Raw genomic sequence first — 461,373 nt, 5'->3', positions numbered from 1 at the left:
GATAAGGTTGTAGAGGCAGTAAAATCAGGAGCAATTAAGAGATTTTATGTAATGGCAGGTTGTGATGGAAGAGCAAAAACAAGAAATTACTATACTGACTTTGCTAAAGCACTTCCAAAGGATGCAGTTATACTTACAGCGGGCTGCGCTAAATACAAATACAATAAGCTTGACCTTGGAGATATAGGAGGTATTCCTAGAGTACTTGATGCTGGACAATGCAATGATTCATACTCCTTAGTAGTAATAGCTCTTAAGCTTAAAGAAGTATTTGGACTTAATGATATAAACGAGCTTCCAATAGCATACAACATAGCATGGTATGAGCAAAAAGCTGTAATAGTACTTCTTGCATTATTACACCTTGGTGTTAAAAATATTCACCTTGGACCAACACTTCCAGCATTTTTATCCCCAAATGTTGCCAAAGTTCTTGTTGATAACTTTGGAATTGGTGGAATAACTAATGTAGAAGATGATATAAAAATGTTTGAAAACCTATAATTAATAAATCCCCCTTGTAAATATAGATTTCCTAACTCAAAACGTTTATTGATATTAGCAAAATATATGAGATTTTAGATATTTAAATATTAGTAATTAATGAAAAATCAAATATTTAAAATAGTTGATTAAATAAGAGCAGTTTTAAAGATTCACAAATAAAAGAGTTATTTGTGAATCTTTTTTATTTATTGAATTTTATTTATATATTCAGCTTCATAAAAGTGTTTCCAGCTAAATCTTTGATTTCAAATAAATCATTTTCAAATACGGCGTAGGAATTTGGACTGTTTTCCTTTGGAATAGATATAGAACCAGGATTTATTATGTATATGTCATCCTTCTTTTTAGCTACTGGAACATGAGTATGACCATAAAGAAAAACGTCACCGCGTCTAAGCCTTGGCAAATTTTCTTCTCCATACACGTGACCATGCGTTAAAAACAGTCTTTTATCCTTATATAAAATAGTAGAGTAAGTTGACATTATGGGATAAGTTAAAACCATCTCATCCACTTCGCTGTCACAATTTCCACGTATAGCAATTATTTGTTCACTATAGCTGTTTAAAAGCTCACTAACAGCTTTTGGATTGTAGCCAAGAGGGAGAGGATTTCTGGCTCCATGATATAGTTCATCGCCTAGTATAACTATAAAATCAGCATTTTCTTCTTTGAATCTTGCTAAGGCTTTTTCAAGATAATGAAGTGAACCATGAATATCAGACATGAAGAATATTTTCATTTTGTGCCACCGTCCTTTCAATTAATTATATTTTAGTAATTTTAATTAAAAGTGTCAATGAACATAAACTAATGAGGAATTTGGCCTGTTTATATTAAATTTGTTGTTTGAGTGGTATACTATATAAGGTTTTATTACATATAATATAAGAAAATAAGAGGTACTAAAATGAGTGAATTAAGTTTTAGAGATTTAGGATTAAGTGAAGAAATTTTAAAGTCAATAGAAAAGCTTGGGTATAAAAAACCATCAAGTATTCAAGAAAAGGTTATTCCTGTAATTCTTAATGGTAAGGATATAATTGCAAAGGCCAAAACAGGAAGTGGAAAGACAGCGGCTTTTGCAATTCCTGTTTGTGAAAAAATAGAACTCGAAGAAAGAGAGCCTCAGGTTCTGGTTTTAGCTCCAACAAGAGAACTAGCCTATCAAATAAAAGAGGACTTTTTAAATATAGGAAGATTTAAAAGATTAAGGTGCATAAGTATTTTCGGAAAAGAGCCAATTTCAAATCAAATTAGAGAGCTTAAGCAAAGAGTACATATTGTAGTTGGTACACCTGGAAGAGTTCTAGATCATATTGAAAGAGGAACCTTGAATCTAGAAAAAGTGAAATACTTTATTATAGATGAAGCAGATGAAATGCTCAATATGGGCTTTATAGAGCAGGTTGAAAGCATACTTATAAAAATGCCTAAAAATAAAAATACTTTTCTTTTCTCAGCAACACTGCCGGAGGAAATAGTAATGCTTTCTAAAAAGTATATGAAGAACTTTGAGAACATAGAGGTTCAAAATGAAGGAAAGACCAAAGGAGGAATTCATCAGGTTTACTACGAGGTTGAAAGTCGTGAAAAGTTTGATTTGCTAAAGAAAGTAATATATAAAGAGGTACCTGGAAGCTCTATAATATTTTGCAGGACTAAAAACAACGTAGAGGATGTTTTGGTTAAGATGAAAAATATGAAGTTTTCCTGTATGGCAATACATGGAGGAATGCTTCAAGAGAATAGAATAGCAGTTATGAATGCTTTTAAAAGAGGAGAATTTACATTTTTAATAGCAACAGATGTGGCGGCTAGAGGCATCGATGTTGAAAATGTGACACATGTTATAAATTATGATATACCTATGGAGAAGGAAAGCTACATTCATAGAATTGGAAGAACGGGACGTATGGGAAATAAGGGTATCGCAATAACCTTTGTGACATCAAAGGAAGAAAGATTTCTTAAGGAAATTGAAGAACAGTTCTCTTTAGAAATAATAAAAGAAGAGCCTCCAACAAGGGAAGAGGTTAAAAAAGGGCAAGAAGTATTTAAAACCGCTTCTAAACAGTTAAATAAAACAAAGGCAAATAAATCTGAAAAACTAAATAAGGATATTACAAAAATTTATTTAAGTGCAGGAAAGAAAAAGAAGATAAGACCAGGAGATATAGCAGGAACTATATCAAGTATAGATGGGGTAAGCCCAGAAGATATAGGAATTATTGATATACATGATAACTTTTCATATGTTGAAATATTATCAGGAAAAGGTGATATAGTACTTAATGCAATTGAGGATAAGACAATAAAGGGAAAAAAAGTAAGAGCGGAGAAAGCACAGAAATAACAGCTTTGAATATAATAACTAATGGTAGTATTTTAAAGAGGTAAATTAGTTGAGAATATATGTTGTTAAACCAGGCGACAGTGTTTATACAATAGCAAGAAGATTTAGAGTTACACCTCAAAGTATTCTAGATGCAAATAATCTTCAAAATAATAGACTAGTAGTTGGGCAGGCGATTGTGGTTCCAAGTACTGAAATAACCTATAGAGTAAGGCAGGGAGATACACTGTGGTCCATAGCAAGAAGGTTTAGAGTTACACCTAAGAGCATTACAGATTTAAATAATATTGAAAATCCATCTCAGATTCAACCTGGATTGGTAATTAGGATACCTGAAAACGCCAAGAGTTATGGCGATATAGAAGTTAACGCATTTATTCAGCCATCAACACCAGAAAAAGAAAATACCGTTTTAAGTGGTGCATTACCATATCTTACGTATGTAACTCCTTTTAGTCATCATGTAACGGAAACCGCAGGACTTACTCCTCTTGATGATGAAAATATAATAAATCAAGCTCAAAGAGCCGGCGTTAAGCCTATGCTTTCGGTTACAAATATAACAGGTACAGCTGGATCAAATTTCAATAGTGAGCTTATAAGTAACATACTTAATAGTGAGTCCCTTTCAAATACTCTTATAACTAATATATTAAATTTAATAAGAGCTAAGGGTTATTATGGAGTAGTAGTTGATTTTGAGAGAATACCTCCAAAAGATAGAGAAAAGTATAATGATTTTCTGAGAAAGCTTGTGGCAGCACTGCATCCTAATTATACTGTGGCAACAGCTTTAGCACCAAAAACCTACGATATAACAGAAGGTTCTTGGCATGGAGCACACGATTATAGAGCTCATGGTCAAATAGTAGATTTTGTTATAATTATGACCTACGAGTGGGGTTGGTCAGGAGGGCCTCCTCTTGCTGTTGCACCAATAGATGAAGTTGAAAAGGTAATAAGATATGCTGTAAGTGTTATACCTCCATCAAAAATAATGATGGGAATACCACTTTACGGTTATGACTGGACACTTCCATATGTACCTAAAGGAGAATTTGCAGAAAGCATAGGAAACGATGAAGCCGTCCAGAGGGCAGGAAGATATGGAGCTATAATAAAATACGATACAAAATCTCAAGCTCCTTACTATAATTATGTCGATGCAAATGGAAGGCAGCATGTGGTTTGGTTTGAAGATGCGAGAAGTGTTGAGGAAAAGTATAAACTAGTTTCAAGATATGGACTAAGAGGTGTAAGCTATTGGGTTTTAGCACAGCCTTTTGTGCAAAACTTTAGAGTATTAAATAATATGTTTAATATAACAAAGCTGAAATAAATTTGAGTAAGGAACGTACATGGATTTGTTTGAATAATCTATGTACGTTTTTTTTATTGTATTAACGTTTATATATTTAGAAATTGAAGATAAATATCGATAATGTTTATATATTTAACATTATTAGCTGAAAGGGTGATTATATTGAAATTAATGGGGAAAATGAAAGTTGGAACTAAACTTGTAAGTTCATTCTTAATTATTATGGTTTTTCTTATAATAGTTGGAATAACTGCTCTTGGAACATTAGAAAAAGTAAGCGGTAGTGCTACTAAAATGTATAAAGTTAATTTAAAGAAAGTCTACTATTTAGGAGAAATGGAACAAAGATTAACTGAAATAAGAGCAGATGTATTAAAAATAGTATACCAAAGAGATGTTTCAAATATAAAAGAAGCTAAAACTGAAATTGTAAACGATGAAAAAGAAGTTGCTACATTTATTAAAAAGTATGAAGCAATATCTAGTGAAGCCGCTAATGAACAGAGTTGGCAAACTATTAAGGAAACTAGTGAAAATTATTTAGGTACAGTTGATAAGGTTATTGAGGCTGCGCAGAAAAATGATTTTGATACAGCGGCAAATTTAAATAAATCAAATTCTCAAAACAGACAAAAAATATTTGAAGAAACAAAAAAAATTGTAGATAATAACTTTACTCAATCTAGAAGTGAGAATGCTTCAAATACAGCAACAGCTGCTAACTTTGTAAAATTACTAATATTTATTATGGTGTTAATTATTGTTATAGTTATTGCACTTTCTCTAATTTTAACAAAAGATATTAAGAATTGCTTGTTAGAGATAAATAATGTTGTTAAAAGGATGTCTGATTATGATTTTTCGTCAGAGCTTAAAGTTGATAGGGAAGATGAATTTGGAGATACAAGTAAATTCCTTATGAAAGCGCAGGATAATGTTAAAAATATTATTAAAACTATTTTAGAAAATTCTCAAGATTTAAGTGCTTCAAGTGAAGAGCTTTCGGCTACAGTTGAGGAAATTAACTCTAAATTTGAAGAGATAACAGAATCAACTAAATATATAGCAGAACAAACTGAAAGAACAAGTGCATCTTCAGAAGAGTTAACAGCATCAGTTGAAGAAGTTAATGCTAATATAGGTGAATTATCAAATAATACAGTAGAGCAAAGCAATAGTTCAATTAAATCTAGAGAAAAGGCCATAGAAGTTAAAAATAGTGGAGTAGAATCTGTAAATAAAGTAGAGAGTATTTATAAGGATAAAGAAAACGAAATATTAAAATCAATAGAAGATGGAAAAGTCGTTGGTGAGATAAAACAAATGGCAGAGTCTATAGCAAGTATAGCAGAGCAGACTAATTTACTTGCTTTAAATGCAGCAATTGAAGCTGCAAGAGCAGGGGAAAGTGGAAAAGGTTTTGCAGTTGTAGCAGAAGAGGTTAGAAAACTTTCAGAGGAAGTAGGAGAATCAGTAGATGGCATAAAAGATACAATTGAAAGGGTACAAGTTGCATTTGAAAATCTTTCAAATAGTGCTAATGATGTTATGGTATTTATGAAAGATGATATGAAAGCTGAGCTTAAGAAATTTGAGGAAATTGGCAACAAGTACTATGAGGATGCTGAATTTATAAGTACAACTTCAGAAAACATATCTGCAATGGCTAAAGCTGTTGATGAAACCATGAGTGATGTAAGTAGTGCTATTCAAGAAGTGGCATCTAGTGCTCAAAGTGTATCGGAAAATACTTATAATATAAAGAGTGGAATCGAAGAAGCAAATCACGGAATAGGACAAGTAGCAACTGCATCTCAAAGCCAAGCACAATTAGCGTTAAAGCTTAACGAATTGGTACATAAGTTCAAGATTTAGGTAATGTATACCATAAAAAGGAATTGAACCAACTAAGCAGCACTATGTACCATTTGAAAATATAGAGAGTTTTGAAGTTGAATAATAAGGAAAAGGGAAAGCAATAAGCTTTCCCTTAATTTTATTCTTATTTTATAACCTTCATAAGCCTTTCAACAATTAATTTCAATTCATACATTGCATTAAGGATTTGCTTTATATTTTCATTTTGTTCTTCAATATTGCTAAGAATTTCTTCACTGGCAGCTGCATGTTCTTCAGAAATACTTGATATAAAATCCATTTCATTTTCAATTTCTTTAAAAGTTGAAGTTATATTTTTTATCATTTGGGTTTCATCAAGTATATTAAATTTATTGACATTAAAGGAATTAGCTATAAAATTAAATTTATTTAAAACTTCATATACGATAGTTAAGCTCTCCTTCGCAGCGGTATTTCCTTCCTTTATTTTATAAAATGTTTCCCTAGTAATTATATCTATATCTTCAATAATTTCATTTATATTTTCAACCATCTCGGAACTGTTATTGGCAAGCTTAGCTATTTCATTTGCAACCACTGAAAATTCACGGCCTGATTTACCAGCTCTTGCAGTAGCTATATTAGCATTTATAGATAGAAGATTTGTTTGATCTGCTATATTTTTAATGGTCATAAGAAACTTTGTTATTCTTCTAGAATTTTCCTTGAGTTTTGTTACAGCATTAAAAGATGAATCTACTGAATCTTTAACTATTTGTACTTTAGTACACATTTCATTTATTTCATTGCTTCCTTTTTCAATATTTTCACTCATTCCATGTTTGGTCTCGTTTACAGCTTCAGTCATTTCATTACTAGATTTTTTTAGAAAAGTAAGATTCATATTGAAATTTTTTAAATTTTTATTTACTACTGTAGAACTTTCTGGAATTACGTCCATAGAGGAATTTAGGTCTTTCAGCAGTTTCTCATTTTCTAGTTCTTTTTCTTCTAAGGATTTAGTAAAATTGTTTGTCCATCTAATCTTGATATACATTAAATAAATAGTAATATTGATGAGTACTAAAATAGCTGTAAATAGTGAAATGTTTGAAGGATAACCAAGTTCCTCAGGTGAAATTACATACAGCATTATCCAAGCTAAATTAAGAAGAAGTCCGTGAATTAGTATGAGTTTTTGTTTGAAGTACATAGAAATGGTTGTAATACTTATAAAAAAGTAGATAAAAAAAGCTAGCGATAATTTTGAATTAAAAAAGGTTAGTAGATATGCAGATGAAAATATCAGTATGCTATAGCATATAGCCTTTAAGTCTGTGGTAGTATTAAATTTATATATTAAAATTGTTATAACCTCCATTGGCAAAGCTGTACATATTATTATAGCAAGCTGATTAGTCTCTAAGCCATTTATAAATGCTAAAACAATGGAGAGGAATAAAATTGCAGATATTATCACAACGTTAATTAAATGAACAGTTTGAAAGTTGTAATTTATTTCTTCTCTCATTCTTATTAATTCACAAATTTTAAAACAGTGAATTTTGCACCTCACTTTGTTAAAATAATAAATCACATATGTTTTTTTATGTGATTTATTATTTTATCGCAATACAAAGTTAAAAGCATTTTTGTATTACGAGCTTGATTGTTCTACGTTAATTGAAATTTTTAAAAGTGCATCATGAAGTTTTTCAAAAAGTAGTCCTGCAATTAGCCAATATGGGAAGTAGTCTAGTCGTGTTATTCCTTGGATGGTAAAAGGGCCTGAACTGTAATGCCAAGGACAGGTGCCCAACATAAAACATAAAAAAGAACCAGTAATATATTCTGAAATGATTATTAATGTTGAATAAATCCCCCCTCTAACTAGAATAGGCAAATGTCTTATATTGTTGTGAATTGGTTCCAAAAAGATTGCTAAGCCGTATATTAAGAACATCCAAATATTTGTCCATGCGCGAAGAGTTACATCGCCGTTTAGCATTGAACCCAATCCTGTCCATACTATTTCTACGCACCATCCTGCAATGCCATATATTATAAATCTTAAAATTTTCATGAAGTTAGTTTGCCTATATTAGGCCAAAATATTCATTTATATGAGATATGTCTACTATCTATAGTATGCAGTTAAATCCATTTTGGGTATTTTTACATAAACTTAATATTTCCATAATGTAATAAGTATATAATTGAACAAAAGTTATAGTAAAAACAGTTTATACCTAAGCTATACGTGTGAAAGATTTGTACATGTATAGCTTAAGTTTACTGTATTAAGAGAGGTGTCTTTATGAATAAATACAACAAGGCAGAAAAAAGCTGGATATTATACGATTGCACTATTTCTACTTACAGCATGATAATTATAACAACTATACTTCCTATTTATTTTAGAATGGTGTTTAAAAATGCAGGGGGATCAGAGGCTAGTTCAACAGCTTATTGGGGATATTCAAATTCAATAGGAAGGCTTTTGATAGCACTTTTAGCACCCTTATTAGGCACTATAGCAGATTATATTGGATATAAAATGAAGTTCTTCAAAGTGTTTTGTATTATAGGTATAATTTTTACGGCTCTTATTGCTGCTGTGCCAAATTCAGCTTGGTTGCCTCTTGTTATAGTATTTATAATAAGTACTATTGGAAATGCCGGTAGCAATGTTTTTTATGATGCATTTTTAGTGGATATAACACCAAAGAGTAAAATGGATATGCTTTCTTCCATTGCATATGCGTGTGGATATTTAGGAAATATTTTAGCTTTTGCAGTATGCATGAGTATAGTAATATTAGCGCAGCTTCATATAATTCCAATTTCCATTATGACAGCTTGTAAGATAACCTTTGTAATAACTGCAATATGGTGCACCATGTTTTCTATTCCTATAATGAAAAATGTGAAACAGATTTATGGGATAAAAAAAGAGCATAGGGTTATTGTAAACAGTATAAAAAGGTTGGGGAGTACCTTTAAAAATATTGGAAAGCATAAAAATTTAGTTATATTTCTGATATCATATTTCTTCTTTATAGATGGAGTGAACACAATTATAACAATGGCAACTTCCTTTGGAGCTGATATTGGTATAAACTCTACAGTAATGTTAGTTGTATTATTGTTTACTCAGTTTATAGCCTTTCCGTGTGCCATTATATTTGGCAAACTTTCAGAAAAATTTAAGGGAAAGACAATGCTTTATGCTGGAATAATAATTTATTCAATAATTTGTGTGTATGCAAACTTCATTCATAACATTCTTGGCTTTATAATATTAGCTGTTCTTGTTGGTACATCTCAGGGAGGTATACAAGCACTTAGTAGATCATATTTTGGCAAGTTAGTTCCGAAAGAAAAAAATAATGAGTTTTTTGGATTTTTTAATATATTTGGGAGATTTGCTTCAATTTTAGGACCTCTTTTAGTTGCTGTAATTACTCAAATAACTGGTAAGTCTACAAATGGTATATTTAGTATTTTAATTTTGTTTGTAATTGGTGGAATAGTACTTACTAAGGTTAAGGATGCGAGAGAGGATGAAGATGATAAAGTAGATGATAATATTATAGTTATTGAATAATAAGCATATATATTTATGACTTATGTCATGTATTAAATATTACTTAGCTCACTTAAAGATACTATATAATAATTATATAATTACATCATAAATTACGTTTAGGAGTGGTTAATATGAAAACAAGATTATTTATAGCAGTTATTATTATACTATCTGGAGCAGCAATGCTTTCTTCACAATTAGGAATTATAGATGTTAGAAATGTGAGTTCGGTTTTTTGGCCTTTGATTTTAATTGCTGTAGGTGCACAGCGTTTATATAAAATTGGCAGGTTTAATATAGGTGGAGCAGTAATGGTTTTGTTCGGAATGATATTTGAAATAGAAGCACTTCACCTTGTACCATATAGTGCAGAGGTATTTATTGCACCTTGCATGATTATAATTGTTGGGATTTCACTATTATTTCCAAGAAGAAAAGCATTTAATAGATAAAAAGTAATGCCTTAGAACAAAATAGTTTTGTTTTAAGGCATTACTTTTTTAAACTTTTTTAGGGAATTTATCATCCTCTATTTTTCCATCCATACCTAAGTAATAGCGTGTTATTGGTTCCAAATTTTCATCAAGCTCATAGACTAAAGGGGTTCCAGTAGGAATATTTAAATTTGCTATTCCATCGCTTGGTATGTTGTCAAGGTATTTTACAAGAGCTCTTAGAGTATTTCCATGAGCAGAAATTATAATATTCTTACCTCCCTTTATATTAGGAGCTATTAATTCACGCCAGTCCTGTAAAACCCTTTTTTCTGTATCTTCTAGATTTTCAGTAACAGGCAATTCTTCTTCCTTTAACGAAGCATATTTTTTTTCATTACCGGGGTATCTTTTATCAGATTTTTCTAAAGCAGGCGGTCTTACCTCAACAGAACGCCTCCAAAGATGAACTTGATCTTCTCCATATTTATCTCTAGTTTCATCTTTGTTTAGTCCTTGAAGTGCACCATAATGTCTTTCGTTTAATTTCCAGGATTTATAGACGGGTATCCATAGAAGGTCCATTTCATATAGAACTATTTGAAGTGTTCTTATGGCTCTTTTAAGCACTGAAGTATAAGCAGCATCAAAGGTATAGTTATTTTTTTTCAGTATTCTTCCTGCTTGAGCGGCTTCGCTAACTCCATCTACAGATAAATCAACATCAGTCCAGCCAGTAAATCTGTTTTCTTTGTTCCATTCGCTTTGACCGTGTCTTAATAACACAAGTTTTCTCACAATATCGCCACCTTTTAATTAATTTACAGCGTTTATAAATTATTATTAGGCAAATGAATGAAAATTATTTATAATATATAATGTATTGTATTTAATAAAACATAAAAATGTTATATTATTATAAAAAAGGATTAGATTATTATAAGAAAACAGCGGGCTATAAGTTATTGCAGTAGTTCTCTATATTTATACTGTAGAAAGGAAGATTAATTATAATGAATAATAAAATTAAACCGTCGATTTTGCCGGGATTTATGGAACTTTTACCAAAAGAACAGCTTGTATTCAATGATATTGTTTCAAAAATAACTGGTGTTTATGAGCAAAATGGATTTTTACCTATGGATACCCCAATAATTGAAAAGGAAGAGGTACTTCTTGCAAAATCGGCAGGAGAAACTGAAAAACAGGTATATCGTATTGATAATGAGGATAGAAAACAAGTTTTAAGATTTGATTTAACAGTGCCGTTTTCAAGATTTGCAGCTCAATATATGAGCGATTTAACTTTTCCGTTTAAGAGATATCAGCTGGGAAAGGTTTATAGAGGAGAAAGAAATCAAAAGGGGCGTTATAGAGAGTTTTATCAATGTGACGTTGATGTTGTTGGAAATGGAAATCTAAGTATAAAAAATGATGCATTTATAATAAACATGGCATCTAAAGCATTAAGAAAAATAGGACTTGATAGCTATAAGTTCCAAATAAGTAATAGAAAAATACTTACAGGGGTTTTAGAAGGACTTAACATTACTAATATGCAGGAAGTAATGATTCTCATAGACAAATATGATAAGATTACAGAAGAACAGTTTTTATCTGAACTAAATAAGCTTATAGGTGAAGAGAAGGCTAAGGTTATTAGTAAGGTAATAAAAATAAGCGGTTCAAGTGATGAGGTTGTAGAAAATCTTAAAAAAGTAGAAATAAAAAATGAAATGCTTGAAAAAGGAATAGAAGAAGTTGAAGAGGTTATAAAGTATTTAAAGCTATTTGGAGTAGAAGACAGTGAGTATGCTATAAACCTTAAAATAATAAGAGGTCTTGATTACTATACTGGTACTGTATTTGAAACACTTCTAACAGGAAATGAATCCTATGGTTCTATATGTTCAGGTGGAAGGTATGATAATTTAGCACAAAACTATACTGAAAATGTTCTTCCAGGGGTTGGTATGTCTATTGGAATAACAAGACTTTTCTTTGTACTTAGAGAAATAGGATTTATAGAAAATTATAACAGCAGTTTAAATGAGAAATACTTAATAGTACCTATAGGAGATACCTTTGAGTACTGCACTAAAATTTTAAACAAGTTACTTGTAAACGGAAAAAGTGCTGAAATATATTTTGAAGAAGGAAAACTCAAAAAGAAGCTTACATATGCAAATAAACTTGATATAAAATATGTAATTTTAATTGGAGAAGATGAAGTAACGAATAAGGAGCTAGTTATAAAGGATATGATAACTGGTGAGCAGAAAAAACTTAATATAGAAGAGATATAGTAAAGAGGCTGCAATTTAAGCAGCCTCTTAATTTTACTTAATTGGGTAGATAAGTTATAATTGGTATAATATAGTTGTTTGAATAGAGGGATAAAAAATGGAGGAGATAATTTTAGTATTTCCTAAAGAGGAATTAGAAGTTAGGGCGATGGAATTTAAGAAGGAGTTCCTTGACTGTGGTGAGAGGATTATAAATGGAAGCTTTAAACTTGATTATGTGGATGACTACGCTGAGTGGCTAAAGATAATTAGAAATAATTTAAAAAAGGAAACTGTAAATCCAAAGTGGGTAGTTTCAACTACTTTTTTTGCAGTTAGAAAAAGCGATAATAAAATTATAGGAATAGTTAACCTAAGGCATTATTTAAATGATTTTTATAAAAATTCAGGTCATATTGGATATAGTGTACGACCTTCGGAAAGAAGAAAAGGATATGCGTCTGAGATTTTAAGACAAATATTAGAATATGCAAGGGAAAAAGGACTTACTGAAGTATGTGTAGTATGCAAGAAAGAAAATGAGGCTTCAAGAAAAACAATTTTAAAAAATGGAGGTATTTTAAGCAGAACTTTCAAGGATGAGGGTGAGGAACATGAGGCTTTCTATATAAATACGAAAAAACATTAAAGAGGAAAATAAAACCTTGTAGAATGGTATTTTATACTATATAATTTTGATATGAATATTTTATAAGGGGGAATTTAAATGGCGGCAGATTATGAAATGCTTTATGGAGATACAAATAGGTTACTTAAAGTAAAAGCTCAGGCAGGAGATAAGGTTATTATAGAAGCAGGAGCTATGGCAGCTATGAATCCTAATTTTGAAATTAAATCAAAGGCAGGAAGTGTTGGAAAAGCTATTGGAAGATTATTTAGTGGCACTTCTGCTTTTCTTCAAGAATACGTTGCTAAAAGTTATGGAGAAATATTAGTAGCACCTAAATATTTAGGAGACATTAAAGCAGTTAATATGGATGGCTCTGTAAAATATAGGCTTGGGAAAGCAAGCTTTTTGGCTTCAACAGATAAAATAAATCTTAATATAAAGTCTGGCGGAGGAAAGGGATTTTTATCGGGAGAGGGCTTTATTCAAATAGAAGCAGAGGGTTCCGGAATCTTGTTTCTAAGTGCATATGGAGCTATACATGAAATAACTCTATCTCAAGGTGAAAAATACATAGTTGATACAAATCATCTTGTATTATGGGAAAGCAGTATGAACTATAAAGTTGAGCTTTTAAATGGTTTATTTGGTTCAATTACTGGAGGAGAAGGGCTGGTTTGCGTGTTTGAGGGACCTGGTAAAATGCTCATTCAAAGTAGAGATCCTTCTAAAATGTTAGCAGGAAAAAGTTCATAATATTTTAGCAGATAACTAATGGGTTATCTGCTTTTTCGTATACTTTATTTAATTTTAATAAACTTGTGTAAGTGGTAAAGGGAAAACTTTCGTGCTTACACAAGTTTTTGTTTTAAAAAGGATAAATGGAATAGTTTTCAAAGGCGCCATTTATGTAAAGTAGTTACTGAATAATATTAATGTATGTTAAAATATATTATATGAAATGTTAATGAAAAGGTTACAAGTAAGGGGTGGATAGGTTAATGAGGATTTTACATACTTCTGATTGGCATTTAGGTAAAAACTTAGAAGGCTATAGTAGAATGGATGAACAAGAGGAATTTTTAGAAGACTTTATTAAGATAGTTGAAGAAAATAATATAGATATGGTTGTTATTGCAGGAGATATATATGATACCTACAATCCACCAGCTAGAGCTGAGAAAATGTTTTACAGCACACTTAAAAAAATATCACAAAATGGAGAGAGGGTAACCCTTGTTATAGCAGGAAATCATGATAACCCGGAAAGGCTCGTGGCTGCAGGACCGCTTGCACGTGATCATGGCATAATAATGGTTGGTACTCCTAAATCAGTTGTTCCTACTGGAGAATATGGAAAACATAAAGTACTTTCATCTAAGGAGGGCTTTATTGAAATTGAAGTTAATGGTGAAAGGGCATCTATTATTACGCTGCCTTATCCAAGTGAAAAAAGATTAAATGAAGTTCTTTATGAAGAAATGGACAGTGAAGAGGAAAAGGTAAAATCATATGGTGATAGAATAAAACAGCTTTTTGATAGGTTAAGTGAAAACTTTAGAGATGATACTATAAATATGGTGGTTTCTCATCTTTTTGCGATGGGAAGTGAAGAAGGCGGTTCTGAGAGAAATGTTCAGCTTGGAGGAAGTTTTATTGTAAATGGAGACTGCTTTCCTAAAAATGCTCAATATGTTGCTCTAGGGCATGTACATAAACCGCAGTTAGTACCAGGTACACATAAAATAGCAAGATATTCAGGTTCGCCAATCCAGTACAATAAAAAGGAGATAAACTTCAAGAAAAAATGTTTTTTAGTGAATATAGAGGCAGGAAAAGAGCCTATTGTAGATGAAATTGAATTTAAGGTATATAAACCTATAGAAGTTTGGAAATGTACTGGAGTAGAAGAAGCGATTAAGAAATGTGAAGAAAATAAGGACAGGGACTGTTGGGTTTATCTTGAGATAGTAACTGATAAATATATAGGCGAAGAAGAAATGAAGGCAATGAAAAGTCTAAAAAAAGATATATTAGAAATTTTGCCTAAGGTTAGTGTGGATAATGAGATTATAGACATGGCAAGCTTTAAAGAAAGACCTTTCGAAGAGATTTTTAAAGAATTTTATAAAAAAGAAAGAAAGGTTGAGCCAGATAACGAGGTTGTGGATTTATTGTTATCTATTATAAATGGAGGTGAGGCAGAAGATGAAACCCATAAGAGTTAGAATTAAAGGATTAAACAGCTTTGAGAATGAACAGGAGATTAATTTTGAAAAACTAACAAAGAGAGGACTATTTGGAATCTTTGGACCTACTGGAAGTGGAAAGACGACAATACTTGATTCAATAACCTTATCACTTTACGGGGAAGTGGCAAGAAAAAGTTCAAACTTTATGAATACGAATTGTAATAGCCTTAACGTAAGCTTTGAATTTCAGATATCAGGAAAAGAAATAAAAAGATATTTAGTGGAAAGAGAATTTAGAAGAGATAATAAAACAGGAAGTGTTAGAAGTAAGTCAGCTAAAATTGTTGATATTACAGGGGATGAGGTTGAAGTTTTAGAAGAAGGAGCTAAAAGTGTAAATGAAAAGTGTCAGGAAATAATTGGACTGAGCTTAGATGATTTTACGAGAACTGTTGTACTTCCTCAAGGAAAGTTTAGCGAATTTCTAAAACTTGAAGGAAAAGAAAGAAGAAATATGCTTGAAAGACTATTTAATCTTCAGGAATACGGGGATGAGCTTTCTTTTAAATTAGCTAGAAAAATAAGAAAAGAAAGAGAAAAGGAAAATGTTTTAGTAGGAGAATTAAAGGGATATGAAAATATAAATGAAGATGTTCTAAAGGAAAGAAGAGAGCTTTTGAAAGAAAATAATGATTTCTTTAATGAAGCTTCAAAGGAGTATCTAAAGGCAGAAGAGGAATACAATGAAGGAAAAGAGGTTTGGGGTCTTCAAATTGAAATAGAGGAAAAAAATAGAGTTCGTAAAGATCTTATGGAGAAAAAAGATGAAATAGACTTAAAGGAAAAAAGAGCCCGTTTAGGTGAAAGTTCGTCGAAGGTTAAGCCTTACATTGATAATTATGAAAATACTTTAAAACAAATTGATATATTAAAAGAACAAATCCTTTCTCGTGAGAACACAATGAAAGCTATAAGCTTGGAAAAAGAGGACATGGAGAAAAAATTAAGTATTGCAAAGGATAATAAGGAAAAAGCACTTCCTAAGTTTATGATTAAACATCACATTATATTAGATGCAATAAAAGAAAAAGATCTTTTGGATAATATAAAGCTTGAAAAGAAAAGGCTCCAAGGAAAAATAGAAAAGCTTAGTTTAGAGGCGAGTAACAAAGAAGAATTAATAAAACAGAACATAAAAGATATAGACTCATTAACTTTGAAAATACAGAATTTGGAGAGTAAGATTGATAATCTTAAGGTTCCAGAAGAATATAAAAATAAAATTAATGAAGGAATATTTTTATTGAGGAATTATGATGAAAAATTAAAACATAAAAATAAGCTTGGACTTGATTGTGATAAATTTCAAGTTGATTTTGAAAAAGCTAAAAGTAAAAAAGAAATGCTTTTTAATAAGTTAGAGGAAGAGAGAAGTAAATTAGATACATACACAAAAAAGCTTCAGGATTTAAATAAGGACTTTCCTAAAGATGATGTACTTCTTACATTTCAAGAAAAATTAAATGATTCTAGGCAAAAATGGGCTAAGTATAGTGAGTATAATGAAAGCTTAAAGGCAAGCTTAAGGGTTGTAGAAAATTCAGAGCAAGTTCTAAGAACCAAAAAAGAGGAAATGACAAAATTAGAGGATAAAATATCAAAAGTTAATATTAAAATAGAGTCTTTAGAGACGGAAAACATGGCTCATGTACTTAGAGAAAAGCTTAAGAGTGGAGAGGCATGTCCTGTATGTGGTTCTGTGCATCATATAAAAGAAGGATTTAAGGAAGTTGACCTAAAGGCTTTGGAAACACTTAAGAGTGAGCTCGAAGGCTTTGAAAAAAAACGTAAGTTTGAAAATGAAGAAATAGTTATGTGTGAAGCTAGCATTAAAGTAGAAGAAAAAAATATTAAAAAGCTTAATGAGAGCATAAATAACCTTGGAGAAGAGTTTAAAGAAGTTTCTCTTGAAAGTATGGAAAAGAAATTTAATTATTTAAAGGAGAAAGTAAACAAATTTAATTTAGAAAAAATACAACTTGATGATAATATAAAGGACTTAAGTGAACGCTCAAATAAAATTGAAGTTGAATATCAGAAGGAAAAGACAGTTGAAAAGCAGTGTGAAAAACGTATTGTAGATTTAAAAAGCGAATTGGAAGAGGCTATTAAAGAATTTAATGAAGTAGCATATACAATAGAAAATTTAAAAGCTGAACTAAAGATTCAAGATTTTAAATTTGAAATGAAAGAAATATTGGAAAAGGAAAGAGTAAGGGTAGAGGCAGAAGGTGAAATAAAGGATCTAAGAAACCTTTTAAACATAAGACACACAGAAAAAGAGCAGCTAATGGATAAGTGTAGTAGACTAAAGGAGGAGCTTAGCAAAAATAAAGCTGAGCTTAAGGAAAAAGATAAAATAATAAACGAGAAAATAGAACTAATAAAAAATAAAGTAGGAGTATTAGATAATTTATACGAACTTAAAGAAAAGATAGAGGGTACAATTAAAAAAATTGAAGAACAGTATAATTTATGTGATAAGAAAATGAATGAAATTGAGGACAAATACAGAAAGTGTAGTGATGAAATAATAAAGTATCACAGTAATTTGTCCAGTCTCAAGGATAGGAAAGTTAATGATATAGACAAATTAAATAAAATACTTATGGAAGAAAAATTTGAAAATATAGAGAAAGCTAAGGAAAATTATCTAAACGATAAAGAAATAAATTTGCTTAAAAGCGATGTTGAAAAGTATAAAAATGAACTTTCAAAGGTAAATGGAGCTGTGGAGGTTTTAAGCAAGAAGCTTAAGAATAGAAAATTAACGGAAGAAAAGTGGATAGAAATTCAAAATAATAGAGTTGAGAAAGCTTCCAAGGCAAAAGCGCTTCAAGAAAGAAGTATAAAACTTGAGGAAGAGGTTAAAAACATAGAAATAAAACTTAAGGAACTTGGGAAACTTCTTAAAACTAAGCAAGAGTTAGAACATAAATTAAGTCTTTTAGATGATCTTGAAAAATTATTTAAGGGTAAAAAATTTGTTGAATTTGTTGCATTAAATCAGCTTAAATATATATCAATAGAAGCTTCAAAAAGATTAAAGGAAATCACTGGTGGAAATTACGGACTTGAAGTAGATGATAATGGAAAGTTCATTATAAGGGATTATAAAAATGGAGGAGCTAAAAGAGATGCTTCAACTTTGTCAGGGGGAGAGACTTTTGTAACCTCCTTAGCGCTGGCGCTTTCTCTTTCAAATCAAATACAACTAAGGGGAAGTGCACCACTTGAATTATTTTTCCTGGATGAAGGTTTTGGAACTTTAGACAGCAACCTTCTTGAGGTAGTAATGGATTCGCTTGAAAAAATACACAGTGAAAGACTTTCTGTTGGAATAATAAGTCACCTTGAAGTAATAAAAGAAAGGATGCCAGTAAGGCTCATAGTAAGCCCTGCGGAAGCTGGAGTTGGAGGAAGTAAAGTTAAACTTGAAATAAGCTAAATTTAAAAAGTAACTTATAAGTAATCAAGAACCTACTTATAAGTTACTTTTTTATAAAGGATATTAATTTTAGGTATTTTAAGCTATGAGTGTAAGCCAACCATAAATTTGTACTATCTGAATTTAATATATTATAATAACTTTATTGAACTAAGGAAAAAAATTAAGAAATATGTAATTATTAAGAACGTTCGTAAAGGGGAAGAGTAGGATGGATAAGATATTAATCGTAGAAGATGATGCTAAAATTAACGAAATGATACAAACACTATTAATAAAAAATAAATATATGGCGAAAGCTGTATTTTCTGGTACAGAGGCTCTATTAGTACTAGAAAAAGAGTCTTTTGATTTGATTTTATTGGACTTGATGTTACCAGGTTTAAGTGGTGAACAAGTTTTAACAAAGATTAATGAACAATTTCAAATTCCTATTATATGTGTATCTGCAAAAGATGATTTGGATACTAAACTCGGAATGATTCGAGACGGGGCAGATGACTATATAACAAAGCCATTTAATAATGAAGAATTAATTGTAAGGATAGGTGCAGTATTAAGAAGAATGAATAAGGGGACAAGCATAGATAAAACCAATAGATTCACATTTAAAGATTTAGTTTTAGATAGTGAAAATCATATTGTAACCATTAATAATGAACCTATTGAACTTACAGTAAAAGAATATAAAATATTAGAATTACTAATTAGCAATCCTAAGAAAGTATTTACAAAACAGAATATATTTGAAAGTGTTTGGTCTGAAGAATATATTCTAGATGAAAGAGTTGTTACAGTGCATGTTAGTAATTTGCGCAATAAATTGAAACATGGTGATACATATATAAAAACAGTTTGGGGAATAGGATATAAAATGCAAGATAATTGATTTATAAAACTTGATACTTTCTTGATAAATTCTAAAATGTATTTTAATACTTTTTAGTTACTATTTAAATATAGAATTAAAAAATATTTTAATTACAGAAAGTAAGAGGTATAAGTATATGGGATTAGTATTGCAAACTAATTGTTTGACTAAGAAATATGGAAAACAATTAGCTGTAAATAAGATTAATATGAAGGTTGAAAAAGGTGATATTTACGGTTTAATAGGTAAGAATGGTGCAGGTAAAACAACAATTATGAAAATTGCTTGTGGATTAATTCATCAAAGTCAGGGGGATATTCAATTATTTGAAAGCAGCGATGTAGAAAAAGGAAGAAAAAGAATTGGATGTATTATTGAATATCCAGCATTATACCCTTATATGACAGCAAGAGAAAACTTGATTTATTACGATAAGTTGCTTGGCATTGTAGACTATAGTAATGTGGATGAGGTTTTAAATCTAGTTGGCTTGGGTGATACAGGAAAAAAGAAAACTAAAGCTTTTTCGCTTGGAATGAAACAGCGCTTATCCATTGCAATTTCATTATTAGGTAATCCTGATTTTCTTATCTTAGATGAACCCATCAATGGATTAGATCCTTACGGTATTAAAGAAGTTAGGGAACTGCTATTAAGACTAAATACTGAAAATGAAATTACCATTTTAATTTCTTCTCATATTTTAGGCGAACTTGCTAAGATTGCAACAAAATATGGAATCATAAATAAAGGAGTGCTTATCGATGAATTTAAAGCATCTGAATTGAATGAGCGCTGCAAAAAATGTCTTAATGTAGTAGTGAATGATTCTGAAAAGGCAGCTTACATTTTAAAAAATGACATAAAAAGTTCAGATTTTGAAGTGTTTAATGAAGGAAAAATTTGCATTTATGATTGCCTGGATATACCAGCCCAGATTAATAAAGAATTGATTGAAAATGGCGTTTTAGTATCAAGTATTGGTTTAGAAGGAAATGATATAGAAGCGTATTTCGTGAAAATGATGGGAGGTAATCAATAATGCTAAATGTAATTTCTAGTGAATTTTATAAGATATTTAAAAGTAAAATTTTTTATGCCATATCAATTATACTCCTAGCAATGAATTGTATTTCTATATTTTTAAAGAAATCAACTCTTGTCACTTCTAAGATAAAAGGACAAACGTTAGTAACGGGATTTTCTAGCTATCGAGAATCCTACAATGCAGATTTTGTTTTCTATATTATCCTTATATTTGTGGTTTGTTTAATTACTGCTGAGTATGCAAATGGCAGCATACGGCAAATGGCCTGCCATGGAATTGCAAGATGGAAATTAGTTCTTGGACAGTATATAGCTATGTCTTCTATCATTACAATAATCTTATTAAGTTTTGGAATTTTAAATTTATTAACAGATACAATTTTCTTTCGATTAGGAGAAGTTCCTATAGCAGCATTTATTCGAATGAATATAGGAATGATTTGCATGTTTTGGGGTGTGTCCGGAGTTGGCACTTTTTTATCTTATTTTATAAAAAGTGTAAGCGTTACAATTATAGTTTCTATGTTATTAGTGGTAAGCTGCAATCTTATAACAAATTTACTTACTTTATTAACAAAGAATGATGTTTTTACAAAATACTCTCTTACAAATATGCGTAATACCCTAATTAATTTTAATTCAAAACCAGAAGATGTTGTGAAATGTTCAATTATATTTGTATTAATTGGGATAATTACACTTTTGGCATCTAGTTTAATATTCTCAAAAAGAGATATTGATTGATGATAATAAATAAAAGTTTGTCAATTAAAAATGTAATTAGATAATTAAATGAGAGGAGATAATATTTTGTATATATTAAGAACAGAAAATCTTTCAAAAATCTATGGAAATGGGGATACAAAGGTTACTGCATTAGATAATTTAAATTTAAAAATAGATAAAGGGCAATTTGTCTCAATAATTGGACCAAGTGGATCGGGAAAATCTACACTTCTTCATATGCTGGGGTGTGTAGATCATCCTACAAAAGGAAAAATATATATAGATAAAACAGATATTTCAGATATGAATGAAACAGAGGCTGCTTTATTTCGTAGGCGAAAAATAGGATTAATATATCAATCTTATAATTTAATTCCTACTCTTACTGTGGAAAAAAATATGCTTTTACCCATGTTATTAGATAATGTAAAACCAAAGAAAGAAGAATTTAATAATATTGTAGAAATGCTTGGTTTGACGCAAAGGCTTAATCATTTTCCAAATCAGCTTTCTGGTGGACAGCAGCAAAGAGTAGCTATAGGACGAGCACTGATTTATAAGCCGTCTATTATTTTGGCAGATGAGCCAACTGGTAATCTTGATAGAAAAAACACCAAAACAACTATTGACCTTTTAAAACGTTCAAACAAGGAGTACAAGCAGACAATTGTTATGATTACACATGACGAAGAAATTGCCGCCTTAGCTGATAGAAGTATTAAAATTTTGATGGAAAAATAGTTTCGGATGAGGTGATGGGGCAATGAAAATAATGAATGAATACACCTATAACCAAATAAAAAAGAATAAAAGGCATACAATCTCTATATTAGTGGCTATAACAATTGCATCGGCCTTGCTATGTTCGCTTTGTATATTTATTTACTCTATGTGGAGTGCGAAGGTAACATCAACAATTCAAAAATCAGGTTATTGGCAAGGAAAATTGAAGGAGGATATATCTGGTGACAAGGTGAAAAAAATCCAAAAAGATTCATCTGTTAAAACTGTAATGATTAAAGGAGATTGGGTTACTGCTGAACTTTCTAATACAAAAAGTCCATATTTTTTAATGAGAGATGCAGATGAAAATTTTTGGAACGATATGAATTTGAAAAATGAGCTTATACATGGCAGGCTTCCTAAAAAAAGTGGGGAAATCGTGGTATCAAAATTATTTTTTACAGATAATCCTGCATACAAAATTGGTGATAAGCTGACACTTCCAATAGGAAATAGAATGTTAAACAATAAAGTACTTCAAACTCAAGCTTATAAAAGGTTAGGTGAAACATTTAAGGTAAAGGGAACTAAAACTTATACAATAGTTGGTGAGTTAGATATTTCGGGAATTTCAGCTTATCCAGGGTATATTGCAATGGGATATTTAAACATTTCACATATCAAACCGAATGACAAACTAACAGTTTACATGCGCTTTAATAATCCATATGAAATATATAAAACATTACCGCAAATTGCCGAGTATGTTGGATTAAACAAAGATAAACATGGTCAGTATAATGTTATGTATAATACTCAATTGTTAAATCTATATGGAATTAGTAATAACAGTGACGCAAATACCCAATTTATTATAATTATGACTATAGTGATAATTTTATTTTTACTAGTCATGGGCACGTTTATTCTTATTATTTATAATGCATTTTCACTATCTGCTAATAGCAGAATTAAGGAATTGAGTATTCTAAAAAGCTTAGGAGCAACACCAAAACAAATTAAATATTCTGTAATTTATGAAGGATTTTTATTATGGATTATTCAATTACCGATTGGTTTAATTGTAGGATATATTTTTAGTTATGGTGTATTTTCTAAAGTTAATGGAATTCTTAGTATTGAAGAAGATTATAATAGTATCCATGTTTCTTTCTCCTTCATAGTAATTGTTTTTTCGGCAGTTATTTCGTTAATTACTGTTCTAATTTCTGCTTATATTCCAGCAAGAAAAGTGGCAAAAGTGTCAGCTGTTTCTGGAATACGTCAGAATATGAAAATGGCAAAAATAAAAAATCATTCAATGATTAAAAAAATATTTGGTATAAAAGGTGAACTGGCAAGTTCTCAAGCTTCAGCTAATAAGAAAAGTTTACGTACAGCTACCTTATCTATTTCAATATGTTTTATTTTAATAGCAGCCTATATTAATATTATTTCAATATATAATTTGGCAAATTCTAAGAACGGCAAAATATTTAGTCATGATATTACTCTTAATTTAAACACTATTGATGAACCAAATGAAAAAATGATTAATAAAATTATATCTCTACCTGAAGTTAAAGATAGTGTAATTAGAAGGCAAGTACGTACTTCAACTTATTTAGAATCAAATCAGGAGTCAAAAATTTTTGCTAAAGCTGGTGGATTTGCCGGAGTTGACAACAAAAAGTACAACGTATTAAAACAAAATGGCAGATATAGAATTATAGTGAATTTGGTAGGATTGAATGATGAAGCCTTTAAGAAGTATTGCAAAAAAATTGGTACTAATTCTGAAAAATATTATAAAAAAGATGCAACAACAGGTATACTATTAAATAGCACACAGTATAAACCAGATAATTCTAGTGAGGTGAAACTATTACCTTTGTTAAATACAAAAGCTGGAAGTAAAATGCTTTTATATGAAAAAGTAGAAGATAATATGCAAACAAATAATAAATTCAAGATTAAAGTAGGTGATGTTACAGGGGTTTGTCCAAGTGACATAAAAACTAATAGATACAATTTAGCTTTAATTATTCCTGTGAAAAATTATAAACAGATAGTTGGTAATTTTTCATCAAGTCGTGAGCTTGAAGCTAATATAATGTCAATTGATTTATTAGTTGGGGATAAGGCAAGTCCAAATGTAAAGAAAAAGCTAACACAAATTTGTAATTCCTACTTAGGATCGCAGGATTTTACAATATGGAGCTTAGTAGACGAAAAGCATCATGAAGAGCTTATCCAGAAAGCTATTTCAACTAGCGTTTTTGCTGTTGCTTTAATGATTGGAATAATTGGTATTTTCAATACATTTTCAACTGTTTCAAATAATATTAGGCTTCATAAGAAAGAATTTTCTATGCTGCGATCAGTTGGAGTAACACCTAAAGGATCAAATAAAATGCTTGGCTTAGAAGGTTTGTTTTTTGCATTGAAACCAATTATTATTGGTATTCCAGTTGTATTTATCATTTGTTTTTATATGCTTAAGCTAACATCAATAACATGGAAAGAATTTATGGCTGTTTTTCAAGGTACAGAAATTTCAATTTATGTTATCATAATATTTGCCTCTATATTCTTGTCATATTGGATTTCTTCTAAATCAATTAAGCAAAATAATATTATAGAAGCAATGAAAGATGAAGTAGTATAATTTTAGTTTTTGTATAAATACAAGGTGATTCATATAAAGGAGTTAGTATGAAAAACATTTGGATGGTTACAACTTTTTTGTTCCTTTTTATACTTGTCATGCTTATTTTTTATCATTTATATTATCGCATGAATATTAAACATATTACCAAACAATTAAAAGAAATTATGAATATAAAAGATACCAATGAGCTTTTGACAGTAGTAGTAAAACAAAGAGATATTGCTCAGCTGGTTAATCAACTCAATAATTTAATAGGAGATATAAGAAGGTCTCGTATAAAAATTAAAAGATTAAACAGAAATTTCAGACAGAGTATAACTAATATTTCCCATGATTTACGTACACCATTAACAACTGCTAGTGGGTATGTTCAAATGCTTAAGGCAAGTGATTTAGATAAAGAACAACAGGAATATTTAGCAATAGTTCTGGAACGGCAAAACATGGTTAAGATATTACTGGAACAATTATTTGAATATGTACGTATAGAATCAGGAGAGATTATTTATAAACATATACCTATAGATGCGAAAAAAATTTTTATGGATATACTTGTTATGTATTATGATGATTTTTATAAAAAGGGACAAGAACCATCTGTTCATTTACCGGAAAAACCGTGCATGATACATGGAGATGAACAAGGAGTGAAAAGAATATTTTCAAATGTTTTATTTAATGCAATTGTACATGGTAAAGGAGAATATTGTTTTGAAATCCAGGAAGTAGGCAGTAGTTATGTGTTTACTTTTTATAATCTTAGTGAACCCATGACCGAAGATGATTTAGATTATATTTTTGAACGTTCTTATACAAAGGATAAATCTAGAAATAAAAAGACTACAGGATTAGGACTTACAATAGCTAAAGAAATTACAAAACGGTTGAATGGAACAATACAAGCTTTTTATAATAATGGCAAGTTTTCAATATCTATTTCATTTCCTAAAATTTAATTTAACCCAAATGCATATTTATATATGGTTTTTTTATGGCAATTATAAGAGTATTATATTAAAAAATTAAATATAAAAATGGAGCAGTCAGTGTTGACTGCTCCATTTAGACCATTACCCAATTCCCTAATATACCATTTTAATTAATAATTAATTGTTAACGTAAGTTAGATATGTTGAAGAAGCATATCCTTCTATACCATTAATTTTTATTTTATACCATGTTCCATCAGATGAATATCCAGTAACCTCAGCTATTTGATTTTGACTTATTGTTCCGATTATTGGATATGAAGTAGAAGGGCCTGTTCTTATATTTAAAGAGGAAGCATTAATTACTTGAACATAGGCTACTTCTTTTATATTAACGTATCTCCCAGGAATATATTGGGAAACAGTATTCATGCTCATGAAATATTGTTTTGTACCTTGAATTCCACCGTAAGTTGTATCTGGAGTAGCTTCATATGTGTAAGCACCATTTACTCCATTTCTAGTTCCCCATTTATCAAATATAACAACATGGTTGCCTGGAAGGTTTAGGATATCCATGTGTTTTATATCCTTTATATCAATCTTTGTGAAATATTGATTGAATATAGTTGAGGTAGATAGTTTATAATCCTTGATGTTAAAAGTAGCTTGTACAAAGCCTGAACAATCAAGTCCAGCAGTTCCAGTTATGTGACCATAGGAAGATGATTTTACATTGCCAACAAAAGCACCTTTATTTACTGCATCTGTAAAGTTTGTCCAACTTTCACCATAGGATGAAGAGTTAAGACCATCAAAGCCCCCCCAACAATAAGGAATTCCTGTAGCTACAACGTTTTCAATACCCCTAAATTGAGAAGGTGCAGTTATACTTCCTGAGTATGCAGAAGGCAAAACTCCATTTTTTGATTTAGAGTATGTCCAATTTAGATTAATCATTGTTAAGGCTCTTTGTTCTGCATCAGCTCTTGTTATTGGAGTTTGAGATGCTGCATGTGCCTTGTAGGGCATGGATAAAAATAATAAAATTAAAAAAGTAGCAATAAAGGTTAATTTCGATTTTCTCATATCCTCATTATCCCCCCTATATTTTATATTTTAATTATAAGAGGAACTGTATGTAATGGCAATCTGAAATTGAAGGTTCAATTGCCACATTTTACGGAATGGCAATTGAACTATTTAATAGGTTACAATATGCATAAATTAGGTAAAAGGATACTTTATGGATGAATTATCTACATACAAAACTTCTTATTTGTCTTAAATCTAATCCGAAGTAAATCCAGCGCCTTCCGTTCCATCTATAGCCAGCTATAGAACGAGGTCCAACAAAGGTAAGATAAGCCCAGAAGGATCTTCTATTATTTAACCAAATATAAGTGTATTTATATCTACACATGCGTATGGCACCAGAATCTACAGCCTTTATTACAGGACCATTAGAAGCTGATTGAATTTGGGGTACATAAGTAGGAGGTGGACCAGGAGGCATCATTTGACCATGACCAGGGCCCATTTGACCGTAACCAGGGCCCATTTGACCGTAACCGGGACCCATTTGACCGTAGCCAGGACCCATTTGTCCAGGACCAGGAGGTGTCATTTGGCTTCGTGTAGCTGGACAATCTGATACAAAAGGACATTCTGCTTCTGCATCTAGAACATCATCTTCATATCTCATAGGATCAAACTCTTCTTCGCGGTGATGGTCGTGGTCATAATCATGGTCGTGGTCATAATCATGGTCGTGATCATGATCATAGTCGTAGTCATCATAGTCATGGTCGTGATAATCATGATCATAGTAGCCATGATATCCATGATCATAGTCGTAATCGTCAAAATCATTATAATTGTAATACATAAAGTTCTCCTTAAAATTATGATTAATACATTATAGGATATGTAGATGAGTAATAAAATGTTCCTGAAATATAGCAAAATTTTCTTTGTGGTTTGTAAAGTTAAAAGTAATTCTGTATAATAAAACTAAGGTTTTAGTTTGATATTAGCCTTCTGGGTTAAATATTAATTAATTATTATTTTATTGTGCGAGGTGATATTTTATGGTTTTTGATACACATCTTCATACCTTGTTTTCAACAGATTCAAAGATGAATATAGAAGAAGCGATTGATGCTGGAGAAAAGAAAAACTTAGGTATAATAATTACTGAACATATTGATTTAAATTATCCTGTTAAAGGTGAATTTGTATTTGATATAGATAAATATTTTAAAGAGTACAATAAATATAGGAGTAACAAAGTTTTACTTGGTGTTGAAATAGGCATGGGAGAAGAGATTAAAGAGCAAAATAAGAGTATAAATGATAAATATGAATTTGATTATGTTTTAGGGTCAATACATCTTTTAAATGGTTTAGATCTTTATGAAAAAACCATATATAAGTCTTCACCTAAAAAAGAAGTTTTTGAAATGTATTTTAAGACTATGTTAGCCTGTTTAAGGTGTCATGAGTATATAGATTCTCTTGCACATATAGATTATATATCGAGATATGCAGCATATCACGATGGGGAAATATATTATAATGAATACAGTGATTATATAGATGAGGTTTTGAAGTTTATAGTAGACAGAGAAATAGTCATTGAAATAAATACAAGAAGGCTTAATAAAAAAGAAGTATGCGAAAATTTGATGCCAATATATAAAAGGTATAGTGAGCTTGGAGGAAGGTTTGTTACAATAGGTTCCGATTCTCATTATAAGGACAGTATAGGTCTTAATTTTAAAAATGCGCTTAAAATGGCGGAAAACTGTAATTTAAAACCTGTATTTTTTGAAAAAAGACTTATGAAATATGCTTAGGTTAAGATAATTTAATTGAAAAGATTTTTGTATTTGTGAATTTTCCCATAGAAATATATATGATTTAAATTCATTTGAAGATGAAAAAGATAAAGAAAATTTTACTAAAAATATTAAGGGACATTAAGGAGAAAATATATCATGGAAATGAAGAAACTTATAGAGAGAATAAACTTTTTATATAAAAAGAGCAAAGAAGATGGATTAACAGAAGAAGAAAAAAAGGAGCAGGATACCTTAAGAAGAGAATATATTGAGATTATCAAAGGAAATGTGAAGGTACAATTAAGCAAAGTAAAAAAGATTTAATTATGTGAAAAGTAATTGCCTTAATGGTGGCGAGGGTGAATGAGAAAATCTAGCAAAATAAAAAGAATAGTGCTAGCAGTAGTTTTGGTAATATTTATTTTTGCAAACTGTGTTGGCTTGTATGTAGGAAATCTAATATATGATAAAGTATGTAAAATGCAGTTTGATAGAAGCCAAAGTAGTTATAACAATTTTAAATCCACGTTTAATTATGAGAGATATAATCTCCTCAATAAAAGCGATGTGGTTATAGAGTCTAACTTTGGATATAAGCTTTCAGGAACTTATATTAAAAATTTTGTTGACAGTAGAAAAACTATAATAATAGTTCATGGAATAACTGGAAGCAGGTGGGAGTCCATGAAGTATGCAGATATATACCTGGACTTAGGTTACAATGTTTTGATTTACGATTCAAGATACCATGGAGTAAGTGGGGGAAACGATATAACTCTTGGGTATTTCGAAAAATACGATTTAAACAATTGTGTAAAGTGGGTTAAAAATAAAACACCAGGAGGAATAATAGGAATTCATGGTGAATCTATGGGAGCTGCAACTGCATTATTACAATCAAACATGAATGAAAAAACAAAGGATGTCTCTTTTTATGTGGTGGATTGTCCGTTTTCAGATCTTCCACAGCTATTTGGAGAAAAACTAAATTATGAAATGAAAAATCATGGTGCAGTAGTTGCAAAAATGGTTGTTTTTTATTCAAGTTTAATTGCATTTTTTAAAGCAGGGTTTTCAGTTTATGCAATTTCTCCAATAAAAGCAATTCAAGATGTTAAGACACCTATAATGTTTGCTCATGGAGCAGATGATGACTTGATTCCACCAGAAATGTCAGTAGACCTGTACTCGATAAAAAAGGGTGCTAAGTATTTGTATATTGCACCTAATGCTGGGCATGCTGAGGCGTATCTAAAAAATAAAACTGATTATACCAATAAGGTAAGACAATTTTTAATAGATATTCATGTAGAGGATAATAAAACAGATATAAATAAGCCTGTTAGGATGTATTGAGGTGGTATATTGATAGAAGCAGAAAAAAAGTTTTTGAAAGGTTTATGTAAACTTTGTTTTACAAAATATCAGATAGTAAACAATGCTCCAATGATAGGAGCACTTATAAGTCAGGTATGTAAGCTTAAGGATTTGGATGTTCCTTTGGTTGAAGGGATTTTATATGTTGAAGCTAGAAAAAGAAAATTACAATATGCACATTGTTTTAATACCTATCATGGGAACATCATAGATGCTTCTATTTACCAATATGCAATTATGAATAAAAATATAAAGGATGTATTTCCTGAAATTGTAGTTGGCGATAATGACGAAGGAATAGAGTATTCTGTATTTAGAGAAATAAAGTATGAAAATCAATTTAAGTATAAAAGAGAATTTCTAGAAGAAATAATGATTAAAGCAGATAAGTATGAGGATTTTCAGCTTGATAAAATAGATGAGTATGAAGATAGTAAAAAACAAAATTTGTTTTATATATAATTTTTATTAATGGAGGTTTTTTAATGGATAAGATAAACGAGAAGATAGACTTATTAAAGGATGATATGGTTTCTTCAATTCAAGAAATCCTTAGAATTAAAAGTATCAGCGGGGAAGCTGAAGGAAATGCACCATTTGGAAAGGATACAGCAAAGGCACTTGACTATGCTTTAAAGTTAGCTGAAAGACTTGGTTTCAAAACTGTTAATTTAGATAACTATGTTGGATATGCTGAATATGGTGAAGGAGAAGATTATGTAGCAGTACTTGGTCACCTTGATGTAGTGCCAGAAGGAGATGGATGGAATTATCCTCCATATGCTGCAGAAATACATGATGGAAAGCTATATGCAAGAGGATCAATGGATGACAAGGGACCTACAGTAGCATGTTTATATTCATTAAAGGCTATTGTGGATGCAGGACTTACTATGTCTAAAAAAGTTAGAATTATATTCGGTTTGGATGAGGAAACTGGTTCAGGAAAAGATACAGAGCATTATTTAAAGAATGAAAAACCACCAGTTCTTGGCTTTACTCCAGATGCTGAATATCCAATAATCAATGGAGAAAAAGGAATAACAATTTTTAACTTAGTAAAAGATTTTAAAAATGATTACGAAGGAGATACAAAGATTATTTATGTAAAAGGAGGAGAAAGATCAAATGTAGTTCCTCCATACGCTGAAGCTGGAATAAGAGCAGATTTAAAGGGCGAAATCATTGATAAATGTGAAAGTTTCGCTGAAAGAACTGGATATGATATAAAAGCTGAAGAAAAAGACGATATGGTTATAGTAAAATCAAAAGGAATTGCTGCACATGGAAGTATGCCGGAGCTTGGAAAAAATGCTATAATGCAGCTTTTAGCTTTTCTAGAAGAATTAAATCTTGGAAAATCTGATTTTAATGATTATATAGCTTTCTTAAATAGATATGTTGGAATGGAAACTAACGGAGAATCTTTTGGAATTGGTATGGAAGATAAGGTTTCGGGTAAGCTTTCCTTCAATCTTGGAATAATAGACTTTAATAAAGACCAAGGAAAAGTTGTTCTTAATGTTAGATATCCTGTAACTTGCAAATACGAGGATATGATGGATGGAATAAATGCTAGGATAGCTGATACTGGAATAAGAGTTGAAAACATGACACACCAGAAGTCATTATACTTTCCAGAAGATCATGAATTAGTAAAACTTCTTCAAAAAGTATATAAAGAGCAAACTAGTGAGGAGCCAAAACTTCTTTCAATAGGCGGAGGAACTTATGCAAAGGAAATGCCTAACATAGTAGCCTTTGGACCAATATTCCCAGGAGAACCAGATGTTGATCACCAAGCAAATGAATTTATAAAAATTGAACATTTAATACTAAATGCAAAAATATATGCTCATGCAATATATGAGCTTGCTCGTTAAAATTTTAGATTATTAATAAAACGCCTTTTCACATATTAAATATTGTGGAAAGGCGTTTTATACTTAATTCCTAAAATTACGTTAAAACATTATTTTGAATTATGTTACACATAACATTCTAAATACTATTATAAGCAAAAATACCAATATTTGTGGTATAATTATTAATGATAATAATTTAAATGGATGGAGAGAGTTATAATGAATTTTAAAAAAATATTTATTATAAGTACTGTATTAGGAATTTCAATATCTTTAGCTAATGCGAATAATAATTTTAGAGTGCATGCACAAACCATAACAACAGGATTAAGTTCTTTTGTCATAAAGGCAGATGGAAGTCTTTGGGCAACAGGTACCAATGAATATGGATGTCTAGGAGATGGGACGTACATAGATAAATCAACATGGGAAAAGGTAGGAGATAATTTTTCTGATGTTGAATGTAGCTGTGGTTATTCTTTAGGAATAAAAAAAGATGGAACGCTATGGGCATGTGGTATTAACTGGAGTGGAGAATTAGGAAATAATGAAGATAGGGAAACCAAAGTAGCAAACTGGAAAATGGTTGGTTCGGATTTTTCTCAAATAGCGTGTGGAGCCGAACATTCTTTAGGGATAAAGAAGGATGGAACATTGTGGGCTTGTGGTAGCAATCAACTCGGAGAATTGGGAGATGGGACAACGACAGATAAGTATATTTGGGAAAAAGTTGGTTCCGGGTTTTCTCAAGTTGCATCACAAGGAGATCACTCGTTAGCATTAAAAAAAGATGGATCACTTTGGAGCACCGGATATAATCAATTTGGAGAATTAGGAGATGGAACAACAACAGATAGATCAACATGGGAAAAGGTAGGGGATAATTTTGTGCAGATTTCTTGTGGTAAAGCCTTTTCTATGGCATTAAAAGCAGATGGAACCATATGGGCAGCAGGGTTTAATATATATGGGCAATTAGGAGATGGAACAACAACAAGTAGGTCAACTTGGGAGAAAGTTGGTACTGGTTTTTCTCAAATTTCATGTGGAGCAGTTCATTCTTTAGCACTTAAAAAAAATGGAAGTCTTTGGGCAACAGGAAATAATGAAAACGGACAATTGGGAGATGGAACAACAACAGATAGATCAACATGGGAAAAGGTAGGGGACGGTTTTTGCAAAATTAATGCACGTAATGCTAATACGATAGCCATTAAAATTGATGGTAGTGTATGGGATTGTGGATGGGGTTATTATGGACAACTTGGTAATGGCAATGAATATCAAAGAGAATCATTGAAGGAAGTACTCACGGGAGCAGATATACATTAGGTAAGTATTAACAAATATCAATAAAATTTGTAAAACACCTATTATAATTAATAAATTATTAATTATAATAGGTGTTTTTTGATAAAAGTATTGAAATTCAAAATTATTTATGATTAAATCATAATATATCATAGGGGGTGATTTTAAAGTGGATAATAGAGTTGTAGTAGCTGAAGATGAACCTATTACAAGAATGGATATATGTGAAATGCTTACGGGAGCAGGCTATTCTGTTGTTGGGCAGGTGCCAAATGGACTAGAGGCTATAGAAGTATGTAGAAGATTAAGACCTAATCTTGTTATTATGGATATAAAAATGCCTATGCTTGATGGAATAGAAGCTTCTCAAATTTTAGTTAAGGAAAATGTAGCAGATTCAATAATAATATTAACAGCATACAGTGGTAGAGAATTTATTAATAAAGTAAAAGAAATTGGTGTTATGGGGTATATTGTAAAACCTATAGATGAAGTAAGACTTATACCACAGGTTGAGATTGCAATAGCAAAAGGAAAAGAAATAAGAAGTATTAAAAAAAATCTAAATACTATTAAAATCACCTGTACTGCTAAGGAAATATTGATGGAAAGATATAGAATCACTGAAAATGAAGCTTATAGAAAGTTGAGAAAAATGAGTATGGATAGACAGTTAACAATATTAGATATGTCTATAAATATAATTGATAATACAAAAAAGTAGGGATGAAATGTGCTTAGAGAATTATGTAAGCTGAATACGGATTTAAGTGAGGAGGATATAGAAGAGCTTAAGAATATTGAAAAATCTATTTCTATGTTTGCAACAGTTTCTGGAGGAGATATATTTATAGATTGTCTTACAAAGGATTCTGATACTGCTATTGTAGTTTCAGAGGCAAGACCTTTAGAAAATAAATCTTTGTATAAAAGTTCTGTGGTTGGAGAATTTGCTTTGAGAAAAAATGAGCCTGCGGTATTAAGAACTTTGGAAGTAGGGGTGTCAACCACTGATTTTAAGGCGGTTACACAAGAAAATATAGTTGTTAAGCAAAATACAGTTCCAATAAGAAATAAAAATGAAAAAGTTATAGGCGTTTTAATTATGGAGAGGGATGTAACAGAACATGTAAGGCAAAGTCAGAACATGGAAATATTATCTGAAACCACAAAACAGTTATCAGAAACACTTATGAGCATAAAAGAGGTAGAGAATAATACCGCCTATAATTTGATAAATGATGGGATTTTGGCCATAAATGATAATGGTATATGTGTTTATGCCAATTATGTAGCAAAAGAGATTTATAAAAAAATAGGATATAAGGATGACATAGTGGGCATGTCTTTTAATAATTTAGTTTTGAATGAACTTAAATTACAGGATATTTTAAATAAGCAAAAGTCATTAATATTAGAAACAAAAGTAGGAAAATTTGATTTACAGATTAAATATGGATTGATAAAAAAAGATATGAAAATCTGTGGAATTATTATGCTTATAAAGGATTTAACAGACCTTAAAAAGAAAGAAAAAGAGCTTGTTTTAAAGGCGGTAGCAATTAGGGAAATACATCATAGGGTTAAAAATAATCTTCAAACTATAGCCAGTATATTAAGGCTTCAAGCTAGAAGAATAGAGGACCAGTTTGCTAAAAAAGCTTTTTATGAAAGTATAAATAGAATTTTAAGTATAGCAACAACCCATGAAGTGATATCACAAAATGGTATAGATGATGCAGATATAAAATTAATACTCTTAAAGCTCAAAGATAATGCAATAAGAAATGCACTAGAATGTAATAAAAATATAAGTATAAAGATAGATGGAGACAATATTTATGTGAATTCTGATAAAGCTACAGCAATTGCAATAGTGGTAAATGAGCTTATAGAGAACTCCATAAAGCACGCTTTTTGTGATAAGAAGAAAGGCATTATAAAAATCTTAATAAATAGAGGATATAGTTATTCAAGTATAGCTGTTAATGATAATGGAAGTGGTTTTAAGGACAAAAAGTTAAGAGAAGATAGTTTGGGACTCAATATTGTTAAAAGCATAGTAACTGATAAACTAAATGGTGATATAAAGATTGAAACAAATGAAAGTGGCACTAAAACGGTGTTTGATTTCAAAATATATCAATAAAAAATAACAAAAAATAATAAATTAATAATTTTTGAGGTTTACATTAATAAAATCATATGATACACTGTATTCATAAGTTGATGCAACGGAGCATTGATTTGGCATTTTATAGAATCCTTTAATTTTTTAATATTACATTTAGTGAGCAAAGGAGCTCAAACGATTAAAGTACGTTTGGGTTCCTTTGCTATTTTACAAGGTTAAAAATAGTTTATTGGGGGAATATTTATGGCAAAGGAATTGAAAAAAACACTATCAACCTTTCAACTTTGGGCTATCATAGTTGGAATGGTTATATCGGGAATGTACTGTGGATGGAATAATGCACTTACTTTTACTAGTCCAATGGGATTTGTAGTTGCCACATTAATAGTAACAGTTTTTTATGGAACTTTTATGTTTAGCTATGCAGAACTTGCTACAGCAATGCCAAAGGCAGATGGTTCTTCTGAATTTGCATCAAGAACCATGGGAAGGCTTGGAGGTTTTTTTGCAGGATTTTCTTGTATTTTAGAATTTTTATTTGCAACGCCGGCTATAGCAATATCTATAGGTGCGTATGTTAATTTTATTATACCATCAGTTCCAGTTACAGTAGCAGCTCTTGTTTTTTATGCATTATTCGTTATTGTAAACTGTTTTGGAGTTAAAACAGCTGCAATAATTGAAACAGTTGTAACAATAGTAGCAATAATTGGACTTATAATTTTTGCTGGCGCATCTGCTACTCATATCGATCCAATTAAGATATTTGGAGGAAATATATATAAAGGTGGAGCTACAGGAATATTCAATGCTATACCGTTTGCAATATGGTTTTATCTAGCAGCAGAGGGGGGGGCTATGTCAGCAGAAGAATGTAAAAATCCTAAAAAAGATATTTCAAAAGGTTTTATAATTGCAATAATAACCCTTATGGTTTTAGCTCTAGGGACTTTTCTTTGCACAGCAGGTGTACTTGATAATAAGACTTTAGGAATCACCAATTCACCTATTCCAGATACTTTAAATGTTATATTTGGAAAAGGAAATTTTTTATCTAAGTTTATGAGTTTTATAGGTTTATTTGGTTTAATAGCTAGCCTTCATGGAATAATAATTGGTTATTCAAGACAGGTATTTGCAATGTCAAGATCAAAATATCTTCCGGAGTTTTTATCAAAGGTTAACTCAAAAGGTTCACCGGTGCCTGCAATTGTAGTACCAAGTCTTATAGGAATGATTTTTGTGCTCACAAACAATACTGCAACAATTATTGTGATTTCAAGCTTTGGCGCTATTGCTCTTCATGCAATAAGTATGATTGCCTTCTTTTTATTGAGAAAAAAGGAGCCTAAATTAGAAAGGCCCTATAAGGTTTCTATAATATTACCTATAATAGCTTTAGTATTAAATGCAGTATTTTTAATAACAACTATATACTCAAGTATGTCAACAATATCTTGGGTGATATTATCTTTCGTACTAGCTTTTGTGTATTACTTTGTATATTCAAAATTAAATAGTAAAAAGGATATAGAAGAAGAGCAAAAGGAAGCAGTTTAATATGATAAAGAAATAGGTGAGTTATATGAATTTAAAAACAACATTGTTTAATACAACTTATAAATTTAAAGATATAAAGGATGTACTTGCAAAAGCGAATGAAAAAAAATCTGGAGATGAAATGGCAGGTATTGCGGCAAGTGGAGCAAGAGAAAGAGTTGCAGCAAAAACTGTTTTAGCAGATATAACACTAGAAGAATTAAGAAACAATCCTGTGGTATCTTATGAAAAAGATGAAATTACAAGAGTAATACAGGATTCTGTTGATGAAGAGCAGTATAAAAAAATTAAGGCATTAACAGTTGGTGAATTTAGAGAGTTTTTACTTGAAAATGATGAAGATAAGATAAAGGAAATAAGGGATGGATTAACCTCAGAGATGATTGCAGCAGTAACAAAGCTTATGAGTAATATGGATCTTGTATACGCAGCTCAAAAAATTTGTAATACAGCTAAATGCAACACAACTATAGGTAGAAGAGGAACTTTTTCTTCAAGACTTCAACCTAATCATCCAACTGATAATCCTCAAGGTATTATGGCATCATTGATTGATGGAATAAGCTATGGAGTGGGAGATGCAGTTATAGGATTAAATCCAGTAGCAGATACTATAGAAAGTGTATCTGATGTGCTTAAGGTATTTAATGACTTTACTAGAAAATGGAGAATACCAACTCAAAATTGTGTGCTTGCTCATATAACAACCCAAATGGAGGCCTTAAAAAATGGAGTTCCGATTGATTTAATGTTTCAAAGTATAGCAGGTTCTGAAATTGCAAATAAAGATTTTGGAATAAGTGTAGCCTTATTAGATGAAGCTTATGAACTTATGAAAACTAAAAAAAGCTCCAAAGGACCTAATTTTATGTATTTTGAAACAGGACAAGGCACGGAACTATCGTCGGAAGGTAATAACAGAGCAGATCAACTTGTGATGGAAGCAAGATGCTATGGGTTAGCTAAAAGATATAAACCGTTTCTTGTAAATACAGTTGTAGGTTTTATTGGACCTGAATATTTATATGATGGAAAGCAAGTTATAAGAGCAGGTTTGGAGGATCATTTTATGGGAAAGCTTACAGGTTTATCAATGGGAGTTGATACATGCTACACAAATCATATGAAAGCGGATCAAAATGATCTTGAAAATTTAGCTATGCTTCTTTTAGCAGCTAATTGTAACTACCTTATGGGGATACCTTGTGGAGATGATGTAATGCTTATGTATCAATCTTCAAGCTATCATGATATAGCAACTTTGAGGGAAATATCAGATAAAAGACCAATAAAAGAATTTGAAAAAAGAATGGAAGAATTAGGGATAATGAAGAACGGTAAATTAACAAGAAATGCCGGTGATCCTTCAATATTTATGTAGGAGATGAATTTATGGAAAATTTATTAAAGATATATGATATAAAGGAAGAGGAATTATCAGAGCTTAAAGCTTTAACACCAGCTAGAATATGTGTGGGTAGAGCTGGTACAAGATTAAAAACAAATACTTTTCTTAAATTTAGAGCAGATCATGCTGTAGCAATGGATGCAGTATGGTCAAGCGTAGATGAAAAGTTAATAGATACACTTAATTTTCTAAAAGTACAAACGCTGGCAAAGGATAAGGAAGAGTATATAACTAGGCCGGATCTTGGAAGAAAATTTTCTGAAGAAACTCTAGATTATATAAAAAATAACTGTATAAATGAGCCTGATGTTCAAATTATAGCAGGGGATGGACTTAGTGCAACTGCAATTAATGCAAATCTTCGAAAAATATATTTTGTAATAGTAGAAAAATTAAAATCAAGGGGATATAAGGTTGGAACACCTATATTTGTTAAATATGCAAGAGTTGCTACCATGGATAAAATAAGTGAGGAATTAAATGCAAAGGTTACAATAATATTAATAGGTGAAAGACCAGGACTTGCAACGGGTGAGAGTATGAGCAGTTACATGGCGTATGAATCAAGCACAAAAAAACCAGAATCACAAAGAACTGTGGTTTCTAATATTCATAATAAAGGTATACCTTCAGTAGATGCTGGAAAAGAAATAGTTCGTATAATTGATATTATGATGAAAGAGAAAAAAAGTGGAGTCGAATTAAGAATTTAAGAAGAAATCATCTGAGTTTTTTTAGAAACTTAGATGATTTCTTTTTCTATTTATAATTTATTTTTGATTTATTTATTACATTAGTGGTAAAATTTACATGTAAGCATTTAAAACAAAGAGGTGTTAAATATGTCAAAAGTACTTTTTATGAATTTCCCTGGATACGGTCATGTTAATCCTACGCTAGGATTAGTAGATGAATTAGTGAAAAGAGGTGAAGAGGTATATTATTTTTGCACAGATGAATTTAAGGAGAGTATTGAAGCAGCCGGTGCTAAATTTATAAGCTATGGTGAAAGAATGAGCAATTTTAAAAATGCTAATAAAACAGCAGGAAATAGATCTTATGCAGACATTATAACCAAAATTATTGGTATGACAGAATGTGAAATTGAGGATATTCTAAAAAAAATTAAAGGAATGAAATTTGATTATGTCGTTCATTGTTCTATGTTCTGTGCAGGTAACATTATAGCCCAAATATTGAAGGTGCCTTCAATTTCATCTTTTGCAGTGTTTGCCACAAGAAAAGAAGTAATGAAAATGCAATATTCACCCATAACTGAAAAAGAATTAGAAAGCAATCCTATTGTAAGTAGAGCCTATAGTGAAGCTAAAAGTAGAATTGAAAAAAGATATTTTGTAAAAATGCCTGCTATAAGTGAACTAATGGCATGTAGAGGAGATCTAAATATAGCTTACACAGCTAAAGAATTTGTTTCTAATATTGAGTATTATGATGATAGTTTTAAATTTATTGGTCCTCCTATTTATAAAAGAAAGGAAAATTTAGATTTCCCTTTTGAAAAACTAAAAAATAAGAAGGTAATATATATATCATTAGGTACAGTTTTTAACAATACTAATAGCAATTTATATAATATATTCTTTGAAGCTTTTGGTGGTTCTGATGTTGTAGTTGTTATGTCAGCATATAATATAGATACTTCTAACTTTAATATACCTAAAAATTTTATAGTAAGAAACTATGTTCCACAAACAGAAATTTTGAAATATGCAGATGCAGCTATAACTCATGCAGGAATGAATAGTACAAGTGATCTAATATATAATAAGGTGCCTTTTGTAGCTATTCCAATTGGTGCGGATCAGTTATATATGGCATCAAGAGCAAAGGAACTAGGGGCTGCTATTGTATTAAACAAGGACAAGCTTACAGCAAAGGAGTTAAGAGAGTCAGTGAATAAGGTAATGGTAGATGCATCTTATTTAGAGAACATAGAAAAAATAAGAGATGTCTTTAGAGAAGCTGGTGGTTACAGAAAAGGGGCAGAAGAAATTTTTAAATTTAAAGCAGAAAAGGGAATAAAGGATTATGTGTGTGAATATTAGAAAGCAAAAATATTTACCTGTAAAGTAAATTAGAGAGATTATAAAATAGGAATTACCATGGTGTCTTGTCATAGTAATTCCTATTTTAAGTCTTAATCTTCCATAATACTGCTTAATTCATCCCATTTTTCATATAATGAATCTAGTGTATTTTGGGTTTCTGTAATTTTATTGTTAACTTCTACACTTTTTTCAGGATTTGAATAAACTTCTTCAAGACAGAGTTTGTTTTGAAGATCTTCAAGTTCTTTTTCTAAATCAGCAATTTCTTTTTCTGTATTTTTCAGTTCGACTTTTCTAACTCTTTTTTGTTTTTCATTCTCTCTCTTCTTCTTCTTTTCAGTGTTAATTTGTGTTTTTGTTTTTAAGCTTTTATTTTCTTCTTCCTCTTGAAATCTTGTTGGGTTATTCTTTTTTTCTATGTAATAAGAATAGTTTCCAAGGTATTCGCTTATACCATTCTCTTTTAATTCTAATATTTTAGAGACCACTTTGTTTAAAAAGTATCTATCATGGGATATTACAAGTACAGTTCCGTCATAGGATAAAAGAGCATCTTCAAGAGCCTCACGAGAAACTATATCTAAGTGATTTGTAGGTTCGTCAAGAAGTAGAAAGTTATTTTTTGAAAGCATTAACTTAAGAAGATTAATTCTACATTTTTCTCCACCACTTAGAGTTGAGATAATTTTAAACACATCATCTCCTGTAAATAAGAAGGCAGCCAAAGCATTTCTTATTTCTGTTGTAGTAAGCTCTGGAAAATCATCCCAGACTTCATCTATAATTGTTTTTTCATCATGTAAATCAGATTGTTCCTGATCATAGTAGCCTACGAATACATTTTTTCCTAGAACCTTGATGCCTGAATCGCTTTTTATTTTATCTAGAAGAATTTTGAAAAATGTAGTTTTACCACGTCCATTTTCGCCTATTAAAGCAATTTTTTCTCCCTTTTTTATGTCCATGTCCAAATTTTCAAACAGTGTTTTATCTTCAAAATGCTTTGAAAGATTTTCAACATGAAGAACGTCATTTCCACTCTTTATTAGAGTTTCAAATTCTATACGGGTTACTCCTGTTTCTTTATCAGGACGTTTTACTCTCTCAATTTTGTCTAAAGCCTTTTGTCTACTTTCAGCAGCTTTAATACTTTTTTCACGATTAAAGGATCTAAAACGTTCTATAATTTTTTCTTGTCGTTTAATATCTTCTTGTTGAAGAGTATACGCTTTAAGTTCAATTTCATATTGCTTCTTTTTTAAATCTAAAGCTTTTGTGTAATTTCCGTTAAAACAATTTACATGACCGTTTATAAGCTCAAAGGTTTTATTAGTAATAGCATCTAGGAAATATCTATCATGAGAAATTAAAATAACTGTTCCCTTGTAGTTTTTAAGATATTCTTCAAGCCATTCAATGGCATCTAAATCAAGATGGTTTGTTGGCTCGTCTAGAAGAAGTATTTCGGGGTTTTTAAGAAGAAGCTTACAAAGTGCTACACGGGTTTTTTGCCCTCCACTTAATATGCTTATTTTTTTATCAAAGTAATCATTTGAGAATCCTAGACCAGTTAAAACCCTACCTATTAAACCTTTATAAGTGTAGCCACCTTTAGCAGAATAAAGTTCTGTGTAAGTGGTGTAGTCCTTTATAACCTTGTTATGATATTCATCCTTTGAGGGGTCATAAGGCTCTCCCATTTTTATTTCTAAAACCTTAAGTTTATTCTCAATTTCTAAAAGATCATTGAAGACAGTACAAAGTTCTTCGTATATAGTATTGTTACTATCAAGATCTAAGTGCTGAGATAAGTATCCTAGTTTTTTGGTTTTATCTATAAATAAATCACCAGTGTCATGTTCTAGTTGGAAAGTTAAAATTTTAAACAATGTTGATTTTCCAGCACCATTTGGACCTATAAGGCCTACTTTTTCACCATCATTTATACTAAATGTTATATTTTCCAAAATTTTATCAATGCCGTAGCTTTTGCCTATATTTTTGCAGCTAACAACTATCATGAGTATCACCAACCTAAAATATTTTGTAAGGAAACTAAGTAAGGTTTATTTAAAGTTTCCATTAGTAAAGATTATAAGATATCTTTAATTATACCATAGGAAAACTAAGGTTAAAGCTAATTTTTAAGGTATAGTATAGAAAATATAGTTGAGTTTAAGGGCTGTATAGTGTATTAAAGAAAAGATATAATATTAAAAGAAGAAAGTTTATAAACTAATTTGATATAAAACTATAAACAATAAAATAATATGATTAAAAGCATTTAATGTGTATAAGTTAAGTTTTTCACAGAATAAACTCTATTTATGGTAGCTTTTTAAAGTTTTATTGAAAAAAAAGAACTATATTGAAAATATTCTATACTAACAAAAGTATTTAAGAATAATATAAAGTAAAAAGGATAGTGTAATTGAATAATAATGTGGTAAAATATATGATGTATTGTTGTATATGAAGAAACAAGTTAATTATGGATTATAAATGTATTTTAATTATTTAATATACCAACTTAATTTGAACTTGGCTTCTACAAAAGTGATATTAAGTAAGAGGTGGTCAAAGTGGATAAGAAAAAAAACATATCAATGGCAGTTATCAGACGTCTTCCCAAATACCACAGATATTTAGAAGAATTGTTAAAGAGTGATGTTGATAGAATATCTTCAAAGGAATTAAGCGAAAAAATAGGATTTACTGCATCGCAGATACGCCAAGACCTAAATTGTTTTGGTGATTTTGGACAGCAGGGATATGGATACAATGTTAAGGATTTAAGCAGGGAAGTTGATAATATATTAGGACTTACTAAAATGTACAACACCATAATAATTGGTGCTGGAAATATAGGTCAGGCAATTGCTAATTATATAAACTTCCAAAAAATGGGATTTGATTTAAAGGCTATATTTGATATTAATCCTAAGCTAATAGGTCTTAAAATACAGGATGTTGAGGTTCGGGACGTAGATAATATAGATGGATTCTTACAAAAAAATAAGATCGATATTGGAATAATATGTGTTCCAAGTAAGAATGCACAAAAAGTTTGTGATATTATTGTTAAAAATAATGTTAATGGAATATGGAATTTTGCTCCTGTTGATCTTATGACTCCAGAAAATGTAATTGTTGAAAATGTACATTTAAGTGAAAGCCTTCTAACACTTAGCTGTTTATTGCAAGAAGTGAATAAAAGCCGAGATTAGTACGGTAATGTTATTTAAATATATATAAAAATTATTAAAATTTAATATAAAATGGTTTTAATATTGAAATATAAAATAAATCATTATATAATAATTATAGAAGCATATGCTTCTAATTTTTTGCCCGTCTTTGTTATAATATTAACAATAAAAAAATATTTTAGGAGGATTAGTCATGGAACTAAACAATGTCATCCTTGAAAAGGAAGGTAAAGTTGCTGTAGTTACCATTAACAGACCTAAAGCATTAAATGCGTTAAATAGTGATACACTAAAAGAAATGGATTATGTTATAGGTGAAATTGAAAATGATAGCGAAGTACTTGCAGTAATTTTAACTGGAGCAGGAGAAAAATCATTTGTAGCAGGAGCAGATATTTCTGAGATGAAGGAAATGAATACCATTGAAGGTAGAAAATTCGGGATACTTGGAAATAAAGTGTTTAGAAGATTAGAACTTCTTGAAAAGCCTGTAATAGCAGCTGTTAATGGTTTTGCTTTAGGAGGCGGATGCGAAATAGCTATGTCTTGTGATATAAGAATAGCTTCAAGCAACGCAAGATTTGGTCAACCAGAAGTAGGTCTCGGAATAACACCTGGTTTTGGTGGTACACAAAGACTTTCAAGATTAGTTGGAATGGGCATGGCAAAGCAGCTTATATTTACTGCACAAAATATAAAGGCAGATGAAGCATTAAGAATCGGACTTGTAAATAAGGTAGTAGAACCTAGTGAATTAATGAATACAGCAAAAGAAATTGCAAACAAAATTGTGAGCAATGCTCCAGTAGCTGTTAAGTTAAGCAAACAGGCTATTAATAGAGGAATGCAGTGTGATATTGATACTGCTTTAGCATTTGAATCAGAAGCATTTGGAGAATGCTTTTCAACAGAGGATCAAAAGGATGCAATGACAGCTTTCATAGAGAAAAGAAAAATTGAAGGCTTCAAAAATAGATAGGAGGTAAGTTTATATGGATTTTAATTTAACAAGAGAACAAGAATTAGTAAGACAGATGGTTAGAGAATTTGCTGAAAATGAAGTTAAACCTATAGCAGCAGAAATTGATGAAACAGAAAGATTTCCAATGGAAAATGTAAAGAAAATGGGTCAGTATGGTATGATGGGAATTCCATTTTCAAAAGAGTATGGTGGCGCAGGTGGAGATGTATTATCTTATATAATCGCCGTTGAGGAATTATCAAAGGTTTGCGGTACTACAGGAGTTATTCTTTCAGCACATACATCACTTTGTGCTTCATTAATAAATGAACATGGTACAGAAGAACAAAAACAAAAATATTTAGTACCTTTAGCTAAAGGTGAAAAAATAGGTGCTTATGGATTGACTGAGCCAAATGCAGGAACAGATTCTGGAGCACAACAAACAGTAGCTGTACTTGAAGGAGATCATTATGTAATTAATGGTTCAAAAATATTCATAACTAATGGAGGAGTTGCAGATACTTTTGTTATATTTGCAATGACTGACAGAACTAAAGGAACAAAAGGTATATCAGCATTTATAATAGAAAAAGGCTTCAAAGGTTTCTCTATTGGTAAAGTTGAACAAAAGCTTGGAATAAGAGCTTCATCAACAACTGAACTTGTATTTGAAGATATGATAGTACCAGTAGAAAACATGATTGGTAAAGAAGGAAAAGGCTTCCCTATAGCAATGAAAACTCTTGATGGAGGAAGAATTGGTATAGCAGCTCAAGCTTTAGGTATAGCTGAAGGTGCTTTCAACGAAGCAAGAGCTTACATGAAGGAGAGAAAACAATTTGGAAGAAGCCTTGACAAATTCCAAGGTCTTGCATGGATGATGGCAGATATGGATGTAGCTATAGAATCAGCTAGATATTTAGTATATAAAGCAGCATATCTTAAACAAGCAGGACTTCCATACACAGTTGATGCTGCAAGAGCTAAGCTTCATGCTGCAAATGTAGCAATGGATGTAACAACTAAGGCAGTACAATTATTTGGTGGATACGGATATACAAAAGATTATCCAGTTGAAAGAATGATGAGAGATGCTAAGATAACTGAAATATATGAAGGAACTTCAGAAGTTCAGAAATTAGTTATTTCAGGAAAAATTTTTAGATAATTTAAGGAGGTTAAGAGGATGAATATAGTTGTTTGTTTAAAACAAGTTCCAGATACAGCGGAAGTTAGAATAGATCCAGTTAAGGGAACACTTATAAGAGAAGGAGTTCCATCAATAATAAATCCAGATGATAAAAACGCACTTGAGGAAGCTTTAGTATTAAAAGATAATTATGGTGCACATGTAACAGTTATAAGTATGGGACCTCCACAAGCTAAAAATGCTTTAGTAGAAGCTTTGGCTATGGGTGCTGATGAAGCTGTACTTTTAACAGATAGAGCATTTGGAGGAGCAGATACACTTGCGACTTCACATACAATTGCAGCAGGAATTAAGAAGCTAAAATATGATATAGTTTTTGCTGGAAGGCAGGCTATAGATGGAGATACAGCTCAGGTTGGACCAGAAATAGCTGAGCATCTTGGAATACCTCAAGTAACTTATGTTGAGAAAGTTGAAGTTGATGGAGATACTTTAAAGATTAGAAAAGCTTGGGAAGATGGATATGAAGTTGTTGAAGTTAAGACACCAGTTCTTTTAACAGCAATTAAAGAATTAAATGTTCCAAGATATATGAGTGTAGAAAAAATATTCGGAGCATTTGATAAAGAAGTAAAAATGTGGACTGCCGATGATATAGATGTAGATAAGGCTAATTTAGGTCTTAAAGGTTCACCAACTAAAGTTAAGAAGTCATCAACTAAAGAAGTTAAAGGACAGGGAGAAGTTATTGATAAGCCTGTTAAGGAAGCAGCTGCATATGTTGTCTCAAAATTAAAAGAAGAACACTATATTTAAGTTAGGAGGGATTTTTCAATGAATAAAGCAGATTACAAGGGCGTATGGGTGTTTGCTGAACAAAGAGACGGAGAATTACAAAAGGTATCATTGGAATTATTAGGTAAAGGTAAGGAAATGGCTGAGAAATTAGGCGTTGAATTAACAGCTGTTTTACTTGGACATAATACTGAAAAAATGTCAAAGGATTTATTATCTCATGGAGCAGATAAGGTTTTAGCAGCAGATAATGAACTTTTAGCACATTTTTCAACAGATGGATATGCTAAAGTTATATGTGATTTAGTTAATGAAAGAAAGCCAGAAATATTATTCATAGGAGCTACTTTCATAGGAAGAGATTTAGGACCAAGAATAGCAGCAAGACTTTCTACTGGTTTAACTGCTGATTGTACATCACTTGACATAGATGTAGAAAATAGAGATTTATTGGCTACAAGACCAGCGTTTGGTGGAAATTTGATAGCTACAATAGTTTGTTCAGACCACAGACCACAAATGGCTACAGTAAGACCTGGTGTGTTTGAAAAATTACCTGTTAATGATGCAAATGTTTCTGATGATAAAATAGAAAAAGTTGCAATTAAATTAACAGCATCAGACATAAGAACAAAAGTTTCAAAAGTTGTTAAGCTTGCTAAAGATATTGCAGATATCGGAGAAGCTAAGGTATTAGTTGCTGGTGGTAGAGGAGTTGGAAGCAAAGAAAACTTTGAAAAACTTGAAGAGTTAGCAAGTTTACTTGGTGGAACAATAGCCGCTTCAAGAGCAGCAATAGAAAAAGAATGGGTTGATAAGGACCTTCAAGTAGGTCAAACTGGTAAAACTGTAAGACCAACTCTTTATATTGCATGTGGTATATCAGGAGCTATCCAGCATTTAGCAGGTATGCAAGATTCAGATTACATAATTGCTATAAATAAAGATGTAGAAGCCCCAATAATGAAGGTAGCAGATTTGGCTATAGTTGGTGATGTAAATAAAGTTGTACCAGAATTAATAGCTCAAGTTAAAGCTGCTAATAATTAAGATAAATAAAAAGAATTATTTAAAGCTTATTATGCCAAAATACTTATATAGTATTTTGGTGTAAATGCATTGATAGTTTCTTTAAATTTAGGGAGGTCTGTTTAATGAAAAAGGTATGTGTTATAGGTGCAGGTACTATGGGTTCAGGAATTGCTCAGGCATTTGCAGCTAAAGGATTTGAAGTAGTATTAAGAGATATTAAAGATGAATTTGTTGATAGAGGATTAGATTTTATCAATAAAAATCTTTCTAAATTAGTTAAAAAAGGAAAGATAGAAGAAGCTACTAAAGTTGAAATCTTAACTAGAATTTCCGGAACAGTTGACCTTAATATGGCAGCTGATTGCGATTTAGTTATAGAAGCAGCTGTTGAAAGAATGGATATTAAAAAGCAGATTTTTGCTGACTTAGACAATATATGCAAGCCAGAAACAATTCTTGCATCAAATACATCATCACTTTCAATAACAGAAGTGGCATCAGCAACTAAAAGACCTGATAAGGTTATAGGTATGCATTTCTTTAATCCAGCTCCTGTTATGAAGCTTGTAGAGGTAATAAGAGGAATAGCTACATCACAAGAAACTTTTGATGCAGTTAAAGAGACATCTATAGCAATAGGAAAAGATCCTGTAGAAGTAGCAGAAGCACCAGGATTTGTTGTAAATAGAATATTAATACCAATGATTAATGAAGCAGTTGGTATATTAGCAGAAGGAATAGCTTCAGTAGAAGACATAGATAAAGCTATGAAACTTGGAGCTAATCACCCAATGGGACCATTAGAATTAGGTGATTTTATAGGTCTTGATATATGTCTTGCTATAATGGATGTTTTATACTCAGAAACTGGAGATTCTAAGTATAGACCACATACATTACTTAAGAAGTATGTAAGAGCAGGATGGCTTGGAAGAAAATCAGGAAAAGGTTTCTACGATTATTCAAAATAAGTTTACAAGAATCCCCATTATCAAATGGGGATTTTTTATATATAATATAATTTTAGAGGAGGGATTATAATATGGATTTTGATATGATAGAAGAAAAGAAGGATAGTGTTATAGTAAGAAATGTAGAAAATTTTGAGCTTAAGGATATATTTGACTGTGGTCAATGCTTTAGATGGCATAGACAAGAGAATGGTAACTATATTGGTATTGCCTTTGAAAAAGTAGTTGAAGTGCAAAAAATAGGAGAAGATGTTGTAATATATAATATCAATGAAGAAGAATTTAAGAATGTATGGAGTGAATATTTTGATTTATATAGGGACTATGGTGAAATAAAGAAAGAGCTCAGTAGAGATCCTCTTTTAAAAAAATCAGTTGACTTTGGCGAAGGAATAAGAATTTTAAGGCAGGATCCTTTTGAGATTTTATTATCTTTTATAATTTCAGCAAACAATAGAATACCTATGATAAAAAAATGTATAAATAATATAAGTGAAAAAGCAGGCAAGAAACTAGAATACAAGGGTAAGATTTACTATGCATTTCCTACAGTAGATAAGCTTCATGAATTTACAGAGAAGGATTTTGAGGAGTGTACAGCTGGATTTAGGGCTAAATATCTAAAGGACACTGTAGATAGGATATATAATGGTGAGTTAAATCTTGAGTACATAAAAAGCTTAAATGACAATGAATGCCACGAAGAGCTTAAAAAGTTTATGGGAGTAGGTCCTAAGGTAGCTGATTGTATAATGCTTTTTTCTATGCAGAAATATTCAGCATTTCCTGTAGATACTTGGGTTAAAAAGGCAATGATGAGTCTTTACGTAGCACCAGACGTTTCATTAAAGAAGATAAGAGATTTTGGAAGAGAGAAGTTTGGAAGCTTATCTGGCTTTGCTCAGCAATATTTGTTTTATTATGCAAGAGAGAATAATATACAGCTATAAGCTTAAGATTTTAGATGTGGAGGTTTTTGACTTGATAAGAAATCTATATAATAAAATTAAGAATTGTAAACTTAAAATAGCTGCTATAATATTACTAATATTTTTGATAGTTACTGGATATATATATTATTCAAGGTACTTTTATGTGTTAAGAAGCCCTCAAAGAGTAAAAGAGTTCATATTATCCTATGGCAAGTTTGGTTTCTTTGCATTTTTTGTTATGCAGATGCTTCAAGTGGTTGCTTTTTTTATACCTGGAGAAATAATTCAAATTGCAGGGGGGTATATATTTGGAACATTTTGGGGAACAGTTATCTCTCTTCTAGGAATAACAGCAGGAAGTGCAGTGGCATTCTATCTTTCAAATAAATTAGGAAGACCTTTTGTAAAAAAAATATCAGGAAAACAAAATATAAGTTTCTTTGAAAAATTAATCAAGAATGGCGAGATTAAATATGTAATAACGCTCATATATTTAGTGCCAGGTCTTCCTAAGGATATTCTTGCATATGTATGCGGCATAACTGATTTAAGCCTAAAGGATTTTATAATTTATTCCACAATAGGAAGGTTTCCTGGCATATTTATTTCAGCTTATTTTGGCAATACAATAACACATGGTAATATAAAGATGATGGTGATAATTGCGGTTATTTCAGTTGTTTTATTTGGTTTAGGAGTGTTTAAGGGTAAATATTTACTAACAAAAATATCAAGTATAAGGTCTAAAAAGCAGAAATAAATTTGTTAATTTAATTTCTTTGACCTATATAATTTCATTAGTATACCTCCACATATAAAGCAGAGTAAAAGTATTAATATAAAGCAGTGAAAGAAAAATTCTTCTGGAAGAAGTAGTATTATAGGATCATATGCTGGATCAAAAAGCCAGTAATTATTGTTAAAAAATAATTTATGAAACTTTATAAAAATATCAGAAAAACCATTTAAAGATAATACGCCTATAATAACTGGAGTGACAAACAGTAAAATAGAAGTAATCTTTAAATACAGTTTTTTTCTCTTAATAAAGCAGAGTATAATTCCAATTAACATAGGTAAAGATATAGAAAAAGCTACCATGTTAATTTTTTTTATAATTTTTTCTACGTCCATAAAGTGAATTTTACCATGTTCTGAAGATGGTAAGTTTGGTAGGTCAAAGGTCTTTTTTTTGGTGTTTCCATTTATGTAAGATATCATATAACTATAATCTTCTTTAACTTGTTTATCGTTTAAAACGATTTTTTTGCCTGAATAGCTTTCTATAGTATTATTGAAATTTGATGTTATACTTAGAGCTTTTATATCATAGTAATAGAGGTATTTAAAGGCTACAGTGAATTTTACTATAATAAAAAATATAAATATAAAAACTAAAATGGATAGCAACACTTGTAAAAAGTTCGATAATTTTAACATTTCATCAATCCTCACAATAAGAAATTAATACTGTAAATTTATTTAATGAGTATTTCCTATACAATAAATATTATACACAAATAGCTATATATGAAAAAGCGAGAAAAACCATAAAAAATTAAAGTATTTATTTATAATTAGAATATATCTAGAAAATTCAGGACTTTTAGGTAAAATTGATGTTTGCTAATATATTCAGGATTATTTATTATAATAATTGTGTTAGCACTCAAGATTAACGAGTGCTAACAAGCCAAAATTAAGTTTATACTAAAAGTAAATTAATATAATAAAAAAATTAACATATTTTTTAAGGAGGGGTTTAAAAATGAAAATTAGACCACTTGGTGACAGAGTTGTTATTAAAAGATTAGAGGCAGAGGAGACTACTAAGAGCGGTATAGTATTACCTAGCTCAGCTAAAGAGAAACCTCAAATGGCAGAAGTTGTTGCAGTAGGTCCTGGTGGAGTTGTAGATGGCAAAGAAATTCAAATGCAAGTAAAGACAGGAGATAAAGTATTTTTCTCCAAATACAGTGGAACAGAAATAAAAGTTGACAATGAAGAATTGTTAATTTTAAGACAGGACGATATTTTAGGAATTGTAGAAGAATAAGCTATCAATTTTGTTAATAATTCAGGGAGGGATTCTAAATGGCAAAGCAAATATTATACGGAGAAGAAGCAAGAAGATCTATGCAAAAGGGCGTAGACAAACTTGCTGATACTGTTAAGGTTACTCTTGGACCAAAAGGAAGAAATGTTGTTTTAGATAAAAAATTTGGAGCACCACTTATAACAAATGATGGTGTAAGTATAGCAAAAGAAATAGAACTTGAAGATCCATATGAAAATATGGGTGCACAACTTGTTAAGGAAGTTGCAACTAAGACTAATGATGTAGCAGGAGACGGAACTACTACAGCAACACTTCTTGCACAAGCAATAATAAGAGAAGGACTTAAAAATGTTACAGCTGGAGCTAATCCAATGCTTATAAGAAATGGAATAAGATTAGCTGTAGATAAGACTGTTGAAGGACTTAAGAAAGTATCAAAGAATGTTAACGGAAAAGAAGATATAGCAAGAGTTGCATCAATTTCAGCAGCAGATCCTGAAATAGGAAAATTAATAGCTGATGCTATGGAGAAAGTAGGCAACGAAGGAGTTATAACTGTTGAAGAATCAAAATCAATGGGAACAGAACTTGATGTTGTTGAAGGTATGCAATTTGATAGAGGATATTTAAGCCCATACATGGTAACAGATCAAGAGAAAATGGAAGCTGTACTTGATGATCCATATATATTAATAACAGACAAGAAAATTGCAAATATACAAGAAATTCTTCCACTTCTTGAGCAGATAGTTCAACAGGGTAAAAAATTACTTATAATTGCTGATGATGTTGAAGGCGAAGCTTTAGCTACATTGGTTGTTAACAAATTAAGAGGAACATTTAACTGTGTTGCTGTTAAAGCTCCTGGATTTGGCGATAGAAGAAAAGATATGTTAAGAGACATAGCAATCCTTACAGGTGGAGAAGTTATATCAGAAGAGCTTGGAAAAGATCTTAAAGATGTAAAGGTTGAGGATCTTGGAAGTGCTGAAAGCGTTAAAATATCAAAAGAAAATACTACAATAGTAAATGGAAGAGGCGACAAGAGCGCAATCCATGACAGAGTTGCGCAAATAAGAGGTCAAATAGAAGAAACTACATCTGACTTTGATAGAGAAAAATTACAAGAAAGATTAGCAAAACTTGCTGGTGGAGTTGCAGTTGTTAAAGTTGGAGCTGCTTCAGAAACTGAATTAAAAGAGAGAAAAATGAGAATTGAAGATGCTCTTGCAGCTACAAAAGCAGCAGTTGAAGAAGGTATAATTGCTGGTGGTGGTACTGCTTACATCAATGTATTACCAGAAGTAAGAGAATTGACTTCAGACGAACCAGATGTTCAAGTTGGTATAAATATAATAGTTAAGGCTCTTGAAGAACCAGTAAGACAAATAGCTGCAAATGCAGGTCTTGAGGGATCAGTAATAATAGAAAAAATTATAAACAGTGAAAAAGGAATTGGATTTGATGCATTACATGAGAAATATGTTGATATGCTAAGTGTTGGAATTGTTGATCCAACTAAGGTTACAAGATCAGCACTTCAAAATGCGGCATCAGTTGCTTCAACATTCCTTACAACTGAGTGCGCTGTAGCAGATATTCCTGAAAAAGATAAACCTGAAATGCCAGGTGGAGCACCAGGAATGGGAATGGGCGGAATGTACTAATAAGAGATTAAAGCTAAGATAAATAAAGGACTAAATCCTGGAACAAACAGAATTTAGTCCTTTATTTTTATATTTAAAAAAGTACAAAGATTAATGTAATAAGAGTGCATTTTAAAACATAGTATTAGTTTTTTATCTCTTCAATAATATAGCTACTATGTCTTTGCAGCTTACTTTTCTTCTTTAGCTTACTTACATATAGTGCAAGATTAACACTGGTATTAAATTCTGCTATGTTGCCATAAACACCGGCAATGGAAATGGAAGTTAGATTAAATTTGTCCTCAACTCCTTTTCTGTCTAAGCCCACTATGTATTTATTTTTACTGTCTATTTCATTAAAAAATTTAAGAATACCACTGTCAAATCTATCAATTATAAGTTGACTTACTTTGTAACATTCTTCTAGAGAGGCTTTTATAATACAAATAAAATCATCACCACCTATATGACCTACAAAATTTTTAAAAGTAAACAGTTCTAAAAGGCAGTCCTTTATTGTATTTGCAGTGAATTTTAATATTTTATCTCCATTTTCAAAGCCATAAACATCATTGTAAATTTTAAAGTTATCAAGATCTAGATAGAGTACACAGAAAGACTCGTTTGAATTTAAAATATCTGATAAGGTCTTTTCTATAAGGATGTTTCCAGGAAGCCCTGTAAGTGGATTTAATTCTTTAGCATAGTTTTTTTCTATAGTTACTGTAAATTCAAGAAGATTTTTAATTGTAACTATACCGTAATACGTGTTGTTTTTAGTAACTATAACATAATCATATATTTTATCAGTATCTCTTTGCATTGCCATTTTAGCAGCACTGTTTATACTTGTATTATAATCTACAACGAGGGCATTCTTGTCCATTACAAGCTCTACAGGGCGTTTGGAAAATATAGCTACGCCGTATTGTGTTGCAAGGACTGAATCAAGAGTATGCTTCATAACAAGGCCTACGGGTGAAGAGTTTTCAACAATACAGGCACCAGTAAAGGAGGTTTTGTTAAAATAATTTTTCAAATCAGAACATGAAACTTTTCTGTCAAAAGATGAATAATTTTCTGCAATAGTCCCAATTTTATATTTGCGAAAATTAAAATAATCTTTTTTTAGTTTATTATAGGTTATGATGATTTTTTTAACAGATTCAGGTATTTCACAAAAGTCATGGTTAGGTTTTGAAATGAAGAAGCCCTGTCCAGCATAAACGCCCAAATCTATTAATACTTTTAATTCACCCTCTGTTTCAATTCCTTCTGCTATTAACTTTAGCTTAGCAGCTTTTGAAAAGTCTACAAAAGATTTTACAAGAAGTTTCTTAAAGTTATTTCTATCTATGTTGTGTATAAGTTCTATATCAAGCTTTATATAATGAGGTTTGGTTTCAGATATAGTTTGCAAGCCTGAATATCCAGAACCTGTGTCATCTAGTGCTATTTTGTATCCTTGGCTAGTATAGTTCTTTAATATCTTTGAAAAGGCCTTATAGTCTGAGATTGCAGTTCTTTCAGTTATTTCAAATATTATGTTTTTAGGTGATATATTATATTTAGCTAGATATTCTTTGCTAAAGCTTGTTTGAAAGTTTTGGCTTTTGATTATTTCAGGATCAACATTTATAAAAAGAAATTTATCTGGACTTAGTGTTTTAGAATTTTTTATTGCAGTTACTCTACATGCAAGCTCAAGTTCCCAAGTTTTATTATACTTTTTTGCAGCACTGAAAAGATCGCTAGGTAAATAAAGAGGAGAGTCTATAGGGCCTCTACTTAGAGCTTCGTACCCTAATATTCTACAATCTGATAAAGAAATTATAGGCTGAAATAAGGTAGTTATATTCATGTTTTTAAGAATTTTTTCTATTTCACATAATATATCCATTTTTACATCTCCAATATTAATATATTATTGCTATATAATAAGAATATAGATATAAATTGAGTGCATACATAGTGCAATAATTTGATTTTATTATATTATTATTCTCCTAAAGTTAGTAAATGGTTAAAAATAGGTTAAAGAGTATTACATATTTCTATCATTTAAGAAAGTTTTTAATCAAACAACCCACAAAAATGATTGACAAAATGCATTTTTTTAAATAAAATAGAAGTTAAAATAATCGTTAATATAGTTTAACTCATATATTTCCTGAATATGGCAGGATGTTTCTACAAGGAACCTTAAATTTCTTACTATGAGTGATTTGTTTGTATGCAAAAGCATGCTGATTTTCACTCTGAAAATTGGTGTGCTTATGTTCTAAATAAAAGGTTTCATAAAATTCTGTATATTTACCCTAAAGTGACTATATTAGTTATAAATATTTTTGAAAGGAAGTTTTACAAATGGCAAAAATTCTAAAACAAGCTTACACATTTGATGATGTTTTACTTGTCCCAAATAAATCAGAGGTATTACCAAAAGAGGTTGATCTTTCCACAAATTTAACAAAAAAAATAAAGCTTAATATACCCCTAATGAGCGCAGGAATGGATACAGTTACTGAATCCAAAATGGCAATTGCTATGGCAAGAGAAGGCGGAATTGGAATAATTCACAAAAATATGACAATAGCAGAACAAGCAAGCGAAGTTGATAGAGTAAAAAGGCAAGAAAATGGAGTTATAACAAATCCTATATCCCTTTCAAAAGACAATTCAGTTCAAGAAGCACTTGATTTAATGAAAAGATATAGAATATCAGGTGTACCAATAACAGATAATGCAGGAAAACTAATAGGTATAATTACAAACAGAGATATTGTTTTCGAAACTGATTATTCAAAAAAAATAGAAGAGCTAATGACTACAGAAAATCTTGTAACAGCACCACAAGGAACTACTATAGATGAAGCAAAAAATCTTTTGAAAAAGCACAAGATAGAAAAGCTTCCTTTAGTAGATGAAAATTTTGTACTTAAAGGATTAATTACAATTAAAGATATAGAAAAAATAAGAAAGTTTCCTAATGCAGCAAAGGATTCACAAGGAAGATTACTTTGTGGAGCAGGTGTTGGAGTAACAAAAGATATGATGGATAGAGTTAAGGCTCTTGTAGATGCATCGGTAGATGTAATAGTTTTAGATACAGCACATGGACATTCACAAGGAGTTTTAGAGGCTGTAAAAACTATAAAAAAAGCTTATCCAGAACTTCAAGTTATAGCTGGAAATGTTGCTACAGCAGCTGCGGTTCATGACTTAATAGAAGCTGGAGCAGATTGTGTAAAGGTTGGTATAGGACCTGGTTCAATTTGTACTACAAGAGTTGTTGCTGGAATTGGAGTTCCACAGCTTACTGCTGTTATGGATTGTGTAGAAGAAGCTAATAAATACGGAGTTCCTATAATAGCAGACGGTGGAATAAAATACTCAGGAGATATAGTTAAGGCTCTAGCTGCAGGAGCAAAAGCAGTTATGATGGGTTCTATGTTTGCAGGTTGTGAAGAAGCTCCAGGTGAAACTGAAATATATCAAGGTAGAAGCTATAAAGTATATAGAGGAATGGGTTCTTTAGCAGCTATGCAGTGTGGAAGTAAGGATAGATACTTCCAAGAAGGAAACAAGAAGCTTGTTCCAGAAGGTGTTGAAGGAAGAGTTCCATTTAAGGGTTCTGTAATTGAAACAGTATTCCAAATACTTGGAGGAATTCGTTCAGGAATGGGATACTTAGGGTCAAGAAATATGACAGAGTTATTTGAAAAAGCAACTTTCGTAGTTCAAACATCAGCGGGCTTAAGAGAAAGTCATCCACATGATATTTCAATAACTAAAGAGGCACCTAACTACAGTGTAAATCAATAAAAAATTCTGCTAAAAACTAATAGGGTTTTCATTCTAAACTTTGTTAGTTTTTAGTGTATATTAACTTAGTAAGGTTACAATAATAATATAATAATGCTTGTAGGGAATTAGTAGAGATGAGTTCCCCATAAATAGGAGGAAAAGATGGATAAACAGTTAGTTTTAGTTATTGATTTTGGTGGACAATATAACCAGCTTATAGCAAGAAGAGTAAGAGAACACAATGTATATTGTGAAATAGTTCCATACACATATTCTATAGATAAAATAAAGGAAAAGAAGCCTAGTGCAGTAATATTTACTGGTGGACAAAACAGTGTGTATGGAGAAGATTCACCTAGGATGGATAAAGAAATTTTTGATCTTGGAGTTCCTGTTCTTGGAATATGCTATGGTCATCAGCTTATAACTTATACTTTAGGTGGAGAAGTTATGGGTTCAGAAATAAGAGAATATGGAAAGACTGATGTAACGCTAGATAGTGTTTGTGAATTATTTGAAGGAATAGATATAGAGAATTCTTGTTGGATGAGTCATACAGATAGAGTTGCAAAAGTTCCAGAGGGCTTTAAGGTGGTTGGTCATACTAATGTTTGTCCAGTGGCTGCAATGGCAAACACAGAGAAGAAGATATATGGAGTTCAGTTCCATCCAGAAGTTTTACATACTCCTTTTGGAGAGCAGCTTTTTTCAAATTTCTTATTTAAGATATGTGGTTTAAAAGAGGATTGGTCAATGTCTTCTTTTGCTAAAGAGAAAATTCAGGAGATTAAAGATATTGTAGGAGATAAAAAAGTTTTATGTGCTTTATCGGGTGGAGTAGATTCATCTGTTGCAGCAGTTTTAGTTCATAAAGCGATTGGTAAACAGCTTACTTGTGTATTTGTTGACCACGGTCTTCTTAGAAAAGATGAAGGTGACCAGGTTGAAAGTATTTTTAGAAAACAATTTGATATGAATCTTATAAGAGTTAATGCTAAGGATAGATTTCTTGGAAAACTAAAAGGAATTTCTGATCCAGAAAGAAAGAGAAAAATAATAGGAGAAGAGTTCATAAGAGTTTTTGAAGAAGAAGCAAATAAACTTGGACAAATAGATTTCCTAGTTCAAGGAACAATTTATCCAGATGTTGTTGAAAGTGGAACAGATACTTCTGCAACTATAAAGAGCCATCATAATGTTGGTGGACTTCCAGAGGATATGCAGTTTGAACTTATAGAGCCATTAAGAGAGCTTTTTAAAGATGAAGTAAGAGCGGTAGGAGAGGAACTAGGAATTCCTCATAAGCTTGTATGGCGTCAACCATTCCCAGGACCAGGTCTTGGAATAAGAGTTCTTGGAGAAGTAACTGAAGAAAAGCTTGAAATTGTAAGAGAAGCAGATGCTATTTTTAGAGAAGAAATTGCAAATGCAGGACTTGAAGAAAAGATATGGCAGTACTTTGCATGTCTTCCAAACATTCATTCTGTTGGAGTTATGGGTGATGGAAGAACTTACTGCGAAACTATAGCTTTAAGAGCTGTAACTTCTTCAGATGCTATGACTTCTGATTGGGCGAGAATACCATATGAGGTTTTAGATAAAGTTTCAAGAAGAATAGTAAATGAGGTTAAAGGTGTTAACAGAATAGTTTATGATGTAACTAGTAAGCCACCAGCTACAATTGAGTGGGAATAATTAATAAAAATGCCTACAAGTATTGCCATTAATTAATTATACATGATAGAAAAATTAAAAACGTACTAAAAACGTACTAATATAAATTATCAAGTTTATTTGCGACAGTGTTGCCTTTGTTAGGATAGAGATGTGAATAAGTATCGAGCGTAGTTTGTACTTTTTCATGTCCTAACCTTTCAGATATGAGAAGTGGTGTGAAACTAAGTTCGATTAATAAAGATGCGTGAGAGTGTCTTAGATCATGTATTCGAATTTGTTTTACACTGCTTTTTTTTGCATACCCTTCTCATTTCATGAGATAAGAAATGTTTTGTAAAATGTATAATAAAAGCAGGACAATCCATATTGCCTAATCCTATTTTTGCAAAATTAGATATTATAGATACTCTTGCAGAAAAATCAGTAAAAGCAGTAGAATAACTTTGTATATATTCTCAACTTACAGCGGATCAACGTAAGATAAAAGCTAAAGAAATAATACAAGCAGGTTTAAAGCTTGTTGGAATAAAGGAAACTACTGAAATAGATACTCTTATAGATGCATAAATAGAACAAATTATAGTTAGTTCTAAATCTGAAATAGAGAAGAAGGGCAAGGAGCAAAACACTTTACAAACTCAAATAAATCAACTTACAGAAGAAAAGGCACAGTTACAGGACAGCAATACAGAGTTAGCAAATAAGAATTCGGAGTTAACTTGAATACAGTGTTAAGCACTGTAAAATAATAAATGTAGTAGCTTATTAGTGAAATATCATTCTAGGAACTATTTTATTTTTTTTGTAAATACTTATTATTTTTGCAAAAAGTTTTACAATAATAGAAAGAAGCCACTATGACAGTCAATCAGAAGTGGCTTCTCGAATCAAACGTATTTCATTAAATATAACTCTATTATAGCACATATTTAATGAAATACTAATATCATAATGGAGGAAATAGAATGGCAAATAAACAAATACGTTGTTACACTTATAATGTGCGTAAAGGAAAAAATATTTGTAAAAAGGATTTCTTATTTGAAATAGTAGATTTGATTTTAAATAAGGATGATAAAGATGTAAATGTATTAGAAAACAGCAATAAAGTTCGTGTATTTGAAGATAGTGATGATACATATTCTATCGAATTATTAAAGAATATAAACAGAAAAGTAATTCCTAATAATTATATGTTTTTTAGATTAGGCAGAAAAAAAGAAATTGAAGGTGCCTTAAAACGTGATAAGGGTACTTTAGTAAGCGAAGAAGTATTAGATAAAGATCAGCAACAAAAGTATAATTTAGAAATATGTACATACATTTTAATAGATACTACTGAAAGTATTATAATGGAATTGTTTGGTCAGTTCGCTCCGGCAGTGAATTCTTTTGTAAAAATAGTAAATCGTTTGTTGCCTATAGAACTTAAAAATAAGAATGTGGTAATTGAATATAATAAAATTCTAACAGAGAAAATGATTGAGGCATTAAAAAAAGGTGGCGTAAAATTAAGCAATATAGGTTATAATTATAATATACCAAATGCTAATGTATTACGTTATTTAGGATTAGACACAAAGCAAATTTCTGCTTTAGAGGAATTGAATGTATTCGAAATTCAAGTTAATATAAAAAACAAACCAAGAATACCATTAACAAAAAATGTTCAAAAAATTGGATATGAAATAGATGCATTTAAAGAATGTAACAAAGATATAAAAGATACATTGTTTTTTAGAGGTAAAACAGCAGAAACAGATAATAAAAATTACAAGTTTACTAATGAGGAAGTTACTTATGCTATTTCAGTTAATACATCCAGAGTAGATGAAGGAGAAACTATAAAATTTTCATTAAATGAAATGGCTGAACAGATTTATGATAAAATGAAAATAGTATATGATAAGAACATAGAAGATATAAAAAAATATATAGAGTAGTTAAAAGAAAGTGAAGTTGTGAAAAAAATAGGAAAATTTATATTGATTTTAACTGCTAACGAAATTATGTCAATACTACTTAAAATTGATTTCGTTAAAAGTAATCATTTTAATCTTATAACTGTAAATTCTGTATTTATAGGATTTTTGTTCACTTCTTTATCAATATTAATGGGATTTCTAAATGAAAGTATAGTACAGTTATTTGAAGAAGCTAACGCATTGAAAAAAGTATATGACAACATACAAAAGGGAATATTGTTTAGTTTGGGATCAATATGCATATCTATAGTCAATCTAACCATTATTGAAAAGTATGTAAGTAATACAACTGTTATAAAATCATTTTATTCATTGGAATTATCATTATTGTTAATAACATTATATTTTTTATTTATTACAATTCAGGATTTAAAAGTTATTGTTGATAGTATAAGAATAGAAAAATTAAAGATAAAGAAAAACAATGAAGCAAATAAGGAATTAGAAAGTTTATTAGCAGACCAATTGAAGAAAAGTGATTCCAATAATAAAAAATGATGAATTAGAAGAATTGTTAATGTTGTTATAAGATAAATAAAAAAGCTGAGAATTAGTTTTCGTGGCTTTTAGTCATTAAAAGCTTTAACATCCATTCCTACAGTAATAAATAAAACATTTTCACATAATTAAATGCGCTTTATACTCTAAAAACAGTATTTTATATTGTAAAAACCTCTTAAATCCCCAAATGCAGTACTATACTTTAGCGAGTAAAAGTTATAAAATAAAAGAACTTTGAATCAATTTATAATATAATTTTAATTTTTTATAAAGCTTAAGAACAGTATAATAGCTATATTGCTATAAAATAGAATCGAAAATTAAATTTAAAGATATACAAAAATATAAGTCCAATATATCTAAAACGTTACTATTCCTATGCGTTTTAAAAATACAAAAATAAAATAAAAGGATTCTAGTATATGTTTATATATTAATAAGTAAAACAATATCTGTATAATAAACTGTACTTAGGTTTATAATATAAAGTTATAATCGATAAATAATAAGAAAATAAAAGTTAATTTGAAAGATAAAGTTATAAATAAAAAAAGAACAGTTGGGCTGCTCATTTAATAATAAATACTATAGATTTGTATAAACTAGCAACAAGATAATTATTACTAGTGTTTCAATTATTTTTATTAGTCTTAAAGTAGTTTTATTTTGATTCATTTAATTCACTTCCTATTTAATATTATTATCTGAATTTATGTAAATTAAATATATGTACAAGCTTAATGCTATATAAATAATCATATAAATGTAACATACCAGCTTATTTTGGTGTCTATTTAAAGATACTTCCAAAGAAGAATTAAAAAATGAAATAACTAAAAAATAACAATATGTAAAAATATATCCCTAGAGTAGATTCTACTACTATAAGGATATATTTTATTTGAGGAATAATATATGGTTTTAAACGATAATTTGCTTATAGATATATTATAAATCCCATACTCTTAGAGAAGCCCAAGTTACAGCACCAACTGCGCCAGCAATACCATCACTTAAGCCAGTTCTTACTTGATATTCTACAATAAGAGCATATGTTGAATATCCAAAAATTCCGTTTATAAAGTTTGGGTCCCCCATATTGTAAGAATGAAAAACATTACTGTCATTTTTAAGGAAATAGTAATATAGAGCAGTTTGAATTTCCTTAACAGCTAATCCACTATCCCATTCCTTAACTGTTACTCCTTCACTTAAAAGGGTAGGCATGTTCTGTGATCCAAAATCCCATCCACCATATTGATTTGGTGTAGCTATATCACCTATTTCGCCATATGTTTTTGAAGGTTTAACAGATGCTTGTACAGTTGAATTAATAGTAGGTTTTGTTACGTTAGTTTTGGTATTAGTGGCAGCAAAAGCACTAGAAGAAATTAAGACAGTAGAAACAATTCCTAAAGATAAAGCTTTTAATTTTAAGTTTTTCATTTTAAATCCCCCTTAAATTTGATTAAGTGTATTTTTAATACAAATAAAGTGTACAACTTATCGGAATAAATGTAAAATGATGTATATAAGTGTTTTTTATTATAAAGCGATAATTAGTACAACCTTTGGAAAATAAATATAAAATGCTTACATTGCAATTAATATGCTATAATTCTCAATATTCTGTCAATTGCAGCTTGGTTAAATGTATTTATTTGCAATTTGAAATGTAGAACTTGCCTTAAGAATTATAAGAGTAGTTCTAAACAGTCAATTAGTACAGTATCATCTGACAATTAATATTACGGTGAAGGTCGGGATTTGTTTTTTGTTGAAAATTACTGACAAAGATAAAACTAACACTATGGTTTTAATTAATAATTAGTAGTTATAGAGCGTACTAAAAACGTACTGAAATTTTTCTAAAGCATTTAAAATACAATATTTTTTAAATAATAGATATAATGAAAACACGTAATATCAATGTTTGATACTACGTGCTTGTTTGTGTTGACAGAGTGGGAATAAATATTTTAATAAAAAATGACTTGAAATAAGGATTTGTAAGTGATCAATAGTGATGTTATCTACTATTGACCATATTTTTTATTTATAATATTTATTTTAGGTATATTTAGTTAACCGTAATTCTTATTATTAAGTATATTTAATTCAATTTTATAACTATGTGATTGAGTTGAAATAAAGAAAATAAAAAATTCAAGAGGTAATTATAATGGAGAGAGAAGAACTTATACAATTAATTAAGGATAATACTATGGATGCTAATGAGGTTGCTGAATATTTAGAAGTAAGTAAACAGCGTATATCAGATATGAATAGACAAGGAAAGTTAGTTTCTATTAAAAAAGGTATATATTTTAAAACAAGATGTTGAAAATAGAAAAAAAGATCAGAATGAGCTTAGAAAAAAGTATTACAAGAGGTAGTGTTTTAATTATTAATTGATGTAATGCATTTGACAACATATCTATTGAAGTAGGTATGTTGTTATTTTTTTGAGCTTTTTATCATCGGTAGTAACAACAACGTAATCATTCAAATTGACATCTGTTTTTTGCTTACCTAAATCTATCAATGGATTATTTCAATAATGGGGCAAATTAAATTAAAATATTACATTTTAAAACACTATTTACACTATATAGCAATAACGTTATTATTAATACAAATACTTATGAAAGAAGGAATTATAATGAAAAAAAAATTATTAATTAGTACATTACTTGTTACAGGAATTTTAGCATCTGCAACTTTTATATCGCCAATAACATCCAATGCTAAAACTATTGGGACTAAAGCTAAAATCATACAACCCAAAATTGATTATGAATTCACTGAATGTGGTTATGTAACTGGTAATGAAGTGAGTGTAAGAGCTGATTCAAATACTGATAGTGAAGTATATGGATATTTGTATGCGGATAATAATGATGTTGTTACTATTATAGATAATACAGTTGAAAATGGATTTTACTTAATAAAAAATCCATTCGGATCTGGGTATGCTTATATTTCAACAGACTACGTATCTGAAGGCTCAGTAGATTAAATACAAAATTTTATATACAGTATAAAAAGGTTTGGATTATGTCCAAGCCTTTTTGTATATCTATTATTTGATTCTTTAATAGGAAATATAAAATTTTAGCTAAATATATGTTATTAATTAATATTATTGCAAGTATAGATATACTAAAATGATTAAATATTATATAAATGTAAACTATGGAGAAGCGATAAAAATCTAATTAAACACTTTAAAGTATGATTATATGAAAATTATAAATAATTTTGATCGTGCAATAATAGTAGTAAATGTAGAAGAATTGTTTTGATTTTTTTCAAGAATGTGCTGAAAGAAAAATTCTATAAAAAAGAGGTTTGATCCTTAAGTAAATCAATAATGTTTACAAGATGTGATAAAATAACTTATATTATGAATACTTATAAAATGAAAGGTAGGTGTAACTATGAATCAAAAAGAAAGAATGCTGGCAGGTCTTCCGTATAAGGCTTGGCTAGATGGATTATTAGAGGAACGAATGGATAATAAAAAGAAGATATATGAGTATAATCATTGCAAACCAGATGAAAGTGAAAAAATAGATGAGTTAATAAAGGATATTTTCGGTAAAGTAGGTGTAGGTGCACATATTGAAGCACCGTTTCATTGTGATTATGGAAAAAATATTGAAATCGGAGATAATTTTTTTGCAAACTACAACTGTATTATTTTAGATGTTGGAAAAGTGACTATAGGCGACAATGTACAATTTGCTCCAAATGTATCTCTATATACAGCAGGACATCCAATACATCCTGCTTCACGTAATTCTGGATATGAGTATGGTATTAGTATAACTATAGGAAATAATGTTTGGCTTGGTGGAAATGTTGTTGTAAATCCTGGGGTCCATATAGGGGATAATGTTGTTGTTGGTTCAGGAAGTGTTGTTACAAAGGATATTCCTGATAATGTAATAGCAGTTGGAAATCCGTGTAAAGTTATTCGTGAAATTACAGAAGAAGACCGAAAATATTATTATAAAAACTATGAGTTTGATGTTGATGATTATACTGTTTAATAAATTTACAAAATAAGTTTTGTGAATTTATAGAAAGTGCCTTAAGATTTTTTTATAGGCACTTTTCTATATTAATTAGTCACTTAATACCAAAAGTTATATGCTAGTCTTAGAGTTACCAGTTTTTATAAAATCGTGAATTGCCTCAATTGAGCATTTTACCATACTTTCTACTGCAATATCGGTATAAAAAGCCATGTGCTGTGTAAGTATTACATTTGGGAATTGACGAAGATATGCAATTTTTTGATTACTAATAATATCAGTTCTTTTATCTTGGTGATATAGGTCTTTTTCTCCTTCTATAACATCTAGACCTAAAGCTCCAATCTTTTTTGCCTCTACGCCTCTTATTAAAGCATCAATATCCATAAGTTCGCCTCTAGCGCAGTTTATTAAAACAACGTTATCTTTCATACGATTAATTTTTTCATCATTAATAAGATGATATGTACCTTCTAATAAAGGTGTATGTAATGAAATAATATCTGAGGAAGTTATAATTGTATCTAAATCAGTATATTTAGCGTATTTTGTAACATCAGTATTTTCATGCATATCATAAGCAAGTATTTTACAACCAAAGTTAGATAGATACTTTATAACACATTGTCCAATTTTGCCTGTGCCAACGATTCCAACAGTTAATGTATTAAGTTCACGTCCCTGTAAACCGCCAAGAGAATAATCATTTACATGACCTCGCCACATTGCTTGTTTATAATGCCTTAAAGACATTAACATAAGCATTACAGTATGTTCAGCTACGCCTGTTGGTGGATAATTAGTGTTTGCTATTTTAAAACCAATTTCATGAGCATGAGTTATATCAATGTGATCAAAACCAACTGTTCGTGTAGAGCAGAAGTTAACATTTAAAGATTTAAGGCTGTCCTCCAAGTCGCAAGTTATGTGGCTTTTACCCAAGATTGATATACCATCATAACCTTCTACAATTTTTAAATTATTAAATGTCAAAGGATCTTCTATGCAGGTAATCTCACAGTTATATTGTGCAGCATATTTTTCAAAATATAATTTTTCATCTTCACGTACTTCAAAAGCTAAAATCTTCATAATGTCCCCCTAGAATATCTATTAATTTATTAAAAGCATAGCAAATAATAGAATAGGTTGCTAATATCATTTTTTTTAGCTATAATAACTTAAAGTTATAACAAAAAATAATGGAGAGATATTTATGAATCTTAGACAGTTAGAATACTTTGTTACATTGTCTGAAACCTTGAGTTTTACTAAAACAGCTCAAAAGTTCTTTATATCACAAACAGCTGTAACAAAACAGATAAAATTATTAGAAAACACCTTAGACACGAAGTTATTTAATAGAAATAAACATTATGTAGAGTTAACACCAGCAGGGAATGTGTTCTTGATGGAAGCTAAAGCTATTCTACTTAGAGTTGAAGAAGCAACAGAAAGAGTACATTTAACAACTATTGGCTTTGTGGGACTATTACGCATTGGATTTATAAAGGGCTATGAAAAAACCGCCTTTTCAGATTTGATTTTTCAGCTATACAATAAATATCCTAATATATCAATTACATTTTTTAGAGGAACAGAAAGTGAACTATATGAGAAGGTATTGAACTCCGAATTGGATATTGTATTTAATAGTGTAAAACCCAAAAACATTGATAAAACTTTAGAGATGAAATTAATAGATAAATATCCTTTAAAAGTTGTGGTTCATCCAACACATCCTTTAGCAGCAAGAAAATCAGTACGGTTTGAAGAATTAAGAGGGGAGACTATTTTTAAATATAATGATGGTCAGGATATAGAAGTTACTCTTTTAATGGTATCAGCTAATATGGGGATTGCCGTAATGCCTTCTTACTGCGTACGATATTTAAGTCAATCTCAAAATCTTATGATAATAGCAGTAGAGAATAATAATTTCTATGTTGATATTGCTGCTGTATGGAATAAAGAAAATAATAATCCAGCGTTATTAAGAGTACTTCAGATTATTAAAGAGGCAGAGCAATAGATGCAGTAAATTTGATGATAGAAAGAGAAGGTTTAAAATTGTATGCTTCTGTTTGCATATTATTAAATATTAGTATAAAAATAGTGCGCATAGAGTAACCTCATATGTTTTTTATGTGCACTACTTTATTTGTTAAAGAAATTTAAATACGAATTTTCACGTAATGATACTTGAAGGCAGGCCAGGATTTTATATATGGTATATTTACTGCTTGAGGAGAATGTTGGGTAATAAGAGGTTCACCATTAGAAAAATTTGTTACAATGGTTGAATGAAATATTAACCCTTTTTTGTCTTGGAAAAATATTAGATCACCTACTTCAAGTTCTTTTTTATTTGTGATTTCAATACCTTTTGTGTAGGAAGAATTTTTTTCAGCATTTTCTCTTAGATAATAGTATAAAGAGTGAGCTACCGACCAACTTATTGACCAAGTATCAAGGGCTCTATTTAACCCTTTTTTATACCACCAAGGGCGAACTTTATTGAAATCCATTGGTGCATTTCCTGTAAATAAACACTGAGATATAAAATTTGCGCAGTCTCCACTTTTATCATTTATCAAAGGAAAATATCTATAATTTGGGTTAGGGGTTAATCCGTAGGTAAGTGCATATTTTACAGCAGATGTTCTTGAATATTTATTTTCTCTTTGAAAGGGAAATATATAATACATAGCATAGTCCTTAAAAGTGTTGTCAATTATATATTATGATTTATAAGAAAAAGTGGTAATATTCTTCTGAAAAAATACAAATAAGTGCATTTATTAAAATTATAATAATTATGTTTAATTTTTAACAAAATATTATATACGTTTTCATAGAATGTTTCAATAACTTACTGAAATATTTACTTTTTATTTTAAAAATGTTAACTGCTTATTCATAAGTTAAAACGATTTCCATTTTGATTTATAAACTAAAATCGTATATTATAAACATGTAAGGGAAATTAATCAATAAAGACTAAAAGTTAGCAGGAGGTAATTATATGAAAAAATTATTTAGTTTAGATATTTTAAAGAATAGTGTGATGATGTTAGGATTTTTTCTTGATCCAGAGCTTGTAAGTTATGCTAATAGAAATGGAATAGGACAAATTAAGAATAAAGATTTAAGCAAAAAGAAGGCAGCATAGATTTGCAAAAGATGAGTTTATGCTTTTACCCAAAGAAAAAATATAATATGTGTGAGTTTGCGGGGATAGCTTAGAAAATGGAGAAAAATTATTTTCATAAAGTAATAATAGATTTAAAAATAGTGTATGATTTTTAACTTAAAAGTTGATTATCCTGCACTATTTTTTTAAACATATAAATTCACACATTTAAATAACAAGGATAAACTAATTAATGAAGAAATTTTAATATAGAGGTAAGTTAAATGGGATATTATATTAAAGTAGAATCTGATGTTAAACTTTATATTGAGGATGTTAACCCGCGAGCAAATAAAACAATTTTGTTTTTGCACGGTTGGCCAGGAAGCCATAAGTTATTTGAATATCAATTTGATCAGCTTCCTAAAAGAGGATATAGGTGCATAGGTATAGATCAAAGAGGATTTGGTGAATCGGATAAGCCATATTCAGGTTACAATTATGACAGACTATCAGATGATGTTAGATGTGTGGTAGAAACTCTTTCTTTAAGAAATTTTACTTTAGCTGGACATTCTACAGGTGGAGCTATTGCAATTAGGTATATGGCAAGGCATAAGCAATATGGAGTTAATAAGTTAGCCCTTTTTGCGGCAGCAGCTCCTAGCCTTATTAAGCGCTCTTATTTTCCATTTGGGCTATCAAAAGATGCTGTGGAGGATATTATTAAAGGCACATATGAGGATAGACCTAAAATGTTAAGGCAATTTGGTGATACATTTTTTTATAAATATATAACTGAGCCTTTTTCGGATTGGTTTTTTAATTTAGGACTTCAGGCAGCAGGATGGGCTACTGCTGAAGTAGCAAAAACTTGGCTTGGAGAGGAAGAGTTGTTTTCTGACCTCAAAAAGATAACAGTTCCAACACTAATTCTTCATGGAATTCATGATAAAGTATGTTTATTTCCTTTAGCTGAAGCACAGAAAAGAGGCATAAAGAATTCCAAGCTTGTAAGATTTGAAGAAAGTGGTCATGGATTATTTTATGATGAAAAGGATAGGCTTAACAGTGAGCTTATGAAATTTATAGAAAGATAAAAATGAAGTCTAGGAAACATTACTTCCTAGACTTTATTTTTATCTTTCTATATTGCTTTATTTTTAGAAGTATATTTACAAATAGCAGCTTTTATTGCCATGTAATCAACATCATCTGGCAGTGCATCCTTTATAGGTCTTAATTTAGAGGTACCAAGAATTCTTATTTTTTCATATATTAAATCTTTGTATTCAGCTGGTATGTAGGCATCTAAATTTACATTAAGACCTTCATTTGCGCACTTTAAAATATGTTCTTGTATTGTTGGAATTGATAAATTCCTTATTTTAGCCATATCGGCTATTGTAATTCCCTTTTTGTATAAGTTAAAAGTTTCAATATGTGTAGGTATCTTTTTAGAAAGGAGTTCGGGCACTTTAAGAGTTCCTTTATTATTATCCTCTGGAGTTAAATTTGTTTCTTTAATGTATTCTCTTATCTTCTCTTCAAATATTTCGCCGTATTTGTTGTATTTTATTTCTCCAACACCTTTGATTTGAAGCATAGAATTCTTATCCTTAGGGTAATATTTACACATTTCGCTTAATACAGAATCAGAAAAAATTATGTAAGGAGGAACATTTTCTCTTCGCGCTATTTCTAATCTTAAAGCCTTTAAAATTTCAAATAAAGTATTGTCAGTACTTAATGAAAGTTCTTCTACAATATGGATTTTTTGCACTACTTTTTTGTATCCCTTAAGCACTTCTATGCTTTTTTGAGACATTTTCACTGTAGCATATTCACTATCTGAAAGGTACAAATAGCCATCAGCTATGAGTGTATTTATTAAATTAGTAATTTGTTTTAGCGTACAATCTTTCATTATTCCATAAGTAGATAATTTATCAAAGTTAAATCTCAAAACCTTACTATTTTTAGAGCCTTTTAGAACCTCGGCGATCATAGTTACGCCAAAGTTTTGTCCCATTCTGTAAATGCAGGAAATAATCTTTTGAGCTTCCAATGTTATATCTACTATTTCTACATTGCCAGTACAATTTATACAATTATCACAGTTTTCTACTTCGTAGTTTTCTCCAAAATAGTTTAAAATATATTTTCTAAGACAGGAGGTAGTCATGCAGTAGTTAATCATATCATTTAGCTTTTTTAATTCTATTCTTTGTCTATCAAAGGAAGGTATACTTTGTTTTATTAAGAATTTTTGTATTTGTATATCTTGACCACTAAATAGGATTATACATTCACTTTTTTCACCGTCTCTACCTGCACGACCGGCTTCTTGATAATAAGATTCTAAGTTTTTTGGCATATTATAATGTATTACAAAACGAACATTTGATTTATCTATACCCATTCCAAATGCATTTGTGGCTATCATTAATTTTGTTTCATCATAAAGAAAAAGGTCTTGGCTTTCGCTTCTTTCCTTATCACCCATGCCAGCATGATATTTCCCTACAGAATATCCTTGACTTATAAGCTTTTGATGAAGGGAATCAACCTCTTTTCTAGTCGCAGCATATATTATTCCTGAAAGTTCCTTGTGTTTTGAAAGATATTTTGTTATAAAATCAAATTTATTCTCATTTTTTACTATTGAGAAGAATAAGTTATCTCTATCAAAACCAGTAATAAAACAATTTGGCTCTTTAAGCTCAAGTAAATTTATTATATCTTTCTTTACCTCATCTGTTGCAGTAGCAGTGAAAGCTGCAACAATAGGCCTTTTATCAAATATATTTATAAATGGTACAATTCTTTTATAACTAACTCTAAAATCATGACCCCATTGAGATACACAATGAGCCTCGTCTATAGCAACCATTGATATAGTTAAATCTTTAATTGCATTTCTAAAATAGTCCTGCTCTAATCTTTCAGGGGCCACATACAAAATTTTTAAATGTCCTGAAAGTGCTGACATTAAGATGTCATTTGTTTCTTTAGATGATAAGGTACTATTTATATAGCTTGCATTAACTCCATTTTCTCTTAAGGTGTCAACCTGGTCCTTCATAAGGGAAATTAGAGGAGTTATAACAATTGTTAGTCCTTTCATATAAAGTGCAGGTACCTGATAACAGATGGACTTACCTCCACCAGTTGGCATAATAGCAAAGGTGTCATTCCCATCTAATATACTTTGTATTATGTTTTCTTGTCCTCTTCTAAAAGATGAATATCCGAAGTACTTCTTTAATATATTAAATATGTTCTTGTCCATATTATGCTCCTTAAAACTAAAATACATATAGGATACTTTAAGAACCCTATATGTTAAACTTAACTCATGTATATTTCAAAATATTGAAATTTTAATTATTTTCATACATAAATAAGTTATTAGGTAAACTAAGATCTCTATATTTAATTATAAACAAAAATTAAAATAAATAAACTAGTTTAGAAACTTACTTTAAATATTCTTGCTTGGTTTTCCTGTAAGGTTATACTTATAGTTCCATTAGGTTCTAGCTTTAAGCTTTTTTTCTCTATAAGATCAAATAAAGAAGTAGCATTCATATCATTTGAGAACTCTATTTGAGAACATTCTTTAGAACAATTTAAAGCTACTATTATTTTTTCACTATCGGTATATCTTAAAAAAGCAAATAGTTTATTTGAAATGAAAAGTTGTTTGTATAAACCTTCTGTTAATGCTTCAGAATTTATTCGAATATGGCAAAGCTTTTTTATAAAATTATTCAAAGGTTTGTTTTCTTTAGAGTTTTTTAATTCATTAATTTTTAGTCTAGGTCTTAAATACTTATCAGAGTTATTTTGTTTTACACCAGTTATACCAAAATCACTTCCGTAATAAATTGATGGGATACCAGGTATTGTAAACAAAATAGTATATATAGGATAAATATTAGCTGCATCAATTAAAGTGCTGGCAATACGGTTAACATCATGATTATCAACAAAATTGTATAATGGAATATTTTTATATATACCGCCATCGCCAAATTGTCTATTTAAAGAGTAAGCTATCTCAAAGTAATTTAATGAATTATGACTTGAATAGAGTCCCTTGTAACACTCGTAGTTGGTAACAGAGTCCAATATATTTTTACTTGCAAAGCGTGTATAATCACCAAATATAATTTCCCCTAAAAGGAAGAAATCATCTGATATGCTTTTTGAGAAGTTGGATATTTCTCTTAGAAAGTTTATATCTATGCAGTCAGCAGCATCAAGGCGGATACCATCTATCTTGAATTCACTTATCCAAAAGTTTATTGCATTTAAAATAAAACTTTTCACCTCATTATTGTTAAAGTTTAGTTTGACTAAATCATAACAACCATTCCAGGTATCGTAGGAAAAATCATCATTATAAGGACTTTTACTGTTAAAATCAACACCAGAAAACCAAGTAGCAAAGCTGGAAGTTTGCTTATTTATAATCAAATCCATAAATTGGGGGAAGTTCCTTCCAACATGATTGAATACACCATCTAAAACTACCTTGATGCCATTTTTATGAAGCTTATTTATAAGTTTTTTTAAAGTGTCATTTGTCCCGAGTCTTCTATCTACTGTATAGTAATCTGCTGTATCATAACCATGAGATGTGGATTCAAAAACAGGTCCAAGATATAAAGCAGTTATTCCTAATGATTTTAAATAAGGTATCCAGTTTTCTATCTCCTTAAGTCTTGGTATTGGTTTAGAAGTGAAGTCATTACTTAAAGGTGCTCCGCATAAACCAAGAGGATAGATGTGATAAAAAATTGCTTTTTTAAACCAAGGCATAATTAACCTCCTTAAATATAGGTGAAGTTTAATGTACAGTCTTTATAGCAAGACCCTATAGTATTAATATATATATATGCAGAGCTTATGTTAAAAAGAAAATTTATAATAATAGTAATTCTTTTATAAAAATAACTGTATTAATATAATGAAAGTGATCGGAGATTTAAGTTGGTGAATTTATTTGAAAAAGTATTTTAAGGTGGACGCGTGGAATATTGTTGAGGATAATTTTATGGAGGAAAAAAACAAGATAAGTGAGAGTATATTTAGTATTGGCAATGGGTATATGGGGCAAAGAGGAAATTTTGAAGAGGATTATAGTGGATTAACTCTTAAAGGTACTTATATGGCCGGAATATACTATCCTGATAGAACGAGAGTTGGGTGGTGGAAAAATGGGTATCCAAAGTATTTTGCAAAGGTGCTTAATTCTACTAATTGGATTGGTATTAAGGTAAACGTTAATGGAAAATGTTTTGATATTTCAAGATGTAAAATTGAGAGTTTTAAAAGAGTTCTTAATATGAGGGAAGGCTATCTTTATAGGCAGGTAATTGCAACGTTTAAAGATGGTGAAAGGATAAAACTTGAGACTAAAAGATTTGTAAGTATAGTAAGTAAAGAAATTGGAGCTATAAAGTATTCCATAACACCTCTCAATTTTAGTGGTGAAATAAGTTTCTTTCCGTATCTTGATGGAGATGTAAGAAATGCAGATGCTAATTATGGGGAGAAGTTTTGGAGTGAAGTTTCAAAAGGGATAAGAAAGAATGAAGCACATCTTTTAATAAAAACTAAAAAGCTAGATTTTTATCTTTGTTCTTGTATGAAATATTATATTGTAAGTGAAAGTAAAAAACACAAACTAAGATATAAGGAGGCTTCGAAAGAGAAATTTGTTGGAAGCAAGATTAAGTTATGGCTTAAAGAAGAAGAGGAGGTATCACTTTTCAAATATGTTTCAAATGTCACTTCAAGAGATTTTAAAATAGAAGAACTTATAAATAAGGGAAAAGAGATATTAGACAGTGCAGTAAAAAAAGGTTTTGATAGCCTTCTTTATGAACAGGCCAAAGCTTGGATAAATAAGTGGGAAAAAAGCGATATAGTAATAGAGGATGACTTAGAGGCTCAGCAGGCTATAAGGTATAATATATTTCAATTGAATCAAACCTATACTGGAGAAGATTCAAGGCTTAATATTGGACCAAAAGGCTTTACTGGAGAAAAGTATGGAGGGGGTACTTATTGGGATACTGAAGCTTATTGTCTACCTTTTTATTTAGCAACACAAGGAAAAGAGGTTGCACGTAATCTTTTGTTGTATAGATATAATCAACTTGAAAAAGCAAAGGAAAATGCTAAAAAGATAGGTTTAAAAAAAGGAGCACTTTATCCCATGGTTACCATGAATGGAGAGGAGTGCCATAATGAATGGGAGATTACCTTTGAGGAAATTCATAGGAATGGAGCAATAGCTTATGCAATATATAATTATGTAAATTATACAGGAGATAAAGAATATTTAAAGAGATATGGTATAGAGGTGTTGGTTGAGCTATCAAGATTTTGGGAGGAGAGAGTTAATTTTTCTTGTGATAAGAATAAATATGTTATTTTGGGAGTAACGGGGCCAAATGAATATGAAAATAACGTAAATAATAATTGGTACACAAATAGAATTGCGGCGTGGACTTTGGAATATACAATTGAAATATTAGAGGAGTTTAAAAGTTATAGTGCTTTAAAGGTTAAAGAAAAAGAAGTGAATAAGTGGAAGCATATTGTAGAAAACATGTATTATCCAATTGATAAAAACTTGGGTATATTTTTGCAGCAAGATGGTTACTTAGATAAGGAGCAGCTAACGGTAAAAGATATACCTAAAGAAGAATTGCCTATTAATCAAAAATGGTCTTGGGATAGAATTTTAAGATCCTGTTTTATAAAGCAGGCAGATGTACTTCAAGGTCTATACTTTTTTCAACATTTATATGATATAGATACAATAAGAAGAAATTTTGAATTTTATGAACCTAAGACTGTGCATGAATCATCTCTTTCTCCTTGTATACATTCTATTTTAGCCTGCAAATTGAAAAAAATAGACAAAGCATATGAGCTTTATCTTAGGACAGCTAGATTGGATTTAGATAACTATAACAATGATACTAATGATGGGTGCCATATTACAAGCATGGCTGGCACTTGGATGGCAGTGGTTCAAGGTTTTGGGGGTTTTTATATTAGGAAAGATTTAATTTTCTTAGATCCTATAGTGCCAGATAATTGGAGAGGTTTTTCTTTTAATGTAATGTTTAGAGAGAAGTTAATAAAGGTGAAAGTAGATAAAAATTTTATTGAAGTTAAAAATGAAGGCGAAAACGCTATAAATATAATAATTAAAGGTAAGACATATAACCTTGAAGGAGGAAAAACTGTTATTCATAAATAAGGAAAAAGGCAGCTTTTATGAAAAATAATTGCTGCCATAAATTTATATAAGGTGATTATCTACTTACTTTCCCTGAACCGTCACCATTCATAAGTTTTATAATTTCATCTACTGTTGAAAGGTTAACATCGCCATTCATACTGTATTTTAAACATGAACCTGCTGTTGCAAATTCTATAATTTCTTGATTTGAAAAATTTGAGGTTATAGCATATATAAGTGATGCTGCAAAAGCGTCTCCTCCACCTATGTTATCTACAACATGGATGTCATATTTCTTTGCATTATAAAATTTACTTCCATCATATAGTACAGCAGTCCAATCCACATCTTCGGCTGTAAATCGGTTTCGTAATATAATAGTAGCGTATTTAAGCTGGAATTTTTCTACAAGCTTCTTTAATACGGTGTTACAATCATCACCGTCACCTTCTCCAATAGCCAGTTCAGCTTCCTCTATGCTTCCAAGAGCTACATCACAATATTGTAAAAGTTCTCTTATTGCTTTGCTGAAGGCAGCTGCATCCCATAAGTTTTCTCTATAATTTAAATCTATACTTACTGTTAGGCCTTTTGCTTTAGCAGCTTTTACCGCATCCAATGTGATTTTTGCACATTCATCTGAAAGTGCTGGGGTTATTCCTGAGAAGTGGAACCAGTCTGCGCCATCAAATATTTTGTCCCAATTGAAGTCTTCTCTTTTAGCTTTAGCTATTGCAGAATCTTTTCTATCGTAAACTAATTTTGCAGGTCTTTGAGATTCTCCATTTTCGCAAAAGTAAAGTCCAATTCTGTCGCCACCACGAACTATATCCTTTGTGTTTACTCCGTACTTTCTTAATTCATTTATTGCACACTGTGCTATAGCGTTGTCGGGAAGCTTAGTTGTGTAGCTAACATCTTTACCGAAAACAGCAAGTGAAACTGCAACATTTGCTTCGCTTCCTCCATAAAATGCATTGAACTGCTTAGCTTGAACAAATCTATTATAACCTTGTGGTGAAAGTCTAAGCATAATTTCTCCTAATGTTACTATTCTACCCATATTGTTCACTCCTTGTGATATTTTAATAATAAGTTTACTATATTTGTGTAAAATATCTTTACTCTATGTAACAAGCTGTAAAATACTCCACATTGTAGTTTGATTATATATTAAATAAGTACAAAATTCAATGTTTTTGTTAACCGATTTACATATATTATACTTGATAATTCTGTATCTCCTCGGTTTCTAATAGGTAGACATAAAATGTTTAGATAAAGTGCAATAAAAAATTGCTGTAGTAAGTTATTGCTACAGCAATTTATAAATAAAATTATTTTATATTCTTTGATAGATTATAAACATCATCTTTTACTTTTTGAACTTCATTGTCTTGAGCATCCTTAGTAGGGTACCAACCTTTTTGTTTCATAGTATCAAAAGCCCTGTACTGTGTTTCTTCGCTGCATTTAAGATTATTGACTAATACATTTCTTAAATTTTTACAAGAAGATTCTGTAATTCCTGAACTGTAAGATGATATTAATTGTTTTTCAGAAGATAAAATATCTTCAATTAAATCCTTTTCAGTCATCATAGTTAATGTACCATTCATAATAACTTACCTCCATATATAATTATTGATGTGAATCTAAATAAGCTTTTAGTGAATTAAAATTTTGTTTGTGCATTTGACAGCCTTCATCAAATACAGCTTTTAATTGTGGATCACTGCATATGCTGGAATATTGGCTGCATTTTTTATTAAGAAGAGCTTCAAGAACTATAGTATCTTGTATTACCTTGAGATTATTGCTTTCTATTTGTTTACTTTGAGTGCCTGTCATTTTAAAACCTCCTACTTTTTAAATTACAATACAAAAATATTATTTGTATTTGATAGTGAAATATGTATTTAAAAAAACAAAAAATAAAAAAGGCCGTCTTAAATTAAGACAGCAGGGAGAAGGCTAAGAGGTTAAGAGGAAACAGTAGTACCTTTTACTACTCGATTATAATCTTTCATATTTGCTAAATTTTTAACTTTAATATGATCTAATATATAATTTCTGTTGTTGCTATATAACAGTTCTGAAAATAAGTTATAAAAAAATGTTGTTGGAACATCGCCTAAACCTGAGAAATCTAAAGTTATATCGTCACCTTTACTCTTTAAAATGTGGTATTTTAGTACTACAGCATCCTGACAAGAGAATTTATCACCTAACATGCTTTTTACATTTATTACTTTTTCCATAAATAAAGACCTCCTTTATAGAAATTATCTAACATCTATCTTATGAATCTATTATATAACAGTTTGTTCTATTTGTCAAACTTTTAACAAGGAAAAAATCAATTATTTTTTTGTCTCTAGATAAGTATAAATCCAGCATTGGTAATTTGAGAAGAATTTTAAATTACTTTAACTATGGAGTAATAGCTTGATTTATTTCATTATATAGTCTAAAATTGCTATAGGAAATAAATATAGGATGTCTATAAAATAAAAGCCAATTTGTACATGTTTATAATTTAACACACGTATAAATTAATGAAGAAGTAGAGAACCTATATCAATAAAAATATATGGAGGATTGTAGCTTATGTCAGAGTGTTTTAAGTTAGAATTGAAAAATACAAAACCATACCTTCAAGATGAAGAATTAAAGAATCTAAAGCCAGCGGTAGCAGCTGCTCATGAGGCGATACATAATGGAACAGGTGCAGGTAATGACTTTTTAGGATGGGTTGATCTACCTGTGAATTATGATAAAGATGAATTTGAAAGAATAAAAAAATCAGCAGAAAAGATAAGAAACAGTGTGGATGCATTTATTGTAATAGGAATAGGTGGTTCATATTTAGGAGCAAGAGCTGCTATAGAGATGTTTTCACATTCCTTTAGCTCAAGTATTTCTAAAGAAGAAAGAAAGAACCCTGAAATCTTTTTCTGTGGTAACAATATAAGTTCAACTTACCTAGCTGATCTACTTGAAGCAATAGAAGGAAAAGATATTGCAGTTAATGTAATATCAAAGTCAGGAACAACAACTGAACCTGCTATTGCATTTAGAATATTTAAAGAATTACTTGAAAAGAAATATGGAAAAGAAGAAGCTAAAAATAGAATATTTGCCACAACAGACGCTAAGAAGGGTGCTTTAAAAACACTATCAGATAATGAAGGCTATGAAACTTTTGTAGTACCTGATGATGTTGGGGGAAGATATTCAGTATTAACAGCTGTTGGACTTTTACCTATAGCAGTTGCTGGAATAGATATAGATGAAATGATGAAAGGTGCAGCTAAAGCTAGAGAAGTATATTCAGAACCTGATCTTGAAAAGAATGAGGCTTATCAATATGCCGCAGCTAGAAATGCACTTTATAGTAAAGGTAAATCTATAGAAATGGTTGTTAATTTTGAACCATCACTTCATTATTTCGGAGAATGGTGGAAGCAATTATTTGGAGAAAGTGAAGGAAAAGATGGTAAAGGATTATTCCCAGCAGCAGGAGATTTTTCAACAGATTTGCATTCAATGGGACAATATATACAAGAAGGAAGAAGACAATTAATTGAAACCTTCATTAATGTAGTTAATCCTAAGAAAGAAGTTACAATACAAAAGGATGCTGAAAACCTTGATGGATTAAACTTCGTAGCAGGAAAAACTATGGATTTTGTTAATAAGCAGGCATTTATGGGAACTGTTTTAGCACATCATGATGGAGGAGTTCCAGTAATGGTTGTAAATGTTCCAGAACTTACAGCATATTATTTTGGATACATGGTTTATTTCTTCGAAAAGGCATGTGGAATAAGTGGATATTTATTAGGAGTTAATCCATTTAATCAACCAGGAGTTGAAGCTTATAAGAAAAACATGTTTGCACTATTAGGAAAACCAGGTTATGAAGATTTAGCTAAAGAGCTTAACAATAAATTAAAATAGTAACGTAAAAAATAGGGAGCTATACGCTCCCTATTTTTATAATAATAAGTGAAGAAAACTGTTTTCACTATTCTTAAAAAGAACATTTATACTTAATGCTTCAGCGATATAGAATTTACTTGCAGTTCTAATTTTTTCGCTTCCAGCATTATATTTATCAATACATACATTCCAAGTACTGTCTAGCGGTATTTGAATATCATGTGTGTTTGCGTTGTATATTACCATTATATCTTTAAATGCATCGTTGTTTGCATGATTCTTAAGAATATATCCTATAGAGTTTTTAGGCATATTTTGTGTTATTTCAAGGTGATTTTTTAAATCATTAGGATATACAAATCTAAAAGCAGAATGATTTTTTCTGAAGGCTATAAGGCTTATTACGTAATTTACCAAGTCTTTATTTTTATCTCTAAGATCCCAATCTATCCAATTTATTTCTTTAGCTGAGTTATAACTATTTGTTATTCCAAATTTAGTTCTTGCAAACTCTACGCCACAGTGGAGAAAGGGAATTCCTTGAGAAGTTAAAAGAATGCCTATAGCTAATTTTATTTTTTCTTTACGTATATCATCATTGTCATGGGGATTGGAAGTACACAGTTTATCGTATAAAGTGTTATTATCATGGCAAGAAACATAATTTATAGACTGAGAAGGAGAAGAAAAAATTTTTTTATAATCTTTAACATCTAAGCAACAGCCTAATGTAGTGTATAGTATGGTTTTTTCTAGATTAAATTTCCCGCTGATAAATCCAGTATCTTTTGGTATAAAAACACTTCCCTTTAAGGCATCGCGTATTACATCATTAAAATAACCTATTTCAGGAGTTTTTGAGGAATTTAATATAATTGCTTTTCTTGTCTTTTCAATATTAGTAGTTAAATCCCAGCCTTCTCCATACAACATTATATTACTGTTTATTTTGTTTAATTCGTCTCGAAGTTTATTCATGGTTTCAATATCATGAATTCCCATGAGATCAAATCTAAAACCATCTATATGATATTCTTTTACCCAGTATTTAATTGAATCTAATATAAATTTTTGAAACATATAGTGCTCTGATGCAGTATCATTGCCGCATCCAGTTCCATTTGAAAAGGAATTGTCATCATTGCGCCTTAAATAATATTCTGGAAAAATTTTTTCGAAGTTATTTTCTTTTTCATTCCAAAGATGATTGAAAACCACATCCATGTTTACGCATATCCCATTTTCATGTAATGTTTTTATAAGAGTTTTAAGCTCGTATATTCTTGACCTTGGGTTATAGGGATCTGTAGAGTAAGCTCCTTCTGGTACATTGTAGTTTTGTGGGTCATAACCCCAATTGTAGTTAATAGGATTAGTTTCGTCTATACTTTTATAGGAAAAATCGAATATTGGCATTATCTGAACATGGGTTATACCGAGAGATTTTAAGTACTTAATTCCGGTTGGAATATTATTTATGGTTTTTGAGTTTTCTTCGCAAAGACCCAAGTATTTTCCTTTGTGAAGAATTCCGCTATTAGGATTTAGTGAAATATCGTTAATACTTATTTCGTATATTATAGCGTCAGTGAAATGTTCTATACTTTGGGGCACGAAATCTTTTTTCCAATTTGGGGGATTCGTGCTATAAGAATCTAGTATTGCCCCCCTTAGCCCATTTATTCCTACAGCTTTTGCATAGGGATCAACTACTTCTTTTGTATAATTATAAATTGTAACCTTATAATTATAATAAAAGTTTTTGAAATCTCCTTTTAATATTAAAAACCATAAACCATTGTCCTCTTTCATTTTTATAGAAGTTGCAGGTTCGTTTGAAGTAATGTCATGATTATAAAGTAATAGTTCTATACTAGATGCACCAGGAGACCATATTCTGAAGGTTGTTTTTTCTCTTGTATAGGTGATTCCAAGCTTGCCGTTATAAGCATATTTATTATTAAATTCTGTAGTAGAAAATAATTTATAATAGCTGCACTTTAAGGTTACTTTATCATAACTTACATAATAATTTTTTTTTATATCAATATTATCAATCAAAAGACATACGTTATTTTTATAAAGTCTATATTCGTTTATTTTAATTTCACCATCAGTATTTCGAACAGTAATTTTTGATAAAAGAAAATTAGTAAAATCGTCGATTTGGAATTCTATTTTATTAAATTGAGTAACAAATGCATTGCTAATTACCATAAGTTCCTCCATAAAAATTTTTAGAAATGTATAAGTTCATACATTATATAATATAAAATTATGGGTAAAAAGTAAATAATTATATAACATTTTTTGGAAAAGTAGTATAATATATATAAAACAATTTGTGATTTATGGCATGTGTTTCTAATTCAAATACTCTAATTTGGATTTTTAAACATGCATAATTAATATACTTAGTATTCAGGGGATGATCTTATGAGCGATTTTTATATTGAATTTGATAAAGAAAGCCCACAAAACAAAGAGCAGGAGATAAGAATATGTGTACATGGAAATACCGAGGGAGAATTTTTATATAAGTTTATTGAGGGATTTCGTGGAAAGTGGTCAATAGTTCAAGATTTTTCAAAAGAAAATGAAATTTCATGGATACCTAAAAAGGAGGGTATTTATACCATAATGGTTCAGATATCAAAAGATATTAATGGACCTTTTGAGTTTGTTTTAAGAGAAGACTATGTTATAGGAGATAAGTATAAAAATATTATAAAAGCACTTATTATAGATAAAAAAAGCCTAGTTGTAGGGGAAAAGATAAATGCTAGAGTGGATGCGGTAACATCAGAAAATATACTATATAGATATTGTATAAAAAATGATTTTGAAACAAAAATTTTAAGGGATTACAGTTGCAAAAATGATATATCGTGGACAGCTACAGCACCGGGAAAATATACTTTGATGGCAGAGTGTAAAAATAGTAACTCAATTAATGAATTCGATTCTAAAAAAGAAGTTAGTTATGAGGTTAAGGTTATAAATAAGGTTCAAATAAGGGATTTTAAATGTTTGAATGATGAGCTTTTTTGTGATTCTGAAATTACTCTTGAGGTTGATGCTGTTCATGAAGATAACAGGATGATCTTATATAAATTCATGAAAATGGACAAGGATGGAAATATAAAATGTCTTCAAGACTATTCTACTAAAAAGATATTAAGCTACATAGAAAAAGGTTATGGTGAGTTTAGAATATTATGTTTTGTTAAAGATATGTATTCTCAAAATAAATTTGATGATAGGGCAGTAATAAGCTATACAGTTAAAAAGTACAGAGATGTTAAAATAAAAAGTTTTACTACAGACCTAAGTTCGCCACAGCTTTTAGATACTGATGTGCAGCTTAAGGCATTAGCAAGTGGGGGAAAAAGACTTGTATATAGGTATATTATAGAAGGAAAAGATATTGAAGATAGTGGATATGTGTATGAAAGTGTATATAATTGGAAAGAAAAAATAGCTGGAGATTATATAATAACGCTTATGGTAAAAGATGAATCTTCTAAAGAAAAATATGAAGATATTAAAAAAATAAACTTTGTGATAGATGAAATAAGAAGGCCAGCTGTAAAGATAAAAGATATAATAGTTGATGGAGATAGAGAAATTATTAAGGGGGAAGCTTTAAAACTTAAAGTAAAAGCAGATGGTGGCTTTGAGTTAAGATATGGGTTCGATGTTGAGAAAAGTGGAATAAAGGTTCAAGAAATATCGTACGGAAATCTTTGTTCAGCAAAATTTAAATTTAATGTGCCAGGTACATATAAAATAAATGCGTATGTTAAGGACAAGTATTCGGAAAAGAAATATGATGCTCATGAAGAAGTTTTTATAGAAGTATTTGATTATATGCCAGCATGTATAGATTACGTACTTATAAATAACAACAATTATTACATGGTTGGAAATGATATAGAAGTAGATACTATATTAAAAAACACTCAAAATATGGTCATTAGATATATACTTAAGGTTGATAAGAGAGTTATTCAGGATACTGGATATATAGAATCTAAAAAATACAAGTTTATCCCAAAGTGTACTGGAAAATATGAGATTGATGTGCTTGCAAAAAATAAAAAGAGCATTGAAGTTTATGATGATAAAAAAATAGTAAGTGTATTTGTGCATGATGTTATGCCAATAACAGATACAAAAATACTTTGTGATAAGGGAAAACCTGAGCTTAATGAAACTGTTACATTTAAGGTTAAATGCGATGGAGGGAAAGATGTTTTGTATGAGTTTTACTTAATGGAAAATGGAGAATGGAAACTTATGCAAAAATACAGTAGAAAAAGTTTTTACTCATTTATGCTTTTTAACGAAGGAAAATATAAAGTTTTAGCACTTTGTAAAAGCCAATTTAATATGGCTTCTTATGAAGATTATGATATAATGGAACTAGAGGTTTAAAGTCTTTTAATAATTAGGACGATAATTATTAAAGCTTAAAATTTATTTGAGAGGTGATATTGTGTCTATAAGTAATGATTCTAATGTACAAAATGCTCAGAGATTACTTGAACTTCAGTTATTGACACAAATGTTTAAGAGTTCTTCGTCAGGTATGACGGGAAGTGATAGTAGTAAAACAAATTCCAGTAGCTTTGAGTTTATGATGGAGGGTCTTATTAATTCTATGCAAAAAGCTGATGGAAAATATGACTTAAGTGGATTAGATAATATATTTGGTGGTAGTAGTGATTTAAGCAAACTTGGGTATAATAAAGGGTATAACATGAACACTATTAAAGCTAAGGATGTACAAAATGTAGCAAGTTATGTAAAAAATGCTACTAGTTCGGGAAATGTTTCTATAGATCAGGCTGTTGATGAAGCATCAAAAAAATATGGTGTGGATAAAAAACTTATAATGTCTGTAATACAGCAGGAGTCTGGGTTTGATCCTAATGCTACATCAGGGGTTGGAGCTGAGGGATTAATGCAGCTTATGCCGTCAACAGCGCGAGAGCTTGGAGTAACTAACCCTTATGATGTTCAGCAAAACATAGATGGAGGAACTAAATATTTAAAGCAGCTTTTAAATAATTTCTCTGATATGAAGCTTGCTGTTGCTGCTTATAATGCTGGTCCAGGAGCGGTTCAAAGAAGCAATGGAAATATAGGTAGTCTTCCAAGTGAGACAAGAAATTATGTTTCAAAGGTTTTAGGCTACTATAATTCATAGAGCATATTCCCATAGGAAAAGATTTTTATTTTTCTATGGGATTTTTATATTACATATTGGAAAGGGAGAAATAATGGAAAGATTAGATAAAATCATATCAAACATGGGATATGGGTCTAGAAAAGATGTGAAAAAAATAATAAAAGATGGAAGAGTTAAGGTAGATGGCGAAGTTGTAAAAGATAATAACAAGCAATTAGATCCACAAAAATCAAAGATAATTGTAAATGGCGAAGAGATATCCTATAAAAAATACATATATTTAATGATGAATAAGCCAGATGGAGTAATTTCGGCTACTTCTGATGATTATGACAAGACGGTAATAGATCTTTTAGAGGTGGAGGATCAAGTATTTGAGCCATTTCCTATAGGAAGACTTGATAAAGATACTGTTGGACTTCTGTTTTTAACTAATGATGGTGATTTCAATCATAGGTTAATATCTCCTAAATGGCATGTTGATAAAGTGTATTATGCCAAAATAGACAAAGATGTAACCTCTGAGGATGTAGTGGCATTTAAAGAAGGCATAGTACTTGACGATGGGTATAAATGTATGAGTGCTAAACTAGAGGTTTTAAATAATTCTAAAGAGGGTTCGGAGGTTAAGGTTACTGTAAGAGAGGGAAAATACCATCAGGTAAAAAGGATGTTTGAAGCTCAAGGTAAAAAAGTAGTATATCTTAAAAGAATAAGTTTTGCAGGAATTAAGCTAGATGAAAACCTTGAGGAAGGGGAGTATAGAGAGCTTACAGAAGATGAAATGAAGGCTATAAAACAAAAAATAAAAATGCAATAGGAGAAGTCGAATATTAGGGAATTTAATAGCTGAAATTGTTTACCTATAATACATAATACATTGAATAGCTATTTATAATAAAGTTTGGAAAGGCTATTGATTTTTTTAAAACTGTTTACTATAATAGGTATGTAAGATAAATAAAAAGAATGAATAGCCCCCTTTTTATTTATTATGGCAGCCCAGCCCCAAGGGCTGTCTTTTATTTTGCCTTTTATTACATTGGACATAAATGTTAATAAAACTTTTGTGGCATTTTGAAATGAATAATGATAAAATTATGCTATAGTTTTGAAAGAGGTGTGTAGCATGTCTGAGTTTAAATCGAAATTGGAAAGTGAGACTCTGGATTTCTTGTGTGATGCCATATTAACATTAGAGAATCGAGAAGAATGCTATAGGTTTTTTGATGATATTTTTACTATCAATGAAATTAAAACTATAGAACAAAGGCTTCAAGTGGCTAAGATGCTTAAGGAGAAACATACATATTCAGATATTTCCGCGGAAACTGGAGCTAGTACTGCAACCATAAGTAGAGTTAATAGATGTATTAATTATGGAAGCGATGGATATAATATAGTTTTAAGAAGACTAGAAAAATAAATTAGTTGTTAAGAAAAAATCAGTATGAGGAATTATAGGATTTCTATTAAATTACGATTTGTAAGTACATGAAAATGATTTATAAGTCTAATAACATTATGGTAAATCCTATATAGGGAAACCAACTCACCCATTAAATTATACCTTGGTTTCCCTATAGCTTATACTGATTTTTAATTATGATTTATGATTATTGTGTACTTTTTTAGATGTTATAATATAAAATATTACGTATTGAGGAGTGGAGTAATTTATGGATTTAAAGAAACTGCTTAATGAAGAACAATATAAAGCTGCTACAAAGATTGATGGACCTATTCTTATACTAGCAGGAGCAGGAAGTGGAAAAACTAGGGTACTTACATACAGAATAGCACATATGGTTAAAGATCTCGAAATTTATCCGTCTCAAATTTTAGCTATAACATTTACAAATAAAGCAGCTAAGGAAATGAAGGACAGGGTTAAAGCACTTATTGGTGGAAATGAAATTGATAATATGTGGATATCTACTTTTCACTCCTGCTGTGTAAGAATACTTAGAAGAGAAATTGATAAAATAGGTTATAATAAAAACTTTACTATATATGATAGTGATGACCAAAAGGTTCTCATGAGAGAATGTATAAAACAGGTTGGGATAAATGAAAAAGATATAACAGAAAAAGAAATAATATCAAAAATAGGCTCGGCAAAAGACGGTCTTGTATCTGCAAATCAATATAAAAACCAAAACTCAGGTAATTTTAAATTAAATAAGATAGCAGATGTGTATCTCCTTTACCAGAAAAAGCTTAAAGAGAACAATGCATTAGACTTTGACGATTTGATATTCAAAACAGTAGAGTTATTTAAGAAGGCTCCAGATGTATTAGCATTTTATCAGAGGAAATTCAGATACATAATGATAGACGAGTATCAAGATACTAATAAGTCTCAATATGAATTTGCAAGGCTGCTTGCTTCAGCTAACAAAAATTTATGTGTTGTTGGAGACGATGACCAATGTATATATGGCTGGAGAGGTGCAGACATAAGAAATATACTTAATTTTGAAAAAGACTACAGAAATGCTGTAATAATTAAACTAGAAGAAAACTATAGATCTAAGGGTAACATACTTAAAGCAGCTAACGGTGTTATAAAGAATAATCCACATGAGCATTTAAAGAGCCTTAGGACAAGAAGTGAGGACGGAGCAAAGATTAAAGTATATAGGGGAGAAACTGACCTTGATGAAGCAAGCTTCGCAGCCTTTAAAATAAATAAGGAAGTAAAGGAAGAAAAGCGCAGTTTCAAAGATTTTGCAATACTATATAGAACAAATGCACAGTCACGTGTTTTTGAAGATATTTTTATAAAGAGAAACATACCATATAGAATTATTGGTGGACTTAAGTTTTATGATAGAAAAGAAATAAAAGACATAATGTCTTATCTTAAGCTTATAGGAAATCCACTTGATAACATCAGTCTTAAGAGAATAATTAATGTTCCCAAAAGAAGTATAGGGCAAACTACTTTAGGAAGGCTTCAGCAATTTGCAGATGAGGTTGAAGAATGCTTATATGATGCACTTTTAGACATAGAAAATATACCAGGCATACCTAAGAGAGCTATCTCTTCAATTAAAGAATTTACAGGAATGATAAATAGTTTTATAAGAAGGAAAGATGAGATAAATGTATCTGTTTTAATAAAAGAAATTTTGGAACAAACAGGTTATTTAAATGAACTTAAAGCATCTGATGATATTCAAGATAAAGCTAGAATAGAAAATATAGAGGAATTGGTAAATGCAGCAGTAGATTTTGAGGAAAATTCAGATGATAAAACTTTGGCAGCATTTTTGGAAAAAACAGCACTTGTTGCAGATGTGGATAATTATAATGAAGATGCTGATACAGTTGTGATGATGACTGTCCATAGCGCAAAAGGATTAGAGTTTCCAGTTGTATTTATGGCTGGAATGGAAAATGGAATATTCCCAGGCATGGCTTCGTTTAATAGTGAATATGAAATGGAGGAATCTAGAAGACTTGCTTATGTAGGTATAACGCGTGCAAAAGAGAAGTTATATATGACATCTGCAAAATTAAGAAGAGTATTTGGAAAAACTCAAGCTTTTGAAGAATCTGATTTTATAAATGAAATAGATGAAAATTTAAAAGAGTATGTAACTCTAGATGGTGAAGGCAGAAGAAAAAAAGATACTACAGGTTTGTTCTCCACAATAAGTAGCGATATACCACCTAAAAATGCTATGTTTTCAAATTTTATGTCCAAAAGCGGGTTTAATGCTAATGAAATGATTAAAAAGTCAGTGAAGGAAGAAAAGAAGAGTATTAAAACCTTAAATGAAGAAGATGCTGTAAAAGGAGCTAAGGTAGTTCACATGAAATTTGGTAAAGGTACAATAATAACTACAAGTAGAGCTGATGGACACATAAACTTGACAATAGCTTTTGAAAATATGGGAATTAAAAATTTAAGGCTTGATATGGCGCCGCTTCAACTTTTGTAGTAGGTTCACAAAATTTTAGTGAGGTAGTAAATATGAACGAAAAAGAATCAAATATTTTAAGAATGCAGGAACTTATAGAGGAACTAAATAAATATTCATATAGCTATTATGTATTGGATAATCCAATTGTAGCAGATAAAGAATATGATAAGAGATATGATGAACTTGTAGAACTTGAGGAAAAAACGGGTATAACATATCCTTATTCACCAACAAATAGAGTTGGTGATGTCATTTTAAAACAATTTCAAAAGTATACACATAAAAGTAGGCTTTGGAGTCTTGATAAGGCACAAAGCTTTGAAGAAATCATAGATTGGCACAACAGGAATAAAAAGGCAGTGGCTGAATATAATAGTAACCATGAAGATAAGCTTCCAGAGCTTAAATATGTTTTAACTAAAAAATTTGACGGACTTACTATAAACTGCACATATGATGAGAGCGGTGTTATGATAAAAGCTGCTACACGTGGAACTGGAGTTATAGGTGAGGACATAACTAGTCAAGCAAAGACTATAAAATCTATACCACTTAAGATAAAAAATGGCTCTGTGGTTGAGGTACATGGAGAAGCAATAATGACTAAAACTGCTTTTAATGAGTATAATAAAAAAGCAGAAGTACCTCTTAAGAATTTGAGAAATGGTGCAGCAGGAGCACTTAGAAATCTAAATGTAAGAGAAACTGCAAGAAGAAATCTATCGGCTTTTTTTTACGATGTTGGATATAATGAAGGTAAAGCCTTTAAATCCTACATGGAAATGATGAATTTCATAAAAGAGATGGGATTTCCAGTTGATGAATATTTAAAAGAGTGTAATACTATTGAAGAGATAAATAAAGAAATTCAATATGTAGGAGATATAAGAAGTAGTCTTGATTATGATATAGATGGAGTTGTAATAGTAATTGATGACTATAGAACAAGAGAATATCTTGGATATACCGTAAAATTCCCAAAGTGGGCAATAGCCTATAAGTTTGAGGCAGAAGAAGCTACAACAAAGCTTTTGGATGTTGAATGGAACGTTGGAAGAAGTGGAAGAGTTAGTCCAACGGCAATTTTAGAGCCTGTAGAGCTAGCAGGAGTAATTGTAAAAAGAGCTACATTAAATAATATGGATGACATAGGAAGAAAAAAAGTTAAGATAGGTTCAAGAGTTTTTGTAAGAAGATCAAATGATGTAATACCGGAAATTATGGGAGTTACAGAAGAGACAGAGGGAGAAACGAATGAAATAGAAGCACCAACAATATGCCCATATTGCGGCAGTGAAATAGTAAAAGAAGGTGTACATTTATTTTGTGAAAATACTTTGTCCTGTAAACCTCAAATGGTAAAAAGTATAGTTCATTTTGCTAGCAGAGAAGCTATGAATATAGAAGGCTTTAGTGAGAAAACAGCAGAACAATTATTTGAGAAATTAAACATAAAAAGTATATCTGACTTATATAGAATAACTAAAGAAGAATTAATGTCATTGGATAAGTTTAAAGATAAAAAGGCTAGTAATCTTATAAATGCTATAGAGAAAAGTAAAAAATGTGATCTTGCGTCTTTTGTTTACTCTCTCGGTATACCAAATGTAGGTAAGAAGACAGCTACAGATTTATGCAAGCAATTTAAAAGCTTTGAGAACATAAAAAAAGCTTCCTATGATGAACTTATTTTAGTTCAAGATATAGGCTCAATTGTTGCAGAAAGTATTGTTGAATTCTTTAAACAGGAAAAAATAGAGAAAAGTCTTAATGAATTATTTGAACTTGGAGTAACTCCATTTTATGAAGAAAGTGAAGTTGTTGAAAATGCATTTACAGGCAAAACCGTAGTTGCAACAGGAACGCTTCAAAACTACAGTAGAACAGCAATAAAGGAAAAGTTAGAGAGTCTTGGAGCTAATGTAGCAGGAAGTGTTAGTAAAAAAACTGATTATGTGATAGCTGGTGAAAATGCTGGTTCTAAATATGATAAGGCAGTTCAACTTGGAGTTAAGATATTAACAGAAGAGGAATTTGAACAATTAATAAATAATATGTAAAAAACAGAATAAACTGTTTACAAATAATAAAAAATGTTATAATATATGAACAGGTTGTGTTAGGGGGAAATAATATGGTTAAGAAAACAGTAGAGTGTTTAGGATGGGTATTTGTTTCTTTGACTACACTAGCTCTAATTTTTACTGTATTAACTACATATCAACTTGTAACTATACAATATTTCAATAACTATAAAATGTTTCAAAGTTTTATGATATGCACTATGCTTATTTGGGCCATTAAGATTTACGATAAAACTGACAAGATAAAAAGTTTGGTCTATTCTTTGTGTTGTGCTGCTATAGCAGTTGGAACTGCATTTTTTATGTATATTGGAGTGTTTTAAACAGGAATTTACATACTATGTTTTTATTTAGAAACCTTAGCGATTGACATAGGTAAATAGTAGATTGGGGATATTTATAATATACTTGATTTGTTATTTGCTATTTAAGGATGTCATTTGTTAGGGTTTTCTATTTAATTAAGCAAATAAAATTGTTAAAAAAATTTGAGATTATATGATAATAATTGTATAATTTAATTTAGTACATTTATATTGGGAATAAAGAAAGTGAGGTATATTATGTCTGTTTCTAAAAAAGATGTTGAATACGTGGCTGAACTTGCAAGACTTAGCTTTAGTGAAGAACAAAAAGAGGGATTTATGGAGGATCTTAATAGCATACTTGGCTATGTAGATAAATTAAGTGAATTAGATACCGATAATGTTGATATAATTGTAAACCCATATTATATTGAAAATAAATTCAGAGAAGATGAAGTGGAAGAATCTATGGATTTAAAGGATGTTATTAAAAATGCACCTAAGAATCTTGAAGAATACATAGTAGTACCTAAGATAATAGATTAATTTTTTTCGGGAGGTATAAATATGGAGCTGTATAAGCTAAAAGCGCATGAGCTTAAAGATATGATTTCAAAAAAGGAAGTTAAGGTTGAAGAAGTTACCAATTCCTTTCTTAATAGAATTGAAGAAGTTGATGAAAAGGTAAATGCTCTTCTATATGTTGCAAAAGAAGAAGCTGTTAATACTGCAAAAGAATTAGATAAGAAAATTGAAAGCGGAGAAAGCTTAAGTGGACTTTCAGGAGTACCTGTAGCAATAAAGGACAATATAAGTGTAAAGAATATGCAAAACACATGTGCATCTAAAATACTTGAAGGATATGTGTCACCTTATGATGCTACAGTTATAGAAAATTTAAAGAAAAATAATGGTGTTATAATCGGTAAAGCTAATATGGATGAATTCGCTATGGGATCATCTACTGAAAATAGCGCATTCAAAGTATCTAAAAATCCATGGAGTTTAGAAAGAGTTCCAGGAGGTTCTTCAGGAGGTTCCGCTGTTGCAGTAGCCTCTCTTGAAGCACCAATATCACTTGGTACTGAAACTGGAGGTTCTGTAAGACAGCCAGCATCCTTTTGTGGTCTAGTTGGTCTTAAACCAACATATGGAAGAATATCAAGATATGGAGTTGTTGCTTTTGGATCAACTTTAGATCAGGTTGGAATGTTTGCTAGAGATGTAGAGGACTGTGCACTTTTAACACAAAATATAGCAGGACTTGATAAGATGGATTTTACAACAGTAGACACTCCTGTTCAAGATTATTCAAAAAGTTTAAATAAGGACTTAAAAGGTAGAAAGATAGGTATTCCTAAGGAGTTCTTTGAAGAAGGTTTAGATGAAGGTGTTAGAGAGGCAGTTAAAGAAGCTATAAAGGTTTTTGAGGAAAACGGTGCAGAGGTTAAGGAGTGTTCACTTCCGTTATCAGACTATGCACTTGCTGCATACTATATTATTTCCTCGGCAGAAGCTTCATCAAATCTTGCAAGATTCGATGGCGTAAGATATGGATATAGAGATGCAGAAGCGGAAAATGCTTTGGATTTATATGTAAAGTCTAGAAGCAAAGGCTTTGGAGAAGAAGCTAAAAGAAGAATTATGCTTGGTACATATGTGCTTTCAAAGGGCTATTATGATGCATATTATAAAAAAGCTTTAAAGGTTAGAAGTTTAATAAAAAATGATTTTCAAAGAGCATTTAAAGAATTTGATGCAATAATAACACCTACAACGCCTACACCAGCATTTAGAATAGGTGAGAAGACAAAGGATGTACTTTCAATGTATATGTCAGATATATATACAGTACCAGTTAATATAGCTGGAATTCCATCTATATCTGTACCTTGTGGATTTGTTTCAGGTCTTCCAGTTGGACTTCAGATAATGGGAAATTATTTTAAAGAAGATACATTATTTAATTTAGCTTATAGTTACGAACAATCTACTAAATGGCATGATAAGATTGCTAATTTATAGGTAGGAGGGTGAAAAGATAATGGAATACGAAATTGTTATAGGTCTTGAAGTGCATGCAGAGTTGGCTACAAAGACAAAAATGTATTGTGGATGTACTGCAGAATTCGGAGGACAGCCTAATACGCATGTTTGTCCCGTATGTATGGGCCTTCCAGGCGCACTTCCTCATATAAATAAAAGAGCAGTTGATTACGGTATTAAGGCTGGTTTGGCATTAAACTGCTCAATAACTCATATTGGAAGAATGGATAGAAAGCATATATTTTATCCAGATAACTCCAGAAACTATCAGATAACGCAAGACGAACTTCCATTGTGTACAAATGGATATATAGAGATAGAGCTTGAGGATGGATCAAAGAAGAAAATTGGAGTAGAGAGAATACACATAGAAGAAGATGCAGGTAAATTACTTCATACGAATGCAGGAACTTTAGTTGATTTTAATAGATGCGGAGTTCCTCTTGCAGAGATAGTATCAAAGCCTGATATGAGAAGTCCTAGAGAAGCTGTAACCTATCTTGAAGAATTAAAGAGTATACTTTCATGTGTAGGAGTATCTGATTGCAAAATGGAAGAAGGATCACTTAGATGTGATGCCAATATTTCAGTAATGAAAAAAGGTGCTAAGGAATTTGGTGTTAGAACGGAAATAAAGAATATGAATTCCTTTAAAGCTGTTGAAAAAGCTCTTAATTATGAATATGAGAGACATATAAAAGCGATAGAAAGTGGAGAAAAGTTAACTCAAGAAACAAGAAGATGGGATGACGCTAAAAATGAGACAGCACCAATGAGAAGCAAGGAAGAGGCAAATGATTACAGATACTTCCCTGAAGGTGACCTTGTTACTTTAAACATAGATGATGAGTGGATTGAAAGTATAAGGAAAACTATACCGGAATTACCATATCAGAAAAGGGAAAGATTCATAAAAGAATTTGGAATACCTAAATATGATGCATCAGTTCTTACACTTACTATGTCTATGGCTGATTTCTTCGAGAAAACTGCAAAAATAAGTGGAGATGCTAAGTCAGCTTCAAACTGGCTTATGGGTGACATCTCAAAGATAATGAAAGAAAATTATGTATGGATTGAAGATTTGAAATTCACACCAGAACAGCTTTCAGAGCTTATAAAGCTTATAAATGAAGGAACGGTTTCTAATGCTATAGGCAAAAAGGTTATTATAAAAATGTTTGAAACAGGTAAGTCTCCTAAAAATATAATTGAAGAAGAAGGACTTATACAAAATAGTAATGAAGATGAAATTTTGAACATTGTTAAAGAAGTTTTGAGTGAAAATGAAAAATCTATTGAAGATTATAAGAATGGCAAGAATAGGGTTGTTGGATTTTTAATAGGCCTTGTTATGAAAAAGACAAAGGGGAAGGCAAACCCTAAAATAGTTAACAAATTAATGATTGATGAATTAAATAAGCAATAAAAAAAGGTTAAGCATTTTAGGTGCTTAACCTTTTTCATTATATAGGTTTATAAATTATTTTCTTCATTTTGGTCTTCAGAAATACCATCTATGTTGTTACTTTCTATATCTTTGCTTTTAGAAACAATAACTAAACTTCGGATTAATTTTTCCATTAAATAATTTTGGTATTTTAATTGTGATAATACCTTATGGAATAATATAAAGCTCCATATTCCAATAAAAGTAAAAATTAGTATTGCTGAAAGACCTGCTATTTCTAAAGCAATTTGCATTTTAGTACCTCCAAAGTAATAATATTATGTAATTATACAAACATTATTATAGCATAAAATTCACTATAAATGTTTATTTACTATGTAGATGGAAATAATCATATATAAACAATAAATTTTATATAAAGGTAGATATATATGAAGAATTTTATAAGAGTATGTATTGCATTTATGCTTGTGTGTTTGATATTAACAGGATGTGTTGAAAAAAAGGACGAAAGTATAAAGACCTCCAGTGAAAAAAAATACTTAGTTTACGATATTGGAGAAATTTCAGAAAATTTATATTCAATGAAGAATAAGAGTGTTAAAAATAATGAACTTCTTAACATGTTGTTTAGTGGACTTGTAAGAGAGGACTACAATACTATGGAAATAAAGCCGGGATTAGCAGATAAATGGTCTCTATCTCCTAATAAGCTGCAATACACGTTTCACATTAGAGAGGGGCTTAAATGGAGCGATGGGGATGATTTAACAGCACAAGATGTATATGATTTTTTTAAACAAATATTATCTTCTAAAAATAATAAATTATATGCATATGATCTGAATTGTATATATGGAGTTAATGGCTATGTTAATGGAAAAACTTCTTTTGATGGAGTTGCTATAAGTGCGGAAGACAACAATACTTTTCAGATAAGGCTTAATTCACCCTGTGATTACTTTCTGAAAAAATTAGCTCAACCTATTTATAATATAAGAAAAACTAATGGAGATTTAAAAAATTGGACTAGAGATTACGCTAAATTAAAGTATTCTGGGCCATATATAATTGATAAGATATCTAATAATACAGCTTTACTTAAAAAGAATAATAACTTTTTTTCAAAAGATGAAGTTAAAAAAGAAGAGTTTAAGGTTAAGTATCACTATAATGAAAAAGATGTAAGTGCATATTCAACTACTGATTTTGAAAACTCTAAAAATATAGATGCTTTTTCAAATCCTCCGCTCAGTGAAGTTAATAAGCTTAAAGATAAGGGAGAAATAGATGTATTTAAAACATGGAGAACAGAGGCGCTTTATTTTAATATGAATAATTTAAGTATAGGAAGTGATATTAATTTTAGAAAAGCTATCACATACCTTGTTGATAGAAATAAAATTTTAAAGTCCTTGTCTACTGATATTTTAACAAGTGAAAATACATTTGTTCCGTATGAACTTTTTAAATCAGGAAAATGTGAGGATGTATTTAAACAGCCTAATATAAATTTAGCAATGCAGTGTATTGATAAAACAAACTATGCATCAGGTAAAAAAATAGTATTAATTTATAAAGACAATCAAATTGAAAGAGAAATGTGCAAAAATTTTGTAAATGAAGTAAATGATATCCTGGAAGAGCAAAACAGAAATAAGTTGAATTTTGATATTAGAGGATATGACGAAAAAGCACTAAATGATGCTATAAAAAAAGGTAGATATGATATTTACCTTGGTGATTACAATATATGGTATAATAGCGCAGTAAGTTTTTTTGATATGTGGGATTCAAAATCACCATTGAATATAAATTATAAAAATGTTAATTATGATGATTATATATATTCACTTCATAATATAGATGGAGATAGTGATAATATTCTGAAAAAAATGGAGGAACAACTAGTAAATGATTTACCAGTAATACCTTTAGCGTTAAAAAATGATGTGGTATGTAGAAAGATGCAGTTAAAAGGTTTGAAAGAAAATAAATATGGAGAGCTTATAGTAAATTCATTAAGGTAATATTGTTAAATATAAAAACAGCATTACATCATTTATAGTGTAATGCTGTTTGAATCGCCTTAGATTAACAATTATAATGATTTTTGAATAAATACATAATTAGAAAAAATAAGAACATGTTATTATCACTGTAAAAGGATTTTTTTGATACTGCAAAGGTTCTCTTTTTCTTATTGTAAGTTATTTTTTTGAAAAATATTGAAGCTATTTCAGCACTTTTTGGTGTTGCGATAGTAGGCATTTTAAAATTACTCTCTTCTAGTAAATCGTCGGATTTTAAGGAGAAGTTTTTATACCTCTCAGCATCCTGTATTGATGGAACTTCTGGCCAGGATGGTATAATTCCGGATTCTATAATTTGATGTTTAAAGACATTTACGAGCATGCTTTCATAAGGACTTTTATTTTCACAGAGTTCGGATATTAATATACAATTCACAACATAAAGAACAACTTCATTGCAAGAAAATTTAATTTCCTTTTTATCAGAGTCTTTTATGAAAATACCTAATGATGGATTGTATAAATCACTTAAGGATGAATATATATTTAAAGCATATTCCTTAAACTTAAATATATTGGAGTTATTGTATAATAAAATAGAATTTAAACATAGTAAAGAGTGATTTTCTATATTGTCGTTTAAATTTATGTCACTGTAGTTTTCGCTTAAATATTCAAACACATCCATCAATAGTTCATAGCATTTCTGATTTTTACTATAATCATAAAATATGTTTAGAGCTAAGGTTAGTTTGTTTAATTCTGTAAATGATAAACTGTATAAGTCATTTCTGAAATTAATAAACATATCCAGAATATCTAAAGAAAAGTTTTTATATTCCTTAGAAAGCTTTTCATCTGACATTATGGAATATTTGTAATATGCACACATTAAAAATGCTTGATTGGAAAATTTGAAATTTTCATCTTTATTTTCGAGCTTGATTTCTGATATTAAATCACTTGAAATATCGGCTTTATCCACAAAAACTCCCTCGAAATTCCTCAGGTAAGAATTATAAAAATCTAATTGCTTTTTTATGATTATTAAATATAAATTACTCATATTGAATTTTTTGGGGTTTGTGTCTTTAAAATTGTTATAGTAGTCACATAATTCTAAAAGACTTAAACTCATATAAGCATTAGATGAAATTAAAATATCTTTTTTTATGTTTGAATTTTTCCACTTTAATTTATTGTTTAAAGAATAAAGTTTACAACTTGATTTTCTATACAAACTTATAAGTGGAGAAACGGATTTAAATGTGTTAATATCATTTAAAGAGGACTGCTTTAATTTTAAGTCCTTTGTAGGTATTTTAATTCCACAATTAGAATTAAAAATTATATCCTTTATGGATTCTTTTGATAGGTGAACCAACTGATTTTTTATGGAATTCTTATTAAGTGAATTAAGCCTGAAAAATGGTCCTATATATTTCAAAGGCTGCACCATCCTAGTATAATTAATCTATTATATAATATGAGTTTAATTTAAAAATTGTGCTAAGTTGCTTAAAAAAATTAAAATCTAAAAGGAGAGGGAAAAGTGAAAAAAATAATAATTGCAAGTAACAACCAAAATAAAATACGTGAGATAAAACAAATATTAAAAGAATTTGATTTTAATATAGTATCACTTAAGGAAGAAAACATAGATATTGACGTAGAGGAAGATGGAAAAACTTTTATAGAAAATGCATATAAAAAAGCATATGAAATATATAAAATGAGAAAAGACTGCATGGTAATAGCAGATGATTCAGGTCTTACAGTTGATGAGCTTGAGGGCGCACCTGGAATATATTCGGCTAGATTTGCAGGAATACATGGAGATGATAAAAAAAATAATGAAAAGCTCCTCTCACTTTTAGAAGGTGTTCCGTTTGAGAAAAGAAATGCTCAGTTTGTATGCTCTATAGTACTGATTATAGATGAGGCAAATTCAATAAAAGTAGAAGGTGAAATAAGTGGGTTTATAACAGATAAAGAAATCGGAACTAAGGGTTTTGGTTATGATCCTTTGTTCTATGTTCCGGAATTTAAAAAGACATTTGCTGAGCTTACAGAGGATGAGAAAAATTCTATAAGTCATAGAGCAATTGCTTTGGAAAAACTATGCAGTGAAATGAAAAAGTTGAATTGGGGTGAATAAAATGATTATATCAGTTATGAGTGATACACATCTTTCAAAACACTATATAAAGAAAGCATGTAGTAATTTAACAAATGTTGATGTTCTCATACATTTAGGGGATAATGTTCAAGATATAGATGAGATTAAAAAATACTATAATGGGGAATTAATATATATTAGAGGAAATTGTGATGATGAGAAAATACCTTCTGAAAAAACTTTTTTATTGGGAGGAAAGAAGTTTTTTATAACACATGGAGATAGATATGGAGTTAAGTATAGTATGATGAAATTAGAGTATAGAGCAAAAGAATTAGAGGCAGACATAGTCTTATTTGGTCATACACACATTTCTCAAATCGATTTTAATGATGGAATATGGTATATAAATCCGGGAAGTGTATCATACCCAAGAAATGCTAGTAATAGCACGGCTTACATAGAAATAGTTGATGGTGAAATACACCCTAAAATAAATAATTTATAAAAAAAATAAAAAAAAGGGTTGACGAAAGTCGGGATATAGTGTAGAATAATTTTTGTCGTCAAGCGATAAACAAAACGAAGACGACATCGGGGTGTGGCGCAGATGGGAGCGCGCGTGGTTTGGGACCATGAGGTCGCAGGTTCAATCCCTGTCACCCCGACCAATACAAGCGGGTGTAACTCAATGGTAGAGTGCTAGCCTTCCAAGCTAGTTACGAGGGTTCGATTCCCTCTACCCGCTCCAAAATATGCGTTTTTAGCTCAGTTGGATAGAGCAACGGCCTTCTAAGCCGTGGGCCAGGGGTTCGAATCCCTTAAAACGCACCATTTTAAAACTTTGGTGGGTATAGCTCAGTTGGTAGAGCGCCAGATTGTGGTTCTGGATGTCTAGGGTTCGAGACCCTATATTCACCCTGTTGTTGGGATGTAGCCAAGTGGTAAGGCACAGGACTTTGACTCCTGCATTCCGTAGGTTCGAATCCTGCCATCCCAGCCAATTTAAAAAATATAAAATATATGGTTTATTAGCTCAGTTGGTAGAGCACATGACTTTTAATCATGGTGTCCGGGGTTCGACTCCCCGATAAGCCACCAAATGCAGGTGTGGCGGAATTGGCAGACGCACTAGACTTAGGATCTAGCGCCTACGGCGTGGGGGTTCGACTCCCTTCACCTGCACCAATTAAAATAAAATAAGCGGGAGTGGCTCAGTGGTAGAGCGTCACCTTGCCAAGGTGAACGTCGCGAGTTCGAATCTCGTCTTCCGCTCCAAATATGCGGGTGTAACTCAATGGTAGAGTGCTAGCCTTCCAAGCTAGTTACGAGGGTTCGATTCCCTCTACCCGCTCCAAGCGTGCGTTTTTAGCTCAGTTGGATAGAGCAACGGCCTTCTAAGCCGTGGGCCAGGGGTTCGAATCCCTTAAAACGCACCATAAACCTGCGGGTGTAACTCAATGGTAGAGTGCTAGCCTTCCAAGCTAGTTACGAGGGTTCGATTCCCTCTACCCGCTCCAAAATATGCGTTATTAGCTCAGTTGGTAGAGCACCTGACTCTTAATCAGGGTGCCCAGGGTTCGAATCCCTGATGACGCACCATTTTTAAAACCTTGGTGGGTATAGCTCAGTTGGTAGAGCGCCAGATTGTGGTTCTGGATGTCTAGGGTTCGAGACCCTATATTCACCCTGTTGTTGGGATGTAGCCAAGTGGTAAGGCACAGGACTTTGACTCCTGCATTCCGTAGGTTCGAATCCTGCCATCCCAGCCAATTTAAAAAATATAAAATATATGGTTTATTAGCTCAGTTGGTAGAGCACATGACTTTTAATCATGGTGTCCGGGGTTCGACTCCCCGATAAGCCACCAAATGCAGGTGTGGCGGAATTGGCAGACGCACTAGACTTAGGATCTAGCGCCTACGGCGTGGGGGTTCGACTCCCTTCACCTGCACCAATTAAAATAAAATAAGCGGGAGTGGCTCAGTGGTAGAGCGTCACCTTGCCAAGGTGAACGTCGCGAGTTCGAATCTCGTCTTCCGCTCCAAATATGCGGGTGTAACTCAATGGTAGAGTGCTAGCCTTCCAAGCTAGTTACGAGGGTTCGATTCCCTCTACCCGCTCCAAGCGTGCGTTTTTAGCTCAGTTGGATAGAGCAACGGCCTTCTAAGCCGTGGGCCAGGGGTTCGAATCCCTTAAAACGCACCATATATTTTTAAAAGTCTTAATGTGCGTTATTAGCTCAGTTGGTAGAGCACCTGACTCTTAATCAGGGTGCCCAGGGTTCGAATCCCTGATGACGCACCATTTTTTAATTGAATGCAACGGGGTGTGGCGCAGATGGGAGCGCGCGTGGTTTGGGACCATGAGGTCGCAGGTTCAATCCCTGTCACCCCGACCAATATATATAAGCGGGTGTAACTCAATGGTAGAGTGCTAGCCTTTCCAAGCTAGTTTACGAGGGTTCGATTCCCTCTACCCGCTCCAATTTTTTGAACGTATTTTAGTGCCCATAGCTCAGTTGGATAGAGTCGCAGACTTCGAATCTGAAGGTCGGGGGTTCGATTCCCTCTGGGTGCACCAGAATATAACTGAATTAAGGCATTACGTAAGGTTGATATTTATATCAGCCTTTTTTTATTTGGATTTAATATGCTGATATTTGTATGTAGCTTTTTTAGTTTGCAAAGGAGACTCAAATATAAGTAACAAATATCTTTAAAAATAATATAAAAATTTTAATAGAATAATAGCATGTCAAAGGATGCTTTAAAAACATTATGACATGCTATTTATTACAATGTTACATAATTTAAATTAAAATATTCTCTTTGCTATAGAATATGACCTAACAGGTGTTTCATGAACATTTTCACCAGTTTTTGGAGCTTCTATCATATAACCATTACCAGAATAAATAGCTACATGGTAAGGATCAGATGTAGAACCAAAGAATAATAAATCTCCCGGTTGCAAATCTGTAACAACAGTTCCATATTTAACTTGATCTCCTGTATAATGTGGGAGATTTACTCCAAAGTGTGCATAACAATACATAACTAAGCCTGAGCAATCAAAGCCATTAGGAGTATCACCACCCCATACATAAGGTACACCTATAAATTTTCTTGCATAGTTTACTAGCTGTGTTCCTTTTGAGTTAGAGGTGTCAACAGTAATATTAGCTTCAGAGTAAACTTTAGAATTATCATTTCCTATAGCCCAAACTCTTAAGGTATGATTACCGTCAGGTAGGTACATATAATAATCATATCCAGAATAATCGGCATCAGGATACTCAGGAAATGCTTGTTTAACATCAGGTCTTGATAATCCAAAGCCGTCACCTTTAACTAAAGTTTTTTTCCAGGTACCATCAACATATATATCGATTGCCTTTATACCAGAAGCATTTAATCCCCAGCCTCTTAATCTTATTTGGGATTCGTTGAATACTTGTCCATTAGAAATTTCTAAGTTTGTTCTAGGAATCAAATTATCAGCCTTAGAACTTATAGACGGTGTGATAATTACAAAAGCTACTAAAAAAAATAATAAACTAATAATTTTTTTTGTGTTTTTCATTTTTTACCTTCCTTTCAATATATGATATATTTACATTATATACCAATATATGTAAGTGTCAAGCGACGAAAAATGGTAAGATATATAGTAATAGTATGAAAGATACTAAAATCTATTTAATAATGTAGTATAATGCTTTTTTAATTAATGGTTTGTTTTACATATGAATACATAATTGGTACAATTAAAATACATTTACTAATACAAGGAGGTAAAAATGAGGAGGCAAATGAAAAAGATATAGTTGAATTTAAAAGCTATGGCAAGTTTACATCACAATATTATTGGGGAGGAGGAGCATATAATGTTGAAAATTTTGCTTACAAAATAAAAAGTTTACTTTAGGTTAAATATAAGCTTCAACTCAAAATAGAACGTTTGGGCTTATATTATTTTTTGCACTTAAAGAAATATGCTTTTTATATATTTAAGAACTTTTTTATAGTAAAGCCACTTATTAGAGCTCCTATAATTGTTCCAGTAAGCAAAAAAAACCATGACATGGTTGTAAGTATAAAAGATGGGGGTATTAAAGTTAAGAATACTTCTATTGAATAAGAAGCGATATTTTTATATATAAAACTGTACAATAAAAAAATTATTATTAATGATATCATAGTGCCTGAAAAACAAATTATCATTCCTTGAAAAATGAAGGGCCATCTAATAAACCAATCTGTTGCACCAAGGTACTTCATTACACTAATTTCTTCACGTCTTGAATATATAGTAAGTAATATTGTGTTTTTAATCAAAAAAATTGATATTACTGAGAATATAATAAAAAGAGGAATTCCAATCAATTGAGCTACTCTAATAATAGCCGTAAGTTCTTTTTCGATAGAAGCATTTTTATCAACCTCTGATATTCCTTTTAAACAACTAATCTTAGCAATTATAATCGGAATGTTTTCTTCACTATTAACTCTAACCGTATATGATTCGGGTAGAGAATTTAATAATATATTTTTGTATCTGTTACCTAAGTGCTTTTTTAAATAGTATGAGATTTTCTGTTTGCTCTCAAAATCAATATTAACGATACCATCTAATGCCATTATTTTATTATGTATTCTTTGCCTATCTGCGACTTTTATATTGTTATTTAGAAACACCTGTATTTCTCGGTTAGGGGCAGCTCCGGAAATTCCTAGTTTAATATTACATAGCAAAAGAAAAAATATTTCTAAAATAAATATGCTGCATAAAACCGTAGTTATAGAAGCAATAGTAATAGAGATATTTCTAATACTATTTTTTAATGCATCTTTAAAAAATAATTTCAAGGTGTTAATTATCATAGGTATTGCTGCCTCCTTTTTCTAGAGAATAGTACATTTTTAACTTATCAAATATATTTGATTTTATTTATAAATTATACAACAAAAAGCATTTATTAAAAATTTTATAACATCGGGAGACTATATTCATATTAAAGTTCTCTCTTTTAAGTTTTATTATTAAAAATAATAGGTTATTAAATTTAAAATTTATTTGAAATAATTTTAACGCTTATATATAATTAATCATATACAAATTTATTTTTATCAAGGGGGCAAAAAAGTGGTTAAAAAGTTTAAAAGAGTATTAGTGGCAAATAGAGGAGAAATAGCAATAAGAATTTTTAGAGCTTGTCACGAACTAGGTATAAGAACTGTGGCTATATACTCAGAAGAAGACAAACTTGCTCTGTTTAGAACTAAGGCAGATGAATCTTATCTTATAGGACAAAACAAAGGTCCAGTAGATGCATACTTAAATATTGATGAAATAATTAATTTAGCGTTAAAAAAAGGGGTAGACGCTATACATCCTGGATATGGATTTTTATCAGAAAACTCAGAGTTCTCTAGAAGATGTACTGAGGCTGGAATAGAATTTATAGGTCCAACTGGGGATATGATGGATAAGCTTGGTGATAAAATTAACTCAAAGCTAGCAGCTAAAGCAGCAGGTGTAAAGACGATACCTGGAGTTGAAAAACCAATAGAGACAGAACAGCAGGCTATTGAATTCGCAAGAACATGCGGATATCCTGTTATGGTTAAAGCAGCAGCAGGCGGCGGCGGAAGAGGTATGAGAATAGTTGAAAAAGAAGAAGATTTAATTGCTGCTTGTAGAAGTGCAAAAAGTGAAGCCAAAAAGGCTTTTGGAATAGAAGACATATTTATAGAAAAGTATCTTGAAGGACCAAAACATATTGAAGTTCAGGTGCTTGGAGATAAGTATGGTAATATTGTTCATTTATATGAAAGAGATTGCTCTGTTCAAAGGAGACATCAGAAGGTAATAGAACTAACTCCAGCGGTTTCAATGTCTGAAGAAAAGAGACTTGAAATTTGTGAAGATGCACTTAAAATCGCACGATCAATAGGTTATAGAAGTGCGGGAACATTAGAGTTCTTACTAGATAAACATGGAAATCATTACTTTATAGAAATGAATCCTAGAGTACAGGTAGAACACACAATAACTGAAATGGTTACTGGAATAGATATAGTACAAAGTCAAATTTTAATAGCAGAAGGTTATAAACTTAACTCACCTGAAGTCGGAATAAATAGTCAAGAAGATATACACGTAAATGGCTATGCTATACAGTGTAGAATAACAACAGAAGATCCGTCTAATAGTTTTGCTCCAGACACTGGAAAAATAGATGTCTATAGAACTGGTTCCGGTTTTGGTATAAGACTTGATGGTGGAAATGGATTTACTGGTGCGGTAATAAGCCCTTATTATGATAGTTTACTTGTTAAATCTACTTCTTGGTCTAGGACTTTTGAGGATGCAATAAGAAAAGCTATACGTGCTATAAAAGAAACCTACATATCAGGGGTTAAAACAAACATAGATTTTCTTATAAATGTATTGAATCATGAAACATTTAGAAAAGGTTTATGTGATACAAACTTTATAGCTAATAATCCAGAACTTTTTGAAATTACGCCTAGAATAGATACTGAATTAAGAGTTCTTAAGTTTATAGGAGAAAAAGTTGTAAATGAAACTCATGGACATAAAATTGAAGTTGATGTTCCATCTGTTCCTAAATACGAGATAAAGGAACCATTAAGAGGAACAAAGCAGATACTTGATGAAAAAGGTCCCAAAGGTCTTGTTGAATGGATAAAGGATCAAGATAAACTTCTACTTACTGATACAACTATGAGAGATGCCCATCAATCATTAATGGCAACTAGGCTTAGAACCGTTGATATGGTAAAAATAGCAAAGGCAGAATCTGTCCTTGCAAAGGATTTATTTTCAATGGAAATGTGGGGAGGAGCAACATTTGATACCGCTTATAGATTTTTAAAGGAATCTCCATGGGAAAGATTAGAGAGACTTAGAAAAAGAGTTCCTAACGTATTGTTCCAGATGCTTTTAAGAGGAGCTAATGCAGTAGGATATAAAAACTATCCTGATAATGTTATAAGAGAGTTTATAAAACAATCTAGCAAATCAGGAATAGATGTATTTAGAATATTTGATTCATTGAATTGGGTAAAGGGAATGGAAGTTGCCATAGATGAAGTATTAAATCAAGGTAAAGTAGCAGAAGCTTGTATGTGTTATACAGGTGATATACTTGATACAAATAGAGATAAATACACTTTAAATTATTATGTTAATTTAGCTAAGGAAATAGAGAAATCAGGAGCACACATCTTAGGAATAAAGGATATGTCAGCGCTTCTTAAGCCATATGCTGCCCTTAAACTTATAAGAGCACTTAAAAACGAAATATCTATTCCTATACATCTTCATACGCATGATACAACAGGAAATGGTGTTGCTACGGTGTTAATGGCGGCTCATGCAGGTGTTGATATAGCAGATACTGCTTTCAATAGTATGTCAGGACTTACAAGTCAACCAGCTCTTAATTCAGTAGTAGCAGCTCTTAAAAACACTGACAGAGACACTAAGATGGATATAGGAGATTTACAGAAGATATCTGACTATTGGAGTACAGTAAGACCTGTATATAGTAAATTTGAGTCTGGATTAAAAGCGGTTTCGGCTGAAATATATAAGTACGAGATACCAGGAGGACAATATTCAAATTTAAAACCTCAAGTTGAAAGCTTTGGTTTAGGCCATAGATTTGAGCAAGTAAAAGAGATGTATAGAGAAGTAAATATAATGTTAGGCGATATAGTAAAGGTTACTCCATCTTCAAAAATGGTGGGAGATTTAGCTATATTTATGGTTCAAAATGAGTTGACGTCAGAGAATATTCTTGAAAAAGCTAAAGATATGCCTTTCCCAGACTCTGTAGTATCATATTTTAAGGGTATGATGGGGCAGCCTAAGGGTGGATTTCCAAAAGAACTTCAAAAAATTGTTCTTAAGGATGAAGAAGCTATTACCTGCAGACCTGGAGAGCTTTTACCAGATGAAGATTTTGATAAGATAAGAGTTCGTCTTAAAAAAGAAAATAAAATTGAACCGACAGATAAAGATGTAATAAGTTATGCATTGTACCCTGATGTTTTTGAAGAATACTTAAAATATAAAAATGAGTATGGTGATTTAAGTAGAATGGGTAGTGATGTATTTTTCCATGGATTAGCTGAAGGTGAAATATCTGAACTTGAGATAGCAGAGGGAAAAACTTTAGTAGTGCAGCTTTTGCACATAGGTAAATTAGATAAACAAGGAAATAGAACTCTTGTATTTGAGGTTAATGGTAATAGACGAGAGATTAAAATCAAAGATAAGGTTAGCAGTACTAAGTCTGAAATAGTTGAAGAGATAGTTATAGCAGATAGCTCCAATAAAAAGGAGATAGGAGCAAGTATACCAGGAAATGTAGTTAAGGTATTTGTTAAACCTGGAGATAAAGTAAAAAAAGGTGACAGCCTTATGGTAATAGAGGCAATGAAAATGGAGACAAATGTATCAGTAAGTGAAGATGGAACTGTAGGAGGTATATTTGTTAAAGAGGGGGACCAAGTACAATCAGGACAATTATTAGTTAAATTAGATTAGAAGTGATTTCTAGAAAACTTTATGATTAAATTGTGCTACAAAATAAAAGGCTTTATGATAGCACTTGGCGGAGGTATTAAATTATGGACAGAAAACTCTACTTGTCTAGTAGAAATAAGAAAATTTGTGGTGTATGCGGAGGTATAGGAGAGTATTTAAATATAGACCCTACTATAATTAGACTTCTATGGATAGTACTTTTATTTGTATTTGGCACGGGTATATTAGCATATATAGTATGTGCAATTGTTATGCCAAATGATCCTAATTATTAATAACAATAAAAACTCTTTATAGTAAGAAAGATGATTTCTGTGTTAATCAGAAGTCATCTTTTTTTATAATTATTTTGAATAAATATGATGGCACCTAAAAAGGATTGTATACATATAATGCCAATAAGCCTTTGTTAAAGTGATTGAGACATATATAGATAAAATTCGAAATTTTCAAAAAAATATTTTGAAAATTCGACATTGAAATTATCAAAAAAACATTAGATTGATTTTTAATTTAAAAAAATAAGGCTGCTAAAATTAATAGTTTAATATGAAAAAATTTACAAACAGTAAAAAAATATTTAGGGTAAAAAAATAGTAAACGTTTTCTTAAAATAAATAATAAAAGATATACAATAAAAATTAAAAAAGTTCTATTTTATGTTGCATATTTTTGATAATTGCATTATTATAATATTATTGTTAGGTAAATACGAATTACATATTACATAAGATTTGAAAGGGGATTAAAAATGGAAAGAATAGACAAGATGTTTGGTGAAAATGTATTTAATGATGCTGTTATGAAAGAACGTCTTACTAAGCCAACTTATAAAGCTTTAAAAAAGACTATAGATAAAGGTGAGTCACTTGATGTTACTGTTGCTGATGAGATAGCAAAAGTAATGAAGGAGTGGGCAATAGAAAAAGGAGCTACACACTTTACTCATTGGTTTCAACCGTTAACTGGTTTAACTGCAGAAAAACACGATGCATTTATAGATCCAGAAGGTTCAGGAAAAGTAATCCTTAAGTTTTCTGGTAAAGAGTTAATCAAAGGAGAGCCTGATGCATCTTCATTCCCTTCAGGAGGACTTAGAGCTACTTGTGCAGCTAGAGGATATACTATATGGGACTGTACTTCACCAGCCTTCATAAAGGATGGAACTCTTTGTATTCCAACAGTATTTTGTTCATATACAGGAGAAATACTAGATACAAAAGGACCTCTTCTTCGTTCTGTTGATGCTTTATCAAGACAAGCAATACGTGTTTTAAGATGTCTTGGTAATACTACTTCCCAAAAAGTTTTCCCTAATGTAGGACCTGAACAAGAATATTTTATAGTTGATAAAAAATCTTATGACGAAAGAGAAGACCTTATATTTACTGGAAGAACATTATTTGGAGCACCATCTCCAAAGGGTCAAGAACTAGATGATCATTATTTTGGTGTTCTTAAAGAAAGAGTTTCAGCGTTTATGAAAGATGTTGATAAAGAATTATGGGCTCTTGGAATAACGGCTAAAACAAAGCATAATGAGGTTGCACCAGCACAACACGAGATTGCCACTATATATACAAGTGGAAATTTAGCAACAGATAATAATCAGCTTGTAATGGAAATCTTGAAGAAAATTGCTTTAAAACATGGACTTGTATGTTTACTTCATGAAAAGCCATTTGCAGGAATAAATGGTTCAGGAAAGCATAACAACTGGTCAATGGGTACAGATGACGGACTTAATCTTCTTGAGCCAACTGATATGCCTCATGATAATAAACAATTCTTATTGTTCTTTACAGCAACTATAAAGGCTGTTGATAAATATGCTGATTTACTTAGATTTTCTGCTTCTAATGCAGGAAACGATCATCGTTTAGGTGCAAACGAAGCACCACCAGCTATAATATCAGTATTTGTTGGAGATCAGCTTGAGGATATCCTTGAACAGTTAGAGAAAGGAAAAGCTACAAGTACTAAAGGAAATTCAAAATTAGATTTAGCTATTTCTACAGTACCTGCTGTAGAGAAGGATGCAACTGATAGAAACAGAACATCACCATTTGCATTTACAGGAAATAAATTTGAATTTAGAATGCCTCCTTCTTCAAAATCTGTAGCAGAACCTAATACTGTATTAAACGTAATAGTAGCAGAGGTTTTATCTGAAATAGCAGATAGACTGGAAAAAGCTAGTAATGTAGATGCAGAGATTGAAGCAATTTTAACAGAAACAGTTAAAGATCATAAAAAGGTTGTATTCAATGGAAATGGATATTCAGATGAGTGGGTTAAAGAGGCTGAAAAAAGAGGACTTCCAAATATAAAAACAACTGTAGAAGCAACAAAAGCATTAATAGCAGACAAAAACGTTGCTATATTTGAGAAATTTGGAGTTTTAACTAAGAAGGAATTAGAATCACGTTATGAAGTTGCTCTTGAAAATTATTCAAAAGCAATAAATATAGAAGCTTTAACAATGATAGATATGGCTTCAAAAAAGATTATTCCAGCAGTTATAAAATATACAGCTGAATTAGCAAATTCTCTAAATGCTATAAAAGCAGCGGTTCCAACTGCAGATGTTTCTACTGAAAGTGATCTTATTAATAAAATTTCATCGCTTACAGGAAAGCTTAATTTTGATCTTAAAGAACTAAAAGCATCAACAGAAAAAGCTTCAGCTATTACTGATGCTTATGATCAAGCATATGCTTATAAATTTGATGTTTTTGAAAAAATGTCAGCTTTAAGAGAAGCCGCAGATGCTCTTGAAGTATTAGTTGATAAGAAGGCATGGCCTTTCCCAACTTACTCAGATTTATTATTTAATGTATAGATAATCCTATAACTTGTAAATTCATAGAGCTGCCTTAAGATGATTAAAATCATTTTAAGGCAGTTTTTTATTAATATATATTGAAGTTTAAATATATATCTTTGTTGAAAGAAATATAATATTAGTATATAGTGAAGCAAGATAGTTTATTAAAAAATACATGCATAAAATTTAAATTTAACAGTATTTATTTTGGAGGTTATTATGAAAGGTGCAGCGATTTATTTTTCTGGTACTGGAAATACAAAATATGTAGTAGAGTTATTAGTTAAAGAATTTCAAGAAAAAAATATACAGTGCGAAATGATTGATATATTAAAGGAAAAGGGAGTATCTAAAGAATATGATTTTTATGTTTTAGCTTCAGCTATTCATGTGGAGGTTTTTCCTGATATATTTGTAAGATGGATTAAGGAAAATCTACCGTCGGTAGATAATAAAAGATGCATTATTGTATCTACTCAGGCTTCATATATTGGATATGGTGGGAGGCAGATTAATAAACTTCTCTCTAATAAAGGGTATGATGTAATGATCACAAGATCAATACCAATGCCAAACAATTATTATCTTTCAAAGTTTTTTAAAGAAACTCCGAAAGATAGAAAAAAGGAAATGAAAGAAGAAGCTGTTCTTGAGGTTAAAAATATAGTGGATAAATTTTTAAAGGATGAAGGATATATTGAAAAACAATCAGCATTATTAACAGCTGTGTCTAAAGCTGCATATAAGGTTTCGCTTAAGCATTTTCATAAATGGCCTAAAAAGAGCCTAAAAGTTGATTATAATAGGTGTACAAAATGTAAAAGGTGTGTAAATGAATGTCCTACTAATAATATAACATTTGGCGATGAAATAGAATTTAGTAATAAGTGCATATCATGTTTTAGATGTGTTCAAAAATGTCCAGCAAATGCATTCTTATATAAAAATAAACATTTCAATCAAATGTAGATTAAAGGAGTTGATATTATTAAGGATATATTAATTATACATGACGAAATTACTAAGGATTTTGCATTTAAAGCGGCTTTGATAACAGGAAACTCAAGATACTGTACTGTAGATACATTTGAAAAAAAATATAGCGAATTTTATTATGTAGCCTTTATTATAAGTAAGATAGAAAAAAATTTGCAGGATTTTATAAGTTCAAATCTACAGTGGCTTAGTAAAAAGAAAGTTATATTATACTATCCTAATAAAGAAAATTTGATTTTGAAAGTTAGAAATATATTTATAAAATTTGATGTTGTGCTTGAGAAAAACTTTAGCAAAAGTGAAAGAGATGAAAATGCAGCTTTGGATTTTTTTATGGATATAAAAGATATTATAGACAATGAAGGTAAGGAATGTCCTAATGAGCTGCTTAAGGATAAAATTGAGGAATTTTTTCTAAAGCACAATACATGTACTTTGTGCAGTTGCAGTGAAGGCAGGCCTATTGGAACACCAATAGAGTATATCTATGAAAATGGATTTATGTACTTTATAACTGAAGGAGGTAGAAAATACTTCAACATTTTGAAAAATGATAAAGTATTAATTTCAGTTTATGAAGAATATAGTGGATTCAACAAACTGAATGGATACCAGTGTTTTGGAAAGGCAGAAGTTATTGAGGATTACTCTAAAGAATATGAATATGCTATAGCTATGAAAAAATTAAATTTAAATAATATAAAGAGATTAAATATAATGCTTCATGTGATTAAGGTGAAACTTGAGAGGGTTGATGTCATATCATCAGAAATGAAGAAAAGTGGGTATGATGTAAAGCAAATATATTTTTTTGATAAATAAAAGTTGCCTTAAACAATTAGAGGCAACTTCATATGAATTATTTTTTTGTTTTCTTTTTTATGTACACTATAATTCTGTATACTATAAATAAAATTATAGCTCCAGCAACTAAGTAATCTGCTATGTGGAAATAAGAACGAATTGATTCCCAATTTTTGCCCATTACAAATCCAGCGTATACTAGAAGTGTGCTCCAAATTGCTGATCCTACAAGAGTGTAAATGGTAAATTTAGTAAAGTCCATTTTTGCAATTCCAGCAGGTAATGAAATGAAAGTTCTTATTATAGGTAAAAGCCTTGATAAGAAAATTATTTTATCTCCATATTTGTCAAAAACAGCTTCACTTTTTTCAATCTTTTCCTTTGAAAGATGAAGTTTTGAGGCGTATTTGTAAACAAGAATTCGTCCACCTTTAGCACCAATGGTATAAGCAAGAATGGATCCAACAGTTCCGCCTAAGGTTGCAGAAATTATTACTAAAACTAGATTTAAAGTATGTCCTTGTGGTGCAGAACTAGAACTTAGATATCCTCCAAAGGGAAGAACTATTTCACTAGGAATTGGTATACAAGCACTTTCAAATAACATTCCGAAAAAAGTTCCTGCATAGCCCAATTTAGCAAGTAGAACTATTATGATGTCAATAATGTGTTCAATCAATATTATCACTACTTTCAACAGTATTATTTAAAATATACTAAGATTATATCATATATTAGATATATACTGAAATTAATTTATTGTAAACTGCTTATTGACAAATAAATTTTAAAGTGTTAATATGAGCTGAGAATAGAATAAACCTTTAATTAAGGTCCTGTGAGGCCTGGAAGGTGCTGATAAGCTAGTAATAGGTGTATTATACCTTCCTTTAATTGAGGAAGGTTTTTATTTTGTAAAAAATACCTTTAAATTTAGTTCAGAGAAACTAAGAAGGGGGTTTGACTATGTTAAAAGGTAGAAGTTTAATTGATCCTATGGATTTCACTGTAGATGAGCTGGAAGAAATATTTAAACTTGCAGACGATATAATAGCGTGTCCTAAGGAATATATGCATGCAGCAGAAGGTAAAATACTTGCCACTTTATTTTATGAACCTAGTACAAGGACTAGATTTAGTTTTGAAACAGCAATGTTAAGACTTGGAGGTCAGGTTGTTGGTTTTTCTGAGCCGAACTCAAGTTCCGTGTCAAAAGGAGAAACTATTGCAGATACTATAAGAGTAGTTTCTTGTTATGCAGATATTGCAGCGATGAGGCATCCTAAAGAAGGTGCTCCAAAGGTCGCTTCCATGTATTCATCAATTCCAGTAATAAATGCGGGAGATGGCGGACATCAACATCCGACTCAAACCCTAACAGATCTATTAACAATGAGAAGAACAAAAAAGAGACTTTCAAATTTGACCATAGGTATGTGTGGAGATTTAAAATTTGGAAGAACGGTCCATTCTTTAATAAAAGCAATGTCCAGATATGATAATAATAAAATAGTATTGATTTCTCCTGATGAGCTTAAAGTTCCAGAATACATAAAAAAAGAGATACTCGATAAGAACAATATAGAATATAAAGAGGCTAAAAGAATCGAGGATGTTATTGAAGAATTAGATGTGCTCTATATGACAAGAGTACAAAAGGAAAGATTTTTTAATGAGGAAGATTATATAAGGCTTAAAGATAGCTATATACTTAACGAAAATAAATTAAAAACTGCAAAAAAAGATATGATAATACTTCATCCGCTTCCTAGAGTCAATGAAATTTCATATGAAGTAGATAATGATGAAAGGGCATACTATTTTAAACAGGCAAAGAACGGAATGTATGTCAGAATGGCTCTTATGGCAAAATTAATGGGGGTGTTATAATATGCTTACAATTAACAGCATAAAAAATGGCATAGTAATTGATCACATAAAAGCAGGACATGGAATAAAAATATATAATTATCTTAAGCTTGGAGAGGCGGAATTTCCAACAGCCCTTATAATGAACGCAATAAGTAAAAAGAATAAAGCTAAAGATATAATAAAAATTGAAAATGTAATGGATTTAGACCTTGCAGTACTTGGGTTTTTAGATCCAAATATAACTGTAAATATAATAGAAGATGAAAAAATAAGGCAAAAAATACAGCTAAAGCTTCCAAGTGAAGTTAATAATATTATAAAGTGCAGCAATCCTAGATGTGTAACTTCTGTAGAAAGTTATATTCCTCATAAATTTAAGCTTGTAGACGAAGAAAAAGGTGAGTATAAGTGTGAATATTGTGATGAAATATATAAGGGAGCAAAGGCGCTAGAAATTTAACTTAATGTGGGGGAAAAGATATGATTATAGATAGATTATTTGATAGTGTTGAGAAAAAGGGACATGTGTGTTTAGGACTTGATACTGATATTACATATGTACCAGAAGAGTTTTGTAAGAAATTTAATAGTATAGAAGATGCTATATTTAATTTTAATAAGAAAATAATTGATGCGACTTTAGATGTTGTTTCATGTTATAAGGTGCAAATTGCATATTATGAAGCTTATGGTTTAAAAGGACTTTTGGCCTATAAAAGGACACTTGAATATTTGAGAGAAAAAAAGGCTATTGCAATTGCTGATATAAAAAGAGGAGATATAGCTAAAACAGCTGAAATGTATGCTAAAGCTCACTTTGAAGGTGATTTTGAAGCGGATTTTGTTACGTTAAATCCTTACATGGGGTTAGATGGTATAGAGCCTTATATGCCTTATATTGAAAAAATGGAAAAAGGATTATTTATTTTGCTTAGAACATCGAATAAAGGAGCCTATGATATACAATATATAAAGACTCAGGGCGGAAAAAACGTATATGATGAGGTTGGAGAAAAAATATATGATTTAGGTCAAAAGGCTACGGGAAGGAGCAAGTATTCTTCAATAGGAGCAGTAGTTGGATGTACTCACGTTGAAGAAGGCGTTGAAATTAGAAATAAATTTAAAAATATGTTTTTTCTAATTCCAGGCTATGGAGCACAAGGTGGAACTGCAAAGGAAGTAAGTTTGTATTTAAGAGAAGGTAATGGTGGAGTGGTAAATTCCTCAAGGGGAATACTTCTTGCTTATAAAAAAGAAGAAAACGGTGAAAAAATATTTGATGAGTGTGCAAGGCTTGCAGCGATTAATATGAGAGACGAGATCAGAAAAACTTTATGAATTTTGGGGGAATTTTGATGAAGGAAAAGTATACAGTAGAAAAAGTATATGAAAATATAAAAGTTGAAGATGGTATATACAAACTTAGTATAAAGGGTGAATTTGAGGTGAGGCCAGGACAATTTTATCTTTTAAGAGCTTGGGATATAGAACCAACACTTTCTAGACCTATTAGTATATATGATGCAGATGACGAAAAAATATCGTTCTTATACTCTGTTGTTGGAAAAGGAACTGAAATTTTATCTAAATTAAAGAGCGGCGATGAAATAAAGATAACAGGACCTTTAGGAAATGGATTTAACGTAAAAAGGATAAGTGGAAAAGTGGCTATAGTTTGTGGTGGTATAGGTGTAGCACCAATGGTATATCTGGCTAAAAACTTAAAAAATTGTAATGTTGATTTTTATGCTGGCTTCAAAACTGTGAGTAAAACTGTGGATAATGTGGAAAAATATGTTAAAGAGTTAAAGTTGTCCACAGAAGATGGAAGTATTGGACATAAGGGGTATGTAACAGATAACTTTAAGCCAGAAGAATACGATTATGTTTTATGCTGCGGACCTGAGATAATGATGTATAAAGTTGTTAAAATGTGTGAACAAAAGAATGTTCCTGTATATATTTCAATGGAGAAAAAAATGGCATGTGGAATAGGTGCATGCCTTGTATGCACTTGTAAAACTAAGGGTGGAAGAAGAAGAGCTTGTAAAGAGGGCCCAGTATTTTTAGGAAGTGAGTTGATATTAAATGACTAAAGTAAATATTTGTGGAATAGATTTTAAGAACCCCGTTATTGCTGCTTCTGGCACCTTTGGATTTGGAGAAGAGTTTAGTAAGTATTTTGATGTTTCAAGGCTTGGTGGCATATCTTCAAAGGGACTTACATTGAATCCTAAGGAAGGTAATGATGGTGCAAGAGTTTTTGAGGTCACAGGCGGAATGATGAATAGTGTAGGACTTCAAAATCCTGGAGTTAAAGAGTTTATAAAAAAAGAACTTCCTAAGATGAAAAAAATAGATACAGTATGTATTGTTAACCTTGGTGGAAGCTGTGAGGATGATTATTTAAGGGGCATGGAGCTTCTTGAGAATACAGATGCTGATATGATAGAACTTAATATATCCTGTCCTAATGTAAAGCACGGCGGCATGGCTTTTGGAATAAAATCAGAAGTTGCTTATAATGTTGTATCACAAGTTAGAAAGGTCTGTACAAAACCACTTATGGTGAAATTGTCTCCTAATGCAGAGGATATAGTGGATATGGCTGTAAAATGTGAGGAAGCGGGAGCAGATGCAATATCTCTTGTTAATACATTTAAAGGGATGGCAATAGATATAAAGAAAAAAAAGCCTATCTTCGATAATATAAGCGCAGGTCTTTCTGGAAGAGCGATAAAACCAATAGCACTAAGAATGGTATATGAGGTATGCAAAAATGTTAGTGTGCCTGTAGTTGGTATGGGCGGAATATATACAGCTGAAGATGCCATAGAATTTATAATGGCAGGGGCTTTTGCAGTTCAAGTTGGAACAGCTAATTTTATAAAACCAGATATTTGCATTGATATAATAAACGGAATTGAGAAGTTTTTGGACGAAGAAGGAATAAAACATATTGAAAATATACGCGGAATATTATAATATATAATAGGAATTTAAAATGTATTAAAAAATTTATAAAAACTTCCTGTAGGTACGGAATAAAATCAGTTACAGAAGGATTTTTATGGAACAAAAGAAAAAAAGTATGACAATAGGAAAGATTAAAGAATTGTCAAGACAGCAACTTAAAGCAAATTCTAAAGTAGCTAGTTAAATATTTGTTGTGACATATATGCAAACAGCTATAGCTAATTTTTATATATGGCTGAAAGATGGACAAAGCAAATAAAAATCAAATACGCAGAAAAGTGATAATTAGTCATATAATACTGTGATGGTATAATTAATCTCACAGTATTTTTGATTGTTATGATATTTAGTTTATTAATTGAAATTATATTTAGGAGGATTTTTATGGAACAAAATCAATCAGTTAAAAGTAGCAGTGAACTTAGACGTATGTCAAGAGAGCAGCTCAAAGGAAAATGGGGAGCTGCAGTTTTACTTATATTTGTGTTTGGAATTGTATCTATTGCATTCGCAATACCATATATAGGGCCAACAGTAATACGTCTTTTAATAGGAGGAGCGTTAACTCTTGGATTCAAGTCATGTTTTGTTAGAATCGCAAGGAGAGAAAATTTTGAGATTGAAAATCTATTTAGCGGCTTTAAAAACTTTGGGTCTGCATTAGTGCTTCAATTATTAATGGCAATATTTCAGTTTTTATGGGCGCTTATAGCTATAATACCATTTATAATAATTCTTATATCAATAGGTATAAGCATAAGTGATGCTGCCTATGATCCAAGTGTTGGAGTGAAATTAGTTTTAGCATACTTTTTACTTATTGTACTTTTAATACCAGCAATTATAGCAGGATTTAGATATTCTATGGCATATTATATTTTAAATGATAATCCTGATATGGGAGCTTATGAGGCTATTGTTGAAAGTAAGAAAATGATGAAGGGCAACAAGTGGAGATTATTCTGGCTACGTTTAACATTTATAGGATGGAATCTTTTAAGTGGAGTACCTTTAATATGTAGTTTTATATATTTGATAGTTGTTGCAGGGGATTCAGAGCGTATTCCTATAGCTATTGTATTAATAATATTATCTTATATAGTAATTTTAGTAGCCAGCTTATTTCTTCTTCCATATATAGAAACGTCTAAAGCTAATTTTTATGAAAATTTAAGACAACTTAAAGAAAATAAGTTAGGTGTAGAAGAATAAATATTTTATTTTTAATTAGGTACTGTGATGCTTTATTGCAGTACCTAATTTGTTAATAGGAGGAAGCCTATGGAACAAAATATTAAAATAGACAAGAGCAGTAAAGAGCTTAGAAAAATGGCTAGACAGCAGCTTAAGGGAAAATGGGGAGCTTCGGCTTTAATTCTATTATTGCTCTTTCTTATATCCCTGTCTTTTGCAATACCATATGTGGGATATGTAATACAAATTGCATTAACTGGAGCATTATCATTTGGAGCAAGGTTTTGTTTTCTTAAAATTGTTAGAGGAGAAAAACCAAAAGTTGAAAAATTATTTGTGGGCTTTAAAAACTTTGTTCCTTCATTAGTGCTTTACTTGTTAATATATGTATTCATGCTTTTATGGTCGCTTATAGCATTAGTACCAATAGTAATTATTGCAGTATTAGCCTATTATTCATATTTAAATCATGGAAGTAGTATAGAAGATGTTAATATTGTAATGTGGATTATTACTGCTTATATTATGTTTCTTATAGCTTTGATACCTGCAATGATAGCGGCATATAGATATTATATGGGGTATTATATATTAATAGATAACCCTGGTTTAGGAGCATATCAAGCTTTAAATGAAAGTAAAAAAATGATGAAAGGCAATAAGTGGAAATTATTTTTGCTGCATTTAACCTTTATAGGATGGGAGATAATGGCATTTATTCCTATCGTAATTTATTTAGTGCTTATAATAGCATTTAAGGAAACTATTAGTCCGCTGGTTATAATTGTATTTGGCATATTAGTTTTTTTAATACTAATTGCAAGTATGATTTTCCTCTTAGTATATATAGAGACGGCTAGTGCTAATTTTTATGAGAGGTTAAAAGCATTGAAAGTAGAAGAGTAAAATAAAAAAAGGTATTGTGAAATTTTTATTAATTTTACAATACCTTTAATTTGTACTATTGCATATTTTATCTAATAATATTACAATGTATGGTAATTTGCTTGTTTTTTTATACAGTTAGCTGCATTTTGTAGTATAATTAATTTTAGAGGTGATTTATTTCATGAATAATGTACTTCTAAGTATTGACTGGGATTATTTTATTCCAATAAAGAGGGAGTGGTGTGGTTCTTATTTAGAAAGCAACAAAAATGTACAAGCCATATGGTACAAGAGATACTTTAAATATAATAATATTGGAATAGATATAGCTAATGAAGTTAAAGTGGGTAAAATAATAGATGGTTTTTGGGAGAAGATAAATAGGATTTTTAATATAAGAAGAGATGCAAAAGTTTATGTAACCGATTCGCATAAATGGTCTTATAGAATAGCTAAAGAAAATGATTGCAAATATGTTTTTAACATAGATGCCCATTCGGACCTTGGATATGAGGGACTTAAATCTTTAATGTTTGAGGTTAATTGCTCTAATTGGCTGGGAAAACTTTTAGGGGATAATATAATTAAAAATGCATCGATAATATATAGTCCATATACTTATGAAAATAAAGAAATTTTTAATGAAATAAATAAAGAATTTCATGTTGATTATTGTAAACTTACTAATATTGAAAGTTATAATAATGTTTACAGTATACATGTATGTAGATCGGGGATGTGGACACCACCTTGGCTTGATAAATATTTTTTTGATTTTGTAGGAGCTTCTAAAAGAAAAATAGTAAAAGAGAATTGCTCTTTGAGGCAGTGGAAGCCTAAAGATATTAATTTATCAGAAAGACTTGATTATTTATATTATTGTTAGATATAAATATTTAAATTGAAAACTTTATAATTTATGTTATGCGAAATATGGAGGTAAAATGATGGGAAAAGAAAATGAGGAAAGTAAAAGCTTGGGGCAAAATGTAAAAGAGTATGCTATATTATTAGTGGTGGCATTAGGTATTGCAGTGATTTTTAGGACGTTTGTATTTGCAAGAGCAAATGTAGATGGGCCGTCTATGATGCCAACTTTTAAGGATAAGGATGTTATATTTGTAGAAAAATTAAGCCTATATACACATTCTATAAAAAAAGGCGAAGTAGTTACATTTTATTCTGGAGATGCTGAAAATAATATTTATATAAAAAGAGTTATCGGATTAGCAGGAGATGTAATTGAATTAAAGAATGGTAAAGTGTATGTGAATGGAAAAGCACTAAAGGAAGACTATCTTGCCCCTGATGTTTATACTGGAGGCGGAAGCTTTTTAGCTGAAAATACTAAATACAAGGTGCCTGATGGTAATATTTTTGTTTTAGGCGATAATAGACCTGTGAGCAAGGATAGTAGATATATAGGACCAATATCGCTTAAATCTTTATATGGTCATGTAATATTTAGAGCATATCCTTTTAATAGTATGAAAAGATTTTAATAATGCTATTGACAGAGCATATGAATAGTGGTAGTATTTATTAAAGTAAGTTAAAAATTTAATATACCTTTAATGATTGGTCCAGAGAGGCTAAGAAGGATTAAAAGTTTTGTTTTATGGAGAGTATTATAGTCTTTTGCGTCTGGCAAAAGACTTTTTATTTTTCAAAGAGAATTTATTAAATGTAATATTTAACCAACAAGAGGTTAAGTATATATTTATGATATAGCTAAAATGTAATTAGAGTATTTTAGCAAAAAACCTTCTGTCTTAAAGGCGGAAGGTTTTTTTATGAATAGTGATGCATAAATATAAATAATGAATACATAAAACTAATCCTTCAATTTAAAAGAAAATATCATAAAACAAGCATTGACAGTATGGTAAAGTATGAGATAATATATGTATAAATATAAAAATATATGTATATTGTATTAAAAATCGTGCTGGGAAGCTTAAAATAAAGAAGAGGTGGATTGTTTGATGAAAGGCATAATATATTTAGAAGATGGAACAGTTTTTTATGGAACAGGATTTGGAAAAGAGGGAAATGAATTTGGTGAAATTGTATTTAACACTTCAATGACAGGATATCAAGAGATATTAACAGACCCTTCCTATGCTGGCCAAATAATAAATATGACATATCCTTTAATAGGAAACTATGGAGTAAATGAATCGGTTAATCAATCAAAATGTGTGTATGCGAAAGGATTTATTGTTAAAAATATAGATGAAAATCCATCGAATTATACTAGTGAAATAAATATAGATCAGATGCTAAAAAACATGGGAGTAGTTGGAGTTTTTGGTGTGGATACAAGAAGTATAACAAAGAAGATAAGAAGTTATGGTACTATGAAATGCATAATTTCAAATGGAGAATTATCAATTGAAGAGTTGAAGAAAATGATGGATGCCTCCAATATAGTAGATGATTATGTTAATACTGTAAGTACCAAAGAAATAATTCATATTGCTGGAAACGGAAATAAAGTAGCAGTAATGGATTTTGGAATTAAAAATGATATAATTGAAAATTTAAAAGAGAGACAGTGTGATATAACTATATTCCCTTATGATACCGACTATAATGAAATTTTAAACATTAATCCTGATGGGATTTTCTTAAGTAACGGACCAGGGGATCCTAAATCTATACCAGAAGCTATTGAAAATGTTAAAAAACTTATAGGAAAACGTCCTATGTTTGGTATATGTTTAGGACATCAAATAATAGCACTTGCATCAGGAGGAAATACCTACAAATTGAAATATGGTCATAGAGGCGGAAATCATGGTATTTATGATGTACAAAGAGATAAAGCATATATAACAGCACAAAACCATGGATATGCGGTAGATGAAGAAAGTGTATTAGAAAATGGTATGATAATAACGCACAGAAATTTAAATGATGGCACTGTAGAAGGAATGAAGCATAAAAGTATTCCACTGTTTTCAGTACAATTTCATCCTGAAGGTGCGCCAGGACCAACAGATACAACTTACTTATTCGACCAATTTGTAAACTTATGAATGAAGATAAAATTGTTAAGGTTGATTCAGTAAAGTGTTTAGAAAGAGCTCTTTAGAAGATTTTAAGCTTATTGTATATATGGATTATTTTAAGACACTGAAGGAGGATAATTATGCCATTAGATAAGACAATTAAGAAAGTATTAATAATAGGTTCAGGACCCAATAATATAGGTCAGGCAGCTGAGTTTGATTATTCAGGTACACAAGCATGTAAAGCTGTAAAAGAAGAGGGGATAGAAACTGTCCTTGTAAACAGTAATCCAGCTACTATAATGACAGATTCGCATATAGCGGATAAGGTTTATATTGAACCATTAACAGAGGAAGCTGTAGAGAAGATAATAGAAAAGGAGAGACCAGATGGAATTTTAGCTGGGTTTGGAGGGCAAACCGCTCTTAATTTAGCTATGAATTTAAATGATGCTGGTGTTCTTGATAAATATAATGTTAGACTTCTTGGTATAAATAGTGAGGCTATAAAAAAAGCAGAGGATAGAGAAGAGTTTAAAAATCTTATGGAAGAAATAGATGAGCCTGTACCTAAAAGTATAATAGCAACTCACATAGATGAATGTATTGATTTTGTGAATAAATTTGGGCTCCCAGTTATAATAAGACCGGCATTTACCCTAGGAGGTACTGGAGGCGGAATAGCTTCAACTATGGAGGAACTTAAGGAAATTTGTGACAGGGGAATAAAAATGAGCCCTATAGGACAAATACTTTTAGAGCAGAGTGTTGCCGGTTGGAAGGAACTTGAATACGAAGTTATGCGTGATGCTAAAGATAACTGCATAATAGTATGTAATATGGAGAACCTAGACCCCGTTGGAGTACATACAGGAGATAGCATAGTTACAGCTCCATCACAAACACTTACAGATAAAGAATACCATATGTTAAGACATTCAGCTCTTAAGATAATAAGAAACCTTAAAATAGAAGGTGGATGTAATATACAATTTGCGCTTAATCCTAAAAGTAATGATTATATAGTTATAGAGGTTAACCCAAGAGTTAGTCGTTCAAGTGCTCTTGCGTCTAAGGCAGCTGGATATCCAATTGCTAAAATAGCAGCTAAGATAGCTGTAGGCTACAGTTTAGATGAACTTAAAAATTATGTTACTAAAAATTCAAGTGCGTGCTTTGAACCAGCGCTAGATTATGTTGTTGTAAAAATACCTAAATGGCCATTTGATAAATTCAACACAGCAGAAAGGCATCTTGGTACTCAGATGAAGGCAACAGGAGAGGTTATGGCAATTGACAGAGATTTTGAAAGTGCCCTCTTAAAAGCGGTAACTTCTCTTGAAGGAAAAATATCAGGGCTTAGACTTGAAAAATTTGAATATACTACAGTAAGAGAGCTTCTTGAAAAAATAAAAAAGCAGGATGATGAGAGAATTTTTGCAATAGCAGAGGCATTTAGACGTGGTGTGGATGTAAAACAAATTCATGAAGTTACAGAAATAGATAATTGGTATCTTAACGGAATAAATAGAATAATAGATATGGAAAAGGAACTTCAAGATAAGAACAATAAAGATAAAGATAAAAGTATAATTAAAGCTAAAAAAATGGGTTTTACAGTTGCAGAAATAGCTAGGATAACTAGCCTTGAAGAAGGGAAAATAAAAAATATATTAAACGTTAATAATGTTAAGCCTGTATTTAAAATGGTTGATACCTGCAGTGGAGAATTTGAAGCGGAAACTCCATATTACTATTCTTCATATGAGAATGAGGATGAAAACGAAGTTACTGATGATAAGAAGATAGTTGTAATAGGTTCAGGACCTATAAGGATAGGCCAAGGAATAGAATTTGATTACTGCTGTGTTCATGGTGTATGGGCTATAAAAGAAGCAGGGTATAAATCAATTATTATTAATAACAATCCTGAGACTGTAAGTACGGATTTTGATACGGCTGATAAACTTTATTTTGAATCCTTATATATAGATAATGTAATGAATATTATAGAAAAGGAAAAACCAGAAGGGGTAATAGTTCAGTTTGGGGGGCAGACGGCTATAAACTTGGCCGATAAGCTTTATAAAAATGGAGTGAAAATACTGGGAACTTCATTTGAATCAATAGATCTAGCAGAGGATAGAGAAAAATTCAGTGAGCTCCTAAAAGAACTAAATATTCCACAAGCAAAGGGAATGGCAGTAACAAGTATGGAGGAAGCGTACGAGGCTGTTAAGGAAATAGGCTACCCTGTTATTGTAAGACCTTCTTATGTAATAGGAGGAAGAGCAATGCAGGTAGTTTATGATAAACTGGCTCTTCAAAAATATATGACTGAGGCAGTAACACTTTCAACGGAACATCCTGTTTTAATTGATAAATATATAAAGGGAACAGAAATAGAAGTGGACACAATTTCTGATGGAGAAAATATACTAATACCTGGAATTATGGAGCATATTGAAAGGACAGGAGTACATTCTGGAGATAGTATAACAATGTATCCTTATCATACATTGCCAAAAGAAGTTGTTGATAAACTTGTTAAGTATACTAAAAGCTTAGCTAAGGCGCTTGAAGTTAAGGGGCTTATGAACATACAATATGTTTATGATGGCGAAAATGTTTATGTAATAGAAGTTAATCCAAGAGCTTCAAGAACAGTACCTATATTAAGTAAGGTTACTGGAGTACCAATGGTTAAATTAGCGGTTGAAATTTTAACGGGTAAAAATCTTAAGGAGCTAGGGTATGGAGTTGATCTTAAAAAAGATAATAAGCTCTATGCTGTGAAGGTTCCGGTATTTTCTAATGAAAAGCTTGCAAATGTTGATATTTATCTTGGCCCAGAGATGAGATCTACAGGAGAGGTAATGGGAATAGATAGTGATTTTGAAGTAGCAATTTATAAGGGATTTAGAGCGGCAGGAATAGAAGTTCCAAAGGACGGAGGCAACCTTTATGTATCCATAAAAGATGTGGATAAACAAGAAAGTGTGCCTATTATTAAAAAGTATACAGAGTTTGGATATAAAATATATGCATCATTAGGTACAGGAAAGTTTCTTCAAAAACAAGGAATAGACTGTGAAGTTCTTCGCACAGATGATTTAATGAAGGCTATAGGCGACGGTAAGATAAACCTTATAATAAATTCTCCAACTAGAGGAAACACAGTTGGCACTAGAGGATTTAGTATAAGAAGAAAAGCTGCTGAGTATAAAGTAGGGGCTTTCACTTGTATAGATACAGCAAAAGCTTTTCTTACAGCAATAAAGGTTAAAAGGGAAGAGGCAAAGGTAGAATATAGAGCAATGAAAGAGTATTTTAAATAAATTAAAGGCATTGAGTGAAAAAGCTTGAAAACTTCGCGTTGTTCAAGCTTTTTTAATTTATTACAGTTAAAAAAAAATTACTAAAATGGGCAGTTATGAGGTATAATTAAAAATAGATGTTTTTAAGGAGGTTGTGAGATGGCTAAGCCAAGTATATTTAGCAGTGATTATGAAAAGCAGCAAAGAAAAAGAAAGCAAAGAAGAAATATCAGTATCTTTCTCCTAATATGTGTAATATTTTTAGTTTTAGTTTATTTAGGTTTTAAAACTAATCTAAAGAATGTAAAAGTTCCGAAGCTCAGTGCATCCAGTAATGTAAGTAGTAAAACTCCTAGCAAGAAAAGTGGTGGGACAATAGTTAAGGACAGCAAAAAAACTTCTTCTAAAAACAGTAAAGCACAAGATGAATCTCTTAAAGTAAATTTGCCAGATGGAAAGCAAGTTTCATTAGTTTGTGGAGAAAATAATAATCAAAGAATTGTGAAATCAGTGGATTTGAGTGGTTTGAATGGAGAGTATAACATAAGTCCATCTAGTAAGAATGTTGTTATCTATGAAAAAGATACTCAAAACATGTTCTTTATTGATGCAAGTGGAGTAGTCCAAGATATAACATACAAAGCCTATACATCAGGAAGTGGAACTACTTTTAATAAAGATAGTATTTTGAGTAGCAATCCAGGTTATATATGGGGTGTGTCTCCTAAGTTTGTGGACGATAATACAATAGTATATATAAGTCAACTTCCATGGTTTGATAACAGACAAAGCAAGTATGTATGGAAATTTAGTATTACCGATAAGTCTTATACAAATTCTAATCTAACAGGAAATGATATTAAGATGAATAGCCTTACAGATAAAGGTATAGAAATAGTTATAGATGGGAATACAACTTATATGAAGGCAGATGGTACAACTTCAAATTAGATACTATAAAAGGATGATTTATATATGGAAATAGGATTATCTTCGGCAGTTTTTTATCCGGAAGTAAATACAGAAGACACTTTGGAAATAATAAAAAAACTTGGGTTTAATACCTGCGAGGTGTTTATAAATAGTTTTTTAGAATGTGAAGACGGTTTTGTGGATAAGCTTTTAAGGAAGAAGCATGAGCTTAACATAGACATAAATTCAGTTCATGCACTTTCCTCGCTTTTTGAGCCTTTTTTGTTTGATCCGTATAAAAGAAGACGTGATGAAATGCTTTTACTCTTTGAGAAAATATGCAAGACAGGAAGTAAGTTGGGCGCATCTTATTATACTTTTCATGGCATGAAATATAAGGATTTTAGTTGTATAGATAGAGAATTAGCTGTAGAAGTATATAAAAAAATAGCATATATTGCTGGAGAGAATAATATAAAGCTAGCGCAGGAGAATGTATCATGGTGTATGTCGAGTGATATTGATTATTTGAGTTTTATAAAAGATAAATCTATAGATAATTTGTTCTTTACTTTTGATATAAAGCAGGCATATAAGGCTAATAAAGAACCAAAGGAATACATAAGAGTAATGGGAAATAAACTTGTTAATTTTCACATAAATGATAGAGATGAGGACCATGTTTGCTTATTGCCGTTAGATGGCACTGTTAACTATAAGGAAATATTTTATGAACTTGATAATGTAAATTATGATGGAAATTTAATAATAGAAGTTTACAGAAATAATTTTTTTTCCTATAATGAAATAAGTGACTGCAAAAAAAAATTAGAAAAATTTCTATAAAGCCACAACTTTATGTTATAATATATAAATATAAGTTAAAATTAAATTGTAAATAATTAATTAAGTATGTTATAATATATAAGCTAATAGGTACTTGAGTAGGAGGAATATTCATAATGAATAGTAAAATGGAAAAATTAGAAAAAAACGTAATTAAATTTGAGATAACTGTAGATGAGAGCAAGTTTAATGAAGCAGTAATAAAATCTTATAACAAGAATCGTAGAAGATTCAATGTTCCAGGTTTTAGAAAAGGAAAAGCTCCTCTTAATATTATAAAAAACTATTATGGAGTAGGAGTTCTATATGAAGATGCTATTAATTTTTGTATAGATGATACATATCCAGAAGTAATTAAAGAGAATGATATACATCCAGTTGCTTATCCTGAAATAGATATAGTAACATTAGAAGAAGGAAAAGATTTCGTATATACAGCTAAGGTTACAGTAAAACCTGAGGTTGAACTTGGAGAATACAAAGGTGTTGAAGTAACTAAGGTTGAATATCCTGTAACTGACGAAGATGTTGAAAATGAGCTTAAAGGTATGCAGGAAAAGAATGCTAGAATAGAATTAAAAGAAGATGGAGAAGCAGTAGAAAAAGGAGATATTGCTGTTATCGACTTTAAAGGATATGTAGATGACGTTGCTTTTGAAGGCGGCGAGGGAAAAGACTATTCTTTAGAAATAGGAAGCGGAACTTTCATAGATAACTTCGAAGACCAATTAGTAGGACTAAAAAAAGATGAAAGTAAGGATGTAAATGTTAAGTTCCCAGAGGAATACGGTAAAGAAGAATTAAACGGAAAACCAGCAAAATTTGAAGTTACAATAAAAGAGATAAAGAGAAAAGAGCTTCCAGCTTTAGATGATGAGTTTGCAAAGGAAGTTTCTGAATTCGATACTTTAGATGAAGTAAAAGCAGACATTAGAAGCAAAATGGAAAAAGCAAATGAAGAAAAGGCTAAGATTGAATTCGAAGATAAAGTTGTTGATGCAGCAGTAGAGAATGCTAAGATAGAGATTCCAGAAGTTATGGTTAAAAACGAAACAGATCAAATGCTTAAGGAATTAGAAAGTAGATTGAGATATCAAGGACTTGATCTTAAATCTTACTATGAATACACAAATAGTTCAGAAGAAAAAGTAAGAGATTATATGAAAGAAACTGCAGACAAGAGAGTTAGAACAAAATTAGTTATGGAAAAAATATCAGAAGTTGAAAAAGTAGAAGCAACAGAGGAAGAATTAAAAGAAAAAGCTAAAGAAATGGCGCAACAGTATACAAATAAAGACTTAGATAAAATGGCAGAATTAGTTCTAAATTCTCAAAGAAGTATGATAGAACAAGATGTAATCAATGGTAAAGTAATAGACTTACTAGTTGAAAACGCAAAAGTTGTAGAATAACAAATGTTTAAAAAATGTTAAATATATAATAATATATAAATGAAGTTAATTGTTGATTTAAAGTCAGCAATTAACTTTAAATATATAGTAAAAAAGTTTAGAAAAATTAAGGAGGGAATTTTAATGAGTTTAGTTCCTTATGTAATTGAGCAGACTAGTAGAGGAGAAAGGTCTTACGATATATATTCTAGACTATTAAAGGATAGAGTAATATTTTTAGGCGAAGAAGTAAATGATACTACTGCAAGTTTAGTTGTGGCACAGCTATTATTCTTGGAGAGCGAGGATCCTGATAAGGATATATATCTTTATATAAACAGTCCAGGTGGTTCTATAACATCAGGAATGGCTATTTACGATACAATGCAGTATGTAAAACCGGATGTATCAACAATATGTATAGGAATGGCTGCATCAATGGGGTCATTTTTACTTACAGCAGGAGCACCAGGTAAGAGATTTGCTCTTCCTAACAGTGAGATAATGATACATCAACCTCTAGGTGGATTCAAAGGTCAGGCTACTGATATAGGAATACATGCTCAAAGAATACTTGAGATTAAGAAAAAATTAAATTCAATATACAGTGAGAGAACAGGAAAGCCTATCGAAGTTATAGAAAAGGATACGGATAGAGATCACTTCCTTAGTGCTGAAGAAGCTAAAGAATATGGGTTAATCGACGAAGTTATAACTAAACATTAGAAAAATATTTTTTGAATATAAAATAGATAAAAACATCTAAGCAGTATTAAGGTATCCCAAGGAATGGATTTTGTAACAATTGAATTCATAGGTTTCATTATCAATAATATTTTGTAAGGTGAACACCATGCTTTCATTGATTATAAAGTTACTGTTAATACGTGATTACTACAGTAGTGATTTTTGTGAGCAAGTGGTTATATGGAATTGTTCATAATATAAAATATATGAATTCTCTATTAAAGCTGAATAAATTGATATCCTTTGGGAATATTCTAAGGTATGATTTATTGATTTCACTATTGTAGTAATTAAATTAATTACATTTTGTGTAAGGTACATAGAGCTTTATTGATTAATGATAAATAACTCTATGAAAGATTGTAAAATATTAAATCCAGATATGGAAAATTCATGTACCAAGTGCATGTTAAAATAACCTTTTAAGTGAGGTGTTCAAATGGCAAAATACGATAATAAAAAGCAGTTACGTTGTTCGTTTTGTGGAAAAAGTCAAGATCAAGTAAAGAGATTAATTGCAGGTCCTGGTGTGTATATTTGTGATGAGTGCATAGAATTATGTTCTGAAATAATTGCAGACGAATTTGAAGAAACTCCTCAGATAAATGTTGGTAGTTTACCTAAACCTAGTGAAATTAAGGATTATTTAGATCAATATGTTGTAGGTCAAGAAGATGCAAAAAAATCATTATCAGTTGCTGTGTATAATCATTATAAGAGGATTAACTCAAATTTATCAAATAATGATGATATAGAACTTCAAAAAAGTAATATACTTTTACTTGGACCTACAGGTTGTGGTAAGACATTTCTTGCACAAACGTTAGCTAAATTTTTAAATGTTCCTTTTGCAATAGCAGATGCTACTACATTAACAGAAGCAGGATATGTTGGTGAAGATGTTGAAAATATACTTTTGAAGCTTATACAAAATGCCGATTACGACGTTGAGAGAGCAGAAAAAGGAATAATATATATTGATGAAATTGATAAGATTGCAAGAAAATCAGAGAATCCTTCAATAACAAGAGATGTGTCAGGAGAGGGTGTTCAACAAGCTCTTCTTAAGATACTTGAAGGTACGGTTGCATCAGTTCCGCCTCAGGGTGGAAGAAAACATCCACATCAAGAATTTATACAAATAAATACAACTAATATATTATTTATTTGTGGTGGAGCGTTTGATGGAGTAGACAAGATAATTGAAAATAGAACAAGAGTAAGTACAATTGGATTTGGTGCTTCTATTCAGTCTAAACAACAAAAGGATATAGGGGCAATTCTTAAGAAGATAATGCCAGGTGACCTATTGAAGTTTGGTCTAATACCTGAATTTATAGGAAGACTTCCTATAATAGTAACGCTTAATTCACTTGATCAAGGTGCACTTGTTAAGGTGTTATCAGAACCTAAAAATGCTCTTGTAAAGCAGTATGAAAAATTACTTCAAATGGATAATGTAGAACTTGAATTTAAAGATGGTGCGCTTAAAGCAATTGCTTCTGAGGCAATATCAAGAAGTACAGGAGCAAGAGGTCTTAGAGCTATAGTTGAAGATATAATGAAAGATATAATGTTTGATATACCATCTAGAGAAGATGTTAAAAAGGTTATAGTTACAGAAAATACTATAAATACAAAACAACCTGAATTAGTTTTAGAAGAAGGAGCAAAAGCTATAGAAGCTCCTAAGAAAAAAGAAAAATCAAAAACTAAAAAAGATATAGAAAGTGCATAGATAAGATGCAACTTTTAATTGAGTAAAATCGAATGGATTTATTCCATTCGATTTTTTGTATATTAAAATTCAAATATCACATAATATTATTATATGAAATAACTGTTAGTATATCTACTAGCTTATACCTAAGGGAGGTTGTTTATGTATAATGTTATTATTATAGTTGAGATGATTTTTAATATTATTATAGGAATATATTTTTTCTATGCATTAAAAAATCAACAGTTTGGTAGGATTAGTATTGACAAAGAAAATAAAAAAGAATTAGAGAAACTTAATGATATGAGAAAGATTAGACTATCTATTCCCTTATGTGAGGAAAGTAGACCTAAAAGCTTTGATGAGATAATCGGTCAAAAAAATGGTATAAAAACTTTAAAGGCATCTATATGTGGACCTAACCCACAACATGTAATTATTTATGGCCCTCCTGGTGTAGGCAAAACTGCGGCAGCAAGACTTGCGCTTGAGTATGCAAAAACATGTGCCTTTTCACCATTTAATGATAAGGCAAAATTTGTTGAAATAGATGCAACTACTTTGAGGTTTGATGAAAGAGGAATAGCGGACCCATTGATAGGTTCTGTGCATGATCCTATATATCAAGGCGCAGGGAAATTTGGAAATGCGGGAATACCTCAACCTAAAATGGGGGCAGTCTCGAGAGCTCATGGAGGAGTACTATTTATAGATGAAATAGGAGAACTTAATCCAATAGAAATGAATAAACTTTTAAAGGTTATGGAGGATAGAAAGGTTTTTTTTGATAGTGCATACTACAATTCATCAAGTGAAAATATGCCTGAGTACATAAGAGAGGTTTTTGAAGAAGGGTTTCCAGCAGATTTTAGGCTGATAGGGGCAACGACAAAAAATCCTGAGGAAATTAATCCAGCTATAAGGTCAAGATGTATAGAGATATTCTTTAGGGCACTTGATGCTGAGGAGATAAAAATTATAGCTAAAAATGCTGTTGAGAAAATAAATGTAAATATAGATTCAAAAGCATTAGAGCTTATAGCTATGTATTCATCAAATGGAAGGGATGTAATCAATTTAATACAGTTAGCTTGTGGCATTGTAATAAACGAAAATAGAGGAAGAATAGAAGCAGAGGATATTTTGTGGATTGCTGAAAATGGTAGATATTCTTTAAGGTCATACAAAAAGTTGAGCAGTGTTTCAAGGATTGGGTGCGTTAATGGTTTGGGGGTTTTTGGGATAGACAATGGAATTGTTATGGATGTTGAAGCTACAGCAGTGAGAGTAGAAAACTCCGTTGGTCAAATAAAAATAACAGGGATAATAGAAGAAGAGGAAATAAGTGGGTACAATAAAAAAGTAAAAAAGAAAAGTAGTATAATGGCATCAGCAGAAAATGCAATATCAATGATAGAAAATGTGTTTAATATTAACATTAAAAATTATGATATTCATATAGATTTTCAAGGAGGATATGCCGTGGATGGTCCATCTGCCGGTGTAAGTATTGCATGTGCTATATTTAGTGCACTGAAAAAATTACCTATTAAAAGTAAGGTTGCTATGACTGGTGAAATAACCTTAAATGGAATTGTAAAACCAGTTGGTGGAGTAAGTTCTAAGGTTACAGCGGCAGCAAAGGCTGGTGCTGAATTGGTTATAATACCATATGATAATTGGAATAAATCTTTTGATAGTTACTCTAATATAAAAGTAATAGGTGTGAAAAATATTAAAGAAATATTAAGTTATGTTTTAGTAAAAAAGGAATGTAACGATAAAAGTATTGAATTAAATAAAAAAAATACAAAAAGTGTATTAACTGCAGATGGTATAAATATGAATGAATATAACTTTTAAAAGTTGAAAAAATGTTATTTTATAGTATAATATATTAGACTAGCTATACTTTATTGAAAGGCAGGGGAGAAATATGAATCAAGAGAATAAAGTTCTTCCTTTAATTCCTCTAAGAGGCCTTATAGTATTTCCTTATATGGTGGTGCATTTTGATGTTGGTAGGGATAAATCTATTGAGGCTTTGGAAAAGGCTATGATGAATGATCAACAAATATTTTTATCAACACAAAAGGATGCAAAGATAGAGGAACCAAATGAAGATGATATAAATTCAGTAGGAACAATTTGTAGTATAAAACAAATACTTAGACTTCCAGGTGATGCTGTAAGAGTATTGGTGGAAGGAATTAGTCGTGGAAAGATTGATAAGTATTTAAAACAGGAGCCATTTATAGAAGCAGAAATTACTGAATTTAAAGATGAAGATAATTACGAAGAGTACGAAATTAAGGCTTTGATGAGAATTATAACTAAGGAATTTGGAAAATATGTAAAACTTTCAGGAGCAGTTACCAAAGATGCAGTTGATTTTTTAAAGGATATAAAAGAGCCAGGCAAATTTGCAGATATAGTTAGTTCATATCTTATTATAAAACAAGAACAAAAACAATCAGTACTTAATTCCATTGATGAAAAGGAAAGGTTGGAAAACGTTTTAACAGTAATTAAAGATGAATTGCAGATATTGGAACTTGAAAGAAATATAGGGGTTAAGGTTAAAGAAAAAATAGATAAGTCACAGAGGGAATACTACTTAAGAGAGCAAATAAAGGTTATGCAGGATCAACTTGGTGATGATGATGAAGAAAAAGCAGAAATAAAAGAGTATACACAAAAAATTAAAAAAGGAAAGTTAACTAAGGAAGCCAAGGAAAAAGCTTTGCATGAACTTAAAAAATTAGAAAATGCGGGGGCATATTCACCTGAGGGCGCGGGAATAAAAACCTACCTAGATTGGATTCTTTCATTGCCGTGGAAAGATAAAACAAAGGATAATCTTGATATAAAAAGAGCAAGAGAAATATTAAATAAAGAACACTATGGACTTTCAGATGTTAAAGATAGAATAATAGAATACCTCGCAGTAAAGAAAATGAGCAAAAGTTTAAAAGGACCTATACTGTGTTTGGTTGGGCCTCCAGGAGTGGGAAAAACTTCGATAGCAAAATCAATAGCAAATGCTGTTAATAGAAATTTTGTACGAATATCTCTTGGTGGAGTAAATGATGAGGCTGAGATAAGAGGTCACAGAAGAACATATGTTGGAGCTATTCCTGGAAGAATAATTTATGGAATGAAGCAGGCGAAGTCAAACAACCCACTTATGCTATTGGATGAAATAGACAAGATGAGCTCAAGCTATAAAGGGGAATCAGCAGATGCTCTTTTAGAGGTACTTGATACTTCTGAAAATAATAAGTTTAGGGATAACTACTTAGAGTTGGATTTCGATTTATCTGACGTTATGTTTGTTACTACAGCAAATACGCTTGAGACTATACCGAGACCTCTTATGGATAGAATGGAGATTATTGAGGTTTCAGGATATACCTATGAGGAGAAATTCCATATTGCAAAAGAACATTTAATACCTAAGCAGTTAGAAGAACATAATATGCCTGAGGATAAAAAAATAACTTTTATGGATTCTTCTATATATTATATTATAGAAAACTATACAAGAGAATCAGGAGTAAGAAGTCTTGAAAGGAAAATAGCTGCTATTATAAGAAAAATTATAACTGAAATAGTAGAAAAGGATAAGAGTAGTATTAGCGTAAATTCAAGAACTGTTAAAAAGTACTTAGGCGAAGATGTTTTTTCAGCTGATAAGATAGATAAGGAAGATAAAATTGGAGTTGTAACAGGAATGGCATGGACGGCTTATGGTGGAGATACTCTTCCTGTTGAAGCAGTTATAATGCCGGGAAATGGAAAGCTTCAACTTACAGGGCAACTTGGAGATGTTATGAAGGAATCAGCACAGGCTGGTTACAGTTATGTTAGAGCTAATTCAGTGAAGTATGGAATAGACAAAGAATTTTATAAGAATAAGGATATTCATGTACATGTTCCAGAAGGTGCAGTTCCTAAAGATGGACCTTCAGCAGGTGTGACTATGATAACAGCAATGGTCTCAGCATTAAGCGATAAAAAGGTAAAACACAATGTGGCTATGACAGGAGAAATAACACTTACAGGAAGAGTGCTAGCTATAGGTGGACTTAAAGAGAAGACACTAGCGGCATATAGAGCTGGAGTGGATACTATTATAATACCTAAACAAAATGAAAAAGATATAAACAAGGTTCCTAAGGCGATTAGGGGAAAAATTAAATTTATACTTGCAGAAGAAGTAGATACGGTATTAGAAAATGCATTGATTGGTGGTATTAATAATGATAATTAAACAAGCTGAATTTATAATTTCGGCAGCATGGAAAAAGCAGTTTCCTATAGATGGAAAAGATGAAATAGCTTTTGTTGGAAGATCAAATGTAGGAAAATCATCTTTAATAAATGCAATTACAAATAGAAGAAAACTTGTTAAGGTTAGTGGAACACCAGGAAAAACAAGACTTGTTAATTTTTTCATGATTAATAATGATTTTTATTTTGTTGATTTGCCAGGGTATGGATATGCCAAGGTTTCTAAAAAGGAACTTGAAAAGTGGTCTCAAACTATAGAAGGTTATTTGGTCGGAAGAGAACAATTAAAGAAGGTAATACTCCTTGTAGATTCAAGACACAAGCCAACAAAAGATGATATTACTATGTATAATTGGATTAAGTATTATGATTACAAATGTATAGTAATAGCTACTAAGAGTGATAAGATCAAAAGAAGTGAAAAAGTTAAAAATGAAAAATTAATAAAAGAAACTCTGAAGTTTAATGATAGTGACGAGTTTTATTTCTTCTCATCTGCTACAAAACAAGGAAGAGATGAATTAATAAATAACATTTGTTCAGGAATTAACTACAGTGAAAATTCTTTGTGATAAATTATAAGCAAATGAATATAATAAAGGAAATTGGGTATTATATAAAATGTAAGTGGAGAAATAATTCTCCATTTAGTATAAGATAAGGGCTTAGGCTTTTGTTTTATGCTAAACCCCCCATCCCCCTTGGGATCGCCAAACTGCGGTCCCATTTTTTAATTTTAATTAGAAATTACATTTATTGAGTATATTTTAAAATAGAATTGAGATTTTGAATCGCCTATGCTTTTTAAGAACAGCTTAACAGACATATTTTTGCAATCTTCTTTTACTAAATTAGAGGTCGATTTGAAGTTTAAAATCCATTTTACATCAGATATTTCACCATTTTTATCATAATCACTATCAGAGAAAGAGCCATCTTGAAAAACATATTTTCTATTTGCACTAGCTAATTTATCAATTATATTAAAACAGGAGATTTTTCCGGATTCATGAAATAAATCATTTGGTTTTGTATTGCTACTGTATGGAAGACTTTGTATATAATTTATAAAGGTTGATATTGTATCTTTACCAATAAAGTTTGATGGATAATTACAGTAATAAGGTTTAAGTTTATCCTTAACAAGTATATAGTTTGAAAATACTAAATCGTTGTTATTAAAATTTGAAGATATTATTTTAGGTGTTTTATTGTTGTGAACGTCGATAAATCCTATTATGTTATTAGTGGTGTGAAGTATGTCCTTAAATTTTGTTTTGTCCCATATGAATAGGTGCTGCAAGTTAGTATTGTTTTCTGAACTTTGAGTGAAGAGTTCGCTTATATTATCTCTTGAGACATCTGTTAAGATTAGTTTCAAAGGCGAATAACTTTTATATGTTCCTAAACTATTGAGTTTGTGACTTGGCTGCAAAGTATAGATTTTATCTTTAGATTTTACAGCTATAGAATATTTATTATTGTTTATTTTTATGTAAATATTATCTTTCAATCCGTCTCCGGTAACATCATATTTTTTTATAATTTTATTTTCTGTAAAAATGTTGAACGTTTCTATGGATTTTCTCGAAACTAAAAAAATTGTAAAAAGAACTATGAAAACTATTGCTAAAATTATATAATATATATGTTTTAGTCTAAGAAAAAAAATTTTAAATTTCATATAAAAAACACCCCGCACATATTGTTATGTTTATTATATATGCGGAATGTTTAAAATTATTACAACTAGCAATATTTGATATAATTAAGCTTTATCCTTACAGTCTTTACATATCCCATAAAAGTAAAGTTTATTTGATATGACATCGTAATCTGTATGAGAAGAAACATCTTTGTTTAAGTTATCAAAGGTTATCCCCATAATGTCATCCACTTTACCACAGGATAAACACTGTATGTGTGGATGAGATGATGAATTAGCATCGTATCTAAAATTACCTTCACCTACATTTAATTCTTGGATTAGGTGTACTTCAGCTAAAGTCTTTAATGCTTTATATACTGTTGCTAAACTCATAGTCGGATAATCTGATTGAATTGCCTTATAAATTGTTTCAGCAGATGGATGCTCGTGTGTTGATTTCAAATATTTATAAACAGCTATTCTTTGAGGTGTTAATTTTAATTTTTTTTCTTTGAAAATTGTAGATATATCGTTCATGTTCACCACCCTTGCTTTCGAAAACGTGTATTGTTTAATTATGTATATTATATAATAAAAATTATCGGTTGTCAAAAAATAAATTTAAAAGAAAATGGTTTTAATAAAACTTTACAAAATTTACTGTGAAAATTTTAAAAAATGTTGTATAATATAAGCTATGCTTAGAATTAGGAAGCTTGTATCATTAAATCAATAATTATTTCTCAATTAACATAGGGAAAGGAGAAATATATGTATTCCAATAATAGAAATATTAAAAACTCAAGAGGGAAAAAACATAGGAAGAATTTAAAACGTAAAAAAACATCAAAAATTAAACTTTTTATATATTTCCTAATGTTTCAATTCTTATTTGGCATAGGCACTGCACCCTGGATAGTATATTATGGTCCGTTTAATAACTTAAAGAAGATAATAGTAGGTACAGCTATGTCATCATTTACACACCAATATTTAGCAACATTATTTCTTTCAGATGCACAGATTGCAAAAATTAGAGGCGTTGGTGGTGGGACCTCAAGTGGAGCACAAAATCAAAACTTAAATGATATAAATACAGCTAATCATAATGAACAAATAGAATGCAAAAAAATACAAGGAAATAAATTCAGTGGGCTTATGCTTGTAATACATGACCCTACTAAAGTTAAGATAGGTTACACTTCAAAACTTGGGGTAGAAGGAGAAACCACAAGTGAAATAGCTAAACATAATAATGCACTTGCAGCAGTAAATGGTGGTGGATTCCAAGAAAATAGTTCTGGCTCTAAAGTTGTATGGACAGGTACAGGAGCTTTACCGACTGGAATAATTATAAGTGATGGAAAAGTGGTTTATCCTAAAAATCCAGATCAGCTTTCTATTCAAAAAGGAACAGCTGCAATTACTAAAAGTGGTGTTTTAGTGGTAGGAGATCATAGTATTCGTGAGCTTTTAAATGAAAATGTGGTTGAAGCTATAAATTTTGGACCAACACTTATAGTTAATGGTGTTGATCAGACTAGAGATTCTTTCGGAAATTCAATAGACAGCCAGGGAGCACAACCAAGAACAGCCATAGGTCAAAGAAAAGATGGAGCGATTTTGCTTTTAACTGTGGACGGAAGACAAGGACTTCAAATGGGAGCAACAATAAAGGATATACAAAAAATAATGGAGCAAGAAAATGCATATAATGCTGTAAACCTAGACGGTGGAGCATCTACTACAATGTATTACAATGGACATGTTATTAACAATCCTTGTGATAAATTTGGAGAGAGAACTGTGGCAACAACAATAATTGTAAAACACTAGGGGTGAAAAAATGAGAGCATCAAAAAAAATTATTGTATGGGCTTCTATATCCTTAGTTGTCCAATTATCAGTATATTTTTATCTTGATAGATTTTATTTTGGAGAAGAGAATAATATAAAGATATCTAATATGGGTAACTTCGACACAGAGAAAGAAATAAAACCTAATGTTGCAGTGCCATCTTCAGCAAGTGATATAACTATATCAGATGATGGAAGTTATACAGCATATATGGAAAACAGCATCGTTAAGGTTTTCGATACTAATACAGGAAAGCAGCTGAACTTGAATTTTGTAAATGGCGTACAATGTCTAGCATATAGATGGGTTCCGGATACTAATAGAATGATAATAGCAGAGAATGTTTCTGGGCAGCTAAGGTTCTATTCCTATAATGCTGAAAAAAAATATAAGGAAGAAGTAAAAGACTATATAAATGGTAAATCAAATGTAATATCAGCTTCAAGACGAGGTACTGAAGTTAATATGAGAATGTCAGTTTCTACAGGAGTAATGTATATAAAAGTGTCATACGCAGGTGCAGGTTCAAGAGTATATAGATTAGATGTAGATGAAGAGCTAACTCAAATTAGAACACTAAATAATCAAATAGGAAGATTCAATGTAACATCAAGAGAAGATAATCTTATATATGAGGATTCAATAAATGGCACGGTAAGGTCTACCAAAATTAAAAATAATATAGTTGTAGATGGAAATGCTAGTTTAAAGTTTTTAGGTGTTGATGAAAACAATAATGTTTATGTTTCTGCTAGAAGTGGTAAAATAAATAAAATATATTATGGGGAAGTTGCGGCGGCAGCAACAAAGTTTAAAACAGTTAATTTAGATGGTAGTTATGATTCAGATAATATATTTATTTCATCAGGTGGGAATATATATTTTAAAGATTTAGCGTCTTCGAGATTGATAAATTTAAAGAACAATACAAAATATCAGTATAAAGGTACGTTTGAAGGTCTATTTAATAATAGAATAGCTTCTGTAAGTGGTGGTAAATTAGTTCTACAAAAGATAGATTAAGGTTGTATGTATAAATTGTAAATAAACAGCCATGATGTTGACTTAGTAAGATTTTAAAGATAATATATATTGTATAATATGTTGAATAGTAGAATAATATGCATCGTAATATATATACAAATATTGGAGATATATATCATGAGGAGAGTTGGTACTTTTGATTTATGATAATTATAATGAAGAAGATATAAAAAACAGGGATTTGGATATTCGTAAGGCAAGGAAGAGAAAGAAGAAAGTTATATTTATAATATCAAGTTTAGTATTATTATGTTTAATTGGGGTTTTAGCTTATAATGAAATACATAAGTATACGACTTTGGGTGAGTCTAAAAGAGTAATTGCTAAAAAGCACGTAAAAAAGCAGAAAAAGAAAGAGGCAGTACCTGCTAAGAGTACTACAGTGACACAACCTAGTAATCAAAATGACGCTTCAAGCAATACTGCATTTATAGCTTTAAATCAAGCAGAAAAACCACTTAGAATAGATGTGGATTTAGAAAAGCAAAGAGTTAATATATATGATGCTAAAAGTAGATTAGTTAATTCTTTTGTTTGTTCTTCTGGTATGAATGGATACGATACACCTAAAGGTGAGTATACCATAAAGGAAAGAGGATATTCTTTTTATAGTCAAAAATATAATGAAGGTGCATACTATTGGGTACAATTTATGGGAAATTATTTATTTCATAGTGTGCCTTTTGATAAGAATAAGAATATAGAGCCAAATGAAGTAAATAAACTTGGGAATAAGGCGTCTCATGGATGTATAAGGCTTCCAATAGATAATGCAAAATGGATATATGACAATATACCAAGGGGAACTTTGGTGAATATAAAATAAAATGATGTGGGAAAGGGATATCAATGAGTAAAAAAAGTCGTAAGGCCGATAAAAGAACTAGATATAAGAAAAAGAAAAGCATAGTTAAGACCATAATTCTTTTTTTAGCTTTTGAAATTATATTTACAGGTGTTACTGTTGTTCCATATTCATTATATGGTCCGTTTACAAATGTTAGAAATACTATAATAAGTACATTAATGGGAACAGGTGCACACAAATATATGGCTAAGTGGTTTTTTAGTGATGCTAAGATCCAGAGTATATTACAGGAATCCAGTAAGAGTGAAGCGACAACGAAGCAATCTAAGAATGACGTTATAAAAATTAATACAGATAGTGATATAACACGAATGCAGGTTGATGGTGATGGAAAGTTTACTGCTAATGTTCTTATAATCAAAGATCCAAATAGAGTTAAAATAGGTTATGCAGCACAGATAGGATATGTAGGAGAAACGACTCGCGAAATGGCAAAGAGATATAAAGCCGTAGCAGCCATAAATGGTGGATATTTTAAGGATACCTCCCCTAATAAACAAAGTGGTGGAGTTGGTGCTATTCCAACTGGTTTTATTATGTCTAATGGGCAAATAGTCTATCCTCAAGATAATAGTAATTGGAGTGAAATTACTTCAGAGGAAGAAAATCGTGCCTTAACTATAGATAAAGATGGCAATTTGCAGGTTGGAGGAACATATTCACCTGATCAATTGATTAAAAGTGGTATCAGAGAAGCTGTTATAACAGAGCCATATCTTATTAAGAATGGTAAGAATACTATACAGGCGAATAGTGTTTCGGGAACAAATCCAAGAACAGCAATAGGTCAAAGAGCAGATAAAAGTATAATATTTATGGTTATAGATGGACGACAAGGTGTCAAATTAGGAGCAACAGTTGGCGATGTTCAGGTTTTGATGCATAAGCTAGGTGCGGTAAATGCTGCATGTCTTGATGGTGGAGGCTCGACAGCTATGTACTACAATGGCGAGATAATAAACAATCCTTCCAATGCAACGGGTGAAAGAGCGGTACCTGACATAATTTATGTTGAGCCGAAATAGTGGGAGGACTGTAGGATGAAAAAATTAAGAAACGTAATTATATGTGTACTAATTTCTATAATTATTCAAAGTGGATTGCTTTATTACATGAATGCTTATATGTTTAAAAATATTACAAAAGTAACGTATAGGATAATTAAGACAGAGGAAAAGAAAAAGGTTCTTTCAATTTCGATTCCACAGGATGCTGATAAAATCCAAGTGTCATCTACAGGAAAATATGTATCTTATATATCAAACAATGCATTACATGTTGTGCAAATGAGTAATGGAGTAGATAAGAAAGTTCAGATTGACTGTGATCTATCAGATGTTTATGCAAAGTGGCGTGTTTCAGAGGATGTATTAGTAGTTATTGAAAAAGTTGACTCGGGTATAAAAGTATATAAGTGCGATCCTTTAACTGGAGAAAAACAGCAAGCGTTGGATTTTAATAACAAAGGAAGAACTTATGACTTAACTAGGAGCAGTTCTAATGTTGTTCAACTTCAATCTAATGATTTAAATACTATAATGTATATAAAGGAACAAACTGGAAGCGGAGCGTCATATATTGATAGGCTTGATATATCAGAAGGGATTACAAAAATGCCTTTAGGAATTACAAAGGTTGGGGATTACTATGTATTTAAGGCAGAGGATAAGGTTGTATTAGAAGATTTAGCAGATAATAAAATAATGATGGCTACATCTGATAATTCTCAAACTATAGAAATTCCAGGAGTAAATAATCCAAAACTTCTATATGTGGACGGACAGGGAAATTTATATGTTGCAAATGTTGTGAATGATAAAATAGTAGAAATATATACTGCTAGTCTAAATAATAGAGCGAATAATAGTTCAAGTGGCCAAGATTCAAATTTTAAAGCTAGTTGGAATAAGATAACCTTAAAGGAACCTGCTGATCCCAAATATGTATACATATCTGATTTGGGCGATATATATGCAGTGGATCACCTTAAAGGTAAGGCTATAAATATTAAGAATAACAAAAGTGTTTCATTTAATAATATGTATGTAACTATGTACGGAGATTCAGAAAAAGGTGGAATAATAAGTAGAGATGTAGATAATAACAAACTTATTGAAACACCAATAAAGTAAATTATAAATTTATAAGTTCTCACATTATATGAGGACTTATAAATTTTATGTAATATTGTTTCAAGATGGAAGGTATAATTATTAAATCCTTTCAATTTTTATTTTTAGGTGATTAAGGGGGAAGTTTATGGATATAAGACAAGAGATAATTTATAGATTAATAATGATACCAGCAGTACTTATTGGATTCACTTTTCATGAGTATGCACATGCCATTGTAGCGGATAAGTTAGGAGATAAAACGCCTAGATTTCAAGGAAGGATTACACTTAATCCGATGGCGCATTTAGATCCATTTGGATTTGCAGCGATTATATTAGTGGGATTTGGTTATGCAAAACCCGTACAAACAAATCCGGCAGCTTATAAGAACTATCGAAGGGATGATTTAAAGGTTTCTATAGCAGGTCCTATAGCAAACTTGATTGTTGCATTTGTTTTTTCTATTGTATGCAGTCTGTTTTTAAGGTTTTTACCAAGTACATTAATTACATCTATAATATATAGGTTAATAATAGAAATTGTAAGAATGAATTGTTTGCTTGCTTTATTTAATTTAATTCCTATACCTGGTTTTGATGGATTTCATGTGTTAAGGGATTTGTTTCCTAAAGCAATACCGGATTCTGTATACAGGTATGGTACTATTATACTTTTAGCAGTTATATTCCCAATCATTCCTACAGCTTCTGGAACACTATCCATAGCAAATCTTATTATAGATAAACCAGTAGACATGATGTTTAATTTTTTTATGAAAATAGCGGCATTGATATAATTACGAGATAATAACTAGGAGGATAAGATGAGACTTAGAAAAAAATGGTGGGCGCGACCTGAAATGGAAGCAAGTCCATTGTGTATAGTAAACCCTAAAGATTATAAAGGCAAATGGAGAGAAGAATTTAAAAATGATAATGAGATTTATCTTGAGCTTGGATGTGGAAGAGGAGATTTTGTAACCAATATAGCTAATAAGCATCCAGAAAAGAATTATGTAGCAATTGACCTAAAAGATGAGGTAATAGCAATTGCACTTAGAAAAATAACTGAAAGTGAAGTACAAAATGTTAGAATAGCACCACTTCAAATAGCTTTTATAAATGAAGTGTTTGATAAGGATGAAATAGCAAGAATATATATAAACTTTTGTAACCCTTGGCCTAAGGATAGGCATAAGAAAAGAAGACTAACGCACACTAAATTTTTAACAAAATATAAGGAATTTTTAAAACCCAATAGTCAAATATGGTTTAAAACTGATGATGATGGTCTTTTTGTTGAGTCTTTAGATTATTTTAAGGAGTGTGGTTTTCAAATAAAATTTATGACCTATGATCTACATAAAAGTGGATTCGATAAAAATATTGTAACTGAATATGAATCTAAGTTTTTAAAATTAGGCATAAATATAAAATTCTTAATTGCAGAGTTAAAGTAAAGGTGATTTTATGTTTGAAGATTTAGTAGGTAAGGTAGCGCTTATAACAGGTTCATCACGTGGAATTGGAAAAAGTATTGCCGAGGAAATGGCGAAGATGGGGATAGAGGTTGTAATAAATTATAGGAATGATGAAAAAGGGGCGCTTGACACACTAAAAAGTATTAAGAATAGTGGTGGAATTGCAGAAGTTTATAAATGTGATATAACGTCATATAGTGAAGTGAAAAATATGTTTGAATTTATAATTAGCAAGTTTGGGAAAATAGACTTACTTGTAAATAATGCGGGCATTTCTAAAATTGGACTTTTTATAGATATGAAAGAAAATGACTACAATGAAATCATGGATAATGATTTTAGAGGAGTTTTTAATTGTACTAGCCTAGCAGTTAAGTATATGTTAGAAAGAAAATCAGGAAGTATAATAAATATATCATCTATATGGGGAAACGTGGGAGCTTCCTGTGAAGTATTATATTCAGCTGCTAAAGGTGCAGTCAATTCATTTACAAAGGCATTAGGAAAAGAATTGGCACCTTCAGGAATTAGGGTTAATGCAATTTCACCAGGTGTTATAGATACAGAGATGAATGGATCTTTTTCAAATGATGAGAAGAATGATTTAGAAAATGAAATACCAATGTGCAGATTTGGAAAGACTTCAGAAATTGCGAAAATTGCTATATTTTTAGCTAGTGAAGAAGCATCTTATATAACAGCTCAAGTAATAACTGCAGACGGTGGTATGCTGTAAATGAATATATATAATAAATATTGTCAATAATACCAATATAAACATTGTAAGAAGGTGGTATTATGGCAATATTTTTTTTGATTTTGGGACTACTTTTGTTTTTAGTAGTTATAATTATATGTGTAATAAGAAAAATAAGAAGAAAAAGAATTGGATATATAAATCTATCATTTTTGGTAGTGGCTATTGCTACAATAATAGTGAGCTTTATTGAAATACCAGTAAAGGACTATTCTGAGGATGCATCTCAAAAGAGTAAGATAGTAAGTAATAAGGTTATTAAAGAAAGTAAAAGTGGTATTCTTAATTTATATAGTTTAGAGAATGGCCAAAGTATAGTAATACAGTATAATGATAAAAATATACTAATAGATGTACCGGCATATTTATCAGAAGTTAATGATAAGAATAACATGTTCAATGTTCTAAGTTCACACAATATAAAAAAAATAGATATGCTTATACTTAGTTCAGCACAGTACAAGTCAGCTGATAATATTCTAAATGTTGTTGGAAGGTATAACATAGATAACATTCAGTATGCAGATAATTCTATCGAAAAAACAAATTTGGATAAGGAAATAACGGATAGGGTTAAGGCTGTGAATGATGTGAAGAAAAGTACTACACTGCCTGAGGTTATGAAAGAGAAACAGAGCTTATTTGGTATAGAGACAGAAAGTGAAAAAGATGAGGATGGTATTACTTTAAGTCTGAAATTACCTAAGAATGTGAAGGGGTATGCTAATATAGATTCCTATGATAAAAATATTAAAGGAAACAGCATATATGATCATAAAATTAAAATAGGTTACGATGCTAATGGGTATATTTTAATTAAAATAACTTCCGATGTAAGTGCTAATAAGGACTAAATATGTCATTGATTATTGTGCAGTACAAAAATTTAATGCTATAATTGTTAGTAAATGAAGTATATATGGAAATAAATATTAGAGAGGATGCATTTATAGTGGAAATTAATATATTAAAGTGTCATGGTACTGGGAATGATTTTATTTTAATTGATGAGTACAATAATAATTATAATCTAGATGATGAAACAAGAAGAGATATTGCAATTCAGGCATGTAATAGAGCAAAATTTATAGGCGGAGATGGAATTTTGTTTGTCCAGAAGAGCGATATATGCGATGCTAAAATGAGAATATTTAATGCAGATGGTTCAGAGGCTGAAATGTGTGGCAATGGACTTAGATGTGTTGGAAGATATGTTATTGAAATGTTAAATAAAGAAAGTGTGGAGATAGAAACTTTAAAATCCAAGTATTGGGTAAAATTACAGGAAGATATATATGAAGGAGTAAAAACAGTTAAAATTGATATAAAATCTGTTTCCCTGGATGTAAAAACTCTTCCGTTGAACTATAAAAAAGAAAAATTAATTTTTGATAAAATACCTGAATTATCTGATGAGTTTGATTTTACTGCGGTTAGCATAACAAATCCGCACTTAATAGCTATAGTTAACAATATAGATAGTGATAAGTTAGTTGAAATCGGAAAGAAGGGCAACAGCACAAAATCTGTTTTACCTCAAGGGGTAAATGTAAGCTTTGTAAAAGTTATAGATAGTAGTAATATTTATGTTAAAACTTACGAAAGAGGAGTTGGCTTAACTAAATCCTGTGGGACAGCAATGACGGCATCTAGTATAGTAAGTTGCATAGGAGAAAAGGTTCAGTTTGATAATGCTATAAATGTATACAATGATGGTGGAGCCATAAAGACTATAGTTCATAAAGATAGTAATGGGAATTATTCAGTTGATTTTATAGGAAATGCAACTTTTATATTTGAAGGAACTATGGAGCTTGATAAAAGGAAAATAGAACAGTTTACAATAGATGAAAGTAAGTTTGAGAAAGAAACTAATTCATATAATGAATTTTTCGAATATACAAGAAAAAATTGTAAGTAGATTAATATAATAATCGATTGAAGGTAAAGAATTATGTAGGAGGTAATATAGGTTATTACCTCCTATTTCCAAGAAATGTTTACAAAGGTAACGAATAAAAAATGGAATAATAGGTAAAAATAGCTATCATTTAAAATTACAAAAGGGTATAATTATATAAGGTGAGTTTTAAAAAGCTTTATAATGGTATTGGAAGTGAGTCTTGTGAACATTATTAATAATAGATATAGAATAGTAGATACAATAGATGATAAACAAATTTTAACATCACTTGAAGTTATAGATCTTTTAAGAAATGACTCAAAATTAAGACTTAGTATAATAGACTTAAAGAATTTTTCAGATAGTGCAAAGGATTATATAAAAAATGAATTTATAAATTTAGTGAACTTAAATGAAAAAAGTATATATAGATTGTATAGTTTGAATGTAATAAATAGTATAGATAATAAATTTACAGATGATATGAAATGGTACTACACGTGCGAAATAAATAGAGAAGCCGATAGACTTTCAGATATAGTAGAATCTTTAGACGAGAATAGTATTTTAGATATATTTTTACAAGTGTGTGTTGCTATTCAATATTTAAATTGCAGTGGATATGTATACAAGAACATTGACATTAAAAATATATATGTTGATTATAAAGATGGTAAGTTTAATATTAAACTTAATGACCTAATCTCAGCTGAATTAGATAGAATTAATAAGAAGTACAAGAGCAGAATTGAAGCAATAAATTTTAAGCTTAATTTGGATAATTATAATGACTATCAAAGGGATATAATAGAACAAATACATAAGTTAGGCATTTTGCTATTTGAATTATGCAGGAGTAAGTTTGTCAAGAATATTGAAATTGATGATTTGTCGTTATTATGTGATGATAAAACTAATACGGATGATATAATGTGTTCGGAAAACCCACATAAAAAATTTTTGCTAAAAATAGCACCAATTATTGACAAGATGGTTTCTAATATTGGTCGTAGATACACAAATATAAAAGACATAGTAAATCATATTAATGATGCGTTTGAAAAATATGTAGATACTTATGAAGTAAGAGCTCTTGAAAAATTAAATTATAATGTAAAAATAGTAGGAAGAGACAAGGAAATAAAAAAGGTTCTTAATCTATGTAATTTTTCAAAAGGTGGGATTAGTAAATCTAATTTATTTATCGTACATGGGAAAAGCGGGATCGGAAAAACAAGGTTTTTAAAGGAAATTAAATATATTTTTAAGTTTAATATGGATAATGTTTACTACAGTTTTGGCAGCAGAGACTATATAAAAAGAAATGTTTTTGATGAAATTTTTAAACAAATTCTTGTGAGTTATGATTATAGAGTAATAAAAACCTACGAAAGAGAACTTGGAAACGAGATATTCGAGATACTTAAAGATATTAAAAAGGATTCAGTAGATATGAAACAAAAGGATGAACTATTTGATAGATGCATAAATTTTATGAATATTATGGCTGAGAGGAAGAAGTTAGTTATTATAGTAGATAACTTAGATAAGATAGATGATTTCAGCATTGATTTCATAAGATACTTCTATAGAAGAATAAGAAATACTAAGAATATAGTAATTATGTTTTCATATTCGGATGAGTCAATTTATGTAAATAATAATATAAGTCAATTTATAAATTTATTTAAAATTAGTTTTACAGATATTACACTTAATGAGTTGAACTTCAATGGTACTAATGAACTTATAGGATCTGTGCTTGGAACAATTACACCTCCAAAGGAATTTGCTAAAAAAATTTTTGAGAAAACCAAGGGAAATCCAGGATTTATAATTGAAGTATTAAAAGGACTTTATGTGAGAAAGTATATATATGTAAATGAGGAAGATGGGTTATGGGTAACATCTTATGATAAGATAAATGAGATACCTATACACAGTTCTCTTGTGAAAAATATACAAAATCAGATAAATGACATGGATGGAATTGAATTAGAAGTAGTTAATGCTATGAGTATATTTAATGTACGCTTGAATATAGGTATTATAAAAATGTTTTTTAAGGAATATGATGATGGAATTATTGAAGCAACAGTAGCAAAGTTAATAAAAAGGGGTGCAGTAGAGTACATAGAAGAAGATTCGGGTATATATTATAATATTTCTAATAAGGTAATTAAAACAACCCTAACAGAAAAAATGGATGCATATTACAAAAGTAGTATTAATGAAAGGGCAGCGGAGGTATTAGAAAAAATAGATCCTGATAAATATAGAGAAGAAATACTTTATCATTTTGAAAATTCTCTAAATATTAATAAAATTATTGAATATTATTTGGGGAAATATAAGCATATAATCTATGTTGATAATAGAGAAAAAGTAATAAGCAAAATAAAAAGGTTAGTAAAGACAATTAGAACTGATTGTAGTTTAAGTGGAATTAGGCTTTTAATTATTTTAGGAGATTTATTACTTATAGATGAAAAAATAGAGGAGGCACAAATATACTTTAACTTGGCTGTAACACTTGCTGAAAGTATAGAAGAGTATGATGTGCAGTTTCAAGCATTAAAAAGAATAGTGCGTATACTTCAAACCAATTCTAAATTAAAAGAAAGCAGAAAATATATACGTAATCAAGAAAAGCTTTTGAAAAAATATTATAAGTTAGAATTTGAACTTTTGATTTATACTGAAGAAGCATTTAATTTTTACATTAATAAAGAATTTGAGAGAGCTATCTCTATATGTAATAATGTACTTGAGAAATGTAATAAAGGAATGGAAGATGTTCAATTCTATGCGTACTATATTTTGAGTAACACGTTCATAGAAAAAAGAGATATGCAGAAAGCTTTAAAATATAATAAAATTTGTACTAATAAAAAATATTTTATGGAGAATTTAACCTATGTATTGGATTCGCTCAATAATATAGCATATATATATGGTAACTATTATGAGGATTTTTCACAATGTAAAAATTATCTTTTGGAGATATTTCAAATAGCAACAAATTTTAATTATTCTCATTTTAAACTATTATCTTTGTCTCAAATAGCAACTTTGGATTTTAAGCAGGGAAATTATAAAGAGTCATATAAAGCGTTTAAAAATGTTTTAGATCTTTCTGAAAAAACTAATGACAAATACATAGAAGTATATTGTTACTGCAGGTTATGTAAGGTTTGTCTAGTGATGTATGATATAAAAAGTGCATATGAATATTTTATTAAGGCATCTATAAGGATAGTCGATTTTGAAAATGATTTGGATATTATGAATATGTATTATATAGCAGCTATAGAAACGTATTTAAAGATTGGTTTACCTAAAAAGTCTAAGGAATACATGGAAAAATTTAAAGAGAAATACGGGTCTGAGAATATTAAAAAAAAGGAAGAAGTAGTTGAATGCTTTATAGATTACCTGATTGAAAAAAATGAGAAGTCGGTTAGTAATTTTCAAAAAGCTGTACATGAGATGAATATTAATAATAAAAGCGTCAATAGCATAACTACAATAATACAATTGGCGGTAATAGTTTATTGGAAAAAGGATTTAGAGATATTTTATATCATCTATAAAAAGTTATCCAGTTATCATATGAAAAATGATGTAATGAAAGGTGCTATGAAAGTAATCAAAGCATTAAATGCATCTGGTGAAAAAATGCTTAAGTACTCTATCAATGCTATTAGAGAAAATGAAAAGGATATAAAGGTGTTTAAATTCTTATATGCTAATATTGCACAGTATTACTTAAAGAATGGAAATTACATTAGGGCTATAAACTATTTTTTTGACTATATAGATTTTATATGGCGTTATTTTTTGAGTGTTCCAGATAAATATAAGAAAGATTTTGCGATGTGTTATAGTATAAGAGATGATTTAATAAAATATATAGGCATTGTAAATGAATATGCTGGTCAAGAAATAATTTTCTCCAAAAGTGTTGATGTCATACTTAACGGTGATGGAATAGATAAATTTTATGAAGGTACAAATTTAAAAAGGTTGTTTTATACAAGAAAGTTTAAAAAGGATTTGAAGAAATATTATCAGTCATTTATTCCTAGGGAAGTAAGTAGCAGGATAGATGTAATGAAAAATCAAGTGGATTCATCTATAACCAATATACAAAATATACTTAGATATTTAAAGCACAGCTTAGTTGCTAAAAAAATTTATTTTATTCTTAATCAAGCCCAAGATGAAGATACAGTAGTATTTACTCAAAATAGAAATTTTATTGATAATAACATACTTAAAGAAAACTGGGTAATTAATGATGTTAATACCAGGAAAAAGCTTATTTTTATAAAGAGATTTGGATTTAAACCAGAAAAAAAACTAGAGGATGATATAAAGGCAGTAATATGCATGCCTGTATATAAGCTACTATCCAATTTCAATAAACAAGATAATAAAATTCTATCTGGTATACTGTATATTGAGACGGATAAAATATTAAATAATTTTAATGTGGATGCTATTAATAAATGTATAGAGCTTAATGGTCTTTTGAGTTTAAATGTTGATAAATACACACTAAAAATCAGTGCCACTATTGATTCACTTACTGGTGTAATGACAAGAAGATATCTGGATGTTTATATCGACGAAATGTTTCAGAAAGAGAGAAATTCCAATAAGGAATTCACTGTTTTTATGTATGATCTTGATAACTTTAAAGCAATAAATGATAAGTTTGGACACGGCACAGGAGATACGGTATTAAAAGAAGTTAGTAGAATAGTTAAAAATAATATAGATGGAGAATCTATTTGTGCCAGATATGGTGGAGAAGAGTTTATAGTTATATTACCAAGCTATAACGTGTTAAAGGCATATGAAATTGCAGATGGTATAAGAGAGAAAATAGATAGAGCTAAAATACTTGGAAATAAGAGAAGTGTAACAATAAGCGTTGGATTGGTGTCATATCCTGATATGGCAAGGTCTAGAGAAGAAATTTTTGAAAAAGTAGATAAAGCGCTTTATATAGCAAAGAATACGGGAAGAAATAAATGTGTTATATGGAATGAACGATTTAACTATAAAGCTAAAGTTACAAATAAAATAACAGGGATAGTAACTGGTAATCCTGTTAAAGATTCTAGAAATGTACTTGTCACAGTTGAATTTATGGAACTGCTTAGAAGTAGCAGCAATGTAGAGGAAAAGATATATAATGTACTAGGTAGATTAGTCGAATTTTTTGAGGCAGCATATTGTAGTATAATATTGTTAGATGACAAACAAATTTCTCACATTTATACAAGAAAGATATTTAAAACTGAGTTTGTTAAAAAGACATATATCAATGATAAGATTGTTCAAGAAGTTTTAGAGAAAAAAGTTGGTTTATACATGATTGATTGGGATAACATAAGTGGATTTGATGAGACTACAGGCATGCCAGATTGGGATTCTATAATGGTTATTCCCCTAAATAACAAGGGAATAATTAAAGGTATACTTTATTTTAAGGTACCAACGAAGATAAAGGAATTTAAGTTTGAGGAATTTAATTTTGCAAGTGCAATTTCCAATATTGTGGCAGCACTTATTTAAAAAGATATACAAAAGCGCTGCTTGTAATCCAGTGCTTTTGTATAAAAGTTAAAAAATCGAGGGGAAATTGACTATAAAGTTAAAAATTATAGGTAATTACTAAAAAGTACCTCTCACAAATATTTTCTCAATGGCAACCCATAAAAAATAATAAAATGTAAAGTGAATAAAGTTACTCTTTAAAGGTAATTTATTAAAATGTATTTCTAACTGCAATTCTATTATACTTTTTTATTATCAAAAAGTAAATATTAAATTTTACTTTTTTCTTAAAATTATATAAAAATATTGTTTTCTGGTTAATTATGGAGGAAATTTAATGAATTCATTGAAAAGATTATTAAAGTGTGTTATTACTCTAGTCTGTATTTTAATATTAATTAGTGGATGTTCAAAAGATATTAGTACCTTTGGAAAGGATACTAATATAAGTGGGAGAATATCCAATTCTCAATTTAAAGTTCATTACATAGATGTAGGTCAGGGAGATAGTATACTTGTTCAGGATGGAGATAAAAATATGCTTATAGATACAGGGACTAATGAATCTCAAAATTATCTTATAAGCTATTTAAAAAAGCAAAATATTAAAGAGATAAATTATATGGTTTTAACGCATCCGCATGAAGATCATATAGGCGGAGCAGATAAGGTTATAAAAAATTTTATAGTTGATAAAATATACATGAATAGTGTTAGTACTAATACTAAAACATTTAGGGATCTAATTTATGCTATGAAGGAAAAAGGATTAAAGGCTGATGAACCTGATAGTGAAAATTTTAAATTAAATAAAGCTGATTGTAATGTATACGGGCCGGTTAATCCAACTGAGGGTAATCTCAATACATACTCTATAGTTGTAAAAGTTACATATGGACAAAACAAATTTTTGTTTACAGGAGATACTCAAAGTTCAAATGAAGAAGCTATGATTGAGAAGGGATATGATCTCAAATGCGATGTTTTAAAAATTGCTCATCATGGGAGCAGAACTTCATCTACAGATGATTTTTTAAATTACGTAAGTCCTAAATATGCAGTTATAAGCTGTGGAAGAGATAATGATTACGGTCATCCACATAAAAGCACAGTAGAAAAACTTAAGAACAGAAACATACCTTTGTATAGAACAGACGAGAATGGCACTATAATATGTGTTAGTGATGGTAGTACCATAAAGTTTAGTTGTAGTCCTGGAGACTATAAGATGGGAAGTAGAAAGAATAGATATAGTAAATAAAATGTACCAATATCCTATAGAGATGCATATATAATCTATAGGATTTCTTTATGTTTAAATTTTGATACGCATATTCCAAAATGTTAAATTTATTAAGATACTACAATTTAAATTAAGGCGGTCAAGTATTTAGAATTCCTATGATATAAGTGCAGTACACTAATAGAATTAAATGTAGGCAACAAAGGATATATTGTGAGATAGGAGGGATGAATTTGAAGGGTATAGATATTTATTCGGGACAAGGCAATGTTGAGTTCTCCAAAGTTAAGCTTAGTGGTGTAGAGATTGTTTATATAAAAGCTACTGAGGGTGTAACGTATGTAGATAAAACAATTAGGCAGTTTCAAAGTGATGCTAAAAATGCAGGACTTAAAGTTGGATTTTATCATTTTTTAAGAGCTAATAATCCTATAAATGAAGCGGATAATTTTTTATCTGCTATTTCTGGGTTAAGCTACGATTGCAAGCTGGCTATTGATGTTGAAGCTACTTTAGGTCAAACCACAAATCAAATAAGCTCAAATGTAAGAAAATTTGCAGATTATTTAAAGGGAAAAGGACTGGATGTTTGTATTTACACTTATACTAACTTCTATAAAAATAATTTAAATAATAGTGTTAAGGATTTACCTTTATGGGTAGCTGAATATGGTGTTACAAGGCCTAGTATAAATACTCCATATGTTGGATTTCAATACACTGAAAATGGTTCTATAAGCGGAGTGTCTGGTGCTGTAGATTTGAATGAATTTAATGATGGTATTTTTATAAATTCAGACAGCAGAGGTGAATTTATAATAACAGGATCAGATACAGTTAAAATTATACAGCAGCAGCTTAATACACTTCTTAAGAAAGGTCTTATAGTAGATGGGATAAGTGGAGCAAGTACCACAGCTGCTATTAAAGAATTCCAAGGAGCTATGGGGTTAGCACAGGATGGAATTTGGGGACCGAAAACGGTTGCAGCAGTTACAGAAATTTATTCTAAGCCAACAGATGGTGTTAAATTCAAGCATTATGAGTATGCCACAAGATATATTCAATACAGAGTAGGCGGCAAATTAGATGGAGTGTATGGACCTCAAACTGAGGCTAATGTAAAGGTATGGCAATCAAATCATGGTTTAAATGCAGATGGAATTGTTGGAAATGACACATGGAATAAGCTATTAAATGAAAATTCTTAAATATATCTTGTGTGCAACAAAGTAAGGAAGTATATTTTTAAGCAGCTCGAAAATTTGAGCTGCTTTTTATCTATACTATTAAAGATTTAACATATAAGTCTTTTTCACTTTTTAAATCTAAAAAGCCGTCATCCGCAAGAAGAAGAGGTTTTGTCAGATTTTCAGTATCAAGTTTTATAATTTTGCAAGATCTATTGTCGCTTAAAGTTACACTTTCTCCCATATAGTAATTTACTGCATGATTTATGAACATATTGCTATACGAGCAATCTAATTTACCGAGACTTAGATCTTTAATTGCTTTTAAACCTTCAAAAGGACCATTTGTATTGTCTGAATTAACTTTATCAAAAATATCTGCTATAGCTATAATTTTTGCAAATTTATGAATTTTATTGTCTTTAATTCCTAGAGGATAACCAGAACCATCAATTTGTTCATGGTGCATTAGTACTCCTAGTCCAACTGAAGCATTAATATCAGGAATTTCTTTTATCAGGTGATAAGCTATAACAGGATGTGTTTTGTATACTGCATATTCTTCTGGCGTTAATGAACTTTCTTTTTTTAATATACTGTTGTCTAATTGGGTTTTACCAAAATCGTGAAGAAGAGAAGCATAAGTTAATAAGTTTATTTCTTCTTCATTCATACCAAGCCATTTTCCAAGTATAAAACTTATAGCAGCAACATTAACACTGTGTCTGTAGATGTTATTTTTACTTCCATAAAAAATTATATTTTTGATTACTAGACCAGCTGATTCAAATTCACCTTGTACTTTTTGAGAAAAGTTTCTTAAACTACTAATACCATTACTCTTTAAATTATCGATATCATTAAATATATCCTCTAAATTAGATGAAAATTCATTTAGCGAATATTCAAGTTCATCCATGGTTTCAGCCTTGTATTTCAAAGGTTTATCTTCATCAATATACACTTCTACTTTATCTATTATATAAGTTTCTTTTAATTTCCTTATAGCTGTATCTGTTATCTCAACACCCTCTGTTAAAAGCGACTTTTCTGCAAATTTTATATTATTTGCAGATATCATGCCAGGCTGTAACTCATAGATTGGCAATAATTTTTTTTGTTTTGACATATAATCTCTCACCCCTTAGGTAATAATAAATATTATTAGTAATAAATAACAGTTATGTATATGTTATCGTAATGAAAATATAATTCTAAATACTTTTTTAATATAATTTTGCCTATGTTTCCTCCTTTTTTTATTTGTATTTAATTTTGCATTTAAAAAAACTGGCAGAATAAGTAATAAACTTGAAAGAAAAAATATTATGAGTATTTAACTGCACTTAAATTTAACCTTTGATCTCTATGAAATACTAAATTATACATTTCATGTTGAAAATTATCTGCAAATAAGATATCATTTATTTGTGAATTTATTAATATTAGCGGAGGAAGCAATATAATGGGTAATGGATACAAATCTGATAAGAAAATGACGGTTACGGTACTTGTGCTTTTAATTATTACTATTACAGTAATAATTAGCGGGATAATACATGATAAAAAAAGAGACAAGGATAATGAAAAAGTTGTTGAGGCGTATCAAAAAAAAGAGCTAGGTCAACCAAAAGACAAAAAGACACAAGAAAAGCAGGATACACCTAAGAATACAAAGGACGTTGGCAAGGGAAAAGTTCTTAAATATATAGCTGTTGGTGATAGTGTTACAGCTGGATATTCGGCAACATCTCAAGATAACTTTTTTGTTAATAAGTTAAGCTCCTTAATTACAAACAATATGGGATTTCAGGTTGAAAAAAATAATATGGGAAAGCGTGGTTCACTTATTTCAGAGGCAATTAATAATGTTAATGAAATAAATAGTGCTGCGCCTGATGTTATAACTATAGAATATGGTACCAATGATTCAAATAGTGCAAATAACATATCAGCAGTTGCTTTTGAGAATCAGCTTAATAATTTTATAGATGATGTTACAATAAAGGTAAAACGTAATCCAATTATAGTTTTAATGACAACTTGGAATGTTAATTATGGAGAAAATTATGATCAGGTAATAAATAGTGTAGGGCAAAAAAGAAATATACCTGTAGTTAATTTAAAACCAATATGGTCGGATAAAACCAATATAGGTCCTTCGGGAGAAAAAACTTATTATGGTGTAAGTGATGAGTTTAATCCTAACGACAAGGGAATGAATGCTATAGCAAGTGACATATATGGAAAGATACAGCCGATATTATACGAAAGAAATAATAAATAAATTAAAAGGATTTCTAGGATGAAGTTAAATCATTTTAGAAATCCTTTTAATTTATTTGATAAAAACAGAGGAATGATATCCATTATTATTTAATACCCTATAAAATGGGGGTGTTTAAAATGAAAAGTAAGATGAAAATAATATTTTCAATTACTATGTTTTTTGCTTTAGTAAGTGTTGGAGTTATTAAATTGAATAAAGAAAACGCTGCTGCTTATGCTGCTAAGGGAAAGGCTTTAAGCCACCACATGAAGAATTCTGTGAAGGATAAAAAATATAGTATGAAGAAGTTTTTAAGAATAAATATGGGAATGAACTATAAAAGTGTAGAAAATATATTAGGGGTAAGTGAAAAGACAGGACAAATTAATGATAAAAGGGAATTGATGAATCATCAATGGAAAAATAGCGATGACAGCTATATAGTAGTCATTACTAAAAATAATTATGTGGTTAGCAAGATTGAAATTGGTTTAGAAAAAATTAATGCAAACATTAGCAGAGTCAAATATAAAAAAATAAGTAGAGGTATGAGTTATGAAAAGGTAAAGAACTTAGTTGGAAAAGGAGAGTTATTATCTGAAACAAATTTGATGGGGAGTAATAGTAAGATGTATCAATGGGTAAATTCTGATGGATCTAGTATGAACATAACTTTTACTAATGGGATAGTAGATTATAAAACTGAAAAGAAATTGAAATAGTTATATTATACTTTTATATTATAAAGGTTTGAAAAATATAAATATGTTATTATAAAATTACATGTAAGGTATTCTTAAGAATAAACGATAAAAAAAGTACGTGATGTCACAAATATACGAAAAATGAAGAAAATGATCGAAAATACAATATTAGAAAATTCGGTGTATACACTTGGATGTGAAAGCAGGAGGTAAATAATGAAGAGTATAAAAGGTAAAATACTATTAATGATTGAAACTTTGATTATTGTAGTTATAGTTGGTATGGGAATATTGGCAGGCATGCTTTCATCAAATGCACTTAGAAATAACAATGAAAGTATAATGCCTCAAATTGCAAAATCGGCGGCAAGCTATATTTCAGCAAAAGTTGATGATAAAAAGAATATGGTTGAACAAATAACCTTTAACAGTGTAATAAATAATAGTGATAAGTCATTAGATGAAAAGCTCGCAGTTCTTAACGATGAGAATAAGAGATATAAATTTATTAAAATTGGAATTGCAGATTTAAACGGGAATGTTAAATATAATAATTTAACGTCAACCAATATTGCGAATAGAGAATATTTTAAAAAGGCTTTATCAGGAGAAATAGCTGTTTCAAATCCCATTATAGGGAAAATAGAAAAAAACTTAGAAGTATGTTTTGCAGCACCTATAAGGCAAAATGGTAATATTACTGGAATATTAGTAGCTATAAATGATGGTAATATCATAAGTTCAATAGCAGATGAAGTTAAATTTGGTAGTACAGGAAGAGTATTTGCTATAGACAATACAGGGGTTAAAATAGCTAATTATAATAAAACATTAGTAGCTAAGCAGGATAATGATTTTGTGAATGTAAAAAAGAATCCGTCATTAGAGGAACTTGTTAGTATTGAAAGAAATATGGCTCAAGGAAAAACTGGTTCGGGGTATTATACCTATGGTGGAAATAAAAAATTTGCAGCTTTTGCGCCAATTAAAAATACAACGTGGTCGTTAGCAGTCATAGTTGAGCAAAGTGAGATGGATAATCAGTTATCAAAATTACAAAAGTATACAGCTGGATTAGCTGTTCTATTTTTAGCATTAGCATTCTTAATTGTATATCTTGTAGCAAACAATTTAGCAAAACGAATAAAAGTTGCAACAGACTATATAGTTCCAATATCAAATGGTGATTTTACGGTAGAAGTATCAAAAGAGCATATTGGTATGAAGGATGAAATAGGAGTAATGGTTCAAGCTATAGATAATATGCAAAAATCAATAAAAGGTATGTTAAGGGCTGTAGTAGAGAATTCAAATAAAATTAGTGAAGATTCAGAGAGCCTATCTTCTATAGCAGAGGAGATGAATTCTTCAGCAGAAGCAGTTACACTTGCGGTAGGAGAGGTGACAAAAGGAGCAACATCACAAGCAGAAGAAATGTCAGATATAACTGAGACTATAAATGAATTTGTAAGCAGTCTTGATGAGATTACAGCTGAAGTAAATGATGTTGATGTAAATTCAAAAAATATTATAGATTTGGCAAAAGATAGTTGGATAAAGATGAATAAACTTGCAACTTCTATAAAAGAAGTAACAAATACATTTAAAGATTTTGAAGTGAAAATTGTACAATCAAGTGAACATATAAAAAATATAAACGAAATAACAGATTTTATTAATTCAATAGCTGAGCAGACTAATTTATTAGCACTTAATGCAGCCATTGAAGCAGCAAGAGCAGGCGAAGCAGGTAAGGGATTTTCAGTTGTTTCTGATGAGATAAGAAAGCTTGCGGAACAAGCGGGACAATCTGCTGAAAAAATATCAGGTTTAGTAGGTGAAGTGTATAATGAGAATAAAAGCATGGTAACTACTACATCTAAGGTAGGAAATGATTTGGAAAATCAAATATCTGTTGTGGATAATGCGTTAGAATCATTTACAGGTATAGTAACATCTATAAATGAGGTTATTCCTAAAATTAATCAGATAAACAGGGCAGTAGTGGATTTAAATAATAATAAAGATATAATAAGTAATAAGGTTGAGGCTACAGCAGCTATTTCAGAGGAAACATCTGCTGCATCAGAGGAAATATCAGCTTCTTCACAGGAAATGAATACATCATCAAGTACAGTTGCAAAATCAGCAGCTAATCTTAATGATAGAACAAGAGAAATGATGAATGAGGTTAAAAAATTTAAGCTATAAAAATAAAGGACTAGAGATTAAAAAATAATTTCTAGTCCTTTGTTTTATGCTTTAAGGATAAGACTTTGGTTTCCTAAACTCATTGAATTTTTTAAAAAAATCAGGATATGCTGCAAAAAAATCAACTAAATCATTCATTCCACATAAAATTTCAGCATTAATGGTATGTTCTATTTTTTCAGTTTCTTCCAAAACACCATCATTTATACTTAATAATTTGAGAAACTGTTCAATTATATTATGTCGGTTTAATAATGATTTTCCTAATTCTGTTCCAGCTTTCTCTAGCATAATTACTCCATATTTTTCGTATTTTATTAATTTTAAATTAGCCAGCTTATGCAGCATTTTTGTAACGGAAGGAGGTTGTACGTTTAATGCTGAAGCCAAGTTATTAACCCTTGTAAAGCCAGTTTTCATGGAAAGTCTATATATCATCTCCATGTAATCTTCTCCTGAAGGGGATAGAAGATTTTCATCTTTTTTCATATATTCTGTAAATGTAAAAAATTCATTCTTTGACATGATACCCCCACCTTGCACACTATCTAATAATTAATTATATGTTTAATTATAAAAAATAATTCAAAATGAAAATTAAAATAATGGCATGGAAAACTTTACAGCCTTCTATGCCATTATTTTAATTACTGTACGTTATATAAACCTTTACTTTCCATATATTTAAATATGGCTTCACCGTGTTTTTGCTCTTCCTTTTGGATATGATTTAATATATCACGAACATTGGTATCCCTAAATTCAAATATTGCAGTGTTATAGGTACTAGAAACATATTTTTCGGTCATAAGTAAGTCTGAGCATAAATCCTTATCTGAAAAGCTAAGTTGTGGACTTTGATTAGTTGGGCTAGGGGTCATGTTTTTATTAGAATTTTGTGCATTCATGTTAGGAATTGTACCACTTAAAAGCTGATTTATACTATCAAGATGTGTCCTTTCAGATTGTTCGTTTGCTTTGCATATTTGTTTCAATTGTGGGTCTTTGGCTTGGTTTGCATAATTGCTGTATTTTTGTATACAGACTTGCTCATGACTTTTAGCGTCCTCCAATAGAGTTCTTTCTTTTTGACTTAATGTTGTATTCAAAGTAAAACACCTCCAAATTTATTTTGTGTAGTGTTTCACTTTTTATACCATTTAATGTACTTTATGAATATAGTAACTTAGAAGAAAGTTATAAAGAAAAGAAAATGTTTATTAGGAAAGCTTCTTTAAAATAATAGATTAAATGGAGGAAATAAGTGGGTATTAAAGCTGTTATTTTTGATTTAGATGGAGTTATAGTTTCAACAGATGAGTATCATTACAGAGCATGGAAGGCTATGGCTGATGAGGAAGGAATATATTTTGACAAAAGAATAAATGAAAGACTTCGAGGGGTTGGTAGAATGGAAAGTTTAGAAATAATTTTAGAAAAAGCTAAAAAAACATACAATACAAAAGAAAAAATTCAAATGACGGAAAGGAAAAATTTTATATACAGAGAGTTATTAAATGAGTTGACTCCAAAGCACATATTAAAAGGAGTTATGAACGTATTAGAAACCTTAAGAGCAAAGAATATAAAAATAGCAATTGGATCTTCTAGTAAAAACACGTCAATTATTTTAGAAAAGATAAAATTAGATAAATATTTTGATGCAGTTGCAGATGGCAGAGAGATAAAAAAAAGTAAACCGAATCCAGAAGTGTTTTTACTTGCGGCAAAGAAATTAAAGGTAAGTCCAGAAGAGTGCTTAATAGTTGAAGATGCGGATGCTGGAGTTGAGGCAGCAATTGCTGGCGGAATGAAGGTTTTAGCTGTTGGATATGCTTCAAATAATATAAAAGCTAATTATAAATTTAAAGATTTATCCTGCGTAGATATAAAAGAAGTAATTTGTAAATAAAAATAAACAAATTAACTGTATTTAGTTGTTATTGATAAGGTTAAAATAAACTCAATAAATGATATAATATATAAAGAAAAAAAAGAGAAAATAAGAGGAATACAAAAGTAAAATGATGTTACTTAATAAGAAAATTATAAATTTAGTTGCTAAAGAGTTTTATGATATGTATACTATTGTTAGAAGTTTAACATACTTTTTAGAAAATCGTGGGAAAAATATCCAAGCTATTCTTCAATAAGATACATAATAGTGTAAAATAAGGAGAATTAGTTAAGATATGAAAAGGATTTATCTATTAGAAAATATGCTAAACTTAAACTTTTGTGCAAAATCCATCTAATTTGTTATATATAGTGCTGATTATATAATTAAAATGTAGTGCTATGCATATTATAAGTAGGTCTACTTTAAAACAAATGACTATAAAAGATAAGCTTTAATGCTATATCATTATTATATAAGGAGGATGTTAAATGAGAACATATGGATTTGGAATAGACATTGGGGGAACAACAATAAAAATGGGTCTATTCAGAGTTGATGGCACTTTACTTGATAAGTGGGAGATTCCTACTAGAAAAGAGGAAAGTGGAAAGTATATATTAAGTGATATATCAAAAGAAATAAAAGATAAGATGAAGGAAAAAGGAATACATAGAAATGATGTAATTGGTGTAGGAGTTGGAGTACCAGGACCAGTTAGCAGCGATGGAACCGTTTTAAAATGTGTGAACTTAGGATGGGGCATATTTAATGTAGAAGAAACTTTAAGTGAAATGATAGATATTCCAGTAAAGGCTGGTAATGATGCTAATATAGCAGCTTTGGGCGAAATGTGGCAGGGAGGAGGAAAAGGCTATAAAAATGTTGTTATGGTTACACTTGGAACAGGCGTTGGCGGAGGAATTATAATTAACGGCAATATAATTTCTGGAGCAAATGGTGCAGGTGGAGAAATAGGCCATATTAAAGTAGAGGAAAATGAGAAAGATGTTTGTGGATGTGGAAAGACAGGCTGTCTTGAACAGTATGCCTCAGCAAATGGAATTGTAAGAGAAGCAAAAAAACTTTTAAATAATAGTAGTGAACCTTCCTCTTTGAGAGAAATTAAAACGGTTACTTCAAAGGATATATTTGATGCTGCAAAAGAAGGAGATAAATTAGCTAATGAACTTGTTGAAGCTTTAGGAAAAAAATTAGGTAATGCATTAGCCACAGTTTCATGTGTTAGTGACCCAGAGGTTTTTGTTGTAGGTGGAGGAGTATCAAAGGCTGGAATGATTCTTATAAATGTAATTCAGAAAAATTTCATTGAAAAGGCATTTCATGCATGTGAAGGAACTAAGTTTGAGCTTGCAAGGCTTGGAAATGATGCAGGAATTTACGGCGGAGTAAAATTAGTATTAGAGATATAATAATTATATATTTTATGTGTAGAATGTGAATAAAAAAGACTGCTCGAAAATTTAAGGGCAGTTTTTTTTATTACAATTTTTATGTGAAATGCAGTGCCATATAAGCCATTATATAAATAAAATGAAAAAGTTTACAAAAACATATTGACTGTAGGAGGTAAAAAAAGTAAAATAGACTTATTAAAGGATATTTAAAAAGTTATTTAAAATTAAGGGGGTTTGATTGTGAGGTATTTATTAGGTATAGACGTTGGAACATCAGGAACCAAGACAGCTTTGTTTGATGAATGTGGAAATACAATAAAAACTTCAACGCATGAGTATGAGTTATTTCAACCACAGGTTGGATGGGCAGAACAAAATCCTGAAAATTGGTGGACAGCTTGTGTTAAAGGTATAAGAGAAGTAATTGAAAAAAGTAAAATTGATCCTTTAGATATTAAAGGAATTGGTATAAGTGGACAAATGCATGGACTTGTTTTGATTGACAAAGAGTACAAAGTAATTAGAAACTCCATAATTTGGTGTGATCAGAGAACAGAAAAGGAATGTACTCAGATTACAGATACCATAGGAAAAGAAAAATTAATTAGGATAACAGGCAATCCTGCATTAACGGGTTTCACCCTTTCAAAACTATTATGGGTTAGGAATAATGAACCAGACAATTATAAGAGAATATATAAGGTTCTTCTTCCTAAGGATTATATAAGATTTAAACTTACTGGAGTTTTTGCTGCCGAAGTTTCAGATGCTAGTGGTACTCAGATGTTAGATATAAATACTAGAAATTGGAGTGAAGAACTTTTAGATGACTTAAGAATAGATAAGAACATATTACCTGATGTATATGAATCAGTTGTTGTTAGTGGATGCGTTATAGAAAAAGCTTCAAAAGAGACTAAGTTAGCAGTTAACACTCCCGTTGTAGGTGGGGCAGGAGATCAAGCAGCTGGAGCTATAGGGAATGGAATCGTTAGAGAAGGTTTAATATCAACAGTGATAGGAACTTCTGGAGTAGTATTTGCGGCTACAGATACGCCTAGATTTGATAGTAAGGGAAGAGTTCATACTCTTTGTCATGCAGTGCCTAATAAGTGGCATATAATGGGAGTTACTCAGGGAGCAGGCTTATCATTAAATTGGTTTAAAAGGACATTTTGTGCAAAAGAAATTTTAGAAAGTAAAGAGGCTGGAATTAATATTTATGATTTATTGACCGAAAAAGCATCACAATCAAAGCCTGGTTCTAATGGGATAATTTATTTGCCATACCTTATGGGTGAAAGAACACCGCACATAGATCCAAATGTAAAAGGAGCTTTTTTAGGTATATCACTTATAAATAACCACAATGATTTTGTGCGTAGTATATTAGAAGGAGTAGGCTTTAGTTTAAAGAATTGTCTCGATATTATTGAGAATATGAAGGTTAATATTGAGGAAATACGAGTAAGTGGTGGAGGTGCAGAAAGCAGCATATGGAGACAAATATTGTCAGATATATTTAACTATGAGCTTACAACAGTAAAGGCATCAGAAGGACCAGCACTTGGCGTAGCAATACTTGCAGGAGTTGGTGCAGGAATATATAATTCCGTGGAAGAGGCTTGTGACAAAATAGTAAAAGGAAACGAAAAGGTTATGCCAAATGCAAATTTAATAGAAGTATATTCAAAGGTATATGAGGTATATAATTCAGCTTATCCTAAAATAAAAGATATATAAATAGTTAAAAGTAGGAGCGCTTTTATTTAAAGAGTAGATTATCTAAAAAACTTATTAAACAAACTTTAAAAACATATATTTATTAGAGAAGTTTAAATCATATTGGTAAGATATTTTTTAAATAAAACCAATTTAAATTATATGGGGAGTGTGAGAATATGGTAATTAAAAGTGTTACAGACAAGGAGTTCAAAAAATATGGCAAGATATTAAGAGATTATGATTGTACAGAGATAATAGAAAAAATGAAATCTACACCACTTCCAGGTGATGTAGTATATGAACCATCAATTAAAGAACTTGAAGAGCTTGATATTGCAAAGGAATTAAAGGAAAGAGAATATGGAGAGCTTCCAATACAAGTAGGATACTGCAATGGTAACAATTATTTATTAAATGCAGTCGAATATCATCGTTCATCTGAAATAAATATAGCAGTAACAGATTTCATACTACTTTTAGGCTCTAGAGATGATATTGAAGAAGATTACTCATATAGTACTTCTAAAATTAAAGCATTTAAAGTTCCAGCTGGTACTGCTATTGAGGTTTATGCAACTACTCTTCACTATGCACCTTGCAATGTAAATGAAGGGGGATTCAGATGTGTTGTGGTTTTGCCAAGAGATACAAATTTGCCTTTAGAAAAAGAGTATAAAAAAACTGGTGAAGATGCTCTACTTTTTGCTAAAAACAAATGGTTAATTGCCCATAAGGATACTAACCTAGATAAAGAAGGAGCATTTATAGGATTAATAGGTAAAAATATTTCAATAAAATAAAATGGAGGAATTAAAATGAATAATACACCAAAATTAAAATTAGGAATTGTTGCAGTAAGTAGAGACTGCTTTCCAATGGAATTATCAGAGAATAGAAGAAAGGCAGTAGTAGATGCTTACAATGGAGAAATCTTCGAGTGCTTAACAACTGTTGAAAATGAAAAAGATATGAGAAAAGCTTTAAAAGAAGTGAAAAGTGCAGGTGTAAATGCACTAGTAGTATATTTAGGTAACTTTGGACCAGAAACTCCAGAAACTTTAATTGCTAAAGAATTTGATGGACCAGTTATGTTTGCAGCCGCAGCAGAAGAGAGAGGAGACAATCTAGTTAATGGACGTGGAGATGCTTATTGTGGAATGCTAAATGCAAGCTATAATTTAGCACTTAGAAACATAAATGCTTATATTCCTGAATATCCAGTGGGAACAGCTTCAGATGTTGCAAATATGATTAATGAATTTGTACCGGTTGCTACTGCATTAATTGGATTAAAGAATTTAAAGATTATTTCTTTTGGGCCAAGACCTCAGGATTTCCTAGCTTGCAATGCTCCTATTAAGCAGTTATATAATTTAGGTGTTGAAATAGAGGAAAATTCGGAGCTTGATTTGTTTGCCTCATTTAATGAACATGAAAACGATTCTAGAATTCCAGATGTAGTAAAAGACATGGAGGAAGAGTTAGGTGAGGGCAATAAAATGCCTGGTATTTTGCCAAAGCTTGCTCAATATGAACTTACATTACTAGATTGGGCAGAGGAGCATAAAGGATCAAGAGAATATGTTGTGTTTGCAAATAAATGCTGGCCAGCGTTTCAAACACAATTTGGATGTGTGCCTTGCTATGTAAACAGTAGACTAACGGCTAGAGGAATTCCAGTATCTTGTGAGGTTGACATTTATGGAGCTTTAAGTGAATACATTGGAACATGTGTAAGTCAAGATGTTGTAACCTTACTTGATATTAATAACACAGTACCAAAAGATATGTATGAATCAGAAATTAAAAGCAAATTTAACTATACGTTAAAGGATACCTTCATGGGTTTTCACTGTGGAAACACAGCAGCATGTAAATTAACAAGCGGAACTATGAAAAATCAAATGATTATGGCAAGAGCTCTTGAGCCAAATCAAGAGCCTAATATAACTAGAGGAACGTTAGAGGGAGATATTGTACCAGGAGAAATCACTTTCTTCCGTCTACAAAGTAATGCAGATAGTGAGTTAACAGCCTATGTAGCAGAAGGAGAGGTTTTACCTGTTAAGACACGCTCTTTTGGATCTATTGGAGTATTTGCAATTCCTCAAATGGGGAGATTTTACCGCCATGTACTAATTGAAAATAGATTCCCACACCATGGTGCAGTTGCATTTGGACATTTTGGTAAAGCAATTTATAATTTGTTTAGATATTTGGGAGTTAAAGAGGTAGGTTTTAATAGGCCAAAGGAAATGCTATATAAAACAGAAAATCCTTTTGAGTAATAAAAGAGATCTGGTCTTTGCCAAACGGCTTCCGTTTTGAGGTGCAAATTTAATAATTAACATCATAAGTCACTTGTGATTTACCATAAAAATCACAAGTGATTTTTATGTCCATATTTTAATCAGATATGAAGGAGAGTCCCTATTCTTGAAAGATCTATTGTATCTGGTCCTTAGTAGTGAAAAAGGTATATCTATTCCGAATATTGGTATTGCATTAGTATTTCATAGATAATAATAGTAAATAATTGCAATTCATGATAAACTTATTTTGATTGGAGGAAAACTAATGAATATATTTGAAATTGATGAAAAAGATACGGAGTTAATTGTTGAAGCAGAAAATATTATCAATGATTTATATGAAACTGATAAACACCATATTGGGTGTGCAATTAGAACTAAAGAAGGAAAAATAATAACTGCTGTGCATATCGAAGCATACATTGGGAGAGTTACAGTATGTGCTGAAGCGATTGCAATAGGAAAAGCAATATCAGAAGGTATAAAGGAATTTGAAACTATTGTAGCCGTTAGACATCCTGCTCCAGATGAATTAGATAAAATAATTAAAGTTGTAACACCATGTGGAATGTGCCGAGAACTAATAAGCGATTACTGTCAAGATGTTAATGTTATAATTCCTTATAAAAACAAAGTTGTTAAGTGTAAAATTTCGGAGTTGCTTCCACTAAAATATAGTAGATAGTAAATAAATTTTACTCCGCCTTCCGCTTAAATAGCGAATAAATTTTACTCCGCCTTCCGCTTAAATAGCGAATAAAAACAGCATTAATATGCGTGAATATTAATGCTGTTTTTATGTTATTATTTATGAGATATTTTTGTTCTGCACCTCAAAACGGAAACCGTTGGTCTTTGTAAGACTTCTTTTGTTTTAAGATGTACTAAAAGTAGAGTATTTTTTTGGAGATATTCCAACAGCTTTCTTAAAGGATTTTAAAAAATTACTATAGTCATTAAAGCCGCACTTAACATAGACATCATTAATACTTGATCCATTTGATAAAAGAGCTTTTGCCATTGATATTCTTCTAGCAGTGATATACTTATTTATAGTAGTTCCGGTTGATAACTTAAAAATTCTACAAATATATGATTCACTTAAGAAAAAGTGCTCAGCTAGATGTTTTACAGTAATGTCATTTGTAACATTGTCATTTATATATCTAATTATTTCCTCAATTTGGTTGCTATATTTATAAATAGGAGTAAGAGATTCCCCATTGTTTATGAATAAGCTGGTTAAAAATATCATTAATTCTATAAAACTTGCATATTCAATCATGTCAGCACCAAAACCATGGCTTCCTATAATTTTGTTTATAAAGTACATGAATCGGCTTTGCTGCTCTTTGTTTAATGAAACTTTATGGCAGAAGTTACTTCCTCTGTGTTTAAAGCAGTAGGTTAAATTTGTTTTAGAGGTGCATAAGGATTTTAAGAAGTCGGGATGTATCGAAATAACTATTCTCTCATGAGTTGAATTATTTACTTGGGATACATAGTGACTTTCAAATTCATTTACAGCAAATAAATTTCCAGGATTGATATAATATAGCTTATTATCTATTAAAAATTGATTTTCTCCAGAGATTGAATAGTAAATTTCGTAACAATCATGTATATGAATAGACATTGTTTCTTCTTCACTATGCAAATGTGCTATTGAGAAGTATTTCGTATCTATAGAATTTTTAACAGATTCCTTACAGGAGGTAAATAGTTTCATATTATCACCTTATTTCAAATAAAACTTTACCTTGAAATTAATATACTTCTAATTTTATTATAGTTATTACTTCAAGATTTGCAACATTTTAAAAAAAATATAACAAGAAACAGCTAAAATATAATAGTATAATTGTAATGTGTAAAAATATTATCATTCAAGGAGGAGGAATTTCATGAATATACTTAAGGATTTTTCATTGGAAGGTAAAATTGCATTAGTAACCGGTGCATCATATGGTATTGGATTTGCTATTGCAAGATCCTATGCAAATGCAGGAGCAACAATAGTATTCAATGATATTAACCAAGATTTAGTTGATAAAGGACTAAAGGCATACGAGGCAGAAGGAATAAAAGCACATGGCTATGTATGTGATGTTACAGACGAAGATAAGGTAAATGGATTTGTTAAAAAAGTAGAAAAAGAAGTTGGATTAATAGATATTCTTGTAAATAATGCAGGAATAATCAAACGTATTCCAATGCTTGAAATGAAAGCAGAAGATTTTAGAAAGGTTATAGATGTTGATTTAAATGCACCATTTATAGTATCTAAAGCTGTAATACCTGGAATGATTAAAAAAGGACACGGAAAAATAATAAATATATGTTCAATGATGAGTGAACTTGGAAGAGAAACTGTTTCTGCATATGCAGCTGCTAAAGGTGGACTTAAGATGCTAACAAGAAACATCGCATCTGAATATGGTGAACATAATATCCAATGTAACGGAATAGGACCTGGATATATAGCTACACCACAAACTGCGCCACTTAGGGAACTTCAAGCAGATGGTTCAAAACATCCGTTTGATCAATTTATAATTGCAAAAACTCCAGCAGCACGTTGGGGAACACCAGAGGATTTGATGGGACCAGCTGTATTCTTAGCATCTGATGCCTCAAACTTTGTAAATGGACATGTTTTATATGTAGATGGTGGAATTTTAGCTTACATTGGAAAACAACCGCAATAATAAAAATATAATATAGGAGAAGATGGAAATGAAAATAGCTTTAATTAACGAAAATAGCCAAGCTGGAAAAAATCAGCTTATATTTGATACTTTAAAGAAAGTAGTAGAACCAAAAGGACATCAAGTATTTAATTATGGAATGTATACAGCAGAAGATAAGATACAATTAACTTACGTCCAAAATGGTATTTTAGCAGCTATCCTTTTAAATTCAGGAGCAGCTGACTATGTAATAACAGGATGTGGCACAGGAGAGGGAGCAATGCTTGCTTTAAATTCTTTTCCAGGAGTAATATGTGGACACGTAGTAGATCCTTCAGATGCATTTATGTTTTCACAAATTAATGATGGAAATGCAATTGCTATTCCATTTGCTAAAGGTTTCGGATGGGGAGCAGAATTAAATTTAGAATATATTTTTGAGAAACTGTTCCAAGGAGAAAGCGGACAAGGATATCCAAAAGAAAGAGTGGTTCCAGAACAGAGAAACAAAAAGATATTAGATGAGGTCAGAAAAGTAGCTTTTAAGGATCTTGTAACAATATTGAAGGGAATAGATCAAGAGCTGGTAAAAGGAGCTATAAGCGGAGAAAAATTTAAAGAATACTTCTATGCTAACTGTAAATGTAATAAAATAAAGGAATTTGTTGAAAGTGTATTAGGAAAATAGAAAGTTTTGCACACGTTATCGTGAACGTTAACGTAAAAGAAGTAGGAGTATCTTATTAATCCTACTTCTTTTTATAACAAATGTTGGAATTAATTTATTTTAAAGCTTTCAGCAATTAATGAAATATGTTTGTGCATAAAGTCTACTAGGTCATAACTACCATCATTAATGCACCAATCATAGCATACACCTCTAGCAGAAATAAAAAGATGATTACAAATTTCTTCTGTTGTCATAGTTGAGATTATTTCTTTTTTATCCTGTCCTTCAAGTATAATTTTTTGTAGTAGTACTTGTAAGTATCTTCCGTTTTGTGAAAAAAAATAGTTTCCTGAGTGGTATAATTGTTTTAAGGTGTCAAGACCAACAAAATCATTATATATTGAATAGTAATCAAAAAATTCTATAATTTTATCAATTCCGTTAGTGCTAATAATGTTATCTTTAACTTCGGTTTTAAAATATTCATCAGCTTTTTTGTGGACTTCAATAAGTATGGCGTGTTTAGAGTCAAAATGATTATAAAAGGAACCTATGGATACACCTGCTTCTTTACATATATCTTTAATTTTTAAGTTTTCATATCCTTTTTTTTCAAACAGTTCAATGGAAGCTTTATAAATTTTGTTTTTGGTATTTTGTGCTTGTAATTTACGGTTAGTAAGTGGGTTCATATGGTGTGGTTCTCCTCCAAAAGGTATTCTAAATATATTATATTTCATTATATCATTTTGTCAAATTTCGACGAGATTTGACAAAATGATATAATGAGTATATAATATAACTGTTCGGTGAATCTATTCATTGAATTGCCATATAGATATATATAATTAAAAACATAGAAGATTGAAAGTGGATTGAGAAAATAGTTTAATATGTAAACATAAAAAGAACCGTACTTAATTTGAGTCGGTTCTTTTTATGTTGAGTTTAAAATATAATAAATAGCTAAGTTTTCTACTACATCTGCATTATTTAAAACTGCTACAATAGGTATTGTCAAAAGTTTGAAAACTAAAAAATTATGGAAAAGAGCTTGTATTAAAAGAGCTCTTTTTTTATTACATAAAAGAAGAATGGGAATAGTAGTTATTTTAGTAAAGTAATAAAAATGTAAGGAAGTAATTTAAGGGAGCAAATCCAAATCTTCAATTAATTAATATGTATTATGCTTAGTACATGAAATAATGCATCAAAGGGTGAATATAGTTAGTTCGGAAAATATATGATATAAGAGAGTGTTTACTTTAGGTATTTTAATTGGAAGCATAGAATATTACAAGATTAAAGGAGATCTAAAATGAAATATTTAAAAAACAAAATAATTCACTTTTTAATATTTGGAGGCATTTATATGGATGTGGAAGTTCTTGCAAGAGCTCATGGCCAACAATTAGTAGGATATGAGGGGATTAAACCACTTTCACTTATGGGATTTACAAGTCTGTGGATGTTTTTGGTTGGTGGTTTATGCGGCGTTATTATAGGAGGGCTAAATGATAGGCCAGGGTATTATAATTTAAAAATGTGGAAGCAAGTCTTAATTGGTGGAACTACTATAACTTTAGTAGAATTATTTTCAGGTATATTCTTTAATTTATATTTAGGTTTACATCTTTGGGATTATAGTAAAGACAGATTTAATTTTATGGGACAAATAGAGCTTAAGAATTGCATATGGTGGTATGTGCTTCCAATATTAATAATTTGGCTTGATGATGTACTTTCCTGCTACTTTTATGGGGATGATAGACCTCCAAGCCTAATTATGTATTTGGTGAAGTTGGTTACGCTTAGATGAAAGAAATTCTTTGGTGATTTAATTTATATAATTAGCAAATTTATATTGCAAGTTCGTTGAAAGAAATAAACAATAAAAAATAAACTTAAGTATAAGTATTTAAGCCTTGTAAAGGCAAAAAAATATATGAGGGGTTTTATTTATCACACTTATTGGTAGACAGTTTTACAGTAAGAGGGGTGCCATTATTATATCCTAAACATAAATAGTATATAAGAAAAGCTTATCCATTAAAATATATACTAATGGATAAGCTTTTTCTTTACTCAGTTTTTTCTAACTCATCAATAACGTAGTTTGGAAGTGCAAATGCACCTTTATGTAAGTTTGTATTATAGTACTTTGTTTTAAGTCCAAGACTATTCCAACTATCAGCGTTTAAATTATTTAAAGGATGATATTTTTTGGATGCAAAGCCAAACAGCCAGTGCCCAGAGGCATAAGTTGGCATATGAAATTGATAAACCATTGAAATAGGAAATTTATCTTTTATTTTACTGTGAGCTCTCTTCATTTCATGGCAGTAATCCTTATAATATGGGCTTTCATGCTGATTTATTAAAATTCCATCATCACTAAGAATTCTTTCGCAGTCTCTATAGAATTCATTAGTAAATAGACCTTCGCCAGGGCCAATAGGATCTGTTGAATCTACAAGAATCAAGTCGTAAAAACCAGTTTCAGCTCTTTTAACAAATTCCTTACCATCCTCAAAATGCATAGTAAGTCTAGAGTCATTATCAAGTTTGCAGGAAGTTTGGGTTAAATATTTTTGACAAAGTCGTACAACTCTTTCATCGATTTCAACCATATCTACTTTTTCTATAGTGTTGTATCTTAAAATTTCTCTTGAAGTTCCTCCATCACCGCCACCAACTATTAAAACTTTTTTTATCTTAGGATTAACAGCCATTGGAACGTGAGTAATCATTTCATGATATATAAATTCATCTTTTTCAGTCATCATTATGTAGCCATCAAGTGTAAAAAAGGTTCCAAAAGTTTCACTTTTAAAAAAATCTATTTGCTGAAAAGGTGTTTTTTCACTGTATAAATGTTCCTTTACTCTTATTGAAAATTTTGTGTCATCTGCATGACTTTCTGAATACCAAAGATCTAACATAATATTCCTCCGTTGCATTTATTTATAATATACTTCATCAAAGTTTTTTCCATAGAATATTTCATCCATTTCTTTTTTTAGCTTATGAGTTATTTTCTTTCTTTCTTTTGGATACAAATCTTTTTTAGTATATCCAAATAGGTAGTTATCTAGGTCGAATTGCTTTAGCCTACATTTTGTATGAAAAATATTTTCTTGGTAAACATTTACATCAATCATATTATATTTGGTTTTTATATTACTTGGTATGTAGTTTTGAATGGAGTTGATTTTATGATCAATAAATAATTTACGACCAGTAATATCTCTAGTAAAACCACGTACCCTATAGTCCATAGTCATAATATCAGCTTCGAAAGAGTGAACTAAATAATTTAAAGCTCTTAAAGGAGATATCATTCCACAGGTTGATACGTCTATATCAGCCCTGAAAGTGCAAATACCTTCATCAGGATGATATTCAGGGTAGGTGTGCACTGTAATATGACTTTTATCTAAATGGGCAAGTACGATTTCAGGAAGAGGACCAGGAGTTTCTTTTACCAAGGCTTCCTTACGTTCTTCTTCTATGGGATTTTCGCATACAAGAATAGTAACACTAGCACCTTGAGGGTCATAGTCTTGTTTTGCAATATTTAAAATATTGGCACCTATAATTTCAGTGACGTTTGTGAGAATTTCTGTAAGACGATCCGCATTATATTGCTCATCTATATAAGAGATGTAGGCTTCTCTATCTTCTGCTGATTTTGCATAACATATATCATACATATTAAATGATAATGTTTTAGTTAAATTATTGAAACCATGAAGCTTTATTTTATTATCAATGTTTACTTTCATTATATTTACCCAACCCCTCCTAATAAATAAATCGGTATTATTATATCACCATAGTAAGAATATTACTACAATATTTAATAATCAATTTACTTTAAATCAATATTTTTGTATGGTTAAAAATAAGGTTTAGTTATAAAAAATATGTTAATAATATATAGGAACGTATTTTAAAAGGAGTTAGACATGAATGGTTTGAAGAATGGTAAGTCTTATGCAAGAAGAACAGTTGCATACCTCAGCGTATTAGGAACAACACAGCTGCATTTAAGAAATCCTTTTGTGATTGCTGCTTGGTCAGTAGCATTTCCAGGAATGGGGCATTTATTACTATCAAAGTATTTACGAGGATTTTTACTATTTGGTTGGGAGCTACTTATAAATTACAAATCACATATAAATCTTCTAATATTTTATTCATTTATAGGAGATTTTAATAAAGTAAAGCAAATTGCAGATATAAGATGGGTATTTTTTTATATTCCAACATACATTTTTTCAATATGGGATAGTTACAGAACAACTATAGATATAAATCATTCATATATATTAGCAGCAAGGGAAGCTAAAGATATTAAATCATTTAAAATCGATACATTAGAAATAAATTATTTAGATAAGAGAAACCCATGGGTTTCAGTGGTATGGTCAATATTAACGCCAGGTTCTGGTCAGCTTTATATTCATAGACTTATTACAGCTGTCTTCGTTGTATCAGCATGGATTTTTGTATGTTATGAGTCTAAATTTATGGTATCTGTCTACTATACATTACTAGGTAACTTTGGAAAAGCAAAAATGGTATTAAATATTCAGTGGTTTTTAAATATACCATCAATATATTTTTTTTCAATATATGATGCTTATGTGAATACAGTTGAAAATAATAAACTATATGATTGGGAACAAGCCAAATTTTTAGAAAGTGAGTACCAAGATCCAAACTTTGTAATGCCATTGAAAGATAATATAAGAGGGGATAAGATGTACGTTATTTCTACTTTTGAACATTCGGTGTATTTAGAATTAGCTATTACGGCAATTGAAATGAAAGGTATTAAGAAAGAGAGAATAATGTCTATACCTATGGATAAAAAAGGAGAGGAAAGAATGCTATTTGATAGTATTCAAAGTTCAGACGGTTTGAGCTTATTTGATTTACCGTCTATACTTGCGGTTATAGGTGGAATATTTGGAAGTATATATGGATTTGTTTTGAAGTGGGGACCAATATTATGGGGACTAATTGGTATAGTATCATGCTCATGTGTAGGATTTGTAATTAAGCTAATTGTAACCCGAAAATACAGAGATGAACAAAAGTGTAGTGAAAGATCAGAAGTTGTCCTTATTATAGAATGTGATGATAGTAAGGTAGAAATGGTTAAAGATATTCTTTGGAAAAATAATGCTCTTGGAGTTAGAAAACTTGATTACAAATAGTATAGTAATAAGCATTGATATTATACAGTAAAACTATTACCGTATTTTTACAGGAATCATTCATAATATGATCTAAGGATAATATTTTAGTATTAATGAAGTATTATATCTAGCATGAAATTTTGGGGGTATTTTGTGAAGATTTACTTTATTTATAAACCAACTCAGTATGATAACCTGCAAAAGTTATATGAGTTTTACACCAGAAGTACTATTCTAATGTCAAAAAAAAGAGATATGGTTTATCATTTCGTTAATACATTGATACCTATGTCACCAGCTATATTAAATGCAATTTCACCGTATAAAACTAATCAAATTAATGAATTGATAATATCAATTATAGAGAGGTTTACTTATTAGATAGAAATAATGCATAAAAACCTAAAGAGAATGTATCAAATTTTTGTATGTAAAATTATTTTTTATGATAAGTTTTAAAAAATATATATTAAGAATGCCTTTAAGAACAGGTATTCTTAATATATTGAATTTTTTATTTAGTAAGTAGTTCTTCATGCATAATTAATAATCTACCGTATACTTTATCAAAATTGATTACTAGTAAAACATATTTTTAGTGGCTTTAAAAGTAGCAAGTTACAAAGCTTTAAAAAGTTGGTTTATTATCTAAATTATCTCCTTCATCTCCATTGGGATTGCTTCTTAAATATTCCCTTCCACTTCGTGCCTTAGCAACGTTTACACCATCTATTAAATGATCTTTTGCCATTGTTATTGCCTCATCTATTGAATACACATTTCCATTTTCAAGCATTACATCGGTTATATCACCCTCGGAATTTTTCTTTACCTTTATAACTTTAGATTTATCATTCATATTAACACCTCACAAATAATATTTATTGTACTAATATTATTCGTATTAATATTACGTACTATTCTTATTAAAAAATAGCAGAAAAAGAAAATTACTATCATTAAATACTATAAAAACAGAATGTTGAAATTAGTGTATATGCATAAAATGCTTTTTCATTATAATGTATTTTATGGTAAAATATTATTATAAATAATAAATGGAGGAATAATATTATGAGAAAAAAAATTATTACATTTGCTATTTTTACATTATTTGTGGTGGTAGGACTTATACCAAGTAAAGCTGCATTTGCAGAAGTTTGTAATATGAAAATACTAGGTGTCAATTCTGCATATAAATCCTTATATGGAGACTATGGTAGAGTTAATAATTATCAACAAAACGAGTTTGATCCTATTAGTTTAACTACTAAGTATCCTTGTATTTTGGTGAATAAAACTAATAATTTAGGACCTTTGAGTATATATGTTGATGGAAAATATTTATGCGATTATGATGTTAACAACAATACTGATGATAAAGATATATATTCATGGGGATGCGATGTTGAGAGTGATACAACCTCCTATGAAATCATATTTAACAATCTGAAATCTGGAAATCACAGGATTATGGTAAATGCAAAAGACGCATATAAAAATTCAATTGGTGATTTTATAGATATAGTATTGCCTTAATTTTTTATAATAAAATAAGAGTAAAAAATATAGTATAATTACATAATTTATATAGCTTCACTATTTTTAATTCAAAAATAGTGAAGCTAATTTTTTTCCTACTTAAACTAATGGATAGCTCATCAAATTGGTTTGATAAGTATTGCAAGGAATAATAAAATGCTATTCGGAATATGGTTAATAATTAATACAAATTTGTGTATGGTAGATAAAAAAGTGGAATACTATACATGAGGTGATTGTATGGAAAGTGTATGGAGTTCGGAAATTAAGTTTAAAAAAAGAGAGGCCTTAGATAAAAATATCAATTGTGATATTCTTGTTATTGGAGCCGGAATGGCTGGAATATTAACAGCATATATGCTTAATAAAAGTGGTAGAGAGGTTGTTGTAATTGATGCTAAAGCTATAGCTTCTGGAGTTACTAAGAATACAACAGCTAAAATAACCAGCCAACATGATTTAATTTATGATAAATTAATTAAAGAGTTTGGTGAAGAAGCTGCAAAGCAGTACGCTAAGGCTAATGAACTTGCAATAAAAAAATATAAAGAGGTAATTGATGAAGAAGGAATTGATTGTGACTATGAAAAGAAGGATGCATATTTGTATTCCTTTGATAACGTTCAAGGACTTGAAGATGAATATAATGCAGCAAAAAAAGTAGGAATTGCAGCAGAGTTAATAGATGAAGTAAATCTTCCTGTAAATGTTAAAAAGGCTTTAAAATTTAATAATCAGGCACAGTTTAATCCTCTTAAGTTCTTAAAAGCTATTTCAGAAAAGTTAACCATTTATGAAAATACAACAGCACTTGATATTACTGAAGATAATACTGTAGTTACAAAAAATAATATAAAAATAAAAGCAAATAAAATAGTAATGGCAACTCATTATCCATTTTTAAATACGCCAGGTTATTATTTTATGAGAATGCATCAAGAAAGATCCTATGTTATAGCTTTGGAAAATGCACAAAATGTAAATGGTATGTATAAGGGAATTGATAAAAACGGATACTCTTTAAGAAATTATAAGGATTTATTAATATTAGGAGGTGCAGCACGTAGAACTGGTGAAAATGAACAAGGTGGAGCTTATGAGGAATTAAGAAAGGCAGCTAAGCAATTTTATCCAAATTCAATAGAAAGATATCATTGGTCTGCGCAAGATTGTATACCTTTAGACAATATACCATACATAGGTTACTATTCTTCTAAAACGTCTGATATTTATGTTGAGACAGGATTCAAAAAATGGGGAATGACAAGTTCTATGGTGGCAGCCATGATAATAAGCGATATGATTCTTGGAAAGGAAAATGACTTTTCAAAGATATTTTCACCTAAAAGACTTAATATAACAGCAGCTATGAAAAATGCAGCAAATGATATGGTGGTAACAGCGAAAAATTTCATAGCACAAAGGATAGATATTCCGGAAGAAAAACTAAAAGATATTCAAAACGGCCATGGAGGAATTGTAGAATATAACGGTGAAAAAGCTGGAGTTTATAAGGATAAGGATGGAAAGGTGTATGCAGTATCAACAAAGTGTGCCCATTTAGGATGTGAGCTTAAGTGGAATGCTGATGAATTAATTTGGGAATGTCCTTGTCATGGTTCAAGATATGATTATAAGGGAAAATGGATAGAAAGTCCTACTAATAAGGATCTAGATGAAATATAGTTCTTTAAAGTAAATTGGAATTTATGAAATTGTTTAGTGTAGAGAGGATAAGAATACAGCTTTATTAAATAAAACTAAAACACTCTAGGTACTAAAAGCCGGAGTGTTTTAGAATAATATTTACAAATAATTGAATATAATAAATGTTAGTCGTTAGATTCAATTATTTGCCATGCTTTTGATACTGCACCTAAAGCGTTTTGTAAAAATAATTGTTCTTTAGGTGAGTCCATGTCATGCTGAATCTCTCTTTGGCAAAGAGTAATTTGTTGATTTGCTACTTGAAGCTGCTGACCAACTTGATCTTTCCATAGATTATTAGCCATAGTATATTACACCTCCTAACCTTTAGCTTACTATCTATTGTGTTCTATTTACGTAGGTATTATTCGTATTATTTTGTTGTAAGTTTTAAAATTCAGCAGACTAGTTAAGAGGGTATTAATAAAAGGATTTACAGTGGTTTTATTAAAAAAATTTATTAAATAATATAAGAAAAAACTTGGTAATGGCACCAAAGCTTTTTTAATTATTGGCTTATTTTATTACGCTTTGTCTATTTAAGATAAGCCTATGTTTTAGGGTTAGCAAAGTATAAATCAATTCAGCAAATATATAATAAACCTTTATGTGATAGACCGTATGTAAATAGGATATCTACTCGTATTATTCAATACAATATGGGCATACAGTTTGATGGCATATATGGGCGAGGTACTGCTTTAAAAAAGAAGGGTGTTAAAGTGGATACAATAATTAAAGATCACAAAGGAATTCTAAAAGATGCCGGGCTAATAATACAGAATTAACATAATACGGAGTTTACTAATAAACTTACTTTAATTAAGAGCGTCGTAAAATAATTAATATATAAGTAATGGGGCTGTTACAAAACTATTTTTTTAGTTTTGTAACAGCCCTTTCTATACTATTCGATTTTTGGACAGGGAATATAAGTCTATTTGTCTATATGCTTTTTATTATTTATAATTTTACATAAAATATACAGTTCAACACACATTGTATTTTGTGTGTTGAACTGTATATTTAGTGTATTATATTTTAAAGGAAATGAATAATTAAGCTATATGCTAAATTCACTCCATATAATAATATAATAAAACCACAGATTAAATTTATAATTCTTAAAACCTTTTTATTAAATCTATTTTTGTTAATAGAAACAATTGTTGAAAGCGATAAAAACCATGTAATAGATGCTATAGCAGTTCCTAATATAAAAAAGTTTGAAATATTATCTACTAATGTTGATCGTATTCCTCCAAGTAGTAAAGTTCCATCAATTATAGCTTGAGGATTAAACCATGTTACAATTAGGCATTGTAATGATATTTTTAAAATAGATTCATTTATTTTTGTTTCCTGCAATTCATCAGGAACAGATTTAATTAATGATAATCCTATATATATAACACAAATAGAACCTAAAGTAAGTATAATATCTTTTAAAATTACAGATTTTTGTAAAAAAAATCCAACTCCAAAAAAACAAGCTAATGCTAATGTAATATCAAAAAAGATAGTAATTAGAGCCGTTTTTAGAGTAACACTTCTACTTTTATGAATCGCTGTATTAATAACATATGCGTTTTGCATTCCTATTGGAGCAACATATGCTAAACCAAATAAAAAACCCTGTAAGATATATGTGAGTTTCAATTTTATACCACCTACATTAAAAATGGAATACTATTTAATCCTAATTTTTTATATTAATATTAATAAATTTTAGTATATGTTGACCAATTGTTGACCAAAAAACAAATTAGAGAATAACCTGAACTTAATCAGGTTATTCTCTAAAGCCTTGAAAATTCTTGGTGCCGGAGGCGGGAGTCGAACCCGCATGGTATTGCTACCGACGGATTTTGAGTCCGTTGCGTCTGCCAATTCCACCACTTCGGCGCATCAACATGTAATAATATATCATAGATACACTTAATAGTCAAGAACTTTTTCGCCAAGGTTAGGTATATGTATAAGTGGAATTTAAATTGTAAGAGGGTACATTAAAAAGTATCCGTAATCTTGGTAAAATAAATATCATAAAAGCAATGTTAAAATTCAATTAATATATTTTAAATAAAGCTTAAAAAATATGTCGAAATTAGGTATAATATAAATAGTGACTTGTGTTAACTTAAAAGTCAAAACGCAATAGACATAATAGGTTATTGGTATTCTTAACCTGTGATAGGAGGTAAAATTGGACTTTGAAGGATATTTGTATAAATTTAATTTAAATGCTTCACACAGCGTTATCATTGATAATGTTAGGGGAAGCATGCACTCGCATACCTTTGTGATATCTCTTTTTGTTAAGATAGACAGTGAAGATATGCTTTTGTATGATGAGGTGGAAAGGAAAGTTAGTGAGTTTTTAAGCATATACAGTGGAAAAGAACTTAATAAGGTTAAACCTTTTGATAAAGTTGACCCTATACTGGAGAATATAGGAGATTTCTTTTTTGATGAACTGAAAGATAGGCTTAAACTAAAGGGCATTTTTTTAAATAAACTTGAGATAAGTGAGACACCGGCTAGAGTCTATGTTGTGAATCATCATAGAGAAAATGTGGTTTTTGAAGACAGTAAGAAGAAGAAAGGCTATGATAATAATATAAAAACACTTATAATGAAGAGCCTAATTAATTCTACTACAGATGAGATTATAAAAGATAATGTTGAAATTTTAAAGAGAAAAATTGTTCACAAAGAATTAGAAGAGACTAGAGAGAAGACCATTAAAAGAGACCGTACTAAATTAAAGGTTTTAGCGTCAGCACTTCTCTTTGGAGTTTTGGCAGTTTTATTAAGTCTATACATGGCAAAAGAAAAGGGATATCCTTGGGGAATAGATACTTATGGACACATATTCAAAGCTGATTTTTTGTATAGGAGTCTTAAGGATGGAAATATGTATCCACTGTTTACCAAGCTCTGGTACAATGGAATACAGCCATTTAGATACTGGGCACCTTTCCCTTATTATATATTTGCTTTGCTTGAATTTTTAACAGGTGGAAATGTATCGCAGGCATACATTATGTTTATAGGACTTATGTTTTTTGTAGGAGCTTTTGGATGGCTTTTATGGGGAAATAGAGAAAAGAGAGTTTTTATATGCTTTATTTTTGGAGTATTATGGTTCCTTTTACCAGAAAACATCAGAATATTTTTCTTTGAGGGAAATATACCCAGAGTTGTTATAGCAGCACTTATACCGTATTTGTTTTATTTTTTATGGGGCTTTGTTGAAAAGGGAAAGAAGGCTTCCATTATTGCTATGGCAGGTATTATGCTTCTAATAATAATGTGCCATTTAATGGTTGCAGCGATGCTTGGCATTACGACTTTTATATTTTTGCTTATATACGCAGTTCTGTCTAAGAAATTTTTAAGATCTATTCAGAGTATAGCAGCCATGCTTTTATGTTTTGCTATAGCGGGAATATGGCTTTATCCAGCACTTAAGGGAGGTCTTGTATCAATGGATACTGATTCAACCTCAGAAGTTATGAGAGCTTTAAGCACACCTTTTACTACCTCGCTTGATCCACTTATAAGGCTAACAGCTGCAGGAAGAAGCGGATTTTTTTACTACGGAGTGTCGATTTTTGTAATTTCTTGTCTTGGAATATTTCTTTCAAATAAGAAGAGTGTTCCAGGTTTTCTTACAGTAATAATAGTATTTTTAGGGACAACCACTGCATTTGTTCCAGTACTTTTAAAATTACCTTTAAATCAGCTTTTGTGGATGATGAGATTTACGCCTATAGCCTATGGATTATTTATTATGAGTCTTATTAATTGGGGAAAATGTAAAAAGGTCTTTATGGCAATATTTTTGTCATTAATAATACTAGATAGCTCATTATCCTTTAATTTTGTACTGTTTCCTTCAGAAAAGAGTAATACCGTTGAAAGCATAATTGAAAGTGCAAAAAAGGTTACAAATCAGAGAATTGCTCTTTTAGATAGCAGTATGTTTGGTTCATATCCGTCATTTTATATTCCAAGCATTGGCAAGGAAACGGCTTATTCTTATGGATGGGCTTGGCAAGGTGCATCAACCTCTAAAAATATAGTGCTTTTAAATACAGCTCTCGAAAATGGATATTATAACTACATGTTTGACAGATCCATTGAAATGGGATGCGATACGGTAGTTATAAGAAAGGCTTCACTTGAGAAGAAAAAGAGCAGTTTTAAGCTTATTGATGAGGCGGCAAAAAAGCTAAATTATTTCTTATATAATGAAACTGTAGAGGGCTATGTGTACCATAGGGAAACACCAAAAACCTTTGGGGTTGTAACAAAATATTATGGGATTAGTATAGGGCGTTCTGCAGAAGAAATACCACTAGAGTATACAGGCTTTAAGTCTGGGGCTTCTTACAGTATTGATGACTACAGGTTAGAGGAGCTTCAGAAATATAAGATTATTTATCTTTCTGGATTTAATTATAAAAATAAGGCTAAAGCTGAAAATATGATTTCTAAATTAAGTAAAATGGGTATTAAGGTAGTAATTGATATGAATAGGATTCCTTCAGATGAAACCACAAATAGGATGAGCTTTTTAGGTGTAACAGCTCAGCCAATTACTTTTGACAAAAAGCTTCCGGATTTATTTTACGAAAATGAGAAATATGTAAGCGGAGCTTTTAAAAAGGAATATACAAAATGGAATACAGTATATCTTCAAAATGTTTCAGATATAAAAGGTTTCTCGTGGATAAAGGATAAAAAGCTAACATTTATGGGAAAGGGTACTGGAGATAACAAAAATATTACTTTTGTTGGATTTAATTTAATGTTTCATGCAATGACAAATGAAGATAATGGGGCTTTAAGCATTATGGATAACGTTATGGGATCTAATAAAGAAACTCCTACAAGAACCATAGTTCCTTTGAATGTAAAATATAGTAAGAATTCTATTGTTATAGACTCAAGAGATAAGGATGTTAATACAACATTAGCATTTCTAGATTCTTATAAAAGTAAAGATAAAATTTATTCTGATCAGAATCTTTTAAAGGTAGGTAAAGGAAAAACAGAGATTCAGGTTACTTATCCTTACTTAGCAAAAGGGATGATTTTATCCTTAATGGGAATTTTGGGATTTTTAGTACTAATTATGGTTGTTTACAGAGGGGGAAGACACAGTGAAGAAAGTAATTAAGTTCTTGACGATAATGTTTTTAGTAATTGAAGTTATAATAGTGAGACCATATACGGTTCGTGCAGAGTCGAATGGTGTAATTTTAGATGGTTACTATGATGACTGGACAGACAAGCCGTATGCACAAATTAAGTATGATTGGGAAAGTCCAGGACAGGTTCATATTGTAAAGTGGTATTCGGATGATAAAAATTTATATTTGCATATAAAAATGGGAGTTACAGGAGGACAGCAAATTAACCACTATATTATATATTTTAATGTTGATAATGGTGAAAAGAAGCAACTACAATTTTCTCCAGATAGCCCCACAACAGGTAGAGTATCTGTTTTTGATGCTAATGGAGGGTATACTAAAATTTCCGATGACGGTTATGTTACTAGAGGAAGCAATTCAGATGGAAAAACTAGTGATGAAGCTGAATTTAGAATACCATTGTCCGAATTTCAAAAGGATAGTGGAAAGATGTTTACTTTGAATTTGCAATTTCCTAATCTTGGATATCAACAAATAGTATTTCAAGTTGGAAGCACCTATCCTTATATGGGAATTGCTATGTCAAGCTCTGTGGCTGCGTTTGGATTTTACTTTTATAGAAGAAAGAGAAGAAAGCTTATATGAACATATTATTAGGAGTTTTATTTGTTTTATGGATATATGTGATATCGCTATTAGTCAGAGCAAAGTTGCATTTTTTTAAGTTTCTTATTGGATCTGTTGGAATGTTCTTTTTTATGATGATATTTCTTCAGCCATATCTTGTTGGGATATTGAGCAAGGCTGTTACAGCAGTGGCTGGGATAATAGGAAATTCCACAGGTTATTACGAGGCGTATTACCAATATGCTCTTATACTAATAACAAAGGGCAGTGTTAATATATCCATGTATATTGATTATGAGTGCTCAGGTGTTATTGAAATACTTGCCTTTACTGCTCTTTTGTGGTTTTTTCCACTGTATACTACACTTGAGAAGGTAATGTATAACATAGCAGGAGTAGCTTGGATATTTATGGCTAATACCCTTAGAATATTTATAATTTGTGCACTGGTTCACGCTTTTGGAAACAATATGTATTACTTTGCGCACACTATATTTGGAAGAATAGTTTTTTATGTATTATCTATAATTTTATATTTTTATGTATTTACAAAGTCTCAAATAAAAAGTCAGAAAGTAGGTAATGTTTCTTATGGAAATGATGCTGGGCAAAACCTATAGAGAAATGGTCTTTTGGATGGCATGGATTATCATTCCTTTTTTGATGGAAATAGTTCCTGCACTTGGTGGTTTTATAATACTTTTAAGAAAGAGACTTTCAATAAAAGATAAAGCCTTTTCAGGCAAATTGCCCCAAATTACTATTATTGTTCCTGTGTATAATTCAGAAGATACTCTTAAAGGTTGCATTGAATCTATATATAATTCGGACTATCCCTCTGAATTTATTGATGTAATGTTAGTTGATAACCAGAGTTCAGATAACAGTTTTAAGATTTTTACAAGATGTCAAAAGGAGTTTGATGGTTTATCTCTAAGATATATGAATTCAAAACAAGGTAAATCTAAGGCACTTAATATGGCACTGTTTAACAGCAGCGGGAAATATATAATCCACATTGACAGTGATGGTAAGCTTCATAAGGATGCTATAAAAAATATGGTAACACGTTTTGAAGGAAATCCACATGTTCACTGCATGACGGGTGTAATTTTAACAGACAAGGAGTTAATTGAAAAGACTAAGGGAAGTTTTTTTAAGCTTTTAAGAAAATGTGAGTTCTTTGAATATGCTCAGGCTTTTTTAGCTGGAAGAAATTTTGAATCTGAGGTGGGAAGCATATATACTCTCTCAGGAGCTTTTTCAGCCTTTAGAAAGTCAACAATCCTAAAAACTCAGCTTTATAATAGTGAAACTGTAAGTGAAGATACTCAAATAACTTTTCAGGTAAAGAAGCTTTTAAATCAAAAGGTATATTTGTGTGAGAATGCATTATTTTTTGTAGATCCAATTGAAGGTTTTAATAAACTATATACTCAGCGTCAAAGATGGCAAAGAGGAGAACTAGAAGTTTCTCATATGTTTTTAAGAGACGGACTTAAGTTTGGCAAAGGTTTTGTCAGTGATTTCATGGTAAGAACTCTTATGTATGATCATACCTTTGCCTTTCCCAGAATGATATGGTATTTTGCACTTATATTCTTGGTTTTTATGAACTATCCAATTTATCTTGTGGTGGGTTCGGTTGCTGTAATTTATCTTCTATATTCATTATCTGCATTTTTGTTTTATCTCAATGTAATATCTTATTTAAAGAAATATAAAGAGGTTAGATCATACTATGCGAAAAAGTTCTACTTAATATTTTTAATGCCTATGTATAACTTTGGTGTGTTTTGGATAAGATTTTGTGGCATTATAAATAGCATACAACTTCAGGGAAACTGGAAAACTCTTAATTTAACTGATGAGTGGAGAAACTTTTTAGGTGTATTTAAAAGAGATTTTAGTGTTGTATTTAAAGTATTAAATAAGCTAAGGCAGGTGGTAAATAATGAATGAGATTTCAGTGGTACTTCCAGCTTACAATGAAGAAGAAAATATACAAAAGCTTGTGAAAAGATGGCAGCAGCTTTGCAAGGATTTAAAGTATAAGTATGAGCTTAGTTTAAACATATTTGTTATAGATGATGGAAGCAAGGATAAAACAGAAGTTATAGGTAGAGAGCTAGAAAGGAAATATGATAATTTTTATCTTATAAAGCATGATAAAAATAAAGGACTTGGAGAGGCAATAAATACAGGAATAAAGTATGTCATGGAAAAGAGATCTGACAGCAAATATGTTTGTATTATGGATTGCGATAATACTCAAGATCCTAGATACGTATTCAGTATGATAGAAAAAATGGAGAAGACAGATGTAGTAATTGCATCAAGGTATCAAAAAGGATCATGTGTTAAGGGAGTTCCCTTTTTTAGACTAACTGCAAGCTATGGAGCTAGATTTGTTTATACTATCTTTTTAGGAGTGAAAAATGTTAGAGATTATACTTGCGGTTATAGACTTTATAGAACCTCTGCACTTAAAACTGCATTTAAAGTTTTTGGTGAAAGTTTTATAGAGGAAAGTGGTTTTACTTGTATGGTAGAGCTCTTGTACAAGCTTAATATTTGCGGAGCTGTATTTAAAGAAGTTCCTTTCACACTTAGATATGATTTTAAAGGTGGAGTGAGCAAAATGAAGGTTCTAATTACAGCCATTAACAGTGTAAAACTTACTTTAAGGCTTAAAAAAATAAGAAAAGGGGTAGAACCCGTTTTAGAGGATTGATTATGGAGAAGAAAAGAGAAAAAAGTTTTTTATTTAAAGTATTTATTATATTCATGTTAAGTTTGATATCTATAGCAGTTTGTTTATGGTGTGTATTTTTTGAGACGAAAAACCATGAAGAAAATATACTAAAGGCATATTCTTATAGTCAATATGATAGCACTGAGCGTTTAGCAGATAAGGTTTATGACAGCATGGAAAATTATATAAGTGATGAGAAAATGCCAATTAAGAAGGTAGAAGAAAAAGTTATAAAGAATGTTCTACAAAAAGAAAATAATTCTAAAGACAAGTATGTGTTCTTCTATAATACTAAGTATGTTGTTTTTGAGAGAAATACTGAAAGTACTGCAAAATACAAAAATAGGAGTATTGATAAAGTTTTTGAGCTTTGGGAATATAACGGAGGAGAAGATTTAAGTGATGCTAAAAGCCTAATGGAGAATGGTATAAGCGGATATTCTGAGGTTAAGAAAGGTATTAAGAATGATAAAGAGATTATAAGCTGGAGTTTTTTTAAGGTCGGAGATGAAAAATACTTAGTTGGAATGGCTGCTTCTGAAAACTATATTAGACGAGAAACAAAACTTAGTCAGCATGAAGTTATAACCTATGTTTGGTCATCGATGTTTACAGCAGTTATTATAGTCATATCAAGCTTATTTGTGTTTTGCATGTTTTCAGATTATAAAAAAATAGAGAAGTTAGAAAATCAGCTTAAAAAGAAAAATCTTCAGACAGAGGAACTCGTTTTAGAAGTTAACCAGTGTAGAGAAATAGCTGAAATGGCGGTGACAAAGGATACCATTACGGGAGTTTATAACAAGGAGTTTCTTTATAGAGTTATAAAAGGAATGAAGGGAGGAGCATTTCTTCCTATATCTGTAGCAGCAATTTTATTAGAGGGCGATTTTCATAAGGATGAAGATAGAGAAGAATTTATCATTTCATCAGCAGAGGTTTTTAAGGCAAATTGTAGTGATACTGATATAATTTCAAGAACGGATGACAATGAATTTGTAATTGTTATGACTAACACTACTGAAAAAGACGCTTTAAAAAGGCTTGATAAAATGAGAGAAAATGTAGTGAAGAAATATGAAGGTGGAAAGATAAGAGCTGAACTAAAGGTGAAATTAAACGAAGAAGAGAGTTTATTAAGTATATTGGAAGCTTCAAGAATGGCTTTAGAGAAAGGAACAGGCTATGGAGAATCTAAAAAAGAAATTTAATCGGTACGGCTCTATAATAAAATATCTTTCATACTCTATTTTTGTAACAGTAATAGATATAGCAGCAGTTTGGGTAATTATGAGTTTTTTAAATGTAGGAATAGTTTATGCCAATACTATAGGGATTATAATTGGATTTATAATACATTATCTTTTAGCCTCAAAATCTGTTTTTAATGTGGAATATGGCATTTTAGGAATTGGAGTATATTTTATAACCTTCTTGTTTGGACTTTTGATGGCAGATTTTATTGTATATTTGTCTTATATTAGAGTGTTTTATTTCCTTGGAAAAGATATAAATTTTTTGCTTAGCAAAGGAGCGTCAATAGTTATACCATTCTTTGTTATGTATTTTATGAGAAAATATATTTATTTATTTTTAGGAAAATATTTTGGTGAGAAGGGAGGAATGAGAAATTGAAATACAATCAATATAGATTTAAGTTCTATCTTAATGCGGCACATTCTATATTTTTAAATGGAGTGCTTGGAGATAAGCATCCTCACACTTGGGAAATTACTATTAATACAATAAAAATAAATGATAGCTTCGTTATATTTAACGATGTAGAGAAAAAGATAGATAAATATCTTCAAGGATTTCAAGATATTTATTTGAATGATACGGAACCTTTTAATAAAATAAATCCTACACTTGAAAATATATGTGTATACTTTAAAGAAACGCTAGGAAAACTTCTTTCGAAAAATGGATGGGTGCTTTTGTCTATAGAAATAAGTGAGACACCAACAAGATCGTATATTATAGATGTGGGGGATGAAGTGAAGTATGAGAGTGCATATGAGGACAATACTTCACAAATGAAATATTTAAAGGATGCAGTTAAAAATAAAATTGAGAGAATGAAGAAAATTTAGGTTTGAATTGTAGAAACAGCATTGATACTGATGCTGTTTTTATATTTGCTCAATACAACCCTATTAATTACATTAATACAAAAAGTTATTGAAAAAGGAAAATAACAATTATAAAATATAAATGTTGACAATAAAATTCATTCAAGGAGGAAACAAGATGAAAAGTAATAAAATTATAGGATTTATAGCAGCAGCTGCTTTTGTTTTTATATTGGGAATGCCAACAGATAAAAGCTATAAAGCAGATACAGAGTTAGGTGTGTCTTATGCTACGCATGTAGAAAATATAGGTTGGCAAGGTGCTGTAGAAAATGGACAAGAAGCAGGAACAGATGGTAAAGGACTTAGAATTGAGGCGTTAAAGCTTAATTTAACTAATGCGCCGGAAGGAGCGCATATACAGTACCAAGGTCATGTACAGAACATAGGTTGGCAGGATTGGAAGCAAGATGGAGAAGAGGCAGGAACAGATGGTAAAGGGTTAAGAGTAGAAGCACTTAGGATAAAGCTTAAGAATATGCCAGGTTATAGTGTTCAGTATAGAGCACATGTACAAAATATAGGTTGGCAAGATTGGGTAAGTGATGGACAAGAAGCAGGAACAGATGGTAAAGGATTTAGAATAGAAGCACTTGAGGTTAAGATAGTTAAAGTAAGTGATAATTCAACTGTAGGAGTAAGCTATGCTGGTCATGTTCAAAATGTGGGTTGGCAGGATGCTGTTGAAAATGGACAAATATCAGGAACAGAAGGTAAGGGACTTAGAGTTGAGGCATTAAAGCTTAATTTAACAAATGCACCAGAAGGAGCACATATAAAGTACCAAGGACATGTAGAAAATATAGGTTGGCAAGAGGCAGTGCAGGATGGAGAAGAGGCAGGAACAGACGGTAGAGGATTTAGAGTTGAAGCAATAAAGATTGCACTAGAGAACTTGCCAGGCTACAGTGTTCAATATAGAGCGCATGTGCAAAACATAGGCTGGCAAGATTGGGTAAGTGATGGACAAGAAGCAGGAACAGATGGTAAAGGGCTTAGAATAGAGGCAATCGAGGTTAGAATAGTTAAAACAGCAGATGGAAGTACTCCAAAGCCAGTGGATTTTATAGATTATTCCAATATACCACAGCCTGCATTTGATAAAGATAAGACTAAAATGGATTGGAATTCATCAGATAAATTGAATCAAGAGGTAAATAAGATTGAAAATCCTACAGGAATTATATACGCATATAATGATGCGGGGGATAAAATAACTGGTAATGTATTTGATGCTATAGATCTTCAGGGAAATTACGTTGCAGATAGGGAGGCGACAGAGGAACAGGCAAAAAATAATTTGATTAAGCTTTATGATTATAATAACGGAGGATTATATACAGCACAAAATGGAACTGTTTATAAGGTAGCAGGAGTATATAAAGAATACACCTCCACAAAGTCTAATGATATTGATACACTAAAAAAAGCTGTTAAAAAGTTAAATACACAATTTATGACTTCAGGTTATGATCAGTCTAAAACTTTTGATAGATTATATGTGGTTACAGATGGAACAGGAACATTTTGGATTAATAGAGTTGTAGTATATTTAACAAAATAATAAAAACTCTCCTTTAAGGAGAGTTTTTATTATAGTTGGGATTCCTTAAATTTATGTTCCATAGCTCTTGTAAGTTTGTGAAAGGGTCTTTTTAAAATAGTTAGAAAAAAGAAAAAAATAATAAAGAAGCCTAGATTTCTGAGATTGCTGTAGACATTATTCCATATAGGACCTGATATGGCTTCTCTAAAACCATTTATTCCGTAGGTAAATGGCCAAAGAGGTTCTAATATACCAAAGATTTTTGGATTTGTTTGTATTGGATATATACCTCCGGAGCCTGCAATCTGAAAGACCATCATTACAACGGCTATTGCTTTGCCTACATTTCCAAATATCGCAACTAGAGTGAATATAATAAAGGTAAAGGTGACAGAACATACCCAGCCAAAACACATGAGTAAAAGCATGTTTTGAGGATTTACATGAAGTATATACTTATCACCAAGTATTATGATGGTGGTTTGAATAAGGGATAATACCAAAAATAAAAGCATTTTGCCAAAGTGTTCCTGCCAAATGTTAAGATGCTCTCTTCCACTTAAATTTTTAAATTCTGTTGTAAGCATTGAGGAGAGAAGTAATACTCCTACCCATATAGCAAGGACTGAGTAAAAGGGTGTTAAGCCAACTCCAAAGACTCCTTCTCCGTAAATATCCACTTCTCTTGTGGTTAGAGGAGAGGATATAAAACTTGCTAATTCATTAGTGTTCATAGATAAAAGTTTTATTATATCATTTAAATCTGAATCACTTAAAGAATTCATTTTGCCACTGAGTCTATTAAGTTCTCCTGAAAGTGATGAAAGCTTACTGTTTATATCGTTTGCTTGATTTATGGAAAGTGTACTTGTAGCCTTACCGTAATTTGCTAAAGCATCTAGCTGAGGAATTAATACTTTTGTGCTTTCTAAAAGTGTACTTATATTAGTTAAATTTCCATTTAAGTTATCTCCCATATTATTTAAAAGAGGAAGAACAGAAGAATAAAAGCCATTTGATATATTTAGCATGTCGTTTGAAAGCTCATTGCTTAAGGCAGAAATTGAATCAATTTGGCTGTTTATTGCATCCTTTGGTGCATTGTTATCAATAGAACTTTTAAGCTGAGATAGAGAATTTTTTGTATTAGCTGCTAAGGCGTCTGCATTTTGAAGATAACCTATTATGGAATTTGCATTAGGTATAGTGTTAGTCTTAGATATTGCCTGTAGATTATTTATTGTGGATTTTAAATTGCTATCAAGGGAATTATTTATGCTATTTAGTTGCTCTAGATTTGAGTAAGAAGTTGTATTCTTCATTCCAGATAAAATACCCTGAAATTGACCATTTTCAGCTTGAATTTCAACCATATCGTTATTTAAATCACTGGAGGTTGTAATAAGGGTTTGTTTTGTAGCTGAAATTAGATTTTTACTGCTTTGGGCAGCATTTTGAAGATTGTTAATCTGGTCTGTTAGTTTTGGCAAAGTTCCTTGAAGCTTTGATAAGTAACTGCTTATATCCTGAGAGCTTTTATTTGCAGTTTGTATGTAATTTTGTGTGTTTATAAGATTTTTAGATGCTTCATTTATAGTGTCCTTAAGCTGAATAATATTTGATTTATTCATAATGTTTTTATTGGATTTTATTAATGTTAAGGTTTCTTTTGTAACTGTATTTACGAAACTTGTTTTTATCTCCTGAGCAACTTTATCCTTAGCTGAATTTGTTATTTTTGAAGCTATTGCATTTAATTTTTCATTACTCCTATATATTATAGAAGGTTTTTCTGGAGTTGTTGTTGTTAGACTTGTAAGTCCACTTGAAAAATTGCGGGGGATGTCTAAAAGGGCATAATACTTTCCTTCATTTAATCCATAGTTTCCCTGCCATTCATCCACAAATATCCACTTAATAGATTTGTTTTTTCTAAGCTCAGATACAATTTCATTTCCTGCATTTATTCTTTTATTATTAAAAATAGCACCTTCGTCTTCATTTACAACAGCAATCGGAATATTACCTGTATTTGCATAAGGATCCCAGCAAGCATTTATGTTTATCCAAGCATATAGGGAAGGTAAAAAGCATAGGCCAACTATCATACCAATAGCAGAAGGGCTTCTTTTAATGCTTTTTAAATCTCTTAAAAATATTTTGAAAATTTTTTTCATGAAGTTACCTCCTAAATTTATTCACCAACGCCTGATTTTTTAAAACCGTCTTCAAATTTTGAAATTGGCCTGTGAAGAGGTATTTTAAAGAAGAAACCAAAAAATATGAATACAACTGAAATAAGTATTAAGGCAGTAAAATCAAGCATAACGCTGCTTATTAAAGGTCCAGCTATAGCTTCTCTAAATCCACCAACGCTATAGGTAAAAGGTAGCATAGGTTGAAGGATTCTGAAAAATAATGGGTCAACCTGTATTGGATAAGTAGAACCGCTGCCTGCAATTTGTATTATTAAAAATATAATACTTATTGCTTTTCCTATATTGCCTAAAGTAGATACTAAGGTAAAAACTATTACACAGAAGGTGAAGCCTGACATCAGTGCAAAGGCAATTAAAAGAGCAGGATTTACAGTATAAATTTTTAGAAGTAGTATATCACCAAGAGATACTATAAAAGACTGTATTAAGCTTAGGGTTATAAAGGTTAACATTTTTCCAAAGTGCTTTTCACGTAAGGTTAGTATATGTAATCCTTGAGAATCCGGAACTCTTGTTTTTAGTAAGGATACAAGGAGCAAAGTTCCAACCCAAATTGCAAGTACTGTGTATACAGGTGCCATACCAGAACCGTAATTTGGTATGCTGTAAATGGATTCATCCTTTATACTAAAGGGAGTGGAAATAAAATTTCCCATAAAATCAGGATTGCTCTGGAGGATGCTTATAATTTGAATTAAGTCGTTATTATTAGTCTCCTGAAGCTTACTGCTTAAAGCTGAAATTATATCTTTAAACTGAAGAAGTCTATTTTTTAGATCTAAAGACACTTTTGAAGATAGATTGCTCCCATCTATAGAAGTTTGAAGTAAGTTATTTATGCCATTATTTAAATCTTGTGCAGTTCCTAGAATAGAGGAGGCGTCGTTAGTTACATTAACTAAATTTTGTGATATTGAATTTAAAGAAGCTTTAACGCTGCCATTATAGCTAGTATTAGTGTTTATGAGATCTTTGTTCATGGTAGAAGACCTATTTGTTATTGAAGCAACTAAAGCTTTATTTAGGTTATTTGTGCTAAGAAGCTGTTTTTGAAGATTGTTTATATCAGATTTTTGTGAAGCAATTGAACCTTGAGTATTTTTTAGTGATACAAGCATATTAGCTAAAGACTCATTGGGTGAGGTTGCGCTTATATTTTGCAGAAATTCTATTATCGATGAAATTGAGTTATTTAGGTTATCTAGCTCAGTGTTTATTTTAGATATGTCAGAGTAAATTATAGAGGCGTTACTACTCGAAAAATTTGTGTTAAGTGCATCAGTAAGATTTTTAATTCTATAGCTTGCAGCTTCAGCATTGTTTAAATTTAGAGCTATGTTATTAAAAGAATTATTTAAGGTGTTTTGAGTGTTTAAAATCATGGTTTTGTTGTCAGTGTTATTTTTAGATATCATACTTAAGCTGCTATTTATAGTTGGGATAGTGGCTTTTAATTGTGTTAAAAACATACTTAGGTTGTTAGAATTATTGTTTATACTGTTTAGCAGCGATAGTATAAGATCCATATTATTATTTACATCGATTATATTATTTTTTAATTTCAGTATATTGTTTTTATTTTTTTCAGCTTCTCCGCCTACTTTGTTTAAAGAAGAAAATATAGCTTTATTTACAGTAGCTATAAATTCAGTTGTGATTTCGTTGGTCAAGGTATCTTTAGCTACTCCTGTTATTTTTCCTGCCACAGGGTTTAGTTTTGTATTTACCTTATATATAATTTCAGGTTTTTTTGGGGGAGTTTTAAGTATACTTGTAAATCTTCCAGTGAAATTTTCTGGAATTTCAATCATAGCGGTGTAACTGCCATCGATAATACCCATATTTGCATTTCTTGTGTTTACAAATACCCAACCTATTTTATGATTCTTTTTTAAATTATCTACAATTTGATTTCCCATATTCAAGTATTTTCCGCGAAAGGAACCACCTTTGTCGTTGTTTACTACAGCAACAGGAATACTGCTGGTGTGTTCATAGGGATTCCAGCAAGCTTGTATATTTACCCAAGCATATAGAGATGGAATTACACAAAGCCCTCCTATAATCAAAAGGGCTATTGGATTTTTTATAATGCTTTTAATATCCCTCTTATATATACTTACAATATTATAAATATGTCTCATAGTTATCCCCCTTTGTTAGTCATATTATATTTTATATGAGGATTTAATATACTTCTTAATACGAAAAAAGTTTTTAAGCTAATTGATTGTTTTTCATTTTAATGATATTATGTAATTAAAATACAATTATGGGAGGTAATGAGTGGAATTTAGGGGATATGTCTATAAATTTAAGTTAAATGCATCCCATAGCGTTTTAATAAATAACAAAAGAGGAAATGTGCATTCTCACACTTTTATGATTGCAATAAAAATAAGGATAGCCGATGATGAATTTTTTCTTTATAACAAAATTGAAAAATTAGTCAATGATTATTTAAGAAGATATGAAGCACAGGAGCTTAATAAAATATCTCCTTTTGACAAACTTGAGCCTACGTTAGAGAATATAGGAAACTTTTTGTTTAAGGAAATTACAAAAGTGTTTAACGAAAAAAAGGTTGAGCTTACGAGACTAGAAATAAGTGAAAATCCTTCAAGAGTTTATGTTGTAAACAATTGTAAGGATGTAGAAGAGAAGAGACAGTATAACAAGCTAAGAAGGTTAACTTTAGATGGAATTATTAGTGTATGTGAAGAGGAATTAGTTAGAAAATTTCAAAAAGCTGAAAAAATAATAAGAAAGAATATGCCAGAGGTAGAGATAAAATATGTAGAAGAAAATAAACCGAAAGAAGAGAAGAAAAAGAAAATTGAAAAAAGCTATAACGTAAGCTTAAGAGTTTTAATTTCACTATTTATTATTATGTTTTTAGGAACTTCATTAATGGTTTATTTAAAAAATATTGAAGGATATCCTTGGGGGGTAGATACTTATGGACACTTATTTAAAGCGGATTTTTTGTATAAGAGTATAAGGCAAGGTAATCTTTATCCGCTTTTTACAAATTACTGGTATAACGGAATACAGCCCTTTAGGTATTGGGCTCCTTTTTCTTATTATTTACTTGCAGCATGTGAGTTTTTGGTAAGAGGAAATGTTAGTGGGGCATATCTTATTTTTATTAGCTTGATTTTCTTTATAGGAGCCTTAGGATGGCTTATTTGGGGGATAAGAGAAAGAAGTATATTCATTTCATTAGTTTTAGGAATATTATGGTTTTTTCTTCCTGAGAACTTAAAGGTGCTTTTCTATGAGGGAAATATTCCGAGAGCTTTAATAACAGCTTTATTGCCATATCTATTTTACTTCTTGTGGGATTTTGTGAATTATGGCAGGAAGTGGTCAATATTACCGATGACATTATTTATGACGCTTATTACTATGACGCATCTTATGGTAGCTGCAATGGTGGTAACTGCGTCATTCGTGTTTCTATTCATTTACTCCATTATATTTAAAAAAGTTATAAAGCCTCTTCAGTGTTTAACAGCAATGGGAATAGGAATTGCAATTTGTGGGATTTGGCTTTATCCAGCACTTAAAGGCGGACTTACTTCAATGGACAGCGAGGCAACAAGCGAAGTTATGAAATTTTTTAGTGCAAAATTTACAGATGCATTAAACCCATTTATACGGCTTACGCAAGAGGGAAGAAATGGTATGTTTTATTATGGTTTATCTATATTTGTTGTGGCTGTTTTGGGTATAATACTTTCAAAAAAGAAGAGCTTACCGGGATTTATAACTTCAGTTGTCATTTTTTTAGGAAGCACTACTGCATTTTTGCCTATAGTGTCTAAGCTTCCACTAAATCAACTGTTTTGGATGATAAGATTTGCACCTATAGCTTACGCTTTATTTACAATAAGCCTTCTAAACTGGAAAAGCTTAAAGAGATATATTAAGCTAATAGTTTTAATTATCATAATAGCTGATAGTTCTCTATCTTTTAGATTTTCACTTTATCCAAAAGGAAAAAACTTAGAGGCTATAAAGGTACTTTCTAAGGCTAAGGCTGTAACAAAGCAAAGAATATCACTTATGGATGATAGCACCTTTGCCTCTTACGCCTCATATTATATTTGTAATGGCAAGGATAAATCAGCTTATTCATATGGATGGGCATGGCAGGGGGCTGCGACATCAAGCAATATTGTTTTATTAAATACTGCTCTTGAAAATGGATATTACAAGTATATGTTTGATCGGTCTCTTGAAATGGGTTGTGATACCGTAGTTCTAAGAAAATCTGTGATAAAGGATAATAGAAAAAGCTTTAGTGATATAGATTATGGTGCAAAGCTTTCTGGTTATAAGCTTTGTTTTGAAAATGCTGACAGTTATATATTTCATAAGAGCACACCTAAAGCCTTTGGCGTTATTACAAAATACGAGGGGCTTTGTATAGGGAAGTCGGCAAAGGAGATACAACTTTTATATCCTTCATTTAAAATAGGAAGCTCAAATAATCTTGAAGACTATTCATTGAATGATCTTATGAAATATAAGATTATTTATTTATCAGGATTTTCCTATAATAATAGATCAAAAGCAGAAGGTATAGTAAAAAAGTTAAGCAAAAAAGGTGTTAGAGTAATTGTAGATATGAATAGAATACCTACAGATAATATTACAGATAGAATGATATTCTTAGGTGTGATTTCAGAGCCAATAGTTTTTGACAATAAAATGCCTGATTTATTTTTTAATAAAGAAAGGTATGTGGCAGATGTAAAATTTAAAGAAGAGTATAAAAAATGGAATACGGTATATCTTACAAATACTCAAAATGTAAAGGGCTTTTCTTGGATAAATGATAAGAAAATTGCTTTTTTAGCGTCTGGAATTAAAGATAATAAAAATGTGTATTTTCTTGGATTTAATCTTATGTTTAATGGTATGACTAATGAAGATAGTAAGTCACTTGATATTATGAATGAAATAATAGGAAAGGAACTTACAAATGTTCCTAAACGTGAAATTGTTCCTCTTAAGGTAAGTTATAATAAAAATTCAATAAAGATAAATTCTCCTAAAAAAAGTGTGAATACAACCATTGCATTTTTAGATGCATATATGAGTGATAAGAAAATATATATGGATCAAAATCTTCTAAATGTACGGGAAAAAGGTGTTACAAACATTTCTGTAACTTATCCATATTTAAAAAAGGGTATAGCTTTATCTTTAATGGGGTTAATTGGGCTAATTATATTAATTGTTTTTGTATTTAAGGGGAAGGGTGAATGTATTGAAAAGAATACTTAAAAGGTTTTTTAGTTTGTTTATAGCTGCCTTGATTTTACTGCCCTTAAGTGTTAATGCTGCATCTAATGGAATAACTTTAGATGGATATTTTGATGATTGGGAGGATAAGCCAATAACTTATTTAAGGTATCCAAGTGTTACACCAGAACAGGTACATCAGCTTAGGGAATATACTGATAACAATTATCTATATTTGTATATAAAAATGGGAACGCGAGGTGGTCAGGGCTTAAGTTATTATGTTATAGAATGTTCCTTTAATGATAGTAATACAGTTCAGAAACATTTGCAGATTGCTCCCGACAGGCCACAAACTGGAAGAGTTACAATCTTTGATATGGATGGAGGTTACACGGCAGTTTCTACAGATGGGTATATTGTGCGTGGAAATAATAGTGATGGAAAGACCAGTGATCAAGCTGAATTTAAAATACCTTTATCAGAATTTAGAACCCAAGGTGCGGTAGGAATTGAAAATGTGAAGCTCAGAATACCAGATTTGGGAGATAGATATGCTGCTTTTCAGGTTGGAAGTACAGGACCGTATTTTAGCGTTTTAATTTGCAGCATAATAGCTATATCAGGTGTATTTATGATTAAAAGAAGAAACAATCTAAGGGCGGCTATATGAGGGTGCTTGTAGTCTCTTTATTTATATTTTGGATATATTTATTAACGGTTTTAGTAAGAGCAAAGCTGCATTTTTTTAAGTTTTTAATAGGAGCTGTTGGGCTATTTTTTTTCATGATTATATTTTTTCAAAAATTTGCAGTTATGCTTTTGACGCTTTGGGTAACGGTGGTTTCTGGGCTTATTGGAGATGCTGTAGGGTATTTTAAATCCTTCTCTGACTATGGACTTATATTTATAAATACTAATAACTGCAATATATCTATGTATATAGACTATGAATGTTCTGGAGTTATAGAGATTTTTGCCTACATGGCACTTTTATGGTTTTTTCCACTGTATAATACACTTGAAAAAATAATGTACACAGTTATAGGCGCACTTTGGATTTTTGCTGCAAATATACTTAGAATTGTTATTATATGCAGCATAGTACACTATTATGGAGATAGCACTTTTTATTTCGCACACACTATATTTGGAAGACTTATTTTTTATATTCTTTCTATAATTCTATATTTTCATGTGTTTACAAAATCTCATATAAAAAGGCAAAAGGTAGGTAATGTTTCATATGAGTATACTACTAAGTAAGACCTTAAGGGAATTGATATTTTGGATGGCATGGATTATAATACCACTAATTATGGAGATAATCCCCGCTTTCGGAGGCTTTTTTATATTGGTTAAAAAGAGTTTTAACTCTAATAGAGAAGGCTTCATTGGAACGCTTCCAGAAATAACTTTGATAATACCTATATACAATTCTGAAGCTACCTTAAAGGGATGTATAGAATCTATATATAATTGCAGTTACCCCACAAGACTTATAGACTTAATCCTTGTAAATAACATGAGCAGTGATGACAGCTTTCAGGTTTTTTCTCAATGTCAAAAAGAGTTTTGTGGACTTTCTATGAGGTATATGAATTCAAAGCAGGGAAAGTCAAAAGCTCTTAATATGGCACTTTTTAATAGTGCAGGTAAATATATAATTCATATAGATAGTGATGGAAAACTTCATTATGATGCAATAAAAAACATGATAGTTCGCTTTGAGAAAAATCCGAATATTCACTGTATGACTGGAGCAATTTTAAGTGATATAGAAGGAATAGAAAAAACTCATAAAAGGTTTTTAAAGTTAATAAGGAGATGCGAATTCTTTGAGTATGCTCAGGCATTTTTAGCGGGAAGAAACTTCGAATCAGAGATAAATAGTATATACACTCTTTCTGGTGCGTTTTCAGCCTTTAGAAAGTCTACTATTTTAAAAACACAGCTCTATAACAGCAAAACTGTTTGTGAGGATACGCATATAACCTTTCAGGTGAGAAGGCTTTTAAAAAAGAAGGTGTATCTTTGTGAAAATTCTATATTTTTTGTAGATCCAATAGAGAATTTAAATAAGCTTTATACGCAAAGGCAGAGGTGGCAGAGGGGAGAAATTGAGGTTTCTCATATGTTTTTTAAAAATAAAATGAATTCTCCTTTAGGTTTTTTTCATAATTTTATGATAAGGGTTGTTATGTATGATCATACCTTTGCTTTCCCTAGAATGATATGGTATTTTGCTATAATATTTTTATTTTTTATGAACTACCCAGTGAAGCTTGTTGTAGGATCTCTTGTAATAATATATATGCTCTACGTACTGTCTACATTTTTGTTTTATTTAAATGTGAGGATATATCTTAAGGAATATAAAAGTATAAGAGAATATTATAAAGCTAGATGGGGCTATATATTTTTAATGCCTATTTATAATTTTGTGGTGTTTTGGATACGTTTTGCAGGAATAATTAACAGCATAAAAATTAAGAGTAAGTGGAAAACACTTACTCTTAATGATGAATGGACTGCGTTTTTAAAGGTTATACAATCAGATTTTAGAATGATAGGTAAAGGAATAAATAAAATAAGGCGTTTGGTGAATGATTGATGGAAGATAAAAAGAAATTCATACTGAAGGTATTTTTAATATTTGTAGTAAGTGTATTTTTAATCTGTATCTTTTGGTATTCGATTATAAAAGAAATAAATATAAATAAAAGTAATATAATAAAGTTTTTTATGGAACAGCAGTATTTAAAAACCAACGAAATTGGAGATAGAGTACAGTATGCTTTAAAGGCTTCAGATGAGAAAAAGGTTGTAGATGATATTCTTAAAAAGGAGACAAATTCTAAGAACAACTATGTATTTCTATATAGCAAAGATGGAGTTGTTTTTGAAAGAAATGATACTAATACATCGAGATATAAAAATAAAAGCTTAAAGCAGTTCTTTTTTAGTTTAGAGTATAATGGAGGAGAAAATCTTTCTTATATGAAAAGAAGTATTTTAAGTGGTGGAAGTGGCTATGATGAGGTGATAAGAAAAGGCTCGGGTGGTAAGGAAATTGATGCTTGGTACCCCTTTAAATCAGGTGAAAAGTTATATACCTTAGGTACAGCTGTTTCAAAAGATTATCTTATTCGTGCAACCTGTATTGATGAGCATAGAGAAAGACTTATTATATTTTCTAGCTTGATTACTTTAATTTTAATTATAATCTCTTGTGCCTTTCTTCTTCATATATATTTTGCAACCAAAAATATTTTAGATTTAGAAAAAACCATAAGATATAAAAATCTTCATATTGAAAGTTTTATAGAAAAGCTATCAGGAACTGAGGAATCTTTAAAAAAAGCAAGTATAAGAGATTCTTTAACAGGTGTTTACAACATGGAGTTTTTTTATAAAATTTTAGATAAAATAAATATGGGTATATTTATGCCAATAGCTGTTATTGTAGTTGAAGCTTTTCCAACCTCAGAGGAGGTAATTTCTGAAGCTGGAAAAGTTTTTTATGGCAATGATATTGTTTCTAGAATTGATTACAACAAATTCGCAATTATAAAGCTTAATACAAATAGGGAAGAGGCATTTAAGTTTATGGATAACGTTAAGCATAAAACAAACTACACATTCATATATGGAATTTCTGTTAAGGAAAGAGAAGAGGGGAAAATTATCATGAACGTTAGATCTGCAGCAGAAAAAATAAAGCTATGGGGGGGAATTTAATTTGCAGTATGACGAATATAAATTTAAATTTTACCTTAATGCTTCGCATTCAATATTCATAAACGGAGTGCTAGGAGAGGAGCATCCTCATACCTGGGAAATTACAATCTACACTATAAAGTTTCATACTGGTTTCGTTATCTTTAATGATGTTGAGAGGTATGTAGAAAAATATATGAAAAAATATCAGGATTCATATATAAATAGAATTGAACCTTTTATAACTCTGAATCCTACCTTGGAGAATATGTGTAAGTTTTTTAAAGATAATATGAAAGCTCTTCTTGCAGAAAAGGGATGGATCTTACTGTCAATAGAGATAAGTGAAACACCAACTCGTTCGTATGTTATAGATTTATCAAGAGAAGCGGAATTGAAATATGGTTTGAATTTTGAAAAGGAGGATATTCTAGAAGAAGCTGCTATTAATAAAGTTAAAGAATTAAAAAAACTATTGGAAAAAAATGTAAAAATGGTGTAAAATTATATAGTAACACATTTTAGGAGGTATTATATGAAATCACTTAAAGGTACAAAGACAGCAGAAAATTTAATGAAAGCATTTGCAGGAGAGTCACAGGCTAGAAACAGATATACTTTTTATTCAAATACAGCTAAGAAGGAAGGGTATGTTCAAATATCCAACATATTTTTAGAGACGGCAGAGAACGAAAGAATGCATGCAAAGCGTTTTTTTAAGTTTCTAAGTGAAGGACTAGATGATGAAGCTGTAGAAATAAATGGAGCTTCCTATCCAACTACATTAGGTGATACAAAAAAGAACCTAATTGCAGCTGCTAAAGGAGAAAATGAAGAATGGACAGATTTATATCCTAGTTTTGCAAAGACAGCAGAGGACGAAGGTTTTAAGGGAGTAGCGGCTGCCTTTAGACTTATAGCAGCAGTAGAAAAAGAGCATGAGAAAAGATACAACGCTCTTCTAAAAAATATTGAAGAGAATAAGGTATTTGAAAAAGACGAAGTTAAGTTTTGGAAATGTATAAAATGTGGATATATATTTGAGGGGAAGACTGCTCCAAAAGTTTGTCCAGCATGTCTTCATCCTCAAGCATATTTTGAAATATTAAGTGAAAACTATTAATTTATAAGGGATGGGGATTAACCCATTCCTTGCTTAATATAGATGGGAGTAAGTACATAGTGAACAATAATTTGAAAAACTATTTAGATAATATAAAAAAACCTTGGGGAATATTATTTTACAGAGTTTTATGGCAGCAGTTAGATAAAATAAAAACTTCTAAAGTTCTTGATTTTGGAAGCGGCTTTGGTATTACAGCAAATCATTTTGCAAGTAATAATATGGTAATTGCAATAGAGCCAAACAGTGAGTTGGTTGAGGCTAGAATACAAGAAAATGATTATATTCAAATTGTCGGAGACCTTAAAGCGTTAAAAAGTCAGAAAGATAATTATTTTGATGTTATACTTTGTCACAATGTCTTTGAGTATGCAAAAGAGAGGGAGGAAATATTTAAAGAGTTTTTAAGAATTCTTAAACCAGGGGGAATAATATCTCTTGTTAAGCATAATCATGCAGGAAGAATAATGCAAAAGGTTGTTTTTGAAAATAATATTGATGAAGCGGAGAAGCTTTTAAATGGCGGAATAATAGAGGTTTTAGGTTTTGGGAAGGTTTCATATTATAAGCTAGAGGATATTAAAAAGTGGTGCAAAGGATTTGAAGTTGAAATTATTAAGGTGCTTGGAATTAGAACTTTTTGGGCGCTCCAGCAGGATAATAAGATTAAGGAAGATCCTATATGGCAGGAAAAGATGTTTAAAATTGAAATGATGGTATCAAATATAGATGAATATGTGAATATATCATTTTTTAATCACATAATTTTGAAAAAGGCATTAAAAAACTATGCTCTTGAATAGTAAACTAATGAAGAGTATACTAAGTAACTAAATAGTCGGCTTGGTCTTTGTAACATAATTCTTAAAGTATAGAAAACTTAATCAAAGGATTGGTGATAAATGTGGATAAGGCATCAAGATTTGATAGGATGGTGAAAGAGAAAAAAAATGATGAACTTGGTCTGTTTGAAAAGTACGAGGAAACTTTGGCGGAAATTAGAAAAAGGATAATTAAGTATAAGGCTAAAACTGTGGTTGATATGGGCTGTGGAACAGGAAATTTATGTGGAGAATTAAGTAAAGAAATAGAAGCTTTAGGAATTGATAAAAGTTTAGAAATGCTTGAAGGTGCTAAAAGAAAATACAAACATATAAAGTTTAAAATAGGAAGTTTTTCGGACAAGCCGTTTATAGGAAAATGGGCAGGGGTTGTTGTAACTACTTACGCTTTTCATGGACTGAATAGTGAAGAGAAAAAAGAGGCTATTAAGAATATGATTGGGTATTTAAAAGATGATGGAAGGATAATTATTGGAGACTATATGTTCAAAAACAAAGCTGAAAAAGAGGAATGTAGAAATAAGCTATTATCTAAGAAAAGGCAAGATTTATGGGAGGTAATAGATGGTAGATATTATACTGACTTAGAAGAGCTAAAAGACTATGTTAAGTCACTTGGTTTTAAGATTATTAGTGAACATATAGTTAATTTTACATGGATAGTAGAGATATATAAGTAAGAAATTTAGCAATGAACAAAAGAAAAGTGCTGTGTCAGGGAAGGTTCTTGAAAGCTTAGGCTTTGCATATACTAAAGACGTATCCTATGTTTGCAATAAAGAGATGAACATTTATGAGAGTAGGAAGTACATCTTAAAATGGTAAAACAAAAAATGATTGAATTATGGAACTTCTTTAAGCAGTTTATATTACAAGAGGATGAAGTATTAGAAGTTGGGTTTGTCACCTTGAATAAAAGTTTATAACCACATCGTCGTTAAATAACGATGAAGGACACTGTGACAAAATTGCATTATATACGGAATAAAGATTGTAATATGAAGGAAGGATTGAAATTGAATAAAGGAAAATTAATTGCACAGGGAAAGACATCTGAGGTATTTGAATATGGACAGGATAAAATATTAAAGCTTTTTAGGAAAGATCTCCCTGAAAAAAACATTGAAAATGAATATGAGGTGAGCTTTAATCTTTCTAAAAAGATGAAATTGGTTCCTAAGGTATATGATCTTGTAGAAGTTGATGATAGAAAAGGAATTATATACGAAAAAGTTAATGGTACTACAATGATGGAAGTTATATCGTCTAAGCCCTGGAAGGTAAAAAAAGAGGCACAGCGTTTAGCTGAGCTCCATGAGGCAATTCAAAAACCAGTAGATTTTGAGCTGCCGGACTATAAGACTACGCTTAAAGAAAATATCTCGAAAACTGAATTATTAGAAGAGGATATAAAGAAAAGACTATATGATTATATTGATGAACTTAAGGATGATGATTTGTTATGCCATGGGGATTTTCATCCTGATAATGTACTTATAACAGAAGAGGGAGAAGTAATAATCGATTGGATGACAGCAAGTAAGGGAAGTAGAATAGCAGATATAGCAAGAACGTCAGTAATGCTTAAGTTTGGTGCTTCACCAGTTAAAAGAAGTGCTGAAAAGAAGATTATAAAGTTTGTTAGGAATAGATTTTATTCAGGATATATAAAGCACTACATGAAGATAACTGGAATTAATAAGGAACAGATAGAGGAGTGGGAACTTCCAATAGCAGCGGCAAGACTTAATGAATGGCTTCCTAAAAGTGAAAAGGTGGACTTACTAAAGTTTATTGATATGAAGATGAAATAGGAAGTATTTTATTTTCATATTTCACATAGAAAAACAAATGATGAAAGCTAGGTTTATTTTTTGAAATAAGCTTTAGAAGATTTTTGATGGGGGGAGAAAGTTATGCAAAGCGAAAGTTTAGTTATTAGAAGGGCAGAAGAAGGAGATGCATACCAAATAATACGATTAGTTAAGCAGGTTATTAAGGAGTCTCCATTCTTTGAGAGAACACCAGAGGAATTTAATTTTACAGTTGAAGACGAGCAGGAGTACATAAAAAATACAGAGCTTTTTATAGTTGTAGAGGTGGACGGAAAAATAGTAGGAAGTGCTACTTTAAAGAGAAGTAGCTTAAGTATGCTAAGACATACTGCATTATTTGGAATAACAATTTTAAAGGAGTATTCTGGAAAAGGAATAGGGAGCTTAATTATAAAAAGAGTTTTTGAATGGGCAGAGGAAAACGCAATTGAAAAGATAGATTTAGAAGTGTTTCATGACAATTTTAAGGCAATTTCTCTATATAAAAAGTTTGGTTTTATTGAAGAGGGAAGAAAGAAAAATGCCATAAAGGCAGAGGATGGCTATAAGGATCTTGTATTAATGGGAAGGTTCTCTAAAGCTTAAAAGTGATATAGGTGCTATTTGAATATAATAAAGCTTTGTTTTAAACAAACATTTTTAGGCTCATTTAAAACAAAGCTTTTTTGTCTTTTAAGTATTTCTAATTAAAAGCGTTTATAGCATTTGTAAATCTTAAAACATTATTAGAAACTTTACTGGTTGAGCCCAATGGATATGCATCTGGTAAAACGCTTGAGTTTGCTTCGGGTTCCCAGTAAAATACACCTAGACCATTGCTGCCTGGTACAGCTTTTACCTTAGATATAACCTGTTTGATCATATTATATGTGTTAGTAGAATCATTCTCTAAACCACCAATTTCACAAATCATAACTTGTTTATGATAGCGAGAAGCCATATCATTTAGATTATAGCTTAAATTGTTAATGTTTTGTGTGTAGTTAACTTTATCCCAATAAGGATAATAAGACATGCCTATCACATCAAATTTAGCACCGGCTTTTGTGAGACCATCGAATACACTTCTATAAAGACTGTTATTTGCACCGCTTGATAAGTGAATTATAACCTTTGAAGTTGGGCTTACGTATTTTATTGCACTATAACCTTGATTAATTAGGGCAGCCCATTTATTAAAGTTACGATAATTTCCATCCGGCCAAAGCATACCAGAGTTAGTTTCATTGCCTACTTGAACCCAATCAGGCGTTATACCTGCATTCTTAAGAGCTGTCATTACATAGCTTGTATGGGAATAAACATCCTTTTGCAATTGATTAAAATTATCATTTATCCATGCAGCTGGCTTGTCTTGATAAGCTGGATCGGCAAAATGATCACTGTAATGGAAATCAATCATTACTTTCATTCCAAGATTCTTAGCCCTTTGAGCCATATAAACTACTCCTTTTGTATCGCCATAGCCTAAAAGGCACTTTGATCCATCGTTTTTTGTCCATACAAAATTAGAAGGTGGGTTTACAAATACTCTTAGCCTTACTGAGTTTATACCATGATTTTTTAAGATTTGAAGAGCGTCTTTCCTTTGTCCATTAGTATCCTGCCACTTCACGCCGTTATTTTCTAATTGGTTTAACCATCCAATGTCAGCACCATTTGCAAAAGTATTTGCACTTGTACTTATAGAAAAAAAAGCTGAATTAATTATTAAGCCTGTTCCAAGTAGCATTAGTGAAATGCGTTTAATTAATTTTTTTAACACAACATATCCCTCCATTTAGTAAGTTTAGATTTTCTTAATTAAGAAATCGTTTTCTAAAAAGAGTTTTGAGAGTAACTAAGTATAAGGTTAAAATACTCTTTTACAAAATTATAACAATAAAAAACATAAATGTAAATCACTTTATCAAAAACTACATTGAATTGATCAAAATATGAAAGAGTAATGGTATGAGATATTCTTTTAATAGAGTACTGTACTTAAAGTCAGTACTCTAATTATTAAAAATAGCTTTTTAGATATAATTTAGGAAATTATAGTGAGAAAGTTTCATTTTCGCCCTTAAATGAACATATAGTTCCTTCGCCTTTTGTAAAATATAAAACTGCGAAAATACCATCGTCAACACTGTACATATTTTTTAAAGATGGAACAGCTTCAAGCGCAAGCTCCTTTACCTCTCGCCTATCATCATTTGCAACCTCGCCAGTAAGACGAATCCATTGTCCTTTTTTATTCATACCTGAAATTTCAACCTTAGGATTTTGTATCATTTGCTTAAAACATTTTTTTGTGTTGTTTGAAACAATGTATAATTTTCCTTCATACTCAAAAACAGCACCAAAAGGTCTAACTCTTGGTTGGTCACCTTCATTAGTTGCTAAGTAAAAAACTCCACATTCTTTTAAAAATTCTAATGCTCTTTTCATAATTATTGCTCCTCTCATATTTATGTGTTAATATTTACTATACAACAATAATAGTAACATGTACAAATGAAATAACAAGTACGATTTTTTATGGAGGTAAGTATCAAATGGATACTATTAATGAGAGCAATGATCTTTTTGGAAAATGCCCATATTTTACAGCACAAAAGGTGTTTTCGGGAAAATGGTCAATATTAATTATGCATAATCTAGATGAGGGTCCTATGCGTTACGGAGAGCTTAGAAGAAAAATTGGAGATATAACGGAAGCAACACTTACAAAGCAACTAAGAATGCTTGAAAAATATGGACTCATAAGGAGGCATGTTTATTCTGAAATACCTCCTAGGGTAGAGTATTCTTTAACAGATTTGGGAGAAGAGTTTAGACCAGTACTAGAGCAATTTAGAATTTGGGGAGACAAATATATAAAGTCAATTAAAAATAAGAACAATGGATAATAATTACATTCCATTGTTCTTAATGGTTTAATAAAAGGTATCCTGCATAGACATAAAGGGACATACTCCAAAGTCACCGTCAGATCTAGATAGAGTCCTTAATTTATTTTGAAAAATATAGGCTTTGAACCTATCATTTAATATTTTCCAGTCAAGATTATTAATAAAAGTTTCAACATATTTACCTTTATCATTAATAAAATCCTTAAAATAAGAATGCTCCTGAACATCTAAAACCATTAGTGGGTGAGAGGCTAAAATTGCACTTGTATCATGAAAATCATTTCCAAATAAATGAAACCTTCCATCTAAGGAATCTATAGAAAGTATTACCCAACCCTTCATGGAAATAGCAACTTCAGTTAAATAAGAAATAAAATTGTTATAAGAAGAAAATTGTTTTCCTATCTCCTTTAAAATAGGTCCATAGGGCTTTGTATTTTTACCTGTCATATTTTCAAAGTATAGTTCGTGAAGTTTTATCCCATTTAGAGTATATATTTCTTTTGATTTTAGGCTTCTCATTAAAGAGTGATTAGTATCATCGCTTCTAAAACCAGGAGTATAGGATACTTTCCACAGTTTATTTAAATCGTTAATATAGTTTACATATATATCATAATGAGCTTTTAAAAGTTCATTACTAAAACCAGCTAGTGAATTAAAATTATATTTCTTTTCAGTTATCATTTTATACTCCTAAAAATTTGTGTTACTATATAATATGAAATGTTTTACTATAAAGTTAACAAGAGGTATTAGATCTCTAATGTTTTAAAAGGTTAGGACTGGAGATGCATGTAACTAATGGACAACTTTAATAATTCTATTGGAATATCAAAAGATATACTAATGAAGGTTTTGAAGCCGGGAGACACGGCGGTTGATTGTACTGCTGGTAATGGTAATGATACCGATTTTTTATGTGAAATTGTTAAAGATAAAGGAAGGGTTTATGCCTTTGATATTCAAGAGAAAGCTCTTTTGAGTACAAAAAGAAAATTAGAGGCCTCTGGGAATATTAAAATAGTAAAGTTAATAAAAGATGGACATGAAAATCTAGATAAATACATAAGAGAAAATATAAAAGCTGCAGTATTTAACTTAGGATATCTTCCAGGAGAAAGCCATATTATAACCACAAAAAGTGAGACCACACTTGAGGCTGTTAAAAAATTATTAAAACTTCTTTATAGAAATGGTGTTATTATCATAAATATCTATCATGGACATGAGGAAGGAAGGGTGGAAAAAGAAGCTCTTTATAAACTATGTTCTAAATTAAATCAAAGGAAATATAATGTTTTTAAGGCCCAATTTATAAATCAAGTAAATTGTCCCCCTGAGCTCCTAGTAATAGAAAGAAGGGTATAACTTTGTTAAATATTACACAAAAAATACCACTATAAGAAGATAAATTTATAAAAACATATTGTTAGTCAGTTACTTATTTGTTACAATAGTAGGGGTTATGTAACAATTTGTTGACAAGTATTACCTTGAGTGATGTTTGTTAAAAAAACCATATAATTAGTTGTAAGGAAGGAGAAATAAATATGATTTATTCAGCAGAAGTTGATAGAATGGTATGCGTTGCTAAAGGACCAAACCATGGACCAGCTCCAATACCAGAAGAAGGAAAATGGGTACAAGCTAAAGAAGTAAAAGATATATCAGGTTTAACACACGGAATTGGTTGGTGTGCTCCTCAGCAGGGTGCTTGTAAATTAACTTTAAATGTTAAAGAAGGCGTAATCGAGGAAGCATTAGTTGAAACAATAGGATGTTCAGGAATGACTCATTCAGCTGCTATGGCATCAGAAATTCTTCCAGGAAAAACTATATTAGAAGCATTAAACACTGACCTTGTTTGTGATGCTATAAATACAGCTATGAGAGAATTATTCTTACAAATAGCTTATGGAAGAACTCAAACTGCATTCTCAGAAGGTGGACTTCCAGTAGGAGCAGGTCTTGAAGATTTAGGAAAAGGACTTAGAAGCCAAGTTGGTACTATGTACGGAACTAAAGCTAAGGGAACTAGATATCTTGAAATGGCAGAAGGATATGTTAAACACATAGCTCTTGATAAAAATAATGAAGTTATCGGATATGAATTCGTAAGCTTTGGAAAAATGATGGATTTCATCAAAAAGGGAATCGAGCCTGCAGAAGCTATAGAAAAAGCTACAGGTACATACGGAAGATTTGCAGAAGCTGCAAAAGTTATCGATCCAAGACACGAATAAGGATAGGAGGAGAAGATTGTTATGGCATTATTTGAAAGTTATGAAAGAAGAGTAGACCAAATATTACCAGTATTAAAGAAATACGGTATTAATTCAATAGAAGAAGCTAAAGCTGTTTGCGATGAAAAAGGCGTAGACGCTTATAATATAGTTAAAGGCATCCAACCAATTTGCTTTGAAAATGCATGTTGGGCTTACACAGTTGGAGCTGCAATAGCAATAAAAAAAGGATGTACTAAAGCTGCTGAAGCTGCTGAAGCTATAGGAGAAGGATTACAAGCATTCTGTATCCCTGGTTCAGTTGCAGATGACAGAAAAGTTGGACTTGGACACGGAAATCTTGCTGCAATGCTTCTAAGAGAAGAAACTGATTGTTTCGCATTCTTAGCAGGACATGAATCTTTTGCAGCTGCTGAAGGTGCAATTGGACTTGCTAACTCAGCAAACAAAGCAAGAAAAAAACCATTAAGAGTTATATTAAACGGTCTTGGAAAAGATGCTGCATTCATAATCTCAAGAATCAATGGTTTCACATATGTTCAAACTAAATTTGACTATTATACAGGAGAACTTAAAATAGTTAAAGAAACTGCTTATTCAGATGGTGAAAGAGCAAAAGTTAGATGCTACGGAGCAGACGACGTTAGAGAAGGTGTTGCAATAATGCACCATGAAGGCGTTGACGTATCAATAACTGGAAACTCAACAAACCCAACTAGATTCCAACATCCAGTTGCAGGAACATACAAAAAAGAATGTATGGCTCAAGGAAAGAAATACTTCTCAGTTGCATCAGGTGGTGGTACTGGAAGAACTCTTCACCCAGACAATATGGCAGCAGGTCCTGCTTCATATGGTATGACTGATACTATGGGAAGAATGCATTCAGATGCTCAATTCGCAGGATCTTCATCAGTTCCAGCTCACGTTGAAATGATGGGTCTTATAGGAATGGGTAACAACCCAATGGTTGGAGCTTCAGTTGCAGTAGCAGTTGCTGTTGAAGAAGCTATGAGTAAATAATAGAAAATTTGGCGTAACGGTGTAGTAAAAAGTTGTTTTAAATACACATATCTAATGGATTTTAATATCTATGGATGTGTGTATTTTTTATGCATAAAAGCTAATAACATCTATAGGTGTGATTAGTGTATCATTAAAATAAACATCCCCATCTACATCTCAAACTCATAAAAAGTTTGGGAAAAATAGATAGGGAATATGCCCCGTATCGGGTCAGAAATGGCTTAATATTGGGCTTTTTAGCGTGTCCGTTTTTGGAGAGTTTTATTATGATACAAAAATTGGGAGAGGATGGGTCGCTTTTTTATTTGCCAACATAGATAGAAAAATTCTAAAGAATTTTTAAGGTTTAAGCAAAAAGTATTAAATTTTAATAAAACGTGGTGAAAGATAAGGTAAATAAGAAAATGAAAAATAAATCCTTTAATATAAAATTATATACTTATTTACAATTAGTATAAGCAATGTGAAAATGGTGATATAATTTCTATATTACTTAAATTAAGGGGAGGCGGAAATATGAAGTTGAAAGTTTTAGTAGATAATATAATACATATATTGACCAATATTATTGTGGTGAACCTGCTGTTTCATATTATATTGAAGATGGAGAGGTTAGACTATTATTAGACGTTGGATATTCAGATTTATTTATTAAAAATGCCAATGTGTTAGGTGTGGATTTAAAACATATAAATAGTATAGTTATTTCACATGGACATGATGACCATACAATTTGTAGATTACAACGGAGTAAAGTTTCCTTTTGAAAATAATGTCTTTGATTATGTTGTAACAAGATACGCATTACACATCACTTTCCCAATATTGATAGAACTTTTAAAGAGATAAGTAGAGTAGTAAAATCTGGTGGAGTATTTTTTGTTTCAGACCCTAAACCAAATGAAAATGATGATATTTTAGATATATATATGAATATGAAAGATGATGAACATGTAAAATTTTATATAAGAGGTCAGTTTATTGAATTAGCGGAAAAATATAATTTTAAACTTGTAAAGTCTTTTAGTTTAGAAATACGATTTCCCAGTAATAGAACAGAAAAGTATTTAATCATAGCAAATACTATTGATAAACAGATACTAGATAGTTATAACATAGATGTGATTAATGGGGAGAATTATATTACTGAACAAGTAATTTCCTTATGTAGATAAAATATATATTACTGTAATAGATAAAATAATTGATGGTGAAATATCATATACATATTATACTTATGAAAGAAGAAAGTGGAAGAATATACTCTAATGAATAGTATTCTTAAAAGGTAAAATAAAAATTTATAATATATGAATTAAAGGAGATATAAAATGGTAAGGTTAAGACCATATAGATCATGTGACGCAAAATATATTGTTACTTGGATAAGTAGTGAGGAAGAATTTGTGAAGTGGTGTGCTAATTTAATAACATATCCTTTTACAGAAGAATCAATGAATAAAATACAAGAAAGTTTTGAAAATAATGAAAAGGGATGGCTATTTACTGCTATTGATAAAAAAGGAACACCAATTGGATTCATGTCAATGTCAAAAGCTGATTATGAAAATGATAGTGTACATCTTGGTTTTATTATTGTTGATTCATCGAAAAGAAGTAGTGGATTTGGAAAACAAATGATAAATCAAGCGATAAAATATGCGTTTGAAATATTGAATGTATCAAGAGTGACACTAAAAGTTTTTGACAATAATTCAACTGCTCATTATTGTTATCAAAATGTAGGATTTGTTGATGAAAAGTATATGGAGAAGGAATTCCCATATAAAGATGAAATGTGGGGATGTTATTGTATGGCTATTCAAAAATAGCCATATGTGTATTAACCTAATTTATAAATGTAACAGTCTTTTAGATTATGACTAAATAAAGTATTAATGGAGGCTACATAAAATGAGTATAAATATATTACACACTAATAGTAAAAATATTGATTTTATTAAACTTATAAAACTATTAAACGATGACCTTAATGAACGATATGGAGAATTGCAAAAGCAATATAATAAGCATAACAGAGTTGATTATATAAATGATGTGATACTTATTTACAAGGATGAAGCACCTGTCGCCTGTGGAGCATTTAAGGAACAGAATGTTGAGTGTATAGAATTAAAACGAATATTTGTAGTAAAGGAGAACAGAGGACAAGGGTTATCAAAAATAATAGTTAATGAGTTAGAGAAATTAGGTAAAGTAAAAGGGTATAAATATGCCATATTAGAAACAGGAATAAAACAATATGAAGCTATTAATTTGTATAAAAATACTGGGTATCAAATAATAGAAAATTACGAGCCATATATAGGAAATACAAATAGCGTATGTATGAAGAAAGAATTATTATGATTGACTAATTGAATGGATAATTATTTAGTTCTGTGGAGGTACATTACAATATGTTTGGGCATTTAGGGTTTTCCTATGTAGGATTAATATATTTATTAATGTTATTTATTCCCAATAGGATTTGGAGTAAGAACTAACCAGTAGACTCAAATGATATTAAAGAAAATAAGATATTGTTATTATCTGAGCGTGAAGGGCAAATATTTTGTACATGTAGTGTATTAGTTTTTAGTGATTTTAATATACAGCAATTATCAATATGGAGTTTGTGGCTCATAGTATCATTTTTGCTTATGTTAGTATATGAAGTTTGTTGGATTAGGTATCTACGGAAAGGTTGTCTTATTGATTGTTTAAACAATTATAGGACATATGGGAATACATATTCAACATTTAAAAGGAATAAAGAAATTATATTGAATTACCATTATTAATAATAAAGAAATAGATGATATATTTGGAGGAAAAGAAATATCAATAGGAATAATAGATGAAAATAAAGTTTAAAAAATGGTATATAGAATATGGGTTTATCTAAAAATAAACAAAAATATATGAACACTTACCTTTTACTGTGTGTTTGATTATAAAGAAGGTGTAGAGTAATTATATGAATAAATAGGGGGGAGTGTATAATATTTTGAAGAAATTTAAAGAAAATTTTATGGAGGCGATTAAAGTTGAAGGATTTCCCAGAGTTTATGAAAAATAAAAAGAATCATATTAGTAGCAATCAACAAAATACAGAAGATATTGATGGATATTACTTTGAAGGTGCGGATGGTAGTCAGATGGTAGTCAGATGGCTTTTTGGACATGCTATTCAGATAGAGTGTCTAAAGAACATAAGCATGAATTTGATGAATATACGGTTGTTGTTGCAGGTCAGTATACAGCAATTATTGATGGAAAAGAGAAGGTGGGGATAATAAATGGACTTACTTAAAAAACATATATTAAAACTTGAAAATGACTTATTAAAGCCTGAAATAAGACAATGTGAAGCAAGGACAAGTGAATTATTGGCAGATGGCTTTACTGAATTTTGCAGTTCAGGGTACATATATAAATACGTTCACGGACAAGCAATGGATGAAGGGACTAACTTAGAAGAGATGGACTGGGAGATAACAGATTTTAAAATAAAGCAATTGAGCAATGACTGTGTATTAGCAACCTATGGATTAATAAAACATAATGAATTAAACCAAAATAAAAAATATTCACTTCGTAGCTCCATATGGAAGTGTTTTGAAGGCAAGTGGAAAATGATTTTTCATCAAGGAACGATGATATCAAAAAGTTAGAAGAAATCATATTGATTAAGAGATATAAATATACTAAAGAATTTTCTAAAAATTATTAAAAGAAGCCGCATTATTTATTAATTGTTAATAATGTGTGGCCTTTTTTTACTTTTTTGGGGATGAATTGATAAAAAAAATTCAAAATGTGTAATGTTAAAATTTTAACGTAATAATTGCTACAAATATATTGATTAAATGTAAAATCATGGTATAATAAAAATGCAATATATGAGCTATGTGTCCATATATATAGTATAAATGTTAAAAAATAACCTTAAAAGCCACCTTGAAAAAAATAAATTGGAGGTCTTTTAAATATTATTTAACAATATAAAGCTTTTAAAAAGCAAGGAGGAATATTATGAAAAGTAAAATTTCAAAATTATTAATTGTAGCTGCAATAACAATGGCAAGTGTAGGATGGGGAGCATTAAAAGTTGGTGCTACAACGACAGGAGAGCCGCTCAGAAATGGTGCGTGGCTTGGTCAATGGCCAACCACAGAAGCAATCAATAAGCTTCAGGAAGCCCAAGACAAAAAAATGGATTATGTAAACATGTTTATTAATTTTTCTACTTCATTTAATGCATTTAAAGCAAATGTTGACTCAGTTTATGAGGACGGAGCACAGCTTATTTTAACTTGGGAACCACAAGGTATTACAGATGATCAAATAAGTAATGGATCTAAGGACGATTATATAAGGCAAATGGCAAGTGATCTTAAAAACTACAATAAACCAATGGTAATAAGGTTAATGCATGAGGTTAATGGTAATTGGTATAGCTGGGCAACGGGATATAATAATGGAACTGTAAATAGTTATGATCAATATAAAAGAGCTTATCAGCATGTTGTAGAAATTTTTAGAAATGAAGGTGCCACGAACATTAAGTTTATGTATAATGTAAATAGTAATAGTGTTGGAAATAATACTGACTATATGGCAGCGTATCCCGGAAATGATTATGTAGACATACTTTCAATTGATGGCTATAATTGGGGAACAACTCAATCGTGGGGAAGCAGTTGGCAATCTTTTGATCAAATCTTTGGACAAGCATATAATGTCTTAAAGGCATATAATAAACCAATTTTTATTCCTGAGATTGGTTCAGCTAATAAGGGTGGTGATAAGGCAGCTTGGATTACAGATGCCTATAACAGAATAAGATCAAGTTATCCTTTAATAGATGCAGTTATTTGGTTCAATGAAAATAAGGAAACAGATTGGACAGTTAATTCAAACTCCGATGTGTTATCAGCATATAAGTCAGCTATTATGGGACCGGTACCTACAAGTTTTAATTGGGCCTATGAGGATGCTAATAATGATGGAAGCTGGAATTATAGCTCAGTGTGGGGTGGCTCAGGAAGCAGTATTGAAGCCTCTTCTCAGTGGAACAATGTACCTATGTCTACTCAAGTGAAATATGAGGGAAACAGTTCACTTAAATTTCACTTTAAGCACACTTCTTATAATGGATATGCTGGAGCTTCAATACCAACCTCTGAATTTAGTACCGGATTAGAGCCTTATAGCGATGTAGGCTGTAATGCAGGAAAGAATTTAACAAGAACAACTTATTTAAAATTCTATATACTAGGAGACTCAAATTCAAAAGCAAGAATTAAATTGCGTGACGTATGGGGAAATGAAACAAATCCAGTAGAGCTTACGGATTATGTTACTGCTTCAAATTCAGGGTGGCAACAGGTAACTATACCAATCTCTAATTTAACTTCAGCTGCCATTGATAAGAACAATATATCTGCAGTTAAGTTTTTAATAGATGGAAACACATATCAGCCAGGTGAGTGGACATTCTATGTTGACAATATGAATTTTTCAAACTAATGGTTTATATGAAATAGAAAGTAGGGTTAATATATAAACTAATATAATAGATAGAATACATGGTAATATATGCATGATCTATCTATTCTTTTTATGCATAAGTAACTATTAAATTATATTGAATAACAAGTAGTATATAGTACACTATGTAATAAGAGGAATATTGTAAGGGGGGATTAGAATGAGAGCAGACCTTCAAAGAATGTTTTAGAAGGTAATACAGTAAATACATACATAACAGCAGTAATAAAGTTCTACGATTATCAGATGAAGGTTGAAGAATATTTTATACAATTATATTAAAAGTTAAAGAAACAGATACCTGTTTGGACCGTACTTCTCAAGGTTGGTATCTTTGTAATGGTATTCCAAAAACAAAGGTGTTAAACCATCGTATTTCAATAACTGATAAAGTATATATTGTTATACAGGAAGTAGTTGATGAAGTTGAGAAAAAAATCACTGATATGCAGAATGAGGACTTGATTCAATGGGAATATATTAGACATAACCTTGACGTATTATATGAAGACTAAAAAGCAGGAATGACATACCCAACTTAATCCATGTTTAAACTTTAGAAATCTTTGCATAACCGTATGCTTTATGCCATGGTATGAACTTGAAATTCAGGAAACTAAGGCACTTATTGAGAGTGATAAGACCAAAAGACGTAACTATGGGTTGAGAAAAATACGTGTCTTTTGGAGCTTAGATATGGCATTTTTAGTTTCGTATGCTTTTTGAGAATAATGTGAATTCAAAAGCAAACTTTGCCAATTATACAGGAAAACTCCCTTATTTATCCATACAAGAGCATATTAGCAATTAAAATAAAAATATATTGATTTAGAATATTTTTTTATTGATTTACGATAAATGGTTTGCTAATATATAAGTGTAATAAATAAGAGAGGTGATTTTTATGAACCGAGGAACAACACTTTTTTTAAAATTAGCTGTTATTTTTATTGGAATTCCTATTCTCGCTTTGTGTGTATTTGGGGTATATTGGTTAGCTAACAACCCAGTAAACCTTAATTATGCCTATGTACTATATCCTATTTTAATAGGTATATATGCATCAGTGATACCTTTTTACATTGCATTGTATAGCACTTTTAGACTTTTAAGTTATATTGATGAAAACAAGGCTTTCTCACAAATTTCTGTCAAAGCCTTAAACAATATAAAACACTGTACAATTGCAATCAGTATCCTATATATGGCAACAATGCCATTCGTTTATCTTTTAGCAGATAAAGATGATGCACCAGGTCTTATAATAATTGGAATGGTCCCTATATTTGCTTCATTGGTAATATCAGTATTCTCTGCTGTTCTTCAAAGACTTTTACAAGAAGCTATAGATATAAAGTCAGAAAATGATTTAACAGTGTGAGGTGAATAATATGGCGATTATAATTAATATTGATGTTATGCTTGCTAAAAGAAAAATGAGTGTAACGGAACTTACAGATAAGGTTGGAATAACCATGGCGAATCTTTCTATACTAAAGAATGGAAAGGCAAAAGCTATAAGGTTATCAACTTTAGAAGCAATCTGTAAGGCTTTAGAATGTCAGCCAGGAGATATTTTAGAATATAAAAGAGATAGTGATACTTAATAATATCGTAAACGTAAGGGGTTTGTACTAATAGTATATTATCTTGATTCCCAATTCTCTTATACTATGAATTACACACATAATTATTAATAGGTTGTACACAGGTTACATGTAAACAAAAAGGTAAGTCTCTAATCACAAGTATCTAATCCATAGGACTTGCCTCTTTTTAAGTTTGGATAAATTTTTTGTGTGCATTGAATGGAACACTAAATGATATCTATTATACACTATTAATTTTTATTAAGTTTTCTAATTTATATCAGCTTATGTTATAATTTCTTTATTCATGAGTTTGTATACAAAATTTTATGGTGCGTTTTATAAAACAATATAATATTCTAATGTTTTTATAGGAAGAGAGGCTTACTACATATTTTGTTTATATAAGAATGATTATACTTAAAAGGAGAATTAGAATGGCGAAGAAGAACTTTTATGCAGTAAAGGAAGGCAGAAAAACAGGAATATTTAAAACTTGGGATGAGTGCGTGCAGTACGTTTCAGGATACCCAAATGCAAAATATAAGGGTTTTGTAACTAGAGAAGAAGCGGAAGTTTATTTAGAGGGATGTGTAAATTTAGATATAAATAATGAAGAACCAGTGCCTAAATTTAATCAAAATATACCATTGAAAAGTGGATACGATATAACTCCAATAAAAAGTAAAGCAAAAGTGAAAAGTTCAAAAACCTTTGTAGAACCAGATACAATAAAAGAAGAGTATGAATTCATTGCTTTTGTAGATGGAAGTTATGATAAATTAAAAAAGCTATATGGTTCAGGAGTTATAGTTTTAGGAGAAAATGATGAATTTAAGGTTTATTCAACAGCAGGTCGCGACACGTGGGATCAGTGGAATATTGTAGGAGAATTAGAAGCAACAAAGCTTGCATTAACTAAGGCTAAGGAGTTTGGTACAAAGAATGTAGCAATATATCATGATTTAAAGAACATAGCTTTGTGGGCAACAGGTGAATGGAAAGCCAAAAATGAGTTTACGCAAGGTTATGTTAAATTTATAGAGGACATAAGCAAGGAGCTAAATATTTATTTTGTTAAAGTTAAAGGCCATAGCTATGAAAGCAAATATAATGATTTAGCAGATGAAGCCGCTAAAAAGGCCATTGTAGAGTATTAGTTAGGGTTTGATTTATAGAGATTAAGAGAGAAGTTAAGTGAGTTATGATATTAAGTGTAAGTAGGAGAACAGATATACCCGCATTTTATAGCGAATGGTTTTTCAATAGATTAAAAGAAGGTTTCGTATACGTCATAAATCCTTTTAATGAGAGAAAAGTAAGTAAAGTAGAACTTAACAAAGAAACTGTAGATTTATTTGTATTCTGGACTAAAGACGCAGAGCCGATGTTAAAAAGGTTAGATGAGCTGAATGAATTTAAATATTATTTTCAATTTACAATAACTTCATATAGAAACGATGTAGAACGTATGACTAGAAAGAAAAAAGATATTATAGATACATTTAGAATACTTTCAAAAAAAATTGGAAAAGAAAAAATTATATGGCGATATGATCCTATATTTTTAAATGATTTTTATACTAAGGAATATCATTATCGGTGGTTTGAAAGGTTTTGTGATAAATTAGAAGGATATACAGATAAATGCATTATAAGTTTTTTAGATTTGTATAAAAAAACTGAAATAAATACTAGGTGTTTAAACATACATAAAATGGATGAAAAGAGTATGAGGCAAGTAGCAAAACAGCTGTCAATTATAGCTAATAAACATAATATAATAATTGAAACCTGCTCAGAAGGCATTGACCTATCTGATTATGGAATAAAAAAAGGGAGCTGTATAGATAAAAATTTAATTTCAAAAATAATAGATTTTGGAGTAGAGCTTAAAAAAGATAACAATCAAAGGGAATTGTGTGGATGTGTAAAAAGTGTAGACATTGGACAATACAATACCTGTAAACATCATTGCTTGTATTGCTATGCAAATTTCAATGAAAAGCTTCTTAACGATAGCATTTTAAAGTATAATCCGAAAGCGCCAACTTTAGCTTATACTTTAAAGGGTGATGAAAAAATAACTGTTCGCGAAATGGAATCCATAAAGGGTAATAAACAAAAACAATTAGATTTATTTAAAAATATTAAGCAAGGTGAATAGAAATGTTAAATAAAAGAGAAAACTTTAAAAATATAGCAAGTGAAACTTTAAGTGTAATTAATGATGGATACTACATTAATAAGTCCAATGAAAAAATAGATATAAAAACTTTTACGGATAGAGCAATAGAGGGTACAGAGTTAGTTTGTGAATTAAAAAATGAAGAAGGAAATAAATTAAATGCTTCTTTGGATAAGGCTGAACTTACTGTTGTAAATAATGCTACTATTAATGCAATAATAGAATTGAGAAACAGCGGAATTAGTGGTAATGTTATTGCACTTAATTTTGCCTCAGCAAAAAATCCTGGTGGAGGCTTTCAGTCAGGTGCCAATGCACAGGAAGAGAGTATTGCTAGAGCATCCTCGATTTATCCATGTCTTATAAAATATAAGGAAGAGTTTTATGAGTTTCATAAGGAGCAAAAAAATCCACTATACTCAGACAAAATGATATATTCTAAGGATGTACCCATTTTTAGGGATGATAGTGGAGATTTTTTAAGTGAACCCATATTATGTTCGTTTATAACCTCCCCTGCTGTAAATGCTAGAGTGGCAAGAGAAAGGGGAATTAATGAAAGTGAAATAAGAGAAGCTATGAATATTAGAATTAAGAAAATAATAAAATTAACTTTAAGTAAAAATCCCAAGGCTATTGTTTTAGGTGCATTTGGATGTGGTGTGTTTGGAAATAATCCAGCGGATGTTGCAAAAATATTTTGTCAGCAGTTAAAAGAGAATATAAGTAAGCTTAGAGATATAAAAATAGTTTTTGCTATATATGATAGAAATATGACGATAGTAAATATTTTTCGAAAAGAATTAGAATATTTTAATTCAGTTATATAACATAAGAATCTAACATAATAAAACGCAAATGTGCATAAAGTACAGGATGTTTCTGTATTTGATGCACATTTTTTATGCTTTATTGTTATATTAGATTAGGAAATTTGTTAAAAAATAAAAATACATAGATGATAAAAGTTTAATTACAATAAAAAAATATAAAAAAAATAGCTATTTTTAATATAATAATGACAAAAATGACAAAACAGTATTGATACTGGTCAAAATATGTAGTAATATTTTCATGTGCTACATAGTGGGAAAACAAAGTGAGGTAAGAAATTAAAAAGATTATTTTAGCAATTATAATTATTTAAAATGGTTTTAATACGTATTGGGAAATGGAGAACATAATATTAAAAAGTAAGGTGATCTATAAAGAATGAATAAAAGAATTTTACTAGCAATGGTAGTTGTAATTATAAGTTTTGCATTAATGTCCTGCACCTCTGGTCAAGCACAGGTTAAGATAACTAACATGAGAATAACAAGTGATGTGGGGGTAGTTGTAGTAGGAAGTGTTGATAAAGGCACTTTAAATAAGGGTGATGTTGTTAGAATTGTAGATAATGGAAGCAAGGTTGATGATGTTACTATAAAAGGAATTATAAATAGATCTACAAGTAAGGTTGTAAATTCAGCGTCTAAAGGTGACAAAGTAACTATTAGGCTTGGAGATATTAGCGGTTCTGATGTTAAAATTGGTGATACATTGATAAAAGAAGACAATTAAACAGTGTAAGTTAAAGCTTCTGCTTTAGCCATAATAGGTTAAAGCAGAAGCTTTTTATATTTATGTATCTTTAAAAAAGATTAATATAAGAGGCAATAAAAACTATAGTTGGAATTATTTCAAACTATAGCATTTTTGAAAGTAAACGATAATATGATTAAATGTTTATAAAAACAGGAGGGGAAGATAATATTTTTTGAACGTAATATGTAGAAAAATGTAACAAAAGTATTAATATAAATATACATAAATGGAGGGATAAAATGCAATTTAAAAGGGCTAGTTTAAATAGTATTCGTAGTAAATTAATTATTAGTTTAATATCAATTTGTGTAATTCCATTACTTATAATTGGAACTTTTTCATATAACTATGCCAAATCAATTCTAAATAGCAAATTAAATGTTACAAGCACACAAACACTTAACGAAGTAAATGATGGATTAATAAATTATTTTCATGGGCTTTCTGATATAATTTCAATGACTGCTAAAAATCCACCTATCATAAACATAGATAGTGACAATAACACACAATTAATATCAGAAATACTAGGAGGAGTTAAGAATAGTGACAACGATATTTTAGACGCCTACTATGGAACTGCTTCGGGTAAATTTATAATGTATCCTGATACTAAAATGCCAGATGGATTTGATGCAACTACAAGAGATTGGTACAAAAGGGCAGTGGCATCTAAAGGTGAAGTTATAATAACACCTCCATTTAAGGATGTAGTAACTGGTAACATGGTGGTTGGAATTGCAAAGGCAGTTGAAAAGGATGGAAAAGTAGTAGGAGTTATTGGTATAGACTGTACACTATCTACACTTGCAGACAAAATAGCAACAAAGAAAATAGGAAATTCAGGATATGTGTTTATTGCAAATGGCGATGGTATAATTTTAGCACATCCAAATAAAAGCATTATTAATACAAATGAAGCTGGAAAACTTCCATTTTGGGGAGAAACAAAAACTAAGGATAGTGGATTTGTAACATATACCTATAAAGATATAAAAAAGTTTGGAGTATATAAAACAAATAAACTAACAGGCTGGAAGGTAGTAGCTACATTAGAGCAAAGTGAATTAACTAGTGATACTAAATCCATATTATTAACTACTTCCATAATTGTTCTTATAATGGCATTAGTGGCTGCAGTTCTTTCATTAGTATTAAGCAAAGGAATAGCTAATAATATAAATAAGCTAAAAGATGTATTTGCAAAGGCTTCTAATGGAGATTTGTCTAATTTTATAGAGGTAAAAACAAAAGATGAGTTTGGGCAACTTGCTAGAGATTATAATTCCATGATAAAGAATATAGGTATGCTATTATCAAATGCAAAAAAGACGTCAAACACAGTGCTTGATACTACGTCCAGTCTTTCAAGTATGGCAGAAGAAACATTGGCTTCAATGTCACAGGTTGCGCTTGCAGTTTCTGAAATATCCACGGCAGCTGTAAGTTTAGCTGAGAATTCTGGAGAAACAGCAAATGGTATTGGAGAACTATCAACAAAGTTAGATGACGTAGCAGGAATTACAGAAGATATGAGTAACGTATCTTCCGATACAAAAAATTTAAGTAAGCAGGGAATAAATACTGTAAGTGTACTTATTTCAAAAAATAGTGAAACAATGGAAGCGTCAATGAAGGTTTTTGATATAGTTTCTGACATGGATAACAGTGTAAAAGAAATTAGCACTATTTCAGATGCTATAAATGAAATAACAGAGCAAACTAATCTACTTTCACTCAATGCATCTATTGAAGCTGCAAGAGCAGGAGAGGCTGGAAAAGGATTTGCTGTGGTGGCTGATGAAATTAGAAAACTTGCAGAGCAATCAAAAGCATCTACAGAACAAATTAAGTTAATAATAGAAAACATACAGGAAAAAGCAAATACAGCAGTTAAGGCTATGGACAGCAACAAGAATATTAATTTAGAGCAAAATAAGGTAGTAGAAAAAACAGAACAGATATTTAATGATATATTGATGTCTATAACAAATCTAACAGAGAAGGTTGATAATGTTAAAATGTCAGTAGAGAGTATGCAGACTCAAAAACAAGAGTTTGTAGCTCAAGTAGAAAATACTTCTGCTATATCTGAGGAAACAGCGTCTTCAATAGAAGAAGTTACAGCATCAACAGAAGAGGTTACAGCTACAATGGACAAATTTACTCAGCATACAGTGGAGGTTCAGGAATTAGCTGAAAAATTAAAAGAAGAAATATATAAATTTAAAGTATAGTATAAAAAGACTGAGTGTTTAGTTTTATAAGATAAACACTCAGTCTTTTTTGTATTGTATTTAGTGATAAGAATGTTTGAAACTCTAAAAGTTGTTTATATTTAATTTATAGAGTAAAATTAACATAAGAAATTTAAGATTAGTTAAGGAGATAGAGGTTGTGTTTAGTCCAGTTAAAAGTACAAAGGTATATGAACAGATAATAGAACAATTTAAAATTATGATTGCAAACGGTACCCTTAAAAAAGGAGATAAATTACCGTCTGAAAGAGAGCTTGTAAGTCAACTTGGAGTAAGTCGTGCAAGTATAAGGGAGGCGTTAAGCGCTCTTCAAATGATAGGTTTTGTGGAAGCAAGACATGGAGAAGGTAATTTTATAAGAGAGAATTTTGAGGAAAGTCTAATAGATCCATTTTTACTTATATTCATGTTAAACGGCAGTAATAAAGAACAAATACTAGAGCTTAGAAGAATTATAGAGGTGGAAACAGCAGCTCTTGCAGCTAAAAAGATTACGGATGAGGAAGTAAAAGAGCTTGAAGTGTGTTTAGAGAATTTAACCGAAGCAGAGAATGAAACTTTAAAAGGAAAATATGATAAAAAATTTCATTATAATATAGCCAAAGCATCCAAAAATATTCTGATAGTTAATATGTTAAATGCAGTATCTTCTCTTATGGACTCTTTTATTAGTGAGGCTAGAGGAAGAATTTTGATGGTAGAGGATAATAAAAATGTTTTAATGAAGCAGCATAGGTCCATGCTTGAGGCTTTAAAAAATCATGATTCAAAGGCAGCTTCTAATGCAATGAGTGAACATTTGGATTTGATATATGAGTATATTATAAAAAAATAAAGTTGGGTTTAAGCTATTTTCGATATTAGTGGAATTTGAGAATAGCTTAAAATGGCAGCGTATATCTAAAAATATGAAAAATATGTTAATAAATGTGAATGCTATGGATATGTGTAGAAAAGTGTGGTATATTAAATACATACTGGTCAGACCAGTAGACCAGCAAAAATATTTATAAAATATGGGGAGGTAGAATTTATGGAAATATTGGTTTGCATCAAGCAAGTGCCTGGAACAAGCAAAGTAGAAGTCGATGAAAAGACAGGAGTTTTAAAAAGAGACGGTGTAGATTCTAAAATGAATCCGTATGATTTATATGCTTTAGAAACAGCTTTAAGAATAAAGGAAAAGGTAGGAGGAAGAGTTACGGTTATAAGTATGGGACCACCTCAGGCAAAGGCTGTTATAAAAGAGGCATATATGATGGGTGCAGATGCTGGAGCTTTGCTGTCAGATAGAAAGTTTGCAGGAGCAGATGTTTTAGCTACCTCTTATACTATATCTCAAGGAATAAAAAAAGCGGGAAATTTTGATTTGATTTTATGTGGTAAGCAAACCACAGATGGTGATACAGCACAGGTTGGACCTGAAATGGGAGAATATCTAAAAATGCCTCATGCAGCTAATGTTAGAAGAATTGTAGAGGTTAAAGAGAAATCAATAGTTATAGAAATGGATATGCCAAATACACTTGAGATTGCAGAGATTAAGTTCCCTTGTCTTCTAACAGTTGAAAAGGATATTTTTCAACCAAGACTTCCTTCTTACAAAAAGAAAATAGAAACGAAGGATAGAGAAATAAAGGTATATGGATTAAATGACTTTCAAGATAAGAATGAAAATATGTATGGATTAAATGGCTCTCCAACTCAAGTAGAGAGAATATTTCCACCAGAGTCAAATTTGCATAAAGAGATGTGGGATGGATCAGGTAAAGAGCTTTCTGATAAATTGTTTAAAAAATTAAAGGAAATGAAATTTGTTTAGGGAGAAGGGAATATAATGGGAAAGTTAGTTATTAACGAGAATAAATTAAATGAACAGGTTATAGATCAGCTTGTTAAAATTTGTCCTTTCGGAGCAATGGAAAGAGTTGGAGATAAGGTTCAGATTTCAGCTGCCTGTAAAATGTGCAGACTATGTGTTAAAAAAGGTCCTTCTGGAGTTGTTGAATTTATAGAGGAGAAGAAGGTTCTTATAGATAAAAGCCTTTGGAGAGGTGTTGCTGTATATGTTGATCATGTAGATGGAGATATACATCCAGTAACCTATGAACTTATAGGTAAGGCTAGAGAACTTGCAGCTAAAATAAATCATCCAGTATATGCAGTATTTATTGGACAAAATATCAAGGATAAGGCTGAAGAATTGCTTCATTATGGTGTGGACGAGGTGTTTGTTTATGATGATGCAGCTCTTAAATATTTTAGAATAGAGCCTTACACAAAGGCTTTTGAAGATTTTATAAATAAGAATAAGCCTTCAACCATATTAGTAGGAGCAACAACGGTTGGAAGATCCTTGGCACCAAGAATAGCTGCTAGATTCAGAACGGGATTAACAGCAGATTGTACTATACTTGATATGAAGGAAAATACAGATTTAGTTCAAATAAGACCAGCCTTTGGTGGTAATATAATGGCTCAAATAATAAATCCTAATAATAGACCACAATTGGCTACGGTAAGATATAAGGTTATGAATGCTCCAGTTAGAAGTGAAGAAAAAAAAGGAAAGATAACTTTATGCTCATTAAAAGATATAACTTCTAACATTGAAGTTTTGAAGGTTGTAAAAAAACAGGTAGAAGAAAATATAGCAGATGCAGAAGTTATAGTATCTGTTGGAAGAGCAGTAAAATCTGAGAAGGATATGGAACCTATAAAAAAGCTAGCTGGCTTACTTAATGCGCAGGTAGCAGGTACAAGACCTCTTGTGGAAGCAGGTTTAATAGATGCTAAAAAACAAATTGGATTAAGTGGTAGAACAGTTAAGCCTAAACTTATATTTGCAATAGGAATTTCAGGTGCAGTTCAGTATACGGCCGGCATGAACAATTCAGATTGTATAATAGCTATAAATAGCGATGCTAATGCACCAATATTTAATGTTGCACACTATGGAATAGTTGGAGATTTATATGAAATAGTTCCTGAATTGATTAAAAAAATAAAAGTAAGCTAAGTTTAGGAGGGGTATAATGTTAAACGAATATAAAAAAATAGATGAGAAGGATATTGAGTATTTAAAATCGGTTTTAGAAGAGGATAGAGTTTTTGTAGGAAAAGATATCAGTGAGGATTTTAGCCATGATGAGCTTGGGTCAGTAAAAAAAATGCCTGAAGTATTAGTAGAGGTTATAAATGCTGATGAGGTTTCAAAAATAGTTAAGTACGCTTATGATAACAATATTCCAGTTATTCCAAGAGGATCTGGTACAGGTCTTGTAGGAGCTTCTGTTCCTGTACATGGTGGGATAATGATAAATTTGTGCAGAATGAATAAAATACTAGAAATTGATGAGGAAAATTTAACTCTAACGGTTGAGCCAGGAGTACTTTTAATGGAGATAGCAGAATTTGTGGAAGAGCACGATTTGTTTTATCCACCAGACCCAGGTGAAAAATCTGCAACCATAGGTGGAAATATAAACACTAACGCTGGTGGTATGAGAGCTGTTAAATATGGAGTTACAAGAGATTATGTTAGAGGACTTGAAGTGGTTCTTCCAAACGGAGAAATTATAGAACTTGGAGGAAAGGTAGTTAAAAACAGTTCGGGTTATAGTATAAAAGATTTAATTTGTGGTTCAGAAGGAACACTTGGAATAGTAACTAAAGCTATATTAAAGTTAATGCCACTACCTAAAAAAGCTATAAGTCTTCTTGTTCCATTTCCTAATCTTACAAAAGCTATAGAGACTGTTCCAAAGATAGTAAAATCAAAAACTATACCAACATCTATAGAATTTATGGAGAGAGATGTAATACTAGCAGCAGAAGAGTTCTTAGGAAAGAAGTTCCCAGATAGCGCAGCTGATGCATATTTGTTATTGACTTTTGACGGTAATAGTACGGAAGAAATAGAGAAGGATTATGAAAGTGCAGCAAATATAGTTTTAAATGAAGGTGCATTGGATATATTTATAGCTGATACAGATGAAAGAAAAGAAGCTATATGGTCAGCCAGAGGAGCGTTTCTTGAGGCTATAAAAGCATCTACTACAGAAATGGATGAATGTGATGTTTGTGTGCCAAGAAATAAGATAGCTGAATTTATAAACTATACCTACAAGCTTCAAGATAAATTTGATATAAGGATAAAGAATTTTGGTCATGCAGGAGACGGTAATCTTCATGTATATATACTAAAAGATGAAATGACAGAAGATAGTTGGAATAAGAAACTTCCAGAAGTATTTAAATGCATGTATAAGAAAGCTAGAGAACTAAAAGGACAAGTTTCAGGTGAACACGGAATAGGATATGCAAAGAAGAAGTACTTGAATGAACAAATAGGAGAAGCTAATTTAACACTAATGAGAAATATAAAACTTGCTTTTGATTCAAAGAATATATTAAATCCTGGTAAAGTATGTTACTAAAAAGATAGTAATTAAAAGGTAGATTAAGTTTAAGACTTAGCCTACCTTTTAATTATGGAACATATAAGAAGTAGCATTCAATATGAGGTTGATAATTGTATCCATAAATTGGATTGTAAATATGTGAAAAGAAGATACGATAAAATACATGATAGGAAAATCTATCATATATTAAAACAAAGCAAGATGGGGGACAACAAATGAAGAAAATTATTTTAGCAGCATTATTAGTAATTATGAGTATTAGTTTTACAGCCTGTGGAAATTCTTTTGAATTTAAGGTAACAGATGTACAGAAAACTAATAGCGAAGGAACATTTGCAGTAGGTAAAGTGGAAAAGGGAACTTTAAGTGATGGAGATGTAGTTACAATTAAAAGAGATGGTAAAACAATTAAGTCTGTTAAGGTTCAAGGAATGGTTAATAAGGATAAAGATAAAGATGCAAAATCAATTACTAAAGGTGATAATGCATACGTAGGACTTGGTGATATTGGAGAAGACGATATATCAATCAATGATATCTTAATAAAGAAATAGTTAAAAAATACATGCTAATAAGCGTGTATTTTTTTTATATATAAGTTACGTTTGATACATACTAAAATAGAAAGCTAAGGAGGGATTTTTATGGAGAAGCACAGCCATGAGCACCACCATCATCATGATATTTCATCCATAAGTAAAAATAAACTATTCTTTGTTATTATATTTAATTTTATTATTGCGTTAGCAGAGGTTATAGGAGGCTCAATTTCTGGAAGTCTTTCTCTTATTTCTGATGCGCTGCACAATTTAAGTGATACTGCCTCACTAATATTAAGTTATGTATCTATTAAAATATCAGAGAAACCAAAAAATAAAGCTAAAACCTATGGATATAAAAGAGCAAATATTTTGGCTGCTTTTATAAATTCAGCTGCGTTAATAGGAATTTCAATATTTTTAGGAGTTCAGGCACTAGAAAAGCTTACAAGTCTTAAAAAAATCAATGCAAATATAGTAATTGTAGTTGCTTTGATTGGTCTTTTAGGAAATTTTCTTAGTGTGATTATTTTGAAAAAAGGTGCGGAGAAAAGCTTAAATGTAAGATCCTCTTATTTACATATGCTAAGTGATGCTATGGCATCTTTAGCTGTAATAATTTCTGGAGTTTTTATAAAGTACTTTGCTATTTATTGGATAGATTCGGTTTTAACTATTTTTATAAATATGCTAATTCTTAAATCAAGTTATAATATTTTAAAGGAAAGCATCAATATTTTAATGCAGACAACTCCCGTGAACCTTGATATGGATGATGTTAAGGAGCAATTGTTAAAAATAAAAGAAATAAAGGGAGTGCATCATTTTCATATATGGACTTTAGATGAAAACAATATTGTTTTAGAGGGGCATATTGAAATTGATGATATATTGGTCAGCGAAACTAGAGCCATTAGTGATAAAATTGAACATATATTGAATGAAGATTTTCATATAACACATGTTGTGATACAGTTTGAAAGCACAAGCTGTGAAGATAATATTTGTAAAATTTAGGTTGTGTTCTAAATAAGTATTGAAAATGGATATTCTATTAGGAAGAGTGTTAAAATTGTATAAATTAACATAGCAACAAGTTTATTTTGGAGACATAAAAATCTTGGCTGTATAAGCACATTTTTAGGCAAGGGATACGTTGATGGTGTTGCAACAAAATATATTAAATATAAGACTTAAAAAATAGAAAATCAAGGTGTGTGAAATTTTATAAGTTATGTTACAATAAGTACACTATTAATTCACGTAAAAGGAGGATACAATTATGAGAATTATAGAGACACAACCAAGTACACAAGATGCTATTAATTTAATGGAGGAACTATCTAAAAATTTAGAATTTATAACGGGTGACAGTGGGAAAAACTCTTTTAATTCAAATGATGTTTGTGTTCCACGTTCGTTATTTGTAGTAGCATATAATAAAGATGATGAGGCTATAGGTTGTGGAGCAATACGACCTATTAATGAAGATGTTGCTGAGGTTAAAAGAATGTTTGCTAAGACTAAGGCGATTGGAGTGGGAAGTGAAGTTTTGCAACACTTAGAGAAGCAAGCACAAAAATTAGGGTACTCTTATCTTTGGCTTGAAACCAGATTGATTAATAAAAGAGCAGTATCATTCTATGAAAAAAAAGGCTATCATCGCATTTCTAATTATGGCAAGTATGTAAATAAACCTGAAGCAGTTTGTTTTGAAAAAAAGATAATCTAAATTCGCAAAATTCTTATATTGAGAATTATAGGTGGACAATCCGGCCTATAATTTTTTTTGCGATATTTCAACACTGTATTCAAACATAGCGAAAATTTAAAGCTCTATACTTTATTTTAATCTAAATTTAATCATATCCTCAGTGATTTTTAATTCATCAATAGATATAAAATCTTGTATAGATAAAGATAAGGTTAGAATAATTGTTAAGGATACAGGTATAGGAATACCTAAAGAAGAAATTAATAATATATTTGATAGGTTTTACATTGTAGATAAATCTAGATCTAAGGAAAAAGGAGGCAGCGGACTTGGACTTTCAATAGCTAAGTGGATTGTAGAAATGCATAATGGAAGAATAAAAGTGGAAAGCGAAGAAGGTTCATGGACAAAAATAATAGTAACTTTTACGGTAACTTAAAAGTTTGAGGCATAAAAATATATAAGTTTTTTAAGGAAAACATAAGAACTTTTTAATCAAATTTTAATGTTTTAAGTAGATAATGTATAAGGTACTGAAAACACGATAGAGCCAATATGAAAGGGATAAAAACAAATGAATATGGAGCTTTTTAGAATAATAAACAATTTAGCGAGTAAAAATGAAGTATTTGATAAAGTGATGATTTTCTTTTCAAAAGATGTACCTTATTTATATACCGCAATTTTAGCAGTAGTGTTTGTTTTAGGAATTGTAAAAAACAAAGGAAATTACAGAAAGTCTGTTTTCAGCAGCTTTGTTATAACTGTAATTAATTTGATTTTTAGTTTTGCAATTGGAAAATTATATTATGAGGATAGACCTTTTGTCCATAATAAGGTGAACTTATTAGTACAGCATTCTAAGGATGCTTCTTTTCCAAGTGATCATGCTACAGGGACAATGAGTATAGCCTTGGGACTTAGAAATTATAATAAATTAATAAGTAGAATTTTAATATTAATATCACTGATTGTAGGTTTTTCAAGAGTTTATGTGGGAAATCACTATCCTATGGATGTTTTAGGTGCATATATAATGGTTTTTGTAACAAACTATATTTATAACTTAAAATTAAGAAATAAGGTTGAAAATCTATACGAAGCAGTTGAAAAGAAGATTTTTAGAGTATTAGGTATTAAATTTCTTATACAATAAGATTTAAAATTCGCTAAAATAACGTGGGCATAGGCTCATGTTATTTTAAAGTGTAATTGGGAGGGGAAGATGAAGATACTTATAACAACAGATACCTACTATCCTATGACCAATGGAGTAGTGGTTTCTATTAATAACTTATATAGACAGCTTAAAACCTTAGGGCATGATGTTAGAATACTAGCTTTGTCTCCGGATGGAGGAGAGAAGGTAGTGGGAGATGTCTTTTATCTCAGCTCTTTTGCCATAGGTATTTACCCTGATGCTAGAATAATGAAACCTATTAAAAATAAAATAGTGGGTGAAATAATAAAATGGAGGCCGGACATTATACACTCACAAACTGAATTTTCTACAATGTTGGTAGCTAAGTATATAAAAAGAAAGCTAAATATACCGGAGGTGCACACCTACCACACTATGTATGAAGATTATCTTCATTATCTTTTGTGTGGAAGAATACTAGGTAAGGCTGGGATTTCAAAAGTAACACAGAAGCTATTAAACAGCTGTGAAGCAGTTATAGCGCCAACAGAAAAGGTAAGGTTGAAATTACAAAGTTATGATGTTTCGACTAATATAGATGTAGTTCCTACAGGAATTGACATAAAAAAATTTCAAAAAGAACTGAACAAAGAGGAAAAACTCGAGCTTTTATCAAAGTATGAATTGACAGAGGAAGATACTGTTCTCGTTTATGTTGGTAGAATCGCCGAAGAAAAAAATATTGAAGAGGTTATAAGACTTTATAGAATGGCTTTGAAGCTTTTTAAAAATATAAAACTTCTTATAGTTGGAGGGGGGCCGTATTTGTCTAAGCTAAAAGGCATAATTATAAAAAATAGACTTTCAGAATATGTAAAATTTACAGGCATGATTTCTCCAGATAAAATTTGTAAGTACTATAAGCTTGGGGATGTTTTTGTGACAGCGTCAACTAGCGAAACTCAGGGAATAACGTATGTAGAAGCACTTTCTAGTGGTTTGCCTATCATATGTAAATGGGATATGTGTGTAAAAGGATTAATTGTAAATGGACAAAATGGTTTTGCTTATAGGAAGGATGAAGAATTTTTGAGGGCGCTTAATTATGTGATTTACAATAAAAAATTCAAAATTCATATGATGGAAATGCTTCAAGAAAAGATTAAGGAGTATTCAACTGAGCGTTTTGCAAGTAGAGTTCTTTTAACATATAATGAGGCGCTTATGGAAAGTGATGACTGTTATTTAGTATCAAAGCAAGCTTGATAATTAAAAAATTATTATAGAATATTAACCTATTTAGAGAGTTATTTCACAGTATTTTTTAAACTAGGCTGGATAAAATAATTTAGGATAATACTTAAGAAAGGATGATATTAATGCTTAAGAAATATCTTAAATTTATAAGTTTATCTTTGGTAATAGCTTTAGTTACAGTTGGATGCAGTCAAAATCAGGCACCACAGACTACGCCAAAGAGTTCAAGAAGTGCAAATAAGATAATTCCGTGCGTATTTACGGCTAATGAAAAAGGAAGTATATCTAAAGTAAGTACTTTAACAAATAAAGTAGTTGATACAATAAGAATAAGAGGAAAGGCTCATAATGTTCAAATATCACCTGACAAAAAAATATTAGGTGTTACGAATATATTACCAGAATCAAATTCTAATGATAAAACTATGAAGAATATGGTTAGTAACGGATATGCTGTATTTTACAATGCGGATACGGATGCTCTTGTAAAAAAGGTTCAAGTTGGAGCACATCCTGCACATATAGATTTTACTGGTGATGGAAAGAATGTCTTAGTTACAAATAATATGAGTAATAATATTTCTGTAATAAGCACATCAGATTATAAAGTTAAAAAAACTATAGGAGTTGGAAACGGTCCCCACGGATTTCGTATTTCAAAGGATAATAAATTTGCCTATGTTGCTAATATGGGTGAAGATACGGTAAGTGTTGTAGATATTGCAGCTGGAAAGGAATTAAGGAAAGTAAAGGTAGGAAACACTCCGATTACAACAGCTGTTACAAGCGATGGAAATACTCTTTTGGCGACAGTGAACTCAGAAAATGCCTTAGCCATAGTTAATCTTTCAACTGATAGTGTAGTGAAAGTGTTCGTTGGTGCAGGACCAGCTCAGGTTTATTTATCTCCAGATGATAAGTATGCTTTTGTGGCAAATCAAGGGACTGAAACTAAACCTTCAAATACGGTTACTAAAATAGATATACAAAATAAGACAGTAGCGGCTACAATTACAGTTGGAAAAGGTGCCCATGGAGTTGTGGTAAGTGATGACAATAAGTTTACTTATGTTACAAATATGTATGATAACACAGTTAGCGTTATTAACAATGCTAATGATAAGATTGTAAGCACCATAACTGTTGGAGGAGTACCAAATGGTATTACGTTTAAAAAATAGGTAAAAGGGAATGTGTAAAATAGTATACGCATTCCCTTTTATTTTGCAGGACAATAGGTATAGTACTATTTTTTAGTAGCCTTTACAATAGTATAAAGGAAAACCTACATAATAACTATGATTTTGTAAATTATAACTATTGTTTATGATTATCGTATAGAATAGAGCATTATATGACATAAAAAATGCGAGATTATCAACAAGAAAACGTTGTCTTAGATACTAAATTGTTTTTTATAATAACGATAATTCATAATAAAAAATTGACAGCTGATGGAATTTAATTTAAAATGATAATGGTTATTAATATTGAAAAAAATTTAATTTAATTCAAATTCGTATTAACTTTTTAAAAAAGACATAATTATTATACAGACGTAAGGGTGGTTGAATGTTATTTAATTTAAACGAGTTTCTAATGGCTGTTTCGCGTGCATTAGATTTTGTTGAGATAGATATAATAGGTGTTACATCTAATCACAGCAAGAGAACAGCATATATTTCATTAAGAATTGCAAAAGAACTTGGTTTAGGAATAGAACAATTACACGATATAGTTGCACTTGGAATTTTACATGATAATGGAGCAAGCGAGAAAGGCTTACAGGATAGAATATTGTCAAGCAAAAACAAGTCGATAAACTTTAAGAGCTTTGAAAGGATAAAAGAACACTGTATTATAGGGGAGAATAATATAAGTGAGTATCCATTTTTAACAGATGTAAAGAATGTTCTTAAATATCACCACGAAAATTATAATGGCACCGGTTTCTTTCATCTAAAGGGAGAACATATACCTCTTTTATCGCAAATAATTGCCATATCGGATATTATAGATAGAAGATTTCGTTTGGATAAAAATGATGAGGAAATGCAAAAAAGGATAGTTAAATTTACAGAGGAAAGTCGTGATAAGCTTTTTTCCTCAAGAATGGTAGATGCATTTATAGAAGCTGCTCAAGATCAAAGTTTATGGAGAAACTTAAAAAACGATCGGTTAGAGGAAGCTTTAAGGCATGAGCCTCCTCAGTATAGAATGGAGCTTCCAGTAGATGAGATAAGAAAAATAACTGGTGTTTTATCTAAGATAATAGATTGTAAATCAGAATATACTCAAAGACATTCCAGTGATTTGTCGGAAAAAGTAGAAATTATGGCTGATTACTATAAAATGAGTCATGAGGAGAAGCTGAAGCTTATAATTGCTGCAGATTTGCATGATATAGGAAAATTGGCCGTTCCCAATAGTATTTTAGACAGTCCTAAGAAGTTAACCAAAGAGGAGTTTAAAGAAATAAAAAAGCATCCTTATTTTACCAAGTTGGCACTGCATGATATAACAGGTTTTGAGGAAATAACAAAATGGGCCTCAAATCATCATGAAAGGTTGAACGGAAAAGGGTATCCTTTTGGTAAGGTTGCTAAAGATTTAGATTTCAATGCTAGGCTTATAGCTTGTTTGGATATATATGAGGCACTTACGGAAAACAGACCGTACAGAAAGGCACTTAGTCATGTGGTTGCCATGAATATTTTAAACAATATGAAGGATAAAGGCTTTATTGATGCTAGGATAACTAATGATATAAATTATGTTTTTAGTAGATTAGCGTAGGAAAATATATTTTATATTCGATAACGATAACGGAAATTAGATAAACTTTAAAACAAAAAGTTCTGCATACAGTTGGTGTGCAGAACTTTTTTACCTTAAATGAATAAAAAATTAAATTACGCTAAATATTTCGTTGAAAAAAACTGCAATAACCATATAAAAAATAAAAACATATAAAGTATTTTAGATATTTTGACGATACATGTAAATATGTGAACTAATTTAATGATAATGCATATTTATCAAACTAATGCATGTACTAGAAATTAAATTAGGTTATTCTACAATTACTAAGGTGTTGTAATACATAAGATTAATATTTGAAAATTAGGGGGAACTACAATGAAAAAGAAGAAAATCATGGCTTTAGCTATGGCGGCAGCTCTTACTGGAGCTAGTGTAATTAATATTTGTTCAAGAGGTGTAAAGGCGGAATCTTTACAAATAATTAATAATGTGGGAGTTTCTTACCAAGCACATGTACAAAATGTAGGTTGGCAAACTGCAGTTACAGATGGAGCTGAAGCAGGAACAGATGGAAAAGGTTTAAGAGTCGAGGGATTAAAATTAAGTTTGACAAATGCACCTGTGGGAGCTAGTATTCTCTATCAAACACATGTACAAAATGTAGGCTGGCAGCCTTGGTTTTCCGATGGACAGGAAGCAGGAACAGTTGGAAAAGGCTTAAGAGTTGAGGGATTAAAAATAAAACTAAACAATATGCCTGGATACAGTATTCAGTATAGAACACATGTACAAAATGTAGGCTGGCAGAACTGGGTATCCGATGGAGAGGAAGCAGGAACAGTTGGAAAAGGATTGAGAGTTGAAGCTTTAGAAATAAAAATTGTTAAGATTTCAGACAACTCAACTGTAGGTGTAACGTATGCTGGGCATGTACAAAATGTAGGGTGGCAAAATGAAGTTCAAAATGGTCAAATATCAGGAACAGAGTCAAGAGCACTTAGACTTGAAGGCTTAAAGATGAATCTTGTAAATGCACCTGTAGGAGCAAAGATAGATTATCAGGCACACGTACAAAATATAGGTTGGCAGGCACCTGTTAGTGATGGAGCTGAAGCAGGAACAGACGGAAAAGGACTTAGAGTTGAGGCATTTAAAGTAAAACTTGAAAACTTACCTGGATTAAGTGTTCAATATAGGGCATACGTGCAAAATATAGGTTGGCAGGATTGGGTAGCTGATGGACAAGAAGCAGGAACAGATGGTAAAGGGCTACAAGTAGAAGCTGTAGAAATAAGAATAGTTAATGCTGCAGGAGGTGTTACTCCAGCACCAGCGCCAACAGCACCAACAACGGAAACAGAACCAACAATACCAACAGCGCCAACAACGGAAACAGAACCAGCAGGAACAACGACAGCAGGAACAACAACGACAGTAATAACACCAACAGGAACAACAACAGTAATAACACCATCAGGAACAACAACAACAGGAACAACACCAACAGATATAGGAGCAATATATGTAGATGATTAATGAATTCAGTATCGTAAAACGGGTTTGCTTTGCTACATAGTTAACTTGTATTTAGTATAAACACAAAAAGGAGGATTCAACAAACTAGAGCTATAAATGTCTTTAGCAGTTGAAGCCTCTTTGTTTTTTATAATTTAAATATTTTGAGTATAGGGAGCTACAAGTAAAGCGGCCATTGGATTTAATATATGAATAAGTTTTAATTTAATTATAAGAGGAGGAAGTTAAGTGAGAAGTAACAATATAGTCACTATAACATTTATAGCTGTGATTATTGGTATTAGTATGCTTTGTTTTAAACCATCAGTTGCATATGCAGGAGCTGTGGCAGATGTAGGGGTTTCTTACACAGGACATGTGGAAAATATAGGTTGGCAAAATCCTGTAGGTGATGGAGAAGAGATAGGAACAGATGGGAAAGGCTTAAGAGTTGAGGCTTTAAAATTAAGTTTAACCAATGTACCGGTGGGAGCAAGCATTCAGTATGAAACGCATGTTCAAAACATAGGATGGCAAGCATGGGTGGCTGATGGACAAGAAGCAGGGACAGATGGTAAGGGATTAAGGGTTGAAGCGCTTAAAATAAAACTTAAAAATATGCCTGGTTATAGTGTGCAGTATAGAGCACATGTTCAAAATATAGGTTGGCAAGAGTGGGTAGCTGACGGACAGGAAATAGGAACAGATGGTAAAGGACTAAGAATTGAGGCTTTGGAAGTGAAAATTTCTAAGATATCGAACAATTCGACTATAGGTATAAGCTATTCTGGACATGTACAAAATGTAGGATGGCAGGATACAGTTGAAAATGGACAGATATCAGGAACAGAAGGTAAATCTCTTAGAGTGGAAGCTATAAAATTAAATCTTGTAAATGCTCCAGCTGGTGCAAAAATTGATTATCAAACACATGTACAGAATATAGGTTGGCAGACACCAACAAGTAATGGATTAGAGGCGGGAACAGATGGAAGAGGCTTAAGAGTTGAAGCTCTTAACATTAGGTTGGAAAACATGCCTGGCTATAGTGTTCAGTATAGAGTACATGTACAGAGCATAGGTTGGCAGGACTGGGTACATGATGGATTAGAGGCAGGAACAGATGGAAAAGGTTTGAAAATTGAGGCCTTAGAGGTGAGAATAGTTAAAACGGCAGATGGGAGTACACCTATTTCAGAGGAATTTTCACCAGTAACATCACTTAAGTTTACTTGGGCTAAAGTGCGAGATGCTGTGCTTAATGCTGATTTTAAAAGTAGCTTGTTAACAGAGACATTTAGTCCTAATGGAACACCTGATATTGGAATAACTTATAACAGTAACAATGGTGTAGGGACAGATAATGATGTATTTTATATAAGTGATGTAAGTCATTCCGATTATCCGAGCATGGATATTGAATTGACAACGATCGGAAGTGACAGTACAGATTCTAATGTCATAAATGGAATAAACCATGCATATTCAGTTCTTTCAAAAGCAATTTTCGGAGGTCAAGGGACTGAAATTGCAAACATAATAAATGACGTGCCTGTAAGACCACTAACTAAAAATGGTTCTACTATATATTTACCTAAAGTAACATTTATAGGTGAAAGAAGAGTATTTGCCACTCAATATGGTTCGTTCATTAGTGTATTTATTTCAGCAGATAATGATGATACGGATATTTGGCAAACTGTAAGAAGTCTTACTGGGGCAGATCGAGCTGGAGTAAGCAATAATGAACTTAAACAATATATACCGGAACTTAGTAAATATTAAAATACCAAATTCACATCTTATTTGAGGTGTGAATTTTTTATGTCAAACGTTTTATAAATTATGGTTTTTATTACATTGGTTTTAGGTTAAGTGGTATAATTTTACTTAAAAGGATTCTAAAAATATTTGGAGGTTACTATGAAAACTATAATTAGACAGCCACAGTTGTACAGATTTCTAAAATATTGTAATGAAAGCAATTTAGATAAAACAGTACTTGATTGTGGGGCTGGAGGAGATTTGCCACCACTTTCCATTTTTGTAGAGGATGGCTATAAAACTTACGGCATAGAAATAAGCGATCTACAGCTTAAGAAAGCTGAGAACTTCTCAAGAGAGAATAATTTTAAGCTTAATATTTCTAAAGGAGACATAAGGAAACTTCCTTTTAAAGATGAATCCATGAGCTTTGTTTATTCTTATGGTACTATTTTTCATATGAGAAAGAATGACGTTAAAGAAGCTATAGATGAGATAAAGAGGGTTTTAAAGCCTGGTGGTCTTGCATGTATAAACTTTCTTACAACAAAAGATGAGAGGTACAATAAGGGAGAAAAGATAGGAGAGGGAGAGTTTTTACAGCTGGAGAGAGGAGAGAAAGTTATTCACAGTTATGTTAGCTTAGAGGAGGCTGATAAGTATTTTAAAGACATGAAGGTACTGTTTAAAGAGGATAGAGTAGTTGAAAGAATAAATGATGGATTAAAAATAAAACAAGGATATGTAGATTATATAGCAGAGAAATTCAGTAAAAGCATATTATGATTATAGTAGTTGTTTCATTAATTATACAAGTGAGGGGGAGTAACATGATTTTTGAAGGCGACGGTTTTTATGTAGATTTAATAGGAGATGATGATTTTGGTGAGATAACTTCAGTTTATAATTCTAATAAGGGCTTTCTTGCAAGACATATAGGAAAGTGCATAGTTACAGAAGATTGGGTAAAGAGTGAAGTGGACTGTATGAGAAAACTACATTTTTCTTATTGTAAAATAGTAGAGAGCTCTACTGGAAAACTAGCTGGAATAATTGAATTTAAAATAGAAAAAGAAACATATCTATCGCTTTTAATGCTTAATAGTGAGTATAAAAGTAAGGGCTGCGGTATAGAGGTATACAAGGCTTTTGAAAAATACGCTAAAGAAAGAGGAAGTTTGTGTATAAGAATAGATGTGGTTGCAGGATATAACGATAAGGTGTATTCATTTTGGAGAAGAAACGGATTTATGGAATTTAAAAATGCTAAGTTAAAATGGGGAAAAAAGATTTTACCTGCGGTGATTATGAAAAAGAGTTTGTTATGAGAATTTTATCATTAAAGGTAAAAGTGGATAAATATTTATTTGTATAATGGAATACGAATGAATTTATTTTATAGGAGAATAGTACATGGAAATAAGAGAGATATCATATGAAAATAGAGAAAGTATAAATAAGTTTATAATGTGTCATTGGTTTTCTTTAAACATGGTTGTTAGAGGAAAAATGGTGAATATGTCTGAATTATCAGGACTAGTGATGTATGAAGGTAAAAATATATTGGGATTGCTTACTTATAAGCTTTGTAAAAATGAAATGGAGATAGTGTCCTTAGATAGTTTAAGAGAAAAGGAGGGTATTGGAACTGCACTTGTGAATAGAGCGGTGAAAATAGCCTCATGTTTGGAATTAAATAAAATAAAGTTAATTACAACAAATGACAATATAAATGCACTTAGATTTTACCAAAAAAGAGGCTTTGATATGGCAAAACTTTACTTGAATTCCGTTGATAGTGCAAGAAAATTAAAGCCTTCGATTCCAATAAAAGGCAACTTTGATATACCTATAAAACATGAAATTGAGTTTGAAAAGATTTTAAAGTAGTGTTTTAGTGAGGAAATTTTAAACAAGAAGAGCTTGGAAAAATATTGAGTTATTTTTAATAAATATTATGTTTTTTATGGTAAATTATGAGCGAATTATTTAAAGAGGGAGTTTTAACTATGAGTTTTAAAGTAATGGGTGTTACAGCTGGAAGAAAGGATTCAAATTCCGAAATTTTATTGAAAGAAGCTCTTTTAGCATGTAAAAATCAAGGTGCAGAAGCAATGATGATCAACTTGAGAGATTACAATATATTAGAGTGTACAGGGTGTACAGCCTGTACACACGCTATGACTAAAGGAAAATATGTAGGATGCAGCTTGGATGGAAGAGACGATAAGAAGACTATAATGGATATTATGTTAAATCAAGATGCAGTTATATTTTCAGCACCTACATATGATTTAATGCCAACAGCTACATTTTTAAAGTTCATGCATAGAAATTTAAGTTATGAATCTTCATTTCTAGAGGAAATAGGTGAAGTAGAGCATAGAGATAGAATTGGAGCATTAATTGCAGTTGGAGGTTCAACACGTTCCTGGCAGTCGATGGCGCTTGAGGCTATGCAGGCAACTTGCTTTACAAATGATTTTAAAATTGTAGATATGCTCTTGGCAACCCGTGTGCCTGCGCCAAAACAATGTTTACTTAATAATAATTTAATTAAACGTGCTCACCAAGTCGGAGAAAATATAATGAAATCCTTAAATACAAAGGTTGAAGACAGAAAATGGTTAGGTGATGAGAAAATGGGATGGTGTCCTAATTGTCATTCCAATGCACTTATTTTGGGAGAGCCTCAATGGGACGGACTTTATTTTCCTATAGAGTGTCAAGTGTGTGGAGCAGGTGGAGATTTGCAAAAAACAGAGGATGGAAAGTGGAAGTTTGTTATTGCTGAGAACGGTTTGTGTCGTGATAGAACAGATATTAATGGGAGAGCTTGCCATGGAAAAGAGATTGCACATACGCAAGGAGGGTTCTATACTGAGGAGAATTTATCAATTGTCAAGGAGAAATTTGCCAAGTATAAGGATTTGGAATTTCCGTCGATTAAAATAGAAAAGTAAATATTTCTAAAATTCTATACAGGTATATTATTTATAAAGGTGCTGTAGATTAATAAAATTAGTTTGCAGTACCTTTTATTTTATCTAAAATGTATTTGTGAAAAGATTATTTTAAGGATACCTTTAGAATATTTTCTATATTATCAGTTTTGTTTTTTAGAAAACTTAATAGCTTGTAGAATTTAAATAATTAAATGTAGCTCTTTAAGATAGTTGAAATAATATGATGAGTAAAAAGTAAATATAATTATAAATTTATTAAATTGATATTTACGCTGTCTACATATAATACCAAAATAAGTTATGTTTATACAAATTACCACCTTTTATTGAAAATAAATATAAAGAAAATGGAATATGAGGCGATAACTACTTTGACAAAAATATTCTTTTTTTGACATGAATAATACAACATTGAGTTTATATACAATTATATGAAACATATTCCTTTAGTGTAGGAGGTGTTACACTGGTATCAAAAATTTTCAATTTAAACATCTATAAGTATTTTTTCGTATCGTGTTTTGTAAGCATTATAGATTTTATAATATCGTATTTACTTTATAGATTATCTGGAATGACATATATGGTAGCTTCCAATACAGGCATAATCATTGGATTCTTAGTGCAATACTTTCTGTGCTCTAAATATATATTTAAAAATGACAGAAATCTGGGTTCATTTTTTGTTTACGTTATGACTTTTATTAGCGGAATATTTTTATCAGATTTAACGCTTTGGATTTCATATGACCGGCTCGGTATATATTTTACAATTTCAAAATGCTTATCTATGGCAACACCTTTTTTTATTACTTATTTTATTAGACAAGGGGTTTTTGGTAGAAGAGGTTAGGGGGAAAAAAATGAGAACAGGTTATAAGTTTAAGTTTTATCTTAATGCAAGGCATGTAGCAATTATTGATGGAAGAGCTTCTAATATACATCCGCATACTTGGGAATTGTTAATAAATGTTGGAGCAAAAGAGGATTATACCATAAGTTTTGGAGAGGTTGAAAAAGAAGTTCAAGCATATTTGGCTAATTATGAGGGGAGTTTTTTAAATGAAAAAGAGGAGTTTAAAGACATAAATCCCACTATGGAAAGTATAGGAAAAGTACTTATACCATATATCAAAGATATTATTAGTAAAAAGGAAATGAAATTTATTTCTATGGAGATTAGTGAGAATCCTACAAGAACATATGTAATCGAAGAATAATAGAGGTGAAATACATGGATAAAGTAAATGAAAAGATTACAAATCCAGATAAGATACCTCATAGGAATTTAAAAAAGGATAAGTTGATTTTTGTTAGAAATCTTATTATTCTATTTATTTTTTCCTTAATTACATTAGTAGCTATAAATAGAAACGGACAGTATCCATGGGGTTCTGATACGTATGGGCACCTTTATAAAGCCAATATTTTGTTTGACAGTATAAAAAAGGGCACGCTTTTTTTAAACTACGATAGAAATTGGTATAACGGTGTGCAGCCATATAGGTATTGGGCTCCATTTCCATATTATATTTTAGCAGTAATTAATATGTTCACTAATAATATGATAACTACTTTTGATGTTTTTGTTGAACTTGTATTTATGGTTGGAGGCATGGGATGGTTATTTTGGGGGTATTACACTAGAAGACAGAATATAGCTATTGTACTGGCTATCTTATGGTTTTTTATACCGGATAATCTAAGAGTGTTATTTTCAGAGGGAAATATACCATTTGTAACGGTTATATCAATATCACCAATGGTTTTCTTCTATTATTATAAGTCCATGATGGGAAAGAAAATAAGGGACTATTTAAGATTAGCTATGCTCATGAGCATTTTGACTTTAACACATGCTATGATTTCTGCGATTGTTGGTATGGCACTTTTTATAGTAGGACTAGCCTATGCAATATCAAAAAAAAGATATTATGAAAACATTATTTCTTTAGTTTATGCTCTTTTGGGAATGCTCTGTTCAAGTTTTTGGCTTTATCCTGCTTTAAAGGGAGGAATAATGTCCATAGATAAGGGAGCTGTTTCGGACGTAATGCAAAGTTTAACGTATCCTTTGACGGTTTCCTTAGATCCATTATTGAGGTTTAAGGATATTGAGATGTATTACTTTGGTTTATCCTTTGGAATTGTAATATTGTTTGGAATACTATTTGCAACTAGAAATGAGATAGCGCCATTTGTTGCAGCTTTAATTATACTTGTTGGTACTACTAAAAGTGCATTGCCTCTTTTAGTGAAACTGCCAATGAATCAGCTTTTTTGGATGAGAAGATTTACTGCTTTTGCCATAGCGATGATATTTATAGGTCTTATTACATGGATAAAACTTAGAAAAAGTATCCTTATTATTATACTTATAAGCCTTGTTGTGGATTCTAGTGCTTCTTTTTATATTTTGGGCTACAACAGACCGTACCCTGGGGATATTGCAAAAACAATAGATATAGCGTGTTCTATTGCAAAGCAAAGAGTTGGAGTTTTAGATAATTCAACGTATGGCTCTTTTCCAACCTACTACATCTCCTATAATTCGGTTAATGGAGTTAAGCAGCAGGTTTATGGATGGGCATGGCAGGGAGCTACTACAGCAAATAATATTGTTACGTTAAATACGGCTCTTGAAAATCACTATTTTGGGCTTATGTTCGACAGAGCTTTAGAGGTAGGGGCAGATACTTTGGTGATAAGGAAAAGACTTATTACTAAGAAAAGTCAGTATAAGGAATTAGATAAGTATGCAGCTAAAGTTGGATATGTTAAATATACTGAGAATGATGATGCCATGATATATATGTATCCAGTTAAAGGCACATTTGGAACTGAGGTAAATTATGAGGGTATAGCAATTGGAAGTTATGCCTCAAATATAACTTACTTATTTCCTGAATTTGAGGTTGGAACAAAACCTTATTTTGATGATTATACCTATGGTGAATTAAAAAATAAGAAAGCGGTATATTTAGCAGGATTTAAGTACAGAGATAGAGATAAGGCTGAAGAATTGTTTTTAAAGCTTTCAAGAAGTGGAGTAAAGGTATTGATTGATATAACAGGTATGGAAGACTCGGGTTTTCTAAACGTGACGGGGCAGCCTATTGTAATCAAAAACAAATTTGATGAGCTTTATTTTAATGGAAATAAGCTTAATACAGCCAAGTTTCCAAGTGATTATCCAAGCTGGAATGCAAACTTTTTAAATGGGGTCAATAACAGAAAAGATTATGTTGTGGTTGATCATAGATTAATCAAATATGTAGGAAACAAGGATAATAAGAATCTAACCTTTATTGGACTAAATATTCCTTATTTCGTGTTTTTGACAAAGGATGAAGGGTTGATGAAAGTTTTAGAGCAAGCTCTTGATATGAAGAGTTATGAATTGCCAAAAAGAGTAGTAAAGGATGTAAAAATTCAAATTAAAGATAATAACATAAAGGTAAAGGGCAGTAGTAAGGAAATTGTTCCAATAGCAGCATTGGATTCTTTTGTGAAGCTTAAAGGAAATTACAATTCTGAGAACAATTTAATTCATTTAAAATCATCATCAGTTGAGGTGAAAATAATTTATCCTCATATGGGAGTAGGAATAGTGATTTCTATTATTATCATAGCATTAACAACAGCGTTATCAATATATATAAAGTTAAAAAACAAGGATATGTTAGAAGAGGGAGATGAGTAAATGGGCAACTTAGATTCCTTAATAATAGTAACAATAATATGGATTTCAATTTTAGTGCTGTTCAAAAATTTAAAAATGGATTTTTTTGAGTTTATAACAGGGAGTCTTGGTATATTCACTATAAGTATGGTGTTTTTTATGAATCCTTTAGAGGTATCTCTTAACAGATGTGTTTCAACGGTTTTATATACTATAGGACATTTAACTGGGTATTTTCAAGTATTTATAGAAAATTCAATTATTTCATTAGAAACTAAAGGCGGTGCTATATCAATATTTATTGATTACGAATGTTCAGGCGTAATAGAAATGCTTGTATTTACATCACTTATATTATTTTTTCCATTTGGAACAAGGTTTCGTAGAGTATTTTATATAATTTTCGGCGATATATACATTTTTTTATCAAATATAATTAGGGTTTTGTTCATTATAGTAATAACTAAAACTTTTGGAGTTAGCTCTTATTATATAGCACATACGCTTTTATCTAAAATTTTATTCTTTGCGTTTATGATTATACTCTACTTTTATGTTTTTACATCTACTCAACTTAAATATCAGAATGTGGGGGAAATTAGATGAAACAGCAGCTTATTATACAATTGCTTTTCTGGGGAATTTGGCTGGTGATTCCTCTTATTGTAGATATAATCGGTGGAGTAATCGGTGCAATATTCATAACCGTAAGCTATTTTAGAAAGAAAAAACTTGATATAGGATATTTGCCTGATATTACAATACTTATTCCTATATATAATTCAGAAAACACTTTGGAAAATTGTCTTAATTCTGTAATAAATCAAACCTATCCAATTGAAAAAATATCAGTGATGCTCATTAATAATGGCAAAAGAGATAAAGCGTACAATGTTTTTTGTTCCTTTCAAGAGAGAAATCCAAGACTCAAGGTGTGGTGGCTTGATTCTTCAAGTGGGAAAGCAAAGGCTTTAAATAAGGGGATTTATATGGCAAATGGAAAGTACATTATAAATATAGATTCTGATGGTGTTCTTGATAAAGAGGCTATTTTAAAGGTTGTTGAGAAGTTTGAAACTAATCCTGATATTTGCGCAATGACTGGTGTGGTTCTAACTGATCCGGAGCTTATTGAAGAAACAAAATTGAAAAATTTAAGATTAATCCAACGCTGTGAACTTTTTGAGTATATAGAAGCATTTTTAATTGGAAGAGGCTTTCAATCACAAGTAAATATGATGTTTACTTTAGCGGGAGCTTTTTCCTGCTATAGAAGAGAGATTATAATGAAAACACAGCTTTATAATAATGAAACTCTCGGAGAAGATACTCATATGACATCTCAAATAAGAGAGCTTCTAGATGGAAAAATAGCACTTTGTGAAGAAGCGTTTTTCTATGTTGATCCAATAGATGACTTAGACAAGCTCTATATACAAAGACAAAGATGGCAAAGAGGTCAAATGGAGGTTTCAGCCCTTTTTAATGAAATTGCAAACAAGAATACAAAGAGATTTATAAATGTTTTGAAAGTTACAATTATTAAAGATCATTCTTTAGTTTTTCCTAGATTCATATGGATATTTGCAATGATGTATTTAGTTTTCTTGGACTATCCTTTGACATTGGTGGTTGGTGCAAATCTTATTTTATATATAGTTTATGTCATAACATCTACAATTTATTTTTTTATTGCAAAGTTGTTTTTGAAGGAAAAGAAGCAAATTAAGGATTATGTCAATAAACACTGGTACATTATATTACTTCTACCTATATATAGGTTTGTGGTTTTTTTCATCAGAGTAGCAGGGATAATAAATGCTGTTGAAAAAAATGCCTCCTGGAATACAAAAACCTTTTCACAGGAAAGGGAAATTGTGGATGTAAGACTTAAGAAAAATTTAAGTTTATATTACAGAATTAAGGGGTGGATAAATAATGGGTAAAGAGAATTTATATGTAGTTCTTCCTAGTTATAATGAAGAAGCTAACATAGGAAAACTAATTAATGAGTGGAATGTTCAGTTTAAGGATTTAGAAGCTAGAGGAATTAAGCTCGAAATTATCATTGTTAATGATGGAAGTACTGACAATACTTTAGCTGTTGCCGAGGCCTTTAGTAAGCACAATGACAATGTTGTGGTGATAGATCATGGTGTTAATAAAGGACTTGGAGAAGGTTTAAATACTGGTATAAATTATGTTTTAAGCCAAAAGCAAAAAGGGTATATGTGTTTAATGGATGGTGATATGACCCATGAGCCTAAATATATTTTTTCCATGTTAGATAAACTTCAAGAGGAAAAATTAGATTGTGTAATTGCATCTAGATATAGAAGGGGGGCTAAGGTAGAAGGATTATCACTATTTAGAAAGTTCCTATCTTTTGGTGCTAGAGTACTTTATACCATAAGACTTGGTATACCTAATGTGAGAGATTATACTTGTGGTTACAGACTTTATAAAACTTCTGTACTTGAGAAGCTTCATAAAGTTTATGGAAAGAGAATTGTAAAGGAAACAGGTTTTGCTTGCATGATGGAGCTTATAGTTAAGGTAAGCAAGGAAAATTTTAAAATAGGAGAGGTACCTTTTGTTTTAAAATATCAATTAAAGGGTGGAGAAAGCAAAATGAAGGTTGGAAAAACCATAAAAAGAAGTTTACTTTTACTTAGAGTATATAAATAATGTAATAATTTTTTATTTGGTGGTGTGAATTTTGAAGAAAAGGCTGCTTATAATATTCTTTTCAGTTATTATAATATGTTCATCCTGTTCTACTGCGTATGCTGCTGCTAGTAATCAATCTACAGGAATAACTTTAGATGGCAGCTTCTACGATTGGCGAAATATGCCTGGTGTGTTTTATGCAGAGTATGACTCATCCACTTATTGGGTAAACTATATAGAGGTTAAATATGTTTCATCAAAGGATTATCTTTATTTATTTGTTGATAGAACATATGCATCAAGTTCATCCTATTGGCACTTCTCAGTAATTATGTTAAATGCCACAAAAGGTTTTACAAATCATCAATATCCTCAATTTGATGTTACTACAAACTATAGCTGGTATTATAGTCCCGTTGTAAATGTCAGTTTTAATGGGACAAGTATAGAAAGTACGTATTCTGCATCTGATAATAGATATGCGGTTGAATTTAGAATTCCATTAGCTCAAGTTGGACTTAATGGTGTTAGTAAACAGGTGCAATTTTTAATAAAAGCCGATCCTAACCCATACGTTTATGGAGGCTATCTAAATTATAGTCCTCAAATAACAGTGACTACAGGTCCAACACTTTGGCAGCTAAGTTCAATTATAGCTTTTTTAGGAGTTTCATTTCTAGTTTATAAAAAGCATAAAAGAAAAATAAAAGAAATAATTTAAAATATGAGGTGGCTTTAGCGAGAGAAGTTAAGGACACCTTTTTGTTTAAGATATTAAAAGGTTTTTATTATATTTATATTATAATAGTAACAATTAGGAGAAGATAGCCAATGAAAACACCATAAAAATTTGGGACTTGTAATAGAAGCTAAAAAGATAAAGTAGTATAATTATGATAATATTTATATATAGGAGGTTTTAACATGATGATAATTGGAATTAATGGAAGCCCAAGAAAGAATGGAAATACAATAGAAATGCTTAAAAGTGCACTTGATGGTGCTAAAGCACAGGGGGCTGAGACTGAACTTATAAATCTTTATGACTATAACTACAAAGGCTGTGTTAGTTGCTTTTCCTGTAAATTAAAGGGAGGTAGAAGCTACGGAAAATGTGCATTAAAGGATGATTTAAAACCTATACTTGAAAAAATAGAAAAGGCAGATGCGTTTATTTTAGCATCACCAATATACTTTGGGATGGTAACTGGGGAAATGAGGTCCTTTATGGAACGTTTATTATTTCAGTACTTAGTATATGATAAAGATCATTCTTCTCTTTTTAATAGAAAAATAAAGACAGGCTTTATATATACTATGAATGTTCCAGAGACTTATTTGGATAGTGTAGGGTACAATAAGCTATTTGAGAGTAATGAAGCTACTCTTAAGAGGATTTTTGGAGCTTCAGAGTATATTTTAAGCACGGATACCTATCAGTTTGATGATTACTCAAAGTATGAAGCTTCTATGTTTGATGTTGAGGCAAAAAAGAAAAGAAGAGAAGAAGTTTTTCCAGAAGATTGTAAAAGAGCATATGAAATGGGTGCAAGCTTTGTTAAGTAACAAGGGAGTGATTTATACTCTTACTTAATAGGTTATGAAAACAGGAGGATAAAATTATTTACGGTGAAAAACAAAAGAAAAAATTTGAAAAAGATTACTGTATTCTTTAATAATATGATGGAGTTTGCAGAAGGTTTTATAGAAAGAAAAGTTAGTGATAACCTTAAGCCATACCCTGGTGTAAATGAGAATAGAGAAGCCTAATTCGGGTAAGGGTCAGGCTTCTCTATTATATATATTTAATAAAAGGGGTTCGCTAATTTAAAATTCCAACAGACTTAAAGGCATTACATACCAAATTTATTTTTTCTATTTCCATATAAGTCCTATGCCTCTATTTTGTGAACAGCGTTTTGTTCAATTAAAAGCAGTGCCTTTGGAGATTATATCATCATTGTATCTTATTTTGTCTAGTATTTTGATAACACTGCCGTTTTTAGCATCAACTAGAACCTCCCAATTTGCTATATGAGGGTCTGTATAATGTATGTTTACGCTGTAAACTAAAATAGCTGTAGCATTTTTAATTATAACTTGCTTTTCAGCTTTTGGCTTTTCTAATAAGGTTTTATAATTAAATTGTTTTTCAGCTATTGATATTGCGTAATTAGGTGAAATGTCATGAGTGTTTTCTAAAGATAGAGGCTTTTTGTAATATTTATTAACTGATCCTATTATATTTTTTACAACACCATTTTTGTCTAGGTGAAGTATAATCTCACTTCCACGTATAGGAATATTATTTAAAGTTTGTATTGCTTTGACTCTTGTAAGACCAAGCTCATCTTTATTAATCGAAAGTATTTTAAAATTACTTTTATAATTCACATTAAGGAACATAGATTTATTTTTTTCTAAATAATCTAAAATTGACTTATCGTTAATTTGCAACTTTCCTGATAAGCTTCCCTTGAAAAAAATCTTGCTTTTTTCATCTTGGTAAGGAACTTTTGTCTTTTTTCTAAAAGAAAAATTCTTATCTGTGGTTGACATTTGTGATGCAAGCACATTGTTAAAGCTTCCTAAAGTGGATAAAATGATTGTGGTAAGTATAGTAGAAAGTAATTTGCATTTCATAAAAGCCTCCTCCTTTCGTATGTTATTTTGTTAAATCTATAACATAATTATGTGATAATTATATTATTTAAAAAGTTACATGTCAACTAATTGATAAATAGTAAAAAAGTTACTATAGTGATATTCAAGTGAAAAGAAACGTTTACACGGCTTTAAAGTACAGAGTTTGCCATTATATACCTATATAGCATGACTATATAAGAATTGTCTCAAATGATGAAAATTAAATAATGCATTGTAATTCGTAGATAAGATGTAATATGAAATAAAAATTTGGAAAAGTAATGATAATTTTGTATATACTAGATGGATAAAGTTATAAAATATTGTGGAAATGAAAATATCAAAATTAGCATTATATTTCAGAAAGATATACCCTATTACATAATTGTAATAGGGTAAGAGTGTTTTAGTTATACCTAGAATTAATAGTTATCGCTATTTGAAGAAACACCAACATTATCAAAAGCAGAGTCTACAGCATTTGAACCAGAAGAGCCGTATAAGTCAGAAGCAGCTGATTCTAAAGCATTTCTTGCAGAAGAAAAATCTGCATCTGAAGTTAAGTAATTAGTAAGGGCCCTATAGTAAATATGTGCTGTTTTGTTAGTTCCAAGTGATTTTGCAACTAAGTAAGCTGCCTTGTTAGGTATACCACTGTTTGTGTGAACACCACCGTTATCATCACTTGTATTAACATAATTATTCATGTTATCTGGTTGATCATAAAGAGTTGGATTGGCAAGACTTCTTAATGCTCTGTGAGTTGTATTATTTAGAAATAAACCGTCTCCTACAACCCAATCGGATGCGCTAAATGCCCAATTACCGCCATTTTTAACATTGTACTTATCATATGTTTGTATTAAAACTCCAAATACATCAGACATAGATTCATTTAAAGCACCAGATTGATCTTCATAATTTAAGTTTGCAGTATATTGAGTTACACCATGAGTAAGTTCATGTCCAACAACATCAAGATCTCCTGAGAAATAAGTGAATTCACTTCCGTCACCATCACCATAAACCATTTGACTTCCATCCCAATAAGCGTTGTCATAAGATTGTCCATAGTGAGCTGTAGAAATTATGTTCATACCATTTCCATCTATACTATTTCTCCCAAGCACATTCTTGTAAAAGTCATAAACTACACCAGCATAATAATGAGCACTAACCTCTGCCTTAGCAGCTTCATTAGTAAAAATATTTGATTTACTAGTAACTAAGGTTCCAGGTTCAACTTCTCTATTATTAGCGGTATAAGTTTTTATTTTTCCTGTCATTGCTTTGGTTGTATCTATAAGCTGATATGTGCTTCCAGTAAGGTATAGGTTAAGAGGTTTTGATGTTCCGTCAACTGCTGTTCCTTTACCAGTTGCAGGTCCGTCATATTCTATTTTATCTAAAGTTCTAACTATTTTTCCAGAGTTGGCATCAATTAGAACTTCCCAATTTGCTATATCAGGGTCGTTATAATGAATGTTTACACTGTAAACTGTAGTAGCCACTCCATTTTTAACTATAACTTGCTTTTGTGCTCTAGGTGCTTCTACCAAAGATTTAAATGAAAATTGTTTTTTTGCTATAGAAATTGCTTGAGTGGCTGTAACCCCTTGGGACCTAGCTGCAAATAGAGGTCTTTTATAATCTTTATTAACAGCTCCTATAATATTTTTAACTACACCATCCTTGTCCAAGTGCAGTATAATTTGACTTCCACGTATTGGTGTTCCATCTACTGTTTGAGCTACTTTAACTTTTGTAAGTCCTAATTCATCTGTGTCTATAGATAGTATCTTAAAATTATTTGCTCCACTTACATTCAAGAATTGAGACTTATTTTGTTCAAGATAGGCTAAAATAGATTGTTCATTAATTTGTAATTTACCAGAAAGATTTCCATGCAAAAATACATTTTTCTTTTGATCCTCAAAGTCATTTGCGATAACCTTAGAATTTGACCTTTTTACTGAGTAATTTTGTTTAACTGATGGTTTTTTAGTAGCTAAAGTTTGAGCTGAAACTGAGCTGAAACCACTTATGCTGGATACAACAGCAGTGGTTAAGACTAAAGATAATAGTTTCTTTTTCATAAAATATTCCCCCTAAGTGCATTATTTTATTAAATTTGTAATTTAGTATATAATAATTATAATATTTGTAAATAAAAAGTGTCAACTGTTGTTAAATAAGCAAAAAAGCTTGTTAAAAGCATTAATGTAAAAATAACCGTTTACATCTTACAGAAAGAGGGGTTTTTCTTGTGAATAACTATTATGTTTGCAATTGGAAATAATGTATTATTATGATAAAATTTAGAGTTGTATAATCCATTTTTTGTTAATATGGAGCGTAAAATAAATCTTAGAAAATCGTTATACAGGTAATATACTAAGAACATATTTTTACAGGAATAAAGACATTAACGCAATAAAACAAAGTAAACCAATATGTAAATAAGGAAAAGTTGTAGGGAGAAGAAAAGTTTTGTAAAAAAAATATTTACATTTAATTTCTAAATATAAATATAAAAAAGTAAAGAATAGTTAATTGGTTAAGAATTTAAATACAAATATTTATGGAAGTTTGATGGTATGTATAAAATTGTAAGATGAATTTATTTGAAAAATAGAGTGGTGTATTTGGAAGAATATAATTAGGAGAAGGGAGGTCTATGAAGGTAATAGTTTGTTAGACAATGAAGATAAAGCCAATATCTTCATTGTTAGAAATCATATTAATATAAGCATAGAGGTTAAAATAAGAAAATTTTAACGTACTGCTGTCATATATCGGTTATATAAATTAGAACATTCCTGAACACAAGCTAAATACAAATTTCGTATTTTTTCATCTCTGCACAATTTTATATAGCTTTCACTTTGAAGTATTGATATTAAAGGCTTCATTTTCCAATAATAATAAGAATCTGTATCTTTAGTTAAAATGTTTTTATATTCGTTAAGTATTTTTGTATAAGAATTGTCAATCAAACGATAGTTGCATTTAGATAATTCAAGGCTATAGAAAGTACTAATTTCATTAAATAAAAATTCTCCATTATTATATTCTTCTCCGCCACAAAAGCAATTATTTACTGGTGAGTAATAGCGGGGGCCGTCTTTATGTTCTACTCTTTTAATAGATAATTTATGCCATGACATAACTTCTTTATAGAGATTTCCTAGCACACTTTCGTTTGAAATGAATTTTTTATCATATTTCAGTAGGCAATTTAAAATTTCTATTGTAGTTTCCTTTTTTTGAAGATTTGTAATAGAACACCAACATATATAGTTACTATCTAATCGTCCTATAATGCACACCTCTTGTTTTGGACTTACATATACATCAAGGGAAATATCTTTATTTTTTACATCATAATTAGGCATGATGCTGTTAATTTCATTAATTAAATTATACTTTTCCATGTTAGGCATTTCACCCTTTCATTTCCACTAGTTTCTTTATTATATACATTATTTACTTTGAAAAGCAATATAAATTTTTGTTAAATATGTTTCGTTATTTATAAAAAGTTTTATATGGATATGTTATAATATTTATGTATATAATTGTCAGTGAGGATAGTAATGAATAATAATTTTAAAAAAGTACTTATGTGTTTACTCGGCGTTGGTATTTATATATCAGCGGTAACGTTCCCTTCAAAAATATATGCTGATACTATACAGAAGAAAATATCACGCAACAATAATGATTCATTTACTTTGCCATCATCTCAAGGATTAAAAGGAATTCATAATGTTTCGTATGATCACTATTCGTTGATGATTGATGGAAAAAGAATTTTTCTTTATTCTGGTGAGTTTGATTATTGGCGTTTACCAAGTCAATCTGGCTGGATGGATGTTTTAGAAAAAATGAAAGCAGCTGGTTTTAATGCTGTTACCATTTACTTTAACTGGGGTTTTCATTCTCCTAAACAAGGGAAATACGATTTTTCTGGAATTCGCGATGTTGATAAACTCCTTACTATGGCACAAAAGATTGGGTTATATGTAGTTGCAAGACCAGGTCCATATATTAATGCAGAAACTGACGGAGGAGGATATCCAGGTTGGTTAACAACACAGCAGGGAAGAGCGCGTACTGCTTCACAAGATTATACTGCTGCCTATGAACAATGGCTGAGTGCTATTGATCCAATTATTGAAAAGCATCAAATTACAAATGGAGGAAGCGTAATTTTGTACCAAGTGGAAAATGAGTATACAGGTGGAGATGCCTTGTATATGCAGAACATTAGAGACAAAGCACGTAAGGATGGAATTAATGTACCAACTTTTCATAATGACAAAAGTGGGCCAAAAGGAAGATGGTCTAGTGGAACTGGTGCACCAGATATGTATGCATATGACAGTTACCCTGGACTAGCGGCAATTCCATCATATTACGGAGATCCGCGTAAATTTGCACCAAATAGTCCAGTGTTTTTAGCGGAACTAGGAGGTGGGTGGTTTGATCCTTGGGGAGGAAAGAGTTACGCTATACTTTCTAAAAATTATAATGCTAATTATGAAAACGTTTTATACAACCATGTTGTATCTGAAGGAGCAACTATGATGAGTATTTACATGACTTATGGTGGAACAAATTGGGGGTATTTGCCTTTTCCAGGTGTGTACTCTTCCTATGATTATACAGCGGCAATAAGTGAGAGCCGTCAGCTTGGATCAAAGTATAATGAAGAAAAGCTACTTGCAACTATGTACAGAACGCTTACCCCTCTTACAAAGACAGATCCATTAACAACCATAGAAGCTCCAAGTAATCCTAATTTATTAGCTAATGCAATTGAAAATTCGGATACAAAAACTCAGTTTTATATACTGCGTCATAGTAATGGTTCCTCAATTAGTAATGATAATACGACTTTGAAAATTCAGAGCGCAGATGGCATTTATATACTTCCACAAGAACCTGGTACATCAATCAATATAAATGGACAAGAATCTAAATTTATAGTTGCTAATTTTCAACTTGGGTCAGAGCATTTAGTGTATTCAACTTCTAATTTATATACTTATGTTACACAAGGAAATAGAGACACTGCTATTTTTTACGGAGGACAAGAATCGGATGGTGAAACAGTTCTTCGTTATAAAAATCAACCTAAAGTGACTGTTTTATGTGGAAATGTAAAGTCAAGGTATGATTCTGTAAGTGGAGACCTACGCTTAAATTATAAACATGATGGAAGTATTTCACGTGTAATGATAAAAGATGACAACAAAGAATTAATGCTGCTTTTTACAACGGATATAACGGCTCAAACGTTCTGGTGTGAAGATACTTCTATAGGAGAGATTTTAGTTAGGGGACCTTATTTGGTAAGATCTGCATCAATACGTGATAGAAATAAATTAGAACTACAAGGTGATACTGATAAGGCATCAGATATAGAGGTATTTGCTCCAACGTCTGTCAATGAAATCAAGTGGAATGGTGAAAAAGTTAAAGCATTACAAACTTCTTATTTATCATATACTTTTTCTCTGTTATCGCCAGAACAAGTATTAATTCCAGTTATTACAAATTGGAAGTACTCATATGAAACTAATGAAGCACAGTCAGAATTTGATGATTCATCTTGGATAAGTGCAAATAAAACAACTACAAATAATCCGGTAAAGCCTTTAACCCCAACTGTATTATATGCAGATGATTATGGTTTTCATCACGGAGTTGTTTGGTTTAGAGGACACTTTAAGGCAAGTGGAAAAGAAACAGGAATTATTTTAGATGGAGAAGGAGGAACAAATGGAGCATATGCTGTGTGGATAAATGGTTTTTACTTAGGTGCTTCATTAAGCGGAATTAAGAATTTTACATTTCCTAAAAATGTTTTAAAAACAAGTGATGACAATGTCATATCAGTGATGGTACAGAACATGGGACATGATGAAGATGGTGGATGCAAGGATACACATAAAAGCCCACGTGGACTTGTGCAGGCATCGCTTCAAGGAGATACAACATCAATTTTCTGGAGTATTCAAGGAAATAAGGGGGGAGAGACTTTGATAGATCCTGTTAGAGGGGCAATGAATGCGGGTGGATTATATGGTGAAAATAATGGTTGGACACTGCCTAATTTTCCTGATAAACCATGGAAACAAGTAACACTACCAGACAATGGAAAGCAAAGAGGAGTAGCACCAGGAGTTTCGTGGTATAGAACTACATTCAAGTTGAATTTCCCCAAAATGAGCGATGTTCCCCTTGCACTTTATATAAAGGATAATAATACTAAAAACTATCGTGCTTATATTTATGTAAATGGATGGCTTATTGGTCAATATATAAATAGTTTGGGACCTCAGAATTTATTTTCACTGCCCTCTGGTGTATTAGATCCAAATGGTAAAAATACTATTGCTATTGCAGTTTGGGCATTAGATAATAATTCAACAGGACTTGGAGAAATAATTTTACAAAAGCTTGGTAATTATTCAGGTGGTGTACCAGTTAAAATGAATGATAATCCGAGCTATAAAGATGTTTTTAATAAAAACTAAGTATCAACTAATAGGTAGTATATTAATAATAAAAATATTAACAATATCAATACTTAATGAATATAATAAATAATATACGAAAGAAGTAAGTAAATATAATACAAAAGGGAATTAACTTATGCATGTACTAAATTGGTGCATGCATAAGTTTACAATTTACTTATTATTTAAAAACGATAGTGCTATTTTTTTGTAAATCTGTTTCCGGTATTTATGTAAATCAAATTTCCAAATACAGCTATTAATATTACAGCAACAAGTATAAGATGTTCATAAGGAAAGTGTATATATTTGCTGCAAAGGTAATCAGCAAGAAAAGCAATTCCTATAAAGATTAATAAATTTCCCGTACGTTTGTAAAGCTTTAGGATATCCAATTTAGCTTTTTCGTCTTCAGGAAGTATACTATATCCAGAAACTAGCCAATTTGCCTTTCCAGTCCTTAAAATAATACCAAAAATCATAAATAATACGAATCCACCTATCAAAATCATAATTATATTTTCCTCCATATATTTAATTCATTATAAGCTGTTAGATAAATATATTGTACTTATAGTTAGCGTTATTTGCAATGCACATTTAAATTTAAAACACTATTTTAAGATTTTAATTATTATATTATTTTATCATAAAGAAATATGACAATTAATACCGTATAAGTGATATATGGGAATTAAACGAGCGTAATTTGTCTTATGAGTAAGTATAAAAAATAGTTTATAGTTTATATTTACTTTAAAATTAAACAAAAATATAATATTAGGCATATTCTAAGTGCATTGTGGAGCTTAAGAGGTATAATACTCATATTTGGTAGGTTTTTCAGTTAAGATGTGTTGATGAATATTATAATTATGTATATTATAATATTATAAAAATATATAAAAAATATTCATTATATTGTAAAAGAGTTGTTTCACTTGAGAAATATGCTTTAGTAAGTATAAAGATTTGCTAGACAAATTAAATATGGAATGATGCTTTATAATGAAAGTGTTTTTAAATAGGCGCTGTGCCACTACTTAAATAAAGTAAAGAAGAAAAATCAATAGATAGATAAATATATATAAACCATAGATAGAAAGATGAGAAAGTTAAAGATAGATAAAATAAAAAAATAGACTTTAATTTAGAAATAGTGTGGCAGCGTACTGTAAGAAGATGCAAATGATCATGATAAGAGATTCATTAAAAGATATGTACAGTAAATTTTAATAATGGAAGGTCTTATCATATCATGGCGTTTTCGTTTAGAAAAAACTTATAAAATATTTGTTGAGTGGTATCGAGATGATTTTCTATATAACAAGCGAAGATGTAATTAAAGTGATATATTAGAGCATTTAAGATCAGCTGAATAAAGGGAAAATATACAATAATTGAGTCATGGGGAAACTGAGAAAAATATTAGCTTGGTTTCCCTATATTTAGGCTATGAAATAATTTAGTATTGGATTATTTGAAGAGAAAAGCTTTATGAATATTTAGATATGTGCATAAAAAATAAGTAAAATTGGAGAAAATAAGTGTTTAAGAAAATAATAAACTTAATATCTATAATAATAATTACAGCATACATTTTTGTTACTATATATGCATTTTATTGCAATGTACCTTTTAAAGAAGATTTTATTGGATATAGTTTTGTTCTAATTATGTATATAGTTTTATTTTATATGGGAAAATACTCCATAGTAGAAGCTTTAAAGTTGAAAAAAACACCTAAAAACAGGAGAAGGAGCAAATATGGGGTAAAGACTAATTTCATAGTTGGAATCTTTTCTTTAACTGTTGGGGTAATGTTTGGTATGGCTTCTATTATGAATATATATGATATAAGAGCTGATGTGAGTGAATATAGTTCTGGGAATATAATTTCTGATAGTATTAAGGTGAACAATGTTATATTAGGAAATGCTCATAGTGGAAAGGGCACTAATAGGACTACTACCAAAATTATTAATGAAATAGATGGGACAAGCATTAAAAGCAATAAGAAACTAGAGTTTAAGAATTGTTCATTCTATGTGTCACAAATTTTAAAAGGGCATGTGTATAAGGTTAAGTATCTTCCTACAACACATAGGATACTAGCCATACAATCAAAGTGATTTTGAAAACGAGAAATATAAAAAGAATAAAGGGAATAAAAAGATGGAGGAAAAATGGTTAAGAAAATAGTAAACCCGATAAACATAATAGTAGTTGTGATGCATATTTCTGTAAGTATATATGCTCTTTTTGTTAATGTACCTTTTAAAGCTGAATTGTTTAAAGACAATGTTGTTTTATGTATATATGTTATTACGTTTTATATTGGGTTCCTGCTCTTAGGTGATTTTTTCAGAGAAAGAAAGATATTTAGAAAGAGGAATGATGGAAATCGTGAATCAAAAACTATATCAATAATTGGAGGTATATTTTTATTTGCTGGTATATTGTTAGGGATGTCATCAGTTATGACAATATATAATATAAAAGTAGATGCAAGCGAGTACAGCATTGGAAGAATAATTTTTGATACCATTAAGGTTGATAACGTTAAAAGGGAGAGTACAACTAGTAAACCTCAAGGAATATTTGTTCAAAGAAGCATTACGACAATAAGGACAGAAGAAGTAGATGGAATAAGTGTAAAAAGTAATAAAAGGGTGGAGTTTAAGCACTGCTATCTTTATGGTTGGCAGGTTATAGAAGGGAAAATATATAATGTAAAATATCTTCCTACAACCCATAGAATATTGTCAATAGAGGAAAAAAAATAAACTTAGTAAGTTTACATATTTAAGAATACAAGGATTATTATGGTTTAAATATAATCAATGATACTATTGTTATAAGAAAGCTTGTTATGAATTTAAAAACTTCAAATATAATAATTTGCCTAAAGAGGAGAACGTTCGTTAAATAAAATGTTAATATAGAAATATTTATGTTATAACATGTAATATTTTGTAAGATGTGTTATAATAAATATTAAGTAGATTAATTCTAATTAGTAAAGGATGGGCAATTTACATTGAAATTGAAGTAGCAAGCGAAATAATAAGCTACCATAGTGGTGAAAGGGTATTAGAACTAAATTCAAGGTTATCTCATTATATTGGTCAATATAAAACAAAATTGCAATAATATTTAAGGACATTACAACTAGGAGGATATTTATGATTATAAGAGAAATAAGACCTATTGATGCGGATGCTTTTTGGAAAATGCAATATGAATTGGACAAAGAAACAAAGTATATGATGTATGAGCCTGGAGAAAGAGTTAGAAACTTGAGTTTTATAAAAAGCTTAATTGAAGAAGCAGTAGAAGGAAACGATTTGCTGTTAGTAGCTGAAGAGTATGGGAAAATCATTGGATTTATTTCTGCTGAAAGAGGCGTTACTAGACGAGTGAGACACTGTGCATACGTTGTGGTTGGAGTAAGAAAAGAGTTTCAAGGAAAAGGTATTGGAAGTAAGCTTTTTAGAAAAATGAATTTGTGGGCAGAAAGGCAGAAGATAAAAAGGCTTGAGCTAACAGTCGTGTGTGACAACGAGGAAGCTAAACGTCTTTATGAAAAAAATGGATTCTCAATTGAGGGAATTAAAAAAAATTCAATGTTTATAGATGATGAGTATGTGGATGAGTTTTGCATGGCAAAGCTTTTGTAGATTTATACTGATTTAAAGTAAACAATGTAAATTTGGTTTTGAAAAATAATGAATACTTGTTTATTTTTGTAAGTGTGTTATAGTATATAGAGAATATATTTGAACAGTATATATAAGCAGCATTAAACAAGTTTAACTTTGGAATCCATATTATATATTGTATAGTAGGGGGATTAATATGAATTTTTTACAACTAGCAAAAGAAAGACATTCTGTTAGAAGTTTTAGTGATAAAAAAGTAGAAAAGGAAAAGTTAAAATTGATTTTAGAAGCTGGCAGAGTTGCACCAACTGCTGTAAATTATCAGCCCCAAAGAATATTGGTTATTGAAAATGAAGAAAATTTGACAAAGTTAAGAGCCTGTACTCCATATCATTTTGATGCACCATTAGTTCTATTGGTATGTTATGATTGTAAAAATAGCTGGAAAAGACCCCATGATAAAAAAGATATGGGGGTTGTTGATGCTAGCATTGTTACAACTCAAATGATGCTTGAAGCTGCTGATTTAGGACTTGGTAGTACTTGGGTAGGGCATTTTAATGAAGATATTATTAAAGAAACTTTTGAGATACCAGAATATCTAGTTCCAGTAGCACTTCTTCCAATAGGTTATCCAGCAAGTAAATCAACACCACACCCGCTGCATTACAATAGACTTGATATTGAAGATACAGTTTTTTTTAATTCCTTTGATGGAATGAGTGAAAGAAAAAAAAATAAATAATGGAGGGAAAAACTATGCTGAAGATGAAAAGATGGAAATTGAACTTGATTGCGGCAGCTGCTTTTGCTATTGCTGCTGTATTAGGGTTAATTGATAAAAAAACTATTCTTTGTGTAGTGTACACCTTACTTACAATAACTTATACATTAAGAGCTTTAATAGGAGCTCATTATGATAATGAAACTAAAGTAGTCAATGTTTTAAAAAAGAAAGAGAATTAACGTAGAAACAAAACGGAAAATAAATGTTTGAGCGACTGATTATGGTGATGAGTTTAAAAATAGGGAAGCCAGAAAATGGCTTCCCACAGAATGATAAAACTTATATACTATTTTGAAATTCTAATTAGAAGATTAAGTTTTTAGTTTCTGGCTTATTTATAAGCATATTGTTTATAACCTTAAGAGTAGCAGCGTCTACATTTCCGGTTACAGGTAAAGAATTTTGAGATTGGATTGAGCTAACTACGCTTTTAGTTTGAGTTCCATAATAACCTGTAGCACTTGAAATACTGTAACCTAAATAAATTAAAGTGTTTTGAAGGTTTACAGTATCACTGCTTGTGGTTCCATAAACTAATGGTAAAGTGCTGAAATTTAAAAGTTTAACTCCCGCCTTAGTGGCAAGCATGCTGTTTATAACATAGAGGGTAGCAGTATCTACATTGCCAGTTACAGGTAAAGAATTTTGAGATTGGATTGAGCTAACTACGCTTTTAGTTTGAGTTCCATAATAACCTGTAGCACTTGAAATACTGTAGCCTAAATAGATTAAAGCGTTTTGAAGATTAGTTACGTCACCACTTGTCATCCCATAATTTAAAGGTAGAGCTGCTGATAAAGGAGCTTTATTCACATTTATTGAAAAGTCTTTTTCAGCGTCAAGGTTATTAATGCTTAAATTGTCCTTAACAAAGGCCTTTATAGTGTATGTGCCATAGGTTATTGGAGTAAAAGTATAATTTGGAGAAATGCTATAGTCGCTGGAGGAAACAAGCGCACCATTCTTATATACTTCATATCTGTAGTTAAAACCAGAAGTACTTCCGTCTGTAGTATTGGAAGTAAGTGTAATTGGTTTTCCGTCATACATATAGCCACTAGCAGTAACGTTTGATATCTTAACAGGATTAAAAACTGTTAGGGAGGTGCTTCCCATAACGCTGTAAGCATCAGTTTCTAATCTATCCTTACCATAGACGTAAACTTGATAAATACCAGCAGTGCTTGGAGAGAATGAAAAAGCGCTATTTAAGCTGTAAAGAGTATCAGTGACCAACGAGCCATTATTATAAACTGCAAATTTATATGAAGGATTGCCGGAACCACCTGAAATCTGGGCACTAAAGTTTGCTGAAGATCCAGATATCATTTGAGGCGAATCCAAAAGAAAACTGCTTAAGGCTGGTGCAGCGTAAGTTTTAAAGTTCGCTGAAGTTACAGCATCGTAATCACTAGTTGAAAGTGCATCCTTAACATACAGTTTAACTGAATAGTCTCCAAAGGTGTTTGGTGAATATGAAAAATTGCTGCTTGCTGAGAAATCCTGTGTTGCAGTTAGGTTTCCATTACGATAAATCTCATATTTGTATAAATAATTGCCAGAGCCACCTGTTATTGAAGGCGCAAAATCTGTACTTTGACCCTGTAGAAGCTCTATTTTGCTTAAATTTAAAGCAGATATAGAAGGAGTACTGTATATATTGAAATTTAAACTTTTCTTTGAATCATAAGCTGCATTTGAAAGTGTATCCTTTACATATAAAGTAGAAGTATAAACTCCAGAAATATTAGGATTTACTGTGAATGTTGGACTTGTGCTGTAATTTGTAGTTTGAACTACAACTCCATCCTTAGAAATCTCATATTTGTATAGATAACCAAGCCCTGTACCTCCGCTGGCAGAAGCATTGAAGTTTATTGATTTTTGAGAAACTATTGAATCTGTGGTGTCTTCAGTAAAACTTCCTATGCTTACAGCTGGTATAGCCTGTACGTTTAAGGAAGATGAAAGAGTATCGTCAAAAGTCTTGTCTGAATACTTGTCTTTTATTTTCACATAAACTTGATAGTCCCCGGAGCTAGTAGGAGTAAATGAAAAAGTGTTATTTGAGTTGTAGTCTGTTTCACTTAAAACTGCTCCGTTTTTTATAACTCCAAATTTAAATAAATAGTTTCCGTAGCCGTCTTGACCTAGTGCTGAATAGTTAACAGTTTGTCCTAAATATATTTGATTATTAGTAGAATCATTTGTATAAGAGGACAATTTCGCATACTTTATTACATTGTCAACAATAGAGTTATTGTAATAAAAGTTCAAAATGCCCGTATAGTTTTGCCCTAGATTTGCTCTTTGATAGGCTCCTATTTGGCTCATTCCAAGTCCATGGCCATAACCTTTCCCTGTAAAGGTATAGATTCCATTAACGCTATCATAGCTTAAATACCACATAGAACTTTGTAGATTTAAAAAAGTTCTGCATTTGTCAGAGGTTATAGCTTTAGATTTTGTAGTACCTGTTGAATCTTTGTAAATGATAGATACACTAGATACTCTTCCACTTGGATATCTAGTTATGGAATTTAAGTCTATGCTTACAAAACTGTCTGTTGATAAAAGGTAGCCTTTACTCTTTAAAGTAGTATCTATGCTAGCATTCGAGAAGGATTTATTTCCTTGAGACCAAGAGGCGTTATCAACAGTTTGACCATTATAAACGTCAGGTTTGGAAATTAAATAAGGTAGAGCAAACCCCCAAACATTCTTAACATCCTCAGTATATCCACCATGAGAAGCTGAAAAAACAGCATTTATTAATTGATCATTATAAGTGATAACTTGTCCTTTTGTAGAATCAATGGCCTGCATAACATGAGTATCACTTGGAACATAACCTTTATAAGTTTGATAGCTAATTGTGTCGTCAAAATCATAGCCTAAAGCTGATTTGGCACCTAAATTGTTTAGAGCATAGGTTCTAGAAGCAACTGCTTGAGACTTTAAAGCTTCCATTGGAAAATAATCTGACATTTCAAAGCCTACAACACCCTTTAAGTAGGATTCCATAGATGTTGAATCTATAGGCAAAATTTTGCCACCACTAACCTGAAAGGTAAAGCTTCCAGGATAGCTATATACTTGAGTTCCACTGGATATTGTAATTAAATTAGGACTAGCGGTAGGTGTCATCATAATGGACTGATAAACAGTTCCGTTTAAAGAAATACCGCTGCCTGATACTGTAAGATTTAATATAGTTTGAGATGGAACTAGTGTACCGTTTAGCGTATAATCACCATTTAATTTGAGGCTCATTGTTTGGTTTGCCATTGTAGTTAAACCTACTTTTAAGTCGTTAAAATAGGCTGGATTTTTATAAGCTAGTGCATTTATTCCACCTAAAAATGAACAGTATGAAAATGTTAGAGCTGCAGTTGTGAACATTGATACAAATTTCAGGCTTTTTCTTTGCATAGTGATATTTCACCCCTTATCTTTTGATTATGCACTTTATAAATTTATCGAAGATTATAGCTTTAAATTCTCAAGTAAATAGTGGTGCTTGTGGGTGAGATAATGTTAAGTTCACTATAATAGATTATATAGTAATGATATGCTTAAAATGAAATACATGGTATAATCTGTTTACAAAGATAATAGAGAGGTTGGTGGTTTAGGTGCAGTCATTAATCGTAATGATAATCATTTTTTTGTGGATCACTTTTAATCAGCTTAAGGAAAGAAAGATAAACCCTAAAAAGTTATGGATTGCTCCTGTACTTTTAGCATATGTTGCAATATCATCTGCTATAGAAATAAAAAGTATAGCCTTAAATTATTGTGCTTTTTTTGCGGTAATGATTATTTTAGGAGTAGGTGTTGGTATACTAAGAGGAAAAACTTATATTTTTCGAAGAGATGATAAAACAGGTCAGTTATTTAGAAAAGGAAGTCTTCTTACAATAGCAATTTTTTTTGTAATCATAATTTTGAAAGTTATAAGCAAATATGAATTTCAATCGCCAAGTAATAAGTTTCTACTTAATATAATTCAATTTGGTTTCTTGTTTGAACAGGTTGGTTCTTATGCTGGGAGAAATATTATTTTTTATTTGAGAAGCAGAAAAGAGATTGTTTAAAGTATAAATATAAATCATCCTTCAAAAACTATATTAACTTATGATTAAAAGTTTAATACAATTCTTAAAATTGAAAATACTATTTGTGAAGGGAGGAGTTAATATGAGTAATAAGGATGATAGACGTAAGGATAGTTTTATGGAAATTCCAATAGAACAGCATGATACTGCAGCTTGGGCAAATATCCATAAGGAAAAACCAGTATCAAAGGTATCCGTTCCAAGTAAATTTGATGTTAAAAATGCAAAGGAATATGTGGATTCTAATCAAAAATAAGAGATGAAAAAGGTGGGCAAAACTATTTTTACTAATAGTTTTGCAGCACCTTTTCTATTTATGGTTAAAATATGCCTATGAAAAGGTAGGTGGAATTTTTAAATGTGCGGGTTTTGATAAGAAAATTAAAGAAACAAGATACTCTAGAATCAAATAAATAATTATAGTAAGCATAAAAATCTAAGGTCTATATAAAATATAGTCATAAATAAAAATTAAAGGAGGTTTATAATGCTGCAGGTTGGACAATTACAAATTATTAATTATTCTGACTACAAATTAATTCTTAAAGAAATTCATTCTAGTAAAATGCTCTTATGGGATGATAGTTTTCCTAATATTATTAAGCCTGATGAGATAATAAAAGTAGATATTCAGTGGAGTGCAGAAGAGGAGATAAATAAAACTCAAAATACAGCTGAAGCACTTTATTTAATAGATGGTACAGATAATTATTTTGAAATTCAAGCAAGATGGGAGAAGAAACCTACTCTAAAAATTGACTGGAAAAATACAATTAATGATAAGAGATTTTTTTCAAGAAAGCTTCCAGAGATAATGGACTTAGGTTGGCAATCTGGAGGAGTGATTACCTTGATTTTTATGCAAAATTTTATTAATAATGAAGCTGATGAATTGCAGTATACATAGAATACGTACCTTAAGGGATTTATTAATCTTAAATAAAAATGAGTATAAGAGAGAATACTTATACTCATTAAAAACTAGGAAAGTCCAACAAAAATTACACCAACTAGTATAAGAGCTAGTCCGGTAATCTTGAATTTTGTTATTTTTTCATGAAGCACAATTCTTGAAATAATCATAGACCATATGTATGTAATTGAAGACATTGGCATAACCACAGATAGAGGCATATACTTTAGAGCATAAATATTTGTAACAGCAGCACTTACATACAAAAATCCTCCAATATACAAAAACTTGTTTGTAAGAATAGATGCTATTGTACCTCCGGAAGTGGATTTTTTAAAGCAAAAACCTCCGAAAGATCCAAGCAGTGTCATTATAATAATTACTAATATAAGCATTACGTTATTCATCATTCATCACCTAAACCTATAAATGCAACACCGAACATAATCAATATTACACCTATTATTTTTCCAAGACCAACGGATTCCTTCAAAAGAATATAAGATACTATTATTGTAAATACATATCCCATGCTCATCATTGGGTGTATTACAGAAAAGCTTCCGTATTTTAAGGCAATTATCATGCCCACAGCACCTATACCGTAGAAGAAAAAACCAATTAGTATGTAAAGCATATTGTGCATAGCAGACATTTTCCACAAAGTCTGTCCGATTGTTGTGCATATTGAAGCTATGAGTATTAATATAATACCCTTTTGATTTTTCTTAAAAGAACTTAATATACTATTCATAATTATTTTCACCTTTTCATGTTTAAAGATTACTATACTATTTTATTTGATTATGCTCAATATAGCAAGTGTAAGAAAAGATTTGTTAAGTAAATGCATCTGAGTTAGTTTGTGTTATAATAGTATAAATAATTGGGAGTATAGTGTAATATATATTAAATTATATTGAGAAAAAATTATTTTAAGGAGATATAGATGATTATTGTAATAATTACAGTTATGGTTTCTTTTTTGTGTGGGTCAATACCAACAGGATACTTGATTACCAAAAAGCTTAGTGGAATTGATGTAAGAACTAAGGGCAGTGGAAATATAGGTTCTACAAATGTTAAAAGAGTTGCAGGAACTAAAATATCAATGATTACTCAAGTAATGGATATTTTAAAGGGGATAATTCCTGTTCTTTTATGTATGTTAATAGCTAGTAAAATAAAATTACCAATATCAACAAGTATGTATCTTTCTATTATTGTAATAGCAGTAATTTTGGGACATGATTACACTCCGTTTCTGGGCTTTAATGGAGGTAAGGGTGTAAATACAACGGTTGGTGCATTTTTTTTGCTTGCGCCAGCAGCAGTATTGGCTGGAGCTGTAGTTTATTTTGTACTGCGTTTGTTCACAAAAATAGTATCAATTAAGTCAATTGCTGTAGGCATAACAATGCCAATCGCATGCATTGCTCTAAGATTACCAATTGAAATAACAGTTTGTGCAATAATAGCTTGCGGTTTATTGATACTTAGACATAAAGACAACCTGATAAGGCTTGTAAATAATGAAGAAAAATAGTTAAGAAAATATTTGTGGAGGAAAGGTATGAAAAAACTATTTGTAATTACAGTAAAATAGGAGGCATTTAGCCTCCTATTTTTACTGTAATTCTGATAATTTTTTATAAAGAGAGTATCTTTCCTTTGCATTTTCTGCTGACTTATTAAATGCATCTTCAACCTTATCAGGGAAGATAGTCTTAAGTGAAGAGTAACGAAGTTCTCCATTTATAAAGTCTGTATAGGATTCTGTTGGCTCTTTTGAATCAAGTATAAATGGATTTTTTCCCTGCTCTTTTAGAAGAGGATTGTATCTGTATAAATGCCAGTATCCTGCTTCAACAGCTTTTTTCTCTTGAGCTATGCTGGTGCCCATACCAGTTTTAATACCGTGGCTTATACATGGTGCATAAGCTATTACTAAAGAAGGACCTTTGTAGGCTTCGGCTTCAGTAATTGCTTTAATAGTGTGGGTCATGTTTGCTCCCATAGCTATTTGAGTTACATAGACATTTCCATAAGTCATAGCCATTAAGCCAAGATCTTTTTTTCGTGTTTTTTTACCTGCTGAAGCGAATTTTGCAATTGCTCCAGTTGGTGTGGATTTTGAGGATTGACCACCAGTATTAGAGTATATTTCAGTATCCATTACAAATATATTTACATCATCACCTAAAGCAAGCACTTGATCTACTCCGCCGAAGCCTATATCATATGCCCAACCGTCTCCTCCAATTAACCAGTGGGATTTCTTAACTAAATAATCTTTCTTATCATATATTTCAGATAATAATTTATCACCCTTGAAGTCCTCGTTTTCCATGATTCTAAGGATTTTATTTGATGCTTCCTTGGATTTATCGCCGTCATCAAAGCCATCTAGCCACAAGCTAAAAGCATCCTTAAGATCAGAATTTATATTTGAATTAATAGCTTCTTCCATTAGTTCAGCCAATCTTTCTCTCATTTGCTTAACGCCTAAAAACATTCCGTAACCGTACTCTGCATTATCCTCAAATAATGAGTTACCCCAAGAAGGACCTTTTCCGAAGTTATTTGTGGTGTATGCAATTGAAGGTGCACTTGCACCCCAAATAGATGAGCATCCAGTAGCGTTTGCTATCATCATTCTATCTCCATAAAGCTGTGTTAATAGTTTAATATAAGGTGTTTCACCACAGCCGGGACAAGCTCCGTTAAATTCTAGAAGTGGTCTAGAAAATTGACTTCCCTTTACAGTATGAATATCCATTATACCTTCCTTAGGTTTTACCTTTAAGGCATATTCGAAGTTTTCTGATTGTTCTTCTATTTGTTCTGCAGCAGGCTTCATAATTAAAGCTTTACCTGGAGCAGGACATATATCCGCACAATTTCCGCAACCAGTACAGTCAAGTGGACTTATTTGGATTTTGTAGTGTAGGTGTTCGAGGCCTTTACCTACAGGCTTCTTGGTAACGAATCTTTCAGGAGCATTTTCTTTTTCCTCATCATCAAGTAAACAAGCTCTTATTACACTGTGAGGACAAACATATGCACACTGGTTACATTGAATACATTTGTCTATTTGCCATTCTGGGACGTTAACTGCAATTCCACGCTTTTCATAAGCGGTTATACCAAGAGGAAATACACCATCTTCCATGCCTTTAAAAGCACTTACAGGTAGTTCGTCACCTTCATGCCTTGCCATAGGTCTTTCAATTCTTTGAACGAAATCGGGAAGACCTTTTAAAGGTTGATAGTTGGATTCAGCATTTTTCCAGGCTTCAGGAACAGTAACTTTGTGAGCTGCGTTAACTCCGGCATCTACAGCTTTTTTATTTGCATCAACTATAGTAGCACCTTTTTTACCGTAAGTGTATTCTATAGAATCTTTCAAATACTGAACAGCCTTATCCACTGGTATTATGTTAGCTAGTTTAAAGAAAGCAGACTGCATAATCATGTTTATTCTAGAACCAAGACCTACCTCTTGAGCTATTGAAACTGCGTCTATGGTGTAAAATTGTATGTTGTTGTCTGCAATATATTTTTTCATTGCATTAGGAAGATGTTCATCAAGTTCGTTATCTTTAAATGGACAGTTGAGAACAAAAATTCCGTTCTTCTTTAATCCTTTTAACACATTTATATTATATATAAAGGATTTATTGTGGCAGGCAATGTAGTCTGCTTCATAAACAAGATAAGGGGATTTAATAGGTTTATTTCCGAATCTTAAGTGAGAAACAGTACTTCCTCCAGACTTTTTACTGTCATAGGAGAAGTAAGCCTGACAGTACATATCGGTATTATCACCTATGATTTTTATAGCACTTTTGTTTGCACCAACTGTACCATCAGAGCCTAAACCATAGAATTTACATCTTATAGTTCCTTGAGGTGTAGTATCGATTATTTCACCTTCAGGTAGAGATGTATTTGAAACATCATCCACAATTCCAATGGTAAATCTATTTTTAGGGCTTTGAGCTCTTAAGTTATCAAATACAGATAAAATTTGTGATGGTCGTGTGTCTTTAGAACCTAAACCAAAACGTCCTCCAACTATGACAGGTTTATTTGGATGGTTATAAAAGGCATTAACTACATCTAGATAAAGAGGTTCTCCGGCTGAACCAGGTTCCTTTGTTCTGTCTAGAACTGCAATTCTTTTAATAGTTTTAGGAAGATATTTAAAGAAGTAGTCAGTAGAGAATGGTCTATATAAATGAACCTTCAACAATCCAACTTTTTGTCCCTTACTCCTTAAATAATCTACAGTTTCCTCAACTGTATCACAAACTGAACCCATGGCAATAATTATATCCTCTGCTTCAGGGTCGCCATAGTAATCAAAAGGATGATATACTCTTCCAGTTATCTTTTCTATTTCTCTCATATAGCTTTCTACGATATCAGGAACTGCAGTGTAGAAATTGTTTGAAGCTTCTCTGCCCTGGAAGTAGATATCAGGATTTTGAGCTGTACCACGAACAGTAGGATGTTCTGGGTTAAGAGCTCTAGACCTAAAAGCCTTAATTGATTCGTAGTCAACTAGAGGAGCTACATCATTGTAATCAATCATTTCTATTTTTTGATATTCATGTGATGTTCTAAAACCGTCAAAGAAGTGCATGAATGGCACTCTTGCTTTAATAGCAGCTAAGTGTGATACCATAGCTAAATCCATGACCTCTTGAACGTTTGAAGAGGCTAAGAGAACAAAACCTGTTTGTCTTGCAGCCATGACGTCCTGATGGTCTCCAAATATAGATAAAGCGTGAGTTGCAATAGCACGAGCACTTACATGGAATACGCAGGGTAGAAGTTCTCCAGCCATTTTATACATGTTTGGTATCATTAAAAGAAGACCTTGAGAAGCAGTGTATGTAGTTGTAAGTGCACCTGCAATCAAGGAACCGTGAACAGTTCCAGCTGCACCAGCCTCTGATTGCATTTCAACTATTTTAACAGGCTGCCCGAAGATGTTTTTTCTTCCATGAGATGACCAGTTATCAACTAGCTCTGCCATTGGAGTGGATGGTGTTATAGGATAAATTGCAGCTACATCTGTAAAGGCATAAGAAGCGTAAGCTGCAGCTTCATTTCCATCCATGGTTTTCAACTTTTTTGCCATACTTTATTCCTCCTTGTAGAAAATAAATATTTTTAGAATATACGGGTTAACAATGTAAACCCTGTATTTAGTATTTGCTAAGTATATTAATTGAATTCATAGACTTAGCTTAAACCTAATTCTTTCCTTTTTCTCATTATGTGATCCTCAATGTCATTTGCAACCTTCATAGGGTCATCGCCAAGAGCTATTTTACCTCCAGTTACATCCTCAGCTTTATTAGTAAGTAAATCAACTAGCTGTCTAGCTCCAGTCATAAAAGGAGTAGGTGATAAATGAGTGTAGGCACCATAAGCTAAAGCAAAAATACCGTCTATAGTAGCTTTCTGTTCCATCCACTCAGGAGCTGTTACTGCAATAGGAAGTTGTGGAACATCTACGTTTAAGTGTTCAGCTAATGCTGTAACAAGCATAGAAATTCTTCCTGTATCTGTGCAGGTTCCAAAACTTAAAACAGGAGGTATCTTAAGTGCATTACAAACTGCTTTTAGACCATTACCAGCAATATTATTTGCAGCATCGAGAGTACAAAGTCCTGCAACCTCAAGAGCATGATTACCACAGCCGCCGCTTACAACTAAAATATCTCTTTTAATAAGTTCCTTTGTAAGGTTAATTGTTACCCAATCTTGAGGACCATTTCGTAAAGTTGAACAGTTAGCAAGAGCAACAACTCCCTTAATCTGACCCTTAGCTATTACATCAACTAGTGGATCAAGTTTGTTGCCAAGAGCTCCAAGAACTGCTTCGGTAGAGAATCCAGCTATAGCCTTTTGTATTTTTTGAGGAACGTGAGGTTTTATCTGTCTTTCTTTTCTCTTTTTAAAGTTTTCTATTCCGAGTTCAATTAATCTTTGTGCTGTTTCATCAGCTTGTGCAGGATCGTATGGAAATTTATAATTAACTCCAGGCAAATCTATAATAGTACTTACAGCTGCCAAGGTTACTTGATATTTTTCAGCATACATATCAATAGCTGGAGGAGAGCAGTTTTCTTCCATTGCAAATATATCAACAGTACCTGTAGCTAAAAGGGGTTCTATTGCAAGCCAATTTCCCATATGACCTACAAATACTTCGTCAACAGGGAATCTTTGTAGAAGCTCTTGACCTGTTTCGATGGAACCTACAACCCTTAAACCTTTAGCACCAGCCTGCTTTGCCATATCTTGAATTTCAGGAGTTTTGGCTTTTAAAATAGTGGCAGCACCTATCCAAGGTTGATGACCATTGAATACTATGTTGACATATTCAGGATCCATTATGCCTAAATCCATATTAACTTCATGAGGTGTTGGTGTTCCAAACAATATATCCTGAACCATTTCAAGACCTATTTGAGTGTTATATATTGTAGCTATTCCAAGTCTTAAGGCTTTCATAGCAAGAGATATATGACTTCCATCTACGTTTGTAAGGCAGCTTGCAACACAGTTTTGCTCTTCATGAACTGTTCCAGCAGGATATATGCCTAGTTTTTTCCAAGCTTCTATTCTTTTCTTTGGAGCAAAGGCCTCAACCATAACATTTTGATCTTCAACTCCAATTCTTTGTTGATCCTCAAGGATTACAGCAAGCTCAAAGGCCATATCGTTTATAGATTGAGCTGTATCAATGCCAAGCTTTTCACACATCCATTTAAGTTTGTTTTCATCTGTTATTTTAAAAGGTGTTCTTCCTTCAGCAGTAGCCTTTAAGGTTCTATAGGCTTCATAAGCATGATGGCTATATGTACCAGCACCCATTATATTTTTTAGAAGAAAATTTCTCATTGCCATTGCATCTGGGCCTATACCGCAAACTCCTTTCTCTTGGCCTGTTTTTTCACTTATTCTACAAGGACCATTAGAGCAAAGCTGACAGCTTAAACCTTCTAGACAAAACTTACATCGTATTTTCTCTTGAAGGGCATATCTATCAAAAACATTAGACATTCCATCTTCTCTAATTTTTTTTACCATTTCTTCTACAGAATCATGGTAGCTTACCCTTCCCTCTGACTTTTCTGATATGGTTTCACTCATAAGAAAACTCACTCCTTAAATTTTTTTTGGTTATTAGTAGTAAGTTTTCCTATTATCTTATGAATTATGTATGATAAATTTAATTTTACTGAGTAAAGCAATAATAGTATTTTATTATACTTAGCAAAAGTGGAAACACTGAATAAATCTAATTTTTAAATATCATCCAATGTAATAAAGATATGTAGATTAACTGGGTGATGATGGAGTTTATCATTTGCCAGAATGGTTTAGAATAAAGTAAAGGAGTAGAATAAGTATATGGAAAGAGAAGGATATGTATCTTTATGGATTGGTAAAATATCATCAGTAAAATTTAATGCAGCGATTCTACTTTAATTTTATTTAATATTAATTATATAGATAAAAACATCGTATTATCTTAATATAAGACTCTACGATGCTTTTATTTAATAATTTAACTATTATGCTGAGGTATTACAAATTTACAATAGATAGTTTTTGATCTTGTTGTAGATCCATAGTCATTTGACCTTCAAGTATAGGTCAATCTTTTAAAGCTTACTGAGCATTTTTAGCTAACTAGATATCATACTCGAATAGTAGTATGTGCAATTTTTTCTTTCTCATACATGCATGAGGAAGAAAAATCTTTACACCGAGTATCAGGAGTGAACCAAATATGTTCCATCAGTTTTTTGTTCTGCTTGCTACACCGTAGGTTAGTTTTGTAGTGGCTTCATTGTAAAAAAATCAATGTTATCGATTATAAGGAAATAGATTACGTATCAAAGATAACTTAAATATTTTACTTAAACACTTATAGAATTAAGGATACTTTTATTAGCTTATATACTTATTAGAAATTGAATATGCTAAAGAATATTATTTAAGTGCTTATGAGATTTATTGTGTAGATATTAATAGCTTATTAAGAAATTCATAAAAACTTTATATTACCATTAAATTAAATATGCTATAATATAGTAAAAAATATTACTTACTATGCTTTGAGAGGGTTTTGAGATGAATAGAAAAAAGAAGATAGCGTTAGCAGCTGTGTTTTTAACAACAATAATAGTACTACTTTCATTTAATCAAGTAAAATCGCAAGAAAATAGGGGACAAGTTAATAGTTTGCTTACAAAATATGGTTTTAGAATAGAGCATGAAGGAAAAGGTAAATATTATAGGCTTCCTAATAAAAGTACTTACAAATTCAATATATATAATACTGCATCAAAATTAAGCGGGTTTAATCTTGAAAAATATGAAGGGGAGAGGGTTAGAGAAGTTAGCTATAAAGTATATGAAAAATCCCAGCCAATGGATAAGAGGGATATTGAAGCAGTTATTTTGTATAAAAAGGATACTATAGTAGGAGCTTATTTAAGAGTCTATGGACAAGTTTGCGGTGTAACCTCATTGGATGAGAATTTATCTCCTAAACCTGAAAATATAGATCCATCAAAATTAGAATTAAAGGATGTTAGCGATGTTGAAGTATCAGATGTAAATGATAGACAAGGAAATAGCAAGATTACAATAATGAGTGGAAGTTTGAAGGAAAAGATTTTGAAAATTCTTGAAAGTTCAACTCCTCATAATTTAGGATTAAAGACTAGCGGTAATCTAAATGGAAAAGAAATCACTATATGCTATAAGGATGGTTCCTATGTTAAAATTACATATTATAAGGATATAAATAAGTTTATTATTAATAATATAGACAATTGGTATTATGAACTCAATTCTGATATTTCAAAACTTATTTGCAATTAAATTATGGGGTAATATATTTTAAACTTAACCGCAATGTAGCTAAATGCCAACTGAAGACATTTGGCTGCATGTATAAGTAAAACTATAAGTCTAAGGTTAACATTTCTTCAAAACTGTCAATTACATAATCATACTCATTAACATCACCAAAGCCATATCTTGCATATACAAAAGGAATATTGGCTATTTTGGCTGATTCAAAATCTTTTAGAGTATCACCAACGTATACCGGGTTTTTTAAAGAATTTCTTTTTATTATCAATTTATTATTTTCTCCTTTAGATAGTCCTGTAACTCCTGAACATTCGAAGTCAGTGAAGTATTTATTAAGTCCATGAGCTTTAAAGAAACTCTGTATATAACCATCCTCACAATTACTTACAATGAAGAGTTTATACTTTTGAGATAACTTGTTTAGTGTGGGTTCAAGCTTGGCGAATAATTTTCCACCATGTTCTCCTAAATATAACTTTTCTTCATCACAGCATTCATTCATTAATTGAAGCTGCATTTTTTCGTCTTCTTCAGGAAATAAAAGCTTTCCAATTTCATCTATCTGAAGCCCCATACTAGCTTTTATGTCCTTTGGAGTAATTATTTTATTTATATTTGAATGTCTTTTAAGGACAACTTTCCAGGCTTCACAAACTCCTTCTATAGAATTCCATAGAGTTCCATCTAAATCAAAAATAATGCTATCAATTTTCATATTTAAACCTCCAAAAGTTTTTTACAATTATATTATAATTTTACCATAAGTTAATACTTTAATGTAAAGTAAGCTTGATGCTAAGTGAAAATATTAATATAATAGTAATGTAAAGGTAGCTTTACATGAAAGGGGAACTAAGGTGAAAAATAATATACGAAAACTCAGAGAACAATTTGGGCTTACACAACAGGAATTAGCAGAGAGAGTAAGTGTATCAAGACAAACTATTATATCTCTTGAAAATGAGAGGTACAATCCTTCCATATTTTTGGCACACAAGATTGCAAAAAGTTTTGAACTTACAATTGAAAATGTCTTCATATTTGAGGACTAATAACAGCATAACGGGAATTTATTAAGATAAAATAACTTTAAGGAGTTGTTACTATGGATTTATCAAATTATATAAAAAAACAAAATATATATTCATGTATGTTTATTTTAGTGGGAATAGCAGCTTTGGGGATAGGATTTTTTTTAGGATATGAAAAAAAACTTATGTTTGGCATCGCTCTTGGATGCATTCCGGTAGGATTAGGAAGTTTTGTAGTGTATAAGCTAAGTGAGAAAAGAATAGATATGATGAAGAATGTAGAACTGGAGAATGAAGAAAGAAATGTATTTATAAATACAAAATCAGGACAGAAGGCTTTTTGGATTTCTTATTATTATATAATTGCGATTGTAATTTTAAAAAACGTTATTTCACTATCAATAGATAGATTTTTAATTATAACCTTGTTTTTTATGCCATTAGTATACTTTTTATGTGTTGTTTTTTATCATAGAAAGTACTAGTTATATTGATTTAGGCAGCTATCCTATCAGCTGCTTTCTATTTTGTTAAATATAGGTTAAAAAACAAGCAAAATAGTTTGTTGACAAATAAAGTAAGAAAGTGATATAAAGAACTAAACTGAATTATTGAATAATAAAGTAAGATGAGGGAGATTTTTGCAGTGAGAATAAAGAATAAGTGTTTAGTTCTATTAATTCCGTTAGGAATTTCAATTATGTTTGACATTAGAGTAAAAGCATTTCAACCAGTATCACATTATGTTGTTATTGAACAAGCAGAAAGTAAGATGTCTAATGATAGCATAATAAGGAAAGCAATAGAAGCCTATCCCAATGTTGCAGCATGGGGAAGTGTAGGACCAGACTTAGGGTATATGCAAGTTGGGGAACTTGGAGACTATTCTCCCTGGGGCGATAGATATCATTATTATAAGGTTGGAACTTATGCAGCTAAGCAGCTCAAAAATGCACTTGAAACAAGGGATATGAAGAAAATAGCTTTTGCAGCTGGTTGGATATCACATGTTACTGGAGATTTAGCTTGTCACGGGATTTATGTAAATCCTGAATGTGGAGTGTATCTTGATAATAAGGATGGAAGAAAGCAGCATAAACATATGGAGGCTGAGGCAGAGCCATATGCGTGGGTAAACATAGCAGGACATTCTATAAATGATTACAATTCGAATAATATGTCAAATAACGTTTTTAAGGGTACAGATGATATACCATTTGATTTAATGAATGAGACATCTAAGGAAGTTTATGGACAAAGTCCTTCTACAGCTGAAGAAAAGTTATGGGCTTCAACTCTTTTAACAGGACTTAGAACGGGAGTTGGCTATAGTTATACTGATTATAATGAATCAAAGCAGTTTTTATCAATAAATAGTAGAGAACAGCGCCTTAATGCGTCATTTAGCCAAGGAATAAATCAATGCTATAAATTGCTTACATATTCTGAAAACGGTGATTATAGTAAATTTACTGATAGGTGGAATCTAGATGTAGGCAAAAGTAGTTCTCCAATAAGTTCACTTACAACAATAATTAGCACAGGAACGAATTTGGGTTCAGGAACAGATGACGATATTTATTTTGGTATACATCTAAATAATGGACAAAAAAAGGAATGGCTTTTGGATAAAGAAACATATAATGATTTTGAAAATGGTGCCACTGACGAATACTATTTATATATAAATGATATGGATTTTCTTCCTACAATGGTGGACAAGGTGTGGGTTAGAAAAAATAGTACAGGGTCTTTTGCTGGAAATTGGTTCTTTAAAGCTTTAAGAATTGATGCCAATGGGAATGATGTTTTAAGTGTATCTCCAAATGAGTGGATAACTGATTCAAATAGTCAAGCAGAATTTAATTCGGATTGGTCCTCTGTAACTAATTTAACAGATCCAGAATTTTAACTAAAAGGAGTTATTATGGTTTTAAGAAAACTAAAAAAAGTGTTAGGAAAATTATCTTTAATTATAGCAGTTTTAAGTATAATATTAATTTTAAATGTATTTCTTAAGTTTATACCGTTTTTTAATCTTGGAGGAATCCCATTATTAATTCCAGTATATGTGTCACCAATAGGAGTTATATTATCTGCTGTTTCTATTATAAAAAATAAAAATATACCAGGTATATGTGGACTTATAATAAACTCAATTTTAGTTATTTTTCAACTTGTTTTTATTATTATTGCTCCAAGGATGGTTCTTCATTAGTAAAATGTAAGGGAAGTAAACTTTAGCTTCCCTTAAGCATATTTATTCCCCGTTACGGTTAAGTGATAAATTCATTTCCATGAAATCGTCAAAAGGTTTAAAGCCTATTTCTTCATATATAGGTCTTCCCATATCAGAGGCATGAAGGCGAAGAAATAAGTAGTCTCTTTTCTTTGCTTCAAGTATCACAAGTTTTAATAAAGCAAGAGCAATTCCTCTTGAACGATACTCATATTTTGTATACATATTAGTTATATATGCAACCTTTCCACTGGGATTTAAATAGGAAGGTGGGTATTTATAAAAGCATACTCCACTTGTTGCAATAATTTCATTATCCTCTTCTGAAATCCATGAAATAAAAGAATTTTTTTTGAAACTTAATTCAAAAAAATGAGTTAATTCCGTATCAATATTATTAATTGGAGCAATTCCTTCATCCTCTAATTGTTTTTTTCTAAGTTCAACAAGTTGAGCAATATCTTTTTCTGTCGCTTTTCTATAAATCATTTTAAACCTCCAAGTATATATGAACTTTGTTTGAAAGTTATATTCACTCAATTATATATAATATTTTAATTAAAAGCAAATGTTTAAATCTAATATTTACATTATGTGTAAAAAGACGCAGAATATAATATGCTTATTATGGAAGTTTACATAGCATAAAACTAAGCATGCTTATTGGAAAATTTTTCCAAATAATTTATATAAGCTTTATAAATTATGGTTTTCAAGAATTTTTCAAAAAAAATAATTAAGAATTTGTAAAAAAATACGATTATTATTAACATATAGACTAATAGTGGTACAATTGTCGAAGAAAGTATGTTTATGATAAGGGAGAAAGTGCTATGGCAAGTTATGAAATACTGTCTGTAGGTGATAAGCTTAAGAGCTTAAGGAAAAAGTATAAATTAAATCAAGATGATCTAGCGGGAAATGAAATAACAAGAAACCTTATAAGTCAAATTGAGCATAACAAGGCAAAGCTTACTAGGAAATCGGCTGAAGTAATGATGAGAAACTTAAAAAGAATTTGTGAAGAAAGAGAGATGCCTTTTCAAGAGGATATAGAATATCTCTTAGAAGATGAAAGATTACAGGCTGAAAAAATACTAGATATATATATAAATGAGCTTAAAGATTTGAGCGTATATAAAGATGCAAGTTTTGTAAATAAACTAAATGAGGCAGAAAACTTTTTAGTCAAATGGAGCTTTGAGGATAAAAAAATATCTATATATACCTTAGCAGGAGATTATTTTTGTAATTCAAACGATTTTTATAAGAGTGCAGTATATTATGAAAAGGCAAGATCACTAATCAATATTAACATGCCTTCTCATGATGTAGTTCCTATATTTAGAAAGTTATCTATGGTTTATTTTTATATGGGAAAGTACGAATATGATATTAAGTGTTGTGAATTTGCTTTGGATAGATTTGAGGACATGGATGAAGAATACACTGCAATATTCTTATATAATAGTGCTTTGTGCTATACAAAATTAAAGCAGTATGATAAATCCTTAAAAAGACTAGAAAAGATTGAAAATATGCTTGAAAAAGGCAGTGAAAAGTACTATAGAGCTTTGATTCATAAGGCTGTTTGCCTACAGTATTTAGAGAAATATGATGAAAGTCTTGATATCTATAACAAGCTTCTCATACGTTTTGCAGGGAAAAATGATTATGAAAATAGTGTAATTATACTTCTCAATATCGCTGAAATTTACGTTAATCTTTCAGACAATGAAAAGGCTTTAGAGTACTTAAAAACAGCAGAAAGAAGTATTGTTAATTTGGATGAAACTCATCCTAAGGTTCCCAATATATATTTTGAATTAGGCAGCAGATTTTCTCAATTAAAGGATTTAAACAATGCTAAGGAATATTACCTAAAGGCGTTAGAATATGCTAAGAAATTTAAATATTATTTTGTAATTGAGGATATTCTATTGGAATTAATTGATATATATAATAAAGAGAAGATCTCCGAACTTAAGAAGGAATTTTTCTTGGTTACAAGTAAGCTTGATCAGATTAACAGTAGACTTATGTTAAAAATGATAAAATACTATACAAATATCTCTGATTTTCAAAGTATTAATGAGATATGTAAATTTAGTGAGGATTTTATTAAGGATAAATTATAGAACTGGATTTTTACACCAAACTAAAGATAAGTTTAATTATAAAAATAAAGGATGTGAGAATTGTGTTTTTCAAAAGGCATAAATTTTTATTAACAGTACTAGCATTAGGAATATTGTTTTTGGGTGCAACGTTTTTTGGCAATTCATTATTATCTGCATTTCCAGATTTGCCTTGGTAATAAAAGAGACTCAATGCGAAGCTAGGTGATATAAAAGTATATTACCTAGCTCTTTATTTAGGAATAAAAATTTAACTTATAATATATACGTATGTGGATATAATAATATAAAAAGGGGGCTAAACTTTGGATAGCATTAATTTAATGGTAGAAGAGCATACTTATATAAAAAGAATGCTTATAGTAGTTAGGAACGCTAGTATTAACATTTTAAATGGTGGAAAAATTGATTATGACGATTTTTATAAAATGATTGATTTTATAAGAAACTATGCCGATAAACATCACCATGGTAAAGAAGAAAATATGCTTTTTAACAAAATGGTAGATGAATTAGGAAATCCAATAGAAAAGGTTATAAATATGGGGATGTTAGTTGAGCACAATCAAGGAAGAAGCTTTATTTATGACTTAGAGGAAGCTTTAAAAAGGGTTAAAAACGGTGACGATGATTCCAAGGTGGATGTTATAGCAAATGCAGTGTCGTATGAAAATCTTTTAAAAAGACACATTGAAAAGGAAGATAGCACAGTGTATACTTTTGCTTCAAAAAATCTTTCAAGAGAAACCTTAGATAAGATTAACAGTGAATGTGAGAAGTTTGAGGAAATAGAGAGCAAAAATAAGGTTCAGGAAAAATACATAAAGCTTTTAGAGGATTTGGAGAAAAAGTACATATAGCCAGCTTGAATCTTATATATTTTTACAAAAATAGATTTTGAAACTTCTGTAAGAATAATTTTTAAGGTTCAATCCAATATCTTTGAACTAATTTGTCACCGTCAAGAATCTCATTTTCTAGTATTCCGCCACAGGATTTTATGGTTTTTGCAGAAGCAATGTTATTTGAGTCACAGGTTACTAAAACTTTGCTAATTTTCAGCTTTTTACATTCTTTAAGAGCCATTTTAAGCATTTCTTTAGCATAACCTTTTCTGCGTTCATCTCTTTTTACACTATATCCAATATGACCACCGTAGTTATATAAATATTCATTTAATGTATGTCTGATATTTATCATACCAACTAATTTATCATCAGCTTCCCTTACAGCCAAATACATATGAGCAGGCACACCAGTATGTTTTGTATTTTCTTTTTCATTATCTAGTACAAATTTCATCCAATCTTCATAAGAATCATAATCAGCTAGATAAGATGTGCCTGCTAATGTATCGTGATTTTTTATAAATTCTTTTTTATACTCTAAAACTTGATTTTTGTATTTTATAGATGGCTTTAATAATTTCATATACGACCTCCTAAATTGTTTATTGATAATTATACTATACATAAATTTGCAAAGCAAATAAAATAATACTTGACACTTAAAGTTCTAACTATTATACTATAAATAATTAGAGTTCTAAGTATCTTATGGGAGGATTACAATGAAAGAGTCAAATCATTTAATGGATACACCATATTCTTACCTTATTAGAAGTATAGGTATGAAGCTAAAAACAAGTGCTGATGCGAGATTAGCTGAATTAGGGCTTAACTCCCAGCAGGGACGTATGATAGGATATATATATGAAAATCAAGAATCAGGTATTATTCAAAAAGATTTAGCACAGTTTTTTGGGAGGAGAGGAGCTAGTATCACAAGTATGCTTCAGGGCCTTGAGAAAAAAGGATACATAGAGAGGAGAATTCCAGAAAATAATGCAAGACAAAAAAATATTTATGTGCTTCCTAAAGGGGCTGCATTAGTAGAGGAATTTAATAATATATTTTTAGAGGTTGAAGAAAGTATTACTAAGGGTTTAACTAAGGATGAGCAGAAGCAACTTATGTCAATACTCATAAAAGTAAATAGAAGTATGTAATTTTTAAATGATATTCTATTTAGGTAAGTATAGGTGAAACGTTAGAATTCTAATAGTTAGATGGCTAATAATTTGTGGAGGAGAGATAGAATGGAATCGTCAAATGAATATTATTTAGAGAAGGCACCAATAAGAAAGGCAGTTTTCAGTCTTTCAGTTCCAATGATGATTGGTATGTCTGTAGGTACAATATACAATGTTATAAATGCTTTTTTTATTGGACTTATGCATAATACCAATATGCTTACAGCTGTTACGCTAGGGCTTCCAATCTTTACTATACTAATGGCTTTTGGAAATATGTTTGGAGTAGGTGGAGGGAATTTTATTACCCGACTTATTGCAAAAAATAAGGTGAATGAAGCCAAAAGTGCAGCTGGATATACCTTTTACAGTAGTATGATAGCAGGAGTAATTATTGCTGTAGCTGCTGTAGTATTTATTAATCCTATTGTTAAGATACTAGGGGCAGATTCATTGTCTAGCAGTTACACAAAGAATTATGCTTTAACTATGTTTTTAGGAGGCTTTGCTGTAATATTGAATTTTGCTTTGGAACAAATGGTGAGAGCTGAGGGCGCTTCAAAGGAGTCTATGTATGGGATGTTTGTTAGCACAGCTTTAAATTTTATTTTTGATCCGTTATTTATACTTGTTTTTAAGCTTAATGTAGTTGGCGCGGCAGCAGCAATGCTTTTGGCAAATCTAGGGTCATCCATTTATTATATTTACTATTTGGATAAGAAAAGTGAAAAATTAAGAGGCTTTATGGGATATTTTAAGATCTCAATTAAAAATAAAATGGAAATATATAAAATAGGGATTTCCGAATTACTTATGTCTTTTTTTCTAATTATTACAACACTTCTTTTGAACAATTTTTCAATTGGATATGGTGATAGTGTAGTTGCAGGTTTTGGTATTGCCCTAAGGATTGTTCAAGTGCCCGAATTTCTTTCCATGGGTGTAATGATGGGAGTTATGCCGCTAATAGCATATAATTTCTCAAAGAAAAATTTCGCAAGATTAACAGAAGGTATAAAGACCTCAGTTTTATTTATTGTAATTTTATCGGCTATATTTGGAGGAATTGTATATGTTTTTAGAGTAGAAGTATTGCATTTCTTTTCTAAAGATCCTTCAGTTATGAAGATTGGTGGGTATATAATGCTTGCTATGCTTATTTCGTCTATGTTTAACGGAACTACAGGTTTGTTCACAGGAATTTTTCAAGCTTCGGGTAAAGGAATTTCAAGTACAATTATGGCTGTCACTCAAGGGATGCTTTACATTCCAGTAATTATTTTATTGCATCATTTCTTTGGATTGGATGGGGTCATTTGGTCTATGACCATAACTGAAATTATAACTTTTTTTGTAGCATTAATATTGTATATTCCATTTAAGTTGAGTTTATGAGGTGCTATTTTTCTTACTGAAATAAAATTAATATATTGTACTTATTATTGTAACGTGGGTGTAACATTATTAGTGTAATATATAATTATAGTAATCAATAAAGTGAATAATTAAATATATAGGCAGTCAGTTTGTTCCCCCTTACTGACTGCTTTTATATTTGTAAAAAGTACTAATGCGAAGTCAAGTTTTACTATTATACCTTTTTAGTTTAATATTTAGTGTATAATAGTAAATAAATATTTTAGAAAGGAGAGTATATGAGGATTATTGGACTTAGAACTTTAAAAACGGCTTTAGGAGCGGCTATAGCCATTATAATTGCAGAATTCTTAGGATTAAAGTATGCAGCAGCAGCTGGAATCATAACGATACTAAGTGTTCAAAATACAAAAAAGACTTCCATAATTATAGCTTTTCAAAGGCTAGCATCAACTTTACTGGCACTTATTATAAGCTGCATAATATTTATGATTTTTGGCTATAATCCAATAAGCTTTGGAGTATATTTAGCAATATTTATTCCCCTTACAGTCCTATTTAAGCTTACAGAGGGAATTGCAGTTAGTTCTGTACTAGTTACGCATATTTTAGTCGAAAAAACTATATCAGTATTTTGGCTTAAGAATGAGCTCTTATTGATGGTAGTTGGAGCCGGTATAGCAATACTCTTAAATACATATATGCCCAAAATTGATAAGAGAATAAAGGAAAATCAAATTGAGATAGAGAATCTCATGAAAAAAATACTTTTAAATATGGCGAGGGAGCTTAGAGGAGAAGCCATACAAACAGAAAATTTGTCTCTTTTTAGTGAACTCTCTAAGGCAATCAAAAGTGGAAGCGAGAGGGCATACAGAAACCTCAATAATAATATAATAGTTTCGGATAAATACTATGTTATGTATATGGAAATGCGAAACATGCAATTCGAAATTTTAAAATATATGAGAAATCACTTCACCAAGTTTTATATGAGCTTTGAGCAGACGAAATTAGTGGCAGACATAACTGAAAAGATAGGAGAACAGCTTCATGAGGAAAATCCTGTAGATACACTTATTGAAGATTTAAGAGAGCTTTTCAAAACTTTTAAAGAGCAAAAGCTTCCAGAGACAAGAGAAGAATTTGAAAATAGGGCACTGCTTTTTCAGTTCCTAAATGACTTGGAATATTTTCTAGAGATAAAAAGAAAATTTATAAAGAATAAAGTAAGTGTTTAAGGAGAGATAAACAACTTACTTTATTCTTTAGAGTGTTTATTTATTATTTATTTCATACTCTAATTTTTCCAAGAGACCTAGAATATCAGTAAGATAATCTATTTTTATGGTTCCTTTTTGATGAAGTGTACTAACTGAAGTTATATTTTCTGTGCTTTTTTTAGAAACGAGAGAGATAGAATCAGTTATCCCATTCATGTTTGAAGCAGACTCAGTTAAAGTATTATTAATATAATTTATTTTTTCATCAATATCCTTATTTGATTCGGTTATGCTTGAAAAAATGTTAAGGGACTTATTTGTTTCACTAACGCCGTTTTCTACCTTGCTTAAGATGTTGCTTAGATTATTATTTAAATCACAAGCAGAGACACTTATATTTTTTATGTTTGAAGCTATAGAATTAGATAAATGTTTTGTCTCATTAGCTAAATTTTTAACTTCATTAGCAACTACTGAAAAACCTCTACCAGCTTCGCCAGCACGAGCTGCCTCAATACTTGCATTTAAGGATAACATGTCAGTTTGTTCTGATATCTCAATAATCTTTTTTGAAAAAGAATTAATAGTCTCTATATTGCTTTGAAGTTCCTTGAAATTTGTTTCAAAGGATTTTACAAAATCAACTATTGATATGAATTCAGTATTTACAGAAACAATGCTATTTTCACCTTGATTTATAAGAGGCTTTCCATTTTGAATGCAATCTTTAATTACCTTTGAAGTTTCCGCAAGATTTTGTATACTGCTATTAAATTCTTTGACTGAAGTAGATACTGTATTAATGCTAGTATTAGTTGAATTATAGGAAGCATCAGTTTCGTCAAGGGTATTTATAAAATCTTTTTCGGCATCCATAAGTTCAGTTAACTTTTTAGTGATTAAGATGGTTGTTTCCTTTATTATGTTATTTATATTTGAGTTGTCACTTTCCTTTAAGGTGGTATCCTCAATTGAATCACTAGTATTGATATTAGCTTTGTTTTTAAACCACGGCATAAAAATTCCTCCTATTTATTTAAAATATAAGTGTTAAAGTATTAAGATATTTATTTTTAAATTGCAAAAAGCTTACTTGCATTGAAACTATCATTTTTTTACAATAATTTATATGTATTTTGGAGACAATAAAAAGTACTGAAAATTTATATTACTTAGTAGGTTTCGGCGTAAATTTAAATATCTTGAGTTAGTATGGTTAATAAATTAAATTGTGAGATGATATAAGGCTTTATAAATAGTTTGATTTTTCCATTTTCTTTGTTTATAATATATAAAAATCAAATATTAAGGGGGTAAGATAGTGAAGGACGAATTTTTAGTTATAGAGAAAACTCTTATGGAAGGTAATAAAAGATTCATGTCAAATAAGCTTAAGCTTAAAGATTTTTCAGAAAAGAGAAGGAAAGACCTTAAAGAAAATGGTCAAAGACCTATGGCAGTTGTAGTTTCCTGTTCTGATTCTCGAGTTCCTCCTGAAATTATTTTTGACCTCGGTTTAGGGGAAATATTTACTGTACGTAATGCAGGTAATATTGTTGATAGTAACACTATAGGTAATGTAGAATTTGCTGTTAATCATTTGGGGGCAAAATATGTTTTGGTAATGGGGCATGAAAAATGCGGTGCTGTTGAAGCTGCATTAGAGGGAGTAAGTAATAATGAAAAGCTTAAAGGTTTCATAGAACCTTTAGAGAATGTTGTAGCTAATGCACTTGAAAATAATAAAAAGTGTACACGTAAAGAAATCATAGATATTATAGAGGACAAAAACGTGGAAGCTTCGGCAAATAAGCTTTTAGAAAGTGAAAATCTTAGACAGCTTAAGAGAAAAGATGAAATTGAAATAGTTAAGGCTAAGTATTTTCATGAAACAGGAGAAGTGAAAATACTTAGGTAAAAGCATGGTATAGGATTTCCTTATGAAATCCTATTTTTTATTGACAAATATAAATTTTCTTACTATCATTAGACTATTATGTTAAATATTAGAATAAGGTGCCGATATATAAATGAAATCATATTATTGTATTGAGTAGTGATTTGTGATGAAGCAAATAGGAAATAGGGTAATTATAATAGGTTCTCCTGGAAGTGGAAAAAGTACTTTTGCTAAAAAAATTTCCGAAATATTAGCACTTCCATTAATTCATTTAGACAAGGAGTATTGGAATTTTGGTTGGATAGAAACACCTAAAGAAAAATGGATAGAGATGCAGGAGGAATTCATAAAAATGGACAAGTGGATTATTGATGGTAATTATGGATCCACAATAGATATAAGACTTAGAAGAGCGGATACTATTGTGTGCTTTTGTCTTCCAAGAACACTTTGCCTTTTTAGAGCTTTTAAAAGATATTTAATAAATTTAAATAAGGTTAGGGAAGATATGGCAGAAGGCTGCAAAGAGAACTTTGATTTGGAATTTGTGAAATACATATGGGATTTTCCTAAGAACTATGGAGAAAAGAATATTAAACTTATTAATGAAAATAAGGATAAGAAAATTTTAATATTTAAAAAGAGAAATGAAGCTAATGATTTTATTAGAGAAATATTAAACTATGAGAGCAATTTATGAAAGTGTGATGATTTATGTTTAACTCAATTGAACTATATTTGCTTAAGGAGGAGCATATAAAAAGATTATTTGATTGGAATAGAAGTGAAAAGCACCTTGAATATTATACTTGTCGCCCAGTAAAACAGTATAAGTCATTTGATGAATATAGAGATAAAATCTTAAAAAGTACTGAACAAGGAAAGAAAATAACATATGTTTTAATAGAAGAGAATAGTAATGAACCCTTAGGAAAGATTAGTTTATTTGATTTTAACACAAGAAATCGTAGTGCTGAAATTGGATACTACTTGCCGGAAGTTAATAGAAAAAGGGGACTTGGGAGTATTATGCTTGATAAATTTTTGAATAAGGCATTTAGTGAAAAATCTCTTAACTTAAATAAAATTTATGCTACTACAGCTTCAAATAATTATGCGTCTATAAAACTTTTAGAAAAGTATGATTTTAACTTAGATGGCAGAATTAGAGAGCGCTATTTTATTAAGGAAGATAAATATGATCAGCTTATTTATTCAATTCTAAAAAGAGAATGGAAGGAGTAAATTGAAGGAGGTGAAGTTTATGTTGAGAAAGGCATTAGCAATAGTATTGTTTTCTATGATTATTTGTATTATAGTCGGGTGGAATTTTAATAGAGTAAATGAAAGAGCAGAATTTGGTAGAGATAATTTTAATCTTTTACATAATAAAAAGAGTAAAGGTTTAGAAATTAAAAATTACAAACCAACCTCTTCTTATGATATTGCAAGGCTTAAAGCATATGAATGGGATAGAGGAGGAGAAATTGTTGATTGGAAGAATGCTGAGGTTACTGAGGGAAAGTTCAATCCAAGTGTTGCTAAGGTGGTGAAAAATAATAAAGAGGGTTTAAAAGGAAGAGCTGTTTATATAGTAACATTTAAAACTAATAATGAAAAAATACTAGGACCAATTACTATCTATTTAGATAAACTTTCTTATGAAATTTTAGGAACTGCTCTTAGAGATTAGTTGAAATCATAAAATTCAGGCTTGTAGAACAAAATGGAAAAAGTAATTATCGTTCATACAGTAATATTTAAATTGCTTTGAAAAAAGCAAGAAGTAATGATAAAATAGAAAATGCTTTTATGTCCAATTAATAAAGATTTTTATTCTACATAAGAAAAAATTTTAGGAGGGATTAGCTTGGATTTTAAACTTTTTAAAGATATAAAAACTAGATATTTATTTATAGCAATGACAGCCGTTACAATTGTAAGTGGTATATTACTTGCATTTATTAACGTGCTTTTTAATATTAGTTTAACAGATGATGTTAATGAGCTGTATGCTCTAGTAGTTACAGTTATTTGGTTTCTTATGGCTTTGATTTTTATAAAGGTAAATAAAATAAAAATAAGTGATTTTTTTGGCAAGTTTCCTAAAAAGAGTTTTATAGTAGAGGTACCATTTACGTGGATTATAACTTATTTAGGTGCTATGGGAGCTATCCTAATAATGTTTTATGTAATAGCTACCTTGGACCCGCACATATTAAAAGGTGTACAATCAAATGTTGAGTCAAGACCAACAATATTATCAAGCGGTTTTTTCGTAGTTATATCATTTCTAGGAACAGTTATTGCAGCGCCAGTAGCAGAAGAGTTTATATTCAGAGGAATACTTTTTAGAAGACTGTACAGTAAATATGGATTAATTGCAGGTATTTTTCTATCTTCATTAATTTTTTTTGTACTTCATCTTACACTTAATCCTATAATTTTCTTTTTGGCGTTAGGTCTTGCTATGCTTTCTTATAAATATAAATCCTTAATACCATCTATTTTTCTTCATGCTCTTAATAATCTAATTACATTTTTGCAAAATTCAGCTAGAACAGCAGCAAGTGATAGTTCTGCAAGTATGACTGTAGACAATTCTATGCTCATAATTGGAATTATATTTTTTATTCTCTACCTGATATTTTTAGTTGTTAGTTTGAAAAAATGCTCTAAACTTAAGTCAGCTTTAGAGTAGTAAGTGATGCTGAGATGAACCTATAACGTAGATACTTATAGAAGTATTTATTTATATGGGTTCTTTTTTATAATAATTTTATATATAGTTTTTTAGGATTTAGAAGAATATAATAGTATGTAGCCTTATATGGGAGAGAAGATTAAATGAAAAATATAAAAATAAGTGATTTGAAAAAAGGCGATATATTATTATTTTCACCGCTTTATAGTAGCTTAGAATCAAGACTAATATCTTTAATCACAAATGCGCCGGTAACACATTCAGCTTTATCCTACTATGATAATAGCAAAATTGCAGAGGAAATAGCACCAAATGCTCAAGTTAATAATATAAGAAGTAGAGTAGGAAATAGGAAAATTACTGTAATGAGATTAAATTCTTATAATAAAGATATGACCAAGGTTGTAAATGAAGCTGAAAAGTATATTATAGATAAAGTTCCATATTCAGAACCAGGATTAATATTTGGGGCAGTATTTATGCTTTTTAAGAGGGCTATAATAGGTGAAAATCTTCAAAGAACTTTGATACCAATGATGAAGATTATAATTAGTAATATAATAAGATTACTAGACAAGGGAGTGTATCATGATAATCACCCTATGGTATGTTCACAATTTATTTTTAACTGTTATGAAAATGCGGGAGAAGAGTACAAGTTAATTATTGATAATAAGCTTCAGAAAACAACTTTACTTGAGCAGGTTCAGAAATATATAAATGAAAATAGTACTGCTTTAGAAAATAAATTGACTAAGGACATAAGTGAAATAAATAGTAAAAATCATTTTGAAAAGCTAGATAGAGAGGTTATTATAAAAGAGATTTATAGGGAGTTTAAAAAAGATAAATGCTTTGGATTTATAACAAGGAGGAGTTACTTGGAGGAATTTGTATTGACAGTACATGAATTCTGCAGTGTTTTAAACTATTTCTTTAATAATAGTAGGGCAGATAAATTAATAGAAAATAGTGACAGGGGACTCGTTTCTAAATCAATTGGTGCAATGATAAAGGATGAAGCATATTTTGTAACACCAGGAGATCTTTTGAATAATTGCAGGAATTTAATTAAGCTTGGTGTTTTGGATAATAATTCTTAAGTTTTTATACATTTAGAAAGGTGTGAGAAAAATGGCTTCAAGTGAGGAATTTATGGAGTACGTTAGTGAACAAATAAGTGGTGCAGGTAAAATAACCTATAGAAAGATGTTTGGAGATTATGGAGTATACTGTAATGGAAAGATAATAGGATTAGTATGTGATAATCAGTTTTTTTTGAAGGTAACAAAGATTGGAAGAGAATTACTTAAAGAAGTAGTAGAGGCACCTGCTTATAATGGCGCAAGACCTTCTTTTTTAATTGAAGATTTAGAGGATAGAGAGTATTTAGCAAAGCTTGTATATGAAACTTACGAGGAGCTTCCGATTAAGAAGTCTAAAAAAAGAAAAAAAGAAACTATAAAAGTGGCATATTAAATACCACTTTTATGCTATTTTCTCGATTTACCTGAAATGTAATCTATGTTTATTTTTATAACTCTAGTTTTTATGCTTGATGTATTAATGTATACTTTGCCTTTTTCTATGTAAGAAGAGGAGTATTTTTTTAATATCTCCAAAAGAACCTCGTTTTTCTCTTCATTAAAGACTTCTTCGGCAGTTCCAAATACAACTACACTTTCATAGTTTGTAGTAAACTTATCAGGCAGTACAGAGGTTTTTCCAACAATAGAAAAGCATAGCTTGGGGTTATTTTCTATATTTTCTAGTTTATGTCCTTCTGTGGCACTGTGAAAATAAATAAAGCCATTTAAATATACGTAGCTTATTGGTACACCATAGGGATACCCATTTTCACCTATGGTAGATAAAACACCATATTCACAGCTTTTTAGTATTTTTTCAGTTTCCTTAAAACTAAGCTCTCTTTCTTTTCGTCTCATTTCCTTAAACATGGTTATTCCCCCTTGGAATTAATGTTTATTTTTCAGGTATGTATTAAGTGTTGAAAATAAAGGAAATTTATATAATAATTATAGCACTACTATTAATTAAATAAAACATATATAGAAAAACCGCATAATTTGATTGAATTATGCGGTCCTTGGGGATTATTTTATATATTCAGTTACTAAGTCTGTAAAAAGAATTCCATCTAAATGATCTATCTCATGACAAAAACATTTTGCTAGAAAACCCTCTCCTGTTAAAGTGATTTTTTCACCATTTTCGTTTAAAGCCTCAACTGTTACTTTTTTAGGTCTTTTAAGTTTTCCATATACATTTGGAATACTTAAGCAGCCCTCTACAACTTCTTGTTCTCCTTCTTTTTTTACTATTTTAGGATTAACAAGCTTTATGATATCTTCTCCTGTAGCTATTACAACTAGTTGTTTTAATATTCCTACCTGTGGAGCAGCTATGGCAGCACCGTTTTCTGTGTTTTGAAGGGTATCCAGCATGTCATCTAAAATTTGTCTTATCTTATCATCAACTACCTCAACAGGTCTGCTCTTTTTTCTTAATATTTCATCCTCTGAAAGTCTAATTTGTCTCAACGCCATTTATATAACACCTCTGATTTGTTTAGCTCTTGATTTTTTTTCACTTTCTTCAAAAAGAAAAATATATTCTATAGATTTATGAAAAACCTTAGAAATATCATAAGCTAGCCATATAGAAGGTTCACACTTTTCTGTTTCTATGGAGTTAATGGCTTGTCTAGATACACCTATAAGATTTCCAAGCTGTTCTTGAGTTAAGCCAAAGGCTTCTCTAAGTTCTTTTAATCTGTTTTTCATAAATCATCACCTCTATATCTTACACACAATATAGCATATGTATTTTTTTGTGTCAAGTATACCTTACTTTTTGCTATTAAAAAGCTTATTCAATAAGTCTAAATACTGTTTTGGATAAGCTAAACTTATTTCGCCATGCTTAGCTTTTGGTATAATGTTTAATATGCTGTTATCTATGGTTTCATTGAGAAGTTTAGCAGACTTTTTCATTATAGATAGTTCCCTTTCTCCTACTAATATAAGTGTACTTGCCGTTGTGTTACATATAGAATTAGGCATTGGATAAGATCCATTGCTTTTTGTAATATTTATTAATGTTTCTTTTGTCATCTTTGAACTTTCTTTATAGTAGGTTTCAAATAATTCTTGAGGTACATTTAAGGTTTTAGCCTGAAGCTTTGCAAACCACTTCTTTTTTATAAGTCCATAGGCTAGGCTGTTCATTGCAACCATTAAATTAAGTGATAATTTTATAGGATAAACTAATGCACTTTCTATAACAGCATATTCTGAAATATTATGCTTTAAAGATAATACTTCAACAAGAATCTGAGCACCGAGAGAAAGACCACAAATACAAAAGACATGTCCATTACAGCTCTCTTGAATATAGTTGATAACATGTTTAGCAGAGTTACTTATACTTATAAAAGTGTTATTATAGTCTTCTCCGTGACCATCAATAATAGGTGTAACAATTCTATAGCTATTTTTTAATGCAGATAGTTCTTCTTTAAAGGACCAGAAGGAAAGGCCTCCACCATGAAGAAAAACTATAGTAGGCATATTTTTATTACCAAATTCCTTGAAAATCATAAGAAAGTATACCCCCCGATAAAAGATATATATATTATAGCACTTATTAAATGAAATCTGAGTTCTATATAGTGTGAAGAATGGATTATTGACATATATATATCTATAAAATATAATGAGCATAAAATCAGTGAGTATGGAGACGGTGAAATGAAGGTATCACAGAGACAAATTCAAAAACAAGAAACTAGAAAAAAGATAATAGAGGCTGCGTATGAGAAATTTAAAAACAAAGGAATTGTAAAAACTACAACCTCAGATATAGCAAAAGCTGCAGGTGTGTCTCACGGCACAATTTTTGCTCATTTTAAAACACAGGAGGAGCTTTTAAGAGAGGTAATCCAGGTGTTCTGTAGTAAAATAATTATGCATACGCATAGTGTTTCAGAGAAGGCTGTAACTATGAGAGAAGTTTTAAGTGCTCACCTTGAAGGAATAAAAGAATTTGAAGAATTTTATATAAGGCTTGTGAGTGAGATGAATCTTCTGCCAAAGGATTCAATAAGTGTTTTTGTGTCTATTCAATCTGCACTTTCAAAGCATTTAACTGAAGTAGCTGAAAAAGAAATAGATGAGGGAAAGATAAAAGGCTGCCTATAAGCTTTATTTTTAATACTTGGATAGGACTTGTAAATTATTATTTATTAAATAGAGAATTATTTGCACCAGGAGAATCTGTTATAGATAGATATAAAAATCAATTAGTAGATAATTTTATAGAGTTAATAAAAAAATAGTATATTGAAATTTACAGCCCATAGCTAATTAACTAAGGGCTGTTTTAATTTACATATAGAAATTTTTATAGTTTCTATTATTTTTGTTATTGGATTATCAATTAATTTTAAAATACACTCGTTTTTATTGACAAAGGAAAATATTAAAATTATAATGAGCATATAGTCAATGAGTAATTAGTCAATGAATGAAAGGGGATAAATTATGAAAACTTGTATAGCTTGTGGCATGCCAATGAATAACAAAGGAGATTTTGCAGTAGGTGATGAAAGTAAAGATTACTGTAAATACTGTGCTAGAGAAGATGGAACAATGCAAAATTATAATGAAAAACTTAAGGGAATGACTGAATTTATAGTTAGAACTCAAGGATTTGATGTTAAAGCTGCAGAAAATATCGCTAGGGAAATGATGTCTAAGCTTCCTGCTTGGAGGGAGCTTTAAAATGAAGGATTATGATAACTTTTTTCTAGGTGTTGAAGATGTTAAGGATACATATGAAATACTTAAGAAGAGAGGAGTAAGCTTTTTATCAGATCCCTTTAAAATAAATACAGGGACGGCTTTGGAATTTGAAGATACTTTTGGGAATAGATTAGGAATTACTGATTACAAATAAGAATAAACTAAAATGTTGATATTGTATGTTATTAATCCGTTTAATATATAATATCAACATTTTTTATATGAATTGTTTTGTAAAAATTTTCAATTGAAGTATAATATATGTATTGCTTTCGGAAATAAATGATTTCACTCTAGTTGATAAATTATTAAGGTGGAAAGGAGGTTTTAACTTTGGTCATAGAAAAATTAAGGATAGAAGATATTCCACAACTTTTAAAGCTTTATAATACACTTGCCCCATTTGAAAGTTCTCACAAAAAATCACTTGAAGTATATAATGAGATGTTAAAGGACGAAAATTATCTCTTGTTAGCAGCAAAAAAAGAAGAAGAAATCATAGGATCAGTACTTGGAATATGCTGCAAAGGATTAATGTTCCCATTTTTGGTGATTGAGGACGTAATTGTAAAAGAGGAAATTAGAGGAAAAGGAGTTGGAAGAAAGTTGATGAAAGCTCTTGATGAATTTGCAAATAGAAAAAACTGTTCGTATGCAATTCTTGTATCCTCTGGATTTAGAGAAGGTGCACATAAATTTTATGAGAGGGTTGGATTTAAAGATAGTGTTAGAGGTTTTCGTAAAATTTATTACTAAATATAAGGAGGCAAAAATGTGACAAATAATGAAGGGTATGGAACATTACTCATTACAAACGGCATTAATAGAGTTAAGCTTGGAGAAAAAACTTGGATTATATTGAATGCAAATTCATCAACTGGGTATGTATGGAGGTTAACTTTAGATAATTCCAAAGTATATAGAATTGATAAGAACTTTTATTTGCCATCTAGAACAGGATCGGTAGGAACTCCAGGGAAAGCAGTATGGATTTTAAAGGCAATTAAAAAAGGGGAAGCTTCTATAGTTTTAAATTACGCTAGAGTCTTTGATAAAGAAGCTTTAAAAAGTATTGTGTATTCAATAATAGTGGAGTAACTTAATTTAGAGAGTGGATATGTTTATAATAACCTCTGTAAGAAGCTTAAATTAAATCTTAAAGAAATAGCAAGCCTTCCAGCTTAAAATGAAATGTACAAAATTGGGCAAAGGCAAAAGTTTATAGTTCAATGAAATTTAAAATAATAAGATAGTATTTAATTTATTTTAAATTTTTTGTGAGAATCTTAAGAGATATCCATCAGGATCTTGAACTAAAACTTCCTTGAAAGTATGATTTTCAGGACCTATTCTGTAATTGCTAATAAATGGATCTTTAAATAGCTTTATATTGTGTTTATTTAAAGAAGTTATAATTTTTTCTACATCTTCTACAAAAAATTGAAGGTTAATTCCTCTTCCGAAAGGATAAGTAGTCAAAGCTGTACTCCAGCTTCCATTAGCACCTTCATCAAGCATTAGTTGAGCACCATTAAGTGAAATGAAGGCAAAACTATCTTCTTCTCTTTCATATTGGACTTTAAAGGAGAGTATATCAACATAAAAGCTTTTTGATATGACTATGTTAGTTACAGATAACTCAGGTACCAGGCTATTAAAAATCATAGGATTACCTCCACTATATGCTATAATAATTTATAGTTTACCATAATATAAAAGGAAAAAGTATATATTATTGAAAAAGGGAGATATAGTTATGTATATTGGATGTAATTGGTCAAAGGCTTTGAAATTTCTTCTAGAAAAAGATGAGGTTAAGATAGATTATATTAAAGCAGGTGCGTATGGAGATTTTGAAAATGAATTTTCTACTATGCGCTCAATGAAACCAATTCTTATACATGGGCTGGGAAAATTTGAACGCACAGGTATGAAGGATATTAACTTAGTTGATTTTGATCGTGCAAATTCTATTATTAAAAGGTGCAGTTCTCCTCATTTTGGAATACATCTTGAAATAAAAAATTCGGATATGTACGAAGGAATGAGAGATGAGAATATATATGAATATATGTGTAAGCAAATTCAGACTTTCAAGAAAAATATAGAAGTTCCTCTTTTGCTAGAAAATGTTCCAGATTCCCCAATAGAACATACCGTATTTGATTGTTATCCATATTTTCAGCCTAAAAAACTTACAAAATTATTTTTAGATAATAATGTTGATTTTTTACTTGATTTAACTCATGCCAAAATAACTTCGAAATATCATAAAATAGATGTTCACGAATATCTAAATGGACTTCCACTTGAACGTGTTAGAGAAATTCATGTTAATGGTTCAGGATATGATGAAGAAGGATTTCCTATGGATACGCATAGTTCTATGGAAAAAGAGGATTATGATCTTCTTAGATGGGTTTTAACATATTCAAAGCCTTACGTGGTTACCTTAGAGTATGCCGGTACAAAGAAAGAAAAAGAGGCTGATATTATAGCTTCTTTAAAAACGCAGCTTAGAGAAATACAAAATATTATTATAAGTAGATAGGTAGGCAGGTGTGAAAAATACTTGCTTAATTTTATGCAAAAAAATCCTATAGTAAAGACATATAAGCTTTGATTGAAGGGTTTACCGGTCTACCCGTTTAGAACCTAAAGTGGAAAGATTTAAGAGAAATTTAAAAAGTTTTTGGCCAAATTCAAACCTTATATTACATCATAATCTTAAAAAAGAAAATTTTTTAAAAGTTTATAAGAGATTTTTTAATTAAATTATGATAATATGTTAAATGGAATTTAGCAAGGTTTGGAGGATTTATTATGAAATTTAATGATGAAAAAGTAAAAGAAATAGTTACACCATTTATGGACGAAGATGATTTAGCTTCATATTATTGTTACGGCATTGTAACAGCAACTAGACTTCAAATGTTTCTTTTAGGAAGTTTTTCAGGATTGGCTAATAAGCAATATTTATTAACATTTACTAACAAAAAATTAATAATGACTAGAATGGGTATGTCTGGAAAGTTAAAAGGATCAGAAGTTATAGAGTATACAAATATAAAGAGTGCAAAAATATCAAATTTGTTTTTTGTGTTTGGAAAGAAAATTAAATTAAAATTTAATGATGGTTCAAAAGTAAAATTTAACATAAATCGTCGTGTTATGGGAATAAAAAAACAGGGCGAAAATCTACAAAACATTTGCCAAATACTTAGGGGAAAATTTGCTGCATAAATAATTATAGATTAAAGGGATGTTTGATAAGAAAATTTATTGAACATTCTTTTATTATTATAGATTTATAAAGTACAACGTTGAAAAAAATATCCTAATTCTAAATTTAGCAAAAACTTTAATCCTATATAAAAATTGTTTAAAAAAGATGGAAAAATAACTAAAAATGTGATATTATATCCTTCGTGGTAAAAAAATATTTCTTAATCACATAAAGTTTATTTAGTTAAAGTTAGCTGATTTTATACAATTAAGTTGAATTTAAATGAAAATTTATAGTGATTAATTAAATTATAAAATTCAAAGATAATTACGTTAAGGATAGTCAAAATAATTTTTTAAGGAACTAGGAGATAATATATGAGAAAGAGTATATTAGCAATAGTATTAATTTTGCTATCACTTATTGGATACAGTAAAGGAAAAGTTGAAGAGCCTCCTAATATAAGCACAAAAAATAGAGATGTAATGCTAAATTACATTGAAAAAAAGTATGGGAAAAAGTTTGTATTTAAAGATTATTACAATATTGGAGAAGGAAAAAAGGATAATTCAAAAGCTATATTTTATCCAAAAGAAGACAAAACAAAGAGATTTACAGTATATAAAGTTAAAGAGGTTCAGGATGTAAAGGAAAATGGTAAGGATGTTATCAAAACTGTAAACACCTATGAAGATGATTATGCCCTTAGATTAATTGAACCTATAGTAGATAAAAAGATAAAAAATTCAGTAGGAATAGGATTTCCAAATTTTAAATATGCTTCGTACATTACAACCTATGGACCAACAAAAGGCAAATACACAAATAAAGTAGATTATGATGAGTTTGTAGCAAAAGAAGGACAAGTAGCTCATATGAATATCGTGATTTTTGTAAACTATGAAAAAAGCTTTGATAAGCACAAGGAAGCAGAGGAAAGCTATTCATTTATAAAAAAAGTAATTGACAGTAAGTTGATAAAAAGTCCAATGGAGTTAGAAGCTAAGTTTTACTATTTAAATGAAAGAGACTATAAAAAGATAAATGCAAGAAAAAATAGATACGATTTTGGTGACTATATGACGGGTGAACATGAGAATACTCAAAGTGTGAATTTTAAGTATAGAGTACAACATTTTCTTGATTTAAAGTCTAAAGGTGGAATTAATTATAATCAGGATGTACTAGATATTGAAAATAAAATTAAATAATAAATTTAGGAGCAAGAGAAATGAAAAAAAGAAGAATATTAAGTGCTTTATTAATAGTATCAATTGTAGCAGTTTTAGGTGGATGTGTTAAACCAGGGGTAAGTAAAGAGCAGGTTCAAAACTATTTAAAAAAGAAATATAAAAAGGAATTTGTAGTAGATGGATATTACCATAGTAGTAAAAAAGTAGACAGATTAAAAATGATAGCACATCCAAAGGGAAATCCAGAGGATAAATTTTTAGTAGAAAAATATAATTATGATACTAAAAGCGTATATGAAGATAATTATGCATCTAGAGTATATTCTCACATGGTAGATGATAAGATAAAAGCTACAGTAGGAAATGATTTTCCAAACTTTAAATATGCTTCGTACATATCGCTTTATGAATGCACAAAAGAGAATTATATAAACCCAATTGATTATGATAAATTTGTGGAGGATCAAGGTAAAATTTCAACAATTAATATAAGTGTTATTGTAAATTATGGTGACGACTTTAATAAGAATACAGAAGCACAGCAAATATATGCATTCATGAAAAAAATAATTGATAATAAGTTGGTGAAAAGCCCAATGCAAGTAGAAGCCTCTTTCTATTTTGTAGATTCCAAGAATTTTGCTAAAGCAAATGCAAAAGAATGTGCGTACAATGACTCTAAAAGTGCCCTTGGACAGGATTATTCAAAGAATGATATCAATATCTACTCTAAGTATAATATAGATCATGATTGCAACCTAGAATCAGAAGATGGAATTAACTACAATCAGGACATAAGAGATATTATAAATAAACTTTGATTGGTAAAATAGGAGGAGAATAAATGAAGAAGGGAAAAATACTAAGTGCCATATTAATAGCATTGGTTGCAGCGGTTTTAGGTGGATGCAGTGTTAAATCATCAGCTAAGGATGACAAGGCTTTAAGTTATTTAAAGAAAAAATATGGAATGCAATTTGTAATTGATGGATACTATAATTCTAATGATGGAAAAGAAGTAGAGCGTTCTAAAATAATAACTCATCCGACAAATAATAAAAGCAAGCCATTTATAGTTGAAAGGGTTAAGATAGGAACTGATACAAAAATCACTTATGAGGATGACTATTCGTGTAGATTAATAGAACCTATGGTAGATAAAAAAGTAAAGAATATATTAGGTAATGATTCTTCAAACATTAAGTGTGCGTCATATGTTTCGGCAGAGGACTATCAAAACTTAGATGATTATACAAGTAAGATTGACTATGATGCGTTTATTAAGGATCAAGGCAATAATTCAACTATAAATATTATAGCAGTTGTGAATCATGGAGATAATTTTGATAAAAATACTGAAGCTCAAAAAGTATATTCATTTATGAAAAAGATAGTTGATACTAAATTAGTAAAGACACATATGCATATAGAGGTTTCATTTTATTTTGTAAAATCTCAGTATTATAATAAAACAAACCCTCAAGCAATTGCTTATAGATATAATAGATCAATGATGGACTCTGAATGGTTAAATAAAAATGAGAATACAACTAAAAACTATGTAGATCATTCGTTTACTTTGAGATCAGAAGATGGACTTAGTTATAACCAAGATATAAATGAAATTATGAAGAATATGCATTAATTTAAAAGGAATATAATGTTAAGAGTAGTACATATATTGAATATACTACAGCCTATTTAAATAGTTAAATAAAGTGGACTTGATTAAACTCAGGTCCACTTTGTTTTTTACTGCATGCTGCCACTTTGCATAGTGCTTTGCATATTTTTCTGCATATTGGTTTGCATATAGCTTGTAGAACCACCTTGATTTTGCTTGTTTTGTTGTTCGCCCATAGCCATTATATTTAATTGTTCCTGTGCTTGGTTGATAATCTGATTCATTTTTCCAAATACTTCATTAGATACTATTTGTTGATTTACCTGATTTAAAGCATCCATTGCTTGTTTAACAGAGTTTTGTAATTGCTGTTGAGTTTGCTGCTGCTGCTGCTGAGCTTGTTGTCTAAAGTTTTGAATTTGAGACATTAATTGTGTTGCGGTTTGTTGACTTTGCTGAGCTTGTTGTCCTTGTTGGCCTTGTTGAGACATTTGGCTTTGAGTACCGTAAAAGCTTTGTCTTCCACTTACACTGGAACCGCTAGATTTAAGCTGATTTAATGTACATTCCATGGCGCTAAGCTGACTTCTAAGATCTGATATTTCTTCACCAAATTCTGCACTGAGTTTCTTATCTTTATAGTTCTCTAGTACTTTTTTGCTCTTTTCATCCATCGAATATCACTCCTTAAAATTTATGATTTTTATTTTATAATTCAATATTATATTATCCCAATTATAATTCTTCTTATTCTAAATCAGTAGGGCAATTAAATTGAAAAGGTGGGCAGATTTAATTTATATGGAATTTCGATGAATTATTATAATATATTTAATATTGTGGAGTAAAAGATAAATAATAATAAATATTATTTAATAATTAATATTGATAATTTTAGAATAAAGTGCTATTATGGAAATGTAAAAAATATTTGGAAAAAAATGAATAACCTTTCACATATAAGGAGGGATAATTATGATTTATAATATTTTGATTGGAGGAGCTGCAGGACAGGGAATGGAAACTTTAGCAGCTATACTTCAAAAAATTTTAAAGAAAAAAGGTTTTGAGATATTTACAACACAGGATTACATGTCACGAGTAAGAGGAGGACATAATTTTTTTCAAATTAGATTTGGAAATGAAGAAATACGTACCCATGTAAAGGAAATTGATGGAATAATAGCACTTGATCTAAGTACCATTGAACTTCATATAAATGAGTTAAAGAAAGATGGATTTGTAATTTGTGATAATTCTATTAAATATGAAGATAAAAGAGTTTATGCTCTACCTTTAAGAGATATTGCTCATAAAATAGGTAATGTTAGGGTATATGGTAGTGTTGCTTTGGGTGCTTTATTGAAATTATTTAATCAGGATTTAGCCTTTGCTTTTGATGTTCTTAATGTTAGGTTTAAAGAGGATATTGCGCAAAAGAATTTTAATGCTTTTGAGGAAGGCTTTAAAAAAGTTGTACCTAAGTATGATATAAAGCCAAAAGAAAAAGATGATAAGCTTCTAATAAATGCAAATCAGGCAATTGCTTTAGGCGCACTTGCAGCAGGATGTAAATTTTATTCAGCTTATCCTATGACACCATCAACTAGTATAATGGACTATTTGGCTTCCAAAATGAAGGAAGCAGGTATTGTAGTGGAACAGGCAGAGGATGAAATAGCTGCAATCAATATGGCAATTGGAGCATCGTTTACTGGAACAAGAGCAATGACAGGTACTTCAGGAGGAGGTTTTGCACTAATGGTTGAAGCTATTGGCCTTTCAAGTATGCTTGAGGTACCTCTTGTGGTTGCAGAAATACAAAGACCAGGACCAACTACAGGGCTTCCAACTAGAACAGAGCAGGGAGATCTTAAATTTGTTATATCTTCATCACCAGGAGATGTTCCTAAGATGGTAATAGCATTAAAAAATGCAGAAGATGCTTTCTATCAAACTATGAGAGCCTTTAATATTGCAGATAAATATCAAATACCTGTAATAATACTAGGGGATCAATATATTGCAGATAACAATAGAACTGTTAGAGAATTTGATTTTGACAAAATTAAAGTAAATAGGTATTTAAGTGATGAAGATTTTAAGGAAAATAGAGAGTATAAGAGATATGAAGTAACAAAGACAGGTGTTTCACCTAGAATAATACCAGGAAATATTGAAGGTAAGACAGTTTTAGTGGATAGCGATGAGCATGATGAGTATGGACATATAACAGAATCGTCTGAAACCAGAGTATTAATGAACGATAAGAGAATTAGAAAAATGAAACACTTAAAAGAGGAATTAATTGAACCAGAGTATTTTGGTGAAGACGCAGCAGAAAATATTCTTATTGGTTGGGGATCTTTAGAAGGAGCAATAAAAGAGGCAGTTAATGATTTAAATAAAGAGGGAAAAGAAAAATATGCAGCTCTCATATTTGGAGATGTTTGGCCTCTTCCAGAAAAGCTTTTAAGAGAAAAAGCCTCAAAAGCTAAGACATTAATAGATGTTGAACAAAATGCTCAAGGTCAGCTCGCAGATATTATAAGAGAAGGTACTGGAATAGAAGTTGACAAAAAGATTTTAAAATACGATGGAAGGCCCATTATGGCTTCATATATAGTAGGAAGAATAAAGGAGGGTGAGTAAAATGGAGAATTGTGAAATTTGTACTTTGGAAACTGCTTGGTGTCAAGGGTGCGGGAATTTTAATATACTTTCTTCTTTAAAAGAATCCCTTACGGAGCTTAAGTTAAATCCCCATCAAGTTTTAATTGTAGGAGGAATAGGGCAAGCAGCTAAAACGCCACAATATATAAATACTAATGGTTTCTGTGGACTCCATGGAAGGGCACTTCCTCCTGCTGTTGGTGCTAAAATAGCAAATAAGGATTTAACAGTAATAATTGATACAGGAGATGGAGATGCCTATGGCGAGGGAGGAAACCATTTTATTCATAATATAAGAAGGAATGTTGATATAACGGAGTTTGTTCATGATAATCAAATTTATGGTCTTACTAAAGGTCAAGCTTCTCCAACAACGGATATTGGGCATGTTACAGAAGTTCAACCTTATGGTTCTAACAATGTACCTTTAAATCCTGTACTTTTAGCTATTACACTTGGGGCTGGTTTTGTTGCAAGAGCATTTAGCGGTGATAAAAATCATCTTAAGGAGATAATGAAACAGGCCATAAACTATAAAGGATATTCTTTAGTGGATATACTTCAGCCTTGCGTAAGTTTTAATAAGATTAATACCTTTAAATGGTATATGGATAGAGTTTATAAATTAGATAATAACTATGATCCTTCAAATAAAATAAAAGCAATGGAGAAGGCAATGGAATGGGGAGATAAAATTCCTATAGGTATTCTATACAAGGACGAGAATAAAAAAGAGTTCAGCGAGAATTTAGAATTTTTAAAGAAAGAAAAACCACTAGTTTATAGTGAAATAAAAATTGATAAAATAAAAAATTTTCTTGAGGAATTCAGATAAAAATATTAAGAGAAGTCAAATGGCTTCTCTTAATATTTTTATATAAGCTTATAGGTAGTTATATATTTAGAGCTCTTTAATACGTGAAATTTAAGATTTCTTTAAAGGATTAAGTTAAGAACTTAAAAAAATATTTTAATTATATATTAAATTATAATAAAAAAAGTGGAAAAACAATATAAAAAGTAGTATTATATACATAAGGTGAGAAAATAATACCTTATTGCATATTTATTATCTAAATCGTGATTAAATTTAAATTATATTCTGGATCTTAGTTTATCGTGTAGTAAACTATTAATGACAAAGCGCATAGTATGGCGAATAAAGCTTTAAATTATATTGTAGGCTTTATTTTTATGTGCATCAATTCCAGTATTAGGGAAAAATTCACTGGCTTATTGTTAAAATTAGTGCAAAGAAAAATGTAAATATAGTTAGATTATATGGGATGACGCTATATAACTCCTTTCGGGTATATAAAAGGGTGATGAGATTTTTAAAAATAGCTCGTACGGAGGAAAGTTGAAATGGATAGTAGAAATAAAAGATTAAACAGAATAAGTAAGTTAATGTGTGCGGAATTGTATTTGCAAATGGAAGAAAAAGTGAAATTGGATATCTTGAACGAATATGTTATGGGAAACATAGTAAATAAGCATTTAGATAACATTAACAAAACAAAAAAAGAACAGGAAATTTCACCAGAAGGTTGGACAAGCACGCTGCAGGCTATAAGAGATTATAGCTATAAAGAAAAGATAAGAAAAGCCAGTGGACAATATTAATTGCTTGAGGTATTTTGTAAGCAATTGTTAAAAAGCTGGCAGCAGTATGAGGTCTAAAGACAAAAGATGAATTAGGAGGGAAACTATGAAAATTAATGATGATACAATTACAGAAATATTATCACCATGTTTAAAGAAAAGTGATTCCGTTCTATATTATTGTTATGGTATTATAAATGCTAAAATAGGCAGCATGATAACTGCTGATGATAGGAATTATATTATTGGATTTACAGATAAGAAATTGATTATAATTAGGCTAGATGGAGAAGAGGAGCCTAAAAAATCTATAGCTATTAGTTATAAACAAATAAAATATGCAACAACATCTAATTGGCTTTTGGGATTTGGATATACAATTAAAATGTATTTTGATAATGAATTTATGCTTGAGTTTGAACTTAAAAAGAATGTTCTTGGAATAAAGGAACAAAAGGAGAATCTAAGAGAAATTTGTGAGATGCTTAATAAAAAATTTGAGTAGATTTGCGAAATAATAATATGAATATTAATTAGACATAGATACTTCAAAGTTATGAGGTGTCTTATTTTTTTGCTTTATTTAATAACATATTATTTTTTAGTAGAATATTGAAATATAATATGATAATATTGAATTAAATTTAAATAAATATAATATTTATGGAGGAAAAATGAAGAAAAGAATATTAGTAACTGGAATTATAATGTTAATAGCCGCAGCAGCTATATTATTATTCAGCAGATATAAATCATATGCGTTAGTTAAGCATGAAGAGTATAAATATTCTTTGTATTTAAAGGTTAAAGATTATAATATATTCTCTGATGGATTAACTGTGTATCCTCAAAACGACTTAAATAAAATATTTTATGTGAAAAAGGAGAAATATTCATACAGAGATGGCTATGTGTATAGATTGATTGAGCCACAGATAAAGGAGAGAATAGAAGGGCTAGAAGGAAATGACTTTAGTAATTTAAAATTTTCTGTTGTGGCGTCGCATGGAAATGACGGTTTATTATCTGTTTCAGATTATGATTATAAAGAAATTCCTGACATAGAAAACTTTTTCGAAAAGGAAAATGAAACTTTGGTTACTGTGAAAAGCTTTATTAATTACGGAGCTAGTTTGCATGAGGATAATATATCTGAAGAAATAAAGAATTTTGTGAGTAGAGTTACTGAAAATAGATTCTCAAATAAAAATATAAATATATCCTTTGAATTTTTTCTTGTTCCTAAAAATTGCTATGAGAGCATAAATTCTGATTTATATAGGTTTAAGGATAGAAAGGATATTCTAAAGAGCGAAGGAGTTAAGAAAGCAGTGTACATTAAGTGTAAAAATGGTACTGATAGTAAGGATATAACCAAGATTGTTTTTACAAATTATTAGAAAGAGGTTCTTTAGGTTGGATAAATTAAAAAGAAAAATATGCATTTGTATGAGTTTAGCTGTAGTAATGTTTTTGTGCGGTTGCAGAAGAGAATCAAAAGATGAAATGCAAAAAGATTTTAAAAAGTATGTTGAAAATAAATACTCTATGAAATTTAAGGTTAGGAGCGTTTCAGAAGGACAAAATTGGATTACACACGGACTTAAGGGTGTAGATGATAAATGTGTTTTATATGTTGAAAATAATCCTTATAAAACATTTACAATGACCAGAAACCATAACTTGATAGGAGTGTCTAATTCATATTGTGATGGATACTATAATTATTTAATTGCTCCTTTAGTAAGAGAGAGGCTAAAAGGAATTATGAAAAATAACTTCAATGATTTTAAGTATTATGTGGTTATAAGAAATGATCTTGAAAACTCTAGTGAAAACGGAAGCTTTGATTTGGATACTATTTTAAATCAAAAGGGTGACTTCACTATTAGATTGTATGTTCTAGTGAATAGTGGAAGAGAACTAGACAAAAATAAAATGGCTGGTAGAGTATATGAATTTATGAGTGAAATAGAAAACTCTAATTTAATTAAAAATAGAAGCAAGAGTATTTTTGTAGATTCGGATTTTTATTTAGTAGATAGTAATGTGTTTAATAAAACAAAATTTGAAAACATAAAAGGGGGATATGATGATGCTTCGAAAGAATATGATTTAGAGGAAGGTATTAAAAATAGTATTCCTTTCTTTGATAAGTTAAGATGTAGTATTGATTCTAATAAATATGATGACAGCGTAGAGAAAATTTTAGAAAGATTTAAATCTGTTCAGAATAATTAGAGATTAAGGCTATTAAAAAGAGAATACGATAAAAATTTTAAGGACAAAATAGTAATATGCAAAGCTCCGTTTATTCAAAATTAATAGATTGAAATCATATCATAGGGTAGGGGGGATGATGAATGGATAAAAGTATTAAATCAAATGCCGAAAAATTTATAATGATATATAATGAAATAGATAGGTACATGCGGAAAGTACTTGATGAAAATGAAAGAACCGGTAACGCAGATTTAGTGAAAAAAATGGCTAAAAGAAATAAAGTATTTGAGGAATATAAGGATGAATTGATGTTATTTGCAAGACTTAGAAATTCTATAGTTCATAATCCATACAATGCTGAATTAGATCCTATTGCAGAGCCACATGATAAAATTATTGTTAAGTATGGTGAACTTAGAGATAAAATTTTAAATCCCCCGCTTGCTTTAGACACTATAGCTGTAAAGGGTAAAAATATTTATGTTGTAACTCAAAATGAGTCTGTTTTAGATGTTATGACGGTTATGAAGGACAATAATTATGCCAATGTACCAGTTGTGGATAATTTGGGTATGATAGTTGGAGTTTTTAGCAAAAATACCGTTTTTTCATATATGGTTGAAAATGAAGGAGTTCAAATAAGAAGAGATACGAAAATTAATGATTTTAAAGAATTTATACCTTTGCATAAACATGAAAATGAGTTCTTTGCTTTTGTTTCTAGAAAAACTTTAGCTGTAGAAATTGAAGATATGTTTAAGAAGAGAATTCATGGAAAGAAAAAGCTTTCACTTGTATTCATTACAGAAACTGGAAGAGTTAAAGAAAAAATTTTGGGTATTGTAACTCCTTGGGATATAGCAATAAATTAATAAGGCATACATTATTAAAATTTATTTTTTAAAACATTTTGAGTACATGGATTTGTTTTATAGCAAATCCATGTACTCAAATTATTTTGCTAAAAGTTTTCCAAGTTCTCTAGATTTTTTAAGTTCTTCCTTACTAGGTGCCTCATTTACAGCGATATCACCAATTACTTTAAAGCTATAATCGTTCATTAAATCTTTAAATTTTTCCATGAATTCACCATTATCCCATCCATAAGAACCAAATAAGACAACTGGTTTGTTTTCATTAAGAGTGAGTTCAAATTGTTTTAAAAATGGTGCAAGATCTTCTTGATCGATATTATTGTTATTTTTTGAAGGGCTTCCAAAAGCTAAGGCATCAGCTGAAAGTACATCTTCCTTACTTGCTTCATGCACTAATTTTATAGTTACATCTGCACCAGCTTCTTTTGCTCCTTCGTATATCTCATTTGCTAACACCTCTACATTTCCACTTTGGCTTGAATATATTATTGAGATTTTTTTCATAATAATTCCTCCTCGACAATAATTATTATTAATTAACTTCTTTTATTAATTATACACTACTTTTTTATTTTATGCCATAGTTTGTTATAATATAATATAAATACATAATTTTTAATAAAGAAATATTGACTTTGCCTATCGGGCAGGGTCTATACTTTTCTTGAGGTGATTTATTTGAATACAAAAAAAGTATGTGAAAAGCTTAAGATTTCTCCTAAGGCACTTAGGCTATATGAGGAGCTTAATATAATAGTTCCAAATAGAGATGAGAATAATTATAGAAACTATAGTGAGGATGACCTTTTTAAATTAAGGCAGGTTGTTGTATTAAAAAGTATTGGAATAAAATTAAAAAGTATAAAGGATATATTGGATAAAAGAAAATATGAAGACAACAAAGTTGTGAATATTTTGTACATGCAGTTAAAGGCTGTTGAAAATAGAATTTTAGAATTAAAGAAGATAGAAGAAGTGCTTAGAGAAGGGATAAATACTGGATTAAATAATGATATAAGCTACGAGAAACTTTTTGATAAAATAGATGAGTGTGTATATGAAAGTGAAAAAAATATAAATTCATGGATAGATAAATGGGAGTTTGATACTTGGGCTAAGAATTATGATGATTACGTATATAATAATAAGGATAGCCTCGGATTGTTTGAGAGTTATGATCTTGTTCTTGAAAATGTAGCTAAAAAAATAAAAGGAATGAATGCAAAAAAGGTAATTGATTTTGGATGTGGTACAGCAAATATAGTAAAAAAGCTAAGCAGTTCAATTGAATATACAGGTGTAGATCAAAGTATAGAGATGCTTATTAGAGCAAGAACGAAGAACAAAGCTATAAATCTTAGAATAGGAAATTTTCTTGATAAGCCCTTTGCTGAAGAGGAATTTGATGCTGTGATATCATCTTTTGCTTTTCATCATTTAAATTGCTATGAGAAGAAAAGAGCTATAAGGTATTTATTGAAATATATTAAGAAAAATGGGAAAGTAATTATTGCGGATTTAATGTTTTTAAGTAAAGAGGAGAAAATGAAAAAAAGGCAGCAGTTCATTGATAATGAGGAGAAAGACAAATGGGATACAATTGAGGATGAGTATTATACAGATATTGAAAGTTTAAAAGCATATATAGAAGATTCAGGTCTTAAGATTAAATTTGAACATATAGTTAACTATACTTTTATTGTTGAAATAACAGCTTAGCACAAGTGCGGCTAGGCTGCTATTAAATAAATGTATTAGCTCAGATTTATATATCTGCTTTCCATAGGCTGTGAAGGTTACAATAAGCGTAAACAGTTCCACTTGTAACATTATGAAATTGAGCTCTTGGTTTCATATCTGGTGTTAATTTTGCCATTTCCAATCTATCACCAGAAACTAAAATAATCCATTCAATAAAGTGTTCAGGTGTCATAGGGTGTTCTACGGAACCTACAGAAACATCTATGTTGTTACCGTTTTTGGTTATATGTGGTACATGCTTCTCTTGAGCCGCGTCAGTGGTGTTTGCAACTATTTTTGCCATTGGTTCTGATCCGCAGGTTAAGTCAGTGCCGTTGCCCTGCAGGAGTAAAACGGCAGTACCGGAATTTTTGGATACGTAAATTGATAAATCGTTATTCATCTCAAATACCTCCATAATAAAGTTTATTTTGTGCCACATTATGCAAACTTAATATGGCACAAAATAAGCTATATACTTTTGGCAAAGTCTTCTCCAAATTTAAAGGCTTTTTTAATATCATCCTCAGATGGAACAAATAAACATGTAAAACCATCTTGAAATACTTTAAGTTTTAATTCTTTAAGTCTTGAAATAACGAAAGGAATAGCCTCTCCACTCCATCCAAAGGAACCAAAAGCGGAAGCGGGTTTGTTTTTGCAGTTTACAGCATCAATGCCTCCAATAAGCTCCCATATTGGAAATAGGGCATCTTTGTTTATAGTAGGTGTTCCAAGCATAAATGCATCACAAATATTAATCTTTTCTTTTAAATCTGAATAATCATAGTTAATTATATCTAGCATTTCTATATTAGCATCATTTAATACGCTTTTTATTCCGGAAGCAATTTCATTAGCTAATATTTCCGTATTACCATAAGCACTACAGTAAAATATAGGGATATATTTAGTTGTACTTTGAATTTCGGAACTTAAGTCTCTATATTTTTGTTTTGATGCCGCTAATAGACCTTCTCGTGTTAGGATTGGACCATGGCTTGTAGCTATGAAGTCTAAATCTAATGCGTCCAAAATATCAAGTCCTTTTACTACATAAGGTTTAAAAGGAGAAAAAATAGCGTCATAGTACTCTTTAAAGGATTTCTCATATTTCGGCATATAGGTTATTTTTGTATCAAACATTCTTGGTTCACAGAAGTGGCATCCAAGGAAATCACAGGTGAAGGCTATTTTGTCTTCCTCAAGAATTGTAAACATTGAATCCGGCCAATGAAGGAATGGAGCAATGGCGAACTTTAGGACCTTTCCATTGCCTATGTCTAAAGTATCATTTGTTTTGACTGCTTTTACGTCTAAGGTTTCTTTGTTTGTAATATTTTTTAGGTATATTTTTCCAGCATTTGAGGCAATAACTTTAATCTGAGGGGCTACTTCGTACAATCTAGCAAGAGAGCCAGAGTGATCAGGTTCACAGTGATTCATTATTACATAGTCAATAGAGGAAGGGTCTATTACACTTTTTATATTTTCTAAATATTCATCGAAAAATCTTCCATGTACTGTATCTATAAGTACATTTTTTTTACCTTTAATTAGATAAGCATTATAGGAAGTACCGTATTCTGTTTTCATTATGATGTCAAAAATACGGAGACTAGGATTTAGAACTCCAACAGAAAATATATTATCTTTAATTTTTATAGCTGGCACAAAAAATCTCCCCTTTCATAATTAAATTAATCTATAAATTATTTAATATTGCATCTAAAGATGAGATATTATCAAAACTTTTTGAAGAATCAATTGCCTTTTTAAGCTTTGTTCCAAGGCTTACATCACCAATAACAGCTGCAGCATCAATTTTATTTTCTTTTAGCATACATACAATGTATTTATCTTCTTGTGTTGATCTGAATACCTTTGAAGGTTTATTGTTCTCTATGTCTCCGCAGGATATAATGGAAATACCAGAAACCTTTAATATAGGAGAAGGTATTATTTCAGAATATGAAGCATCCTCTCCGCATGCATTTAAACCAGCTACTTCTCCTTGCTTGTTAGCTATATTAATTAGACCAGGATTTTTTCCATAAAATTCAGCAACGTCACCGCAAGCGTAGATATCTTTAATGGATGTTTCCATATGATCATTGACTAGAATACCACGTTTTGAAGCTATTTCAGTATCTTTTATAAAATCTAGGTTTGGTTTAACTCCAACTGCTGTGATTACGCAGGAACTTCTAATTAAATCTCCCATTTCTTCAAAATTTGAATTTGTATATATTTTTATCCCGAGTCGGTCAAGTTTATCTTTTAAGAATAGTCCTCCATCTCTGTCAAGCTGTCTTTCAAGAGGATATTCTAGTATTATTCCTATTGAAGCAGGGGTTCCAGAATCAATAATAGCCTGAGCAAGCTCTATACCTAAGATACCTCCACCAATTATAAATGCTTTACCTTTATTTTTGCACTCATCTTTTATTTTTAGAGCGTCATCGTAACTGTATAAGCTAAATATTTCGTCAGCGTGAGGAACTTTAATTTTGTTTGCAATAGAACCGCTTGCAATAATAAGCTTTTCGTATTTTATTTTTTCTCCAGACTTTAGGGTAACAAGTTTGTTATTTGGGTCAATTGATGTAGCGAACTCAGAAGTTATAACTTTTATATTATTTTTTTCGTACCAATCATTCTTCTTTATGAGAATATCGTCTATAGATTTATTTTTCGCGATAATTTCATTAAGACGAGGTCTGTAATAAGGTAAGTACTTCTCACTATTTATCATAGTGATATCATCACATTTACCCAAGGCGGCTTTTGCAGCTGAAAATCCTGCAGGACCTGCACCCAAGATTAAAATTTTTGTGCTTTTCATATAAATCATCTCCATTTACCATAATATATAGTTTTATTTCTGAACAAAAAATATAGTTTATTCGTAATATTATATTGTTATTGTATCTAAAACCTAATTTTTTTATAGATATATTATATATATATAATACAATAAAAAGTATTATATGACAATAATTATTAGTTAATATAAATTAAAGTAAACGCTAAAATAAAACCATTAATAAAGAATATTGCCCTTAAGCACATTATTATACCTATATTTATAAATGATAGGTGATTTATACAAAATTGCGATAGAAGAAAAAGGTAATTGCAGTAACAGTATTAAAAAATATAAATAATATATAATGTAGGAATATTTCTAAATTCTGATTTGTAAAAGATTCTAGGGTCCTTCTTGTTGTAGGAATGTTTTATGAATTACAATTTTATATTATTGGAACTAATTATAAAAAAGAGGGTTGATTGAAATGGCGGTGTTTACTAAAAATTTTTCTAGTATTATAAAAATTGAAGATAACTTTGAAAAAAATTTAATAATGGACAGCCAAGTTCAAAATTTAAATATATATTCTAAAATTGTTTCAGATGTAGGTATATATATTTATGGATATTATGATATATATTTACTATATAAAAGAAATGGCTGTAGAGGAGAAGAAAATAGTTATAGAGGAAGATTTATAAGTAAAAATTTGTGTGTTGTTATTCCCGAATTGGACATATTAGGTAATAAAGCGAATACTAATACAATTGGAAATATTACTAGGCTTTCATTAAAACCATCATCAAGAATAATAGTTGAAGAAGAAAAAAGACATAGAGATATAATTAGTATTGAAGTATATGGAGAAATTAAATTTCAATATTCTATAAAAAAATTAATTAGATTTAATGAGACTAAAACAGTAGAAGGACAGGAAATTCTACAATTTGAAAATAGCAGTAAATACTCCATTAAAGAATTGATGGATATGGATGTTGAGGAATTAAAAAAAATATATGGCTTAAAAAAATAGAGAAAAAAACAGAGTTTTAACAATTTAACTCTGTTTTTCCTTTAGTAAGGACAAGTTATTTAGTGCTTGTGATTTTTATTTGAACCTTAACTAATATTTTTTGAGATAGTTTATTGTAGGTTATGGCCCAAGCGGGGTAGTTTTCTGGAAGAGCATTTTGTTCTATTAAATCTTTTTTTTCGCTTTCAACATAGGCAGAAATTACTTCTACATTTGATTTTTTACTAAACTGAGTAGGGGAGAGAACTGTTGGTCTTATTTGAAAATATATTCTAGTGCTCAGAAAGTTTATATTTCCGCTTATGGTATTTGAAGAAGTATTCGAAGCAGTCCGATAGGTTACAGTATTATCTATATATCCATCTAAAAGAAGGGTACCTTTCCAATTTGAAGAGGTTTTCTTTACAGGGGAATCTACTATTGCATTTGTTACTGTAACTACGTTATTTGTTGTATCTATAGCAAGGATTGGAGGACTTGGTTTTTTTACAGTCAATATATTAACTATTAATTTTTCGTATTCTCCATAGTATATGGTATCAGATGCTTCACTTATTTTGTTTTCCATAGAGGTTTTTTTATTATCCATATTTACTTCTCCTTTAAAAATTGTATCCTGTATATCTTATATGAACAAGAATACATTTATGTTAATATAAATATGGTTTTTTAAAGTTGAGGTAAAAATCAGTTAAGGAAAAACTAAAAAGCTTCGTAATTTCTATTCTAATGATGAAATAGCCTTGTACCTGAAAATGCCATTATCATATTGTAGTTATCACAAGCTTCTATAACAATATCGTCACGTATAGAACCACCAGGTTGAACAATGTATTTTACTCCGCTTTTTGAGGCTCTGTCTATATTATCGCTGAATGGGAAGAATGCATCAGAACCTAAAGAAACGTTTTTTAAGTTTGAAAGCCAGTTTGTTTTTTCTTCTGCTGAAAGCCTTTTAGGAACTGATTTTAGAATTCGGCTCCAGCCAAAAGTTTCAGCCTCTGTAACATCATCCCTAAGGTATTGGTCAATTAGGTTGTCTCTATCTGGTCTTGATACTCCTTCCTTAAAAGGTAGAGTTAGTACATAAGGATGTTGTCTTAAATACCATATGTCAGCCTTTGAAGCAGCAAGCCTAGTGCAGTGAATCCTTGATTGCTGACCTGCACCAACGCCTATAACTTGTCCGTCTAAAGCAAAACATACGGAGTTGGATTGAGTATACTTTAAAGTTATCATGCAAATTATAAGATCGCGTTTGGCTTCTTTTGTTAAATTTTTATTTTTAGTTACTATATTTTCAAGTAGATTTTCAGTTAACGGAGTAATGTTTCTCTTTTGTTCAAAGGTTATTCCGTATATTTCCCTTCTTTCAAGATTAATAGGTTCATAATCAGGATCAATTTTTATTATGTTATATTTCCCATTTTTCTTTGATTTTAATATTTCTAGAGCTTTTGGATCATAGTCTGGTGCTATTATTCCATCAGAAACGGATTTTTTTAATATAGTTGCTGTAGCTACATCTACTTTATCGCTTATAGCAGCAAAGTCACCATAGGAAGACATTCTGTCAGCGCCTCTTGCTCTCGAATATGCAATTGCAGCAGGAGTTAAATCAATATCTTCTACTAGGTAGGATTTTTTTAGAGTATCGCTTAGTGGAACAGCAGTAGCTGCGCCAGCTGGGCTCACGTGCTTAAAGGAAGCAGCAGAGGTTAGTCCAGTTGCTTTTTTTAATTCTTTTACAAGCTGCCAGGAATTAAGTGCATCCATAAAGTTTATGTAGCCTGGTTTTCCATTTAAAACCTCAATTGGCAGTACTCCTTTATTAACATAAATTCTAGCTGGACTTTGATTAGGGTTACATCCATATTTTAATTCTATTTGTGGAACTTTCATTTAAATACCTCCTAAAATTAAATACAAAAAAACCTGGATAAATTATTAATTTACCCAGGCGGTCGATTCTTATATTAATCATGCTCCCTATGGTGAACTCCATTTCCGCCAGTTGCATGATTTTCTTATTTTACTAAATTATATAATATGTTATTTCCTAAGTCAAATTATTCTTAGCTCTCTTTTCTTTATTTACCTCACGAATCTTATTTATAATATAGTCATAACCATTTTTAGAGTGAGGAATAAGGCAATTTGAACAATCCTTCACTCCGTTAAAATCACTTTTATTACCTCCACAATTTTCTAAAAAGTATAGTGGACAGTAGCAAAAAAGGCAATTAAAAGTTTCCTTATCTTTTACTTTATGGCAAGGAAAATATTCGCAATTATCATGTCTAAAAAATTTATAGTTATCACTCATGTTATCACCTCAGTATAAAATCTATTAAAGCATCCTTATTACTGCAATAGGACATAGTACTGTTAAAATATTTTCTGAAAGTAATTACCCTCTTATTTTTTTCTACAGCATAATTTAGAAGATTAAGGTTCTTTTCGTTTGTTTCACCAATAGGAAAGCCTGAATCTATTATTATATCAGAAGAAGCAACAGCAGCTAAAGCTTTTTCAAAAGATATTTTGCTTATTTTTTGAAATGGCTTTTCACTTTGAAGCCTTAAAGACATAGTTTTGGCTGTTTCATAGTCAATATCGTTTTCGTGAAGAATTCCTGTAGAGAAGCCTAGATTATATTTTGATAAAAGTCTGTAAATAGGAGTTCCAAAGCCACAGCCGCCAATAACATATATATTACTTTTTTCTGAATTTTTAAGTTCTATAGATGAGGTAATGGGGTTAAAGGAAGCATTTTTTATACCATAAAGTTTGTTTATAGTTTCTCCATTAACAGTAGTTTCTGGGCTTCCGAAGGAAAGAACTTTTTTGTTTTCAACAAGCATAACTTTGTCGCAGTACTTAAGAGCTAAATCTATTTCATGAAGAGATAATATAACTGTAAGTTTTGCTGTACGACTTAAGTTTTTAAGTGTGTTTAAAAGTTCAATTTTATGATTTATATCCAAATGAGTTGTAGGTTCATCTAAAATTATAATTTGGGGTTCTTGTACTAGAGCCCTTGCAAGCATAACTTTTTGCCTTTCTCCATCACTTAGTATATGAAAGTATTTATCTATGAGATTAAGAGCACCAACAGTTTTTAAGGCTTCTACTACTTTTATTTCATGTTCTTTAGTAATAGTTCCAAAGAAACCAGTATGAGGAAATCGACCAAGTGAAACGACGTCGAAGGCTGTCATAACATCAAATGATGGCTTTTCGGTTAATACAACTGAAAGTGTTTGGGCAAGAAGTTTTTTATTTATGGTTGATAGGCTTTTTCCATTTATATGTATTTCGCCTTCAATTGGGGGAAGAAGTCCTGAAAGAGTTCTAATAATTGTAGTTTTTCCTGCACCATTTGGACCTAAAAGACATATTATCTCTCCCTGTTTGGCACTAAAGTTTATATTGCTAACAGCTTTAACTCCATTGTAACCAACAGATAAATTTTCAGCTTTAAATACAATCATGAAAAAGTCCCCCTTTTCAGTATTAAAAATATTACAATAGGAGCACCTATAAATGCTGTTACAGCACTGATGGGAAGCTCTGTTGGAGAAAATACAGTTCTTGAAATAACATCACATATTGATGTTATTATTCCTCCAAGAAGAATAGTTCCTGGAATTAAAAATATTGTATTTGAAGTTTTAAAAATAAGCCTTGATATGTGAGGAACAGCAAGACCTATAAAGGCAATAGGACCTGCGAAGGCAGTTACAACAGCTGTAAGAAGGCTTGATATTATTATAACTATAATTCTAAAAAATTTTATTTTTATTCCAAGGCTTTTTGCGTATTGCTCACCTAAAATGAAGGCGTTTAAAGGCTTTACTATTAGAAAAGCTGCTAAAAGAGAAGGTATACCTATAAAAAATAATATATATATATTTTTCCATGTGAAGCCAGAAAAACTTCCAAGTGTCCACATGGTAAAGAATTGCAGTTGCTGTTTATCTGCAAAGGCTGATAAGACATTTGTAACAGCACTACATATGTATCCAACCATAATTCCTATGATAAGTAAGGTAACTACACTTTTTACCTTATTTGCAAACAAGATTACTAGAAACATAATTAAAGTAGAACCTATTAAAGCAGCTAAAAATACTAAAAAAGGAGAGGAGGCAGCAAAACCGAAACTTATGCCTCCAAGCATAACTAAGGCTACAAATAAGGTTGCACCAGAAGAAATTCCAAGTACGTAAGGTTCTACTATAGGATTTTTGAATAACACTTGAAGAAGGAGACCTGATACAGATAGTGCAGAGCCACCTATGAGAGCTCCTATTGCTCTTGGAAAACGTATATTCCATACAATTTGATAATCTCCGTCGTTAAAGTCACCAATTTTAAAAAGGATGTTAAATACCTCACCAAAATTTATTTTTAAAGAACCTGTGCTGATTGAAAATATAAAGGTAAAAATAAGAACTATAAATAGGAGAATTAAAAGTAAGATATATTTCATATTTTTTGTTAGATTAAGATTCATAATTATCCTCCTAAAATATTTAGTAGTGCGAATAATGTTTTATTTTATATCCTTTGAAGCTTTCAGGATGAAAAATTGAAGCTAAGTCCTCTATAATCTCATCAGTTTTATCTATTGCCTGATAATAATCTTTACCAAAGCACCATACTTTTTTATTCTTAACTGGTTTTATAGTTTTTAGTATTGGGGCAGCACTTAACATAGATTTTAAAGACGGTGTGTATTCTTTTGAAGAAGAATAAATTAGAACATCAGCATCCTTTGATTTTGAGTAGAAATCCTCAAGTGTTATGTAGCCGCTTTTATTGTTTAAATCTTTGAATATATAGTCGCCACCTGCCATATCAACCATTTTTGCAGCGTATGAGTTTTTAGCGGGTATATACACTTTGCCGTTATCTACCATTCCAAAGGCAACCTTCGGCTTTTTTAGTGAAGAAACTTTGTTTTCTGTAGCCATAACCTTAGAAACCTGTTGATTAAAATAATTTTCAGCTTTATCCTCCTTGTCATAAAAGGCTGATAAGAACTTAATCCATTCTAATCTTCCAAGAGGGTCTTCTTCTAGATATTCATTATCTGAAGTATAATTTATATGAAGTTCATCAAATTTTTTCATCATGTTATTAAGACCATAACTTCCTCCGTACAGAATAGCTACATCAGGTTTTGATGAAGAAATTTTTTCAAAGTCAGGCGAGGTAGTATCTCCAATGTAAGTTATTTTATTATCATTAAGTAAAGACTTTATTTCGTCTATTTCCCACTCGTTTTCTTTTAAAGTTACAGTTTTTATACTTTTAATTTCATCAAGAGGTCTAAGAAGAGAACCTTGAGTGGCTGAGGAAACGAGAACATTATTAACTGGATAAGTTATTACGGTCTCATTTTTATATTCTGCTGGAACAGTTTTATTTTTAGGTACAAGTATTACGGTTTTATTGTTACCATCGGTTATTTTTTTGATTCCGCCTTTTAAATATTTTATATTGAAGGCTTTAGTATATTTTAAAGGTAGTTCTGTTTGTATATTTAATTTCCCATTAGAATAAGTTATCCTGGCATCCATTACTTGGTTTAAAAAGTCCATTGGAACATATATGTCGTTGTTTTTTAATTTTGGATTTGCACTCATTGCTATTTTTGAAGAGTTTAAATAAGCTGTACTGCTTGAGGCACTAACTTTTATTATATCTTTGCCTTTTGAAGCAATAGCACCTTCTCCGTTTAGAGTACATTTTCCACCTACGCTTTTAAATGCTTCTTTTAGAGATACATAGGTTTTATTATCATATCCTATTGTAGCTACAGTGTGGGCTGCATTTGAATTCTTTCTAGAATAAATATCTTTGTTTTTAGTACCTGAACATGAAGACAGGGTTATAGTAATTAAAATAAGTAATGCTGAAATTGATGCTTTCGTTTTTGTGTACATAAAAAATCTCCCTTAAAAGTATTAATCTAATAATAATTATATAAAAGAAAAAACTCCGCTTTTGCGGAGAATGAAATTAATGCATAAATATAAAAATAACCATTCAAGCTTGTAATTGTTTGAATAGCATGATTATGTTTATGGATTTCACTTCCCTCCGAAGTTCCATAATATTTTAGGTAGGTCTCCTGGCTCACAGTTTAGCCTCAACCATCCTTCCCAGAGAAAACTCCAGTGGACATTGGTTTTGTAACTGTATACAGTAACGGGGGTTGCATTGGATTTTCACCAATTTCCCTATTAAACCTAAGATTAGGTGCCTAAAATATGGTATTATTTCATGGTTAGTATACCACTTTGTCTTGTAAATTACAATTAACCATATATTTAAAAAGTGTAAATAGTAACTGTATTGTATTGTGGTATAATTAAAGCTATTATATATAATGTATTGTTTTAATACAAATAGCTATTCAAGTGAGGAAGTGAAGTAAAGTGAATGGAATAATCAATTTAATACTAAAGACATTCATAGAAACATTATATTTAACAGGTATTATAATATTAGCTGGTTTCATATTAGGTTTTCTTAGAAATACTGCCATAGCTAATTTTCAAAGAAGCTTTGGAATGAAGGCAGTTATGATAACAGGCTTCTTAGGGGTTCCTGTTCATGAACTGAGTCATGCAATAATAGCTGTTTTATTTGGACATAAAGTCACAAACATAAAGTTACTGCAAAACCCAGATGAAAAGGGGGTTTTGGGGTATGTCAACCATACTTATAATCCATCCAGTGTATATCAAAGAATAGGAAACTTTTTTATAGGCGTTGCGCCCATCTTTGGAGGAATAACTGTAATAATGCTACTTCTTAAAGTCACAACTCCAGCTGTATTTAATAATTTTATGGTGACTTTGAAACAAAATTTAAATATAACTACATTGGATAATGGTTCTATTCATAATATTTTAATTTCTAATTGGTCAGTTATAAAGAATATTTTTAATGGAGAAAATTTTAAAAATCCATATTTCTATTTATTTTTATTTATTGCTATATGTATATCTTCTCACATATCTTTGAGTAAAGCTGATATAAATGGAGCATGGGTTGAACTTGTTTCAATATTTTTACTTATACTGGTCATAAATATGGTTGGATTATCTAGCTATATATCTGCTTCTATAATTATTAAGTATAACGTGCTGATGACAGGTTTTCTTTCTGTAGCAGTAGTATTTTCTTGTATTACATTTTTAATTAGCTTAGTTTTTAGAGTTTTAAAAGCATAAGAGGTGTTAAAAATGAAGGTATACTATATAACAGAGATAGCAGTTATAATTAGGACACTAATAGAAGCTGTTTACTTTATAGTTGTAATAGTGAGCTTTAGTTTTATTATGGGTGGCTTTAGAAGTTTTATAATCGGTAATTTTAAAAAAAGTATTGGAGGTAAGGCTGTAATGGTAGTGGGAGCAGTTGGATCTACCTTTCATCAACTGCTTCATGCTGGGACGGCCATTTTGTTTGCTCATAAAATAGAGGATATTAGTTTGATTAAAGAACCAGATAAAAACAATACTCTGGGATACGTGAAATGCTTTAAAAAAGGTGAAAATTTTTATCAAAGAATAGGAGATTTTTTTATAGGATTAATGCCTTTTTTGTGTGGAATTGTAATTATGCTTTTGATGATGAAATTCACAATTCCAACGATATTTAATGATGATATCAAAATAGTATGTAAAGATGCCAATTCTATAACATTGGATTTTGATACTTTGAATGGATTTATTAACTCAAATGTGGATTTACTAAAGGATTTTTTTTGTGTTTCTACTGTAAGAAATAAGCACTTGTACATTTTTTTACTATTGGCTATTTATATAAGCTTAAGTATGTCACCGGATAGAGGTGACATACGAGGGGTTTCAAGAGGATTTTGTGTTGCATTTATTATTCTCTTAATATTTAATTTTATCGATGCTTTTAATATATCAAGGCATACATTTGCACTGGATATAATCCAAATAGGAGTCCTCATTTTATATATTTTTCAAATATCAATAGTAATGCTTTTTATAGCGGCGTTTATTGTCTTAATTTTAAGAGCAATAGTAAATTGATACGTAATTTATCAATATAAAAAGAAGTTTCGAACATAAAAGTCCAAGAACAAATCCAGCAATTATATCTGTGGTGTAATGTACACAAAGGTATATTCTCGATATTGCAATAAGAGAGGCTAATATAAAAAAAATAATTGCGAAACCATTAAAGTATAGGTAAAGCATATTTGCAGCAGCAAAGGAAGAAAAAGTATGACCTGAAGGAAATGAATAGGATAATGGCTTCGTAATTAAAATATTTATATTAGAATTAGTCCTAAAGGGACGAAGTCTTTTTACACAGTGTTTAATTATTCCCTCTCCCACGATTAAACTAATTACTAAGGATAACAGTACACTTATCCCAACAATTCTGTAGGGTTTGTATGCAATGAGAAAAGTGCAAATAAGTAGCCATATTACACCGCCATTACCCAAATATGAGCAAAAAATCATGAGTTTATCTAAAAATCTTCTACTGTTTTTAAAAGTAATGCGAGAAATTATGAAATCATCTAATTTCCTTATAAATAATAACATGTTAATATCTCCCCTTAAAAATAAGTTAAGGTAAAATACCGTTTGATGTAAAGGAGGTTTCAGAAAGTGAACATTGTTTCTGTGCCCATAACTATTTTATAAAAGCATTATTAAATTAAGATTATGCTTGGGTAAAGTTTAATATAAATTGATAGGCTAAGGGCTTATAATACAAATAAATCATAAATATATCAATATAAAATATTTCGTATAATTGTATTTTATGATAAAAATCAAAAATAGTAACTGTGATTTAAGGTATATGGTGAACTATTAAGTGAGAGGTTTGGAAGAAATGAATGTTCATAGTGCCAAAAATTAAAAAAGGAAGACATTTAGTCTCCTTTTTTCCTCCTGTGTATTTTTTTGGTTTTCTTTTTAACTGAAAAGCCAAAGGAACCAATAGGTTTTGAATTTAAACCGTAATATTCCCCGTGATTATAGCACATAAGATTGGCTTTGTTAAAGCATATTTTATTATTTTTATCTAATAAAGTTTCGTCTATTTTTACATTCAAAACTTGAAGAAGAAATAAATCGTGAGTTCCAAGTGGAGTAACCGATTTTACTTTGCATTCTAAGGCTACTGGGCAATTTTCTAAAGAAGGTGTTGAAATTGATACTCCATCGTTAAGGGGTAAACTAAAATGCTTTATTTTGTCAACTCTTCTACCGGAAACTACACCACAGTAATCAACAATTTTAACCATACTTGTTGTAGGAAGATTTATAACACATTCGCAACTTTCCTTAATATACTGATATGAAAGTCTCTCAGGTCTTATGCCCATAGCTATTATTGGATCTTTAGTACAGACAGTGCTGACCCAACCTACTGTAAAAACATTTAAATTTTGGGATTTATCCTTAGAGGTAACAAGCACCACTGGTGTTGGGTTTAACATAACGCTTCCTTTAAAATTTAATTTGTTCATGTGACATTCCTCTATTCTTTTTACACAGTGTTTTTATACAACAATAATTTTAACATATGATTAACATTTAAAAAATCACTTTTTTTATTATGTTTAGCTGTGATATATTAAAATTATCTAGAAACTATATACTAAAAAGGGGATGAAGTTATGACCAGAAAAAAAAAAGGTGATAATATGGTCGACTGTGGCAGCTATATTTATTGCAGTTTTATTAGTATGGCATTTTTATTTTAGTGATGATAATAAATCGGATTTAGTTATACACGGTAAAGTAATACAGGAGTTATCAAGTAACAGCAAAAAAAATAAAAATACCTCTAAGGTTAATGTAATAAATGTGCCAGAAAATAAAAAGTCAAAGAAGAATAAAAACTCTTTGAATAGGACTTATGTTTTGGTAAAGATATTAAATGGCGATTACAAAGGTAAAGTGATAAAGTTAGAGAACTTGGTTAATGAAAAGACAGCCCACGAAACGCTTACTAAAAAGGGCGATGAGGTACTCATTAATATAGATGAAGATAGTAAAGGAAACATAAGTAGTGCTTACATATACGATGTTGTAAGGTACAAATTTATTTTCGGACTCGTGGCAGTATTTATAATACTTCTCAGTGTAGTTGGAGGTAAAAAGGGAGTGAAATCTGTAATTGCCCTTGCTATAACAGCTGTTGCAGTATTAAAGATAATGATTCCTCTTATAATTGCTGGTTTTAACCCTACTATTGTTTCAATTGTAATATGTATAGTTGTAAGTACAATAAATCTTATAATTATAAGTGGGAAGAACAAAAAAACTCTTGCAGCTATTATAGGTACAAGTGGAGGGCTTATACTGTCAGCATTAATTGCTACCTTTAGTATAATTACTTTAAGGTTGTCAGGACTGACCGATGAGGAAGAACAAATGGTTATTTATATTACTCAAAATACAAGCTTTAATTTTAGCGGACTATTATTTGCAGGAATATTAATGGGAGCCTTAGGTGCCGTAATGGATATTGGTATGTCAATAGCTTCATCAATAAACGAACTGCATGAGACCAATGATAAGGCAACTGTTATGGAGCTTGTAAAGTCTGGAATGAATGTTGGAAGAGATATGATGGGAACAATGGCTAATACACTTATTTTGGCATATGCAGGAGGGGCTATGTATGTTATGATATGGATTTCATCATATGATCTTCCTCTGTATAGAATTATAAATCAAGATGTAATAGCTTCGGAGCTTGTTAAAACATTAGCTGGAAGTATTGGTTTAATATTTACAATACCTCTTACAGCTTTTTGTTCTGCAATGATACTAAAACGTGAAAAGGTTAAAGTAAATAGTAAAGAAAATATGCTTGTAGAAGAAAAACAATAAATTATTTGGTATGGGGGGATATATTTTGTCTGAGAGTATTCTTATAGTTGAAGATGAAGATAGAATGAGAGAGCTCATAAAAGCCTATTTAAGAAGAGAGGGATACAGTGTACTTGAAGCGGCGGATGGGAAAGAGGCACTAGAGATGTTTGACAGAAATTCAATTTCGCTTGTCATTTTAGATATAATGCTGCCTCTTTTGGATGGATGGACTGTATGCACAAATATAAGAGAGAAGTCAGAGGTTCCAATAATAATGTTAACAGCTAAGAGTGAAGAGGATGATAAACTTTTAGGATATGAGCTTGGTGCAGATGACTATGTTACTAAACCATGTAGTCCAAAGGTACTTACTGCTAAGGTTAAAGTTCTATTAAAAAGAATTCAGCCAAATGAAAAGTCTAAGGTTCAAAATTTTGATGGGCTCAAGATAGACGCTATTTCTCATGAGGTTACTATTGAAGATAAGGAAATTTATCTTTCTCCAAAAGAGTATGATCTTTTAATATATTTTTCTAATAATAAAGGTATAACGCTTACGAGAGATAAGATTTTAGATAATGTTTGGGGAGAAGATTATTATGGGGATCTTAGAACAGTAGATACTCATGTGAAAAGGCTTAGAGAAAAACTACAAGATAAGGCATATTTAGTAGCAACAGTAAGAGGAAGCGGATACAAATTTGAGGTGAAAAAATGAAGATAAAGGGCAGCATAACAACTAAATTGTTTGTTATAACTTTGAGTTTTTATGTTGTTTTCATATTAGGAATGTTGGTTTTTCAAAGTGCGTTCTTTGGAAAATTTTATCAAAACAAAAAAATGCAATCACTTGAAAGCGCAACAAAAGAACTTAAAAAACAATATAATGCCAATGAAAATAATCCTTATGATGATATCGGGAGTATAATAAAGGAATTTGAAAGAAAAAATAATTGCAAGGTAGCTATATTAAATAGTTATGGAAATTTGAAGTATTTTGAAAATGATGGAGAAGATGATACTGCCGAAATAAATATAATTAAGGATATAATGCACACTTGGGTATCTAATCCTGCTGATTTTTTAAATATGAGAAGAACTGGAAAAAGTGAGACTTATGTTTTTCAGAGCAAGACATATAATGTTAAAAATATAGTCTGCGTAGTTCCTGGAGCTAACAATGATGTTATTTTTGCAATATCATCATTCCAATCAATTACAGAGGCATCTTCGGTAATGAAGGAATTTTTTATTTACATATTTTTTAGTGCTGTAGTTGTAGTAATTATTTTAGCACTAATATATTCTAGAATGATTACAAAACCACTAAAGAAAATAAACAAAACAGCTTCAAAAATGGCTGAGCTGGATTTTAGTGAAAAGTGTAATGTCATATCTGAAGATGAAATAGGATATTTAGGAAAAAACTTAAATTTTTTAGCTGATAATCTTAATAAATCAATGAATTCACTTAAAGCAGCAAATGAACAATTGAAGAAGGACATAGAAAAAGAAAAGGAACTAGAAAAGATGAGAAAGGAATTTGTGGCCGGAGTTTCCCATGAGCTTAAGACGCCTATAGGAATAATAGAGGGTTATGCAGAAGGGCTTAAAGATAACGTTGCAGTGACTAAAAAAGAAAGGGATTATTACACAGATGTAATTATAGATGAAGCGGCAAGAATGGGAAAACTTGTTTCCGATATGCTTGATTTATCACAATTGGAAAGTGGAAATTTTAAGCTCACATTAGGAAAATTCGATATTGGAGAAATGGTATTTAAATGTTCAAAAAAATACTATGCAATATTAGATGAAAAGAAAATAGATATGAGCATAAATATAGTAAATGGATACGTAATGGGTGATCAATATAGGTTAGAGCAGGTTTTTACCAATTTACTTAATAATGCCTTGAAGTACGCTAAGAGAAAGATTCACGTAAATATGTTAAAAGAAAATAACAAGATTACTATAGAAGTTGTAAATGATGGAGAAAAAATCGAAGTTGATGAAGTATGTAAGATATGGGATAAGTTTTATAAAACTGATAAGTCTAGAAATAGAAAGGTTGGAGGTACTGGATTAGGTCTTGCAATAGTTAAAAATATAATAGAACTCCACAACGGAAGCTATGGAGTTCTTAATGTTGAAAATGGGGTGAAATTTTATTTTTCCCTAAAATTATGCTGATTTATTTGTCTGATAGTTTTAAAGAAAGGGTTTTATAAGCATCGTCCCTGTAAACTTCTACTTGTACAGTATCACCTGAGTTATGTTTTGACTTTATAGAATCGATATCGCTAGTAGAAGTTACTTTTTTACCATCAAACTTTGTTATTACATCTCCAACCTGCATACCTGCTTTTTGAGCAGAACTAAAGTCTTGAATTTGTTCAATATATACACCTTGAGGTATATTATGCTGTTCAGCGGTACTTTTATCTACAGCTTCACCACTTATTCCAAGCATTAGTATAGGCTTAGAAAGATTTTGAATTTTGCTTTTTACAGTATCAATTGGAATTGAGAAGCCTATTCCTTCTACGCCGTTTTCACTTATCTTAGCAGAATTTATACCAACTACTTGTCCGAATGAATTTACTAGAGGACCTCCGCTGTTTCCAGGATTTATAGCTGCATCTGTTTGGATATAAGTTTGTTTTTGACCTTCGCTTACGGCTACTTCACGATTAACAGCACTGACAACTCCAGTTGTAACTGTTCCTAAGAATTCTTTTCCTAAAGGATTTCCAATTGCAACGACTGAATCACCAACATTTAATGAAGCTGAGCTTCCAAGTTCTGCAACACCAGGAACAGTAAAGCTTCCTGTCATCTTTATTACGGCTATATCATTAGCTTCATCATAATTTACAACTTTAGCTGAAACTTCTTTTTTGTTGTTTAGGATTACTGCTATTTTATCTGCACCTTTTATAACATGGTAATTTGTTAGTATATAACCATCATTATTGAATATTATTCCGGATCCCATTCCTTCCTGTGTAGAGCTTCCATTACCATTACTTGAGCCAAAGAAGGAATCAAAATCGTTTTGGGTTACAGTCGTTTTTGTTGATACACCAACTACTGCAGGGCTAACTTTTTTTACTATTTGCGATACAGTTAAACCACTTCCAGTTGCACTAGACGTCTTTGTTGAGGTTGGTGAAGCATTAATATAGCCTAGAGAAGAACTTCCACCATTAGCCATAGTTTTGTATAATGGTGTACTTTTGAAAAAGTTTGATTTAGGAAGAAGATATAAGGCTGATGCTGTTGATATACCTCCTCCAAGTATAGCGCAGGTTAAACCTACTGCTATATATGATGCTATTTTTTTGTTGAAAGGTTTTCTATTTTTATTGCTTTCTTTTTTATATTCAATTGGCATATTCATATTAACGGTATTATCATTGTTATTATTATTCATTTCAGTTGTATTATCTGTATCATTATTATTCACGTTATTATTGTTTAAATCGTCCATCATTGTTACCTCCTAATTTGTTTCTGCTTTGTATGTTTTAATAATAAACTTAGTGTGTGACAGATGTGTGACAATTTTGTTAAATAGTTGTTTAGAATTAAAATTTATTACATTGAAATTAGGCACATTTCATAGTAAACTAGTACTGTAAAAGGAGGGTACAAATTTGAGTTATATTTTAGATTTGTTTCATAAAGAGTCCTTTAAGAGAGGAGCGTTTTTAGTATTATTGGCTGCATTTTTTTATTTTTGTAGGTCTATAATGAATTTTATATTATTGACCTTTATAGTTACATATTTGATTAGCAGTCTGCACGGGTTTATTGTATCAAATCTTAGAAAATATATAAAAGTTAGGGAAGGCTTAATTGCCTTACTATTATATGTTCTTATAATAGCTGTTATAGTGCTTGTTTTCTATAATTATGTTCCAGTAATAGTTAGGGAAACAACAAATATTGTAAATCAAGCAACTAACTTTTACAATACTATAGATACTAGCGATTTGGGAACATTAGGAAAATACATACAACCAATGATTACTAAATTAGATATTGGATCTTACACTAAGCAGGGTTTAAGCTATATAATAGAATTTGCTAAGAATTTTGGAAAAGTGAGTTTGAATTTATTTTTAGCGTTTGTGCTTAGCTTATTCTTTGTGCTTGAAAAGGGCACAATAAAGAAATTTGGTAAGAAGTTTGAGAAAAGCAAGCTCTCTACTATGTATGAGTACTTTGTATATTATGGTAATAACTTCCTAAACTCATTCGGTAAAGTTATAAAAGCACAAATACTAATAGCAATTGTGAATGCTGTATTATCATCTATTGCACTTGCAATAATGGGTTTTCCTAATCTAATGACTTTAGGATTTATGATATTTGTACTAAGTCTTATTCCTGTAGCTGGTGTTATAATTTCGCTTGTACCATTATCATTTATTGCATTTAATATTAATGGATTTACAGAAGTAATTTATGTAATATTAATGGTTGTAGTGATACACTGTATAGAAAGTTATTTCTTAAATCCAAAACTAATGTCTTCCAAAACTAAATTGCCTATATTTTTTACTTTTATAATACTTATAGTATCAGGAGATTTTATGGGAACGTGGGGACTACTTTTAGGTATACCACTATTTATGTTTCTACTTGATGTATTTGAAGTAAAAGTTTCGTAATGGATTCCATAAGCTTTTAAGGATACACATATATGATACATAAATAATTTATTGAAAATTAATAAGTTATTTATGTATTATTAATTTTTTTATATTATATTTATTAAGTGTTATTATATTTTAAATTAGGAAAGAGATGAATAGATGAGATTTTCTGCAATATACAAAAATACCTTGTCAGAGAAGACAAGGAAAATATTAAATTATGGTGATATTATAGTATTTTTTATAATCTTAGTTTTTAAATTGATTACTTATGGAAAAGAGATTTCACCGGAATATTTTGATAGTTCGGTTATAACACCAATAATTGCTTCAGTATTAATAATATTTAGTTTCTCTTTTTTATTCAAGGGTAAAAAAAGAACAGCGTATTTACTTATAATTGATTTGATAATAAGCCTCATTCTCATATCGGATATAGCTTATTTTAGGTATAATAAAGATATAATAACGGTTTCAGCTGTTCAAACAGCAAAACTTTTGGTTGGTGTAAAATCGAGTGTGGCTGATGTTCTAAGCATTAAGGATTTTATGTTTTTATTAGATATTATTATACTTGTTCCAACTTTTATTTATGTTAAAAGCATAAATAAAAATACTATTAAGTTAAAGTTTAGATTAGTTTTATTTTTAGCTGTCTTTATATTCGGAGCAGCTTTAGATGCACAACAATTTCATAAAGTTAATGTGGAACAACCAACACTGCTTACTGCAATGAGTAATAGAATTTACCTAACAAAGATGATAGGAAATTTAAATTTTCATGTGGTAGATGCCTATAATTTTACAAGCACAAAGGTGAAAAATTCAAAGAAGTTGCCTGAAGCAAGGAAGAATGCAATTAATAACTATCTTAAGAATAATAACTCTATTCCTGGTGTTAAATTCAAATCAGAAGGTTCAGGAAAAAATCTCATAATGATTCAAGTTGAGGCTCTTCAAGGATTTGTTGTGAACAAAAGTATAAATGGAAAAGAAATAACACCTAATTTGAATAAATGGATAAATAAAAGCTTATATTTTGATAATTATTTCTATCAAGTAGCTCAAGGAAATACATCTGATGCTGAGTTTATGTCATTGAATTCATTGTATCCTGCCCAATCTGGAGCTGCATATTATACATATGCAGGAAATACTTTTAATTCTATTCCTAAAGATTTAGGCGACAAAGGATACTATACTGCAGCGCTTCATGGATATAATGAGGGGTTCTGGAATAGAAATGTAATGTATAAATCAGAAAAATTTGATGATTTTTATGGTCAGACTAGTTATAAAAATGATGAGGTAGTTGGTATGGGATTAAGTGATGAGTCATTTTTAAATCAGTCATTGGCTAAAATGAAAACTTTTAAACAACCATATTTTTCTTTCCTTATAACTTTAAGTAGTCACTATCCTTTTAACGACACGGCTGGATATGAAAAGTATACTATGAATAAGTTAGATGTTGGTGAGTATAAAGATACTCTTTTAGGAAATTACTTTGAAGGAATACATTATACAGATGAACAATTAGGTAAGTTCCTGGACAAACTTGATAAAGAAGGATTAACTAAGAATTCAATAATTGTATTATATGGAGATCATTTTGCTATACCAAAAGAAAATATAAATCAACTTTATAGTTTTGAGGGGATAAAAGATCCTACTGATCTTACGTGGTATGAATATCAAAAAGTACCTATGTTTATTCATTTTCCAGATGACGAACATAAGGGAGTGAATCATACTTATTCAGGGCAGATGGATATTTATCCTACAATAGCTAACTTATATAACATAAGTAATAATTATATGTTTGGTGAAGATATATTAAATGTAAAAGATGGTGATAGTACCAATGTTACATTTAGAAATGGATCGTTTACAGATGGTAAGATATTTTATGTGTCATGGACTAACACTTATTATGATATAGCTACAGGTAAAAAGATAAAGGAGACACCTGAACTTAATAAGAAGAAAGAAGCTGCGACAACTGAATTAGAGTATTCTGACGATCTACTAAATCATAATTTAATTAAAACTTTTTTGAAATAAAAGAAGGGCTTAAATGAATTTATCATTTAAGCCTATTTCTTATAGGATTTTCAGTACCTCTACTTCGTAACTACCATCAGGTGACTGAACTAGAGTTCTTTTATTTAATTCTGACTTATATAAAGCCTTTCCAAGAGGAGAGTCAATACTTACCTTCATGTTTTTAATATCTGATTCAACAGAACTTACCAATGTAACCTCTTCTGTTTCATCTGTATCACAAAATTTAACTAATGCTTTTTTATTTAAATCAAATACATTTTCATTTTCAGAGCTTTCAACTACAGTACAGCTTTTTAGTATATCTTCAATTTCTTGAATTCTTGTTTCATTCATTGACTGGTCGTCTTTTGCTGCACTATAATCAGCATTTTCACTTAAATCACCTTGAGAACGAGCAAATTTTAATGCTTCTTTAATCTCTGCTCTTTTTACGGTCTTTAGGTATTCAAGTTCTTCTTCAAGTTTCTTTTTTCCGGATTCGGTTAAAATTTTACTACTCATTAATAAACACCTACTATCTTAAATTTTGTGTAAAAATATATGTACAGAATTTCTATAGTTAAACTTAACTTGTCAATATCGAATATAAGTTAAGTTTAAATTAGAAACACTTGACAGAGTTTCTAATTTAATTTAACTAGAAACTCTATATATTGATTTCTACATAAAAAATATACATATATGATATGTATATTTCTAATTAATAAATATAAATATATATAGTGAAACTACTGCAAAACAAACTCATATATTACAAAAATACAATGTTAATGTGTTTTTATAATATTAAGCTTTAGCAAACGTAGCTTCACTATATATAATATTACTAAACTTAACTTATTTCAAGAAGTTTATAACGTGGTACTAATTCAAAACTTTTAATCCTTTGGCTGATAAAGATTTAGATATTTCAGTTATAGCTTCTAGTCTAATATCTTCAGGAAGTTTTTCAAAATCATTTTTGTATTTTTCAGCACGGTCACTATCAAAATCTGACATATCAAGATCTTCTAACCTTAAAGCTGATATATTTTCATCATTATACTGAAGACTCAAGATACAAAAATCTATTATTCTTTTAAATTGAGTAGATTCATATATACTTACCTTAAAACAATCTAAATTATTATTAAGATAGTCATTTAGCCTATTAACAAGATTATCATGTATAGCCAAATCATACTTATTATCAGTTTTCTTTAAAGTACCTAATTGATAAGTAGCGTATTGGAATACTCTGTATATATCAGTATTAGATAAGTTTAAAGTTAAATACATATTTGGAACTATATATGTTTGTTTATCTCTGTATAAAGAAATAAAGTTTTTATTATAAAGGGAATCTATAAAAAGTTTTAAAAGACGCTTGTCTGTGGCCAGGATATCAAACTTACATCCATTAATAAAGCCGTCTGTTAAACTGCTTGTTCCCCAAACAATTGTTGCATTACAGGTTATGTTTAAAGAGCCCATTTTAAAGTTAAAGGTAACTCTGTCACCTACATTTATTCTTTTTGGCACATGAATTCTTGCACCAGCTTCACTTATATCGAGGATTTCAACTTGTTCCAATTGCAATTCTCCATTAAGTATAAAAGAATCTACATTACACTTGTAGTCAGTTCGTTTGAATTTTCTTTGCTCATTTTTTTTTCTCATAATAACAACCACCCTTATTACTATTACCATATAATATATAAATTCTATACTATACATTATACAATATGAAACTAAAATTAACAAAATAATTTCATATTATTGTAATAATACTAAATGTGGTTAAAATTATCCTATACTGCGCTACTTTTACTCCATTTTCCACATCTATCGCCAAATGCACCTATAGTGGAATTGTTATTCTTTATTCTAACAACTTCGCATCTATTTGAGCAGCCAACGCATTCAAAGCTTTGAGAATGAAAATCGGTATTTGACAAGGCAAATCCATTAAAATTTGTATGCTTTTTCTGTTTGGCAAGCGTTTCTTTGGCAATTAAAGCGGCACCAATTGCTCCCATTACTTTATGATGTGGTGGTATTGTGACCTTAAATCCTAGATAATTTTCGAATGAGGTTTTCATTCCTACATTCGATGCTACACCACCTTGAAAGAATATTTCGGGAAGAATTTCTTTGCCTTTTCCAACGTTACTAAAATAATTTCTAACAAGAGCATCACAAAGACCTTTTATAATATCCTCTTCCTTGTAACCTAACTGTTGTTTGTGTATCATGTCAGATTCTGCAAAAACAGCACATCTTCCAGCAATACGTACAGAACAAGTTGATTTAAGAGCATATTTTCCAAAGTCTTCAATAGGTATATCGAGTCTCTCTGCTTGCCTATCAAGAAATGATCCAGTTCCAGCGGCACAAACTGTATTCATAGCGAAATCAGTAACAATACCATCTTTTAATATTATGATTTTAGAGTCTTGACCGCCTATTTCTATTATGGTTCTTACATTTTTGTTTATATTTAAAGCAGCTACGGCGTGAGCTGTTATTTCATTTTTTACAGCATCTGCACCAAGAACGTAAGAAGCAATTTCTCTACCACTTCCAGTTGTTCCTACTCCAAGTATTTGATCATCGCTATATTTGGTGCTTAAGAATTTAAAGCCTTCTTTAATAGCGCTTATCGGTCTACCTTTAGTTCTTAAATATAAACTATCTACGACCTCGATTTTCTCATTTAACATAACTATATCTGTACTTACAGAACCAACATCAACACCTATATAATACATCTATTTTTTCTCCTTTCTAGTAAGTCTATAAATGCTTCAATTCTCGTCATATAACCTGCATCACCAGTCATTTCATCTATTATTAATGATAATATAGGGAAATCTTTATCCCTAGATATTGTAGGTAATATTGACTTTGACACAATTTCAGGCATACAGCCCATAGGAAATAACTGTATTGCACCATCGAAGCCAGAATTGCTTGCCATAACAGCTTCACCTACACATTCTCTTCCATGACCACCTATATAATATGGAAGATATTTTTTTGAATTCATTCTTAAGTTTATAGAATTTAAATTTAAATTTGATAACATAGCATCTTTAAACCACCAACTTGGGGTTATATTTTTTTGTGTAGATATTCCCAAATCCATTAACTTATTTTCAATATAAAGGTTTGAGAATGGTTCTAGTATGGTATAAATTTCACCAATTATTGAAACCTTTAAAGGGGTTTTAGTAGAATCTATAGGAACATGGTTTATCATATGCTTATATTTTGTTAGCAAATCAATCATAGATTCAGCATTGTTACAGGTTAAAGCGGATTTTTTACAAGTTTGCAGTATTTTTTTGCATTCTCCTTTTTTTAATTCAAAACCTGCCTTATAACGAGCAGTTTTTTCTATATAATCTATTAAGTTTATTATTTTATAGGCAGAATATACTGCTTTTAATTTTTTATAAGAACTAATAGAACTTGAGCCAGATATTTTAGATAATCTATTGAGAAATTCGGTTTTGCCGATAGAAGAAGGTCTATCTAAGACGATAAAGTCTACGTCATGGCCTAATTTTTTTAATAGATTTATTTGAAGTTCACAATATTCACCGAATCTGCATGGCCCGCAGCTTCCAGTTATAAGTATTGTATCTGCACCTCTTTCTATAGAGTCTATGTAAGCTCCTATCATTATTTTAAAGGGGAGGCAAATATCTTCTGGAGAATAAAGAGAGCCTATTTCGAGACACTTTTTACTACTGTTTGGTGGAAGTACGTATTCGATTTCTAAATTATCAAAAAGAGCTTTAGCTGCATATAAGGTGTTACCTAGGTTGGGAAATGTTATTTTCATTGAAATTATATCTCCTTTCTAGCATATCAGAAAAAGCCTCTAATCTCGTATTAAAACCAGCTTCTCCAGTTTGTTCATCAATTTTAAGAACTAATATTGGGAAGTTACTAAGTTCTTTTTTTATCAATTCTAGAACTACAGAATCTATGCCACATGCAAATGATGATACGTATATAATGCCATTTACTAGATTATTTTTTGCACAAAAGGTTGAAAAACCATAAGATTTCCTTGCGAATGTCCAAAATGGTTTTTTAAACAAGGTTTTCATTTGCTTATTTATAAGATTTTCATCTATATCTTTTTCAGTTAGTATACCTATGTTTAGTTCATCAAGCTTCTTTATTAAATTTAAATTTGTATATGAATCAAATATATTATACGGGTGTCCTGCCAAAGCTACTTTTATATTATGTACTTTGTGAATTTTATTTTTCGAAAGAAAATCAGCTTGAGCGCTTTTTCCCTTTAAGTATGCTTTTTGGATTTTGAAGTTATTCATTGTGAATAGATGACCGCATTTTTTTATGAATTTCATAAAGTTTTTTTCGGTATCCATGTAAATTGGGTAAGATATCATGTCAGGGAAATCAGGGATACTATTTTTAATCATTTCAGGAAGCCCACAGAATTTTGGACATATGGATTCATTTGAGCTAATAGACATAAGTCGGGGGATAAACATATAATCACATTTATCTTTTAAATATGCCACATGACCGTGAAATATTTTTATGGGAAGACATGCTTCATCAATGCAGTATTTAACTCCTAAATTTAAAATTTCCTTGTTGGTATCAGGAGAGGTTACGATAGAACACCCTAATTCACTAAAAAAACTGTTAAAAAAGGGGTAATAATTACAATATAAAAGACCTTTTGGAAAACCTATTTTCATGAGTAAGCCTCCTTTAAAAAGTTTATTACTATATTGGTTTATTTTAACCCCAATTGAAATTTATATTCAAAATATATAAAATTATAATTTGATTGTGGTATGAAAGGAAAGGTACTTGATATAAAAAACTCAGTATAATTATAAATGTTTAGCATATCAATAAAATAAGGTACTGTAAAATGAAATTTACAGTACCTTATAAAGTGATTGAAAGATGAAAATTAGTTTGAGTTTAGAAATTGAAGAAGTTTATCATAATTTTTTTCTGCGTCCTTATATCCTTCTAGATAAAGGGCGTTTAATCTAGACTTGTTTTTTTCAATACGTTTTACCTTTGGTGAGAAGGTAGGTCTTATAATAAAAACTTTTCCGGTATTTTCTAAATGGGAGATGTACTTTAAGGTTTCGTTATATAACTTATGTCTGTTTAAAATTGCTTTACATAAGCCTTTAAACTGTGAGTATTTTTTTGAAAGTATCCAATTATGTTTAAACGGATTCTTTATGTAATCAGCTTCTCTTGTTAGTATAAGTACATTTTTGGCATTTCCATCTTCAATTGACCTTTTTATTGGTATAGGATCAGCTATTCCGCCATCCATAAGTGTATAATTATTTATTTTTACTGGTTCAGAAATAAATGGTAAGCTGCTTGAAGCTCTTATTATGTCTAAAATATCGTTTGAAGAAGAGTGTGAAAAGTATACTTCCTTTCCAGTTAAACAGTCAGTAGTTCCAATAACAAGCTTTTGTGTAGAGTTGGAGAAAGTGTTAAAATCAAATGGAAATAATTTATTTGGAACTTCATCAAATATAAAATCCATTCCAAATATAGATTTGTATTTAATGAAGTTTTTTAAGCTTATATACCTTGAATCGTCAGCCAAGTCTACAGTTACAGATTTTGTTCTACCTCTTTGCTTTGATACGTAAGAGGCTGCATTGCAAGCTCCCATAGATACACCGCTAACGTAGGGAAAATATAAATTTTTATCCATAAAAAAATCAAGAACACCAGCAGTATACACTCCTCGCATTCCGCCACCTTCTAGTATAAGTCCTATGTTGTTCAATATAAACACCTGCCTTTATAATAAATTTTATAATATTTTTGTGAACATTGTAAAGTAATAATTTATTATATATAATTAAATATTGCATATAAATTCTAAAAATTACACAGTATTGTTTGTATAAAATTTAAGCAAAAATGATGTAGGGGTGAAAAAATAGGAGGATTTTAATGAATAAAAAAATAATTTTTTTTGATATCGATGGTACATTGTTAGTTCATAATGGTAAAGAATCTACTATACCGTATAGCACTAAAGAAGCACTTAAAAAGCTTAAGGAAAAGGGGCATAATTTATTTATTTGCAGTGGAAGACCTATAAGATTTGCTATTCAAGAATTTCAAGAAATGGTTGATGGATATATTTGTTGTAATGGTACGTATATTGTATATAACGGTAAGTGTATATATAATAAACTTATAGATAAAGATACTTTAAAGTATTTAATAAAGGAATTTTGTAAGCTGGGTATAAGTGCAAGTTTTAGTGGTGCGTACAATGGGTATTCATATAATATGAGCTCAGAAAAAATACACCAAATGAATAGGTTTTACAAGACTGAAAATCCATATATTTTAGATAATTGGAACATTGAAGAGATTGAAGCAAACAATGTAGATGTATTTTTTAAGAATAATGAACATATGGAGAAGTGCATAAAATATCTTGAACATAAGCTAATATTCAATACACATAAACCTTATTTGTCTGCAGATGTTTCTTTTAAGAATTGGGATAAGTCCAAGGGAATAGAATATTTAGTTAAGTATATGAAAAGAGATATGAAGGATACAATGGCCTTTGGAGATGGAAAAAATGATATTACAATGCTTAAAACAGTGAATATTGGTATTGCCATGGGAAATGCAGTGGATGAAGTGAAAAATAAGGCGGATATGGTAACAGATAGTGCTGCTGATGATGGCATTTATAATGCTCTTAATAAACTTCATTTGATATAGAAAGGAGAGGCGTCAAAATTGGTTTATGAAGGAATAGTTTACAGGCCGCCTAGTGAAGCTTACAGTCTGATAATTCAGATTACTGTAGGATGCTCCCATAATAGATGTAGTTTTTGTAGTATGTATAAAGAAAAACAATTTAGGATAAGAAGCGTAAAGGAAATATTTGAAGATTTATATGAGGCTAGGGAGATATATTCTAGGGTTAATAAAATATTCTTAGCTGATGGAGATGCTCTTGTGATTGAAAAAGACATCTTAAAAAAGATATTATTAAAGATAAAGGAGCTGTTTCCTGAGTGTAAAAGAATTGGAATATATGCAGCACCTAGAGATATTTTAAATAAGTCTGAGGAAGATTTAATAGAATTAAAAAGTACTGGACTTTCTATAGTTTATATGGGAATAGAAAGTGGAAATGATAGTATTCTAAATGAAATACACAAAGGGGTTACTTCAAAGGAAATAGTAGAAGCTGGACAAAAAGTAAAAAAAAGTGGCATTAAACTTTCAGTAACATTAATATCGGGGATAGGTGGAAAGAATAAAATTAAGGAGAATGCAGTAGAGTCTGCGAAGGTTATAAATTTAATAAATCCAGATTATATAGGTATTTTGACACTTATGGTAGAGAAGGGGACAGAAATTTATAAAAAGGTGCAGAAGGATGAGTTTGAACTTCTAAGTCCTAAAGAAAACATGATTGAAATGAAAGAGCTTATTGAAAATATAAATGTAAAAGAAGAATGTGTTTTTAGAAGCAATCATGCATCCAATTATGCAAGTATAGGTGGGACACTACCATACGACAAAAGAAAAATGCTATCTATAATTGATGATATTTTAGAGGGAAAATATGGATACAAGGCCGAAAATTTAAGAAGATTATAGTTGATTGAGAGGTAGAACTAATTTGATAAAGAGAAGAACAGGTGTAAAAGTTTTTTTGGGGTTATGCAGCATAGTTCTTATAGGAATACTGATTTTGAGCAATGTTTCTAGTACAGTTGGAGCATATGAAGCGTTTTTATACAATAAATTACATGGAAAAACACTTAATTCATGTTTTAGAACAAAAATAAAGTCTGGAAATTTATCTGTGGATTATACAGTTAATCAGGCTATTAAAGATATAGACAGTATGAACTTAAACACTGTAAATGTACCAATTGAAGTTGATATATCTGATTTGGATGCAGGATCTATTTCGGTTAATGAGAAAAGTGTTAAGAAAGCTAAAAACATTATAGATGAATTAAATAAAAGGAATGTAAATGTTATATTAGAACCTTATCCTTGGATAAATAAAGGACAAGATTATGAAACTAATATGCACCCTAAGGATATAAATAAATTTTTTAAGGTTTGGAAAAATGATGTAATAGGTAAGATAATAAATCAAGTTGCTGTTCCTAAGAGAGTAGATGCTTTATGTATTGCTTCAAATTTTGTTAATCTTGAAGAATATAGTGATAAGTGGTGTGATATAATAGATTTTGCAAGAGGTAGGTATAAAGGATTAATAACATATAAGACTAATTGGTGGTATACAGCTTCTTGGGATGAGGAATCGAAGAAAAAGTTTCAAGAGAAGCTTAATAATAAGGTTTTTTCAAAGGTTGATTATATTTCTGTAGCAGCATATTTTGAAATAACAGACAATGCTGTTAACAATGTGGATTACATAAAGAATAGCTTATATGCAACAACTGTAAATGGAAGAGGGCAAAGGATTGTTGACGAGTTAGAACAACTACATAAAAAGTGGAATAAACCAATATTCTTTGGAGAATTAGGTTTTCCGAGAAGGAACTATGCATCTAAGCAGCCTTGGAATCCAGAGCCATCTAGCGTAGAAAATGGAGAAGAACAAGCGAGATGTTTTGAAGCGTATAGAATGGTATTTACGGAGGATTGGTTTTTGGGTTTCTCTGTTTTTGCTATAGGTAATACTAACGGAGTTAAAAATTACTATCCATCAAATAGAAGTAAGAAGATTATAAAAGAATGGTTTAATTAAAAAAGACAGCAAAGTATTTACTTTGCTGTCTTCCTCTTATATCTTAAAGGTAGCTATATTATCATGTAATTTACTAGATACGTCATGTAGTTTTGTAGCTTGATTTTTAATTTCATCAGAAAATGCCGATTGTTCTTCAGTAGAGGCAGCAACATTTTGTATCTTGCTAGAGTTATTCAAAGTTATATTTTTTATGGAACTCATAGTTGAAGATACATTTTCACTTGAGTTTTTTACGGTACTCATTGAAGCCGTTACTTCGGATGTTGCAGCTAAAATAGAGTTTATAGAATTCGCTATTTCATTAAAGGTTAAATTAGTTTGCTCCACAATAACTTTTCCACTAGTAACTTCTTTTTTTCCAGCATTCATTGAATTTATAGCTTTTATTGAGTCTTCATTCATCTCTCGTATTAGATTACCTATTTCACTAGCGGCTTTACCTGATTCATCTGCAAGACTTCTAATTTTATCAGCTACAACACTAAAGCCTTTTCCATTTTCACCAGCACGAGCAGCTTCAATATTGGCATTTAGGGAAAGTAAATTTGTTTCTTCAGCTATGTCGGAAATAACGTTACTATAGTTATTTATGTTGTCACAGTGTGTTTTTAATTTAGAGATAACTTCAGATAAAGAATTAACTCTATTTTCTATGTTAAGCATTTGTTCAGTAATTTTATTTATGTCCATTTTGCCTTTAGAGGATACATAAGAGGTTTCTTCAACTTTGCAAATTATATTGTTTACATTTAGAATAACCTGAGAAAACACATCTATTAAATTGAGAACGCTATCATTGGCTTCATTTAACTTATTTAGGGATGTATTAGAGTCATCAGCTACATTAACAATATTTTGAGATATATCAGAGGACGCAGAGGCTGATTCACTACAACTTTTTAACATTTCAGTAGAGACATCCTCAAGACGTGAGGAACTTTCTTTAATTTGAATTATAAGATTTTTTAAGTTTTGAGACATAGTGAAAAATGAATGTGTCAAGTTTCCAAATTCATCATTTGATTTTATTTCATAATCATTTGTAGTCAAATCTCCGCTTGCAATAAGATCTGATAATTTCTGTAGTTTTATCAGTGGATTAGTTAACTTGTCTGAAATCACAAGTCCAATTATGGAAATGACAGCGCATACGAGGATACAAAATATTATCATGAAGGTATTTAAAGTTGTTATAACTTTTCATAGCAATGGAGTAAGGAATTTCAGTACAAATAAGCCAACCTGTATGTGTATCATAAGTAGAGCTTACTAGTATCTTGCCCTTATTAGCATCCTTATAGGTGTATGTACCATCTTTTTTACTAGAAAGTGCACTTCTTATATAACTTATATTACTTAAATTTTTTCTAGATACTACTAAATCATTATTTGGGTGAGCAACTATTAGGCCATTTTTGTCAACTATATAAACAGTCATTCCATTTATGGATAAATTCTTAACGTAATCGCTTATTTTTTTTAATGGTATTCCACCTTGTAGGATTCCCTTTATAGAACCAGAAGAATCTTTTACGGGAATTCCAACATTTAAAGTTAATATATTAGTATTTTTACCTAAGACTATTTGTTTGCTTTCAGAAACACCTTTTATAGCATTTTTAAAATAGTCACGTTTTGATATATTTACAAGGCTATTATCATCACCGCGTACAATTTGATTTCCATTATAATCATCTAAGACAATCTGAACGCCAGAACTAGATTTTTCATTGTTTTGAGCTTGAACTAATATTGGCTTCGACTCGGTTGTATTAAAGGCAGTAATTGATGGGTAAGTTGATAATGTTTTTATAAGAGAAATAGGCTGATTTATGAAAGATTCAACTCTATATTTAGTTTCAGAAACTAAATTAAGGTTTTTTTCTGCTATTTCATTTGTTAAAGTTTTTTGAAAGTATAAATCAGAAAAAACAGAAACTGCTAGTAAAGGAATTATGCTGATTAAGAGCATACAGATTATTGATTTTTTTTACAAAAAGTATATAATTAGTTATTAACGGTAGAGGGTTTAGAGAAGACAATAATACAATAAGTAAATAATTAAAAGAGCTTAATGAAATAGTTTAATAAACTTATTCATTAAGCTCAAGGAATTTTTATGCCCTGCTTAAGGATTTTTTATCAATGAAATTGTATAAATACATTAAAATTGATAATGCATATGAATTTATCATTGTCATTATAATAGTTTGTACTATTCTAGGGAACCATAAAATCATAAAACCTTTTTCGTAAAGGGCTGGTGTAAAGATAAGCATAAAAATCGTATTTAAGGTTGATACTAAAAGTCCTGAAAGTCCAACGGAGATAAATATTTTGAAAAAGTCACAGGATAAGTAAGTGAAGTAAAATTTCTTGAATTTCTTCTCGATAATTTCATTTATGATAAATACAGTTATGCCTATTATGCTTGTTATGACAAAAACAAGCCCTGCATAACTTGAATTTTTACCTAAGTTTAAAAAAGTTTTTGAAATTGATGGTTTTGATATGAAATTTATAATGGAGTTTATCATACCTATAATGAAAATTAAAACAAAGACTGCAATGTAGACTTTTTTTAATATATTTGTGGAAAATAGCTTAACTTTCTTCCAGAGTAAAGCAGGCAGAAATCCAGCTAAAATATTGGTTAGTGTAAAAATTGGAATATAAGAACCAGTGGGATTTATCAAGAAACCAAGTAAATCTGTTGCACCACCTGCAATGGCACCATATAGTGGACCAAATAATAAGCCTGGAAGTAGGTAAAAAATAGCGCTAAAGTTTATCTTCATTATTACTATACCTCCTCCAGTTATAGAAATACCAAAGGCTTTTATTATAATAGAAATAGCTATAAATAATGCTGTGGTTACAAGGAATTTTGTATTTGTTTTATTCATTGTTTGTTACTCCTATCTTAAGATTACGCAGCTTACTTATTCAAAAAACAAAAAACCTCCTCTCCTCCTTAATGATTGCCACATTAAAGAGAGGAAGTGGTAAAGTTATTTCCAAAATCCCTTTAATGTAACAGCGGAAGCGATATTGAACCGCAAGACTAAGCTTTTCGTTTAGAGACAACTTCCCATCCTCTAACACTTGACGCACAATATCTACTCTGCTACGTTTAATCTGATTATAGAAAAAGTAGGTTAAGTTGTCAATATGAGCTGAAAATTACTCTGTTAAATCTACACCTAACTTTTCATAGAACTTTCTTGTTATAATGTCAGAAATATATAAATTATTGTCCTTTTGAAACTTATGTATGCAGTATTTCATGCCTTCTCCATAAATTCCATCAGGAGTGCCGCTATAGTAGCCTTTTTCCCTTAGAATTTTTTGGACTTCGTATACATCAGATCCACGATCTCCTGGTTTTATACTTCTCAGATATGAACCAAAATTACCGTAAGGACCTCCCTGAACTATTACTTTGGTTCCTACAGGGGTTATTTTATAAAGCTCTCTTACGTCATCATTTCTCATTCGTATACATCCATGTGAGGTGTTCCCACCTATAGAGTCTGGGAATATTGTTCCATGTATTCCATATTTACCCCAAGGTACGTTAAATCCCATCCATCTTCCTCCAAAGCCTTCTCCCCAGGTGTCTTTACCAACAATTGTCCATGTTCCAATAGGAGATGGAGTACTAGGTTTTCCACCTGCTATAGTGTAGGTTTTAAGTAATTTATCATCTTGAAATACACACATCCTGTTACTAACTACATCTACAACTATAAGTATTTTTTTCTTAGAATTGTATCCAGAAAGTTTAGAATTAGTAGGGCTCATTTTATAAAATTGAATCACAAGTATTATTTCTATGATCAAGATAAGAATTAGAACAAAGATAATTTTTTGGAATTTTGATATCTTCAAATTAATCTACACCTCCTTACTATTAAAATAATTTTGTAAAAACTTTATATTCATTTATATTTTTTAAATTGTAGTAATATACTAAATTTGTACAAAGTATAAAATACTGATAATAAGGGTTTGAAGTTATCTATAATAAAATATAATGTACAAGCGTATCATACAGCGCTTACATTAAATAAAAGCCAGAGGAGAGGGGGCAATTTGTACGTGACATGTTTAGTGTTTTAAGTTATAATTAATTTAACAAATGAGGATAAAAGGTTGAACAGATGTTGAAATTTTTACACAATTAAAATATTAGTTTGAATTTATATAGTGACAAGAGGTGATTAAATGCTTGGAAGTTATGAGACGAAATTAGTATTATTAGTTCAAAATGCCTATAATATTTTTTGCTATTTTAATATTTCACCTATAACAATTAAAGAATTTGAGTACAGATATGGAGAAGATTTGTGGAAAAATTCAAAACCTGTTTTAAAGATATATGAAGTTTTAGATGGAAATGCAAGTGAAATTAGAACTATATACATAGATTCTATGGCTGATAATTGGTATATAAAATTAGACAAAGATGATATGGATGTTTTTGTGAAGCTTGGAAGGATGCTTCCTGATGGTACATTTGTAGCTTTGGCTGTCTCAAATACAGTTACAACGCCAAGAGCTCATATATCAGAAGATTCAGCAGTGTATTACGTTGATGTTTCTAAAAATTTTAAGAAACAGGAAGATAGTGAAGTAAACGAATTAGATGAGAAAAACAATAAGCAAGATATCCATAAAGAGACAAAGCCATATGTCTTTATGGAAGGAAAAAAAAATTAGAAACTATCCAGATATAAAAATATATTCGTATAGATATTATAACGAATATTTTCAAAAACAAATGGAAGAAAATGAAACAAAATATCGCAAAATGTCACCTGGTTCATCTAAAGTAAAGAAATTATAGCAAGGGGGATAATTTTGAAAAAAGGATATGTTAACTTTGTTTTGCATAGTCATATGCCATTTGTAAGACATCCAGAGACAAGAGATTCACTTGAAGAAAGATGGTTGTTTGAAGCTATGAGTGAGTGCTATATTCCTTTGATTGAGGTTTATGATAATCTTTTAAAGGACAATATAAAGTTTAGGATGACTATGTCCATAACACCGCCTCTTATGTCTATGCTTCAAGATGAATATTTAAATTCTAGATATTTAAATTACTTAAAAAAAACCATAGAACTTTCGGAAAAAGAAATACTAAGAACAAAAAATAACAGAGAAGAAAATAAGGTAGCACTTTTTTATAATAAAAGAGCTGAAAATACACTTAAAATATACGAAAAATATGATAACAACTTAATAAATGCTTTTAGAAAATACGATAGATTAGGATGTGTTGAAATAATAACCTGTGCTGCAACTCATGCGCTGTTGCCCCTTATTTTAATTAACAGACAGGCAGTTAAAGCACAGATAGCAACAGGGGTTCAATCCTATATAAATACAATGGGTCATGAACCAAATGGGATATGGCTTCCAGAATGTGCGTATACTTATGGCATTGATAATATACTTAGTGAATTTGGAATAAAGTATTTTATTTCAGAAGGAAAGGCTATTGATTATGCATCGCCTAAACCTATGTATGGAACCAATACACCTATAGCAGCGCCAAGTGGAGTATGTGCCTTTGGTAGGGATATGGACTCCTCATATCAAGTATGGAGCGATTTTATGGGATATCCAGGTGATTTCAATTATAGGGAATTTTATAGGGATATAGGATTTGAACTTCCAATGGAATATATTAAGCCATATATTAATGAAAATGGTATAAGAATTGATACAGGATTTAAGTATTATAAAATAACTGGAAATTCTGGAGAAAAGGGCATATATAATAGGGAAAATGCTATGAAGAAAGTGTGGGAGCACGCATCTCATTTTGCTAGTTGCAGGCATGATCAAATAAATGCAGCAGCTGCTAATATGGATAAGCCCCCTATAATAACATGTCCCTATGACACTGAACTGTATGGACATTGGTGGTTTGAAGGTCCTGATTTTATAAATGCTTTTATAAGAAAAAGTGCAGAAGATTGGACTTCTTATGAGCTTATAACTCCAACAGAGTATTTAAAAAATAATTCAATGGTTCAATGTAGTAGTCCAAGTCCCTCAAGTTGGGGAGAAAATGGAGATTATTCAGTTTGGATAAATCCTTCAAATCATTGGGTGTATAAAGACATTCATAAGTGTGAAGAAATAATGGTAAGACTTGCTAATAGTTATATTAACCCTTCTGAACTTCAAAAAAGGGCATTAAATCAAGCAGCTAGAGAGCTTATGTTAGCAGAGGCCTCTGATTGGTCTTTTATTATAAAAAATAATACAACTGTAGATTATGCTATAAGGAGAATAAATACTCACATTGATAGGTTTATGAGACTTTATGATGATATAACTAAAAATACTCTTGAAATCAGTGAACTTGAAAAAATAGAAGGAATGGATAATATATTTCCGAAAATCAATTATAGGATATATGCGGATAATTAATATAGGAATAAGTATATAGTATATACATTAGTTTTCTTAATTTAAGACAGTTCGAAACCATCCTGTCTATAAATAAAACTATGGAGGTAAATTTACATGAACAAAAGAAGTACTTTAAGAATTTTAATATCAAATGCGCTTATAGCAGCAGTTTATGCTGTTCTTACGTTGACGTTATATTTTTCTGCTTATGGGCAAATTCAAGTAAGGGTAGCAGAAGCATTAACAATATTGCCGTTTTTTTCGGGATATTATATTGTAGGGCTTACTTTGGGGTGTTTTGTAGCAAATATATTTAGCATTATGAAGATGGATATGTTATTTGGAACTTTAGCTACTTTTATAGCGGCATGCTTAACATACTTTATTGGTAAGAGTAAAGTTCAATTTAAGAAATATATTGCACCTCTGCCACCTGTAATAGTTAATGCAGTAATTGTTGGAATGGAATTAAAGATAGTAACTCATGCTCCTTTTTTAGTAAATGCGATTTGTGTAGGAGTAGGAGAGCTAGTAGCTTGTTATGTTTTTGGACTTCCGCTATTAGCAGTTATAGAAAAAAATAAAGTGCTAAAAAAGTTCATGAGGTTTGAATAATATAATATGTTATGGTGAAAATAGGGAGGAATTTGAGTGGCAAATTGGTGGATGATTAATAATGTTAATGGAAGTGAAAATCTTATTAACAAGTGGGTAGAAGATAGCGTGGTTACATTTGGGTTTCCAGAGATAGGTGATCCTACCCAATATGATACAAAGGATAAGCTTCTAGTTAGATGCGATGAAGTATATAGTGATGAAACACCAATGATGAGAATTCAATGTGAAGGGTATATATGGAAGTTTTCTAAGGAAATTTCAAAAGGGGATAAGATACTTTCATATAACTCTCAAAGTAGAAAGTACTATATAGGGATAGTTGAATCAGATTATGAATACAATCCGTCTAAATATCCTAAATACCCAAATACCTTTAAAGTAAAGTGGTTAGGAAAACATATAAGTGAAGATGATATGTCTAGTGACCTTAAAAAGTCTTTAAAATCAAGTGGTTCAATTAACATGGTTTTTGGATGTGAGGCGGAGATAGGAAGACTTCTTGTTTCAAGTGGTAATGTTAATGAGATAATAAAGAAAGAGAAAAAATTATATAATGATGTACTTGAATGCATCAAAGCTATAATTTATAAAATGGATAAAAGTAAATTTGATATGGTTTTAAAGGAAATTTTAAATGCCATGAATTATAAAGTTAGCTCTAATTTTGATAATGATGATAAGAATTCATATCTTATTGTAAGTGAAGATAAATTGAAATTTACTAAAAATATAATTAGAGTTTGTATTTTAAAAGATCAGGATGTTACATCAAGTAAGGGTATATTAGATATTATATCCAATTATAAAGATCAAATAAATAATTACTTGATTATAACAGACAGTCCAATAGATAAAGGAATAATGGGGGAAATTACAAAGAATTATTTTGTTATAAATATGCATGGAATAGATATGGTAGAGGCTTTGTTTTCTAATTATGATAGATTAAGTGATGAAGTAAGAAATATTCTTTCTTTGAAGAAAATGTATATTTAGAAAAGAATTTTGATATTGGCTATAAAATATAGGGTTTAGTATTAAATATCACTTTATAAGGTGTGTATAGTGATTTTATATAAGCTCTATATTTTTTATTTTTTTATATCATTTTACCATATATTTGAGGTATAATTTATTTTATGGATTGTTGTATTTAATTATAATATATAAACCTTAATAATGAAGGAGAGTTTGATGAATAACAATATTTTTGATTCAAAGGAATTAAATTTACATAATGGAATAAAAGTTATTTCTATAAAAAAGGAAACAGCGTTGTTTTCCTTACACGTTGGTGTTAAAATAGGGTCCATATATGAAAGCAATGAAGAAAGAGGGGCATCTCACTTTGTGGAGCACATGCTTTTTAAAGGTACTAAAAGCCTAACTAATGAGGAGTTAAATAAAAGGTTTGAGAATCTTGGAGGAGAGTATAATGCTTATACAGATTATAACTGTACAGTATATAGTGTAACTGCACTTTATGAAGAGATGACTAAGGCTGTAGAATTGATTTCAGATATGATACAAAATCCATCCTTTGATGAAAAGGAATTTAAAAAAGAAAAAAAAGTAATATTGTCAGAGTTAAACAGTGGCAAGGATGATATAGAGGATTATTGCTATACTAAAGTACATGAAATTGGATTTTCAAAAAGCCCATTAAAATATGACACAATAGGTACTAAAGCAAATGTTGAAGGTTTTAGCAGAAATTTTATCTTTGATTTTTATAAAAAGTATTATATACCTAATAATTGTTTTATAGTCATTGTGTCAAAACTTGAGCATGAGCAGGTATTTGATTTAGTAGAGAAGTACTTTGGAGATTGGAATAAAGGGGAAGTTAAGGACAAAGACATAATTGTGGAAGAAAACATACCTAAAATTGTTACAAGTCATAGGAAAGATATATCTCAAAGCAGTATAATATATATGTTTACTGCCTATAATTTAAATAGGTTCGAGGAAGCAGCTCTTAAGATACTAAATTATAAGCTAGGGGAAAGTGCAAATAGCATATTGTTTAGAGAAATAAGAGAGAATAAAGGACTTGCTTATGATATATATTCGGATCTTAACTTATCAAAAAATGTTAAAACAATGTACATTTATACAGCAGTAAATAATGAGAATGTTAAAGAAACTATCGATAGCATAAATAACTGTATTGAAAAAATAAAATATGAAGAAAAATGGCTGGATGATAATTCTATTCTACTTATGAAAAAGGTTTTAAAGACATCTCTTGCTTTTACAATAGAGGATACTACTGATATTGGAAACTATGTACTTCATCAATGTATGGATGGTGAAGATATATATGAATTTGTAGAAGATATGAGATATGCGGATACCATAAAAAATGAAGATGTAAGAAAAGTTGCCTTAAAGGTACTAACTAATCCTTCAATATATGTAGTGAAAGCAAAAGGAAGTGTGTAGCTTGGAAGAAAACACTATAACTAAAATAGAAGCACAGAAGAAAAAAAAAGATAGGGTTAACGTATATATTGATAATGAATATTCATTTTCGTGTAACACTGAATTGATATATATTCATGGTTTAAAAAAAGGTAAAGTGGTTGACTTAGATTATCTTCAAGATATAATTGAAGAGGATAATTATTTATATGCTAAGAGTAGAGCCTTGAGCTTTATTGAAAAAACCTTTAAAACAGAAAAAGAAATACGGGTAAAGCTTAGAGAAAAAGAATTTAATGAAAAAATTATAGAGCGTGTAATTGAGTTTCTTAGAAAGTATGATTTTGTTGATGATTCGAGATATGCGGAACTTTATATAAAGGAAAGAATAAATAAACAAGGTAAAGTTAAGATAAAGTATGGTCTTATAAAAAAAGGAATAAATGATAGTATTATAGATGAAAAGCTAAGTAAATATTCAGCTAATAATGAAAATTATATTGAAGCAATGAGAGAAGTTGCATTAAAGAAATTTAATAACATCGCTAAAAGAGAAACGGATAAGCTTAAAATAAAAAGAAAATTAAGCAGTTACTTATTGGGACGAGGCTATTCTTGGAGTGAAATAGGTGAGGTTTTAAAGGAAATTTTTTCAGAAAATAACTAAGTCGATATCGAGGTGATTAATTTGAAGACTAATCCTGTAACTTTAATTTTAGTATTTTTATTTTTATTTCCTATAGCTAGGGGCTTTTTGTTTAAGTTCTCTTCGTATGACTTAAAAAGGGACACTGAAAATCTGATTAATAGTATATCATTTATTGTAGCTATTTTTATAGGAATAAGATATTATAAGGTTATTTTCTTAAACTATGAAAATAGTAAGATATATAAATTTATACCAAGTGAAATATCGAGTATTTTAGCAAGTAAGCCATATATATTATATTTTATAATTATACCTATCTTTGTTTATATAGTATATAAGCTTATTTCTGTAGTGCTAAATTTAATAGCAAGATATACTTTTTTTAATATATATGACGTTTTAGATAGAATTATATCTAATAAAAGCAATACTGTTAAAAGAATAATTGGAGCGGTAGTTCAAGTTCCAAGAGCAGTATGTTACCTCGTAACTGTTTTATTTTTGTTAAACGCTGTTGCTATAATAAATCCAAGCATGAAGATAAATAGTTATCTTAAGGATTCAAAAGCATATAACTATTTATGCAAGAGAATAATAATACCTGTAACTAATTCAAGTGTAGCTAAAAGTTTTCCTAATATTTTGGACAATTCATTTAAGATTGTGACGAAAACCGATAGCCTTAATAAAGTGGGAAATGCATTAAAAAATGATGACAATGCTTCAAATGTTGAAGATGGTAATTCTAATGTTATTGTTTATTATAACGGTGTAACTTTAGATGAAGGTATAAGATCAAATGATCAAATTAATAATTTTGCTAGAAGTTTGACTTCTGCTTCAAAAGGGAACTTAAATAAAGCAAGAAAGTTGTATGATTGGATAGGGTATGATATAGACTATGATTACCAGAAGGCAAATATGGTTTTAAATAATAACTATAATGTTAAGTCTGGTGCTATTCCAACATTTAATACAAGAAAAGGCATATGCTTTGATTATTCATGTTTATATGTAGCCATGGCGAGAGCAAACAATATAAAGGTAAGGTTAGTAACAGGAGAGGGCTTTAATGGTACATCATGGGTAAGCCATGCATGGAATCAGGTATATGTTCCGGAAATGGGCACATGGATTAATGTTGATACTACATTTGCCAAAGGTGGAAATTACTTTAATAATGGATCATTTAATATAGATCATAGAAATTCAAAGGTAATTGGTGAATGGTAATTATAATTTTAATTAATATAATAGTTAAAGGATAGTGTTTAAATTAAATACTATCCTTTATTTTTTTGTCTTAATATAGGGAAATATAGATTACACCTAATAGTTTTGTTAAAAATTAAATTTACTATGGTTGTAGCATTTATGATATTATGATATAATTTGGTAGTGATGTAATATAAACAAATTTTTGCATTTATATATAAAAAAATTAATTAATTGTAAAAAAACATAAATAGCAGTTAGCAAAATTTGGAGTCTGCGGGGAGGGCGAAAGATGGATAATAAAATACTTATAATAACTGATGGTAAGCGCAATATACCATACAAAGAAGTGATTACATTTTATGATATAGACATATTTAATATGGACAAGCTTAACTTTATTAAGGAAATCTCACATTCTTTGGTTATAGTAGATACAGATAGTTCATCAAAATGCATTACTATAGGCAATATCATTAGATTATCAAATATGTGGATTCCTATTCTCATTGTCGTAAATGCTAAGACTTCTTTAACTGAAGAGTTCCAGTATCTAAATGATATAAAAGGACTTGGGCAAATAAAGATACTTAGATGGAAAGGAAAATATCCATATGAGATTGTAGATAACATTCAAAGTATTTTAAAGCCAATGTATTTTATAAAGCCATCGGATATAGCTGTAGTTATTCCTATATACAATGAAGCAGCTAGAATTAATTATGTGTATGATTTTATAAGTAAGATAAAAATCATGATAGAAAAAGGATTTACAAATGCTAGTATTTTTTTCTTGAATGATGGAAGTACTGATCAAACAGAAGAATTAGTAAATAAGCTTTTAGAACACTATAGAGAAAATGTAGAATGGATAGATGATAAGGCAAGTATATCCTACTATAAGTTGGATTACAATACAAAAAAAGCAGGCACATATATAGAAGCTCTTAGCTACATACGTGCAGATACAATAATTTTTGTGGATTCTGATGATTCATTTAAGATTGATGATATAGCTTTAATGTTAAATATAATCAAGCTTGGATACTATGATATAGTAATTGGAACTAAGGATAAAACAGCAGATGATAGGAATCTTGCTAGGAGAATTGTGAGTTTTTTTAAGAGATTTGTGACAAAACCGCTTCTTCCTTGTAAGATAGATGATTCTCAGACAGGATTAAAAATAATGAATTGGAATTGTGCTAAATATATATTGCCGTATTTACATGAGGATATGCAGTTAGCTATAGACTTAGAAATGCTATATATTGCAAAAAAATTAAAATTTAGAGTTTTTCAACTTCCTGTTAAGTGCACGGATAGAGAAGGCTCACATGTAAATATAATTAAGGACTCTTTGAAATTTATAAAAAGTATTTTTAAGATAAAAAGATTACATAGAAATATGAATTAATTTTGTTTAGGAGGTAGGGTTATGTATAAGAATTCAATATTATTTGTTGACGATGTAAAGTTTATTTTAAAGACGCTTGATGGTATTTTAAAAGGTGAAAAGTTCAATAAGTTTTATGCTTCTAGCGCGAAGGAAGCCTTAGAAATTTTAGAGAATAATGATATTGATGTAATAGTAACAGATATACTTATGCCGGGAATAAATGGTCTTCAGCTTTTACAGATAGTTAAGAATAAGTATCCTAAAATTGTTAGAGTTGCACTGTCAGGAAATTATAATTCCTCTTTTATAATAGAGGCTATTAATAAGGGAGAGGTATACAGATATCTGACAAAACCTATAACGGTAGGAGAAAACTATAAGAAAATAATAGAGGAAACCATTGAATATTCAGAATATCTCAAATCAGCTAGGTAGAAAAAAGAGAATCCAAGAAATAATATTTCCTGTGCTAGATGTTAGTTTAAATGGAGTTAATTACTTTTTTCATATATTTGTAAGTTGGTATCTTATTCCACGGGATTATGGAAGACTTAATTCGCTTTTATCATTGATATCAATTCTTACTGTTTTAGGAGTATCCTTTCAAACTTATACAGCAAAATATATTTCAAAAGGAGAAGATAAGGAACCTGACATAAAAAGTATACTCAATTGTTCATTAATATGTTTTTTAATTATTGTTGTTTTTATGCTTGTTTTTTCTTCAGTCATTATTAAGGCTACAAATAGCGATTTTTTCAGTCTTATTATAATAATTCTTACACTTGGTTCTAATATTATATTGAGTGTTATAAGAGGTATTTTTCAAGGAATGAAAAGCTTTTTCATGCTTAATATAAGTTTTTATATTGAAGTAATATCTAAAATTGCAGTATTATTTGTGCTACTGAAAAATAGTAGAAATATACATTCGGCGCTGTTAGCTATATTACTTGGTATGGTGTTTTCTTTATTTCATGGAATGTATAAGGTGAGAAAGCTAATAAATTTTAAGCAAAAAGCTAGGATTTCTAAAAGAATTATGAAAAAGGTTGCAAATATTTATATAGCAAATTTCTTTTTTAACTTCTTTACTTCAGTTGATATGATAATGGTGAATTATTATTTGCCAGAAAATTCTGGAATATTTGCAGTGGTTTTAAAATATAATCAACTTTTAACTTTTGCCTCTTCCAGTATATTTACAGTATTTATTCCACTTCTAACTGAGAGACTTTGTGACAGAAAAAGGTTTAATAACTGCATTAGAAATTTGTTTTTAATAATGATAGCTATAAGTGTTTTAACTCTTGGATTTTACAAATTTGTAATGCCATACACGGTAGCAATGTTTTTTGGAAAAGCATATGCATCAGCCAAAAACTACTTGTTTATAGGAATAGTATCATATATTTTTTTGAGTTTTATTTTCATGATAGTAAATATCTACATGATAATTGAAAAATGGATGCATTTTGTAACTCTGTTTGTAGCAGCTGTTATATTTGTTATTATAATAGCTTTATTTCATAAAAGTATAAGTTCAATTATATATATTGAAATTGGATTCTACGCTGTATTATTTTTTATATTATTAGCAGGAATTCTTAAGCAAAACCTAAAAGAAAGGAGAGAGTAGTAGTGAAAGACAATAAAATTAATATATTATTTCTGTCGTGGCGAGACATAAAATGTCCTAAAAGTGGAGGAGCTGAGGTATTCACCCATGAAATGCTTAAAAGGCTGGATTTCAATAAATATGATATAACACATTTCTCTCCTACTTTTGAAGGAGCAAAGGAAAAAGAAATTATAGATAATGTAACCTACATAAGGCGTGGAAATATATTATCGGTAATAAGTGAAGCTAAAAAGTATTATAAAACAAATAAGGATGAGATTGATTTTGTTGTAGACCAGTGTAACACCCACAAGTTCTTTACACCACTATGGGTTCCTAAAAAAAAGAGGATATTCTTTATACATCAGCTAACGAGGGAAATATGGCATATAAATGCTAGGTTTCCTATCAGTACTTTGGGATATTTATTTGAAACCCCTACTTTAAGATTGTATAAAAATGATTATACTATTACAGTATCAGATTCAACCAAAAAGGATCTTATAGATATAGGTTTTGATAGAGATAAGGTTACAATCTTTCCAGAGGGAATTAATTTTAAACCATGGGATAAGGATTCACTTTTAAAAGAAAAAGATAATATTTTTGGATATATAGGGCGTTTTGTTAATTATAAAGGCATAGATGCTGCTGTTAAAGCATATTGCATTTTGAAAAAAGATTACCCTAATAGTAAGCTTTGGATTATTGGAAAGAAAAAGGATGATTATATTGAAAAAGTATTACTTCCTATTTTAAAGGAAAACAATATAACTTATGGTAATAGAGGTCAAAATAGGGATATAACATTTTGGGGGTTTGTGTCCGAAAAAGAAAAGCTTTCTTTAATGAGTAAAATGAAGGCACTTTTGTTTCCGTCAATACGTGAAGGCTTTGGACTAACTGTTATAGAGGCAGGTGCTGTCGGTACTCCAACTGTAGTTTACAATTCTAAGGGACTAGTGGATGCAGTGGATAAGGGAAAAGCAGGGTATCTATGTGAGGAAAATACTCCTGAAAATTTGTATTATTTCATGAAAAACATTCTGGAAAATGAAAATGAATACGGCCTGAAGAGAAAAAATGCCCATGATTTTTCATTGAAATTTAATTGGGACAGTACATCAAAGTATTTTGATGATTTTATAAATAAACTAAATGAGAAAAGCCTCAAGAAATGATATGGAGATATTAAATAATGTATAAGTTTTGAGGTGTTTCTCTATATAAAGGAGAGAAATGGCTTTGGAAGGTATAGTATCAATTGTTTTCTCAACTTATAATAATAGGGAAAAAGCATTAAAGTGTATTGAAAGTTGTTTAAAACAGAAATATAATAAATTATTTGTAATAGTAGCAGATGATGGTTCAAATGATGGTTCTCAAGAGTTATTTAAGAAAATTCAAGAGAAGGATTCTAGATTTAAGTTTATACCACTTGTACATAAGGAAAGAGGTATAGCTAGAGGTAAGGCAATATCACTTGCAAAGAAATTAGAAAGTGAATATATATATATAATAGATTCAGATATGATTTTAGAAGATAATCTAATCGAGAAATGTATGAGTTTCTTTAACAAAAATAAAAATGTAGGGGCACTTATAGTACCTGAATATGCTTTCTCAGAATATGAAAATTTTTATTCTAAAGTCAAGGTTTTTGAAAGGAATATAATAAATAACTCAGGTGAGGATATGGGCAAAAATTCTATCGAGGCGGCAAGATTTTGGAGGATGGATGCTTATGATTTATCAGGAGGAATAAATCCAAGTCAAATTTCTTTTGAAGAAACTCAACCAACTATAAGATATGTTGAAAAGGGAGGAGTAGTTAAAAGAGCTGTATTTACAAAGGTTTATCATGATGAAAAGTTTGTTACTTTAAGAAATTTACTTAAGAAAAAAATGTATTATTTTTCTGTAATGGATAAGACAATTCAGTCAGAAGAAGGAGGGTTTATAAAGACACTTAAAAGATGGTATTTTTTTAGACCAGTTTTATATAGAGGAAGTAATCTTAAAAGATATTTAAGACATCCTATTTTAACAATTGGTATGATAAATATGTATGTCATTCTCACTCTCGTAGGAGTATCTCAAATTCTAAAACGTAAAAAGTGAGGAAGTTTTAATATATGAAGAAAACTAGAGATAAATTAAAGAAATTCTTTTATAAGTACAAATACGATTTTTTATGCATTTTAGTACTAAGCTCATTGACAATTCTTATACTTCATCCGCTATATAAAAGTGGACATGTTGTTTTCAGCGATATAGATTTTGGATTCTCATCAAAAGGATATATGGATGAAATTTTTGGAGTTTGGAATGAGAGATGGAGTACTTCAACGCTTTTAAATGTGGCACGTTTAATGTATACCACTCCATTTTATTTACTGTCTATTATATTTAATTATAGTGGTGCTGTTTTTTTCAAAAGTTTTCTTACAGGAATAATACTAACCTCAGGAATATCTATGTATGTATTTGGAAATAAATTAATAAATATATATTTTTCTAAGGGAGATAACCTTGTTAAAAAAAGTATTCTTATAACAGGTGCATTATATTATGCTGTAAATCCGTGGGTTATAACAAGAATTCAGCATATTTATCTTTTATGTGGATACAGCCTTTTTCCACTAATGTTGATGTTTTATTTGAATGCTTTTTACTATAGATTTGAGAAAATTATAATTAAAGATTATGATATATTAAGTCCTAAAATATATAGGAGAAATATATTTGATATGTTTATGTTAAGTATTGTTTTTGCACTAAGTGCTGCTGCAATACATTACTTTTTTTACGGGATCATAGTTATTCTTATTATAAATTCTTTTATTTTTATTAAGCTCTTTATAGATGCATCAATAAAAAGAAAATATAGTTTTAAAGCAATAATGATAAATTTCACAGTAAAGTTATTCATATTTATTCCTATATTTATATGTGTAAATGCATATTGGTTGTCTATGTATGTATTTAGTATAGTTTTAAAAGCTCAAGTTTCTCAACATAATGTGAATGTAGTTGACACATTTTTTTTGTTTGCGAAATACAGTTCTATAAAAAATATACTTTATCTTGCATCTTATTGGTGGCCTATGTTCAATATTCAAAACCTTAATTTGAGTTTTTATATAGCAGGAGGCGTAATTTTAGCTATAATACTTTATGCAGCTGTGCTTAAAACAAGAAAAAGATATCTGATTCTTTGTTTTACTTTTCTTGGTGTGATTTTTCTTATAGTATCGACAGGACCTAATTTAGATTGGTTTTATAGTATATTTATAGGAATAAATAATTTGCCTGTTATTGGCAGCATATTTAGAGATCCCAATAAGATGGTAGCGCTTATGATATGTTTTTTTAGTGTGTTACTGATGTTTGGAGTGTATTCGATTGCTATAATATTTGAAAAATCCAAATACTTCAAGGCTTTTTCTTTATCAATTGTAGGTCTATTGCTTGCAAGCCTACTAATATACATATATCCATTTTATGTACATTATATAAGTGGATTTTATAGTCCGGTTAAGGAGCCAAAAGAATACTCAGAACTGCAAAATAAGCTTAAGAATAAAAGCAATTTTGCAAGTAAAGTCTTATATCTTCCTATTTCAGATAATATGACGCAGTCTAAAACAGGGGTTTCAACCCCATATTGGAATGTGAATGGAGAAAGGTATGGAATGGATAAGGCAACAGGAGATATACAGGTATATTCATCCTCTAAAAATACTATTTTTCAACATGAAGGTAATTCTGTTAATATACAATACTATATTAACTTTCTTCAGTATTTAATGGATAGAGGCTTATCTCAAAACATAGGAAAGCTAATAAGTGCATTTGGAGTAGATCAATTTGTGTATCATAAGGAGTATGATGGGCAGAACGAAAGACAAAATTTCAATAGGAGGATTTTGGATAAAGACAGTTCTATCAAAAAGATTTATGAGAACAAAATAACAGCTCTATATGATGTTAAGAATAGTCTTCCGTATTTGTCGAATGTCCCTAAAAAAATATATACGCCATATGGATTTAGCAAACTAGAGAGTTATAATAGCATACCAAACTTTAATTTTAAGAATTTAGGAGTTATATTTTCCTCAATAGATACAAAATCATATATGGATATTCTGAATAAAGGAGACTATATTGAAGCTTCTAGTCTAGATGATATTTTAATGTGCAATTTAAATAAGGATGATTATCTTCTTCCATTTGATGCAGTTGATAGCGCTGACGGATACATGAATTGGGCTAAAACACTGTGCCAAAATGGTGATTGGCTTTGGCTTCTAGAATCAAAGGATATAAATAACTTTCCTTTTGATTTTGATTTTAATTCAGGAGTAGTATATACCTTCTCTACAATGAAATTAAATGCTCCTCCGAATAAAGTTGATAGGATTGAAGGAAAGAACATAGTGGATTTTAAAACACTTTTAAAGAAAAATAGCTTTTTTGTATCAGAAAATCCTAGGGAGTATAAAATAGAAGCTGATATAAGAGATAAAAACAGTAATGCCCCGGAGGTTAAAGGGCAGATTGCTGAAGGTGATTCGGCTAACAATTGGGAGGTCGCTAAATCTGGAGTTTTAAAAGCTAGGGAAAACAATCCTTATAAATTTAAAATAAATATTTCAGGTAAAAATACTAATAAGATGCATCTTAAAGCAAAGTTCTATGATGCAAATATGCATGAAATATATAGTAGTTATATTGTAAAACCCTCAGATAGTGTTGATTTTGAATCTATGGATTTTACAGGAGAGTGTGTATCACCACCTAAAACAAAATATATGAGACTAGAAATTTTATCGTATAAAAATCCTAAGCATAAAATTTATTGGAAGATTCATGATGTTAATATATATGATCTTAGTGAATATAAAATATCCAATAGTTTTGTTATGAATAAGAAGGTAAAAAAAGCTGAAACTGCAAAGGTTTATATAAGAGCATTAGTGTCTAAGAGCGGAGGAAAATTAAAAGTAACGGTTGGAAAAAAATCTGTTTATGTAGATACGTTTGATGAATCGAAAAGTCAATTTAAGTGGATTTATCTTGGAAAGTTTCATTTTGATTCTGGTAAAAATTCTATTAAGGTTGAAAATAAGCAGGGGTTTAATGCTATAAATTTGTTTACAGTGATTCCTGAAAATGAATATAATACTGTTACAAAAAAGATTGAGAAGACGGCGGATAAATGTAATATTTTTTATGAACTTGAAGCGGAAAATGACTTTGAGTATTCAGGCAATATTCAAAGCAGCAGAATATACCCTAAATTAAGCATGGGAAGGGCTATAAGTTCACAAGATGGTGCTTTAAAAAGCGATATAGATGTGATAAAGAATGGAGATTACTCTTTTGCTATAAACATGAATGCCTTTAAAGGAAATAGTGGGTATGTGACTTTTCAAATTCAAAATCTTAAGGATAACAATGTAATAGAAAGAAAAATATTAAGTGATGAATTTTCAGAAACAAAGGATAACAAAAATGAGGTTATAGATTTAGATACATTGAATAGTAATTTTCAGTATGAATTAAAAAATATACCAGATCAAATGAATTATATGAAAAGAGTGGAGTTAAAGGATATACATCTTAATAAGGGCAGGTACACTATTAAAATAAAATTTAACAGCAATGCTCCAAGTTTGAGTAATTTTAATGATATGCATAAGTTTAGATATAATGAACAGATAGATAAGAAGAGTGATAATAAAGAGAATACTTCAAATCCTTCAAAAGAAAAGATAAATGAGAATATGATGAATAATAGAATTGATAATGGTGTATTTAGGATAGATGTGAAGGCTACAAAATCTAATGATTGGTATGATTATGCATCTAAGAAGATAGATGTGATACCAGAAAATGAATATTTGTTTCAAGCGGATGTAGTGTCAAGCTTTGCTCGTAATAGACATATGAAAATAGTATTTATGGACAAAGATACTAGAGTTATATCAGCTACTTATATAAGTGATATAGATGAAAGATTTAAGAAAGAGTGGAATTCATATCAACAAGTAGTAGAAGTTCCAAAAGGAGCAGCATATATGCAATTTCATATATTATGCAGAGGTGAAGAAAAGAATGATGGCTATATAGAAATAAGAAATTATAATATTTATCATTATTCTGAGCTTATATCAATTGATAATCTAATAATGTTTGAGGGAAATAATTTTGATGAGTTTTTTCCATCTAAGGTAGAGAGGAAAAAAGTAAAGTACTCAAGAGTTGATTCTATGAAGAGAAACTTTTATGTTGATAATCCTAAGAAAGAAAGATTACTTATAAACTATATAGAATCACCTACACCTCTTTGGAGTTTAGACTTGAAAGGGGAAAGTACTAGGGGAGATTTAACTTTAAATGGAGTTACCTCAGGCTTTATTATCAACAAAAATGGAAGTGGAAGTGTAAGTGTAATTCTTAGGAAAATATACTATGGAAGCTTCATATTTGAGTTTTTATCAATTATAATGTATATTGTCTTATGTAGAAAAGTTAATACTATAAACAAAATTTTGGAGAAGATTAAGGTTTTTAGTAATAAATAATAATATAGTTGAATTATAGGGAAACCAATATCAAACTTAACTTATGTATTAATATTCTAAATCTAAGAATATAATATATAAATTAATAAATGCACGGTTTCCCTATGTTATTCTTACTAAAATGAAAACTTCTTATAACCATTTAAAATAAGTGTTATAGCTTTTTCACAATCAGAGTCTTCGTAGTTAAGAGCCCAAGCTCTGTTGAAATACATTAAAGCTTTTTTCTTATCTCGTATCATAGCATAGCAGTAACCAAGGTTAAAGAAGTATCTGCTATCTATTTTTTTATTAATTGCGGACTTTATAAAAGGTATAGCTTTTTCATATTCCTTTAATTTTATAAGGCATACCGCAGAATTATATAGTGAAGCAGATTCGTTTTCTTTTAATTCTAAGGCTTTTTTATACATAGAAAGAGCTCTTTTATAATCTTTTTTGTTGTAGTAATCTGTAGCTTTATTAAAATATATCATATTAACGGCCTCCTTTAATAAGTTTGTATTTAAATTTATATCCATTATATGTAATAATATTCAACTAAAGTAAAAATAATCCCAATAATAATTATTTGAAGATAAATAATACTATCAAATAAATAATTGGAATTATTATATTTAATATATTTAAAAAAAATAATTTATGTGTTATACTAAATTGAATTTAAAATAGATAGGAAGGTAACTATGAGAGAAAATTTACATTTAGGTTTAGATGTAGGGTCAACTACTGTAAAGATAGTAATTTTAAATAGTAATGATGAAATTGTATATAGTAAATATGAAAGACATTATTCTGATATAAAGTTTACTATCATAAGCCTTATAACTGAAGCTTATGAAAAATTTAAAGATGAAAATGTTACCGTTATGGTAACAGGCTCGGGGGGATTATCTGTTTCTGAATGGATGGATGTTAAATTTATTCAGGAAGTGATAGCTTGTACCAACACTATTGAAAAGATTATTCCAGAGACGGATGTTGCAATAGAACTTGGTGGAGAAGATGCAAAGATAACCTATTTTTATGATAATAATATAGACCAAAGGATGAATGGAACCTGTGCAGGCGGAACTGGAGCCTTCATAGATCAAATGGCCACTCTTTTAAAAACGGATGCTTCTGGATTGAATAAACTTGCTAAAGAGCATAAATGCATATACCCAATTGCTGCAAGATGTGGTGTTTTTGCGAAAACAGATGTTCAGCCACTTTTAAATGAAGGTGCGGCAAAGGAAGATATTTCAGCATCAATATTCCAAGCAGTGGTTAATCAAACCATTAGTGGTCTTGCTTGCGGTAAGCCTATAAAGGGTAAGGTCGCTTTTTTAGGAGGACCTCTTTATTTTTTATCGGAATTAAGACAAAGATTTATTGAGACTTTAAATTTGAAAGAATCTGAAGTGATTTTTCCTGAAAACTCTCAGTTGTTTGTTGCAATGGGAGCTGCATTATCTTCTAAAGGAGAAGAAATAATAACTTTTAGAGATATAAAGAAAAGGCTTCTAAAGCTTAATAAGTCTAATAATGATGATGTAAGTAGATTAGCGCCTCTATTTAAAGATGAAGCTGATTATAATAAATTTAAAACAAGGCATGATAAAAATAAGGTTAAAAAAATAGATTTGCAGGAGTATAGTGGAAAGTGTTTCTTAGGAATAGATGCCGGCTCCACAACTACTAAGGCAGTTCTAATATCTAATGGAGGAGAACTTCTATATTCTTACTATGGAAGTAATGAAGGAAGTCCTTTAAATAGTTCAATAAAGATTCTAAAGGATATATATAGTAAGCTTCCTGAGAGTGCTTATATAGCCAATAGTACAGTTACAGGGTATGGTGAAAGCCTAATAAAGGCAGCATTAAAAATTGATATAGGTGAAGTAGAAACTGTAGCTCATTACAAAGCTGCTGATTTCTTTCAACCAGGTGTGGATTTCATATTAGATATAGGTGGACAAGACATGAAATGTATTAGAGTAAAAGAAGGAGTAATAAGTTCTGTAACTCTAAATGAAGCTTGTTCATCAGGATGTGGCTCTTTTATAGAGACATTTGCAAAATCATTAAATATGGATGTTCGTGACTTTGCGAAGGCCGCACTCATGTCGAAAAATCCTGTTGATTTAGGATCAAGATGTACTGTATTTATGAATTCAAAAGTAAAACAAGCTCAGAAAGAGGGAGCTGAAATAGGAGAAATTTCGGCAGGACTTTCATATTCGGTAATAAAAAATGCTCTCTTTAAGGTTATAAAGGTTAGAAACCCTGAGGATTTGGGAAAAAAGGTAATAGTGCAGGGTGGAACTTTCTATAATGATGCTGTTTTAAGAAGTTTTGAAATGATATCTGAAAGGGAAGTTATAAGACCAGACATTGCAGGTCTTATGGGTGCTTTTGGAGCTGCCATTATAGCGAAGGAGAGCTTAACTGAGGGCTATAATACTTCATTGTTAAGAGAAGACGAACTTGAAAGATTTAAAACAAACACAAATATGCGAAGGTGCGGAAAGTGTGCTAATAACTGTCTTTTAACAGTAAATGAATTTTCAGATGGAAGACATTTTATAACAGGAAATAGATGTGAGAGAGGCGCGGGAGAAGATATTAAAAAGAATGATCTTCCAAACCTATATGATTATAAGTATAAGAAAATTTTTGGATATACTCCACTTAAGAAGGAAGAAGCTAAGAGAGGCATTGTTGGAATACCAAGAGTTTTAAATATGTATGAAAATTATCCTTTTTGGCATACTTTCTTTACAGAGCTTGGCTTTAGGGTTGAGCTTTCACCAAGATCTTCTAAAAAAGTTTATGAAAAAGGAATGGATACAATACCTTCTGAGTCCGTATGTTATCCAGCTAAAATAACACATGGACATATTGTTAGTCTTATGGAAAGAGGTATAAAGTTTATATTTTATCCTTGTGTTCCTTATGAGAAAAAAGAGCAGGAAGGTGCATCTAATCATTACAATTGTCCTATAGTAACATCCTATGCGGAGGTTATAAGAAATAATATAGATGGTCTTAGAGATGGAGACATACTATTTAAAAATCCATTTGTATCCTTGGATGACAAAGAAAAATTGAAATCAAGACTTCTAGAAGAGCTTCAGGAGTTTAATTTAACTAAAGTAGAAGTTAATGAAGCTGTCAATAAAGCATGGCAGGAACAAGAAAATTTAAGGCAGGATATAAGAAAAAAAGGTGAAGAAGTTCTAGAGTATTTAAAGAAGACTGGCAAAAAAGGAATAGTTTTATCAGGGAGACCGTACCATATTGATCCGGAGATAAATCATGGTATACCTGAACTGATAAATAGTTTTGATATGGCTGTATTAACAGAGGATTCTATAGCTCATTTAGGAAATGTTGAAAGACCTTTAAGAATTGTTGACCAGTGGGTATATCACTCAAGGCTTTATGCAGCAGCAAGCTTTATAGCTCGTGAGGACAATTTGGAACTTGTACAACTTAATTCATTTGGCTGTGGACTTGATGCGGTAACAACAGATCAAGTTGAAGAGATACTAGACCAATATGGTAAGATTTACACTCTTATAAAGATAGATGAGGGAAGCAATCTAGGAGCTATAAGAATAAGAATAAGATCACTTAAAGCTGCCATGGGTGAAAGAGAAAAAAATGGTGTAAAACCAGAAAGAAAATTTGAAAATCCACAGAGAATAGTATTTACTAAGGAAATGAAAAAGAAACATACAATCTTAATGCCACAAATGGCGCCTATGCACTTCCAATTTTTAGAGATGGCACTTAAGAGTGAGGGATATAATCTGGTTGTTATGCCTTCTGTAGACAAAAAGTGTGTGGATGAAGGACTTAAGCATGTAAATAACGATGCTTGTTATCCTTCTATAATAGTAGTTGGGCAAATGCTAGAGGCATTAAAGTCAGGAAAATATGATCTTAATAATACATCTGTTATTATTTCGCAAACCGGTGGAGGTTGCAGAGCAACTAACTATATAGGCTTTATAAGAAAAGCTTTAAAGGATGCAGGCTATGGAAATGTACCTGTAATAGCAATAAGTGCTCAGAAATTTGAAAAAAATCCTGGAATAACATATGGTGTGTCTACTGGTATAAAGGCTATAAAAGCAGTCCTTTATGGGGATCTTTTAATGAGAGTTCTCTTTAAGGTTAGACCTTATGAGAAGGTTGAAGGTTCTGCAAATAAACTTTACGAAAAATGGGTTGATATATGTAAGAAGGATTCTCAAAACAAAAAAATTAAAACCTTTAAGAAAAATGTTAGAGATATAGTTAGAGAGTTTGATGAATTAGAAATAAATGATGTAAAGAAACCTAAGGTTGGTCTTGTAGGAGAAATTTTAGTTAAATTCCATCCAACTGCTAATAATAACGTGGTAGATGTTATAGAAAAAGAAGGAGCAGAAGCTGTAATGCCAGATTTAATGGATTTTATGCTTTACAGTTCATATAATGCTACTTTTAAAGATAGATATCTTCATAATAATAAGAAATCAAAGATTCTTTCTAATGTATTGATAGATGCAATAGAGTATTTTAGAAAGCCTATGAAGAAGGCTCTTCATGAAAGCAAAAGATTTGAGCCTCCAAAATCTATTAAAGAATTAGCAGATGGTGTATCAGATATAGTTTCTTTAGGAAATCAAACAGGTGAAGGATGGTTTCTAACAGCGGAGATGGTAGAGTTAATAGAAGGTGGAACTGAAAATGTAATATGTATGCAGCCTTTTGCATGTTTACCAAACCATGTTACAGGTAAGGGAATGATAAAAGAGCTTAAAAGAAGGTATCCTAAAGCTAATATAGCAGCCGTAGACTTTGATCCTGGTGCTAGTGAAGTTAATCAATTAAATAGGATAAAGCTTATGTTATCTACTGCATTTAAAAATTTAGAAGACACAAATAATATAGAACTTGATGCGGCTTCTAGTGAAATTGCTGCAGTTCAAGAAAAATTGGATATTTAGTGATGAAATGACAAGTTTTTAACTTGTCATTTCTTTATTAATGCCATGCTTTATATAAATCTGGTCTCTCCAGTTTTAGAACTTTCCAAAATAAATTAATGCATCCTGCGGATTTTAAATCGGATAATAAATGGTATGGTACTTTTAACTTTTTACTAAAACTGTGCCTAGGATCTATTACTCTTAAAGCACCGTTGTCTTGAATAAATACATGTACAAATCTTGCGTCAACCTTTTTAAACCCTGCATTTTTTATATATTCGAGAAAATAAATAAGTTTTAGCATTAATTTTTCTGAGGCACCATTTTGTTTGATATAGTCATCTATATTTATTCCATCGATGTATTCTCTTATCATGTAATGATTATGAAATTCGTAGGGTTTTGGAAAATATGGATTATCTTTAAGTCTTCTTAATATAGAGTATTCTTCTTTGCAGGAAGTTGGATTTTTAAAAATCTTTACAACTCTATTATCAGGCATTAAGTACACACTTCCACTATGACCTTTTCCTAGAAATGTACACTCTTCTAGCTTTATTATAGTATTTTTGTGTTTTTTATGCTTCAATTATCACACCTTCTTTTTAATCCTATGTCAAAATAAAAATCTTCTTAATACTAGCTTATAGAAGAAAATGATATTTGTTACACATTTAAAATAAGATATTATTACTGATAACATATATATTGACATAATTTTAAATTTAATTATAATAAAAATGAGTAGATTTATAGATATTATAATGAAATATGATAATATAAACGCTGAAGAAGAGGAGTAAAAGTAAGGCTGGCATTAAGAGAGGGAAATTTTTAGCTGAAATATTTCCTATGCAAAGCACTTTGAAGGTAGCTTCTGAGTTCTTCTATTGAAAATTTGAGTAGATAGAAGCGGTTTTCTTACCGTTATTTATAGAGAGTCTGCTTTTTTAGCAGGAATAAAGGTGGTATCGCGCACAGTCGTCCTTTGATGGACTTCTGTGCTTTTTTTATTTTTACAAGATTTAGAAAGGATGAATTTGAATGAAAGAATTTGATGAAATGGCAAAAACATATGATCCGAAGGAATTTGAAGATAGAATATATAAATGGTGGGAGGAGGAAGGTTTTTTTACGCCTAAAGTAGATAAAAATAAAAAGCCTTATACAATAATGATGCCTCCTCCAAATATAACGGGAAAACTTCATTTAGGTCATGCACTTGATTGTGCTCTTCAAGATTTTATGATAAGAGCTAAGAGAATGCAGGGATATGAAGCACTATGGCTTCCAGGACAGGATCATGCAAGCATTGCCACAGAAGTAAGGGTGGAAAAAGAGATCCTAAAGGAAGGTCTAAACAAAAAAGAAATGGGAAGAGAAAAATTTCTTGAAAGAGTATGGGATTGGACTAAGGAATACAGAGAGAGAATAAAGGGACAGCAAAAAAAACTTGGTGTTTCAGCTGATTTTACAAGAGAAAGCTTTACTATGGATGAAAAGCTTAATAAGGCTGTAAGAACTGTTTTCGTAAAGCTTTATGAAGATGGTTTAATATATCAAGGAAACAGGATAACTAATTGGTGTCCTAAATGTCAAACAGCTTTATCTGATGCTGAAATAGAGTATAAAGAGGATCAAGGATTCTTCTGGCATATAAAATATCCTGTAGAGGGAGAAGATAGTTTTATTGAAATAGCTACAACTAGACCGGAAACAATGCTTGGAGATACAGCTGTTGCTGTAAATCCAAAGGATGAAAGGTATAAAGAATTTATAGGTAAACTGTTAGTTCTACCTCTTTTAGGTAGAAAAATACCTGTTGTAGCAGATGACTATGTTGATATGGAGTTTGGTACAGGAGCCGTTAAAATAACACCAGCTCATGATCCAAATGATTATGAGGTAGGTAAAAGACATGACCTTAAAGAAATTGTTATGTTAAATAATGATGGAACTATAAAAGAAGGTTTTGGAAAGTATTCAGGAATGGATAGATATGAAGCAAGAAAAGCAATAGTATCGGATTTGAAAGAAGAAGGATATCTTGTAAAAATAAAAGAACATGTTCACAATGTTGGAACTCATGATAGATGTGGAAATATAATCGAGCCAATGGTATCAAAGCAATGGTATGTTAAAATGGAATCCTTAGCTAAACCTGCTATAGAAGCAGTTAAAGCTGGAAAGACTAAATTTGTACCTGAGAGATTTGATAAGATTTACTTTAACTGGATGGAAAACATTCAAGATTGGTGTATTTCAAGACAATTGTGGTGGGGACATAGAATTCCAGTATGGTACTGCAAAGACTGTGGAGAAATAATAGTTTCAGAGAAAGAACCAAAAGCTTGCTCAAAGTGCAATAGTGAAAATTTAGAACAGGATAAGGACGTTTTAGATACTTGGTTCAGTTCTGCTTTATGGCCTTTCTCAACACTCGGATGGCCTGATAAAAATGAGGACTTAGAGTATTTTTATCCTACAGATACACTTGTTACTGGATATGATATAATATTCTTTTGGGTAGCTAGAATGGTATTTTCAGGGATTTATAATATGGGAGAAGTTCCATTCAAACATGTTTATATACATGGACTTGTAAGAGATGCTGAGGGAAGAAAGATGTCAAAATCTCTTGGAAATGGAGTAGATCCATTAGATGTAATAGATACTTTTGGTGCCGATGCTCTTAGATTTATGCTTATAACAGGAAATGCTCCTGGAAATGATATAAGGTATAAGACAGAAAAAGTAGAAGCAGCAAGAAATTTTGCAAATAAGATTTGGAATGCTTCAAGATTTGTTCTTATGAACTTAGACAAAGAAATAATGGATAAATACAAAGATTTAGAGGAATATAGTCTTGCTGATAGGTGGATACTATCAAGATGTAATTCTCTTGTTCGTGAAGTAACAGATAACATAGAAAAATTTGAACTTGGAATAGCATCTCAGAAGGTTTATGATTTTATGTGGAATGAATTCTGTGATTGGTATATTGAGCTTGTAAAACCTGTTATGTATGGAGAGGATGAAAAAGCAAAGGGAATTGCTTATAATGTTCTATACAAGGTTTTAACAGTAGGACTTCAGTTGCTTCATCCCGTAATGCCATATATAACTGAAGAAATCTATCAACATCTCGGCGGTGAGTATAAGGCTATAGCAATTTCAGCATGGCCTACATACGAAGAAAAGTTAAAGAACGAAACTTCAGAAAACGCTATGAATCAAATTATTGAAGCAATAAAATCAATTAGAAATGTAAGAGCTGAAATGAACGTACCTCCGTCAAAGAAAGCTAAGGTTATGATTTTCACAGAAGCTGAAAATAAAGCTGCTTTTGAGATGGGAGAGCATTATTTTGAAAAGCTTGCATACGCTTCTTCTGTAAGTTTCTTGAAATCAAAAGATGAAGCACCAGAAAATGCTGTATCGTCTGTAACAAAGGGAGCTGAACTATTCATGCCTCTTCTTGATTTAATAGATGTGACTAAGGAAATTGAGAGGTTGAGTAAGGAGAAGGATAAGCTTAAGGCAGAAATACAAAGGGTAGATAAAAAGCTTTCAAATAAGGGCTTTGTAGATAAGGCGCCAGAAAGCGTAGTTGAAGCTGAAAGAGTTAAAGGGGAAAAATATAAAAAAATGCTTGAGGCTGTTGAGGAAAGAATAGCAGCACTTAAATAGTTAAAGAGCAAGTGATGAGAAACATATTTTAATAGCTTATCACTTGCTATTTTTAAGGATTATAATAAAGGGGGCAATCTTTTTGAATTACGAAGAAGCTATTAACTATATACATGGTTCTTTAAAATTTGGTATAAATCTTGGACTTGAGAGAATTCTTCGACTTCTTGAAATTTTAGGGAATCCCCATAAAAAAATAAAGTGCATACATGTAGCGGGTACCAATGGAAAAGGATCAACCACAGCAATGATAAGCCAAATTTTAATTGAAGCTGGATATAGGGTTGGAATGTATACCTCTCCATATATAGAAGAATTTGAAGAAAGAATTCAAATAAATAATAATAATATATCAAAGTATGATTTATGCGTTATAATAGAAAAGGTAAGCGATGCAGTAGATAAATTAAAATGCGAAGGAATTGAAAATCCAACTGAATTTGAAATAATAACAGCAGCAGCGTTTTTATATTTTTGTATTAAAAAAGTAGACTATGCAGTAATTGAGGTTGGACTAGGAGGCAGATTTGATGCTACAAATGTTATAAACCCTATCTTAACGGTTATAACTTCAATTAGTTATGATCATATGGCAATTCTAGGTGATACTTTGGGTAAGATAGCTTATGAAAAGGCAGGTATTATTAAGGAGAAGGTCCCTTTAGTTATGTATCCCCAACATAAAGAGGCAGAAGAAGTTATAAAAAGAGCAGCTCATGAAAAAGAAGTAAGTATAATTGACGTTAGGAAAGGTAAAGCTGAATTTATAGATAATTTGCTTGAAGATAATAAATATTTTCAATATATACATATTAAAACCTTAAGAGATCAGTATGATGTGAAGTTAGCTCTTCTTGGAAAGCATCAGATTATCAATGCTGTAACTGCAGTTATGGCTATTGAAACGTTAAAAAATGTAGGAGTAAAGGTAGCAAAAGATCATATTTTAAATGGATTGTCTAAGGTAAGATGGAAAGGAAGACTTGAAGTTCTAAAGAGTAATCCACTTGTTGTTGTAGATGGAGCTCATAATTCAGATGGAATACTAAAGCTTAAAGAAAGTATAGGAGTTCACTTTAAATACAAAAGATTAATACTTATACTTGGAATATTAGCGGATAAAGAAGTAAAAAAGATGGTAGAATTAATAACTAAAGATGCATATAAAATTATAACAGTTTCACCACATAATAATAGAGCAGAAGATGAGAAAGAATTGTGTAAAATGGTCAAGGTATACAATAATGAATGTGAAGCTGAAAAAGATTATAAAAGGGCTTATGAAAAGGCTATTTCCTATTATAAAGAGGGAGATATGATTCTTATATGTGGATCGCTTTATATGATAGGAGATATGATTAAACTTATTAAGAGATAAACTCTACAAATTAAATGTTAAAAAGCTTTGAGAAAGAGGAGAGTTTGATATGAGGGAAATAGGATTAATAAGATGGTTTGGTGGATATAACCTAAGAACTAAAAAAATGAATGACTTTGGATTCATAAGAGATAATAAGGGTCAAGATATATATTTTAATAAAGGTCATGTACAGTGCAAGCTTAAAGAATTGACTCCTGGGATAGGCATTACCTTTGAAAGAGGAGTGAATTTTAAAAATGATAGAGAGCAGGCTATTAGGATAAAACTTTTAAAGGATGAAAACGATAGAGAAATTTTCTATGATTTTTTCAATAGTAAAATATTTTTAGAGCTCAATTTAAATGATAGAAGTGAAATTTTAATAAACATAGATGAGAACGATGTTATAAATACATGGAGCAATTATGAAGAAGATTTAAAGATTATATTTTTGTATAGATTATGTGCAGATAATAAGGAATTTAAACTTATTGAAAAGATAAATGAGGAAAACGAATTTATAAGAGCAATGCTTCTTTTGTATTGGGGAAAAATTAATAATTGTAACAATGAAATAATAATAAAAAAAGCATTTAAATTATTTAAAGGCTTTATTGAGATCAAAAATAGAGATTTAAAGATAGCGAGCCTAAATAATAAGTATAATAAAGAAAAAAATAAATCGTTTATAATCGAGTTTGTAAAAATGTGCACTCAGGAAGCGAAAGAAAGCGAAGAACTTAGAAAGCTTCTTGATATGCTTCGAGCACAATTGCTGAAATAATTTATACATATAATATATGAATTATATATTTATTATGTATTTTTAATAATATCCCTAGTTTGCTATAATAAATTGAATTAACAATTATAGAGGGTGAAAATATTGATAAGAAACAAAAGAAAATTGATGAAAAAAAGGGCAGTATTTGTTTGCTCAATAGCGCTTATAGTTATTTTAGGAACATGTATTATTCAAAGAAATTATAATAAAAAAAATGTTGTAAGGGCTAATAGGGTAATTAAAAATACTAAAAAGAATATAGTTAAAAAAGCTAATATTAAAGATAATAGCAATTTATATGATTGCAATATAGATGCAAATGCACCAGGAGCAGTATATCCTTGGAGCATGGAAAAAGGTAGTCCTAAAAAGATAGCATATTTGACTTTTGATGATGGGCCATCTATAAACACAGCTAAAATATTAAATATATTAAATGAAAATAATATACATGCTACATTTTTTTTGATTGGAAAAAATGCTGAGGAATATCCAAGCCTAGCCAAGCTAGAGGTTACAGATGGGGAAACAGTGGCCAATCATACCTATAGTCATGTTTTAAATTATAAAGAGCAGCCTAAGCAATTTGTTGAAGATATAAACAGATGTGATTTAATACTTAAAGGAATACTTGGTGATAAATATATACCAAAGTTTGTTAGATTTCCAGGCGGATCATTCGGTAACAAGTTGCAGCCATTTAAAGATGCTGTTGCAGGTGAAGGATACAGATATTTGGATTGGAATGCGCTTAATGGAGATGCAGAGAGGCCAAATGTACCTGTAGATCAGTTAATAGATAATGTTAAGAAGACAGTTGAAGGTAAGAAGGTAGTAGTCATATTAATGCACGATGCAGGAGCGAAAACTACAACTGTACAAGCCCTCCCTCAAATAATACAATATTTAAAATCACAGGGATTTTCTTTTGGAAAATTAGTATAAAATTTTATAATAGATTAAAGGCTGAAGCTTATTGTTCTTAGAATGATAAGCTTCAGCCTTTGTTTTTAATGAGATTTACTAAAAGTATTCTTTGATATAAAGTTTAGTAAGAAGCTAGAAATTATGGCAAGTATAAATCCTGCAATAACATCTAGAGGATAGTGATGTCCTACATATATCCTTGAAAATCCAACAATAATTGATAGTAAAATCATTACTTTTCCTAGTGGTTTGTTAACCTTAAATATACCAAGAGCCATACATAAGGTTATTACCGCGTGATCACTAGGAAAGGATGAGGTGGTTTTATGAGGGTAAAGTAGATGTACCTTATTGAATACAAATGGCCTATTAACGAAATGAATTTTACCTAATATAAATACTATAATTAAGTCAACTGCAATTATAAGAACGCAGCCTATAGCAATTTTTTTCATATAATTATTTTTGAGAAGTATGCCCAAGGCAAATTCAATAACAAGTATTAGCGCAAAAATATATATAACGTATTTTGACATAAAGATCATTATACTATCCAGCATATGATTTTTGTTAGCCAAATTATTTATTAAATGAAATAAGTCTAAGTTAAATTTTATCATTTGTTATCCTCCGTCAAAGTTTTTTATTTCGTTTATTTATGTAGTGGTTACAGAAATTATAGGAAAGAGTAAACTCTAAGCTTCCAAATAAAGAATTTAAGATTCCTGTAGCAAAATATTCTATATAGTGGAAGGTTATTTAAGCTTTTTAGTATTGGCTATACTTGTCCGATTAATTTTGTGAGATTGATTTATTACAAAATAATGTTCAGTATATGATGCTAGTAAAGATAATTAATGTTTTAAATTATAGATGCAAAAGCGACTTAAGTATAAAGTTAATAATAAAAAAGTAGATGTTATAAATTTTCATAGTTAAGAGTCTTAATAGTAGTAACAACTATAATAGTATACAAAAAATATACATTTTAAAGCAAGAATTTCCTAAAAATATTTTTTGAATTAGAAAATTTATTACTTATTATATATTGAACATTTCAAAGAAGTTTTTAGCAGAAGAGGATATGTAGTTGTTTTTAGGCCATATAGCAGCTAATTGAGTTGATAGAGAAGCATCCTCTATTTTTTTATATATTAAATTGGAATTACCTAAGGATACAACAGATTTTGGTACTATGGCTATTCCAAATCCAGCACTTGCCCATAATAATGTGGTTCTGGCATCATCATTTTTACAAAATACCTTTGGACGAAAATTAGAATTTTCACAGGCTTCATATATTAATTTTTCAAATCTTCTATAAAAAATAAGAGGTTTGTCTTTAAGTTCGCTTATTTTCGTAGTATTACTTAAGCTATAATTAAAATCTTCACGCATTACAGCAACCATAGGCTCCTTAGGTAAGTAGATACAATTAAGTCCATAGGAATTAAAAGGTGTTCTAACAATTGCAAACTCAATTATGCCTCTTTTTAATATTTCAAGTAGTTCGTATGTATTGCCTTCATGAATTTCAAAGTTTATTAAAGGATATTTCTTATGGAATTTTATTAATATATTGTTTACAAGAGACCAGCCTGAAGAGGAAACAGTACCAATTGATAAGGTTCCATGTGTTCCGTTCTTAAAATCATTTAATTCATCTATAGTGGTTTGTGTTAGATTTAATATTTGCTTCGCGCGGTTGTAGAGCATTAAGCCGGCGTCAGTAAGCTTAATATTTCTACTGCCTCTCTCAACTAGTTTTACCCCAAGTTCAGTTTCTAGATTCTTTAGTTGATAGCTTAAAGGCGGCTGTGCAATGTGGAGTTTTTTTGCCGCAGTTGTTATTTTCCCTTCCTCTGCAATTGTATAAAAATATTTTAATTGTTTGATGTCCATGAAATTTACGAACCTCCCATATAAAAAAAGTATATAAATGATATGTATTATGTATTTTTAATATATAACCGCATTTGATATAATAATAAAGGAAAATTTAAAAATCTTCAACAGGAAGTTTATTTTAGACATTTAAGGAGGTTAGGATTTGTTTGAATTATTAAAACTCATAAAGCCATATAAAAAACAAGTTATATTAGGTCCAATTTTTAAATTAATTGAAGCGATATTTGAAATATCAATTCCAACCATAATGGTACTTATAACAGACAAAGGAATAAGCACGAAGGATAATGGGTATATAGTTAAAATAGGAATTATAATGATTTTAATGGCAATCTTTGGTGTTATGGCTTCATTTACATGTCAGTATTTTGCATCTATTGCATCACAAGGTTTCGGTACAATTTTGAGAAATGAATTATTTAAGAAGATAGGAACATTTTCATATAATGAAATTGATGAATTTGGAACGGCATCACTTATAAATCGTGTAACCAATGATGTAAATCAACTTCAACTTGCATTAGCTATGTTTATTAGACTTGCTATAAGAGTTCCTTTTTTATGCATAGGCGGAATTATAATGGCCATGTTTTTGGATGTGAAACTTTCAACCATAATGTATTTATCAATTCCAGTATTTGCATTTGTGGTATATCTTATAATGAGTAAATCATTGCCCTTGTACAAGGTGGTCCAAAGAAAACTTGATAGTTTAGCACTTATTTTAAGAGAAAATCTATCAGGAATAAGGGTAATAAGAGCTTTTTCTAAAATGGAAAGGGAAAAAGAAAGATTCAAAAATTCTAATGAAGAACTTACAAATGAAGTAATTAGAGTTGGAAAAATTTCAGCACTTATGAATCCACTTACAAGTATAATAATGAATTTTTCTGTTTTAGCAATACTTTGGTTTGGAGGAACAAGGGTAAATGGCGGCGCAATTACAAGAGGAAAAATAATAGCCTATATAAATTACACTAATTTAGTTTTATCAGCACTGATAATTGTAGCTAATTTAATTGTAATATTCACAAAGGCAGCGGCTAGTGCAGCTAGAGTAGAGGAAGTATTTAATACAGAAATAAGTATAAATTACTTAGATAATAAGGAGTTTAAGAAAGAAGATATTAGAGATGCTTCACTTATTAAATTTGATAATGTAGCCTTTTCATATAAAAATTCTAAAGAATATGCTATAAGCGATATTTCTTTTGAAATAAAAAAAGGACAAACAGTTGGTATAATTGGGGGAACTGGGGCAGGCAAAACTACTCTTATAAATCTTATACCAAGATTATACGATACGGCTAAGGGTCAAGTTTTTATTAATGGAATAGATGTTAAAAATTATCCTAAAACTGTGCTTGAAGAGAAGATAGGAGTAGTACCACAAAAAGCAATTTTATTTTCAGGAACTATTTTTGAAAATATAAGTTGGGGAAGAGAAAATGCATCTCTTGAGGAAATTAAAGATGCAGCTAAGATTGGTATGGCATCAGAATTTATTGAAAAACTCCCTAAAAAATATGATACAAATATTTCTCAAGGTGGAGCTAATTTCTCGGGAGGACAAAAGCAAAGACTTACCATAGCAAGGGCTTTAGTGAAAAAGCCAGAAATACTTATCTTAGATGATAGTTTAAGTGCACTTGATTACGCAACAGATGCAGCACTTAGGCAGGAATTAAAAGAAAATTCTAAGGATATGACGGTGCTTATGGTAACTCAGAGAATAAGTACTATAAAAGATGCTGATTTAATTATTGTTTTAGATGATGGAAAAGTAGCTGGCGTCGGAACACATAATGAACTTTTAGAAGAATCAGAAGTATATAAAGAAATATGTAATTCTCAGCTTTCAAAGGAGGCGGTATAGATGAAAAAAGGGACCTTATTTAGACTGGCGAGTTATGTGGGAAAGTATAAAATGTACATGTTTATATCATTAATATTTGCCTTAATAAGTAATGTACTTATAGCCTTTATGCCTCTAATTGTTGGAAAGGGAATTGATAATATAAAATCTCAAGGTAAGGTGGATTTTAATAATTTACTTAAAATAATTATTGTTTTGGCAGCAGTTTATTTAATTAGTTCTATTTTTACATGGCTTTTTACTGCAGTTGCGAACATATTAGCCTATAATACTGTACGTGATTTAAGGAATGAAGCTTTAAGTAAAATAAGTACACTTCCTTTAAAATACTTTGATGTAAATCCTCATGGTGATATAATGAGCAGGCTTACAAATGATATGGATGCTATTTCTGACGGATTGTTTCAAGGAATAACTCAATTCTTTCCGGCTATTGTAACTATAATAAGTTCAATTCTGCTTATGCTATCTCTAAGTATAAAATTGACAGGAATAATAATACTTATGACTCCGTTATGTTTTTTTATAGCATCATTTATTACAAAACGATCTAATAAAATGTTTAAGCAGCAGCAAAATACTGTTGGAGAATTAAATGGTTATATAGAAGAAATAATAGGGAATGAAAAAATAGTAAAATTATTCGGATATGAAAAAAGAGCAGAGAAGAAATTTTCCGAGATAAATTCAAGATTATATAATTGCGGACAACTAGCACAATTTTATTCTTCATTAACAAATCCATCAACTAGATTTGTTAATAATATTACATATGTGTTAGTTGGAGCTGTAGGAGGATTACTTGCAGTTTTAAGTGGTTTAAGCATAGGTACAATTTCAAGCTTTTTGACTTACTCTACACAGTTTTCTCAGCCTATAAATAATGTAACCGGGGTTGCAACACAGCTTCAAGCGGCATTTGCTTCAGCTGAAAGGGTATTTTCAATTTTAGATGAGATTCCAGAAAAAAAGGATAATGAAGGAGCTAAAAAGTTCGAGCATTGCGAGGGAAATATAAGCTTTAATAATGTATCATTTTCATATAATAAAAAACAGCCTCTTATAGAAAATTTTAGTGTAGATATAAAAAAAGGAAGCACTATAGCAATAGTAGGACCGACAGGTGCAGGAAAAACAACAATGGTTAATCTTTTAATGAGATTTTACGACATAGATGGAGGAAAAATAACCATAGATGGTAAGGATATAAACAAAATGAAAAGAAATGATGTTAGAGGTCAATTTGGTATGGTGCTTCAGGATACTTGGCTTTTTGAAGGGACTATAAAGGAAAATATAGCCTATGGAAAGCCTGATGCTTCTATGGAGGAAATTGAGAGTGCTGCAAAGAAAGCATATATTCACAATTTTATAAAAAGGCTTTCAGATGGATATGATACAAGGATAACAGAATCAGGTGGTAATCTTTCAGAAGGCCAAAAGCAGCTTTTAACTATAGCTAGAGTAATGCTTATAAATCCACCAATGCTTATACTTGATGAGGCAACTAGCAGTGTAGATACGAGAACAGAGATAAAAATACAAAATGCTTTTCTTAAGATGATGGAAGGGCGTACAAGCTTTGTGATTGCCCATAGACTTTCTACTATCAAAGATGCAGATTTAATTTTAGTTATGAAGAATGGGCATATAGTAGAAAGGGGTAAACATGAAGAGCTTGTAAATAGCGAAGGTTTATATAGAGAAATCTATGAAAGTCAATTTAAAAATGCTGTATAAAGTACAAATTCCAGGTCGAATAAGATCTGGAATTTCTATTTTTGTATTATATAAATTTTTATTTAAATTACGATCTGTAACTCCCATTAATTTTCACATAATCATAGGTTAAATCGCAGCCCCAGGCAGTTGCATTAAATTTACCATTATTTAAATTAACCTCTATTATTACATGATCACCATCCAATATTTTTTTAGCGGCTTCTTCGTCAAAATTTAGTCCTGTACCTTTTAAACAGGTTTCAACTTTTGAATCATTATTAGAGAAGGAAATATCTACTTTAGAAGGATCGATTTCTGCAGCACTGTATCCAAGTGCACATATTATTCTACCCCAGTTAGCATCGCTGCCAAATACTGCAGCTTTTACTAGATTTGATGTTATAACTGATTTTGCAGCTACTTTAGCATCTCTTGAAGATGAAGCACCGAATACTTTAGCTTCAATTAATTTTGTAGCTCCTTCTCCATCTTTTGCTATCATTTTAGAAATTTCTACATTTACATAGTGAAGAGCTTTTTTAAACACTTCATAATCAGAGTTTTCTGAGGATATGAGTGTATTACCAGAAGCTCCATTTGCAAGTAATAAAGCCATATCATTAGTACTTGTATCTCTATCTACGGAGATCATGTTATAGGAATCCTTAACACTTTCTTTTAATGCCTTATTTAGCAAATCTTTTGTTATATTTGCATCTGTTACTATAAAACTTAACATTGTTGCCATATTAGGATGAATCATTCCAGAGCCTTTTGCAATAGCGCAAATTGTAACCTTTTTTTTATCAAGCATAAATTCTACAAAGATTTTTTTTTGTACAGTATCAGTGGTCATTATTGCATCTATAGCTTTGTTAGCATCACTTTTGGGAAGTATTGAAAAAGCTTTTTCTATTCCGAACATAACCTTATCAATCGGAAGGGGAACTCCTATTACACCTGTTGAAGCCACTAAAACTTCTTCTGGCTTTATTTTTAGATGTTTTGCTGTGCATTCAGCCATTAGATATGCCTTTTCATAGCCATCATCACCCGTACAAGCATTTGCATTTCCACTATTAGCTACTATAGCATATATGTTTTCTGATTCTATATGTTTTAAATCTAAAAGAACAGGAGCAGCCTTTACCTTGTTTGTAGTAAAAGTTCCAGCAGCTATGCAAGGTTTTTCGCTGTAAATTACGCATAAATCACTTTTATTATTACCTTTAATTCCTGATGCAACACCTATTGCTTTAAAATAAGGAACATCTGTAATATTTTTATTATTTAATACTTTTATTGTGTCCATAAAACAACCTTCTTTCATAAAATATTAAGGAAACATAGGGGTTAAATCTATTCCAGTTTTTTCAGCTAAACCGTACATTATGTTCATGTTTTGAACGGCTTGACTTGCAGCTCCCTTCATTAAATTATCGATAGCTGATAAAACTATTATTTTGTTTGTTCTTTTATCTATTCTTATTGCAATATCGCAGTAGTTAGAGCCTTTAACCCATCTTGTTTCAGGTAATGTATCTATAATTCTTATAAATGGTTCATTCTTATAAAATTTTTTATAGATATCATATACTTCATTTAATTCTATTTCTTTCTTTAAGTTGCTGTAGCAAACAGAAAGAATGCCTCTATTCATAGGTACTAAATGAGGAGTAAAGGTTAGAGTTATTTTTTCTTTAGCTTCATTAGTAAGAGTTTGCTCTATTTCAGGTGTATGTCTATGTGAAGCGACACCATAAGCTTTAATACTATCGTTACATTCTATGAATAAATTATTAGTGGAAGCCTTTCTACCTGCACCAGATACTCCTGATTTAGCATCTATTATTATGGAACTTGTATCTATAAGATTATTCTTTAAAAGAGGAATAAGTGCAAGGGAGGATGCTGTTGGATAACATCCTGGATTTGCTATTAAATTTGAAGTCTTAATTTTTTCTCTGTATATTTCAGAAAGACCGTATACGGCATCTTTAAGAAGTTTTTTACACTCATGGTTAATGTTATACCATTCTTTATAAACCTCGGCAGACTTTAGTCTGTAGTCTGCTCCTAAGTCTATGACTTTAACCTTTTCTTCTACGGCCTTTTTTACAATAGAAAAAGTTTTTCCAGAAGGTAGAGCAGTAAAAAGGATATCTATATTATCCAAATTATCTTCAACTTCATTATCATCTATGCATAAATTTTCAATTACATTTGTAAAATTACCATAGGTAGAATTAAAGGATGAATTACCATGGCTGTGAGATGCTAAAAAAACTAAATTTACATTTGGGTGATTATTTAGTAACCATGTTAAAACTTCTCCTGCATACCCTGTAGCACCTATTATGCCAGCTTGTATCATATAAAATCACTCCAGTTTCTTTTATTTTGTTTTAATTATACATAAAAAAGTATAATTATTCAACTAAAATTCATGAAGAACTTGAATATTTATAAAGTAATGTGTATAATTATTCATATCAATAAAATTAAGGTTGGTGTTCAAAATGAAAAAAATGCAAGAACCTATAGAAGATCCTTTATCTAAACTTACGCAATATAGTGGAAAGACATTCGTGATAAAGTATGGTGGAAGTATTATGAAAAATAAAAAAGCTGAAGAGGCTTTTATAAAAGATGTTAAATATCTTAGAAAGCTAGGAATTAATATAGTTATAGTTCATGGAGGCGGTCCTGAAATTTCTAGATGGCTTGAGCTCTCAGGAATAGAAAGTAGATTTGTTGATGGACTTAGAGTTACTGATGAGAAAGTAATAGAAATAGTTCAAATGGTGCTTTCAGGGAAAATAAATAAAAAATTATCGCTTCAATTTAATATAGATGGAGTTAATGCTGTAGGCTTGAGTGGAGTGGATAATAAACTTATAGAGGCAACTAAGAAATATGTGTATAAAGGTAATGAAACAATAGATATAGGTTATGTTGGAAAGGTAACCAAGGTAAATTCAGAGTTTATAAAAGAGTTACTTAAAGGTGGACAGGTGCCGGTAATAGCACCTATAGGATGCGACAATAAAGGTAATGTATATAATATAAATGCTGATTATGCTGCAGCTTTTATAAGTTCAGCTTTGGATGCAGAAAAACTTATAATATTAACGGATGTAGAGGGAGTTTATAGAAATATTAATGATCCTCAGAGTATAATTCATGAGATAGATATTAAAGATGTTAATTATTACATTAAGGAAGAAATAATAAAAGGTGGAATGATACCTAAGGTGCAATGTTGTGCTAGTGCTATAGAAAATGGGACTAAAAATGTGCAGCTTATAGATGGAAGAAATGATCATTGTCTTATAAATGATATTTTAAATTATAGAGGTACAATAATTTCTTATAGGAGTGGTGTAAAATGTCAAAAAGCTATTTAATGAATACTTATGGAAGGTTTAATGTTACTTTTGACAAGGGAGAGGGAACAAAGCTATATGATAAAGATGGCAATGAATATATAGATTTTGTATCTGGGGTGGCTGTAAATTGTTTAGGACATTGTAATCCTTCAATTGTAAAGGCTATTGAAGAACAAAGCAGTAAGCTAATGCATGTGTCAAACTATTACTGGAATGAAAACGCCATGGAATTAACTGAAATATTATGCAAGAATAGTGAATTTGATAAGGTGTTTATGTGTAATAGTGGTACAGAGGCAATTGAAGCAGGACTTAAACTGGCAAGAAAATATGCTCTCCTCCATGGGGATGAAAATAAAAAAGAAATTATATATATGGATAATTCGTTTCATGGAAGAACTATGGGAGCACTTTCAGTTACAGGACAACCAAAATATCAAGAAAGCTTTAAACCTTTAATTGGAGCTGTAAAAAGTGTTAAATTTAATGATTTAGATGACATAAAACAAAAAATAAGTAGCAAAACTGCAGCTGTTATAGTAGAGCCAATTCAAGGAGAAGGTGGTATAATTCCAGCTAAAAAAGAATACTTAAAGCTTCTTAGAGATTTATGTGATGAAAATAATGCTCTTTTAATTTTTGATGAGGTTCAGTGTGGAATGGGGAGAGTTGGAAGTCTTTTTGCATATCAAAAGTTTGAGGTAGTACCGGATATAGTTTGCATAGCAAAGGCTCTTGGAGGAGGATTTCCAATAGGAGCAATGCTGGCAAAAGAGAGTGTAGCTTCTTCATTTGTTCCAGGGGACCACGGAAATACATATGGAGGAAATCCACTTGCATGTGCGGTTGCTATTGCAGTGCTAAAGGAACTCGTGGATAAAAAAGTTGTTGAAATAAATGTAAATGAGAAGAGCAAATATCTATTTGATAAATTAATGACATTAAAAGAAAAATATAAGGTTATAAATGATGTTAGAGGAATGGGACTTCTAATTGGAGTGGAAGTAGCTTGTGATGTTAAAAAAATAATAAATAAATGTTTTGAAAGTAAACTTCTCTTAATTACGGCAGGAAAAAATGTAGTTAGATTTTTACCACCTCTAAATGTTAGTTTTGAAGAAATCGATAAAGCTCTAGGTATATTTGAGGAGAGTATAAAGTAGTATATAAGTTGTAAATGGAGAATATAAAGCTTAATAAGTTTTATATTCTCCATTTATATTTGGTACAGAATTAAAATTTATACTGCGTCTTGTTTTAATTCTTCTAAAGCTTTTGAAAGTTGATCAGGGCAAGATGTGCCTTTTCCTCTACAGTCTATTCCCTTTAATTTTGATATAGCCTCATTGACAGACATACCTTCTATTAATTTGCTTACACCTAGGGTATTTCCAGGACAACCACCTAAAAAATCGACCTTCCTTATTATATTATCCTCAACATCAAAATGAATTTCTGATGCACAGACACCTTTTGTTTTATATACATGTTGCATTTATATCAGTCCTTTCATAAGTAAAATTAGTACAAACTTATATCTGTATAAAATATACATTAAAAATAACTTATATGTCAATATTATTATAACAATAACCATCGAAGGTTCATATTATATTTATTGTGGAAAGGAAGTGGCAAAATTGTGAGTTCTATTTGTGTGTGTAATTCTGGTTCAGATGATTTATCTGTTATAGATTTGGATACATTAGAAGAGTCCTCAAAAATTAGTTTAAGAATCCAAACCGGCAGAATTGGACCTCATGGTATTTGTAGGTATAATGATGACATAGTAACCTCAAATACTTTTAGTAATACTTTATCTTTTATAAATTTTAAGAGTAGAAAGGTATACAAAAGCTCATTTATAGGTATGCATTGTAATGACCTAAGGATATTGGGAAATAAGGCATACGTTATATGTGGTGATTCTAATAGTATTATAAAATATGATATTAAAAATGAAGCCATAGAGGAAATAATTCCATGTGGATACATGCCTCATAGTATAGATTTTAATGTTAAGAATAACATGTTTGTAACATCTGATATGGGAAGTTCCAGTATTACAATTTTTAAGGAGGGAAGTTCTAGTTATATAAAAAGAATAAAAGTGGGAGAATATCCTACAAAAGCTGTTTTTACTAAGGATGGAGAAAAGGTAATAGTTTGCGAAAGCAATATAGGCACAGACCACAATGGAACTATAAGTATAATACCTCTAAATAATATACAAAAAAGATGCAGTATAGAAGTTGGCAAATGGCCTGTTGATATATTTTATGACAATAATATCTGTATTGTGTCAAATTTTGGAGACAGTACTATTAGTATAATTAATTTAGATGAAGAAAAGGAAATGAAAAGAATATATGTAGGAGGTATGCCAAGAGGAGTACTGAAAAAAAATAGTATAATATATGTAGGTGACAGCTATAACAATAGTCTTATTTGTATGGATATGATTTCGGGCAAAAAAAAGGTAATACCAATAGGAAATGAACCTACAGGTATTATTTTTGTTTAATCATTGGTAAGAAGGTTTATTATTTTATTGTATATTTCTGAAGATGAACTTTTCCATTTATTGCAGAGGTCTCTAGCTTGTTTATTAGAAACAACATTTAATTTTATATCTATTAAAGTTATGTCGTTTTCAATGGCTTTTAAATCTACGATAAAACTATTTTTGTTTGCTATTGTATAATCAGCCGTAACACTTATAGCATTTTTTATATTGTGAAGGTTAGAAGATATATATTTATCTATTAAATCCTTTTTATCTATACTGAGCCTATTTATAAATAAGTTTAAAACTTTTGTACCGCTATGAGTAATGGAAACACTGTGTTTATTATCTTTCTGTTCTGATTTAACAAAATTTGAAGATATAAGTTCGGAAATATACTGCTGAAGTATAAAATAATTCATAAAATTGTTTTCAAGAATTATTTCGGTAAATTGATTTTTCGAAATTGGAAATTCTAATTTATGTAATATATAAAGCAAAAGAAGTTTGTTTTCAGCTAATTCTAAAGTGTCTTCAAACATCTTTTTTCCTCCTTAAGCATATTATGAAAAACGATAATTAACGCTCGTAATTATCAATATAAATATTATAACATAAAAAGCACCATATATAGGTGCTTTTTTTTATAAATAATCATTATATTATGTTAATTTGTGTTTAATAGGAATTTTAACATCCTTTTTATCACCTACAACATTATCTTTTTCATATTCCTTAAGCTTTGATTTTTGTAGGTCAACTTCTCTTGCCATATATCTATTCTGTATATTCAAATCTCTTGAAGAAAATTCTTCTTTATGACCACGTACATTTGTAAAGGTTGTTTGTCTATTAGGCATTTTGTAACCTCCTTAAAATTTGATATATGAGAATCAGATGTTTATTAAGTTATGCTGTTAAAGATACTTTAGGTTTTAACAACGATAACTTAAGTTTTATCTATGATTCTATAAATAGTTTTTGTGTTTTTTTTATATTCATTCATATATTTTTTTTTAAGGAATAAATTTGTATAGATATGGATAGAAAGGAGGGTAAGGTTTGCATGTAATATATGCTAGAAAGGTATGCGTGAAAAAGCTATTTTTTCCCATTTTTCTTTTAATTTTTTGTGTAGGTATTTTTATGTATATGCATAAAAATAATATAGGAGTTTTTGTCGATAAAGATAAAAAATTACCTATATATTCTGTCGATACTAAAGATAAAAAAATAGCTATAACATTTGATTCAAATTGGGGTAACGATAACACCATGAAGATTTTAGATGTATTAGATAAATACAATGCTAAGGCGACTTTTTTTCTTATAGGAAGATGGGTAGAAGATTATCCTAATGAAACAAAAGAGATTTATAGAAGGGGAAATGAGATAGGTAATCATTCATATAAGCACTTAGATATGACTACAATGTCAAAGCAAAATATAAAAAAAGATATAGCTATGGCTGATGAGAAGATTTATTCGGTTACAGGAACCAAAACAAAGGTTTTTAGATGTCCATCAGGTTCCTATGATAGTTCTACAATTGAAGTAGCAGAAAGCACAGGACATAAATGTATACAATGGAATATTGATAGTATAGATTGGAAGGAACAAGGTCAGAATGTAGAATATGATAGAGTTATTAAAAATATTAAACCAGGATCAATAATACTTTTTCACAACAATGCAAAATATACTCCAAAGAATTTGGATAGAATGTTAAATAAATTAAAAAGTGATGGGTATAAATTCGTGAGAATATCTGACTTAATTTACGATAATAACTATTATATTGATTATATGGGCAGGCAAGTAAAAAAATAGGCTATTGAAATTAGGTGTAAAATTGTATTATAATGGAAATAAAGTTGAGCAAAAAATTAAATATTTTATATTTAAAGTGATAATTAAATAACTAAGGGAAAGAAGGGTTATAATGGATAACTTAATGTTAAATAATAAGCTTTATCTTGAAGGAGTAATTGCATCTAAACTTGAATTTAGTCATGAAATGTATGGGGAAGGTTTTTATAATTTTTATCTTGATGTTCAGAGATTAAGCGATGCCAAGGATAGATTGTTTGTAACTGTTTCAGAAAGGTTAATTACAGGGATGGACTTAGATGTAGGAAAGGAAGTAATTGTAGAAGGGCAGCTTAGATCTTATAATAAATTTGTTGATGGAGCAAATAGACTTATACTTACAGTTTTTACACGTAATATTCAATATTGCAGTGAAAGAAGTAAAAACCCTAATCAGATATTTTTAGATGGATTCATATGCAAAAAACCAGTTTATAGAACAACTCCTTTTGGGAGAGAGATATCTGATATGCTTTTAGCTGTTAATAGATCCTATAACAAGTCAGACTACATACCCACAATAGCATGGGGTAGGAATTCTAGATTTTGCGAGACTTTAAAGGTAGGAGACAATATAAGAATATGGGGAAGACTTCAAAGTAGAGAATATCAAAAGAAAGTGAATGAAAAGGATACAGTGAAGAAAACAGCATATGAAGTTTCCATATCTAAGATGGAAAGAGTTGGAGATGAAGAAAATGCTGAGGAAGCTAATATAGTTAATATAGGTATTGAGAATGCTCAAGACAAGAAGGTAATTTAGAGCAATATAATAAATTTCACCCTTTACCTAGAAAGTAAAGAGTGAAATTTGTATTTACTATTTTCTTAAATCATCCATTATTTGAGTCTTATCTTTTGTTTTATCATCAACTTCTTTTATTATTCTAGCAGGAGTTCCTGCTACAACAACACCAGAAGGAACGTCTTCAACTACAACTGAACCAGCAGCTATAACAGAATTAGCACCTATCTTTACTCCCTCTAGTATAACAGAATTAGCGCCTATTAGAACATCATCTCCAATCTCACATGGTGATTTGCTAGGTGGTTCTAAAACTCCAGCAATTACAGCTCCAGCACCAATATGAGCTCTTTTTCCTATTTTACCTCTAGCACCAACGACAGCATTCATATCAATCATAGCACCTTCGCCTATTTCTGATCCTATGTTTATAACAGCACCCATCATTATAACAGCATTTTTTCCTATGGATACCTTATCTCTTATAATAGCTCCAGGCTCAATTCTTGCATCTATTTTTGTCATATCAATTAAAGGTATTGCTGAGTTTCTTCTATCCTGCTCTATTTTGAATTTTTTAATTTTATCCCCATGTGATTCTAAGAAAGCTGATATTTTGTCACTTTCACCAAATAAAATGTAAAAGTCATCTGTTCCAAAGCAGTCAATATCATCTGCTGTACAGTCGCCTAAGTTACCATTTACGTATACTTTAAGTGGTGTTGTTTTTTTTGCCTCTTTTATGTATTTTGCAATTTCGTATGGATTTGTTAAATCGTAGTTCATTTTAAATAGCCTCCTGTATTAATAAAAATAATATTTTATGTATCATAACCTTTTTAAAAGATTAAGAATTGACACTATTAAATGTGAGTTGTATTATTATTAAATAATAGCGTAAACCACATTTATATTAGAATTATACCATAAATTGAATTATTGTATAACTTTAATATCGTAATTTTATAAATTATAAAAGTGTTCAGGATAGTAACTCTAAATGTATTTTATAGGGGGCATAAAAATGGAAAGTAGTAAAATATCTAAAGGTGCTAATAGCATACAGATATCAGGGATAAGAAAATTTTATAATAAAGTTATAAAAGTTCAAGGGGCAATATCTCTTACATTAGGTCAGCCGGATTTTCCTGTACCGGACAAGGTGAAAAGAGCAATGGTAAGAGCTATAGAGGATAATAAGACTGTATACACATCCAATGCAGGAATAGATGAGCTAAGAAATGAAATAAGCAAATACCTAAAGAGATTCAATATAAACTACAGCAAAGATGAAATATGTATTACAGCAGGAGGAACTGAGGGGATATTAGATATATTCCAAGCTCTTTTAAATAAAGGGGATAAAGTTTTGGTTCCAGATCCGTCTTTCCCTGCATATGCTAGCTGCACGAAGCTCTTAGAAGGAGAAGTTATAACCTATGGACTTTATGGAAGTGAATTTTCAATAGATTTTAACGAACTAGAGAATAAAATTAAAAATGAAAAGCCTAAATTTATGGTTTTATCATATCCATCTAATCCTACGGGAACTGTTATATCTAAGGAAGATAATGAAAAATTACATAAAATTATAAAGGATAATGATATCATAGCGGTTACAGATGAAATGTATAGTGCCTTATGTTACGAGGATGACTACTATTCAGTATCACAGTATGAAGACATCAGAGAAAAGGTTATTGTTGTTAGTGGATTTTCTAAGACTTTTTCTATGACAGGATTAAGAATAGGATATGTTTGTGCTGAAAGTAGTTTTATGAGTAGTATTTTAAAGGTACACCAGTATACAACAACTTGCGCACCATCAATATCTCAGTACGGAGCTTTAGAGGGACTTAAAAATTGTGATGAAGATGTTCAATACATGAAAAATGAATTTAAGAAAAGAAGAGATTATGTGTATAAGAGGCTCAAAGATATGGGATTTGAGGTAAGACTTCCTAAAGGAGCATTCTATATATTTCCTGATATATCACGTTTTGGAATGACAAGTGAACAATTTTGCGAAAAGCTTCTTAATGAGGCTAAGGTGGCAATAGTTCCTGGATCTGCATTTGGTGAAAAAGGTGAGGGATTTGCTAGAATTTCATATGCATATAGTAAAAAGGAATTAGAGGAGTGTATGAATAGAATAGAAAAGTGGGTAGAAGTACAAAATAATTTATAACAAAAGAAATTAATATTAAAAACACCCAACCCAAAGAAGGTATTGGGTGTTTTTGGATTGCCAAGATAGAGGTTACTTTAAGCTCATGAACATAATGGGCTTCGCCCAAACTTTCATAGGTTTACATTCCGAGGACGTCGTTCATGTCGTAGAGTCCAGGGCCTTTATCACATATATACATACATGCTTTTAAGGAACCAGCAGCAAATACGTCTCTTGATTGAGCAGTATGTTTGATTTCAATTGTTTCGCCTTCGCCTGCAAATATCAAATCATGTTCACCTACAATACTGCCACCTCTTACAGCATGAATTCCTATTTCATTGTGCTTTTTCTTGCTTACGCCTTCTCTTCCATAAATATAATCAATCTGTTCTGATATAGCATTTTTAATAGTATCTGCAAGTAGAAGTGCTGTTCCACTTGGAGAATCAACCTTTTGATTGTGGTGTTTCTCAATTAACTCAATATCATAATTTTCATATAAGATAGAACTTACACTTTTTAGAATATTGTTTACTATATTCACACCAATGGACATGTTTGCAGAGCGGAAAACAGTATGGCTTTTGCTGAATTCATTTATTTTATCAATTTGTTCATTTGTATATCCAGTTGTACAAAGTACTATAGGTAATTTTTTTTGAGATGAATATTTAAGTATTTCATCTAATGAATCAGGTCTTGAAAAATCTAGTATTACGTCACAATCTACATTAACTTCAGCTATAGATTTAAATACTGGATAGCCAGTGTTTGATTTTGGAAATTTATCCACTCCAGCTGATATTGAAGCGTTGTCGTAATTATTTGAAAGATTTGTTATTGCAGTTCCCATTTTGCCACCGCAACCGTTTAGTAAAATTTTAACCATTTTTGTTACCTCCGTTATTTTATAAGACCATAGCCTTTTAAATCTGTTTTTAATGTATTTAAGTTCTTTTCATCCATACTACATAAAGGAAGTCTAAGGGGACCTGCATTAAAATTTAATAGGTTCATAGCTGTCTTTATTGGTATAGGATTTGTTTCTATAAATAAACTATTTGTAAGGGAAAGGGTATCCAACTGAAGATTTAAGGCATCAGTGGTTTTTCCTTGAAAATAAGAGAAACACATATCATGGACAGTTTGAGGAATTATATTAGCGAGTACTGATATAACACCGGAGCCTCCGAGAGAAAGTATAGGTACTATTTGATCGTCATTTCCAGAATAAATATCAAACCGATCTCTACAAAGAGCTTTGATTTTTGCTATTTGACTTATATTTCCGCTTGCTTCTTTTATTGCGCATATATTCTTAAGGTCTCTCATTGCATACAAAGTTTCAGGAAGTATATTTAATCCTGTTCTTCCTGGTACATTGTACAATATTATAGGAATATTTATATTATCATTTATAGATTTGAAGTGTTCAATAAGACCTTTTTGAGTAGTTTTGTTATAATAAGGTGTTATAACTAAAACACCATCTACGCCTATCTTTTCTGCCCATATACTCATTTCTACAGAAGATTTTGTATTATTGCTTCCAGTACCAGCGATAACAGGTATTCTCTTATTTACTGTTTCTACTGTATATTTTATTGTCTCTTTTCTTTCATTTAAGGACATAGTAGAAGCTTCACCTGTAGTTCCGCATATAACAATAGCATCTGTTTTGTTTTTTATATGCCATTCTAATAATTTTTTTAATTCATCGAAGTTTACTCCATCTTGTGTAAAAGGTGTAATAAGTGCAACAGCTGATCCTTTGAAAATACTCAATCATAATCACTCTCCTTAATTACATATTGTTAGCTTAAAATGATGACTGTTAAAATCAAAAGACGTATATTTATATACATTTAATTGATGTAGAGTTAACTTAATTCAGTATAAAAGAGCCAACATTTATATGGATACTACAAAGATAAGTTGAATTAAGTTCCCTATATTATATCATTTTACCATTATAAATGATACAAATTAAATTACTATAATATATATAACTAATTATATAATTTAGTTAGAAAAAAATATAGAGAATAATAAATATTATTGTTTGTATATGTAATAACATATAAATCAGTGAAATATAATGTAAATGCGAAGCATTAATATTATTAAAAAAGCCTATTTAAAACATAATATATAATGTAAATATTCTAATAAATTTATAAACTTTTAGTAATTGACACTATATAAGAAAAGTGGTAACATAAATCATATTAAAAAAATTATATATATATTGACACTTATTATATTCAACTGGTAATTTATGAAAAAAATTTACATAAAAGACAATTACTTTATAGAAAAAAGTAAATTGTTTTAAAGGCTTTGCGCTATTTTGCTTAAATATTATGTATAAAGTTAAAGAATAAAGGGAAAAAGGGGGATAAAGATGAAAAAATGGCATATGATGTCATTAATTGCTTCAGCAAATGTCATGATATTTCTAACTGCATGTGGACAAATTGCTGTGAACAAAAATACAAATAACTTTTCAAAAACTACTGTACAAACAATAAAAGCATCACAACCGTATAAGGTTCCTAAACTAGCCGAAAAGAGAAAAGATGAATTAATAGTTGGTATAGAGAAGCCTGATGATGGAAAAATGGTACCTTTGAATTCGGGGTCCGTTTATAATCAGTATATGTGGGAGATGATGTATGAATCTCTTGGAGATGTAGATGAAAAGGGAGAGCCTATACCAGGAATTGCAAAATGGGATATATCAAAAGATGGACTTACTTATACTTTTCACATAAAGGACAATGTTAAGTTTAGTGATGGAACACCTCTAACTGCTCAGGATGTGGAATTTACCTTCACTTATTTATGTGACAAGCTATGTAGTAGTATTACATTTGACCCTTCAACAGTAGATATAAAGGGTTGGAAGGATTACTACGATGGAAAAGCAAATAAAGAGCAGGAATACAAATTAAAGATTCCAATACTATAAGTTTTCAACTTGAAAAGCAAAATACATCAGCTATATATTCTCTTGCAAGAACACTTGTTTTACCAAAAAAATATTTTGGTAAATATTACAAGCAAGGAGATGTATCGTCAATAGAGGCCGCAGGAGATAAGCCAATAGGCTCGGGACAATACATTTTTAAGGGAAGTAAATCTTGCGAGGAATATGATTTTGAGGCCAATCCTAACTATTGGCGTGGAAAACCAAAAGTGAAGAAAGTGATATTAAAAGTTACTAATCAAAATAATGCAATGCAGATGATTAAAAATGGTGAGATAGATTTAAATGAAATTAAGCCTAATGATGAAAATATAGAAGAAATCAAAAGTTTTCAATTCGCTGATTTAGTAACATTTCCTGCGAATGTGTATGGATATATTGGAATAAATATCAATAGAGATATGTTTAAGGATAAAAGAGTACGTCAAGCTTTAACTTATGGTTTAGATAGAGAAAGTATTGTAAAAAATATCTTTGGAAATTATGGATTAATATGCAATGAGCCTCAATCTATAGCCTCTTGGAATTATAATAACGATGTAAATAAGTACAAATTTAATACTAGTAAGGCTAATAAATTGCTTGACGATGCAGGATGGAAAATAGGAAATGATGGCGTTAGGGAGAAAGATGGAAAGAAATTTCAAATACATTATTTAGCTAGCGCTGAGAATCCAGTTAATGATATTCTTGTTCCAATAATGAAGGAAAATTATAAAAAGCTAGGTGTTGAAGTTTTAGTGGATTCAATGGATTTTACAAGTGTTAACGTTAAAGTTCAAAATAATGATTTCGATATGTTCTTTATGGCGGGAAGTCTTAGTGCAAATCCTGACCAATCTGTAGTGTTTAAGACAGGGGGAGCACAAAATTTCTTTGGATATTCTAATAAAGAGCTTGATAAGGAAATGTGTAATTCATTAAAAGAACAAGATTTTGATAGTAGAAAAAAAGATTATCAAAAAGTATGGAAGATAATAAATGATGATATGCCAACCATATTTATGTATCAAAGAAATGATATGTGGGCAATAAGTTCAAGAGTTAAAGGTATTGATATTACACCTTATAAGGATTTTACAGCATCCTTATGGAAGGCGAAACTTAAATAATTTTTTATGTGTCTGGTGTTTTTATCAGGCACAATTTTTTATATTTACGGGGGAATTGGTTATGATTCGATATATAGTAAAAAGACTGTTTTTCATGATACCGATAATAATTATAACTTCTTTTATAATATATATGATATTTACACTTGCACCTGGTGATATAGCTACGTCTATGAATATAAGTCCTAAAGAAAAAGCTGAAATGAGACATAAATACCATCTTGATGAGCCTAAGGTAATTCAATATTGTAAATGGCTTTATGGAGCGTCTCATGGTGATTTGGGTAGGTCGTATAAATTAAATCAGCCAGTGAAAAGTGTAATTAATAAGTATATATGGAACTCTTTTTATCTTCAATTTGCATCTTTTATACTAGCAATATTAATAGCAATACCAATTGGAGCAATATCTGCAATAAGAAAGCATTCGATTTTTGATTCTGGATTTACTGTATTTTCTTTAGTGGGAATTTCCATGCCAACCTTTTTCTTGGGACTTATATTAATGAAGTGGTTTGCTGCAGATTTGAATATATTTCCTGTTGAAGGAATGACAGCAACAGGGGAGAATTTCCATGGGATTAAAAGACTTTTAGATATACTATATCATATGGTGCTACCATGTGCAGTTTTAACTATTGTAAATGCTGCAACACTTATAAGGTATGTACGAGCTAGTATGCTAGAAGTTATAAATAAGGACTATATAATTACAGCAAAAGCAAAAGGTCTAAATGAAAAAGTAGTAATATACAAGCATGCTCTAAAAAATGCTATGATACCTTTGGTGACTATATTCGGTATATCTATTGCTAATTTGTTCACAGGAGCTATAGTTACTGAAGAAATATTTGGCTGGCCCGGTATTGGAAAGTTATCTTTAGATGCTGTTTTGCAAAGAGACTATCCTTTGCTTATGGGGATAAATATGATTGTTGTAATTTTAACATTTGTGGGTAATTTGGCTGCAGATGTATTGTATGCAGTCATTGATCCAAGGATAAAATATAAGTAGGTGTTCAGATGAAAAGGAATATAGGATTTTATAAAATAGTATACAGCAGGCTTAAAAGAGATAGAAGAGCATTATTGGGATTGCTAATTTTATTTATAATTATAGCTTTTGCGTTTTTGGGACCTTTTTTAAGTAAATATGGGGAAGATTATATTAATTATTCTAATATTAAAAGTGCACCATCTGTAGAACACATTCTAGGAACAGATAAGGTTGGGAGAGATGTACTTACACGACTAATGTATGGAGGAAGAATATCAATAATGATAGGTATATTTTCCGTTTTGCTACAAGCAATTATGGCAGTTATACTTGGCATTGTTTCAGGATATTATGGAGGCATGCTAGATACTTTAATTATGCGATTTACAGATGTAGTTATGTCAATACCAGTTTTACCCATATTGATAGTTTTAGGTGCAATATTTTCTGATATGAAGATTTCAGATAAGGAAAGAATATTTTTAATTGTTGCGATTTTGAGTATACTTCAATGGCCGTCTTTGGCACGTATTGTAAGAGGAGAAGTTTTAAAATTGAAAAATAAAGAATTTATGCTTGCTGCTGATATATTAGGGATAAGTGATAGAAGAAAAATGTTTAGTCATATTTTTCCTAATGTTCTTCCACAAATCATAGTTTTCTCTACACTATCTGTAGGAGGGAATATTATGATGGAGTCAACCTTGAGCTTTTTAGGACTTGGGATTACAGAACCATCTGCATCTTGGGGAAATATGATACAGGTTGTGGGAGATTTTTATACCTTTGATCATTATCCGTGGCTTTGGATTCCTCCAGGAATATGCATTTTTCTAACTGTTATGTCAATAAATTTACTAGGAGATTCTCTAAGGGAAGCTGTTGATACTAAATAAAAAGTTATATTTTATGGTGGACATTTTTTGTTATGTAATTTAATATAGTTTGTGGGATAATAGCAAGAGGAGTGTTTTTAGTGAGAGGTGTTAAAGACCATTCGGAATTTAAAGATGAAAATGTTCAAATCGGATTTAAAGATAAACTAGCGTTTATAATTGCTGCATTTGAAGCCTTTTTACCAATTTTTTTATTGGTTATAGGAGGCACTTTTTTGGTAATTCTATTGCTTTTAAAGCTTTGGTTTTAAATTTTATGCTTAGTTTATAAGCGCTTCATCAACCATTTTATGATAAAATAACGGCGGATTGATTTCTTCTCATAAATTAGAATAAAAAACGTTATTATGAGCAAAATAGTATAGCGTGTTAAAATTCTATTTATACTATTTTGGAGGGATTTATATGGGGAAAACACCGCTTAAAAAGGTGATTAAGTCTAAAATAAAATCACATAAGGAGCTTACTGAACTAGAGAAGCAAAGAGAAAAATTAAAATATGAGATAGCTGAGGAATTAGGATTAAAGGACAAAGTCGATAAATATGGATGGGGATATTTAACTGCTGAAGAGACTGGAAGGATAGGTGGCATAATGACAAGAGTTAAAAAGAACTTAAAGATGCCTAAAAATGAGGAAATACTAAAAAACTCCAATAATTATAATTGAGGAAGGTGCATAAATGAATTGTTATAATAAGTTTGCACATATTTATGATAAGCTTATAAGAGCTGATGTTGATTATAAGAAATGGAGCGATTTTATAATTGAAAAGTGTGTAGAAAATAATTTGGTGTTTGATGATTATCTCGATTTAGCCTGTGGTACAGGAAATCTTACAGAAAATTTATGCCCTAAGTTCAAAAATACATGGGCAGTAGATCTTTCTCAAGAAATGCTTTCAGAAGCAGAAAATAAATTTAGGAGTCAAGGATTAAAACCAAGACTAGCATGTCAGGATATATCAAATTTAAATATTAATAGAAAATTTGATCTTATAACTTGCTGCCTTGACTCTACAAATTATATAATAGATAGTGATGATTTGAAAAAATATTTTAAAGCTGTGAGTAACCATTTAAAAGAAGGTGGAGTTTTTATATTTGATATAAACTCATATTATAAACTCTCACAGGTTTTGGGTAATAATGATTTTAATTATGATGATGATGAAGTTTTTTATTATTGGGAAAATCAATTTGAAGATGATTTAGTGTCAATGTACATAAGTTTTTTTGTGAGAGATGGTGAGTTTTATAAAAGATTTGATGAAGAACATGAAGAAAGGGCGTACAAGGAAGAGGATATAGAAAAGTATTTAAAACATGGACAACTTAATATATTAGATAAAGTTGATTGCTATAGTAATAAAAAAGTTGAAAAATTCACAGAAAGAATAACGTATTTAGTTAAATTAGGAGGTAAAAGTAATGGCAGATAAATTAGTTAAAGCAACTGCTAAAAATGGAGATGTTAGAATAATTGCAGCCATAACAACAGATATGGTTAATGAGGGGGTTAAAACTCATAAGTGCGCACCTACAGCAGCAGCGGCTCTTGGTAGAATGCTTACTGCAGGAGTTCTTATGGGAGCACAACTTAAAGCAGAATCTGACAGCATTACTCTTAAGATAAATGGTGGCGGAATAGCTAAAAGTGTAACAGTAACATCTTATAGCGATGCTCATGTAAAAGGATATATAGCAAATCCTAATGCAGATTTGCCTGTTAATAGTCAAGGAAAACTAGATGTTGGAGGAATTATAGGAAAGAATGGAAATTTGCTTGTAATTAGGGATATGGGGTTAAAGGAACCATATGTCGGTCAAGTACCTATATATACTGGTGAAATAGGTGATGATATTGCATATTACTATGTGAATTCGGAACAAACACCTTCAGCAGTTGGCCTTGGAGTGCTTGTAGATAAGGATTTATCAATAAAAGCTTCAGGTGGATTTATAATACAGATGATGCCAGGAGCAGACGACTTAGTAGCCGATCTTATAACCTATAGGCTTCAAGAAATACCTTCAATAACAGATCTTATAGCCAAAGGAATGTCCGTAGAGGATATACTAGAGTTTATTTTTGAAGATATGGATTTGAAAATATTAGATGAAGGTATAGTTCCTGAATACAGATGTGATTGTTCAAGAGATAGAGTTGAAAAGGCACTTATAAGTATTGGAATGAAGGATTTAAAAGAGATATATGATGATGGTAAACAGGAAGAAGTAGTATGTAACTTTTGCAACAAAAAATATGTATTTACCAATGATGAGGTAGGAAGTCTCATAAAAAGATTAGAAAATAATAAATAACATATTGACATATAATCTATTTTGTTGTATAATTTTTCTTGTCTTGATTAAGACGTATGTGTGGGCGCTTAGCTCAGCTGGGAGAGCATCTGCCTTACAAGCAGAGGGTCACAGGTTCGAGCCCTGTAGTGCCCACCACTTATATGTCTAACATGGTAACTTGGCTTGGTAGCTCAGCTGGTTAGAGTGCTGGCCTGTCACGCCAGAGGTCGAGGGTTCGATCCCCTTCCAAGTCGCCATTTTGGCCAGATAGCTCAGTCGGTAGAGCAGAGGACTGAAAATCCTCGTGTCCCTGGTTCGATTCCTGGTCTGGCCACCATGTTTTTATAGTGCGGGAGTGGCTCAGTGGTAGAGCGTCACCTTGCCAAGGTGAACGTCGCGAGTTCGAATCTCGTCTTCCGCTCCATAGCATAGGGCGCTATAGCCAAGTGGTAAGGCAGAGGTCTGCAAAACCTTTATCCCCAGTTCAAATCTGGGTGGCGCCTCCAATTTACTTAGAATAGCTTACAAAAGGACTTATAAAAAAGTTCTCTTGTAAGCTATTTTGCTTTATTATCAAGAACTTTAAGGTGTGCGCACTGAAAAAATGGAACTATGCAGGGGGAATATATGTGAATTATGATGTTTATACAGGCATACTTAAGATGACGGACAAGTTTAGAAAAGATAATGACTGCATTAGAATTAGATATATTTATGATGGTAAGGAAGCAAAGGAGTTAAAAGATAAGTACCATATTGATGAAGTAGCTGGAAGAGTTAATGAAGAGAATATGGCAATCAATCTTTTAAATTGGTTATCTGACCATGTATACCATAAAGGGGACTATGGTAATAAATATAGTGTAAATAATGCGTTGGATTTACTGAGTTATTCTTATAATAAAGGATCTAAATAGGGCATAAATTGCCGCGGCTTTATCTATTATATTGACGGAGTGCTGTCTTGCTATGGGGATGAAAGCTAGGATTGTATATCTAATACCGTTTTCTCCATATGATGGTGATAACCATGTTGTATGCGAAGTGTTTATTAGTGAGAAAAGGAAATGGATTATGTTAGATCCAACGTACAGCGGATATATCATGGATAACAACTATAACATATATAGCATTTTGGAATTAAGATATGCTTTAGCTAGTAGGACATCAATTAAGTTCAGTGAAAAATTTAATTATAATGGTGACTATGAAATTGATTTTAAGGAAATGGGAACATACTATGCTAAAAATCTATTTTATTTAAGTTGTAGAGAGATACAAACATTTAATTCTGAACAATTAAATGATAATAGAATTAGGGTATGATGTGAAAAAATCAATGATTATTAATGTTGATTTTAAAGTTGAGAAGTGGGGAAATAACCCATGGATACAAAGAAAAATAGAATTTATAAATAAAAATAATTTAGTATATGCTAGTGATAGTGAACTGAGAAAATTACCTTAATATAAGTGGATTAAATATATAATTATTTGAAAAAACAATAAATAAAACTGCCCTAGTTTAAGGGCAGTTTTATTTATTGTTTTTTACTGATGAAGGAAGTAAGCAAAAGCATCTATACCAGGAGCGTCAAGTAAACTCCTTATATGAACATCGCTTCCTTGATTATCAGCAACATATGCCATAGTATGATCGTCTGGATTAACCCAATCCAAGAACATATAAGTATGAGTTGGATAAGTTAAACCATCATTAACAGTAAAGCATATACTTCCAGGTGTCAACAAATCTTTATTTGTTTGTTTTGTCCATCCTTTTCCAAGTAGGAAGTTAGTATATTGTCCTGTATTACACATTGAAAGAGGAATGCTGCTGAAACCTACTGCTCTAAGAGCTGTACTTGAGAAGTATACGCAGTTATTCTCATTAATTCCACCGTGTAATTGTATAGCAGTTTTGTTCGTACTTTGTATGTTGGAAGCATAGCTTAAGTACTCAGCACCTTTAAAGTTTATTGTATTTAAAAGTGAAGATGAAGGTTGAGTGGAAGGTACAGTTTGTACTCCGTCATCGTAGGATACAACTATTCTTATTCCTTGTATCCTAAGACCTAAACCTATGGTACCTGCTGTTTGGCCATCACTAACCCAATTCATCCAACCTATTCCTTGCACATCTACTTGATATTTTATTCTATAACCAGGAGCATTTACAAGTTGAATTTTTAATGCTTCTAATCTAAGAGATTGTCCAGTAGTACCTGCAAGAGCACCGTCATAAACAGGATCCATCCATCCAATGTTTTGTACATGTGCTTGATATTGAATTTTTGCACCAGCTGGTGCATTTTGAAGGTTTACTTTAAATGCTTCAAATTCAAATGGTTTTGCATTTGTACTTATTATAGTTCCATCTGTAACTGCATCTTTCCATCCGATATTTTGGATGTGTGCTTGGTATTGGACGTGAACATCTTTTATTATTCTGATTCTTAAAGCTTCAAGTCTTAAACCTTGGCCAACAGTACCTGCAAGAGCACCATCGTTAACCCAATTTTGCCATCCAACATTTTGAACTTGAGCTTGGTATTGAATAATATATCCAGGCATGTTTTCAAGGTAAATTTTAACTGCTTCAACTCTTAAAGCTTGTCCACCAGATCCGGATTCATCACCATCATACACGATTGGTTGCCATCCAAGATTTTGAACTTGAGTTTGATATTTTATTCTAGCGCCTGATGGAGCGTTAAGCAGCTGAATTTTTAGGCCGTTTAAAGTTAAACCTTGACCTACAGTGCCAGCAGTTTGAGAATCGCTAACTGGACTTTGCCATCCTTGACCCTGTACATTAGCTTGATATGAAACAGATATTCCATCAGTTTGTGTACTTTTAACTGTAACGCTGCAAGAACCAGTTTGGTTTCCATCAACTGAAGTAGCAGTTATATTGGCAGTTCCTGCACTTATAGCTGTTACTTTTCCGGTATTGTCCACTGTGGCAACGGAATTATTTGAAGATTTCCAAGTAACATCTTTTTTTGTAGCATTTGTAGGTAATATATTTGCTGTTAAAGTATCTGTGTCTCCTACATTTAGAGAATCAGTGGTTTTACTTAGGCTTACACTAGCTACAGTAATTGGACTAGTAACAGTAATATTACTAGAAGCAGTTAAGTTTCCGTTAACTGTAGCAGTTATAGTAGCAGTTCCTGCACTTATAGCTGTTACTTTTCCATCAGCATCTACTGTTGCTACAGCTGTATTAGAAGAATTCCAACTTGTGGATGCTATCCATGCATCTGTAGGATTTGTAGTTGCTTTTAATGTTGTAGTATTGCCTACTACTAAGTTAGATTGATTTGGATCAACTGATATTGATTGAGCATCTGGTGATTTCACAAGTTTAACCTCTAAGGCTTCAATTCTGAGGCCTTGACCGCTAGTACCAGCGATGGCACCGTCTTTAACCCAATCTTGCCAACCTATATTTTGCACATGAGCTCTGTACTGAATTGAATATCCAGGCATATTCTCTAATGAAATTTTGAAAGCTTCCATTCTAAGACCTTTGCCAACGGTTCCTATTAAATCAGGACTATAGACTGGATTCATCCACCCTATGTTTTCAACATGAGCACTATATTTTATTTTGGCTCCAGCTGGTGCATTTATAAGGTTTATTTTAAATGCTTCAACCCTTAGACTTTGTCCAACTGTTCCTGAAGTATTTCCTGCTGTTTTAATATCCTGCCAGCCTATGTTTTGAATTTGTGACTGATATGTAATATCAGGAACTGCAGTTGTTGTGTCGGCTAATACATTTGTGCTAAATCCTAAAAGCATAAAAAATAAGCCGACAATGAATGTTGTACTGAAAAGTTTTTTCGTTTTAATCTCCCCCCTTAAGTATATGTTTGTCTTATTAAAGCACAGCAAATATATTTTTAGACAAAAATACTACTAATTACTTCTACAAAAAAAGAGAAAATCCTTCACAATATTAAATAAAAGTTTAATATTTATGAAGAATTTTTTATTATATAGTATAAAAAGATGAATTATATATATAATTCATCTTTTTTGTAATATTTATGAAGCTGATTTATTTCCAAATCCATATAAGCTTTTTTTCTGGTATATAAATACTGCCATAAGAATAGGAAGAATAAGGGACAATACCATCATAAAAGAAAAACCTGAATGTACAATATTATAAATTATAGATACTATTTCAGATAAGAAATATAAATATACTCCCAAAGCTTTTTTGTTAAGAATTAAAATTATACCTATAACAAGAACTATAACAAGAACTAGTGATATAGCTATAGATGCATTAGTTACAGTACTGGCAGACTGGCCACTTTGAGCTAATATATTGTTGATATTGTCCTTGGCACCTAATAATATAAGGGAACCAATAAGAGTAAAAGCTGCTCCTATAAAATGAAGAACAGATATAGTTATGATTCCAGCTCCTACTTTTGAGTCGTTTTCGTTTTCCATTAAAATACCTCCTAGAATATATAATTATATGAGTATTATAACAAACATAACAGATGTTATCAACATGTAATATTGAAAAAAATAGATTATATTCTATAAAGTAACTTAAAGCTAAAAAGGTAAGCTACTATACAAGTATTGGGCATATTTCATTTAATTTAATAGATTAAATATCTTAAAAAAGCACAAACTTATAACGTAAATTCAATACAAGTTAAATTTAAAGGAGGTAGTTGATTATGTCAAGAAGAAATAACCAAACATTAGTACCAGAAGCAAGAGGAGCATTAGATAAGTTCAAGATGGAAGCAGCTAAGGAAGTAGGAGTAAATTTAAAACAAGGATATAATGGAGATCTTACTTCAAGAGAAAATGGATCTGTAGGCGGACAGATGGTTAAAAGAATGATTCAAGAATATGAAAGCAGCCTTAAATAGTAAGTTTTAATTAAATTGATTCACACAGACTGCCTCGATTGAAAAATTCAATTGAGGCAGTCTTATTTTATATAATATTAATGATTAATACAAATGATACTTCCTCTATCTACAAGTTTTTCATTACTAAGATATATTGGTGTTATATTATGTTTGTTTAAAAAATTCAAAACCTTATTTTTAAATTTATATTTCTCAAGAGATCCATAAAAGGCAAGAAGATTTTTGCCAATTAGACCGCAAGTACCGCCTATAAAACCGTAATCAAAACCAGGAAGAAGAATATCACCAGGAGGAAGAAGTAGGACATCCAAATTAAAGGCCGAAGAAGCACGTGCAATACCTATATCACTTGTAATAATTGCAGAATCGCTTATCACAGCTGTTGAACATTTTGTATAACCTTGCTTTACATTTATAATAGTTTTTTTAGAAATATGATTATGAAGTATTGGGTCTGTATGTTTGATATTATGTATAAAGAAATTTTTTAAAACTACACCATTTAGTGCTACATCATATGGATATTCTTTTTTAAAGGTGTTAAAAGATTGTAGTACTTTGATATTTAAACACTCAAGAGATGAAATGAATTCTTTAGGCAGATTTTTATAAGCAATAAGCAAAGAATCAGATACCTTACAAATAATTTCATCAGGATGAGATGAAATAGCCTCAGAAATATCATTACAGGTAGGAGCAAAAATTAAATTCAAATCTAGTTTTTTCAAATTATTTCTTTCAAGTTCATTTATTCTATTATCTACAATAACAGTTTTCAAAAAAACACCTCACAATAAATAATATATTAATATAATCTATTATATCTTTTTATTAAATTAAATGCATATAGTTAATTTTTTAGATGCATACTAACTAAGATTGGATTTATATTTTTAGAAATAAATATGAATTTGCATTACATCCAATTAGAAAGGATTGGTAAAATGCTTATTAAAACTATAGTGGTTAAGGATAAAGTTAATTATGTCATAAGCAGTATAGAGGAAATAAAAGATAACTTAAAAGAAGAAAATATAAATATTGGTTTATGTGAAAGTATGGAAGAAGACAGTCATTTTATAAAAATTATGTGTAACAATTATGAATATGATCATACTGTTAAGAAAAAATTTGATAGGTGTTTTGCTAAAGTATTATACGATATTATGGCTATAGATTTCTGTATGATGGGTTTAAATGATATATTAGAAGATTCATATTTTTTTCTAGACATTGATGAAATGAGCGAGGTAAGGGAAATTTGTATTAACGAAATTTTAAAAGATAATATTATAAATGATGAGGAGATATTTTATATAAATAAAAAGAATAAAATTTTAGATAAAATAAACAAGTGTATTAATGAATATGATGAAATAAATGTAACTGGTTTTATAACATTTAGAGCAAAAGATATAGTTGAAAGTTTAAAAGTTATAATAGATAAGGTAATAGAGAGATATATGATTGAAAAAGAGTATGATGAGTTTATAAAACTCCTTAAGTATTTTGTTGAAATGCAAGAAAGCAAGCTTGAGATCGTTAATATTTATGTGATAGAAAATGGAGACTATAGACTTACAGATATAAATAATAATGATATAACTGATAAAGTAATGGTAGAATTTTCTGGCGCTAAGTTTAGAAGTGATATAAATGAAGATGATATATTAATAAGTGGTTTGATAACTGCATGTCCAGAAAAGATAGTTATCCATGATATTGATAAGTTCTTGAATAAGGAAATTTTAAATACTATACAAAATGTCTTTGAAAACAGAGTAACATATTGCAGTGAAATTACTATGGGTAGAACATAGAGTGTAGATAAAGAATAAACATATATTAATAATATAATTGTAAAAATTAATTTTGTATTGACTTATTATTTCTATTGGAATATAATTTTACTTAAATAAAGGCTTTGAAAAGGAAGAGTAAGCAAATTACTGTTTTAAAGAGAGGGAATTATTAGCTGAAATTTTCCCAAACGTGTATTGTTGAAAACCACCTTTGAGCTGAGTGTTGAATTATAGTAGGCATTTCCGCATATCTGCGTTATTGATTTGAGTGAAAGGAAGGAAAGATTTCTTCTTTTAATTTGGGTGGAAACACGGTAACTCGTCCCTTGTATGGGAGGAGTTTTATTTTTTTTGATAAATAATTTTTATAGGAGGAATTAATATGATTAAAGTAACACTTAAAGATGGAAAAGTTATGGAGTTTGAAAATACAACAACTCCAGGCGATGTTGCAAAAGCAATAAGTCCAGGGCTTTACAAGAAGGCTATTTCTGCTAAAATCAATGGAAAGAGAGCAGAATTAATGACCAACATTGATAAAGATTGCAATCTTGAAATACTTACTTTTGATGATGAGGATGGAAAATGGACATTAAGACATACAGCTTCACATATATTGGCTCAAGCTATAAAAAGACTTTATCCTGAAGCGAAGCTAGCTATAGGACCTGCAATTGATTCGGGATTTTATTATGATATCGATGCAGATTTTTCATTTACAGAAGAGATGTTTGCTAAGATAGAAAAGGAAATGAACAAAATAATAAAAGAAAATCTTAAGCTTGAAAGATTTGAGTTGCCTAGAGAAAAAGCTATAGAATACATGGAAGAGAAAAAAGAACCTTATAAGGTAGAACTTATAAAAGATCTTCCAGAAGATGCTGTAATTTCATTCTATAAGCAGGGGGAATTTGTTGATTTATGTGCAGGACCTCATGTTGAATCAACTGCAAAGGTCAAAGTTATAAAACTTATGTCTGTAGCAGGTGCTTATTGGAGAGGAAATGAAAAAAATAAAATGCTCCAAAGAATATATGGAACTGCATTTACTAAAAAAGCAGATCTTGATGACTATATAAATATGCTTGAAGAAGCTAAGAAGAGGGATCATAGAAAAATAGGAAAAGAATTAGACTTATTTACTATGCATGAAGAGGGGCCTGGTTTTCCGTTCTTTCATCCAAAGGGAATGGTACTAAAAAATCTTTTACTTAATTATTGGAGAGAGGTTCATGATAAAGCTGGTTATGATGAGATAAGTACACCTATAATATTAAATGAAGCTTTATGGCATCAGTCAGGCCACTGGGATCATTATAAAGAAAATATGTATTTTACCAAGATAGATGAAGCTGATTACGCTATAAAGCCTATGAATTGCCCAGGATCAATTCTTGTTTATAAGGATAATATACATTCATATAGAGAACTTCCTATAAAGCTTGCAGAGATAGGACTTGTTCACAGACATGAAAAGTCGGGAGCACTTCATGGACTTATGAGAGTAAGATGTTTTAATCAAGATGATGCTCATATATTTATGACTAAAGAACAAATAACAGAAGAGATACTTGGAGTAATAAAGCTTATAGATTCTTTCTATAAAGTATTTGGGTTTGAATATTATGTTGAATTATCTACAAGACCAGAAGATTCAATGGGAAGTGACGAAGATTGGGAAGCAGCTACAAATGGACTTATAAATGCACTTAATGCTGCAAACTTGGAGTATATAGTTAATGAAGGAGACGGAGCGTTCTACGGACCTAAAATAGATTTCCATCTTAAAGATTGTATAGGTAGAACATGGCAGTGCGGAACAATACAGCTCGATTTCCAAATGCCTGAAAGATTTGATATCAACTATATTGGAGCAGATGGAGAAAAACATAGACCTGTTATGGTTCATAGGGTTGTTTTTGGAAGTATAGAGAGATTCATAGGTATTTTAATAGAACACTATGCAGGTGCTTTTCCAACTTGGCTTGCACCAGTTCAAGTTAAAGTAATGAATATAACTGACAGTCAAGTAGAATATGTTGATGCTATAAGTGAAAAATTAAAAGAAGCGGGAATAAGAGTTGAAAAAGATGTTAGAAATGAAAAGATAGGATATAAGATAAGAGAGGCTCAACTTAAAAAAGTTCCTTACATGATTGTAATAGGGGATAAGGAAATAAAAGAAGGTATAATCTCAGTAAGAAGCAGAAAAGAAGGAGATTTGGGATCTATGAATATTGAGGATTTCATATTTAGAATAAATGCAGAAGTTAAGGAAAAAATAAGTTCAATCTAATTGTTGACAAAGTAGCTAGTAGGTGGTATAATTTATTAAGTATTGAAGAAGAAACTTGCCGTTTCTCACCTTACAGCAAAGCTAGTAAGGTTAAAGATATGCAGCTTATTTTGCTATGTATATTTGAGACGGTGAATAACCGTCTTTTTTTATTATAAATATATGTATATTTGTTGAGTTTTCGGAGGTGAAAATCATAAGTAAGAATAAAAATTTTATTGTAAATGAGGAAATAAGACAAAAAGAAGTTAGAGTAATAGGTGATGATGGTTCTCAGCTAGGAGTAATTCCTACAAGTGAAGCTTTAAAATTGGCTGAAGAGAAGGAACTTGATTTGGTTGCTATGTCACCTAATGCTGTTCCACCGGTTTGTAAGATAATGGATTTTGGTAAGTTTGTATATGAGCAAACTAAGAAGGAAAAAGAAAATAAGAAAAACCAAAAGATTGTAAATGTTAAGGAAGTAAGATTAAGTGCATCTATTGAAGAGCATGATGTTCAAATAAAATCAAATAATGCACGTAAATTCTTAATAGCCGGTGATAAAGTTAAGGTTGCAGTAAGATTTAGAGGAAGACAAACTGACTACGCATTTAAAGGTAGGAAGATACTTGACAATTTTTTTGAAAAGATAAATGATGTTGGCGTTATTGAAAAACCAGCAAAATTAGAAGGTAAAAATATGATAATGATATTAGCACCTAAAAAAGCTTAATAGTATAGGAGGAAGTACACATGCCAAAAATGAAAACTAAAAAAGCAGCAGCTAAAAGATTTAAAGCTACTGGAACTGGAAAGTTAAAAAGAGGTAAAGCTTTTAGAAGCCATATACTTACTAAGAAAAGTACAAAAACTAAAAGAAACCTAAGAAAAGGTGGATACGTTTCAGAGACACAAGAAAAAACAATGAAAACATTGTTACCATACCTATAATAGGAAAGGTTGAAGGAGGTTAATTTAGTATGGCTAGAGTAAAAAGAGCAGTAAATGCACGTAAAAATCATAGAAAGGTTTTAAAACTTGCTAAAGGTTATTATGGTGGAAAAAGTAAGTTATTTAAAACAGCAAATGAATCAGTAATAAGAGCACTTAGAAATGCTTATGTTGGAAGAAGATTAAGAAAAAGAGATTTTAGAAAGCTTTGGATAGCAAGAATAAACGCAGCAACAAGAATAAATGGTCTTTCATATTCTAAATTTATAAATGGAATAAAATTAGCAGGAATTGATATGAATAGAAAGATGCTTTCTGAAATTGCTATAAATGATCCTAAAGCGTTCTCAGAATTAGTTGAAGTAGCAAAAAAACAAATTAACGCATAGTACTTATTTAATGCAGCCACTTGTGGCTGCATTAATTTTATAAAAAAGAAGGAAGATAAATTGGATACAGTAATAAAAAGTAAGGAAAACTCTATTATAAAAGAAGTAAAGAAGTTGAATGAAAAAAAGCATAGAGATTTAAAGAAAAGTTTTATTGTAGAGGGCTTAAGGTTTGTGAGAGAAGCTCTTGAATCTGATTTTAAAATACAATATTTGTTTGTTTCTGAGAAAAACTACGATAAATTTATTTTAAAAGAGCTTAAAGAGCTAATAAAAAAGGAATTTCAGGTGATTAAGGTTACTGAAAGCATACTGAAAGATATATGTAATACACAAACACCTCAAGGTATAGTGGCAGTAGTGCAATATAAGGAAGTAGCTTGGAAATTAACTAAAGGATTTTATATGCTTGTAGATAAGGTTCAAGATCCTGGGAATATGGGAACAATAATAAGAACTGCAAATGCAGCAGGAGCTTTAGGAGTTATAATTACAAAGGGAACAGTTGATATTTATAACAACAAAACACTTAGGGCTACCATGGGATCTATATTTAAAATACCCATAATATTTGAGGATGATAATTTTTCAAAGATAAAGGAACTTAAGAAAAACGGATTTAAGATTATTGCAAGCTCACTTGATACAGAACATAATTTTTATGATGTTTCACTTAATGAAAAACTTATTATTGCAGTTGGAAATGAAGGAAATGGAATAAGTGATAAAATAGTAGATATAAGTGACACTAAGGTTAAAATACCTATGCCAGGAAACGTGGAATCCCTTAATGTTGGAGTGGCGGCTGCTATTATGATGTTTGAATATGTTAGGAAAATGATGTAGGTTTTATTAAAAATTTTCATAAAGTATTGAAAAAAGATTTTTATATGTTATAATAAAAGTCAATATTAATAATAAAAACATTGAAAGAGAGAGTAAATATAATGAGACTTTAAGAGAGAAAAGGTTAATGGCTGGAAGCCTTTTTAAGTTTGAGTTATATTGAAGTTCACTCTGGAGTTCCATTTGCGAAATGTGAGTCTTACAAATTAGTAAATGGCGGTTACATATCGTTAAAATTTTGAGTGGGTTATCCAATTTGGGTGGTACCGCGGAAATTCTCCGTCCCTTTTATTAGGGGCGGTTTTTATTTTATATAAATGGAAAGGAGTTTACAAATTCAATGAAAGAGAAACTTGAAGCTATAAAAGAGAAAGCCTTAAATGAATTAAAAAGTGCAGTAGACAAAAAGAATATTGAAGAAATAAGAGTAAAATATCTTGGAAAAAAAGGTGAGCTTACTCAAATATTAAGAGGTATGGGGGCTCTATCTTCAGAGGAAAGACCAATCATAGGAAAACTTGCTAATGAAGTTAGAAGTAAGCTTGAAAGCCTTATTGTAGAAGCTAGTGAAAAAATAAAGGATGCAGAAAAAAAGACTAGACTTGAGAGTGAGATTATAGATATCTCTATGCCTGGAAAAAGGCAAACTATAGGTCACAGACATCCAACCTACTTAACATTAAATAAAGTTGAAAATATATTTAGAGATATGGGTTTTGTAATCGAGGAAGGACCTGAGGTTGAGTATGATAAGTACAATTTTGAAATGCTCAATATACCTAAAAATCATCCGGCGAGAGGAGAACAGGATACCTTTTACATAAATGATAATGTGGTATTAAGAACTCAAACTTCACCAGTTCAAGTTAGAACTATGCTTAATCAAAAGCCTCCTATAAAAATGATTTCTCCAGGAAAAGTGTATAGATCAGATGCAGCAGATGCAACACATTCACCTATATTTTATCAAGTTGAAGGCCTTGTTGTGGATAAGGGAATAACTTTTGCTGATTTGAAGGGGACACTTGAAACCTTTGCTAAGAAAATGTTTGGAGAAAATGTAAAAATGAAGTTTAGACCACACCATTTTCCTTTCACAGAACCTTCAGCAGAGTCAGATGTAACGTGTTTTGCATGTGGAGGAGAAGGCTGCAGAGTTTGTAAAGGGGAAGGTTGGATAGAACTTTGGGGTTGTGGTATGGTTCATCCCAATGTTTTAAGAAACTGTGGTATAGATCCTGAAGTTTATAGTGGATTTGCTTTCGGTATGGGACTTGATAGAATAGTTATGCTTAACTATGGAATAGATGATATAAGACAGCTGTACGAAAGTGATATGAGATTTTTAAAACAATTTTAGTATTTTGTTAGGAGGATAAAAATGAAAGTACCTGTTAAATGGTTAAAGGATTATGTTGATTTTGATATAAATGCTAAAGAACTTGGAGATAGACTTACTCTTTCAGGTTCTAAGGTTGAGGAAATAATAACGAGTGGGGACGAAATAACAAATGTGGTTACTGGAAAAATATTAAAGATAGATCCTCATCCTGATGCAGAAAAACTTGTGATTTGCAGTGTGGATGTTGGCAAAAATGAGCCTATTCAGATAGTGACTGGAGCTCAAAATATGAAAGAAAATGATATTGTTCCAGTTGCACTTCATGGTTCGACTCTTCCTGGGGGCGTGAAAATAAAAAAAGGTAAGCTTAGAGGAGTAGTTTCCAATGGCATGATGTGCGCTAAAGAAGAACTTGGGATAGCAGATGAAGAACACGTTCATGGACTTATGATATTAGATGAGAATACTCCTATAGGAAAAGATATAAAGGAAGTTTTAGGACTTGATAATCCTGTTATAGATTTTGAAATAACATCAAATAGACCGGACTGCTTAAGTGTAATTGGAATAGCTAGAGAAACAGCAGCTACAATTAATACAAAGTATAGAAATGTAAAGATAGATTTTTCTGAAACAAAGGGAAGAAATATAAAGGAAGAGCTAGAGGTTGAAGTTAAAGATAAGTTATGTAGAAGATACATGGCTAGAGTAATTAAAAATGTTAAAATAGAAGACTCTCCTGCATGGATGCAAGAAAGATTGATGCTTGCAGGTGTGAGACCAATAAATAATATAGTTGATATAACAAATTTTGTTATGCTTGAAGTAGGTCAGCCAATGCATGCTTTTGATAAAAAAATGATAACTTCAAATAAAATAGTTATAGAAAGAGCAAAGGATGGAGAAAAATTTACTACTCTTGATTCTGAAGAGAGAAGCTTGGATTCAAATGTTCTTATGATAAAAGATGGAGATAAGAATTGTGCTATAGCAGGAATAATGGGTGGACTTGATTCAGAAGTTGCAGAGAACACTCATGAGATAATATTCGAATCTGCTAATTTTGATGGAACCAATATAAGAGTCTCCTCACAAAAGTTAGCCTTAAGAACAGAAGCTTCAGGAAGATATGAAAAAGATTTGGATCCTAATCTCGCTGAGATCGCACTTAATAGAGCTTGTACGCTTATTCAGGAATTAAATGCTGGAGAAATTGTAGAAGGCGTAATTGATATATATCCTGTTAAAAGTGAACCTAACATAGTAGAGGTTGATTACAATTGGATAAACAATTTCCTTGGAATTAAAATAAGTAAGGAGGAAATGAAGGAGTATCTTGATAGGTTAGAATTAACTACAGAAATAAAGGGAGACAAATTAGAAGTTTTTTCTCCAACTTTTAGATGTGATATAAATATAAAAGAAGATGTAGCGGAAGAGGTTGCCAGAATTTATGGATATAACAAGGTTCCTTCAACTACAGTCAAATCTCAAAGTATAAGAACTGGAAAAAGCAAAATTCAGCAAATAAAAGATGTAGTTACTGACATTTTAATTTCTAGTGGCTTGAATGAGTCTATAAACTACTCATTTGTAAGTCCTAAAATATTTGATAAAATACTGGTTCCTGAAGATAGTGAACTTAGAAATGTTGTTAAGATAAGAAATCCTTTGGGTGAAGATTTTAGTGTTATGAGAACTACAACTCTTCATTCCATGATGGAATCTCTTGCAAGAAATTATTCTCATAACAATGAGCTTGCAAAATTATTTGAAATTGGAAAAGTATATATTCCTTCAGAAAATGAAGGAGAGATTCCTAAAGAGAGAAATGTTATAACAATAGGTATGTATGGAAATGTAGACTATTTTGATTTAAAGGGTGTTGTGGAGAATTTAGTGGAGATTTTAGGAGTCAACAAGATTTCATATGCTCGTGAAAGCGAAAATCCTACTTTTCATCCAGGAAAAACAGCAGTTATAAAAATAAAAAATACTGTTTTAGGAACTTTAGGAGAAGTTCATCCTGATGTATGCGAAAACTATGAAGTGGAAGAAAGATGCTATGTAGCAGAAATAGATTTAGATTTATTACTTGAAAATGTATCATTAAGTAGAAAGTATAAAGCTCTTCCAAAATTCCCAACGGTAACGAGGGATATTTCAGTATTAGTTGATGAGGATATACTTGTCCAAGAAATTGAGAATGTTATAAAAAGACAAGGAGGAACTATACTGGAGTCCTTAAACTTATTTGATGTTTATAAGGGAAAACAGGTTCCTCAAGGTAAAAAGAGCGTGTCATATGCACTTACCTATAGGGATGAAAACAAAACACTAACAGATAAAGATGTAGAAAAGATTCAAAATAAGGTTATAAAGACTCTTGAGCACGTTTTAGGTGCAGAGCTTAGATAATTATTCTATAGCTTTTAAAATTTATCATATGGGGTTTCTAATTATAAAATCAAAGATATCTTAATTTAATAATTATAAGTGATATAACTTTGAGGTTGAGTTAGAAACCTTATATGTGTTAAAATATATCTAAAGTATATTGGTCAAATATCATATAAAGAACAAATAGACAATGTACACATAAAACTAAGAGGGTGTTTATATGAATATAATTACCATAACAATAAACGGCATGGAATATAATCTAAAGGGAGAAGAAAAAGAGGAGTACCTTAGAACCATTGGAAATTATGTGGATAAGAAAATTAAGAATATCTTGGAAAATAATGAAAGGCTCAGTACATCTGATGCATCTATATTAACTGCTATTAATGTTACTGATGATATGTTTAAGCTTGGCAGCGAAAATGAAAAGTTGGCAGATAGTATAGAACTCATGGAGAAAAAAATAGCGTCCTTTGAGGAAGTTGAGAGGAAGCTTAAATCTGAGATAGAAAATGCAAATATCAGAAATGAGGAACTCTTAAAGAAAATAGAAGAATTAAAAAATAATAATTCAAGTGATGAAATCTCTGTTTTGAAGAGTCAAATTAATAATCTTATAAATGAAAATCTTCAGGTTAAAGAAGAAAGTAAAAGGCATTTGCAAAACGAGGACAAGTACAAGAAGGAAAATAAAGAATTAAGATTTAATATACATACATTGAAGTACAAAATAATAGATTTAGAAAATAAATTTCTAGAGAATCAAATTCATTTAGCTAAAGCGAAAAAAGAAGTAGTTGAGGTACTAAATAACAATACTAAAACAAAGCATAAAAAGTAAAAATCTCATTCAGTAATGAATGGGATTTTTACTTTTTATAATATAATCATATAAAGAGTCATAAAATATTGTAAGTAATATTTTAGGAGATTGATTTATGATATATCTTGATAATGCAGCAACAACATTTCCTAAACCAGATGAGGTTTATAATGAGGTTTTGGATTGCATGAAAAATTATGCCGCTAATCCGGGAAGAGGTTCTTATGATATGGCAATAAAGGCATCTCATAAGGTGACAGAAACTAGGGAAATAATAGCTAAATTATTTAATATTTCAGATTTGTTTAATGTGATATTTACTTGTAGTGCGACAGAAGCACTAAATATAGGAATAAAAGGCTTACTTAAGAGAAAAAATCATGTTATAACCACATGCATGGAACATAATTCAGTATTAAGACCTATAAGCCATTTGAAGAAAAAGGGAGTAGAGTGCAGTATAGTAAGAGCAGATCAATATGGGTTTATAAGTCCTAAAGAAATCGAAAAGTTGATTAGAAGTGATACAAAACTAATTGTAGTAAATCATGTATCAAATGTAACAGGAACTATTCAGAATATAGATGAAATAGGAGAAATAGCACATAAGAATGGAGTATGCTTTATGGTTGATGCTGCTCAAAGTGCTGGTGTTCTAAATATTGACGTTGAAAAAAGCCATATAGATATGTTAGCATTTCCAGGGCACAAGGGGCTTATGGGGCCACAAGGAACAGGAGGACTTTTTATAAGAGAAGGAATAAAACTTACAGAGTTTAAGAGTGGAGGTACAGGAAGCAATTCATTTTCAGTTGATCAGCCTGAATTTTTGCCAGACAGGTTCGAAAGTGGAACTCTAAATACTCCAGGGATTTCTGGATTAAATGCTGGAATAAAATTTATAAATAGTATCGGCTTAAAAAATATAGAGAAGCATGAGATGGAACTAACTGAATATCTTATAAGGAATTTGAAAAATAAAGATTATGTTAAGATTTATGGACATGAATTACAAAATAGAGGTGCTGTAGTTTCGTTTAATATAGATGGAATTGACAGTTCAGATGTAGCTGCAATTTTAAATGTAAAAGGTATTTGTGTTAGAAATGGATATCATTGCGCTCCATTAGTTCATGAAATTATTGGAACTAAAAATAGGGGTACTGTAAGGGTTAGTCCTGGATATTTTAACACCATAGAGGACATAGACAAATTAATAGAAGCTGTAGTTGAAATAAATAAAGGGAAAATATGAAAGTGATTTTATGAGGTGGAAATATGGATGAGCTTGAAAAATGGGTAAAAGGTTATTCTGAAAAAAAAGGAGTAAGCTACCAAGAAACTATAATTAAAGCTTTAAAATTCTATAGAAAATTCGTAGAGGATGGGAAAGTAGAATATTATGATTTAGGAAAGAAGTTGAATGAATTTATTAAAGAGAATCATATTATTTTATCTAGCGTGGATGATAATATTGATAAGGCTATAGAGACTCATAGAAAAGAGTCATTTTCAGTTGACATAGTTCAGGAAGTTGATAAAAAGGAAAAGTATCTAAAAAGTATGGACAATATAAGTTCAAGTCTTATAAACATAATATTAAGTGATAAAACAATAATATTAAGAATGTATGAGGATGCTATAGAGCTTGCATCTAGTATAGTTAGTTTTGAAAATTTAGGCACTGTAGATGCTAAGTATGTTTTTGTACATTATATTAAAGTAAATCCAAGTTATAAAAAAGCATATCAAATTATAGAAAAGGGCATAGCTGACGTGGCTAGAAAGTTTGGTGCACGTAGGATAGACAGAGTGGTTGCCGATACAGCAGTTAACGGCTTTAAAAACATTGGATATAATGAGCTTTATAGAAATTACTATTTGAAAATTAATATTGATAAAAGAAATTATAATTTTAGTGAATATGAAAAGTCATCGAGACACCATATTAGCAGTAGATATACAGCTGTCTTTAGAATGTATCCTGAAGGGTTTGAAGAAAAAGCGGCTATGAATAAACTTTACAAATTTACAACTAAAAGAGGAAAGTTTTATGCACAAATTGCTATAAGGGAAGACAAGGCTTCTGCAAAATTGTACTTTGATAAAAACAAATTAGATAAAGCAGACTATACTCAGAGTGTATACTATACACTAGTGAATTATCTTAATAAATCTAATGTGAAAAATTTATATACATTAATTGAGCAAAGGCATATTAATGTAATAGGGAGTATAGACAACGCCCGTAAAATAAAAGAGTGGGTTTGGATTAGAAAACTCCTCTGATGAAGGGGTGGATATGTTGAAAACAAAAGATCTACAAAATGAATATTTAGTGGTTTTTAAATCTCAAAATCATGCTATATATATATATAGTAAATTAAATGATAAAAAGATAAAAACCAAGATAATACAGACACCTTGTTCAATATCTACTTCATGTACGCACAGTGTTAGATTTAATGAAGAGAATGTAGATGCAGTGATAACTGAGATAAAAAATAGTAGCATAAAGATAAAAGGTATATATAAAATAGAAAGAAATGGTGCAAAAAAAACCTATAAAAAGATTCAGTTATAGTTTCTAAATTATATTTAAGGTATAAGAGATTTTACTTAAAAAGTGAAATCTCTTATTTTATTATTGCGGAAATTCATTATATGTAACCCGTAGTTTTAAAAACACATATAATAATTAAGTAAGTAAGAATAAGTTTGAAAAGGTATTATGAAACTTAATCTAGAAAGAGAAAAGAAAATATTGCTCAAGAATAGAAACAGATATAGATATTTCCATAAGCCGGGAGTATCCATAATAGTTTGTACTAATAAAATGAAGTATATTGAAAATATATTTTCTAATTATAGTAGAATTAACTACCCAATAAAAGAAATGATAATTATATTAAATAAAATGAATTTAAATATATCTAAATATAAAAAAGTTGCTGAAAGATTTTCGAATGTAAGAATAATAAAGAAACCTGAGAATGTTACGCTAGGTAAATGTTTGAACTATGGGGTAGACATTTCTAAGTATAATTATATATTCAAAATGGATGATGATGACTATTATGGAGAAAATTATATTTGTGATGAAATTACATCTCTTATATATACAAACTCGGATATTGTTGGAAAGGCATCTTTCTTTGTCTATTATGAGGGATACGGCAGGCTTGAAATAATGTATCCAGAAGGAAATGAAAAATATATACCTAATGTTGCAGGTTCTACACTTTTAATTAAGAAAAGCGTTTTTAATAAGGTGAGATTCAGAAATATAAGTTTGGCTGAAGACGCATGTTTTATAGAGGATTGTTGTAAACAAGGTATAAAAATATATTCTTGTAACAGATTCAACTATGTGTACTTTAAGCATAGGAGTTTAAACGACCATACATGGAAAATAAGTTCTGAAGATTTAATGAAGGTTACAAAAAAAGTTGGGAAGTATAAAAATTATTTGCCAATTGTAACAATTTAATTTTTTAGATTATATAAGGAGGATAATATGATAAATGTAACGAAAACTTACCTCCCTCCATTTGATAAGTATAGTGATTATGTTAGAAAGATATTTAATTCAGGAATTGTAACTAATAATGGTGAGATGGTAAGAAAATTAAAAAAGAGTCTTGAAGAATATCTTGGGGTTAAAAATATAGTACTTGTTCAAAATGGAACATTAGCTCTTCAAATTGCATATAAAATTTTAAATTTAAAAAAGGATATAGTAACAACACCGTTTTCCTTTGTGGCAACAACAAGCAGTCAAGTTTGGGAAGGACTTAATCCAGTATTTGTTGATATAGATAAGAAAAGCCTTAATATAGATACAAAGCTTATAGAAAAAAATATTACAAAAAGGACGTCAGCTATAGTGCCAGTTCATGTTTTTGGAAATAGTTGTAACATTGAGGAAATAGATAAGTTAGCCAAGAGGTATAATTTAAAAGTAATTTATGATGCGGCTCATACTTTCGGGGTTAAATATAAAGATAAAAATATATTGTCCTATGGAGATATATCAATAATAAGTTTTCATGCAACTAAAATATTTCATACCATAGAGGGAGGAGCTCTTGTAATAAACGATGATAAGCTCTATGAGAAAGCTATTTTATCAAGGAATTTTGGTATAGAGAGCGCGGATAGTATAAAAGATTTGGGAATAAATGCAAAAATGAATGAATTTGAAGCAGCCATGGGTCTCTGCCTTTTAGATGATATAGATAAGATATTTGAAAGAAGAAAAAAAGTGTATGAGAACTATATGAACTATATAAAAGGCGATATATACTTTCAAAGTCGTAGTAGAGACTGTACTTGCAATTATGGTTATTTCCCTATAATTTTTAAAAATGAGAATATCCTTAAAAGAGTTATGAAAGAGCTTATAAATGAAGGTGTACGCCCAAGAAGATATTTTTATCCATGCTTAAATGATTTATCTTATATAAAAGATTACAGAAAAGTTCCTGTGGCACAAGATATTTCAAAAAGGATATTGTGTTTACCTCTTTATGACTCTTTAAATATAACAGAACAAAATAAAATAATAAATATAGTAAATAGTGTTTTGAATTTAGGTGATAAATGTGAATAATATTAAAATTCCATGTATAGTGCTTGTATATTACGATAAAAAAATAATAGAAAAATCAATACAATTTTTATTAAAAGCTAATAGATTTATAGATATTATAGTTCTAGAAAATAAAAGTGTAAATACAGAAAAAATAAAGCCTTATTTAATGGAACTTGTTAAGAAAAAACAAATTTATATGTATGTTGAATTCGATGAGAATATAAGTAATAATGCGGTAGAAGAATTTTTTGATTCAAGAATAATTAATATTCATAAATGTGACAAAATTATTGTAACAGATGGAGACTTACAAGGTAATTCTAATGACTGGTTTTATGAAGAAAGAGATATTCTAAAAAGGCGTAAAGAAGTTTTTGCATGCGGCATAAATCTTAAGACTAATAACTTACCAATACAGCATTTTAGAGAAGCTAAAAATTGGATTCCTAAGAGCAGAAGAATATTAAATGACTGCGAAGAATGTGCAACAGGCAATCAGCTTCTTATGATGAGGTCTAAGGAATTTAAAGGCTTTTTACGTTACATGAAAAGAAATAAACTTAAATTTAAAGATTCAGAAATGCTTAAGTATTGTTATGATGTTTTAGGAAGGATATGGGTAAAAACTAAAAAAAATAAGGTGAAGCATCTTACATGGGATTTGTATTCTAATTTGAGTAACTCCTACACAAGGTATAAGTTATCTAAATCTCATAAACAGCATTGGTATCATAATAAGTATTGCGATTTTACTGTGTATTGTTTTAATGGCAGTAAGAAAATTACTTATAAATAAAAAGGTGATATGATGAATGATGAAATTAAAGTAAGCGTATTAATTATAACTTATAATCAGGCAAGGTTTATAAAAAAAGCTATAGAAAGTGCACTTGAGCAAAAAACAAAATTTAAATATGAAATAATAGTTATGGATGATTGTTCTAGTGATTCTACAATTAAGATAGCAGGTAAATATGCTGAAAAGTACACAGACATAATAAAAGTTTATTCCAATAATAAGAACTTAGGTATAACTAAGAATTATAAGGAAGGTTTCAAAAAATGTAGAGGTGAATATATAGCGGTACTTGAAGGTGATGATTATTGGAATAATAAGCAGAAGCTTCAAATTCAAAGTAATTTTTTAGATAGGCACAAGAACTTTTCTGCGGTATTTAATAGATATATAATTTATAATGCTATAAATAATTCTAAAGCAACACAAGCGTGGAGATCAAATACTTCATATGAAACCATAACAATTGAGCAACTTACACGAGGTAATGTTATAGGTAATTTTTCAACATGTATGTATAGAAAAAGTTGTGTAGATAAAGTAAAAGAATCGCTGTATGATATGCTTGTATATGATTGGATGTTTAATATGGTAATAGCAGAACAAAAACCTATAGCGTATTTACCTCAAATATGTTCTGTGTATAGAATTCATTCTAGAGGAACTTGGATGGGAAACAGTGTAAAAAATAGACTTGCACTTACAATAAAACTTATAGATGTTTATAATGCTTTTTTTGGGTTTAAATATAACTCTAATTTTAAGTTGCTAAAGAAAAATGTATACAAACAATTGATAAATTAGTGAAGGAGCAATCTATATACACAGAAATTCGCAGGGGGATTAATATGAAGACAAGTATAATAATATTAACCTGTAATAACCTTAGATATTCTAGAAGGTGTATAGAAAGTATAAAAAAATATACAGAAAAAGAAGCTTACGAAATAATTGTGGTGGATAACAATTCAAACGATGGAACAAGAAATTGGCTTAGTAAACAGAAGGCTATAAAAAAAATATACAATAATGTAAATGTAGGATTTCCTAGAGGCTGTAATATGGGAATTAAAGTTGCATGTGGAAGTGAAGTGCTTTTATTAAATAATGATGTTGTGGTAACACATAATTGGCTAAATAATCTTAGAAATTGCCTATATAGCAGTTATGAAATAGGTGCAGTGGGACCTATTTCAAATAACTGCTCTAATGGTCAAAAAATAAATGTAAGATATGATTCAATAGAAGATATGCATAGGTTTTCTAAAAAATATAATATTTCAAATAAAAAAAAGTGGACTGAAGTCAAAAGATTAATAGGTTTTTGTTTTCTTATAAAAAGAAATGTAATAAGGAAAGTAGGTTTATTTGATGAAAGATTTACTCCAGGAAATTTTGAAGATGATGATTATTGTATTAGGATGCGAAAGATTGGATTTAGACTAATGCTTTGTAAAGATACATTTGTTCATCATTATGGCAGTGTGTCTTTTAAAAATACCCAGTACTTAAAACTTCTTGAAGTAAACAAGAGTAAGCTTGAAAAAAAGTGGGGAAAATCCTATGATAAACTGGTTTAAATATTATTAGCACATAATTACAATAATCATAATAACATATAAATTAAGGGATGAATAATATAATTTATAAATTTTATAGATTTTACTAATTTAACGTTAATAAGTTTAAGGATGAAAAGGTGATTTTAAAATGAGAGATAATCCACTTGTAAGTATACTTATACCTACTTTTAATAGACCTATGTTATTAGAAAAATCACTGAGAAGTGCTGTAAATCAAACCTATAAGAATATCGAAATTGTAATATGTGATGATAGTACTAATTATGATAGTAAAACAGTTGTAGAAAGCTATATGAAAAGGTATAAGAATATAAGATACTATTTTAATAACGGTCCTCTCGGGAATTTTGGATTAAATAATGTAAAGAAATGCTATGAGCTTTCAAAAGGTGAATATATTAATTATTTGAATGATGATGATATGTTTCATAAAAGTAAAATAATGAGAATGATTAGGTATTTTCAGAATTATAAGAAAATAACCTTGGTTACTTCTCATAGATCAGTAATAGATAAAAATGATAATATACTTCCAGATATAAATGCGACTAAAAGAATACGTTATCTTAATAGACCTGTTAGTGGGAGAATTATTGCAAAGCTAATGTTTAACCTTGGAAACTTTATAGGGGAACCAACTACTGTTTTGTTTAAAAAGAGTGACGTTAAAAATTTTGGATCACTTAATGGAAAGCAATACTATTCGTTAATAGATGCTGCAACATGGTTTGAATTACTTTCTAAGGGTTATTGTGTGTATATTGCTGATACGTTAAGTTACTTTAGAATTCATGAAGGGCAAAATACCAATAGACCGGAGGTTTCAGGAAGGTTTCTACTTGAATGGAAGGATTTAAACGATTATGGATACAGAAAAAAGATAATTGATAGTGAATTTTATAAAAGATTTTTACTGAGTTTTAAAAAAGAGTATGAAAAACCTAAATAAGTCATAGGAAAAAAGGTGGATGTATATGGATTATAAAGTGAGCGTGCTTATAGTGTGTTATAACCAAGAAAAATATATTAAAAAAGCACTTGAAAGTGTCTTAAGTCAAAAGGTTAATTTCAATTATGAGATAGTAGTCTGTGATGACTGTTCGAGCGATAGAACTTTTAATATACTTCAAGAATATAAAAGTAAACTGGGCAGTAAGTTAAATCTTATAAGAAATTATAAAAACCTCGGTATAACCTTAAACTATAAAAATGGGTTTAAAAACTGTAAAGGTGAATATATAGCTGTGCTTGAAGGAGATGATTACTGGATACAAAAATCAAAGCTTAAGAGGCAAGTTAGTTTCCTTGAAAGCAATAGAGATTGTTCTTTAGTTTTTAATAAAATAGTCTTAGATTATGGTGATGAAAAAATCAATAACCTCATATATCCATTTAATGATATAAGAAAAAAATTTAGTGCAAGGGAACTTGTAAGAAGTAATTTTATACAGAATTTTTCTTGCTGTATGTATAGAAAAAGCAGCATAAGGAAGCTGAGAGAATCTATTTATGATATGGTCGTTTATGATTGGATGTTTAACATGGCAGTAGCTCAATTTGGATTAATTGGATATATACCTAATTATATGACTTCACATAGAATTTTAAAATCCGGATTGTGGAGTGGAAAGTCTAAAATGGAAAATTTGCAAATGATATCAAAATGTATAGATCAATACGATAGTTTTTTTAAGTATAAGTATAGAAAAGAATTTTCTCAGAATAAGCAAGAAGTTTTACAAGCGCTCCGCAGATTGGTAATGGTGAACGAAAATGGATAATAAATTAATTATTTTAGATGACTATTTTCCTAATCCTTTAACAGGTTTCAGAGTAGCGGAATTTAATTATTATATGACAGTGTTCCCTAATTGTTATATATATTCGAGCATGCCTTATGAAAGTTATACTACGTTCTACAATCAGTATGCTAAAATTTATCCCCAATTTAAGGGCAGAATTAAATTTTTTACGGATAACATTCAATTTAATTGCTCTCTATTTTATACTGTTTTTGCAGGCAATGCTTCCTATTTTTTGAAGTATTTCGAGAGGGAAGCTACACCATTTGTATTTACACTTTATCCAGGAGGTGGATTTTCGCTAAGTGACTTAAATTGTAAAAGTAACCTTATAAAGGTATGCTCCTCTAAGTTTTTCAAAAAAGTGATTGTAACTCAAGAAATATCGTATAAATATCTTATAGATAATAATATAACAACTACAGATAAAATTGAGTATATTTATGGATATGTAGATGATTCAAAATATTTTCTTCAAAATTACAAAATAAAATCATGTTATCCTCAAGATAAACAGACATTTGATATATGTTTTGTAGCCGGTAAATACACAAGCAAAGGGATAGATAAAGGATATGATAGTTTTATAGAGATATGTAAAAGGCTTTCTAAAATATCAGATCAGTTTAGGTTTCACGTAGTAGGTGGTTTTTCAAGTAGTGATATTGATGTATCAGATATAAAAGATAGGATAATTTTCTATGGATATAGACAAAAAGAATTTTTTCCTGAGTTCTACTCTCATATGGATATTGTTATAGCTCCTACAGTTCCATTTTTTAGGGGTACTGGAGAGTTTGATGGATTTCCAACAGGTTGTGCAGTTGAGGCCGGTATGAGTGGTACAGCTGTATTTTGTACGGATTTTTTAAAACTTAATAGAAGTTTTATAGATGGAATTGATATTATTATTTTAGATAAAGATATTGGAAAAACAGTATCAAAGATAATATACTACAAAAATAATCCTATTAAATTATATGAATTGTCCCAGAGGGGAAGAATTAAGTTTTTAAATATATTTAATATTGATCAGCAAATGATGCATAGGGTAAATCTGCTTAAAAGTTTTATGTGATATTAAGGAGATGGCTAATTATGAATTTTAAAAGCATAGGAAAGAATGTAATTATATATGGAAAAGCTAAAATAACATTTCCTGAAAATGTAGAGATAGGGGACAATGTTATAATAGATGATTTTGTTTTTATAAACGCTAAAAAGAGAGTAAAAATAGGAAATAATATTCATATAGCCAGTTTTGTAAGTATAACAGGAAATGAAGAACTTATAATGGAAAATTTCTCTGCTCTTGCAACAGGGACCAAAGTACTGACAAGTACAGATGATTACACAAATTCATATTTAACTAATTCTACTGTTCCTGATGAATTTAAGAATGTGTATTCAGCCCCTGTTATATTAAAAAAGTTTTCTATTGTAGGAGCTAATAGTGTAGTGCTTCCAGGGGCTGTTTTAAGTGAGGGTACGTATGTTGGAGCCAACAGTTTAATAAAGGCCAATACTATAACTGAACCGTACTCACTATATGTAGGTTCGCCTATAAGAAAGATAAAGAATATGGATAGAGAGAAGATATTAGCCCTTGAGAAAAAGTATTTAAACGAATATGTAGATAAAAAATAAGCACAATTTTTTATGATATTCATATTATATAAATGTAAGATAAATATTTGTCATGTTGTGAGCATGTTTGTAATTCAATACAGGGAGGTATTACAATGGCTATTAGCGATACCAATGGAAGGACTAAAAAAGAATGCATTATAGCTAATAAGGTTTATGATCAATGTAGGCAGCAGGATTGCATTGAGAAATTAGCATATGATAATGCAACAGGTCAGCCAATTAACCCACCAGACGATGCAGCAGCAGTAGTTATAGTGCCAAATAGTTTTTCTATAGGAAGTATAATATTAGTAAATAAAGCTGAGAATCCTTTCAGAAGAGGGTATTATGATATTGAGCTTAAATTCACGTTTTTGTATACATTACAGTTTAGGAATAGTGTTGGAACTGTTATAGCAACTGTGCCAGCAAGTAGTATATTCAACAAAAAGGTTACTTTGTTCGGCTCTATTGGAGCGACGGTTAATATATTTACAGATTTAGTTAACAGCAGTTTTAGTAACTTACAAGCAGCTCCTTTTGTTTTAGTAGAAGCAAATGGGTATCCTCTTGATGCTACCTTAAGCTATACTATTCCAGTTGTAAGTAGTGGAGAAGCAGCTCCTGTACCTAATGCCGTTAATGTTACTATAGGATTATTTACTATAATTAAATTGTTCAGATTGGTAAATCTTATTGTTCCATCAACAGGATTCTGTAAACCAGACGTATGTGAAGAAATATCTGAAGATCCATGTGAATACTTTAATAATCTTGAATTTCCATTTGATATATTTGATCCACCTCAAAAAGAGGATTTTGCTTTACCAGAGGATGAAAATTGTTCACATCAATACTTAAATGAAGAGATTGGAGAATTAGATAAAGATTAACTTTTAGTATTTAAAAATTAATATAAGTAAATGGAGGGGAAACCCTCCTTATTATTTTGCAATAAAATTTACCTTATAACTTTTATTTGTAATAATAGATACTTTATGTATAATAGTTATAGGACCATACATAGTAAGAGGATTAGTGGATAATATCATAGTTATATAAAATTTAATAATTTTGGAGGTACTTATGAATAAGGTTGAATTGCTAGCACCAGCAGGCAGTATTGAGAGCATATATGCAGCTGTTCAAAACGGTGCTGATGCAGTTTATGTAGGTGGAAGTAGGTTTTCAGCTAGAGCTTATGCTGAAAATTTTAATGATGAAATTATGGAAAAAGCAGTTGATTATTGTCACGATTATGGAGTAAGGCTATACGTAACAGTAAATACGCTTATAAAACAAGATGAGATAAAAGAAGTTATTAGATATATAGAATTTCTTTATAAAATAGGAGTAGATGCACTTATAGTTCAAGATACTGCTATATTGCAACTTATTAAAAGATACGTTCCTGATTTTGAAATACATGCATCAACTCAGATGACAATTCACAATGCATTAGGAGCTGTGTATTATAAAGAAAGAGGCTTTAAAAGAATTGTGCTTTCGAGGGAGTTGTCCTTAAGGGAAATTGAATACATATCTAAAGAACTTAATATAGAAACAGAGGTTTTTGTTCATGGTGCATTATGTGTATGTTATTCTGGACAGTGTCTTATGAGTTCTATAATAGGTGGTAGAAGTGGTAATAGAGGAAGATGTGCTCAACCATGTAGACAAAGTTATACACTTATTGATAAAAGCAGTTTGGAAAGTAAAAAAGGATATTTTCTAAGTACCAAGGATATGTGTACTGTGGATATTTTAGATAGGCTCATTGATACCGGAACTTCTTCCTTAAAGATAGAGGGAAGAATGAAAAAGCCTGAATATGCAGGAGGAGTTGTTTCATCATATAGAAAAGCCATTGATAATAAGCTTAATGGAGACTATAAAGAAGAGAAAGCAAAGCTTTTAAAGCTTTTTAATAGAGAGGGTTTTTCAAGAGCATATCTTTTGGGCAATACAGGAAAAGATATGATGGCTTATAAATTCCCTAAAAATACAGGGGTTTTTATAGGGAAGGTAATAAGTGATGGAAGTATAGTTCTTAAAGAAAGTTTAAACTTAAAGGATGGAGTTAGAAATGATGTCAAGGGTACTGTTGTGTCAAAGATACTTCTTGATGGGGTTGAAGTTAAAGAGGCTAAGCCAGGAGAAAAGGTGAAAATATTTCCTCGCTTTTACAAGTCTGGAGATTATATATACAAGACTCTTGATTTAAAGCTTACTCGTGAAATTGAGGAAAGTTATAAAAAGGATTTTAAGAGAAAAGTATATTTAGATTTAGAAATTGAATTTAAAATCGGAGAGCCATTTAAGATTACTGCAAGTTTTTCAAGAGTAAATGATTTAGGGGCAAATGAAAAAAATAGGGCTATTAGTATACAAGTTTTAGGGGATATGGTTTGCAAGGCTGAAAAAAGTCCTGTAAAGAGAGAAAAAGTAGAGGAACATTTAAGGAAAACAGGAGGTACTCCTTTTGAGGTCAGAAACATAGAGTTTACCTGCTTTGATGAAGGATATATACCGATATCTGCTTTGAATTCAATAAGGAGAGAAGTTCTAGAAAAATTTCAAAATAGTATTCAGAAAAGCTATAAAAGAGAAGCTAATTTAAAGTTTGAAGGAATAAAGATTTCTAAGAGGTCAGAAGTTAAAATCCCAGAGATCATGGTTTTAGTTTCGAATAAGGAGCAGTATCTTGCAGTTAAAGAAGAGGGATTTAAGAACATAATAGTTGACTTATTTAAAAGAAAATGTGACTTGAAGCTTAAGGAACTTAAGGATGTTTATATTAAGGTTCCTAATGTAATTAAAGAAGAGTTTAACGATATATGCAATAAAATAGATGAAAATATAGAAAACATTAAAGGCATAGTAACGGTTAATGCAGGAATAATAAATAAATATAAAGGTCTAGTTAATATAATAGGAGACTATAAAGGAAATATATTTAATAGCGAAGCATTAGAGTTTTATAAGGAAGATCTAGATGGTTTTTGCATTAGCACAGAGTTAAGTAAAAATGAAATAAAGGCATTGAATAAATGTAAATGCATGGATACCCAAATGCTTATATATGGTAAAATAGAAGCAATGGTAAGTGAGTATTGTCCTATAGGAAGTGTTTTTGGAGGTAAATCTTCTAAAAGCAATTGCCAAGGTACATGCATGAAATCAGACTTTGTACTTAAAGATAAGATGGGAGTATCTTTTGATGTGGTAACAGACAAATATTGCAGAAGTCATATATATAATCCATTACCATTAAATCTTATAGGCAATTTAGATGAAATAAAGAATTTAGGCGTGAATTCTTATAGAATAGATTTTATTGATGAAAATAGAGAAAGTGTTAAAAGAGTTCTTTCATGGATGAAAAATGGTAAGATTGATGGAGAATTCAGTGGTTTTACAAGAGGAAGTTATAAAAGAGGAGTTGAATAAGGTGAACGAGAAATCACTTAGAGTACTTGAATATTTTAAGATAAAGGATGGAATTAAGAAATATATAAGTACTAGTGCAGCAAAAAAGCTTATAGATGAACTTGAGCCTTATGGTAGTTTATATGAAGTTAAAGAACACATAGAAGAAACTAAAGAGGCATTTGAATTGTTGATGAAAAAAGGTGCACCTCCATTTGAGGGAGCATATGATGTAACAGAGGCAGTCAGTATGGCTGAAAAGGGATTCTCTTTGGCACCAGGGCAGCTATTAAAGGTAGGAAGCATGCTTAGATGTGCTAGAAAATTTAAAGAGTACATAAGCCATAAAGAGGAAGAAGAAAGCTATAGAATAATTGAAGATATATGCAGTGGAATAATACCACTAAAAAATATAGAGGATAATATTTTTAATGCGATAATAGGTGAAGAAGAAATATCTGACAAAGCCAGTACTGCACTTTATAGCATAAGAAGAAGTCTTAAGGACAAAAATGCATCCATAAAAGATAAAGTTAATGCAATGATGAGGAGTTATTCAAAATATCTTCAGGAGAACTTATACACTATAAGAGGGGAAAGATATGTTATTCCAGTAAAAGCTGAATATAAAGCTCAAGTACCAGGACTTGTTCATGATCAGAGTTCTACGGGAGCTACACTTTTTATAGAACCTATGGGACTTGTTAATTTAAATAATGAAATAAAGGAACTTATGCTAAAGGAAAAGGCAGAGATAGAGAGAATCCTTAGAGAATTATCGGCCCTAATATATAAAAGCATAGTTGCTGTTAAGAATAATGAAAAAATAGTAACAGAATTAGATTTTATATTTGCAAAAGCCAAGTACGCTAGTTCCATAAACGCAACAGCTCCTCATGTAAATGATAAAGGAGTAATTGATATAGTTATGGGAAGGCACCCATTAATAGATCCAGCTAAGGTAGTGCCTCTGAATATATATATGGGGAGAGAATTCACTTCATTAGTAATAACGGGACCGAATACGGGAGGTAAAACTGTAACTCTTAAAACTACAGGACTTCTTGAAGTTATGGCAATGAGCGGTCTTATGATACCAGCAAGGGAAAACTCAACTATAAGCTTTTTTAAAGAGGTATACGCTGATATTGGAGATGAGCAGAGTATAGAACAAAGTCTTTCTACTTTTTCTTCACATATGACGAATATTGTTAGAATAATTGATGATGCAGATGAAGATTCTTTGGTTTTATTTGATGAGTTGGGAGCGGGAACTGACCCTACAGAAGGAGCAGCACTAGCTATCTCTATACTTGAGGCTTTGAGGAAAAGGGGAACAAAGATAGTTGCTACAACACATTACAGTGAACTTAAGGCATACGCGCTGAAAACTGAAAATGTTGAAAATGCTTCAGTTGAATTTGATGTAGAGACTTTAAGACCTACATATAGGCTTTTAATAGGAATTCCTGGAAAATCAAATGCTTTTGAGATTTCAAAGAGACTTGGGTTATCTGATTATATAATTGAAGAAGCAAGAAAAGGTATATCTAAGGATACGCTTGAGTTTGAGGATTTGATTCAAAACCTTCAAACACGAAGCGTAAAGGCGGAAGAAAATTTGAGAAAAGCAGAATTTTTAAAGGAACAAGCAGAAAAATTCAAAGAAAAATATGAAGAAAAGGTATCATCTATTACTGAAACTAGAGAGAAAGCACTGCATGAAGGAAGACGTGAAGCAAAAAAAATAATAGAAGAAGCTAAGTCAGAAGCAGACAAGATTTTAAAAGACATGAGGGAAATGGAGAGACTTGGGTATTCTTCTGAAGCAAGGCAGAGACTTCAAGAAAGCAGACAGAAATTAAAGGAAAAGCTTAACAATGCAGAGGAAAGCTTGAACATAAGTGAGAGGGATCAAGGAGAGGCGCTTAAGTCAGTTAAGGAAGGAGAGGAGGTATTTATACCATCTCTTAATATGAAGGGAATTGTAATATCTACTCAGGACAGTAAAGGAGAAGTCGGAATTCAAGCTGGTATAATGAAGATAAATGTTAAACTTAAAGATTTAAGGAAAACCAATAATAACCCAATATCCAAAAAAGAAAAGGCTGTTAAGAAGAGAGAAGCAAGGCTTAATTTAAAATCAGTTGCTCAATCTATTGATTTAAGAGGGCTTGATTCCGAAGAAGCTATATATAAAACGGACATATACTTAGATGAAGCATATATGGCAGGATTGGGGTCTGTTACAGTAATTCATGGGAAAGGCACAGGAGTCTTAAGAAACGCTATAAATACAATGCTTAAAAAGAATTCACATGTTAAAAGTTATAGGCTTGGAAATTTTGGAGAAGGCGGTACAGGAGTTACTGTTGTTGAATTGAAGTGAGGAGAAAAAATGAAAGAAGATACTATTATTGTTTCAGCATGTCTTTTGGGAGTGAATTGCAAGTATAGTGGACTTAATAATTTTAGTAAAAAAGTTAAAGAATTGTGCGGAGATAAAAAAGTCATTCCAGTGTGTCCTGAACAGCTTGGAGGAATGACAACGCCTAGAAATCCGGCTGAGATTGTTAACGGAACAGGAAAAGATGTTTTAGAAAAAAGGGCTAGAGTTATTGATAAAGAAGGTAATGATGTAACTAAGTATTTTCTTTTAGGGGCAGAAGAAACTCTTAAATTAGCTAAAATTTTTAATTGTAGTAAAGCGATTTTAAAGGCTAAAAGCCCTTCCTGTGGTTTAGGGAAAATATATGATGGAAACTTTAAAGAAAATATAATAGATGGTAATGGTGTTACAGCAGAGATTTTAAGGCAAAATGGAATAGAAGTTATGACAGAATTAGATTAATATGAAAATAGAGGAATGCATTTAGCAAACCTCTATTTTCATTTATTTTAGTACCTTTATATAATTTACATCAGGATCTTCTGTTCCTTGAACATATAGACCAGCAGCTTTTAAGTCGCTGACGTAGTCAATTATTTCCTGGGTTATAATTTCTCCTGGACATAGTACAGGTATGCCTGGCGGATAAGCCATTAAAAATTCTCCGCTTGTTTTACCTACGCTGTCTTTAATTAGCATGGATTCCTTTGCACCATTAAATGCATCTCTAGGTGAAAGTATTCTCTCGGGTACATCGGGAATATCGATAAATGAATTCTTCTTATTTTTAACAGTTGAAGAAATACTTTTGCTTATTTGTCTTAAAGCATTAATTAAAGCATCAATATTCTCTTTTGTATCACCAAAAGAACCCACAGCAAGTACATTATATAAATCAGAAAGCTCCACTTGTATGTGGTAATCATTGGCTAAAAGCATATCAAGATCATAACCTGTTATTCCTAAATCAGTGCAGGTAATTGTAAGCTTAGTTGGATCGAAAGCATATGATCCGGGTTTCCCTAAAACTTCTTCACCAAAGCAATAGAAGCCAGGTATTTTATTTATTTCACGCCTTGCATAATTGCATAAATCTATTGTGCCATCTAATAGTTCCTTTCCGTGAAGAGCTATTTGTCGTCTAGCGCAATCCATAGAAGCCATCAATATGTAGGATGGTGATGTGGTTTGAAGTAGATTCATTATTTGCTGAACTCTGTTCATATCTATTCTATCTGAGTTTACATGTAGAAGAGACATTTGAGTAAGAGCACCTATTATTTTATGTGTACTTTGAGCACACATATCTGCTCCGGCTTTCAAAGCTGATACAGGAAGTCTATCATTAAAACTCAAATGAGGTCCATGAGCCTCATCAACGATGAGAGGTATATCATAGCTGTGAACTATATCAGCTATTTTTTTTATATCTGTAGATACTCCGTAATATGTAGGATTTATAAGAAGTACAGCCTTTGCATCAGGATTATTTTTAAGAGTTTCTCCAACAGTTTCTGGAGATACACCATGGGCTATTCCAACTCTTCTATCGACTTCTGGATGCATATATACAGGTACAGCACCACTTAGAATGATTCCGGCAGTTACAGATTTATGAACGTTTCTAGGCACTATTATTTTATCTCCATCACCTACTACAGATAGAATCATACCTTGTATAGCTCCAGAAGTTCCGTTTACAGAATAAAAAGCAGCCTTGGAACCGTAGGCATCAGCAGCTAATTCTTGAGCCTTTTTTATAGGACCTGTAGGGTGGTGTAAGCTGTCTACCAATTTGAATACAGTTACATCAATTTTAAAAGGGTTCTCACCGATAAAGTTTTTGAATTCCTTATCAATTCCATTACCTTTTTTATGTCCTGGTACGTGAAAGGGAATAGTATCTCTATTTACATATTCCATCAAAGCGTTAAAAAGTGGTGTTTCATTTTGATTTAATTTATACAACCTGCTATGGCACCCTCTTTCTCAGTATTAAAATGTAATTTTATGCTTGTTTAAAAACATACTAATTATAGTTTAGTATGGTTTTAAATGCAATAATAAATTCTAAATTTATATGATTAAAAACAGGTTAATAAATGTGGTAAATTTTAATATGATTTTATAGTGTATAAGATTGTCTTTTATGGTGAATACTATAATTTATTTCATTAAAACTAAAATTATACTATGGAAATTAATATTAAGTTTACATTTAAACAGTAAGTCAAGTTTTAATTTCCTTTGTTTTATAGTATAATATTTATAACCAAAATTTTAGGGGGTGTCGTACATGTCATACAAAGAAAAATTTAAAGCATGGTTAGATTCTGAATATGTTGATGTTGAAACTAAGAAGGAATTAGAAGCAATAAAGGATGAAAAGGAAATAGAAGATAGATTTTATAAGGACCTGGAATTTGGAACGGGTGGACTTAGAGGAGTGATTGCAGCAGGAAGTAATAGAATAAATATATACACTGTTGGCAAAGCCACTCAAGGGCTTGCAGATTACCTTAATAAAAACTATAATAATGCGTCTATAGCCATAGCACATGATTCTAGAATAATGTCTAGAGAGTTCGCAGAAAGAGCAGCAAGTGTTTTATGTGCAAATGGTATAAAAACTTATTTATTTGATTCACTTAGACCTACACCTATGCTTTCTTTTACTGTAAGACATTTAAATTGCAAAGCAGGAATAGTAATAACTGCGTCTCACAATCCAAAACAATATAATGGATATAAGGTTTATAACGAGGACGGAAATCAGCTTACAGATAATGCTGCAGCTGAGGTTTTAGATTTTATAGAAAAAACAGAAGATTTTTCAGGTGTAAAGCTTATAGATATAAAGAAAGCTGAGAAGGATGGAATTCTTGATATCATCGGAGAAGAAGTGGATAAGGTTTACATAGATAAGGTTAAAGATTTAACAATAAGAAAAGATATGGTTAAGGAAAGCGCAAAAGATTTAAAAATAATATATACACCTATTCATGGTTCTGGAAATATTCCAGTAAGAAGAGTGTTAAAGGAATTAGGCTACGAAAACCTAACAGTGGTTAAGGAACAGGAAAAGCCAGATGGTAATTTCCCAACAGCTCCATATCCTAACCCAGAGCAGCCTTCAGTATTTAATATAGCTCTTGAGTTAGCAAAAAAAGTAGATCCAGATGTTATATTTGGAACTGATCCTGATTGCGATAGGATAGGTGTTTTAGTTAAGAATAAGAGTGGAGAATATAAAGTGCTTACGGGAAATCAAACAGGAGTTCTTTTAACTCACTATATAATCTCATCTCTTAAAGATACTGGTAAGCTACCAGCTAATGGTGCAGTAATAAAAACTATAGTAACCTCTGAAATGACACGTAAGATTACAGAGGATTATGACATGAAGCTTATAGATGTTTTAACTGGCTTTAAATATATAGGAGAAAAAATTAAGGAATTTGAAGAAACTAATTCAAATACTTATTTGTTTGGTTTCGAGGAAAGCTATGGATGCCTTGCAGGTACTTTTGTAAGGGATAAAGATGCTGTTGTTGCAGCTACATTGGTATGTGAAATGGCATTGTACTATAAGAATAAAGGACTAAGTCTCGATGATGCTCTTAATGAATTATATGAGAAATACGGTTTCTATAAGGAGAAATTAGTATCTATAGAGCTTCAAGGTAAAGAGGGTCAGGAAAAAATACAAAAAGCCTTAAATTACTTAAGAGAGAATATGTCAGATAACGTAGCAGGAGTAAAAATAGTCAAAAAGTTTGATTATAAGAGTAGTGTAGAGAAGGATATACCTAAAAATGAAGAAAAGAAGATTGAGCTCCCTAAGTCTAACGTACTTAGATTTATTTTAGAAGATGGTTCTTGGTTTGTTGTAAGGCCATCTGGAACTGAGCCTAAGATGAAAGTTTATCTAGCAGTAGCAGGTACAAATAAAGAGGATTCTGAAGCTAGAATGAATAAATTTAACAATGATGTTATGGATATCATTAACCAGGCTTGCAAATAATAAAGTTATTCTATAAATGGAGTGGAAGGTGTATACTGCCTTCCATTTTCATGTTCAAATGGTGGTGGAAATATGAGTATACAGCAAGAATTTAAGGATAAGGTGGCCAAATTAATTTTTCTTGAGCTTAAAAAAGAAAGTGTAGAATCCATTTTTAATGTTAAGGTAAAGGAAAATATATATTCGCCAATAAGGCCTAAAAGGCTTATAGATAAAGTTAAAGAAGGAAATAAATTTGAAAATATACCTTTATCATTTTTTGTAGAAGGTATGTTTTATGTGTTGGGTGGAGATGAAAACTTTAAGTTTAATGCTATATATAGTGAACTTATGAATAAAAATTTGAAAACTACAACACAATATATAAAAGAGATTATATATACTGAAGTTAAAGAAAATAATTATGAGGATGCGTACATACTTCTCAAAGGATTAGTTACGGTAGAAAAAAATGAAGAAAATTACGACAAGATCATGATGATTAGCGAAGCTATAAGAGAAAAAAAGCCGGAATTTAAAGAGGAAGAGCTGAAAATCATAGAAAAAGCAAAAGAGCTTAAAGGATATATAAAGCCTTATTTTTATGAGGCCATAATAAAGAATGAAAATAAAGATTATGAGGGAGCATGGTATGCAATAAATACCTATACAGAAAATGGTGGAGAAGAAAATGAGGATACTTTAAGATTAAAGCACACGCTTCAAGACATAAGAAATTATGAAAATGCTAAAGAAATTATGAGTGAAAATCCTAAAGAAGCTCTAAAAATATTTATAAAGCTTTTAGATGAGTTTCAAGATGATGCCGTGCTTTTATACTATATAGGTGTTACTTATAGGATTCTTTGTAATCATGAAAAGGCAATTTATTATCTAAACGAATCTATGTCATTGGATAGTAATATGGTAGAAGTTTTTAATGAGATGGGCATAAATTATGCTGCATTAGGCGATATGGATAATGCAATAAGCTACTTAAGAAAGGCCTTTGAGGTCACTAAATCTATAGAAATATGCACTAACCTTATTATATGTTATATGAACAAGGGTGACTTAAATCAGGCTAAATTACACTATGAAATAGCAAAAAAATTAAATCCTGAGGATGAAATTGTTTTAAAATTAGGAAATTCTCTAGAAAAGTAGTATAATATAAATAATGTTAATATTAATTGGGTTTCAACAATAATTTAGAGGTGATATTTAATCGTGGTAGCAAGAGAGAGGAGTTTTTTATCAATGAGAGTTAAAAAAGCTATAATACCAGCAGCGGGGTTAGGAACAAGATTTTTACCAGCAACTAAGGCACAACCTAAGGAAATGCTTCCTATAGTTGATAAGCCTACAATACAGTATATAATTGAAGAAGCAGTACAATCAGGAATAGAAGAAATACTTGTTATTACAGGAAGAAACAAAAGAGCTATAGAGGATCATTTTGATAAATCATTTGAACTTGAAAGTGAACTTGAGAGTCATAACAAAAAAGAACTTCTTAAGGTTGTAAAAGATATATCTAATTTAGCTAATATATACTATATACGTCAGAAGGAACCAAGAGGCCTTGGACATGCAATTAATTGTGCTAGAACTTTTGTAGGTAATGAACCATTTGCAGTTTTATTAGGTGATGATGTAGTAAATGCAAAGGTACCATGCTTAAAGCAACTTATAAATTGTTATAATGAGTATAAAACTTCCATATTAGGAGTTCAAAGGGTGCCTAATTCAGAGGTGTCAAAATATGGTATAGTAAATGGCATGCATATAGAAGATGGAGTTTATAAGGTAAAGGATTTGGTTGAAAAGCCAAAACAAGAAGAAGCACCTTCCGATTTAGCTATACTAGGAAGATACATAATAACTCCATCTATATTTGATATATTAGATAACACTAAACCAGGTAAGGGTGATGAAATTCAACTTACAGATGCACTTAAAACACTTATGAAAACAGAAGCAATGTACGCTTATGTATTCTCAGGAAGACGATATGATGTTGGAGATAAATTAGGTTTCCTTCAAGCTACAGTTGAGTATGCATTAAAGAGAGAAGAGCTTAAAAAACCATTTATGAACTATTTATTTACTATAAAAGATAATCCTAATTTTAAATCTTTATATGACGAATTAAACAAAAAGAGTAAATAGAATTCTTAAATGGAGAAGGAGAACTAAAATGAATATATTAGTAACAGGTGGTGCTGGATTTATAGGATCACATGTGGTTAAATCGCTACTAGAACATGGTCATAAAGTTTCAGTTATAGATAATATGGTACATGGAAATTCGAGCAATTTGCCAGATGAAGTCAATATATACAAATATGATATATCAGAAGCTGAAATAGAAAATGCATTTAAAATAGAAAGACCTGAAGTTGTTATACATAATGCAGCCCAAATAAGTGTTGCAGATTCTGTAAAAGATCCATTGTATGATGCTAAGGTAAATGTTTTAGGTAGCATAAATATACTTGAGATGTGCAGAAAGTATGCAGTAAGAAAAGTAATCTATCCAGCATCTGCTGCTATCTTCGGAGAACCTAAGTATCTTCCAATAGATGAAAAACATCCACTTAATATGATATCTTCCTATGGTGTTTCAAAGCATACGGTAGAACACTATCTAAATGTATATAAAAAGCTTTACAATATTAATTATACAGTGTTAAGGTATTCAAATGTTTATGGACCGGGACAAGATAGTAGTGGAGAAGGTGGAGTAGTTTCAATTTTTGCGGAGAAACTTACAAAGGGTGAACCTCTTTGCATATATGGAAACGGAAATCAAATAAGAGATTTTGTATATGTAAAAGATGTAACAGAAGCTAATATTCTCGCTTTAAATTCATTAGATAATGACATATATAATGTTTCTACAAATACTAAAACAACCATAAATGATTTAGCTAAGCTAATGTGTGAAGCTTATGGAAAAGAAGTGGAAATAATGCATAAGGGTGAGAGAGCAGGAGATATCTTTGAAAGTTATATGTCTTATGATAAAATATATAATGCATGCGGATGGAAGCCTAAATACGATTTAAAGCTAGGTATAAAGGAAACAATTCAAAGCTTTTAATTTAAATTAGACAATAAAAAAATTATATAGTATAATGAATTCTGCAATGCCGAAAATACTATATATGGACATATATTAAGATAAATCAAGGAGGTTACTTATTAATGAAAGGTATAATTTTAGCTGGAGGATCTGGGACAAGACTCTATCCTATAACTATGGCAACATCAAAACAGTTGCTTCCAATTTATGATAAACCAATGATATATTATCCTTTATCAGTACTTATGCTTTCTGGAATAAGAGAAGTTTTAATAATATCAACTCCAAGAGACGTAAATGCTTATAAAGAACTTTTAGGAGATGGAAGTCATGTTGGATTAGAGATTCAGTATGCGGTTCAAGATAAGCCAAGAGGATTGGCAGATGCTTTCATAGTAGGAGAAAAGTTTATAGGAAACGATAGAGTTTCTCTTGTACTTGGAGATAATATATTTCATGGTTATGGATTTTCTGAGAGACTTCAAAATGCTGCATCAAGAGAAGAAGGAGCTACAATTTTTGGATATCATGTAAGCAATCCTAGAGCCTTTGGTGTAGTTGAGTTTGATAATAATAATAATGTTATATCAATAGAGGAAAAACCTGAGAATCCAAAATCTAATTATGCTGTTCCAGGACTTTACTTCTACGATAACAATGTAGTTGAAATAGCTAAAAATGTTAAACCTTCTGATAGGGGAGAAATAGAAATAACAGCTGTTAATAACGCTTATCTTGAAAGCGGAAAGTTAAAAGTAGAGTTATTTGGAAGAGGTATGGCTTGGCTTGATACAGGAACTTATAGAGGCCTTTTAGATGCTGCTAATTTTGTTGAAGCAATAGAAACGAGACAAGGGTTATATGTTGCTTGTATAGAAGAGATAGCTTATAGAAAAGGTTATATTTCAAAAGAGCAGGTTAAAAAGCTTGCACAGCCACTTCATAAGACAGACTATGGTAAATATCTGTTTAATTTAGTACAAGAATAAAACAAATTGTAATTTATAAGTTGTGAAGGAGAGAACAAATATATGAAAACTTATTTGGTAACAGGTGGAGCTGGATTTATAGGTTCAAACTTTGTACATTATATGCTTAACAAGTATAATGACATAAAGATAATAAATGTAGATAAATTAACTTATGCTGGTAATCTTGAAAATTTGAAGGGCTGTGAACAAAATCCAAACTATGTTTTTGTTCAGGCAGATATATGTGATAAAGAAGCAATTGAAGACATATTTAAAAATTATGATATAGATTATGTTGTGAATTTTGCTGCAGAATCTCATGTTGATAGAAGTATCAAGATGCCTGAAATATTTGTTCAAACTAACGTACTTGGTACTGTTAATTTATTGAATATAGCTAAAAACAATTGGGAGACTAAAGATGGTTTTAAAGCAGGTAAAAAATATCTTCAAATATCAACTGATGAAGTTTATGGTTCACTTGGAAAAGAAGGATTTTTCACTGAAACAACACCTTTAAATCCACACAGTCCATATTCAGCAAGTAAAGCAAGTGCAGATATGATTGTAAAGGCTTATTTCGATACTTTTAAAATGCCTATTAATATTACAAGATGTTCTAATAATTATGGACCTTATCAGTTTCCAGAAAAATTAATACCATTATTAATTAATAACTGCCTTAATAAAAATGAATTACCTGTATACGGTGATGGAATGAATATAAGAGATTGGCTTTATGTGGAAGACCATTGTAAAGCAATTGATATGGTACTAAATGAAGGAGAACTTGGAAGAGTATACAATGTTGGTGGACATAACGAAAGAACAAATATATTTATAGTTAAAACTGTAATACAATATATCCATGATAATGTTGATAGCACAGTAGATGAAAGTTTAATAAAATATGTTGAAGATAGAAAAGGTCACGATAGAAGATATGGAATTGATCCAACAAGAATTAAAGATGAACTTGATTGGTATCCTGAAACTAAGTTCGAGGTAGGAATAGTTAAAACTATTAAATGGTATCTTCAAAACAAAGAGTGGATGGAAAATGTTACTTCTGGTACATATCAAGATTATTACAAGAAAATGTATAACAACAAATAATTGATTATTGAATCAGTAATTGTTTGCTAAAAGCAAATAGTTACTGATTTTACTGTAAAAATGGAATATAAAATTATAAATTGGAGATGAATTTAAATGGGAAAGTTTAAATTTGAAAAAACAGATATCGATGGAGTATACATAATAGAAACAGGTGTTTTTGGAGATAACAGAGGTTATTTCATGGAAACATATAACTATGAGGAATTTAAAGAAGCAGGTCTTGATATGGTTTTTGTTCAAGATAATCAGTCAAAGTCTAGAAAAGGAGTTTTAAGAGGACTTCATTTTCAAAAAAAACATACTCAAGGTAAGCTTGTTAGAGTTGTAAAGGGAGAAGTTTTTGATGTTGCAGTTGATCTTAGAGAAGGTTCAAAAACCTATGGTAAATGGGTAGGAGTAACTTTAAGTGAAGAAAATAAAAAACAATTCTATATACCTGAAGGCTTTGCACATGGTTTTGTAGTATTATCTGAAGAAGCCGAATTTTGCTATAAGTGTACTGACTTTTATGATCCAACATCAGAAGGCGGAATATTGTGGAATGACCCTGAAGTAGGAATAAAATGGCCTATCGATGACATAGAAAACTTGATTTTTTCAGAAAAAGATCAAAAATGGCCTAAACTAAGCGAATGTGGAATTAAGTTTTAGAACGCTTCAGTAAATAGTATTTAATTTATTTTCTTGTTCTGATATTGAATATAATTAAACTAAAATGAAGTTAGACTTAAACATATTTAAAGTTAGAATTTCTAGAGAGTTTTAGTATATGGTACTTTGATACTAAGACTGTTTTATTTCACATATAGGGTTTCTATACTGAAATTTGATTTATACATTATTTATAAGGTAAGTATTAGTGTGTAGATTTATGATTGAGTTAGAAGCCCTATATTAAGTTATAGATTTTATAATGTGGATTAAATTTCTATAGTTAAATTAGGTTTTGTGGATTTTAGTTTAGAATTTGTCTTAATAGGAAAAGCGTTGGTAAATGTCACTTGAAATAATATACTTAATTTGTTATAGTAGATTAGTGATTGTTTTTGTTTAAAAATTAGGTAAAAGAGGTGAAGTTCTTGAAAAAAAACAATGCGATTTCAAATTTCTACAGAATTTTATCTATTGTTCTTGAAATATTTATTGTGGCATTTTCCATATATTTAGCTTACATGGTTAGGTTTAGATTTAGGATTATACCTCCAAAATTTAATTATGCTCCTTTTGAAAGATCACTACCATTTACAATTATTGTGTATATGGTGTTTATGTATATATTTGGACTTGTTGATATACTTAAGAAGAGCCTCTGGGAGATTGTATATTCAATTTTTTTAACAGTAATAATGCTTTTTGTGTTTACAATGGCTATTACATTTTCATTGAGAGGGTTTTCTTATCCGAGACTAGTTATACTTCTTAGTTCTGTATTTCAATTTTTCCTTTTATCCATATTTAAATGCTTGTGGTGGAAGCTTGAAAGAAAGATTTATGGAACAAAAAATACTGTGATAATAGGTCAAAATGGAGAAAGTATTGCAAAAAAAATACTGCTTAAGCATGATGATTTATATAGTATAAGCAGTATAATTAAAAATTATACTGAAGATAAAAAAAGTATCGTAGAAAAAGCAGATATAGTGCTTATATCGGATGACTTAGATGAAAATACTAAAAGCACCATTATAAAAGAAAGCATGTATATGAATAAGAATATATTTATAGTCCCATCTGTTACTGATATTGCTTTTTATAAAGCTAATTTTGAGCAGATAGACGACGTTCCTATTTTAAAGGTAGATACTTTAGAACTTAGTGCAGAACAAAAAACAGTAAAAAGATTACTAGATATAGTTGTGGCGATAATAGCTACTGTAGTATTTTCACCATTCCTTATAATACTTCCTATAATTATTAAATGTACAGATGGAGGAAGTCCGTTTTATTTTCAAGAAAGGGTTACAAATGGTGGTAAGAAGTTTAAATTAATAAAATTTAGATCTATGATAGTTAATGCAGAAAAACACTCAGGACCAGTTTTGGTTACAGAAAATGATTCTAGAATAACTAAAATAGGTAAAATTATGAGGGCTACAAGGTTAGACGAAATACCACAGCTGTTTAACATATTAAAAGGTGATATGAGCATAGTTGGCCCAAGACCAGAAAGACCATTTTATGTAGAAAAATTTGAAAAGGAAATACCAGATTATAAGTATAGAACTTTTGTAAAAGCAGGACTTACAGGTTTAGCACAGGTTTTAGGGAAGTATAATACAACGCCAGAAGATAAAATAAAATACGACATAATGTATATAAAAAATTATTCTATTTTATTGGATATAAAGCTTATTATACAAACTGTTAAAATAATGTTTATGAAAGAAAGTACTGAGGCTGTTAAAGACGATGTAGAGCTTGAAGAAATATTGAAGAAAAAGAATATAAAAATAAAAATATATTAGAAAAAAAGTAGGTGAAACCTTTGATTAATTCTATCAAAGAGATATTAAAATATAAAGAACTTTTACAAAACTTAACAATGAAAGAATTAAAATTAAAGTATAGAAATTCTGCTTTAGGTTTTTTTTGGTCATTTTTAAATCCAATAATGCTTTTGATTGTTTATACTTTTGCATTTAAATATATAATGCACCAGACTACTCCTAATTATACGGTTACTTTACTTGCAGCGCTTCTCCCATGGCAATTTTTTCAAGGCGCTGTTCAAGGAAGTACTACATCTATTATTTCTAATTCAAATTTAATTAAGAAAATATATTTTCCTAGGCAGATAATGCCTTTATCAATAATATTTTCAAACTTTGTCAGTTTTTTAATAACTCTTGTTATTTTATTTGGAGCTATGATAGTATCGCAAGTGCCTTTTAGCTTTACTATACTATTGCTTCCTATAATATTACTATTGCTTTTAGTTTTTTCTGTTGGATTATCTCTTATTTTATCGTCTCTTAATGTATTATATAGAGATGTTTCACATTTTGTAGAGGTTCTGTTTATGTTATGGTTTTATTTGACACCAATCGTGTATGTATTGGATCGTATTCCTATTTTGTACAAAAATATACTTTTAATAAATCCTATGACTATGATTGTAGAATGTATAAGAAGTGTTTTATTAGAAGGCAAAATGCCAAATCCTTTTTACATAGTAGTAATATTGGTATGGGATATAGTGCTTTTATATGTAGGCGATAGGATATTTAGAAAAATAGAAAATGATTTTGCAGAGGAAGTTTAATTAAAGCATTAACCTACTTAGGTGAACAGCTTTACAATAAATTGGAGTGAAAATAATATGGTAGTTATTGAATTTAAAAACGTTTCAAAACATTTTAATTTATATAAAAACAAAAGCTATTCCTTGAAGGAAAAATTTTTAAACAAGGTGCTTAATAGAAATAAGCTTGAAGTTGAACAGCTTCATGTTCTTAAAAATGCCTCTTTTAAAATTGGTCAAGGTGAGACTATAGGAATAATTGGAGAAAATGGAACAGGTAAAAGTACTAGTTTAAAATTAGTTGCTAACATTATAAGACCTAATGAGGGTCAGGTTACGGTTAAAGGAAAAATATCTTCTCTTCTTGAGGTTGGAGTTGGTTTTCAACCAGATATGACAGGTAGAGAAAATGTATATTTATATGGTTCTATAATGGGACTTAGTAAAAAAGAAATAGATGAGAGATATGATGAAATTGTAGAATTTGCAGAGCTTGAAAATTTCATGGATACACCAGTTAAAAATTATTCCTCTGGAATGTATATGAGACTTGGTTTTTCAGTTGCTGTAACTGTAAATCCAGATATACTTCTTGTTGATGAGGTTTTAGCGGTTGGAGACGCAAATTTTCAGAAAAAGTGTCTTAATAAAATACAAGCATTTAAGGAACAGGGTAAAACTATTTTATTTGTTTCTCATGATATGAGCACGGTAAGACGTATATGTGATAGATGCATATTCATAAGAAAAGGTGGAGAAGTAATAGAGGGATCTACTGATAGAATGGTTGGACTATACATGAAGCTATTATATGCTAAAAGTGAAGAACATAAAAAAGAAGAGCAAAAAAGCGAGGAAAGTCTAGCTGATTTTGATTTTAAGCTTCATGAGGCAGATGAATTTAAAGATGGAAATAGAGAAGGTAACAAAAAACTAGAAATAACTAAATTATATTTCTCTGATAAAGAGGGTAGACCTAGGAACTTTTTTGGAACTGAAGAAAATATAAAGGTAAATGTTGAATTTAGGAAAAATACTGATATTAAAGCAGCTGTTATGGCATTTGAAATAATTACAGAAGAAGGATATAAGCTTATATACCATGATTGTAAACAAGATGGAATGTTGATTACAGAAATGAAGGATACTAACATGGTGAGTTTTTCTTTACAAAATGAACTTTTGTTAAAATCTAAATATTATTTTTCAATTGCACTGATGGATGAGAATTTACAAGAGATATACGATTTTAGACATAAGCATTATTGGTTTACAATTCACGAAGGAAACATAAAAGAGGATGGAAAAGTTAAAATTAGTTGTGATTGGATGCTTTAATAATCGTTAAAAATGGAAAGTGGGGAAAATATTTTGAATAGTTATCCTAAAGTAAGTTTTATAATCGTAAATTATAATGGATTGCAGCATCTTAAAAATTGTTTTAGTGAGCTTAAAAATTTATCTTATCCAAGCGATAAAATTGAATATATAGTTGTAGATAATGGCTCAAAGGATGGCTCAGTTGAGTTTTTGAAAAAAAACTATCCAGCAGTTAAAATTATAAAAAATGATTCAAACGAAGGATTTGCAAAACCTAATGATGATGCTGCAAAGATAGCAGAGGGAGAGTATTTAGCATTAATCAACAATGACATGAAGTTAGATAAAAATTGGCTTAATGACATGTTTGAAACTCTTGAAAACTGTAACGATAATAGTTACGTATGTGCAGGAAGTAAGATTGTCAATTGGGACGGTTCTAAACTTGATTTTGCTGGTGGAAGTGTAAGTTTTGCTGGATACGGCTACCAATATGATTATGGCATGGATATAAAGGAAGCTAATAAGAAGTATAATGAAGATAGAGATATACTTTTTGCTTGTGGTGGTTCTATGCTCATAAGAAAAGATGTTTTTATTGAAATTGGAGGTTTTGATAAGGATTATTTTGCTTACTATGAAGATGTAGATCTTGGTTGGAGATTATGGGTTTTAGGATATAAAGTTAGATTTTGTTCTAAAGCTATATGTTATCATAGGCATAATGGTACGTCTAAGAAATTTAATCAACATAAAATGAAAACTTTGTTTGAAAGAAATGCATTATATACAATATATAAAAACTATTCAAGTGATAATTTTGATATTGTTCTATGTAATTTGCTTTTAATGATTCAAAGGATACAAATGGATTTAAAGTTAGATGAAGGTGTATTTGATATAACTAATACTGAAGAAAGTTTTTTTGAAATTGATTCTGATGAAAAGAACTTTTCTTCTTTAGTTGCCATAAATAATCTTACGGATAACTTACAAAGACTTAATGAAAAAAGACAGTACATACAAAGGAATAGAAAAGTTAAAGATACTGATTTAAAGAAGTTAATACCTAATCCTTTAATGCCATTTCCAGTTGAGTATTATCATGATTATAAGTACTTGGACAAATTCCAAAGATTATTAAATACATATAATGTTGAAGAAAAATTAGATGCTAAATTTAGAAGAAAAATACTGCTTATATCTAATGAACCAATAGCTAAAAAAATGGCAGGACCAGGAATAAGATATTGGGAGTTTGCCAAAGAATTAGGTAAATATAATGAGGTTGTTTTAGCAATACCTAACGAAAATCAGATAGATACTTCTGAGTTAAATATTGAGATGGTAGAATACGAGCCGGGAAATGCAGATAAACTTATAAGAGCAGCGCATGAAAGTGATATAATAATACTACAGGGACTTATACTTGAAATAATACCTGAACTTAAGGATATTTGCAGAGAAAAGATACTTATAGTTGATATATATGATCCATTTGTTATAGAAATTCTGGAGACATATAAGAATAAAAGTATAAAAAATAGAGTAGAAGCAAATAATTTGAATTTAAAGATACAGTTGGAGCAGCTAGAATTAGGAGATTATTTCATATGTGCAAATGACAAGCAAATGGATTACTGGATAGGAATGCTTTCTGCACTTAATAAAGTAAATCCACATGAATATGATTTATCATATAAACTTGATAAGCTTATTGATTTAGTTCCATTTGGTGTTAGTAATGAAGAACCTGTAAACAATAAAAAAATGATGAAAGATAAAATACCAAATTTAAAGGATACAGATAAAGTACTTATTTGGGGTGGAGGAATATGGAATTGGTTTGATCCAATCACTTTGATTAAAGCAATTAATGAAATATCTAAGGAAAGAGATGATATTAAATTATTTTTCTTGGGTGTAAAACATCCTAATCCAGGAGTACCAGAGATGGAAATGTGTAATAATGCTATAAAATTAGCTGAAAAACTCGAATTAAAAGATAAATATGTATTCTTTAACATGGATTGGGTTGAATATAATGATAGACAAAATTTCCTTATGGAATCTTTTGCAGGTGTTAGTTGTCATTTAGATAATCTTGAAACTAGGTTTTCTTTTAGAACAAGAATACTTGATTATTTCTGGGCTAAACTACCTATAATAGCAACAGAGGGAGATTATTTTGCAGAGCTTATAGAGAAGGATGAGTTGGGCGTTGTTGTAAAGTATGGAAATGTGGCTAGCTTAAAAGATGGTATTTTAAAATTAGTTTCAGATGAAGCTTTTTACGAGAAATGTAAAGCAAATATAGCAAAAGTAAGAGAAGAATATAGATGGAAAAAAGTAATGAAACCTTTAGTAAAATTCTGTAATGATCCTATCAAAAAGATGAAAATGGATATAGAAGGAACTAAAAATGTAATTGTAGATATTTCAGAAGAAAGGCAAACTTCAAACGTTGGTCAGTTAACTAAAGGAAGAAAAATAGGTCAAAAATTCATATGTAGATATCCAAATTTAACGAGTATTGATTTGAAGGTTGCAACATATGGAAGAAAAAATGAACATGATATAAAATTTTATTTATATGAGGACAGTAATAATAGTATAGTTGCAGAACAAACTATAGATGCTAGTTCTCTTACAGATAATTCATGGATTAGTATCAAGTTTAAGCCTATAATGAATTCTCAAAATAGAAAGTTTAGATTTATCTTAGAAGCTGATACAGACGATTTTACTAATTGCATAACTATATGGAAAAATGATGGAGAAGAAAAAGAGGATTTAAATGAATATATTGGATCTATAATTGAGAATGGAAAAGAGCTTAAAGGAAGTCTCTTATTTAAGAGTAAATGTGTATATAAGGTTAATCCTTTAGATAAAGAAAAATGTGTTGTTCTGGATGAAGAAGAGCTAGTATCTGATTTCGATATTTCAGAAGAGGTTATGCTTTCAGAAGGCTCAGAAAATGGCGATGTAAATACTATAATGATTAAAAAGATGAAAGAAATAAATTCTTTAAATAAAAAAATATTAAATTTACAAAATTCATTGAGTGAAGTTAAAGTAAATGTAAATGAGCTCGAGAGTCATGTTGGAAAAATAGATAGAAATCTTAACAGAATTAAGAATTTAAATATTTTTAGGGCTTTTAAGAAAATATTTAGGAGATAATGGGAGTATAAAAATGAAAAGTGTTTTATTAATTAGTCCTGATAATGTTGCAAAGAAAATGTCGGGACCAGGTATAAGATATTTAAATTTTGCAAGGGAATTGTCGAAAAAGCTATCAGTTATTTTATTTATACCTAATAAAACAACTGATATGAGCTTTGAAAATGAAAGCTTTGAAATTATTATTGGAGATAAAGATGTTCTTAAACAAAAAGCAAGTAATGTGGATTCTATAGTTGTTCAAGGAATAGCCTTTAGGTTGTATCCATTTTTAAAACGTGTGAAAAAGCCTATAGCAGTTGATATATATGACCCAATAACGTTGGAAAATTTGGAGCTTAGAAAGTTTTTAAGTATAAAGGAACGTGTTGATTATCATGAAACAGATATAAACTTATTGCTCGAACAACTATCCATTGGAGATTTTTTTATATGTGCTAGTGAAAAGCAAAAAGATTACTGGATGGGAATGCTTTCTGCAATAAATAGAGTTAATCCAGTTACTTATACAGATGATGTTCAAATGAAAAAACTTATTGATGTTGTACCATTTGGATTTAATGATGAAGCTCCTAAAAAAACTAAGAATGTTTTAAAGGGTGTATGGCCTAATATAGGTATTGATGATAAAGTACTTATATGGGGAGGAGGCATTTGGAATTGGTTTGATCCTATTACCCTAATTGAAGCAATGAAGGATATATGTTGTAAAAGGCAGGATGTTAAATTATTTTTTATGGGAATTGGTCATCCAAGCTTAAATGTAGATACTACTGTAGCAGATGAATGTATAAAAAGAAGTAAAGAATACGGTATTTATAATAAAAATGTATTTTTTAATGAATGGGTAGATTACAATGAAAGACAAAATTATCTTTTAGAGGCTGATATAGGTGTAAGTACATATCTGAATAATCTTGAGACTAGGTATTCTTTTAGAACCAGAATTTTGGACTATTTATGGTGCGATTTGCCTATGGTTCTTACAAGTGGTGATTATATGTCTGAGCTTGTAGAAAAAAACAATTTGGGATTTTGTCATGAAGCGGGCGATCATGAGAATTTAGCTGATAAAATACTTAAACTGCTTGATGATACTGATAAGTATAAAGAAGCGAAAGAGAACATTAGTAAGATAAAAGAAGAGTATAAATGGAGTAACGTTGTTAAACCATTAATTGAATTTTGTGAGAATCCATATATATCTTCTGATAAAATAAAAAAGGTAAAGTTTTTTTACAAAAGTCAAGGCTTGATAAAGTATTATTATGTTAGAGTTATATCAAAAATCAAGCGTATAATAAAAAAAAAGTTTCGTAAATAGAATTAAAAATAACTATCCAATTAAAGTGGATGGTTATTTTTTTAGTTCCATGTTCGTGATAAGTATGTATGTTATTATTTAAAATATTAAAGTTATAATTATACTTTTTATCCAAAAAAAATATAATTAGTGTAAAAAATGATGAAATAATATATTACTGTGTATTTATTGTATAAAAATAAGTAAATTAAATGTATTGTGGCGAATTAACCGCTAATTTTACTTGACTTAGAATGCATAAAATAATAATATTATACGTGTGTGGCAAAAATTTTAAGTGAATTTATGTATTAATTTTACAATAAGTTACTTGCATACACATATGATTTAACACCTTAAATCAAAAGTGCAAAATGAAAAGATAAATAGAGTAATATCAATTAAGTTTAGATATTATTTTAATATATAAATTTTATATTTTACTCAATTTATGAGTATATATTACGAAAAATAATATATGCTGTTTTATTTATGGTTGAAAGGAGGTGAACATTAATGACGAAGAAAATGAACATAATATTTGCTATGTTCGTTTTAATGTTTATATCTATATTTTCAAGCAAAGTAAATGCGCAGACTAATGATTTAGGAATTCAATATTCATCACATGTACAAAATATTGGTTGGCAGCAAGCATTTCAAGATGGTGATACCAGTGGCACAACAGGACAAGATCTTAGAATTGAGGCGTTAAAAATGAACCTCTTAAATAGTAATGTTGTTCCTGGAGCTACTATTAACTATCAGGTTCATGTAGAGAATATAGGTTGGATGTCGCAGGTACAAGAAGGTGCAGTTGCGGGAACGACGGGTCAAGGACTTAGGGTTGAGGCAATAAAAATCAATCTTGCTGGGGCTCCAAATTACCATGTTGCATATCAGGTCCATGTTCAAAATGTAGGTTGGATGGATTGGGTACAAGATGGTGCAGTTGCAGGTACTAGTGGTAGAGGTTTAAGAGTTGAGGCAATAAGAATAAAAATAGTAAAAGATGGTACAACAGTGCAGCCTACACCTCAGCCAGCTCAGCCTACTGGTGACATAAATGTAAATTATCAAGCACAGGTTCAAAATATAGGCTGGATGAATCCTACAAGTAACATGGATATTGCAGGAACTGTCGGAAAGGGCGTAAATCTAGAAGCTCTTAAAATAAACAGCGATAATTTACCAACAGGATCCAGCATATCTTACCAAGCTAACGTAGAGAATAAGGGTTGGATGTCAGAAGTTCAAAATGGTAATATCGTAGGGACGGTAGGACAAGCCTTGGCAATGAGGCAAATACAAATAAAGTTGAATAATATATCCGGCTATCATATTCAATATCAGGTACATGTGGCTAATGTAGGTTGGATGGATTGGGTTCAGGATGGTGCTATAACTGGAGACCCCAATCAGAATATACAGGCAATTAGAATGAGAATTGTTAGAGATTTATCTCAAGCTGTAGCTCCTAGTGTGAGTATAGCATCACCAAGTGCTGGAAGTGTATTTTATGATAATCAAACTATTAACTTAAGTGGTAGTGCTACTAATTCCAATGGAATTCAAGAAATTGATGTGTACGAATACACAAGCCTACTTGGAAAAGCAAATATTACTTCTGTGAATGGTGGACAAGTTAATTATTCTTTTTCAATAGGAAGAAATATATTAACTGATGGAAACAAGACATTAAAAGTTCAAGTTATAGGAAAGGATTCACAGATACTAAACAAATCTATGAATATAACGTATAAGGTTTTACAACCTATGATGTGTATAGATGATCCAAGTGGAGATGTTATTATTAAGGATTCTAGCCTAAATAACTTAAACTTAAGAGGATGGGCACTTGGTTCTACAGGAATTCAAAAAGTGACTGTTTCTGTAGATGGACAGTATAAGGCAGATACCTCATATGGTTCTTCCAGACCTGATGTTAAGAATGCATATCCTATGTATCAAAATGCAGATGTAAGTGGATTTAATTATACTTTAGATACAACTGGGTTAACAAATGGACTACATACTGTTACTCTAACGGCTTATGATAATGGTGGTAAAACTACTTCTCAAAGCTTTAAAATTACTAAGCTGGTTGGAGTTGATGCTTCAAGTACAAAGTACAACACTTCACTATCACAGTTAGTTGATAAGCAAATGCAGTATGGAGAGCCAGTTACAGAATCAGGAAGTTCTTGGGTTTCAGCAGATAGAAGTACAGTCCAATATTATGCTAATCCTAATAATTTTCTTGATAGTTATGGTATATATCAATTTTTAGTTTTGAACTACCAATCAGGGATAACTGTTGATGAAGTTAATAATATGCTTGTAGGTAAAGGCGTGTTGCAGGGACATGGAGGAGCGTTTCTTCAATCTGCTCAGCAAAATAATATCAGTGTATTTTATTTAGTTTCTCATGCGCTTTTAGAGACAGGAAATGGAACTTCTGCCTTAGCAAAAGGAATGAATGTAAATGGTACAATTGTTTACAATATGTTTGGAATAAATGCACTAGATTCAAATCCTAATTACTATGGATCCCAATTTGCATATAAACAGGGATGGACAACTGTAGATAAGGCTATTATAGGTGGAGCTAGTTGGATAGGATCCAGCTATATAAATAATTCAAGTTATGCTCAAAATACTCTATATAAGATGAGATGGAATCCGGCAAATCCGGGAACACATCAATATGCTACTGATGTAAGATGGGCGTATAATCAAATATATAATATCAAAAAATTAATTGATATGTGTACAAGTCCAATTTTAAAATTTGATATACCTTCATTTAATTAAGAGTAATATTATAACTTGAAGATTTATGGCAAAGAATTTATAAAAATAAAAAAGAAGAAAGCTCATTATAAATAAGCTTTCTTCTTTTTTTATATATAAATAATGTTAAAAATATAATTACAATTACTTATCAGTATAATTTTCTACAGGATTAGTAGATTTATAATTATTTAAAAATAACTCGTAATTTTGGTTGTTCTGCTTTACTAAAGTATCTAAAATAAGCCCATTTACAAAGAACATAATAGCAGAAGTAATAAGACCCATAGTTAGGACTGCAGAAGGTAATTTTGATATACGATGAGTTTTTACAAACTCTATTATAACGGGTGAACCAACTAGTAATCCTATTAAGAATATTAAAAGCGCCAATATGGAAAAGAATGGTAGAGGCTTATAGTCCTTAAAAAGGAATAAAATTGTTTTAATTACTTTTAAACCATCTTTGTATGTATTGAGTTTTGAAGAACTTCCTTCAGGTCTATCTCTATAATCTATAGGTATTTCCTTTAAAAGAAATTTTTTATCAAGCGCATGTATACTCATTTCTGTCTCAATTTCAAATCCTGAACTTAGTACAGGTATGGTTTTTACAAAATATCTGTTAAATGCTCTATAACCTGTCATAATATCGTTAATATCATTTTTGAACAGTTTTCCAATAAGATTTTTTACTAATTTGTTTCCGAAGTTGTGGAAAGCTCTTTTATTTTCGGATTCATATGTACCATTTGATAATCTATCGCCTATAGTCATATCAGCTTCACCATTTATTATTGGTTTAAGAAGTTCTTTTGCAAATTCTGCAGGGTATGTATCGTCACCATCAACCATAATGTAATAATCAGCATCTATATCCTTAAACATACTTCTTACAACATTTCCTTTACCTTGGCGAGGTTCTCTTACAACTATAGCACCACTTTCCTTTGCAATTGCTGCAGTATTGTCTTTTGAATTATTATCGTAAACATAAATATACGCATCTGGTAAGACCTTTTTGAAGTCGGTAATAACCTTTTTTATTGTTAATTCTTCGTTGTAACATGGAATTAAAACTGCTATTTTCAAAATTAACACCCTTTCAAACTGATTATAAGTTTTGCCTAACATAAGTACTTGGATTTATTACAGATTTTATTTTAAAATAAAATTGCAATAAATTCAAGTAAATAGATTTTTTATTTATAAATTACTTTATATATTATGTAATTATTTACTCTATCTTGATATATTTTGTCAAAAACAACATTAGAGTTTGCATAGTTATCTAAACTAGATTGTGCTAGAATAAATTTTACTTTTAATTTCTTTAAATCATTAATATCCAAAATTACCTCTATATTATCAGGAGCTAATAATTTAAATGATGTTTTTTTGTCGGTTAAATTAAAAGAAAAATGTGAATAGCGATTATATATAAGGTTGTTACGGTGTTTAGGATCAAGTAATTTCCATTTTTTTAGATCAGGATAAAAATTTACACCATCTAGACATTTTCCTCCATTAGCATATATAAAGGCTCCCATAATACCGCCAGTATTATCTACAGATATCCAATTAGCACTTGGGTTACTTTGTGATATTGAGATAATGTTTTTTGATAAATTATTATTATACAAGGAATTAACACCTTTTGTTAAAGGATTTACAGTTATGCCAGTTACTATTATCATAATAGCCATTATAATAGTAAAATAAGTTTTTTTACCATATACCAATAGAAAACTTAAAATGAAAAATATAGCTAGTATTAAATAATAGTATATAGGAGTAACATATATTCTAAATGGAGAATGAAAAATTGTAATATAATATATTAATGTAGTTATTGCACTTACAATTAATGAGAATATTGGTGTAAAAGGTTTCTTCTTAGAAATTAAAGCTAGTGCCCATATGCTTAGATAAACAGACGTTAAAGCATATACAACTAAAAGACGTTCACCAGTAACATACGAGAACAATGTAATTTTTGATAAAAAAGTTGGTATCTTAAAAAACATAAAGAAAATTTGAATAAGAGCAAATGCAATTAGACAAATTCCAAACTTTAAATCTTTAATTTTAAGTTTTAATTTGTTTTTTACTAAAAGTGGCACACAAAATATTAGTGGAAAGAAAAAATTATACAAGTTGCTGACTTCACAATTGTTCTTGTAAGTTGAATCTTTAAATGGGAGGAATGGATTTATTAGAAAAATATTTAGCACATACCAAGGTAAATCCCCACCCGTGCTTACTCTTTTACCAGGATAAGCTGTATTCAATAAAATCTTTAACGATCCTTCTGAAATTAGATAAAAATGAATTAGATTAAAGGCTATAAATCCGAAGCTAAGAATAATAATTAATATGTCACTAATTTTAAATGTTAAATCTTTTTTCAAATTCATAAAAAGAATAACCATAAATATTATTCCTAGATAAAAAAGTGGGACTTGAACAGCAGGATATATTACAAGAGTAAAACCTATGCAACTTAAGGAAAATGCAAATGCAAAGAATATTTTTTTGAATTTTGTGGTTAGATTTTTTAAAAAATAGTAATAGGTAACAATAATAGCTTCAAAATAAAACACCAAATCGCCTATATGCTGCATAAACCACCATTGTACAGCAGGAGAAAATGTTATCCAAAGACTTCCAAGCACGGATATTGGCTTATTACCTTTTGTTATTATGTAACAAATTTCATATGAAAGTAAAATTAGTAACAATAATTTAGAGAACCAATACCATGATAAACCATAACCTTTACCTAAAAGCAAAAAACCCCAGTTAAATGGTTTCGATAGTACTGTAATATCAAGTACTGGAGCATTATAATTTAAAATCATGTTTTGACCGGATACGCCAATATTATTATTATTAACTGGATAATGATTTTTGTTCATAGCTTGTGCCATATAAAATGGGGTTTGAACAAACCATTCATCAGTTCTTATGTACCTAATTTTGCCAAGTGTTTTAGAAGAAATATTATTATTTTGTGGAACATATGTTTCCCATGCAGGCAAAGAGCTAAAATTGAAATCTGAAGCAACGCAAAGAATAAAAATAATAAAGGCTATTAAATATCTAAATTTAATAATTTTATTCATTAAGTTCTTGAGTTTGATCATAAAAAACAACCTTTCCTAAAGTGTATATCACAAAATTGAGTATAATTATATCAATAAACATTATACTTGATTAAAAATTTTATGTAAATATTTAATATGTATATTTCGGATAAGTAAGCTGGTTTTAAAAGTTGGCATAATAAAGAATAAAAAGAATTCAATTGTAAGTGAAGTGAAATTTGAGGCTAAATAAGAGTTAAGGTGCAGCTTGAAAATTAATATATTATCATTTAAACTAAATTCATGTATATTATGATAAAAAGTATATAATTTTATTAGAATAGTTGAATAAGTTTTATAGTTTAATTGTATGTACAATAACATAATGATTTATGCTATAATTTACTATGTTATTAAATGAACTTTAGTTTTAGATGTCTACAGTTAGGAGAAAGTATATGGTAGAGTATGATTTAAGCGTGATAATATTAAATTACAATGCAAAAAGATTTTTAGAAGAATGCATTAATTCTATATATGAGAATACAAAGGAAATTAAATTTGAGGTGATCTTGGTAGACAATAAATCTACAGATAATAGCGCAGAATTTATAAAAGAAAAATTCACTGGAAAAGAAGATTTTACTTTTATAGAGAGTAAAGTAAATTGTGGATTTGCTGCTGGTAATAATAAGGCTATAGAAGTAAGCAAGGGTAGGGCTGTTCTTCTTTTGAATCCTGATACAGTTGTAAATGGAAATGTAATTGGTGAAACTTATAAATGTCTTATGAAAGATGATAAAGTTGGGGTTGCTGGATGCAAGGTTTTAAATCCTGACGGTACACTTCAGCTTGCGTGTAGAAGAATGATTCCAACGCCTAAGGATGCCTTTTATAAGATTTTTGGATTAAGTAAAATATTTAAAAACAATAAAAAGTTTACAAGATACAACTTAACATATGCATCAGCAGATGAATTTATAGATGTGGATTCAGTTTCAGGATCATATTTAATGATAAAAAAAGAAGTAATAGATAAAATAGGATACTTAGATGAAACATTCTTTATGTATGGAGAAGAGATGGATTGGTGTCTTAGGGCAAGGAAGGCAGGATATATTGTAAGATACTGTCCTGTTGGAACTATAATTCATTATAAGGGTGAAAGTAGTAAGCAGCTTAGTCATAAGGCTACATACGAATTTTATAGAGCTATGTGGATTTTTTATAAGAAGAATAATAAGGGCAATATATTTCTTGATTCAATTGTTTGGCTGGGGGTTAAATTCCTACTATTTATAGCGTTAATAAAGCTTGCCATTCTACCTAAGAATAGAGTTGGATCAAAAGGTTAGAAGGGATGAGTGTATTGGATATTTCAATAATTATAGCAAATTATAACACAGAGGAGTTTTTGAGAAACTGTCTTAATTCAATAAAGTCGACGGTGAAAAATGTTAAATATGAAGTTATAGTAACAGATAATAATTCAAAGGATGACAGTGTTACTATGATAAAAAATGAGTTTCCATGGGTTAAGCTTATAGAGAGTAAAATTAATGGTGGATTTGCTTATGCGAATAATCTTGCGATAAAGGAAAGTAGTGGAAAATACATATTTTTACTTAATACTGATACAGTGTTATTAAAAGATGTTATAGAAAAAATGGTTAATTACATGGATGAGAACAAAGATGTTGGACTTCTAGGTCCAAAGCTTTTAAATAGGGATATGTCCCATCAAACTTCTGTGTCAGGGTTTCCAAGCTTCAAAAGAGAGTTTTATCACATATATAAATTAAAAAACATTCTTAAGATTCCCATCTTAAAGAAAATAATTGTTGCTATGTCAGGCAAGATAGGTTCTAAGGATGTAGAGCAGTATATGATGAATTTTAAAAGTATAGATGAGCCACGTGAGGTACAAGTACTTGTTGGAGCGGCACTTCTTGTAAGAAGGAATGTTATAGATAAAATAGGAATGCTTGATGAGAGATATTTTATGTACTATGAAGAAATTGATTTTTGTTATCAAGCAAATAAGGCTGGATTTAAAGCTGTGTATTATCCGAATGGAGAGATAATACACTATATAGGGCAAGCAGCGACAAAATCAAGGATATAACTTTTTATGAAAGATACAAAAGTATGATAAAATATTTTAGAAAAAATCACGGCAAGTTAAAGGAAGTATTAGTTAGGATTAATCTTGTTATAGGACTTACCCTTAGAATGCTTGGTAATATTATTTTGATTCCTTTTAAAAGGGATAAATATACGTTATCAGTAATAAAGATATATTTTAATACTATAAAAATAGGTTTAGGGTTTGATGTAAATACTTTGAAAGGGAGAGAGTAGTCTTTTATGAATGATAGCATTAAGAAAATTAATTATTTATTTATATGTCTGTTTATATTTTTAAATCCACTGATTCCTTATAATGTGAAGATACATAATAATATTACGGTAAGTGATATATTACTTCTAGTAATTTTTGTTCTATTTTTGGTGGAGATATTAAGAAATAGACAAAAACTGAAGGAATGTTTTTATATAATGCTTGGTGACAAAACATTATTTTGCTTGATACTTTTATTCATTGTTATGATGATTTCTGTTACTTATGCGAAGGAAAAACCTCTTGCGCTAGAGGAATCTTTAAGATTTTTTTGCTACATAGGGCTGTACATAATTTTATCTTTAAGTTATAGAGAAGAAAAACATTTTAAGGGTTTTGTTACAAGCTTTGTAGCTTCTGTTACTTTAATTAGCATCATTGGAATATTTCAAAAGATAACAGGAATGGGCATTCCGCACCAATATGATTACAAAGTTAATGGAGTAACAATGGTAAGGGTTGCCGCTGTTTTTGGAAATCCTAATACCTTAGCGGCATTTATGATTTTATCAATTTTCCCCATTGTCATGTTTGCATTTTTTGAAAAAAATTTAAAGAAGAAAGCATTTTATAGTATACTTTCCGTGCTTATTGTATATAATGCTGCATTAACAGGATCAAGAAATTCCTATATGGGGTTAGCACTAGGCTTTTGTGTATTAGCATTAATCTACAGTATAAAACTAATTTTACCAATAATAGTTTTAGGGGGAGCTTCTATGTTTCTTCCGCAGGTTACAAGTAGACTTAGATCTATAGATAATAAGAACTTAAATGATGCGAGAATAAAGCTTTGGAAGACAGCCTTAAAGATGATAAAAGATCATCCATTATCGGGAGTTGGAAATGGTAATTATATCGCTAATTACGATGCTTATGTGAAACAGTATCCTGAGCTTAGATATGCTGACTATTCAAGATTTCCTGTTCATAACTCTTATTTGAAGATAGAATCCGAACTTGGTATCTTTGGAGGAATATTCTTTGTGGCCACTATTGTAAATGTGTTTTTGAAACTTTATAACACATACAAAAAGACTGATATTAAGATAAAGAAGGCATTTTATTTAGGTTTTATTGCATCTACCAGTGCATTTTTGTTTATGAATTTCTCAGATAACCTTCTATTTGTTCCATCAATCACTTCATTTTTCTGGATGTTTGTTGCAATAGGAGATAGGCATTAGTTTTGGTTTATAAAGGGAGGTGAACTGCCAAAGTTTATGGCAGGATAGGTTTGACAAAGTACAGAATGAAGTTTTTAAATACAAATGTAGATAATGTTAATATGAAAGAGGCAATAGAAATAATAGATGGATTTATAAAAGATGGAAAATATCACTATGTGGTTACTCCTAATGTAGATCATATTGTAAGACTTGAAAAGGATGAAGAATTCAAAAAGGTTTACGAAAATGCAGATTTAATTTTGACAGATGGCATGCCTTTAGTTTGGATATCTAAGTGGCTTAAAACCCCTGTAAAGGAGAAGGTATCTGGCTCTGATTTGTTTCCAAGAGTATGTAAGCTTGCAGCAGAAAAGGAGTATACAGTATTTATACTTGGAGCAGCAGAGGGAGTTGCTCATAAGGCAGGAGAAAATCTTAAAGCTAAATATAAAGGTCTTAAAGTTGCAGGAACTTATTCTCCAAGCTTTGGTTTTGAAAAAAAGCCAGAAGAAATAAAGTATATTATAGAAATGATAAATGATATAAAGCCAGATATATTAGCTGTAGGAGTAAGTGCTCCAAAACAGGAAAAGTTTGTAGCACAGTATAGAGATGAACTTAAGGTACCGGTAGCACTAGCTATAGGAGCATCTATAGATATAGAAGCTGGAACTTTAAAAAGAGCACCTTTATGGATGCAAAAATCTGGTCTTGAATGGTTCTATAGAATGTTTAGACAGCCTAAAAAAATATTTAAGAGAGTGTTTTTTGATGACTTGAAAATAATAGGCATATACTCTAAATATAGAAGCTTAGGTTAAATGTATATTTTAGTGAAAATTAATACATAATACATAGTAGTTAGTGAGAAAGGTGATGAATTAGTTTAGTGACAGTTCACTAAATGCTATGTATTATGGAGAAGAAAAAAAAGTATATTACAGTTTTTATGATTATAATCTTTTTAGCATCTATAGTCGGCTTTAGTTTTTTTAACTATAATGAAAAAAAAGCTAATTATGCTAAAGGATTATCTGCTGTAAAGAAGAGTAAAGATTTAAAAAAACAAGAAATTGCTAAAAAGCAAAGAGAACTCAAAATTTATGAAGACCAAAGTAATACCATGAAGATACCAATTTTAATGTATCATTGGATTGAAGACGGTAAAGGTGATGAACTTAAGGTGTCAAAAGAAAAGTTTAAAGGCGAAATGGATATAGTAAAGCAGAGTGGATATACACCTATAAGTTTTGATGAACTTTATGACTTCATAAATAATAAAAAACCATTTTCTATAAAGCCAATATTAATAACTTTTGATGATGGATATGAAGATAATTATGTAAATGCATATCCTGTGCTTAAAGAATTTGGATTTAAAGCAACTGTATTTGCAATAACAGATTTAATAAATACATGTCCCTATCTGTCTGATAAAGAAATAATAGAACTTTCGAAAAATAATGTAGATGTAGAGTCTCATGCAGCAAGTCACTCTAAGCTTTCTTTTTTATCATATGATAGACAGTATGATGAATTAAAACGTTCAAAGGAAAGGCTTGAAGAAATTTTACATAAGAAGGAATATTATTTAGCTTATCCATTCGGAAAGTATAATAGAGATACTATAGATATAGCGCATAAGCTTGGTTATAGGCTTGCAGCATGTACTAAAGAAGGTTTTGCTTCAAAGGCAGATGGGAATTATGAACTTAAGAGGATTTATATAAGTAACAATTATAGTTTAGAAGAGTTTAAAAGACTCATAAATTAATATGGAGGGTTTAGCATATGAAAATACTTATAACAGGAGCAAATGGACAATTAGGAAGAGAAATTCAAAAACAGCTAAAAGGAAAAAATGTAGAGGTTATACCTACAGATGTACAAGATTTAGATATAACTAATGTTTTAGCTGTAAATAAATTTTTTAATGAAAAGAAACCAAATGTGGTAATTAATTGTGCAGCACATACAGCAGTTGATAAATGTGAGGAACAGTATGATTTAGCTTATAAAATAAATGCTATAGGACCTAAAAATCTTGCAGCAGCAGCATACAGTGTTGGAGCTGAAATTGTTCAGATTTCAACAGATTATGTTTTTGATGGAGAGGCGAAGGAACCTATAACAGAATTTGATGAAGTGAATCCTCAATCAGCTTATGGAAAAACAAAGCTTGAAGGAGAAAACTTTGTAAAAGCATTAAATCCTAAATATTACATAGTTAGAACAGCGTGGCTTTATGGAGATGGAAATAATTTTGTAAAAACCATGATAAATT

Annotated in this window: 421 protein-coding genes, 29 tRNA genes, 5 pseudogenes, 4 riboswitches and 4 other annotated features (2 of these 463 only partly in view); of the genes and pseudogenes, 352 read left to right on the top strand and 103 right to left on the bottom strand. The window is 30.4% G+C overall.

What is annotated here, in order from left to right; translation table 11 throughout:
- Positions 1-504: the final stretch of a hydroxylamine reductase gene (gene hcp, locus CA_RS14165; RefSeq protein ID WP_010966037.1), read on the top strand. The gene continues 1,089 nt to the left of window position 1, outside the view; only the last 504 of its 1,593 coding nucleotides appear in the window; its start codon lies off the left edge, out of view; its stop codon occupies positions 502-504.
- Positions 505-706: 202 nt separating this feature from the next.
- Here hcp and yfcE read toward each other — a convergent pair whose 3' ends face one another.
- On the bottom strand, positions 707-1,249 hold the full coding sequence (gene yfcE / locus CA_RS14160; protein ID WP_010966036.1) for a phosphodiesterase: 543 nt from the start codon (positions 1,247-1,249) through the stop codon (positions 707-709).
- Between the two features lie 168 nt (positions 1,250-1,417).
- Between yfcE and CA_RS14155 the strand changes: the two genes are divergently transcribed.
- The 3 genes from CA_RS14155 to CA_RS14145 all read left to right on the top strand — a co-directional run bounded on the left by CA_RS14155 (position 1,418) and on the right by CA_RS14145 (position 6,059).
- Positions 1,418-2,863: a DEAD/DEAH box helicase gene (locus CA_RS14155; protein ID WP_010966035.1), complete on the top strand. Its 1,446-nt coding sequence runs from the start codon at positions 1,418-1,420 to the stop codon at positions 2,861-2,863.
- A gap of 49 nt (positions 2,864-2,912) precedes the next feature.
- Entirely contained in the window at positions 2,913-4,202 is a 1,290-nt protein-coding gene (locus CA_RS14150; RefSeq protein ID WP_010966034.1) for a glycoside hydrolase family 18 protein, read from the top strand.
- Between the two features lie 153 nt (positions 4,203-4,355).
- Positions 4,356-6,059, top strand: coding sequence for a methyl-accepting chemotaxis protein (locus CA_RS14145; RefSeq protein ID WP_241395374.1), 1,704 nt, complete (start codon positions 4,356-4,358; stop codon positions 6,057-6,059).
- A gap of 127 nt (positions 6,060-6,186) precedes the next feature.
- On the opposite strand, the gene CA_RS14140 is transcribed toward CA_RS14145, so the two are convergent.
- Positions 6,187-7,554 carry a methyl-accepting chemotaxis protein gene (locus tag CA_RS14140; RefSeq protein WP_010966032.1) on the bottom strand — a complete coding sequence of 456 codons (1,368 nt, stop codon included), beginning with the start codon at positions 7,552-7,554 and terminating at the stop codon, positions 6,187-6,189.
- Between the two features lie 126 nt (positions 7,555-7,680).
- Positions 7,681-8,106 (bottom strand): putative ABC transporter permease, encoded by a 426-nt coding sequence (locus CA_RS14135; RefSeq protein WP_207717163.1) that lies wholly within the window; start codon positions 8,104-8,106, stop codon positions 7,681-7,683.
- Positions 8,107-8,340: 234 nt separating this feature from the next.
- Here CA_RS14135 and CA_RS14130 point away from each other — a divergent pair, with 234 nt between their 5' ends.
- Both CA_RS14130 and CA_RS14125 read left to right on the top strand, forming a co-directional pair.
- Positions 8,341-9,630, top strand: coding sequence for an MFS transporter (locus CA_RS14130; protein ID WP_010966030.1), 1,290 nt, complete (start codon positions 8,341-8,343; stop codon positions 9,628-9,630).
- Between the two features lie 113 nt (positions 9,631-9,743).
- Positions 9,744-10,064 (top strand): LiaF transmembrane domain-containing protein, encoded by a 321-nt coding sequence (locus CA_RS14125; RefSeq protein WP_010966029.1) that lies wholly within the window; start codon positions 9,744-9,746, stop codon positions 10,062-10,064.
- Between the two features lie 48 nt (positions 10,065-10,112).
- Here the strand turns inward: CA_RS14125 and gpmA are convergent, their stop codons facing one another.
- A complete protein-coding gene (gpmA, locus tag CA_RS14120) occupies positions 10,113-10,844 on the bottom strand; it encodes a 2,3-diphosphoglycerate-dependent phosphoglycerate mutase (RefSeq protein ID WP_010966028.1) in 732 nt (243 codons plus the stop codon).
- Positions 10,845-11,059: 215 nt separating this feature from the next.
- Here gpmA and hisS point away from each other — a divergent pair, with 215 nt between their 5' ends.
- The 11 genes and pseudogenes from hisS (at position 11,060) to CA_RS14065 (ending at position 25,653) form a co-directional block, all read left to right on the top strand.
- A complete protein-coding gene (gene hisS, locus CA_RS14115) occupies positions 11,060-12,352 on the top strand; it encodes a histidine--tRNA ligase (protein ID WP_010966027.1) in 1,293 nt (430 codons plus the stop codon).
- Positions 12,353-12,449: 97 nt separating this feature from the next.
- On the top strand, positions 12,450-12,980 hold the full coding sequence (locus CA_RS14110; RefSeq protein ID WP_010966026.1) for a GNAT family N-acetyltransferase: 531 nt from the start codon (positions 12,450-12,452) through the stop codon (positions 12,978-12,980).
- 78 nt (positions 12,981-13,058) lie between these two features.
- Positions 13,059-13,715, top strand: a complete 657-nt coding sequence (locus CA_RS14105; RefSeq protein WP_010966025.1) for a TIGR00266 family protein — start codon at positions 13,059-13,061, stop codon at positions 13,713-13,715.
- A gap of 245 nt (positions 13,716-13,960) precedes the next feature.
- Positions 13,961-15,187: an exonuclease SbcCD subunit D gene (locus CA_RS14100; protein WP_010966024.1), complete on the top strand. Its 1,227-nt coding sequence runs from the start codon at positions 13,961-13,963 to the stop codon at positions 15,185-15,187.
- On the top strand, positions 15,168-18,659 hold the full coding sequence (locus CA_RS14095; protein WP_010966023.1) for an SbcC/MukB-like Walker B domain-containing protein: 3,492 nt from the start codon (positions 15,168-15,170) through the stop codon (positions 18,657-18,659). Before CA_RS14100 ends, CA_RS14095 begins: the two co-directional genes overlap by 20 nt.
- A 211-nt stretch (positions 18,660-18,870) precedes the next feature.
- Complete coding sequence (locus CA_RS14090; protein WP_010966022.1) at positions 18,871-19,548, top strand: response regulator transcription factor; 678 nt, start codon at positions 18,871-18,873, stop codon at positions 19,546-19,548.
- Positions 19,549-19,666: 118 nt separating this feature from the next.
- Positions 19,667-20,572, top strand: a complete 906-nt coding sequence (locus CA_RS14085) for an ABC transporter ATP-binding protein (RefSeq protein WP_010966021.1) — start codon at positions 19,667-19,669, stop codon at positions 20,570-20,572.
- A complete protein-coding gene (locus tag CA_RS14080; RefSeq protein ID WP_010966020.1) occupies positions 20,572-21,321 on the top strand; it encodes an ABC transporter permease in 750 nt (249 codons plus the stop codon). Before CA_RS14085 ends, CA_RS14080 begins: the two co-directional genes overlap by 1 nt.
- 66 nt (positions 21,322-21,387) lie before the next feature.
- Positions 21,388-22,070, top strand: a pseudogene (locus tag CA_RS14075) (ABC transporter ATP-binding protein).
- Complete coding sequence (locus CA_RS14070) at positions 22,067-24,694, top strand: ABC transporter permease (protein ID WP_010966018.1); 2,628 nt, start codon at positions 22,067-22,069, stop codon at positions 24,692-24,694. The pseudogene CA_RS14075 and the gene CA_RS14070 overlap by 4 nt, the downstream one beginning before the upstream one ends.
- Positions 24,695-24,741: 47 nt before the next feature.
- Complete coding sequence (locus tag CA_RS14065) at positions 24,742-25,653, top strand: sensor histidine kinase (RefSeq protein ID WP_010966017.1); 912 nt, start codon at positions 24,742-24,744, stop codon at positions 25,651-25,653.
- A 150-nt stretch (positions 25,654-25,803) separates the two neighbouring features.
- Here the strand turns inward: CA_RS14065 and CA_RS14060 are convergent, their stop codons facing one another.
- Entirely contained in the window at positions 25,804-26,715 is a 912-nt protein-coding gene (locus CA_RS14060) for an SH3 domain-containing protein (RefSeq protein WP_010966016.1), read from the bottom strand.
- Positions 26,716-26,881: 166 nt separating this feature from the next.
- Positions 26,882-27,514: a hypothetical protein gene (locus tag CA_RS14055; RefSeq protein WP_010966015.1), complete on the bottom strand. Its 633-nt coding sequence runs from the start codon at positions 27,512-27,514 to the stop codon at positions 26,882-26,884.
- A gap of 202 nt (positions 27,515-27,716) precedes the next feature.
- On the opposite strand from CA_RS14055, the gene CA_RS14050 reads away from it, so the two are divergent.
- The 12 genes from CA_RS14050 to CA_RS13995 all read left to right on the top strand — a co-directional run bounded on the left by CA_RS14050 (position 27,717) and on the right by CA_RS13995 (position 40,190).
- Entirely contained in the window at positions 27,717-28,484 is a 768-nt protein-coding gene (locus tag CA_RS14050) for a histidinol phosphate phosphatase (RefSeq protein WP_010966014.1), read from the top strand.
- 141 nt (positions 28,485-28,625) lie between these two features.
- Positions 28,626-28,793, top strand: a complete 168-nt coding sequence (locus CA_RS14045) for a DUF896 domain-containing protein (protein WP_010966013.1) — start codon at positions 28,626-28,628, stop codon at positions 28,791-28,793.
- Positions 28,794-28,832: 39 nt separating this feature from the next.
- Positions 28,833-29,825 (top strand): alpha/beta hydrolase, encoded by a 993-nt coding sequence (locus tag CA_RS14040; protein WP_010966012.1) that lies wholly within the window; start codon positions 28,833-28,835, stop codon positions 29,823-29,825.
- Positions 29,826-29,834: 9 nt separating this feature from the next.
- Entirely contained in the window at positions 29,835-30,308 is a 474-nt protein-coding gene (locus CA_RS14035; protein WP_010966011.1) for a hypothetical protein, read from the top strand.
- Between the two features lie 23 nt (positions 30,309-30,331).
- A complete protein-coding gene (pepV, locus tag CA_RS14030) occupies positions 30,332-31,729 on the top strand; it encodes a dipeptidase PepV (RefSeq protein ID WP_010966010.1) in 1,398 nt (465 codons plus the stop codon).
- A gap of 201 nt (positions 31,730-31,930) precedes the next feature.
- The gene (locus CA_RS14025; RefSeq protein ID WP_010966009.1) at positions 31,931-33,043 is read left to right on the top strand and encodes an RCC1 domain-containing protein; all 1,113 of its coding nucleotides are present in this window, start codon (positions 31,931-31,933) and stop codon (positions 33,041-33,043) included.
- Positions 33,044-33,191: 148 nt separating this feature from the next.
- The gene (locus CA_RS14020) at positions 33,192-33,746 is read left to right on the top strand and encodes an ANTAR domain-containing response regulator (protein ID WP_010966008.1); all 555 of its coding nucleotides are present in this window, start codon (positions 33,192-33,194) and stop codon (positions 33,744-33,746) included.
- 9 nt (positions 33,747-33,755) lie between these two features.
- Positions 33,756-35,171: a sensor histidine kinase gene (locus CA_RS14015; protein ID WP_010966007.1), complete on the top strand. Its 1,416-nt coding sequence runs from the start codon at positions 33,756-33,758 to the stop codon at positions 35,169-35,171.
- 228 nt (positions 35,172-35,399) lie between these two features.
- On the top strand, positions 35,400-36,716 hold the full coding sequence (eat, locus tag CA_RS14010) for an ethanolamine permease (RefSeq protein WP_010966006.1): 1,317 nt from the start codon (positions 35,400-35,402) through the stop codon (positions 36,714-36,716).
- Between the two features lie 25 nt (positions 36,717-36,741).
- Entirely contained in the window at positions 36,742-38,097 is a 1,356-nt protein-coding gene (locus CA_RS14005; protein ID WP_010966005.1) for an ethanolamine ammonia-lyase subunit EutB, read from the top strand.
- Between the two features lie 11 nt (positions 38,098-38,108).
- The gene (gene eutC / locus CA_RS14000) at positions 38,109-38,837 is read left to right on the top strand and encodes an ethanolamine ammonia-lyase subunit EutC (RefSeq protein ID WP_010966004.1); all 729 of its coding nucleotides are present in this window, start codon (positions 38,109-38,111) and stop codon (positions 38,835-38,837) included.
- Positions 38,838-38,966: 129 nt separating this feature from the next.
- Entirely contained in the window at positions 38,967-40,190 is a 1,224-nt protein-coding gene (locus tag CA_RS13995) for a glycosyltransferase (protein ID WP_010966003.1), read from the top strand.
- Positions 40,191-40,282: 92 nt separating this feature from the next.
- Here the strand turns inward: CA_RS13995 and CA_RS13990 are convergent, their stop codons facing one another.
- Complete coding sequence (locus CA_RS13990) at positions 40,283-42,214, bottom strand: ABC-F family ATP-binding cassette domain-containing protein (RefSeq protein ID WP_010966001.1); 1,932 nt, start codon at positions 42,212-42,214, stop codon at positions 40,283-40,285.
- A 561-nt stretch (positions 42,215-42,775) separates the two neighbouring features.
- Here CA_RS13990 and CA_RS13985 point away from each other — a divergent pair.
- The 8 genes from CA_RS13985 (at position 42,776) to CA_RS13950 (ending at position 50,006) form a co-directional block, all read left to right on the top strand.
- Positions 42,776-43,420, top strand: coding sequence for a redox-sensing transcriptional repressor Rex (locus CA_RS13985; protein ID WP_010966000.1), 645 nt, complete (start codon positions 42,776-42,778; stop codon positions 43,418-43,420).
- A 175-nt stretch (positions 43,421-43,595) separates the two neighbouring features.
- A complete protein-coding gene (locus CA_RS13980; protein WP_010965999.1) occupies positions 43,596-44,381 on the top strand; it encodes a short-chain-enoyl-CoA hydratase in 786 nt (261 codons plus the stop codon).
- A 13-nt stretch (positions 44,382-44,394) separates the two neighbouring features.
- Entirely contained in the window at positions 44,395-45,534 is a 1,140-nt protein-coding gene (locus CA_RS13975) for an acyl-CoA dehydrogenase (protein ID WP_010965998.1), read from the top strand.
- 18 nt (positions 45,535-45,552) lie between these two features.
- The gene (locus CA_RS13970) at positions 45,553-46,332 is read left to right on the top strand and encodes an electron transfer flavoprotein subunit beta/FixA family protein (RefSeq protein ID WP_010965997.1); all 780 of its coding nucleotides are present in this window, start codon (positions 45,553-45,555) and stop codon (positions 46,330-46,332) included.
- Between the two features lie 18 nt (positions 46,333-46,350).
- On the top strand, positions 46,351-47,361 hold the full coding sequence (locus CA_RS13965) for an electron transfer flavoprotein subunit alpha/FixB family protein (protein WP_010965996.1): 1,011 nt from the start codon (positions 46,351-46,353) through the stop codon (positions 47,359-47,361).
- A 104-nt stretch (positions 47,362-47,465) separates the two neighbouring features.
- Entirely contained in the window at positions 47,466-48,314 is an 849-nt protein-coding gene (locus CA_RS13960) for a 3-hydroxybutyryl-CoA dehydrogenase (RefSeq protein WP_010965995.1), read from the top strand.
- A 71-nt stretch (positions 48,315-48,385) separates the two neighbouring features.
- A complete protein-coding gene (locus tag CA_RS13955; RefSeq protein WP_010965994.1) occupies positions 48,386-49,264 on the top strand; it encodes a DNA-3-methyladenine glycosylase family protein in 879 nt (292 codons plus the stop codon).
- Between the two features lie 31 nt (positions 49,265-49,295).
- Complete coding sequence (locus CA_RS13950) at positions 49,296-50,006, top strand: TVP38/TMEM64 family protein (protein ID WP_010965993.1); 711 nt, start codon at positions 49,296-49,298, stop codon at positions 50,004-50,006.
- Between the two features lie 5 nt (positions 50,007-50,011).
- Here CA_RS13950 and CA_RS13945 read toward each other — a convergent pair whose 3' ends face one another.
- Entirely contained in the window at positions 50,012-50,686 is a 675-nt protein-coding gene (locus CA_RS13945; protein WP_010965992.1) for a TIGR01906 family membrane protein, read from the bottom strand.
- Between the two features lie 328 nt (positions 50,687-51,014).
- Here CA_RS13945 and groES point away from each other — a divergent pair, with 328 nt between their 5' ends.
- Together groES and groL are read left to right on the top strand one after the other, a co-directional pair.
- Positions 51,015-51,302, top strand: coding sequence for a co-chaperone GroES (groES, locus tag CA_RS13940; RefSeq protein WP_010965991.1), 288 nt, complete (start codon positions 51,015-51,017; stop codon positions 51,300-51,302).
- A gap of 38 nt (positions 51,303-51,340) precedes the next feature.
- A complete protein-coding gene (gene groL, locus CA_RS13935; RefSeq protein WP_010965990.1) occupies positions 51,341-52,972 on the top strand; it encodes a chaperonin GroEL in 1,632 nt (543 codons plus the stop codon).
- Between the two features lie 124 nt (positions 52,973-53,096).
- On the opposite strand, the gene CA_RS13930 is transcribed toward groL, so the two are convergent.
- Positions 53,097-54,854 (bottom strand): EAL domain-containing protein, encoded by a 1,758-nt coding sequence (locus CA_RS13930; RefSeq protein WP_010965989.1) that lies wholly within the window; start codon positions 54,852-54,854, stop codon positions 53,097-53,099.
- A 239-nt stretch (positions 54,855-55,093) separates the two neighbouring features.
- A riboswitch (purine riboswitch) is annotated at positions 55,094-55,191 on the top strand.
- Between the two features lie 130 nt (positions 55,192-55,321).
- Between CA_RS13930 and guaB the strand changes: the two genes are divergently transcribed.
- Together guaB and guaA are read left to right on the top strand one after the other, a co-directional pair.
- Complete coding sequence (gene guaB / locus CA_RS13925; protein ID WP_010965988.1) at positions 55,322-56,779, top strand: IMP dehydrogenase; 1,458 nt, start codon at positions 55,322-55,324, stop codon at positions 56,777-56,779.
- 144 nt (positions 56,780-56,923) lie between these two features.
- Positions 56,924-58,456 (top strand): glutamine-hydrolyzing GMP synthase, encoded by a 1,533-nt coding sequence (guaA, locus tag CA_RS13920; protein WP_010965987.1) that lies wholly within the window; start codon positions 56,924-56,926, stop codon positions 58,454-58,456.
- Between the two features lie 76 nt (positions 58,457-58,532).
- Here the strand turns inward: guaA and CA_RS13915 are convergent.
- A pseudogene (locus tag CA_RS13915) lies at positions 58,533-58,773 on the bottom strand (tyrosine-type recombinase/integrase); the annotation flags it as partial.
- A gap of 630 nt (positions 58,774-59,403) precedes the next feature.
- On the opposite strand from CA_RS13915, the gene CA_RS13910 reads away from it, so the two are divergent.
- Both CA_RS13910 and CA_RS13905 read left to right on the top strand, forming a co-directional pair.
- Positions 59,404-60,381 carry a hypothetical protein gene (locus CA_RS13910; protein ID WP_010965985.1) on the top strand — a complete coding sequence of 326 codons (978 nt, stop codon included), beginning with the start codon at positions 59,404-59,406 and terminating at the stop codon, positions 60,379-60,381.
- An 18-nt stretch (positions 60,382-60,399) separates the two neighbouring features.
- Positions 60,400-60,921 (top strand): hypothetical protein, encoded by a 522-nt coding sequence (locus tag CA_RS13905; protein WP_010965984.1) that lies wholly within the window; start codon positions 60,400-60,402, stop codon positions 60,919-60,921.
- Between the two features lie 951 nt (positions 60,922-61,872).
- Here the strand turns inward: CA_RS13905 and CA_RS13900 are convergent.
- Positions 61,873-62,370, bottom strand: a complete 498-nt coding sequence (locus tag CA_RS13900) for a peptidoglycan-binding protein (protein WP_010965983.1) — start codon at positions 62,368-62,370, stop codon at positions 61,873-61,875.
- A 736-nt stretch (positions 62,371-63,106) separates the two neighbouring features.
- On the opposite strand from CA_RS13900, the gene CA_RS13895 reads away from it, so the two are divergent.
- The 3 genes from CA_RS13895 to CA_RS13885 all read left to right on the top strand — a co-directional run bounded on the left by CA_RS13895 (position 63,107) and on the right by CA_RS13885 (position 64,979).
- Entirely contained in the window at positions 63,107-63,268 is a 162-nt protein-coding gene (locus CA_RS13895) for a DNA-binding protein (RefSeq protein ID WP_010965982.1), read from the top strand.
- Between the two features lie 318 nt (positions 63,269-63,586).
- A complete protein-coding gene (locus tag CA_RS13890; RefSeq protein WP_241393092.1) occupies positions 63,587-63,943 on the top strand; it encodes an SH3 domain-containing protein in 357 nt (118 codons plus the stop codon).
- A 421-nt stretch (positions 63,944-64,364) separates the two neighbouring features.
- On the top strand, positions 64,365-64,979 hold the full coding sequence (locus CA_RS13885) for a sugar O-acetyltransferase (RefSeq protein WP_010965980.1): 615 nt from the start codon (positions 64,365-64,367) through the stop codon (positions 64,977-64,979).
- Positions 64,980-65,075: 96 nt separating this feature from the next.
- On the opposite strand, the gene CA_RS13880 is transcribed toward CA_RS13885, so the two are convergent.
- A complete protein-coding gene (locus CA_RS13880) occupies positions 65,076-66,056 on the bottom strand; it encodes a D-isomer specific 2-hydroxyacid dehydrogenase family protein (RefSeq protein WP_010965979.1) in 981 nt (326 codons plus the stop codon).
- A gap of 124 nt (positions 66,057-66,180) precedes the next feature.
- On the opposite strand from CA_RS13880, the gene CA_RS13875 reads away from it, so the two are divergent.
- Complete coding sequence (locus tag CA_RS13875) at positions 66,181-66,996, top strand: LysR family transcriptional regulator (protein WP_010965978.1); 816 nt, start codon at positions 66,181-66,183, stop codon at positions 66,994-66,996.
- Positions 66,997-67,138: 142 nt separating this feature from the next.
- Here CA_RS13875 and CA_RS13870 read toward each other — a convergent pair whose 3' ends face one another.
- A complete protein-coding gene (locus CA_RS13870) occupies positions 67,139-67,672 on the bottom strand; it encodes an amidase domain-containing protein (RefSeq protein WP_010965977.1) in 534 nt (177 codons plus the stop codon).
- 317 nt (positions 67,673-67,989) lie between these two features.
- On the opposite strand from CA_RS13870, the gene CA_RS13865 reads away from it, so the two are divergent.
- Together CA_RS13865 and CA_RS13860 are read left to right on the top strand one after the other, a co-directional pair.
- Positions 67,990-68,136, top strand: coding sequence for a hypothetical protein (locus CA_RS13865; RefSeq protein ID WP_158306568.1), 147 nt, complete (start codon positions 67,990-67,992; stop codon positions 68,134-68,136).
- 245 nt (positions 68,137-68,381) lie between these two features.
- Positions 68,382-69,197 (top strand): alpha/beta fold hydrolase, encoded by an 816-nt coding sequence (locus CA_RS13860; protein ID WP_010965976.1) that lies wholly within the window; start codon positions 68,382-68,384, stop codon positions 69,195-69,197.
- 47 nt (positions 69,198-69,244) lie between these two features.
- On the opposite strand, the gene recQ is transcribed toward CA_RS13860, so the two are convergent.
- Positions 69,245-71,389, bottom strand: a complete 2,145-nt coding sequence (recQ, locus tag CA_RS13855; protein WP_010965975.1) for a DNA helicase RecQ — start codon at positions 71,387-71,389, stop codon at positions 69,245-69,247.
- A gap of 179 nt (positions 71,390-71,568) precedes the next feature.
- The gene (locus CA_RS13850) at positions 71,569-72,924 is read right to left on the bottom strand and encodes an alpha-amylase family glycosyl hydrolase (protein WP_010965974.1); all 1,356 of its coding nucleotides are present in this window, start codon (positions 72,922-72,924) and stop codon (positions 71,569-71,571) included.
- A gap of 184 nt (positions 72,925-73,108) precedes the next feature.
- Between CA_RS13850 and CA_RS13845 the strand changes: the two genes are divergently transcribed.
- A complete protein-coding gene (locus tag CA_RS13845; protein ID WP_010965973.1) occupies positions 73,109-75,382 on the top strand; it encodes a glycoside hydrolase family 65 protein in 2,274 nt (757 codons plus the stop codon).
- 55 nt (positions 75,383-75,437) lie between these two features.
- Here the strand turns inward: CA_RS13845 and CA_RS13840 are convergent, their stop codons facing one another.
- The 4 genes from CA_RS13840 to CA_RS13825 all read right to left on the bottom strand — a co-directional run bounded on the left by CA_RS13840 (position 75,438) and on the right by CA_RS13825 (position 77,625).
- Positions 75,438-76,427 carry a sugar kinase gene (locus CA_RS13840; protein WP_010965972.1) on the bottom strand — a complete coding sequence of 330 codons (990 nt, stop codon included), beginning with the start codon at positions 76,425-76,427 and terminating at the stop codon, positions 75,438-75,440.
- 274 nt (positions 76,428-76,701) lie between these two features.
- Entirely contained in the window at positions 76,702-76,983 is a 282-nt protein-coding gene (locus CA_RS13835) for a spore coat protein (RefSeq protein WP_010965971.1), read from the bottom strand.
- Positions 76,984-77,005: 22 nt separating this feature from the next.
- On the bottom strand, positions 77,006-77,215 hold the full coding sequence (locus CA_RS13830; protein ID WP_010965970.1) for a hypothetical protein: 210 nt from the start codon (positions 77,213-77,215) through the stop codon (positions 77,006-77,008).
- Between the two features lie 131 nt (positions 77,216-77,346).
- On the bottom strand, positions 77,347-77,625 hold the full coding sequence (locus CA_RS13825) for an STAS-like domain-containing protein (RefSeq protein WP_010965969.1): 279 nt from the start codon (positions 77,623-77,625) through the stop codon (positions 77,347-77,349).
- A 349-nt stretch (positions 77,626-77,974) separates the two neighbouring features.
- Between CA_RS13825 and CA_RS13820 the strand changes: the two genes are divergently transcribed.
- On the top strand, positions 77,975-79,327 hold the full coding sequence (locus tag CA_RS13820; RefSeq protein ID WP_010965968.1) for a glucose-6-phosphate isomerase: 1,353 nt from the start codon (positions 77,975-77,977) through the stop codon (positions 79,325-79,327).
- Between the two features lie 36 nt (positions 79,328-79,363).
- Here CA_RS13820 and pulA read toward each other — a convergent pair whose 3' ends face one another.
- Positions 79,364-81,526, bottom strand: coding sequence for a type I pullulanase (pulA, locus tag CA_RS13815; RefSeq protein ID WP_010965967.1), 2,163 nt, complete (start codon positions 81,524-81,526; stop codon positions 79,364-79,366).
- 219 nt (positions 81,527-81,745) lie between these two features.
- On the opposite strand from pulA, the gene CA_RS13810 reads away from it, so the two are divergent.
- The 10 genes from CA_RS13810 (at position 81,746) to gatB (ending at position 94,299) form a co-directional block, all read left to right on the top strand.
- The gene (locus CA_RS13810; protein ID WP_010965966.1) at positions 81,746-83,746 is read left to right on the top strand and encodes a triple tyrosine motif-containing protein; all 2,001 of its coding nucleotides are present in this window, start codon (positions 81,746-81,748) and stop codon (positions 83,744-83,746) included.
- Positions 83,747-83,807: 61 nt separating this feature from the next.
- On the top strand, positions 83,808-84,521 hold the full coding sequence (locus tag CA_RS13805; RefSeq protein ID WP_010965965.1) for a lytic transglycosylase domain-containing protein: 714 nt from the start codon (positions 83,808-83,810) through the stop codon (positions 84,519-84,521).
- Between the two features lie 73 nt (positions 84,522-84,594).
- Positions 84,595-85,323 carry a pseudouridine synthase gene (locus CA_RS13800; protein WP_010965964.1) on the top strand — a complete coding sequence of 243 codons (729 nt, stop codon included), beginning with the start codon at positions 84,595-84,597 and terminating at the stop codon, positions 85,321-85,323.
- Between the two features lie 309 nt (positions 85,324-85,632).
- Positions 85,633-85,929: a YerC/YecD family TrpR-related protein gene (locus CA_RS13795; protein ID WP_010965963.1), complete on the top strand. Its 297-nt coding sequence runs from the start codon at positions 85,633-85,635 to the stop codon at positions 85,927-85,929.
- Between the two features lie 253 nt (positions 85,930-86,182).
- Positions 86,183-88,453, top strand: a complete 2,271-nt coding sequence (pcrA, locus tag CA_RS13790) for a DNA helicase PcrA (RefSeq protein ID WP_010965962.1) — start codon at positions 86,183-86,185, stop codon at positions 88,451-88,453.
- 32 nt (positions 88,454-88,485) lie between these two features.
- Positions 88,486-90,495: an NAD-dependent DNA ligase LigA gene (gene ligA, locus CA_RS13785; protein WP_010965961.1), complete on the top strand. Its 2,010-nt coding sequence runs from the start codon at positions 88,486-88,488 to the stop codon at positions 90,493-90,495.
- Positions 90,496-90,569: 74 nt separating this feature from the next.
- Positions 90,570-90,842 (top strand): hypothetical protein, encoded by a 273-nt coding sequence (locus tag CA_RS13780; RefSeq protein WP_010965960.1) that lies wholly within the window; start codon positions 90,570-90,572, stop codon positions 90,840-90,842.
- 240 nt (positions 90,843-91,082) lie between these two features.
- The gene (gene gatC, locus CA_RS13775; protein WP_034582121.1) at positions 91,083-91,370 is read left to right on the top strand and encodes an Asp-tRNA(Asn)/Glu-tRNA(Gln) amidotransferase subunit GatC; all 288 of its coding nucleotides are present in this window, start codon (positions 91,083-91,085) and stop codon (positions 91,368-91,370) included.
- 21 nt (positions 91,371-91,391) lie between these two features.
- Positions 91,392-92,849 carry an Asp-tRNA(Asn)/Glu-tRNA(Gln) amidotransferase subunit GatA gene (gene gatA, locus CA_RS13770; RefSeq protein WP_010965958.1) on the top strand — a complete coding sequence of 486 codons (1,458 nt, stop codon included), beginning with the start codon at positions 91,392-91,394 and terminating at the stop codon, positions 92,847-92,849.
- 19 nt (positions 92,850-92,868) lie between these two features.
- On the top strand, positions 92,869-94,299 hold the full coding sequence (gene gatB / locus CA_RS13765; protein ID WP_010965957.1) for an Asp-tRNA(Asn)/Glu-tRNA(Gln) amidotransferase subunit GatB: 1,431 nt from the start codon (positions 92,869-92,871) through the stop codon (positions 94,297-94,299).
- Between the two features lie 47 nt (positions 94,300-94,346).
- Here the strand turns inward: gatB and CA_RS13760 are convergent, their stop codons facing one another.
- Positions 94,347-94,574 carry a hypothetical protein gene (locus CA_RS13760; protein WP_010965956.1) on the bottom strand — a complete coding sequence of 76 codons (228 nt, stop codon included), beginning with the start codon at positions 94,572-94,574 and terminating at the stop codon, positions 94,347-94,349.
- Between the two features lie 138 nt (positions 94,575-94,712).
- On the opposite strand from CA_RS13760, the gene CA_RS13755 reads away from it, so the two are divergent.
- Positions 94,713-96,311, top strand: a complete 1,599-nt coding sequence (locus CA_RS13755) for a peptide ABC transporter substrate-binding protein (RefSeq protein ID WP_010965955.1) — start codon at positions 94,713-94,715, stop codon at positions 96,309-96,311.
- 64 nt (positions 96,312-96,375) lie between these two features.
- Here the strand turns inward: CA_RS13755 and CA_RS13750 are convergent, their stop codons facing one another.
- Entirely contained in the window at positions 96,376-97,770 is a 1,395-nt protein-coding gene (locus tag CA_RS13750) for a hypothetical protein (protein ID WP_242663063.1), read from the bottom strand.
- Between the two features lie 96 nt (positions 97,771-97,866).
- On the opposite strand from CA_RS13750, the gene CA_RS13745 reads away from it, so the two are divergent.
- The 25 genes from CA_RS13745 (at position 97,867) to CA_RS13625 (ending at position 101,016) form a co-directional block, all read left to right on the top strand.
- Positions 97,867-98,472: an XTP/dITP diphosphatase gene (locus tag CA_RS13745; RefSeq protein ID WP_010965953.1), complete on the top strand. Its 606-nt coding sequence runs from the start codon at positions 97,867-97,869 to the stop codon at positions 98,470-98,472.
- 1 nt (position 98,473) lies between these two features.
- Positions 98,474-98,941, top strand: a complete 468-nt coding sequence (locus CA_RS13740; RefSeq protein WP_010965952.1) for a metallophosphoesterase — start codon at positions 98,474-98,476, stop codon at positions 98,939-98,941.
- Between the two features lie 87 nt (positions 98,942-99,028).
- A tRNA-Pro gene (locus CA_RS13735) sits at positions 99,029-99,104 on the top strand.
- Positions 99,105-99,110: 6 nt separating this feature from the next.
- A tRNA-Gly gene (locus CA_RS13730) sits at positions 99,111-99,184 on the top strand.
- A gap of 6 nt (positions 99,185-99,190) precedes the next feature.
- A tRNA-Arg gene (locus CA_RS13725) sits at positions 99,191-99,267 on the top strand.
- Positions 99,268-99,280: 13 nt separating this feature from the next.
- Positions 99,281-99,353 (top strand) — tRNA-His (locus tag CA_RS13720).
- 7 nt (positions 99,354-99,360) lie between these two features.
- Positions 99,361-99,436, top strand: a tRNA-Gln gene (locus CA_RS13715).
- A gap of 22 nt (positions 99,437-99,458) precedes the next feature.
- Positions 99,459-99,534, top strand: a tRNA-Lys gene (locus CA_RS13710).
- Between the two features lie 3 nt (positions 99,535-99,537).
- A tRNA-Leu gene (locus CA_RS13705) sits at positions 99,538-99,621 on the top strand.
- 15 nt (positions 99,622-99,636) lie between these two features.
- A tRNA-Gly gene (locus CA_RS13700) sits at positions 99,637-99,711 on the top strand.
- Positions 99,712-99,716: 5 nt separating this feature from the next.
- Positions 99,717-99,790: transfer RNA gene (locus tag CA_RS13695), tRNA-Gly, on the top strand.
- A 5-nt stretch (positions 99,791-99,795) separates the two neighbouring features.
- A tRNA-Arg gene (locus CA_RS13690) sits at positions 99,796-99,872 on the top strand.
- A gap of 7 nt (positions 99,873-99,879) precedes the next feature.
- Positions 99,880-99,953: transfer RNA gene (locus tag CA_RS13685), tRNA-Gly, on the top strand.
- A 6-nt stretch (positions 99,954-99,959) separates the two neighbouring features.
- Positions 99,960-100,035: transfer RNA gene (locus CA_RS13680), tRNA-Lys, on the top strand.
- Between the two features lie 14 nt (positions 100,036-100,049).
- Positions 100,050-100,122: transfer RNA gene (locus CA_RS13675), tRNA-His, on the top strand.
- Between the two features lie 7 nt (positions 100,123-100,129).
- Positions 100,130-100,205: transfer RNA gene (locus CA_RS13670), tRNA-Gln, on the top strand.
- A gap of 22 nt (positions 100,206-100,227) precedes the next feature.
- Positions 100,228-100,303, top strand: a tRNA-Lys gene (locus CA_RS13665).
- Between the two features lie 3 nt (positions 100,304-100,306).
- Positions 100,307-100,390 (top strand) — tRNA-Leu (locus CA_RS13660).
- Positions 100,391-100,405: 15 nt separating this feature from the next.
- Positions 100,406-100,480, top strand: a tRNA-Gly gene (locus CA_RS13655).
- A 5-nt stretch (positions 100,481-100,485) separates the two neighbouring features.
- Positions 100,486-100,559: transfer RNA gene (locus CA_RS13650), tRNA-Gly, on the top strand.
- 5 nt (positions 100,560-100,564) lie between these two features.
- A tRNA-Arg gene (locus tag CA_RS13645) sits at positions 100,565-100,641 on the top strand.
- 23 nt (positions 100,642-100,664) lie between these two features.
- A tRNA-Lys gene (locus CA_RS13640) sits at positions 100,665-100,740 on the top strand.
- 18 nt (positions 100,741-100,758) lie between these two features.
- Positions 100,759-100,834: transfer RNA gene (locus CA_RS13635), tRNA-Pro, on the top strand.
- Positions 100,835-100,844: 10 nt separating this feature from the next.
- Positions 100,845-100,920 (top strand) — tRNA-Glu (locus tag CA_RS13630).
- A 19-nt stretch (positions 100,921-100,939) separates the two neighbouring features.
- Positions 100,940-101,016, top strand: a tRNA-Arg gene (locus tag CA_RS13625).
- Between the two features lie 234 nt (positions 101,017-101,250).
- Here the strand turns inward: CA_RS13625 and CA_RS13620 are convergent.
- Both CA_RS13620 and ftsX read right to left on the bottom strand, forming a co-directional pair.
- Positions 101,251-102,018 (bottom strand): C40 family peptidase, encoded by a 768-nt coding sequence (locus CA_RS13620; RefSeq protein ID WP_010965951.1) that lies wholly within the window; start codon positions 102,016-102,018, stop codon positions 101,251-101,253.
- A gap of 419 nt (positions 102,019-102,437) precedes the next feature.
- Positions 102,438-103,319 carry a permease-like cell division protein FtsX gene (ftsX, locus tag CA_RS13610; protein WP_010965949.1) on the bottom strand — a complete coding sequence of 294 codons (882 nt, stop codon included), beginning with the start codon at positions 103,317-103,319 and terminating at the stop codon, positions 102,438-102,440.
- A gap of 262 nt (positions 103,320-103,581) precedes the next feature.
- Here ftsX and CA_RS13605 point away from each other — a divergent pair, with 262 nt between their 5' ends.
- The 5 genes from CA_RS13605 (at position 103,582) to CA_RS13585 (ending at position 111,661) form a co-directional block, all read left to right on the top strand.
- Positions 103,582-107,016, top strand: coding sequence for a pyruvate carboxylase (locus CA_RS13605; protein WP_010965948.1), 3,435 nt, complete (start codon positions 103,582-103,584; stop codon positions 107,014-107,016).
- An 83-nt stretch (positions 107,017-107,099) separates the two neighbouring features.
- On the top strand, positions 107,100-107,291 hold the full coding sequence (locus CA_RS13600; protein WP_010965947.1) for a PspC domain-containing protein: 192 nt from the start codon (positions 107,100-107,102) through the stop codon (positions 107,289-107,291).
- A 476-nt stretch (positions 107,292-107,767) separates the two neighbouring features.
- On the top strand, positions 107,768-109,858 hold the full coding sequence (locus CA_RS13595; RefSeq protein WP_010965946.1) for a glutamine synthetase III: 2,091 nt from the start codon (positions 107,768-107,770) through the stop codon (positions 109,856-109,858).
- 204 nt (positions 109,859-110,062) lie between these two features.
- Positions 110,063-110,812 (top strand): EFR1 family ferrodoxin, encoded by a 750-nt coding sequence (locus CA_RS13590; protein WP_010965945.1) that lies wholly within the window; start codon positions 110,063-110,065, stop codon positions 110,810-110,812.
- A gap of 78 nt (positions 110,813-110,890) precedes the next feature.
- Complete coding sequence (locus CA_RS13585) at positions 110,891-111,661, top strand: pyridoxamine 5'-phosphate oxidase family protein (RefSeq protein WP_014518999.1); 771 nt, start codon at positions 110,891-110,893, stop codon at positions 111,659-111,661.
- Positions 111,662-111,698: 37 nt separating this feature from the next.
- On the opposite strand, the gene CA_RS13580 is transcribed toward CA_RS13585, so the two are convergent.
- Positions 111,699-112,322, bottom strand: coding sequence for a DedA family protein (locus CA_RS13580; RefSeq protein WP_010965943.1), 624 nt, complete (start codon positions 112,320-112,322; stop codon positions 111,699-111,701).
- Between the two features lie 287 nt (positions 112,323-112,609).
- On the opposite strand from CA_RS13580, the gene pyrB reads away from it, so the two are divergent.
- From pyrB to yihA, 19 genes are all read left to right on the top strand, one after another.
- The gene (gene pyrB / locus CA_RS13575; RefSeq protein WP_010965942.1) at positions 112,610-113,533 is read left to right on the top strand and encodes an aspartate carbamoyltransferase; all 924 of its coding nucleotides are present in this window, start codon (positions 112,610-112,612) and stop codon (positions 113,531-113,533) included.
- Position 113,534: 1 nt separating this feature from the next.
- The gene (locus tag CA_RS13570) at positions 113,535-113,975 is read left to right on the top strand and encodes an aspartate carbamoyltransferase regulatory subunit (RefSeq protein WP_010965941.1); all 441 of its coding nucleotides are present in this window, start codon (positions 113,535-113,537) and stop codon (positions 113,973-113,975) included.
- Between the two features lie 20 nt (positions 113,976-113,995).
- A complete protein-coding gene (gene pyrF, locus CA_RS13565) occupies positions 113,996-114,856 on the top strand; it encodes an orotidine-5'-phosphate decarboxylase (RefSeq protein ID WP_010965940.1) in 861 nt (286 codons plus the stop codon).
- Between the two features lie 17 nt (positions 114,857-114,873).
- Complete coding sequence (locus CA_RS13560) at positions 114,874-115,614, top strand: dihydroorotate dehydrogenase electron transfer subunit (RefSeq protein ID WP_010965939.1); 741 nt, start codon at positions 114,874-114,876, stop codon at positions 115,612-115,614.
- Positions 115,607-116,503: a dihydroorotate dehydrogenase gene (locus CA_RS13555; RefSeq protein ID WP_010965938.1), complete on the top strand. Its 897-nt coding sequence runs from the start codon at positions 115,607-115,609 to the stop codon at positions 116,501-116,503. The genes CA_RS13560 and CA_RS13555 overlap by 8 nt, the downstream gene beginning before the upstream one ends.
- A 375-nt stretch (positions 116,504-116,878) precedes the next feature.
- On the top strand, positions 116,879-117,706 hold the full coding sequence (locus CA_RS13550) for a DUF975 family protein (RefSeq protein WP_010965937.1): 828 nt from the start codon (positions 116,879-116,881) through the stop codon (positions 117,704-117,706).
- Between the two features lie 69 nt (positions 117,707-117,775).
- Positions 117,776-118,594, top strand: a complete 819-nt coding sequence (locus tag CA_RS13545) for a DUF975 family protein (RefSeq protein WP_010965936.1) — start codon at positions 117,776-117,778, stop codon at positions 118,592-118,594.
- 163 nt (positions 118,595-118,757) lie between these two features.
- The gene (locus CA_RS13540) at positions 118,758-119,462 is read left to right on the top strand and encodes an arginase (protein ID WP_010965935.1); all 705 of its coding nucleotides are present in this window, start codon (positions 118,758-118,760) and stop codon (positions 119,460-119,462) included.
- A gap of 61 nt (positions 119,463-119,523) precedes the next feature.
- Positions 119,524-120,078 carry a signal peptidase I gene (gene lepB, locus CA_RS13535; RefSeq protein WP_010965934.1) on the top strand — a complete coding sequence of 185 codons (555 nt, stop codon included), beginning with the start codon at positions 119,524-119,526 and terminating at the stop codon, positions 120,076-120,078.
- A 483-nt stretch (positions 120,079-120,561) separates the two neighbouring features.
- Complete coding sequence (carA, locus tag CA_RS13530) at positions 120,562-121,617, top strand: glutamine-hydrolyzing carbamoyl-phosphate synthase small subunit (RefSeq protein WP_010965933.1); 1,056 nt, start codon at positions 120,562-120,564, stop codon at positions 121,615-121,617.
- A gap of 113 nt (positions 121,618-121,730) precedes the next feature.
- Positions 121,731-124,928 carry a carbamoyl-phosphate synthase (glutamine-hydrolyzing) large subunit gene (carB, locus tag CA_RS13525; protein WP_010965932.1) on the top strand — a complete coding sequence of 1,066 codons (3,198 nt, stop codon included), beginning with the start codon at positions 121,731-121,733 and terminating at the stop codon, positions 124,926-124,928.
- A gap of 138 nt (positions 124,929-125,066) precedes the next feature.
- Positions 125,067-125,858, top strand: a complete 792-nt coding sequence (locus tag CA_RS13520) for a hypothetical protein (RefSeq protein WP_010965931.1) — start codon at positions 125,067-125,069, stop codon at positions 125,856-125,858.
- A 24-nt stretch (positions 125,859-125,882) separates the two neighbouring features.
- A complete protein-coding gene (locus tag CA_RS13515) occupies positions 125,883-126,665 on the top strand; it encodes a sugar phosphate isomerase/epimerase family protein (protein ID WP_010965930.1) in 783 nt (260 codons plus the stop codon).
- 116 nt (positions 126,666-126,781) lie between these two features.
- A complete protein-coding gene (gene tig, locus CA_RS13510; protein WP_010965929.1) occupies positions 126,782-128,077 on the top strand; it encodes a trigger factor in 1,296 nt (431 codons plus the stop codon).
- Between the two features lie 123 nt (positions 128,078-128,200).
- A complete protein-coding gene (gene clpP, locus CA_RS13505; RefSeq protein ID WP_010965928.1) occupies positions 128,201-128,782 on the top strand; it encodes an ATP-dependent Clp endopeptidase proteolytic subunit ClpP in 582 nt (193 codons plus the stop codon).
- A gap of 460 nt (positions 128,783-129,242) precedes the next feature.
- Positions 129,243-130,541 carry an ATP-dependent Clp protease ATP-binding subunit ClpX gene (gene clpX / locus CA_RS13500; RefSeq protein ID WP_010965927.1) on the top strand — a complete coding sequence of 433 codons (1,299 nt, stop codon included), beginning with the start codon at positions 129,243-129,245 and terminating at the stop codon, positions 130,539-130,541.
- 144 nt (positions 130,542-130,685) lie between these two features.
- Entirely contained in the window at positions 130,686-132,386 is a 1,701-nt protein-coding gene (gene lonB, locus CA_RS13495) for an ATP-dependent protease LonB (protein WP_010965926.1), read from the top strand.
- 73 nt (positions 132,387-132,459) lie between these two features.
- Positions 132,460-134,796 (top strand): endopeptidase La, encoded by a 2,337-nt coding sequence (gene lon / locus CA_RS13490; RefSeq protein ID WP_010965925.1) that lies wholly within the window; start codon positions 132,460-132,462, stop codon positions 134,794-134,796.
- Positions 134,786-135,388, top strand: a complete 603-nt coding sequence (gene yihA, locus CA_RS13485) for a ribosome biogenesis GTP-binding protein YihA/YsxC (RefSeq protein ID WP_010965924.1) — start codon at positions 134,786-134,788, stop codon at positions 135,386-135,388. Before lon ends, yihA begins: the two co-directional genes overlap by 11 nt.
- 164 nt (positions 135,389-135,552) lie before the next feature.
- On the opposite strand, the gene CA_RS13480 is transcribed toward yihA, so the two are convergent.
- Complete coding sequence (locus tag CA_RS13480; RefSeq protein WP_010965923.1) at positions 135,553-136,500, bottom strand: hypothetical protein; 948 nt, start codon at positions 136,498-136,500, stop codon at positions 135,553-135,555.
- Positions 136,501-136,584: 84 nt separating this feature from the next.
- Positions 136,585-137,001, bottom strand: coding sequence for a Fur family transcriptional regulator (locus CA_RS13475; protein WP_010965922.1), 417 nt, complete (start codon positions 136,999-137,001; stop codon positions 136,585-136,587).
- A gap of 234 nt (positions 137,002-137,235) precedes the next feature.
- Between CA_RS13475 and CA_RS13470 the strand changes: the two genes are divergently transcribed.
- The 13 genes from CA_RS13470 (at position 137,236) to CA_RS13410 (ending at position 154,510) form a co-directional block, all read left to right on the top strand.
- The gene (locus CA_RS13470; protein ID WP_010965921.1) at positions 137,236-138,300 is read left to right on the top strand and encodes a phosphodiester glycosidase family protein; all 1,065 of its coding nucleotides are present in this window, start codon (positions 137,236-137,238) and stop codon (positions 138,298-138,300) included.
- 10 nt (positions 138,301-138,310) lie between these two features.
- Complete coding sequence (locus tag CA_RS13465) at positions 138,311-139,345, top strand: hypothetical protein (protein ID WP_010965920.1); 1,035 nt, start codon at positions 138,311-138,313, stop codon at positions 139,343-139,345.
- A gap of 157 nt (positions 139,346-139,502) precedes the next feature.
- Entirely contained in the window at positions 139,503-140,192 is a 690-nt protein-coding gene (locus CA_RS13460) for a L,D-transpeptidase (RefSeq protein ID WP_010965919.1), read from the top strand.
- Positions 140,193-140,215: 23 nt separating this feature from the next.
- On the top strand, positions 140,216-141,259 hold the full coding sequence (locus CA_RS13455) for a phosphodiester glycosidase family protein (RefSeq protein WP_010965918.1): 1,044 nt from the start codon (positions 140,216-140,218) through the stop codon (positions 141,257-141,259).
- Positions 141,260-141,274: 15 nt separating this feature from the next.
- Positions 141,275-142,366, top strand: a complete 1,092-nt coding sequence (locus CA_RS13450) for a hypothetical protein (protein ID WP_010965917.1) — start codon at positions 141,275-141,277, stop codon at positions 142,364-142,366.
- Between the two features lie 127 nt (positions 142,367-142,493).
- Entirely contained in the window at positions 142,494-143,144 is a 651-nt protein-coding gene (locus CA_RS13445; RefSeq protein ID WP_010965916.1) for a site-2 protease family protein, read from the top strand.
- A gap of 27 nt (positions 143,145-143,171) precedes the next feature.
- A complete protein-coding gene (trmB, locus tag CA_RS13440) occupies positions 143,172-143,807 on the top strand; it encodes a tRNA (guanosine(46)-N7)-methyltransferase TrmB (protein WP_010965915.1) in 636 nt (211 codons plus the stop codon).
- A 10-nt stretch (positions 143,808-143,817) separates the two neighbouring features.
- Positions 143,818-144,564 carry an elongation factor P 5-aminopentanone reductase gene (ymfI, locus tag CA_RS13435; protein ID WP_010965914.1) on the top strand — a complete coding sequence of 249 codons (747 nt, stop codon included), beginning with the start codon at positions 143,818-143,820 and terminating at the stop codon, positions 144,562-144,564.
- 62 nt (positions 144,565-144,626) lie between these two features.
- Complete coding sequence (locus tag CA_RS13430; protein WP_010965913.1) at positions 144,627-145,439, top strand: hypothetical protein; 813 nt, start codon at positions 144,627-144,629, stop codon at positions 145,437-145,439.
- A 65-nt stretch (positions 145,440-145,504) separates the two neighbouring features.
- Positions 145,505-146,506 (top strand): diaminopimelate epimerase, encoded by a 1,002-nt coding sequence (gene dapF / locus CA_RS13425; protein ID WP_010965912.1) that lies wholly within the window; start codon positions 145,505-145,507, stop codon positions 146,504-146,506.
- Between the two features lie 204 nt (positions 146,507-146,710).
- Positions 146,711-152,074: a diguanylate cyclase gene (locus tag CA_RS13420; protein ID WP_010965911.1), complete on the top strand. Its 5,364-nt coding sequence runs from the start codon at positions 146,711-146,713 to the stop codon at positions 152,072-152,074.
- 319 nt (positions 152,075-152,393) lie between these two features.
- Positions 152,394-153,317 (top strand): ComEC/Rec2 family competence protein, encoded by a 924-nt coding sequence (locus CA_RS13415; protein WP_010965910.1) that lies wholly within the window; start codon positions 152,394-152,396, stop codon positions 153,315-153,317.
- A gap of 215 nt (positions 153,318-153,532) precedes the next feature.
- Entirely contained in the window at positions 153,533-154,510 is a 978-nt protein-coding gene (locus tag CA_RS13410) for a GH25 family lysozyme (protein ID WP_010965909.1), read from the top strand.
- Between the two features lie 70 nt (positions 154,511-154,580).
- Here CA_RS13410 and CA_RS13405 read toward each other — a convergent pair whose 3' ends face one another.
- On the bottom strand, positions 154,581-155,618 hold the full coding sequence (locus CA_RS13405) for an HD-GYP domain-containing protein (RefSeq protein WP_010965908.1): 1,038 nt from the start codon (positions 155,616-155,618) through the stop codon (positions 154,581-154,583).
- A 336-nt stretch (positions 155,619-155,954) separates the two neighbouring features.
- Here CA_RS13405 and CA_RS13400 point away from each other — a divergent pair, with 336 nt between their 5' ends.
- The 3 genes from CA_RS13400 to CA_RS13390 all read left to right on the top strand — a co-directional run bounded on the left by CA_RS13400 (position 155,955) and on the right by CA_RS13390 (position 159,673).
- On the top strand, positions 155,955-156,776 hold the full coding sequence (locus CA_RS13400) for an SGNH/GDSL hydrolase family protein (RefSeq protein ID WP_010965907.1): 822 nt from the start codon (positions 155,955-155,957) through the stop codon (positions 156,774-156,776).
- 119 nt (positions 156,777-156,895) lie between these two features.
- Positions 156,896-157,480, top strand: coding sequence for a DUF3862 domain-containing protein (locus CA_RS13395; RefSeq protein ID WP_010965906.1), 585 nt, complete (start codon positions 156,896-156,898; stop codon positions 157,478-157,480).
- A gap of 198 nt (positions 157,481-157,678) precedes the next feature.
- A complete protein-coding gene (locus CA_RS13390) occupies positions 157,679-159,673 on the top strand; it encodes a methyl-accepting chemotaxis protein (protein ID WP_010965905.1) in 1,995 nt (664 codons plus the stop codon).
- A 51-nt stretch (positions 159,674-159,724) separates the two neighbouring features.
- Here the strand turns inward: CA_RS13390 and CA_RS13385 are convergent, their stop codons facing one another.
- Both CA_RS13385 and CA_RS13380 read right to left on the bottom strand, forming a co-directional pair.
- Complete coding sequence (locus tag CA_RS13385) at positions 159,725-160,198, bottom strand: iron dependent repressor, metal binding and dimerization domain protein (protein ID WP_010965904.1); 474 nt, start codon at positions 160,196-160,198, stop codon at positions 159,725-159,727.
- Between the two features lie 122 nt (positions 160,199-160,320).
- Positions 160,321-160,782 (bottom strand): ferritin-like domain-containing protein, encoded by a 462-nt coding sequence (locus CA_RS13380; RefSeq protein WP_010965903.1) that lies wholly within the window; start codon positions 160,780-160,782, stop codon positions 160,321-160,323.
- Positions 160,783-160,937: 155 nt separating this feature from the next.
- On the opposite strand from CA_RS13380, the gene pgmB reads away from it, so the two are divergent.
- The 7 genes from pgmB (at position 160,938) to CA_RS13350 (ending at position 167,710) form a co-directional block, all read left to right on the top strand.
- Positions 160,938-161,585 (top strand): beta-phosphoglucomutase, encoded by a 648-nt coding sequence (pgmB, locus tag CA_RS13375; protein ID WP_010965902.1) that lies wholly within the window; start codon positions 160,938-160,940, stop codon positions 161,583-161,585.
- 112 nt (positions 161,586-161,697) lie between these two features.
- Entirely contained in the window at positions 161,698-161,826 is a 129-nt protein-coding gene (locus CA_RS20375) for a hypothetical protein (protein WP_278046019.1), read from the top strand.
- 235 nt (positions 161,827-162,061) lie between these two features.
- Positions 162,062-163,003: an ROK family glucokinase gene (locus CA_RS13370; protein WP_010965901.1), complete on the top strand. Its 942-nt coding sequence runs from the start codon at positions 162,062-162,064 to the stop codon at positions 163,001-163,003.
- 225 nt (positions 163,004-163,228) lie between these two features.
- Positions 163,229-164,731: a xylulokinase gene (xylB, locus tag CA_RS13365; protein WP_010965900.1), complete on the top strand. Its 1,503-nt coding sequence runs from the start codon at positions 163,229-163,231 to the stop codon at positions 164,729-164,731.
- Positions 164,732-164,889: 158 nt separating this feature from the next.
- Positions 164,890-165,513, top strand: coding sequence for a DUF4867 family protein (locus tag CA_RS13360; RefSeq protein WP_010965899.1), 624 nt, complete (start codon positions 164,890-164,892; stop codon positions 165,511-165,513).
- 15 nt (positions 165,514-165,528) lie between these two features.
- On the top strand, positions 165,529-167,001 hold the full coding sequence (locus CA_RS13355; RefSeq protein WP_010965898.1) for an L-fucose/L-arabinose isomerase family protein: 1,473 nt from the start codon (positions 165,529-165,531) through the stop codon (positions 166,999-167,001).
- Positions 167,002-167,290: 289 nt separating this feature from the next.
- On the top strand, positions 167,291-167,710 hold the full coding sequence (locus CA_RS13350) for a cytidine deaminase (protein ID WP_010965897.1): 420 nt from the start codon (positions 167,291-167,293) through the stop codon (positions 167,708-167,710).
- Positions 167,711-167,899: 189 nt separating this feature from the next.
- Here the strand turns inward: CA_RS13350 and CA_RS13345 are convergent, their stop codons facing one another.
- Complete coding sequence (locus CA_RS13345; protein WP_010965896.1) at positions 167,900-168,754, bottom strand: helix-turn-helix domain-containing protein; 855 nt, start codon at positions 168,752-168,754, stop codon at positions 167,900-167,902.
- Positions 168,755-168,929: 175 nt separating this feature from the next.
- Here CA_RS13345 and CA_RS13340 point away from each other — a divergent pair, with 175 nt between their 5' ends.
- The gene (locus CA_RS13340) at positions 168,930-169,733 is read left to right on the top strand and encodes a gluconate 5-dehydrogenase (RefSeq protein WP_010965895.1); all 804 of its coding nucleotides are present in this window, start codon (positions 168,930-168,932) and stop codon (positions 169,731-169,733) included.
- A gap of 28 nt (positions 169,734-169,761) precedes the next feature.
- Positions 169,762-170,403, top strand: a complete 642-nt coding sequence (locus CA_RS13335) for an RpiB/LacA/LacB family sugar-phosphate isomerase (protein ID WP_010965894.1) — start codon at positions 169,762-169,764, stop codon at positions 170,401-170,403.
- Between the two features lie 89 nt (positions 170,404-170,492).
- Here the strand turns inward: CA_RS13335 and CA_RS13330 are convergent, their stop codons facing one another.
- Entirely contained in the window at positions 170,493-171,077 is a 585-nt protein-coding gene (locus CA_RS13330; protein WP_010965893.1) for a TetR/AcrR family transcriptional regulator, read from the bottom strand.
- A gap of 680 nt (positions 171,078-171,757) precedes the next feature.
- On the opposite strand from CA_RS13330, the gene CA_RS13325 reads away from it, so the two are divergent.
- Positions 171,758-172,204, top strand: coding sequence for a putative ABC transporter permease (locus CA_RS13325; RefSeq protein WP_241393091.1), 447 nt, complete (start codon positions 171,758-171,760; stop codon positions 172,202-172,204).
- A 262-nt stretch (positions 172,205-172,466) separates the two neighbouring features.
- Here the strand turns inward: CA_RS13325 and speE are convergent, their stop codons facing one another.
- Positions 172,467-173,327, bottom strand: a complete 861-nt coding sequence (gene speE, locus CA_RS13320; protein WP_010965891.1) for a polyamine aminopropyltransferase — start codon at positions 173,325-173,327, stop codon at positions 172,467-172,469.
- Between the two features lie 18 nt (positions 173,328-173,345).
- A complete protein-coding gene (gene speD / locus CA_RS13315; protein ID WP_010965890.1) occupies positions 173,346-174,170 on the bottom strand; it encodes an adenosylmethionine decarboxylase in 825 nt (274 codons plus the stop codon).
- Between the two features lie 183 nt (positions 174,171-174,353).
- Here speD and CA_RS13310 point away from each other — a divergent pair, with 183 nt between their 5' ends.
- Positions 174,354-175,610 carry a hypothetical protein gene (locus CA_RS13310; RefSeq protein WP_010965889.1) on the top strand — a complete coding sequence of 419 codons (1,257 nt, stop codon included), beginning with the start codon at positions 174,354-174,356 and terminating at the stop codon, positions 175,608-175,610.
- 135 nt (positions 175,611-175,745) lie between these two features.
- Positions 175,746-175,973, top strand: a complete 228-nt coding sequence (locus CA_RS13305; protein WP_242663030.1) for a hypothetical protein — start codon at positions 175,746-175,748, stop codon at positions 175,971-175,973.
- Between the two features lie 247 nt (positions 175,974-176,220).
- Here CA_RS13305 and CA_RS13300 read toward each other — a convergent pair whose 3' ends face one another.
- Positions 176,221-176,451: a DUF3892 domain-containing protein gene (locus CA_RS13300; protein WP_010965887.1), complete on the bottom strand. Its 231-nt coding sequence runs from the start codon at positions 176,449-176,451 to the stop codon at positions 176,221-176,223.
- Between the two features lie 215 nt (positions 176,452-176,666).
- Between CA_RS13300 and CA_RS13295 the strand changes: the two genes are divergently transcribed.
- Entirely contained in the window at positions 176,667-177,131 is a 465-nt protein-coding gene (locus CA_RS13295) for a hypothetical protein (RefSeq protein ID WP_010965886.1), read from the top strand.
- A gap of 243 nt (positions 177,132-177,374) precedes the next feature.
- Positions 177,375-178,820 carry an FAD-dependent oxidoreductase gene (locus tag CA_RS13290; RefSeq protein WP_010965885.1) on the top strand — a complete coding sequence of 482 codons (1,446 nt, stop codon included), beginning with the start codon at positions 177,375-177,377 and terminating at the stop codon, positions 178,818-178,820.
- Between the two features lie 146 nt (positions 178,821-178,966).
- Here CA_RS13290 and CA_RS13285 read toward each other — a convergent pair whose 3' ends face one another.
- The 3 genes from CA_RS13285 to CA_RS13270 form a co-directional block, all read right to left on the bottom strand.
- Positions 178,967-179,146, bottom strand: a complete 180-nt coding sequence (locus CA_RS13285; RefSeq protein ID WP_010965884.1) for a hypothetical protein — start codon at positions 179,144-179,146, stop codon at positions 178,967-178,969.
- A 736-nt stretch (positions 179,147-179,882) separates the two neighbouring features.
- Complete coding sequence (locus CA_RS13275) at positions 179,883-180,500, bottom strand: LysE/ArgO family amino acid transporter (protein ID WP_010965883.1); 618 nt, start codon at positions 180,498-180,500, stop codon at positions 179,883-179,885.
- Positions 180,501-180,659: 159 nt separating this feature from the next.
- Positions 180,660-180,746: transfer RNA gene (locus CA_RS13270), tRNA-Leu, on the bottom strand.
- A gap of 301 nt (positions 180,747-181,047) precedes the next feature.
- Between CA_RS13270 and CA_RS13265 the strand changes: the two genes are divergently transcribed.
- From CA_RS13265 to CA_RS13225, 9 genes are all read left to right on the top strand, one after another.
- Positions 181,048-184,029 (top strand): 6-pyruvoyl-tetrahydropterin synthase-related protein, encoded by a 2,982-nt coding sequence (locus CA_RS13265; protein WP_010965882.1) that lies wholly within the window; start codon positions 181,048-181,050, stop codon positions 184,027-184,029.
- Positions 184,013-184,651, top strand: coding sequence for a Firmicu-CTERM sorting domain-containing protein (locus tag CA_RS13260; protein WP_010965881.1), 639 nt, complete (start codon positions 184,013-184,015; stop codon positions 184,649-184,651). The genes CA_RS13265 and CA_RS13260 overlap by 17 nt, the downstream gene beginning before the upstream one ends.
- Complete coding sequence (gene xrtG / locus CA_RS13255; protein WP_010965880.1) at positions 184,648-185,253, top strand: exosortase family protein XrtG; 606 nt, start codon at positions 184,648-184,650, stop codon at positions 185,251-185,253. The genes CA_RS13260 and xrtG (CA_RS13255) overlap by 4 nt, the downstream gene beginning before the upstream one ends.
- Complete coding sequence (locus CA_RS13250; protein WP_010965879.1) at positions 185,225-186,595, top strand: TIGR03111 family XrtG-associated glycosyltransferase; 1,371 nt, start codon at positions 185,225-185,227, stop codon at positions 186,593-186,595. Before xrtG (CA_RS13255) ends, CA_RS13250 begins: the two co-directional genes overlap by 29 nt.
- Positions 186,588-187,367, top strand: a complete 780-nt coding sequence (locus CA_RS13245) for a glycosyltransferase family 2 protein (RefSeq protein WP_010965878.1) — start codon at positions 186,588-186,590, stop codon at positions 187,365-187,367. Before CA_RS13250 ends, CA_RS13245 begins: the two co-directional genes overlap by 8 nt.
- A gap of 2 nt (positions 187,368-187,369) precedes the next feature.
- Positions 187,370-188,599: a diguanylate cyclase domain-containing protein gene (locus tag CA_RS13240; RefSeq protein ID WP_010965877.1), complete on the top strand. Its 1,230-nt coding sequence runs from the start codon at positions 187,370-187,372 to the stop codon at positions 188,597-188,599.
- The gene (locus CA_RS13235) at positions 188,574-189,023 is read left to right on the top strand and encodes a GtrA family protein (protein ID WP_010965876.1); all 450 of its coding nucleotides are present in this window, start codon (positions 188,574-188,576) and stop codon (positions 189,021-189,023) included. Before CA_RS13240 ends, CA_RS13235 begins: the two co-directional genes overlap by 26 nt.
- A complete protein-coding gene (locus tag CA_RS13230; RefSeq protein WP_010965875.1) occupies positions 189,020-189,481 on the top strand; it encodes a 6-carboxytetrahydropterin synthase in 462 nt (153 codons plus the stop codon). The genes CA_RS13235 and CA_RS13230 overlap by 4 nt, the downstream gene beginning before the upstream one ends.
- A 157-nt stretch (positions 189,482-189,638) precedes the next feature.
- Positions 189,639-191,084, top strand: coding sequence for a hypothetical protein (locus CA_RS13225; RefSeq protein ID WP_010965874.1), 1,446 nt, complete (start codon positions 189,639-189,641; stop codon positions 191,082-191,084).
- A 29-nt stretch (positions 191,085-191,113) separates the two neighbouring features.
- Here CA_RS13225 and CA_RS13220 read toward each other — a convergent pair whose 3' ends face one another.
- Complete coding sequence (locus tag CA_RS13220) at positions 191,114-193,243, bottom strand: YhgE/Pip domain-containing protein (RefSeq protein WP_010965873.1); 2,130 nt, start codon at positions 193,241-193,243, stop codon at positions 191,114-191,116.
- Positions 193,244-193,260: 17 nt separating this feature from the next.
- The gene (locus tag CA_RS13215) at positions 193,261-195,429 is read right to left on the bottom strand and encodes a YhgE/Pip domain-containing protein (RefSeq protein ID WP_010965872.1); all 2,169 of its coding nucleotides are present in this window, start codon (positions 195,427-195,429) and stop codon (positions 193,261-193,263) included.
- 142 nt (positions 195,430-195,571) lie between these two features.
- Between CA_RS13215 and CA_RS13210 the strand changes: the two genes are divergently transcribed.
- From CA_RS13210 to CA_RS13160, 11 genes are all read left to right on the top strand, one after another.
- Positions 195,572-198,580: a 6-pyruvoyl-tetrahydropterin synthase-related protein gene (locus tag CA_RS13210; protein ID WP_010965871.1), complete on the top strand. Its 3,009-nt coding sequence runs from the start codon at positions 195,572-195,574 to the stop codon at positions 198,578-198,580.
- Entirely contained in the window at positions 198,564-199,211 is a 648-nt protein-coding gene (locus CA_RS13205) for a Firmicu-CTERM sorting domain-containing protein (RefSeq protein ID WP_010965870.1), read from the top strand. The genes CA_RS13210 and CA_RS13205 overlap by 17 nt, the downstream gene beginning before the upstream one ends.
- Positions 199,208-199,804: an exosortase family protein XrtG gene (gene xrtG / locus CA_RS13200; protein ID WP_010965869.1), complete on the top strand. Its 597-nt coding sequence runs from the start codon at positions 199,208-199,210 to the stop codon at positions 199,802-199,804. The genes CA_RS13205 and xrtG (CA_RS13200) overlap by 4 nt, the downstream gene beginning before the upstream one ends.
- A complete protein-coding gene (locus tag CA_RS13195) occupies positions 199,785-201,152 on the top strand; it encodes a TIGR03111 family XrtG-associated glycosyltransferase (RefSeq protein ID WP_010965868.1) in 1,368 nt (455 codons plus the stop codon). Before xrtG (CA_RS13200) ends, CA_RS13195 begins: the two co-directional genes overlap by 20 nt.
- Complete coding sequence (locus tag CA_RS13190; RefSeq protein WP_010965867.1) at positions 201,152-202,279, top strand: GGDEF domain-containing protein; 1,128 nt, start codon at positions 201,152-201,154, stop codon at positions 202,277-202,279. Before CA_RS13195 ends, CA_RS13190 begins: the two co-directional genes overlap by 1 nt.
- 1 nt (position 202,280) lies before the next feature.
- The gene (locus tag CA_RS13185; RefSeq protein WP_010965866.1) at positions 202,281-202,760 is read left to right on the top strand and encodes a 6-carboxytetrahydropterin synthase; all 480 of its coding nucleotides are present in this window, start codon (positions 202,281-202,283) and stop codon (positions 202,758-202,760) included.
- Between the two features lie 33 nt (positions 202,761-202,793).
- Positions 202,794-203,381: a rubrerythrin RubY gene (gene rubY / locus CA_RS13180; protein ID WP_010965865.1), complete on the top strand. Its 588-nt coding sequence runs from the start codon at positions 202,794-202,796 to the stop codon at positions 203,379-203,381.
- 59 nt (positions 203,382-203,440) lie between these two features.
- On the top strand, positions 203,441-204,184 hold the full coding sequence (locus CA_RS13175) for a class I SAM-dependent methyltransferase (protein ID WP_014518993.1): 744 nt from the start codon (positions 203,441-203,443) through the stop codon (positions 204,182-204,184).
- A gap of 101 nt (positions 204,185-204,285) precedes the next feature.
- Positions 204,286-204,903, top strand: a complete 618-nt coding sequence (locus CA_RS13170; RefSeq protein ID WP_010965863.1) for a class I SAM-dependent methyltransferase — start codon at positions 204,286-204,288, stop codon at positions 204,901-204,903.
- A 336-nt stretch (positions 204,904-205,239) separates the two neighbouring features.
- Positions 205,240-206,037: a phosphotransferase family protein gene (locus CA_RS13165; protein ID WP_014518992.1), complete on the top strand. Its 798-nt coding sequence runs from the start codon at positions 205,240-205,242 to the stop codon at positions 206,035-206,037.
- A 102-nt stretch (positions 206,038-206,139) separates the two neighbouring features.
- Positions 206,140-206,643 (top strand): GNAT family N-acetyltransferase, encoded by a 504-nt coding sequence (locus CA_RS13160; RefSeq protein WP_010965861.1) that lies wholly within the window; start codon positions 206,140-206,142, stop codon positions 206,641-206,643.
- 97 nt (positions 206,644-206,740) lie between these two features.
- Here the strand turns inward: CA_RS13160 and CA_RS13155 are convergent, their stop codons facing one another.
- Both CA_RS13155 and CA_RS13150 read right to left on the bottom strand, forming a co-directional pair.
- Positions 206,741-207,823, bottom strand: coding sequence for a glycoside hydrolase family 53 protein (locus tag CA_RS13155; RefSeq protein ID WP_010965860.1), 1,083 nt, complete (start codon positions 207,821-207,823; stop codon positions 206,741-206,743).
- Between the two features lie 272 nt (positions 207,824-208,095).
- Positions 208,096-208,491 (bottom strand): pyridoxamine 5'-phosphate oxidase family protein, encoded by a 396-nt coding sequence (locus CA_RS13150; RefSeq protein ID WP_010965859.1) that lies wholly within the window; start codon positions 208,489-208,491, stop codon positions 208,096-208,098.
- A gap of 107 nt (positions 208,492-208,598) precedes the next feature.
- Here CA_RS13150 and CA_RS13145 point away from each other — a divergent pair, with 107 nt between their 5' ends.
- A complete protein-coding gene (locus CA_RS13145) occupies positions 208,599-208,952 on the top strand; it encodes a winged helix-turn-helix transcriptional regulator (protein ID WP_010965858.1) in 354 nt (117 codons plus the stop codon).
- A gap of 27 nt (positions 208,953-208,979) precedes the next feature.
- Here CA_RS13145 and CA_RS13140 read toward each other — a convergent pair whose 3' ends face one another.
- Positions 208,980-209,642, bottom strand: a complete 663-nt coding sequence (locus tag CA_RS13140) for a superoxide dismutase (protein WP_010965857.1) — start codon at positions 209,640-209,642, stop codon at positions 208,980-208,982.
- Between the two features lie 117 nt (positions 209,643-209,759).
- Here CA_RS13140 and CA_RS13135 point away from each other — a divergent pair, with 117 nt between their 5' ends.
- The 45 genes and pseudogenes from CA_RS13135 to CA_RS12905 all read left to right on the top strand — a co-directional run bounded on the left by CA_RS13135 (position 209,760) and on the right by CA_RS12905 (position 251,610).
- The gene (locus CA_RS13135; protein WP_010965856.1) at positions 209,760-210,326 is read left to right on the top strand and encodes a class I SAM-dependent methyltransferase; all 567 of its coding nucleotides are present in this window, start codon (positions 209,760-209,762) and stop codon (positions 210,324-210,326) included.
- Positions 210,327-210,508: 182 nt separating this feature from the next.
- Positions 210,509-211,201, top strand: coding sequence for an iron-sulfur cluster assembly scaffold protein (locus CA_RS13130; RefSeq protein ID WP_010965855.1), 693 nt, complete (start codon positions 210,509-210,511; stop codon positions 211,199-211,201).
- Positions 211,202-211,222: 21 nt separating this feature from the next.
- Positions 211,223-212,224, top strand: a complete 1,002-nt coding sequence (locus CA_RS13125) for a GGGtGRT protein (RefSeq protein WP_010965854.1) — start codon at positions 211,223-211,225, stop codon at positions 212,222-212,224.
- Between the two features lie 519 nt (positions 212,225-212,743).
- Positions 212,744-212,958, top strand: a pseudogene (locus tag CA_RS13120) (MBL fold metallo-hydrolase); the annotation flags it as partial.
- A gap of 66 nt (positions 212,959-213,024) precedes the next feature.
- Positions 213,025-213,402 (top strand): class I SAM-dependent methyltransferase, encoded by a 378-nt coding sequence (locus tag CA_RS13115; RefSeq protein WP_077836345.1) that lies wholly within the window; start codon positions 213,025-213,027, stop codon positions 213,400-213,402.
- A 156-nt stretch (positions 213,403-213,558) separates the two neighbouring features.
- Positions 213,559-214,059, top strand: a complete 501-nt coding sequence (locus tag CA_RS13110; protein WP_010965853.1) for a GNAT family N-acetyltransferase — start codon at positions 213,559-213,561, stop codon at positions 214,057-214,059.
- An 82-nt stretch (positions 214,060-214,141) separates the two neighbouring features.
- The gene (locus CA_RS13105; protein ID WP_010965852.1) at positions 214,142-214,597 is read left to right on the top strand and encodes a GNAT family N-acetyltransferase; all 456 of its coding nucleotides are present in this window, start codon (positions 214,142-214,144) and stop codon (positions 214,595-214,597) included.
- Between the two features lie 802 nt (positions 214,598-215,399).
- A complete protein-coding gene (locus tag CA_RS20130; RefSeq protein ID WP_171779420.1) occupies positions 215,400-215,543 on the top strand; it encodes a hypothetical protein in 144 nt (47 codons plus the stop codon).
- Positions 215,530-215,904 (top strand): DUF4440 domain-containing protein, encoded by a 375-nt coding sequence (locus CA_RS13090; RefSeq protein ID WP_010965849.1) that lies wholly within the window; start codon positions 215,530-215,532, stop codon positions 215,902-215,904. The genes CA_RS20130 and CA_RS13090 overlap by 14 nt, the downstream gene beginning before the upstream one ends.
- Before the next feature lie 361 nt (positions 215,905-216,265).
- Positions 216,266-217,762, top strand: a complete 1,497-nt coding sequence (locus CA_RS13085; protein WP_010965848.1) for a glycoside hydrolase family 26 protein — start codon at positions 216,266-216,268, stop codon at positions 217,760-217,762.
- A gap of 925 nt (positions 217,763-218,687) precedes the next feature.
- Complete coding sequence (locus CA_RS13075) at positions 218,688-219,164, top strand: DUF2975 domain-containing protein (RefSeq protein ID WP_010965845.1); 477 nt, start codon at positions 218,688-218,690, stop codon at positions 219,162-219,164.
- 10 nt (positions 219,165-219,174) lie between these two features.
- Positions 219,175-219,390, top strand: coding sequence for a helix-turn-helix domain-containing protein (locus CA_RS13070; protein ID WP_010965844.1), 216 nt, complete (start codon positions 219,175-219,177; stop codon positions 219,388-219,390).
- A 419-nt stretch (positions 219,391-219,809) separates the two neighbouring features.
- Entirely contained in the window at positions 219,810-220,532 is a 723-nt protein-coding gene (locus tag CA_RS13065; RefSeq protein WP_010965843.1) for a viroplasmin family protein, read from the top strand.
- 44 nt (positions 220,533-220,576) lie between these two features.
- Entirely contained in the window at positions 220,577-221,539 is a 963-nt protein-coding gene (locus CA_RS13060) for a DUF1848 domain-containing protein (RefSeq protein WP_010965842.1), read from the top strand.
- Between the two features lie 2 nt (positions 221,540-221,541).
- Entirely contained in the window at positions 221,542-222,390 is an 849-nt protein-coding gene (locus CA_RS13055) for a TIGR02452 family protein (protein ID WP_010965841.1), read from the top strand.
- Between the two features lie 382 nt (positions 222,391-222,772).
- On the top strand, positions 222,773-223,123 hold the full coding sequence (locus CA_RS13050) for a reductase (protein WP_010965840.1): 351 nt from the start codon (positions 222,773-222,775) through the stop codon (positions 223,121-223,123).
- A gap of 263 nt (positions 223,124-223,386) precedes the next feature.
- Positions 223,387-225,384, top strand: coding sequence for a methyl-accepting chemotaxis protein (locus CA_RS13045; protein ID WP_010965839.1), 1,998 nt, complete (start codon positions 223,387-223,389; stop codon positions 225,382-225,384).
- Positions 225,385-225,544: 160 nt separating this feature from the next.
- Positions 225,545-226,240 (top strand): FadR/GntR family transcriptional regulator, encoded by a 696-nt coding sequence (locus CA_RS13040; RefSeq protein ID WP_010965838.1) that lies wholly within the window; start codon positions 225,545-225,547, stop codon positions 226,238-226,240.
- Between the two features lie 198 nt (positions 226,241-226,438).
- The gene (locus CA_RS13035; RefSeq protein ID WP_010965836.1) at positions 226,439-227,227 is read left to right on the top strand and encodes an electron transfer flavoprotein subunit beta/FixA family protein; all 789 of its coding nucleotides are present in this window, start codon (positions 226,439-226,441) and stop codon (positions 227,225-227,227) included.
- Positions 227,228-227,242: 15 nt separating this feature from the next.
- The gene (locus CA_RS13030; protein WP_010965835.1) at positions 227,243-228,424 is read left to right on the top strand and encodes an FAD-binding protein; all 1,182 of its coding nucleotides are present in this window, start codon (positions 227,243-227,245) and stop codon (positions 228,422-228,424) included.
- Between the two features lie 16 nt (positions 228,425-228,440).
- Positions 228,441-229,844, top strand: a complete 1,404-nt coding sequence (locus CA_RS13025; protein WP_010965834.1) for an FAD-binding oxidoreductase — start codon at positions 228,441-228,443, stop codon at positions 229,842-229,844.
- Between the two features lie 200 nt (positions 229,845-230,044).
- A complete protein-coding gene (locus tag CA_RS13020) occupies positions 230,045-230,383 on the top strand; it encodes an EF-Tu/IF-2/RF-3 family GTPase (RefSeq protein WP_010965833.1) in 339 nt (112 codons plus the stop codon).
- A gap of 90 nt (positions 230,384-230,473) precedes the next feature.
- The gene (locus CA_RS13015; protein ID WP_010965832.1) at positions 230,474-231,385 is read left to right on the top strand and encodes a cation diffusion facilitator family transporter; all 912 of its coding nucleotides are present in this window, start codon (positions 230,474-230,476) and stop codon (positions 231,383-231,385) included.
- Between the two features lie 24 nt (positions 231,386-231,409).
- Positions 231,410-231,535: pseudogene (locus CA_RS13010) on the top strand (IS1595 family transposase); the annotation flags it as partial.
- Between the two features lie 115 nt (positions 231,536-231,650).
- Positions 231,651-232,100: a GNAT family N-acetyltransferase gene (locus CA_RS13005; RefSeq protein ID WP_010965831.1), complete on the top strand. Its 450-nt coding sequence runs from the start codon at positions 231,651-231,653 to the stop codon at positions 232,098-232,100.
- Positions 232,101-232,242: 142 nt separating this feature from the next.
- The gene (locus tag CA_RS13000; RefSeq protein ID WP_013913590.1) at positions 232,243-232,521 is read left to right on the top strand and encodes a sensor histidine kinase; all 279 of its coding nucleotides are present in this window, start codon (positions 232,243-232,245) and stop codon (positions 232,519-232,521) included.
- Positions 232,522-232,656: 135 nt separating this feature from the next.
- Positions 232,657-233,238 (top strand): undecaprenyl-diphosphatase, encoded by a 582-nt coding sequence (locus tag CA_RS12995; protein ID WP_010965830.1) that lies wholly within the window; start codon positions 232,657-232,659, stop codon positions 233,236-233,238.
- 69 nt (positions 233,239-233,307) lie between these two features.
- A complete protein-coding gene (locus CA_RS12990; protein ID WP_010965829.1) occupies positions 233,308-234,489 on the top strand; it encodes a glycosyltransferase family 4 protein in 1,182 nt (393 codons plus the stop codon).
- A gap of 113 nt (positions 234,490-234,602) precedes the next feature.
- On the top strand, positions 234,603-235,661 hold the full coding sequence (locus CA_RS12985; RefSeq protein WP_010965828.1) for a beta-propeller fold lactonase family protein: 1,059 nt from the start codon (positions 234,603-234,605) through the stop codon (positions 235,659-235,661).
- A gap of 391 nt (positions 235,662-236,052) precedes the next feature.
- The gene (locus tag CA_RS12980) at positions 236,053-237,276 is read left to right on the top strand and encodes an HD-GYP domain-containing protein (RefSeq protein ID WP_010965827.1); all 1,224 of its coding nucleotides are present in this window, start codon (positions 236,053-236,055) and stop codon (positions 237,274-237,276) included.
- A 342-nt stretch (positions 237,277-237,618) separates the two neighbouring features.
- Positions 237,619-238,545, top strand: a pseudogene (locus CA_RS12975) (chromophore lyase); the annotation flags it as partial.
- 519 nt (positions 238,546-239,064) lie between these two features.
- On the top strand, positions 239,065-240,543 hold the full coding sequence (locus tag CA_RS12970; RefSeq protein WP_341271491.1) for a chromophore lyase: 1,479 nt from the start codon (positions 239,065-239,067) through the stop codon (positions 240,541-240,543).
- A gap of 138 nt (positions 240,544-240,681) precedes the next feature.
- The gene (locus tag CA_RS12965; RefSeq protein ID WP_010965824.1) at positions 240,682-241,308 is read left to right on the top strand and encodes a class I SAM-dependent methyltransferase; all 627 of its coding nucleotides are present in this window, start codon (positions 240,682-240,684) and stop codon (positions 241,306-241,308) included.
- Positions 241,309-241,352: 44 nt separating this feature from the next.
- On the top strand, positions 241,353-241,850 hold the full coding sequence (locus CA_RS12960; RefSeq protein ID WP_010965823.1) for a GNAT family N-acetyltransferase: 498 nt from the start codon (positions 241,353-241,355) through the stop codon (positions 241,848-241,850).
- Between the two features lie 85 nt (positions 241,851-241,935).
- Positions 241,936-242,412, top strand: a complete 477-nt coding sequence (locus tag CA_RS12955) for a GNAT family N-acetyltransferase (protein ID WP_010965822.1) — start codon at positions 241,936-241,938, stop codon at positions 242,410-242,412.
- A 119-nt stretch (positions 242,413-242,531) separates the two neighbouring features.
- Positions 242,532-243,485 (top strand): flavodoxin family protein, encoded by a 954-nt coding sequence (locus CA_RS12950; protein ID WP_010965821.1) that lies wholly within the window; start codon positions 242,532-242,534, stop codon positions 243,483-243,485.
- Between the two features lie 424 nt (positions 243,486-243,909).
- Positions 243,910-244,341 carry a GtrA family protein gene (locus CA_RS12945; protein ID WP_341271490.1) on the top strand — a complete coding sequence of 144 codons (432 nt, stop codon included), beginning with the start codon at positions 243,910-243,912 and terminating at the stop codon, positions 244,339-244,341.
- A gap of 10 nt (positions 244,342-244,351) precedes the next feature.
- The gene (locus tag CA_RS12940; RefSeq protein WP_010965820.1) at positions 244,352-244,708 is read left to right on the top strand and encodes a 6-carboxytetrahydropterin synthase; all 357 of its coding nucleotides are present in this window, start codon (positions 244,352-244,354) and stop codon (positions 244,706-244,708) included.
- Between the two features lie 14 nt (positions 244,709-244,722).
- The gene (locus CA_RS12935; protein ID WP_010965819.1) at positions 244,723-247,191 is read left to right on the top strand and encodes a 6-pyruvoyl-tetrahydropterin synthase-related protein; all 2,469 of its coding nucleotides are present in this window, start codon (positions 244,723-244,725) and stop codon (positions 247,189-247,191) included.
- Positions 247,192-247,776: an exosortase family protein XrtG gene (gene xrtG, locus CA_RS12930; protein WP_010965818.1), complete on the top strand. Its 585-nt coding sequence runs from the start codon at positions 247,192-247,194 to the stop codon at positions 247,774-247,776.
- Positions 247,773-249,116 carry a TIGR03111 family XrtG-associated glycosyltransferase gene (locus CA_RS12925; RefSeq protein WP_010965817.1) on the top strand — a complete coding sequence of 448 codons (1,344 nt, stop codon included), beginning with the start codon at positions 247,773-247,775 and terminating at the stop codon, positions 249,114-249,116. Before xrtG (CA_RS12930) ends, CA_RS12925 begins: the two co-directional genes overlap by 4 nt.
- On the top strand, positions 249,109-249,858 hold the full coding sequence (locus CA_RS12920) for a glycosyltransferase family 2 protein (protein ID WP_010965816.1): 750 nt from the start codon (positions 249,109-249,111) through the stop codon (positions 249,856-249,858). The genes CA_RS12925 and CA_RS12920 overlap by 8 nt, the downstream gene beginning before the upstream one ends.
- Positions 249,859-249,889: 31 nt before the next feature.
- Positions 249,890-250,561, top strand: coding sequence for a hypothetical protein (locus tag CA_RS12915; RefSeq protein WP_010965815.1), 672 nt, complete (start codon positions 249,890-249,892; stop codon positions 250,559-250,561).
- 203 nt (positions 250,562-250,764) lie between these two features.
- Positions 250,765-251,406, top strand: a complete 642-nt coding sequence (locus CA_RS12910) for a flavodoxin family protein (protein WP_010965814.1) — start codon at positions 250,765-250,767, stop codon at positions 251,404-251,406.
- Between the two features lie 63 nt (positions 251,407-251,469).
- Positions 251,470-251,610 (top strand): hypothetical protein, encoded by a 141-nt coding sequence (locus CA_RS12905; RefSeq protein WP_158306567.1) that lies wholly within the window; start codon positions 251,470-251,472, stop codon positions 251,608-251,610.
- A 153-nt stretch (positions 251,611-251,763) separates the two neighbouring features.
- On the opposite strand, the gene CA_RS12900 is transcribed toward CA_RS12905, so the two are convergent.
- The 3 genes from CA_RS12900 to CA_RS12890 form a co-directional block, all read right to left on the bottom strand.
- Positions 251,764-252,483, bottom strand: coding sequence for a PepSY domain-containing protein (locus CA_RS12900; protein WP_010965813.1), 720 nt, complete (start codon positions 252,481-252,483; stop codon positions 251,764-251,766).
- 425 nt (positions 252,484-252,908) lie between these two features.
- Positions 252,909-254,582, bottom strand: coding sequence for a M4 family metallopeptidase (locus CA_RS12895; protein ID WP_010965812.1), 1,674 nt, complete (start codon positions 254,580-254,582; stop codon positions 252,909-252,911).
- Between the two features lie 678 nt (positions 254,583-255,260).
- Positions 255,261-255,920, bottom strand: a complete 660-nt coding sequence (locus CA_RS12890; protein ID WP_014518989.1) for a hypothetical protein — start codon at positions 255,918-255,920, stop codon at positions 255,261-255,263.
- 162 nt (positions 255,921-256,082) lie between these two features.
- On the opposite strand from CA_RS12890, the gene CA_RS12885 reads away from it, so the two are divergent.
- Entirely contained in the window at positions 256,083-259,031 is a 2,949-nt protein-coding gene (locus CA_RS12885; RefSeq protein ID WP_010965809.1) for a beta-galactosidase, read from the top strand.
- A 182-nt stretch (positions 259,032-259,213) separates the two neighbouring features.
- On the opposite strand, the gene CA_RS12880 is transcribed toward CA_RS12885, so the two are convergent.
- On the bottom strand, positions 259,214-259,525 hold the full coding sequence (locus CA_RS12880) for a DUF3784 domain-containing protein (RefSeq protein WP_241393090.1): 312 nt from the start codon (positions 259,523-259,525) through the stop codon (positions 259,214-259,216).
- Between the two features lie 1,035 nt (positions 259,526-260,560).
- Between CA_RS12880 and CA_RS12870 the strand changes: the two genes are divergently transcribed.
- The 5 genes from CA_RS12870 (at position 260,561) to CA_RS12850 (ending at position 263,641) form a co-directional block, all read left to right on the top strand.
- Complete coding sequence (locus CA_RS12870; RefSeq protein ID WP_010965806.1) at positions 260,561-261,145, top strand: hypothetical protein; 585 nt, start codon at positions 260,561-260,563, stop codon at positions 261,143-261,145.
- Between the two features lie 54 nt (positions 261,146-261,199).
- The gene (locus tag CA_RS12865; RefSeq protein WP_010965805.1) at positions 261,200-261,799 is read left to right on the top strand and encodes a hypothetical protein; all 600 of its coding nucleotides are present in this window, start codon (positions 261,200-261,202) and stop codon (positions 261,797-261,799) included.
- A 399-nt stretch (positions 261,800-262,198) separates the two neighbouring features.
- Positions 262,199-262,693, top strand: a complete 495-nt coding sequence (locus tag CA_RS12860; RefSeq protein ID WP_010965804.1) for a GNAT family N-acetyltransferase — start codon at positions 262,199-262,201, stop codon at positions 262,691-262,693.
- A 178-nt stretch (positions 262,694-262,871) separates the two neighbouring features.
- A complete protein-coding gene (locus tag CA_RS12855; RefSeq protein ID WP_010965803.1) occupies positions 262,872-263,420 on the top strand; it encodes a nitroreductase family protein in 549 nt (182 codons plus the stop codon).
- Positions 263,421-263,434: 14 nt separating this feature from the next.
- Positions 263,435-263,641: a hypothetical protein gene (locus tag CA_RS12850; protein WP_010965802.1), complete on the top strand. Its 207-nt coding sequence runs from the start codon at positions 263,435-263,437 to the stop codon at positions 263,639-263,641.
- A gap of 124 nt (positions 263,642-263,765) precedes the next feature.
- Here the strand turns inward: CA_RS12850 and CA_RS12845 are convergent, their stop codons facing one another.
- Positions 263,766-266,894 carry a SpoIID/LytB domain-containing protein gene (locus CA_RS12845; RefSeq protein WP_010965801.1) on the bottom strand — a complete coding sequence of 1,043 codons (3,129 nt, stop codon included), beginning with the start codon at positions 266,892-266,894 and terminating at the stop codon, positions 263,766-263,768.
- A gap of 203 nt (positions 266,895-267,097) precedes the next feature.
- Here CA_RS12845 and CA_RS12840 point away from each other — a divergent pair, with 203 nt between their 5' ends.
- The 3 genes from CA_RS12840 (at position 267,098) to CA_RS12830 (ending at position 268,487) form a co-directional block, all read left to right on the top strand.
- Entirely contained in the window at positions 267,098-267,559 is a 462-nt protein-coding gene (locus CA_RS12840; RefSeq protein WP_010965800.1) for a DUF1453 family protein, read from the top strand.
- Positions 267,560-267,662: 103 nt separating this feature from the next.
- Positions 267,663-267,836, top strand: coding sequence for a CDIF630_02480 family spore surface protein (locus CA_RS12835; protein WP_014518988.1), 174 nt, complete (start codon positions 267,663-267,665; stop codon positions 267,834-267,836).
- Positions 267,837-268,067: 231 nt separating this feature from the next.
- Positions 268,068-268,487: a hypothetical protein gene (locus CA_RS12830; RefSeq protein ID WP_010965798.1), complete on the top strand. Its 420-nt coding sequence runs from the start codon at positions 268,068-268,070 to the stop codon at positions 268,485-268,487.
- Positions 268,488-268,561: 74 nt separating this feature from the next.
- Here the strand turns inward: CA_RS12830 and CA_RS12825 are convergent, their stop codons facing one another.
- Entirely contained in the window at positions 268,562-268,900 is a 339-nt protein-coding gene (locus CA_RS12825; RefSeq protein ID WP_010965797.1) for an EamA family transporter, read from the bottom strand.
- Entirely contained in the window at positions 268,900-269,247 is a 348-nt protein-coding gene (locus tag CA_RS12820; protein WP_010965796.1) for an EamA family transporter, read from the bottom strand. The genes CA_RS12825 and CA_RS12820 overlap by 1 nt, the downstream gene beginning before the upstream one ends.
- A 195-nt stretch (positions 269,248-269,442) precedes the next feature.
- Here CA_RS12820 and plsY point away from each other — a divergent pair, with 195 nt between their 5' ends.
- The gene (plsY, locus tag CA_RS12815; RefSeq protein WP_010965795.1) at positions 269,443-270,039 is read left to right on the top strand and encodes a glycerol-3-phosphate 1-O-acyltransferase PlsY; all 597 of its coding nucleotides are present in this window, start codon (positions 269,443-269,445) and stop codon (positions 270,037-270,039) included.
- Between the two features lie 81 nt (positions 270,040-270,120).
- Here the strand turns inward: plsY and nifJ are convergent, their stop codons facing one another.
- Both nifJ and cooS read right to left on the bottom strand, forming a co-directional pair.
- The gene (gene nifJ / locus CA_RS12810; protein WP_010965794.1) at positions 270,121-273,642 is read right to left on the bottom strand and encodes a pyruvate:ferredoxin (flavodoxin) oxidoreductase; all 3,522 of its coding nucleotides are present in this window, start codon (positions 273,640-273,642) and stop codon (positions 270,121-270,123) included.
- Between the two features lie 104 nt (positions 273,643-273,746).
- On the bottom strand, positions 273,747-275,666 hold the full coding sequence (gene cooS / locus CA_RS12805) for an anaerobic carbon-monoxide dehydrogenase catalytic subunit (RefSeq protein WP_010965793.1): 1,920 nt from the start codon (positions 275,664-275,666) through the stop codon (positions 273,747-273,749).
- 987 nt (positions 275,667-276,653) lie between these two features.
- On the opposite strand from cooS, the gene CA_RS12800 reads away from it, so the two are divergent.
- Entirely contained in the window at positions 276,654-277,409 is a 756-nt protein-coding gene (locus CA_RS12800; protein WP_010965792.1) for a DUF4830 domain-containing protein, read from the top strand.
- 82 nt (positions 277,410-277,491) lie between these two features.
- On the opposite strand, the gene CA_RS12795 is transcribed toward CA_RS12800, so the two are convergent.
- Positions 277,492-278,118, bottom strand: coding sequence for an HAD family hydrolase (locus CA_RS12795; protein WP_010965791.1), 627 nt, complete (start codon positions 278,116-278,118; stop codon positions 277,492-277,494).
- A 142-nt stretch (positions 278,119-278,260) separates the two neighbouring features.
- Here CA_RS12795 and CA_RS12790 point away from each other — a divergent pair, with 142 nt between their 5' ends.
- The 4 genes from CA_RS12790 (at position 278,261) to CA_RS12775 (ending at position 280,652) form a co-directional block, all read left to right on the top strand.
- Positions 278,261-278,455, top strand: coding sequence for a helix-turn-helix transcriptional regulator (locus CA_RS12790; protein WP_010965790.1), 195 nt, complete (start codon positions 278,261-278,263; stop codon positions 278,453-278,455).
- Positions 278,456-278,508: 53 nt separating this feature from the next.
- On the top strand, positions 278,509-278,919 hold the full coding sequence (locus CA_RS12785) for a hypothetical protein (protein WP_010965789.1): 411 nt from the start codon (positions 278,509-278,511) through the stop codon (positions 278,917-278,919).
- Between the two features lie 161 nt (positions 278,920-279,080).
- A complete protein-coding gene (locus CA_RS12780; RefSeq protein WP_010965788.1) occupies positions 279,081-280,346 on the top strand; it encodes a zinc dependent phospholipase C family protein in 1,266 nt (421 codons plus the stop codon).
- 15 nt (positions 280,347-280,361) lie between these two features.
- Positions 280,362-280,652 (top strand): hypothetical protein, encoded by a 291-nt coding sequence (locus CA_RS12775; RefSeq protein ID WP_010965787.1) that lies wholly within the window; start codon positions 280,362-280,364, stop codon positions 280,650-280,652.
- A gap of 42 nt (positions 280,653-280,694) precedes the next feature.
- On the opposite strand, the gene CA_RS12770 is transcribed toward CA_RS12775, so the two are convergent.
- Positions 280,695-281,162 (bottom strand): GNAT family N-acetyltransferase, encoded by a 468-nt coding sequence (locus tag CA_RS12770; protein WP_010965786.1) that lies wholly within the window; start codon positions 281,160-281,162, stop codon positions 280,695-280,697.
- 344 nt (positions 281,163-281,506) lie between these two features.
- On the opposite strand from CA_RS12770, the gene CA_RS12765 reads away from it, so the two are divergent.
- Together CA_RS12765 and CA_RS12755 are read left to right on the top strand one after the other, a co-directional pair.
- Positions 281,507-282,811 carry a transcriptional regulator gene (locus CA_RS12765; RefSeq protein ID WP_010965785.1) on the top strand — a complete coding sequence of 435 codons (1,305 nt, stop codon included), beginning with the start codon at positions 281,507-281,509 and terminating at the stop codon, positions 282,809-282,811.
- A 305-nt stretch (positions 282,812-283,116) separates the two neighbouring features.
- A complete protein-coding gene (locus CA_RS12755; RefSeq protein ID WP_010965783.1) occupies positions 283,117-283,671 on the top strand; it encodes a hemerythrin domain-containing protein in 555 nt (184 codons plus the stop codon).
- 61 nt (positions 283,672-283,732) lie between these two features.
- Here CA_RS12755 and CA_RS12750 read toward each other — a convergent pair whose 3' ends face one another.
- Positions 283,733-284,242 (bottom strand): GNAT family N-acetyltransferase, encoded by a 510-nt coding sequence (locus CA_RS12750; RefSeq protein ID WP_010965782.1) that lies wholly within the window; start codon positions 284,240-284,242, stop codon positions 283,733-283,735.
- A 139-nt stretch (positions 284,243-284,381) separates the two neighbouring features.
- Here CA_RS12750 and CA_RS12745 point away from each other — a divergent pair, with 139 nt between their 5' ends.
- From CA_RS12745 to CA_RS12735, 3 genes are all read left to right on the top strand, one after another.
- On the top strand, positions 284,382-284,819 hold the full coding sequence (locus CA_RS12745) for a MarR family winged helix-turn-helix transcriptional regulator (protein WP_010965781.1): 438 nt from the start codon (positions 284,382-284,384) through the stop codon (positions 284,817-284,819).
- 90 nt (positions 284,820-284,909) lie between these two features.
- Positions 284,910-286,238, top strand: a complete 1,329-nt coding sequence (locus CA_RS12740; protein WP_010965780.1) for an MATE family efflux transporter — start codon at positions 284,910-284,912, stop codon at positions 286,236-286,238.
- Between the two features lie 260 nt (positions 286,239-286,498).
- Positions 286,499-287,461 carry an aromatic acid exporter family protein gene (locus CA_RS12735; RefSeq protein ID WP_010965779.1) on the top strand — a complete coding sequence of 321 codons (963 nt, stop codon included), beginning with the start codon at positions 286,499-286,501 and terminating at the stop codon, positions 287,459-287,461.
- A 36-nt stretch (positions 287,462-287,497) separates the two neighbouring features.
- On the opposite strand, the gene CA_RS12730 is transcribed toward CA_RS12735, so the two are convergent.
- On the bottom strand, positions 287,498-288,460 hold the full coding sequence (locus CA_RS12730) for a methyl-accepting chemotaxis protein (RefSeq protein ID WP_010965778.1): 963 nt from the start codon (positions 288,458-288,460) through the stop codon (positions 287,498-287,500).
- A gap of 304 nt (positions 288,461-288,764) precedes the next feature.
- Between CA_RS12730 and CA_RS12725 the strand changes: the two genes are divergently transcribed.
- The 7 genes from CA_RS12725 (at position 288,765) to CA_RS12695 (ending at position 293,526) form a co-directional block, all read left to right on the top strand.
- Positions 288,765-289,361 (top strand): carbonic anhydrase, encoded by a 597-nt coding sequence (locus CA_RS12725; RefSeq protein ID WP_010965777.1) that lies wholly within the window; start codon positions 288,765-288,767, stop codon positions 289,359-289,361.
- Between the two features lie 148 nt (positions 289,362-289,509).
- Positions 289,510-290,043, top strand: coding sequence for a DNA topology modulation protein (locus CA_RS12720; RefSeq protein ID WP_010965776.1), 534 nt, complete (start codon positions 289,510-289,512; stop codon positions 290,041-290,043).
- Positions 290,044-290,057: 14 nt separating this feature from the next.
- Positions 290,058-290,588, top strand: coding sequence for a GNAT family N-acetyltransferase (locus tag CA_RS12715; RefSeq protein WP_010965775.1), 531 nt, complete (start codon positions 290,058-290,060; stop codon positions 290,586-290,588).
- A gap of 19 nt (positions 290,589-290,607) precedes the next feature.
- The gene (locus tag CA_RS12710; RefSeq protein WP_014518987.1) at positions 290,608-291,036 is read left to right on the top strand and encodes a hypothetical protein; all 429 of its coding nucleotides are present in this window, start codon (positions 290,608-290,610) and stop codon (positions 291,034-291,036) included.
- A 177-nt stretch (positions 291,037-291,213) separates the two neighbouring features.
- Positions 291,214-292,044, top strand: a complete 831-nt coding sequence (locus CA_RS12705; protein ID WP_010965773.1) for a CPBP family intramembrane glutamic endopeptidase — start codon at positions 291,214-291,216, stop codon at positions 292,042-292,044.
- 146 nt (positions 292,045-292,190) lie between these two features.
- Entirely contained in the window at positions 292,191-293,150 is a 960-nt protein-coding gene (locus CA_RS12700; RefSeq protein ID WP_010965772.1) for a hypothetical protein, read from the top strand.
- A 31-nt stretch (positions 293,151-293,181) separates the two neighbouring features.
- The gene (locus tag CA_RS12695) at positions 293,182-293,526 is read left to right on the top strand and encodes a TfoX/Sxy family protein (RefSeq protein WP_010965771.1); all 345 of its coding nucleotides are present in this window, start codon (positions 293,182-293,184) and stop codon (positions 293,524-293,526) included.
- 14 nt (positions 293,527-293,540) lie between these two features.
- Here the strand turns inward: CA_RS12695 and CA_RS12690 are convergent, their stop codons facing one another.
- The 4 genes from CA_RS12690 to CA_RS12675 all read right to left on the bottom strand — a co-directional run bounded on the left by CA_RS12690 (position 293,541) and on the right by CA_RS12675 (position 295,667).
- Complete coding sequence (locus CA_RS12690; RefSeq protein ID WP_010965770.1) at positions 293,541-294,005, bottom strand: pyridoxamine 5'-phosphate oxidase family protein; 465 nt, start codon at positions 294,003-294,005, stop codon at positions 293,541-293,543.
- Positions 294,006-294,161: 156 nt separating this feature from the next.
- Entirely contained in the window at positions 294,162-294,614 is a 453-nt protein-coding gene (gene def, locus CA_RS12685; protein WP_010965769.1) for a peptide deformylase, read from the bottom strand.
- On the bottom strand, positions 294,615-294,851 hold the full coding sequence (locus tag CA_RS12680) for a helix-turn-helix transcriptional regulator (protein WP_010965768.1): 237 nt from the start codon (positions 294,849-294,851) through the stop codon (positions 294,615-294,617).
- 63 nt (positions 294,852-294,914) lie between these two features.
- Complete coding sequence (locus tag CA_RS12675; RefSeq protein WP_010965767.1) at positions 294,915-295,667, bottom strand: alpha/beta fold hydrolase; 753 nt, start codon at positions 295,665-295,667, stop codon at positions 294,915-294,917.
- Positions 295,668-295,817: 150 nt separating this feature from the next.
- Here CA_RS12675 and CA_RS12670 point away from each other — a divergent pair, with 150 nt between their 5' ends.
- The 5 genes from CA_RS12670 to CA_RS12650 all read left to right on the top strand — a co-directional run bounded on the left by CA_RS12670 (position 295,818) and on the right by CA_RS12650 (position 297,968).
- Positions 295,818-296,267: a TetR/AcrR family transcriptional regulator gene (locus CA_RS12670; RefSeq protein WP_010965766.1), complete on the top strand. Its 450-nt coding sequence runs from the start codon at positions 295,818-295,820 to the stop codon at positions 296,265-296,267.
- A 342-nt stretch (positions 296,268-296,609) separates the two neighbouring features.
- On the top strand, positions 296,610-296,849 hold the full coding sequence (locus tag CA_RS12665) for a zinc ribbon domain-containing protein (protein WP_010965765.1): 240 nt from the start codon (positions 296,610-296,612) through the stop codon (positions 296,847-296,849).
- A gap of 1 nt (position 296,850) precedes the next feature.
- Positions 296,851-297,024, top strand: a complete 174-nt coding sequence (locus tag CA_RS12660) for a VOC family protein (RefSeq protein ID WP_010965764.1) — start codon at positions 296,851-296,853, stop codon at positions 297,022-297,024.
- Between the two features lie 179 nt (positions 297,025-297,203).
- A complete protein-coding gene (locus CA_RS12655; RefSeq protein ID WP_010965763.1) occupies positions 297,204-297,626 on the top strand; it encodes a GNAT family N-acetyltransferase in 423 nt (140 codons plus the stop codon).
- A gap of 18 nt (positions 297,627-297,644) precedes the next feature.
- Positions 297,645-297,968 carry a protease inhibitor I42 family protein gene (locus CA_RS12650; protein WP_010965762.1) on the top strand — a complete coding sequence of 108 codons (324 nt, stop codon included), beginning with the start codon at positions 297,645-297,647 and terminating at the stop codon, positions 297,966-297,968.
- Between the two features lie 168 nt (positions 297,969-298,136).
- On the opposite strand, the gene CA_RS12645 is transcribed toward CA_RS12650, so the two are convergent.
- On the bottom strand, positions 298,137-298,535 hold the full coding sequence (locus CA_RS12645) for a bleomycin resistance protein (protein WP_010965761.1): 399 nt from the start codon (positions 298,533-298,535) through the stop codon (positions 298,137-298,139).
- Positions 298,536-298,626: 91 nt separating this feature from the next.
- Between CA_RS12645 and CA_RS12640 the strand changes: the two genes are divergently transcribed.
- The 5 genes from CA_RS12640 (at position 298,627) to CA_RS12620 (ending at position 302,934) form a co-directional block, all read left to right on the top strand.
- Positions 298,627-299,421, top strand: a complete 795-nt coding sequence (locus CA_RS12640) for a multinuclear nonheme iron-dependent oxidase (protein WP_010965760.1) — start codon at positions 298,627-298,629, stop codon at positions 299,419-299,421.
- A gap of 272 nt (positions 299,422-299,693) precedes the next feature.
- Positions 299,694-300,113 carry a PH domain-containing protein gene (locus tag CA_RS12635; RefSeq protein WP_010965759.1) on the top strand — a complete coding sequence of 140 codons (420 nt, stop codon included), beginning with the start codon at positions 299,694-299,696 and terminating at the stop codon, positions 300,111-300,113.
- A gap of 360 nt (positions 300,114-300,473) precedes the next feature.
- Positions 300,474-301,307, top strand: a complete 834-nt coding sequence (locus tag CA_RS12630; RefSeq protein ID WP_010965758.1) for a hypothetical protein — start codon at positions 300,474-300,476, stop codon at positions 301,305-301,307.
- 20 nt (positions 301,308-301,327) lie between these two features.
- On the top strand, positions 301,328-302,110 hold the full coding sequence (locus CA_RS12625; RefSeq protein ID WP_010965757.1) for a hypothetical protein: 783 nt from the start codon (positions 301,328-301,330) through the stop codon (positions 302,108-302,110).
- A 23-nt stretch (positions 302,111-302,133) separates the two neighbouring features.
- Complete coding sequence (locus CA_RS12620) at positions 302,134-302,934, top strand: hypothetical protein (protein WP_010965756.1); 801 nt, start codon at positions 302,134-302,136, stop codon at positions 302,932-302,934.
- Positions 302,935-303,041: 107 nt separating this feature from the next.
- On the opposite strand, the gene CA_RS12615 is transcribed toward CA_RS12620, so the two are convergent.
- Positions 303,042-303,587 carry a hypothetical protein gene (locus tag CA_RS12615; protein WP_010965755.1) on the bottom strand — a complete coding sequence of 182 codons (546 nt, stop codon included), beginning with the start codon at positions 303,585-303,587 and terminating at the stop codon, positions 303,042-303,044.
- Between the two features lie 301 nt (positions 303,588-303,888).
- On the opposite strand from CA_RS12615, the gene CA_RS12610 reads away from it, so the two are divergent.
- The 7 genes from CA_RS12610 to CA_RS12580 all read left to right on the top strand — a co-directional run bounded on the left by CA_RS12610 (position 303,889) and on the right by CA_RS12580 (position 310,283).
- The gene (locus CA_RS12610) at positions 303,889-305,565 is read left to right on the top strand and encodes a 2-oxoacid:acceptor oxidoreductase subunit alpha (RefSeq protein ID WP_010965754.1); all 1,677 of its coding nucleotides are present in this window, start codon (positions 303,889-303,891) and stop codon (positions 305,563-305,565) included.
- Between the two features lies 1 nt (position 305,566).
- Entirely contained in the window at positions 305,567-306,421 is an 855-nt protein-coding gene (locus tag CA_RS12605) for a 2-oxoacid:ferredoxin oxidoreductase subunit beta (protein ID WP_010965753.1), read from the top strand.
- A gap of 530 nt (positions 306,422-306,951) precedes the next feature.
- Positions 306,952-307,209 (top strand): hypothetical protein, encoded by a 258-nt coding sequence (locus CA_RS12600; protein ID WP_010965752.1) that lies wholly within the window; start codon positions 306,952-306,954, stop codon positions 307,207-307,209.
- 85 nt (positions 307,210-307,294) lie between these two features.
- Positions 307,295-307,693: a PH domain-containing protein gene (locus tag CA_RS12595; RefSeq protein WP_010965751.1), complete on the top strand. Its 399-nt coding sequence runs from the start codon at positions 307,295-307,297 to the stop codon at positions 307,691-307,693.
- A gap of 169 nt (positions 307,694-307,862) precedes the next feature.
- Positions 307,863-308,588 carry a hypothetical protein gene (locus CA_RS12590; protein ID WP_010965750.1) on the top strand — a complete coding sequence of 242 codons (726 nt, stop codon included), beginning with the start codon at positions 307,863-307,865 and terminating at the stop codon, positions 308,586-308,588.
- A gap of 16 nt (positions 308,589-308,604) precedes the next feature.
- Positions 308,605-309,429 (top strand): hypothetical protein, encoded by an 825-nt coding sequence (locus tag CA_RS12585; protein WP_010965749.1) that lies wholly within the window; start codon positions 308,605-308,607, stop codon positions 309,427-309,429.
- Between the two features lie 122 nt (positions 309,430-309,551).
- A complete protein-coding gene (locus tag CA_RS12580) occupies positions 309,552-310,283 on the top strand; it encodes a CBS domain-containing protein (protein WP_010965748.1) in 732 nt (243 codons plus the stop codon).
- An 81-nt stretch (positions 310,284-310,364) separates the two neighbouring features.
- Here CA_RS12580 and CA_RS12575 read toward each other — a convergent pair whose 3' ends face one another.
- Complete coding sequence (locus CA_RS12575; RefSeq protein WP_010965747.1) at positions 310,365-310,790, bottom strand: flavodoxin; 426 nt, start codon at positions 310,788-310,790, stop codon at positions 310,365-310,367.
- Between the two features lie 174 nt (positions 310,791-310,964).
- On the opposite strand from CA_RS12575, the gene CA_RS12570 reads away from it, so the two are divergent.
- Positions 310,965-312,005, top strand: coding sequence for a MerR family transcriptional regulator (locus tag CA_RS12570; protein ID WP_010965746.1), 1,041 nt, complete (start codon positions 310,965-310,967; stop codon positions 312,003-312,005).
- Positions 312,006-312,051: 46 nt separating this feature from the next.
- Here CA_RS12570 and CA_RS12565 read toward each other — a convergent pair whose 3' ends face one another.
- From CA_RS12565 to nroR, 3 genes are all read right to left on the bottom strand, one after another.
- On the bottom strand, positions 312,052-312,429 hold the full coding sequence (locus CA_RS12565) for a desulfoferrodoxin (RefSeq protein ID WP_010965745.1): 378 nt from the start codon (positions 312,427-312,429) through the stop codon (positions 312,052-312,054).
- A 68-nt stretch (positions 312,430-312,497) separates the two neighbouring features.
- Positions 312,498-313,700 carry an FprA family A-type flavoprotein gene (locus CA_RS12560; protein ID WP_010965744.1) on the bottom strand — a complete coding sequence of 401 codons (1,203 nt, stop codon included), beginning with the start codon at positions 313,698-313,700 and terminating at the stop codon, positions 312,498-312,500.
- Positions 313,701-313,731: 31 nt separating this feature from the next.
- Positions 313,732-314,871 carry an NADH-rubredoxin oxidoreductase NroR gene (nroR, locus tag CA_RS12555; RefSeq protein WP_010965743.1) on the bottom strand — a complete coding sequence of 380 codons (1,140 nt, stop codon included), beginning with the start codon at positions 314,869-314,871 and terminating at the stop codon, positions 313,732-313,734.
- 451 nt (positions 314,872-315,322) lie between these two features.
- Between nroR and CA_RS12550 the strand changes: the two genes are divergently transcribed.
- Positions 315,323-315,871: a hypothetical protein gene (locus CA_RS12550; RefSeq protein ID WP_010965742.1), complete on the top strand. Its 549-nt coding sequence runs from the start codon at positions 315,323-315,325 to the stop codon at positions 315,869-315,871.
- A 55-nt stretch (positions 315,872-315,926) separates the two neighbouring features.
- On the opposite strand, the gene CA_RS12545 is transcribed toward CA_RS12550, so the two are convergent.
- The 6 genes from CA_RS12545 to CA_RS12520 form a co-directional block, all read right to left on the bottom strand.
- Positions 315,927-316,460 (bottom strand): hypothetical protein, encoded by a 534-nt coding sequence (locus tag CA_RS12545; protein ID WP_010965741.1) that lies wholly within the window; start codon positions 316,458-316,460, stop codon positions 315,927-315,929.
- 137 nt (positions 316,461-316,597) lie between these two features.
- Positions 316,598-317,773, bottom strand: coding sequence for a phosphoribosylaminoimidazolecarboxamide formyltransferase (locus CA_RS12540; RefSeq protein WP_010965740.1), 1,176 nt, complete (start codon positions 317,771-317,773; stop codon positions 316,598-316,600).
- Positions 317,774-317,818: 45 nt separating this feature from the next.
- A riboswitch (ZMP/ZTP riboswitch) is annotated at positions 317,819-317,899 on the bottom strand.
- Positions 317,900-317,930: 31 nt separating this feature from the next.
- Positions 317,931-318,197, bottom strand: coding sequence for a cysteine-rich small domain-containing protein (locus CA_RS12535; protein ID WP_010965739.1), 267 nt, complete (start codon positions 318,195-318,197; stop codon positions 317,931-317,933).
- A 4-nt stretch (positions 318,198-318,201) separates the two neighbouring features.
- Positions 318,202-319,365, bottom strand: a complete 1,164-nt coding sequence (locus tag CA_RS12530) for an ABC transporter ATP-binding protein (RefSeq protein WP_010965738.1) — start codon at positions 319,363-319,365, stop codon at positions 318,202-318,204.
- On the bottom strand, positions 319,362-320,390 hold the full coding sequence (locus tag CA_RS12525; RefSeq protein WP_010965737.1) for a FecCD family ABC transporter permease: 1,029 nt from the start codon (positions 320,388-320,390) through the stop codon (positions 319,362-319,364). Before CA_RS12525 ends, CA_RS12530 begins: the two co-directional genes overlap by 4 nt.
- 19 nt (positions 320,391-320,409) lie before the next feature.
- Positions 320,410-321,825, bottom strand: a complete 1,416-nt coding sequence (locus tag CA_RS12520; protein WP_010965736.1) for an ABC transporter substrate-binding protein — start codon at positions 321,823-321,825, stop codon at positions 320,410-320,412.
- Positions 321,826-321,986: 161 nt separating this feature from the next.
- A riboswitch (cobalamin riboswitch) is annotated at positions 321,987-322,164 on the bottom strand.
- A 156-nt stretch (positions 322,165-322,320) separates the two neighbouring features.
- On the opposite strand from CA_RS12520, the gene CA_RS12515 reads away from it, so the two are divergent.
- Both CA_RS12515 and CA_RS12510 read left to right on the top strand, forming a co-directional pair.
- On the top strand, positions 322,321-323,121 hold the full coding sequence (locus tag CA_RS12515) for a membrane protein (protein ID WP_010965735.1): 801 nt from the start codon (positions 322,321-322,323) through the stop codon (positions 323,119-323,121).
- Positions 323,122-323,133: 12 nt separating this feature from the next.
- Entirely contained in the window at positions 323,134-323,955 is an 822-nt protein-coding gene (locus CA_RS12510; RefSeq protein WP_010965734.1) for a hypothetical protein, read from the top strand.
- Here CA_RS12510 and CA_RS12505 read toward each other — a convergent pair.
- Positions 323,935-324,393, bottom strand: a complete 459-nt coding sequence (locus tag CA_RS12505; protein WP_241393121.1) for a phosphatase PAP2 family protein — start codon at positions 324,391-324,393, stop codon at positions 323,935-323,937. The genes CA_RS12510 and CA_RS12505 overlap by 21 nt on opposite strands.
- Before the next feature lie 419 nt (positions 324,394-324,812).
- A complete protein-coding gene (locus tag CA_RS12500; RefSeq protein ID WP_010965732.1) occupies positions 324,813-325,412 on the bottom strand; it encodes a flavin reductase family protein in 600 nt (199 codons plus the stop codon).
- A 169-nt stretch (positions 325,413-325,581) separates the two neighbouring features.
- Between CA_RS12500 and CA_RS12495 the strand changes: the two genes are divergently transcribed.
- From CA_RS12495 to CA_RS12485, 3 genes are read left to right on the top strand one after another with little or no spacing between them, the layout of a single operon-like run.
- Positions 325,582-326,784 (top strand): YibE/F family protein, encoded by a 1,203-nt coding sequence (locus tag CA_RS12495; protein ID WP_010965731.1) that lies wholly within the window; start codon positions 325,582-325,584, stop codon positions 326,782-326,784.
- 25 nt (positions 326,785-326,809) lie between these two features.
- Positions 326,810-327,484 (top strand): response regulator transcription factor, encoded by a 675-nt coding sequence (locus CA_RS12490; protein WP_010965730.1) that lies wholly within the window; start codon positions 326,810-326,812, stop codon positions 327,482-327,484.
- A complete protein-coding gene (locus CA_RS12485) occupies positions 327,481-328,959 on the top strand; it encodes a HAMP domain-containing sensor histidine kinase (RefSeq protein ID WP_010965729.1) in 1,479 nt (492 codons plus the stop codon). Before CA_RS12490 ends, CA_RS12485 begins: the two co-directional genes overlap by 4 nt.
- A gap of 1 nt (position 328,960) precedes the next feature.
- Here CA_RS12485 and CA_RS12480 read toward each other — a convergent pair whose 3' ends face one another.
- Positions 328,961-330,262 (bottom strand): S1C family serine protease, encoded by a 1,302-nt coding sequence (locus CA_RS12480; protein ID WP_010965728.1) that lies wholly within the window; start codon positions 330,260-330,262, stop codon positions 328,961-328,963.
- Positions 330,263-330,425: 163 nt separating this feature from the next.
- On the opposite strand from CA_RS12480, the gene CA_RS12475 reads away from it, so the two are divergent.
- Positions 330,426-331,445: an AI-2E family transporter gene (locus tag CA_RS12475; protein ID WP_010965727.1), complete on the top strand. Its 1,020-nt coding sequence runs from the start codon at positions 330,426-330,428 to the stop codon at positions 331,443-331,445.
- A gap of 144 nt (positions 331,446-331,589) precedes the next feature.
- On the top strand, positions 331,590-333,494 hold the full coding sequence (locus CA_RS12470) for an LTA synthase family protein (protein WP_010965726.1): 1,905 nt from the start codon (positions 331,590-331,592) through the stop codon (positions 333,492-333,494).
- A gap of 39 nt (positions 333,495-333,533) precedes the next feature.
- Here CA_RS12470 and greA read toward each other — a convergent pair whose 3' ends face one another.
- The 6 genes from greA to CA_RS12440 all read right to left on the bottom strand — a co-directional run bounded on the left by greA (position 333,534) and on the right by CA_RS12440 (position 339,297).
- On the bottom strand, positions 333,534-333,998 hold the full coding sequence (greA, locus tag CA_RS12465; protein WP_010965725.1) for a transcription elongation factor GreA: 465 nt from the start codon (positions 333,996-333,998) through the stop codon (positions 333,534-333,536).
- A 363-nt stretch (positions 333,999-334,361) separates the two neighbouring features.
- Complete coding sequence (locus CA_RS12460) at positions 334,362-335,156, bottom strand: PilZ domain-containing protein (RefSeq protein WP_014518983.1); 795 nt, start codon at positions 335,154-335,156, stop codon at positions 334,362-334,364.
- A 131-nt stretch (positions 335,157-335,287) separates the two neighbouring features.
- Entirely contained in the window at positions 335,288-336,247 is a 960-nt protein-coding gene (locus CA_RS12455; protein ID WP_010965723.1) for an acyl-CoA dehydratase activase, read from the bottom strand.
- Positions 336,235-337,326, bottom strand: a complete 1,092-nt coding sequence (locus CA_RS12450) for a 2-hydroxyglutaryl-CoA dehydratase (protein ID WP_010965722.1) — start codon at positions 337,324-337,326, stop codon at positions 336,235-336,237. Before CA_RS12450 ends, CA_RS12455 begins: the two co-directional genes overlap by 13 nt.
- Positions 337,298-338,224, bottom strand: a complete 927-nt coding sequence (locus CA_RS12445) for an acyl-CoA dehydratase activase-related protein (protein ID WP_010965721.1) — start codon at positions 338,222-338,224, stop codon at positions 337,298-337,300. The genes CA_RS12450 and CA_RS12445 overlap by 29 nt, the downstream gene beginning before the upstream one ends.
- Positions 338,225-338,445: 221 nt before the next feature.
- Positions 338,446-339,297, bottom strand: coding sequence for a patatin-like phospholipase family protein (locus CA_RS12440; RefSeq protein ID WP_010965720.1), 852 nt, complete (start codon positions 339,295-339,297; stop codon positions 338,446-338,448).
- A 170-nt stretch (positions 339,298-339,467) separates the two neighbouring features.
- Here CA_RS12440 and CA_RS12435 point away from each other — a divergent pair, with 170 nt between their 5' ends.
- Genes CA_RS12435 through CA_RS12425 form a run of 3 tightly spaced genes read left to right on the top strand, consistent with a single transcriptional unit; the run spans position 339,468 to position 342,279 of the window.
- On the top strand, positions 339,468-340,259 hold the full coding sequence (locus CA_RS12435; RefSeq protein ID WP_010965719.1) for a Cof-type HAD-IIB family hydrolase: 792 nt from the start codon (positions 339,468-339,470) through the stop codon (positions 340,257-340,259).
- An 18-nt stretch (positions 340,260-340,277) separates the two neighbouring features.
- Positions 340,278-341,150, top strand: a complete 873-nt coding sequence (locus CA_RS12430) for a radical SAM protein (protein ID WP_010965718.1) — start codon at positions 340,278-340,280, stop codon at positions 341,148-341,150.
- Between the two features lie 22 nt (positions 341,151-341,172).
- Positions 341,173-342,279 (top strand): glycoside hydrolase family 113, encoded by a 1,107-nt coding sequence (locus CA_RS12425; RefSeq protein WP_010965717.1) that lies wholly within the window; start codon positions 341,173-341,175, stop codon positions 342,277-342,279.
- Between the two features lie 36 nt (positions 342,280-342,315).
- Here CA_RS12425 and CA_RS12420 read toward each other — a convergent pair whose 3' ends face one another.
- The 4 genes from CA_RS12420 to CA_RS12405 all read right to left on the bottom strand — a co-directional run bounded on the left by CA_RS12420 (position 342,316) and on the right by CA_RS12405 (position 346,167).
- Entirely contained in the window at positions 342,316-343,404 is a 1,089-nt protein-coding gene (locus tag CA_RS12420; RefSeq protein ID WP_242663029.1) for a methyl-accepting chemotaxis protein, read from the bottom strand.
- Entirely contained in the window at positions 343,382-344,254 is an 873-nt protein-coding gene (locus tag CA_RS12415; protein WP_010965715.1) for a cache domain-containing protein, read from the bottom strand. The genes CA_RS12420 and CA_RS12415 overlap by 23 nt, the downstream gene beginning before the upstream one ends.
- Positions 344,255-344,399: 145 nt before the next feature.
- Positions 344,400-345,188 (bottom strand): folate family ECF transporter S component, encoded by a 789-nt coding sequence (locus CA_RS12410; RefSeq protein WP_010965714.1) that lies wholly within the window; start codon positions 345,186-345,188, stop codon positions 344,400-344,402.
- Positions 345,189-345,317: 129 nt separating this feature from the next.
- A riboswitch (THF riboswitch) is annotated at positions 345,318-345,411 on the bottom strand.
- A gap of 54 nt (positions 345,412-345,465) precedes the next feature.
- Complete coding sequence (locus CA_RS12405; RefSeq protein ID WP_171779426.1) at positions 345,466-346,167, bottom strand: L,D-transpeptidase family protein; 702 nt, start codon at positions 346,165-346,167, stop codon at positions 345,466-345,468.
- Between the two features lie 342 nt (positions 346,168-346,509).
- On the opposite strand from CA_RS12405, the gene CA_RS12400 reads away from it, so the two are divergent.
- From CA_RS12400 to CA_RS12335, 14 genes are all read left to right on the top strand, one after another.
- The gene (locus CA_RS12400) at positions 346,510-347,004 is read left to right on the top strand and encodes a DUF4912 domain-containing protein (RefSeq protein WP_010965711.1); all 495 of its coding nucleotides are present in this window, start codon (positions 346,510-346,512) and stop codon (positions 347,002-347,004) included.
- Positions 346,976-347,131: a hypothetical protein gene (locus CA_RS12395; RefSeq protein WP_162470141.1), complete on the top strand. Its 156-nt coding sequence runs from the start codon at positions 346,976-346,978 to the stop codon at positions 347,129-347,131. The genes CA_RS12400 and CA_RS12395 overlap by 29 nt, the downstream gene beginning before the upstream one ends.
- Before the next feature lie 14 nt (positions 347,132-347,145).
- Positions 347,146-348,729 (top strand): glycoside hydrolase family 57 protein, encoded by a 1,584-nt coding sequence (locus CA_RS12390; protein ID WP_010965710.1) that lies wholly within the window; start codon positions 347,146-347,148, stop codon positions 348,727-348,729.
- Between the two features lie 96 nt (positions 348,730-348,825).
- Positions 348,826-349,326, top strand: a complete 501-nt coding sequence (locus tag CA_RS12385; protein WP_010965709.1) for a QueT transporter family protein — start codon at positions 348,826-348,828, stop codon at positions 349,324-349,326.
- Between the two features lie 36 nt (positions 349,327-349,362).
- Positions 349,363-350,325 carry a restriction endonuclease gene (locus CA_RS12380; RefSeq protein ID WP_010965708.1) on the top strand — a complete coding sequence of 321 codons (963 nt, stop codon included), beginning with the start codon at positions 349,363-349,365 and terminating at the stop codon, positions 350,323-350,325.
- Between the two features lie 198 nt (positions 350,326-350,523).
- Positions 350,524-351,774, top strand: a complete 1,251-nt coding sequence (locus CA_RS12375; protein WP_010965707.1) for a M16 family metallopeptidase — start codon at positions 350,524-350,526, stop codon at positions 351,772-351,774.
- A 1-nt stretch (position 351,775) separates the two neighbouring features.
- Complete coding sequence (gene recX / locus CA_RS12370) at positions 351,776-352,420, top strand: recombination regulator RecX (RefSeq protein WP_010965706.1); 645 nt, start codon at positions 351,776-351,778, stop codon at positions 352,418-352,420.
- A 21-nt stretch (positions 352,421-352,441) separates the two neighbouring features.
- A complete protein-coding gene (locus tag CA_RS12365; RefSeq protein ID WP_010965705.1) occupies positions 352,442-353,635 on the top strand; it encodes a transglutaminase domain-containing protein in 1,194 nt (397 codons plus the stop codon).
- 274 nt (positions 353,636-353,909) lie between these two features.
- Positions 353,910-355,034 carry a glycosyltransferase gene (locus tag CA_RS12360; protein ID WP_014518982.1) on the top strand — a complete coding sequence of 375 codons (1,125 nt, stop codon included), beginning with the start codon at positions 353,910-353,912 and terminating at the stop codon, positions 355,032-355,034.
- A 21-nt stretch (positions 355,035-355,055) separates the two neighbouring features.
- Positions 355,056-355,451: a response regulator gene (locus CA_RS12355; RefSeq protein ID WP_010965703.1), complete on the top strand. Its 396-nt coding sequence runs from the start codon at positions 355,056-355,058 to the stop codon at positions 355,449-355,451.
- Positions 355,417-356,655: an oligosaccharide flippase family protein gene (locus CA_RS12350; RefSeq protein ID WP_010965702.1), complete on the top strand. Its 1,239-nt coding sequence runs from the start codon at positions 355,417-355,419 to the stop codon at positions 356,653-356,655. Before CA_RS12355 ends, CA_RS12350 begins: the two co-directional genes overlap by 35 nt.
- A 2-nt stretch (positions 356,656-356,657) precedes the next feature.
- Positions 356,658-357,818 (top strand): glycosyltransferase family 4 protein, encoded by a 1,161-nt coding sequence (locus CA_RS12345; protein ID WP_010965701.1) that lies wholly within the window; start codon positions 356,658-356,660, stop codon positions 357,816-357,818.
- Positions 357,819-357,876: 58 nt separating this feature from the next.
- Entirely contained in the window at positions 357,877-358,758 is an 882-nt protein-coding gene (locus CA_RS12340) for a glycosyltransferase family 2 protein (protein ID WP_014518981.1), read from the top strand.
- A 14-nt stretch (positions 358,759-358,772) separates the two neighbouring features.
- Complete coding sequence (locus CA_RS12335) at positions 358,773-363,227, top strand: MFS transporter (protein ID WP_010965699.1); 4,455 nt, start codon at positions 358,773-358,775, stop codon at positions 363,225-363,227.
- A gap of 116 nt (positions 363,228-363,343) precedes the next feature.
- On the opposite strand, the gene CA_RS12330 is transcribed toward CA_RS12335, so the two are convergent.
- Entirely contained in the window at positions 363,344-363,703 is a 360-nt protein-coding gene (locus CA_RS12330; protein ID WP_010965698.1) for a tetratricopeptide repeat protein, read from the bottom strand.
- A gap of 210 nt (positions 363,704-363,913) precedes the next feature.
- Here CA_RS12330 and CA_RS12325 point away from each other — a divergent pair, with 210 nt between their 5' ends.
- On the top strand, positions 363,914-368,209 hold the full coding sequence (locus CA_RS12325; protein ID WP_010965697.1) for an acyl-CoA dehydratase activase-related protein: 4,296 nt from the start codon (positions 363,914-363,916) through the stop codon (positions 368,207-368,209).
- Positions 368,210-368,246: 37 nt separating this feature from the next.
- Here CA_RS12325 and CA_RS12320 read toward each other — a convergent pair whose 3' ends face one another.
- On the bottom strand, positions 368,247-368,780 hold the full coding sequence (locus CA_RS12320) for a serine/threonine-protein kinase RIO2 (protein WP_010965696.1): 534 nt from the start codon (positions 368,778-368,780) through the stop codon (positions 368,247-368,249).
- Positions 368,781-368,968: 188 nt separating this feature from the next.
- Positions 368,969-369,183, top strand: a binding site (T-box leader).
- 52 nt (positions 369,184-369,235) lie between these two features.
- Here CA_RS12320 and CA_RS12315 point away from each other — a divergent pair.
- The 4 genes from CA_RS12315 to CA_RS12300 all read left to right on the top strand — a co-directional run bounded on the left by CA_RS12315 (position 369,236) and on the right by CA_RS12300 (position 374,970).
- The gene (locus CA_RS12315; protein WP_010965695.1) at positions 369,236-371,881 is read left to right on the top strand and encodes a valine--tRNA ligase; all 2,646 of its coding nucleotides are present in this window, start codon (positions 369,236-369,238) and stop codon (positions 371,879-371,881) included.
- Positions 371,882-371,963: 82 nt separating this feature from the next.
- The gene (locus tag CA_RS12310) at positions 371,964-373,259 is read left to right on the top strand and encodes a bifunctional folylpolyglutamate synthase/dihydrofolate synthase (protein ID WP_010965694.1); all 1,296 of its coding nucleotides are present in this window, start codon (positions 371,964-371,966) and stop codon (positions 373,257-373,259) included.
- A gap of 49 nt (positions 373,260-373,308) precedes the next feature.
- Complete coding sequence (locus CA_RS12305) at positions 373,309-374,025, top strand: hypothetical protein (RefSeq protein WP_010965693.1); 717 nt, start codon at positions 373,309-373,311, stop codon at positions 374,023-374,025.
- Positions 374,026-374,127: 102 nt separating this feature from the next.
- The gene (locus CA_RS12300; RefSeq protein WP_010965692.1) at positions 374,128-374,970 is read left to right on the top strand and encodes a polysaccharide deacetylase family protein; all 843 of its coding nucleotides are present in this window, start codon (positions 374,128-374,130) and stop codon (positions 374,968-374,970) included.
- A 65-nt stretch (positions 374,971-375,035) separates the two neighbouring features.
- On the opposite strand, the gene CA_RS12295 is transcribed toward CA_RS12300, so the two are convergent.
- Positions 375,036-375,572, bottom strand: a complete 537-nt coding sequence (locus CA_RS12295) for an undecaprenyl-diphosphatase (protein ID WP_010965691.1) — start codon at positions 375,570-375,572, stop codon at positions 375,036-375,038.
- Positions 375,573-375,993: 421 nt separating this feature from the next.
- Positions 375,994-376,854: a LysR family transcriptional regulator gene (locus tag CA_RS12290; protein WP_010965690.1), complete on the bottom strand. Its 861-nt coding sequence runs from the start codon at positions 376,852-376,854 to the stop codon at positions 375,994-375,996.
- 148 nt (positions 376,855-377,002) lie between these two features.
- Here CA_RS12290 and CA_RS12285 point away from each other — a divergent pair, with 148 nt between their 5' ends.
- Both CA_RS12285 and CA_RS12280 read left to right on the top strand, forming a co-directional pair.
- Positions 377,003-378,736, top strand: coding sequence for an ABC transporter ATP-binding protein (locus CA_RS12285; protein ID WP_010965689.1), 1,734 nt, complete (start codon positions 377,003-377,005; stop codon positions 378,734-378,736).
- Positions 378,737-380,476, top strand: a complete 1,740-nt coding sequence (locus CA_RS12280; RefSeq protein ID WP_010965688.1) for an ABC transporter ATP-binding protein — start codon at positions 378,737-378,739, stop codon at positions 380,474-380,476.
- A gap of 67 nt (positions 380,477-380,543) precedes the next feature.
- Here CA_RS12280 and argJ read toward each other — a convergent pair whose 3' ends face one another.
- Together argJ and argC are read right to left on the bottom strand one after the other, a co-directional pair.
- A complete protein-coding gene (gene argJ, locus CA_RS12275; RefSeq protein ID WP_010965687.1) occupies positions 380,544-381,770 on the bottom strand; it encodes a bifunctional glutamate N-acetyltransferase/amino-acid acetyltransferase ArgJ in 1,227 nt (408 codons plus the stop codon).
- Positions 381,771-381,794: 24 nt separating this feature from the next.
- On the bottom strand, positions 381,795-382,832 hold the full coding sequence (gene argC, locus CA_RS12270) for an N-acetyl-gamma-glutamyl-phosphate reductase (protein WP_010965686.1): 1,038 nt from the start codon (positions 382,830-382,832) through the stop codon (positions 381,795-381,797).
- A 145-nt stretch (positions 382,833-382,977) separates the two neighbouring features.
- Here argC and argB point away from each other — a divergent pair, with 145 nt between their 5' ends.
- The gene (gene argB / locus CA_RS12265; RefSeq protein ID WP_010965685.1) at positions 382,978-383,865 is read left to right on the top strand and encodes an acetylglutamate kinase; all 888 of its coding nucleotides are present in this window, start codon (positions 382,978-382,980) and stop codon (positions 383,863-383,865) included.
- The gene (locus tag CA_RS12260) at positions 383,847-385,010 is read left to right on the top strand and encodes an aspartate aminotransferase family protein (protein WP_010965684.1); all 1,164 of its coding nucleotides are present in this window, start codon (positions 383,847-383,849) and stop codon (positions 385,008-385,010) included. The genes argB and CA_RS12260 overlap by 19 nt, the downstream gene beginning before the upstream one ends.
- 77 nt (positions 385,011-385,087) lie before the next feature.
- On the opposite strand, the gene CA_RS12255 is transcribed toward CA_RS12260, so the two are convergent.
- Complete coding sequence (locus CA_RS12255) at positions 385,088-385,342, bottom strand: TIGR03905 family TSCPD domain-containing protein (RefSeq protein ID WP_010965683.1); 255 nt, start codon at positions 385,340-385,342, stop codon at positions 385,088-385,090.
- A gap of 147 nt (positions 385,343-385,489) precedes the next feature.
- Here CA_RS12255 and CA_RS12250 point away from each other — a divergent pair, with 147 nt between their 5' ends.
- Positions 385,490-386,371 carry a YncE family protein gene (locus CA_RS12250; RefSeq protein WP_010965682.1) on the top strand — a complete coding sequence of 294 codons (882 nt, stop codon included), beginning with the start codon at positions 385,490-385,492 and terminating at the stop codon, positions 386,369-386,371.
- Here the strand turns inward: CA_RS12250 and CA_RS12245 are convergent.
- A complete protein-coding gene (locus tag CA_RS12245; protein WP_010965681.1) occupies positions 386,368-386,895 on the bottom strand; it encodes a DUF4364 family protein in 528 nt (175 codons plus the stop codon). The two genes, CA_RS12250 and CA_RS12245, sit on opposite strands and share 4 nt — an antisense overlap.
- Before the next feature lie 120 nt (positions 386,896-387,015).
- Positions 387,016-387,213 (bottom strand): hypothetical protein, encoded by a 198-nt coding sequence (locus CA_RS12240; protein ID WP_010965680.1) that lies wholly within the window; start codon positions 387,211-387,213, stop codon positions 387,016-387,018.
- 202 nt (positions 387,214-387,415) lie between these two features.
- Here CA_RS12240 and pdaB point away from each other — a divergent pair, with 202 nt between their 5' ends.
- A complete protein-coding gene (pdaB, locus tag CA_RS12235) occupies positions 387,416-388,183 on the top strand; it encodes a polysaccharide deacetylase family sporulation protein PdaB (RefSeq protein WP_010965679.1) in 768 nt (255 codons plus the stop codon).
- A 112-nt stretch (positions 388,184-388,295) separates the two neighbouring features.
- Positions 388,296-388,985 (top strand): single-stranded DNA-binding protein, encoded by a 690-nt coding sequence (locus CA_RS12230; protein WP_010965678.1) that lies wholly within the window; start codon positions 388,296-388,298, stop codon positions 388,983-388,985.
- Positions 388,986-389,042: 57 nt separating this feature from the next.
- On the opposite strand, the gene dapD is transcribed toward CA_RS12230, so the two are convergent.
- Positions 389,043-389,753 carry a 2,3,4,5-tetrahydropyridine-2,6-dicarboxylate N-acetyltransferase gene (gene dapD, locus CA_RS12225; protein WP_010965677.1) on the bottom strand — a complete coding sequence of 237 codons (711 nt, stop codon included), beginning with the start codon at positions 389,751-389,753 and terminating at the stop codon, positions 389,043-389,045.
- A gap of 238 nt (positions 389,754-389,991) precedes the next feature.
- On the opposite strand from dapD, the gene CA_RS12220 reads away from it, so the two are divergent.
- Positions 389,992-391,155, top strand: coding sequence for a pyridoxal phosphate-dependent aminotransferase (locus CA_RS12220; RefSeq protein ID WP_014518980.1), 1,164 nt, complete (start codon positions 389,992-389,994; stop codon positions 391,153-391,155).
- A gap of 121 nt (positions 391,156-391,276) precedes the next feature.
- Here the strand turns inward: CA_RS12220 and dapB are convergent, their stop codons facing one another.
- Both dapB and dapA read right to left on the bottom strand, forming a co-directional pair.
- A complete protein-coding gene (dapB, locus tag CA_RS12215; RefSeq protein ID WP_010965675.1) occupies positions 391,277-392,029 on the bottom strand; it encodes a 4-hydroxy-tetrahydrodipicolinate reductase in 753 nt (250 codons plus the stop codon).
- 14 nt (positions 392,030-392,043) lie between these two features.
- Positions 392,044-392,925, bottom strand: a complete 882-nt coding sequence (dapA, locus tag CA_RS12210) for a 4-hydroxy-tetrahydrodipicolinate synthase (protein WP_010965674.1) — start codon at positions 392,923-392,925, stop codon at positions 392,044-392,046.
- Positions 392,926-393,544: 619 nt separating this feature from the next.
- On the opposite strand from dapA, the gene CA_RS20370 reads away from it, so the two are divergent.
- From CA_RS20370 to CA_RS12135, 16 genes are all read left to right on the top strand, one after another.
- A complete protein-coding gene (locus CA_RS20370) occupies positions 393,545-394,111 on the top strand; it encodes an ABC transporter substrate-binding protein (protein ID WP_010965673.1) in 567 nt (188 codons plus the stop codon).
- Positions 394,084-395,241, top strand: a complete 1,158-nt coding sequence (locus CA_RS12205) for an ABC transporter substrate-binding protein (RefSeq protein WP_341271489.1) — start codon at positions 394,084-394,086, stop codon at positions 395,239-395,241. Before CA_RS20370 ends, CA_RS12205 begins: the two co-directional genes overlap by 28 nt.
- Before the next feature lie 61 nt (positions 395,242-395,302).
- Entirely contained in the window at positions 395,303-396,256 is a 954-nt protein-coding gene (locus tag CA_RS12200; RefSeq protein WP_010965672.1) for an ABC transporter permease, read from the top strand.
- Positions 396,257-396,264: 8 nt separating this feature from the next.
- Positions 396,265-397,134 (top strand): ABC transporter permease, encoded by an 870-nt coding sequence (locus CA_RS12195; RefSeq protein WP_010965671.1) that lies wholly within the window; start codon positions 396,265-396,267, stop codon positions 397,132-397,134.
- Positions 397,135-397,214: 80 nt separating this feature from the next.
- Positions 397,215-397,385, top strand: coding sequence for a hypothetical protein (locus CA_RS12190; protein WP_010965670.1), 171 nt, complete (start codon positions 397,215-397,217; stop codon positions 397,383-397,385).
- A 154-nt stretch (positions 397,386-397,539) separates the two neighbouring features.
- Positions 397,540-397,803: a small, acid-soluble spore protein, alpha/beta type gene (locus tag CA_RS12185; RefSeq protein ID WP_010965669.1), complete on the top strand. Its 264-nt coding sequence runs from the start codon at positions 397,540-397,542 to the stop codon at positions 397,801-397,803.
- Between the two features lie 13 nt (positions 397,804-397,816).
- Positions 397,817-398,575 carry a class I SAM-dependent DNA methyltransferase gene (locus CA_RS12180; RefSeq protein WP_010965668.1) on the top strand — a complete coding sequence of 253 codons (759 nt, stop codon included), beginning with the start codon at positions 397,817-397,819 and terminating at the stop codon, positions 398,573-398,575.
- Entirely contained in the window at positions 398,565-399,458 is an 894-nt protein-coding gene (gene hslO, locus CA_RS12175) for an Hsp33 family molecular chaperone HslO (RefSeq protein WP_010965667.1), read from the top strand. The genes CA_RS12180 and hslO overlap by 11 nt, the downstream gene beginning before the upstream one ends.
- Positions 399,459-399,520: 62 nt before the next feature.
- Positions 399,521-399,596, top strand: a tRNA-Val gene (locus tag CA_RS12170).
- Positions 399,597-399,620: 24 nt separating this feature from the next.
- Positions 399,621-399,697, top strand: a tRNA-Asp gene (locus tag CA_RS12165).
- A gap of 4 nt (positions 399,698-399,701) precedes the next feature.
- Positions 399,702-399,777, top strand: a tRNA-Phe gene (locus CA_RS12160).
- Between the two features lie 12 nt (positions 399,778-399,789).
- Positions 399,790-399,864, top strand: a tRNA-Gly gene (locus CA_RS12155).
- An 8-nt stretch (positions 399,865-399,872) separates the two neighbouring features.
- Positions 399,873-399,946, top strand: a tRNA-Cys gene (locus tag CA_RS12150).
- Positions 399,947-400,069: 123 nt separating this feature from the next.
- Positions 400,070-400,357 carry a hypothetical protein gene (locus tag CA_RS12145; protein ID WP_014518979.1) on the top strand — a complete coding sequence of 96 codons (288 nt, stop codon included), beginning with the start codon at positions 400,070-400,072 and terminating at the stop codon, positions 400,355-400,357.
- A 52-nt stretch (positions 400,358-400,409) separates the two neighbouring features.
- On the top strand, positions 400,410-400,766 hold the full coding sequence (locus CA_RS12140) for a hypothetical protein (RefSeq protein WP_014518978.1): 357 nt from the start codon (positions 400,410-400,412) through the stop codon (positions 400,764-400,766).
- 1 nt (position 400,767) lies between these two features.
- A complete protein-coding gene (locus CA_RS12135; RefSeq protein ID WP_242663028.1) occupies positions 400,768-400,908 on the top strand; it encodes an exonuclease V subunit alpha in 141 nt (46 codons plus the stop codon).
- A gap of 83 nt (positions 400,909-400,991) precedes the next feature.
- Here the strand turns inward: CA_RS12135 and CA_RS12130 are convergent, their stop codons facing one another.
- A complete protein-coding gene (locus CA_RS12130) occupies positions 400,992-403,250 on the bottom strand; it encodes an Ig-like domain-containing protein (protein WP_010965664.1) in 2,259 nt (752 codons plus the stop codon).
- Positions 403,251-403,496: 246 nt separating this feature from the next.
- Complete coding sequence (locus CA_RS12125; RefSeq protein ID WP_010965663.1) at positions 403,497-403,913, bottom strand: hypothetical protein; 417 nt, start codon at positions 403,911-403,913, stop codon at positions 403,497-403,499.
- A 239-nt stretch (positions 403,914-404,152) separates the two neighbouring features.
- Here CA_RS12125 and CA_RS12120 point away from each other — a divergent pair, with 239 nt between their 5' ends.
- Positions 404,153-404,350: an alpha/beta-type small acid-soluble spore protein gene (locus CA_RS12120; protein WP_010965662.1), complete on the top strand. Its 198-nt coding sequence runs from the start codon at positions 404,153-404,155 to the stop codon at positions 404,348-404,350.
- 77 nt (positions 404,351-404,427) lie between these two features.
- Here the strand turns inward: CA_RS12120 and CA_RS12115 are convergent, their stop codons facing one another.
- Entirely contained in the window at positions 404,428-405,132 is a 705-nt protein-coding gene (locus tag CA_RS12115) for a DUF6873 family GME fold protein (RefSeq protein WP_010965661.1), read from the bottom strand.
- A gap of 165 nt (positions 405,133-405,297) precedes the next feature.
- Between CA_RS12115 and ytxC the strand changes: the two genes are divergently transcribed.
- The 25 genes from ytxC (at position 405,298) to CA_RS11990 (ending at position 431,871) form a co-directional block, all read left to right on the top strand.
- Positions 405,298-406,173, top strand: a complete 876-nt coding sequence (gene ytxC, locus CA_RS12110) for a putative sporulation protein YtxC (RefSeq protein WP_010965660.1) — start codon at positions 405,298-405,300, stop codon at positions 406,171-406,173.
- A gap of 95 nt (positions 406,174-406,268) precedes the next feature.
- Positions 406,269-406,485 (top strand) — a binding site (T-box leader).
- A gap of 52 nt (positions 406,486-406,537) precedes the next feature.
- Positions 406,538-408,451, top strand: coding sequence for a threonine--tRNA ligase (thrS, locus tag CA_RS12105; RefSeq protein ID WP_010965659.1), 1,914 nt, complete (start codon positions 406,538-406,540; stop codon positions 408,449-408,451).
- 39 nt (positions 408,452-408,490) lie between these two features.
- Positions 408,491-408,608, top strand: a sequence feature (ribosomal protein L20 leader region).
- A gap of 30 nt (positions 408,609-408,638) precedes the next feature.
- A complete protein-coding gene (gene infC / locus CA_RS12100) occupies positions 408,639-409,166 on the top strand; it encodes a translation initiation factor IF-3 (protein WP_010965658.1) in 528 nt (175 codons plus the stop codon).
- A 20-nt stretch (positions 409,167-409,186) separates the two neighbouring features.
- Positions 409,187-409,384 carry a 50S ribosomal protein L35 gene (gene rpmI / locus CA_RS12095; protein WP_010965657.1) on the top strand — a complete coding sequence of 66 codons (198 nt, stop codon included), beginning with the start codon at positions 409,187-409,189 and terminating at the stop codon, positions 409,382-409,384.
- Positions 409,385-409,413: 29 nt separating this feature from the next.
- Positions 409,414-409,773 carry a 50S ribosomal protein L20 gene (gene rplT / locus CA_RS12090; protein ID WP_010965656.1) on the top strand — a complete coding sequence of 120 codons (360 nt, stop codon included), beginning with the start codon at positions 409,414-409,416 and terminating at the stop codon, positions 409,771-409,773.
- A gap of 60 nt (positions 409,774-409,833) precedes the next feature.
- A complete protein-coding gene (locus CA_RS12085; protein ID WP_010965655.1) occupies positions 409,834-410,619 on the top strand; it encodes a TrmH family RNA methyltransferase in 786 nt (261 codons plus the stop codon).
- 71 nt (positions 410,620-410,690) lie between these two features.
- Positions 410,691-410,909, top strand: a binding site (T-box leader).
- Between the two features lie 50 nt (positions 410,910-410,959).
- Complete coding sequence (pheS, locus tag CA_RS12080) at positions 410,960-411,979, top strand: phenylalanine--tRNA ligase subunit alpha (RefSeq protein ID WP_010965654.1); 1,020 nt, start codon at positions 410,960-410,962, stop codon at positions 411,977-411,979.
- Positions 411,980-412,000: 21 nt separating this feature from the next.
- Positions 412,001-414,379 carry a phenylalanine--tRNA ligase subunit beta gene (pheT, locus tag CA_RS12075; protein WP_010965653.1) on the top strand — a complete coding sequence of 793 codons (2,379 nt, stop codon included), beginning with the start codon at positions 412,001-412,003 and terminating at the stop codon, positions 414,377-414,379.
- Between the two features lie 202 nt (positions 414,380-414,581).
- A complete protein-coding gene (gene zapA / locus CA_RS12070) occupies positions 414,582-415,205 on the top strand; it encodes a cell division protein ZapA (protein ID WP_010965652.1) in 624 nt (207 codons plus the stop codon).
- A 97-nt stretch (positions 415,206-415,302) separates the two neighbouring features.
- Positions 415,303-416,442 carry an aminotransferase class V-fold PLP-dependent enzyme gene (locus tag CA_RS12065; RefSeq protein ID WP_010965651.1) on the top strand — a complete coding sequence of 380 codons (1,140 nt, stop codon included), beginning with the start codon at positions 415,303-415,305 and terminating at the stop codon, positions 416,440-416,442.
- Between the two features lie 23 nt (positions 416,443-416,465).
- On the top strand, positions 416,466-417,476 hold the full coding sequence (locus tag CA_RS12060; protein ID WP_010965650.1) for a hypothetical protein: 1,011 nt from the start codon (positions 416,466-416,468) through the stop codon (positions 417,474-417,476).
- 13 nt (positions 417,477-417,489) lie between these two features.
- Positions 417,490-417,771: a DUF3343 domain-containing protein gene (locus CA_RS12055; RefSeq protein ID WP_010965649.1), complete on the top strand. Its 282-nt coding sequence runs from the start codon at positions 417,490-417,492 to the stop codon at positions 417,769-417,771.
- Positions 417,772-417,918: 147 nt separating this feature from the next.
- The gene (locus CA_RS12050) at positions 417,919-418,677 is read left to right on the top strand and encodes a glycosyltransferase (RefSeq protein WP_010965648.1); all 759 of its coding nucleotides are present in this window, start codon (positions 417,919-417,921) and stop codon (positions 418,675-418,677) included.
- A 27-nt stretch (positions 418,678-418,704) separates the two neighbouring features.
- On the top strand, positions 418,705-419,799 hold the full coding sequence (locus CA_RS12045; RefSeq protein WP_010965647.1) for a DegT/DnrJ/EryC1/StrS family aminotransferase: 1,095 nt from the start codon (positions 418,705-418,707) through the stop codon (positions 419,797-419,799).
- On the top strand, positions 419,792-420,577 hold the full coding sequence (locus tag CA_RS12040) for a hypothetical protein (RefSeq protein ID WP_010965646.1): 786 nt from the start codon (positions 419,792-419,794) through the stop codon (positions 420,575-420,577). Before CA_RS12045 ends, CA_RS12040 begins: the two co-directional genes overlap by 8 nt.
- Before the next feature lie 12 nt (positions 420,578-420,589).
- Positions 420,590-421,381, top strand: a complete 792-nt coding sequence (locus tag CA_RS12035; RefSeq protein WP_010965645.1) for a glycosyltransferase family 2 protein — start codon at positions 420,590-420,592, stop codon at positions 421,379-421,381.
- 44 nt (positions 421,382-421,425) lie between these two features.
- On the top strand, positions 421,426-422,157 hold the full coding sequence (locus tag CA_RS12030; RefSeq protein WP_010965644.1) for a glycosyltransferase family 2 protein: 732 nt from the start codon (positions 421,426-421,428) through the stop codon (positions 422,155-422,157).
- Between the two features lie 130 nt (positions 422,158-422,287).
- Positions 422,288-423,109: a glycosyltransferase family 2 protein gene (locus tag CA_RS12025; RefSeq protein WP_010965643.1), complete on the top strand. Its 822-nt coding sequence runs from the start codon at positions 422,288-422,290 to the stop codon at positions 423,107-423,109.
- A 25-nt stretch (positions 423,110-423,134) separates the two neighbouring features.
- The gene (locus CA_RS12020; protein WP_010965642.1) at positions 423,135-423,941 is read left to right on the top strand and encodes a glycosyltransferase family 2 protein; all 807 of its coding nucleotides are present in this window, start codon (positions 423,135-423,137) and stop codon (positions 423,939-423,941) included.
- Positions 423,934-425,040 carry a glycosyltransferase gene (locus tag CA_RS12015; protein ID WP_010965641.1) on the top strand — a complete coding sequence of 369 codons (1,107 nt, stop codon included), beginning with the start codon at positions 423,934-423,936 and terminating at the stop codon, positions 425,038-425,040. Before CA_RS12020 ends, CA_RS12015 begins: the two co-directional genes overlap by 8 nt.
- 20 nt (positions 425,041-425,060) lie before the next feature.
- Entirely contained in the window at positions 425,061-425,609 is a 549-nt protein-coding gene (locus CA_RS12010) for an acyltransferase (RefSeq protein WP_010965640.1), read from the top strand.
- A 95-nt stretch (positions 425,610-425,704) separates the two neighbouring features.
- The gene (locus CA_RS12005; RefSeq protein ID WP_010965639.1) at positions 425,705-426,484 is read left to right on the top strand and encodes a hypothetical protein; all 780 of its coding nucleotides are present in this window, start codon (positions 425,705-425,707) and stop codon (positions 426,482-426,484) included.
- Positions 426,485-426,677: 193 nt separating this feature from the next.
- Entirely contained in the window at positions 426,678-429,041 is a 2,364-nt protein-coding gene (locus CA_RS12000; protein WP_010965638.1) for a U32 family peptidase, read from the top strand.
- A gap of 1 nt (position 429,042) precedes the next feature.
- Complete coding sequence (locus CA_RS11995; RefSeq protein WP_010965637.1) at positions 429,043-431,409, top strand: endonuclease MutS2; 2,367 nt, start codon at positions 429,043-429,045, stop codon at positions 431,407-431,409.
- Positions 431,410-431,418: 9 nt separating this feature from the next.
- On the top strand, positions 431,419-431,871 hold the full coding sequence (locus tag CA_RS11990; RefSeq protein WP_010965636.1) for a DUF523 domain-containing protein: 453 nt from the start codon (positions 431,419-431,421) through the stop codon (positions 431,869-431,871).
- A 42-nt stretch (positions 431,872-431,913) separates the two neighbouring features.
- Here the strand turns inward: CA_RS11990 and CA_RS11985 are convergent, their stop codons facing one another.
- Positions 431,914-433,377, bottom strand: coding sequence for an aminotransferase class I/II-fold pyridoxal phosphate-dependent enzyme (locus tag CA_RS11985; RefSeq protein WP_010965635.1), 1,464 nt, complete (start codon positions 433,375-433,377; stop codon positions 431,914-431,916).
- Positions 433,378-433,705: 328 nt separating this feature from the next.
- Here CA_RS11985 and CA_RS11980 point away from each other — a divergent pair, with 328 nt between their 5' ends.
- The 13 genes from CA_RS11980 (at position 433,706) to CA_RS11920 (ending at position 452,454) form a co-directional block, all read left to right on the top strand.
- Positions 433,706-435,433 (top strand): phospho-sugar mutase, encoded by a 1,728-nt coding sequence (locus CA_RS11980; RefSeq protein WP_010965634.1) that lies wholly within the window; start codon positions 433,706-433,708, stop codon positions 435,431-435,433.
- A gap of 72 nt (positions 435,434-435,505) precedes the next feature.
- On the top strand, positions 435,506-436,579 hold the full coding sequence (locus tag CA_RS11975; protein WP_010965633.1) for a tetratricopeptide repeat protein: 1,074 nt from the start codon (positions 435,506-435,508) through the stop codon (positions 436,577-436,579).
- 93 nt (positions 436,580-436,672) lie between these two features.
- On the top strand, positions 436,673-437,584 hold the full coding sequence (galU, locus tag CA_RS11970) for a UTP--glucose-1-phosphate uridylyltransferase GalU (RefSeq protein ID WP_010965632.1): 912 nt from the start codon (positions 436,673-436,675) through the stop codon (positions 437,582-437,584).
- A 28-nt stretch (positions 437,585-437,612) separates the two neighbouring features.
- Positions 437,613-438,518, top strand: coding sequence for an NAD-dependent epimerase/dehydratase family protein (locus CA_RS11965; RefSeq protein WP_010965631.1), 906 nt, complete (start codon positions 437,613-437,615; stop codon positions 438,516-438,518).
- 104 nt (positions 438,519-438,622) lie between these two features.
- The gene (gene rfbA, locus CA_RS11960) at positions 438,623-439,489 is read left to right on the top strand and encodes a glucose-1-phosphate thymidylyltransferase RfbA (RefSeq protein WP_010965630.1); all 867 of its coding nucleotides are present in this window, start codon (positions 438,623-438,625) and stop codon (positions 439,487-439,489) included.
- 42 nt (positions 439,490-439,531) lie between these two features.
- Entirely contained in the window at positions 439,532-440,587 is a 1,056-nt protein-coding gene (gene rfbB, locus CA_RS11955) for a dTDP-glucose 4,6-dehydratase (protein WP_010965629.1), read from the top strand.
- Between the two features lie 96 nt (positions 440,588-440,683).
- Positions 440,684-441,241 carry a dTDP-4-dehydrorhamnose 3,5-epimerase gene (gene rfbC, locus CA_RS11950; protein ID WP_010965628.1) on the top strand — a complete coding sequence of 186 codons (558 nt, stop codon included), beginning with the start codon at positions 440,684-440,686 and terminating at the stop codon, positions 441,239-441,241.
- 419 nt (positions 441,242-441,660) lie between these two features.
- Positions 441,661-443,055, top strand: coding sequence for a sugar transferase (locus CA_RS11945; protein WP_242663027.1), 1,395 nt, complete (start codon positions 441,661-441,663; stop codon positions 443,053-443,055).
- Positions 443,056-443,066: 11 nt separating this feature from the next.
- Positions 443,067-443,852, top strand: a complete 786-nt coding sequence (locus CA_RS11940) for an ABC transporter permease (protein WP_242970172.1) — start codon at positions 443,067-443,069, stop codon at positions 443,850-443,852.
- Positions 443,853-443,909: 57 nt separating this feature from the next.
- Positions 443,910-445,169 carry an ABC transporter ATP-binding protein gene (locus CA_RS11935; RefSeq protein ID WP_010965625.1) on the top strand — a complete coding sequence of 420 codons (1,260 nt, stop codon included), beginning with the start codon at positions 443,910-443,912 and terminating at the stop codon, positions 445,167-445,169.
- A gap of 33 nt (positions 445,170-445,202) precedes the next feature.
- On the top strand, positions 445,203-448,337 hold the full coding sequence (locus CA_RS11930) for a glycosyltransferase (protein ID WP_010965624.1): 3,135 nt from the start codon (positions 445,203-445,205) through the stop codon (positions 448,335-448,337).
- Positions 448,338-448,350: 13 nt separating this feature from the next.
- Entirely contained in the window at positions 448,351-449,661 is a 1,311-nt protein-coding gene (locus tag CA_RS11925) for a glycosyltransferase family 4 protein (RefSeq protein WP_010965623.1), read from the top strand.
- Between the two features lie 495 nt (positions 449,662-450,156).
- On the top strand, positions 450,157-452,454 hold the full coding sequence (locus CA_RS11920) for an Ig-like domain-containing protein (protein WP_010965622.1): 2,298 nt from the start codon (positions 450,157-450,159) through the stop codon (positions 452,452-452,454).
- A gap of 123 nt (positions 452,455-452,577) precedes the next feature.
- On the opposite strand, the gene CA_RS11915 is transcribed toward CA_RS11920, so the two are convergent.
- Both CA_RS11915 and CA_RS11910 read right to left on the bottom strand, forming a co-directional pair.
- Positions 452,578-453,525 (bottom strand): glycosyltransferase family 2 protein, encoded by a 948-nt coding sequence (locus tag CA_RS11915; RefSeq protein WP_010965621.1) that lies wholly within the window; start codon positions 453,523-453,525, stop codon positions 452,578-452,580.
- Between the two features lie 110 nt (positions 453,526-453,635).
- Positions 453,636-455,579 (bottom strand): DUF7657 domain-containing protein, encoded by a 1,944-nt coding sequence (locus CA_RS11910; protein WP_010965620.1) that lies wholly within the window; start codon positions 455,577-455,579, stop codon positions 453,636-453,638.
- Between the two features lie 398 nt (positions 455,580-455,977).
- Here CA_RS11910 and CA_RS11900 point away from each other — a divergent pair, with 398 nt between their 5' ends.
- The 7 genes from CA_RS11900 to rfbD all read left to right on the top strand — a co-directional run.
- Positions 455,978-456,874 (top strand): glycosyltransferase family 2 protein, encoded by an 897-nt coding sequence (locus CA_RS11900; RefSeq protein ID WP_010965618.1) that lies wholly within the window; start codon positions 455,978-455,980, stop codon positions 456,872-456,874.
- 14 nt (positions 456,875-456,888) lie between these two features.
- Entirely contained in the window at positions 456,889-457,644 is a 756-nt protein-coding gene (locus CA_RS11895; protein WP_242663026.1) for a glycosyltransferase family 2 protein, read from the top strand.
- A gap of 23 nt (positions 457,645-457,667) precedes the next feature.
- Positions 457,668-457,880, top strand: a complete 213-nt coding sequence (locus CA_RS20255) for a hypothetical protein (RefSeq protein WP_010965616.1) — start codon at positions 457,668-457,670, stop codon at positions 457,878-457,880.
- A gap of 6 nt (positions 457,881-457,886) precedes the next feature.
- The gene (locus CA_RS11890; RefSeq protein WP_010965615.1) at positions 457,887-459,107 is read left to right on the top strand and encodes an O-antigen ligase family protein; all 1,221 of its coding nucleotides are present in this window, start codon (positions 457,887-457,889) and stop codon (positions 459,105-459,107) included.
- A gap of 50 nt (positions 459,108-459,157) precedes the next feature.
- Positions 459,158-459,910 (top strand): WecB/TagA/CpsF family glycosyltransferase, encoded by a 753-nt coding sequence (locus tag CA_RS11885; RefSeq protein WP_010965614.1) that lies wholly within the window; start codon positions 459,158-459,160, stop codon positions 459,908-459,910.
- Positions 459,911-460,005: 95 nt separating this feature from the next.
- The gene (locus tag CA_RS11880; RefSeq protein WP_241393086.1) at positions 460,006-460,863 is read left to right on the top strand and encodes a polysaccharide deacetylase family protein; all 858 of its coding nucleotides are present in this window, start codon (positions 460,006-460,008) and stop codon (positions 460,861-460,863) included.
- Between the two features lie 17 nt (positions 460,864-460,880).
- A protein-coding gene (gene rfbD / locus CA_RS11875; protein ID WP_010965612.1) for a dTDP-4-dehydrorhamnose reductase crosses the window boundary here: on the top strand, positions 460,881-461,373 show its 5' portion. It continues 350 nt past the right edge of the window; the window shows 493 of its 843 coding nt (coding positions 1-493); the start codon lies at positions 460,881-460,883; its stop codon lies beyond the right edge, outside the window.

The sequence above is a fragment of the Clostridium acetobutylicum ATCC 824 genome, from assembly GCF_000008765.1.
GTDB lineage: Bacteria > Bacillota > Clostridia > Clostridiales > Clostridiaceae > Clostridium_S > Clostridium_S acetobutylicum.
Note: the sequence above shows the minus strand (reverse complement) of the source record. Positions and strands in the feature narration are given on the sequence as shown.

Bases quoted from the DNA above. Each gene is read 5' to 3' on its own strand.
- carA (WP_010965933.1), top strand. From the start codon at position 120,562: ATGAAAGGCATAATATATTTAGAAGATGGAACAGTTTTTTATGGAACA.
- eat (WP_010966006.1), top strand. From the start codon at position 35,400: ATGGCAAAGGAATTGAAAAAAACACTATCAACCTTTCAACTTTGGGCT.
- CA_RS12340 (WP_014518981.1), top strand. From the start codon at position 357,877: ATGGCTTTGGAAGGTATAGTATCAATTGTTTTCTCAACTTATAATAAT.
- CA_RS13015 (WP_010965832.1), top strand. From the start codon at position 230,474: ATGGAGAAGCACAGCCATGAGCACCACCATCATCATGATATTTCATCC.
- CA_RS13025 (WP_010965834.1), top strand. From the start codon at position 228,441: ATGTTAAACGAATATAAAAAAATAGATGAGAAGGATATTGAGTATTTA.
- CA_RS12605 (WP_010965753.1), top strand. From the start codon at position 305,567: ATGGAGAATTGTGAAATTTGTACTTTGGAAACTGCTTGGTGTCAAGGG.
- CA_RS14100 (WP_010966024.1), top strand. From the start codon at position 13,961: ATGAGGATTTTACATACTTCTGATTGGCATTTAGGTAAAAACTTAGAA.
- CA_RS20375 (WP_278046019.1), top strand. From the start codon at position 161,698: ATGATGTTACTTAATAAGAAAATTATAAATTTAGTTGCTAAAGAGTTT.
- CA_RS13035 (WP_010965836.1), top strand. From the start codon at position 226,439: ATGGAAATATTGGTTTGCATCAAGCAAGTGCCTGGAACAAGCAAAGTA.
- CA_RS13555 (WP_010965938.1), top strand. From the start codon at position 115,607: ATGACTAAAGTAAATATTTGTGGAATAGATTTTAAGAACCCCGTTATT.
- CA_RS12950 (WP_010965821.1), top strand. From the start codon at position 242,532: ATGAGTTTTAAAGTAATGGGTGTTACAGCTGGAAGAAAGGATTCAAAT.
- CA_RS12410 (WP_010965714.1), bottom strand. From the start codon at position 345,188: ATGAATAAAACAAATACAAAATTCCTTGTAACCACAGCATTATTTATA.
- CA_RS13005 (WP_010965831.1), top strand. From the start codon at position 231,651: ATGAGAATTATAGAGACACAACCAAGTACACAAGATGCTATTAATTTA.
- CA_RS13160 (WP_010965861.1), top strand. From the start codon at position 206,140: ATGCAAAGCGAAAGTTTAGTTATTAGAAGGGCAGAAGAAGGAGATGCA.
- CA_RS11900 (WP_010965618.1), top strand. From the start codon at position 455,978: ATGGTAGAGTATGATTTAAGCGTGATAATATTAAATTACAATGCAAAA.
- CA_RS12925 (WP_010965817.1), top strand. From the start codon at position 247,773: ATGAAACAGCAGCTTATTATACAATTGCTTTTCTGGGGAATTTGGCTG.
- CA_RS12900 (WP_010965813.1), bottom strand. From the start codon at position 252,483: ATGAAATGCAAATTACTTTCTACTATACTTACCACAATCATTTTATCC.
- CA_RS12630 (WP_010965758.1), top strand. From the start codon at position 300,474: ATGAGAAAGAGTATATTAGCAATAGTATTAATTTTGCTATCACTTATT.
- clpP (WP_010965928.1), top strand. From the start codon at position 128,201: ATGAGTTTAGTTCCTTATGTAATTGAGCAGACTAGTAGAGGAGAAAGG.
- CA_RS13890 (WP_241393092.1), top strand. From the start codon at position 63,587: ATGAAAAAAAAATTATTAATTAGTACATTACTTGTTACAGGAATTTTA.
- CA_RS13825 (WP_010965969.1), bottom strand. From the start codon at position 77,625: ATGGAAAAAGTAATAAATGTAAAAAGCATGTTAGGTGATAAATTCTCT.
- CA_RS12035 (WP_010965645.1), top strand. From the start codon at position 420,590: ATGAATGATGAAATTAAAGTAAGCGTATTAATTATAACTTATAATCAG.
- CA_RS20370 (WP_010965673.1), top strand. From the start codon at position 393,545: ATGAAAAAATGGCATATGATGTCATTAATTGCTTCAGCAAATGTCATG.
- CA_RS13125 (WP_010965854.1), top strand. From the start codon at position 211,223: ATGGCATTATTTGAAAGTTATGAAAGAAGAGTAGACCAAATATTACCA.
- CA_RS12965 (WP_010965824.1), top strand. From the start codon at position 240,682: ATGAAAACTATAATTAGACAGCCACAGTTGTACAGATTTCTAAAATAT.
- CA_RS12635 (WP_010965759.1), top strand. From the start codon at position 299,694: ATGAAATTTAATGATGAAAAAGTAAAAGAAATAGTTACACCATTTATG.
- CA_RS20255 (WP_010965616.1), top strand. From the start codon at position 457,668: ATGATAAAATATTTTAGAAAAAATCACGGCAAGTTAAAGGAAGTATTA.
- CA_RS12470 (WP_010965726.1), top strand. From the start codon at position 331,590: ATGAGATTTTCTGCAATATACAAAAATACCTTGTCAGAGAAGACAAGG.
- pheS (WP_010965654.1), top strand. From the start codon at position 410,960: ATGAAAGAGAAACTTGAAGCTATAAAAGAGAAAGCCTTAAATGAATTA.
- CA_RS12625 (WP_010965757.1), top strand. From the start codon at position 301,328: ATGAAAAAAAGAAGAATATTAAGTGCTTTATTAATAGTATCAATTGTA.
- CA_RS13945 (WP_010965992.1), bottom strand. From the start codon at position 50,686: ATGTTAAAATTATCGAACTTTTTACAAGTGTTGCTATCCATTTTAGTT.
- CA_RS13070 (WP_010965844.1), top strand. From the start codon at position 219,175: ATGGCGATTATAATTAATATTGATGTTATGCTTGCTAAAAGAAAAATG.
- def (WP_010965769.1), bottom strand. From the start codon at position 294,614: ATGGCGTTGAGACAAATTAGACTTTCAGAGGATGAAATATTAAGAAAA.
- CA_RS13415 (WP_010965910.1), top strand. From the start codon at position 152,394: ATGAATTCATTGAAAAGATTATTAAAGTGTGTTATTACTCTAGTCTGT.
- CA_RS13910 (WP_010965985.1), top strand. From the start codon at position 59,404: ATGGCAAATAAACAAATACGTTGTTACACTTATAATGTGCGTAAAGGA.
- cooS (WP_010965793.1), bottom strand. From the start codon at position 275,666: ATGAGTGAAACCATATCAGAAAAGTCAGAGGGAAGGGTAAGCTACCAT.
- CA_RS12025 (WP_010965643.1), top strand. From the start codon at position 422,288: ATGAGAGATAATCCACTTGTAAGTATACTTATACCTACTTTTAATAGA.
- CA_RS13885 (WP_010965980.1), top strand. From the start codon at position 64,365: ATGAATCAAAAAGAAAGAATGCTGGCAGGTCTTCCGTATAAGGCTTGG.
- CA_RS12375 (WP_010965707.1), top strand. From the start codon at position 350,524: ATGAATAACAATATTTTTGATTCAAAGGAATTAAATTTACATAATGGA.
- pheT (WP_010965653.1), top strand. From the start codon at position 412,001: ATGAAAGTACCTGTTAAATGGTTAAAGGATTATGTTGATTTTGATATA.
- CA_RS12355 (WP_010965703.1), top strand. From the start codon at position 355,056: ATGTATAAGAATTCAATATTATTTGTTGACGATGTAAAGTTTATTTTA.
- ftsX (WP_010965949.1), bottom strand. From the start codon at position 103,319: ATGATAATTAACACCTTGAAATTATTTTTTAAAGATGCATTAAAAAAT.
- CA_RS13190 (WP_010965867.1), top strand. From the start codon at position 201,152: ATGGAAGATAAAAAGAAATTCATACTGAAGGTATTTTTAATATTTGTA.
- CA_RS12510 (WP_010965734.1), top strand. From the start codon at position 323,134: ATGAAGGTATACTATATAACAGAGATAGCAGTTATAATTAGGACACTA.
- thrS (WP_010965659.1), top strand. From the start codon at position 406,538: ATGATTAAAGTAACACTTAAAGATGGAAAAGTTATGGAGTTTGAAAAT.
- CA_RS12695 (WP_010965771.1), top strand. From the start codon at position 293,182: ATGGCTTCAAGTGAGGAATTTATGGAGTACGTTAGTGAACAAATAAGT.
- CA_RS12290 (WP_010965690.1), bottom strand. From the start codon at position 376,854: ATGGACATCAAACAATTAAAATATTTTTATACAATTGCAGAGGAAGGG.
- CA_RS13385 (WP_010965904.1), bottom strand. From the start codon at position 160,198: ATGTCAAAGAATGAATTTTTTACATTTACAGAATATATGAAAAAAGAT.
- CA_RS13240 (WP_010965877.1), top strand. From the start codon at position 187,370: ATGGAGAAGAAAAGAGAAAAAAGTTTTTTATTTAAAGTATTTATTATA.
- CA_RS12860 (WP_010965804.1), top strand. From the start codon at position 262,199: ATGATTATAAGAGAAATAAGACCTATTGATGCGGATGCTTTTTGGAAA.
- CA_RS12360 (WP_014518982.1), top strand. From the start codon at position 353,910: ATGGATAATAAAATACTTATAATAACTGATGGTAAGCGCAATATACCA.
- CA_RS13840 (WP_010965972.1), bottom strand. From the start codon at position 76,427: ATGGGTAGAATAGTAACATTAGGAGAAATTATGCTTAGACTTTCACCA.
- eutC (WP_010966004.1), top strand. From the start codon at position 38,109: ATGGAAAATTTATTAAAGATATATGATATAAAGGAAGAGGAATTATCA.
- CA_RS12890 (WP_014518989.1), bottom strand. From the start codon at position 255,920: ATGGAAAAGTATAATTTAATTAATGAAATTAACAGCATCATGCCTAAT.
- CA_RS13450 (WP_010965917.1), top strand. From the start codon at position 141,275: ATGAAAAAATTAAGAAACGTAATTATATGTGTACTAATTTCTATAATT.
- CA_RS13145 (WP_010965858.1), top strand. From the start codon at position 208,599: ATGGATACTATTAATGAGAGCAATGATCTTTTTGGAAAATGCCCATAT.
- CA_RS12530 (WP_010965738.1), bottom strand. From the start codon at position 319,365: ATGATTGTATTTAAAGCTGAAAATTTATCTGTTGGTTACAATGGAGTT.
- CA_RS12395 (WP_162470141.1), top strand. From the start codon at position 346,976: ATGTCTTTATGGAAGGAAAAAAAAATTAGAAACTATCCAGATATAAAA.
- xrtG (WP_010965869.1), top strand. From the start codon at position 199,208: ATGAGGGTGCTTGTAGTCTCTTTATTTATATTTTGGATATATTTATTA.
- dapD (WP_010965677.1), bottom strand. From the start codon at position 389,753: ATGAACTACGATTTAACAAATCCATACGAAATTGCAAAATACATAAAA.
- CA_RS13600 (WP_010965947.1), top strand. From the start codon at position 107,100: ATGGACAGAAAACTCTACTTGTCTAGTAGAAATAAGAAAATTTGTGGT.
- CA_RS12715 (WP_010965775.1), top strand. From the start codon at position 290,058: ATGTTTAACTCAATTGAACTATATTTGCTTAAGGAGGAGCATATAAAA.
- CA_RS11965 (WP_010965631.1), top strand. From the start codon at position 437,613: ATGAATATATTAGTAACAGGTGGTGCTGGATTTATAGGATCACATGTG.
- CA_RS13300 (WP_010965887.1), bottom strand. From the start codon at position 176,451: ATGAATGATAAATCTAAAGTTATAAAGGTAAAGAAAAATTCCGAGGGT.
- CA_RS12180 (WP_010965668.1), top strand. From the start codon at position 397,817: ATGAATTGTTATAATAAGTTTGCACATATTTATGATAAGCTTATAAGA.
- guaB (WP_010965988.1), top strand. From the start codon at position 55,322: ATGGCAAAAATTCTAAAACAAGCTTACACATTTGATGATGTTTTACTT.
- CA_RS12935 (WP_010965819.1), top strand. From the start codon at position 244,723: ATGGATAAAGTAAATGAAAAGATTACAAATCCAGATAAGATACCTCAT.
- CA_RS13400 (WP_010965907.1), top strand. From the start codon at position 155,955: ATGGGTAATGGATACAAATCTGATAAGAAAATGACGGTTACGGTACTT.
- CA_RS12240 (WP_010965680.1), bottom strand. From the start codon at position 387,213: ATGCCTAATAGACAAACAACCTTTACAAATGTACGTGGTCATAAAGAA.
- CA_RS13595 (WP_010965946.1), top strand. From the start codon at position 107,768: ATGGAAAGAATAGACAAGATGTTTGGTGAAAATGTATTTAATGATGCT.
- CA_RS13355 (WP_010965898.1), top strand. From the start codon at position 165,529: ATGAATAATACACCAAAATTAAAATTAGGAATTGTTGCAGTAAGTAGA.
- CA_RS12830 (WP_010965798.1), top strand. From the start codon at position 268,068: ATGCTGCAGGTTGGACAATTACAAATTATTAATTATTCTGACTACAAA.
- CA_RS12520 (WP_010965736.1), bottom strand. From the start codon at position 321,825: ATGTACACAAAAACGAAAGCATCAATTTCAGCATTACTTATTTTAATT.
- CA_RS13540 (WP_010965935.1), top strand. From the start codon at position 118,758: ATGAATAATGTACTTCTAAGTATTGACTGGGATTATTTTATTCCAATA.
- CA_RS14085 (WP_010966021.1), top strand. From the start codon at position 19,667: ATGGGATTAGTATTGCAAACTAATTGTTTGACTAAGAAATATGGAAAA.
- CA_RS13250 (WP_010965879.1), top strand. From the start codon at position 185,225: ATGGAAATGATGCTGGGCAAAACCTATAGAGAAATGGTCTTTTGGATG.
- argB (WP_010965685.1), top strand. From the start codon at position 382,978: ATGAAAAAAATGCAAGAACCTATAGAAGATCCTTTATCTAAACTTACG.
- CA_RS14095 (WP_010966023.1), top strand. From the start codon at position 15,168: ATGAAACCCATAAGAGTTAGAATTAAAGGATTAAACAGCTTTGAGAAT.
- CA_RS13310 (WP_010965889.1), top strand. From the start codon at position 174,354: ATGAATGGTTTGAAGAATGGTAAGTCTTATGCAAGAAGAACAGTTGCA.
- CA_RS12665 (WP_010965765.1), top strand. From the start codon at position 296,610: ATGAAAACTTGTATAGCTTGTGGCATGCCAATGAATAACAAAGGAGAT.
- CA_RS11910 (WP_010965620.1), bottom strand. From the start codon at position 455,579: ATGATCAAACTCAAGAACTTAATGAATAAAATTATTAAATTTAGATAT.
- CA_RS11925 (WP_010965623.1), top strand. From the start codon at position 448,351: ATGAAAAGTGTTTTATTAATTAGTCCTGATAATGTTGCAAAGAAAATG.
- CA_RS12960 (WP_010965823.1), top strand. From the start codon at position 241,353: ATGATTTTTGAAGGCGACGGTTTTTATGTAGATTTAATAGGAGATGAT.
- CA_RS13990 (WP_010966001.1), bottom strand. From the start codon at position 42,214: ATGATAGTTGTTAGCTGCAAAAATATAGGCAAAAGCTACGGCATTGAT.
- CA_RS12195 (WP_010965671.1), top strand. From the start codon at position 396,265: ATGAAAAGGAATATAGGATTTTATAAAATAGTATACAGCAGGCTTAAA.
- CA_RS12385 (WP_010965709.1), top strand. From the start codon at position 348,826: ATGAACAAAAGAAGTACTTTAAGAATTTTAATATCAAATGCGCTTATA.
- ytxC (WP_010965660.1), top strand. From the start codon at position 405,298: ATGCTTATTAAAACTATAGTGGTTAAGGATAAAGTTAATTATGTCATA.
- CA_RS12480 (WP_010965728.1), bottom strand. From the start codon at position 330,262: ATGATGGACGATTTAAACAATAATAACGTGAATAATAATGATACAGAT.
- CA_RS12835 (WP_014518988.1), top strand. From the start codon at position 267,663: ATGAGTAATAAGGATGATAGACGTAAGGATAGTTTTATGGAAATTCCA.
- CA_RS13550 (WP_010965937.1), top strand. From the start codon at position 116,879: ATGGAACAAAATCAATCAGTTAAAAGTAGCAGTGAACTTAGACGTATG.
- CA_RS12435 (WP_010965719.1), top strand. From the start codon at position 339,468: ATGAATAAAAAAATAATTTTTTTTGATATCGATGGTACATTGTTAGTT.
- rfbC (WP_010965628.1), top strand. From the start codon at position 440,684: ATGGGAAAGTTTAAATTTGAAAAAACAGATATCGATGGAGTATACATA.
- CA_RS12575 (WP_010965747.1), bottom strand. From the start codon at position 310,790: ATGAAAAAAATCTCAATAATATATTCAAGCCAAAGTGGAAATGTAGAG.
- CA_RS13870 (WP_010965977.1), bottom strand. From the start codon at position 67,672: ATGTATTATATATTTCCCTTTCAAAGAGAAAATAAATATTCAAGAACA.
- CA_RS12295 (WP_010965691.1), bottom strand. From the start codon at position 375,572: ATGATAAAATTTAACTTAGACTTATTTCATTTAATAAATAATTTGGCT.
- CA_RS14125 (WP_010966029.1), top strand. From the start codon at position 9,744: ATGAAAACAAGATTATTTATAGCAGTTATTATTATACTATCTGGAGCA.
- CA_RS12730 (WP_010965778.1), bottom strand. From the start codon at position 288,460: ATGCCGTGGTTTAAAAACAAAGCTAATATCAATACTAGTGATTCAATT.
- CA_RS12745 (WP_010965781.1), top strand. From the start codon at position 284,382: ATGAAAGAGTCAAATCATTTAATGGATACACCATATTCTTACCTTATT.
- CA_RS12245 (WP_010965681.1), bottom strand. From the start codon at position 386,895: ATGTTTGAAGACACTTTAGAATTAGCTGAAAACAAACTTCTTTTGCTT.
- CA_RS12580 (WP_010965748.1), top strand. From the start codon at position 309,552: ATGGATAAAAGTATTAAATCAAATGCCGAAAAATTTATAATGATATAT.
- CA_RS12060 (WP_010965650.1), top strand. From the start codon at position 416,466: ATGGATGAGCTTGAAAAATGGGTAAAAGGTTATTCTGAAAAAAAAGGA.
- CA_RS12055 (WP_010965649.1), top strand. From the start codon at position 417,490: ATGTTGAAAACAAAAGATCTACAAAATGAATATTTAGTGGTTTTTAAA.
- CA_RS13285 (WP_010965884.1), bottom strand. From the start codon at position 179,146: ATGGCTAATAATCTATGGAAAGATCAAGTTGGTCAGCAGCTTCAAGTA.
- groL (WP_010965990.1), top strand. From the start codon at position 51,341: ATGGCAAAGCAAATATTATACGGAGAAGAAGCAAGAAGATCTATGCAA.
- CA_RS13245 (WP_010965878.1), top strand. From the start codon at position 186,588: ATGAATGAGATTTCAGTGGTACTTCCAGCTTACAATGAAGAAGAAAAT.
- ymfI (WP_010965914.1), top strand. From the start codon at position 143,818: ATGTTTGAAGATTTAGTAGGTAAGGTAGCGCTTATAACAGGTTCATCA.
- CA_RS12910 (WP_010965814.1), top strand. From the start codon at position 250,765: ATGATGATAATTGGAATTAATGGAAGCCCAAGAAAGAATGGAAATACA.
- CA_RS13290 (WP_010965885.1), top strand. From the start codon at position 177,375: ATGGAAAGTGTATGGAGTTCGGAAATTAAGTTTAAAAAAAGAGAGGCC.
- gatC (WP_034582121.1), top strand. From the start codon at position 91,083: ATGTCTGTTTCTAAAAAAGATGTTGAATACGTGGCTGAACTTGCAAGA.
- CA_RS14040 (WP_010966012.1), top strand. From the start codon at position 28,833: ATGAGAAAATCTAGCAAAATAAAAAGAATAGTGCTAGCAGTAGTTTTG.
- CA_RS13795 (WP_010965963.1), top strand. From the start codon at position 85,633: ATGTCTGAGTTTAAATCGAAATTGGAAAGTGAGACTCTGGATTTCTTG.
- CA_RS12450 (WP_010965722.1), bottom strand. From the start codon at position 337,326: ATGAAAATAACATTTCCCAACCTAGGTAACACCTTATATGCAGCTAAA.
- CA_RS13800 (WP_010965964.1), top strand. From the start codon at position 84,595: ATGGAAAGATTAGATAAAATCATATCAAACATGGGATATGGGTCTAGA.
- CA_RS14070 (WP_010966018.1), top strand. From the start codon at position 22,067: ATGAAAATAATGAATGAATACACCTATAACCAAATAAAAAAGAATAAA.
- CA_RS14045 (WP_010966013.1), top strand. From the start codon at position 28,626: ATGGAAATGAAGAAACTTATAGAGAGAATAAACTTTTTATATAAAAAG.
- CA_RS13965 (WP_010965996.1), top strand. From the start codon at position 46,351: ATGAATAAAGCAGATTACAAGGGCGTATGGGTGTTTGCTGAACAAAGA.
- CA_RS12065 (WP_010965651.1), top strand. From the start codon at position 415,303: ATGATATATCTTGATAATGCAGCAACAACATTTCCTAAACCAGATGAG.
- CA_RS14130 (WP_010966030.1), top strand. From the start codon at position 8,341: ATGAATAAATACAACAAGGCAGAAAAAAGCTGGATATTATACGATTGC.
- CA_RS13865 (WP_158306568.1), top strand. From the start codon at position 67,990: ATGAAAAAATTATTTAGTTTAGATATTTTAAAGAATAGTGTGATGATG.
- CA_RS12795 (WP_010965791.1), bottom strand. From the start codon at position 278,118: ATGAAAATTGATAGCATTATTTTTGATTTAGATGGAACTCTATGGAAT.
- CA_RS13740 (WP_010965952.1), top strand. From the start codon at position 98,474: ATGATTATATCAGTTATGAGTGATACACATCTTTCAAAACACTATATA.
- rfbA (WP_010965630.1), top strand. From the start codon at position 438,623: ATGAAAGGTATAATTTTAGCTGGAGGATCTGGGACAAGACTCTATCCT.
- CA_RS13780 (WP_010965960.1), top strand. From the start codon at position 90,570: ATGGTTAAGAAAACAGTAGAGTGTTTAGGATGGGTATTTGTTTCTTTG.
- CA_RS12770 (WP_010965786.1), bottom strand. From the start codon at position 281,162: ATGATTTATAGAAAAGCGACAGAAAAAGATATTGCTCAACTTGTTGAA.
- xrtG (WP_010965880.1), top strand. From the start codon at position 184,648: ATGAACATATTATTAGGAGTTTTATTTGTTTTATGGATATATGTGATA.
- CA_RS13570 (WP_010965941.1), top strand. From the start codon at position 113,535: ATGCTTACAATTAACAGCATAAAAAATGGCATAGTAATTGATCACATA.
- CA_RS12850 (WP_010965802.1), top strand. From the start codon at position 263,435: ATGCTGAAGATGAAAAGATGGAAATTGAACTTGATTGCGGCAGCTGCT.
- CA_RS12765 (WP_010965785.1), top strand. From the start codon at position 281,507: ATGGCAAGTTATGAAATACTGTCTGTAGGTGATAAGCTTAAGAGCTTA.
- CA_RS13110 (WP_010965853.1), top strand. From the start codon at position 213,559: ATGGTAAGGTTAAGACCATATAGATCATGTGACGCAAAATATATTGTT.
- CA_RS13295 (WP_010965886.1), top strand. From the start codon at position 176,667: ATGAGAAAAAAAATTATTACATTTGCTATTTTTACATTATTTGTGGTG.
- CA_RS20130 (WP_171779420.1), top strand. From the start codon at position 215,400: ATGGCTTTTTGGACATGCTATTCAGATAGAGTGTCTAAAGAACATAAG.
- speE (WP_010965891.1), bottom strand. From the start codon at position 173,327: ATGTTAGATCTTTGGTATTCAGAAAGTCATGCAGATGACACAAAATTT.
- CA_RS13560 (WP_010965939.1), top strand. From the start codon at position 114,874: ATGAAGGAAAAGTATACAGTAGAAAAAGTATATGAAAATATAAAAGTT.
- CA_RS14135 (WP_207717163.1), bottom strand. From the start codon at position 8,106: ATGAAAATTTTAAGATTTATAATATATGGCATTGCAGGATGGTGCGTA.
- CA_RS14155 (WP_010966035.1), top strand. From the start codon at position 1,418: ATGAGTGAATTAAGTTTTAGAGATTTAGGATTAAGTGAAGAAATTTTA.
- yihA (WP_010965924.1), top strand. From the start codon at position 134,786: ATGATAATTAAACAAGCTGAATTTATAATTTCGGCAGCATGGAAAAAG.
- CA_RS13325 (WP_241393091.1), top strand. From the start codon at position 171,758: ATGGATGTGGAAGTTCTTGCAAGAGCTCATGGCCAACAATTAGTAGGA.
- CA_RS13220 (WP_010965873.1), bottom strand. From the start codon at position 193,243: ATGAAAAAAATTTTCAAAATATTTTTAAGAGATTTAAAAAGCATTAAA.
- CA_RS13085 (WP_010965848.1), top strand. From the start codon at position 216,266: ATGAAAAGTAAAATTTCAAAATTATTAATTGTAGCTGCAATAACAATG.
- CA_RS11880 (WP_241393086.1), top strand. From the start codon at position 460,006: ATGGAGAAGAAAAAAAAGTATATTACAGTTTTTATGATTATAATCTTT.
- CA_RS12485 (WP_010965729.1), top strand. From the start codon at position 327,481: ATGAAGATAAAGGGCAGCATAACAACTAAATTGTTTGTTATAACTTTG.
- CA_RS12400 (WP_010965711.1), top strand. From the start codon at position 346,510: ATGCTTGGAAGTTATGAGACGAAATTAGTATTATTAGTTCAAAATGCC.
- CA_RS13880 (WP_010965979.1), bottom strand. From the start codon at position 66,056: ATGAAGATTTTAGCTTTTGAAGTACGTGAAGATGAAAAATTATATTTT.
- CA_RS13515 (WP_010965930.1), top strand. From the start codon at position 125,883: ATGGAAATAGGATTATCTTCGGCAGTTTTTTATCCGGAAGTAAATACA.
- CA_RS12030 (WP_010965644.1), top strand. From the start codon at position 421,426: ATGAAGACAAGTATAATAATATTAACCTGTAATAACCTTAGATATTCT.
- recQ (WP_010965975.1), bottom strand. From the start codon at position 71,389: ATGGACAAGAACATATTTAATATATTAAAGAAGTACTTCGGATATTCA.
- CA_RS12845 (WP_010965801.1), bottom strand. From the start codon at position 266,894: ATGCAAAGAAAAAGCCTGAAATTTGTATCAATGTTCACAACTGCAGCT.
- CA_RS12325 (WP_010965697.1), top strand. From the start codon at position 363,914: ATGAGAGAAAATTTACATTTAGGTTTAGATGTAGGGTCAACTACTGTA.
- CA_RS12885 (WP_010965809.1), top strand. From the start codon at position 256,083: ATGAATAATAATTTTAAAAAAGTACTTATGTGTTTACTCGGCGTTGGT.
- CA_RS13055 (WP_010965841.1), top strand. From the start codon at position 221,542: ATGTTAAATAAAAGAGAAAACTTTAAAAATATAGCAAGTGAAACTTTA.
- CA_RS12970 (WP_341271491.1), top strand. From the start codon at position 239,065: ATGCTTTGTTTTAAACCATCAGTTGCATATGCAGGAGCTGTGGCAGAT.
- CA_RS12140 (WP_014518978.1), top strand. From the start codon at position 400,410: ATGGGGATGAAAGCTAGGATTGTATATCTAATACCGTTTTCTCCATAT.
- CA_RS12645 (WP_010965761.1), bottom strand. From the start codon at position 298,535: ATGATTTTTAATAGCCTGGTACCTGAGTTATCTGTAACTAACATAGTC.
- argJ (WP_010965687.1), bottom strand. From the start codon at position 381,770: ATGGACACAATAAAAGTATTAAATAATAAAAATATTACAGATGTTCCT.
- rpmI (WP_010965657.1), top strand. From the start codon at position 409,187: ATGCCAAAAATGAAAACTAAAAAAGCAGCAGCTAAAAGATTTAAAGCT.
- CA_RS12820 (WP_010965796.1), bottom strand. From the start codon at position 269,247: ATGAATAGTATATTAAGTTCTTTTAAGAAAAATCAAAAGGGTATTATA.
- CA_RS12335 (WP_010965699.1), top strand. From the start codon at position 358,773: ATGAAGAAAACTAGAGATAAATTAAAGAAATTCTTTTATAAGTACAAA.
- CA_RS13895 (WP_010965982.1), top strand. From the start codon at position 63,107: ATGGAGAGAGAAGAACTTATACAATTAATTAAGGATAATACTATGGAT.
- CA_RS13065 (WP_010965843.1), top strand. From the start codon at position 219,810: ATGGCGAAGAAGAACTTTTATGCAGTAAAGGAAGGCAGAAAAACAGGA.
- CA_RS12460 (WP_014518983.1), bottom strand. From the start codon at position 335,156: ATGAGAAAAAAAAATGAGCAAAGAAAATTCAAACGAACTGACTACAAG.
- rplT (WP_010965656.1), top strand. From the start codon at position 409,414: ATGGCTAGAGTAAAAAGAGCAGTAAATGCACGTAAAAATCATAGAAAG.
- CA_RS12750 (WP_010965782.1), bottom strand. From the start codon at position 284,242: ATGAAATTATTAAAGCCATCTATAAAATACAAAAATCAAGTTTTAGAG.
- CA_RS13215 (WP_010965872.1), bottom strand. From the start codon at position 195,429: ATGAGACATATTTATAATATTGTAAGTATATATAAGAGGGATATTAAA.
- CA_RS13835 (WP_010965971.1), bottom strand. From the start codon at position 76,983: ATGAATGGTACATTAACTATGATGACTGAAAAGGATTTAATTGAAGAT.
- CA_RS14005 (WP_010966005.1), top strand. From the start codon at position 36,742: ATGAATTTAAAAACAACATTGTTTAATACAACTTATAAATTTAAAGAT.
- CA_RS13330 (WP_010965893.1), bottom strand. From the start codon at position 171,077: ATGAACCCACTTACTAACCGTAAATTACAAGCACAAAATACCAAAAAC.
- CA_RS12590 (WP_010965750.1), top strand. From the start codon at position 307,863: ATGAAGAAAAGAATATTAGTAACTGGAATTATAATGTTAATAGCCGCA.
- CA_RS12415 (WP_010965715.1), bottom strand. From the start codon at position 344,254: ATGCTCTTAATCAGCATAATTCCTTTACTAGCAGTTTCTGTTTTTTCT.
- CA_RS12855 (WP_010965803.1), top strand. From the start codon at position 262,872: ATGAATTTTTTACAACTAGCAAAAGAAAGACATTCTGTTAGAAGTTTT.
- CA_RS13430 (WP_010965913.1), top strand. From the start codon at position 144,627: ATGGCAATATTTTTTTTGATTTTGGGACTACTTTTGTTTTTAGTAGTT.
- CA_RS12680 (WP_010965768.1), bottom strand. From the start codon at position 294,851: ATGAAAAACAGATTAAAAGAACTTAGAGAAGCCTTTGGCTTAACTCAA.
- CA_RS13960 (WP_010965995.1), top strand. From the start codon at position 47,466: ATGAAAAAGGTATGTGTTATAGGTGCAGGTACTATGGGTTCAGGAATT.
- CA_RS12660 (WP_010965764.1), top strand. From the start codon at position 296,851: ATGAAGGATTATGATAACTTTTTTCTAGGTGTTGAAGATGTTAAGGAT.
- CA_RS13760 (WP_010965956.1), bottom strand. From the start codon at position 94,574: ATGCAAATTGCTTTAGAAATAGCAGGTCTTTCAGCAATACTAATTTTT.
- CA_RS12640 (WP_010965760.1), top strand. From the start codon at position 298,627: ATGTATATTGGATGTAATTGGTCAAAGGCTTTGAAATTTCTTCTAGAA.
- CA_RS11920 (WP_010965622.1), top strand. From the start codon at position 450,157: ATGACGAAGAAAATGAACATAATATTTGCTATGTTCGTTTTAATGTTT.
- guaA (WP_010965987.1), top strand. From the start codon at position 56,924: ATGGATAAACAGTTAGTTTTAGTTATTGATTTTGGTGGACAATATAAC.
- CA_RS13830 (WP_010965970.1), bottom strand. From the start codon at position 77,215: ATGACAGGCACTCAAAGTAAACAAATAGAAAGCAATAATCTCAAGGTA.
- CA_RS12595 (WP_010965751.1), top strand. From the start codon at position 307,295: ATGAAAATTAATGATGATACAATTACAGAAATATTATCACCATGTTTA.
- CA_RS13135 (WP_010965856.1), top strand. From the start codon at position 209,760: ATGGACAACTTTAATAATTCTATTGGAATATCAAAAGATATACTAATG.
- CA_RS13020 (WP_010965833.1), top strand. From the start codon at position 230,045: ATGAAGAAAATTATTTTAGCAGCATTATTAGTAATTATGAGTATTAGT.
- CA_RS12690 (WP_010965770.1), bottom strand. From the start codon at position 294,005: ATGTTTAAGGAAATGAGACGAAAAGAAAGAGAGCTTAGTTTTAAGGAA.
- CA_RS13105 (WP_010965852.1), top strand. From the start codon at position 214,142: ATGAGTATAAATATATTACACACTAATAGTAAAAATATTGATTTTATT.
- CA_RS13820 (WP_010965968.1), top strand. From the start codon at position 77,975: ATGTCAGAGTGTTTTAAGTTAGAATTGAAAAATACAAAACCATACCTT.
- CA_RS14110 (WP_010966026.1), top strand. From the start codon at position 12,450: ATGGAGGAGATAATTTTAGTATTTCCTAAAGAGGAATTAGAAGTTAGG.
- CA_RS12985 (WP_010965828.1), top strand. From the start codon at position 234,603: ATGCTTAAGAAATATCTTAAATTTATAAGTTTATCTTTGGTAATAGCT.
- CA_RS12700 (WP_010965772.1), top strand. From the start codon at position 292,191: ATGAAAAATATAAAAATAAGTGATTTGAAAAAAGGCGATATATTATTA.
- CA_RS12005 (WP_010965639.1), top strand. From the start codon at position 425,705: ATGGCTATTAGCGATACCAATGGAAGGACTAAAAAAGAATGCATTATA.
- CA_RS12305 (WP_010965693.1), top strand. From the start codon at position 373,309: ATGAGGGAAATAGGATTAATAAGATGGTTTGGTGGATATAACCTAAGA.
- CA_RS13975 (WP_010965998.1), top strand. From the start codon at position 44,395: ATGGATTTTAATTTAACAAGAGAACAAGAATTAGTAAGACAGATGGTT.
- CA_RS12230 (WP_010965678.1), top strand. From the start codon at position 388,296: ATGGATAACTTAATGTTAAATAATAAGCTTTATCTTGAAGGAGTAATT.
- groES (WP_010965991.1), top strand. From the start codon at position 51,015: ATGAAAATTAGACCACTTGGTGACAGAGTTGTTATTAAAAGATTAGAG.
- CA_RS13755 (WP_010965955.1), top strand. From the start codon at position 94,713: ATGAAGAATTTTATAAGAGTATGTATTGCATTTATGCTTGTGTGTTTG.
- CA_RS12020 (WP_010965642.1), top strand. From the start codon at position 423,135: ATGGATTATAAAGTGAGCGTGCTTATAGTGTGTTATAACCAAGAAAAA.
- CA_RS11990 (WP_010965636.1), top strand. From the start codon at position 431,419: ATGAAAGAAGATACTATTATTGTTTCAGCATGTCTTTTGGGAGTGAAT.
- CA_RS12220 (WP_014518980.1), top strand. From the start codon at position 389,992: ATGGAAAGTAGTAAAATATCTAAAGGTGCTAATAGCATACAGATATCA.
- CA_RS11975 (WP_010965633.1), top strand. From the start codon at position 435,506: ATGAGTATACAGCAAGAATTTAAGGATAAGGTGGCCAAATTAATTTTT.
- hslO (WP_010965667.1), top strand. From the start codon at position 398,565: ATGGCAGATAAATTAGTTAAAGCAACTGCTAAAAATGGAGATGTTAGA.
- CA_RS12675 (WP_010965767.1), bottom strand. From the start codon at position 295,667: ATGATTTTCAAGGAATTTGGTAATAAAAATATGCCTACTATAGTTTTT.
- CA_RS12720 (WP_010965776.1), top strand. From the start codon at position 289,510: ATGAAGCAAATAGGAAATAGGGTAATTATAATAGGTTCTCCTGGAAGT.
- CA_RS12260 (WP_010965684.1), top strand. From the start codon at position 383,847: ATGTCAAAAAGCTATTTAATGAATACTTATGGAAGGTTTAATGTTACT.
- CA_RS13545 (WP_010965936.1), top strand. From the start codon at position 117,776: ATGGAACAAAATATTAAAATAGACAAGAGCAGTAAAGAGCTTAGAAAA.
- CA_RS12610 (WP_010965754.1), top strand. From the start codon at position 303,889: ATGATTTATAATATTTTGATTGGAGGAGCTGCAGGACAGGGAATGGAA.
- CA_RS13225 (WP_010965874.1), top strand. From the start codon at position 189,639: ATGAAAAGTAATAAAATTATAGGATTTATAGCAGCAGCTGCTTTTGTT.
- CA_RS11890 (WP_010965615.1), top strand. From the start codon at position 457,887: ATGAATGATAGCATTAAGAAAATTAATTATTTATTTATATGTCTGTTT.
- CA_RS12540 (WP_010965740.1), bottom strand. From the start codon at position 317,773: ATGAAAGTTCCACAAATAGAATTAAAATATGGATGTAACCCTAATCAA.
- CA_RS12505 (WP_241393121.1), bottom strand. From the start codon at position 324,393: ATGATTTTTTGCTCATATTTGGGTAATGGCGGTGTAATATGGCTACTT.
- plsY (WP_010965795.1), top strand. From the start codon at position 269,443: ATGATTATTGTAATAATTACAGTTATGGTTTCTTTTTTGTGTGGGTCA.
- trmB (WP_010965915.1), top strand. From the start codon at position 143,172: ATGAGACTTAGAAAAAAATGGTGGGCGCGACCTGAAATGGAAGCAAGT.
- CA_RS12670 (WP_010965766.1), top strand. From the start codon at position 295,818: ATGAAGGTATCACAGAGACAAATTCAAAAACAAGAAACTAGAAAAAAG.
- CA_RS13395 (WP_010965906.1), top strand. From the start codon at position 156,896: ATGAAAAGTAAGATGAAAATAATATTTTCAATTACTATGTTTTTTGCT.
- CA_RS12565 (WP_010965745.1), bottom strand. From the start codon at position 312,429: ATGAATAACGATTTATCAATTTACGTATCCAAAAATTCCGGTACTGCC.
- CA_RS12545 (WP_010965741.1), bottom strand. From the start codon at position 316,460: ATGGATAATAAAAAAACCTCTATGGAAAACAAAATAAGTGAAGCATCT.
- clpX (WP_010965927.1), top strand. From the start codon at position 129,243: ATGGCAAAATACGATAATAAAAAGCAGTTACGTTGTTCGTTTTGTGGA.
- CA_RS12000 (WP_010965638.1), top strand. From the start codon at position 426,678: ATGAATAAGGTTGAATTGCTAGCACCAGCAGGCAGTATTGAGAGCATA.
- CA_RS13955 (WP_010965994.1), top strand. From the start codon at position 48,386: ATGGATTTTGATATGATAGAAGAAAAGAAGGATAGTGTTATAGTAAGA.
- CA_RS12255 (WP_010965683.1), bottom strand. From the start codon at position 385,342: ATGCAACATGTATATAAAACAAAAGGTGTCTGTGCATCAGAAATTCAT.
- CA_RS13930 (WP_010965989.1), bottom strand. From the start codon at position 54,854: ATGGATATATTATGTGAAATAGAAAAAATTCTTAAAAACATGAATATA.
- argC (WP_010965686.1), bottom strand. From the start codon at position 382,832: ATGATACAAGCTGGCATAATAGGTGCTACAGGGTATGCAGGAGAAGTT.
- CA_RS12010 (WP_010965640.1), top strand. From the start codon at position 425,061: ATGAATTTTAAAAGCATAGGAAAGAATGTAATTATATATGGAAAAGCT.
- CA_RS13345 (WP_010965896.1), bottom strand. From the start codon at position 168,754: ATGAAACTATTTACCTCCTGTAAGGAATCTGTTAAAAATTCTATAGAT.
- CA_RS12955 (WP_010965822.1), top strand. From the start codon at position 241,936: ATGGAAATAAGAGAGATATCATATGAAAATAGAGAAAGTATAAATAAG.
- CA_RS13075 (WP_010965845.1), top strand. From the start codon at position 218,688: ATGAACCGAGGAACAACACTTTTTTTAAAATTAGCTGTTATTTTTATT.
- CA_RS14090 (WP_010966022.1), top strand. From the start codon at position 18,871: ATGGATAAGATATTAATCGTAGAAGATGATGCTAAAATTAACGAAATG.
- CA_RS13470 (WP_010965921.1), top strand. From the start codon at position 137,236: ATGTATTCCAATAATAGAAATATTAAAAACTCAAGAGGGAAAAAACAT.
- CA_RS12800 (WP_010965792.1), top strand. From the start codon at position 276,654: ATGAATAGAAAAAAGAAGATAGCGTTAGCAGCTGTGTTTTTAACAACA.
- CA_RS12445 (WP_010965721.1), bottom strand. From the start codon at position 338,224: ATGAAAATAGGTTTTCCAAAAGGTCTTTTATATTGTAATTATTACCCC.
- CA_RS12280 (WP_010965688.1), top strand. From the start codon at position 378,737: ATGAAAAAAGGGACCTTATTTAGACTGGCGAGTTATGTGGGAAAGTAT.
- CA_RS13350 (WP_010965897.1), top strand. From the start codon at position 167,291: ATGAATATATTTGAAATTGATGAAAAAGATACGGAGTTAATTGTTGAA.
- CA_RS12995 (WP_010965830.1), top strand. From the start codon at position 232,657: ATGAATATGGAGCTTTTTAGAATAATAAACAATTTAGCGAGTAAAAAT.
- nifJ (WP_010965794.1), bottom strand. From the start codon at position 273,642: ATGGCAAAAAAGTTGAAAACCATGGATGGAAATGAAGCTGCAGCTTAC.
- CA_RS13970 (WP_010965997.1), top strand. From the start codon at position 45,553: ATGAATATAGTTGTTTGTTTAAAACAAGTTCCAGATACAGCGGAAGTT.
- CA_RS13090 (WP_010965849.1), top strand. From the start codon at position 215,530: ATGGACTTACTTAAAAAACATATATTAAAACTTGAAAATGACTTATTA.
- CA_RS14105 (WP_010966025.1), top strand. From the start codon at position 13,059: ATGGCGGCAGATTATGAAATGCTTTATGGAGATACAAATAGGTTACTT.
- hisS (WP_010966027.1), top strand. From the start codon at position 11,060: ATGAATAATAAAATTAAACCGTCGATTTTGCCGGGATTTATGGAACTT.
- CA_RS12045 (WP_010965647.1), top strand. From the start codon at position 418,705: ATGATAAATGTAACGAAAACTTACCTCCCTCCATTTGATAAGTATAGT.
- CA_RS13130 (WP_010965855.1), top strand. From the start codon at position 210,509: ATGATTTATTCAGCAGAAGTTGATAGAATGGTATGCGTTGCTAAAGGA.
- CA_RS13875 (WP_010965978.1), top strand. From the start codon at position 66,181: ATGAATCTTAGACAGTTAGAATACTTTGTTACATTGTCTGAAACCTTG.
- CA_RS12990 (WP_010965829.1), top strand. From the start codon at position 233,308: ATGAAGATACTTATAACAACAGATACCTACTATCCTATGACCAATGGA.
- greA (WP_010965725.1), bottom strand. From the start codon at position 333,998: ATGAGTAGTAAAATTTTAACCGAATCCGGAAAAAAGAAACTTGAAGAA.
- CA_RS13590 (WP_010965945.1), top strand. From the start codon at position 110,063: ATGAAAGGTGCAGCGATTTATTTTTCTGGTACTGGAAATACAAAATAT.
- CA_RS13045 (WP_010965839.1), top strand. From the start codon at position 223,387: ATGCAATTTAAAAGGGCTAGTTTAAATAGTATTCGTAGTAAATTAATT.
- CA_RS13850 (WP_010965974.1), bottom strand. From the start codon at position 72,924: ATGCCTTGGTTTAAAAAAGCAATTTTTTATCACATCTATCCTCTTGGT.
- CA_RS13360 (WP_010965899.1), top strand. From the start codon at position 164,890: ATGGTAATTAAAAGTGTTACAGACAAGGAGTTCAAAAAATATGGCAAG.
- CA_RS13995 (WP_010966003.1), top strand. From the start codon at position 38,967: ATGTCAAAAGTACTTTTTATGAATTTCCCTGGATACGGTCATGTTAAT.
- CA_RS12785 (WP_010965789.1), top strand. From the start codon at position 278,509: ATGGATTTATCAAATTATATAAAAAAACAAAATATATATTCATGTATG.
- pcrA (WP_010965962.1), top strand. From the start codon at position 86,183: ATGGATTTAAAGAAACTGCTTAATGAAGAACAATATAAAGCTGCTACA.
- CA_RS13620 (WP_010965951.1), bottom strand. From the start codon at position 102,018: ATGAAAAACACAAAAAAAATTATTAGTTTATTATTTTTTTTAGTAGCT.
- CA_RS12600 (WP_010965752.1), top strand. From the start codon at position 306,952: ATGGATAGTAGAAATAAAAGATTAAACAGAATAAGTAAGTTAATGTGT.
- lepB (WP_010965934.1), top strand. From the start codon at position 119,524: ATGGGAAAAGAAAATGAGGAAAGTAAAAGCTTGGGGCAAAATGTAAAA.
- CA_RS12940 (WP_010965820.1), top strand. From the start codon at position 244,352: ATGAGAACAGGTTATAAGTTTAAGTTTTATCTTAATGCAAGGCATGTA.
- gatA (WP_010965958.1), top strand. From the start codon at position 91,392: ATGGAGCTGTATAAGCTAAAAGCGCATGAGCTTAAAGATATGATTTCA.
- CA_RS12620 (WP_010965756.1), top strand. From the start codon at position 302,134: ATGAAGAAGGGAAAAATACTAAGTGCCATATTAATAGCATTGGTTGCA.
- rfbB (WP_010965629.1), top strand. From the start codon at position 439,532: ATGAAAACTTATTTGGTAACAGGTGGAGCTGGATTTATAGGTTCAAAC.
- CA_RS12775 (WP_010965787.1), top strand. From the start codon at position 280,362: ATGGTTTTAAGAAAACTAAAAAAAGTGTTAGGAAAATTATCTTTAATT.
- CA_RS12130 (WP_010965664.1), bottom strand. From the start codon at position 403,250: ATGCTTTTAGGATTTAGCACAAATGTATTAGCCGACACAACAACTGCA.
- CA_RS13520 (WP_010965931.1), top strand. From the start codon at position 125,067: ATGGCTAAGCCAAGTATATTTAGCAGTGATTATGAAAAGCAGCAAAGA.
- CA_RS12315 (WP_010965695.1), top strand. From the start codon at position 369,236: ATGAAAGAATTTGATGAAATGGCAAAAACATATGATCCGAAGGAATTT.
- CA_RS12880 (WP_241393090.1), bottom strand. From the start codon at position 259,525: ATGATTTTGATAGGTGGATTCGTATTATTTATGATTTTTGGTATTATT.
- CA_RS12455 (WP_010965723.1), bottom strand. From the start codon at position 336,247: ATGTATTATATAGGTGTTGATGTTGGTTCTGTAAGTACAGATATAGTT.
- CA_RS14065 (WP_010966017.1), top strand. From the start codon at position 24,742: ATGAAAAACATTTGGATGGTTACAACTTTTTTGTTCCTTTTTATACTT.
- CA_RS13980 (WP_010965999.1), top strand. From the start codon at position 43,596: ATGGAACTAAACAATGTCATCCTTGAAAAGGAAGGTAAAGTTGCTGTA.
- rubY (WP_010965865.1), top strand. From the start codon at position 202,794: ATGAAATCACTTAAAGGTACAAAGACAGCAGAAAATTTAATGAAAGCA.
- tig (WP_010965929.1), top strand. From the start codon at position 126,782: ATGAATAGTAAAATGGAAAAATTAGAAAAAAACGTAATTAAATTTGAG.
- CA_RS14060 (WP_010966016.1), bottom strand. From the start codon at position 26,715: ATGAGAAAATCGAAATTAACCTTTATTGCTACTTTTTTAATTTTATTA.
- CA_RS12735 (WP_010965779.1), top strand. From the start codon at position 286,499: ATGAGGATTATTGGACTTAGAACTTTAAAAACGGCTTTAGGAGCGGCT.
- CA_RS13465 (WP_010965920.1), top strand. From the start codon at position 138,311: ATGAGAGCATCAAAAAAAATTATTGTATGGGCTTCTATATCCTTAGTT.
- CA_RS14145 (WP_241395374.1), top strand. From the start codon at position 4,356: ATGGGGAAAATGAAAGTTGGAACTAAACTTGTAAGTTCATTCTTAATT.
- galU (WP_010965632.1), top strand. From the start codon at position 436,673: ATGAGAGTTAAAAAAGCTATAATACCAGCAGCGGGGTTAGGAACAAGA.
- CA_RS13445 (WP_010965916.1), top strand. From the start codon at position 142,494: ATGGATATAAGACAAGAGATAATTTATAGATTAATAATGATACCAGCA.
- lon (WP_010965925.1), top strand. From the start codon at position 132,460: ATGAATCAAGAGAATAAAGTTCTTCCTTTAATTCCTCTAAGAGGCCTT.
- CA_RS12825 (WP_010965797.1), bottom strand. From the start codon at position 268,900: ATGAATAACGTAATGCTTATATTAGTAATTATTATAATGACACTGCTT.
- CA_RS12120 (WP_010965662.1), top strand. From the start codon at position 404,153: ATGTCAAGAAGAAATAACCAAACATTAGTACCAGAAGCAAGAGGAGCA.
- CA_RS12050 (WP_010965648.1), top strand. From the start codon at position 417,919: ATGAAACTTAATCTAGAAAGAGAAAAGAAAATATTGCTCAAGAATAGA.
- CA_RS12895 (WP_010965812.1), bottom strand. From the start codon at position 254,582: ATGAAAAAGAAACTATTATCTTTAGTCTTAACCACTGCTGTTGTATCC.
- CA_RS12015 (WP_010965641.1), top strand. From the start codon at position 423,934: ATGGATAATAAATTAATTATTTTAGATGACTATTTTCCTAATCCTTTA.
- pyrF (WP_010965940.1), top strand. From the start codon at position 113,996: ATGATTATAGATAGATTATTTGATAGTGTTGAGAAAAAGGGACATGTG.
- carB (WP_010965932.1), top strand. From the start codon at position 121,731: ATGCCATTAGATAAGACAATTAAGAAAGTATTAATAATAGGTTCAGGA.
- CA_RS13370 (WP_010965901.1), top strand. From the start codon at position 162,062: ATGAGAACATATGGATTTGGAATAGACATTGGGGGAACAACAATAAAA.
- ligA (WP_010965961.1), top strand. From the start codon at position 88,486: ATGAACGAAAAAGAATCAAATATTTTAAGAATGCAGGAACTTATAGAG.
- CA_RS12865 (WP_010965805.1), top strand. From the start codon at position 261,200: ATGGTTAAGAAAATAGTAAACCCGATAAACATAATAGTAGTTGTGATG.
- pepV (WP_010966010.1), top strand. From the start codon at position 30,332: ATGGATAAGATAAACGAGAAGATAGACTTATTAAAGGATGATATGGTT.
- CA_RS12330 (WP_010965698.1), bottom strand. From the start codon at position 363,703: ATGATATATTTTAATAAAGCTACAGATTACTACAACAAAAAAGATTAT.
- CA_RS14025 (WP_010966009.1), top strand. From the start codon at position 31,931: ATGAATTTTAAAAAAATATTTATTATAAGTACTGTATTAGGAATTTCA.
- CA_RS13810 (WP_010965966.1), top strand. From the start codon at position 81,746: ATGAGCGATTTTTATATTGAATTTGATAAAGAAAGCCCACAAAACAAA.
- dapB (WP_010965675.1), bottom strand. From the start codon at position 392,029: ATGGTTAAAATTTTACTAAACGGTTGCGGTGGCAAAATGGGAACTGCA.
- yfcE (WP_010966036.1), bottom strand. From the start codon at position 1,249: ATGAAAATATTCTTCATGTCTGATATTCATGGTTCACTTCATTATCTT.
- CA_RS12500 (WP_010965732.1), bottom strand. From the start codon at position 325,412: ATGAACAAATTAAATTTTAAAGGAAGCGTTATGTTAAACCCAACACCA.
- pulA (WP_010965967.1), bottom strand. From the start codon at position 81,526: ATGGTAATTAGCAATGCATTTGTTACTCAATTTAATAAAATAGAATTC.
- dapF (WP_010965912.1), top strand. From the start codon at position 145,505: ATGGAAATAAATATTAGAGAGGATGCATTTATAGTGGAAATTAATATA.
- CA_RS13390 (WP_010965905.1), top strand. From the start codon at position 157,679: ATGAAGAGTATAAAAGGTAAAATACTATTAATGATTGAAACTTTGATT.
- CA_RS13340 (WP_010965895.1), top strand. From the start codon at position 168,930: ATGAATATACTTAAGGATTTTTCATTGGAAGGTAAAATTGCATTAGTA.
- CA_RS12710 (WP_014518987.1), top strand. From the start codon at position 290,608: ATGTTGAGAAAGGCATTAGCAATAGTATTGTTTTCTATGATTATTTGT.
- CA_RS12185 (WP_010965669.1), top strand. From the start codon at position 397,540: ATGGGGAAAACACCGCTTAAAAAGGTGATTAAGTCTAAAATAAAATCA.
- CA_RS12525 (WP_010965737.1), bottom strand. From the start codon at position 320,390: ATGAATCTTAATCTAACAAAAAATATGAAATATATCTTACTTTTAATT.
- CA_RS14050 (WP_010966014.1), top strand. From the start codon at position 27,717: ATGGTTTTTGATACACATCTTCATACCTTGTTTTCAACAGATTCAAAG.
- CA_RS13060 (WP_010965842.1), top strand. From the start codon at position 220,577: ATGATATTAAGTGTAAGTAGGAGAACAGATATACCCGCATTTTATAGC.
- CA_RS13405 (WP_010965908.1), bottom strand. From the start codon at position 155,618: ATGTCAAAACAAAAAAAATTATTGCCAATCTATGAGTTACAGCCTGGC.
- CA_RS13335 (WP_010965894.1), top strand. From the start codon at position 169,762: ATGAAAATAGCTTTAATTAACGAAAATAGCCAAGCTGGAAAAAATCAG.
- CA_RS14055 (WP_010966015.1), bottom strand. From the start codon at position 27,514: ATGTATTACAATTATAATGATTTTGACGATTACGACTATGATCATGGA.
- CA_RS13150 (WP_010965859.1), bottom strand. From the start codon at position 208,491: ATGAAAAGAGCATTAGAATTTTTAAAAGAATGTGGAGTTTTTTACTTA.
- xrtG (WP_010965818.1), top strand. From the start codon at position 247,192: ATGGGCAACTTAGATTCCTTAATAATAGTAACAATAATATGGATTTCA.
- CA_RS13235 (WP_010965876.1), top strand. From the start codon at position 188,574: ATGGAGAATCTAAAAAAGAAATTTAATCGGTACGGCTCTATAATAAAA.
- lonB (WP_010965926.1), top strand. From the start codon at position 130,686: ATGTATAATGTTATTATTATAGTTGAGATGATTTTTAATATTATTATA.
- speD (WP_010965890.1), bottom strand. From the start codon at position 174,170: ATGAAAGTAAACATTGATAATAAAATAAAGCTTCATGGTTTCAATAAT.
- CA_RS13475 (WP_010965922.1), bottom strand. From the start codon at position 137,001: ATGAACGATATATCTACAATTTTCAAAGAAAAAAAATTAAAATTAACA.
- CA_RS12550 (WP_010965742.1), top strand. From the start codon at position 315,323: ATGGCGGTGTTTACTAAAAATTTTTCTAGTATTATAAAAATTGAAGAT.
- CA_RS13140 (WP_010965857.1), bottom strand. From the start codon at position 209,642: ATGATAACTGAAAAGAAATATAATTTTAATTCACTAGCTGGTTTTAGT.
- CA_RS14140 (WP_010966032.1), bottom strand. From the start codon at position 7,554: ATGAGAGAAGAAATAAATTACAACTTTCAAACTGTTCATTTAATTAAC.
- CA_RS13480 (WP_010965923.1), bottom strand. From the start codon at position 136,500: ATGAAATTTAAAATTTTTTTTCTTAGACTAAAACATATATATTATATA.
- CA_RS12920 (WP_010965816.1), top strand. From the start codon at position 249,109: ATGGGTAAAGAGAATTTATATGTAGTTCTTCCTAGTTATAATGAAGAA.
- CA_RS14080 (WP_010966020.1), top strand. From the start codon at position 20,572: ATGCTAAATGTAATTTCTAGTGAATTTTATAAGATATTTAAAAGTAAA.
- zapA (WP_010965652.1), top strand. From the start codon at position 414,582: ATGAATATAATTACCATAACAATAAACGGCATGGAATATAATCTAAAG.
- CA_RS12615 (WP_010965755.1), bottom strand. From the start codon at position 303,587: ATGGATGAAAAGAGCAAAAAAGTACTAGAGAACTATAAAGATAAGAAA.
- CA_RS13900 (WP_010965983.1), bottom strand. From the start codon at position 62,370: ATGAAAAACTTAAAATTAAAAGCTTTATCTTTAGGAATTGTTTCTACT.
- CA_RS12200 (WP_010965672.1), top strand. From the start codon at position 395,303: ATGATTCGATATATAGTAAAAAGACTGTTTTTCATGATACCGATAATA.
- CA_RS12125 (WP_010965663.1), bottom strand. From the start codon at position 403,913: ATGGAAAACGAAAACGACTCAAAAGTAGGAGCTGGAATCATAACTATA.
- CA_RS13860 (WP_010965976.1), top strand. From the start codon at position 68,382: ATGGGATATTATATTAAAGTAGAATCTGATGTTAAACTTTATATTGAG.
- CA_RS12740 (WP_010965780.1), top strand. From the start codon at position 284,910: ATGGAATCGTCAAATGAATATTATTTAGAGAAGGCACCAATAAGAAAG.
- CA_RS13050 (WP_010965840.1), top strand. From the start codon at position 222,773: ATGAATAAAAGAATTTTACTAGCAATGGTAGTTGTAATTATAAGTTTT.
- CA_RS13030 (WP_010965835.1), top strand. From the start codon at position 227,243: ATGGGAAAGTTAGTTATTAACGAGAATAAATTAAATGAACAGGTTATA.
- CA_RS13455 (WP_010965918.1), top strand. From the start codon at position 140,216: ATGAGTAAAAAAAGTCGTAAGGCCGATAAAAGAACTAGATATAAGAAA.
- CA_RS11980 (WP_010965634.1), top strand. From the start codon at position 433,706: ATGTCATACAAAGAAAAATTTAAAGCATGGTTAGATTCTGAATATGTT.
- nroR (WP_010965743.1), bottom strand. From the start codon at position 314,871: ATGAAAAGCACAAAAATTTTAATCTTGGGTGCAGGTCCTGCAGGATTT.
- pyrB (WP_010965942.1), top strand. From the start codon at position 112,610: ATGTTAAAAGGTAGAAGTTTAATTGATCCTATGGATTTCACTGTAGAT.
- CA_RS11935 (WP_010965625.1), top strand. From the start codon at position 443,910: ATGGTAGTTATTGAATTTAAAAACGTTTCAAAACATTTTAATTTATAT.
- CA_RS13195 (WP_010965868.1), top strand. From the start codon at position 199,785: ATGAGTATACTACTAAGTAAGACCTTAAGGGAATTGATATTTTGGATG.
- gatB (WP_010965957.1), top strand. From the start codon at position 92,869: ATGGAATACGAAATTGTTATAGGTCTTGAAGTGCATGCAGAGTTGGCT.
- CA_RS12980 (WP_010965827.1), top strand. From the start codon at position 236,053: ATGTTATTTAATTTAAACGAGTTTCTAATGGCTGTTTCGCGTGCATTA.
- CA_RS12535 (WP_010965739.1), bottom strand. From the start codon at position 318,197: ATGAGTGATAACTATAAATTTTTTAGACATGATAATTGCGAATATTTT.